415 protein-coding genes, 17 tRNA genes and 7 pseudogenes (1 of these 439 cut by a window edge) are annotated in these 456,067 nt (G+C 63.6%); 275 read left to right on the top strand and 164 right to left on the bottom strand.

The window, feature by feature from the left end:
* Positions 1-150 precede the first annotated feature (150 nt).
* From K5H97_RS07060 to K5H97_RS07095, 8 genes are all read left to right on the top strand, one after another.
* Positions 151-462, top strand: coding sequence for a DUF485 domain-containing protein (locus tag K5H97_RS07060; protein WP_028690856.1), 312 nt, complete (start codon positions 151-153; stop codon positions 460-462).
* Complete coding sequence (locus tag K5H97_RS07065; RefSeq protein WP_028690855.1) at positions 459-2,123, top strand: cation acetate symporter; 1,665 nt, start codon at positions 459-461, stop codon at positions 2,121-2,123. Before K5H97_RS07060 ends, K5H97_RS07065 begins: the two co-directional genes overlap by 4 nt.
* Positions 2,124-2,322: 199 nt before the next feature.
* Entirely contained in the window at positions 2,323-2,802 is a 480-nt protein-coding gene (locus K5H97_RS07070; protein ID WP_028690854.1) for a CS1 type fimbrial major subunit, read from the top strand.
* Positions 2,803-2,888: 86 nt separating this feature from the next.
* Positions 2,889-5,396: a TcfC E-set like domain-containing protein gene (locus K5H97_RS07075; protein WP_028690853.1), complete on the top strand. Its 2,508-nt coding sequence runs from the start codon at positions 2,889-2,891 to the stop codon at positions 5,394-5,396.
* Between the two features lie 166 nt (positions 5,397-5,562).
* Positions 5,563-6,297 (top strand): fimbrial biogenesis chaperone, encoded by a 735-nt coding sequence (locus K5H97_RS07080; RefSeq protein ID WP_028690852.1) that lies wholly within the window; start codon positions 5,563-5,565, stop codon positions 6,295-6,297.
* A 212-nt stretch (positions 6,298-6,509) separates the two neighbouring features.
* Entirely contained in the window at positions 6,510-7,502 is a 993-nt protein-coding gene (locus tag K5H97_RS07085; protein WP_169740501.1) for a hypothetical protein, read from the top strand.
* Positions 7,503-7,532: 30 nt separating this feature from the next.
* On the top strand, positions 7,533-8,159 hold the full coding sequence (locus K5H97_RS07090; RefSeq protein WP_028690850.1) for a response regulator transcription factor: 627 nt from the start codon (positions 7,533-7,535) through the stop codon (positions 8,157-8,159).
* Positions 8,160-8,172: 13 nt separating this feature from the next.
* On the top strand, positions 8,173-11,373 hold the full coding sequence (locus K5H97_RS07095) for an ATP-binding protein (protein WP_155952687.1): 3,201 nt from the start codon (positions 8,173-8,175) through the stop codon (positions 11,371-11,373).
* 19 nt (positions 11,374-11,392) lie between these two features.
* Here K5H97_RS07095 and K5H97_RS07100 read toward each other — a convergent pair whose 3' ends face one another.
* Positions 11,393-11,545 carry a DUF3309 family protein gene (locus tag K5H97_RS07100; RefSeq protein ID WP_023630061.1) on the bottom strand — a complete coding sequence of 51 codons (153 nt, stop codon included), beginning with the start codon at positions 11,543-11,545 and terminating at the stop codon, positions 11,393-11,395.
* Between the two features lie 211 nt (positions 11,546-11,756).
* Between K5H97_RS07100 and K5H97_RS07105 the strand changes: the two genes are divergently transcribed.
* Positions 11,757-12,572, top strand: coding sequence for an SDR family oxidoreductase (locus K5H97_RS07105; protein ID WP_028690849.1), 816 nt, complete (start codon positions 11,757-11,759; stop codon positions 12,570-12,572).
* Between the two features lie 124 nt (positions 12,573-12,696).
* Positions 12,697-12,882 (top strand): carbon storage regulator CsrA, encoded by a 186-nt coding sequence (csrA, locus tag K5H97_RS07110; protein ID WP_028690848.1) that lies wholly within the window; start codon positions 12,697-12,699, stop codon positions 12,880-12,882.
* Between the two features lie 7 nt (positions 12,883-12,889).
* On the opposite strand, the gene K5H97_RS07115 is transcribed toward csrA, so the two are convergent.
* From K5H97_RS07115 to mnmC, 5 genes are all read right to left on the bottom strand, one after another.
* Complete coding sequence (locus K5H97_RS07115) at positions 12,890-13,117, bottom strand: YheU family protein (RefSeq protein WP_028690847.1); 228 nt, start codon at positions 13,115-13,117, stop codon at positions 12,890-12,892.
* A 75-nt stretch (positions 13,118-13,192) separates the two neighbouring features.
* A complete protein-coding gene (locus tag K5H97_RS07120; RefSeq protein WP_028690846.1) occupies positions 13,193-14,377 on the bottom strand; it encodes an osmoprotectant NAGGN system M42 family peptidase in 1,185 nt (394 codons plus the stop codon).
* A gap of 185 nt (positions 14,378-14,562) precedes the next feature.
* A complete protein-coding gene (gene ngg, locus K5H97_RS07125) occupies positions 14,563-16,308 on the bottom strand; it encodes an N-acetylglutaminylglutamine synthetase (protein WP_028690845.1) in 1,746 nt (581 codons plus the stop codon).
* A 3-nt stretch (positions 16,309-16,311) separates the two neighbouring features.
* Complete coding sequence (locus tag K5H97_RS07130) at positions 16,312-18,099, bottom strand: N-acetylglutaminylglutamine amidotransferase (protein ID WP_028690844.1); 1,788 nt, start codon at positions 18,097-18,099, stop codon at positions 16,312-16,314.
* 146 nt (positions 18,100-18,245) lie between these two features.
* The gene (mnmC, locus tag K5H97_RS07135) at positions 18,246-20,216 is read right to left on the bottom strand and encodes a bifunctional tRNA (5-methylaminomethyl-2-thiouridine)(34)-methyltransferase MnmD/FAD-dependent 5-carboxymethylaminomethyl-2-thiouridine(34) oxidoreductase MnmC (RefSeq protein ID WP_028690843.1); all 1,971 of its coding nucleotides are present in this window, start codon (positions 20,214-20,216) and stop codon (positions 18,246-18,248) included.
* 135 nt (positions 20,217-20,351) lie between these two features.
* On the opposite strand from mnmC, the gene pap reads away from it, so the two are divergent.
* Both pap and K5H97_RS07145 read left to right on the top strand, forming a co-directional pair.
* The gene (pap, locus tag K5H97_RS07140) at positions 20,352-21,845 is read left to right on the top strand and encodes a polyphosphate:AMP phosphotransferase (RefSeq protein ID WP_028690842.1); all 1,494 of its coding nucleotides are present in this window, start codon (positions 20,352-20,354) and stop codon (positions 21,843-21,845) included.
* A 175-nt stretch (positions 21,846-22,020) separates the two neighbouring features.
* Positions 22,021-22,974, top strand: coding sequence for a DMT family transporter (locus K5H97_RS07145; protein WP_028690841.1), 954 nt, complete (start codon positions 22,021-22,023; stop codon positions 22,972-22,974).
* 86 nt (positions 22,975-23,060) lie between these two features.
* Here K5H97_RS07145 and K5H97_RS07150 read toward each other — a convergent pair whose 3' ends face one another.
* Positions 23,061-24,455, bottom strand: a complete 1,395-nt coding sequence (locus K5H97_RS07150; protein ID WP_028690840.1) for a class II fumarate hydratase — start codon at positions 24,453-24,455, stop codon at positions 23,061-23,063.
* A gap of 153 nt (positions 24,456-24,608) precedes the next feature.
* Between K5H97_RS07150 and K5H97_RS07155 the strand changes: the two genes are divergently transcribed.
* The 7 genes from K5H97_RS07155 (at position 24,609) to K5H97_RS07185 (ending at position 32,479) form a co-directional block, all read left to right on the top strand.
* A complete protein-coding gene (locus K5H97_RS07155; RefSeq protein ID WP_028690839.1) occupies positions 24,609-25,133 on the top strand; it encodes a DUF2059 domain-containing protein in 525 nt (174 codons plus the stop codon).
* 10 nt (positions 25,134-25,143) lie between these two features.
* Positions 25,144-25,440 carry a BolA family protein gene (locus K5H97_RS07160; protein WP_028690838.1) on the top strand — a complete coding sequence of 99 codons (297 nt, stop codon included), beginning with the start codon at positions 25,144-25,146 and terminating at the stop codon, positions 25,438-25,440.
* Positions 25,441-25,645: 205 nt separating this feature from the next.
* Positions 25,646-26,578, top strand: a complete 933-nt coding sequence (gene trhO, locus K5H97_RS07165) for an oxygen-dependent tRNA uridine(34) hydroxylase TrhO (RefSeq protein ID WP_028690837.1) — start codon at positions 25,646-25,648, stop codon at positions 26,576-26,578.
* A gap of 3 nt (positions 26,579-26,581) precedes the next feature.
* Positions 26,582-27,214 (top strand): DsbA family protein, encoded by a 633-nt coding sequence (locus K5H97_RS07170; protein ID WP_028690836.1) that lies wholly within the window; start codon positions 26,582-26,584, stop codon positions 27,212-27,214.
* Positions 27,207-29,039, top strand: a complete 1,833-nt coding sequence (locus tag K5H97_RS07175) for an ABC transporter ATP-binding protein (protein ID WP_028690835.1) — start codon at positions 27,207-27,209, stop codon at positions 29,037-29,039. The genes K5H97_RS07170 and K5H97_RS07175 overlap by 8 nt, the downstream gene beginning before the upstream one ends.
* Before the next feature lie 159 nt (positions 29,040-29,198).
* Positions 29,199-31,655: an EAL domain-containing protein gene (locus K5H97_RS07180; protein WP_028690834.1), complete on the top strand. Its 2,457-nt coding sequence runs from the start codon at positions 29,199-29,201 to the stop codon at positions 31,653-31,655.
* Positions 31,656-31,693: 38 nt separating this feature from the next.
* Positions 31,694-32,479, top strand: a complete 786-nt coding sequence (locus K5H97_RS07185; RefSeq protein ID WP_028690833.1) for a TenA family transcriptional regulator — start codon at positions 31,694-31,696, stop codon at positions 32,477-32,479.
* A gap of 68 nt (positions 32,480-32,547) precedes the next feature.
* On the opposite strand, the gene K5H97_RS07190 is transcribed toward K5H97_RS07185, so the two are convergent.
* The 4 genes from K5H97_RS07190 to K5H97_RS07205 all read right to left on the bottom strand — a co-directional run bounded on the left by K5H97_RS07190 (position 32,548) and on the right by K5H97_RS07205 (position 36,097).
* Positions 32,548-33,288, bottom strand: a complete 741-nt coding sequence (locus K5H97_RS07190; RefSeq protein ID WP_028690832.1) for a YciK family oxidoreductase — start codon at positions 33,286-33,288, stop codon at positions 32,548-32,550.
* Between the two features lie 47 nt (positions 33,289-33,335).
* Positions 33,336-34,007 (bottom strand): N-acetylmuramic acid 6-phosphate phosphatase MupP, encoded by a 672-nt coding sequence (gene mupP / locus K5H97_RS07195; protein ID WP_028690831.1) that lies wholly within the window; start codon positions 34,005-34,007, stop codon positions 33,336-33,338.
* Between the two features lie 2 nt (positions 34,008-34,009).
* Complete coding sequence (gene ubiG / locus K5H97_RS07200) at positions 34,010-34,708, bottom strand: bifunctional 2-polyprenyl-6-hydroxyphenol methylase/3-demethylubiquinol 3-O-methyltransferase UbiG (protein ID WP_028690830.1); 699 nt, start codon at positions 34,706-34,708, stop codon at positions 34,010-34,012.
* Between the two features lie 63 nt (positions 34,709-34,771).
* Positions 34,772-36,097: a TRZ/ATZ family hydrolase gene (locus K5H97_RS07205; RefSeq protein WP_028690829.1), complete on the bottom strand. Its 1,326-nt coding sequence runs from the start codon at positions 36,095-36,097 to the stop codon at positions 34,772-34,774.
* 111 nt (positions 36,098-36,208) lie between these two features.
* Between K5H97_RS07205 and mtnA the strand changes: the two genes are divergently transcribed.
* The 28 genes from mtnA to K5H97_RS07345 all read left to right on the top strand — a co-directional run bounded on the left by mtnA (position 36,209) and on the right by K5H97_RS07345 (position 69,943).
* The gene (mtnA, locus tag K5H97_RS07210) at positions 36,209-37,285 is read left to right on the top strand and encodes an S-methyl-5-thioribose-1-phosphate isomerase (protein WP_028690828.1); all 1,077 of its coding nucleotides are present in this window, start codon (positions 36,209-36,211) and stop codon (positions 37,283-37,285) included.
* Positions 37,286-37,533: 248 nt separating this feature from the next.
* Complete coding sequence (gene gyrA, locus K5H97_RS07215) at positions 37,534-40,296, top strand: DNA gyrase subunit A (protein WP_028690827.1); 2,763 nt, start codon at positions 37,534-37,536, stop codon at positions 40,294-40,296.
* 133 nt (positions 40,297-40,429) lie between these two features.
* Entirely contained in the window at positions 40,430-41,515 is a 1,086-nt protein-coding gene (serC, locus tag K5H97_RS07220; protein ID WP_028690826.1) for a 3-phosphoserine/phosphohydroxythreonine transaminase, read from the top strand.
* On the top strand, positions 41,515-42,609 hold the full coding sequence (gene pheA, locus K5H97_RS07225; RefSeq protein ID WP_028690825.1) for a prephenate dehydratase: 1,095 nt from the start codon (positions 41,515-41,517) through the stop codon (positions 42,607-42,609). Before serC ends, pheA begins: the two co-directional genes overlap by 1 nt.
* Before the next feature lie 211 nt (positions 42,610-42,820).
* Positions 42,821-45,028, top strand: a complete 2,208-nt coding sequence (locus tag K5H97_RS07230) for a bifunctional prephenate dehydrogenase/3-phosphoshikimate 1-carboxyvinyltransferase (protein WP_028690824.1) — start codon at positions 42,821-42,823, stop codon at positions 45,026-45,028.
* Entirely contained in the window at positions 45,025-45,711 is a 687-nt protein-coding gene (gene cmk, locus K5H97_RS07235) for a (d)CMP kinase (RefSeq protein ID WP_028690823.1), read from the top strand. Before K5H97_RS07230 ends, cmk begins: the two co-directional genes overlap by 4 nt.
* A 123-nt stretch (positions 45,712-45,834) precedes the next feature.
* Positions 45,835-47,511, top strand: a complete 1,677-nt coding sequence (gene rpsA / locus K5H97_RS07240; RefSeq protein WP_028690822.1) for a 30S ribosomal protein S1 — start codon at positions 45,835-45,837, stop codon at positions 47,509-47,511.
* A 322-nt stretch (positions 47,512-47,833) separates the two neighbouring features.
* Positions 47,834-48,130 carry an integration host factor subunit beta gene (ihfB, locus tag K5H97_RS07245; RefSeq protein ID WP_028690821.1) on the top strand — a complete coding sequence of 99 codons (297 nt, stop codon included), beginning with the start codon at positions 47,834-47,836 and terminating at the stop codon, positions 48,128-48,130.
* A 16-nt stretch (positions 48,131-48,146) separates the two neighbouring features.
* On the top strand, positions 48,147-48,410 hold the full coding sequence (locus K5H97_RS07250) for a lipopolysaccharide assembly protein LapA domain-containing protein (protein WP_028690820.1): 264 nt from the start codon (positions 48,147-48,149) through the stop codon (positions 48,408-48,410).
* Positions 48,411-49,038: 628 nt separating this feature from the next.
* On the top strand, positions 49,039-50,352 hold the full coding sequence (gene wbpA, locus K5H97_RS07255; protein WP_028690819.1) for a UDP-N-acetyl-D-glucosamine 6-dehydrogenase: 1,314 nt from the start codon (positions 49,039-49,041) through the stop codon (positions 50,350-50,352).
* A 69-nt stretch (positions 50,353-50,421) separates the two neighbouring features.
* A complete protein-coding gene (locus K5H97_RS07260) occupies positions 50,422-51,372 on the top strand; it encodes a Gfo/Idh/MocA family protein (RefSeq protein ID WP_028690818.1) in 951 nt (316 codons plus the stop codon).
* A 3-nt stretch (positions 51,373-51,375) separates the two neighbouring features.
* The gene (gene wbpD, locus K5H97_RS07265; protein ID WP_028690817.1) at positions 51,376-51,960 is read left to right on the top strand and encodes a UDP-2-acetamido-3-amino-2,3-dideoxy-D-glucuronate N-acetyltransferase; all 585 of its coding nucleotides are present in this window, start codon (positions 51,376-51,378) and stop codon (positions 51,958-51,960) included.
* Positions 51,957-53,036 (top strand): DegT/DnrJ/EryC1/StrS family aminotransferase, encoded by a 1,080-nt coding sequence (locus K5H97_RS07270; RefSeq protein ID WP_028690816.1) that lies wholly within the window; start codon positions 51,957-51,959, stop codon positions 53,034-53,036. The genes wbpD and K5H97_RS07270 overlap by 4 nt, the downstream gene beginning before the upstream one ends.
* 2 nt (positions 53,037-53,038) lie before the next feature.
* Positions 53,039-54,325, top strand: coding sequence for a lipopolysaccharide biosynthesis protein (locus K5H97_RS07275; protein ID WP_028690815.1), 1,287 nt, complete (start codon positions 53,039-53,041; stop codon positions 54,323-54,325).
* Between the two features lie 23 nt (positions 54,326-54,348).
* Positions 54,349-56,244, top strand: coding sequence for a hypothetical protein (locus K5H97_RS07280; RefSeq protein WP_028690814.1), 1,896 nt, complete (start codon positions 54,349-54,351; stop codon positions 56,242-56,244).
* Positions 56,231-56,701, top strand: a complete 471-nt coding sequence (locus K5H97_RS07285; protein ID WP_028690813.1) for a polysaccharide biosynthesis protein — start codon at positions 56,231-56,233, stop codon at positions 56,699-56,701. Before K5H97_RS07280 ends, K5H97_RS07285 begins: the two co-directional genes overlap by 14 nt.
* Before the next feature lie 223 nt (positions 56,702-56,924).
* On the top strand, positions 56,925-57,230 hold the full coding sequence (locus K5H97_RS07290) for a hypothetical protein (protein WP_028690812.1): 306 nt from the start codon (positions 56,925-56,927) through the stop codon (positions 57,228-57,230).
* Positions 57,227-57,994, top strand: coding sequence for a hypothetical protein (locus tag K5H97_RS07295; RefSeq protein WP_155952686.1), 768 nt, complete (start codon positions 57,227-57,229; stop codon positions 57,992-57,994). Before K5H97_RS07290 ends, K5H97_RS07295 begins: the two co-directional genes overlap by 4 nt.
* A 51-nt stretch (positions 57,995-58,045) precedes the next feature.
* Complete coding sequence (gene tnpB, locus K5H97_RS07300; protein WP_003460146.1) at positions 58,046-58,405, top strand: IS66 family insertion sequence element accessory protein TnpB; 360 nt, start codon at positions 58,046-58,048, stop codon at positions 58,403-58,405.
* A gap of 19 nt (positions 58,406-58,424) precedes the next feature.
* Positions 58,425-59,990, top strand: a complete 1,566-nt coding sequence (tnpC, locus tag K5H97_RS07305) for an IS66 family transposase (protein ID WP_028692322.1) — start codon at positions 58,425-58,427, stop codon at positions 59,988-59,990.
* Positions 59,954-60,772, top strand: a complete 819-nt coding sequence (locus K5H97_RS07310) for a hypothetical protein (RefSeq protein ID WP_155952718.1) — start codon at positions 59,954-59,956, stop codon at positions 60,770-60,772. The genes tnpC and K5H97_RS07310 overlap by 37 nt, the downstream gene beginning before the upstream one ends.
* On the top strand, positions 60,769-61,905 hold the full coding sequence (locus tag K5H97_RS07315) for a glycosyltransferase (RefSeq protein WP_028692283.1): 1,137 nt from the start codon (positions 60,769-60,771) through the stop codon (positions 61,903-61,905). Before K5H97_RS07310 ends, K5H97_RS07315 begins: the two co-directional genes overlap by 4 nt.
* Before the next feature lie 234 nt (positions 61,906-62,139).
* On the top strand, positions 62,140-63,909 hold the full coding sequence (locus K5H97_RS07320; RefSeq protein WP_197866344.1) for a hypothetical protein: 1,770 nt from the start codon (positions 62,140-62,142) through the stop codon (positions 63,907-63,909).
* Positions 63,910-63,925: 16 nt separating this feature from the next.
* Entirely contained in the window at positions 63,926-65,155 is a 1,230-nt protein-coding gene (locus K5H97_RS07325) for a glycosyltransferase family 4 protein (protein WP_081791627.1), read from the top strand.
* The gene (locus K5H97_RS07330; RefSeq protein ID WP_028692281.1) at positions 65,152-65,745 is read left to right on the top strand and encodes a sugar transferase; all 594 of its coding nucleotides are present in this window, start codon (positions 65,152-65,154) and stop codon (positions 65,743-65,745) included. The genes K5H97_RS07325 and K5H97_RS07330 overlap by 4 nt, the downstream gene beginning before the upstream one ends.
* Positions 65,742-66,377, top strand: coding sequence for an acetyltransferase (locus K5H97_RS07335; protein ID WP_028692280.1), 636 nt, complete (start codon positions 65,742-65,744; stop codon positions 66,375-66,377). The genes K5H97_RS07330 and K5H97_RS07335 overlap by 4 nt, the downstream gene beginning before the upstream one ends.
* 228 nt (positions 66,378-66,605) lie before the next feature.
* On the top strand, positions 66,606-67,781 hold the full coding sequence (locus K5H97_RS07340; protein WP_028692279.1) for a DegT/DnrJ/EryC1/StrS family aminotransferase: 1,176 nt from the start codon (positions 66,606-66,608) through the stop codon (positions 67,779-67,781).
* Between the two features lie 167 nt (positions 67,782-67,948).
* Positions 67,949-69,943: a polysaccharide biosynthesis protein gene (locus tag K5H97_RS07345; RefSeq protein ID WP_028692278.1), complete on the top strand. Its 1,995-nt coding sequence runs from the start codon at positions 67,949-67,951 to the stop codon at positions 69,941-69,943.
* Positions 69,944-70,277: 334 nt separating this feature from the next.
* On the opposite strand, the gene K5H97_RS07350 is transcribed toward K5H97_RS07345, so the two are convergent.
* Positions 70,278-71,525: an IS256 family transposase gene (locus K5H97_RS07350; protein WP_060489951.1), complete on the bottom strand. Its 1,248-nt coding sequence runs from the start codon at positions 71,523-71,525 to the stop codon at positions 70,278-70,280.
* Positions 71,526-71,527: 2 nt separating this feature from the next.
* Between K5H97_RS07350 and K5H97_RS07355 the strand changes: the two genes are divergently transcribed.
* The gene (locus tag K5H97_RS07355; RefSeq protein ID WP_155952707.1) at positions 71,528-72,649 is read left to right on the top strand and encodes a protein kinase family protein; all 1,122 of its coding nucleotides are present in this window, start codon (positions 71,528-71,530) and stop codon (positions 72,647-72,649) included.
* A gap of 282 nt (positions 72,650-72,931) precedes the next feature.
* Positions 72,932-73,255 (top strand): ComEA family DNA-binding protein, encoded by a 324-nt coding sequence (locus tag K5H97_RS07360; RefSeq protein ID WP_028691782.1) that lies wholly within the window; start codon positions 72,932-72,934, stop codon positions 73,253-73,255.
* Positions 73,256-73,304: 49 nt separating this feature from the next.
* Here K5H97_RS07360 and K5H97_RS07365 read toward each other — a convergent pair whose 3' ends face one another.
* A complete protein-coding gene (locus K5H97_RS07365) occupies positions 73,305-73,472 on the bottom strand; it encodes a DUF2897 family protein (protein WP_065414470.1) in 168 nt (55 codons plus the stop codon).
* 182 nt (positions 73,473-73,654) lie between these two features.
* On the opposite strand from K5H97_RS07365, the gene pyrF reads away from it, so the two are divergent.
* The gene (pyrF, locus tag K5H97_RS07370; RefSeq protein WP_028691781.1) at positions 73,655-74,356 is read left to right on the top strand and encodes an orotidine-5'-phosphate decarboxylase; all 702 of its coding nucleotides are present in this window, start codon (positions 73,655-73,657) and stop codon (positions 74,354-74,356) included.
* Positions 74,357-74,413: 57 nt separating this feature from the next.
* On the opposite strand, the gene K5H97_RS07375 is transcribed toward pyrF, so the two are convergent.
* Positions 74,414-75,415: an NADP-dependent oxidoreductase gene (locus K5H97_RS07375; RefSeq protein ID WP_028691780.1), complete on the bottom strand. Its 1,002-nt coding sequence runs from the start codon at positions 75,413-75,415 to the stop codon at positions 74,414-74,416.
* 176 nt (positions 75,416-75,591) lie between these two features.
* On the opposite strand from K5H97_RS07375, the gene K5H97_RS07380 reads away from it, so the two are divergent.
* Positions 75,592-76,353, top strand: a complete 762-nt coding sequence (locus tag K5H97_RS07380) for an SDR family oxidoreductase (protein ID WP_028691779.1) — start codon at positions 75,592-75,594, stop codon at positions 76,351-76,353.
* Here the strand turns inward: K5H97_RS07380 and K5H97_RS07385 are convergent.
* The gene (locus K5H97_RS07385) at positions 76,304-77,485 is read right to left on the bottom strand and encodes an MFS transporter (RefSeq protein ID WP_051555715.1); all 1,182 of its coding nucleotides are present in this window, start codon (positions 77,483-77,485) and stop codon (positions 76,304-76,306) included. The genes K5H97_RS07380 and K5H97_RS07385 overlap by 50 nt on opposite strands.
* Positions 77,486-77,608: 123 nt before the next feature.
* On the opposite strand from K5H97_RS07385, the gene K5H97_RS07390 reads away from it, so the two are divergent.
* The 3 genes and pseudogenes from K5H97_RS07390 (at position 77,609) to K5H97_RS29995 (ending at position 81,061) form a co-directional block, all read left to right on the top strand.
* On the top strand, positions 77,609-79,006 hold the full coding sequence (locus K5H97_RS07390) for an aminotransferase-like domain-containing protein (RefSeq protein WP_028691778.1): 1,398 nt from the start codon (positions 77,609-77,611) through the stop codon (positions 79,004-79,006).
* Between the two features lie 969 nt (positions 79,007-79,975).
* Positions 79,976-80,203 (top strand): annotated as a pseudogene (locus K5H97_RS29990) (HAMP domain-containing protein); the annotation flags it as partial.
* Entirely contained in the window at positions 80,198-81,061 is an 864-nt protein-coding gene (locus tag K5H97_RS29995) for a methyl-accepting chemotaxis protein (protein ID WP_390898243.1), read from the top strand. The pseudogene K5H97_RS29990 and the gene K5H97_RS29995, both read left to right, overlap by 6 nt.
* Positions 81,062-81,158: 97 nt before the next feature.
* On the opposite strand, the gene K5H97_RS07400 is transcribed toward K5H97_RS29995, so the two are convergent.
* A complete protein-coding gene (locus K5H97_RS07400; protein WP_028691776.1) occupies positions 81,159-82,349 on the bottom strand; it encodes a benzoate/H(+) symporter BenE family transporter in 1,191 nt (396 codons plus the stop codon).
* A 144-nt stretch (positions 82,350-82,493) separates the two neighbouring features.
* On the opposite strand from K5H97_RS07400, the gene K5H97_RS07405 reads away from it, so the two are divergent.
* Entirely contained in the window at positions 82,494-83,096 is a 603-nt protein-coding gene (locus tag K5H97_RS07405; RefSeq protein ID WP_028691775.1) for a glutathione S-transferase family protein, read from the top strand.
* A gap of 30 nt (positions 83,097-83,126) precedes the next feature.
* Here K5H97_RS07405 and K5H97_RS07410 read toward each other — a convergent pair whose 3' ends face one another.
* The 5 genes from K5H97_RS07410 to K5H97_RS07430 all read right to left on the bottom strand — a co-directional run bounded on the left by K5H97_RS07410 (position 83,127) and on the right by K5H97_RS07430 (position 85,848).
* Positions 83,127-83,498, bottom strand: coding sequence for a glutaredoxin family protein (locus tag K5H97_RS07410; RefSeq protein WP_028691774.1), 372 nt, complete (start codon positions 83,496-83,498; stop codon positions 83,127-83,129).
* A 58-nt stretch (positions 83,499-83,556) separates the two neighbouring features.
* Positions 83,557-84,102, bottom strand: a complete 546-nt coding sequence (gene folE / locus K5H97_RS07415) for a GTP cyclohydrolase I FolE (RefSeq protein ID WP_028691773.1) — start codon at positions 84,100-84,102, stop codon at positions 83,557-83,559.
* A gap of 69 nt (positions 84,103-84,171) precedes the next feature.
* Entirely contained in the window at positions 84,172-84,732 is a 561-nt protein-coding gene (locus K5H97_RS07420; protein WP_028691772.1) for a Smr/MutS family protein, read from the bottom strand.
* Between the two features lie 116 nt (positions 84,733-84,848).
* Positions 84,849-85,169 carry a hypothetical protein gene (locus K5H97_RS07425; RefSeq protein WP_028691771.1) on the bottom strand — a complete coding sequence of 107 codons (321 nt, stop codon included), beginning with the start codon at positions 85,167-85,169 and terminating at the stop codon, positions 84,849-84,851.
* Between the two features lie 88 nt (positions 85,170-85,257).
* Positions 85,258-85,848, bottom strand: a complete 591-nt coding sequence (locus K5H97_RS07430; protein ID WP_028691770.1) for a cysteine hydrolase family protein — start codon at positions 85,846-85,848, stop codon at positions 85,258-85,260.
* 179 nt (positions 85,849-86,027) lie between these two features.
* Between K5H97_RS07430 and prmB the strand changes: the two genes are divergently transcribed.
* Entirely contained in the window at positions 86,028-86,936 is a 909-nt protein-coding gene (prmB, locus tag K5H97_RS07435; protein ID WP_028691769.1) for a 50S ribosomal protein L3 N(5)-glutamine methyltransferase, read from the top strand.
* A gap of 136 nt (positions 86,937-87,072) precedes the next feature.
* Here the strand turns inward: prmB and K5H97_RS07440 are convergent, their stop codons facing one another.
* The gene (locus K5H97_RS07440; protein ID WP_028691768.1) at positions 87,073-87,855 is read right to left on the bottom strand and encodes a hypothetical protein; all 783 of its coding nucleotides are present in this window, start codon (positions 87,853-87,855) and stop codon (positions 87,073-87,075) included.
* Between the two features lie 150 nt (positions 87,856-88,005).
* A complete protein-coding gene (locus K5H97_RS07445; RefSeq protein WP_028691767.1) occupies positions 88,006-88,965 on the bottom strand; it encodes an alpha/beta hydrolase in 960 nt (319 codons plus the stop codon).
* A gap of 152 nt (positions 88,966-89,117) precedes the next feature.
* Here K5H97_RS07445 and aroC point away from each other — a divergent pair, with 152 nt between their 5' ends.
* From aroC to K5H97_RS07460, 3 genes are all read left to right on the top strand, one after another.
* Entirely contained in the window at positions 89,118-90,203 is a 1,086-nt protein-coding gene (aroC, locus tag K5H97_RS07450; RefSeq protein ID WP_028691766.1) for a chorismate synthase, read from the top strand.
* Positions 90,204-90,331: 128 nt separating this feature from the next.
* Positions 90,332-91,486 (top strand): MFS transporter, encoded by a 1,155-nt coding sequence (locus tag K5H97_RS07455; protein WP_028691765.1) that lies wholly within the window; start codon positions 90,332-90,334, stop codon positions 91,484-91,486.
* Positions 91,486-92,022 (top strand): oxidase, encoded by a 537-nt coding sequence (locus K5H97_RS07460; protein WP_028691764.1) that lies wholly within the window; start codon positions 91,486-91,488, stop codon positions 92,020-92,022. Before K5H97_RS07455 ends, K5H97_RS07460 begins: the two co-directional genes overlap by 1 nt.
* Before the next feature lie 80 nt (positions 92,023-92,102).
* On the opposite strand, the gene K5H97_RS07465 is transcribed toward K5H97_RS07460, so the two are convergent.
* Positions 92,103-92,375 carry a DUF3509 domain-containing protein gene (locus K5H97_RS07465; protein ID WP_028691763.1) on the bottom strand — a complete coding sequence of 91 codons (273 nt, stop codon included), beginning with the start codon at positions 92,373-92,375 and terminating at the stop codon, positions 92,103-92,105.
* A gap of 285 nt (positions 92,376-92,660) precedes the next feature.
* On the opposite strand from K5H97_RS07465, the gene K5H97_RS07470 reads away from it, so the two are divergent.
* Complete coding sequence (locus tag K5H97_RS07470) at positions 92,661-93,182, top strand: ankyrin repeat domain-containing protein (RefSeq protein ID WP_028691762.1); 522 nt, start codon at positions 92,661-92,663, stop codon at positions 93,180-93,182.
* Between the two features lie 60 nt (positions 93,183-93,242).
* A complete protein-coding gene (locus K5H97_RS07475; RefSeq protein WP_028691761.1) occupies positions 93,243-93,773 on the top strand; it encodes a hypothetical protein in 531 nt (176 codons plus the stop codon).
* A 169-nt stretch (positions 93,774-93,942) separates the two neighbouring features.
* Here the strand turns inward: K5H97_RS07475 and K5H97_RS07480 are convergent, their stop codons facing one another.
* On the bottom strand, positions 93,943-94,881 hold the full coding sequence (locus K5H97_RS07480; RefSeq protein WP_028691760.1) for a ZIP family metal transporter: 939 nt from the start codon (positions 94,879-94,881) through the stop codon (positions 93,943-93,945).
* Between the two features lie 126 nt (positions 94,882-95,007).
* Between K5H97_RS07480 and K5H97_RS07485 the strand changes: the two genes are divergently transcribed.
* From K5H97_RS07485 to K5H97_RS07500, 4 genes are all read left to right on the top strand, one after another.
* Positions 95,008-95,199, top strand: a complete 192-nt coding sequence (locus K5H97_RS07485; protein ID WP_023629733.1) for a PLDc N-terminal domain-containing protein — start codon at positions 95,008-95,010, stop codon at positions 95,197-95,199.
* A 186-nt stretch (positions 95,200-95,385) separates the two neighbouring features.
* Positions 95,386-97,461 (top strand): LTA synthase family protein, encoded by a 2,076-nt coding sequence (locus K5H97_RS07490; protein WP_028691759.1) that lies wholly within the window; start codon positions 95,386-95,388, stop codon positions 97,459-97,461.
* A 144-nt stretch (positions 97,462-97,605) separates the two neighbouring features.
* Positions 97,606-97,842 carry a hypothetical protein gene (locus tag K5H97_RS07495; RefSeq protein ID WP_028691758.1) on the top strand — a complete coding sequence of 79 codons (237 nt, stop codon included), beginning with the start codon at positions 97,606-97,608 and terminating at the stop codon, positions 97,840-97,842.
* Positions 97,843-98,027: 185 nt separating this feature from the next.
* On the top strand, positions 98,028-98,360 hold the full coding sequence (locus K5H97_RS07500; protein ID WP_028691757.1) for a ribonuclease E inhibitor RraB: 333 nt from the start codon (positions 98,028-98,030) through the stop codon (positions 98,358-98,360).
* Between the two features lie 14 nt (positions 98,361-98,374).
* Here the strand turns inward: K5H97_RS07500 and K5H97_RS07505 are convergent, their stop codons facing one another.
* The gene (locus K5H97_RS07505) at positions 98,375-99,178 is read right to left on the bottom strand and encodes a c-type cytochrome (RefSeq protein WP_028691756.1); all 804 of its coding nucleotides are present in this window, start codon (positions 99,176-99,178) and stop codon (positions 98,375-98,377) included.
* 528 nt (positions 99,179-99,706) lie between these two features.
* Here K5H97_RS07505 and K5H97_RS07510 point away from each other — a divergent pair.
* A complete protein-coding gene (locus K5H97_RS07510) occupies positions 99,707-100,432 on the top strand; it encodes an amidotransferase (RefSeq protein WP_028691755.1) in 726 nt (241 codons plus the stop codon).
* Between the two features lie 42 nt (positions 100,433-100,474).
* Here the strand turns inward: K5H97_RS07510 and K5H97_RS07515 are convergent, their stop codons facing one another.
* The 3 genes from K5H97_RS07515 to K5H97_RS07525 form a co-directional block, all read right to left on the bottom strand.
* On the bottom strand, positions 100,475-101,446 hold the full coding sequence (locus K5H97_RS07515; RefSeq protein WP_028691754.1) for a magnesium and cobalt transport protein CorA: 972 nt from the start codon (positions 101,444-101,446) through the stop codon (positions 100,475-100,477).
* Positions 101,447-101,521: 75 nt separating this feature from the next.
* Complete coding sequence (locus tag K5H97_RS07520) at positions 101,522-102,241, bottom strand: lysophospholipid acyltransferase family protein (protein WP_028691753.1); 720 nt, start codon at positions 102,239-102,241, stop codon at positions 101,522-101,524.
* 189 nt (positions 102,242-102,430) lie between these two features.
* The gene (locus K5H97_RS07525) at positions 102,431-103,120 is read right to left on the bottom strand and encodes a crotonase/enoyl-CoA hydratase family protein (protein ID WP_028691752.1); all 690 of its coding nucleotides are present in this window, start codon (positions 103,118-103,120) and stop codon (positions 102,431-102,433) included.
* Between the two features lie 290 nt (positions 103,121-103,410).
* Between K5H97_RS07525 and K5H97_RS07530 the strand changes: the two genes are divergently transcribed.
* A tRNA-Ser gene (locus tag K5H97_RS07530) sits at positions 103,411-103,500 on the top strand.
* Between the two features lie 111 nt (positions 103,501-103,611).
* Here the strand turns inward: K5H97_RS07530 and K5H97_RS07535 are convergent.
* The 3 genes from K5H97_RS07535 to K5H97_RS07545 form a co-directional block, all read right to left on the bottom strand.
* Positions 103,612-104,619 carry a hypothetical protein gene (locus K5H97_RS07535; RefSeq protein WP_155952706.1) on the bottom strand — a complete coding sequence of 336 codons (1,008 nt, stop codon included), beginning with the start codon at positions 104,617-104,619 and terminating at the stop codon, positions 103,612-103,614.
* Positions 104,620-104,835: 216 nt separating this feature from the next.
* Positions 104,836-106,968, bottom strand: a complete 2,133-nt coding sequence (locus tag K5H97_RS07540; protein WP_028691751.1) for a TonB-dependent siderophore receptor — start codon at positions 106,966-106,968, stop codon at positions 104,836-104,838.
* 260 nt (positions 106,969-107,228) lie between these two features.
* Entirely contained in the window at positions 107,229-107,606 is a 378-nt protein-coding gene (locus tag K5H97_RS07545) for a hypothetical protein (protein ID WP_028691750.1), read from the bottom strand.
* A 440-nt stretch (positions 107,607-108,046) separates the two neighbouring features.
* On the opposite strand from K5H97_RS07545, the gene K5H97_RS07550 reads away from it, so the two are divergent.
* The 5 genes from K5H97_RS07550 (at position 108,047) to K5H97_RS07570 (ending at position 114,354) form a co-directional block, all read left to right on the top strand.
* On the top strand, positions 108,047-109,504 hold the full coding sequence (locus K5H97_RS07550; protein WP_028691749.1) for a serralysin family metalloprotease: 1,458 nt from the start codon (positions 108,047-108,049) through the stop codon (positions 109,502-109,504).
* A gap of 66 nt (positions 109,505-109,570) precedes the next feature.
* Positions 109,571-109,936, top strand: a complete 366-nt coding sequence (locus K5H97_RS07555; protein ID WP_248691155.1) for an AprI/Inh family metalloprotease inhibitor — start codon at positions 109,571-109,573, stop codon at positions 109,934-109,936.
* 44 nt (positions 109,937-109,980) lie between these two features.
* Complete coding sequence (locus K5H97_RS07560; protein WP_028691747.1) at positions 109,981-111,702, top strand: type I secretion system permease/ATPase; 1,722 nt, start codon at positions 109,981-109,983, stop codon at positions 111,700-111,702.
* Positions 111,699-112,991: an HlyD family type I secretion periplasmic adaptor subunit gene (locus K5H97_RS07565; protein WP_028691746.1), complete on the top strand. Its 1,293-nt coding sequence runs from the start codon at positions 111,699-111,701 to the stop codon at positions 112,989-112,991. The genes K5H97_RS07560 and K5H97_RS07565 overlap by 4 nt, the downstream gene beginning before the upstream one ends.
* A gap of 10 nt (positions 112,992-113,001) precedes the next feature.
* Positions 113,002-114,354 (top strand): TolC family outer membrane protein, encoded by a 1,353-nt coding sequence (locus K5H97_RS07570; RefSeq protein WP_028691745.1) that lies wholly within the window; start codon positions 113,002-113,004, stop codon positions 114,352-114,354.
* 77 nt (positions 114,355-114,431) lie between these two features.
* Here the strand turns inward: K5H97_RS07570 and K5H97_RS07575 are convergent, their stop codons facing one another.
* On the bottom strand, positions 114,432-115,619 hold the full coding sequence (locus K5H97_RS07575) for an MFS transporter (protein ID WP_028691744.1): 1,188 nt from the start codon (positions 115,617-115,619) through the stop codon (positions 114,432-114,434).
* Between the two features lie 108 nt (positions 115,620-115,727).
* Here K5H97_RS07575 and K5H97_RS07580 point away from each other — a divergent pair, with 108 nt between their 5' ends.
* On the top strand, positions 115,728-116,606 hold the full coding sequence (locus tag K5H97_RS07580) for a LysR family transcriptional regulator (protein WP_028691743.1): 879 nt from the start codon (positions 115,728-115,730) through the stop codon (positions 116,604-116,606).
* A gap of 74 nt (positions 116,607-116,680) precedes the next feature.
* Here K5H97_RS07580 and K5H97_RS07585 read toward each other — a convergent pair whose 3' ends face one another.
* Positions 116,681-117,430, bottom strand: coding sequence for a 3-oxoacyl-ACP reductase family protein (locus K5H97_RS07585; protein ID WP_028691742.1), 750 nt, complete (start codon positions 117,428-117,430; stop codon positions 116,681-116,683).
* Between the two features lie 116 nt (positions 117,431-117,546).
* On the opposite strand from K5H97_RS07585, the gene K5H97_RS07590 reads away from it, so the two are divergent.
* Positions 117,547-118,488, top strand: a complete 942-nt coding sequence (locus tag K5H97_RS07590; protein WP_036986316.1) for a LysR family transcriptional regulator — start codon at positions 117,547-117,549, stop codon at positions 118,486-118,488.
* A gap of 21 nt (positions 118,489-118,509) precedes the next feature.
* Here the strand turns inward: K5H97_RS07590 and K5H97_RS07595 are convergent, their stop codons facing one another.
* Both K5H97_RS07595 and K5H97_RS07600 read right to left on the bottom strand, forming a co-directional pair.
* On the bottom strand, positions 118,510-118,992 hold the full coding sequence (locus K5H97_RS07595) for a GreA/GreB family elongation factor (RefSeq protein WP_028691740.1): 483 nt from the start codon (positions 118,990-118,992) through the stop codon (positions 118,510-118,512).
* A gap of 2 nt (positions 118,993-118,994) precedes the next feature.
* Positions 118,995-119,393: a hypothetical protein gene (locus K5H97_RS07600; protein ID WP_028691739.1), complete on the bottom strand. Its 399-nt coding sequence runs from the start codon at positions 119,391-119,393 to the stop codon at positions 118,995-118,997.
* A 135-nt stretch (positions 119,394-119,528) separates the two neighbouring features.
* On the opposite strand from K5H97_RS07600, the gene earP reads away from it, so the two are divergent.
* Both earP and efp read left to right on the top strand, forming a co-directional pair.
* Positions 119,529-120,662, top strand: coding sequence for an elongation factor P maturation arginine rhamnosyltransferase EarP (gene earP, locus K5H97_RS07605; protein ID WP_028691738.1), 1,134 nt, complete (start codon positions 119,529-119,531; stop codon positions 120,660-120,662).
* A gap of 48 nt (positions 120,663-120,710) precedes the next feature.
* Positions 120,711-121,280: an elongation factor P gene (gene efp, locus K5H97_RS07610; RefSeq protein WP_028691737.1), complete on the top strand. Its 570-nt coding sequence runs from the start codon at positions 120,711-120,713 to the stop codon at positions 121,278-121,280.
* A gap of 101 nt (positions 121,281-121,381) precedes the next feature.
* Here the strand turns inward: efp and K5H97_RS07615 are convergent, their stop codons facing one another.
* From K5H97_RS07615 to K5H97_RS07625, 3 genes are all read right to left on the bottom strand, one after another.
* Positions 121,382-121,810: an organic hydroperoxide resistance protein gene (locus tag K5H97_RS07615; RefSeq protein ID WP_028691736.1), complete on the bottom strand. Its 429-nt coding sequence runs from the start codon at positions 121,808-121,810 to the stop codon at positions 121,382-121,384.
* Between the two features lie 129 nt (positions 121,811-121,939).
* Positions 121,940-122,395 carry a MarR family winged helix-turn-helix transcriptional regulator gene (locus K5H97_RS07620; protein WP_028691735.1) on the bottom strand — a complete coding sequence of 152 codons (456 nt, stop codon included), beginning with the start codon at positions 122,393-122,395 and terminating at the stop codon, positions 121,940-121,942.
* Between the two features lie 55 nt (positions 122,396-122,450).
* The gene (locus K5H97_RS07625; RefSeq protein ID WP_028691734.1) at positions 122,451-123,407 is read right to left on the bottom strand and encodes a LysR family transcriptional regulator; all 957 of its coding nucleotides are present in this window, start codon (positions 123,405-123,407) and stop codon (positions 122,451-122,453) included.
* A gap of 117 nt (positions 123,408-123,524) precedes the next feature.
* Between K5H97_RS07625 and K5H97_RS07630 the strand changes: the two genes are divergently transcribed.
* Positions 123,525-124,274, top strand: a complete 750-nt coding sequence (locus K5H97_RS07630; RefSeq protein ID WP_028691733.1) for a sulfite exporter TauE/SafE family protein — start codon at positions 123,525-123,527, stop codon at positions 124,272-124,274.
* Positions 124,275-124,375: 101 nt separating this feature from the next.
* Here K5H97_RS07630 and K5H97_RS07635 read toward each other — a convergent pair whose 3' ends face one another.
* Positions 124,376-125,227, bottom strand: coding sequence for a LysR substrate-binding domain-containing protein (locus K5H97_RS07635; RefSeq protein ID WP_028691732.1), 852 nt, complete (start codon positions 125,225-125,227; stop codon positions 124,376-124,378).
* Positions 125,228-125,323: 96 nt separating this feature from the next.
* Between K5H97_RS07635 and K5H97_RS07640 the strand changes: the two genes are divergently transcribed.
* Positions 125,324-125,542, top strand: a complete 219-nt coding sequence (locus K5H97_RS07640) for a DUF1127 domain-containing protein (RefSeq protein ID WP_028691731.1) — start codon at positions 125,324-125,326, stop codon at positions 125,540-125,542.
* 76 nt (positions 125,543-125,618) lie between these two features.
* Positions 125,619-126,839 carry a winged helix-turn-helix domain-containing protein gene (locus K5H97_RS07645; RefSeq protein ID WP_028691730.1) on the top strand — a complete coding sequence of 407 codons (1,221 nt, stop codon included), beginning with the start codon at positions 125,619-125,621 and terminating at the stop codon, positions 126,837-126,839.
* On the opposite strand, the gene K5H97_RS07650 is transcribed toward K5H97_RS07645, so the two are convergent.
* Entirely contained in the window at positions 126,820-128,166 is a 1,347-nt protein-coding gene (locus K5H97_RS07650; protein WP_028691729.1) for a class II 3-deoxy-7-phosphoheptulonate synthase, read from the bottom strand. The genes K5H97_RS07645 and K5H97_RS07650 overlap by 20 nt on opposite strands.
* Positions 128,167-128,282: 116 nt before the next feature.
* Between K5H97_RS07650 and K5H97_RS07655 the strand changes: the two genes are divergently transcribed.
* Both K5H97_RS07655 and K5H97_RS07660 read left to right on the top strand, forming a co-directional pair.
* The gene (locus K5H97_RS07655) at positions 128,283-129,038 is read left to right on the top strand and encodes a spermidine synthase (RefSeq protein ID WP_028691728.1); all 756 of its coding nucleotides are present in this window, start codon (positions 128,283-128,285) and stop codon (positions 129,036-129,038) included.
* A gap of 285 nt (positions 129,039-129,323) precedes the next feature.
* Positions 129,324-131,034, top strand: a pseudogene (locus K5H97_RS07660) (DEAD/DEAH box helicase).
* A gap of 111 nt (positions 131,035-131,145) precedes the next feature.
* Here K5H97_RS07660 and K5H97_RS07665 read toward each other — a convergent pair.
* Positions 131,146-131,898: a DODA-type extradiol aromatic ring-opening family dioxygenase gene (locus tag K5H97_RS07665; protein ID WP_028691726.1), complete on the bottom strand. Its 753-nt coding sequence runs from the start codon at positions 131,896-131,898 to the stop codon at positions 131,146-131,148.
* Between the two features lie 101 nt (positions 131,899-131,999).
* Here K5H97_RS07665 and K5H97_RS07670 point away from each other — a divergent pair, with 101 nt between their 5' ends.
* The gene (locus K5H97_RS07670; protein ID WP_028691725.1) at positions 132,000-132,650 is read left to right on the top strand and encodes a thiopurine S-methyltransferase; all 651 of its coding nucleotides are present in this window, start codon (positions 132,000-132,002) and stop codon (positions 132,648-132,650) included.
* Positions 132,651-132,735: 85 nt separating this feature from the next.
* Here the strand turns inward: K5H97_RS07670 and htpX are convergent, their stop codons facing one another.
* Positions 132,736-133,623, bottom strand: coding sequence for a protease HtpX (htpX, locus tag K5H97_RS07675; protein WP_028691724.1), 888 nt, complete (start codon positions 133,621-133,623; stop codon positions 132,736-132,738).
* 219 nt (positions 133,624-133,842) lie between these two features.
* Positions 133,843-135,054 (bottom strand): pyridoxal phosphate-dependent aminotransferase, encoded by a 1,212-nt coding sequence (locus tag K5H97_RS07680; protein ID WP_028691723.1) that lies wholly within the window; start codon positions 135,052-135,054, stop codon positions 133,843-133,845.
* 167 nt (positions 135,055-135,221) lie between these two features.
* Between K5H97_RS07680 and msrB the strand changes: the two genes are divergently transcribed.
* Both msrB and K5H97_RS07690 read left to right on the top strand, forming a co-directional pair.
* Entirely contained in the window at positions 135,222-135,617 is a 396-nt protein-coding gene (gene msrB / locus K5H97_RS07685) for a peptide-methionine (R)-S-oxide reductase MsrB (RefSeq protein WP_028691722.1), read from the top strand.
* Between the two features lie 12 nt (positions 135,618-135,629).
* The gene (locus tag K5H97_RS07690) at positions 135,630-136,118 is read left to right on the top strand and encodes a glutathione peroxidase (protein ID WP_028691721.1); all 489 of its coding nucleotides are present in this window, start codon (positions 135,630-135,632) and stop codon (positions 136,116-136,118) included.
* Here the strand turns inward: K5H97_RS07690 and K5H97_RS07695 are convergent.
* Positions 136,108-138,462 (bottom strand): response regulator, encoded by a 2,355-nt coding sequence (locus K5H97_RS07695; RefSeq protein ID WP_028691720.1) that lies wholly within the window; start codon positions 138,460-138,462, stop codon positions 136,108-136,110. The genes K5H97_RS07690 and K5H97_RS07695 overlap by 11 nt on opposite strands.
* Before the next feature lie 103 nt (positions 138,463-138,565).
* Between K5H97_RS07695 and K5H97_RS07700 the strand changes: the two genes are divergently transcribed.
* The gene (locus K5H97_RS07700; RefSeq protein WP_028691719.1) at positions 138,566-139,453 is read left to right on the top strand and encodes an ATP-binding protein; all 888 of its coding nucleotides are present in this window, start codon (positions 138,566-138,568) and stop codon (positions 139,451-139,453) included.
* Positions 139,454-139,936 carry a GAF domain-containing protein gene (locus K5H97_RS07705; RefSeq protein ID WP_028691718.1) on the top strand — a complete coding sequence of 161 codons (483 nt, stop codon included), beginning with the start codon at positions 139,454-139,456 and terminating at the stop codon, positions 139,934-139,936.
* 77 nt (positions 139,937-140,013) lie between these two features.
* On the opposite strand, the gene K5H97_RS07710 is transcribed toward K5H97_RS07705, so the two are convergent.
* Positions 140,014-140,781, bottom strand: coding sequence for a hypothetical protein (locus K5H97_RS07710; protein WP_028691717.1), 768 nt, complete (start codon positions 140,779-140,781; stop codon positions 140,014-140,016).
* A 433-nt stretch (positions 140,782-141,214) separates the two neighbouring features.
* On the opposite strand from K5H97_RS07710, the gene K5H97_RS07715 reads away from it, so the two are divergent.
* The 5 genes from K5H97_RS07715 to K5H97_RS07735 all read left to right on the top strand — a co-directional run bounded on the left by K5H97_RS07715 (position 141,215) and on the right by K5H97_RS07735 (position 143,789).
* Positions 141,215-141,290 (top strand) — tRNA-Glu (locus K5H97_RS07715).
* A gap of 4 nt (positions 141,291-141,294) precedes the next feature.
* Positions 141,295-141,370, top strand: a tRNA-Gly gene (locus tag K5H97_RS07720).
* Between the two features lie 92 nt (positions 141,371-141,462).
* Positions 141,463-141,538: transfer RNA gene (locus K5H97_RS07725), tRNA-Glu, on the top strand.
* A gap of 5 nt (positions 141,539-141,543) precedes the next feature.
* Positions 141,544-141,619: transfer RNA gene (locus K5H97_RS07730), tRNA-Gly, on the top strand.
* A gap of 226 nt (positions 141,620-141,845) precedes the next feature.
* A complete protein-coding gene (locus K5H97_RS07735) occupies positions 141,846-143,789 on the top strand; it encodes a tyrosine-type recombinase/integrase (protein ID WP_023103875.1) in 1,944 nt (647 codons plus the stop codon).
* A gap of 37 nt (positions 143,790-143,826) precedes the next feature.
* Here the strand turns inward: K5H97_RS07735 and K5H97_RS07740 are convergent, their stop codons facing one another.
* Positions 143,827-144,795 carry a Dyp-type peroxidase gene (locus K5H97_RS07740; RefSeq protein ID WP_020924940.1) on the bottom strand — a complete coding sequence of 323 codons (969 nt, stop codon included), beginning with the start codon at positions 144,793-144,795 and terminating at the stop codon, positions 143,827-143,829.
* A gap of 118 nt (positions 144,796-144,913) precedes the next feature.
* Entirely contained in the window at positions 144,914-145,567 is a 654-nt protein-coding gene (locus K5H97_RS07745; protein WP_023106332.1) for a substrate-binding domain-containing protein, read from the bottom strand.
* Positions 145,568-145,686: 119 nt separating this feature from the next.
* Here K5H97_RS07745 and K5H97_RS07750 point away from each other — a divergent pair, with 119 nt between their 5' ends.
* Entirely contained in the window at positions 145,687-145,980 is a 294-nt protein-coding gene (locus K5H97_RS07750) for a helix-turn-helix domain-containing protein (protein ID WP_009459591.1), read from the top strand.
* Positions 145,981-146,002: 22 nt separating this feature from the next.
* Here K5H97_RS07750 and K5H97_RS07755 read toward each other — a convergent pair whose 3' ends face one another.
* The 3 genes from K5H97_RS07755 to K5H97_RS07765 all read right to left on the bottom strand — a co-directional run bounded on the left by K5H97_RS07755 (position 146,003) and on the right by K5H97_RS07765 (position 150,000).
* Positions 146,003-146,893 (bottom strand): LysR family transcriptional regulator, encoded by an 891-nt coding sequence (locus K5H97_RS07755; protein ID WP_023103878.1) that lies wholly within the window; start codon positions 146,891-146,893, stop codon positions 146,003-146,005.
* A gap of 484 nt (positions 146,894-147,377) precedes the next feature.
* Positions 147,378-148,592, bottom strand: a complete 1,215-nt coding sequence (locus K5H97_RS07760) for a glutathione-independent formaldehyde dehydrogenase (protein ID WP_023093406.1) — start codon at positions 148,590-148,592, stop codon at positions 147,378-147,380.
* A 466-nt stretch (positions 148,593-149,058) separates the two neighbouring features.
* On the bottom strand, positions 149,059-150,000 hold the full coding sequence (locus tag K5H97_RS07765; protein WP_028698648.1) for a LysR family transcriptional regulator: 942 nt from the start codon (positions 149,998-150,000) through the stop codon (positions 149,059-149,061).
* Positions 150,001-150,448: 448 nt separating this feature from the next.
* Here K5H97_RS07765 and K5H97_RS07770 point away from each other — a divergent pair, with 448 nt between their 5' ends.
* The 3 genes from K5H97_RS07770 (at position 150,449) to uvrB (K5H97_RS07780) (ending at position 154,465) form a co-directional block, all read left to right on the top strand.
* Positions 150,449-151,429, top strand: coding sequence for an IS5-like element ISPa26 family transposase (locus K5H97_RS07770; RefSeq protein ID WP_024086516.1), 981 nt, complete (start codon positions 150,449-150,451; stop codon positions 151,427-151,429).
* A gap of 252 nt (positions 151,430-151,681) precedes the next feature.
* Positions 151,682-152,113 (top strand): DUF488 domain-containing protein, encoded by a 432-nt coding sequence (locus K5H97_RS07775; protein WP_023835768.1) that lies wholly within the window; start codon positions 151,682-151,684, stop codon positions 152,111-152,113.
* A gap of 375 nt (positions 152,114-152,488) precedes the next feature.
* Complete coding sequence (uvrB, locus tag K5H97_RS07780; RefSeq protein ID WP_028690943.1) at positions 152,489-154,465, top strand: excinuclease ABC subunit UvrB; 1,977 nt, start codon at positions 152,489-152,491, stop codon at positions 154,463-154,465.
* Positions 154,466-154,615: 150 nt separating this feature from the next.
* Here uvrB (K5H97_RS07780) and K5H97_RS07785 read toward each other — a convergent pair whose 3' ends face one another.
* A complete protein-coding gene (locus K5H97_RS07785) occupies positions 154,616-155,521 on the bottom strand; it encodes a LysR family transcriptional regulator (RefSeq protein WP_023103881.1) in 906 nt (301 codons plus the stop codon).
* Between the two features lie 154 nt (positions 155,522-155,675).
* Between K5H97_RS07785 and K5H97_RS07790 the strand changes: the two genes are divergently transcribed.
* From K5H97_RS07790 to K5H97_RS07845, 12 genes are all read left to right on the top strand, one after another.
* Positions 155,676-156,083 (top strand): ketosteroid isomerase-related protein, encoded by a 408-nt coding sequence (locus K5H97_RS07790; RefSeq protein ID WP_023103882.1) that lies wholly within the window; start codon positions 155,676-155,678, stop codon positions 156,081-156,083.
* A gap of 1 nt (position 156,084) precedes the next feature.
* The gene (locus K5H97_RS07795) at positions 156,085-156,693 is read left to right on the top strand and encodes a GNAT family N-acetyltransferase (protein WP_028690944.1); all 609 of its coding nucleotides are present in this window, start codon (positions 156,085-156,087) and stop codon (positions 156,691-156,693) included.
* Positions 156,690-157,580 (top strand): carbon-nitrogen hydrolase family protein, encoded by an 891-nt coding sequence (locus K5H97_RS07800; protein ID WP_028690945.1) that lies wholly within the window; start codon positions 156,690-156,692, stop codon positions 157,578-157,580. Before K5H97_RS07795 ends, K5H97_RS07800 begins: the two co-directional genes overlap by 4 nt.
* 282 nt (positions 157,581-157,862) lie before the next feature.
* Positions 157,863-158,138: a formaldehyde-responsive transcriptional repressor FrmR gene (frmR, locus tag K5H97_RS07805; protein WP_028690946.1), complete on the top strand. Its 276-nt coding sequence runs from the start codon at positions 157,863-157,865 to the stop codon at positions 158,136-158,138.
* 59 nt (positions 158,139-158,197) lie between these two features.
* Positions 158,198-159,307 (top strand): S-(hydroxymethyl)glutathione dehydrogenase/class III alcohol dehydrogenase, encoded by a 1,110-nt coding sequence (locus tag K5H97_RS07810; RefSeq protein WP_011871467.1) that lies wholly within the window; start codon positions 158,198-158,200, stop codon positions 159,305-159,307.
* Between the two features lie 43 nt (positions 159,308-159,350).
* Positions 159,351-159,749: a VOC family protein gene (locus K5H97_RS07815; RefSeq protein WP_023103885.1), complete on the top strand. Its 399-nt coding sequence runs from the start codon at positions 159,351-159,353 to the stop codon at positions 159,747-159,749.
* 182 nt (positions 159,750-159,931) lie between these two features.
* Positions 159,932-161,266 (top strand): DUF3422 family protein, encoded by a 1,335-nt coding sequence (locus K5H97_RS07820; protein ID WP_023464791.1) that lies wholly within the window; start codon positions 159,932-159,934, stop codon positions 161,264-161,266.
* Positions 161,267-161,324: 58 nt separating this feature from the next.
* Positions 161,325-162,155, top strand: coding sequence for an S-formylglutathione hydrolase (fghA, locus tag K5H97_RS07825; RefSeq protein ID WP_023464790.1), 831 nt, complete (start codon positions 161,325-161,327; stop codon positions 162,153-162,155).
* An 18-nt stretch (positions 162,156-162,173) separates the two neighbouring features.
* Positions 162,174-163,481 carry an NAD(P)/FAD-dependent oxidoreductase gene (locus K5H97_RS07830; protein WP_028690947.1) on the top strand — a complete coding sequence of 436 codons (1,308 nt, stop codon included), beginning with the start codon at positions 162,174-162,176 and terminating at the stop codon, positions 163,479-163,481.
* 51 nt (positions 163,482-163,532) lie between these two features.
* Positions 163,533-164,846, top strand: a complete 1,314-nt coding sequence (locus K5H97_RS07835; RefSeq protein WP_028690948.1) for a replication-associated recombination protein A — start codon at positions 163,533-163,535, stop codon at positions 164,844-164,846.
* Positions 164,847-164,906: 60 nt separating this feature from the next.
* The gene (nhaA, locus tag K5H97_RS07840; protein ID WP_028690949.1) at positions 164,907-166,772 is read left to right on the top strand and encodes a Na+/H+ antiporter NhaA; all 1,866 of its coding nucleotides are present in this window, start codon (positions 164,907-164,909) and stop codon (positions 166,770-166,772) included.
* 25 nt (positions 166,773-166,797) lie between these two features.
* On the top strand, positions 166,798-169,449 hold the full coding sequence (locus tag K5H97_RS07845; protein WP_028690950.1) for an excinuclease ABC subunit UvrA: 2,652 nt from the start codon (positions 166,798-166,800) through the stop codon (positions 169,447-169,449).
* Between the two features lie 80 nt (positions 169,450-169,529).
* Here K5H97_RS07845 and mobH read toward each other — a convergent pair whose 3' ends face one another.
* The gene (gene mobH / locus K5H97_RS07850) at positions 169,530-171,374 is read right to left on the bottom strand and encodes a MobH family relaxase (protein ID WP_028690951.1); all 1,845 of its coding nucleotides are present in this window, start codon (positions 171,372-171,374) and stop codon (positions 169,530-169,532) included.
* Between the two features lie 319 nt (positions 171,375-171,693).
* Here mobH and K5H97_RS07855 point away from each other — a divergent pair, with 319 nt between their 5' ends.
* The 3 genes from K5H97_RS07855 to K5H97_RS07865 all read left to right on the top strand — a co-directional run bounded on the left by K5H97_RS07855 (position 171,694) and on the right by K5H97_RS07865 (position 173,415).
* Positions 171,694-172,320: a hypothetical protein gene (locus K5H97_RS07855; protein ID WP_023657212.1), complete on the top strand. Its 627-nt coding sequence runs from the start codon at positions 171,694-171,696 to the stop codon at positions 172,318-172,320.
* A gap of 12 nt (positions 172,321-172,332) precedes the next feature.
* Positions 172,333-172,965, top strand: a complete 633-nt coding sequence (locus K5H97_RS07860) for an RES family NAD+ phosphorylase (protein ID WP_028690952.1) — start codon at positions 172,333-172,335, stop codon at positions 172,963-172,965.
* A gap of 84 nt (positions 172,966-173,049) precedes the next feature.
* Positions 173,050-173,415, top strand: a complete 366-nt coding sequence (locus K5H97_RS07865) for a DUF3742 family protein (RefSeq protein WP_028690953.1) — start codon at positions 173,050-173,052, stop codon at positions 173,413-173,415.
* A gap of 123 nt (positions 173,416-173,538) precedes the next feature.
* Here the strand turns inward: K5H97_RS07865 and K5H97_RS07870 are convergent, their stop codons facing one another.
* The 3 genes from K5H97_RS07870 to K5H97_RS07880 all read right to left on the bottom strand — a co-directional run bounded on the left by K5H97_RS07870 (position 173,539) and on the right by K5H97_RS07880 (position 175,858).
* Positions 173,539-174,375: an aminoglycoside O-phosphotransferase APH(6)-Id gene (locus K5H97_RS07870; RefSeq protein ID WP_000480968.1), complete on the bottom strand. Its 837-nt coding sequence runs from the start codon at positions 174,373-174,375 to the stop codon at positions 173,539-173,541.
* Positions 174,375-175,178: an aminoglycoside O-phosphotransferase APH(3'')-Ib gene (gene aph(3'')-Ib / locus K5H97_RS07875; protein ID WP_001082319.1), complete on the bottom strand. Its 804-nt coding sequence runs from the start codon at positions 175,176-175,178 to the stop codon at positions 174,375-174,377. The genes K5H97_RS07870 and aph(3'')-Ib overlap by 1 nt, the downstream gene beginning before the upstream one ends.
* Before the next feature lie 65 nt (positions 175,179-175,243).
* Positions 175,244-175,858, bottom strand: coding sequence for a recombinase family protein (locus tag K5H97_RS07880; RefSeq protein ID WP_000904906.1), 615 nt, complete (start codon positions 175,856-175,858; stop codon positions 175,244-175,246).
* A 125-nt stretch (positions 175,859-175,983) separates the two neighbouring features.
* On the opposite strand from K5H97_RS07880, the gene K5H97_RS07885 reads away from it, so the two are divergent.
* Positions 175,984-178,869 carry a Tn3 family transposase gene (locus tag K5H97_RS07885; RefSeq protein WP_001138082.1) on the top strand — a complete coding sequence of 962 codons (2,886 nt, stop codon included), beginning with the start codon at positions 175,984-175,986 and terminating at the stop codon, positions 178,867-178,869.
* 32 nt (positions 178,870-178,901) lie between these two features.
* On the opposite strand, the pseudogene K5H97_RS07890 reads toward K5H97_RS07885, so the two are convergent.
* The 54 genes and pseudogenes from K5H97_RS07890 to K5H97_RS08155 all read right to left on the bottom strand — a co-directional run bounded on the left by K5H97_RS07890 (position 178,902) and on the right by K5H97_RS08155 (position 226,162).
* Positions 178,902-180,423, bottom strand: a pseudogene (locus tag K5H97_RS07890) (conjugal transfer protein TraG N-terminal domain-containing protein).
* Between the two features lie 15 nt (positions 180,424-180,438).
* Positions 180,439-180,795, bottom strand: coding sequence for a hypothetical protein (locus tag K5H97_RS07895; RefSeq protein ID WP_017516006.1), 357 nt, complete (start codon positions 180,793-180,795; stop codon positions 180,439-180,441).
* The gene (locus tag K5H97_RS07900) at positions 180,792-182,168 is read right to left on the bottom strand and encodes an integrating conjugative element protein (RefSeq protein WP_425301414.1); all 1,377 of its coding nucleotides are present in this window, start codon (positions 182,166-182,168) and stop codon (positions 180,792-180,794) included. Before K5H97_RS07900 ends, K5H97_RS07895 begins: the two co-directional genes overlap by 4 nt.
* A 27-nt stretch (positions 182,169-182,195) precedes the next feature.
* Positions 182,196-183,143, bottom strand: a complete 948-nt coding sequence (locus tag K5H97_RS07905) for a TIGR03756 family integrating conjugative element protein (protein WP_023103897.1) — start codon at positions 183,141-183,143, stop codon at positions 182,196-182,198.
* Positions 183,140-183,586, bottom strand: coding sequence for a TIGR03757 family integrating conjugative element protein (locus K5H97_RS07910; protein ID WP_017514119.1), 447 nt, complete (start codon positions 183,584-183,586; stop codon positions 183,140-183,142). Before K5H97_RS07910 ends, K5H97_RS07905 begins: the two co-directional genes overlap by 4 nt.
* 161 nt (positions 183,587-183,747) lie before the next feature.
* Complete coding sequence (gene radC / locus K5H97_RS07915) at positions 183,748-184,242, bottom strand: RadC family protein (RefSeq protein ID WP_023103898.1); 495 nt, start codon at positions 184,240-184,242, stop codon at positions 183,748-183,750.
* Between the two features lie 178 nt (positions 184,243-184,420).
* Positions 184,421-185,185: a DsbA family protein gene (locus K5H97_RS07920; protein WP_028690954.1), complete on the bottom strand. Its 765-nt coding sequence runs from the start codon at positions 185,183-185,185 to the stop codon at positions 184,421-184,423.
* Positions 185,186-185,198: 13 nt separating this feature from the next.
* Positions 185,199-188,066, bottom strand: a complete 2,868-nt coding sequence (locus K5H97_RS07925) for a conjugative transfer ATPase (RefSeq protein ID WP_023103900.1) — start codon at positions 188,064-188,066, stop codon at positions 185,199-185,201.
* Positions 188,066-188,506 (bottom strand): TIGR03751 family conjugal transfer lipoprotein, encoded by a 441-nt coding sequence (locus K5H97_RS07930; RefSeq protein WP_023103901.1) that lies wholly within the window; start codon positions 188,504-188,506, stop codon positions 188,066-188,068. The genes K5H97_RS07925 and K5H97_RS07930 overlap by 1 nt, the downstream gene beginning before the upstream one ends.
* A complete protein-coding gene (locus K5H97_RS07935) occupies positions 188,487-189,917 on the bottom strand; it encodes a TIGR03752 family integrating conjugative element protein (protein ID WP_017515583.1) in 1,431 nt (476 codons plus the stop codon). The genes K5H97_RS07930 and K5H97_RS07935 overlap by 20 nt, the downstream gene beginning before the upstream one ends.
* Positions 189,907-190,833: a TIGR03749 family integrating conjugative element protein gene (locus tag K5H97_RS07940; protein WP_023103903.1), complete on the bottom strand. Its 927-nt coding sequence runs from the start codon at positions 190,831-190,833 to the stop codon at positions 189,907-189,909. Before K5H97_RS07940 ends, K5H97_RS07935 begins: the two co-directional genes overlap by 11 nt.
* Complete coding sequence (locus tag K5H97_RS07945; RefSeq protein ID WP_023835765.1) at positions 190,830-191,519, bottom strand: PFL_4703 family integrating conjugative element protein; 690 nt, start codon at positions 191,517-191,519, stop codon at positions 190,830-190,832. Before K5H97_RS07945 ends, K5H97_RS07940 begins: the two co-directional genes overlap by 4 nt.
* On the bottom strand, positions 191,516-191,914 hold the full coding sequence (locus K5H97_RS07950; RefSeq protein ID WP_023103905.1) for a TIGR03750 family conjugal transfer protein: 399 nt from the start codon (positions 191,912-191,914) through the stop codon (positions 191,516-191,518). The genes K5H97_RS07945 and K5H97_RS07950 overlap by 4 nt, the downstream gene beginning before the upstream one ends.
* A 12-nt stretch (positions 191,915-191,926) precedes the next feature.
* A complete protein-coding gene (locus tag K5H97_RS07955) occupies positions 191,927-192,286 on the bottom strand; it encodes a TIGR03745 family integrating conjugative element membrane protein (protein WP_023103906.1) in 360 nt (119 codons plus the stop codon).
* Positions 192,287-192,302: 16 nt separating this feature from the next.
* On the bottom strand, positions 192,303-192,536 hold the full coding sequence (locus K5H97_RS07960; RefSeq protein WP_009459672.1) for a TIGR03758 family integrating conjugative element protein: 234 nt from the start codon (positions 192,534-192,536) through the stop codon (positions 192,303-192,305).
* Positions 192,533-192,916 carry an integrative conjugative element protein, RAQPRD family gene (locus tag K5H97_RS07965; RefSeq protein WP_023465080.1) on the bottom strand — a complete coding sequence of 128 codons (384 nt, stop codon included), beginning with the start codon at positions 192,914-192,916 and terminating at the stop codon, positions 192,533-192,535. The genes K5H97_RS07960 and K5H97_RS07965 overlap by 4 nt, the downstream gene beginning before the upstream one ends.
* A gap of 98 nt (positions 192,917-193,014) precedes the next feature.
* The gene (locus K5H97_RS07970; protein ID WP_023103908.1) at positions 193,015-193,764 is read right to left on the bottom strand and encodes a TIGR03747 family integrating conjugative element membrane protein; all 750 of its coding nucleotides are present in this window, start codon (positions 193,762-193,764) and stop codon (positions 193,015-193,017) included.
* On the bottom strand, positions 193,761-195,950 hold the full coding sequence (gene traD / locus K5H97_RS07975) for a type IV conjugative transfer system coupling protein TraD (RefSeq protein WP_023103909.1): 2,190 nt from the start codon (positions 195,948-195,950) through the stop codon (positions 193,761-193,763). The genes K5H97_RS07970 and traD overlap by 4 nt, the downstream gene beginning before the upstream one ends.
* 4 nt (positions 195,951-195,954) lie before the next feature.
* Positions 195,955-196,494, bottom strand: coding sequence for an integrating conjugative element protein (locus K5H97_RS07980; protein ID WP_017515759.1), 540 nt, complete (start codon positions 196,492-196,494; stop codon positions 195,955-195,957).
* The gene (locus tag K5H97_RS07985; protein WP_028690955.1) at positions 196,491-197,096 is read right to left on the bottom strand and encodes a transglycosylase SLT domain-containing protein; all 606 of its coding nucleotides are present in this window, start codon (positions 197,094-197,096) and stop codon (positions 196,491-196,493) included. Before K5H97_RS07985 ends, K5H97_RS07980 begins: the two co-directional genes overlap by 4 nt.
* On the bottom strand, positions 197,078-197,803 hold the full coding sequence (locus K5H97_RS07990) for a TIGR03759 family integrating conjugative element protein (RefSeq protein WP_023103911.1): 726 nt from the start codon (positions 197,801-197,803) through the stop codon (positions 197,078-197,080). The genes K5H97_RS07985 and K5H97_RS07990 overlap by 19 nt, the downstream gene beginning before the upstream one ends.
* A gap of 14 nt (positions 197,804-197,817) precedes the next feature.
* Positions 197,818-198,459 (bottom strand): hypothetical protein, encoded by a 642-nt coding sequence (locus tag K5H97_RS07995; protein ID WP_023103912.1) that lies wholly within the window; start codon positions 198,457-198,459, stop codon positions 197,818-197,820.
* Positions 198,456-199,055, bottom strand: coding sequence for a PFGI-1 class ICE element type IV pilus protein PilL2 (gene pilL2, locus K5H97_RS08000; protein ID WP_028690956.1), 600 nt, complete (start codon positions 199,053-199,055; stop codon positions 198,456-198,458). The genes K5H97_RS07995 and pilL2 overlap by 4 nt, the downstream gene beginning before the upstream one ends.
* 160 nt (positions 199,056-199,215) lie before the next feature.
* Complete coding sequence (locus K5H97_RS08005; protein WP_028690957.1) at positions 199,216-200,085, bottom strand: hypothetical protein; 870 nt, start codon at positions 200,083-200,085, stop codon at positions 199,216-199,218.
* A gap of 113 nt (positions 200,086-200,198) precedes the next feature.
* Positions 200,199-202,478, bottom strand: coding sequence for a helicase-related protein (locus tag K5H97_RS08010; RefSeq protein WP_028690958.1), 2,280 nt, complete (start codon positions 202,476-202,478; stop codon positions 200,199-200,201).
* A 135-nt stretch (positions 202,479-202,613) separates the two neighbouring features.
* Positions 202,614-202,919: a hypothetical protein gene (locus tag K5H97_RS08015; RefSeq protein WP_023103916.1), complete on the bottom strand. Its 306-nt coding sequence runs from the start codon at positions 202,917-202,919 to the stop codon at positions 202,614-202,616.
* A gap of 90 nt (positions 202,920-203,009) precedes the next feature.
* Entirely contained in the window at positions 203,010-203,330 is a 321-nt protein-coding gene (locus tag K5H97_RS08020; RefSeq protein ID WP_023103917.1) for a hypothetical protein, read from the bottom strand.
* A gap of 50 nt (positions 203,331-203,380) precedes the next feature.
* Positions 203,381-204,490 carry a DUF6094 domain-containing protein gene (locus K5H97_RS08025; RefSeq protein ID WP_028690959.1) on the bottom strand — a complete coding sequence of 370 codons (1,110 nt, stop codon included), beginning with the start codon at positions 204,488-204,490 and terminating at the stop codon, positions 203,381-203,383.
* 62 nt (positions 204,491-204,552) lie between these two features.
* Positions 204,553-205,200 (bottom strand): hypothetical protein, encoded by a 648-nt coding sequence (locus K5H97_RS08030; RefSeq protein ID WP_023103919.1) that lies wholly within the window; start codon positions 205,198-205,200, stop codon positions 204,553-204,555.
* 78 nt (positions 205,201-205,278) lie between these two features.
* Positions 205,279-205,539, bottom strand: coding sequence for a hypothetical protein (locus tag K5H97_RS08035; protein WP_023103920.1), 261 nt, complete (start codon positions 205,537-205,539; stop codon positions 205,279-205,281).
* 16 nt (positions 205,540-205,555) lie between these two features.
* Positions 205,556-205,963 (bottom strand): hypothetical protein, encoded by a 408-nt coding sequence (locus tag K5H97_RS08040; protein ID WP_023103921.1) that lies wholly within the window; start codon positions 205,961-205,963, stop codon positions 205,556-205,558.
* A 101-nt stretch (positions 205,964-206,064) separates the two neighbouring features.
* Entirely contained in the window at positions 206,065-206,388 is a 324-nt protein-coding gene (locus K5H97_RS08045) for a hypothetical protein (RefSeq protein ID WP_023103922.1), read from the bottom strand.
* A 94-nt stretch (positions 206,389-206,482) separates the two neighbouring features.
* The gene (locus K5H97_RS08050; protein WP_023103923.1) at positions 206,483-207,172 is read right to left on the bottom strand and encodes a DUF3275 family protein; all 690 of its coding nucleotides are present in this window, start codon (positions 207,170-207,172) and stop codon (positions 206,483-206,485) included.
* Positions 207,173-207,229: 57 nt separating this feature from the next.
* The gene (locus K5H97_RS08055; RefSeq protein WP_023103924.1) at positions 207,230-208,147 is read right to left on the bottom strand and encodes a DUF3577 domain-containing protein; all 918 of its coding nucleotides are present in this window, start codon (positions 208,145-208,147) and stop codon (positions 207,230-207,232) included.
* Between the two features lie 368 nt (positions 208,148-208,515).
* Positions 208,516-208,869 (bottom strand): DUF3085 domain-containing protein, encoded by a 354-nt coding sequence (locus K5H97_RS08060; protein ID WP_009459699.1) that lies wholly within the window; start codon positions 208,867-208,869, stop codon positions 208,516-208,518.
* A 124-nt stretch (positions 208,870-208,993) separates the two neighbouring features.
* Positions 208,994-209,806, bottom strand: a complete 813-nt coding sequence (locus K5H97_RS08065) for a hypothetical protein (protein ID WP_023103925.1) — start codon at positions 209,804-209,806, stop codon at positions 208,994-208,996.
* A gap of 289 nt (positions 209,807-210,095) precedes the next feature.
* A complete protein-coding gene (locus K5H97_RS08070; RefSeq protein ID WP_009459701.1) occupies positions 210,096-210,374 on the bottom strand; it encodes a hypothetical protein in 279 nt (92 codons plus the stop codon).
* Positions 210,375-210,471: 97 nt separating this feature from the next.
* Positions 210,472-211,209 carry a DUF5983 family protein gene (locus K5H97_RS08075; protein ID WP_017512403.1) on the bottom strand — a complete coding sequence of 246 codons (738 nt, stop codon included), beginning with the start codon at positions 211,207-211,209 and terminating at the stop codon, positions 210,472-210,474.
* Between the two features lie 80 nt (positions 211,210-211,289).
* Positions 211,290-211,976, bottom strand: a complete 687-nt coding sequence (locus tag K5H97_RS08080; protein WP_017512402.1) for a hypothetical protein — start codon at positions 211,974-211,976, stop codon at positions 211,290-211,292.
* Between the two features lie 173 nt (positions 211,977-212,149).
* The gene (locus K5H97_RS08085) at positions 212,150-212,542 is read right to left on the bottom strand and encodes a hypothetical protein (protein ID WP_017512401.1); all 393 of its coding nucleotides are present in this window, start codon (positions 212,540-212,542) and stop codon (positions 212,150-212,152) included.
* A gap of 21 nt (positions 212,543-212,563) precedes the next feature.
* Positions 212,564-212,776, bottom strand: coding sequence for a hypothetical protein (locus K5H97_RS08090; RefSeq protein WP_003290186.1), 213 nt, complete (start codon positions 212,774-212,776; stop codon positions 212,564-212,566).
* Between the two features lie 330 nt (positions 212,777-213,106).
* Positions 213,107-213,664 (bottom strand): hypothetical protein, encoded by a 558-nt coding sequence (locus tag K5H97_RS08095; protein WP_023103929.1) that lies wholly within the window; start codon positions 213,662-213,664, stop codon positions 213,107-213,109.
* Positions 213,665-213,906: 242 nt separating this feature from the next.
* Positions 213,907-215,514 (bottom strand): DNA cytosine methyltransferase, encoded by a 1,608-nt coding sequence (locus K5H97_RS08100; protein ID WP_023103930.1) that lies wholly within the window; start codon positions 215,512-215,514, stop codon positions 213,907-213,909.
* A gap of 519 nt (positions 215,515-216,033) precedes the next feature.
* Entirely contained in the window at positions 216,034-218,046 is a 2,013-nt protein-coding gene (locus K5H97_RS08105; protein WP_028690960.1) for a DNA topoisomerase III, read from the bottom strand.
* 283 nt (positions 218,047-218,329) lie between these two features.
* Positions 218,330-218,770, bottom strand: coding sequence for a single-stranded DNA-binding protein (locus K5H97_RS08110; RefSeq protein WP_028690961.1), 441 nt, complete (start codon positions 218,768-218,770; stop codon positions 218,330-218,332).
* Between the two features lie 73 nt (positions 218,771-218,843).
* Positions 218,844-219,371: a DUF3158 family protein gene (locus K5H97_RS08115; RefSeq protein WP_028690962.1), complete on the bottom strand. Its 528-nt coding sequence runs from the start codon at positions 219,369-219,371 to the stop codon at positions 218,844-218,846.
* A complete protein-coding gene (locus tag K5H97_RS08120) occupies positions 219,368-220,147 on the bottom strand; it encodes a PFL_4669 family integrating conjugative element protein (RefSeq protein ID WP_028690963.1) in 780 nt (259 codons plus the stop codon). Before K5H97_RS08120 ends, K5H97_RS08115 begins: the two co-directional genes overlap by 4 nt.
* A 318-nt stretch (positions 220,148-220,465) precedes the next feature.
* Complete coding sequence (locus tag K5H97_RS08125) at positions 220,466-221,698, bottom strand: STY4528 family pathogenicity island replication protein (protein WP_028690964.1); 1,233 nt, start codon at positions 221,696-221,698, stop codon at positions 220,466-220,468.
* A 3-nt stretch (positions 221,699-221,701) separates the two neighbouring features.
* Positions 221,702-222,262: a DUF2857 domain-containing protein gene (locus K5H97_RS08130; protein WP_023093474.1), complete on the bottom strand. Its 561-nt coding sequence runs from the start codon at positions 222,260-222,262 to the stop codon at positions 221,702-221,704.
* Positions 222,263-222,277: 15 nt separating this feature from the next.
* Positions 222,278-223,936, bottom strand: a complete 1,659-nt coding sequence (locus tag K5H97_RS08135) for a ParB family protein (RefSeq protein ID WP_028690965.1) — start codon at positions 223,934-223,936, stop codon at positions 222,278-222,280.
* Positions 223,929-224,177, bottom strand: coding sequence for a hypothetical protein (locus K5H97_RS08140; protein WP_019726333.1), 249 nt, complete (start codon positions 224,175-224,177; stop codon positions 223,929-223,931). Before K5H97_RS08140 ends, K5H97_RS08135 begins: the two co-directional genes overlap by 8 nt.
* Positions 224,161-225,036 (bottom strand): ParA family protein, encoded by an 876-nt coding sequence (locus K5H97_RS08145; protein ID WP_028690966.1) that lies wholly within the window; start codon positions 225,034-225,036, stop codon positions 224,161-224,163. Before K5H97_RS08145 ends, K5H97_RS08140 begins: the two co-directional genes overlap by 17 nt.
* Before the next feature lie 42 nt (positions 225,037-225,078).
* Entirely contained in the window at positions 225,079-225,291 is a 213-nt protein-coding gene (locus K5H97_RS08150; RefSeq protein WP_009459729.1) for an AlpA family transcriptional regulator, read from the bottom strand.
* Positions 225,292-225,409: 118 nt separating this feature from the next.
* Positions 225,410-226,162 carry a hypothetical protein gene (locus tag K5H97_RS08155; RefSeq protein WP_028690967.1) on the bottom strand — a complete coding sequence of 251 codons (753 nt, stop codon included), beginning with the start codon at positions 226,160-226,162 and terminating at the stop codon, positions 225,410-225,412.
* 871 nt (positions 226,163-227,033) lie between these two features.
* Here K5H97_RS08155 and K5H97_RS08160 point away from each other — a divergent pair.
* Positions 227,034-227,109: transfer RNA gene (locus K5H97_RS08160), tRNA-Gly, on the top strand.
* 248 nt (positions 227,110-227,357) lie between these two features.
* Positions 227,358-227,582 carry a hypothetical protein gene (locus K5H97_RS08165; RefSeq protein WP_028690968.1) on the top strand — a complete coding sequence of 75 codons (225 nt, stop codon included), beginning with the start codon at positions 227,358-227,360 and terminating at the stop codon, positions 227,580-227,582.
* Between the two features lie 63 nt (positions 227,583-227,645).
* Here the strand turns inward: K5H97_RS08165 and K5H97_RS08170 are convergent, their stop codons facing one another.
* From K5H97_RS08170 to K5H97_RS08185, 4 genes are all read right to left on the bottom strand, one after another.
* Positions 227,646-228,056 (bottom strand): PA2817 family protein, encoded by a 411-nt coding sequence (locus K5H97_RS08170; RefSeq protein WP_028690969.1) that lies wholly within the window; start codon positions 228,054-228,056, stop codon positions 227,646-227,648.
* A gap of 199 nt (positions 228,057-228,255) precedes the next feature.
* Positions 228,256-230,703 (bottom strand): acyl-CoA dehydrogenase, encoded by a 2,448-nt coding sequence (locus tag K5H97_RS08175; RefSeq protein ID WP_028690970.1) that lies wholly within the window; start codon positions 230,701-230,703, stop codon positions 228,256-228,258.
* Positions 230,704-230,909: 206 nt separating this feature from the next.
* Positions 230,910-231,149 carry a DUF3077 domain-containing protein gene (locus tag K5H97_RS08180; RefSeq protein ID WP_028690971.1) on the bottom strand — a complete coding sequence of 80 codons (240 nt, stop codon included), beginning with the start codon at positions 231,147-231,149 and terminating at the stop codon, positions 230,910-230,912.
* Complete coding sequence (locus tag K5H97_RS08185) at positions 231,146-231,385, bottom strand: hypothetical protein (protein WP_036986124.1); 240 nt, start codon at positions 231,383-231,385, stop codon at positions 231,146-231,148. Before K5H97_RS08185 ends, K5H97_RS08180 begins: the two co-directional genes overlap by 4 nt.
* A gap of 430 nt (positions 231,386-231,815) precedes the next feature.
* On the opposite strand from K5H97_RS08185, the gene K5H97_RS08190 reads away from it, so the two are divergent.
* From K5H97_RS08190 to K5H97_RS08200, 3 genes are all read left to right on the top strand, one after another.
* Positions 231,816-232,439, top strand: a complete 624-nt coding sequence (locus K5H97_RS08190; protein ID WP_028690972.1) for a glutathione S-transferase — start codon at positions 231,816-231,818, stop codon at positions 232,437-232,439.
* A gap of 132 nt (positions 232,440-232,571) precedes the next feature.
* Positions 232,572-233,504, top strand: a complete 933-nt coding sequence (locus K5H97_RS08195; RefSeq protein WP_028690973.1) for an ABC transporter ATP-binding protein — start codon at positions 232,572-232,574, stop codon at positions 233,502-233,504.
* Positions 233,501-234,280, top strand: a complete 780-nt coding sequence (locus tag K5H97_RS08200; RefSeq protein ID WP_028690974.1) for an ABC transporter permease — start codon at positions 233,501-233,503, stop codon at positions 234,278-234,280. The genes K5H97_RS08195 and K5H97_RS08200 overlap by 4 nt, the downstream gene beginning before the upstream one ends.
* Here the strand turns inward: K5H97_RS08200 and K5H97_RS08205 are convergent.
* On the bottom strand, positions 234,164-234,805 hold the full coding sequence (locus K5H97_RS08205) for a DUF2062 domain-containing protein (RefSeq protein WP_139121109.1): 642 nt from the start codon (positions 234,803-234,805) through the stop codon (positions 234,164-234,166). The genes K5H97_RS08200 and K5H97_RS08205 overlap by 117 nt on opposite strands.
* Before the next feature lie 144 nt (positions 234,806-234,949).
* Here K5H97_RS08205 and K5H97_RS08210 point away from each other — a divergent pair, with 144 nt between their 5' ends.
* The 8 genes from K5H97_RS08210 to murB all read left to right on the top strand — a co-directional run bounded on the left by K5H97_RS08210 (position 234,950) and on the right by murB (position 241,855).
* On the top strand, positions 234,950-237,163 hold the full coding sequence (locus tag K5H97_RS08210; RefSeq protein WP_028690975.1) for a DNA internalization-related competence protein ComEC/Rec2: 2,214 nt from the start codon (positions 234,950-234,952) through the stop codon (positions 237,161-237,163).
* Between the two features lie 160 nt (positions 237,164-237,323).
* On the top strand, positions 237,324-237,959 hold the full coding sequence (locus K5H97_RS08215) for a MotA/TolQ/ExbB proton channel family protein (protein WP_028690976.1): 636 nt from the start codon (positions 237,324-237,326) through the stop codon (positions 237,957-237,959).
* Complete coding sequence (locus K5H97_RS08220) at positions 237,956-238,390, top strand: ExbD/TolR family protein (protein ID WP_028690977.1); 435 nt, start codon at positions 237,956-237,958, stop codon at positions 238,388-238,390. Before K5H97_RS08215 ends, K5H97_RS08220 begins: the two co-directional genes overlap by 4 nt.
* On the top strand, positions 238,390-239,394 hold the full coding sequence (gene lpxK, locus K5H97_RS08225; protein ID WP_028690978.1) for a tetraacyldisaccharide 4'-kinase: 1,005 nt from the start codon (positions 238,390-238,392) through the stop codon (positions 239,392-239,394). Before K5H97_RS08220 ends, lpxK begins: the two co-directional genes overlap by 1 nt.
* A gap of 34 nt (positions 239,395-239,428) precedes the next feature.
* A complete protein-coding gene (locus tag K5H97_RS08230; RefSeq protein WP_011532874.1) occupies positions 239,429-239,614 on the top strand; it encodes a Trm112 family protein in 186 nt (61 codons plus the stop codon).
* Entirely contained in the window at positions 239,611-240,375 is a 765-nt protein-coding gene (gene kdsB / locus K5H97_RS08235; protein ID WP_028690979.1) for a 3-deoxy-manno-octulosonate cytidylyltransferase, read from the top strand. The genes K5H97_RS08230 and kdsB overlap by 4 nt, the downstream gene beginning before the upstream one ends.
* Positions 240,375-240,839, top strand: a complete 465-nt coding sequence (locus tag K5H97_RS08240; protein ID WP_028690980.1) for a low molecular weight protein-tyrosine-phosphatase — start codon at positions 240,375-240,377, stop codon at positions 240,837-240,839. Before kdsB ends, K5H97_RS08240 begins: the two co-directional genes overlap by 1 nt.
* On the top strand, positions 240,836-241,855 hold the full coding sequence (gene murB / locus K5H97_RS08245) for a UDP-N-acetylmuramate dehydrogenase (RefSeq protein WP_028690981.1): 1,020 nt from the start codon (positions 240,836-240,838) through the stop codon (positions 241,853-241,855). The genes K5H97_RS08240 and murB overlap by 4 nt, the downstream gene beginning before the upstream one ends.
* Before the next feature lie 112 nt (positions 241,856-241,967).
* On the opposite strand, the gene rne is transcribed toward murB, so the two are convergent.
* Positions 241,968-245,219: a ribonuclease E gene (gene rne, locus K5H97_RS08250; protein WP_028690982.1), complete on the bottom strand. Its 3,252-nt coding sequence runs from the start codon at positions 245,217-245,219 to the stop codon at positions 241,968-241,970.
* 796 nt (positions 245,220-246,015) lie between these two features.
* Here rne and rluC point away from each other — a divergent pair.
* The 3 genes from rluC to K5H97_RS08265 are packed head-to-tail and all read left to right on the top strand — an operon-like array spanning position 246,016 to position 248,642.
* Positions 246,016-246,969, top strand: a complete 954-nt coding sequence (gene rluC / locus K5H97_RS08255; RefSeq protein ID WP_028690983.1) for a 23S rRNA pseudouridine(955/2504/2580) synthase RluC — start codon at positions 246,016-246,018, stop codon at positions 246,967-246,969.
* Positions 246,970-246,972: 3 nt separating this feature from the next.
* On the top strand, positions 246,973-247,653 hold the full coding sequence (locus K5H97_RS08260; RefSeq protein ID WP_028690984.1) for an HAD family hydrolase: 681 nt from the start codon (positions 246,973-246,975) through the stop codon (positions 247,651-247,653).
* Between the two features lie 2 nt (positions 247,654-247,655).
* A complete protein-coding gene (locus tag K5H97_RS08265; RefSeq protein WP_028690985.1) occupies positions 247,656-248,642 on the top strand; it encodes a S49 family peptidase in 987 nt (328 codons plus the stop codon).
* Positions 248,643-248,735: 93 nt separating this feature from the next.
* Here the strand turns inward: K5H97_RS08265 and K5H97_RS08270 are convergent, their stop codons facing one another.
* Entirely contained in the window at positions 248,736-249,314 is a 579-nt protein-coding gene (locus K5H97_RS08270; RefSeq protein WP_028690986.1) for a Maf family protein, read from the bottom strand.
* A 96-nt stretch (positions 249,315-249,410) separates the two neighbouring features.
* On the opposite strand from K5H97_RS08270, the gene K5H97_RS08275 reads away from it, so the two are divergent.
* From K5H97_RS08275 to K5H97_RS08330, 12 genes are all read left to right on the top strand, one after another.
* Entirely contained in the window at positions 249,411-249,938 is a 528-nt protein-coding gene (locus tag K5H97_RS08275) for a YceD family protein (RefSeq protein ID WP_023630499.1), read from the top strand.
* A 13-nt stretch (positions 249,939-249,951) separates the two neighbouring features.
* Positions 249,952-250,134, top strand: coding sequence for a 50S ribosomal protein L32 (gene rpmF, locus K5H97_RS08280; RefSeq protein WP_028690987.1), 183 nt, complete (start codon positions 249,952-249,954; stop codon positions 250,132-250,134).
* Between the two features lie 3 nt (positions 250,135-250,137).
* Entirely contained in the window at positions 250,138-251,148 is a 1,011-nt protein-coding gene (gene plsX / locus K5H97_RS08285) for a phosphate acyltransferase PlsX (protein ID WP_081791573.1), read from the top strand.
* Between the two features lie 148 nt (positions 251,149-251,296).
* Entirely contained in the window at positions 251,297-252,235 is a 939-nt protein-coding gene (gene fabD / locus K5H97_RS08290; protein ID WP_028690989.1) for an ACP S-malonyltransferase, read from the top strand.
* A gap of 16 nt (positions 252,236-252,251) precedes the next feature.
* Entirely contained in the window at positions 252,252-252,992 is a 741-nt protein-coding gene (fabG, locus tag K5H97_RS08295; protein ID WP_023630496.1) for a 3-oxoacyl-ACP reductase FabG, read from the top strand.
* A gap of 204 nt (positions 252,993-253,196) precedes the next feature.
* On the top strand, positions 253,197-253,433 hold the full coding sequence (gene acpP / locus K5H97_RS08300) for an acyl carrier protein (protein WP_028690990.1): 237 nt from the start codon (positions 253,197-253,199) through the stop codon (positions 253,431-253,433).
* Positions 253,434-253,595: 162 nt separating this feature from the next.
* Positions 253,596-254,840: a beta-ketoacyl-ACP synthase II gene (gene fabF / locus K5H97_RS08305; protein WP_028690991.1), complete on the top strand. Its 1,245-nt coding sequence runs from the start codon at positions 253,596-253,598 to the stop codon at positions 254,838-254,840.
* Positions 254,840-255,655 carry an aminodeoxychorismate lyase gene (pabC, locus tag K5H97_RS08310; RefSeq protein WP_028690992.1) on the top strand — a complete coding sequence of 272 codons (816 nt, stop codon included), beginning with the start codon at positions 254,840-254,842 and terminating at the stop codon, positions 255,653-255,655. Before fabF ends, pabC begins: the two co-directional genes overlap by 1 nt.
* A 3-nt stretch (positions 255,656-255,658) precedes the next feature.
* Positions 255,659-256,834, top strand: coding sequence for an endolytic transglycosylase MltG (gene mltG, locus K5H97_RS08315; RefSeq protein WP_028690993.1), 1,176 nt, complete (start codon positions 255,659-255,661; stop codon positions 256,832-256,834).
* Positions 256,831-257,463, top strand: coding sequence for a dTMP kinase (gene tmk / locus K5H97_RS08320; protein ID WP_028690994.1), 633 nt, complete (start codon positions 256,831-256,833; stop codon positions 257,461-257,463). Before mltG ends, tmk begins: the two co-directional genes overlap by 4 nt.
* Complete coding sequence (locus tag K5H97_RS08325) at positions 257,456-258,442, top strand: DNA polymerase III subunit delta' (RefSeq protein ID WP_028690995.1); 987 nt, start codon at positions 257,456-257,458, stop codon at positions 258,440-258,442. The genes tmk and K5H97_RS08325 overlap by 8 nt, the downstream gene beginning before the upstream one ends.
* Before the next feature lie 33 nt (positions 258,443-258,475).
* Positions 258,476-259,258 (top strand): TatD family hydrolase, encoded by a 783-nt coding sequence (locus K5H97_RS08330; protein ID WP_028690996.1) that lies wholly within the window; start codon positions 258,476-258,478, stop codon positions 259,256-259,258.
* A 241-nt stretch (positions 259,259-259,499) separates the two neighbouring features.
* Here the strand turns inward: K5H97_RS08330 and K5H97_RS08335 are convergent, their stop codons facing one another.
* Entirely contained in the window at positions 259,500-260,633 is a 1,134-nt protein-coding gene (locus K5H97_RS08335) for an aminotransferase class V-fold PLP-dependent enzyme (RefSeq protein ID WP_028690997.1), read from the bottom strand.
* Between the two features lie 74 nt (positions 260,634-260,707).
* Here K5H97_RS08335 and K5H97_RS08340 point away from each other — a divergent pair, with 74 nt between their 5' ends.
* The 18 genes from K5H97_RS08340 to K5H97_RS08425 all read left to right on the top strand — a co-directional run bounded on the left by K5H97_RS08340 (position 260,708) and on the right by K5H97_RS08425 (position 278,253).
* Positions 260,708-261,343 carry a TetR/AcrR family transcriptional regulator gene (locus K5H97_RS08340; RefSeq protein ID WP_028690998.1) on the top strand — a complete coding sequence of 212 codons (636 nt, stop codon included), beginning with the start codon at positions 260,708-260,710 and terminating at the stop codon, positions 261,341-261,343.
* A gap of 129 nt (positions 261,344-261,472) precedes the next feature.
* Positions 261,473-262,441, top strand: a complete 969-nt coding sequence (locus K5H97_RS08345; protein ID WP_028690999.1) for a GTP 3',8-cyclase MoaA — start codon at positions 261,473-261,475, stop codon at positions 262,439-262,441.
* A 66-nt stretch (positions 262,442-262,507) separates the two neighbouring features.
* Positions 262,508-263,113 (top strand): DUF4823 domain-containing protein, encoded by a 606-nt coding sequence (locus K5H97_RS08350; protein WP_028691000.1) that lies wholly within the window; start codon positions 262,508-262,510, stop codon positions 263,111-263,113.
* 11 nt (positions 263,114-263,124) lie between these two features.
* A complete protein-coding gene (locus K5H97_RS08355) occupies positions 263,125-263,685 on the top strand; it encodes a DUF1285 domain-containing protein (RefSeq protein ID WP_028691001.1) in 561 nt (186 codons plus the stop codon).
* A 411-nt stretch (positions 263,686-264,096) separates the two neighbouring features.
* Positions 264,097-266,226, top strand: a complete 2,130-nt coding sequence (gene flhA, locus K5H97_RS08360) for a flagellar biosynthesis protein FlhA (RefSeq protein ID WP_028691002.1) — start codon at positions 264,097-264,099, stop codon at positions 266,224-266,226.
* Positions 266,227-266,237: 11 nt separating this feature from the next.
* Complete coding sequence (gene flhF / locus K5H97_RS08365) at positions 266,238-267,551, top strand: flagellar biosynthesis protein FlhF (protein WP_028691003.1); 1,314 nt, start codon at positions 266,238-266,240, stop codon at positions 267,549-267,551.
* 114 nt (positions 267,552-267,665) lie between these two features.
* Positions 267,666-268,499: a flagellar synthesis regulator FleN gene (fleN, locus tag K5H97_RS08370; RefSeq protein WP_016393812.1), complete on the top strand. Its 834-nt coding sequence runs from the start codon at positions 267,666-267,668 to the stop codon at positions 268,497-268,499.
* Positions 268,496-269,236, top strand: a complete 741-nt coding sequence (gene fliA / locus K5H97_RS08375; protein WP_028691004.1) for an RNA polymerase sigma factor FliA — start codon at positions 268,496-268,498, stop codon at positions 269,234-269,236. Before fleN ends, fliA begins: the two co-directional genes overlap by 4 nt.
* Positions 269,237-269,339: 103 nt before the next feature.
* Positions 269,340-269,714 (top strand): chemotaxis response regulator CheY, encoded by a 375-nt coding sequence (locus tag K5H97_RS08380; RefSeq protein WP_172402424.1) that lies wholly within the window; start codon positions 269,340-269,342, stop codon positions 269,712-269,714.
* Between the two features lie 19 nt (positions 269,715-269,733).
* Positions 269,734-270,522: a protein phosphatase CheZ gene (locus K5H97_RS08385; RefSeq protein WP_028691006.1), complete on the top strand. Its 789-nt coding sequence runs from the start codon at positions 269,734-269,736 to the stop codon at positions 270,520-270,522.
* A gap of 12 nt (positions 270,523-270,534) precedes the next feature.
* On the top strand, positions 270,535-272,751 hold the full coding sequence (locus K5H97_RS08390; RefSeq protein WP_028691007.1) for a chemotaxis protein CheA: 2,217 nt from the start codon (positions 270,535-270,537) through the stop codon (positions 272,749-272,751).
* 45 nt (positions 272,752-272,796) lie between these two features.
* Positions 272,797-273,921 (top strand): protein-glutamate methylesterase/protein-glutamine glutaminase, encoded by a 1,125-nt coding sequence (locus K5H97_RS08395; RefSeq protein WP_028691008.1) that lies wholly within the window; start codon positions 272,797-272,799, stop codon positions 273,919-273,921.
* On the top strand, positions 273,921-274,661 hold the full coding sequence (locus K5H97_RS08400; protein ID WP_028691009.1) for a flagellar motor protein: 741 nt from the start codon (positions 273,921-273,923) through the stop codon (positions 274,659-274,661). The genes K5H97_RS08395 and K5H97_RS08400 overlap by 1 nt, the downstream gene beginning before the upstream one ends.
* Positions 274,662-274,664: 3 nt before the next feature.
* Entirely contained in the window at positions 274,665-275,522 is an 858-nt protein-coding gene (gene motD, locus K5H97_RS08405; RefSeq protein ID WP_028691010.1) for a flagellar motor protein MotD, read from the top strand.
* 78 nt (positions 275,523-275,600) lie between these two features.
* Positions 275,601-276,389 (top strand): ParA family protein, encoded by a 789-nt coding sequence (locus K5H97_RS08410; RefSeq protein WP_028691011.1) that lies wholly within the window; start codon positions 275,601-275,603, stop codon positions 276,387-276,389.
* On the top strand, positions 276,389-277,309 hold the full coding sequence (locus tag K5H97_RS08415; RefSeq protein ID WP_028691012.1) for a CheW domain-containing protein: 921 nt from the start codon (positions 276,389-276,391) through the stop codon (positions 277,307-277,309). The genes K5H97_RS08410 and K5H97_RS08415 overlap by 1 nt, the downstream gene beginning before the upstream one ends.
* A 67-nt stretch (positions 277,310-277,376) precedes the next feature.
* Positions 277,377-277,856 carry a chemotaxis protein CheW gene (locus tag K5H97_RS08420; RefSeq protein WP_003254393.1) on the top strand — a complete coding sequence of 160 codons (480 nt, stop codon included), beginning with the start codon at positions 277,377-277,379 and terminating at the stop codon, positions 277,854-277,856.
* 1 nt (position 277,857) lies between these two features.
* Positions 277,858-278,253: a DUF2802 domain-containing protein gene (locus tag K5H97_RS08425; protein WP_028691013.1), complete on the top strand. Its 396-nt coding sequence runs from the start codon at positions 277,858-277,860 to the stop codon at positions 278,251-278,253.
* A 63-nt stretch (positions 278,254-278,316) separates the two neighbouring features.
* Here the strand turns inward: K5H97_RS08425 and K5H97_RS08430 are convergent, their stop codons facing one another.
* The 3 genes from K5H97_RS08430 to fliK all read right to left on the bottom strand — a co-directional run bounded on the left by K5H97_RS08430 (position 278,317) and on the right by fliK (position 283,058).
* Positions 278,317-281,076, bottom strand: coding sequence for a dermonecrotic toxin domain-containing protein (locus K5H97_RS08430; RefSeq protein WP_028691014.1), 2,760 nt, complete (start codon positions 281,074-281,076; stop codon positions 278,317-278,319).
* A gap of 81 nt (positions 281,077-281,157) precedes the next feature.
* Positions 281,158-281,493 (bottom strand): EscU/YscU/HrcU family type III secretion system export apparatus switch protein, encoded by a 336-nt coding sequence (locus K5H97_RS08435; protein WP_028691015.1) that lies wholly within the window; start codon positions 281,491-281,493, stop codon positions 281,158-281,160.
* Positions 281,490-283,058 (bottom strand): flagellar hook-length control protein FliK, encoded by a 1,569-nt coding sequence (fliK, locus tag K5H97_RS08440; protein WP_028691016.1) that lies wholly within the window; start codon positions 283,056-283,058, stop codon positions 281,490-281,492. Before fliK ends, K5H97_RS08435 begins: the two co-directional genes overlap by 4 nt.
* Before the next feature lie 169 nt (positions 283,059-283,227).
* Between fliK and ccmA the strand changes: the two genes are divergently transcribed.
* From ccmA to K5H97_RS08515, 15 genes and pseudogenes are all read left to right on the top strand, one after another.
* Complete coding sequence (gene ccmA / locus K5H97_RS08445) at positions 283,228-283,860, top strand: cytochrome c biogenesis heme-transporting ATPase CcmA (protein ID WP_028691017.1); 633 nt, start codon at positions 283,228-283,230, stop codon at positions 283,858-283,860.
* A complete protein-coding gene (ccmB, locus tag K5H97_RS08450; protein WP_028691018.1) occupies positions 283,857-284,525 on the top strand; it encodes a heme exporter protein CcmB in 669 nt (222 codons plus the stop codon). The genes ccmA and ccmB overlap by 4 nt, the downstream gene beginning before the upstream one ends.
* 46 nt (positions 284,526-284,571) lie before the next feature.
* Complete coding sequence (locus tag K5H97_RS08455; protein WP_028691019.1) at positions 284,572-285,339, top strand: heme ABC transporter permease; 768 nt, start codon at positions 284,572-284,574, stop codon at positions 285,337-285,339.
* A complete protein-coding gene (gene ccmD / locus K5H97_RS08460; RefSeq protein ID WP_011534872.1) occupies positions 285,336-285,512 on the top strand; it encodes a heme exporter protein CcmD in 177 nt (58 codons plus the stop codon). The genes K5H97_RS08455 and ccmD overlap by 4 nt, the downstream gene beginning before the upstream one ends.
* Positions 285,509-285,964 carry a cytochrome c maturation protein CcmE gene (gene ccmE / locus K5H97_RS08465; protein ID WP_028691020.1) on the top strand — a complete coding sequence of 152 codons (456 nt, stop codon included), beginning with the start codon at positions 285,509-285,511 and terminating at the stop codon, positions 285,962-285,964. Before ccmD ends, ccmE begins: the two co-directional genes overlap by 4 nt.
* Positions 285,965-285,975: 11 nt before the next feature.
* Positions 285,976-287,949 (top strand): heme lyase CcmF/NrfE family subunit, encoded by a 1,974-nt coding sequence (locus tag K5H97_RS08470; RefSeq protein ID WP_178080971.1) that lies wholly within the window; start codon positions 285,976-285,978, stop codon positions 287,947-287,949.
* Positions 287,946-288,482 carry a DsbE family thiol:disulfide interchange protein gene (locus K5H97_RS08475; protein ID WP_028691022.1) on the top strand — a complete coding sequence of 179 codons (537 nt, stop codon included), beginning with the start codon at positions 287,946-287,948 and terminating at the stop codon, positions 288,480-288,482. The genes K5H97_RS08470 and K5H97_RS08475 overlap by 4 nt, the downstream gene beginning before the upstream one ends.
* On the top strand, positions 288,479-288,955 hold the full coding sequence (locus tag K5H97_RS08480) for a cytochrome c-type biogenesis protein (RefSeq protein WP_028691023.1): 477 nt from the start codon (positions 288,479-288,481) through the stop codon (positions 288,953-288,955). Before K5H97_RS08475 ends, K5H97_RS08480 begins: the two co-directional genes overlap by 4 nt.
* Positions 288,948-290,135, top strand: a complete 1,188-nt coding sequence (gene ccmI / locus K5H97_RS08485; RefSeq protein ID WP_028691024.1) for a c-type cytochrome biogenesis protein CcmI — start codon at positions 288,948-288,950, stop codon at positions 290,133-290,135. Before K5H97_RS08480 ends, ccmI begins: the two co-directional genes overlap by 8 nt.
* Before the next feature lie 12 nt (positions 290,136-290,147).
* Positions 290,148-290,570 carry a hypothetical protein gene (locus K5H97_RS08490; protein ID WP_028691025.1) on the top strand — a complete coding sequence of 141 codons (423 nt, stop codon included), beginning with the start codon at positions 290,148-290,150 and terminating at the stop codon, positions 290,568-290,570.
* A 68-nt stretch (positions 290,571-290,638) separates the two neighbouring features.
* Complete coding sequence (locus K5H97_RS08495) at positions 290,639-291,577, top strand: 2-hydroxyacid dehydrogenase (protein ID WP_028691026.1); 939 nt, start codon at positions 290,639-290,641, stop codon at positions 291,575-291,577.
* Between the two features lie 50 nt (positions 291,578-291,627).
* Positions 291,628-292,416, top strand: coding sequence for a PhzF family phenazine biosynthesis protein (locus K5H97_RS08500; RefSeq protein WP_028691027.1), 789 nt, complete (start codon positions 291,628-291,630; stop codon positions 292,414-292,416).
* Between the two features lie 254 nt (positions 292,417-292,670).
* A protein-coding gene (locus K5H97_RS08505) for an IS3 family transposase (protein WP_087149576.1) occupies positions 292,671-294,226 on the top strand; the annotation gives its coding sequence in 2 pieces (ribosomal slippage) (positions 292,671-293,133 and positions 293,133-294,226; 1,557 coding nt in all).
* An 8-nt stretch (positions 294,227-294,234) separates the two neighbouring features.
* Positions 294,235-295,433, top strand: a pseudogene (locus K5H97_RS08510) (IS256 family transposase).
* A 182-nt stretch (positions 295,434-295,615) separates the two neighbouring features.
* Positions 295,616-296,032, top strand: a complete 417-nt coding sequence (locus tag K5H97_RS08515; protein ID WP_028690418.1) for a cupin domain-containing protein — start codon at positions 295,616-295,618, stop codon at positions 296,030-296,032.
* A gap of 54 nt (positions 296,033-296,086) precedes the next feature.
* Here K5H97_RS08515 and K5H97_RS08520 read toward each other — a convergent pair.
* Positions 296,087-296,162, bottom strand: a tRNA-Asn gene (locus tag K5H97_RS08520).
* Positions 296,163-296,224: 62 nt separating this feature from the next.
* Entirely contained in the window at positions 296,225-297,421 is a 1,197-nt protein-coding gene (locus tag K5H97_RS08525) for an amino acid aminotransferase (RefSeq protein WP_028690419.1), read from the bottom strand.
* A gap of 289 nt (positions 297,422-297,710) precedes the next feature.
* Between K5H97_RS08525 and uvrB (K5H97_RS08530) the strand changes: the two genes are divergently transcribed.
* On the top strand, positions 297,711-299,726 hold the full coding sequence (gene uvrB, locus K5H97_RS08530) for an excinuclease ABC subunit UvrB (RefSeq protein ID WP_028690420.1): 2,016 nt from the start codon (positions 297,711-297,713) through the stop codon (positions 299,724-299,726).
* 119 nt (positions 299,727-299,845) lie between these two features.
* Here the strand turns inward: uvrB (K5H97_RS08530) and K5H97_RS08535 are convergent, their stop codons facing one another.
* Both K5H97_RS08535 and K5H97_RS08540 read right to left on the bottom strand, forming a co-directional pair.
* A complete protein-coding gene (locus K5H97_RS08535; protein WP_211258414.1) occupies positions 299,846-301,336 on the bottom strand; it encodes an MDR family MFS transporter in 1,491 nt (496 codons plus the stop codon).
* Between the two features lie 49 nt (positions 301,337-301,385).
* On the bottom strand, positions 301,386-302,435 hold the full coding sequence (locus K5H97_RS08540; RefSeq protein ID WP_028690422.1) for an HlyD family secretion protein: 1,050 nt from the start codon (positions 302,433-302,435) through the stop codon (positions 301,386-301,388).
* Between the two features lie 142 nt (positions 302,436-302,577).
* On the opposite strand from K5H97_RS08540, the gene gltX reads away from it, so the two are divergent.
* The 12 genes from gltX (at position 302,578) to K5H97_RS08600 (ending at position 308,819) form a co-directional block, all read left to right on the top strand.
* Complete coding sequence (gltX, locus tag K5H97_RS08545; RefSeq protein ID WP_028690423.1) at positions 302,578-304,059, top strand: glutamate--tRNA ligase; 1,482 nt, start codon at positions 302,578-302,580, stop codon at positions 304,057-304,059.
* A gap of 346 nt (positions 304,060-304,405) precedes the next feature.
* A tRNA-Ala gene (locus K5H97_RS08550) sits at positions 304,406-304,481 on the top strand.
* A gap of 72 nt (positions 304,482-304,553) precedes the next feature.
* Positions 304,554-304,629: transfer RNA gene (locus K5H97_RS08555), tRNA-Glu, on the top strand.
* 52 nt (positions 304,630-304,681) lie between these two features.
* Positions 304,682-304,757: transfer RNA gene (locus K5H97_RS08560), tRNA-Ala, on the top strand.
* 42 nt (positions 304,758-304,799) lie between these two features.
* Positions 304,800-304,875 (top strand) — tRNA-Glu (locus K5H97_RS08565).
* A gap of 66 nt (positions 304,876-304,941) precedes the next feature.
* A tRNA-Ala gene (locus tag K5H97_RS08570) sits at positions 304,942-305,017 on the top strand.
* Between the two features lie 42 nt (positions 305,018-305,059).
* Positions 305,060-305,135, top strand: a tRNA-Glu gene (locus tag K5H97_RS08575).
* Between the two features lie 172 nt (positions 305,136-305,307).
* Entirely contained in the window at positions 305,308-305,847 is a 540-nt protein-coding gene (locus K5H97_RS08580) for a TetR/AcrR family transcriptional regulator (protein WP_028690424.1), read from the top strand.
* A gap of 24 nt (positions 305,848-305,871) precedes the next feature.
* Positions 305,872-306,705: an alpha/beta fold hydrolase gene (locus K5H97_RS08585; protein ID WP_028690425.1), complete on the top strand. Its 834-nt coding sequence runs from the start codon at positions 305,872-305,874 to the stop codon at positions 306,703-306,705.
* Between the two features lie 44 nt (positions 306,706-306,749).
* The gene (locus K5H97_RS08590; RefSeq protein WP_028690426.1) at positions 306,750-307,184 is read left to right on the top strand and encodes an acyl-CoA thioesterase; all 435 of its coding nucleotides are present in this window, start codon (positions 306,750-306,752) and stop codon (positions 307,182-307,184) included.
* Positions 307,185-307,236: 52 nt separating this feature from the next.
* Positions 307,237-308,208: a tRNA dihydrouridine synthase gene (locus K5H97_RS08595; protein WP_028690427.1), complete on the top strand. Its 972-nt coding sequence runs from the start codon at positions 307,237-307,239 to the stop codon at positions 308,206-308,208.
* A 167-nt stretch (positions 308,209-308,375) separates the two neighbouring features.
* The gene (locus K5H97_RS08600) at positions 308,376-308,819 is read left to right on the top strand and encodes an Hsp20 family protein (RefSeq protein ID WP_028690428.1); all 444 of its coding nucleotides are present in this window, start codon (positions 308,376-308,378) and stop codon (positions 308,817-308,819) included.
* Positions 308,820-308,996: 177 nt separating this feature from the next.
* Here K5H97_RS08600 and K5H97_RS08605 read toward each other — a convergent pair whose 3' ends face one another.
* Both K5H97_RS08605 and K5H97_RS08610 read right to left on the bottom strand, forming a co-directional pair.
* A complete protein-coding gene (locus K5H97_RS08605) occupies positions 308,997-312,293 on the bottom strand; it encodes a PAS domain S-box protein (RefSeq protein WP_028690429.1) in 3,297 nt (1,098 codons plus the stop codon).
* Between the two features lie 61 nt (positions 312,294-312,354).
* Entirely contained in the window at positions 312,355-313,233 is an 879-nt protein-coding gene (locus tag K5H97_RS08610; protein ID WP_028690430.1) for a LysR family transcriptional regulator, read from the bottom strand.
* A 131-nt stretch (positions 313,234-313,364) separates the two neighbouring features.
* Here K5H97_RS08610 and leuC point away from each other — a divergent pair, with 131 nt between their 5' ends.
* From leuC to K5H97_RS08710, 20 genes are all read left to right on the top strand, one after another.
* Positions 313,365-314,798 (top strand): 3-isopropylmalate dehydratase large subunit, encoded by a 1,434-nt coding sequence (gene leuC / locus K5H97_RS08615; RefSeq protein WP_028690431.1) that lies wholly within the window; start codon positions 313,365-313,367, stop codon positions 314,796-314,798.
* Positions 314,795-315,439: a 3-isopropylmalate dehydratase small subunit gene (gene leuD / locus K5H97_RS08620; protein ID WP_028690432.1), complete on the top strand. Its 645-nt coding sequence runs from the start codon at positions 314,795-314,797 to the stop codon at positions 315,437-315,439. Before leuC ends, leuD begins: the two co-directional genes overlap by 4 nt.
* Positions 315,440-315,529: 90 nt before the next feature.
* Positions 315,530-316,612 carry a 3-isopropylmalate dehydrogenase gene (gene leuB, locus K5H97_RS08625; RefSeq protein ID WP_028690433.1) on the top strand — a complete coding sequence of 361 codons (1,083 nt, stop codon included), beginning with the start codon at positions 315,530-315,532 and terminating at the stop codon, positions 316,610-316,612.
* 63 nt (positions 316,613-316,675) lie between these two features.
* A complete protein-coding gene (asd, locus tag K5H97_RS08630) occupies positions 316,676-317,788 on the top strand; it encodes an aspartate-semialdehyde dehydrogenase (RefSeq protein ID WP_028690434.1) in 1,113 nt (370 codons plus the stop codon).
* 953 nt (positions 317,789-318,741) lie between these two features.
* Positions 318,742-319,749, top strand: a complete 1,008-nt coding sequence (locus tag K5H97_RS08635) for an aspartate-semialdehyde dehydrogenase (protein ID WP_028690435.1) — start codon at positions 318,742-318,744, stop codon at positions 319,747-319,749.
* 71 nt (positions 319,750-319,820) lie between these two features.
* On the top strand, positions 319,821-322,451 hold the full coding sequence (locus K5H97_RS08640; protein WP_028690436.1) for a FimV/HubP family polar landmark protein: 2,631 nt from the start codon (positions 319,821-319,823) through the stop codon (positions 322,449-322,451).
* 135 nt (positions 322,452-322,586) lie between these two features.
* Positions 322,587-323,441 carry a tRNA pseudouridine(38-40) synthase TruA gene (truA, locus tag K5H97_RS08645; RefSeq protein WP_028690437.1) on the top strand — a complete coding sequence of 285 codons (855 nt, stop codon included), beginning with the start codon at positions 322,587-322,589 and terminating at the stop codon, positions 323,439-323,441.
* A 59-nt stretch (positions 323,442-323,500) separates the two neighbouring features.
* Positions 323,501-324,121, top strand: a complete 621-nt coding sequence (locus K5H97_RS08650) for a phosphoribosylanthranilate isomerase (protein WP_028690438.1) — start codon at positions 323,501-323,503, stop codon at positions 324,119-324,121.
* 207 nt (positions 324,122-324,328) lie between these two features.
* Positions 324,329-325,222, top strand: coding sequence for an acetyl-CoA carboxylase, carboxyltransferase subunit beta (gene accD, locus K5H97_RS08655; RefSeq protein WP_028690439.1), 894 nt, complete (start codon positions 324,329-324,331; stop codon positions 325,220-325,222).
* On the top strand, positions 325,222-326,529 hold the full coding sequence (gene folC, locus K5H97_RS08660) for a bifunctional tetrahydrofolate synthase/dihydrofolate synthase (protein ID WP_028690440.1): 1,308 nt from the start codon (positions 325,222-325,224) through the stop codon (positions 326,527-326,529). Before accD ends, folC begins: the two co-directional genes overlap by 1 nt.
* Positions 326,513-327,184: an SPOR domain-containing protein gene (locus K5H97_RS08665; RefSeq protein WP_028690441.1), complete on the top strand. Its 672-nt coding sequence runs from the start codon at positions 326,513-326,515 to the stop codon at positions 327,182-327,184. The genes folC and K5H97_RS08665 overlap by 17 nt, the downstream gene beginning before the upstream one ends.
* A 186-nt stretch (positions 327,185-327,370) precedes the next feature.
* Entirely contained in the window at positions 327,371-327,925 is a 555-nt protein-coding gene (locus K5H97_RS08670) for a CvpA family protein (protein WP_028690442.1), read from the top strand.
* A 42-nt stretch (positions 327,926-327,967) separates the two neighbouring features.
* Entirely contained in the window at positions 327,968-329,473 is a 1,506-nt protein-coding gene (purF, locus tag K5H97_RS08675; protein WP_028690443.1) for an amidophosphoribosyltransferase, read from the top strand.
* A gap of 15 nt (positions 329,474-329,488) precedes the next feature.
* The gene (locus tag K5H97_RS08680) at positions 329,489-330,700 is read left to right on the top strand and encodes an O-succinylhomoserine sulfhydrylase (protein WP_028690444.1); all 1,212 of its coding nucleotides are present in this window, start codon (positions 329,489-329,491) and stop codon (positions 330,698-330,700) included.
* Positions 330,697-331,470: an SDR family oxidoreductase gene (locus tag K5H97_RS08685; protein ID WP_028690445.1), complete on the top strand. Its 774-nt coding sequence runs from the start codon at positions 330,697-330,699 to the stop codon at positions 331,468-331,470. Before K5H97_RS08680 ends, K5H97_RS08685 begins: the two co-directional genes overlap by 4 nt.
* Before the next feature lie 260 nt (positions 331,471-331,730).
* Positions 331,731-331,806, top strand: a tRNA-Val gene (locus tag K5H97_RS08690).
* Between the two features lie 79 nt (positions 331,807-331,885).
* Positions 331,886-331,962: transfer RNA gene (locus K5H97_RS08695), tRNA-Asp, on the top strand.
* Positions 331,963-332,045: 83 nt separating this feature from the next.
* Positions 332,046-332,122: transfer RNA gene (locus K5H97_RS08700), tRNA-Asp, on the top strand.
* A gap of 141 nt (positions 332,123-332,263) precedes the next feature.
* A tRNA-Asp gene (locus K5H97_RS08705) sits at positions 332,264-332,340 on the top strand.
* Positions 332,341-332,536: 196 nt separating this feature from the next.
* A complete protein-coding gene (locus K5H97_RS08710; protein ID WP_028690446.1) occupies positions 332,537-333,400 on the top strand; it encodes a DUF2242 domain-containing protein in 864 nt (287 codons plus the stop codon).
* 204 nt (positions 333,401-333,604) lie between these two features.
* Here the strand turns inward: K5H97_RS08710 and K5H97_RS08715 are convergent, their stop codons facing one another.
* Together K5H97_RS08715 and K5H97_RS08720 are read right to left on the bottom strand one after the other, a co-directional pair.
* Positions 333,605-334,645: an AraC family transcriptional regulator gene (locus tag K5H97_RS08715; RefSeq protein WP_028690447.1), complete on the bottom strand. Its 1,041-nt coding sequence runs from the start codon at positions 334,643-334,645 to the stop codon at positions 333,605-333,607.
* A gap of 4 nt (positions 334,646-334,649) precedes the next feature.
* Entirely contained in the window at positions 334,650-335,768 is a 1,119-nt protein-coding gene (locus K5H97_RS08720; protein ID WP_028690448.1) for a nitrilase-related carbon-nitrogen hydrolase, read from the bottom strand.
* A gap of 206 nt (positions 335,769-335,974) precedes the next feature.
* On the opposite strand from K5H97_RS08720, the gene K5H97_RS08725 reads away from it, so the two are divergent.
* The 5 genes from K5H97_RS08725 (at position 335,975) to K5H97_RS08745 (ending at position 341,376) form a co-directional block, all read left to right on the top strand.
* Entirely contained in the window at positions 335,975-338,011 is a 2,037-nt protein-coding gene (locus K5H97_RS08725) for an NADPH-dependent 2,4-dienoyl-CoA reductase (protein ID WP_028690449.1), read from the top strand.
* A gap of 388 nt (positions 338,012-338,399) precedes the next feature.
* Positions 338,400-339,842, top strand: a complete 1,443-nt coding sequence (locus tag K5H97_RS08730; RefSeq protein WP_028690450.1) for an aminotransferase-like domain-containing protein — start codon at positions 338,400-338,402, stop codon at positions 339,840-339,842.
* 62 nt (positions 339,843-339,904) lie between these two features.
* Entirely contained in the window at positions 339,905-340,375 is a 471-nt protein-coding gene (locus K5H97_RS08735) for a hypothetical protein (RefSeq protein WP_028690451.1), read from the top strand.
* Between the two features lie 107 nt (positions 340,376-340,482).
* A complete protein-coding gene (locus K5H97_RS08740) occupies positions 340,483-340,737 on the top strand; it encodes a YkgJ family cysteine cluster protein (protein WP_023628900.1) in 255 nt (84 codons plus the stop codon).
* A gap of 33 nt (positions 340,738-340,770) precedes the next feature.
* Complete coding sequence (locus K5H97_RS08745; RefSeq protein WP_028690452.1) at positions 340,771-341,376, top strand: START domain-containing protein; 606 nt, start codon at positions 340,771-340,773, stop codon at positions 341,374-341,376.
* 83 nt (positions 341,377-341,459) lie between these two features.
* Here the strand turns inward: K5H97_RS08745 and gltA are convergent, their stop codons facing one another.
* The gene (gene gltA / locus K5H97_RS08750; protein ID WP_028690453.1) at positions 341,460-342,749 is read right to left on the bottom strand and encodes a citrate synthase; all 1,290 of its coding nucleotides are present in this window, start codon (positions 342,747-342,749) and stop codon (positions 341,460-341,462) included.
* Between the two features lie 352 nt (positions 342,750-343,101).
* Here gltA and sdhC point away from each other — a divergent pair, with 352 nt between their 5' ends.
* From sdhC to K5H97_RS08805, 11 genes are all read left to right on the top strand, one after another.
* Entirely contained in the window at positions 343,102-343,488 is a 387-nt protein-coding gene (sdhC, locus tag K5H97_RS08755) for a succinate dehydrogenase, cytochrome b556 subunit (protein WP_088852917.1), read from the top strand.
* A complete protein-coding gene (gene sdhD, locus K5H97_RS08760; protein WP_028690455.1) occupies positions 343,482-343,850 on the top strand; it encodes a succinate dehydrogenase, hydrophobic membrane anchor protein in 369 nt (122 codons plus the stop codon). The genes sdhC and sdhD overlap by 7 nt, the downstream gene beginning before the upstream one ends.
* A 3-nt stretch (positions 343,851-343,853) precedes the next feature.
* Positions 343,854-345,626: a succinate dehydrogenase flavoprotein subunit gene (sdhA, locus tag K5H97_RS08765; protein ID WP_028690456.1), complete on the top strand. Its 1,773-nt coding sequence runs from the start codon at positions 343,854-343,856 to the stop codon at positions 345,624-345,626.
* 11 nt (positions 345,627-345,637) lie between these two features.
* Positions 345,638-346,342, top strand: a complete 705-nt coding sequence (locus K5H97_RS08770; protein WP_028690457.1) for a succinate dehydrogenase iron-sulfur subunit — start codon at positions 345,638-345,640, stop codon at positions 346,340-346,342.
* Positions 346,343-346,587: 245 nt separating this feature from the next.
* Positions 346,588-349,419, top strand: coding sequence for a 2-oxoglutarate dehydrogenase E1 component (locus K5H97_RS08775; protein WP_028690458.1), 2,832 nt, complete (start codon positions 346,588-346,590; stop codon positions 349,417-349,419).
* Between the two features lie 42 nt (positions 349,420-349,461).
* Positions 349,462-350,688, top strand: a complete 1,227-nt coding sequence (odhB, locus tag K5H97_RS08780; protein WP_028690459.1) for a 2-oxoglutarate dehydrogenase complex dihydrolipoyllysine-residue succinyltransferase — start codon at positions 349,462-349,464, stop codon at positions 350,686-350,688.
* A 96-nt stretch (positions 350,689-350,784) separates the two neighbouring features.
* Positions 350,785-352,221 carry a dihydrolipoyl dehydrogenase gene (gene lpdA, locus K5H97_RS08785; RefSeq protein ID WP_028690460.1) on the top strand — a complete coding sequence of 479 codons (1,437 nt, stop codon included), beginning with the start codon at positions 350,785-350,787 and terminating at the stop codon, positions 352,219-352,221.
* Between the two features lie 172 nt (positions 352,222-352,393).
* The gene (gene sucC, locus K5H97_RS08790) at positions 352,394-353,560 is read left to right on the top strand and encodes an ADP-forming succinate--CoA ligase subunit beta (RefSeq protein WP_003254205.1); all 1,167 of its coding nucleotides are present in this window, start codon (positions 352,394-352,396) and stop codon (positions 353,558-353,560) included.
* Positions 353,560-354,444: a succinate--CoA ligase subunit alpha gene (gene sucD, locus K5H97_RS08795; RefSeq protein WP_028690461.1), complete on the top strand. Its 885-nt coding sequence runs from the start codon at positions 353,560-353,562 to the stop codon at positions 354,442-354,444. The genes sucC and sucD overlap by 1 nt, the downstream gene beginning before the upstream one ends.
* A gap of 452 nt (positions 354,445-354,896) precedes the next feature.
* Positions 354,897-356,210, top strand: coding sequence for a branched-chain amino acid transport system II carrier protein (brnQ, locus tag K5H97_RS08800; RefSeq protein WP_028690462.1), 1,314 nt, complete (start codon positions 354,897-354,899; stop codon positions 356,208-356,210).
* A gap of 192 nt (positions 356,211-356,402) precedes the next feature.
* On the top strand, positions 356,403-357,152 hold the full coding sequence (locus tag K5H97_RS08805) for a DUF599 domain-containing protein (RefSeq protein WP_028690463.1): 750 nt from the start codon (positions 356,403-356,405) through the stop codon (positions 357,150-357,152).
* A gap of 66 nt (positions 357,153-357,218) precedes the next feature.
* Here the strand turns inward: K5H97_RS08805 and K5H97_RS08810 are convergent, their stop codons facing one another.
* Complete coding sequence (locus K5H97_RS08810) at positions 357,219-357,494, bottom strand: hypothetical protein (RefSeq protein ID WP_028690464.1); 276 nt, start codon at positions 357,492-357,494, stop codon at positions 357,219-357,221.
* A gap of 136 nt (positions 357,495-357,630) precedes the next feature.
* On the opposite strand from K5H97_RS08810, the gene K5H97_RS08815 reads away from it, so the two are divergent.
* From K5H97_RS08815 to K5H97_RS08830, 4 genes are all read left to right on the top strand, one after another.
* Complete coding sequence (locus tag K5H97_RS08815; protein ID WP_028690465.1) at positions 357,631-358,107, top strand: PaaI family thioesterase; 477 nt, start codon at positions 357,631-357,633, stop codon at positions 358,105-358,107.
* Positions 358,104-358,562, top strand: coding sequence for a PaaI family thioesterase (locus K5H97_RS08820; protein WP_028690466.1), 459 nt, complete (start codon positions 358,104-358,106; stop codon positions 358,560-358,562). Before K5H97_RS08815 ends, K5H97_RS08820 begins: the two co-directional genes overlap by 4 nt.
* A 93-nt stretch (positions 358,563-358,655) precedes the next feature.
* On the top strand, positions 358,656-360,563 hold the full coding sequence (gene htpG, locus K5H97_RS08825; protein WP_028690467.1) for a molecular chaperone HtpG: 1,908 nt from the start codon (positions 358,656-358,658) through the stop codon (positions 360,561-360,563).
* Between the two features lie 109 nt (positions 360,564-360,672).
* Positions 360,673-361,398 (top strand): dienelactone hydrolase family protein, encoded by a 726-nt coding sequence (locus K5H97_RS08830; RefSeq protein ID WP_028690468.1) that lies wholly within the window; start codon positions 360,673-360,675, stop codon positions 361,396-361,398.
* A gap of 29 nt (positions 361,399-361,427) precedes the next feature.
* Here K5H97_RS08830 and K5H97_RS08835 read toward each other — a convergent pair whose 3' ends face one another.
* Positions 361,428-362,291, bottom strand: coding sequence for a pirin family protein (locus K5H97_RS08835; RefSeq protein WP_028690469.1), 864 nt, complete (start codon positions 362,289-362,291; stop codon positions 361,428-361,430).
* A gap of 110 nt (positions 362,292-362,401) precedes the next feature.
* Here K5H97_RS08835 and K5H97_RS08840 point away from each other — a divergent pair, with 110 nt between their 5' ends.
* From K5H97_RS08840 to K5H97_RS30155, 3 genes and pseudogenes are all read left to right on the top strand, one after another.
* On the top strand, positions 362,402-363,409 hold the full coding sequence (locus tag K5H97_RS08840) for an amidohydrolase family protein (RefSeq protein ID WP_028690470.1): 1,008 nt from the start codon (positions 362,402-362,404) through the stop codon (positions 363,407-363,409).
* Between the two features lie 114 nt (positions 363,410-363,523).
* Positions 363,524-364,294: pseudogene (locus K5H97_RS30150) on the top strand (MCP four helix bundle domain-containing protein); the annotation flags it as partial.
* A 114-nt stretch (positions 364,295-364,408) separates the two neighbouring features.
* Entirely contained in the window at positions 364,409-365,149 is a 741-nt protein-coding gene (locus K5H97_RS30155; protein WP_408634423.1) for a methyl-accepting chemotaxis protein, read from the top strand.
* Positions 365,150-365,218: 69 nt separating this feature from the next.
* Here K5H97_RS30155 and fabB read toward each other — a convergent pair whose 3' ends face one another.
* From fabB to K5H97_RS08870, 5 genes are all read right to left on the bottom strand, one after another.
* Positions 365,219-366,439: a beta-ketoacyl-ACP synthase I gene (gene fabB, locus K5H97_RS08850; protein ID WP_028690472.1), complete on the bottom strand. Its 1,221-nt coding sequence runs from the start codon at positions 366,437-366,439 to the stop codon at positions 365,219-365,221.
* Between the two features lie 11 nt (positions 366,440-366,450).
* Positions 366,451-366,966 carry a 3-hydroxyacyl-[acyl-carrier-protein] dehydratase FabA gene (gene fabA, locus K5H97_RS08855; RefSeq protein ID WP_028690473.1) on the bottom strand — a complete coding sequence of 172 codons (516 nt, stop codon included), beginning with the start codon at positions 366,964-366,966 and terminating at the stop codon, positions 366,451-366,453.
* 206 nt (positions 366,967-367,172) lie between these two features.
* A complete protein-coding gene (locus K5H97_RS08860) occupies positions 367,173-369,098 on the bottom strand; it encodes a response regulator (protein ID WP_028690474.1) in 1,926 nt (641 codons plus the stop codon).
* Entirely contained in the window at positions 369,095-369,985 is an 891-nt protein-coding gene (locus tag K5H97_RS08865; protein ID WP_028690475.1) for an ABC transporter substrate-binding protein, read from the bottom strand. The genes K5H97_RS08860 and K5H97_RS08865 overlap by 4 nt, the downstream gene beginning before the upstream one ends.
* Positions 369,985-372,132: a TonB-dependent receptor plug domain-containing protein gene (locus K5H97_RS08870; protein WP_175406160.1), complete on the bottom strand. Its 2,148-nt coding sequence runs from the start codon at positions 372,130-372,132 to the stop codon at positions 369,985-369,987. Before K5H97_RS08870 ends, K5H97_RS08865 begins: the two co-directional genes overlap by 1 nt.
* Before the next feature lie 191 nt (positions 372,133-372,323).
* On the opposite strand from K5H97_RS08870, the gene K5H97_RS08875 reads away from it, so the two are divergent.
* The 14 genes from K5H97_RS08875 (at position 372,324) to K5H97_RS08940 (ending at position 386,421) form a co-directional block, all read left to right on the top strand.
* Positions 372,324-373,349 carry an NAD(P)H-dependent glycerol-3-phosphate dehydrogenase gene (locus tag K5H97_RS08875; protein WP_028690477.1) on the top strand — a complete coding sequence of 342 codons (1,026 nt, stop codon included), beginning with the start codon at positions 372,324-372,326 and terminating at the stop codon, positions 373,347-373,349.
* A 10-nt stretch (positions 373,350-373,359) separates the two neighbouring features.
* On the top strand, positions 373,360-373,707 hold the full coding sequence (locus K5H97_RS08880; protein ID WP_028690478.1) for a DUF4389 domain-containing protein: 348 nt from the start codon (positions 373,360-373,362) through the stop codon (positions 373,705-373,707).
* On the top strand, positions 373,704-374,162 hold the full coding sequence (gene sixA, locus K5H97_RS08885) for a phosphohistidine phosphatase SixA (RefSeq protein WP_028690479.1): 459 nt from the start codon (positions 373,704-373,706) through the stop codon (positions 374,160-374,162). Before K5H97_RS08880 ends, sixA begins: the two co-directional genes overlap by 4 nt.
* Positions 374,163-374,265: 103 nt before the next feature.
* On the top strand, positions 374,266-374,622 hold the full coding sequence (locus tag K5H97_RS08890; RefSeq protein ID WP_028690480.1) for a hypothetical protein: 357 nt from the start codon (positions 374,266-374,268) through the stop codon (positions 374,620-374,622).
* Positions 374,623-374,711: 89 nt separating this feature from the next.
* Positions 374,712-375,500 (top strand): alpha/beta fold hydrolase, encoded by a 789-nt coding sequence (locus tag K5H97_RS08895; RefSeq protein WP_028690481.1) that lies wholly within the window; start codon positions 374,712-374,714, stop codon positions 375,498-375,500.
* Complete coding sequence (locus K5H97_RS08900; protein WP_028690482.1) at positions 375,497-376,351, top strand: alpha/beta hydrolase; 855 nt, start codon at positions 375,497-375,499, stop codon at positions 376,349-376,351. Before K5H97_RS08895 ends, K5H97_RS08900 begins: the two co-directional genes overlap by 4 nt.
* 102 nt (positions 376,352-376,453) lie before the next feature.
* Entirely contained in the window at positions 376,454-377,248 is a 795-nt protein-coding gene (locus K5H97_RS08905) for a DUF4892 domain-containing protein (RefSeq protein WP_028690483.1), read from the top strand.
* 12 nt (positions 377,249-377,260) lie between these two features.
* Positions 377,261-378,313: an AI-2E family transporter gene (locus tag K5H97_RS08910; RefSeq protein ID WP_028690484.1), complete on the top strand. Its 1,053-nt coding sequence runs from the start codon at positions 377,261-377,263 to the stop codon at positions 378,311-378,313.
* A gap of 176 nt (positions 378,314-378,489) precedes the next feature.
* Positions 378,490-378,579 carry a K(+)-transporting ATPase subunit F gene (gene kdpF, locus K5H97_RS08915; RefSeq protein ID WP_011534724.1) on the top strand — a complete coding sequence of 30 codons (90 nt, stop codon included), beginning with the start codon at positions 378,490-378,492 and terminating at the stop codon, positions 378,577-378,579.
* A gap of 9 nt (positions 378,580-378,588) precedes the next feature.
* On the top strand, positions 378,589-380,283 hold the full coding sequence (kdpA, locus tag K5H97_RS08920; protein WP_028690485.1) for a potassium-transporting ATPase subunit KdpA: 1,695 nt from the start codon (positions 378,589-378,591) through the stop codon (positions 380,281-380,283).
* A gap of 10 nt (positions 380,284-380,293) precedes the next feature.
* Positions 380,294-382,348, top strand: a complete 2,055-nt coding sequence (gene kdpB / locus K5H97_RS08925) for a potassium-transporting ATPase subunit KdpB (RefSeq protein ID WP_028690486.1) — start codon at positions 380,294-380,296, stop codon at positions 382,346-382,348.
* 12 nt (positions 382,349-382,360) lie between these two features.
* The gene (gene kdpC, locus K5H97_RS08930; protein WP_028690487.1) at positions 382,361-382,924 is read left to right on the top strand and encodes a potassium-transporting ATPase subunit KdpC; all 564 of its coding nucleotides are present in this window, start codon (positions 382,361-382,363) and stop codon (positions 382,922-382,924) included.
* 150 nt (positions 382,925-383,074) lie between these two features.
* Positions 383,075-385,729 (top strand): sensor histidine kinase, encoded by a 2,655-nt coding sequence (locus K5H97_RS08935; RefSeq protein ID WP_028690488.1) that lies wholly within the window; start codon positions 383,075-383,077, stop codon positions 385,727-385,729.
* Positions 385,726-386,421: a response regulator gene (locus tag K5H97_RS08940; protein ID WP_028690489.1), complete on the top strand. Its 696-nt coding sequence runs from the start codon at positions 385,726-385,728 to the stop codon at positions 386,419-386,421. Before K5H97_RS08935 ends, K5H97_RS08940 begins: the two co-directional genes overlap by 4 nt.
* A 9-nt stretch (positions 386,422-386,430) precedes the next feature.
* On the opposite strand, the gene lysA is transcribed toward K5H97_RS08940, so the two are convergent.
* Positions 386,431-387,660, bottom strand: coding sequence for a diaminopimelate decarboxylase (gene lysA, locus K5H97_RS08945; RefSeq protein WP_028690490.1), 1,230 nt, complete (start codon positions 387,658-387,660; stop codon positions 386,431-386,433).
* A gap of 126 nt (positions 387,661-387,786) precedes the next feature.
* Between lysA and K5H97_RS08950 the strand changes: the two genes are divergently transcribed.
* Both K5H97_RS08950 and K5H97_RS08955 read left to right on the top strand, forming a co-directional pair.
* The gene (locus K5H97_RS08950) at positions 387,787-388,701 is read left to right on the top strand and encodes a LysR family transcriptional regulator (protein WP_028690491.1); all 915 of its coding nucleotides are present in this window, start codon (positions 387,787-387,789) and stop codon (positions 388,699-388,701) included.
* Between the two features lie 79 nt (positions 388,702-388,780).
* Positions 388,781-389,119 (top strand): hypothetical protein, encoded by a 339-nt coding sequence (locus K5H97_RS08955; protein ID WP_028690492.1) that lies wholly within the window; start codon positions 388,781-388,783, stop codon positions 389,117-389,119.
* Between the two features lie 3 nt (positions 389,120-389,122).
* Here the strand turns inward: K5H97_RS08955 and cynR are convergent, their stop codons facing one another.
* Positions 389,123-390,013, bottom strand: coding sequence for a transcriptional regulator CynR (cynR, locus tag K5H97_RS08960; RefSeq protein WP_028690493.1), 891 nt, complete (start codon positions 390,011-390,013; stop codon positions 389,123-389,125).
* Positions 390,014-390,123: 110 nt separating this feature from the next.
* Between cynR and K5H97_RS08965 the strand changes: the two genes are divergently transcribed.
* From K5H97_RS08965 to K5H97_RS08975, 3 genes are all read left to right on the top strand, one after another.
* Positions 390,124-390,783 carry a carbonic anhydrase gene (locus tag K5H97_RS08965; RefSeq protein ID WP_028690494.1) on the top strand — a complete coding sequence of 220 codons (660 nt, stop codon included), beginning with the start codon at positions 390,124-390,126 and terminating at the stop codon, positions 390,781-390,783.
* Positions 390,784-390,812: 29 nt separating this feature from the next.
* Positions 390,813-391,283 carry a cyanase gene (gene cynS / locus K5H97_RS08970; protein ID WP_028690495.1) on the top strand — a complete coding sequence of 157 codons (471 nt, stop codon included), beginning with the start codon at positions 390,813-390,815 and terminating at the stop codon, positions 391,281-391,283.
* Positions 391,284-391,367: 84 nt separating this feature from the next.
* Positions 391,368-392,591, top strand: coding sequence for an amidohydrolase family protein (locus tag K5H97_RS08975; protein WP_028690496.1), 1,224 nt, complete (start codon positions 391,368-391,370; stop codon positions 392,589-392,591).
* Between the two features lie 9 nt (positions 392,592-392,600).
* On the opposite strand, the gene K5H97_RS08980 is transcribed toward K5H97_RS08975, so the two are convergent.
* The 3 genes from K5H97_RS08980 to K5H97_RS08990 all read right to left on the bottom strand — a co-directional run bounded on the left by K5H97_RS08980 (position 392,601) and on the right by K5H97_RS08990 (position 396,143).
* The gene (locus K5H97_RS08980; RefSeq protein ID WP_028690497.1) at positions 392,601-393,854 is read right to left on the bottom strand and encodes an arsenic transporter; all 1,254 of its coding nucleotides are present in this window, start codon (positions 393,852-393,854) and stop codon (positions 392,601-392,603) included.
* Between the two features lie 8 nt (positions 393,855-393,862).
* A complete protein-coding gene (locus K5H97_RS08985) occupies positions 393,863-395,116 on the bottom strand; it encodes an MFS transporter (protein ID WP_028690498.1) in 1,254 nt (417 codons plus the stop codon).
* A gap of 133 nt (positions 395,117-395,249) precedes the next feature.
* Positions 395,250-396,143, bottom strand: a complete 894-nt coding sequence (locus K5H97_RS08990) for a LysR family transcriptional regulator (RefSeq protein WP_028690499.1) — start codon at positions 396,141-396,143, stop codon at positions 395,250-395,252.
* A gap of 146 nt (positions 396,144-396,289) precedes the next feature.
* Here K5H97_RS08990 and K5H97_RS08995 point away from each other — a divergent pair, with 146 nt between their 5' ends.
* The 5 genes from K5H97_RS08995 (at position 396,290) to K5H97_RS09015 (ending at position 403,037) form a co-directional block, all read left to right on the top strand.
* Positions 396,290-397,369 carry a 4-oxalomesaconate tautomerase gene (locus K5H97_RS08995; protein WP_028690500.1) on the top strand — a complete coding sequence of 360 codons (1,080 nt, stop codon included), beginning with the start codon at positions 396,290-396,292 and terminating at the stop codon, positions 397,367-397,369.
* Between the two features lie 76 nt (positions 397,370-397,445).
* Positions 397,446-398,759: a C4-dicarboxylate transporter DctA gene (dctA, locus tag K5H97_RS09000; RefSeq protein WP_028690501.1), complete on the top strand. Its 1,314-nt coding sequence runs from the start codon at positions 397,446-397,448 to the stop codon at positions 398,757-398,759.
* A 124-nt stretch (positions 398,760-398,883) separates the two neighbouring features.
* Positions 398,884-400,188 carry a CitMHS family transporter gene (locus K5H97_RS09005; RefSeq protein WP_028690502.1) on the top strand — a complete coding sequence of 435 codons (1,305 nt, stop codon included), beginning with the start codon at positions 398,884-398,886 and terminating at the stop codon, positions 400,186-400,188.
* Positions 400,189-400,251: 63 nt separating this feature from the next.
* Positions 400,252-401,505: an OprD family porin gene (locus tag K5H97_RS09010; RefSeq protein ID WP_028690503.1), complete on the top strand. Its 1,254-nt coding sequence runs from the start codon at positions 400,252-400,254 to the stop codon at positions 401,503-401,505.
* A gap of 179 nt (positions 401,506-401,684) precedes the next feature.
* Complete coding sequence (locus K5H97_RS09015; RefSeq protein ID WP_028690504.1) at positions 401,685-403,037, top strand: spinster family MFS transporter; 1,353 nt, start codon at positions 401,685-401,687, stop codon at positions 403,035-403,037.
* Positions 403,038-403,082: 45 nt separating this feature from the next.
* On the opposite strand, the gene K5H97_RS09020 is transcribed toward K5H97_RS09015, so the two are convergent.
* The gene (locus tag K5H97_RS09020) at positions 403,083-403,907 is read right to left on the bottom strand and encodes a helix-turn-helix domain-containing protein (protein ID WP_051555661.1); all 825 of its coding nucleotides are present in this window, start codon (positions 403,905-403,907) and stop codon (positions 403,083-403,085) included.
* 112 nt (positions 403,908-404,019) lie between these two features.
* On the opposite strand from K5H97_RS09020, the gene K5H97_RS09025 reads away from it, so the two are divergent.
* The gene (locus K5H97_RS09025; RefSeq protein WP_028690506.1) at positions 404,020-404,334 is read left to right on the top strand and encodes a hypothetical protein; all 315 of its coding nucleotides are present in this window, start codon (positions 404,020-404,022) and stop codon (positions 404,332-404,334) included.
* Positions 404,331-404,762 (top strand): MAPEG family protein, encoded by a 432-nt coding sequence (locus tag K5H97_RS09030; RefSeq protein ID WP_028690507.1) that lies wholly within the window; start codon positions 404,331-404,333, stop codon positions 404,760-404,762. The genes K5H97_RS09025 and K5H97_RS09030 overlap by 4 nt, the downstream gene beginning before the upstream one ends.
* Positions 404,763-404,809: 47 nt before the next feature.
* On the opposite strand, the gene K5H97_RS09035 is transcribed toward K5H97_RS09030, so the two are convergent.
* Complete coding sequence (locus K5H97_RS09035) at positions 404,810-405,601, bottom strand: helix-turn-helix transcriptional regulator (protein WP_028690508.1); 792 nt, start codon at positions 405,599-405,601, stop codon at positions 404,810-404,812.
* 138 nt (positions 405,602-405,739) lie between these two features.
* On the opposite strand from K5H97_RS09035, the gene K5H97_RS09040 reads away from it, so the two are divergent.
* The 3 genes from K5H97_RS09040 to K5H97_RS09050 all read left to right on the top strand — a co-directional run bounded on the left by K5H97_RS09040 (position 405,740) and on the right by K5H97_RS09050 (position 408,564).
* Positions 405,740-406,843 (top strand): polyamine ABC transporter substrate-binding protein, encoded by a 1,104-nt coding sequence (locus K5H97_RS09040; protein WP_028690509.1) that lies wholly within the window; start codon positions 405,740-405,742, stop codon positions 406,841-406,843.
* Between the two features lie 187 nt (positions 406,844-407,030).
* A complete protein-coding gene (locus K5H97_RS09045) occupies positions 407,031-407,903 on the top strand; it encodes a contractile injection system protein, VgrG/Pvc8 family (protein WP_028690510.1) in 873 nt (290 codons plus the stop codon).
* A gap of 118 nt (positions 407,904-408,021) precedes the next feature.
* The gene (locus K5H97_RS09050; RefSeq protein WP_028690511.1) at positions 408,022-408,564 is read left to right on the top strand and encodes a hypothetical protein; all 543 of its coding nucleotides are present in this window, start codon (positions 408,022-408,024) and stop codon (positions 408,562-408,564) included.
* A 13-nt stretch (positions 408,565-408,577) separates the two neighbouring features.
* On the opposite strand, the gene K5H97_RS09055 is transcribed toward K5H97_RS09050, so the two are convergent.
* From K5H97_RS09055 to K5H97_RS09065, 3 genes are all read right to left on the bottom strand, one after another.
* Entirely contained in the window at positions 408,578-408,964 is a 387-nt protein-coding gene (locus K5H97_RS09055; protein WP_028690512.1) for a hypothetical protein, read from the bottom strand.
* On the bottom strand, positions 408,954-409,613 hold the full coding sequence (locus tag K5H97_RS09060) for a hypothetical protein (protein ID WP_051555662.1): 660 nt from the start codon (positions 409,611-409,613) through the stop codon (positions 408,954-408,956). The genes K5H97_RS09055 and K5H97_RS09060 overlap by 11 nt, the downstream gene beginning before the upstream one ends.
* A 124-nt stretch (positions 409,614-409,737) precedes the next feature.
* Positions 409,738-410,553, bottom strand: coding sequence for a carbon-nitrogen hydrolase family protein (locus K5H97_RS09065; protein ID WP_028690513.1), 816 nt, complete (start codon positions 410,551-410,553; stop codon positions 409,738-409,740).
* Positions 410,554-410,676: 123 nt separating this feature from the next.
* Here K5H97_RS09065 and K5H97_RS09070 point away from each other — a divergent pair, with 123 nt between their 5' ends.
* The 4 genes from K5H97_RS09070 to K5H97_RS09085 all read left to right on the top strand — a co-directional run bounded on the left by K5H97_RS09070 (position 410,677) and on the right by K5H97_RS09085 (position 414,764).
* Positions 410,677-411,489: a LuxR C-terminal-related transcriptional regulator gene (locus K5H97_RS09070; protein WP_028690514.1), complete on the top strand. Its 813-nt coding sequence runs from the start codon at positions 410,677-410,679 to the stop codon at positions 411,487-411,489.
* Positions 411,490-411,770: 281 nt separating this feature from the next.
* Positions 411,771-413,087, top strand: coding sequence for an APC family permease (locus K5H97_RS09075; RefSeq protein ID WP_028690515.1), 1,317 nt, complete (start codon positions 411,771-411,773; stop codon positions 413,085-413,087).
* 82 nt (positions 413,088-413,169) lie between these two features.
* Entirely contained in the window at positions 413,170-414,333 is a 1,164-nt protein-coding gene (locus K5H97_RS09080) for an AAA family ATPase (RefSeq protein WP_028690516.1), read from the top strand.
* Between the two features lie 26 nt (positions 414,334-414,359).
* Entirely contained in the window at positions 414,360-414,764 is a 405-nt protein-coding gene (locus K5H97_RS09085; RefSeq protein ID WP_028690517.1) for a DUF7878 domain-containing protein, read from the top strand.
* A gap of 355 nt (positions 414,765-415,119) precedes the next feature.
* Here the strand turns inward: K5H97_RS09085 and K5H97_RS09090 are convergent.
* From K5H97_RS09090 to K5H97_RS09115, 6 genes and pseudogenes are all read right to left on the bottom strand, one after another.
* Positions 415,120-415,560, bottom strand: a pseudogene (locus tag K5H97_RS09090) (GNAT family N-acetyltransferase); the annotation flags it as partial.
* A 176-nt stretch (positions 415,561-415,736) separates the two neighbouring features.
* Entirely contained in the window at positions 415,737-416,006 is a 270-nt protein-coding gene (locus tag K5H97_RS09095; protein ID WP_028690518.1) for a DUF3077 domain-containing protein, read from the bottom strand.
* Positions 416,007-416,204: 198 nt separating this feature from the next.
* A complete protein-coding gene (locus K5H97_RS09100; protein ID WP_028690519.1) occupies positions 416,205-416,450 on the bottom strand; it encodes a hypothetical protein in 246 nt (81 codons plus the stop codon).
* A 494-nt stretch (positions 416,451-416,944) separates the two neighbouring features.
* Positions 416,945-417,658, bottom strand: a complete 714-nt coding sequence (locus K5H97_RS09105; protein ID WP_155952680.1) for an SLATT domain-containing protein — start codon at positions 417,656-417,658, stop codon at positions 416,945-416,947.
* A 24-nt stretch (positions 417,659-417,682) separates the two neighbouring features.
* Complete coding sequence (locus K5H97_RS09110) at positions 417,683-419,449, bottom strand: phospholipase D-like domain-containing protein (protein ID WP_155952681.1); 1,767 nt, start codon at positions 419,447-419,449, stop codon at positions 417,683-417,685.
* Positions 419,446-423,030 carry a DEAD/DEAH box helicase gene (locus K5H97_RS09115; protein WP_155952682.1) on the bottom strand — a complete coding sequence of 1,195 codons (3,585 nt, stop codon included), beginning with the start codon at positions 423,028-423,030 and terminating at the stop codon, positions 419,446-419,448. The genes K5H97_RS09110 and K5H97_RS09115 overlap by 4 nt, the downstream gene beginning before the upstream one ends.
* 264 nt (positions 423,031-423,294) lie before the next feature.
* On the opposite strand from K5H97_RS09115, the pseudogene K5H97_RS09120 reads away from it, so the two are divergent.
* A pseudogene (locus K5H97_RS09120) lies at positions 423,295-424,167 on the top strand (IS5 family transposase).
* 176 nt (positions 424,168-424,343) lie between these two features.
* Here the strand turns inward: K5H97_RS09120 and K5H97_RS09125 are convergent.
* The 7 genes from K5H97_RS09125 to gloB all read right to left on the bottom strand — a co-directional run bounded on the left by K5H97_RS09125 (position 424,344) and on the right by gloB (position 434,245).
* Complete coding sequence (locus K5H97_RS09125; protein ID WP_028690522.1) at positions 424,344-425,942, bottom strand: ABC transporter ATP-binding protein; 1,599 nt, start codon at positions 425,940-425,942, stop codon at positions 424,344-424,346.
* Between the two features lies 1 nt (position 425,943).
* Positions 425,944-426,963: an ABC transporter permease gene (locus K5H97_RS09130; protein WP_028690523.1), complete on the bottom strand. Its 1,020-nt coding sequence runs from the start codon at positions 426,961-426,963 to the stop codon at positions 425,944-425,946.
* A gap of 1 nt (position 426,964) precedes the next feature.
* Positions 426,965-428,038 (bottom strand): microcin C ABC transporter permease YejB, encoded by a 1,074-nt coding sequence (locus K5H97_RS09135; RefSeq protein ID WP_011534684.1) that lies wholly within the window; start codon positions 428,036-428,038, stop codon positions 426,965-426,967.
* A gap of 1 nt (position 428,039) precedes the next feature.
* Positions 428,040-429,872 (bottom strand): extracellular solute-binding protein, encoded by a 1,833-nt coding sequence (locus tag K5H97_RS09140; RefSeq protein WP_028690524.1) that lies wholly within the window; start codon positions 429,870-429,872, stop codon positions 428,040-428,042.
* The gene (locus K5H97_RS09145) at positions 429,869-431,644 is read right to left on the bottom strand and encodes an extracellular solute-binding protein (RefSeq protein WP_028690525.1); all 1,776 of its coding nucleotides are present in this window, start codon (positions 431,642-431,644) and stop codon (positions 429,869-429,871) included. Before K5H97_RS09145 ends, K5H97_RS09140 begins: the two co-directional genes overlap by 4 nt.
* A gap of 293 nt (positions 431,645-431,937) precedes the next feature.
* A complete protein-coding gene (locus K5H97_RS09150) occupies positions 431,938-433,365 on the bottom strand; it encodes a lytic transglycosylase domain-containing protein (protein WP_028690526.1) in 1,428 nt (475 codons plus the stop codon).
* 100 nt (positions 433,366-433,465) lie between these two features.
* Entirely contained in the window at positions 433,466-434,245 is a 780-nt protein-coding gene (gene gloB / locus K5H97_RS09155; protein ID WP_028690527.1) for a hydroxyacylglutathione hydrolase, read from the bottom strand.
* An 84-nt stretch (positions 434,246-434,329) separates the two neighbouring features.
* Here gloB and K5H97_RS09160 point away from each other — a divergent pair, with 84 nt between their 5' ends.
* The 4 genes from K5H97_RS09160 (at position 434,330) to K5H97_RS09175 (ending at position 438,862) form a co-directional block, all read left to right on the top strand.
* Positions 434,330-435,103 (top strand): class I SAM-dependent methyltransferase, encoded by a 774-nt coding sequence (locus K5H97_RS09160; RefSeq protein WP_028690528.1) that lies wholly within the window; start codon positions 434,330-434,332, stop codon positions 435,101-435,103.
* Between the two features lie 13 nt (positions 435,104-435,116).
* Positions 435,117-435,563 carry a ribonuclease HI gene (gene rnhA / locus K5H97_RS09165; protein ID WP_028690529.1) on the top strand — a complete coding sequence of 149 codons (447 nt, stop codon included), beginning with the start codon at positions 435,117-435,119 and terminating at the stop codon, positions 435,561-435,563.
* A 150-nt stretch (positions 435,564-435,713) separates the two neighbouring features.
* Positions 435,714-436,469 (top strand): DNA polymerase III subunit epsilon, encoded by a 756-nt coding sequence (dnaQ, locus tag K5H97_RS09170; RefSeq protein WP_028690530.1) that lies wholly within the window; start codon positions 435,714-435,716, stop codon positions 436,467-436,469.
* A 149-nt stretch (positions 436,470-436,618) separates the two neighbouring features.
* A complete protein-coding gene (locus K5H97_RS09175) occupies positions 436,619-438,862 on the top strand; it encodes an Orn/Lys/Arg family decarboxylase (protein ID WP_028690531.1) in 2,244 nt (747 codons plus the stop codon).
* On the opposite strand, the gene K5H97_RS09180 is transcribed toward K5H97_RS09175, so the two are convergent.
* Positions 438,846-439,064, bottom strand: a complete 219-nt coding sequence (locus tag K5H97_RS09180) for a hypothetical protein (protein WP_028690532.1) — start codon at positions 439,062-439,064, stop codon at positions 438,846-438,848. The two genes, K5H97_RS09175 and K5H97_RS09180, sit on opposite strands and share 17 nt — an antisense overlap.
* A gap of 158 nt (positions 439,065-439,222) precedes the next feature.
* Here K5H97_RS09180 and K5H97_RS09185 point away from each other — a divergent pair, with 158 nt between their 5' ends.
* A complete protein-coding gene (locus tag K5H97_RS09185; protein WP_028690533.1) occupies positions 439,223-439,783 on the top strand; it encodes an NADPH-dependent FMN reductase in 561 nt (186 codons plus the stop codon).
* Positions 439,784-439,873: 90 nt separating this feature from the next.
* Here the strand turns inward: K5H97_RS09185 and phnX are convergent, their stop codons facing one another.
* Together phnX and K5H97_RS09195 are read right to left on the bottom strand one after the other, a co-directional pair.
* Positions 439,874-440,701, bottom strand: coding sequence for a phosphonoacetaldehyde hydrolase (gene phnX / locus K5H97_RS09190; RefSeq protein WP_028690534.1), 828 nt, complete (start codon positions 440,699-440,701; stop codon positions 439,874-439,876).
* 34 nt (positions 440,702-440,735) lie between these two features.
* Positions 440,736-441,842 carry a 2-aminoethylphosphonate--pyruvate transaminase gene (locus tag K5H97_RS09195; protein WP_028690535.1) on the bottom strand — a complete coding sequence of 369 codons (1,107 nt, stop codon included), beginning with the start codon at positions 441,840-441,842 and terminating at the stop codon, positions 440,736-440,738.
* Positions 441,843-441,956: 114 nt separating this feature from the next.
* On the opposite strand from K5H97_RS09195, the gene K5H97_RS09200 reads away from it, so the two are divergent.
* From K5H97_RS09200 to K5H97_RS09235, 8 genes are all read left to right on the top strand, one after another.
* Positions 441,957-442,820, top strand: a complete 864-nt coding sequence (locus K5H97_RS09200; protein WP_028690536.1) for a LysR substrate-binding domain-containing protein — start codon at positions 441,957-441,959, stop codon at positions 442,818-442,820.
* A gap of 57 nt (positions 442,821-442,877) precedes the next feature.
* Entirely contained in the window at positions 442,878-443,939 is a 1,062-nt protein-coding gene (locus K5H97_RS09205; protein WP_051555663.1) for an AraC family transcriptional regulator, read from the top strand.
* Between the two features lie 38 nt (positions 443,940-443,977).
* Positions 443,978-448,486 (top strand): NEL-type E3 ubiquitin ligase domain-containing protein, encoded by a 4,509-nt coding sequence (locus K5H97_RS09210; protein ID WP_028690537.1) that lies wholly within the window; start codon positions 443,978-443,980, stop codon positions 448,484-448,486.
* A gap of 106 nt (positions 448,487-448,592) precedes the next feature.
* On the top strand, positions 448,593-450,239 hold the full coding sequence (locus tag K5H97_RS09215) for an acyl-CoA synthetase (protein WP_028690538.1): 1,647 nt from the start codon (positions 448,593-448,595) through the stop codon (positions 450,237-450,239).
* 12 nt (positions 450,240-450,251) lie between these two features.
* The gene (locus K5H97_RS09220; RefSeq protein ID WP_028690539.1) at positions 450,252-451,019 is read left to right on the top strand and encodes an SDR family NAD(P)-dependent oxidoreductase; all 768 of its coding nucleotides are present in this window, start codon (positions 450,252-450,254) and stop codon (positions 451,017-451,019) included.
* 12 nt (positions 451,020-451,031) lie between these two features.
* Positions 451,032-452,225, top strand: coding sequence for an acetyl-CoA C-acyltransferase (locus K5H97_RS09225; protein WP_028690540.1), 1,194 nt, complete (start codon positions 451,032-451,034; stop codon positions 452,223-452,225).
* An 8-nt stretch (positions 452,226-452,233) separates the two neighbouring features.
* On the top strand, positions 452,234-453,361 hold the full coding sequence (locus tag K5H97_RS09230) for an acyl-CoA dehydrogenase (RefSeq protein WP_028690541.1): 1,128 nt from the start codon (positions 452,234-452,236) through the stop codon (positions 453,359-453,361).
* 13 nt (positions 453,362-453,374) lie between these two features.
* A complete protein-coding gene (locus tag K5H97_RS09235) occupies positions 453,375-454,148 on the top strand; it encodes an enoyl-CoA hydratase (RefSeq protein WP_028690542.1) in 774 nt (257 codons plus the stop codon).
* A 36-nt stretch (positions 454,149-454,184) separates the two neighbouring features.
* On the opposite strand, the gene K5H97_RS09240 is transcribed toward K5H97_RS09235, so the two are convergent.
* A protein-coding gene (locus K5H97_RS09240) for a hypothetical protein (RefSeq protein ID WP_155952683.1) crosses the window boundary here: on the bottom strand, positions 454,185-456,067 show its final stretch. 2,665 nt of this gene lie beyond the right edge of the window; 1,883 of the gene's 4,548 nt are visible here — the last part of the coding sequence; its start codon lies beyond the right edge, outside the window; its stop codon occupies positions 454,185-454,187.

Genomic DNA, 456,067 nt, shown 5'->3' on the forward strand with positions numbered 1-456,067 from the left:
CGGCGAAAAGGGCGCGCAGCGTCCCCAGGATTTGTTACCGATCTTGCAAAACACCGTTGCATCTAAGACTAAGGTCGTCTGGTTGGCGTCCAGCGGCAGCATAAAGTTGGAGTCGGGTTCTCCCTACTCTGTGCTGCTAGGACAAAAACAATGAATGACAGCATTTACCAATCGATACAGAACAGTCCGCGCTTCAAGGAACTGGTCACCAAGCGTGAGCGCTTCGCCTGGATTCTCTCGGCGATCATGCTCGGCCTGTACTGCGCCTTCATCCTCCTCATCGCCTATGGCCCGCACGTGCTGGGCGCCAAGCTCAGCCCCGATTCGTCCATCACCTGGGGCATTCCCCTGGGCGTCGGCCTGATTGTCTCGGCCTTCGTGCTCACCGCGCTCTACGTGCGTCGCGCCAACGGCGAGTTCGATGAACTGAACAAGGCCATTCTCGAGGAGGCCAAGCAATGATCCGTCACGCCAAAGCCCTGGCCGTCCTGGCCTGCGGTGCCTTCGCACCCGCCGTGTGGGCCGCCGATGCCCTGACCGGCGAGGTGCAGAAACAGCCGCTGAACGTCTCGGCGATCGCCATGTTCGTGGCTTTCGTCGCCTTCACCCTGGGCATTACCTACTGGGCCTCCAAACGCAACAAGTCGGCGGCCGACTATTACGCCGCCGGCGGCAAGATCACTGGCTTCCAGAACGGCCTGGCGATCGCCGGCGACTATATGTCGGCGGCCTCGTTCCTGGGTATTTCCGCGCTGGTGTTCACCTCGGGCTACGACGGTCTGATCTACTCCATCGGCTTCCTCGTCGGCTGGCCGATCATCCTGTTCCTGATCGCCGAGCGCCTGCGCAACCTGGGCAAGTACACCTTTGCCGACGTGGCCTCGTATCGTCTCGGGCAGAAGGAAATCCGCACCCTGTCGGCCTCGGGCTCGCTGGTGGTGGTGGCGTTCTACCTGATCGCGCAGATGGTCGGTGCCGGCAAGCTCATTGAGCTGCTGTTCGGCCTGGACTACCACGTGGCGGTGATCCTGGTGGGCATCCTGATGTGCCTGTACGTGCTGTTCGGCGGCATGCTCGCCACCACCTGGGTGCAGATCATCAAGGCGGTGCTGCTGCTGTCCGGTGCCAGCTTCATGGCGCTGATGGTGATGAAACACGTGGGCTTCGACTTCAACACCCTGTTCTCCGAAGCGATCAAGGTGCATGCCAAGGGCGAGGCGATCATGAGCCCGGGCGGCCTGGTCAAGGATCCGATCTCGGCGTTCTCGCTGGGCTTGGCGCTGATGTTCGGCACCGCGGGCCTGCCGCACATCCTGATGCGCTTCTTCACCGTCAGCGACGCCAAGGAAGCGCGCAAGTCGGTGCTCTACGCCACCGGTTTCATCGGCTACTTCTACATCCTGACCTTCATCATCGGCTTCGGCGCGATCCTGCTCGTCAGCACCAATCCCGACTTCAAGGACGCCGCCGGCGCCCTGATCGGCGGCAACAACATGGCGGCGGTGCACTTGGCCGATGCCGTGGGTGGCAGCGTGTTCCTCGGCTTCATCTCGGCAGTGGCCTTCGCCACCATCCTGGCGGTGGTCGCCGGCCTGACCCTGGCCGGTGCCTCGGCGGTGTCCCATGACCTGTACGCCAGTGTCTGGCGCAAGGGCAAGGCCAACGACAAAGACGAGATCCGCGTGTCGAAGATCACCACCATCGCCCTGGGCGTGCTGGCGATTGGTCTGGGCATCCTGTTCGAGAAGCAGAACATCGCCTTCATGGTCGGCCTGGCCTTCTCCATCGCCGCCAGCTGCAACTTCCCGGTGCTGCTGCTCTCGATGTATTGGAAGAAGCTGACCACCCGCGGCGCCATGATCGGTGGCTGGATGGGCCTGATCAGCGCGGTGGGCCTGATGATTCTCGGCCCGACCATCTGGGTGCAGATCCTCGGTCACGAGAAAGCCATCTACCCGTACGAGTACCCGGCGCTGTTCTCGATGATCATCGCTTTCGCCGGCATCTGGTTCTTCTCGGTTACCGACAAGTCCAAGGCTGCCGAGAACGAGCGCGCGCTGTTCTTCCCACAGTTCGTCCGCTCGCAGACCGGCCTGGGAGCCAGTGGCGCGGTATCGCACTGATACCTTGAGCTGAACACACAATGCCCCGGCCTATGCCGGGGCATTGTGCTTTCAGAGTTGTCGCATTACCTGCCGCTAGGAAATTTCTTAGGCCCGCTCGGAACGGTCTTAGTCATCGCCGCGACGTGTTCGCCAATACTTCTCCTCACCCGCTGGCCGCGCGCCGGCAGGCATTGACCAATTTAAGGAGATCAGATTCGTGAACCGCACGTTACTCGCCCTTCCCCTGGCCATGTTCTTCGCAGGCTCCGCTTTTGCGGTGGACCCGATCGAGAAGCAGGTACAGGTGACCGCCCAGGTGCCGACCGACGCTTTCTTCGTCGAGCCGGTAGGCGGCAACTGGATGAACGACCCGCAGGAAATGGCCTGGAACTCGTATCAGGCCAAGCTCGATCCGATCCGCAAGCAATTGCAGGTCAAGAGCACTGTGGGCCCGATCACCGCCTATCTGGTTTCGCCGGCGGTCATCGCCAGCGGCACCGAAAACATCGGCCTCGACGTCAAGGTCGGCGACACCGTGCTGCAGACCACCCCGGCCGAAGTCGTCAGCGCCACCCAGGCGGCACCGGGCGCGATCATCGGCTTCGAGGTGGCGGCCCAGCCCGCGCCGGCGAGCGGTTATGTGCCTGGCAATTACCAGGGCCTGGTGAGCATGATCTTCGAAACCGCCGCACCCTGAGCCTTCTCTCTTCGTTCATCCGTTGTTCCCCCTGACCCTCGGCTCCCGCCGAGGGACGGGTGGGTATTGCCTGCAAGCGACACCTCATGACCAATCATTCCATCCTGGCGGCCATGGGCCGCTGCTTGCTGTTGCCGGCCTGGCTGGCCGTCCACGCGCCCGCTAGCCAGGCCGCCGGCAATGCACTTGGTGCCGTCGATGGCCTGCCGCGCGAGTTCGAAGCGCATTTTTTTGATGTGCCGCTGGCGGTCCGGGTCGACCTTGATGGGCGCTACCTGGGTGATGCCATGGTGGTGCTCAGTCGCGATCAGCGCGTGCAGCTGCTGGAGTTCACCGATACCCTCGACAGCCGTGAACCGGAAAGCCTCCGCCGCCGCTGGCACGAGCGCCTGTTTGACGGCCGTCCTTTGGGGGACTGCCGCGGTGATTGCCCCGACGGCCTGCGCGCGGTGCACTACAGCCTAGTGAACTCGCAGCTGTCACTATTGACCGACCAGGCCGAGATCGCTGAGGTCAGTGAACGTTTTTACCGCCAGCCGGAGCAGGGCAGCTATGGGCTGCTACTACGCAACCAGCTCAACCTGGTCAATGACGGCCATGCCACCAGTGGTCGTTATGCATTGCAGGGCCAGGGCAGCGTCGGCAATTGGACCACCTTGGCCGATGGCCAGCTTGACCGGGGTAGCGACAGCCGCCAGGGCACGCGCCACCGGGTCGACCAGCTGTATGCCGAGCGCCTGGTAGAAAACCAGTTTTATCGGCTGGGCTACTTCACCCCCAGTGCCCAGGGGTTGACCCGCCAGCCGCGGTTGATGGGAAGCACGGCCGATACCACCTTCGGCTTGATGCTGGGCAGCAGCGACAGCCTGGCCATCGATACTGGCGCACCCAGCACCACGCCGATCTACGTTACCCCTAATCGTCCCGCCGTCGCCGAGGTCTATCGCAATGGCGTGCTGATCAACAGTCAACCGGTGCAGCCTGGTTTGCAGACCCTCGACACCAAGGTCCTGCCCGGGGGCATCTACGAAGTCGAGGTACGGCTGGTCGAAGACGGCCAGGAAACCTCGCGCAGTCAGGAGTTCATCTACAAACCCAGTAACTGGCGCAGCACCGATGCGCCCTGGCGCTACAACCTTTACCTGGGGCGCCAGAGCACATTGCTGAGCAACTGGGAGCGTGATACCGACGACAGCCTCGCCGCTGGCGTGCTGGCCAACTACATGTTGCATCCGCGGGCGATCCTGGGTATGTCGGCGCAACGGGTTGATGACGCCATGCAGTATGGCACCTCGCTGGACTGGGATATGCGTGAGCGTTTCAAGCTGTACGCCAACCTGTTCCAGACGCAAGGGCAGGGCAACGGCTACGACATCCAGCTGATCCATGCCTATGACAGCGGTTCGTTGGTTGCCAGCCACAGCCGAACCTGGCTGGCGCGCCCTGACTGGCGCCGCCTCGATGATAGAGCGCGGCGGCCATTCCAGGCGCGCCAGACACAGTCGTCCCTGTCGCTGAACCATCGCCTCGACCCGCGCAATACCGTCAGCATGCGGCTTTCGCAGTCTGAAGATGTCAATGCCGGCACCGGTCTCGACCTGGGGTGGGCTTACTATGGTCGGCTGCTGGGCTCCGATGCCAACTGGCGGTTGTCGCTGTTCGATCGTCCAGGAACGGCAGCCACCGGCGAATCTCGCAGCCGCGGCGTCAACTTGAGCCTGAGCATGAGTCTGGGTGGCGGCAGTGGTCGGCGTGTGTCCGCCAGTGTCGGTAGCCGCACCTCGCGCGACGGCGGGCGCGATCTCAACGCCTCGCTGGCCTACCAGCAAGATGTCGATATCGGCCCGCTGCGCAGCGTCGGCGCAACGCTCAGTGCGGACCGCTACGGCGCAGGGCTTGGCGGCGATACCCAGTTCGAGAGTCAGGTCGTGCACGGCGATGCCTATGTCCAGCGTTCGTCCTACAGCGGCGACTTCACCGGTGGCCTGAATCTGCAGAGCATGTTGGCCGTGGGAGCAGGCAAGGCGGCCATGAGTGGTCAGTACCTGCCGCACCAGGCCGGGCTGATCGTTGATGTCGAGACCGATATCGAGGGGTTGAAGCTGCGCGCCGACGACCTCCATGGCGGTTCCGCCAACCTGCAGCCTGGGCGCAACCTGATCCCGGTTGCAGCCTACAAGGCCGGGCATGTGCAGTTCGATTTTGAGGGCAGCGCGGTCACCGCAGCCGTTATCCAGCCCGCGAGCCTGGACTATCACCTCAACCGTGGCGGCATCGAATACCGTGAACTGCGGGTGTTGCGCACTGTTACCGTGCTTGGGCGCCTGTTTGACGAGCATGGCAAGCCGATGCGCGGCGCCCAGTTGATCAACCACGCCAGCCGCAGTGTCACCGAAACCGATGGCTTCTTTGCGGTCGAGATGAGCGAGTTGAACCCTACTTTGGAGATTCGCCAGCAGGGGCAGGCGGTATGCCTGCTGAGTCTGGACGTGAGCACGTTGGCGCGGGAGGACGATGTGCTGCTGGCTGGCGACCAACGCTGTGTGCCTGGGGTGGCGCAGGTCGAGGCGGTTGTACGCAACGGGCAGGGTTAAGCCGTTCAGTAAGGTGCAGCTCGGATGATCCCTGCTCAGGGTAAAGGCCTACTGCCGTTTAGGGCGTTTCAGATGGCCATGCGGGAAGGTTCCCGCAGGTTCGGCCATGGCCACGCAGCCACTCCCCATCAATACTTTCCCGTCAATGACGCACGGAGTTCGCATCATGAATATTTTCCGCCTGCTGGCCTCGACACTGCTGGCGCTGCCTCTGGTTGCCAGTGCCGCTCCCGAGCTCAATGTCGGCGCGCTTTATGACTACGTCGACGGTGACAAGAGCACCTTGCTCAAGCGGGTACGCAACAGCGGCGACACCACTGCGTTCGTCAAGGTCAGCGTCGCTGAACTGGTGTATGACGCAACTGGTGTTGCCCGTGAAATTGCCACCGATGGGCTGCCACTGGAACAGCGCGGCTTGATCGCCAGCCCGGCGCGGCTGATCATCCCCGCCCAAGGCATGCAGGCGGTACGCCTGCTTTATCGTGGCTCACGGGAGCAGGAGCGCTATTTCCGTCTGCGCTTCGTACCGGTGCTTCCGGAGTCGGGCGATGGTTTCATGGTGGATGACCAGGAGGCGGAAAAGTACCGTGACAGCCTCAAGGCCGGGGTCAATCTGCTGGCCGGATATGGCTCGCTGTTGTTCGTCCGGCCTGCCGAGACACGCTACCAGACCCACGTACGGCGCGCAGGCGGGCAACTGACTGTCGTGAACCAGGGTAACGCCACGGTTGTGCTCGATCATTTTCGCCTGTGCCAAGCCGCAGGGCAGGGATGTGCGCCCGCCACCAAACACCACGTCCTGCCGGGTCGCACCCGGCAGTTCGACGGGGAGACCGGCAAGGTGCATCAGCTCGAGTTAATTGAGGGCGGTAATACCAAGGCAATGGTGGTGGAGGGATGATCGTGTTTTTTTCATCCATCAGACAGCGAGGGTGGGCACGCTGGGGCTGCGCGATAGTACTGTGCGGGGTCATGCCAGTGGCCAGCGCATTGGACGTGACTATCAGCGCAGAGTACCGGGGTGGCGGATCAGGTCGCTTCGAAAACACAACGCCTCCGGGTGGGGTGTGCAGGTACTGGCCCACCACGTGCCGAGGGGCCACGACGGTCGACTTGCCGATTACCTTCACGAAAAAAGCGGTACAGGAGGCGGCGGATCCGCGCGACGAGTTCTTCCTGCAGCTTCCCGGGCGGCGTGAGGTGGACGTCTACCACGATGAAACCGGTGAGCCGCGACGAATGGCCTTCGAGTGGACGTTGTTCAGCGTGATTGCGAAGAGCGCAAGGCTCGATCGCAATCCAACTTATAACCGGATACTCGGAGGATGTGTTTTCGGTGGTGGATCGTCCGGCAGTTGGGGAGATGGCAGGGCGCGGGTGCTTTGGCGTCTAAGTGATTCGCTCACGCCTGGCGCTTGCTGGTCGCGTAGCATCTATGCTCCCGCAGGCACCGTGATGCAGGCTGACGTTGAAGAACTCAGTGTGGGTTTCAACCTGAACATACCGCCACCTTACCGGCTCAAGGCCGGCAAGTACCGGGGCTCGACCACCTTTCGCATCGGCCCGGGTGGTGATTTCGACTTTGGCAACGATGTCAGCAACCTGAGTGGTGACAGCCTCACCATCAATTTCGAACTCGATGTGCAGCACGCCTTCATGTTCGAGTTTCCGCCTGGTTCCGACCGGGCTGTGCTGGAGCCCAGGAACGGCTGGCAGGCCTGGTTGGCCGGTGGCAAGGCGCCGCAGCGCATCTATCGCGACCTGCCGTTCAGGGTGTGGTCCACCGGCCCGTTCAAGGTCTATAAGCTTTGCCAGCACGACATGGGCGCGCACTGCGCGATCCGCAGTGACGAAGGGGAACAGGTGGCTGTGGAGGTCGCCATGAGTCTGCCTGCGGGTATCCAGCACCGGGGCCAGGCGGTGGAACGCCTGCAGTTGCCTACTGGCCGCTTCGCGGCGCTTCAGTTCGAGGCGGCCATGCCAACGTTGAATCGACCAGGCCAGTTGCATTTCGAGGTGGGACGCAGTGATGTACAAGCGATGCTCAAGCACCCTGGCAGTACTTATGACGGCCAGGTCACCGTGGTCTTCGACGCCGAGCTTTAACCGGCTGAGGTAGCGCACGAGGTAAACGCTATGCACAGAGCACTTGTGGTTGACGACCACCCTTTCATCCGCAGCACCGTCTGTATGCTGCTGCGCCAGCAACGCCTGGAGATAATCGGCCAGGCCGACAATGGCATCGACGCGGTGCGCCTGGCCCGTGAGCATGCGCCGGACCTGGTAATTCTCGATATCGCCATGCCGGGCCTGGATGGGCTGGAAGTGATCGCCCGGATCAAGGCCCTGGGGACGCCCACGCGTATAGTGGTGCTGACCTCGCAACTGGCCGAGTCCTACTCATTGCGCTGCATGCAGGCTGGGGCCGTTGGGTATGTGTCTAAAACCGATGATCTCGATGAACTCGGCAAAGCGGTGCGCGCTGTGCTGTCTGGCTATAGCTACTTTCCCGAAGTGGCGCTCAGCTCGGTCAACCGCCGTGACCTGCAGGCAACCGAGGCACAGTGCATCGCCAGTTTGACCGATCGCGAGTTGATGGTCCTCCAGCACTTGGCGCGTGGCTATAGTAACAAAGCCATCGGCGAGGCCATGTTGTTGAGCAACAAGACCATCAGTACCTACAAGATTCGCCTACTGGAAAAGCTGCGACTCAGCTCGTTGATCGACCTGGCGGATTTCGCCCGTCGCAACGCGCTCATCTGAGCGCTGTAGTCCCGTGTTCCTGCGTGCCTTGCTGATAGGGATACTGGGGGGGCTTGGCTACCTGCCAACTTGCGCGGCCGTGCAATTGCATGCACGCCCCGCCCCGCAGACACCGCCGCCGGTTCTGGATCACGAGGAACTGCGTTGGCTGTGGGAGCACCGCGTGTTACGCCTGGGCGTGATCGCCCGTGACAACCCACCGTTCGACATGCTTACCACGGGGCAGGCCTACGAGGGCATCACCGCCGATTACGTCGGGCTGCTGGCGAGTCAACTGCGCCTCGAAGTGCAGTTGCAGGTGTTTGCATCGTTCGCCGAGACGGCAGCTGCCCTGCGCCAAGGCCGTATCGACCTGCTCGGGTCCGTCAGCCCGCAGCAGGCGCTCGAGGCAGGTCTGCATCTGTCTGCGCCCTATGCCCAGGATCGTCCCTTGCTGATCGCCCCGCAGGAGCATGCGCGGGAACGGGCCCGCAGCGGCGCCAGCTTCAGGTTGGCGCTGGTCGACGGATATCGTCCGCGCCAACAGGTACAGGCGTTATACCCCTTGGCCGAAATCCAGCTTCATCCCTCGCCGTTCAGCGCCTTGGCGGCACTCGCGCTGGGTGACGCCGACCTTTATCTGGGCAGCACGCTCGGAAGCCGTTATCTCCTGGGCCGCAACCAATGGAACGGTGCCGAGGAAATTGGCCATGCGGCCCTGACCAGCCAAGCTGTCGGTTTTGCCATGGCCCGCGACAACAAGGCGTTGATCGGCCTGGTTGATCGAGTATTGGACGGCCTTGGCGATCAACATGCGGATATTCACGAGCGTTGGCATGCCCGACCTGCTGCCGTGCACAGGTCGCCAGGCATCCCGCTGAGCGATGTCGAGCGGCACTGGCTGGCTGAAAACCCACGCATCAAGGTGCTGGTGAATGAACAGGCAATGCCGCTGAGCTATCGCGATGGTAAAGGCCAACTGCAAGGGTTGAGCTTCGATCTGTTGCAATTGCTTGGCCGGCGAACGGGCTTGGAGTTTGACGTCGAGGCAGGTGGCACTACGGCACAGATGGTCGAGCAGGTACGCATGGGAAAGGCACAATTGATCGCGGGCCTGCCCTACAGCCCGGCGCGTGGAGAGCGCCTGCGATTCACTCGTGGCTTTCTGAGTTCTGCGTATGTGCTGGTGATGCAGGGGCACGCCGAGCGGCCAGGTGATCTCGCCCAGCTGAACGGGCGGCGGCTGGCACTGGAGGAAGGCAGCGTGGCACAGGCGTTGCTGGCCCAGGCATATCCGAGGGTCGTGCAGTCACCGGTCAATGGTGCGTTGGAGGCGGTGCACGCGGTGGCCGCCGGGAGAGTCGCGGCAGCCGTGCTGCCACTCGTCCAGGCCCGGTTACTGGTTGCTCGCTGGTACCCGGGGCGGCTGCGGATCAGCAGCCTGGCCTTGCCAGCGGAGCATTTCGCGTTTGCCAGCAGTCCGGGTGCGGTTCATCTCCAGAGCATCCTCGACAAGGCATTGCTCGATCTGGCACCACGCGAAATCGATGTGCTGGTCCGGCGCTGGCGCAGTCCGCTGATCGTTGCCGCCAGTGCCTGGCAGCGGTACCGGACTCCCCTGCTGCTGGGATTTCTCGCTGCTTTTGCCGCACTGCTGGTAGCGCTGCTGTGGATCCGCTACCTACGCCGTCTGCAGGTGCAGCTGCGGCGGGCCAAGCAAGGGGCCGAGGCAGCAAGCCATGCCAAGACTCATTTCCTGGCAGCCATGAGCCATGAGATCCGCACGCCGTTGCATGCCCTTTTGGGCATGCTGGAGCTCGCCCAACGCAAGGCCGGACGGGGCGTGCTCGATCACTTGGCCATCGAGGTGGCCGCTGACGCTGCCCGGGGACTGCAGGAACTGATAGGCGATATCCTCGATGTCACCCGTATCGAGGCGGGCGAGTTACAGTTGACGCCAGCGGTGTCATGCCTGCGCGAACAGGTGTCGCAGGTTATCCAGTTGTTCGACCATCAGGCTCGTGTCAAGGGATTGCGGCTCGATCTCACCGTTGAGGGCGAAGTTGACCGCCCGGTATTGCTTGACCCGGTGCGCTTGCGGCAGGTATTGGCAAATCTGTTGAGCAATGCGATCAAGTTCACCCAGCAGGGGCGGGTACAGGTGAGCGTCTGTGCTCAGTCCCGCAGCGATTGCCTGGTGGTACGCCTGATCGTCGAGGACACCGGTATCGGCATTGCCAAGGCCGAATTGGCCGAGCTGGGCCAGCCCTTTCGCCAAGCCAGCAATCAGTCCCAGTCGCCGCGCAGCAGCACGGGGCTTGGATTGGGCATCTGCCGCAGCTTGTGCCAGATGATGGGCGGCAACTTGCAGTTGAGCAGCGAACTGGGCAAGGGCACCCAGGCACAAATCCACCTGGAGCTGCCAATTCATCCGCTGGATCCGTCAGAGCCCGTGGTGGCACCACGCAGTGATGTCCCGTCGGATGCAGTACCGCTGCGCGTGCTGGTGGCGGACGACTATCCGGCCAATCGATTGCTGTTGGCCCAGCAACTTGATTACCTGGGGCATCACGCCCGGGTTGCCGAGGATGGAGCGCAGGCCCTACGGCTGTGGTTGAACGAGCACTTCGATGTCGTCATCAGCGATTGCAGCATGCCGCGCCTCGACGGCTATGGTCTGGCCAGGGCGATTCGTCTGCATGAGCGTCGCAATGGAGGGACGGCGTGTCGACTAGTCGGGCTCACCGCCAGCGCGCTGGCGGACGAACGCCGACGCTGCCTAGCGGCAGGCATGGATGATTGCCTATTCAAACCCCTCGGTTTGCAGGCGCTGATCGGTGCCCTGGGCGGCAGTGTTGCGCAGCAGGGCAAATGTCTGGGGGATGAGGGCGCGCGCACGTCGATATTCGATTTCGATCATCTACGACAGTTGGCGGACAATGATCAGGGCGCACTGGAAGCGTTGCTTGCCGATCTGCGTCGCAGCAATCGTGATGATCTCACCCGCCTGGCAGATTCAGGCGACAATCCAAAGGCTCTGGCTGCCTTGGCGCACCGGGTCAAGGGCGGCGCACGCATCTTGGGCGCTGGCGATCTGATCAATGCCTGCGAGCGCCTGGAGGGCAGTTGCGCCAGCGCCCCCTTGGATCTTGAACGACTTCGCCGTGATGCTCAGGCCTTGCATGCGGTGATGCAAGACCTGGAGCACTATCTGGGCAGCCGGACTCAAGGCTGAGCGTCATGCCAGGCCAGGTTCATATCCTGCCCAGCAACAAGAGGATCAACAAGACCACCAGTACCACCCCGATTATGCCGGACGGGCCGTAACCCCATGCGCGGGAGTGAGGGAAGACCGGTAAGCCGCCGATCAGCAGTAAGATCAGGATGATAATGAGGATGGTGGTCATGGCGAAGTCCTTGCGTTATGGAAGGGCTGGGGCATAGCGGTAGCCGCTTAATGTTTCCGACTGGTGCCCTTGTATAAAAATTCAATCCACCTGCCTGACGATTGAATGGCCTGCCGCCCAATGGCGCCGTATTCAGCAGTTTGATGCCGTACCGGCAGCCGTGGTGTTGTGGCTAGACTCCAGCCATTCCCACTGTTCAAGGCGCTCCACCATGCACAACCGAATGATGATCACTGGCGCCGCCTCCGGCCTTGGCCGCGAGATTGCCCTGCGCTGGGCTCGCGAGGGCTGGCAGCTGGCTCTGGCAGACGTCAATGAGGCGGGCTTGCGCGAAACCCTGGCCTTGGTGCGCCAAGCCGGTGGTGACGGCTTCTCCCAGCGCTGCGACGTGCGCGATTACAGCCAGCTCACCGCCCTGGCCCAGGCCTGCGAGGAAAAGCTCGGCGGCATCGACGTGATCGTCAACAATGCCGGGGTTGCGTCGGGTGGATTCTTCGCCGATTTGTCCCTGGAGGACTGGGACTGGCAGATCGCGGTCAACCTGATGGGCGTGGTCAAGGGCTGCAAGGCGTTCCTGCCGCTGCTCGAGCGCAGCCGTGGGCGGATCATCAACATTGCCTCCATGGCCGCCCTGATGCAGGGGCCGGGCATGAGCAACTACAACGTGGCCAAGGCTGGGGTGCTGGCCTTGTCCGAGAGCCTGCTGGTGGAGTTGCGCCAGGTCGAGGTGGCGGTGCATGTGGTGTGCCCGTCGTTCTTCCAGACCAACCTGCTCGACTCGTTCCGCGGACCAGATCCGGCGATGAAGGCGCAGGTGGGCAAACTGCTGGAAGGTTCGTCGATCAATGCTGCGGATATCGCCGAACATATACACCAGCGGGTCGCCGCTGGCGAGTTCCTGATCCTGCCCCATGAGGCCGGGCGCCACGCCTGGCAGCTCAAGTGCCAGGCGCCTCAGCGGCTTTACGACGAAATGGCGGACATGGCGGTAAAAATGCGGGCGAAGGCGCGCAAAACCGCGCATTGAGAGAGATTTCTGTAGGTTTTTTTACCTTTGCCAGTAGGTTGCGTCTATTTGTCCTGAGAAGGATTGAGTAGGCCAAAGCTGGCGGGGCAGTCTCCGATTTTCCCTTGAGCTGGAGGATCGGAACATGCTGGTAATTGGACGAGAAGTGGGCGAAGTCATCGTCATTTCCGAAAACATCAAGATCCAGGTGATGTCCGTCGAGAACGGCCAGGTCCGCTTCGGTATCTGCGCGCCGCGGGACGTGGAGGTGCACAGGACCGAGGTGTACAAGCGCATCAAGGCACTTGAGCTCGAGAAGCAGCAGGCTTGAGGGCCCGCTACTCGAACAGCTCACGCGCAACTTCATGCTTGGCCAGCAACTGGCACTGCTGGCTGTCCATGTCGAACAGGATGAAGGCCTGACCTTTGGCCAAGGCCTGGCGTACCCGCAACACGCGGGTTTCCAGCGGCGTGTCGTCGCCGTTGTCGGTACCGTCGCGGGTGACGAAGTCCTCGATCAGGCGGGTCAGTGTTTCGGCTTCAAGTTGCTCGTAGGGGATCAGCATGGTCTGGGCGGTGGTTGTGGGAATGGAGGCATGCTACGTGAATTTGGGGGCCTGGTGCGCCCCATTCCCGCTCGATCACCCTTTGTTGCCCACCAGACTGTCCACCGCCGGCACCCGGGTGTCGCTTTCCATCTGCGTGTCGTGTTCCAGTTGGTGGCTGAAGCGCTCCAGTGAGGCATTGGCCGGTTGCGAGTCGCTGGCGAATACCGGCGGGCTGAGCAGGTAGGCACCGAGCAGACGGCTCAGCGCCGCCAGGCTGTCGATATGGGTGCGCTCGTAGCCATGGGTGGCATCGCAGCCGAAGGCCACCAGGGCGGTGCGGATATCGTGCCCGGCGGTCACCGCCGAGTGGGCGTCGCTGAAGTAGTAGCGGAACAGGTCACGGCGTACCGGCAGGTCCTGATCGCCGGCCAGCTTGAGCAGGTGACGCGACAGGTGATAGTCGTAGGGCCCGGAGGAATCCTGCATGGCCACGCTCACCGCGTGTTCGCTGGACGCCTGCCCCGGCGCCACCGGGGCGATGTCGATGCCGACGAACTCGCTGACGTCCCAGGGCAGGGCAGCGGCGGCGCCGGAGCCGGTCTCCTCGGTGATGGTAAACAAGGGATGGCAGTCGATCAGGGGCTGGCGGCCGCTTTCCACCACGGCCTTGAGCGCCGCCAGCAAGGCCGCCACGCCGGCCTTGTCGTCCAGGTGGCGGGCGCTGATATGGCCGCTTTCGGTGAACTCCGGCAACGGGTCGAAGGCCACGCAGTCACCGATGGCGATCCCCAGCGCCTCGCAGTCGGCGCGGGTAGCGCAGTAGGCGTCCAGGCGCACCTCCACATGTTCCCAGCTGATCGGCATCTGGTCGATGGCTGTGTTGAACGCGTGCCCGCTGGCCATCAGCGGCAGCACGCTGCCGCGGTAGACGCCGGTGTCGGTGAACACGCTGACCCGGCTGCCCTCGGCAAAGCGGCTCGACCAGCACCCCACCGGCGCCAGCGCCAGGCGACCGTTGTCCTGCAACTGGCGCACGCTGGCGCCGATGGTGTCCAGGTGCGCCGAGACGGCGCGGTCGGGCGAGCTCTGGCGGCCCTTGAGGGTGGCGCGGATGGTGCCGCGACGGGTCAGCTCGAAGGGGATGCCCAGTTCGTCCAGGCGCTCGGCGACATAGCGCACGATGGTATCGGTGAAGCCGGTGGGGCTGGGGATGGCGAGCATCTCCAGCAGTACACGTTTGAGGTAGTCGAGATCGGGTTCGGGAAGTCGTTCGGACATGTCCAGGTCTCCGGTCGGGGTGAAATTTTCAAACTGTGGGCAAGGTCTTGTGGGAGCGGCCTTGGGTCGCGAAAGGGGGGGGGGCGAAGCGCCCCCGGGATGTCAGCTTCGCTGCATCTATTGCCGGGCCCGCTTTGCGGGCCTTTCGCGACACAAGGCCGCTCCCACAAAGATCCGAGGAGCTGTCAGGCCAAGGGGCGGCTGTGGGGAAACAACAAGTCGACAAAGCGCTCGGCCGTAGGCTGCGGTTCATGATTGGCCAATCCCGCACGCTCGTTGGCCTCGATGATCACGTAGTCCGGGTGCTCGGCATCGCGGACCATCAAATCCAGGCCCACCACCGGGATTTCCAGGGCGCGGGCGGCACGTACGGCGGCATCGGCTAGCACCGGGTGCAGGCGCGCGGTGACATCCTCCAGGGTGCCGCCGGTGTGCAGATTGGCGGTACGGCGCACGGCCAGCCGTTGCCCGGCGGGCAGGATGTCGTCGTAGCCCAGCCCCGCGTCCTTGAGCGTGCGCGCGGTCTCTTCGTCCAGTGGAATGCGGCTTTCGCCACCGGTGGCCACCTGGCGGCGTCTGCTCTGGGCCTCGATCAGGGCACGCAGGCTGTGCCTGCCGTCGCCGATCACCTGGGCCGGATGGCGGATTGCTGCCGCCACCACCTCGTAGCCGATCACCACGATGCGCAGGTCGACGCCTGCATGGAAGCTCTCCAGCAGCACGCGGCTGTCGAAGGCGCGGGCTTGCTCCACGGCATGGCTCAGCGCTTCGAGGGTGGTGATATTGACCGCCACTCCCTGACCCTGTTCGCCATCCACCGGCTTGACCACTACCGCGCCATGCTCGTCGAGGAACGAATGGTTGTCATCGACGCTCCCCGCCAGTTGCTGCGCCGGTACCTGCAGGCCAGCGTTGTGCAAGGCCTGGCGGGTCAGGCGCTTGTCCTGGCAGAGGGTCATGGTGACGGCGCTGGTCAGGTCACTCAACGATTCGCGACAGCGGATGCGCCGTCCGCCCAGGCTCAGGGTGAACAGCCCGGCATCGGCATCATCGACCTGAACTTCGATGCCTCGGCGCAATGCCTCGTCGACGATGATCCGTGCATAGGGGTTAAGGCCGGCCTCGGGCCCTGGGCCGAGGAACAACGGCTGGTTGATGCCGTTCTTGCGCTTGATGGCGAAGGTCGGCAGGGTGCGGAACCCAAGCTTCTTGTACAGCCGCTTGGCCTGGCGGTTGTCGTGCAGCACCGATAGGTCGAGACAGGCCAGGCCGCGGCTCATGAAGTGTTCGATCAGGTGGCGTACCAGCACTTCGCCGACGCCCGGGCGGGTGCAGTGTGGGTCCACCGCCAGGCACCACAGGCTACAGCCGTGTTCGGGGTCGTCGAAGGCCTTGCCGTGGTCCAGGCCCATGACGCTGCCGATTACCGTGTGGCGGTCTTCGTCCTCGGCCAGCCAGTACACCGGGCCGCCGAGGTGGCGCGGGGTCAGCAGCTCGGGATCGACCGGCAGCATGCCGCGGGCCTGGTACAGCGCATTGATTGCCTGCCAGTCCGCCGCACCTTGCGCCCGCCGAATGCGAAAGCCGCGAAACACGCGTTGCGCTGGCCGGTAGTCGCTGAACCACAGGCGCAAGGTGTCCGAAGGATCGAGGAACAGCTGTTGCGGCGCCTGGGCCAGCACCTGCTGCGGCGCGGCGACGTACAGGGCGATATCGCGCTCGCCGGCCTGTTCTTGCAGCAGCGCTTCGGCCAGGCTGAGCGGATCGGGGTAGGTGTGCCCGATCAGCAGCCGCCCCCAGCCACAATGCACGGCCCGTGGCTGGTCATGGGGCTCGCTGCCGTCACCGGCCAGGCGTGCCTGCAGGCGCTCGTAAGACGGCGCCTGACCGCGCAGCAGGCGTTGGCCGTAGGCGATCTCGTGGGCTTTCATTGGTCAGATTCCTTGTTCGCTGAGCCACAGGTTCAAGGCCGCCAGCTGCCACAGCTTGGAGCCGCGCAGCGGGGTAAGCTGGCCGTGGGGGTTGCTCAGCAGGCGGTCGAGCATGGCCGGATCGAACAGCCCGCGATCCTGACTGGGGTCGGTCAGCAGCTCGCGCACCCAGTCCAAGGTGGCGCCTTGCAGATGCTTGAGGCCGGGCACCGGGAAATAGCCCTTCTTGCGGTCGATCACTTCGTGTGGAATGACTCGGCGCGCCGCCTGCTTGAGCACCTGTTTGCCACCGTCGGGCAGCTTGAAGCGCGCCGGTATGCGCGCCGACAGCTCCACCAGGCGGTAGTCGAGGAACGGCGTGCGCGCTTCCAGGCCCCAGGCCATCGTCATGTTGTCCACCCGCTTGACCGGGTCGTCCACCAGCATCACCGTGCTGTCCAGGCGCAAGGCCTTGTCCACCGCGTCCGGCGCGCCGGGGCGGGCGAAGTGCTCGCGAACGAAGTCGCCGGCCGCGTCGTTGTCCAGGCGCCACGGCGCCTGCACGGTGTCGCGGTATTCGGCGTGGCTGCGGTCGAAGAACGCGTCGCGATAGGCACCGAAGGCGTCCTCGGCACCGTTCACCTGCGGGTACCAGTGGTAGCCGGCGAACAGCTCGTCGGCGCCCTGGCCGCTCTGCACGCCCTTGCAATGCTTGGCCACCTCCCGCGAGAGCAGGTAGAAGGCGATGCAGTCATGGCTGACCATCGGTTCGCTCATGGCGCGGAAGGCCGCTGGCAACTGCTCGATGATCTCGTGCTCGGCGATGCGCAGCTTGTGGTGGCGGGTGTGGTAATGGCTGGCGATCAGGTCGGAATACTGGAACTCGTCGCCGCGCTCGCCGCCGGCGTCCTCGAAACCGATGGAGAAGGTCGACAGGTCGTCCACGCCTGCCTCGCGCAGCAGGCCGACCAGCAGGCTGGAGTCGACGCCGCCGGAGAGCAGCACGCCGACGTCCACTGCGGCGCGCTGGCGGATCGCCACGGCGTCACGGGTGGCATCGAGCACGCGGCTGGTCCAGCCCTCCAGGTCGAGCTCGCGCTCGTCCGGGTTCGGGCCGTAGTGCAGTTGCCACCAGGTCTGGCGCTCGACCTCGCCATGGCGGTCGATACGCATCCAGGTGCCGGGCTCGAGCTTTTGCACATTGGCCAGCAGCGTGCGCGGCGCCGGCACCACGGCGTGGAAGTTCAGGTAGTGGTTCAGTGCCACCGGGTCGATCATCGGGTCGATATCGCCGCCCTTGAGCAGTGCCGGCAAGGTTGAGGCGAAGCGCAGGCGCTCGCCGTTGCGCGACAGGTACAGAGGCTTGACGCCCAGGCGGTCGCGGGCCAGGAACAGGCGCTGACTGTCGCGCTCCCAAATGGCCAGGGCGAACATGCCGTTGAGCTTGGGCAGCAACGCCGCGCCCCAGGCGTGATAGCCCTTGAGCAGCACCTCGGTGTCACCGTCGGACCAGAAGCTGTAGCCCAGGGCCTGCAGCTCCTGGCGCAGTTCCGGGAAGTTGTAGATGGCGCCGTTGAAAGCCAGTGCCAGGCCCAGGGTGTTGTCGACCATGGGCTGGGCCGAGCCGTCGGACAGGTCCATGATCTTCAGGCGCCGGTGGCCGAGGGCGATCGGGCCCTGGCTATGGAAGCCCCAGGCGTCGGGGCCGCGGGGCGCCAGGTGGTGGGTGATGCGCTCCACCGCGGCGAGGTCCGCCGGGCGTGGGGCTTGGTCTATGGGGGTGAAACGTAACTCTCCTGCTAATCCGCACATAAGTCCTTACCGGTTTTGCCGTTGGGGAAGGTGCCCGAAATAAGGGACACTTAGGTAGGGACCGAGGTAGGTTGTGAGAGTTTTAGATCGATCTGTTATATGGGGTGAGTGGTCCCGGGAGCGCAAGGCGCCCCCCTGCGGTAGTGCTACTTGCCGCGAATCAGCCGGCGCAGCGAGAAACGGTTGGGATGACAGGCCTCGGCCACCGCCCTGGGCAGCGGCAAGGGCTCGCCGCTGACCCAGGCGGCGATCAGCTCACCCGACAACGGTGCGGTGATCAATCCCCGCGAGCCATGCCCACTGTTCACATACAGCCCCTCCAGCCACGGGCAGGCCACATCCGGCACCTGTCGTGCATCCTTGGCCAACATGGCGTAGGCCTGGTTGAACGCCTCGACATCGGCCAGCGGCCCGACGATGGGCAGATAGTCCGGGCTGGTGCAGCGGAACGCCGCCCGGCCCTGCAGTTGTGCCGGGTCCAGTTCGGCGGTGCGCAGGCGGGTGGCCACGTCTGCGGAAATATCATCCAGCAGCGCCAGGTTGTCCCGGTGCTCGGCCACGGTCGGCGCCAAGTCCTCGCTGTGAAAGTCGAAGCTGGCGCCCAAGGTATGTTCATCGCCACGAGATGGCGCCACGTAGCCGTCGGCGCAAACCACCGTGCGCAGCTCCCGGCTTGCCACGGTGGCCGGCAGGCGGGTGATCTGCCCGCGAATGCGCTTGAGCGGCAGCCCGGCGCAGGCCGGGAACTGACGGACATCGGCAGCCCCGGCCAACACCACCAGCGGCGCGCTGGCCAGCAGGCGCTCGCCGTCCCAGGCCTGCCACAGGCCGTCGGTCTTGCGCAGCGCGATGACGTTGGCATGGCCAAGCAGGCGGATGCTCGGATGCTCCAGTTGGGCCTGGCACAGCGCCGGTGGGTGTACCCAACCACCTTCGGGGTAGAACAGGCCGCCGCTGGCCAGCGCCACGCCCGCCGTGGCTTCGGCTTGTGCCCGGTCGAGCTGGCGCAGCAGGCTGTTGTCGAAGGCACTTGCCAGCTTGGCCTGACGTTCGCCTTCCTTGTCGTCAAAGGCCAGTTGCAGCACGCCGCAGGCGTCCCAGTCCTGGCCGCGTTGCAGGTGCTCGAGCCAGCGACGGGTGTAGCCGAAGCCGGAAAGGATCATCTGCGACAGGGCGGTGCCGTGGGCGGACAGTTTGAGGTACAGCACGCCCTGGGGGTTGCCCGAGGCCTCCTGGGCCGGCCCGTCGTGGCGCTCCAACACGCAGACTTGCCAACCCCGGGCCGCCAGGCTGCGCGCGGTGGCACTGCCCGCCAGGCCGGCACCGATCACCAGCGCCTCGCGTGGCCCCGGCAAGGGTGCTGGGCGTGCGTACCAGGGCGCCGCAGGGGCGGCGGGCGCGCCGCTGTAGACGCCATGCATTACCTCCCACTTCTTGCCGATACCGGGCACCTTCTTCATGGTGAACCCGGCCTCGATCAGCGAGCGGCGCACCCAGCCGGTGGTGGTGAAGGTGCCGAGGGTGGTGCCGGGGTATGACAGGCGCGCCAGCTGGGCGAACAGCTCGGGCGTCCACATGTCGGGGTTCTTCGCCGGGGCAAAGCCGTCCAGGAACCAGGCGTCGATGCGCGCGTCCAGTTGTGGCAGTTGCTCCAGCGCATCGCCGATCATCAGCGTCAGGGTGACGCGGCCGTCATCGAGGCTCAGTTGCTGGAAACCCGGATGGATCGCCACGTACTGATCGAGCAGGGGCCGGGTGAAGGCCGCCAGTGTCGGCCACAACTGCATGGCGCGCTCCAGGTCGGCGCGGCTCAGGGGGTATTTTTCCACGCTGACGAAGTGCAGGCGCGCCTCGGCGTGAGCCAGCTCTTCGAACAACTGCCAGGCGCAGAAGAAGTTCATGCCGGTGCCGAAGCCCGTTTCCCCGATCACCAGGCAGTCCCGCGGCGCCAGCTCGGCAAAGCGCTGGCGCAGATGGTTCTGCTCGATGAACACGTGCAGGGTCTCGTCGATGCCTTCGTTGATGGCGAAATAGACATCGTCGTATTGCCGAGAGTGGGGGCGGCCCTGGTCGTCCCAGTCGATCTGGGCGTGCTGGGGGAGGGTGGTATCGGACATGGTTGGCTCGGTTGCAGCGGATGACGGATTTTAAGCGATTCGCGTGGCGAGTGTCGGCCCTATCGCAAGGCGCGACAGAATCGATACGCATGGCGCAAATCCGCTAATCTTGCTTATCCATTGAAGGAGCGCTCCATGTTCGAATCCGCCGAAATCGGTCACAGCATCGACAAGGACACCTACGAAGCGGAAGTCCCCGCCCTGCGCGAGGCGCTGCTCGAAGCCCAGTATGATCTCAAGCAGCAGGCGCGCTTCCCGGTGATCGTGCTGATCAACGGCATCGAGGGCGCCGGCAAGGGCGAGACGGTCAAGCTGCTCAACGAGTGGATGGACCCGCGGTTGATCGAAGTGCGCACCTTCGACCAGCAGACCGACGAGGAACTGGCCCGGCCACCGGCCTGGCGCTATTGGCGGGCGCTGCCACCGAAGGGGCGGATGGGCGTGTTCTTCGGCAACTGGTACAGCCAGATGCTCGAGGGCCGCGTGCATGGCCAGTTCAAGGATGCCGTGCTCGACCAGGCCATCGCCGGGGCCGAGCGCCTGGAGCAGATGCTCTGCGACGAAGGCGCGCTGATCATCAAGTTCTGGTTCCATCTGTCCAAGAAACAGATGAAGGCCCGGCTCAAGGCGCTCAAGGATGACCCGCTGCACAACTGGCGCATCAGTCCGCTGGACTGGCAGCAGTCGGAAACCTACGACCGCTTCGTGCGTTTCGGCGAGCGGGTGCTGCGCCGCACCAGCCGCGATTACGCGCCCTGGCATGTGGTCGAGGGCGTCGACCCACATTACCGCAGCCTGGCAGTGGGGCGGATCCTGCTGGAGAGCCTGCAGGCGGCCCTGGCCAACAACCCCAAAGGCAAGCATCAGGGCAATGTCGCGCCGCTGGGGCGCAGCATCGACCAGAAGAGCCTGCTCGGCGCCCTGGACATGACCCTGCGCCTGGACAAGCACGACTACCAGGAACAGCTGGTCACCGAACAGGCGCGCCTGGCCGGTCTGCTGCGCGACAAGCGCATGCGCCGCCACGCCCTGGTGGCGGTGTTCGAAGGCAATGACGCGGCCGGCAAGGGCGGGGCGATCCGCCGCGTGGCGGCGGCGCTGGACCCGCGCCAGTACCGCATCGTGCCGATTGCCGCGCCCACCGAGGAAGAGCGTGCCCAGCCTTACCTGTGGCGGTTCTGGCGGCACATCCCGGCACGGGGCAAGTTCACCATCTTCGACCGCTCCTGGTATGGCCGGGTGCTGGTGGAGCGGGTCGAGGGTTTCTGCAGCCCGGCGGACTGGATGCGTGCCTATGGCGAGATCAACGACTTCGAGGAGCAACTGAGCAACGCTGGGGTGGTGGTGGTCAAGTTCTGGCTGGCCATCGACCAGCAGACCCAGCTGGAGCGTTTCGAGGAGCGCGAGCAGATTCCGTTCAAGCGCTACAAGATCACCGAGGAAGACTGGCGCAACCGCGACAAGTGGGACGTCTATTCCGAGGCGGTGGGCGACATGGTCGACCGCACCAGCACCGAGATCGCGCCGTGGACCCTGGTGGAGGCCAATGACAAGCGCTGGGCGCGGGTGAAGGTGCTGCGCACGATCAATCAGGCGTTGGAGGCGGCGTTCGCCAAGGACAAGAAGTAGGCGGATCGTGCAGGGGGGGCTTGGCTTTTAGCGGGGCAAGCCTGCTCCACGATAGCCCGCCCGGGCATTGAGCATGCGTCCAGGGAATGACCTGATGAAATCTTTTCCCGCCACATCCTCCCCGGCAAGCCTTTAGACTGCACCTTCCCCCACCAAGGTCCGACTCGAGGACACCATGCACATTTCTTCCGGACGCTGGGTCCAGGGCCTTCTGTTGGCGCTGTTGACGGCGTTTCTCTGGGGCATCCTGCCGATCAAGCTCAAGCAGGTGCTGCAGGTGATGGACCCGGTAACCGTCACCTGGTACCGCCTGAGTGTTTCCGGCGGCCTGTTGTTCGCCTGGCTGGCGGCTAATCGGAGGTTGCCATCGTTCAGCCGCCTCGGAATCAAGGGTAAGGGCCTGGTGGCCGTCGCGGTGGCCGGACTGGTCGGCAACTATGTGCTGTACCTGGTCGGCCTGAACCTGCTTAGCCCCGGCACCGCGCAACTGGTGGTCCAGCTGGGGCCGGTGCTGTTGCTGGTGGCCAGCGTGTTTGTGTTCAAGGAGCGCTTCAGCCTGGGGCAGGGCCTGGGGCTGCTGGTGTTGCTGGTGGGGTTCGGGTTGTTCTTCAACCAGCGCCTGGAAGAGCTGCTCACTTCGCTTGGCACTTACACCACCGGTGTGCTGACCATCATCCTGGCGACCAGCATCTGGGTGTTCTATGCCCTGAGCCAGAAGCAGTTGCTGACGGTGTGGAATTCGCAGCAGGTGATGATGGTGATCTACCTGTGCTGCGCGCTGCTGCTCACGCCCTGGGTGCATCCGCTGGAGGCGTTGCAGCTCAGTCCGTCGCAGGGTTGGTTGCTGCTGGCCTGCTGCCTGAACACGCTGGTGGCCTATGGCGCGTTCGCCGAGGCGCTGGCGCATTGGGAGGCCTCGCGGGTCAGCGCGACCCTGGCGCTGACACCGCTGGTGACCTTTGTTGCGGTGGCGCTGGCGGCCTGGCTGTGGCCGGATTACGTGCATGCCGAGCAGATCAATGGCCTGGGCTATGTAGGGGCGGTGACGGTGGTGCTGGGGTCGGCGTTGGTGGCCTTGGGGCCGTCGCTGATCGCGGGGTGGAAGGTACGTCGGGTGCGGGTTGATTGATAATTTCATCGCGGGGCAAGCCCGCTCCCACGCTGCGTTTTGTGGCTGGCGTGGGAGCGGGCTTGCCCCGCGATGAGGTCACCGGATCAGCCCTTGCCGCCAGGCGCCAGCATGTTTTCCGGCCTTACCCACTGGTCGAACTGCTCGTTGGTCAGGTACTTCAGTTCCAGCGCCGCCTCGCGCAGGGTCTTGCCCTCGCTGTAGGCCTTCTTGGCGATTTCCGCCGCCTTGTCGTAACCGATATGCGGGTTCAACGCCGTCACCAGCATCAGGCCGCGCTCAAGGTGCGCGGCCATCTGCCCGGCGTCCGGCTCGATACCGGCCACACAGTGCTGCTGGAAGTTGCGACAGCCATCGGCCAGCAGCTCGATCGACTGCAGCAGGTTGTGGATGATCACGGGTTTGAACACGTTCAACTGCAGGTGGCCTTGGCTGGCGGCAAAGCCGATCGCCGCGTCGTTGCCAAGCACCTGGCAGGCCAGCATCGACAAGGCCTCGCACTGGGTCGGGTTGACCTTGCCGGGCATGATCGAACTACCGGGTTCGTTGGCCGGCAGGCGTACTTCGGCAAGCCCGGCGCGCGGGCCCGAACCCAGCAGGCGCAAGTCGTTGGCAATCTTCATCAACGCCACGGCCAAGGTTTTCAGCGCGCCCGCCAGGCTGGTCAGCGGCTCGTGACCGGCGAGGGCGGCGAACTTGTTTGGCGCGGTGACAAACGGCAGCCCTGACAGGGCCGCCAACTCCGCGGCGATGGCTTCGGCGAAACCGTGCGGGGCATTGAGGCCGGTGCCCACCGCGGTGCCGCCCTGGGCCAGTTCGCAGACCGCCGGCAGCGTTGCGCGGATAGCGCGCTGGGCGTAGTCGAGCTGGGCGATAAAGGCCGACACCTCCTGGCCGAAGGTGATCGGCGTGGCGTCCATCATGTGGGTGCGCCCGGTCTTGACCAGGTTCATGTGGCGCGCCGACAGCTCGGCCAGGCCCGCCGACAGGTCGGCGATCGCCGGCAGCAGCTTGTCGTGCACGGCCTGGGCGGCGGCGATGTGCATGGCGGTGGGGAAGCAGTCGTTGGAGCTTTGCGAGCGGTTGACGTGATCGTTCGGGTGCACCGGTACCTTGCCGCCACGGCCCTTGCCGGCCAGTTCGTTGGCGCGCCCGGCGATCACCTCGTTGACGTTCATGTTGCTCTGGGTGCCGCTGCCGGTCTGCCACACCACCAGTGGGAACTGGTCGTCGTGATCGCCGTCGAGCACTTCGTCGGCGGCCTGCTCGATCAGCCGGGCGATGTCGGCGGGCAGGTCGCCGTTGCGGTCATTGACCCGGGCAGCGGCTTTCTTGACCAGCGCCAGGGCGTGCAGCACCGCCAGCGGCATGCGCTCCTTGCCGATGGCGAAGTTGATCAGCGAACGCTGGGTCTGCGCACCCCAGTAGGCGTCCTCTGGAACTTCGACCGGGCCCAGGCTGTCTGTCTCGATACGGCTCATGCTGCGCTCACTCCTTTGTAGTCAGAAATCGCAGTTTAGGCCCTGATTCGTCGCAGCGGTTCAGTCGCTCGTCGTGCCACTTGAGCACTTCGCCACCACGGCGCAGAATGCTCTACTCTGAGGTACCCGCCTCCCTTTCTTGAAGGAAATGCAATGACCCGTCTTCGTGTCCTCTGTGCTGCCGTTGCCCTGGCCTGCGCCAGCGGCCAGGTACTCGCCGCCACCGCGAGCCACAATGCCGCTGCCGAGAAATTCCTGACCCTGGCCAATGCCGACAAGCTGGGCACCCCGGTGTACATGCAGGTCCAGCAGATGTTCGCCCAGCGTTTCGAACAGACCAAGGCGCCGGCTGCCAAGAAAACGGTGCTCGACAGCTACCAGGCCAAGGCCAACGCCGCCCTGGACAACGCCATCGGCTGGAAGAAGCTCAAGCCGAAGATGGTCGACCTGTACACCGCGACCTTCACCGAGGCCGAGCTGAACGACCTGGTCAAGTTCTACGAGTCGCCGCTGGGCAAGAAAGTCCTGCGCGAGATGCCCAAGGTCACCCAGCAGTCGGCCCAGTTGACCCAGCAGAGCCTGGAGCCGGCGGTGCCGGTGGTCAACAAGCTGCTCGACGACATGACCAAGGAACTCGACCCGAGCGCTGGCAAGGCAGCCGCTCCGGCTAAGAAGTGAGCCTGACGCGATGAACATGCAGCAACGCATCGAGCAGCAGCTGGCGCCGCTGGGCACAGACCACCTCGAAGTGCGCAACGAAAGCCACATGCACAGCCGTGGCCAGGAAACGCACTATAAGGCGGTGCTGGTCAGCGAGCAGTTCGCCGGGCTGAACAGCGTCAAGCGCCACCAGAAGGTCTACGCCACCATGGGTGATCTGATGGGCGAGATCCACGCCCTGGCGATCCACACCTATACGCCCGAGGAGTGGGCGGCGGTCGGCGTGGCGCCTGCCTCGCCGGTGTGCGCCGGCGGTGGGCACTGAATCCTTTCCGTCGTTCTGGTACAATCTCGCAAAATCCGGGGGCCGCTTTGCGGCCCTTTCGCGACACAAGGCCGCTCCCACAGGAATACGCATCCCCCTGTGGAAGCGGCCTTGTGTCGCGAAAGGGGCGTAAGGCGCCCCTATGCTTTTTCATGCCAAACCCGGTCCGCCCCTTACGAGGGCAACCACCAGGAGTTTCAGATTCATGACCCAACCGATCGTCGTGGCGGCGCTGTACAAGTTCGTCACCCTGGAAGACTACATCGAACTGCGTGAGCCGCTGCTCAAGGCCATGGTCGACAACGGCGTCAAAGGCACCCTGCTGCTGGCCAACGAAGGCATCAACGGCACCGTCTCGGCCACCCGTAAAGGCATCGACGCGCTGCTGGCCTGGCTGCGCAGCGACCCACGCCTGGTGGATGTCGACCATAAAGAGTCGTACTGCGACGAGCAGCCGTTCTATCGCACCAAGGTCAAGCTCAAGAAAGAGATCGTCACCCTCGGCGTGCCGGGCGTGGACCCGAACAAGGCGGTCGGCACCTACGTCGATCCGAAAGACTGGAACGCGCTGATCAGCGACCCTGAAGTGCTGCTGATCGACACCCGCAACGACTACGAAGTGGCCATCGGCACCTTCAAGGGCGCGATCGACCCGAAGACCGAGACCTTCCGCGAGTTCCCCGACTACATCAAGGCCAACTTCGACCCGAGCAAGCACAAGAAGGTCGCCATGTTCTGCACCGGTGGCATCCGTTGCGAAAAGGCCTCCAGCTACATGCTCGGTGAGGGCTTCGAAGCCGTCTATCATCTTAAGGGCGGCATCCTGAAATACTTCGAGGAAGTAGCCCAGGAAGAAAGCCTCTGGGACGGCGACTGTTTCGTCTTCGACAACCGGGTCACCGTGCGTCACGACCTGAGCGAGGGCGAGTACGACCAGTGCCATGCCTGCCGCCATCCGATCGACGTGAAGGACCGGGAGTCGGAGCACTATTCGCCAGGCGTGAGCTGCCCGCATTGCTGGGACAGCCTGAGCGAGAAGACCCGGCGCAGCGCCATCGACCGCCAGAAGCAGATTGAACTGGCCAAGGCGCGCAACCAGCCACACCCGATCGGCTACAACTACAAAGCCGAGGCCTGATGCATGTCCGCACGCCTGCTCTATGTGATGGACCCGATGTGCTCCTGGTGCTGGGGTTTTGCCCCGGTGGCCGAGGCGCTGATCGCCCAGGCGCGTGAGGCGGGCGTCGTCACCCGCCTGGTGCCCGGTGGCCTGCGCAGCGGCGGCAGCGCCCTGGATGCCTCGACCCGCAAGTACATCCTCGAGCACTGGCAGGCGGTGCATGACGCCACCGGGCAGCCGTTTCGTTTCGATGGCGCGATGCCTGACGGTTTCGTCTACGACACCGAGCCTGCGTGCCGCGCGCTGGTCGCGGCGCGCGAGCTGGACGATGAGCGGGCCTGGGCGTTGCTCAAGCTGATCCAGCGGTCGTTCTACGAGCAGGGGCTGGATGTCACCCGCGCCCCGCAACTGGTGGAGCTGGCCGAACAGGCCGGTTTCGACCGCGAGGCGTTCTCGCAGCGCTTCACCAGCGCCGATACCCGTGCCGCCACCAGTGCCGACTTCGGCTGGGTGCAGGACCTGGGCATCGCCGGCTTTCCGACGCTGCTGGCCGAGCGCAATGGCCAGCTGGCCCTGCTGACCAACGGCTACCAGTCGCTGGACAGCCTGCAGCCGCTGCTCGGCCGCTGGCTGCAGCAGGCCGCCTGTGCTTGACCTGCCAGGGTCGCCAGACCCTGTGCCAGGGAAGTCCCCCGCTGTGCCCGATCGCCTGAGCTGGGCGGAAATCCGCCGCCTGGCCCTGCGCCACAAGCGAGCCCTGTGGACCGCCAACCTGGTGGCCGTGCTCGCTGCCCTGTGCAGCGTGCCCATCCCCTTGCTGCTGCCGTTGCTGGTGGATGAAGTGCTGCTGGGGCATGGCGACGCCGCACTGAAGTGGATGAACAACTTCCTGCCCGCAGGCTGGCAGGTGGCCGCGGGCTATATCGGCCTGATGCTGTGCGCCACCTTGGGCCTGCGCCTGGCGGCGCTGGCGTTCAACGTGGTCCAGGCCAAACTGTTCGCTGGCCTGGCCAAGGACATCGTCTACCGCCTGCGCATCCGCCTGATCGAGCGGCTCAAGCGTATTTCGCTCAAGGAATACGAAAGCCTGGGCAGCGGTACGGTCACCACCCATCTGGTCACCGACCTGGACACCCTCGACAAGTTCGTCGGCGAAACCCTCAGCCGCTTCCTGGTGGCCGTGCTCACCCTGACCGGCACCGCCGCCATCCTGATCTGGATGCACTGGCAGCTGGCGCTGTTGATCCTTTTGTTCAACCCGCTGGTGATTTACTTCACCGTGCAGTTGGGCAAGCGCGTCAAGCACTTGAAGAAGCTCGAGAACGACAGCACCGCACGCTTCACCCAGGCGCTGACCGAGACCCTCGATGCGATCCAGGAGATCCGCGCCGGCAACCGTCAGGGGTATTTCCTCGGTCGCCTGGGCCTGCGCGCCCGCGAGGTGCGCGACTATGCCGTGGCCTCGCAGTGGAAGAGCGATGCCAGTGGCCGGGCCAGCGGCCTGTTGTTCCAGTTCGGCATCGACATCTTCCGCGCCGCAGCGATGCTCACCGTGCTGTTCTCCGACCTGTCGATCGGTCAGATGCTGGCGGTGTTCAGCTACCTGTGGTTCATGATCGGCCCGGTGGAGCAGTTGCTGAACCTGCAATATGCCTACTACGCCGCTGGGGGCGCGCTCAGTCGCCTCAATGAGCTGCTGGCGCGGGCCGATGAGCCGCAGTACCCGGCGGCCAGCGACCCGTTCGCCGGGCGCGAGACGGTCGGCATCGAGGTGCGCGACCTGCGCTTCGCCTACGCCGACGAGCCGGTGCTGGACCAGCTGAACCTGTCCATCGCCCCGGGTGAGAAGGTCGCTATCGTTGGCGCCAGCGGCGGCGGCAAGAGCACCCTGGTGCAGCTGCTGCTGGGGCTGTACAGCGCCCAGGCCGGGACCATCCGTTTCGGCGGCGCCAGCCTGCAGGAGATCGGCCTGGAGACCCTGCGCGAGCACGTCGCGGTGGTGCTGCAGCACCCGTCGCTGTTCAACGACAGTGTGCGCGCCAACCTGACCATGGGCCGCGATTGCAGTGACGATGCCTGCTGGCAGGCGCTGCGCATCGCCCAGCTGGACGCCACCATCGCCGCGCTGCCCCAGGGCCTGGACAGCATCGTCGGGCGTTCCGGCGTGCGCCTGTCCGGCGGCCAGCGCCAGCGTCTGGCGATCGCTCGCATGGTGCTGGCCGAGCCCAAGGTGGTCATTCTCGACGAAGCCACCTCGGCGCTGGACGCCGCCACCGAGTACAACCTGCACCAGGCCCTGGCGCGGTTCCTCAGCGGTCGCACCACGCTGATCATCGCCCACCGCCTGTCGGCGGTGAAGCAGGCCGACCGCGTGTTGGTGTTCGACGGCGGCCATGTCGCCGAGGACGGCGGCCATCAGCAACTGATCGCCGAGGGCGGCCTGTACGCCAAGCTCTACGGCCATCTGCAGCAGACCTGAAAACAGCCTCAAGGTTCGAGCTGCAAGCGGCAAGTCGCAGTCAGCGCACTTTTTCTTGCTGCTTGGCGCTGGTAGCTTGTCGCTCCTTCATGGCAAATGGCCTACGCTGTGCTTGTCTAGGTCGATTCGTGCCTTATCTGCCGCCATGACAGGGACTACATGAAGGTAAATCGGACTCTCGAAGCGCCAAGGCTGCTGGGTATCATCTGGCCTTTCGTCGCCGTTGTGGTTTTCCAGGTACTGCTGGGCAGTCTGAGCCTTTATGCATTGTCCGCCGTGCGCGCCTACGTGGCAGGCGAGAGTTTGTGGTCCAAGGCGCAGAAGGACGCCATCTATTACCTCAACCTCTACGCCGACGACCGCGATCCGTTGACCTATGCTCGCTACCGCCGGGCCATCCTGGTGCCCCAGGGCGACCATAACCTGCGCCTGGCCCTGGATCGACCCGAGCCGGACCTGGAGGCGGCGCGCCAGGGCGTGCTACAGGGCGGCAACCACCCTGAGGACGTTGCCCGGATCATCTGGTTCTACCGCAACTTCCGTCATATCAGCTATATGGAAACCGCCATCGATTACTGGAACATCGGTGACGACTACCTGCGCCAGCTCGATGTGCTGGCCCAGCAGATGCGTCAAGGTTTCGCCAGCGGTGTTATCGATCCCCACCAGGTGGCCAACTGGAAGGCGCGCATCGTCGCCATCAATGACGGTGTCACCCCCGCCGCCAAGGCGTTCAGCGATGCCTTGGGTGAAGGCTCGCGGATGTTGCTCAAGGTGCTGATGCTCACCAACCTGGCCACCGCGCTGTTCCTGATCGCCATGGCCTGGCGACGTTCGAGCAAGCTGCTGGCCCAGCGCCAGGCGTTCGCCAGTGCACTGCAGGAGGAGAAGGAGCGGGCGCAGATCACCCTGGAATCGATCGGCGATGCGGTGATCACCGCCGATGTCGACGGTTGCATCAGCTATATGAACCCGGCCGCGGAGCAGTTGACCCACTGGCAGGCGGTGCAGGCCCAGGGGCTGCCGCTGACGGCGTTGTTCAGCCTGCTCGACGAGAACGCCGAGGGTGACAGCCTGACGCTGGTCGAGCAGGTGCTCAGCGGCAGCCTCAAGGGCGGCGCCGAGCACGCCCGGCTGATCCAGCGCCTGGACGGCAGCACGGTGTCGGTTAACCTGGTGGGCTCGCCCATCCTCACCGAAGGGCAGGTCAGTGGCGTCGTGGTGGTGTTACACGACATGACCCAGGAGCGCCAGTACATTGCCAATTTGTCCTGGCAGGCCACCCATGACGCCCTGACCGGGCTGGCCAACCGCCGGGAGTTCGAGTATCGCCTGGAGCAGGCGCTCAACGGCCTGGCGCGCCAGGCCGGGCGCCATTCGCTGATGTTCCTCGACCTCGACCAGTTCAAGCTGGTCAACGATACCTGCGGCCATGCCGCTGGTGACGAATTGCTGCGGCATATCTGCGCAGTGCTGCAGTCGGGCCTGCGCGAGGGTGATACCCTCGCGCGCCTGGGTGGCGACGAGTTTGGCGTGCTCCTGGAGAATTGCCCGCCGGAGCAGGCCGAGCGCATTGCCGAACAGTTGCGCCAGTCCGTGCAGAGCCTGCATTTCGTATGGAAGGGGCGCCCCTTCGTAACCACGGTCAGCCTCGGCCTGGTGCACATCGCCCAGGTGCCCAGTACCCTGGAAGCTTCGTTGCGCGCGGCGGACATGGCCTGCTACATGGCCAAGGAGAAAGGACGCAATCGGGTCCAGGTCTATCATGCCGATGACAGTGAGCTGTCTATGCGCTTTGGCGAAATGGCCTGGATCCAGCGATTGCACGTGGCGCTGGAGGAGAACCGTTTCTGCCTCTACGCCCAGGAGATCGCGCCCTTGCATCCCCATGAGGGCCCCGGGCATATCGAGATCCTCCTGCGCCTGCACGACGAAAGCGGGCGCACCATCCTGCCCGACAGTTTCATCCCCGCAGCGGAGCGCTATGGGCTGATGACCGCGCTCGACCGTTGGGTGGTGCGCAGTGTGTTCCAGGTGATCCGCCAGTGCGTGGACGAAGGCCGGGAGGGCCCCCTGGCGATGTGCGCCATCAATTTATCCGGCTCAAGTATCGGCGATGACAAGTTCCTCGAGTATTTGCAACGCCTGTTTGGCGAGTTCGACATCCCGCCTCGACTGATCTGTTTCGAAATTACCGAAACCAGCGCCATCGCCAATCTGGGCAGTGCGATCCGATTCATCAATGAATTGAAAGGACTGGGCTGCAAATTCTCGCTCGACGACTTCTGCGCCGGAATGTCGTCATTCGCCTATTTGAAGCATTTGCCTGTAGACTTCCTGAAGATCGACGGAAGTTTCGTCAAGGACATGCTCGATGATCCGATCAACCGGGCGATGGTCGAGGTGATCAATCACATCGGTCACGTCATGGGCAAGCGGACCATCGCCGAGTTTGTCGAGACACCGCTGATCGAGCAGGCTTTGCAGGAGATCGGCGTTGACTACGCCCAGGGATACCTTATCGAACGCCCGCAGGTCTTCACCTGCGACAGCCTGCAGCGCCAACGGATTGCCGCGAGGCCCCTTCTGCACCGGGCGCCGGGGACCTTTCGCTGAACAACGCCCGGAAATCACAGGGAATCAAGGAGCTGACAGTGATCGACGCGTTCGTAAGGATCGGACCATTGATGGATCCGGCCAGTTATCCGCAGTGGGCTCAACAACTGATAGAGGATTGCCGCGAAAGCAAGCGCCGGGTGGTGGAGCATGAGTTCTACCAGCGACTGCGCGATGGCCAGCTCAAGCAGTCGACCATCCGCCAGTACTTGATCGGTGGCTGGCCGGTGGTCGAGCAGTTTTCCCTCTACATGGCCCACAACCTCACCAAGACCCGCTACGCCCGGCATCCTGGCGAAGACATGGCGCGCCGCTGGCTGATGCGCAACATCCGGGTCGAGCTCAACCATGCCGACTACTGGGTGAACTGGTGCCAGGCACACGGTATCCATCTGCATGAATTGCAGTCCCAGGAAGTGCCGCCGGAGCTCAACGGCCTCAACGACTGGTGCTGGCGGGTGTGCGCCACCGAGTCGTTGGCTATCGCCATGGCGGCCACCAACTACGCCATCGAAGGTGCCACCGGCGAGTGGTCGGCGGTGGTGTGCGCTGAGGACACCTATGCCCAAGGGTTCCCCGAGGACACCCGCAAGCGCGCGATGAAGTGGCTGAAGATGCATGCGCAGTACGATGATGCGCACCCTTGGGAAGCGCTTGAGATCATCTGCACCCTGGCCGGCGAGAACCCCACGTTGGGGTTGCGCACCGAACTGCGTCGGGCGATCTGCAAGAGCTATGACTGCATGTTCCTGTTTTTGGAGCGTTGCATGCAGCTCGAGGGGCGTCAGCAGGGGCGTCTGCGCCCGGCATTGGCGGCGGGCTGAAACAGTTCGCCGGCAACCCGGCTCCTACAGTCGATTCCGTAGGAGCTGGCTTGCCGGCGAAGTGGGCCTTACTGCGCGTTCAGCGCTTGTCCGTTCACATCCTTGCTGTCCGGCCCCATCAGGTACAGGTACACCGGCATGATGTCCTCGGGCAGCGGGTTGTTCTGCGGGTTCTCGCTTGGGTAGGCCTGGGCGCGCATCGCCGTGCGCGTGGCGCCCGGATTGATGCTGTTCGAGCGTACCGGCGCCACGCCTTCCAGCTCGTCGGCCAAGGTCTGCATCAGTCCCTCGGTGGCGAACTTCGACACCCCGTAGGCACCCCAGTAGGCCCGGCCCTTGCGCCCGACGCTGCTGGAGGTGAACACCACTGAGGCGTCCTCGGACAGTTTCAGCAGCGGCAGCAGGGTGCTGGTGAGCATGAAGGTGGCGTTGACGTTAATGTGCATCACGCGCATGAAGTTATCGCCCGAGAGCTGCTCCAGCGGCGTGCGCGGGCCGATGATCGAGGCGTTGTTGAGCAGGCCGTCGAGGCGACCGAACTGCTCCTCGATCATCGCCGCCAGTTCGTCGTACTGGTGCGCCAGGGCGGTTTCCAGGTTGAACGGGATCACCACCGGCTGCGGATGGCCAGCGGCCTCGATCTGGTCGTAGACCTCGTTGAGGTTGGACTCGGTCTTGCCCAGCAGCAACACGGTGGCGCCCAGGGCGGCGTAGGCCTTGGCGGCGGCGGCGCCGATGCCGCGACCGGCGCCGGTGACCAGGATGATCCGGTCCTTGAGCAGGTCGGGGCGGGCGGTGTAGTCGAACATCGGTCTGTCCTTAAATCGGTTGCGATCAATGGGGGCTGCGCGAAGGTTCAGCAGCCGCACAGCGCGCTGTCGATCACCTTGCGCAGTTCCAGCGGGTGGTCCACCACCACGTCAGCGCCCCAGTTGTTGGGGTTGTCCTCTGGATGAATATAGCCATAGCGCACCGCTGCGGTGCGGGTGCCGGCGTCGCGGCCAGACTCGATGTCACGCAGGTCATCGCCGACGAACAGCACGCTGGCCGGGTCCAGGTCCAGGGTCTTGCACGCCAGGATCAACGGTTCGGGGTCGGGCTTGCTGTTCTTCACGTGGTCTGGGCAGATCAGTAGGGCCGAGCGCTCTGCCAGGCCCAGGCGCTGCATGATCGGTTCGGCGAAGCGCACCGGCTTGTTGGTGACCACGCCCCACAGCAGGTTGCCTTTCTCGATGTCGGCCAGCAGCTCCGGCATGCCGTCGAACAGCTTGCTGTGCACCGCGCAGTCGCGCTGGTAGCGCTCGAGGAATTCCAGGCGCAGGGCCTCGAAGCCGTCCGCCTCGGGGTCCATGGCGAAGGTTGCGGCGACCATGGCGCGGGCGCCGCCGGAGATCACCTCGCGGATGCGTTCGTCGTCGATGGCCGGCATGCCGCGGTCGGCGAGCATCGCCTGGCAGATGGCGATGAAGTCCGGCGCCGTGTCCAGTAGGGTGCCGTCCATGTCGAAGAGTACTGCTCGCAGGCGCATGCTCATTCCTCGCGCAGGGTCTGGATCATGTAGTTGACGTCGACGTCGTTGCTGAGCTTGTAGTGCTTGGTCAGCGGGTTGTAGGTCAGGCCGATGATGTCCTTGACCTCGAGGCCCGCGGCGCGGCTCCAGGCGCCCAGCTCGGAGGGGCGGATGAATTTCTTGAAGTCATGGGTGCCGCGCGGCAGCATCTTGAGGATGTACTCGGCGCCGATGATTGCCAGCAGGTAGGCCTTGGGGTTGCGGTTGATGGTCGAGAAGAACACCTGGCCGCCCGGCTTGACCATGCGGTAGCAGGCACGGATCACCGATGAGGGGTCGGGCACGTGCTCGAGCATCTCCAGGCAGGTGACCACGTCGAACTGCTCGGGCATCTCTTCGGCCAGGGCCTCGGCGGTGATCTGCCGGTACTCCACCGCCACGCCGGACTCCAGCTGATGCAGTTGGGCCACCGCCAGTGGCGCCTCGCCCATGTCGATGCCGGTCACGGTGGCGCCGCGCTGGGCCATCGCCTCGCTGAGGATGCCGCCGCCGCAGCCGACGTCCAGCACCTTCTTGCCGGCAAGGGCGACGCGCTCGTCGATCCAGTTGACCCGCAGTGGGTTGATGTCGTGCAGTGGCTTGAATTCGCTCTCGCGGTCCCACCAGCGGTGAGCCAGGGCTTCGAACTTGGCGATTTCGGCGTGGTCGACGTTGCTCATCTGAACAGTCCTCTGAAGCTTCTATGAAAGTGTCACGGGGCGCCAGCCGTGGCTGGCGCCCGGTTATTCGTTGCGCCCGCCGATGCGGGCTCCCCAGGCGCGGGCATTGGCGGCCAGGGCCCGCTCGTCCATCCGCGTCAGGCGGCGGTCCAGCACCAGGGCGTGGCCGGCGACCCAGACGTCCTTCACGCAATCGCGGCCGGTGGCGTAGATCAATTGCGAGACCGGGTCGTGCACCGGCTGCTGCGCCAGCCCCGACAGGTCGAAGGCGACCAGGTCGGCGGCCTTGCCTACCTCGAGCGAGCCGGTCGTCGCCTCCAGGCCCAGCGCCCGGGCGCCGTTGAGCGTGGCCATGCGCAGCGCCCGGTGGGCGTCCAGGGCGGTGGCCGAGCCGGCGACGGCCTTGGCCAGCAGCGCGGCGGTACGGGTTTCGCCGAGCAGGTCGAGGTCATTGTTGCTGGCGGCGCCGTCGGTGCCCACCGCCACGTTCACTCCGGCCTGCCACAGGCGCTCCACCGGGCAGAAGCCGCTGGCCAGCTTGAGGTTGGACTCGGGGCAGTGGACCACGCTGGTGTTGCTTTCTACCAGCAGGGCCAGATCCTCGTCGCTGACCTGGGTCATGTGCACCGCCTGCAGGTTCGGCCCCAGCAGGCCCAGGCGGGCGAGGCGGGCCAGTGGGCGCTCGCCGCTGTCCTTGAGCGCCTGCTCGACTTCGCCGGCGGTCTCGTGGATATGCATGTGCAGCGGTGCGTCGAGCTGGTCGGCGATTACCCGGATCTTCTCAAGGTTCGCATCGCTGACCGTGTACGGCGCGTGCGGGCCAAGGGCGACGGTAATGCGCGGGTGGTGGCGCAGGTCGCCGAACAGCTCGATGGCCAGGTGCAGGCCCTCGTCCGGGGTGCGCGCGCCGGGGATCGGGAAGTCCAGCAGCGGCACGGCGATCTGCGCGCGGATACCGCTCTGGTGCACGCGGTCGCAGGCTTCGCGGGGGAAGAAGTACATGTCGGCAAAGCAGGTGATGCCGCCCTTGAGCTGCTCGGCGATGGCAAGGTCGGTGCCGTCACGCACGAAGGTTTCGTCCACCCAGCGGCCCTCGGCCGGCCAGATATGCTCCTGCAGCCAGGTCATCAGCGGTAGGTCATCGGCCAGGCCACGGAACAGGGCCATGGCGGCGTGACCATGGGCGTTGACCAGCCCGGGCGTCAGCACGCAGTCGGGCAGTTCGCGCACTTCCCGGGCCCGGGGTGCCCGTTCGCGGGGGCCGAGCCAGGCGATCTGGCCGTCCAGCACACCCAGTGCATGGCCTTCGAGCACCACGCCGGCCGGCTCCACGGGGACCAGCCAGTCCGGCACAAGCAGCAGGTCGAGGAGAGGGATGGCGGTGGGCATGCGCGGCATATACCTGGGTTGGTTCGGCTAAACGCGCAGTATACCCGAGCGTCCGCGGCTGAGGGTCGCTATAATCGCCGGCTTTTGATGTCAGGGCGACGGGGAGAGGCGATGCGCGAGCAACTGATGGCGGCGGAGACGGTGACGGGCATCGAATGGCGCGACGGCGTGTTGCACCTGCTCGACCAGCGCCTGCTGCCGCTGGAGCAGTGCTGGCTGGCCTGCACGCAGGCGTACGAGGTGGCCGAGGCAATCAGCGACATGGCTGTACGCGGCGCCCCGGCGATCGGAATCTGCGCCGCCTATGGCCTGGTGCTGGCTTTGCGCCAGCGATTGGCCGAGGGTGACGGCTGGGAGGAGTCCCTCGAGGAGGACTTCATGCTGCTGGGCGAGGCGCGCCCGACCCCGGCCAACCTGTTCTGGGCGCTCAACCGCATGCGTGAACGCCTGCAGCGCCTGCGTTCAGGGGAGGATGTGCTGGCGGTGATGGAGGCCGAGGCGGTGGCCATCCATGAAAGCGATCGCGAGGCCAACCTGACCATGGCCCAGTTCGGCGTCGAGCAGATTCGTCGCCACCAGGGCAGCGAACAGGCTCTGCTCACCCATGGCAACGCCGGGGCCTTGGCCACCGGCGGCTTCGGCACCGCCTTGGGGGTGATCCGCGCTGCCACCCTGGAAGGCATGGTTGAGCAGGTCTATGCCTGCGAGTCGCGGCCCTGGTTGCAGGGCTCGCGCCTGACCGCCTGGGAACTGGCCGCCGATGGCGTGCCGGTGACCGTGGTCGCCGACGCGGCCATGGGACACCTGATGAAGACCAAGGGCATCACCTGGGTGGTGGTTGGTGCCGACTGTATCGCCGCCAATGGCGACGTGGCGGCGAAGATCGGCACCTACCAGATGGCGGTGACCGCCATGCACCACGGCCTGCGCTTCATGGTGGTGGCGCCGAGCACCAGCGTCGACCTGAACCTGGCCACCGGCGAGGACATTCCGCTGGAGACTCGTGGCGAAGAGGAGTTGCTGGAAGTCGCGGGCATCCAGGTGACGGCCGATGTCGAGGCCTACAACCCGGTGGTGGATGTCACCCCGGCGGACCTGATCGACGTGATCGTCACCGAGAGGGGGGTGGTCGAGCGTCCGGATACGGCGAAAATCGCCCAGTTGATGTGCCGCAAACGCCTGCATTGAGGTGTTTTTTCACCCGTTTGGATGGCGCTTCAAGGCAACCTGCCATATCTCCCATGCGTCCCGTGTTTGTGATACCATCCGGCAGTTTCCAAGGCCGCTCTTTGCGGCGGCCTTCATTGCGCAGATCCATGTCACAACTCATTGATTTGTCGTAAGTCGTCGCACCCCATATGCGCTGCGGCGGCGAGCTTCGTTCGTCCTTCGAGGGATCAGGCGAAGTTTCACCAGAAAAAGGAATCAGGCTTCTCATGGGCGAACTGGCCAAAGAAATCCTCCCGGTCAATATCGAAGACGAACTGAGACAGTCTTACCTCGACTACGCGATGAGCGTTATTGTCGGGCGAGCGCTGCCCGATGCGCGTGACGGCTTGAAGCCCGTGCATCGCCGCGTTCTGTATGCGATGAGCGAACTGGGCAACGACTGGAACAAGCCGTACAAGAAATCCGCCCGTGTGGTCGGTGACGTGATCGGTAAGTACCACCCGCACGGCGACACCGCTGTGTACGACACCATCGTGCGCATGGCACAGCCCTTCTCGCTGCGCTACCTTCTGGTCGATGGCCAGGGCAACTTCGGTTCGGTGGACGGTGACAACGCCGCGGCCATGCGATACACCGAAGTGCGCATGGCCAAGCTGGCCCACGAGCTGCTGGCCGACCTGCACAAGGAAACCGTCGACTGGGTGCCCAACTACGACGGTACCGAGCAGATCCCGGCGGTCATGCCGACCAAGATCCCCAACCTGCTGGTCAACGGTTCCAGCGGTATCGCCGTGGGCATGGCCACCAACATCCCGCCGCACAACCTCGGCGAAGTGATCGATGGCTGCCTGGCGCTGATCGACAACTCCGACATCACGGTCGATGAACTGATGCAGTTCATCCCGGGTCCGGACTTCCCTACCGCCGGCCTGATCAACGGCCGTCAGGGCATCATCGAGGCCTATCGCACCGGCCGTGGCCGCATCTATATGCGCGCCCGTTCCGAGATCGAGGACATCGACAAGGTCGGTGGTCGCCAGCAGATCGTCGTCACCGAGCTGCCGTACCAGCTGAACAAGGCGCGTCTGATCGAGAAGATCGCCGAGCTGGTCAAAGAGAAGAAGATCGAAGGCATCACCGAGCTGCGCGACGAGTCCGACAAGGATGGCATGCGCATCGTCATCGAGCTGCGTCGCGGCGAGGTGCCGGAAGTGGTGCTCAACAACCTCTACCAGCAGACCCAGCTGCAGAGCGTGTTCGGCATCAACATCGTTGCCCTGATCGACGGTCGCCCGCGCCTGCTGAACCTCAAGGACCTGCTCGAGGCGTTCGTTCGCCACCGTCGCGAAGTGGTCACCCGCCGCACCGTGTTCGAGCTGCGCAAGGCCCGCGAGCGTGGCCACATCCTTGAAGGCCAGGCGGTCGCGCTGTCCAACATCGACCCGGTCATCGCCCTGATCAAGGCCTCGCCGACCCCGTCCGAAGCCAAGGAAGCGCTGATCAGCACCGCCTGGGAGTCCAGCGCGGTGCAGGTCATGGTCGAGCGCGCCGGCGCCGAGTCCTGCCGTCCGGAAGACCTGCCGGAGCAGTACGGTCTGCGTGAAGGCAAGTACTACCTGTCGCCGGAGCAGGCCCAGGCCATCCTCGAGCTGCGCCTGCACCGCCTGACCGGCCTGGAGCACGAGAAGCTGCTGGCCGAGTACCAGGAGATCCTCGAGCAGATCGGCGAGCTGATCCGCATCCTCAGCAGCGCCGAGCGCCTGATGGAAGTGATCCGCGAAGAACTCGAAGCGATCCGCGCCGAGTACGGCGATGCCCGCCGCACCGAGATCCTCAACGCCAGCCACGACCTCAACTACGGTGACATGATCCCGGAAGAAGAGCGCGTGGTGACCATCTCCCACGGTGGTTACGCCAAGACCCAGCCATTGTCCGCCTACCAGGCCCAGCGCCGCGGCGGCAAGGGCAAGTCGGCCACCGGCGTCAAGGACGAGGACTACATCGAGCACCTGCTGGTCGCCAACAGCCACGCCACCCTGCTGCTGTTCTCCAGCAAGGGCAAGGTGTACTGGAAGAAGACCTACGAAATCCCCGAGGCATCCCGCGCCGCCCGCGGTCGTCCGCTGGTCAACCTGCTGCCGCTGGAGGAGGGTGAGCGCATCACCGCCATGCTGCAGATCGACCTGGAAGCGCTGCAGCAGCACGCAGACCCTGAGGAAGAGCTGGAAGACAGCGATGACAGCGTGATTGAAGGCGAGCTGGTTGAGGCCGAAGAGATCGACGAGGAAGACGGCGACACCCCAGAGTGGGCCGCCGAACCGACCGGCGCCTACATCTTCATGGCCACCGCCTCCGGTACCGTCAAGAAGACCCCGCTGGTGCAGTTCGCCCGTCCGCGCTCCAACGGCCTGATCGCCCTGAAGCTCAAGGAAGGCGACACCCTGATCGCCGCAGCCATTACCGATGGCGCCAAGGAAGTCATGATGTTCTCCGACGCCGGCAAGGTGATCCGCTTCGCCGAGAGCGTGGTGCGCGAGATGGGTCGTAATGCCCGTGGCGTGCGCGGCATGAAACTGGGCAAGGGCCAGCAGATCATCTCCATGCTGATCCCCGAGTCCGGCGCGCAGATCCTCACTGCCTCCGAGCGTGGCTTCGGCAAGCGCACCCCGCTTTCCAAGTTCCCGCGTCGCGGTCGTGGCGGCCAGGGCGTGATCGCCATGGGCACCAAGGGGCGCAACGGCCTGCTGATCGGCGCCATCCAGGTGCAGGAAGGCGAGGAGATCATGCTGATTTCCGACCAGGGTACCCTGGTGCGCACGCGGGTCGGCGAAGTGTCCAGCCTGAGCCGTAACACCCAGGGTGTTACGCTGATCAAGCTGGCCACGGACGAAACACTGGTGGGCTTGGAGCGTGTCCAGGAGCCATCCGAGGAAGAACTCGACGACCTGGTCGAGACGGACGAGGAGGGCGCCCCGCTCGATGCAGTGGGCGAGGACAACGCAGGCGCCGAAGAGGCACCTCAGGAGTAACCGAAGCAACAACCCGAACGGGGCGACCAAGGTCGCCCCGTTTGACTGATTGGAACAGGCAACGCTCGCTCCTGCAGGGGTTGGCGGGGTCTGTGAGTGACGATTTGTTCTATTTGGCAGAGCGAGAGTGGATGTGAGCAAACGAGCCTTTAACTTCTGCGCCGGCCCCGCCGCGCTTCCCGATGCTGTCCTGCAGCGTGCCCAGGCCGAGATGCTGGACTGGCGCGGCAAGGGCCTGTCGGTGATGGAAATGAGCCATCGCAGCGACGACTACGTGGCCATTGCCGAAAAGGCCGAGCAGGACCTGCGCGACCTGCTGTCCGTCCCCTCCAACTACAAGGTGCTGTTCCTGCAGGGCGGCGCCAGCCAGCAGTTCGCCGAGATTCCGCTGAACCTGCTGCCGGAGAATGGCACCGCCGACTACGTCGAGACCGGCATCTGGTCGAAGAAGGCCATCGAGGAAGCGCGTCGTTTCGGCAACGTCAACGTCGCCGCCAGCGCCAAGCCCTACGACTACCTGGCCATCCCAGGCCAGAACGAGTGGAAACTGACCAAGAACGCGGCATACGTTCACTATGCGTCCAACGAGACCATCGGCGGCCTGCAGTTCGACTGGGTGCCCGAGACCGGCGACGTCCCGCTGGTGGTCGACATGTCCTCCGACATCCTCTCGCGCCCGACTGACGTGTCGCAGTTCGGCCTGATCTACGCCGGCGCGCAGAAGAACATCGGCCCCAGCGGCCTGGTGGTGGTGATCGTCCGTGAAGACCTGCTGGGTCACGCCCGCAGCAGCTGCCCGACCATGCTCGACTACAAGATCGCGGCCGACAACGGCTCGATGTACAACACCCCGGCCACCTATTCCTGGTACCTCTCGGGCCTGGTGTTCGAGTGGCTCAAGGAGCAGGGTGGCGTCGAGGCCATGGAGCAGCGCAACCGCGCCAAGAAGGACCGCCTGTACGGCTTCATCGACGGCAGCGAGTTCTACACCAATCCGATCAGCCACAACGCCCGTTCGTGGATGAACGTGCCGTTCCGCCTGGCCGACGAGCGCCTGGACAAGGCCTTCCTGGCTGGCGCCGACGCCCGTGGCCTGCTGAACCTCAAGGGGCACCGTTCGGTGGGTGGCATGCGCGCCTCGATCTACAATGCCTTGGGCCTGGAGGCCGTCGAGGCGCTGGTGCAGTACATGGCTGAATTCGAGAAGGAGCACGGCTGATGTCCGACCAGGAACTCAAGGCCCTGCGCGTGCGCATCGACAGCCTCGACGAGAAGATCCTCGAGCTGATCAGCGAGCGTGCCCGTTGCGCCCAGGAAGTGGCCAAGGTCAAGACCGCGTCGCTGGCCGAAGGCGAGGCGCCGGTGTTCTATCGCCCCGAGCGTGAAGCCGCGGTGCTCAAGCGCGTCATGGAGCGCAACAAGGGGCCGCTGGACAACGAAGAGATGGCGCGGCTGTTCCGCGAGATCATGTCCTCCTGCCTGGCCCTGGAAGAGCCGCTAAAAGTCGCCTACCTCGGCCCGGAAGGCACCTTCACCCAGGCGGCCGCCATGAAGCACTTCGGTCACGCCGTGGTCAGTCGCCCGATGGCGGCCATCGACGAGGTGTTCCGCGAAGTGGCGGCCGGTGCCGTCAACTTTGGCGTGGTGCCGGTGGAAAACTCCACCGAAGGCGCGGTCAGCCATACGCTGGACAGCTTCCTCGAACACGACATGGTGATCTGCGGCGAGGTGGAGCTGCGTATCCACCACCACCTGCTGGTGGGCGAGAACACCAAGACCGACAGCATCACCCGCATCTACTCCCATGCCCAGTCGCTGGCTCAGTGCCGCAAGTGGCTGGACGCCCATTACCCGAACGTCGAGCGCGTGGCTGTCTCCAGCAACGCCGAGGCGGCCAAGCGGGTCAAGGGCGAGTGGAACTCGGCGGCGATCGCTGGCGACATGGCGGCCAACCTGTACGGGCTGACCCGCCTGGCCGAGAAGATCGAGGACCGCCCGGACAACTCCACGCGCTTCCTCATGATCGGCAGCCAGGAAGTACCGCCGACCGGCGACGACAAGACCTCGATCATCGTTTCCATGAGCAACAAGCCGGGCGCGCTGCATGAGCTGCTGGTGCCGTTCCACGAGAACGGCATCGACCTGACGCGCATCGAGACCCGTCCGTCGCGCAGCGGCAAGTGGACCTACGTGTTCTTCATCGACTTCGTCGGCCATCACCGCGATCCGCTGATCAAGGCGGTGCTGGAGCAGATCAGCCAGGAGGCTGTGGCGCTGAAGGTGCTGGGTTCGTATCCGAAGGCGGTGCTTTGATTTGAGATTGCCGGGGCCGCTTCGCGCCCCATCGCGACACAAGGCCGCTTCCACAGGTATTGTGCAGGCCTTGAAGCTGTACTGAGTCCTGTGGGAACGGCCTTGCGTCGCGATGGGCTGCAACGCAGCCCCAGTGGGTCTCGCAGATTGCCTAGATTTCTGAACAGGGTTCGTACTCGTGGTTGATGCTGTAACAAACAAATCCGCACCGATTGTCGGCCGCTTGGTCGTGGTCGGCCTCGGCCTGATCGGCGGCTCCTTCGCCAAGGGCTTGCGTGAAAGCGGCCTGTGCCGCGAGGTGGTCGGCGTCGACCTGGATGCCGAGTCGCGCAAGCAGGCCGTGGCGCTGGGCGTGGTCGACCGCTGCGAGGCGGACCTGGCCGTCGCTTGTGTCGGCGCCGATGTCATCCAGCTGGCGGTACCGATCCTGGCCATGGAGAAAGTCCTGGCCCGGCTGGCCCAGCTTGACCTGGGTGACGCGGTGATCACCGACGTGGGTAGTGCCAAGGGCAACGTCGTGCGTGCAGCGCGCGAAGCGTTCGCCGAGCGTCTGCCGCGCTTCGTGCCGGGGCACCCGATCGCCGGCTCCGAGCAAAGCGGCGTTGAGGCCTCCAATGCCGCGTTGTTCCGTCGCCACAAGGTGATTCTCACGCCGCTGGCGGACACCGACCCGCAGGCGCTGGCCGTGGTTGACCGCCTCTGGCGCGCGCTGGACGCCGATGTCGAGCACATGCCGGTGGAGCGCCATGACGAAGTCCTGGCCGCCACCAGCCACCTGCCGCACCTGCTGGCCTTCGGCCTGGTCGATTCGCTGGCCAAGCGCAATGAAAACCTGGAGATCTTCCGGTACGCTGCGGGGGGCTTTCGCGATTTCACGAGAATCGCTGGTAGCGACCCGATCATGTGGCACGACATCTTCCTCGCCAACCGCGAGGCGGTCCTGCGCACTCTCGATACATTTCGCAGCGACCTCGACGCCTTGCGCGACGCGGTCGATGCTGGGGACGGGCACCAACTGCTGGGTGTGTTCACCCGCGCCCGGGTTGCCCGCGAGCATTTCAGTAAAATCCTGGCCCGCCGGGCCTATGTGGACGCTATGAACGCCAACGATCTGATTTTCCTGGCCCAACCGGGTGGCCGCGTGTCCGGACGGATCCGCGTACCTGGCGACAAGTCGATTTCCCACCGCTCGATCATGCTCGGCTCGCTGGCCGAAGGCACCACCGAGGTGGAAGGTTTCCTCGAGGGCGAGGACGCCCTGGCCACCTTGCAGGCCTTCCGTGACATGGGCGTGGTCATCGAAGGTCCGCACCACGGACGCGTGACCATCCATGGCGTCGGCCTGCACGGCCTCAAGCCGCCACCCGGCCCGCTGTATGTCGGCAACTCCGGTACCTCGATGCGCCTGTTGTCCGGCCTGCTGGCGGCGCAACCGTTCGACACCACCATGACTGGCGACGCCTCGCTGTCCAAGCGCCCGATGAACCGCGTGGCCAATCCGTTGCGCGAAATGGGCGCTGTGGTCGAGACCGGCCCTGAAGGCCGTCCGCCGCTGACCATCCGTGGTGGTCATAAGCTCAAGGCGCTGAACTACACGCTGCCGATGGCCAGCGCCCAGGTCAAATCCTGCCTGCTGCTGGCCGGCCTGTACGCCGAGGGCACCACCACCGTCACCGAGCCTGCGCCCACCCGTGACCACACCGAGCGCATGCTGCGCGGCTTCGGCTACGCGGTCGAGTCGAACGGCCCGGTGGCCTCCCTGCAGTCTGGTGGCAAGCTCACCGCTACCCGCATCGAAGTACCGGCGGACATTTCCTCCTCGGCATTCTTCCTGGTGGCGGCCTCCATCGCTGAAGGTTCCGAGCTGGTCCTGGAGCACGTCGGTATCAACCCGACCCGCACCGGCGTGATCGACATCCTCCGCCTGATGGGTGGCGACATCACCCTTGAGAACCAGCGTGAAGTCGGCGGCGAGCCGGTGGCCGACCTGCGCGTGCGCGGCGCCAAGCTCAAGGGTATCGAGATTCCCGAGCACCTGGTGCCGCTGGCCATCGACGAGTTCCCGGTGCTGTTCGTCGCCGCTGCCTGCGCCGAAGGGCGCACGGTGCTGCGTGGCGCCGAAGAGCTGCGGGTCAAGGAGTCGGACCGCATCCAGGTGATGGCCGACGGCCTGATCGCCCTGGGCGTGAAGTGCGAGCCGACGCCGGACGGCATTATCATCGACGGCGGCCCGATCGGCGGCGGCGAAGTGCACGGCCACGGTGACCATCGCATCGCCATGGCCTTCAGCATCGCCTCGCTGCGCGCCAGCGCGCCGATCGTGATCCATGACTGTGCCAACGTCGCCACGTCGTTCCCCAACTTCCTGGCGCTGTGCAAGGAAGTCGGAATCCGCGTCGCCGAAGAGGGCAAGTCGTGAATTCGCAAGCACCGGTCATCACCATCGACGGGCCGAGCGGCTCGGGCAAGGGTACCGTGGCGGGCCTGCTGGCCCGCGAGCTGGGCTGGCGCCTGCTCGATTCCGGCGCCCTGTACCGCCTGCTGGCGTTCAATGCCAGCAATCATGGCGTCGACCTGACCAACGAAGAGCTGCTCAAGGCCCTGGCCGCCCATCTGGACGTGCAGTTCATCGCTGCCGAGCCGGGCAAATTGCAGCAGATCATTCTCGAGGGCGAGGATGTCAGTCATGTCATCCGTACCGAGACCGTCGGTGCCGGCGCATCGATGGTCGCCTCGCTGCCGGCGGTGCGCGAGGCGCTGCTGCAGCGCCAGCGCGCCTTCCGCGAGGCGCCGGGTTTGATTGCCGACGGTCGCGACATGGGCACCGTGGTGTTCCCTGACGCGCCGCTCAAGGTCTTCCTCACCGCCAGCGCCGAGGAGCGTGCCCGTCGCCGCTACCTGCAGTTGAAGGGCAAGGGTGAAGATGTTAGTCTGTCAAGTCTGCTAGATGAGATCCGTGCGCGCGATGAGCGTGACACCCAGCGCGCAGTGGCCCCGCTCAAGCCGGCGGCCGATGCCATTCAGCTGGATTCCACGGAGTTGTCCATCGAGCAGGTGCTGCAACGCATCAGAAGCGAGCTCGCCCTGCGCGACCTGGCCTGATGGAGAGGAGAGCGGGCAGGGGCACCAGTCAACGTCCTGCCAGTTCTTCTTTACTTAACGAAACCCACATTGTCTGGAAAGTGGCTATGGGCGTTTGTTTCGCCCGAATCTACAGGAATTAAAATGAGCGAAAGCTTTGCAGAACTCTTTGAAGAAAGCCTGAAAACCCTCAATCTTCAGCCGGGTGCCATCATCACCGGTATCGTTGTCGACATCGACGGCGACTGGGTTACCGTTCACGCTGGCCTGAAGTCCGAGGGCGTCATCCCGCTCGAGCAGTTCATCAACGAAGCTGGCGAGCTGACCATCAAGGTCGGTGACGAAGTTCACGTTGCGCTGGACGCGGTCGAAGACGGCTTTGGCGAAACCAAGCTGTCCCGTGAAAAAGCCAAGCGCGCCGAGTGCTGGATTGTTCTGGAAGCTGCTTTCGCTGCCGAAGAAGTGGTCAAGGGCGTTATCAACGGTAAGGTTAAAGGCGGCTTCACTGTCGACGTTAACGGCATCCGTGCGTTCCTGCCGGGCTCCCTGGTTGATGTCCGCCCAGTGCGCGACACCACCCACCTCGAAGGCAAAGAGCTGGAATTCAAGGTCATCAAGCTGGACCAGAAGCGCAACAACGTTGTCGTTTCTCGTCGCAGCGTCCTGGAAGCCGAAAACAGCGCCGAGCGCGAAGCTCTGCTGGAGTCGCTGCAGGAAGGCCAGCAGGTCAAAGGTATTGTCAAGAACCTCACCGACTACGGTGCGTTCGTTGACCTGGGTGGCGTCGATGGTCTGCTGCACATCACCGACATGGCCTGGAAGCGTATCAAGCACCCGTCGGAAATCGTCAACGTTGGTGACGAGATCGACGTCAAGGTCCTGAAGTACGATCGCGAGCGCAACCGCGTTTCGCTGGGTCTGAAGCAACTGGGCGAAGACCCATGGGTTGCTATCAAAGCCCGTTACCCAGAAAGCACCCGCGTCATGGCTCGCGTCACCAACCTGACCGACTATGGCTGCTTCGCTGAACTGGAAGAAGGCGTTGAAGGCCTGGTGCACGTCTCCGAAATGGACTGGACCAACAAGAACATCCACCCGTCGAAAGTCGTTCAGGTTGGCGACGAAGTGGAAGTCATGGTTCTGGACATCGACGAAGAGCGTCGTCGTATCTCCCTGGGTATCAAGCAGTGCAAATCGAACCCATGGGAAGACTTCTCCGGCCAGTTCAACAAGGGTGACAAGATCACCGGTACCATCAAGTCGATCACCGACTTCGGTATCTTCATCGGTCTGGACGGCGGCATCGACGGTCTGGTTCACCTGTCCGACATCTCCTGGAACGAAGCTGGCGAAGAAGCCGTGCGTCGCTTCAAGAAGGGCGACGAGCTGGAAACCGTCATCCTGTCGGTTGACCCAGAGCGCGAGCGCATCTCCCTGGGCATCAAGCAGCTGGAAGACGATCCGTTCTCCAACTTCGTTGCTGTCAACGACAAGGGCGCTATCGTTAAAGGTATCGTCAAGGAAGTTGACGCCAAGGGCGCTATCGTGACCCTGGCCGACGACATCGAAGCTACTCTGAAGGCTTCCGAAATCAGCCGTGACCGCGTTGAAGACGCCCGTAACGTGCTGAAGGAAGGCGAAGAGATCGAAGCCAAGATCATCAGCGTCGACCGCAAGTCCCGCGTTATCAGCCTGTCCATCAAGTCGAAGGACGACGCTGAAGAGCGCGAAGCCATCCAGAGCCTGAAAAACGCTCCGGAAGCGGCTGCCGATACCACCATGGCTGCGCTGCTGCGCGAAGCAATGGCCAAGCAGAACTGAGTTCTGTTTGATCGGTAAAAAGGCGACCCTTGGGTCGCCTTTTTTTGTGTCTGTGATTTGCCTGGCTGGCTCAAAGCAGTTTGTTCCTACAGGGTTTGTGGCTATTTCTGCGGGTGTGCGTGATGCGTGGGCGGTAGGCTTTCCCGCTTGCCCGCAAAGTCGCGTCTCAGTGCGCTTGGGTTCGTGCGGAGTGAGGATTGCCCGTGCTGCGTCTTATCTTGAATTTTTTTGTTTAGTCAAGAACCACACTGTTCAAATCCGCCGGGGCGTGCTACAAACTGATTAAGCAATGATCTAGCTGCTTGATAACGAAGGGAAAAATATGACGAAGTCGGAGCTGATCGAACGAATTGTCACCCATCAGGGGCTGCTCTCGTCCAAGGACGTCGAGCTGGCCATCAAGACCATGCTTGAGCAGATGTCGCAGTGCCTGGCGACCGGGGATCGCATCGAGATCCGTGGCTTTGGCAGCTTTTCCCTGCACTACCGCGCACCGCGGGTAGGGCGCAATCCCAAGACCGGCCAGTCGGTCAGCCTCGAAGGCAAGTACGTGCCGCACTTCAAGCCCGGCAAGGAGCTGCGAGATCGGGTTAATGAAGAAGAGCACGAGCCCCATTGAGTGAAGGAGCAGTCTGATGCGTAACCTCAAGCGCGCCCTGGCGGCGCTGTTCGTGCTGCTGCTGGCGGCTGTGGTGTTGTTCTTCGTGCTGGAAAATCAGCAGGCGGTTTCATTGGTGATGTTCGGCTGGACTGCTCCGCCTTTGCCTGTCGCTGTATTGGTGTTGGTGGCGCTGGTTGTCGGGCTGGCAATCGGGCCTCTGCTGGGGGCGTACGGCATGGCGCGTGGCAAGCGCAGGATTCGGGCCTCGATCCGACAAGCAGTCTCAACCAAAGGTTAGTGCATCTGCGGTGACGACGCGGTGTGGGTTGGTCTATTGCTCGATCTCGATTGATCGTTGCTCACGGCGGCTATTTGATTGGCGCTGATCTGCATGTTCCGATATGTATTCGGATGGTGTGGTGGTCGGCATTACGAAGTTGCTCGTTTCACGCCTGGTCCATTTTCTGAATGTTGGCGATAGCCTTTGCGACTCTGTTACTCGATAGATGTTTCAATGTTGCCGTTGCTTGTTCGTGGTCTGGGTGGTCGCGCGCTGTGTGCTAGTTTCCTAGCTATTAGATGAGTAGTTGCCTAACGATATTTCGTGATTCCCGGCGTCCGTTTTTCGGGATTCGACTCTCAGGCGTTCTGTAGATTTTTGGCGGCTATCAACAAGACTTGTCGCGCTCACTCATTCTTTCATGTGTCTCTCTGCTCGCCTGTTTGCGGGGGTTGGAGGTGCTATGATGTTATTCTGATGGCTGCAGGGGTTCGGTCTGTTGGGCGTCCGGCGGTCCCTGGAGGCCTGCTCGGGGCTATGCTATCGGGGCTCGATCCATTACTATTCGTAAGATGTCAGAAACTGTGCCTGGGCTGGAGTCCGGGCGTGAGCGGCAAAAGTTAAAGCTGCATTATCGGAGCTATGCATGTTTGATCAGACCCAAGCCAGTATCGAGAGATTCAAAAGTAAGGAAGCCATCATTGGTATCGTGGGTCTGGGGTATGTTGGCCTGCCGCTGATGTTGCGTTATAACGCCATCGGCTATCGTGTGCTGGGTATTGATATCAATACCGTAAAAGTTGATATGCTCAATGCAGGCCAGAGTGATATCGAACATATTTCGCACGACAGCGTCGCCCAGGCGCGTGCCAGCGGTTTCGAAGCAACTGCCGACTTTACCCGTGTCAGCGAATGTGATGCGTTGATCCTGTGCGTTCCTACGCCGCTCAACAAATATCGCGAACCGGACCTGAGTTTCGTGATCGACACCACTAACGCAATCAAGCCGTACCTGCGTGCCGGTCAGGTCGTTTCGCTGGAAAGCACCACTTACCCAGGTACAACCGAGGAAGAACTGCTGCCTCGGGTACAGGAGGGTGGTCTGAAGGTGGGCGAGGATATCTTCCTCGTCTATTCCCCTGAACGCGAAGATCCGGGCAACCCCAACTTCGAGACCCGCACCATTCCGAAGGTCATTGGCGGGCACACGCCGAACTGCCTGCGCGTGGGCGTTGCATTGTACGAGCAGGCGATAGATCAGGTCGTACAGGTCAGTTCCACCAAGGCAGCCGAACTCACCAAGCTGCTGGAAAACATTCACCGCGCGGTCAACATCGGCCTGGTCAACGAAATGAAAATCGTTGCCGACCGCATGGGTATCGATATCTTCGAAGTGGTCGATGCCGCCGCCACCAAGCCATTCGGCTTTACCGCCTACTACCCGGGGCCTGGCCTGGGTGGTCACTGCATTCCAATCGATCCGTTCTACCTGACCTGGAAGGCTCGCGAATACGGTCTGCATACCCGCTTCATCGAGTTGTCGGGCGAGATCAACAAGGCCATGCCGGAGTACGTTGTCGGCAAGCTGGTGAACGGCCTCAACGAGCAAGGCAAGGCGCTCAAGGGCAGCCGTGTGCTGGTTCTGGGCATCGCCTACAAGAAGAACGTGGATGATATGCGTGAGTCGCCCTCGGTCGAGATCATGGAGCTGCTTGAGGACAAGGGCGCCGTGGTGGCCTACAGCGATCCGCATGTGCCCACTTTCCCGGAAATGCGCGAGCACCACTTCGATCTGTCCAGCGAGCCGCTGACCGCCGCCAACGTCGCCACCTTCGATGCGGTGGTACTGGCAACCGATCATGACAAGTTCGATTACGCCCTGGTCCAGGCCAATGCCCGACTGCTGGTCGACAGCCGCGGTAAGTACCGTACACCGGCGGCGAACATCATCAAGGCCTAATCCGATTGGAGACGCCCGGCGAATTGCCGGGCGTCTCCGCTCTGCTCAACCGTCTTCTCGAGATCTGCCATGAAACGTTTTGCCTTAGTCGGTGCCGCGGGCTACATCGCGCCGCGCCACATGCGCGCCATCAAAGATACCGGTAACGAACTGGTCAGTGCCTACGACATCAATGATTCGGTCGGTATCATCGACAGCCTGTCGCCACAGAGCGAGTTCTTCACCGAGTTCGAGCGCTTCTATGATCATGCCTGGCGCCTGAAACGCGATCCGGCGCAAGCGCTGGACATCGTCTCGATCTGCTCGCCCAACCATCTGCACCATCCGCACATCACCGCCGGGCTGCGCCTGGGTTGTGATGTGATCTGCGAAAAGCCGCTGGTGCCCAGTGCCGCGATGCTCGATGACCTGGCACTGACCGAGCGCGAAACCGGCAAGCGCCTGTGGAATATCCTGCAGCTTCGCCATCACAAGGCGATCATCGACCTCAAGCAGCAGGTGCAGGGCAGCGCTCAGCCGCACAAGCATGACGTCGAACTCACCTATATCACCAGCCGCGGCAAGTGGTACATGGAGAGCTGGAAGGGTGATCCGCGCAAATCCTTCGGTGTGGCCACCAATATCGGTGTGCATTTCTACGACATGCTGCACTTCATCTTCGGCAAGCTGCAGCGCAATGTCGTCCACTTCGCCAACGAGTCCAAGGCAGCCGGCTACCTGGAGTACGAAAACGCCCGTGTGCGTTGGTTCCTGTCCATCGACGCCAACGACCTGCCTGACTCGGTCAAGGGCAAGAAGCCAACCTATCGCTCGATCACCTGCGACGGTGCCGAGATCGAGTTCTCCGAAGGCTTCACCGACCTGCATACCGTCAGCTACCAGGCCATTCTCGACGGCAAGGGCTACGGTATCGAGGACGCCCGTCATTGCGTGGAAACCGTCGAGACCATTCGCACCATGGCTCCAGTGGTTGCGAGCAATGGCGAAGGTCATCCCATCCTGGCACGGCTGTTGGGTTGAATCATGAGCTACTTCCAGCATTCAAGCGCCATCGTCGACGAGGGCGCCCAGATCGGTGACGGGTCGCGTGTCTGGCATTTCGTTCATGTCTGCGGCGGTGCGCGCATCGGTGCGGGCGTGTCGCTCGGACAGAACGTGTTCGTTGGCAACAAGGTCGTGATTGGTGATCATTGCAAGGTCCAGAACAACGTGTCGGTCTATGACAACGTGACTCTGGAGGAGGGGGTGTTCTGCGGCCCCAGCATGGTGTTCACCAATGTCTACAACCCGCGTTCGCTGGTCGAGCGCAAGGATGAGTACCGCGATACGCGGGTCAAGCGCGGCGCGACGCTGGGTGCCAACTGCACCATCGTCTGTGGTGTCACCATCGGCGAATTTGCCTTTGTCGGTGCCGGCGCTGTTATCAACAAGGACGTGCCCGCTTATGCCCTGATGGTTGGCGTGCCTGCGCGCCAGATCGGCTGGATGAGCGAATTTGGCGAACAGCTGGAGTTGCCCCTGGAGGGCACCGGCCGCGCTGTGTGCATTCACACGGGGGCGTACTATGTCCTCAATGGCCGCACGTTGAGCAAGGAGAGCATTCAGTGATCGAGTTCATCGACCTTAAGACCCAGCAGTCGCTGCTTCGCGAGAAGATCGACGCAGGCATCTCACGCGTACTTGCGCACGGCCAGTACATCCTTGGCCCGGAAGTGGCGGAACTTGAAGATAAGCTGGCCGCGTTCGTTGGCGCGAAACACTGCATCAGTGTCGCCAACGGTACCGACGCGCTGCAGATTGCGCAGATGGCGTTGGGGATCGGCCCGGGCGATGAGGTAATCACGCCCGGCTTCACCTACATCGCGACTGCCGAAACGGTCGCACTGCTGGGGGCCAAGCCGGTGTACGTGGATGTCGATCCGCGCACGTACAACTTGGACCCGCAGTTGCTCGAGGCGGCGATAACGCCGCGCACCAAGGCCATCATTCCGGTGTCGCTGTACGGCCAGTGCGCGGACTTCGACGCGATCAACGCGATTGCCGCCCGGCACGGTATTCCTGTGATCGAGGATGCGGCGCAGAGTTTTGGCGCAACCTACAAAGGAAAGCGCTCCTGCAACCTGACCACGATTTCCTGCACCAGTTTCTTCCCGAGCAAGCCGCTGGGTTGCTACGGCGATGGTGGGGCGATCTTCACCAATGATGACGAGCTGGCGGTTGTGCTGCGGCAGATTGCCCGGCATGGTCAGGATCGACGCTATCACCACATCCGGGTCGGGGTGAACAGCCGGTTGGATACGTTGCAGGCGGCGATTCTGCTGCCCAAGCTGGAGATCTTCGAGGAGGAGCTCAAGCAGCGTCAGCAAGTGGCGCAAAACTATGCGCGTCTGCTTGAGGGGGCCGGTATCGCTGCTCCGTATGTAGAGCAGCATAATGTCAGTGCTTGGGCTCAATATACCGTGCAAGTGGAGTCGCGAGATTCTGTGCAGCAGATTTTGAAGGCTGGGGGCGTGCCAACAGCCGTACATTATCCTATTCCGCTGAACAAGCAGCCAGCTGTGGCTGATGCAGGTGCTCAAGTGCCCGTTGGCGATGCAGTTGCTCAGCGCGTAATGAGCTTGCCCATGCACCCCTACCTGGCCATTGAGGATCAGCAGAACATCGTGGCAGTCTTGGCCGGCTGATTATGCAAGCTTTACACAAGGCGATTCGGCGAATTCTGCCTCAAAGTAACTTCGCCAAAAGCGTGATGACGCTAATGACGGGGACCGGGTTGGCGCAAGCGCTGCCGATTGCACTCTCGCCGATTCTTACCAGGCTGTACACGCCTCAGGAGTTCGGCGTTTTTGCTTTGTATGGCTCCATCTGCGCCATTCTCGCTGTATTGGTCACGGGTAAGTACGAGCTCGCGATCGTTGTTCCTCGACGGGATGGCGAGGCTATCAACCTTGCCGCAGTCACCATGCTTTCAAGTCTGGTGGTCAGTGTCATTTTACTGTGTATTCTTCTGGCTTGGAGTGAGCCAATAGTCAGTTTGCTGGGGCATCCTGAAGTCCGTTCATGGCTTTACTTGGTGCCTTTGGCAACCCTGATCCTTGGTTGCTATTACGCCTTGAATTTTTGGGCAAACCGTCGCTCCCGTTACAGAAGCATGGCGATCAGCCGGGTTGTGCAGAGTGGGGCCAGTAGTGCCATGCAATTGGCCGCCGGTGTGTCCAGGCTAGGCTTGCTCGGGTTGATAATGGGGCAGCTGCTCGGCCAGTTATTGTCAACGTTGTTCCTGGCCAAATCGCTCCCTCCCATCGAGCGCGGGATGTTTCGACGCGTCAGCTTAAAGCGCATGAAATGCGTCGCTCGCAGGCACATTGGTTACCCCAAATACATGGTGCCAGGTCAGGCCATGAGTGTTGGGGCGACAGAAATGCCGCTGTTGTTGTTGACCGTCTTTTTCGGGGCAGGTATCGCAGGCTTCTACTCGTTGGCCCAGCGCGTGATGGCTGCACCTTTGAGTCTGGTTGCCAACGCCATTGGTGATGTTTACCGCCAGAAGGCGGCGGATCAATATGCCAGTCAAGGTGAATGCCTCGATATTTTTCTCGGCTCACTAAAGCGACTTGTATTGTTTGCGTTTCTGCCAATGCTGCCGGTGCTAATGCTCGGGCCTTGGTTGTTTGCCTTCGTTTTTGGTGACGCTTGGCGGTCGGCTGGGGAAATTGCGTCGCTGCTTTCCGTTTTGGTGTTTTTCCAGACGCTGTCCTCGCCGCTAAGTAGTACCGTACTGCTCCCCGGGTGGTTGCATCTGGACTCGCTCTGGCAGTTCGCAAGGCTGGTAGCCGCTGGACTGGTGTTTTATGTGTGCGATCGCTTGGGTGTTGGCTACATGGTCGCGATCACTACGCATGTTTGCGCCTTTTCGCTGTTGTATCTGGTTCACTCGTATTTTCAGTATAAAGCTGCAAAAGGCCGGCGGTAGGTCAATTATTTTGAAGGAAGACTATGCGAATTAGTTATGGGTGGCGGCTGTGGGGGCTGATAATCGCTGTTGCCAGCATGGCCTTCGCTGTGGCGAAATTTGTCGATTTTGATCACGAGGCAGATGCCCCTGCATCTGTTTGGCTGCAGCGTGTCGGGGCGCAGGATAAGGTCGATTTTTCCAGTCTACTGGTTCCGTTGCCGAATGCAGGTGCTGGCAAGGTCGGTGTCAAGATTTTTGAAGAAAATGACTGGCAGGTGTACCGTCTGTACCCAAGCGGGCAGTTGGAGGTGTTCAGGCGCGAGGCAGGGGAGTATAAGCGTTTAAATATTTCCAATGGGTGGCGCCGAGACACCTTTCCTATGCTGGTCATGTCGGTGCCTGGGCGATTGTTCCTGGTCGGGTACGATGTGGTGCGCAATGTGCCTTCTGGGCGAAGCCTCTCGGTCACCCAGCCTGGTTTCGATGTGTATGAAATTCAACCGGGCACCCAGGGAGAGCCCCGTGCGATTGCTACTGGTGTTGATCTTGGAGGAGGGCTCGACTCCATCGTCTACGGCCGTATCCGGAACTCTACTATAACGCTCTGCGCTGAGCGTAGTTGTGCAGACATCGGCAGTGGCGGAGCGGTTAGCGCCTGGTCCCTGGATGCACTGGCCGGACACGAATTCGTTGAGGTTGCATTCGACGCGGACTCCGCATACGGGCTTGTACGCAAAACCTGGGATGACCGCATCGACGGTAAAATCACCGAGGATCATGCAGAGTTCTTTCTTGCGAAGCTGACTTCGACTGGTGCAGTTGTCGAGCCTCTATCGGGGGGCGGAGTTCCCTATGCGCTGGTGGTCAATAAAGGCAGTCCCTCTTGGGAGAACGCGAACAGCGTAGAAGGTTTGCAGGCGTTGCTGCGTTACGAGCTTTCACGTATGCGAAACGGAGGGTTGATTGATTTTGGCGATAACAATCAAGAGGGTCGTATCGCCTGGAATCAGGTTTATTACTTGAGTGGTCTGATTTCGGTGGCGCAGGGCGGGTTGGGGTTCTCCAGTCCGGAGTTGGAGGATTATGCTCGTCGAAGGGTCAGTGCGGAAGTCGATCTGATTGCGCGGCTTGCAGATATTGACCTGCCGGGTTACAGGGTGAAGCGCTACTCGTTGGATAGAGAACCGCTGATGTTTGCCTTGCATCTCGGGCGGGTTGCTGATCTTTTGGCGCGAGCAGATAGTCAGAAGATGGGAGCGCCATCGGTACAGCGAGCCTTGGCAAAAATTAAATCAGAGTTGCTGACATTTGAGCACACGGTTGAACACCCTGTTGACTGCCGCTTGCCGGGCTTAAGTGCTTGTAAGACGCTAGGTTATCGTCAGGGTTACCCTTTCTGGGCGGATGGCGTCAATGTCCCCTTCAATTATGTTTCAGGTTACGCCAGTGGCCTGTTGGCTGTTACTGATGATGAGAGTAGTGTTGATTTCGTCAGGACATTGATGCAGCCATTACAAGAACTGGAAAGATTCTCTGAGTCTCCGCGGGTGTGGCGTTATTGGGGGTTTGAGGGGCAGTCCGGGTGGGGCTATTCGAATGGCGGGTCTGTGAATACACCAGACTGGGCGGGGAATAGCGCGGGCTTGGATGTTGCCCACATTACTTATAGAAGCATGGATGCAATGGCATTATTAAGGCTCGCGCAGAAGCGTCAGTCTGCTATTGAAAAGGGCAAAGTTGATCATTTGAAAGACCTCGTCTCTCAAGGGATGCTTCTGCCTTCTGTGAATGAGGCTTTCTATCAGATGGGGTCGCCGGCGGTTCTTGAACCGATGGTCTCCAGGCGCTTTTCAAGAAGTACGCAGGCGTGGCAGATTCAGGCTCAGGTCTGGGCATTGTCCGACATGGCATTGAGTTTTAGGCATGCAGCACGTTGAGCGCTCACTGAATGCAGATGGACGTGTGGTCGGCGTCGGTTGCCCAAAATTCGTGGTGCCTGGGCAGTTGATGAGCGCAGGCGTTAACGAACTGCAGCTGCTGCTTACAGTATTTTATGGCTCGGTTTTCGCGGGCCTTTACTCGCTTGCCCAGTGGACAACGATTGCGCTAATGGGTCTGTTTGCCAATGCCATTGGTGATGTCTATGGGCGGGAGGCCGCCGAGCAGTATGCGGGGAAAGGTGAGTGTATAGATATATTCATCGCTTCTTTCCGGCAACTGCTTGTGTTTGCATTCCTGCCAATGATAGCTGTTTTCATGCTTGGTCCTTCCATTTTTGGCTTTGTGTTCGGAGAGGATTGGCGTGGGGCAGGTGCAATTGCATCGGTCTTGGTGTTCTTTATGTTGCATTATTTCATTCGGTTTCAGGCAGCAAAGGGATCGCATGTTGTTTGAGTCAGGGAGGAGGTGGTTGTGCTGAGGCAGCAGTCCGGTTGGTGTGTCGCTGAAGTGAGGGGGTATTCCCCGTCGCTTACGCGATATTTTTGCACTTTGCCATTTTGGCGATGATGTTAGGATGGGGGCGTTGCTGGCACGTTAGGTTTTGTGTGGTCGGCGCTGAGATAAAAATATGAATTCTGGCGGCTGATTCTAAGGAGAGGTGCCGGTGGTAGGGGTTATGGAAACTGCTGACTACACAATAATGCTCACTCAATTGAATGTCATGAAGCCGGTGTTCTCCGGTTTCTGGGCCTTCAATGTGGTGTGCACCTTGTTTGTTCTGACTACCTGTGCGTTCAGATTTTCGAAGAACAAGTACATCCTTGCGCGGTTGTCGTTTTGCTTTGCTTTGTTCGTTTGCGTATTTTACCAGGTGCCTCTGGTGATTTTTTCCGTGCAGTTGGACATGGCCCTCGCTGAACCCTGGGCGTATGCATTGGTCGTCAATGGCGGTGCAGTGGCGCTTGTGGCGTGGGGGGGGTGAGCAGTCGCTTCGACTTCAAGGCCGAAGGCTCCGAGTTCCCTATGGCAGTGAACGGGGTTTACTTATTCACGGCGCTCGCTGGTGCCGCCTTGGTGTCTGTTTATTTGTGGAGGGTGTCGTGGGAGTGCAGTGGGCTTTACGCACTGCTTTACGATCCTTGGATGACGTTGTTGGCTCGTGAGTTTAGTGTAAAACTTATTGGTACATCTATCTCAACCTATGCTTTGGGTGCATACGTAAACACTGTAGCGCCCATGCTAGCGTTGCTTTCCATCTGGTTGATCAAGGCTTCTGTTCCGCATCATCCACTTCGCGCGATAATCGCTATTTTCATAGGATTCCTGGCGATCTTGGCAGTGCTCATCAGCGGCACCAAAGGACTCTTGGTTTCTTCGATGCTGATGCTGTTGGCAGGGGCATTCTTCTGGTGCAGGACCTGGATCTCTCGCCTGCTGATGGGCGGCTTTGCGGTGGCGTTCGTAATGGCCTCGCTTGTCACATTCGAGGTGCTGAAGGAACGCGAATCGGTGGTGGGGGGGCGTTATGACTTCGCAGCCTGTTCAGTCAAGGCCGGCACATGCCAGAAGAGCAAGGAGCTCATAGACTCCCTTGGCCTTAGGGATTATTCGTTGGGATTGCCTTCCAAATATATCACCCCTATCAGTACGCGTCTCGAATGCCTTTGTGGAAGCAAGGGGGGGGAGGAGCAATGCTCACAGGGTGTATTGTTGTGTATGCGCTCCATAGACCCCATCTTCAACTGACCTCTCCGTATCCCGGATGCTGGGCTCCCTATTTTCCCGTGGAGTTCCGTCATGATGCGTCCCGACGCCAAAGTGCAGAAGGTCTATCTCTACCCAAAGCCCGTCGACTTCCGCAAATCCATCAACGGACTGGCCGCGCTGGTCGAGCTGGACATCAAGGTGGAGGTGTTCAACCCGGTGCTGTTCGTGTTCCTCAATCGCACGCGCAGCCAGGTCAAGATTCTCTACTGGGAGCGCAATGGCTTCTGCCTGTGGCTCAAGCGACTGGAAGCCGAGCGTTTCAAGACCAAACCCGATGCGGGTGACGAAGCCATCGAACTGACGGTCGACGAACTGAACTGGCTGCTCGACGGCATCGACCTGTGGCGCAACCGTCCGCACCAGATACTGACGCCGCGCTTCGTAACCTGAGCCGGTATAATCCACGGCCATGATCGCCGTGCCCGAATCTCTTCCTGACGACCCAATCCTGCTGAAGCATTTACTGCTGCTGGCCAGTGAACAGGCGGCGGCGAAAGATGCTCGCATAGAACAACTTCAAGAACAGGTCGCCTTGCTGCGCCACAAGCTGTTCTCGCCCAAGTCCGAGCGCAGCTCTGAAGACGCCGACTCACCGCAGTTGGCCATGTTCAACGAGGTCGAAGAGCTGATCGAAGCGCCGGCCGCCGAGCCAGTCGAAGCCGAAGCCGAAGCCGAAGCCGAAGAAGTCGTTGCGCCGGTCAAGCGCCGTGGCAAACGCAAGCCGCTGCCGGCCAACCTGCCGCGCGTGGAAGTCATCCATGAGCTACCCGAGCATGAGCGCGCCTGCGCCTGTGGTGCCTGCAAGCAGGTGATCGGCGAGGAGACCAGCGAGCAGCTGGAGATCATCCCGATGCAGGTGCGGGTCATCCGCCACATCCGCAAGACCTATGCCTGCAAGGCCTGTGAAACCGCGCCGGTCACCGCCGATAAACCGGCACAACTGATCGAGAAGAGCCTGGCCAGCCCCAGCGTGCTGGCGATGCTGCTGACCACCAAGTACGCCGACGGCATTCCGCTGTACCGCTTCGAAAAGATGCTCAGCCGCCACGGCGTCGACATCCCACGGCAGACCCTGGCGCGTTGGGTGATCCAAAGTGGCGAGCAACTGCAACCGTTGCTCAACCTGATGCGCGACAAACTGTTCGAATACCCCGTGCTGCACTGCGACGAAACGCGCTTACAGGTGCTGCATGAACCGGGGCGCGACCCCTCGGCACAATCCTGGATGTGGGTGCAAAGCGGTGGGCCGCCGGACAAGCCGGTGATCCTTTTCGACTACACAGCCAGCCGCGCGCAGGAGGTGCCGCTACGCCTGCTCGATGGCTACCGCGGCTACCTGATGACCGACGACTACGCCGGCTACAACGCCGTGGCTGCACGCGACGGCATCGAACGCCTGGGCTGCTGGGCGCATGCGCGACGCAAGTTCGTCGAAGCCCAAAAGGTGCAGCCCAAGGGCAAGACTGGGCGTGCCGACGTGGCGCTGAGCCTGATCAACAAGCTCTACGGCATCGAGCGTGACCTGAAGGACGCTGACCATAGCGAACGCCTCGACGTCCGCCAGCAACGCAGCCAGCCCCTGATCGACCAACTCAAGGCCTGGCTGGACAAAACCCAACCGCAGGTCGCTGGGCAGACGGCCCTGGGCAAGGCGGTAAACTACTTGGCCAGAAACTGGAGCAGGCTGGTGCGCTACATCGAAGGCGGGCATCTACCGATCGACAACAACCGCGCCGAGAACGCCATCCGTCCCTTCGTCATCGGCCGCAAGAACTGGCTGTTCAGCGACACGCCGAAAGGCGCTACCGCCAGCGCGCAGATCTACAGCCTGATCGAAACTGCCAAAGCCAACGGGCAAGAGCCTTACGCCTGGTTGCGCCACATCCTTGAACGCCTGCCAGCGGCGAGCCGCGTCGAGGATTACGAAGCGCTGCTGCCGTGGAACTGCTCGCCAGCTTCTGCCTCTGCTTCCTGAAAAAAACCGTCCGCCAGGACGGGGTTCATGGAGCGGTTACATTGTTGTCACCTAGCCAGAGCGTTGCTGGATCCTCCGGTCAGGGTGTAACAGACACGTCAGATCAGGATGTAAAAGTCACGTCAGATCAGGATGTAAAAGTTACGTCAGATCAGGATGTGATAATCGCCCCTGTTCAGAGCATAGCCACTGTGCCCGCTCAAAGTGTCGTGACCGTGCCAGAGTATATGCAAAAACAACAGGAGCCAGTCGTTCAGGTGCAGGAGGTGGCTGCGTCGCAAAACAGGAGTTTGATTTTCCTGCAGGCAATCTTCAACCGGATGCTGGTGATTCCATTCCAGGTTTCTGTATGGAACTTCATGTATGCCGAAAGCGAAGACGTGGACGGGTTCAAGACCTTACCGTTTGCCAGGCGCGTACTGGGAGAGTCGGTAAACATACCTGAGTTGGTCTATCAGAAATTTGGCTCTGTCTATGCAGAAGGTGATAAAACCAGTACCAGTACGGCACCGACGAGTTTTTTCCTTGTCTATCCAGCGTTCCTGGGGGTGATGGGGATGGCAATCGCACTGCTGGCGATTATTGTGCTAGACCTCATTCTTGCCAGATTGGCATCCTCCATGGGGAGCGGCCTGATTCCAATCCTGGTCGGTGTTGTACTGATAATGTGTGTGAATTTCATGTCGTCAGACTATATCACCGTACTGATGTCTCATGGTGGGATCGCGGGTCTCCTCATGTTGTCGTTCTACACCCTACTGCTCAAGAAAAATAGCCGATGAAAACTCTTCATTTAACTCACACAGATATTGAGTCTGATTCGAGAATACTCAAGGAAATGGGTGCGCTGGCTGCTGCTGGCTATGCCGTCAGTGGGTTGGGAGTCGCGCTCGATGAAGGCGCTCAAAAGACCGCTATTTCCTTTCCCGCAGATATCGTCGCGCTCAACCTGGGGGCGCGGAAGCTGACATCTGTGCCGAGGACCTTGCGGCACGTCATTACGCTGCTTGAGCTGGTGTTTAAAATGCTGCCTCGGGCAGTGCGCAAGCGTCCAGACGTCATCCACTGTCACGATATACTTGTCCTGCCGCTGGGGTGCATTGTGAAATGGCTTGTCGGTGGAACACTGGTTTATGACGCCCATGAGTTGGAGTCCAACCGAAATGGGCTGACCAAACTGCAAGGTACGTTGACATTGCGCATGGAGAAGCTGCTATGGCGCTTCGTTGACGCCTTGATCGTGGTCAGCCCTTCAATCGATCGCTGGTACCAGGAAACCCTTGGCCCAAAGCCGTCTGCGGTCATCCTCAACTCGCCGCTTTTCAGCGGGGAACAAGCTCATGATGAGGATTACCTGCGCAAGAAATTCTCAATCCCTGACGAAAGCAAGATTTTCATCTATGTCGGAATTCTGGGGCATGGTCGTGGCATTGACCTGCTCACGGAAGCCTTCAAGGATCCGCAGGTGTCTTCGCATGTCGTTTTCCTAGGCTATGGCGAGTTGAGCGATGAGCTCAAACGCTTGGCGGCGCAGCACTCTAATATGCATGTACACGATGCTGTACCGCATTCGCAGGTCGTGCCGATCGCGCAGTCAGCGGATTTCGGATTGTGCCTGGTTCAGGATGTTTCCCTCAGCGATTACTATTGCCTTCCCAACAAACTCTTCGAATACTGCTTTGCTGGCGTGCCTGTGTTGGCCTCGGATTTTCCTGACATTCGCACTGTGCTTGCCACGTACGGATTGGGTGAATGCTGTAAACTGCAGGCCAATGAAATACGGGACGCTATCCTGAGGCTCCAGCGTTCGCAGGTGGCGTTCCAGTTTTCCGACCTGACGCCTCTGAGCTGGCAAGCCCAGGAGCAGAAGCTGGTGGTGCTTTACCAGCAAAGCCTTTCAAATCGAAATCACTGATTTTTCTGGTGGGCACGCAATCCATGCATGGCCGCCTTGAGATCGTTGCGGCGTGTGTAAGGGGGAGATCCCTCCGGAAGCCAGTCGTAGCGCCAGGCGTTGCTCAGCGGTCAGTGCGTACCGGCTCAGATTACAACCCAGCGCGATCGCTAGGGAAAACCATTCAATACGGGCTGCAATATGTGTGGAATTTTTGGCTACATCGGCAAGGAAAAAGTCAACAAGGAAAGTCTGATGACCCTGGCGCTGCATGCCAGGCAGCGTGGGCGTGACTCCAGCGGCCTGATCTATGCGGATGGCGCGGGCTACCAGGTGAGCAGGGCCGACTACGACATCAAGAAGTTGATCTCGCAGGTCAAGCCTTTCGATTCCGCCTTTGTCTTCGGCCACAGCCGGCTGATCACCAATGGCCTTGCCGACAACCAGCCCGTCGTGCGCGGCGGTGTTTGCGTGATCCACAACGGAATCATCGTGAACGACGCCGATGTATGGAATCACATCAAGCCCAAGCGAACCCTCGAGATCGACAGCGAGGTGATCGCCGCGATCACCGAGCAGCATCTGGAAGAAGCAGGCGACACGCTTGAAGGCCTGGCGGAGAAGGTCCTGGCGCTGTGCGTCGGTGTCATCGCCTGCGCGATCGTCGTGCCGCGCCTGGGCAAGGCCGTGCTGTTCTCCAACAACGGCAGCCTGTATGTCGGCACGGTGGAGGGCGGGCGTTGTTTCTCCTCGGAGCGCTTCCCACTCACCCAGGTTGGCTGCAGCGACATTCTCCAGGTCAGGGAGAAAGCCGTAGTCATCGATCTGCCGGTGGCTTCGGACATTCGCGTGTCCGACAACAATCAGCGCGTTCACAACCTGATTCCACCCTTCCAGTTCATCACCTCCGAAGAAAAGCAATTGCTCTACCCGCAGCCCAACCTGCGTCGTTGTACCCGCTGCATCCTTCCTGAGACCATGCCGTTCATCACCTTCGATGCCGAAGGTGTCTGCAACTACTGCCACAACTACAGTCCTCGCAACGTGCCCAAGCCGAAAGAGGAACTGTTCAATCTGGTAGAGGGCTATCGCCGTGCGGGTGTTACTGACTGCATCGTGCCGTTCTCGGGAGGACGCGACAGCTGCTACGGGTTGCACCTGATCGTCAAGGAACTGAAGATGAACCCGGTCACCTATACCTACGACTGGGGTATGGTCACCGACCTGGGGCGGCGTAACATCAGCCGGATGAGTGCCGAGCTGGGTGTCGAGAACATCATCGTCGCCGACGATATCGCCAAGAAGCGCCATAACATCGCCATCAACCTCAAGGCGTGGCTCAAGGCGCCGCACCTGGGCATGATCAGCATCCTGACTGCGGGCGACAAACACTTCTTCCGTCATATCGAGACAGTCAAGCAGCAGACCGGCGTGAGTCTGAACCTGTGGGGCGTCAACCCGCTGGAAGTCACTCACTTCAAGGCCGGATTCCTCGGTGTGCCGCCCGCGTTCGAAGAAAAGCGGGTCTACATGCACGGCTGGCGCAAGCAGATGGAGTACCAGAGCCTGCGCTTCAAGGCGATGCTCAAGAGCCCGGGGTATTTCAACAGCTCGCTATGGGACACCTTGTCGGGCGAGTACTACCGCAGCTTCACCGAGAAGAAGGACTACTACCACATCTTCGACTACTGGCGCTGGGACGAGAAGACCATCGACGACACCTTGATCAACGATTACGGTTGGGAGCTGGCGGTCGACACCAGCACTACCTGGCGGATCGGTGACGGTACTGCGGGCCTGTACAACTACATCTACTACCTTGTTGCCGGCTTCTCCGAACACGACACGTTCCGCAGCAACCAGGTACGTGAAGGCGAAATCACCCGTGAGCGTGCCCTTGAACTGGTACGTGAGGAAAACCGCCCGCGTTACCAGAACATCCGTTGGTACTTGGATGCCCTGGGCATGGACTTCACCGAGGTGATCAAGATCGTCAATTCCATTCCTCGCCTTTACAAAGATTGATGAGCTGTTTGCCTAGATGAACAAGACGATCTGGTACGTAACGAAGTACTTCTCTCCAAAGACCGCCACCAGTCCCGGAGGACGGGGCTGGTTCCTGGTGGACGAAATGAGCCGCGCCGGCCACCAGGTCGTCGTGATCAGCTCGGACTCCAACAACCTGGTAGATCTCCCGGTGCTGCAGGACCGGGTAACGGTTGAAGATACCGATGGGGTCAAGATCGTCTGGTTGAAGACGATGAAGTACTCGGTTGCCAAGTCCTTGCGCAGGATCCTGAGCTGGTTCCATTTCGAATGGAACCTGTTCTGGCTCGACAAACGTGCGTTGCCGCGTCCTGATGTGGTGATCATTTCCAGCCTGTCGTTGCTGACCATCGTCAATGGCCTGTTGATGCGGCTCAAGTACCGGTGCCGTCTTGTGTTCGAGGTTCGGGACATATGGCCGCTCACCATCGTGGAGGAGGGCGGCTTCAGCAACGGCAACCTGTTTGTCAGGGGGTTGTCGTGGCTGGAGCGGCTCGCCTACCGGAAGTCCGATGCCATCGTGGGGACCATGCCGAACCTTGCCGCTCATGTGCGGACGGAGCTGGGTCATGAGCGGCCGGTTTACTGCGTGCCGATGGGTGTCAGCCAGGAGCATCTGAACGATGTGGCCGAGGTTCCCGCGGACTATGCCGAGCGCTATCTGGCCAGCGACAAGTTCAAGGTGGTGCATGCCGGTACCATCGGCATCACCAACGCGCTGGACGTGTTTTTCGAAACAGCGAGGGCGATGCGCGAGCACACCGACGTCGAGTTCGTGATCGTCGGCGATGGCGCGCTGCGGGAAAGCTACCAGAAGCAGTATGGTGATCTTCCCAATCTCGTGTTTGCGCCAAAGGTTCCGCGCAACATGGTCCAGTCGGTGCTGTCCGAAGGTGACCTGCTGTACTTCTCGGTGCACGACTCGAAGGTCTGGGATTACGGGCAGTCGTTGAACAAAGTCATCGACTACATGCTGGCGGCCAAACCAGTGGTGGCTTCCTATAATGGCTACCCGTCGATGATCAACGAAGCGGACTGCGGTGTGTTCGTGCCGGCGAACGATGTCGGTGCCGTGGTAAGCGCCATTGTCGAAATGAAATCGAAAAGTGCGCAGGAGCGGGCCCAGATGGGCATGCGCGGGCGCGAATGGTTGTTGCAGAACCGAAACTACTCGACCTTGGCTGATAATTATCTGTCGATATTGTTTCAGGGTGATGTCAAGTGAAACGCCTGGTTGATATCGTACTGGCCCTGCTGGGGCTGCTCGTGCTTGCGCCCGTCATCCTGTTCGTTGCGATGGCGATCCGCAGGCGTCTGGGGTCGCCGGTCATCTTTTCCCAGGTTCGTCCGGGATTGCATGGCAAGCCGTTCAAGATGGTGAAGTTCCGTACCATGCGTGATGCGTTCGACGCCGATGGCAACCCGTTGCCGGACGCGCAGCGCATGACCCCCTTTGGAAAGTTCCTGCGTGCCAGTAGCCTCGATGAGTTGCCGGAGTTGTGGAATGTCCTCAAGGGTGACATGAGCCTGGTTGGCCCACGACCTTTGCTGATGGAGTACCTGCCGCTCTACAGTCCTGAACAGTACCGGCGCCATGAGGTTCGGCCCGGCATCAGCGGGTGGGCTCAGGTCAATGGTCGCAATGCCTTGAGCTGGGAAGACAAGTTCGATCTGGACGTCTGGTATGTGGACAACCGTTCGTTGCTGTTGGACTTCAAGATCATCTTCCTCACCCTGAAGAAGGTCGTGATCCGCGAGGGGATCAATGGCGCAGGCGAGGTGACCATGTCGAAGTTCACGGGAAAACGCTCGTGAACAGACTGGCTATCCTCGGTGCCAGTGGCCATGGCAAGGTGGTGGCCGATACCGCGCAATGCTGTGGTTGGCAGGTGGTCGATTTCTACGATGATGCCTGGCCGGAGCGTCAAAGCAACGGTTTCTGGCAAGTGGCAGGCGACAGCGCCTTGCTGCGCGAGCGCCTGCACGAATACGACGGCGTTGTGGTGGCCATCGGCAACAATCCGATCCGTTTTCGCAAGCTGCTTGAGCTGGAGTCGGCAGGTGGCCGGTTGTGCACGCTGGTACATCCTGCAGCCACCGTCAGCCGCCACGCACTGATCGGCACGGGGACGGTGATCTTTGCCGGGGCGGTTGTGAACGCCGATGCACGGGTCGGGCTTGGCAGCATTCTCAACACCGGATGCAGTGTCGATCATGACTGCGTGCTCGGGGATGGTGTGCATATCAGCCCCGGTGCACACCTTGCCGGTGGCGTCAGGGTCGGCGATTTGAGCTGGGTTGGCATCGGTGCTAGTGTTCGTCAGCTTGTCACAATTGGTATGTCTGTAACAGTGGGGGCAGGCGCGGCAGTCACGGCCGATATTGCGGACGGACTGACCGTGGTAGGGGTCCCCGCCAGGCCCATGGCAGGCAGGAGCGTCATCTAGCGTCGTTGCAATACCTGTCACTGTCGATTCGTCTTGTGTTGATGCCGTACATGGCGCAATCTTTCTTGAATGTATGGATGAGAAGCATTCGCGCAAGTGCTATCGGCAGAGGTGACCACCAAGATTGCTCGCGGCTGCCGAGGTTTTCGAGATGTGCAATGGAATTCAACCGAGGGGCTGCGTGTGCGCAGCCCTTCTATTTCGACCAAATACTGAAGAGCCTCAATTGTGTTGAACACTTCCTTCTCGCCATGGCCTTCCTTTACCGAGGAAGAGGCGAACGCGGTACGTGATGTGATTCTCTCCAATAAGGTCAATTATTGGACAGGACAGGCGTGCCGAGAGTTCGAAAAGGAATTCGCTGCCTGGGCGGGTACCGAACATGCGGTAGCGTTGGCCAACGGAACGGTGGCGCTGGATGTGGCCCTCAAGGCGCTGGGCCTGGGGGACGGTGACGAGGTGGTGGTCACCTCGCGCACTTTCCTGGCGTCGGCCTCTTCGATCGTCAATGCCGGCGCGATACCGGTCTTCGCCGACGTGGATCCTGACTCGCAGAACATTACCGCGCAGACGATCGAGGCGGTGCTGACGCCGCGTACAAGAGCGGTGATCTGTGTGCATCTGGCGGGTTGGCCTTGCGACATGGATCCGATCATGGCATTGGCTGAAAAGCATGGCCTGAAAGTCATCGAAGATTGTGCCCAGGCACATGGCGCCCATTATAAAGGGCGCCCGGTAGGGTCGATCGGACATGTGGGAGCCTGGTCCTTCTGCCAGGACAAGATCATGACCACGGGCGGCGAGGGCGGCATGGTTACGACCAATGATCGGACGCTGTGGTCGCGCATGTGGTCGTTCAAGGATCATGGCAAGAGCTGGGAGGCGGTCTACGAGCGTCAACACGCTCCTGGTTTCCGCTGGTTGCATGAAAGCTTTGGGACGAACTGGCGCATGCTCGAGGTCCAGGCGGTAATCGGTCGGATCCAGTTGCGCAGGATGGTGGACTGGCAGGCCCGTCGACTGGCCAATGCCCGTCGAATCTGGAGCACGGCTGCACAACTGTCTGGCCTGCGCGTGCCGTCGGTACCCCATGACATTATCCATGCGGCCTACAAGTGCTATGTCTTCGTTGAACCGTCGGCACTCAAGGACGGTTGGAACCGGGACCGCATCCTGGGTGAGATCACTGCCTTGGGCGTGCCGGCATATTCCGGTTCGTGCTCGGAGGTCTACCTGGAGAAAGCCTTCGATGGTACCGGCTGGCGACCGGAGCCGGGCTTGCCCGTTGCCCGAGAACTGGGGGAGAACAGCTTGATGTTCCTGGTACATCCTACCCTGACTGACGATGAGATAGGCAAGACGTGCGATGTATTGCGTGACGTCCTGCAGCGGGCAAGTCTGTAAGCGATTCAAGGTATACGACCCGTTGGAATGAAGGCAGGCACCGCTTGCCTTCGTCCTGCGCGTTCGATACCGATGTGTGTCAAGGCAATCTGGTTGGCGCTGTCGGTCGCTACTTGGCCAACACGGTATAACATCCGCGGGAAGCGGAAGCGGGACGAACTCTGATGATGGATAAGTTGAGGGCCGCCCTCCTGGGCCTGCCTCGTCGAAAAAAACGTGCATTGCAAGTAGTGGTGGACCTGCTGCTGGTATGGTGTGCGCTGTGGATGTCATTCATCGTCCGGCTGGGCTTCGAGGACGCCGGCAATCCCATGGCCAGCCATCCATGGCTATTTGCAGCCGCGCCGCTGATTGCCATTCCCACGTTCATCCGCTTCGGCATGTATCGAGCCGTCATGCGCTATTTCGGCAACGACGCCCTGATCGTCATCTTCAAGGCGGTGGGGTTGTCATCGTTGGCGCTGGCGCTGGTGGTCTATTGGTACAGCAACCATGCCACCCTGGTGCCGCGCTCGATCATCTTCAACTACTGGTGGTTGAGCATGGTCATGCTCGGTGGATTGCGCCTGATCATGCGTCAGTACTTCCTGGGTGACTGGTTCTCGACGGTGAAGCATGTCCCGTTTGCCAGCCAGGACGACGGCTTGCCACGTGTGGCGATCTATGGTGCCGGAGCAGCGGGTAATCAGCTCGTTGCAGCCTTGCGCATGGGGCGTACCATGCGTCCGGTGGCTTTCATCGATGACGATCCGGATATCGCCGAGCGGGTGATCTCTGGTCTGCATGTCTACAAGCCACGCAATATTCAACGACTGATCAACGTCACTGGTGCGCAGGAAGTGCTCATGGCCATCCCATCGGCCAGCCGCGGACGACGACGCGAGATCCTGACCTACCTGGAAGGTTTTCCTCTGCATGTGCGCAGTGTGCCGGGGCTGATGGACCTCGCCAGCGGCAGGGTCAAGGTCGACGACATCCAGGAAGTCGACATCGCCGACCTCCTGGGGCGCGATGCCGTGCCTCCGCAGGAAGGCCTGCTCGAGCGTTGCATCACCGGCAAGGTAGTGCTGGTGACAGGGGCAGGAGGCTCCATCGGTTCGGAACTCTGCCGGCAGATTCTCGAACTGGGTCCCACCACGCTTTTGTTGTTCGAGCACAGTGAGTTCAACCTCTACAGCATACTTGCCGAGCTGGAACAGCGTTGCCAGCGAGAGGCATTGACCGTTCATGTGCTCCCCATACTGGGGTCGGTGCGTGATCAGGGCAAACTGCTGCATACCATGCGCACCTGGCATGTGGAAACCGTCTACCACGCGGCGGCCTACAAGCATGTGCCGATGGTTGAGCACAACATCGCCGAGGGTGTGCTCAACAATGTGATCGGAACCTTGCACGCGGCCCAGTCCGCCTTGCAGGCCGGGGTCTCCAACTTTGTCCTGATCTCGACCGACAAGGCCGTGCGCCCCACCAATGTCATGGGCAGTAGCAAGCGCTTGGCCGAAATGGTCCTGCAGGCTCTGAGTCGGGAGAGTTCCGCGACGCTCTGGGGGGACAGGAACGCTATTCCGCATATCAATTCCACACGTTTCACCATGGTGCGTTTTGGCAATGTGCTGGGTTCCTCAGGTTCAGTGATTCCATTGTTCCGTCAACAGATCAAGTCCGGCGGGCCGCTGACTGTCACGCACCCGAAGATCACCCGATACTTCATGACCATTCCGGAGGCTGCGCAGTTGGTGATCCAGGCCGGGTCCATGGGGTTGGGCGGGGATGTCTTCGTGCTGGATATGGGGGAGCCGGTGAAGATCGTCGAGCTGGCGGAAAAGATGGTGCATCTCTCAGGGCTCAGTGTCCGCTCGGAACGCAATCCGACAGGGGACATTGCCATCGAGTTCACAGGGTTGCGGCCAGGCGAGAAGTTGTACGAGGAACTGCTGATCGGTGATAACGTGGAGGCGACACGGCACCCGATGATAATGAGTGCCCACGAGGATTATCTCGCCTGGGAAATCCTCAAGGAGCGCCTCGATCAGCTGGTGGGCGCGGTATCGGCAGATGACTATGCACGCGTACGGCAACTGCTGCGCGAAGTGGTGAGTGGCTACTCGCCAGACGGGGAAATCGTCGACTGGATCTACCAGCAACGACGGCTAGACCCCTGAGTATCACTGCTGCACCAGGAAAGCCCGACTAAATGTCTGGGCTTTTTTTTTGCTTTCGGTTGAGTACACTTTTTTACAATTTGATGGCAGTTGATATGATAGGGCCAGGAGCTGTTCTAAAAATTGGCAAAGGAGGTGCCAGACAAGATGCCGTCGATGAGGTGATAAGGAGAAGTCAGGGTGAGGGTTGATGTTTAAGCGTACGTGTGGAGTTTTGGTTGTATTGGTGCTGGCGGGTTTGTTTCTGGTGCGTGCCCTGAATGGTCCGCAAGGGAAGTGTCAGATTTTTTGTGTGCGGGCCGGTAACGGCCTGCCGTCAGGCAGGCCCTGACTTTCACCAGGTCGGCCTGATGAACCGATCTCCGTACAAAATCGCGAATTGATTCATCGCACTTTTCCAATCATGCGCCGCTGAGCCCCAGTTCGCCGTGATGTTTCGCAGCCCCAGCCAGATCAGCTTGGTAGCTGCATCATCGTTCGGGAAATGGCCTCGGGTCTTGATGATCTTGCGCAGCTGGGCATTGATACTCTCGATGGCGTTGGTGGTGTAGATCACTTTCCGGATGGCTGGTGGGAAGACAAAGAAGGGAATCACTCGATCCCAGGCGCGTCTCCAGGCCGCAACGACCGTTGGATACTGCTTGCCCCAGGGCCCGTTTTCAAACTCATCGAGTGCCTGCTCAGCCGCTTCGGCGTTGATGGCCTGGTAGATCGGCTTGAGCGCCTTGGCCAGTGCCCGCCGCTTGTCCCAGGCTGCAAAGTCCAGGCTGTTGCGGATCAGGTGCACGATGCACGTCTGCAGCGTCGTCTCTGGAAACACGGCGCTGAGAGCCTCTGGCATGCCTTTGAGGCCATCGGTCACGGCAATCAGCACATCCTCGACACCACGTGTCTTGAGATCGTTAAAGACCTTCATCCAGAACTTCGCACCCTCGGTGTTCTCGATCCAGATGCCCAAGATATCGCGCGTCCCGTCGGGTAGAACGCCCAGCGCCAAGTAAATGGCCTTGTTGCGCACCAAGCCTTCTTCGCGGATCTTCACCCGCAGTGCATCGAAGAAAATGACCGGGTACATGGGCTCCAGTGGCCGCTGCTGCCACGCGCCAATTTCTTCCATGACCTCGTCTGTCACAGAGCTGATGAAGTCGGGTGAGACCTCTGTTCCATACTGCTCGGACAGAAAGGCTCGGATCTCTCTGACCGTCATGCCACGGGCGTACATGGCGATGATCTTGTCATCGAAACCGGTGTACCGCCGCTCATGCTTGGGGATGAGAATGGGCGCAAAACTGCCGTCTCGGTCACGAGGAATTTCCAGCCGCAGCGGGCCATCGCCGGTCAAAACCGTCTTGCCACTCTTGCCGTTACGCTGGTTGGTTTCATCCTCTGGGCGCTGCGCGCCCGGCGGATAACCCAGGTGGTGGCCAAGTTCAGCGTGCAGAGCGCGTTCGATCAAGGCCTTCTTGAACGCCGCAGAGGCATCCTCGATAGCCTCTGCGGTCATCAGGCCCTCACCGAACTGCTCCAGCAGCTCTTTGGGGATTTTGGGCAGGTCACGCAAGGGTTTCTTTTTGGTTGGCATACATGCACCTCTTACTCATGTTATGCCCGAACACAAAATTTCTGACACCCTCTCCGCAAGGCAGTGATGACGTCAAGCAGTCTCCGGTTGCGTATTGGCAATCGTACTCACAGAGTCCCGAAAACGGTGTGCATGAATTTGTCGAAGGGCACTTCGACTACCAGATCGACCGGCTCGCCTCTCCATCCGAGGATTTTCATACCGGGTATGCTTTCATCCATAAAGGCGATTTGTACTTTGAGGATCTTGGTAATGGCTACCAATTCAAGCTTTTAGAAGGCGGTGGTTATCAGCAGGTACACCTGCGACGGTCGGGTGACTATCGGGCCGCGAACCATGAGTTTAGCTTTGATTACAAGACCAGCGAGTATTCTGCATGTTCCACTTCAGGCTCGCGGCCGTGCCAGAAAATTCGTGTGAATCCAGGTACGTTTCCCTATGTGTATGCCAACGCCAATGGTGCGGTTATTACAGTGACAAATTACGGTGACGCATTGCTGTTCAGGCGCGGCAGGTGGTGCCGAATGACCATGGAAAACGATATTTATTCCTGCGCACGCCCCGTTATCGAGCCGCTGAGCAAGCCCAGGGCAATCCAGTTCTACAGTTCCATCTCGTATCGTGGTAAGCAACTGCTTGGCGAATGGCCGACTGGGCGCATCTATGAGTTTGATGGGGCGCAACTTAAACCTTCGGATATGACCCCACCGAAAATTGCAGAGCTAGTTCCCCAGCGTTTGGGCTTCGAGGCTCAGTCAATGGCTGAGTATTGCGGGGACCTGTTTGTGGGGTACTGGCCGAAGGGGGAGGTATGGCGGTATGACCACCAGGCAGAGCATTGGCAGCTGCTGAGGAGGTTCTTCAGCGCAGTGGAGGGGGAGACGTTCGTTCCCTATATGGATCGTGCCGCTGATACCTTGGACAGTGCCTTTTTCGGACAGCGAGTCACAGCTCTAGTGCCTCATGGAGACGCCTTGTACGTGGCAACCTCCAACTTGCGTACATGGAGGGCCAATGATGCCATTCCCGACGTCATGAATCCTGCCAGGCTGGCTGAATACGGGGCACTCTACAAGGTGACACGCCAGGGTTGTAAGACAACCTACGCAAGTGCTCAGCGATAGGGGGCTCTACTTGGCTTCGGTAGAGAGTGATACCGGACTTATCGATCATGGCTGCGCGCGGCAGGGATCGTGAGGCGACCAACACACTGTAACAGTTCGACTGTTAGGGTGTGTTGGTCGCAGTACCAGATGGCGACGGGGCCTTGCCATGACGTTCTGGTGCCAGAAGCATCCGGTAAAGGCTTGCGTCGGCGAGGCGATTGCCGTGAGCGATATCGCGATCTAACGTTAGGGGGCAACCAAGGAACGTTGCTTCATTTTAGCCGCAAGGAGTGATACCTCATGCGTAATACCATACTGTCATACCTGTTGCTTTCGTTTTTCGCCGCTCTTCCCTTTAACATCAGCGCAGCTTCCAGTGTGGACAGCCAGCCCGTCGCCACAGTGGTGAGCCCACAGGACGAGGGTGATCGGGTGGACCTGAACAAGGCTGATAGCCAGACCTTGCAAAAGGCGCTCGATGGCATCGGCCAGTCCAAGGCCCAGGCAATCATTGCCTACAGAGAAGCGAACGGTCCGTTCACTTCGGTGGATGAGCTGTTGGAAATCAAGGGCATCGGCAGCGCGTTGCTTGAGCGTAACCGTGACCGGTTGACGGTCGAGTAATGCAATCGACAGCCGATCAGGCGTCTTGCCCGGTCGGCCTGTCGGTCACTTAGCGATCCTGCGCATCCTTCGCGTCCGCCTCGGCATTGCGCTCATGCACCTTCTTCAACTGCTCCTCGGTCAACGGCAACTTCTTCGCCGTATCCCGCAGCATCATCAATCCGCCGACAATCGACCCGAGAGCAACCAGCAGTATCAACCAGGCATACCAAGGCATCGAGATTCTCCTGAAAGCGTGTAGGGCACCGCTTACATGGCATTCGAGCCATTGCCGCAGCCGTTGGTTCAATTATAGGAGCCGCCCCCGCTCGGGCCAAATCTCATGACCCGCGGCCCCCAAACCCCACGCCACTTCGTTTACAATGCGCGCCGTTTACGACTTGCCAAGAGACCCTGCCCATGTCCGCCTGCCAGACGCCCCTGATCGTCGCCCTGGATTTCCCCACCCGTGACGCCGCACTGAAGCTGGCCGACCAGCTCGACCCTGCCCTGTGCCGGGTCAAGGTGGGCAAGGAACTGTTCACCAGCAGCGCCTCAGGGATAGTCGAAACCCTGTGCAGCAAGGGCTTCGAAGTGTTCCTCGACCTCAAGTTCCACGACATCCCCAACACCACCGCCATGGCGGTCAAGGCCGCGGCTGAGATGGGTGTATGGATGGTCAACGTGCACTGCTCCGGTGGCCTGCGCATGATGTCGGCCTGCCGCGAGGAGCTGGACAAGCGCAGCGGCCCGCAGCCGCTGCTGATCGGCGTGACCGTGCTGACCAGCATGGAGCGTGAGGACCTGGCCGGCATTGGCCTGGATGTCGATCCGCAGGAGCAGGTGCTGCGCCTGGCGGCGCTCGCGCAAAAAGCCGGCATGGACGGTCTGGTGTGCTCGGCACTGGAAGCGCCGGCACTGAAGGCGGCGCATCCGTCGCTGCAATTGGTGACCCCGGGGATTCGCCCGGCGGGCAGTGCCCAGGATGACCAGCGCCGGATTCTGACCCCGCGTCAGGCACTGGACGCCGGCTCCGATTACCTGGTCATCGGGCGTCCGATCAGCCAGGCGGCGGATCCTGCCAAGGCGTTGGCTGCCGTTGTGGCTGAAATCCGCGGTTGAATCAGGGATCGTGGGAGCGGGCTTGCCCCGCTCCCACAAGGCGCCTGGCTGCTGATATCAGACCTTCAACACCAGCTTGCCGAAATTCTCCCCGCTGAACAGCTTGAGCAGCGTCTCGGGGAAGGTCTCCAGGCCCTCCACCACATCTTCCTTGCTCTTCACCTTGCCGCTGGCCAGCCAGCCGGCCATTTCCTGCGCGGCCTTGCCGTACTCCTTGACGTAGTCCATCACCACGAAGCCTTCCATGCGCGCACGGTTGACCAGCAGCGACAAGTAGTTGGCCGGGCCCTTGACCGCTTCCTTGTTGTTGTACTGGCTGATGGCGCCGCAGATCACCACCCGGGCCTTGAAGTTCAGGCGCGACAGCACGGCATCGAGGATGTCGCCGCCGACGTTGTCGAAGTACACATCCACGCCATTGGGGCATTCGCGCTTGAGACCGGCCAGCACGTCCTCGGCCTTGTAGTCGATGACGCCGTCGAAGCCCAGTTCGTCCAGCAGGTACTGGCACTTCTGCGCGCCCCCGGCGATGCCCACCACGCGGCAGCCCTTGAGCTTGGCGATCTGCCCGGCAATGCTGCCGACCGCGCCAGCGGCACCGGAGATCACCACGGTCTCGCCGGCCTTGGGCTGGCCGACATCGAGCAGGGCGAAGTAGGCGGTCATGCCGGTCATGCCCAGGGCGGACAGGTAGCGGGGCAGGGGCGCCAGGCGCGGGTCGATCTTGTGCAGGCCCTGGGGTTCGCCGGTGAAGTAATCCTGCACGCCAAGGGCACCGCTGACATGGTCGCCGGGCTTGTAGTCCGGATGCTTGGAGCTGACCACCTCGCCGACGCCGAGGGCGCGCATGACCTGGCCCAGGCCCACGGGCGGGATGTACGACTTGCCTTCGTTCATCCAGCCGCGCATGGCCGGGTCCAGCGACAGGTAGAGGTTCTTCACCAGCACCTGGCCTTCGCCCGGCTCGCTGGCGGGCCCCTGCTCATAGGTGAAATCGTCACGGCGCACGGCGCCGACCGGGCGCTTGGTCAGCAGGAAACGGCGGTTGGTGTGGGGCATGGCGAGTTCTCCTGAACGAGTGTGAGGGGCTGATGATCGGCGGGTTGAATGGGCCGCGTCACGCAAGATCACCGCGAACGATAGTAGTCCAACCGTGCCCTTGATGATGCTGCCCAGCCCGGCGGTGCCCTGACTAGACTCAGCCACGACTTCCCATCCTTTTGCAGGAGCCAGTGATGAGCATGACTTTCTCCGGCCAGGTTGCCCTGGTCACCGGTGGCGCGGCGGGCATCGGCCGGGCGACGGCCCAGGCATTCGCCGCCGAGGGGCTCAAGGTGGTGGTGGCCGACCGTGACGCGACCGGCGGTGAAGCCACCGTGGCGCTGATTCGCCAGGCTGGCGGCGAGGCGCTGTTCGTCGCCTGCGATGTCACCCGTGACGACGATGTGCGTCAGTTGCATGAGCAGGTCATCACGGTTTATGGCCGGCTCGACTATGCCTTCAACAACGCCGGTATCGAGATCGAGAAGGGGCGCCTGGCGGAGGGCAGCGAGGCGGAGTTCGATGCGATCATGGGGGTCAACGTCAAGGGTGTGTGGCTGTGCATGAAGTATCAGCTACCGCTGTTGCTGGCACAGGGCGGTGGGGCCATCGTCAACACCGCCTCGGTGGCTGGGCTGTCGGCGGCGCCGAAGATGAGCATCTACGCGGCGTCCAAGCATGCGGTGATCGGCCTGACCAAATCGGCCGCCATCGAGTATGCGAAAAAGGGTATCCGGGTCAACGCGGTATGTCCGGCGGTGATCGACACCGACATGTTCCGCCGCGCCTACGAGGCCGATCCGCGCAAGGCCGAGTTCGCCGCGGCGATGCACCCGGTCGGGCGCATCGGCAAGGTCGAGGAGATCGCCAGCGCGGTGCTGTACCTGTGCAGCGATGGCGCGGCGTTCACGACGGGGCACAGTCTGACTGTCGATGGCGGCGCGTTGGCGATCTGAACGAAGTTACCCACAGCGTCATTGCCACGGCCGCGCAGCCGAGCAGCAACACGCCGCCGAAGGCGATCAGCGCCAGTCGCGAGCCGAGCCGGTCGCTGAGCAATCCGGTAAAAATCACCGGCAGGCTGAATCCCAGGTAGGCGAGCAGGAAGAACCCGGCACTGGCCCGGGTCTTCTCGCTCCCGGCCCGCTCATTCACCGCCGCCAAGCCACCCAGGTAGATGAAGCCATAGCAGGCGCTGCTCGCGGCCACGGCGCCCAGCAGCACACCCAGCAGATTGCCGCTGTCGGCCCCCCAGGCCAGCAGCGCGTAGCTGCACGGCAGGATCAGCAGCCCCAGCAAGGTCGCCTGGGCGCTGGCCAGGCGCCGGGCCAGCGGCTGGAACAACAAGCCGCAGCTGATCACGCAGAAGGTCGAGAACCCCGACCAGGCACTCAGCCCGTGCTGGCGTAGGATCCCCGGCAGCAGGGCGATCACCAACCCGACACAGGCCCAGGCTAGCAGGATCGCCAAACCATAGGCCAGGCTGCCGGCGGGGTAGCAGGGCAGGCGCAGCATGGCGCCGCACTGCGCCGGACGAGGGTCGGGAAGACGCCAGACCAGCAGCAAGGCGAGGGCGGCCAATGCCAGTTGCAGGTGGAAACTGCCGGGGGTGAGGGTCGGGCCGCGCAGCAGGAACAGGCTGGTCAGTGCCGCGCCCAGGCCGAAACCGAGCGACGTGCTGGCGGTGACCCAGGTGGCGGCCCGGCTATCGGCGTCCGGCGCCATCAGTTCGCTCATGTAGGCGGTGGCGGTGGCCGAGGCAAGGCCTGTGCCCAGCCCCAGGAACAGGCGCGCCAGGCCCAGCATCTGCAGGCTCGGTGCCAGCAGCATGAGCAGCGTGGCGACCATCGACAGGGCTAGCGCGACCAGGATCAGCGGGCGTCGGCCCACCCGGTCAGCCAAGCCGCCGAGGGCCAACAGCACCGGCAGCACGCCGAGCACATAGCCGGAGAAGGCCACGGCGGTCGCCGCCGCGCCTTGCCCGGACAGGTCGGCGTAGGTGATGTAAAGCGGGGCCTGCAGGTTCACCGCGAGGGTGATCAGGCACAGGGCGAAGGCCAGCAGGACTGGGGCATGGCGAATGGACATCGGTACGGATCCGCAAGGCAGTAACAGTGGTTGGCAGCATCGGCCTTGGCAGTGGTGCTCGCCAAGGCACACTCGCGGAGCATTTATGCTTAACTGTTTGCCTGAAAACAGCGAACACTTGCCATGCATTTTCATCTTGATCGTGATCTTCCCATCCCCTTGGTCCAGCAACTGACCGAGCACCTGCAGGCCTGGATCGAACAGCAGCGCCTGCGCCCCGGTGCGCGCTTGCCGTCGATCCGCGCGCTGGCCAAGGCCCAGGCGGTAAGCGCCTCCTGCGTAATCGAGGCCTACGACCGCCTGGCGGCCAACGGCTGGCTGCAGGCGCGGCATGGCGCGGGCTTCTTTGTCGCCGAGCGCAAACCGGGCCTGCGGCCCGACCCTGGGGAGTCCTGGGGTGAGGCGATCGACGGCAGTTGGCGGCAGTTTCGCGAAGGCCATGAACAATTGCTCAAGCTCGGCTGCGGCTGGCTGCCGGTGGCCTGGCGCGCCGAAGCCGAGCTGGCCCAGGCCATCCGCCAGGTCAGCCGCGGCGCGCCCGAGGCGCTGTTCGACTACTGCCCGCCCCAGGGCCTGGCCAGCCTGCGTCTGCAACTGCACAAGGGGCTGGCGCGGCTGGATATCGCCGCCGAGCCGGAGCGGATCGTCACCACCCAGGGCGCCAGCCATGCCCTGGACCTGCTGGTGCGAACCTTGCTGAATCCGGGCGATACAGTGCTGGTGGAGCGCCCCGGCTATTACAACCTGTACAACTTGCTGCGCCTGCACGGTGTGCACATGCTCGAGGTGCCGCGCACCGCCACTGGCCCGGACCTGGTGGTGCTCGAGCAGTTGCTGGCCGAGCACCAGCCCCGCTGCCTGTTCATCAACAGCCTGTGCCAGAACCCGACTGGCACCTGCCTGACGCCCAAGGTGGCCTACCGCTTGCTGGAACTGGCCCGCGAGCATGACCTGCGGATCGTCGAGGACGATCTGTATGCGGACTTCCAGGACGGCCCGGCCACGCGCCTGGCGACCCTCGACAGCGAGCAGCGGGTGATCTACCTGGGCAGCTTTTCCAAGACTCTCAGCAGTTCGTTGCGGGTCGGCTACCTGGTGGCCGACCCGCCATTGATCGCCCGCCTGGCCGAACTGAAGATGGTGGCTGGCATTGGCACCTCGCGCTTCGCCGAGCAGGTGGTCGGGCAGATGCTCGCCAATGGCGGCTACCGCAAGAGCGTGCAGCGTCTGCGATTGCGCTTGGGTCAGCACCGGGCCAGGACCCTGGGGCAGCTGGAGGCCTGCGGCTGGGAGGTGTTTTGCGAGCCGGTAGGCGGCATGTTCGTATGGGCCCGGGTGCCTGGGCGCGACTTTGCCGAGCTGGAGCGATTGGCGATGGAGCATGCGGTGCTGCTCACCCCGGGCAGCGCCTTCGATCCGCAGGGGCGGGCCAGTGACTGGCTGCGGATCAATGTCGCCTATGGACAGGATTCCCGGGCCCAGGCGTTCTTCCGGCATGCGGGGCGACCTCCGGCAGTCTGAAAGCGACACGCTCATAGCTAAATGACACCATTCGCGCGCCCGCCCCTTGTGACGAGGTCGGCGCCATTGTCACTCTTGCCGTTGGCAGAGGGCCAAAAGGCGAGGAGGGCGGTGATGACGGCGACCAAGCACGGTGTATTGGCCAACCTGGGCATGGCGCGCAAGCTGGGCCTGGGTTTCGCCCTGGTGTTGCTGCTCACCCTGGTGGTGGCCGCCATCGGTGTGTACGCCCTGGGCAACGTCGGCCAGCGCTTCGAGGGGCTGCGGCAGATGGCCCAGTTCAACACTGACCTGTTAAAGCTGCGCCAGCACGAACAGGCCTTCGCCCTGCGCTCGGACGTCAAGGAGGCCGATGCCCTGCGTACTGGCCTGCAGGGGCTGGTGGAGCGGGCCCGCGCGGTGCCGGCGCTGTCTTGGGCCGAGGCCGACCTTAACGCCTACGGGCAGGCCTTCGATCAGTTCGTCCAGGCCGTGCAGGCCAAGGAGCTGGCGCTGGACATGGCCAGCTGGTCGGTGTCGAGCGTGGCCAACAACCTCGATGTGCTACAGGCCGGATTGGCCGACGATGGCACCTATACCCTCAAGCAGTCCCAGGGGCAGCAGGGCGGTGAGTTCCTCGAGCAGGCCGGGCAGGTGGCGCAGGTGTCGCGGCTGATGCTGCAGGCCATGGACGAGGCCCGGGTACGCCTGGAGCAGAGCCGCAAGGGCGGCGAGGCCGTTGCCGAGGGGCGCATCGCCCAGACGGTGGAGGCGGCCGGCCTGGTGGAGCAGCTCAAGTCGGCGGTCACCGACGCCGGCTACCAGAGCGTGCTGGGCGAAGTGGCCGGGCATATCGCGAGTTTTTCCGAAAAACTCAACGAGTACACCGACCTGCTGGGCCAGGAGCGGGGGATCAAGGATCAGTTGCAGGCCCGGGCCGAGCAGGTCACCACGCGAGTCGACCAGGCCTACGCCGCCCAGGAGCAGGCCATGCAGGCGGAGCTTGCGCGCAACACCGTGGCCATCGCCGCGGCCACGGCCCTGGCTCTGCTGGTAGGCGTGCTGGCGGCCTGGTTGATCACCCGTGCCGTGGTCGCGCCGCTCAAGCGGGTGATCAGCCGTGCCCGGCGCATTGCCGCAGGCGAGTTGGGTATCGAGGCTGAGCCGCCGCGTGCCGACGAGGTCGGTCAACTGCTGCAGGCCATGCAGCAGATGGCCGAGGGGCTGTCGGGCATCGTCAGTGGCCTGCAGCAGGGTATCGATCAGTTGGCCGGCAGCGCCCAGGCCTTGTCGGCGGTGACCGAGCAGACCAACCGCGAAGTGGGCAGCCAGAAGGACGAGACCGAGCAGGTGGCCACCGCCATGCAGCAGATGACCGCGACGGTTCACGATGTGGCGCGCAACGCCGAGCAGGCGGCCCAGGCGGCCCAGGATGCCGACGACAAGGTCGAGTCGGGGCAGCAGGTGGTACGCCAGAGCATGCTGCGCATCGAGCAACTGGCGGTGGCGGCCGAGACTGCCAGCAGCGGCATCGACAGTCTCAGCGCCGAGATCCATACCATCGGTGATGTGCTGGAGGTGATCAAGAGCGTGGCTGAACAGACCAACCTGCTGGCGCTCAACGCGGCGATCGAGGCAGCCCGCGCCGGCGAGCAGGGCCGTGGCTTCGCCGTGGTGGCCGATGAAGTGCGCGCGCTGGCCCGGCGTACCCAGCAGTCCACCGAGGAGATCGAACGGCTGGTCGCCAGCCTGCGCGGCAACGCCCAGCAGTCGGTGACGCAGATCCGTGGCAGCACCGAGCTGGTGCGCCTGGCGGTGGCCGACACGCTGCAGACCGAGAGCGCCCTGGGCAGCATCGCCGCGGCGGTGTCGTTGATCCAGCAGATGAACCAGCAGATTGCTGCGGCGGCCGAGCAGCAAAGTTCGGTGGCGGAGGAAATCAGCCGCAGCGTCACCCAGATCCGTGGCAGCGCCGACCAGGCGGCGCTGGCGATGCAGGACAATGCCCGCTCAAGCGTCGAGCTGGCGCAGCTGGGCAGTGACCTGAAGGGGATGGTGGGGCACTTTCGCCTGTGATTGGCTGTGGCGGCCCAATCGCGGGGCAAGCCCGCTCCCACGCATGCCCGCTCACGGGGGCTGGGCGTGGGAGCGGGCTTGCCCCGCGATAGCGTTGTCAGCCCCTGCGCGGACTGAGGATCAGCAAGGTCAGCACCCCCGCCACGATTCCCCAGAACGCCGAGCCGATCGAGAACAGGGTGAACCCCGACGCCGTGACCATGAAGGTGATCAGCGCCGCCTCGCGCTCGCGCGCCTCGCCCATGGCCACGCTCAGGCCGTTCATGATCGAGCCGAACAGCGCCAGGGCGGCGATCGACAGCACCAGTTCCTTGGGCAGGGCGCCGAACAGCGCCGCCAGGGTCGCGCCGAAGGTGCCGGCGATGCCGTAGAAGATCCCGCACCACACCGCCGCCGTGTAGCGCTTGGCCGGGTCTTCATGGGCATGCGGCCCGGTGCAGATCGCCGCGCTGATCGCCGCCAGGTTGATGCCGTGGGAGCCGAACGGCGCCAGCAGCAGCGAGGCGAACCCGGTGGCCGAGATCAGCGGCGAGGCCGGCACCTGGTAGCCGTCGGCGCGCAGCACGGCGACGCCGGGCATGTTCTGTGAGGTCATGGCCACCACGAACAGTGGGATGCCGATACTGATGGTCGCCGCCAGCGAGAAGCTCGGCGTGGTCCACACCGGAGTGGCGATCTCCAGCTGGAAGCCGCTGAAGTCCAGCAGCCCCAGGGTGCCGGACAGCGCCGTGCCGACCAGCAGCGCGGCCAGCACGCAGTAGCGCGGTGACAGGCGCTTGACCAGCAGGTAGCTGAAGAACATGCCCAGCACCAGCACCGTGCGATGCTGGGCGGCGACGAAGATTTCGCTGCCGATCTTGAACAGGATGCCGGCCAGCAGGGCCGAGGCGAGCGAGGCGGGGATGCGCCGCACCAGGCGCTCGAAACTGCCGGTCAGGCCGCATATCAGCACCAGCACGGCGCAGGTGATATAGGCGCCGATGGCCTCGCCGTAGGTGACGCCACCGAGGCTGGTGATCAGCAGCGCCGCGCCGGGTGTCGACCAGGCCACGGTGACCGGGGTACGGTAGCGCAGCGACAGGCCGATGCTGCACACCGCCATGCCGATCGACAGGGCCCAGATCCACGACGAGATCTGCGCGCTGGTCAGGCCGGCGGCCTGGCCGGCCTGGAACATCAGCACGAGCGAGCTGGTATAGCCGGTGAGCATGGCGATGAAGCCGGCGACGACCGCCGATGGGGAGCTGTCCGCCAGCGGCCGCAGGCGCGCGGAGGTGGCATCGGTCATGGGGAATTCCTTGTGCAGGTGTAAGCAGTTTTTTCAGGCTACCGTGCAATGGCGTGATCCTTGCCATACAGCAGGCATTGCATTTAGCCGTACAGTCGCCAACTATGGGGTATTACTGCGCAACTGCGTGAATGGGGAGGGGCGATGTACAAGGTGTATGGGGATTACCAGTCGGGCAACTGCTACAAGGTCAAGCTGATGCTGAGCCTGCTCGACCGTCCGTATGAGTGGCACCCGGTGGATATTCTCAAGGGCGAGACCGAAACCCCCGCGTTCCTGGCCATGAACCCCAACGGCAAGGTGCCGGTGCTCAAGCTCGAGGACGGCACGTGCTTGTGGGAGTCCAACGCGATTCTCAACTACCTGGCCGATGGCAGCGAGTTCCTGCCCAGCGAGCCACGCTTGCGTACCCAGGTCCTGCAGTGGCAGTTCTTCGAGCAGTACAGCCACGAGCCGTACATTGTCGTGGCGCGCTTCATCCAGTTCTACCTGGGCTTGCCCGACGAGCGCCTGGAGGAGTACAGGGGGCTGCACAAGGGCGGCTACAAGGCGCTCAAGGTGATGAACAAACAGCTGGAAATGACGCCTTACCTGGTCGGCGAACAGTACTCCATCGCCGATGTAGCGTTGTACGCCTACACTCATGTGGCGCATCAGGGGGGCTTTGACCTGGCGGGTTACCCGGCCGTGCAGGCCTGGCTGGCTCGGGTGGCCAGTCATCCACGGCATGTGCCTATGGTGGATTGACCGGCCTCATTGCACCCTGTGTAGGAGCGGTCAGGCCGCCGCGAAGCGTTTGTCCAGATAGGCAATGATGTCCTTGGACTCATACATCCAGGTCACCTTGCCGTCCTCCTCGATCCGCAGGCACGGTACCTTCACCCGGCCGCCGCCTTCGAGCAGCGCCTGGCGGTGCTGCGGGTCATTCTTGGCATCGCGCAGTGCCACCGGTACGTTCAGGCGGTGCAGGGTGCGACGGGTCTTCACGCAGAACGGGCAGGCGTGGAACTGGTACAGCGCCAGGTCCTTGGCCTGCTGCTCGACCTGGGCCTGGGCCGCGGCATCGCGCTGTTTTTTCGCCGGGCGACTGATCCAGTCGCCGAACACGATTAGCTGGCCGAGGCCGACTCGCAGGGCTTTGACGATCATGGGCAACTCCTGAAATGAAAAAGCCGACCCCATGGGGTCGGCTCGGAACACAGGCCGATCACTTGATCAGGCTGAGGAACTCGCTACGGGTGGAGGCGTTCTCGCGGAACTCGCCGAGCATCACCGAGGTGAGCATGGTCGAGTTCTGCTTTTCGACACCGCGCATCATCATGCACATGTGCTTGGCCTCGATGACCACCGCCACGCCCGCGGCGCCGGTCACCTGCTGCACGGCCTCGGCGATCTGGCGGCTGAGGTTTTCCTGGATCTGCAGGCGACGGGCGTACATGTCGACGATCCGCGCCACCTTGGACAGGCCCAGCACCTTGCCCTTGGGCAGGTAGGCCACGTGGGCCTTGCCGATGAACGGCAGCATGTGGTGTTCGCACATCGAGTACAGCTCGATATCCCGGACCAGCACCATTTCGCTGTTGTCGGAGGTGAACAACGCGCCGTTGGTCACTTCTTCCAGGGTTTGCTCATAACCGCGGCAAAGGTATTTCATGGCCTTTGCGGCCCGCTTGGGCGTGTCGAGCAGGCCCTCGCGGGAGACGTCCTCGCCGATCTGGCTGAGGATCGCGGTGTAGTTTTGTTCCAGGGACATGGATCTACCTGTGGAAAATTTCGCAAAGACGAAGGGTACGGCGGCGACGGCGGCGCTGCAAGCGCGATGTCACTCGTCGCGGCCTTCGAGCATGGTTCGCTTGAGCATCACGTACACCGCGCCGGTACCGCCGTGGCGGGCCTGGCATGAGGCGAAGCCGAGCACCTGTGGGTGCTGGCGCAGCCAGGTGTTGACGTGGCTCTTGATCATCGGGCGCTTGCCGTCCAGGCGCGCGGCCTTGCCGTGGGTGACGCGCACGCAGCGCACTTCGAGCTTGGTCGCCTCGGCGATGAAGTCCCAAAGTGTCTCGCGGGCCCTCTCGACGCTCATGCCATGCAAGTCGAGGCTGCCCTCGAAGGCGATCTGGCCGAGCTTGAGCTTGCGGATCTGGGTTTCCTGGACGCCGTCACGGCGCCACATCAGTTCATCCTCGGCGCCAACGTCGATGACGAACTGGTCGGACAGGCCATCAATCACCAGCGGCTGGTCGCTGCGGACGGTCGCCGCCTGGCGCAGACCGGCCAGCTGCTTGCGGTCGGCCTTGGGTTTGCCGACTTCGGCGCGGTCGTGCTTGATCGGCTTGACGCCCTGCACTTGGCTGCGGAAGAGGGAAAAGTCGTCGTCTTGCATGGTGCCTCCACGTGGGCGGCGTAGTTTACGCGACTGTGCGTCGGAGTGAAGCCTTGAGCTGTGCGCTGTTATGTGCAGGAGCACAAGGCTGCGCCTACAGGGGAGGTGTGAGTGTGTCAGTCGTGCTTCTTCATCAGGTGCGGCGACAGGTTCAACTCGCGGCCACGGCGCAGGCGGATGCGGCTGCGTCGCCAGACACGAACGCCGATCCACAGCAGCAGCAACCCGACCACGACGAGAATCGCCGACAGTGGGCGGTTGGCATTGAGCTCGGCCAGCGCGGCGTAATTGCCCAGCAGGCCGGCGAAGCCGGCCATGGCGAGCAGTATGCCCAGGGTGGCCAGCAGCACGGATAGGGCGGCGGCAACCCGCGCGCCCCAGTTGCTCGGCTCGCGCTGGCGCAGGCGCTTGGCATCGAAACTGCCTTTGAGCTTCATTCGAATTCCTCAGGATCTGGTAGAGCTGATCCGGATTTCGACCTGCGAGTCACCTTGGGGTTCCGCCCGTCCGCCGGGCGGTCGTGGTTCAGACCAGGCTGGCGGTGGGGGCGACGCAGGCGAAATTGTCGGCCATCACGGCCATTTCGCACTGGTGGATCTGCGCGGCGGGGATCACGGTGTCCTTCAGGGCCAGGTCGCGGGTCGCCGAGGCGTCTTCCACCAGGGTGCAGCGATAACCATAGTCCTTGGCGCGGCGCACGGTGGTGCTGACGCTGGAGTGGCTCATGAAACCGCAGACGATCAGGTCGAGGTGGCCGAGCTCCTGCAGCGTTTCGTGCAGCTTGGTGTTCTTGAAGGCGTTGGGCATGCGCTTTTCGATGACGATCTCACCGGCGCGCGGCTCCAGGCCCGGGATGAACTCGCCCGCCGGGCCCTGGGGGTCGAAGCGACCGCCGACGGTGCCGAGGTGGCGCACGTGGATGATCGGGCGGCCGGCCTTGCGGGCGGCATCGAGCAACCTGGCAATGTTCGCCACGGCCTCGTCCATGCCCGACAGCGCCAGCGGACCGCTCAGGTATTCCTTCTGCGCGTCGATGACGATCAGGCTGGCTTGGCCCAGCTTGGCCGGCGGGTAGTCGCGGCCAGTGAGGCGGAACATCGTGGTTGGAACGGACATCAAGGGCTCCTTGGGTAGGGCTTTTGTGCTCCTATTCTCCCTTGCCTTGACGCCAATGTGAATGGTTGACAGCGCAGGCAGCGTGGTTGCTGGCTTGTGGCTATCGGTTTGGCCATCGGAGGAAACAAATGTGTGGTGTGGGCTGTTAGACTTTTGTCCTGTCTGAAAAGGAGTACCTCGTGATCACATCCCGCCTGCGCACCCTGCGCGACCATATCCGCTGGGCGGTCAGCCGCTTCCATGAGCATGAGCTGTTCTTCGGCCACGGTGCCGACAACGCCTGGGACGAAGCCCGCCTGCTGGTGCTCGGCGCGGTGCACCTACCCTGGGAGGTGGCCGACAGCTACCTGGACTGCGCGCTGGAGGATGACGAAACGGTACGCCTGCAGCACCTGCTCAAGCGCCGTATCGAAGAGCGCGTGCCCACCGCCTACTTGCTGGGCGAGGCCTGGTTCTGCGGCATGTCGTTCATCGTCGACGAGCGGGTGCTGGTACCGCGCTCGCCCATCGGCGAATTGATCGAGAAACGCTTTGAGCCGTGGCTGGCTGCGGAGCCTGCGCGCATCCTCGACCTGTGCACCGGCTCCGGCTGCATCGGCATCGTCGCCGCCGAGGTGTTCCAGGACGCCGAGGTGGTGTTGGCCGACCTGTCCTTTGACGCGCTGGAGGTGGCTAACCAGAACATCGAGCGCCATGGCCTCGATGAGCGGGTATACACCGTGCAGGGCGATGGTTTCGCCGGCCTGCCGGGGCAACGCTTCGATCTGATCCTGTCCAATCCGCCGTATGTCGATGCCGAGGATTTCGGCGACATGCCGGCCGAGTACCACCACGAGCCCGAGCTGGGCCTGGCCTGCGGCAACGATGGCCTGGACCTGGTGCGGCGCATGCTGGCCGAGGCGGCCGACCACTTGACCGACAAGGGCCTGATGATCGTCGAAGTGGGCAACAGCCAGGTGCATGTCGAGTCGCTCTATCCCGAGGTGGACTTCGCCTGGCTGGAGTTCGAGCGCGGTGGGCACGGGGTGTTCATGCTGACGGCCGAACAGTGCAGGCAGCATCAGGAGCTGTTCAAGGCGCGGGTCTGACGAATTCACACCGCCCCTGGAGCGGCCTTGCGTCGCGAAAGCGGCAGCGTAGCAGCCCCAGGATTCAGTGTTGATGCAAAGATTGCTGGGGCCGCTTTGCGGCCCTTTCGCGACGCAAGGGATCGCGTGGTGCGGGTCAGCGGGTAGCGATCCAGATCAGCAACCCGGCCTGGAACACCGCGAACGCCACCAGGCAAGTGATGGTAAAGCGCAGGCCGCTGTCCTCGCGGCGGTACTTGGCCACGCGCTCGTCACGTTCGCGTAACTGGGCTTCCTTCTCCATCAGGTTCTGCTCGGCTTGCTGCAGCATGCCGGCGGCCTCGAGATTGTCCACGCGCTGGACCTTCTCGGTGTTCCAGCCGCCCTTGAGCTGGCCCACTGGCGTTTCCACCAAGCGCCCCTTGAGCAGTTGGCCGTCGGTGTACTCCACCGCCAGGCCGACACTGCTCAGCACGCGGTCGCGGCGCAGGCGGGTGTCTTCGTTCAGAGCGTCCTTGTTCGGCAAGCTCATACCCTCGACCTGATAGTGCGAGCAACGCTGCTGCAGCCACTGCACCCCCTGCGCCAGCAGGTAGCGGCCAAGGCCACGGTTCAGCGGCTCCAGCTGCAGGCCGGCCGGGTCGCCGATGCGCACTGTACGCGTTTCATGGTCGACGCGGATGTCCAGCTGGTTCTGCTCCTTGCGCACCTTCTGCCCCGGCAGGCGGATTTCCATGCGCAGCAGGCTGTGGGCCTTGTCGTGGCGCTCGGCGTAGCCGAACTGGACAAATCGCAGGGGGCGGGCGCCGCTGTTGCGGTCGGTCGGCAGCGGCGCCAGGCGCAGCAACTGGAAGTGCTCGGCGGCAAGCTCCGCCCAGGGCAGCGGGGCGCTTTCCGGGGCTTGTTCTTCGGTCGCCTCGGCGGCGGGGGCATCGGTCATCAGGTAATCCTCAGGTGCACGGCGGCCGGGTGCCAGTACCTGCAAGGACATCGCAGATGTGGGCTTGCCCGCGATTCGGGCGCGCATGCCCCGGATCACTGCCTTCTTAGCCGCGTTATCGGCAGGCCAAGCCAATACCTGAGGGTGCTTTCAGGCCTGCGGCAGCCCGTGGATGAACAGGACGATGCGCTCTCCCAGCTCTCGGGCCAGCGGTAATTCAGGATTGCGGTAGCTGTCCCGCTGCTGGCCCATCTCCCGAGGGCTGATGCGCAGCATGTGGTTCATGCCGTCGATCAGCGCCAGTTGGGCGTCGGGCTTGGCGGCCTTGAGGCGCTCGGCGTCGGCCACCTCCACCTGGATGTCGTTGCGGCCCTGGACGATCAGCGCGGGCACCTTGAGCCGGGCGAACGCCGCCGCCGGGTCCTGATGCAGCAGGGTGATCAGGTACGGCTGCACGCTGGGGCGGAACACCTGACGCAGCGGAGCGGGCACGTCGAGGCTGGTCTGCCCGGCCTGTAACCGGTCGATCAGCGCCACGCCCCCGGCCAGTTGCGCCGGGGGCAGGCGCAGGGCCAGTTGTTCGCGCAGCACATCAGCCACCGGCCGGCCGCTGCCGGCCAAGGTGATCACCGCGCTGGCGCCGGCCTGCTCGGCGGCCAGGCTGGCGATCAGCGCGCCTTCGCTGTGGCCGACCAGGATCAGTGGGCCGAAGCGCGGGTCCTGGCGCAACGCGCGCCCCCAGGCCACCACATCGGCGACATAGCGTTCGACGCTGAGGTCGCGCTCGTCGGGCGTGGCCGGCTGGCTGGCGGCCACGCCACGCTTGTCGAAGCGCACGCTGGCGATGTGCTCGCCGGCCAGAAACAGGGCCAGGCGCTTGAGGTTGTCGATGCGTCCGGAGGCGGGGTTGTTGCCATCGCGGTCGGTAGGGCCGGAGCCGGCGATGATCAGCACCACCGGCGGTGGGATGGCTTGTTGCGGCAGCAGCAGGCTGCCATGCAGCACGCCCTGGCCGGTGTCCAGGTCGATGGGGCGTTGCAGCACGGTGGGGGCTGCCTGGGCGAGGCTGGCGCAGAACAGCAGGAGCAGGGCGGCGAGGCGCGACTTCATGGATGGGGGACTACATGGGAAGTTGATGTTTCGACCTTGGGCCAAGCTGAAGGTTCGCGGGGCTCGTCGCCGGGCAAGCACGACCCCCAAATCCCCGCTGTTTTCCGTATACTGCCGGTTTCGACCACTTCAGGCAGATTCGCGGAGCGTCCATGTCCGGCAATACCTACGGCAAGCTGTTCACTGTCACCACCGCTGGCGAGAGCCATGGTCCGGCGTTGGTCGCCATTGTCGACGGCTGCCCGCCAGGCCTGGAAATCTCGCTCGCCGACCTGCAGCACGACCTCGACCGGCGCAAGCCCGGCACCAGCCGGCACACCACCCAGCGTCAGGAGCCGGACGAAGTGGAGATCCTCTCCGGCGTATTCGAAGGCCGCACCACCGGTTGCTCGATCGGGCTTCTGATTCGCAACACCGACCAGAAGTCCAAGGACTATTCGGCGATCAAGGACCTCTTCCGCCCGGCCCACGCCGACTACACCTACCACCACAAGTACGGTATCCGCGACTACCGCGGCGGTGGCCGCAGCTCGGCGCGCGAAACCGCGATGCGTGTGGCGGCTGGCGCCATCGCCAAGAAGTACCTGGCCACCCAGGGCATCCGCGTGCGCGGCTACATGAGCCAGCTCGGCCCGATCGAGATCCCGTTCAAGACCTGGGACTCGGTCGAGCAGAACGCTTTCTTCAGCCCCGACCCGGACAAGGTGCCGGAGCTCGAGGCCTACATGGACCAGCTGCGCCGTGACCAGGACTCGGTGGGAGCGAAGATCACCGTGGTCGCCGAAGGCGTGATGCCGGGCCTGGGCGAGCCGATCTTCGACCGCCTCGACGCGGAGCTTGCCCATGCGCTGATGAGCATCAACGCGGTCAAGGGCGTGGAAATCGGCGCCGGCTTTGCCAGCGTCGCCCAGCGTGGCACCGAGCACCGTGACGAACTGACCCCGGAGGGCTTCCTCAGCAACAATGCCGGCGGCATCCTCGGCGGTATCTCTTCGGGCCAGCCGATCGTCGCCCACCTGGCGCTCAAGCCGACCTCGAGCATCACCACCCCGGGCCGCTCGATCGACGTCGACGGCAACCCGGTCGAGGTGATTACCAAGGGCCGTCACGACCCGTGCGTGGGCATCCGCGCCACGCCGATCGCCGAGGCGATGATGGCCATCGCCTTGATGGACCACCTGCTGCGCCACCGGGCGCAGAATGCCGATGTTCGGGTAGATACGCCGGTCTTGCGTTGATCGACTCCTCCTGGGGCCGCGTGGCGGCCCATCGCGATACAAGGCCGCACCCACAGGATGCATGCGGATCCTGTGGGTGCGGCCTTGTGTCGCGAAAGGGGTGCGCAGCGCCCCCACAGGGTTGAAGCATGCCCCCGATCCCCTACTGGCGCCTCTCCAGCTTCTACCTCTTCTACTTCGCCCTGCTCGGTTCCACTGCGCCGTTCCTGGCCCTTTATTTCGACCACCTGGGTTTCTCCCCTGCACGCATCGGCGAGCTGGTGGCCATCCCCATGTTGATGCGCTGCATCGCTCCCAACCTGTGGGGCTGGCTGGGCGACCGCAGCGGCCAGCGCCTGCTGATCGTGCGCCTGGGCGCGCTGGCGACACTGGCGACCTTTTCGCTGATCTTCTTCGCCAAGAGCTATGCCTGGCTGGCGATGGTCATGGCCCTGCACGCGTTCTTCTGGCATGCGGTGCTGCCGCAGTTCGAGGTGATCACCCTGGCCCACTTGCATGGCCAGACCGCGCGTTACAGCCAGGTGCGGTTATGGGGCTCGATCGGTTTCATCCTCGCGGTGGTCGGGCTTGGGCGCCTGTTCGAATGGCTGAGTCTGGACATCTACCCGGTGGCGCTGGTGGCGATCATGGCCGGGATTGTCGCCGCCAGCCTCTGGGTGCCCAACGCGCAACCCGTGGAGCAGACCGAGCGGCGCGGGGCAGGGGGCTTCCTCGCGCAGGTGCGGGCACCCGGCGTGCTGGCCTTCTATGTGTGCGTGGCCCTCATGCAGCTCAGCCACGGGCCGTACTACACCTTCCTCACCCTGCACCTGGAGCACCTGGGCTACAGCCGTGGTGCCATCGGTCTGCTGTGGGCGCTCGGAGTGGTGGCCGAGGTACTGGTGTTCATGGCCATGAGCCGGATCTTTGCCCGTTTTTCCGTGCGCAAGGTGCTTCTGGCCAGCTTTGTGCTGGCCGCCTTGCGCTGGTTGCTGCTGGGCAACCTGGCGGATATCCCGGCAGTGCTGGTGTTCGCCCAGGTGCTGCACGCGGCCACGTTCGGCTGCTTCCACGCCGCGGCCATCGCCTTCGTCCAGGCCAGTTTCGGCGCCCGCCAGCAGGGCCAGGGCCAGGCGTTGTACGCGGCGCTCTCGGGCACCGGCGGCGCGTTGGGCGCCCTGTACTCGGGCTACAGCTGGAAATTGCTGGGCCCGCACTTCACCTTTGGTATGGCCAGCGTCGCGGCGCTCGCGGCAGCCGTTATCATTGCCTTCCGACTCAAAGACAGCAGGAACCACCCCTGATGAGCATCCTCAGCGTATTCGACCCGTCCAGCCCGGAACTGCCGCACAAGGTGCTGACCCACCACGACGACATCGCCGCGACCCTGGCCGAGCAGGGCGTGCGCTTCGGCCGCTGGCAGTCTGGCGCGCGACTGCGCCCGGGCAGCAGCCAGGATGAGGTGGTCGCCGCGTGCCGTGGGCCACTCGACCAGTTGATGACTGCCCATGGCAGCCGGGTGTTCGGCGTGCTCAGCCGCGATGGCGTCGACCCGAGCCAGGCTGACCTGCGCGACGAGCATGTGCATGACGGCGAGGAAGTGTTCGCGCTGATCAGCGGGCGCGTCCAGGTCAGCCTGCGCCTGGGGGATGCGGTGTACGCCGTGCTGTGCGAGAAGGATGATGTGCTGGTGGTGCCGGCCGGCACGCGCCGCTGGCTGGACCTGGGCGCCACGCCGTTCTGCCTGGCCCTGCGTCTGTTCGCCAGTGACTCGGCGGTGCAGCCGCGGTTCACCGGCGATGCCACGGCCCGACAATTTGCCGGACTCGACGAATTCTAAAGGAATTGGCTCGCGGGGCCGCCTGTGCTCACGCTGTCCTTGGGTGAGCGCAAGCGTGCCCCGCGAAGAGGGTTGCGCGATCAGCGGTAGGTCGGCAGGGCGAAGCGCTGCTGGCTCTGCAGCATCGAGATTACCGGCAGCTCGCTTGGCTGCCCGGCCAGGTCGCGGCGGATGGCGCTGATCGCCCAGGACAATTGCTCGGCACTGTGCAGTTGCGCGTAGGTCAGCACGCGGCGGGTCACCACGCCGTCGCTGGCGCGCAGGGTCAGCAGGACACCACCGTCCGGACGCGGCTGAGTGGTGACCTGGTAGGCGGCGAAGACCGAGGCGAATTTTTCCTGGATGAGGTCCATATCAACTCCTGACTGTTGTACTGGCAGACTTGAGTTGATGATTGCAGTGACCGTGCCAGCCTTTTATTTGGATAAAATCCTTTTAAATCAATGAGTTAAATTTGTTTGCTCAAGGTTGTGCATTGCAATCTGCACGCCCGTGCATTTTGCACAGTGCATTTTGCACGGTCATGGTCTGGCCATGGTCATAGCCTGGCTCTGTGCCGCCGATAGAATCTGAACCTTGGACCGCTCGCCGCTGCCTGATGGACACTTGGCCCATTGCCAGATGCCAGGAGGTTCCCGATGTCCGATCACCAGCCCGCCACCATGACCGCCGAAGAAACCGCGGCCTTCGCCGACGAGGTCTTCGAGCGCGCCCGCCGCGGCGACGCGACGATGCTCGGCCGCTTGCTTGACGGAGGCCTGCCCGCCGACCTGCGCAACCACAAGGGCGACACCTTGTTGATGCTGGCCAGCTACCATGGCCACCACGACGCCGTGCGGGTGCTGCTGGCCCATGGCGCCGATCCGTTGATTGCCAATGACAACGGCCAGTTGCCGATTGCCGGCGCTGCCTTCAAGGGCGATCTGGCCATGATCCGCCTGCTGCTCGAGCACGGCGTGCCGGTGGATGCCGCCGCCGCGGACGGCCGCACCGCGCTGATGCTGGCGGCGATGTTCAACCGCCTGGAGATCATCGACTACCTGCTGGCCCAGGGGGCCGATCCGACACGGCGTGACGCGGCCGGCGCCACCGCGCTGACGGCTGCGCGCACCATGGGCGCGGTGGATGCCGCCGCACGCCTGGAGGCGAAGGCCGGCTAACCCTTCGGGGGCGTTTGCGGCTATCCTTGGCGCCTTTCACGCCAACCCGCAGGGCCCCCCATGAAAGACCAGTTGCTCGAACTCATCCGCCTCATCGGCGCCGGCTGTATGCGCGATGAGGACATCGAGCGCATCGCCGCCGAGGCCGCCCAGGCCTACGCCGACCCCGCCGCCTTCCTCTCCGCCAACCCGGACATCAACTACGACGACACCTTCCCGTTCCCGCTGGGCGAATGGGTGGTGGTCGGCAGCCTGCCCGACACCGTGCTGTTCCAGGCCGACAGCTACCAGGACCTGTTCCAGCAGATCAGCGACTCGTTCGACAAGAGCGTGCCGTTCACCCTCAAGCCCAAGCAGCTGGCGCGCACCGAGGCGCTGACCGCGCTCAACCGCATCCAGGTGCAGATGGGCGCGTTGAACAAGGAAGCCGGGGGCTACGTGCTGCTGAATTTCAGCCAGTTGCTCGATGACGAGCTGCAAATGGTGATGGTGGGGCAGAACGACCTGGCCCGTGTGCTGGAGTTGGGTGAGGCAGTCGGCATCAAGGTGGAGCCGGCGCTGGAGGCGCTGAAGGTGGCGGTGCACGTCTAAGCAACGAATTTTGCACCTTCCCCTGTAGGAGCGGCCTTGTGTCGCGAAAGGGGTGCGAAGCGCCCCGAGGATTCGTGTATCAAGCTGATATCGCCGGGGCTGCTTCGCAGCCCTTTCGCGACACAAGGCCGCTCCTACAGGGATTGCGGACGGCCGGAGGATGTGTGCCTCAACCCAACGCGGTATCAAGAAACATCATCACCGCGAACCCGCCCATCAGCCCCAGCGTCGCTGCGGTCTGGTGCCCGTTGCGGTGGGTCTCCGGAATCACCTCGTGGGACACCACGAAGATCATCGCCCCCGCCGCCAGGCCCATGCTGATCGGGTAGGCCAAGGCGAAGCCAGTGGAAATGCCCAGGCCGATCACCGCGCCCAGCGGCTCCATCAGGCCCGAGCCGATCGCCACCATCATCGCCTTGAAGTTCGAAAGCCCCGTGGCGCGCAGGGCCAGGGCCACGGCCAGGCCTTCGGGAATGTCCTGGATAGCGATGGCGCTGGTCAGCGGCAGGCCGATGTTCATGTCGCCGTTGGCGAAGCTCACACCGATGGCCATGCCCTCGGGCAGGTTGTGCAGGGTGATGGCCAGCACGAACAGCCACACCCGGTTGACCCGCTCGGCCTGCGGGCCACAAGGGCCGGTGCTTTCATGCTCGTGCGGGGTAAAGCGGTCAAGGCCCAGCATCAGCAGCACCCCGAGGCCCATGCCCAGGACCACGGTGAAGGCCGCCGCCGGGCCGTTGCCGGTGATTTCGCGGGCGGCGTCCAGGCCCGGCAGGATCAGCGAGAACGAACTGGCGGCGAGCATCATGCCGGCGGCAAAGCCCAGCATCACATCCTGGGTGCGGGCGTTGACGTCGCGCAGGATCACCGCCAGCACAGCGCCCAGGGCGGTGGCGCCGAAGCCCGACAACCCGCCGAGCAGGGCCAGGTGCAGGTTGTCGGCGTGGTCGCCGTTGACCGCGTTCCACAGGCTCGCCAGCAACAGCGCGGCGACGGCCAGCAGGCTCAGGGCCAGGCCGGCGCTGAGCCAGGGCGTTTCCCGGGCCTGTTGTCGCCAGGCGCTGAGCATTGAGTCGGGAGCGACACTTTGGGTGTGGGCGGGGGGCATGTGAACCTCGGAGCAGTGAATGACAGCAGTTTATCCACTGACCTGTGCGCCGGGCCAAGGATTCCCTTCTATCGAGGCCATAGCCCGCTATGCTGTTGAACACATTTATCGTGCGGGAGCGGCGCCATGGGGTCCACCTTCAACAGCCTGGTCGGCCTGATCATCCTGGCCCTGGATATCTGGGCCATTCTCAATGTGCTCAAGAGCGGCGCCGAGGTCGGCATCAAGGTGCTGTGGATCCTGCTGATCCTGCTGCTGCCGGTGCTGGGGCTGATCATCTGGGCGATTGCCGGGCCACGGGGCAATGTGCGGATCTGAAGCCGCTCATCCCAACTGTGTAACTTTGTAAGGGCCGGCTGCTCTCGACAAAATTTTCACACTCGATTTTTGAAAATCCGCGCCGCACAATGCGGCCTTGGTCCCACCTCGCGTTCGAGGGGCCGACCACCAGGCTGTCGGCGATCTCGCCTTCCCGCAAACCGCAATCCTAGGACCTCTCCATTCATGGCTAACACGGACGCCTTGAAGCAACAGGGCGTGCGAGGCTCGTTCTCGCCGACCCTGAAATCCCACCTGGCCTACACAGTGCTCAGTGGCCTGGTGATCATGCTGATGCTCAGCCTGGTGCGCCTGGCGCTGCTGGTCTACAACAGCGACATGATCGGCGACACGCCGAACTCGACCGTCGCCGAAGGCTTCTTCAATGGCCTGCGCTTCGACCTGCGGGTGGTGGTGTACATCAGCATCCCGTTGCTGCTGGCGCTGCTCAGCCCCTGGCTGATGGCGCGCCGTGGGCTGTTCCGCTTCTGGCTGACCATCGCCTCGAGCGTGGTGATGTTCCTCGGCCTGATGGAGATGGACTTCTACCGCGAGTTCCACCAGCGCCTGAATGGCCTGGTGTTCCAGTACATCAAGGAAGACCCCAAGACCGTCATGAGCATGCTCTGGTACGGCTTCCCGGTGGTCCGTTACCTGCTGGCCTGGCTGGTCGGCACCTGGCTGCTGAGCTTGCTGTTCAAGGGCATTGATCGCCTGACCCGTGGCGAGCAAAGCGTCCAGCCCGCCGGCAGCCGCAAGGTCGCGCCATGGTATGGCCGCCTGGCGGTGTTCATGGTCGTGCTGCTGGTGGCCGTGGTCGCCGCACGTGGCACCCTGCGCCAGGGCCCGCCAATGCGTTGGGGCGATGCCTTCACCACCGACTCGAACTTCGTCAACCAGCTGGGCCTGAACGGTACGCTGACCCTGATCGACGCCGCCAAGAGCCGCTTCGGCGAGGACCGCGCCAACATCTGGAAGCCGGTACTCGACCAGCCGCTGGCCACCCAGACCGTGCGCGAGCAACTGCTGACTGCCAACGACACCCTGGTCGATGCCGACGAAGCACCGATCCGTCGTGACTTCCTGCCGCCGCAGAAGAACACCCTGGCGGTCAAGAACGTCGTGGTCATCCTCATGGAAAGCTTCGCCGGCCACTCGGTGGGCGCCCTGGGCAGCCCGAACAACATCACCCCGTACTTCGACAAGCTGGCCAAGGAGGGGCTGCTGTTCGACCGCTTCTTCTCCAACGGCACCCATACCCACCAGGGCATGTTCGCCACCATGGCCTGCTTCCCCAACCTGCCGGGCTTCGAATACCTGATGCAGACCCCCGAAGGCGGCCACAAGCTGTCCGGCCTGCCGGCGTTGCTCAGTGCCCGTGACTATGACGATGTCTACGTCTACAACGGCGACTTCGCCTGGGACAACCAGTCCGGGTTCTTCGGCAACCAGGGCATGACCACCTTCATCGGCCGCAACGACTTCGTCAATCCGGTGTTCTCCGACCCGACCTGGGGCGTGTCCGACCAGGACATGTTCGACCGTGGTAACGAGGAGCTGGCCAAACATGACGGCAAGAAGCCGATCTACGCGCTGCTGCAGACCCTCTCCAACCACACGCCGTACGCCTTGCCCAAGGACCTGCCGGTGGAGAAGGTCACCGGGCAAGGGCGCCTGGACGAGCACCTGACCGCCATGCGCTATTCCGACTGGGCGCTGGGCCAGTTCTTCGAGAAGGCCCGCAAGGAGCCGTATTTCAAGGACACACTGTTCGTCATCGTCGGCGACCACGGCTTCGGCAACCACCAGCAGGTCACCGAGCTGGACCTGGGCCGCTTCAACGTGCCGTTGCTGCTGATCGCCCCGGGTATCCAGGAGAAGTTCGGCGCGGTCAACCACACCGTGGGCACCCAGGTCGACATCGTGCCGACCATCATGGGCCGCCTGGGTGGCCAGGCCCGTCACCAGTGCTGGGGCCGCGACCTGCTCAACCTGCCTGAGGGCGACCAGGGCGTGGGCATGATCAAGCCGTCGGGCAGTGAGCAGATCGTTGGCCTGGTGCAGGGCGACCGCATCCTCATCGAGTCCAAGGACATGACCCCGCGGATGTACCGTTATCAGTTGGGGCGCGAGTTCAAGGCCGAACTCATCGAAAGCCCGGACCAGCCGGAAATGCTGAAGAAACTCGAGGCCTATATCCAGACCGCGACCAAGAGCCTGCTGGACAACACTGCCGGTGTCGTCCACGGCACGCCGAAGTAAGGTCGCCGCCTGCCTCATGAAGCCCGCCCTGAACCGGCGGGCTTTTTTCATGCGGTTTCATCTACGTGGCTGAACATTCATTCCGGCGCGATGGTCAAGTGAGTACGCCGTTCCATTCACCGTTGCGCCAGCGAGGGTCGATCGATGAAAGCATGGGAAGTCAGCTTTGCCGACCAGAAGGGCGAGCCGCAGACGCTGCTGCTCAATGCCGAGCAATGCCCCAGCGAGGAGGATGCCGCCCGGGCGATCCGCTCGCGGCTGTTTCCGCTCATGGACGAACTGGACCTCAACGACTTCCAGGACCGTAGCTTTTCCCCCACGGCACGTTGGCTCAAGGAACAGAGCGGCGTGACCATCACCACCATTCGCGAAGCGCCCTGAACCGGGTGTCTCTGGCGTAGCGCCCACGCAGGCGCTACGCTCAAGTCAGGCGCCGGCCTTCTCTGCGGGCCGCCGCCGTTTTCATCGCGTCTTGCAATCCGCTCGTATTGTCAGGCATTCCTTGTGTGCCAGGCAGGTGCGTTGTGCACGGAAAGTCTATCCATTGCTTTGCAGGAGGACGTTTCATGAGCAGCCAGAACGACGACATCAGCAGCAGTGTCCTGCGCCAGATGAAAGCTGGCGGTTTCGATTTCACCCGCATCCACCCCATCGAGTTCTATGCCGTGTTCCCCAGCGAGGCCGGTGCCCGCAGGGCGGCGGGGCAATTTCGTGGCGAATCGCTCAACGCCCAGGTGAGCGAGCGCGACGACGGTGCCTGGCACCTGGAACTGAGCAAGGTGATGTACGCCACCCATGGCGGCATCGGCGCCTTCGAGCAGGCCTTCGAACGGGTCGTGTCACCCTATGGCGGCGAAGTCGAGGGCTGGGGCGTCAAGCAGGAAAGGCCGATCGCCTAGGCCCTGCGAGGCCATTAGTGCGCTTTGCGCCCCGCCATATGCTTCAGGTACGCCAGCACGGCATCGAGCGCCGGCTCATCCAGCACCTGGCTGGAAAACCCGGGCATCTTCGCCTGTTGCCAGCGCCGCAGGCTCTGCGGGTCGCGAATGTACTGGCGCAGGAAGGCCGGCTGGAAATACTCGGTGGGGTTGTGCGGCAGGTTCAGGTCCGGGCCCAGGTGCGCGTCGCCGGCGCCATTGAGGCGATGGCAGGCCAGGCAGTTCTGCTGAAACAGGGCAAAACCCTGGCGCACCGGGTCGTTCTCGGCCAGGGCCGGGTCGGGCAGCAGGGCGGGGAAGCGTGTCTCGACCGGGGGCAGGCGGCGGATGCTGGCGATCTGATACGGCCATTGTTCCGGGCGAATACCACTGGCCTGCGGTTGGGTCCATACCAGGTAGAACGGCCCTGCGCCTGGCTTGCCTTTGCTCAGCGCGGGCCAAGGGTGGCTGGGGTCCTCGATGGCCAGCCAGGCTTGCGCGGGGCCTGCCTGCAACAGCGGCCCGGCGGGCATCTCGGCGGCGAAGCCATCGAGGGCCACGGCCTGCAGGTGATCGCTCGGGATCACGCCCGGCAGCAGCACCGCCAGAGGCACGGCGCGGTAATGCAAGGTGCGCTTGTAGGCCACGTCCTGTTCGATGGTGATATCCCGCGCCTGCGGATGGGCAAGTAGCTGTTCACTGCTCCAGTGCCGGCTATCCCCACCCAGTTCCAGCGTCAGCTGTGCCGCTGGCGATGTCGGGGCGAGTAGCAGGCAGAACAGGGCAAGACACAGGCGCATGGGCGATCTCCAACCATCAAGGTCGGCAGAGTACCTGCGCGCAATCGGAAAATGCCACTGCCGCGTTCAGCCGAAGAGCCGGGTGAGGTTCGGCAGGATCAGCAGCAGCGTCGTGGCGAAGAGTATGAGGCCGGCTTGGCGTACCTTGGATTGTCTGAACATGGCGGACCGCCTTCTTGTTGTTATTCCTGAATAACCCTTGGCTTCCTTGTCTAGCGTCGGGTCGATCGCAGCGGCGTGATGGCACGCCGTTCCTGCTTGCCGCGTACATCTGGATATACAACCAACAGTAGGGCCCGCGTCATCCCTGATTCAGAACCCTTTGTTCTAAGATTTATCATGTCGATTCCTCATGGCTTTAAGGCCACTGGCCACCCCGCTGGCACGCTCAGGCTAGACGAGTGCGCGGCAGGGGTTACGAAGGGTTACAGGGCCTACCGTTCGTCCGGATATCCTACTTGCTTGTACGGCCCTTTCGCGTCAGTCTCTACAGCAAATCCCACCCACATGTCGTTCAGGACTACCCCTATGTCGTTACGCATCTGCATCCTTGAAACCGATGTCCTGCGACCGGAGTTGATCGCGCAGTACCAGGGCTACGGCAGGATGTTCGAGCAGCTGTTTTCGCGTCAGCCGATCGCGGCCGAATTCGATGTGTACAACGTGATGAATGGCGACTACCCCCCGGACGGCGAACGCTTCGATGCCTACCTGGTGACCGGCAGCAAGGCCGACTCGTTCGGCGACGATCCCTGGATCCAGACGCTCAAGGCCTACCTGCTCAATCTCTACGAACGTGGCGAGAAACTGCTGGGCGTGTGTTTCGGCCACCAGTTGCTGGCGCTGACCCTCGGCGGCAAGGCCGAGCGCGCCGACAAGGGTTGGGGGGTGGGCGTGCACCGTTACAGCCTGGCGGCCCATGCGCCGTGGATGGACCCGCAGGTGTCCGAGCTGACCCTGCTGATCAGCCACCAGGACCAGGTCACCGAGCTGCCCGAAGGGGCCACGGTCATCGCCTCGAGCGACTTCTGCCCGAACGCCGCCTACCACATCCGTGACCAGGTGCTGTGCTTCCAGGGACACCCGGAGTTCGTCCACGACTACTCCCGGGCATTGCTCGACGCGCGGCAGGCGTCGCTGGGCAATGAAGTCTATGAGAAGGCGGTGGCCAGCCTGGCCACCGAACACCAGGGGGATCTGGTGGGCGAATGGATGCTGCGTTTCGTCCAGCAGCCCGGCCGCCGCGCGATCTGAGAGGCGCATCGACCTCAATCGCGGGTTCCCCCGCGATTGGCGTTACAGCCAGCCCGAACGCTTGAAGCTGTAGTACAACCCCGAACAGCCCAGGGCGATCACCCCCAGCACGCCGAAGTAACCATAGTGCCAGGCCAGCTCCGGCATGTTCTCGAAGTTCATCCCGTAGATCCCGGCGACCGCCGTGGGAAACGCCAGGATCGCCGCCCAGGCGGCGAACTTGCGCTGGGTGATGCTTTGCCGTGACGACTCCAGCAGCATGCCGATCTCGATGGTCTGGCTGGCGATGTCGCGGATCCCGGCCAGGTCCTCCATCTGCCGCGTGACATGGATCTGCACGTCGCGAAAGTACGGGCGCATGTTCTTGTCGATGAACGGAAAGCTCAGGCGCTGCAGTTCTTCGCTGATCTCCACCATCGGCGCCACGTAGCGGCGCAGGCGCAGGATGTCGCGGCGCAGGCTGTGCAGGCGCTGGATGTCTTCTTCCTTGAGTGAATTGCCGAGCACGCTCTGTTCCAGCTCCTCGATCTCGCCGTGGATGGCCTCGCTCACCGGTTGGTAGTTCTCGGTGACGAAATCCAGCAGTGCGTAGAGCACGAAGTCCTCGCCGTGTTCGAGCAGCAGCGGGCGCGCTTCGCAGCGCTGGCGCACCAGGGCATAGGACTTCGAGTGACCGTTGCGGCAGGTGATGATGTAGCCGTTGCCGGCGAAGATATGGGTCTCGATGAACTCGAGCTTTCCTTCGTGGCGTACCGGCGAGTAGGTAACGATGAACAGCGCGTCGCCGAAGGTCTCGAGTTTTGGCCGGCTATGTTTCTCCAGGGCGTCTTCGATGGCCAGCTCATGCAGGCCGAACTGGCGCTGCAGGTTGGCCAGTTCCTCTGCATTGGGCTCTTCCAGGCCGATCCAGACGAAGTGTCCGGGCTTGCGCGCCCATTCGGCGCCCTCGTCAAGGCTGATGTTGGTGACCTTCCTGCCGGCGCTGTACACCGCCGATGCGACGACTCGACCCATGGTTGTCCGCTTATCCGATTGAACACGCTACACAGCTTGGGCTGTGTAGCGGTGCGGGGCAAGTCCGCACGCAGGTCAGGGCGTGGTGACTTCGCTTTCCATATGGTCGATGCAGTGTTGCATCTGGCTGCGGCATTGCTCGATCAGTGCGGGCAAGTCCTGCTGGGTCAGGCCCGCGGTGGCGATCGGTGCCAGCGAGCGGATGATCACGGTGCGCTGGCGCCAGCTGTTCAGGCCCAGGCGCTGGGTGTAGCGGCTGACGCACACCGGCACGATCGGCACACCGGCCTCGATGGCCATGTGGAAAGCGCCCTTCTTGAACGCCAGCAATTGCTCGCCGGGGTTGCGCGTGCCTTCCGGGAAGATCCAGATCGAGGTGTCGTCGCGCAGGGTCCGGGTGGTGGTCTGCATGGCCTTGCGCGCCTGGTAGGCGTTCTTGCGGTCGACCAGCACATTGCCGCCCAACCAGAACAGCTGGCCGAACAGCGGAATCCAGCCCAGGCTCTTCTTGCCGATGGCCACGGTGCGGCGCGGCACGACCTGGCCGAGGATGAACAGGTCATAGTTGGACTGGTGGTTGGCGATGATCACGCAGCCGGGGGGCTGGTCCCACAGCGGACCGACCTCGGCCTTGACCTTGATGCGCATGAGCCAGGCGGCCGGCACGCTGTACAGGCGGGCGAACAGGCGGCTGTTGTCGGGATTGAACGGGCGCAGCAGGCCGATCACCAGACCGACGACACCCACGAGCAGGAAGTGCAGCGCCAACAGGAGCATGCGAAGCATAAAAAGCATGGTACGACTCACACCGGACAGTCGCGGCGCAGTGTACGGGTGTGCACTGTCAGGGGCAAACGTTGCTATGGCGTATGGGGCTTTGACCTCGTGGGAGCGGGCTTGCCCCGCGATGCGATCGCCAGGCGGATACCATCGCGGGGCAAGCCCGCTCCCACAAAGCGTATTTAGAAAAGCCTGTGGACGGGATCAGCCCAGGTGGTTCTGGTCTGCCAGGATCGCCTCGTCCAGCGCTTCCAGCAGTGCCTTGCGCACTTTCAGCTTGGTGTTCTTGTGCGCCAGCATGTTCAGCTTCTTCAGTTCGCGGGCCGCGGCGAGGGCGGTTTCCCGCAACTGCTCGGCGGGCACCACCTTGTCGAGGAAGCCGGCTTCACGGGCGCCCTGTGGGTCGAAGATCTCGGCGTTGTTCACTGAACGCTGGAACGCCGCGCGGCCCAGACGGTCGCGGGCCAGTTCGATACCGGCATGGTGCATGGTCATGCCGATCTGCACTTCGTTCAGGCAGATCTTGTAGGGGCCTTCGACCCCGATGCGGTAGTCACCCGACAGCAGCAGGAAAGCGCCCTTGGCCACGGCATTGCCGGGGCAGGCGACGATCACCGGGAAGGGGTGCGACAGCAGGCGGCGGGCCAGGGTGGAGCCGGCGGTGACCAGGCCGACGGCCTCCTTGGGGCCGGCGGTCATCACCTTGAGGTCGTAGCCGCCGGAGAGAATGCCCGGCTGGCCGGTGATGATCACCACCGCGCGCTCCTCGACGGCGCGGTCGAGCGCGGCGTTGAAGGCTTTGATGACGTCCGGGGAGATGGCGTTGACCTTGCCGTTGTTCAGGGTCAGGGTGGCGATGCCGTCTTCGGCATGGTAGGTAATCAGCTCGCTCATGGCAGAGTCCTTTGGATGGCGTGGCGATGACGTTACCCAGCGGCACCGGTCAGGTAAAGCGCCAAGACTGACTGGTCAGTCAGCGCTGCGTCCTTGCGCCCTGTGCCCTCGGGGCAGCGGCGCAAGGTGCGGGAAAAGCGCTGGGCACAATGGCAGCATTACCCTGATTGACCCGGTTTTTTGGTCGGTTGGCTTAAGCGCATGAAAATTCTGAAAAAAATGCTTGCCAAAGGAAAAGGCTTCTACTAAATTAGCGCGCCTCGACAGGCTGAATAGCTTGAAGAGAAAACGGTGAAGTGTCCGAGTGGTCGAAGGAGCACGCCTGGAAAGTGTGTATACGAGAAATCGTATCAAGGGTTCAAATCCCTTCTTCACCGCCACATTCTGCGAAAAGCCCCCGAATCGAAAGGTTCGGGGGCTTTTTGTTTATTACGGCATGGTTTGTGGCTGCGCAGGCTTGGGCAGGCTTGCGCAGCAGTCAGTGGTCGGATTTAGCCGTGGGGCCGGCGCTCGGCAAATGCCCGAAATTCCCGGTCGCTTGCCCAGAGCTTGTCTATCTCGGCCTTTCGCTTTGTCGAAGGCGTGGCTTTCAGTGCTTCAAGCGCTTTGCCCCAAAATACGTAGCGGGTCGCATTCAGGTAGGCGCAATCGTTCGGGTTGCGGCCTAGCAGGTAATAGCGGCCAGCCTTGCGCAGTTCTCGGCTCAGGCCAATCAGTCTGAATCTGTTGCCCAGCCTGTGCTTGAGGCTCGGGGGTGGTATGTGGCTGGGCACTCCCCGCGATACCTCGACCAGTGCGCGGCTGAACTGCTCATCGAAACGCTGGAAGAACAGCCCCACCATGGCGTGGTAATAGGACTTCTGTGAATAGTAGTGATGCACGCAGTCGCGGGCCTCGACCACCTGCTTGTCGCCCAGCATGAAGGAAACGGCGATCTGCTCCATGGTGTGCAGTTGCGTATGCAAGTGTGCCCATTGATCGATCAGGGCGATCGCTTCGTCCAGCAGTCCGGTGTGACGGCGAGTCATTCCGCAGATACCGCTGTTGTAGAGACGCAGCGAAGGGCTGGGGGAACGCTTGCCCGCCGCCAGTTCCGCGACCAGCCCGGTGTAGTCGTCGCGCTGCGACGCGTGCTGCCAGCAGAACTCGTACTGGTCCATGAGGAAGTGCTCATCGCTGACGCGGTCGAAGAGCAGTGCCGGATCTTTCACGAAGATGGTATCGGTATCGACGAAGATGGTCTTTTCGGCGAGCTCCATGCCCCGACGAATCGCCATGGCCTTGCGTCGGTGAACGTAACCGGCCGGTCCCATCCAGTCCGCCAATGTCGCCTCGTCCAGAAGTTGCGTATGAACCGGCCAGCCTGCAAAGGCCTCGGGATGGTCGGTGAACACGCTAATGCTGAAACTCTCGCGATCGGCTTGGTGGCGCAGGGCGGAGAGGATGCTGAACTTTGCTTCGTGCAGGTAAGCGGTTTTCTTTCCGTACAGAAGGTACAACAGATGATTCGACTGCATAAAAACTGAATTCCAATATCCCTATCCGGCTCTGCGCCTACCGGGTGGCATAATGCCATATGCGTGTTGAAGCCTCCAAACGGCTTTCAACTGGTATGGTGACGATTGTGTTGCAGGGGGTAGCGGCAAGGTGAGGAGGCCTGCGCGCCGTTCGACCGCGAACGGGGGATTATGTTTGCCGCTAGCCCGCCGCAGCGCTCAAAAACTGACACTGGCCGACAGCCGGGCGGTTCGCGGTGCTCCCTGGAACAGGTAGTTGTCGCCCAGGTAGTCACCCACATCACGCCAATAGCGCTTGTCGAAGACGTTGTCCACGGTCAGGCGCAGTACCGTGTCGTAGCCGCCGATAGTTGTGCGGTAGCGGCTGCCGATGTCGAACACGGTATAGCCGCCGACTTCGACATCACCGGTGTGGTCGGCGTACTTTCTGGCGCTGTAGTGGGCGCCGCCGAGCAGGGCCAGGCCGGGGACGGGCAGGGCGTAGTCGGCCTGCAGTGCCGCGCGCAGGCGCGGGACGTTGATCGCCTGGTGGCCTTCGTAGGCGTCGGTGTCGCTGTTCTGCACGCGGGCGCGGATTGCCGCCGCACTGGCCTGGATCTGCAGGTTGGAGGTCACCCAGCCACTGGCGCCGAGTTCGAGGCCGGTGTTCTTCTGCTGGCCCGACTGCACGTAGGTCGGCATTGGGGTTGCGTCGGGGCGGGCGTATTGGTAGGCCTGGCGGATCTGGAACAGTGCCGCGCTGAAGCTCATGCCCTGCCAGTCGCGCTTGATGCCGACTTCGAGCTGGCGCGACAGGGTGGGGGCGAGGATCTCGGCGGCGTTGCTGGCGAACCAGGGCGCAGTGCCGCCTGCGGAAAGGCCCTTCGAATAGCTGGCATAGAGCGTGGTATCGGGCTGCGGCTTGTAGATCAGTGCCGCATTGGGCAGCAACTGGTACTGCTGGGTATGCCGCCCGGCGACGCCGTTCTCGTTCCAGGTCTTCTCGTCCAGCCGGACCTCGCGGGCCCCGACCACTGTCTGCCAGTGCTCGTTGAAGGTGATGCGGTCGCTGAAGAACAGGCCGTACTGGCGGCTGTCGAGGCGGCGCTCGCTGGCGCCGATCGGTTTGCCGGAGGGCGCGTAGGCTGGCGCATTGGTGTTAACATTGCCGGTGCCGATCCATTCGTTGTAGTACGGCCGCTGATCGAGTGTGCGACGTTGCGCGCTGGTACCCACGGTCAGTTCGTGGCCAACGCCCAAGGCGTCGAAGTGCCCATCGAGCGTGGCCTGTGCTTCATCGATGCGACGGGTGTCGTCGGGACTGCGGAAATCGTAGATGTCGTACTCGCCGTTGCTGCCGAAGAAGGCGCCCTCACTCGAGCCCCAGGCAAACGCACTGTAGTCGTCGATCACCACCTTGCTCCGCGAAGCGCTCAGGGTGCCGTTCCAGTTGTCGTTGAACTGGTACTTGAAGCGCCCGCCCAGGTTCAGCGAGTCGTTCTGCACCGGCTTGGCCCAGGACTGCCAGGCCAGGTGATCCTTGGGGTCGACGTTGTGGGGTAGCTGCTTGCCGCCGAGCAGTTGATAGCCCGGTACCGAATACTGCTCGCGGTGCTGGTACTCGGCGTCCAGTTCCAGCACGGCATTCGGGTTGATCTGCCAGTCGAGCGCCAGGGAGGCGAAATCCCGCTTGCCGTCGGCGTGGTCGACGTACGAGCGGATGTCCTCGTGGGCCAGGTTGACCCGCAGGCCGAACTGGCGCTCGGCGCCAAACCAGCCGCCTAGGTCGGTGGCCAGATAGCGTTCGCCCTGTTCATTGCTCGAGACTGTGACCGTGCGCACGTCCTCGGCCCGCTTGGTCACATAGTTGACCAGTCCGCCGGGCTCCGACACGCCGCTCTGCAACCCCGACAGCCCCTTGAGCAACTCCACCTGCTGCTTGTTTTCCAGTGCCACGTTCTGCTCGCCGGCGATCGTCTGGCCGTTGATCCGATAACTGCTGGCGGCGTTGAGCTCGAAGCCGCGCACGTTGAAGTTCTCGTAATAGCCGATGGGCGCGTAGCTTTCACCCACCGAGGCATCGCTTTGCAGCACCTCGCTCAGCTTGCGCACCTGGCGGTCGTCCAGCAGCTGGCGGCTGAATACGCTGACCGAGGCCGGGGTGTCGAGCAGCGGCGCGCTGTGCAGGCCGCCGACCTGGGCTTCGCGTGCCTGGTAGCTGGTGTCGTCCTGAACCTCAAAGATGTGCACCGGGGCGAGGATCACGCTGTCCTCGGCCAGGCCCTGGCCACTGTGCAGGGCAAGGCCCAGGCCGAGCAGGCCAAGGGGCAGGCGGGGGCGAAGCGGGGTCATGCAAGGCTCCTTGAAAGAGGACGCGCCGTTATCGCTCGGCAGCTGTCGGGCAGGCAAAAGGGCGCCATGGTAGCAGGCTGCCGGGCAATCTTTCAGGGGCAGAGGATGGGGAGGCCGGAGGCGATTGCGATGCAGGCGCTATCGCGGATCGAGCCCGCTCCCACAGTCCCGCATCAGTCTTCGGGCATGCGCATCTGCTGTGGGGCCGGCTTGCCGACGATGACGCCAGTACAGTCAATACGAGCGAAGTCGCTGTCGATTCAAGCCGCCGCCGGCCGCTGGTGCCGGCGCCAGCTGTCGTCGATCTTCGACCAGGTCTTGCCGTCGGTGATGGCCAGCAGCTTGCGGCCATCCTTGAAGGTGGCGAGGAAGGTGACTTCCTCCTCCTTGCCGCCCAGCAGAAGACCGGCCAGCAGGCCGACCGGGCCGGCCACCAGGGCGCCTGCCACGCCCCAGCCAAGGGCGCTACCGAGGCTGCGGGTCGATTCGAGGTTGGCCAGCTTCAGATCCTCGATCCGCGCCAGCGAAATGCGCTCGCCGGGCGAGGGGCTGCGCGGGGTCTTGAGTGTGAGCGCTCCATTGCGATACTCGCCTTCACCTTGCAAGAAATCGCCGGATTGCACCGTGAGTCTTGTCATTGTGTCGTCCTGTCAGGAAGGGGTCGTTGACCAACGCCTACTGAGCGCTTGCCACGCCGGTAAGTCAACGAGCAGGCGACGGAGGGTCGTGTGGCGGGTTGTCGCGCAGTAAAGCGCATAGACGAGCGAACGGCGGCGCTCAACAAGTGAAAGTCGCATTTTCGAAAGTAAACTTCGAACCGTTGTCTATAACTGCCATGGGTCATGACTGTAACTAATGCTTATCGCTGGCGCCGTTGATCCATCGCAGTTTGCGCAAATTAGTGCGGCACAGTTAATTTTCGAAAACGAAAAAATGGCGTCAAAAAACGCTGGACATTAAGTTTCAATGTGTGTCAGTTTTTTTGCGCCTCATAAAGGCGAGTGACAGGAAGTTCTCGCCCGGTGGGAGAACCCTGTCGGACATCAACTGCTTTTTTGTACACAAGGAAGTAATCTGCATGTCGAAAGTCAAAGAAAACGCCATTGTTTCCGCCGTTTCCGCACTGCAACCGAAGGGGCCAAGTTCGTCCTTCGGCCTGATCGACAGCTTTGCCCACCAGTACGACCGCGGCGGCGCGAACATCAATGGCAAGAAGTCCTTCACGGCCGACCAGGCCGCCGATCACATCCTGCGTGACGGCGCTGCCTGGAAAGACCTGAACAAGGACGGCACGATCAGCCTCACCTACACCTTCCTGACCAAGGCACCTTCGGACTTCTACAGCCGCGGACTGGGCTCCTTCAGCCAGTTCAGCGACCTGCAGAAGCAACAGGCCAAGCTGTCCATGCAGTCCTGGGCTGACGTGGCCAAGGTCACCTTCACCGAGGCGGCATCGGGCGGCGACGGTCACATGACCTTCGGCAACTTCAGCGCCAGCAACGGCGGCGCGGCATTCGCCTACCTGCCGTTCGACGGGCCTGGCTCGCACAAAGGGGAGTCCTGGTACCTGATCAACAGCGGCTACCAGGTCAACATCAACCCGGGTACCGGTAACTACGGTCGTCAGACCCTGACCCACGAGATCGGCCACGTACTGGGCCTGTCCCACCCCGGCGACTACAACGCCGGCGAGGGTAACCCGACCTACCGTGACGCCGACTATGCCCAGGATACCCGTGGCTACAGCGTCATGAGCTACTGGAGCGAGAGCAACAACGGGCAGAATTTCATCAAGGGCGGCGGTCAGTACTACGCCTCGGCCCCGTTGATGGACGACATCCTGGCGATCCAGAAGCTCTACGGCGCCAACTACGCCACCCGTGCCAGCGACACCACCTACGGCTTCAACTCCACCGCTGATCGCGACTTCTACTCGGCCACCTCGGCCTCGTCGAAGCTGGTGTTCTCGGTGTGGGACGGTGGCGGCAACGACACCTTCGACTTCTCCGGGTTCACCCAGAACCAGAAGATCAACCTCAACGAAGCGTCGTTCTCCGACGTCGGCGGCATGGTCGGCAACGTCTCCATCGCCAAGGGCGTGACCATCGAAAACGCCATCGGCGGCTCGGGCAACGACCTGCTGATCGGCAACGCGCTGGCCAACGTGCTCAAGGGTGGTGCCGGCAACGACATCATCTACGGCGGCGGCGGTGCCGACCAGCTGTGGGGCGGCAGCGGCTCGGACACCTTCGTGTTCGCGGCCGTCAGCGACTCCACCAAGGCGGCGCCGGATCGCATCATGGACTTCACTTCGGGCGTGGACAAGATCGACCTGTCGGCCATCTCCGCGTTCGCCGTGAACAAGCTGCCGCTGCAGTTCGTCAACGCCTTTACCGGTCATGCCGGCGAGGCGCTGCTGACCTACGACCAGGCCACCAACCTGGGCAGCCTGGCCATCGACTTCACCGGAAACAGCTCGGCTGACTTCCTGGTGACCACCGTTGGCCAGGCCGCTGTCACCGACATCGTGGTCTGATGCAACAGGGGGTGGCGCCTGCGCGTCGCCCCTTTTTGCCGGTGAGGCGAACCAATGAAAGCAAACTTGAGAACGATCGCGCTGGCCGCGATCCCCATGGTGTCGATGACCGAGGTAGTCATGGCGAGCAGCCTGTTACTCCCCAACGCCGCGCAGCTGGCCGGCCGTTGGCAGCTTTACCCCGAACAGCAGCAGGCCCAGGCTTGCGACCTGCGTCTTGGCGCCACGGAAGGCGAAATCGAAGGTGATCTGGAGTGTGCCAAGGGGCTGATAGGCCTGCGCCCCGGCAGTTGGCTGGTGACCCCCGACACCCTGGCCCTGGTGGGCAGTGACGGCAGCAGCGTGGTGCACTTCAGTCGCGAAGGCGCCCAGCGTTACGCCTGGACCACCCCGGACGGCAAGCAACTGGTGCTTGAGCGCCTCGACAAATAATCCCAGCCTGGAACTAAAAAGTTCCAGTTGAGCCAGGGCGAAACATGAAACTACCGAGCAAAAAGCCCGGGGCGCCTTTGTGGGCGGCACTCGGCGAACATAAGTCGACCTTGATCAGCGTGGGCTGTTTCACGGCATTGATAAACTTGCTCATGCTGGTGCCATCGATCTATATGCTTCAAGTGTACGACCGTGTACTGAGTTCGCAGAACACCACAACTTTGTGGGTGTTGACGCTGATGGTGGTCGGTTTCTTCGTTTATATAGGCGGGCTTGAAGCAATCCGCAGTTTCATTGTCATCCGCGTGGGCAACCAGTTGGAGAAAAGTTTCAACTTGAAGGTCTACCGCGCGGCCTTCGAGCGCAATTTGCGCCAGCGTGACGGCGCCGCCGGGCAGGCCCTGGGCGATCTGACCCAGCTGCGCCAGTTCATCACCGGCCCCGCGCTGTTCGCCTTCTTCGATGCCCCCTGGTTCCCCATCTACCTGGCAGTGATCTTCGCCTTCAACGTCTGGCTGGGGGTGATGGCCACGGTCGGCGCGCTGTTGCTGATCGCCCTGGCGATCCTCAACGAACGCCTCACCCACGCCACCCTGGCCGAAGCCAGTGGCTTCCAGCAGCAGTCGACGCAACTGGCCGGCAGCCAGCTGCAAAGCGCCGAGAGCATCCAGGCCATGGGCATGCTCGGCGCCCTGCGCCAGCGCTGGTACACCTTGCACGGGCGCTTCCTCGACCTGCAGAACAAGGCCAGCGACACCTCGGCGGTGATCACCGCCACCAGCAAGGGCCTGCGCCTGTGCCTGCAATCGCTGGTGCTGGGGCTGGGCGCACTGCTGGTGATCGAGGGGCAGATGACCCCGGGCATGATGATCGCCGGTTCCATCCTGATGGGCCGTGTGCTCGCCCCGATCGACCAGCTGATCGCGGTATGGAAGCAGTGGAGTGGCGCGCAGCTGGCCTACCAGCGCCTGGACGTCCTGCTGCGCGAGCACCCCGAGCCGCCGACGCCGATGCCGCTGCCGGTGCCCACCGGGCAACTGGCGGTGGAGCAGGTCAGCGCCGGCCCGCCTGGGCGCGACCTGGCCACCCTGCAGCAGGTGAACTTCGCCCTGGCGCCGGGTGAATTGCTCGGCGTGCTGGGCGCTTCGGGCTCGGGCAAGTCGACCCTGGCCAAGGTGCTGGTCGGTGTGTGGCCGACCATCAGCGGCCATGTGCGCCTCGACGGCGCCGAGCTCAGCCAGTGGGATCGCGATGCCTTGGGCCCGCATATCGGCTACCTGCCGCAGAACATCGAACTGTTGCGCGGCAGCATCGCCGAGAACATCGCCCGCTTCGGCGAGCTGGACGGCGTCAAGGTGGTCGAGGCGGCCCGCCTGGCGGGCGTGCATGATCTGATCCTGCGCTTGCCCCAGGGCTACGACACACGCCTGGGCGAGGAGGGGGTCGACCTTTCCGGTGGTCAGAAGCAGCGTATCGCCCTGGCCCGCGCCCTGTACGGCGATGCTCGGTTGATCGTGCTCGATGAACCCAACTCCAACCTCGACAGCCACGGCGAGGCCGCGCTCGCCAGTGCCATTGTCCAGCTCAAGGCCCAGGGCCGCACCGTGGTGCTGGTGACCCACCGCAGCGCGGCGCTGGCACAAGCCGACAAGCTGCTGGTAATGAACGAAGGGCGCATGCAGGGCTTCGGCCCGGCCCGCGACATCCTCCATGCCATGGGCCAGGCCCCGGCGCAACGCCCGCTGCAAGCCGGAGGTGGCGCATGAGCCAGCACACCCGTGACGCACGTTTCCATGTTCGCCTGGGGTGGCTGCTGACCCTGGTCGGTTTCGGCGGTTTCATGGCCTGGGCCAGTCTCGCCCCGCTCGACCAGGGCGTGCCGGTGCAGGGCACCGTGGTGGTGTCGGGCAAGCGCAAGGCGGTGCAGTCGATGGCCGCCGGCGTGGTCAGCCGCATTCTGGTCAGCGAAGGCCAGCTGGTGCGCCAGGGCGAGCCGCTGTTCCGCCTCGACCGCACCCAGGTGCAGGCCGATGTCGATGCGCTGCAGGCCCAGTACCGCATGACCCGCGCCGCCTTGGCGCGCTGGCAGAGCGAGCGCGACAACCTGGGGCAGGTGCAGTTTCCCGCTGAGTTGCTGGAAGATTCCGATGCCCGCCTGGCGTTGATTGTTGAAGGCCAGCGCCAGCTGTTCGACAGCCGCCGCCAGGCTCAGGCCCGCGAGCAGGGCGCCTTGGCCGCCAGCATTGACGGCTCCCAGGCCCAGCTGACCGGCATGCGCCGCGCGCGCAGCGACCTGCAGGCACAGGCCGATTCGTTGCGCGAGCAGCTCGACAGCCTGCGCCCGTTGGCCGGCGACGGCTATATCCCGCGCAACCGTGTGCTCGAGTACCAGCGCCAGCTGTCGCAGGTGCAGCGCGACCTGGCGCAGAACGCCGGCGAGAGCGCGCGCCTGGAGCAGGTGATCGTCGAGGCCCGGCTCAATCTGCAGCAGCGCCGTGAGGAGTATCAGAAAGAAGTGCGCACCCAGCTTGCCGAAGCCCAGGTCAAGGCCGCGACCCTGGAGCAGCAGCTCAATTCCGCGCACTTCGAATTGCAGCACAGTGAGATCCTGGCGCCGGCGGACGGCGTGGCGGTCAACCTCGGCGTGCATACCGAGGGAGCCGTGGTGCGGGCTGGCGACACCCTGCTGGAAATCGTGCCCCAGGGCACCGCGCTGGAAGTCGAAGGGCGCCTGCCGGTGAACCTGGTGGACAAGGTAGCGCCGCAGCTGCCGGTGGACATCCTGTTCACCGCGTTCAACCAGAACCGCACGCCACGGGTGACCGGGGAGGTGGCGCTGGTGTCGGCCGACCAGCTGATCGACGAGCGCAGCGGCCAGCCGTACTACGTGCTGCGCAGCACCGTCAGCGAAGAAGCGCTGGCGCGTCTGCAGGGACTGGCGATCCGCCCGGGCATGCCCGCCGAGCTGTTCGTGCGCACCGGCGAGCGCTCGCTGCTCAACTACCTGTTCAAACCCCTGCTCGACCGTGCAGGCACCGCCTTGACCGAACAATAAGGACCGCCCAGTGAAGAAGTTCCCACTGATCGGGCTGCTGCTGGCCTGTGTCTGGCTGCCGACCGCCGTCCAGGCGGCCATGGGGCCGTTCCAGGTGTACGAGCAGGCCCTGCGTCGCGACCCGACCTACCTCGCGGCGTTCAAGGCCCGCGAGGCCGGCCAGGAATACCGCGCCATCGGTCGCGCCGGCCTGCTGCCCAGCCTGTCGTACAGCTACAACAAGGGGCGCAACGACTCCGAGGTGCGTTATCTCGGCGATTCGCGTCGGCAGAAGGAGGACCGTACTTACAACAGCATGGGCTCGACCTTCATCCTTCAGCAGCCGCTGTTCGACTACGAAGCCTATTCGAGCTATCGCAAGGGCGTGGCCCAGGCGCTGTTCGCCGACGAAAGCTTCCGCGACCAGAGCCAGCAGTTGCTGGTGCGGGTGATGACCAGCTACACCCAGGCCCTGTTCGCCCAGGACCAGATCGCCATCAGCGTGGCCAGCAAGCAGGCCTACCGCCAGCAGTTCCAGCAGAACCAGCGCCTGTTCGACGCCGGCGAAGGCACCCGCACCGACATTCTCGAGGCCCAGGCCCGCTATGAGCTGGCCGATGCCGAGGAGATCAAGGCGCGCAACGAGCAGGATGCCGCGCTGCGCGAGCTGGGGGCGCTGATCGGCGAGCCGGCGGTGCGGGTAGAAGACCTGGCGCCGCTGCGCCTGGGCTTCGCCCTGCCGGTGGTCGATCCCAGCGGCTACGAGGCGTGGCAGGAGCGGGCCCTGGCCAACAACCCGCAACTGGCCTCGTCGCGCCAGGCGCTGGAAGTGGCGCGGTATGAGGTCGAGCGCAACCGTGCCGGGCACCTGCCCAAGGTGACTGCCTTCGCCACCTCGCGGCGCCAGGAGTCGGACAGCGGTAACACCTACAACCAGCGCTACGACACCAATACCGTGGGTATCGAAGTCAGCGTGCCGATCTTCGCCGGGGGCGGGGTGCTGGCCTCGACCCGCCAGGCCAGCCGGCATCTGGAGCAGGCCGAGTATGAGCTCGACGGCAACACCCGCAGCGCGTTGATCGAGCTGCGCAAGCAGTACAACGCCTGCGAGTCCGGCGCCAGCCGCCTGCGCGCCTACGAGCGGGCGCTGGTGGCGGCCGAGGCGCTGGTGGTGTCCACCCGCAAGAGCGTGCAGGGCGGCGAGCGGGTCAACCTGGATGTGCTCAACGCCGAGCAGCAGCTGGCCACTACCCGCCGCGACCTGGCCCAGGCGCGTTACGACTACCTGCTGGCGTGGATCAAGCTGCATTACCAGGCCGGGGTGCTGAGCGAGACGCAACTGGCGCGGGTGGATGAAGCGTTCATCGAGGGCAAGTCAGGCTGAGCCCAAGGCTCCAGGTCATCCACAAATCCCTGTAGGAGCAGCCTTGCCGAGGCCGCTCCCACAGAGGGGCCGGGCATTCAGGCGGCCACGACCAGCTTCCCGCGCTTGCGCTCAGCCAACCCCCACACCACCAGCGCCAGCGCCCCGATCACCAGCCCGGCCACCACGATCCCATCCCAGCCATGCACCTCGAACAGCTGTGTCCCCAGCAACGACCCCAGCGCCCCGCCTATGAAGTAGCAGGTGATGTACCCGGCATTGAGCCGTGTACGCGCCTCCGGCCGCAGCACGATCACCGCGTTCTGGTTGCTCACATGCACCAGCTGCACCGCCAGGTCGAGCAGCAGCACCCCCACCAGTAACGCCACCAGAGACTGCTGCGCGAAGCCCAGCGGCACCCACGACAGCAGCAGTGTTACCAGCCCCACGGTAGTGCCCAGCGGGCCCTTGCCGCGATCGGCCAGGCGCCCGGCCCAGTTGGCCGCCAGCGCGCCGATCGCGCCGGCCAGGCCGAACAGGCCGATCACCGCGTCGGAGTAGTGGTAGGGCGCATTGCTCAGCAGGAACGCCAGCGGCGTCCAGAACAGCGCGAACAGGCTGAAGGCCAGCAACCCCAGCAGCGAACGCAGGCGCAGCACCGGCTCCTCGACGAACAGACGGAACACCGAGCCGATCAGCGCCGGGTACTTGAGCCCCGCGTGGCTGTGGTGTCGCGGCAGGCTGCGGTAAAGCGCGAGGGCGCTGATCGCCATCAGCACCGCCGCCAGCACGTAGATGCTGCGCCAGCCGCCCAGTTCGGCCATGAAGCCGGCGGCGGTGCGCGCCAGCAGGATGCCCAGCAACAGCCCGCTCATCAGCGTGCCCACGGCGCGCCCACGCTGCTCCGGGGCACTGAGGGCGGCGGCCATGGGCACCAGCACCTGGGCCACCACCGAGAACAGCCCGGTCAGCGCGGTGCCCAACAGCAGCCAAGGCAGGCTCGGCGCGCAGGCGCTGATCACCAGCCCGGCGGTAGCGATCAGCACCATGGTGACGATCAGCCGGCGCTGCTCGAACAGGTCGCCCAGCGGCGCCAGCAACAGCAGTCCGGCGCCGTAGCTGAGCTGGGCGGCGATGACGATGGTGCCGGCGCGGGCGGTGCTCAGGCCGAATTGTTGGGCGATGCTGTGCAGCAGCGGTTGGGCATAGTAGTTGCTGGCCACGGCCAGGCCGGTGGCGGTGGCCATCAGCAGGATCAGGGCGCGTCCAAGAGTCGGGGCGGTCATGGATAGTCTCGTTGCAGGCAAGGGTGTGTGGCGACAAGTATCAGGAAGTGTCTGGCATGACACCAATGTATAGTTTTCAACTTATCCATCTTGAAAGCAGATAGTTCGATGAACCTCAAGCAGCTCGAATACGCCCTGGCCGTGGCCGACACCGGCAGCTTCACCCGCGCCGCCGAGCGCTGCCACGTGGTGCAGTCGGCCCTCAGCCACCAGGTGGCGCGGTTGGAGGCACAACTGGGGGTGAGCCTGTTCGAGCGCAGTTCGCGGCGCGTGCGCCTGACCCCGGCCGGCGAGGCCTTCGTGCTCAGCGCCCGACCGGCGGTGGCGGCGGCGCGGCGGGTGGCCGAGGATGTGGCCGCCGCCTGCGGGCAGGTGCGTGGGCGTCTGTCGATCGGTGAGATCAGTTCGCTCACCGCGCTGGACCTGGTCGATCTGCTGGCGGTGTTCCATGAGCGTTATCCGGATGTGGACGTGCGCTGGTTGACCGCCAAGAGCGAGTTGCTGGTGGCGGATGTCTGCGAACGGCGCCTGGATGTGGGCTTCATCGGCCTGTGGCAGGGCGAAACGCTGCATGGCGTGCAGCATCGCCTGCTGGCGCGGGAGGAGCTGGTGGCGGTGTTGCCGCCCGGCCACCGGCTGGCGGGCAGGGCGCAGCTGGCCCTGGCCGATCTGGCCGATGAGGTGCTGGTGGACTTTCCCGAGGGTACCGGGGCGCGTCGGCAGACCGACGAGGCGTTCCAGGCGGCGGGGTTGCGGCATCGGGTGCAGTTCGAGATCGGCCATATTCGCCTGGTGGAAAAGTTTGTCCAGCGCGGGATGGCGCTGGGGTTGGTGCCCGAGCGTATCGCCCGGGGTTTTCAGGGCGTGGCCACGGTATCGCTGGTGGATGCGCCGGTGCGGCATCTTTACGCGGTCTGGTCGCCGAGCCCCACGCCCGCGGCGCGGGCTTTTCTCGATGTCATGGAGCAGAGCCTCCTCGCCATCTGATGTCTGATCGCTTCGACATTGGCGGTGCTTGCAACGCTGCTCCTTGCGCGATCTGGGTAACCAGGGATCGCGAATCAGGCCGCGAACCCTCCATCGGCCAGCAGGCTCGCCCCGGTGATGTAGCCCGCTTCAGGCCCCGCCAGGTAAGCGACGAAACTGGCGATCTCATCCGCCTGTCCGTAGCGCCCGATGGCCATCAACGGAATCAGGCTCTCGGCGAACTCGCCGCTGGCCGGGTTCATGTCGGTGTCCACCGGCCCCGGCTGCACATTGTTGACGGTGATCCCCTGCGGCCCCAGGTCTCGGGCCAGGCCCTTGGTCAGGCCGACCAGTGCTGACTTGCTCATGGCATAGGGGGCGCCGCCGGCGAACGGCATGCGCTCGGCGTTGGTGCTGCCGATGTTGATGATCCGCCCACCCTTGCCCATGTGTTTCACCGCCGCCTGGGTGGCCACGAACACGCTACGCACGTTGATTGCCAGCAGGCGGTCGAAGTCGGCCAGGTCGAACTCGGCCACCGGCGCCACCGCCAGCACGCCGGCATTGTTGACCAGGATATCGAGGCCGCCGAAGGCCTTGGCGGTGTCGGCGACGGCCTGTTGCACGGCCTGGATATCGGCGCTGTCGGCGCGCAGGGCCAGGGCCTGGCCGCCGGCGTTGTTGATTTCACCGGCCAGGGCCTCGGCGCTGGCGCTGGAACTGACATAGGTGAAGGCGACCTTGGCGCCGTCGCGGGCCAGGCGCCGGACAATGGCCGCGCCGATACCGCGTGAACCGCCCTGGACCAGGGCCACCTTGCCGGTGAGGGGAAGTGTTTGGGACATGCTGATCTCCTGCGGTGAAGCAAGGCCGGATGGCTTGGGATGGACGCAGTATCCGCGCTCGATTACCTGTTGATAAGATGGCAATCGAGTTACTTAGAATAAACCAGGAGTTGATAATGGCCGTGGTGGAATCGTTCAGCAGCCTGGAATGCTTCATCCGCAGCGCCGAAGTCGGCAGCTTTGCCGAGGCGGCCAGGCGCCTGTCGCTCACCCCGGCGGCGGTCGGCAAGAACGTCGCCCAGCTCGAGGCGCGGCTCGGCGTGCGCCTGTTCCTGCGCAGCACGCGCAAGCTGACCCTGACCGAGGCCGGGCAGCGCTTTCTGGCCGAGGTGAGCGAGAGTTTCCGCACCATCCAATATGCCGTGGCCAACCTCGCCAACTGCGAAGGGCATCCTTCGGGCGTGCTGCGGGTCAGCATGGGCACGGTATTCGGGCGCCTGTACGTGTTGCCGCTTTTAGGTGAGTTCCTCGCCCGTTTTCCGGCGGTGACCGCGGACTGGCACTTCGACAACCGCCAGGTCGACCTGATCGGCCAGGGCTTCGATGCCGCCATCGGTGGTGGCTTCGAACTGCCGCCCGGGGTGGTGGCACGCAAGCTGACCCCGGCGCACCGGGTGCTGGTCGCTTCGCCGGGCTACCTGCAACAGCACGGACCACTGAGTCGCCCGGAGCAGTTGCAGGCGTGCGCCGGCATCCTTATCCGCTCGCCGCAGACCGGCCGGGTGCGCAGCTGGCCGCTGACCAGTCGCTGGCAGGAGCAACAGCCGCTGCAACTGCCCCAGCGCCTGACCATGAGCGATTCGGACGCCGCCTGCGCGGTGGCCGAGCAAGGCCTGGGCATCGCCCTGGTCAGCCTGCCGTTCGCCTTGCCCTACCTGAACGAAGGGCGCCTGAGCCGGGTATTGCCGGACTGGTACGTGGACGATGGACATATCAGCCTGTACTACGCCGAGCGCAAGCTGTTGCCGGGCAAGACCCGGGCCTTCATCGATTTCGTGGTGGAGCAGTTCGCCGAGCGGGGGCTGGCGGGGCGGTTCGATGCGCTGCGGGGTCATTGATGGCCCCGCGATCGCGCTGGCTCAGGTGATCTCGATGATGAACTGCACCTGCGCCACTGCGGACACCACCAGGCTCACTTCATCATCCACCCGCTTGCCGAGCAGTTGCTGCCCCAGTGGTGCGCGCGGCGTGATCACCGTTACCAGCCCATCCCCCTCGCCAATCTTCAGGCCGGCCCCTTCCGGCCCGAGGAACAGCCGGCGCCGCTGGCCCGCCTCGTCTTCCAGGGTCACCAGGCAACCGATCTGGATCCCCCGCGCCGGGTCGTAATCGCGCAGCGCCAACTGCTGGTAGGTCAGCAACGCCTGGCGGATCTCGGCCGTGCGCCGCGCCTGCCCGGTGGCCAGGTACGACGCCTCAAGCCCCAGGGTGTCGTACTTGTTCTCGGCGATGTTCTCTTCGGCGGTGGCGGCCTCGTAGGCGGTCTGGGCGGCGCGACGCAGCACCTCCATGTCGTGCTCGAGGGTGGCGATGATGCGTTGCAGCAGGCTGGCCTTGTCCATGGTCAGTAGCAGAACTCCAGCACGTTGGCCTGGCTCTTGTCGGTCGGCGCTGTGCGGTTCTGCTGCAGCCAGAACTGGCACTTGGGGCTGTTGAGGTTGCGCGGGTTGCCTTGGGCAGCCTCGGCGGCCTGTTGCAGTTCCTGCTTGTGCAGGATCTCTTTGTAGTGCTCGAACATCTGCGCCTGGGCGTCGGCCGGTTGTGCTGGCGCGCTAGCAGGCGCAGGCTGGACCACGGCGGGGACGGCGGCCTCGACCAGCGGCTGCACCTGTGCCGGCCACAGGCGCAAGGCCAGCCACAGGCTCAGGGCGATGGCCACGGCGCCGAGCCACAGGCCCAGGGCGACGCACAGCACCAGTTGCACGGGGCTGAGGGTGATCTTCAATTCGCGGGGGCGGGGCATGGCGGCCTCCTGGCAGGCAGGTTAGTGGGGGCCATTCTCGCATGGCGCGACAGGTTTTTTCAGCGCCGCGCTTTTGCTGGCGGGCAAATATCCGCAAAATCCGCGGTCTTTTTTCGCAGGTAACGGAACGTGGCGATGAAAACCACCTGGGACATCTTCTGCACGGTCGTCGACAACTATGGCGACATCGGCGTCACCTGGCGCCTGGCGCGCCAGCTGGTGGCCGAGCACGACCTGGCGGTGCGCCTGTGGGTGGACGACCTGCAGGCTTTCGCGCGCCTGTGTCCGCAGGCCAGCATCCAGGCCGGGCAACAGTGGCAGCAGGGCGTCGAGATATGCCACTGGCCTGTCACGTGGCACGATGCGCAGCCAGCCCAGGTGGTGGTGGGTGCCTTTGCCTGCCAACTGCCGGACGGCTACATCGAGGCCATGGCCCGTCAGCCCACGCCACCCTTGTGGCTGAACCTGGACTACCTGAGCGCCGAAGACTGGGTGGAGGGTTGCCACGGCTTGCCTTCGCCTCAGGCCAATGGGCTGCGCAAGTTTTTCTTCTTCCCGGGCTTCACCGAGAACACCGGTGGTTTGTTGCGTGAAGCCTCTTTGCTGCCGCGTTGCGAAGCATTCCGGCATTCGCCTGACGAGCGGGCGAAGTTCCTGACGGGATTGGCAGTGCATCCCCAGGAAGGGGCCCGTCTGATCTCGCTGTTCGCCTACGAGAACCCGCAGTTGGGCAACTGGCTCGATGTGCTGGCCGCCGATGCGCACCCGACCCACTTGCTGGTGCCGCAGGGGCGCATCCTGGGTGACCTCGGCAACTGGTTGGGCGAGGCAGACTTGCCGGTGGGCGCGCTGCATCGGCGTGGGGCCTTGACCGTGCAGGTCCTGCCTTTCGTCAGCCAGGACGACTACGACCGGCTGCTGTGGAGCTGCGATTTCAACGCCGTTCGCGGCGAGGATTCTTTCGTGCGCGCGCAATGGGCTGGCGTGCCGATGCTCTGGCACATCTACATCCAGGAAGAGAACGCCCACTGGGAAAAGCTCGAGGCATTCCTCGCCCTTTATCGCCAAGGCCTGTCGGCCGCCGCCGGGCAGGCACTGACCGAACTGTGGCGCGCCTGGAACATGGATCGACCGATGGGCCAGGCCTGGCTGGCGCTGCAGCCGCATTGGGACGAGGTGCGCGAACACGCCCGCCAGTGGCAGGCCGCGCAGGCCGCTCGGCCGGACCTTGCCACGAGGCTGGTACAGTTTTACCGAAATTCGCTATGATACGCGGCCTCGATTTTTATAAATCCATCCAGATTCGGATACTTCGTAATGAAAACTGGTAAAGAGCTGAAACCCGGTACCGTACTGCGGATCGACAACGACCCGTGGCTGGTTCAAAAAGCTGAGTTCACCAAGTCGGGCCGTAACAGCGCGATCATGAAGACCAAGCTGAAGAACCTGCTGACCGGCTACAAGACCGAAACCGTATACGGTGCGGACGACAAGCTGGACGACGTGATCCTGGATCGCAAAGAAGCGACCCTGTCGTTCATCAGCGGTGACTCGTACACCTTCATGGACACCACCGACTACACCATGTACGAACTGAACGCCGAAGACATCGACGCCGTTCTGCCGTACATCGAAGAAGGCATGGAAGACGTCTGCGAAGCCGTGTTCTTCGAAGGCCGCCTGGTATCGGTAGAACTGCCGACCACCATCAGCCGCCAGGTCGTCTACACCGAGAACGCCGCACGTGGCGATACCTCGGGCAAGGTCATGAAGCCTGCCAAGCTGAAGAACGGTACCGAGATCTCGGTTGCCGACTTCATCCAGATCGACGAGTGGATCGACATCGACACTCGCGACAACAGCTTCAAGGGCCGTTCCAAGAAGTAATTCTTCTTGCGATGAGCACGAAAAAACCCGGCCTTGGCCGGGTTTTTTTGTGCCTGTGAAACCGTGTCGCCTTCATCGCGGGGCAAGTCGCATCGGCGTCCTCAGACAGTCACATGCAACCGCACATCCACATTGCCGCGGGTGGCGTTGGAGTAAGGGCAGACCCTGTGCGCCTTTTCCACCAGCCCTTCGGCGTCGGCCTGGGCCAGGCCCGGCAGGTTGATGTGCAGGTCGATGTCCAGGCCGAAACCGCCCGGGATCTGGCCGATGCCGACGTTGGCGGTGATCGACGCATCCGCCGGCAGGGCCTTTTTCTCCTGGCCGGCGACGAACTTCAGCGCGCCGATGAAGCAGGCCGAGTAGCCGGCGGCGAACATCTGCTCGGGGTTGGTGCCGTCACCGCCTGCGCCACCCAGTTCCTTGGGGGTGCTCAGCTTGACTTCCAGCTTGCCGTCGCTGGAGCGGGATTTGCCATCACGACCACCGGTGGAAGTGGCTTCTGCGATGTACAGCGGAGTGACCTTTTGCATCTTGAGCCTCGCTTGGTGCTGTGCGCCGTCGGCGCTGAGTGGGTATGGGATTAACTTAGCGCGCAATTATTTAGTGCGCAAGTTAAATATTCGACCATTCATCCGAACAGCCATCTCACAGCTTAGACGTCAGAGGTTTTCTTGCAGCTGCGCACGCAGGGCGAGCAGGTCGGCCTGCAGCTTGCGCAGTTGCTCGGCACTGTGGCCGCTGGCCTGCAGGATGCACTGCGGCACGCGCTGGGCCTCGGCCTGCAGGGCGCGGCCCTGGTCGGTCAGTTGCACTAGCACCACCCGTTCATCCTCACGGCTGCGGCTGCGCTTGAGCAGGCCCTCGCTTTCCAGGCGCTTGAGCAGCGGTGTCAGCGAACCGGGGTCGGTGAGCAGGCGCTGGCTGATCTCGCCCACGGTCAGGCCGTCCTGTTCCCACAAGACCAGCATGGCCAGGTACTGCGGGTAGGTCAGGCCCAGTGCTTGCAGCAGGGGCTTGTAGACCTTGGTCATCAGCAACGAGGTCGAGTGCAGGGCGAAGCAGACCTGGTTGTCCAGCAGCAGCGCGTCGCAGGGGGCTTGGGTGTCGGCGTTCATGCAGGTCCTTGGAATCGGTAAGGGTTGAAATCTAGCACGCCAAAGCTTGGTGCGCTCATTGCCAGCGCAGCTCGCTTCTCAGCGCCAGGTCCCAGGGTGGCACCGGGCTGAAACGGCTCTTGAGGAATTCGAGCAGCAAGCGGCTGCGAGAGTTCGTTTCATGTTCCAGACGCAGGGCGTAAATGCCGCTGGTCTCGGGCTCCGGCAGGCCGTTGTCGCAGAACAGCGGGAGCAGTTCGCCACGCAGGAGGTAGTCGCTGATCAGCCAGGTCGGCAGGTGGGCGACGCCCAAGCCGGCCAGGGCGCCAAACAGCAGGGTCTCGGCGTTGTTGGCGGCCATGCGCATGCGCGCCGGGCGGTACAGGCGGGTCTGGCCGGCGACCGCGAAGCGCCAGGCGAACGGCGGGGCCAGTCCGTCCCAGTCGAGGCCGTCGTGCCCGGGCAGCTCGCTGGGGCAGGCCGGCACCCCGCGGCTGGCCAGGTACGCGGGGCTGGCACAGGCGATGCGCACCATGTAGGCCAGGGGCGTGGCCACCAGGCGGGTGTCGGCCAGGGGGCCGGCGCGCAGCACCAGGTCCACCTCGCCCAGGTGGCTGCCGTGCAGGTCGACGAAGCTGTCGATCAGGCGCAGCTGCACGTCGAGCCCGGGATAGGCCACCAGGAAATCGGCGATGGCCGGGGCCAGGTGGCGACGGCCGAAGGCGGCTGGTGCGTCGATGCGGATCAAGCCTTCCGGGGCATTGCTCAACGACACCGCCTCGGCGCGTGCCAGGCGCAGCTCCTCGATGATGCGCCGGGCCCGCTCGGCGAAGGCATTGCCAGCCGGCGTCGGGCGCACGGCGTGGGTGCTGCGCGAGAACAGGCGGCTGCCCACCGCGCTTTCCAGGTTGTCGATGCGCCGCGCCACCGCGGAGGGCGTCAACGGATGGCGCCGGGCGGCGGCGGAGAAACTGCCGGTTTCCAGCACGTCGAGGAACAGGCTGAGTTGTTCGGTGAGGATGTCGGGGCTCATGGCGGCTCGATGCTTGTGCGAAATGCGCAAAGCCATTGTGCGCTGCTGTGCGTTTCCCCGCCAGCCGTGACTGGCTAGCATGCCCTCATTCTCTGAAAGCAGGCGGATGAGGCGCTGATGATCGAGTGGGTGATGTATATCGTGCTGGGGGCCGCGCTCGGCACCTTGGGTGGGCTGTTCGGCATCGGCGGCGGGTTGATCGCCATTCCGGCGCTGGGCGTGCTGTTCGGCCTTGACCAGCAGTTGGCCCAGGGCACCGCCCTGGTGATGGTGGTGCCCAACGTGCTGCTGGCGCTGTGGCGCTACCACCAGCGCAACCGCATCGAGCTGCGCCATGCTGTGCCGTTGTCGCTGTGCAGCTTCGTGTTCGCCTGGCTGGGGTCGATCTGGGCGGTGGGCATCGATGCCCAGTCGATGCGCCTGTACTTCGTCGGTTTCCTGGTGGCGCTGGCGGTTTGGAATGTGGCGCGGATGTTCCTGCCGGTGCGGCCGCCGAGCAACCAGCTGCGTTATCCGTGGCCCTGGCTGGGCGTGCTGGGCAGCTTCGCCGGGACCATGGGTGGGCTGTTTGGCGTGGGCGGGGCGGTGGTGGCCACGCCGATCCTGACCTCGGTATTCGGCACTACCCAGGTGGTGGCCCAGGGGCTGTCGCTGGCATTGGCGGCGCCGAGCACCATGGTGACGCTGTTGACCTACGGGGTGCACCAGAGTGTCGACTGGGGCATCGGGATTCCACTGGCCGTGGGTGGGTTGCTGAGCATCAGCTGGGGGGTGAAGCTGGCCCATGCGTTGCCGGAGAAGGTGTTGCGCACGCTGTTCTGCGGGTTTTTGGTGGTGTGTGCGGTGATGCTTGGGTTCGAGCTTTAGGCGCAGTCTGCCTGATCGCGGGGCAAGTCGCATCGGCGCACCGCCGCTCCCATGCTTGATCACTGGTGGGAGCGGGCTTGCCCCGCGATAGTTTTGACGTGTTACTTGAACCCTTCGACGATGTACTCGGCCATGCAGTCGGTGATCGGCGAATGCTGCTGGTCGTTGCGCAGCAGCATCACATTGGCCATGTGCAACTGCGGCAGGCCGTCGTCCGCACCGAGGATGCGCAGGTCGCCGCCGATCAGGCTCTGCAACTGTGCGGTCACCGCCAGCCCGGCATGCACGATGGCGAAGATCGCCGCCAGGCTCGGGCTGGTGTAGGCGATGCGGTACTCGATGCCCTGGCGCTCCAGGGCGTTGCAGGTCCAGGCGCGGCAGAAGCAGTCGGTGTTGAACAGCGCCAGCGGCATCGGCCGCTGCTCGTGGGGGCAGAAACCCTTCGCCGCGGCCCACACCAGGCGCTCCTGGCGCAGCAGTTGGCCAACTTCGTTGCCCGGCTCGCGGGTGACGATGGTCAGGTCCAGGTCCTGGCGCAGCATCAGCTGCTTGGACGAGTCGCAGTGCACCTCGACATGGATCAGCGGGTACGCCTGGGCGAAACGGGTGAGGATGCCCGGCAGGTAGCGCATGGCGTAGTCGTCCGGGGTGCCGATGCGCACCACGCCGACCATGTGCGGCATGCGCAGGGTGTTGAACACTTCGCCGTGCAGCTTGAGGATGCGCCGGGCATAGCCCAGCAGGACCTGGCCCTCGGCGGTGAGGCGCACCTGGCGGCCGTCACGCTCGAACAGCTGGCGCTGCAGGATGTCCTCCTCCAGGCGCTTCATCTGCATGCTCACCGCCGACTGGGTGCGGTTGACCACCTCGCCGGCGCGGGTGAAGCCGCCTTGCTCGGCGATGGCGACGAAGGTGCGCAGCACGTCCGCGTCGAGACTCTGATACTGGGACATGGCATCAATCTCCGAGATGCATGGCATCAGAAACATTCGTTGGATTGATCTTAGGCCTGGGAAGAGACTGGAGCCATCCACAAGGAGGGCGTCAAGATGAAAGGTCATTTCAACGTTGCTCACCAGCCTGGGTCTACCCTCGGCCACCTGTTGCACGATGCCGGCGGGCGGCTGCTGCGCTGGTACGAACTGCACCGCCAGCGCGACGAACTGGCGCGCCTGAGCGATGCCACGCTGCACGACCTGGGGTTGTCGCGGGCCGATATCCAGCAGGAGGCCGACCGGCATTTCTGGGAAGACCCGCTGCGTAAATGAAGAGGGCTGCAATCGCCGGACAAACCTGTCCGGCGATTGCGTCTTTACTGTCTGAACATCAGACGGAGCCCACTGCATGTCCCTCAGCCTGTCCCTCGCCCAGGCCCGCCGCCTGGCCTTGTCTGCCCAGGGCTTCGGCAAGTCGCCCGGCGGCCCGCCGACCCCTGCCAGTCTCACGCGCATGTTCCAGCGCCTGGGCGTGGTGCAGATCGACTCGGTCAATGCCCTGGTGCGCTCCCACTACCTGCCGCTGTTCTCGCGCCTGGGCGACTATCCGCGCGACCTGCTCGACCAGCTCGCCTGGGGGCAGCGCCGCCAGCGCCGGTTGTTTGAATACTGGGGCCATGAAGCATCGTTGCTGCCGCTGGCGTTGTACCCGCTGATGCGCTGGCGCATGGCCCATGCCGCCGACGGCAAGGGCATCTACCGGCAACTGGCCGCGTTCGGCCGCGAGCGGCGCGAGGTGATCGAGCGAGTGCTGGCGGCGGTTCGCGACCAGGGCGCGCTGGGCGCGGGCAGCCTGTCCACCCGTGAGGAGCGCGCCGGCCCCTGGTGGGACTGGAGCGAAGAAAAGCATGCGCTGGAATGGCTGTTCGCCGCCGGCGAGGTCACCGTGGCCGGGCGTCGCGGGTTCGAGCGCCTGTACGACCTGCCCGAGCGGGTGCTGCCGGCGACCCTCCTAGAGCAGGCCCAACCCAACGAGGCCGAAGCGCACCAGGGCTTGCTGCTGCACGCCGCGGTTGCCCTGGGCGTGGCCTCCGAACAGGACCTGCGTGATTACTTTCGCCTCTCGCCGCAGCAGAGCAAGGCCGCCCTGGCCGTATTGGTCGAGGACGGGCGCCTGCAGGCCTGCACGGTGCAGGGTTGGAAACAACCAGCCTATGTCGCGGGCGTGCCACGGGTTCCCCGGCGCATCGAAGCCAGCGCCTTGCTCTCGCCTTTTGATTCACTGGTCTGGGCGCGTGAGCGTACCGAGCGCCTGTTCGACTTCCGCTACCGCCTTGAGATCTACACCCCGGCGCACAAGCGGGTGTACGGCTACTACGTGCTGCCGTTTCTTTATCGGGAGCGCATTGCCGCGCGGGTGGATCTGCGCGCCGAGCGCGCCCACGGGCGGTTGGCGGTGCATGCAGTTCACGAGGAACCGGCAGGGCTGGACGGGGAAGGGTATCTGGCGCTGGCGGCCAACTTGCAGCGGCTAGCCGCCTGGCTGGGGCTGGAGAGGGTGCAGCTCAACTGCCCCCGCGCCGAGGGCAGCCGGCTGCGTCAGGCGTTGCTCAGCGGCGTACCTGCTTGAGGGTTTCGGCGATCAGGAACGCCAGCTCCAGCGATTGGTCGGCGTTCATCCGCGGGTCGCAGTGGGTGTGATAGCGGTCGGACAGTGCGTCTTCGGTGATCGGCCGGGCGCCGCCGATGCACTCGGTGACGTTCTGCCCGGTCATCTCGATGTGGATACCACCGGCGTGGCTGCCCTCGGCCTGGTGCACCTGGAAGAACTGCTTGACCTCGTCGAGGATCTGCGCGAAATCGCGGGTCTTGTAGCCGCTGCTGGCCTTGATGGTGTTGCCGTGCATCGGATCGGAGCTCCACAGCACTTGGCGCCCCTCGCGCTGCACGGTGCGGATCAGCCCCGGCAGGTGGTCGCCGACCTTGCCGGCGCCCATGCGCACGATCAGGTTCAGGCGGCCCGGGTCGTTGTCCGGGTTGAGCACGTCGATCAGGCGGATCAGCTCCTCGGGGTTCATGCTCGGGCCGACCTTGACCCCGATCGGGTTGTGCACGCCGCGCAGGAACTCGACATGGGCGCCGTCGAGCTGGCGCGTGCGGTCGCCGATCCACAGCATGTGCGCCGAGCAATCGTAGTAGTCGCCGGTCAGGCTGTCGCTGCGCACGAAGGCTTCCTCGTAGTTGAGCAGCAACGCTTCGTGGGCGGTGAAGAAGCTGGTTTCACGCAGTTGCGGCGCGGTGTCCAGGCCGCAGGCGCGCATGAAGGCCAGGGTCTCGTCGATGCGGTTGGCCAACTGGTGGTACTTGTCGGCCAGCGCCGAGTTGGCGATGAAGTCCAGGTTCCACTTGTGCACCTGGTGCAGGTCGGCAAAGCCGCCCTGGGCGAAGGCGCGCAGCAGGTTGAGGCTGGCGGTGGCCTGGTGGTAGGCCTGCAGCAGGCGCTCGGGGTCGGGGACGCGACTTTTTTCGTCGAAGCCGATGCCGTTGACGATGTCGCCGCGGTAGGCGGGCAGGGTGATGTCGCCGATGGTCTCGTCGTTGGCCGAGCGCGGCTTGGCGAACTGGCCGGCCATTCGCCCGACCTTGACCACCGGGCAGCCGGCGGCAAAGGTCATGACAATGGCCATCTGCAGCAGCACCTTGAAGGTGTCGCGGATCTTCGCCGCGGAGAACTCGGCGAAGCTCTCGGCGCAGTCGCCGCCCTGCAGCAGGAACGCCCGGCCCTGGGTCACCTCGGCGAACTGCCGGCGCAGCTCGCGGGCTTCGCCGGCGAACACCAGCGGCGGGTAGCTGGCCAAAGTCTGCTCCACCTTCAGCAGGTGTGCGGCGTCGGGGTAGATCGGTTGCTGCTGGATCGGCAGGGCGCGCCAGCTGTCAGGGGTCCATTGTCGGGTCATTGCAAGCTCTATCCATAAGTGTCGTTAAGGCCTGCCGGTCATGGTACGCCCGGGTGTGCTTGTTGCACCACCGGCATTGGCGGACAATGGGCCTTTTGCGCGGGCAGGTGGTAGGGATGGCGACGGAGCGGGAAGAGCGGCTGCTGGCACGGGTCGAGGACGCCTTTGGCGTCATCAGCGTCTACGAGGTGGATGACTATCGCTTCCTCGAGTTCGGCGACGCCATCGAGCAGAGCTGCACCTTCACCGCCGACCCCAGCTGGCTGGAGTACGACTACACCCGCGCCATGCTGGTCGGCGCGCTGTGCCACGGGCAGCCGGAGAGCGCGCTGTTCCTCGGCCTTGGCGCCGGCACCCTGACCCAGGCGTGCCTGAAGTTCCTGCCGCTGGAGGATGTCGAGGCCATCGAGCTGCGCCCTGATGTGCCGCGTCTGGCCATGGAGTACATGGGCCTGGACGACGACCCGAGGCTGTATGTGCGGGTGGGCGACGCCCTCGAACTGCTGTCCAGCGCGGAGAAGGCCGACCTGCTGTTTGTCGACCTGTATACCGACTATGGCCCCGGCGTCGGCCATCTGGCCTGGGGTTTCCTTGAGAACTGCCAGAAGCAGCTCAACCCCGATGGCTGGCTGGTGATCAACCAGTGGGCCGGGGACGACGGCAAGCCGTTGGGCGCGGCCTTGTTGCGTGGGTTGTATCACCGGCATTACTGGGAGCTGCCGGTGAAGGAGGGCAACGTGATCCTGCTGGTGCCGGCGGACCTTGAGCAGACGCTGGACATCGATGCCGTGCGGGCGCGGGCCGCCGCGCTGGCGCCACGTTTGGGCTATTCGCTGGAGTACCTGATCAAGGCCATCCGTCCGGCGACCTGATCCGGATGTACGCGTCTGCAGGGAAACGATTCAGCCTGGATCCAATGTGAGTCTGGATCTTCGAAATATTTCTCACAACTCACGGCTATTTCGGGTATAGTACGCGCCGGTCTTTTAGCGGACCTCAAAATCAGGTGGTGCAAATCCTCCGAATCCAGCTTCGGCTGCGCGTCCGCTAGGCGGACCTCCCCAAGACGTTCCTATTTCAATCGTTTTCGCAAATCCCCGCCGCCAAAGCTGCCTGGGTGACCGTTTGGTCTTTCAAGGCATGTGCAGCTTTGGAGCATGGGTCTTTGCGGATGCACCTAGAGGCAGACCCATGACCCAGGAAACCGGCGGATTCGCCGCTCTCGAACTCAATCCGAACATCGTTGCTGCCGTCCTGGCCACCGGCTATGAAGAGCCGTCGGCCATCCAGCAACAGTCGATCCCGATCATCCTCGCCGGTCACGACATGATCGGCCAGGCGCAGACTGGCACCGGCAAGACCGCTGCCTTCGCCCTGCCGATCCTCAACAAGATCGACGTGAGCAAGCGCGAACCGCAAGCCCTGATCCTGGCGCCAACCCGTGAGTTGGCGCTGCAAGTAGCCACCGCTTTCGAAACCTACGCCAAGCAGATGCCGGGCGTTAACGTGGTGGCCGTGTACGGTGGTGCCCCGATGGGCCCACAGCTGCGTGCCATTCGCAATGGCGCACAGATCGTCGTCGCCACCCCGGGCCGCCTGTGCGACCACCTGCGCCGCGACGAGAAAGTCCTGTCCACCGTCCAGTACCTGGTGCTCGACGAAGCCGACGAAATGCTCAAGCTGGGCTTCATGGATGACCTCGAAGTGATCTTCGATGCCATCCCTGCCACCCGCCAGACCGTGCTGTTCTCCGCCACCCTGCCGGCCTCGATCCGTGCCATCGCCGAGCGCCACCTGCGCGAGCCGAAGCACGTCAAGATCCAGAGCAAGACCCAGACCGTGACCGCGATCGAGCAGGCCCACCTGATGGTCCACGCCGACCAGAAGATCCCGGCCGTGCTGCGCCTGCTGGAAGTGGAAGAGTTCGATGCGCTGATCGCCTTCGTGCGCACCAAGCAGGCTACCCTGGACTTGGCCGCCGCCCTGGAAGCCAAAGGTTACAAGGCTGCCGCGCTGAACGGCGACATCGCCCAGAACCAGCGTGAGCGCGTGATCGACTCGCTCAAGGATGGCCGCCTGGACATCGTCGTCGCCACCGACGTCGCTGCCCGTGGCCTGGACGTACCGCGTATCACCCACGTGTTCAACGTCGACATGCCGTACGATCCGGAGTCCTACGTGCACCGTATCGGCCGTACCGGCCGTGCCGGTCGCGATGGCCGTGCGCTGCTGCTGGTCACCCCGCGTGAGCGTCGCATGCTGCAGGTGATCGAGCGTGTCACCGGCCAGAAAGTCGCCGAAGCCCGCCTGCCTAACCCGCAAGCCGTGCTGGATGCGCGCATCAAGAAGCTGACCAAGAGCCTGGCGCCGCTGGTGGCCGAGTCCGAGGCCAGCCACGGCGAATTGTTCGACCGCCTGACCGCCGACCTGGGCTGCACCCCGCGTGCCCTGGCCGCGGCGCTGCTGCGCAAGGCCACCAACGGCCAGGCGCTGGACCTGGCTTCGGTGGAGCGCGAGCAGCCGCTGGTGCCGACCTACACCCCGCGTGAGCGTGGTGAGCGCACCGAGCGCGGCGAGCGTCCGGACCGTGGTGACCGCGAGCGCCGCGCGCCGATGCCGCTGGCCGAAGGCCGCGTGCGTTGCCGTACCGCCTTGGGTGCCCGTGACGGCATCGCCGCCAAGAACCTGCTGGGCGCGATCCTCAACGAGGGTGGCCTGGCGCGTGACGCCATCGGTCGCATCCAGGTGCGTGACAGCTTCAGTCTGATCGAGCTGCCGGAAGACGGCCTCGAGCGCCTGCTGACCAAGCTCAAGGACACCCGCGTTGCCGGTAAGCAATTGAAGCTGCGTCGCTACCGCGAAGATTGATCTTGGCGCTGCAATAAAAAATCCCCGGCCTTCTGGCCGGGGATTTTTTTTGCCTGGCGATCAGCTGACCCCGATCCCTGTAGGGGCAGCCTCGCGCCTCCCTGGCGCACATCAGTCGAACCGATAGATATCCATCCCCAGCGCCCCCAGCGTAAACCCCTGGTGCACGATGCCAAATCGCCCGCCAGCCCCCATGGCGAAGAACAGCGGCAAAAGGTGTTCATCACTGGGATGGTTGCGCACCGCAAACGGCGCCTGCCGCCGATAATCCACAAGCCCCGTCTCATCCCCGGCACTCAACCGATCCACCACCCAGTCACGAAACGCCAGCGCCCAGGGCTCGACCGCATCCGGCCCGGCGTGCCAGTCAAGCTCGCCCAGGTTATGGGTGATACTGCCCGAGCCGATCAGCAGGATGCCTTCCTCGCGCAGTGCCGACAGCGCCCGGCCAACCTTCAGTTGCAGATCAGGACCGGCCTGGCTGGGTAGCGACACCTGAACCACTGGAATATCCGCCTCGGGATACATCAGTGAAAGCGGCACCCAGGCACCATGGTCGAAGGGCCGCTGCTCATCCAGTCGGGCCCCCAGAAGTTCGGACAACCGCCTGGCCAGTGCCGGTTCGCCGGGTGCCGGGTACTGCACCGCATACAGCGCCGGCGGAAAACCATGGAAGTCATGCCAGGTCTGCGGCTGCGGGTTGCCCATCACCAGCAGTTCGCGGGTCTCCCAGTGCGCCGACACCACCACGATCGCTTTCGGGCGGGGCAAGGTGCGGGCCAGCGTGGCCAGGGCCGGGCCGCTGGCGCCGGGTTGCAGGGCGAGCATGGGCGATCCGTGGGAGATGAACAGGCTGGGCAGCATGGCGGGGTCCTGGCAGGTAAGATGCAGCCATCTTCGATCAGCCTTCGATCAAGATCCAATATAAGTTTTCACAGCCTTTTATCGAAAAACCGGGAGGGATCATGGAGCCAGCGTTCTGGCACAAGCGGTGGGCGGACAACCAGATTGGCTTTCACCAACCGCGGGTGAATCCATATCTGCAGGCGCACTGGCCGACCTTGGGGTTGGCCCCGGGGTCGCGGGTGCTGGTGCCGCTGTGCGGCAAGAGCCTGGACCTGCTCTGGCTGGCCGCCCAAGGTTATCGGGTGCTGGGGGTGGAGCTTTCGCGCAGGGCGGTGGCGGACTTCTTCACCGAGCATGGCTTGGTGGCGCAAATTTCCCGGCACGGTGCCTTCGAGGTGTGGCGCAGCGACGAGGTGGAGCTGTGGTGCGGGGATGTGTTCGCCCTGCGTGCCGAGGATCTGGCGGATTGCGCGGGGGTGTATGACCGGGCGGCGCTGATCGCCTTGCCGGTGGCGATGCGCGAGCGGTACATGGCGTTGCTGGGAGAGCGGTTGCCGGCGGCCTGTCGGGGGCTGCTGGTGACCCTGGAGTACGACCAGGCATTGATCGACGGACCGCCGTTCTCGGTGCCGGACGCCGAAGTGCGGGCAGGTTTTGTCGGGTGGCGGGTCGATGAGGTCGAGGCGCGGGAGATTCTCGACGAGAGTCCGAAGTTTTTGAAGGCCGGTGTGACGAGCCTGCTGGAGCGTGTTTATCGGCTAAGACGCTGAGCTGGCGCTCCCACAGGGGAGGGCGACATGGCAAATAGCAAATAGAAAGGGCGACCGAAGTCGCCCTTTCTTGTTGCTGCCTGGATCAACCGCGACGGCGCAGGGCGTCGATACGGTCTTCCAGCGGCGGGTGGCTCATCAGCAGGCCGGCCAGGCCATGCTTGAGGCCGCCATTGATGCCGAAGGCCTTCAGGGTGTCGGGCATGTGCACCGGCAGACCCTGTTCAGAGCGCAGGCGCTGCAGCGCGCCGATCATCGCACCGGTGCCGGCCAGGTGGGCGCCGGCTTCGTCGGCGCGGAACTCGCGGCGACGCGAGTACCACATGACGATGATGCTGGCGAGGATGCCCAGTACCAGCTCGGCGACGATGGTCGCGATGAAGTAGGCGATGCCGTGGCCTTCTTCGTTCTTGAAGATCACCCGGTCGACGAAGTTGCCGATGATGCGGGCGAAGAACATCACGAAGGTGTTCACCACGCCCTGCACCAGCGCCATGGTGACCATGTCGCCGTTGGCCACGTGGCCGATCTCGTGGGCCAGCACCGCGCGCACCTCATCGGGCGAGAAGCGCTCCAGCAGGCCCTGGGAAACGGCGACCAGCGCGTCGTTGCGGTTCCAGCCGGTGGCGAAGGCGTTGGCCTCGTAGGCCGGGAAGATACCCACCTCGGGCATCTTGATGCCGGCCTCGCGGGACAGCTCCTCGACGGTCTGCAGCAGCCATTGTTCGTGGCGGGTGCGGGGCTGGGTGATGATCTGGGTGCCGGTGGTCATCTTTGCCATCCACTTGGAGATGAACAGCGAGACGAGCGAGCCAGCGAAACCGAACACGGCGCAGAAGACCAGCAGCTGGCCGAGGTTGAGGTCAACCCCGTTGGCCGCCATGAACCCGTTGAAGCCGAACAGGCTCAGGGTAATGCTTGCAACCAGCACCACCGCGAGGTTGGTGGCTACAAACAACAGAATGCGCATCATGGTTGTTACGTTCTCCTGACGGATAAGTTCGTTGCGTACTGCGGGGTATATAAGGGGGAGGGCGCGGCTATTCAACCGGGCGACTATTTCAAACTGTGTACGCGAGGAGTATGGCAGAGGATGCCGAGAGGGCTGTGGGATAGAGCGTTGCAGGATGTAAGGGGGTAGGAGCGGCCGGTCCGACGCCTCGGCAAGGCTCGCTCCTACCTCGGGGCCGTGTTACTGCGAATAGGTCCGCAGGAAGTTACCGATCCGGCCAATGGCCTGTTCCAGGTCATCCACCCGTGGCAGCGTCACCACGCGGAAGTGGTCCGGCCACGGCCAGTTGAACGCCGTGCCCTGGACGATCAGCAGCTTTTCCGACAGCAGCAGGTCAAGCACGAACTTCTCGTCGTTGAAGATCGGGCAGACCTTCGGGTCGATCTTCGGGAACGCGTACAGCGCGCCCATCGGCTTGACGCAGCTTACCCCGGGGATGGCATTGAGCAGCTCGTAGGTGCGGTTGCGCTGCTCGAGCAAGCGGCCCGGTGGCAGCACCAGGTCGTTGATGCTCTGGTAGCCGCCCAGGGCGGTCTGGATCGCGTGCTGGGCCGGCACGTTGGCGCACAGGCGCATGTTGGCCAGCATGTCGATGCCTTCGATGTAGCTCTGGGCGTGATGCTTGGGCCCGGAGATGATCAGCCAGCCGGAGCGGAAGCCCGCCACCCGGTACGACTTGGACAAGCCGTTGAAGGTCAGGCACAGCAGGTCCGGAGCCAGCGACGCGGTGCTGATGTGCACGGCCTCGTCATAGAGGATCTTGTCGTAGATCTCGTCGGAGAACACCACCAGGTTGTGCTGGCGCGCCAGCTCCAGCATGCCCAGCAGCAGCTCCCTGGAGTACACCGCGCCCGTCGGGTTGTTCGGATTGATGATCACCAGGGCCTTGGTGTTCGGGGTGATCTTGGCCTTGATGTCGTCCAGGTCCGGGAACCAGTCGGCCTGCTCGTCGCACAGGTAGTGCACCGGTTTGCCGCCGGCCAGGCTCACCGCGGCGGTCCACAGCGGGTAGTCAGGCGCCGGGATCAGCACCTCGTCGCCATTGTTGAGCAGCGCCTGCATCGACATCACGATCAGTTCGGACACACCGTTGCCCAGGTAGATGTCCTCGATGGTGACGCCTTCGATTTCCTTCTGCTGGCAATACTGCATCACCGCCTTGCGCGCGCTGAACAGGCCCTTGGAGTCGCTGTAGCCCTGGGCGGTGGGCAGGTTGCGGATGACGTCCTGGAGGATCTCGTCCGGCGCCTCGAAACCAAACGGCGCCGGGTTGCCGATGTTCAGCTTGAGGATGCGATGGCCTTCCTCTTCCAGGCGTTTGGCGTGCTTGAGCACTGGGCCGCGAATGTCGTAGCAGACATTGGCGAGCTTGTTCGATTTGCTGAACTGCATGATGAGATCCCGAGTGAGAATACGCGCCGCCCTTGCTCGAAAGGTTTGAAAGGGCGGGAAGCGGGTGCCAGACTGGCTGCCTTGCACACGAAGCCAACTAATATACGTGCCACCCGCGCCAGGGAAAAGCCGGTGCGAGGTGAAAATCAGCCTGCCGAGGTTCCATCATGCAAAAGATCGACAAAACCCTGGACGAATGGCGCGCCATGCTCGATCCGGCCCAGTACCAGGTGTGCCGGCTCAAGGGCACCGAGCGTCCGTTCAGCGGCAAGTACAACAGCGAGCGCGGCGACGGCATCTACCACTGCATCTGCTGTGACCTGCCGCTGTTCGACGCCAAGGCCAAGTTCGATTCCGGCTGCGGCTGGCCGAGCTTTTACGAGCCGATTCAGGAGGCCGCGATGATCGAGATCCGCGACACCTCCCACGGCATGATCCGCACCGAAGTCACCTGCGCCCGGTGCGACGCCCACCTGGGCCATGTATTTCCCGACGGCCCGCCGCCGACCGGGCTACGCTACTGCATCAACTCGGTGTGCCTGGACCTCAAGCCACGCGATTGACGGAGAGCGAACATGGCCGATGCGCTGCTGGACATCCCCTGCGTCACCCTCGGTGGCGAACAGAAAGTGCTGGGCGACTTCGCCGGCAAGGCGCTGCTGGTGGTCAACACCGCCAGCCAGTGCGGTTTCACCCCGCAGTACAAGGGCCTCGAACGCCTGTGGCAGGACTACCGCGACCAGGGCCTGGTGGTGCTGGGCTTTCCCTGCAACCAGTTCGGCAAGCAGGAACCGGGCGATGCCCGCGAGATCGCGCAGTTCTGCGAGCTCAACTTCGGCGTGAGTTTCCCGCTGTTTCGCAAGATCGAGGTCAACGGCCCCGGTACCCACCCGCTGTTCGCCGAGCTCAAGCGCCGCGCGCCGGGCGTGCTGGGCACGCAGAAGATCAAGTGGAACTTCACCAAGTTCCTGGTCGATCCGCGCACCGGCAAGGTCAGCCGCTTTGCCCCGACCACCAAGCCCGAGGCGCTGAAGTCGGCGATCGAGCCGCTGCTCAACCGCTGATCGGCACCCAGTGCTCGATCAGCGCCAGCAGTTCCTCGCGGCGAAACGGCTTGGCCAGGTAGTCGTTCATGCCCGCGGCGCGGCAGCGCTCGCGCTCCTCGGGCATGGCGTTGGCGGTCAGCGCGACGATCGGCAGCTCTGGCCAGCGGCTGCTCTGGCGGATGCGCCGGCTGGCCTCGTAGCCATCCATCACCGGCATGTTGCAGTCCATCAGCACCAGGTCGAAGCTGCCTTGCTCCAGGCTGTCCAGGGCCTCCTGGCCGTGGGCGGCCACCTGCACCTGGCAGCCGAGCTTGCCCAGCATGCCCTTGGCCACCAGCTGGTTCACCGGGTTGTCCTCCACCAGCAGGATACGCGCCCTTAGCTCGCGCGAGGCCGGCACCTCGTGGGGCAGGGGCGCGTTGGGCTCGCCCTGCAAGGTGCGGCGCAGGGTCTGGTACAGAGCGTTGCGCGCCAGGGGGCGGGCCAGTTGTTGCAGGGGCGCCAGCTGCTCGGCCTGCTCGGCGGGCAGGAAATTGCCGTAGGCGGTCACCAGCAGGATTGGCGCCTCGATGGCCGGGCGCAGGTCGAGCACGTGGTCCAGATCGTCGGTGATCAGCAGGTCGACGGCCGTGCCGGTCAGTTCGCTGGCGTTCTCGTGGCGCGCGTATTCCAGCCCCCAGCGTGGCAGCAGCCCCTGCAGCAGCTCGGCCAGGCCGCTGCCGGGGTTGCCCAGGGCCACCACCCGCCCGCTCAGCGGCGCCGGCGGGATCGCCGCGGTGTGCGCCGGTAGCGGCAGGTCGGCGCTGAAGCGGCTGCCGAAGCCGGTTTCGGAATGGATATGCAGATGCCCCTGCATGGCCTGGCACAGGTTGCGGGTCAGGGCCAGGCCCAGGCCGGTGCCGCCATACTGGCGGGTGATGCCGGCGCCGGCCTGGGTGAACGGCTGGAAGATCCGCGCCTGGGCCTCCTCGGGGATGCCGATGCCGGTGTCGCTCACCTCCAGGCGGACGCCGCCGACGATGCTGCTCAGGCGCACGTCGACGCGGCCGAAACGGGTGAACTTGAGGGCGTTGGACAACAGGTTGCTGACGATCTGCCGCACCCGGGTCGGGTCACCCAGCACCGTGCTTGGGAAGTCCGGGGCGACCAGGCAGGTCAGCTCGACACTGGGCGCGGCATTTTGCGACAGCAGGTTGGCGGTGTCTTCGACCATCGCGCCGAGGTCGAACGGAATGCGCTCCAGTTCCAGCTGGCCGGCATCGAACTTGGACAGGTCGAGGATATCGTTGAGCAACTCCACCAGCACCTTGCCCGAGTCGTGGGCGATCGACAGCTGCTGGCGCTGCTCGGGCGCCAGGCCGCTGTCCAGGGCCAGGGCGATCATGCCCAGCATGCCGTTGAGCGGGGTGCGGATCTCGTGGCTCATGTTGGCCAGGAAGGCGGCGCGCGCCTGGGCCATGTCCAGGGCGCGCTGGCGCGCCTCGTCCAGCTCCTGGTTGGACAGGCTCAGGCGGCTGTTGCTGGCCTTGAGCTCGTTGGTGCGTGCCGAGACGATGTCTTCCAGCTCGTTGAGGTACTGGGTCAGGCGGTTCTCGGCGGTGCGCCGCTGCTGGATCTCGGTGGCCATGCTGACGAACTGCTGGTTGGCGACCCGCACCAGCACGCCGATCTCGTCGTTCTCGTGGCCCTTGGGGCAGTCCACCCGGTTCTGCCTGGGCGTGCGCGCATCGTTGCCGCTGAGCGCGCCGATCACCGTCACCAGTGGCTTGGTCAGCATCAGGTAGAACAGCCCCAGGAGGATGCCGGTAAGCACCAGGCTGCGGGCGAAACCGTTGACCAGGGTGACCCCGGCGCGGTCGAGGAAGCGTGCGCCGAAGGTGTAGGTGTCGACATCCAGGTAAAGGGTGCCCAGGTATTCATCGGGCATATGGGCGAGGAACAGCCGGTCCTGGAACTGGCGCTGCTCGCCGAACAGGAAGTCCGACAGCGCCCGGTAGCGGCTTTCCATGCTGGGGCGCTGCACATCGGCCAGCACCGTGTCGTTGTTGTCGATCAGCCGCGCGCGGATCAGCGCCGGCGATTTCAGCAGGCCGCCGGTCAGCTCCTGGGCCAGTTCCGTGTCGATGTTGTAGGCGATGCGCGAGGCCGTGTCGTGGCTGATCTTCAGCAGTGCCTGAATTTCACGGTTGATGGACGCGTCTTCGCTGGCATAATCGATGCCGATCTGGATGAGACTGAGCAATGTTCCCAGGATGAAGCCGACCAGGACTGTCAACCGGGCTTGCTTGTATGACAGGCGATTGGTGAACTTGATATCCATGGGTCCCAAGCCGGTTACTTGCTCCGTGCGCTGCGCAAGCATAGCCGATCAGCCCTGGCTGCTGGCGGGTCTGTCTGTTCATTTCAGTTGATCGTCGATTAAGGGCCGCTGCGCCCCCAAAAAACTGAAATCAATAGGAGTCGTCATGGACGCCCGTCTCAATGCTTTTCTCGACCGCGCAGAATCCGTCCTCGCCCGCCTCGAACCCCTGCTGCCGGCCCCACGCCCGGACATCGACTGGACCCGTACCCTGGCGGCCCGCTGGCAACGCGACGGCCGCAGCGGCTACCTGATGCCACTGGAGGTCAGCCTCGACATCCGCCTGTCCGACCTGATCGGTGTCGACCAGCAGCGCGAACAGCTGGGCCGCAATACCCACCAGTTCATCAACGGCATGCCGGCCAACCACGCCCTGCTGTGGGGCTCGCGCGGCACCGGCAAGTCGTCGCTGGTGCGGGCGCTGTTGGCCGAGCATGCGGGCCAGGGCCTGCGCCTGATTGAAATCGAGCGCGACCACCTGGCCGACCTGCCACGGGTGGTCGAGCAACTGCAAAAACGTGAACAACGCTTCATCCTGTTCTGCGACGACCTGTCGTTCGAAGCCGGGGAGGGCGATTACCGGGTGCTCAAGAGCGTGCTCGACGGCTCGCTGGAACAGGCCCCGGACAACGTGCTGCTATACGCCACCTCCAACCGCCGCCACCTGGTGCCGGAGAAACAGAGCGACAACGAGAACTGGAAGATGGTCGACGGCGAGCTGCACCCCAACGAAGCGGTGGAGGACAAGATCGCCCTGTCCGACCGCTTCGGCCTGTGGCTGTCGTTCTACCCGTTCAGCCAGGAGCACTTCCTCAACGTGGTCGAGCACTGGATCGGCCAGCTGGCGCGCCCGGCCGGGCTGCAGTGGCAGCGCAGCGAAGCGCTCGACATCCTCGCCGTGCGCTGGGCCACCGGCCGCGGTAACCGTAATGGCCGTTGTGCCTATCAGTTCGCCCGCTACTGGGTCGGGCTGCAATTGCTGGAGCAGAAATAAATGATCGACCTCAACGCCAGTGGCCAAGGCCTCGACGGCTACGACTTGCTGGCCGCGCAAGTGCAGGCGCTGTTCGCCGACGAGCGCGACTTCATCGCCAACGCCGCGCAGTTCTCGGCGTTTCTCTACAACCAGGTAGAGGACCTGAACTGGGCGGGCTTCTATATCAACCGCAACGAAGCGCTGGTGCTCGGCCCGTTCCAGGGTCAGGTGGCGTGCGTGCGCATCCCGTTCGGTCGGGGCGTATGCGGCGCCGCGGCGGCCACCCGCACGACCCAGCGGGTCGAGGACGTGCACGCGTTTCCCGGGCATATCGCCTGTGACAGCGCGTCCAACAGCGAACTGGTGATTCCGTTGGTCAAGGCCGGAAGGCTGATCGGCGTGCTCGACCTGGACAGCCCGAAGCTGGCGCGCTTCAGCGAGGCCGACCAGGCAGGGCTGGAGCGGTTGGTCGAGGTGTTCCTCGCGTTGACCGATTGCTGAAATGAAGAAGGGGCCTGCGAAGGCCCCTTTCTTTTGGGGCGTGGGAGCGGGCTTGCCCCGCGATAGAGTCAGCGCTGTCAGTCGTAGATGACCTTCTTCTTCCAGGTCTCATCCTCGTCGGTCTTGAGCCCTTGGGTCAGCGCGTTCTGTTCATTCTCCGCCGGTTCCATCTGGTCCAGCACCTGGGCATTGGCCCGGTTCAGCAGTTTCTCAAGGTAGGTCAACTGCTCTTCATACTGCTTGGGCTCAGGCTGCTTGCGCAGGTACTGCACGCCACGCTCGAAGGCCAGGCGCGCCTGCCCTGGCTGGTTCTGCTGCAGGGCCTGCTGGCCGAGGTTGTTGAAGAACTCGATATGCAGCAGCACGAGGATATGACGGATTTCCTTGACCCAATACTTGCCTTCGTTGGTCGCCAGGAAGCCTTCCTGAGTGGCACGCACGATCTGGTTGTGCAGCAGTTCCAGCAAAAAGCGCACGTCCTTGGCCTTTACCTCGGTCTGGATGGGCGAGGGTGGGTTACTGACCGGTATCCTCTCGCCTTGGGCGATCAGCCCTTCCAGCTCGGCGATGCGTGCCTTGAGGTCGCCACTGTGCTTGTCCAGGGCCAGCTGGCGCTGGTTGAGGTTCAGTTCGAGGCGGGTCAGCAGCAGTTTGAGCGCGGGCGTCATGAATTGCCCGGGGAAGGTCTCGGTGATTTCGCCGCAACGGCGCAGGCGGTCGGCCAGCTCGACCTTGAGCCGTGCGCGCTCGAGCTTGCCGTTCTCGACCACATTGTTGAGGTAGCCGATCACGATCAGCAGCGCGATACCCGCAACGATAAGCAGGGTGATCAGAAGTGGTGTCACCGTTAACGCCTCATGAAGAAGTTTTGCATCTATCGAGAGTGTAGTGAGTCCGCCCGAAAGCGAACAGTGCAGCCTGGCGGACAGTCCTGCTCGCCCTTGAATCCATGAAGCATTCGTGGGAGCGGGCTAGCCCTGCGATCAGGCCCTCAAGCCTTGCCTATATGTATCGGCCCATCATCCAAAACCTACAGGTAGTGGCACATCGCTACGAGCTTGCCGAGCCAACGTCAGAAAAGCAACGCCAATCCCCGGACGCATCCTGCACCACCACCCATGACGACGGGAAGTCATTGATTTAAATAAATTTCTACAAAGGGGTTGACGACCTTCCAAGGCATCCATAGAATGCGCGCCACTTGCAGCGTAAAGCACACAGCGAAACGCGGCAGGGAGTGAAAGCAAGCAGTACTCTAATAGGTAATGCGAGCAGTGTGTCCCCTTCGTCTAGTGGCCTAGGACACCGCCCTTTCACGGCGGTAACAGGGGTTCGAGTCCCCTAGGGGACGCCATATTGCGGGAATAGCTCAGTTGGTAGAGCACGACCTTGCCAAGGTCGGGGTCGCGAGTTCGAGTCTCGTTTCCCGCTCCAGTTTCTCCGGCACTGCTTCGGCAGGGCAGGAAAAGAAAATCCAGGCTGAATCGTGAGGTTCATGTTCTGGTGCGCTGAAAAGCGTCGGCTTAGTCCCCTTCGTCTAGTGGCCTAGGACACCGCCCTTTCACGGCGGTAACAGGGGTTCGAGTCCCCTAGGGGACGCCATATTTGCGGGAATAGCTCAGTTGGTAGAGCACGACCTTGCCAAGGTCGGGGTCGCGAGTTCGAGTCTCGTTTCCCGCTCCAAATTTTGATCCACAGACTTCTACTGGGGTCTGTAGGTCATTGAAAAAAGGAGCTTCGGCTCCTTTTTTCATTCCAGCGAGTGCCACGGAAATCCACCCACAGCTACCGTTTTTGAGTGACCAAATAAGGCACAAGAATACGGGTGGGTCGGCTACCGGATAGTTGCTGGGGCTGAGCGGGGACCATGACGAGCATAGGGCCTAAGTCATTACTTAGGAGTCTCGAAATGGCGCTCTCTGATCTGACCGTCCGGCAGGCGAAGACCACCGGAAAACGCTACACCCTCTCCGACAACGACTGCCTGGGCCTGATGGTCTCAGCCGCAGGCGGCAAGTCATGGCAATTCCGCTACTACTGGCTGGGCAAGCAAAAGCGCCTGTGCCTGGGCGGCTATCCTGCTCTCAGCCTGCGCGAGGCCCGGATCGAGCGAGACAAGGCCCAGGCCCTGCTCGCCAGGGGGATCGATCCTCAGGTCGAGCGCGACCAGAAACGGCACGCGGCCAAGCTGGCGGGCGAATACACCTTCAAGACCGTCTTCGATGCCTGGGTCGAGCATCGCCGCAAGGAACTCAAGGAAGGCCGTCAAAGCACGCTGTCGCAGATCCTGCGCATCTTCAACAAGGACGTGTTGCCCACCCTGGGAAGAATGTCGATCTACGACATTCGCCGCCCCCAACTCCTGGGCGTCTTGGCGGCGATCGAGAAACGCAAGGCGTTCACCACCGCCGAGAAGGTCCGCACCTGGTTCAACCAGTTGTTCCGCTATGCCCTGGTCATTGCCGAGGGGTTGGAAGTCAACCCGGCCGCCGACCTGGACGTGGTGGCAGAGCCCAAGCCCCCCGTAGCCCACAATCCCTACCTGCACCTGCCCGAGATGCCCGAGTTCCTCCAGAAGCTCCGGCTCTACAACCCCCGTGGCTGGCAGACCCAGCTTGGCGTCCGGCTGCTGTTCCTGACCGGGGTGCGCACCGGCGAACTGCGATTGGCCGAACCCGAACAGTTCGACCTCGACAGGGGCTTGTGGATCATCCCACCGCAGATCGTCAAGCAGCTCCAGGATGAAATGCGCAAGGCAGGGAAGCGGCCGCAGGATGTGCCCCCCTATATCGTGCCGCTATCCCTGCAGGCCATCGAGATCGTGCGCTATCTCCTGGGGGTGATGCGGCCGGCGCAGAAGTACTTGCTGTCACACCGCAGCGAACTCAAGAAGCGCATCAGCGAGAACACCCTCAACAAGGCCGTGCAGCTCATGGGCTATGAGGGGCGCCTGACCGGCCACGGCATCCGCGGCACTATCTCGACGGCGCTCAACGAGATTGGCTACCCGAAGATTTGGGTGGACGCGCAGCTTTCCCATTCCGACCCCAACAAGGTGAGTTCGTCCTACAACCACGCCAAGTACGTTGAGCCGCGCCGTCGGATGATGCAGGACTGGGCCGATCGGCTCGACCTGCTCGAACAGGGCGAAGTGGAAGCCGCGAGCGCGCATCTGACCATCCGTATCGACGGGGCGCCGGCGATGGCAGAAGTGGAGGAAGCGGTGGATGCGACCCTCGCGATGGCCGAGCCCACTCCTCCCGGCGTCCCGCCCGTCGTGGCCACGCCTATTGTCGTAACCCCGAGCAGCGGCGGCATCACGTTCCAGCGGCTGTCTCAGGTACCGCCGCCTCCGACGCATGCCCCAGAGCCGGAAGTGTCCGCGATCCAGCGCGAGCGCGAGGAAATGCTGACCATCTACGAGTCTCCAAGCAGCTTGCCGGTCCCGCTGTTCGGCAAGCTGGCCGGAAAGTCCAAGGACCAGATCAACCGCGAACTGAAAGCGGGCAAGTTGCTGTCCATCAGTTTGGGCAATCGGGGGCAGCGTGTTCCCGATTGGCAACTGGTGCCGCTCAAGCACAAGCTGGCCCAGGTGCTCATGAACCAGTGCCCGCACGCGGATTCGTGGGATCTGTACCGCATGCTGACCCAGCCGCACCCTGACCTGGGGGACCGCGCGGCCATTGATGCGGTCACGCCGACCAACGTACCGGCGATCATCCAGGTCATCATGGGCGACTACCAGCACTATGCGGATATGCCCGAGGCCATTGCCCCGTACCCCATCCCCGAGGATGTGCGGCAAAGCGTTCGTCGGCTGGTGGATAGCGCAGTAGTTCTAGACGGAGCATAGGGCTCTCAAACCTTGCAGGGGCCTTGCGGCCCCTGCATTACGCTTGCACCGCCTCCACGAGTTCGCTCAGCGTGCGCGGTGCGGGAGCGAAGAACACGGCGCCGGTGTGCGCCGTCGAGAAATCGAGCAGGCGGTCGTGCATGCCTGGCGGATCGCCGAGGAACATGCGCTCCAGCATCTTCTGCGTCACCCACAGATGCCTGGAGTAGCCGATGAAGTAGGTGCCATATTCGCCCTGGCCGGGGCGGCCGAAGGGCATGTTGTCGCGCAGGATGTCGTGCTCGGTGCCGTCGTCGTCCACGATCGTGGCGAGGGTCTTGTGCGATTTCTGGCCGCTCGTCGCGTCGGGCAATTCGACATTGCTGACGATCTCCCGGCCGATGATCCGCTCTTGCTCGTCCTTGGCGAGCCGAGCCCACGGCTGCATTTGGTGCAGATACTTCTGCACCACCAAGTAGCTGCCGCCGGCGAACGCCTGATCTTCACTGCCGACCAGCGTCGAGGCGCCGATGTCGTGCCCGGTCGGGTTGGCCGTGCCATCGACAAAGCCAAGCAGGTCGCGGGAGTCGAAGTAGCGAAAACCGACCACCTCGTCGGCCACCGTCACGCTGCTGCCCAGTTGGTCCAGCAGCAGGCGCTCGAATTCAAAACAGAGGTCCTCGCGTTCGGCACGGATGTGAAAGAACAGGTCGCCGGGCGTGGCAGGCGCGGTGTGCTTGGCACCCTCGATGGGCACGAAGGGCCGTAGTTCCTTCGGGCGCTTCCCGGTCTGGAAACGGTCCCATAGCGCCGATCCCAGTGCAGTGATGCACGACAGCCGGCCGTTGAGATCGCGGAAGCCCACCGTTTTGATCAGGTCGTCCAGCCCGTCCAAGACGCCGGCGACCGCCTGAAGGGCCTCGTGGCCCTCGGCGACCGTCAACGTGAGAAACACCGCCGCGCGCGACAGCGGCGCATCGATGCTTTGCGAGTCAATTGGTACTCGATCCCAACCACTTCCAACCATTCGTGCCTCCAAAGACCATGTTAATTCATCATATTGCCAGAGATGGAAGCGCTATCACTGGCGCGCTAACAGGCGCGTGCCGCTGCAATTACCCGCACGCAGCCTCGGCGAGAGCGGGCTATGGGGTATTCGAGCAAGCCGCCCTGTCCCTGGCAACCAGCATTGCCCTGTGCTCGAACCGCTCAGAAACAACATTGGCTCGTCCGTGGGGTCGCTGCAGGTATGTCACGATCTCGTAGGGGCCGTCTGAAAGCGGTCGCATAGTGATCCCCCACGCATGGGCACGCTCAATGCGCGATTGCGCGGAGAGCCCCACTCCGTAGCCAGCGGTCACCCAAAGCGCCATCATCTCGAACGAAGTCACGTGCTGAATGCTCTGCTGGCTCAACGGAAGAAAGGACAGTCGCTGATCCAGCAGTAGGCAAGCCTCCGCCGGCCAGCGAAACACCGGATAGTCCAGAAGCTCGGCAAGCGTGATCTTCGCCTGGGCAACTAAGGGGGACCCCAGCGGCACTGCAACAGCCACGTTCTCCACCCAGAGCGGTTGGCTTTTCACAGCCGGAGCACCAGCGTTCCGAAGCGTCATTCCAGCGTCGTAGCGGCCTTCCTCAAGGCCCGTCAACAGATCATCGGCTGAGGTCTCAAAGAACGTGATGGTGACTTCTGGTTCCTCCGCGCGCTGTAGGGCAAGAAGCGTTGTGAGGCAAGAGGATGGCACTCCGGGCGCGATAGCAAGCCTGAAATGGGAAAACTGGCTGGTGGCGTCATGCATGAGGGCCCCCAATAAGCGATCTGTCCAGAAAGGCAAACCAGCGTTTCAGGAAAGAGTGAAGTTTAACGTCGTTATCTTTAACGTGGTTAATTGTGGCAGATTGTTTGACGCTTCTGCTAATGCAGAAATCAACAATTCAGCCAGGCCGTCCTTCTGGCACATCGACGTATGAATCCGAGTCGGCGTTAGCCTTCGGACAGGCCGTGCGCGCTGCGCGCGTCGCTCAAGGAGTCGCGCAAGACGAGTTCGCATCTCGGGCAAGCATTTCGCGTTCTCACATGGGTAAGATCGAGCGTGGTGAGCACGTGCCCACGCTTCCGCTCATACTGAAAATTTCTACGGCACTTGGAATAAGCGCGGCTGACCTGATGACGGCGACCGAACGCAATCTGCGTGCCGACACTGATCCCTGAGTGTCTAGCCTGCCAGGCTCCGTCAACCGTCCGAAGAGTCGCGAAGGCGAACGATAAATCGCTCCACCGAAGCCGATAAATTGCCGCCGTCCGGCCGAAGCAGGTAGGTGGTGATCACGGCAGAATCCATCGCCAAGGGGCGGATCACCACATCCGGCCGTTGGGAGATGGGAATCTTGGTCGCCGTCATGAAGCCGATGCCGTAGCCGGCGCCGACCAACGTGAGCATCATGTCCAGCGAGGACACTTCCTCGACAACATTCAGCTTGTGCTCCAACGTGTTGAGCAGCCGCTTGAGTTCGCGGCAATAGCCCTCGCATACCTGCGGGTCGCACAGGACAAGTGGATGGCCTTGAAGTTCTTGAAGTGGCACCTCCTTGTAGGTGAGCAATGAGTGACGAGCTGGCACCGCAATCACCAGCGGGTCGTGCCAGATTGGTTCGGCAGCGATACCGTCGCCGACATCGCCCGTGTGCGCGAACCCGATCATGAAGTCGCCCGAACGCAAGCCACGCACTTGCTCTGCCAGAGGCACTTCTGACAAGCGTATTTCGATCTCCGGCTCCTCGGCGCGGCAACGAGCCAGAAATGCCGACAGCCGTGGATCGATAGCCCCATCTGATACAGCGATGCGCAGGCTACCGCGCAAGCCCGATGCCACAGCCTTGGCATTTTCACGAGCCTGTTCCAGCACTGTGAATAGACGGCGAACATCTTGCAAGAAGACCGCGCCCGCCGCCGTTAGAACTGTTCCTCGTCGGTTTCGGTCGAAGAGCACTACGCCCAACTCGTCCTCAAGTTCCTTGATGGCTCGTGATAGCGGTGGTTGTTCGATATGCAGGCGCTCAGCCGCCCGCGTGAAATGTAGCTCCTCAGCAAGAACTACGAAGCAGCGAAGATGGCGCAGCTCCATAGGCCACCCTCCCGTTCCGACTTATCCAACACTGTGCTATCTCCCTATAGAAGTGACTGCCATTCTGGCGGCGGCGAGTTCGGCCACATCATTGGAAACTTCTGGCTGAATGAGCCAGGGCTGGGTTGACCGTGCGATGGCCCGAGGCAGGCACAACACTAGGCGAGCCTGATCAAGTCCGTGGGGTGATAAGGATCAGACGAAGGCTATCTCCAGCCACGCACGTCAATGGATGCCGTGCATCGTCCCCGTCTGACCCTTGGCCGATTGCGAACCAAGCGCTTGAACACGCTTGCGGTTGATCATCACCTGCGGATTGCTGAGGCTCTGCTCCTGGTCCGAGCCAAGGCAAGTACCCTGGGGCAGACGGCAAATGCCGGCGAAAATATTCGCCGGCTCCAGTTGCTGCCCGGAGACTGGCGGGACCAGAATGCCTCTCACCAGAAAGTGTGAGACATCCTGATGCTTAGCCCGCGCCGGATGCTTAATGCCGCACTGAACCATGCGGGTCGATGACGTACTTGTATGCAGAACCCGCGTCGAACTCTTTGTACGCGGCGGGCGCGTCTTCGAGCTTGATGAACTTAGTGTTCATCATCGGCGAAAGGTAAGGCATGCGATCGTTCAGTATCGCCCGCATTAACGCGTGGTTGTAGTTGGCCGTCGGAGATTGACCAGCCGACATTCGCGGCGACTTGATCCAGGCGTTGGACCATTCCAGATCCATATGGCCTTTCTTGGCTTTCGGGTCTTTCGAGATCGGGTTTGCGCAGTACACACCGACCGTACTGGTCATTCCGCCGAAGCGGACATATTTGAGCATTGCGTTGGTAACAGCGCTCTCCACGATCTTGTCAGCCTCCGCGCCAAACCCGCGGCAGTCCACACCAACATAGTCGATGACGCGATCCACCTCCCTGTGCCCGGTAATGCGTTCGAGATGCTCCTCGATCGGCACGCCGTCGGAAAGGTTGATGGTTTCCACGCCGTGTGGCTTGAGAAGGTCCAGCCGCTCTTGAATGTAATCGGCAACGATGATGGCGCCTGCACCCAGAAGTCTGGCGCAGGCGGCACCCGCTCTGCCGACCGGCCCGGCACCGAAGATCAGGATGTTTTCGCCGACGACGTAGGCCGGCGCGGCTGGCCAGTCTGGGCCAGCGAACCCATGGAAAGCTGTGGGTAATACGTCAGAGAGAAGGGTCAGGTCGCGGATTTTTTCCATGGCGGCATCCTTGTCAGGGAAGCGAAGGAGATTGAAATCCGCATACGGTACGAAGAGATAATCACCTTGCCCCCCCGTCCAGCCACCGAGGTTGAACCCGTAGGCTCCGCAGTCGATTTCGGGGTTGGTGTTCTCGCATACATCGGAGCGCATATGCTTGCAGTTGTAGCAACGCCCACACCCCACATTGAAGGGAACGGAAACGATGTCGCCCTTCTTCACGACTTCGACGTCTGATCCCACTTCGATCACTTCGCCGGTCATTTCATGGCCCATGGTCATTCCCTTGGGAACAGCAAACGAACCGCGATAAATGTGAAGGTCGCTGCCACAGATATTTGTGGTAACTATTTTGAGGATAGCGCCATGGGGTGCGCTTTTCCCTTGAGGGGTTATCAGCTCTGGAAATTTGAAGGTGTTGACCTTCATTTCCAAGGGCTTCTCGAAAGTCACGATTCGGTTACCGGTCGGAGTCATTTCGTCACCTCTGTGCGTTAATGTTTCCATCTTCTAAATCGAAGTGGGAAACGAAATTTACCGCTGTCAAGAAGAACGATCGTGGTACTGCCTAGCCGTTGGCCGCGTCTCCTTCTGCGGTCTTGACAGCATCGGATCAAGCTCAGAAGTGGTCAAACTGGAATAATCTATGTACAGATAGGCACGATCTATCTACGCGGGATCGTCGAGCCGTGCTCGTCTCCTAGCCGGGAGAGGGCAACGATCATCGCTACATCGCGCCTCCTAGCTTGATCTAGGAACAGTCAGCTCGACCCAGCGAGACATGAGGAGGCCGCATGCAGCAGGTACTCCTGTCCCCCGAGTTGCCCCTGGACCTAGTGGCCTTCGATGGGTTGCTCAGCACGTGGCGCCTGTTAGCGGCGCACACGGCATGCCTGCAATCTTCGCCTGGTTGAAGCAATACAGAGTTGCTCTTCAAGACTCGCTATTTCAGGGGGCTTTGAGATGAGTCTGCTTTGGGCTGGAACCGACGATGGATCGATATAACGGATTGAAGAGTGGCGGCGAGTTCGGGGGTGTGCACCATTTCGAGCAATGCACGCGATGACGGTGCCTCGAACGCATTTTTCCCAGCAACGAATCCGACATTTGAGTGCGACATTGGTCCATTGATTGCGATTGCGTGGAGATTTGGAATGTGCGCGAGTTGGCCGGCGAGAGATTGCGGAAGAACTGCCGAATATTTTCCTGTCGCCACGTGTGCCGATAGCACGTCAATTGAATCAGTGCGAATAGTCTGCGCGGTACATTGCATCAGCCTATCTTGAATGGGTTCAGGTACTGCCGAGTTCAGCACGCAGAGTTGTCTATTGAGAACATGGTCCCACGTTGTGCTTCGGGGTTGCTGTGTTCTCGCGGCGTGAAAAAGGAAAATGCGTTCACGGTACAGAAGGTGAGTATCGAAGTCTTCCCCTGGGATATCCTCCAAATGCATGAGTGCGATATCCAAATTGTTTTCTCGAATCGCCTGTAGCAGGGAAGAAGCGCCGGAAACCAGAACTGATTGTTGAAGTAAGGGTGTTTTTTCAGCAAGGGCGATGCTTAATGTGGGCGCTACACCGGCAGTTCCTGGGAGTATCCCTAGCCGGAATTGCCCCTCTATACCTCGCCGTAGTGCGGAGAGTTCTCGCTCCAGCCCTTTGCAGTCGTCATACATCTGCTGAGCCCAAGACAGTACGCGCATCCCTTCAGAAGTGAGGCCGTCATAGCGTCGGCCATGACGCACGATCTCGACACCCATGTCTTCCTCCAATTGCTTAATGCCCGCGGAGAGTGTCGGCTGAGAAACATTGCAGCTTTTGGCCGCGTTGCCAAAATGGCCTTCACGGTGCAAAGCAAGCAAGTATTCAAAGTTTCTTACGATCATATATTTTCTTCTGATAAAGTTGATTAGATTTTATACTTTCACGAAAAACCCTGCGCACGCTTCGATCCGCGTCCAACCTTGGGCACGTAGCTGGCACGCATGAAAGGCTGCCGCGCGCAGTGCCCATACAGTAGGTTCGACTCGTCATCGACGGTCAGCACCACAACGCACGGGACAGCCAATAGCGCGAACACAGGTGCTTTGCGCTGTGGGCGAGTCGTCCTCATGTAGCTTAGCAGTTGGCGCGTTCTGGAAGGGAGTAAGCGTGAGTGGTGAGGCACGCAACCGCAAAAGGCGGTGCTAAGCTCTTGAGCTGTTCGGGTCGTGGCCGTTGAAGCGGGGAGAGAATGGAGCCTGCCATGGCCGTTGTGGCGCAGCTGGGGAAATCCTGAAAAAGACTTCCTGATTTGGCAAAATCCCCGGACACCAATCGCCGAGCTTTTCGATGATGAAACAAATGACCTTCGCCGATGCCGAGTACGCCGGTAAGCGCAAGCAGACCCGCAAGGAGCTGTTCCTGATAGAGATGGATCGGGTCGTACCCTGGGAGGGTTTGATTGCTCTGATCAAACCTCATTACCCAAAGGGCGAAGGGGGCCGTCCAGCCTATCCGCTGATGGCGATGCTGCGGATTCATCTAATGCAGAACTGGTTCGGTTACAGCGATCCGGCGATGGAAGAGGCGCTGTACGAGACGACGATCCTGCGCCAGTTTTCCGGTCTGAGCCTGGAGCGAATCCCGGATGAAACCACCATCCTCAACTTCCGTCGCCTGCTGGAAAAGCATGAGTTGGCCACCGGTATTCTCGGCGTGATCAATGGCTATTTGGGCGACCGTGGCTTGTCACTGCGACAAGGCACCATCGTCGATGCCACTCTGATTCATGCGCCCAGTTCGACCAAGAACAAGGACGGCAAACGCGACCCGGAAATGCATCAGACCAAGAAGGGCAACCAGTATTACTTCGGTGCCAAAGCTCACATTGGTGTCGACGATGAGTCCGGGCTTGTGCACAGCGTGGTGGTCACTGCGGCCAACGTCGCGGACGTAACCCAAGTCGACAAACTGCTGCACGGTGGTGAGAACGTGGTCTGCGCTGATGCGGGCTATACCGGTGTAGAGAAGCGTGAAGAGCATGAGGGGCGCCAAGTCATCTGGCAGATTGCAGCCCGGCGCAGCACTTACAAAAAGCACGGTAACCGCAGCGCGTTATACAAAGCGATACGTAAGATCGAAAGAGCCAAGGCCCAGGTTCGCTCCAAGGTTGAGCATCCATTTCGGGTGATCAAGCGCCAGTTTGGTTATACGAAAGTGCGCTTCCGAGGCTTGGTGAAAAACACTGCTCAGATGGTGACGCTGTTCGCCCTGTCGAACATTTGGATGGCGCGTCGACATTTGCTCTCCAATGCAGGAGAGGTGCGTCCGTGAAGAGTGAAGTGACTGCTGCGAGGTGCTTGCAGCGGCAAAAAAGGCTGAAATAGACGGCAGGTTTGACCGGGATTTGAGCGGCTACCGTTTTTTGAAAGTGTCGATGGCGAAGTAGCCGGAAAACAGGGGCTACTTCAGACCATCCCTAGTACACCATGCCCCCAGCGTTTCCTTAGCTGCGATTGACGGGCATGCCTGGCGGTAGCTCAATAACAGCCATTTATGGATGAAGGAACGAGGGGAATAAGGCAGATGAAGATATTCACGATTGGATTCACTAAGACCTCCGCGCGGTCCTTCTTCACCAAGTTAAGTGCTTCTGGTGCCAAGCGCCTTGTCGATGTTCGCCTGAATAATGTTTCGCAATTGGCCGGGTTCGCTAAACGCGAGGATCTTCGATATTTTTCCGAGGCGTTGTGTGGGATGGAATATGAACATCTACCAGCACTTGCTCCAACCAAAGACATGTTCGAGGAATATAAAATAAAAGGGGGAGATTGGGATATCTACGCCAGTAAATTTCTGGATTTAATGTCGTCCCGAAAGATTGAGTCAATCGATAAAGAAAAGATTGATAACAGTTGCCTGCTTTGCAGCGAAGACAAGCCCCATCACTGCCATCGGAGGCTAGTGGCCGAGTACCTTGCAGGCAAATGGCCGAATGTTGAGATCGTGCATCTTTAGAGGGGCGACGTAGCTCCACGTTTCCAACGCCTCGTCTGGAGGGCTGAGAGAGACAAAGGCGCGTATCGGCGGGAGCCGGCGCCACACATTGGGCGTACAGAGCAACCTCGCCCGCCACGGCTCGATGTCAGCGCTCAACGAGGCGAGTGGCTCCAGGTGCATTGGCAGACGGGCCGCTGGCTGACGTCGTGGCGATCGGCGGATATGCACTGGGAAGCCCGCCCATGTGTTGGGCTATCATGTTGGCGACGCCTACGCCCAGGTGGGGCGCGGCAGGATCGCCGTCATTTACACCCCAGTTTGGTACTGCTATAGGTCTTCTGGAATAGCCGATACATCAGGACAAATTGAAGTAGCTCAATTAGGAGATATCTAATGTCAACCGGTATGTTTATTCTGCACTCCAACTATACGCCGGCGGGGGACCAGCCAGAGGCGATCGCGCGGCTGCTGTCGGACATAGAAGAAGGTGCGACGCACCAGACGCTGAAAGGTATCACCGGCTCAGGTAAGACCTTCACCATGGCCAATGTGATTCATCGTCTGAAGCGGCCCACGTTGATCTTGGCTCCCAACAAGACGTTGACCGCGCAGCTCTATAGTGAAATGAAGCACTTCTTTCCTGAGAATGCGGTCGAGTACTTCGTTTCGTATTACGACTATTTTCAGCCCGAGATCTATATGCCGGGCACCGATCGTTTCATACCGAAGGACTCGGCCATCAATGACCACCTTGAGCGCCTGCGCCTGTCCACGACCAAATCCTTGATTGAGCGTCGTGACGTGATCGTCGTCGCTTCGGTGTCTTCAATCTACGGCCTGGGTGATCCAGATGCATATCGAGCGCTACAGATCGCTCTGTCCCCTGGGGTCAAACTAAACCAGAGAGAGCTAATTCGTCGCTTGGCTTTGCTGCAATATGATCGCACGGAGCGTACGCTCAAGCGTGCAACGTTCCGCGTCCAAGGTGATGTGATTGACATTTTCCCCGCTGATTCCGAGTACAGGGCGGTTCGGGTGGAACTGTTGGATGACACTGTTGCGTCTGTCCAATGGATGGACCCTGTTACTGGCAAGACGTTGGGAGAGATAGACCATTATTTGGTTTCGCCAAAAACGCTTTTCGCACCGCCCACGAACAAAATAGATTCTGCATCCAAAAAGATACTCGCTGATATGGAAGAGCGGGTTGCCGAGCTGAACAGGAATAATCGCTTGGTCGAGGCAAACAGACTGTACGAGCGGATCACGCATGACGTGGAAATGATGCGCGAGGTCGGCTATTGCTCGGGGATGGAGAATTATTCCTGCTACTTCAGCGACCGAGACGCAGCTTCTCCTCCGATCACGTTGCTGGATTATTTGCCGAAAGACGGGCTGCTGTTCGTCGATGAATCTCATGTCATGGTGCCACAGATATCCGCAATGTACCGGGGGGATCAGGCGCGCAAGGACACGCTGATCGATTACGGGTTCCGTTTGCCTTCATCGAAGAACAACCGGCCATTGAACTTTGACGAGTTCGAGAAGGTCAAGCCTCAGACCATCTTTGTTTCCGCTACTCCGGGCGACTACGAGCTGAGGGTGTCGAAAGGCAGGGTTGTCGAACAGGTTATCAGGCCAACGGGACTGCTTGACCCCAAGGTTGAAGTGCGGAAAGCGGATGGATACATAGATGACCTGCTTGCCGAAATATCGAAGTGCGTGAAGAGAAAGAATCGAGTGCTTGTGACTACGCTGACGAAGGTCAGTGCAGAAGAGCTAACGGATTTCTTGACGGACAACGGGATTCGAGCGCGCTACATGCATTCGGACATAAAAGCGGAGGATCGTGTTGAGATCATCAATGGCCTGCGCGCAGGAGAGTTCGATGTTTTGATTGGGATTAGTCTTTTGCGCGAAGGGCTGGATATTCCAGAGGCATCATTGGTTGCCATTCTCGATGCAGACCGTGCAGGGTTCTTGCGTTCGGCCCATGCGCTCATTCAGATGATCGGTCGAGTCGCTCGGAATGAAAACGGCAAGGCGATCTTGTACGCCGACGCGGTGACGCCGGCGATGAAGCAGGCGATCGATGAGACCAATAGGCGCAGGCAGCTTCAAATTGCCTTTAACGAGGAAAATGGGATTTCTCCAGCCTCGTCTGTGCGAAAACTAGCAGGGGAAGAGACGAATACGGAGGAGCCCACCGTTCATTCCGAGGCTTTCTGCGAGAACTTGTCCGACCTTTGCGATCAGATCACTGCCAAGGAACAGCAGCTACTCGAATTTACCGATACCGGTGACGAGCAGCGCGTCGAAGACATTCGTCATCAGTTGGATGGGTTGTACCGGCAATTCATTTACATCTAATCGTTCGCCGGCATTGAGTTGCATGGCCGACCGATCTGCACCTGGGGCAAGCGGGCAGACGGTCGGCTCATCATTCAACCGGAGGGGTGAGCCGCCGAGGCTCAGTGCCCCGCTTTCCAAGGTGTGTGCCCTACAGCGTCTTGCGACGTGTCAGCGCAAAGCTGGCAACGATCCAACGGCGACCAGCATTTCATCAAATACCGCTCGAACCCTTCCCGGAATGGGGCCACGCTGAGGCCGATAGACGTACAACCCCCATGCCGGAGGTTCTTCGTTCTCCAGCACTCGCACGAGCTTCCCGCTGGCAATGTAGGGGGCGGCCATGTAGTCCGCCAGTTGCGCGAACGCGATCCCGGCCAGCGCCGCTCCCATTTCCATGTCGGCATTGTCTGCGACGAGAGTGGGTGCGGTAGGTGTCCACTGGCGTCCCGCCTTGAAGTGCCAAGGCCAGGGACGGCCGGTATTGATATCCAAGGCCACGGTAACTGGCAGGCTGCTTAGCGCATCGATGTTTGCAGGTACGCCCACTTTCTTGATCAGGCGCGGAGCGGCAACGATGGGGAGTCTCATGTCGGCGGCCTTGCGTGCGACGAAGCGGCTATCGCGCATGAATCCGACCCTGATCCCGACGTCAATCCCTTCGTCAACCGTATTGCTGATGCGATCGGACAGGCGCACATCCAGCGTGATGCCGGGATGGCGCGCGGCCACGCGCTCCAGTGCCGGTAGCACCGCTCTGGTGCCCAAGCTGTGCGGTGCGGTGATGCGAACCGTACCGGACAGAGAGGCCTGCTGGTCGGAGCCAGGCGTTCGCCACAGATCCTCGAACCGCTCCAATGCGGGGCGCACTTGGTCTAGCAGCCCTTCGCCGAAGGCGGTGATGCGCACCTGGCGCGTGCTTCGATGAAACAACACCTCGCCGTAGTGTTGCTCCAGTTGCTGGATGGCACGGGTTACACCTTGCGGAGAAGTCCCCAGCCGGACGGCCGCATCGCGAAAACTGCTGCTTTCGGCCGCCACCCGAAAGATGCGCAGTAGTTCCATTTCCTTGTTCATGACGCACGCCTTATGGCCGATTTCGCTGCTCGTTAATTGTTCCAGATTGTGGAATTATAAAATCGCAACAATTCCATATACAAGGGAGGCGCGGTTGCCCAGACTGACAACACCCCGGAATGCTCCGCTCCGAACAACCCAATAAGGAACGCGAATGAACGCTGCGACTCTCATCACTGCCTACTACGACGCCTTCAACCGCGGTGACCGCGAGGCCATGCTGTCAATGTTGACCGATGACGTCGCGCACGACTTGAACCAGGGCGCTCGTGAGGTCGGTCGCGAAGCCTTCCGCGCCTTCCTGCAGCGCATGGACCGCTGCTATGGCGAGCAACTGCGCGGGATCGTGGTGATGGTCAGCGCCGACGGCCTGTGTGCAGGCGCGGAGTACGTGGTGCATGGCGAATACAAGGTCACGGACGACGGGCTGCCGGAAGCCCAGGGCCAGCGCTACGTGCTGCCGGGCGGCGCGTTCTTCGAGATCCGCGATGGCAAGATCGCTCGTGTCACCAACTACTACAACCTCGGCGACTGGATCGCACAGGTTGGAGGGGACGCCTGAAATGACCAGCGACGTGCAGGTGCTGGTTCATCGTGGTCCGGACATTGCCGAATGGTTCGATGCCGTGGCAGGCCTGCGGGCGAGCGTCTTCCGCAGCTTTCCTTACCTGTACGAGGGCGACACCGAATACGAGAAGCACTACCTCGCTATGTACGCCCGTTCGGCAGACAGCCTGCTGGTACTCGCGCTCGCTGATGACGTGGTCGTGGGTGCGTCCACGGGATTGCCGCTCGGCGATGCGGAGCCGGCCTTCCAGGTGCCGTTCGCCGATCGAGGAATCCCGATGGAGGCAGTGTTTTACTGCGGCGAATCAGTCCTGCTCCCGGCCTTCCGGGGCCTTGGCCTGGGCCATCGCTTCTTTGACGAACGCGAAGCGCATGCCCGTTCGTTGGGCGGCATGCAGTGGACATCGTTCGCGTCGGTGGATCGAGCAGACGACGATCCCCGGCGTCCTTCCAACTACCGCAGTAATGATCCCTTCTGGATCCGTCGTGGCTACGTGCGGCAGTCGGACATGAAGGTTACGCTGCCCTGGAAACAGGTGGGTGAGCCGAGCGAAACCGAGCAGACGCTCACGATGTGGCTGCGCTCCCTGGAGAACGCGAAATGAAAGTAGCAGTTGCGAAATACGCAGTGGGTCAGCCCACGGGCTTCGAGGCATTCGCAGCGCGGCAGCGGCGGGTTCTGGAGGAGGCGAGCCGTGCCGGAGCGGAACTGGCCGTGTTGCCAGAATATCTGTCCCTCGAACTGGCTGCGATGTTCGAGCCTGGCATCCGCCAGGATTTCAACGCCTCGCTGGCCGCGCTGCAGGCCTTGCAGCCTGCGTGGCTGGCCCTGTACACCGACCTGGCGCGCGAGCTGCGCATGACCATTCAGGCCGGTACGTTCTTGACCCGGGTTGGACCGGATCGCTATCGCAACCGGGCGTGGTGGTTTGCGCCGGACGGCACGCGTGACTACCAGGACAAATTGCAGTTGACGGGGTTCGAGAAAGACACTGGCGTCATCGAGGGGGGCGACGAACTCAAAGTGTTCGACCTGAATGGCGTGCGTGCCGGCATCGCTGTCTGCTACGACAGTGAGTTTCCATTGCCCGTGCGAGCCCAGCGAGAGGCGGGTGCACGCCTGCTGTTGGTCCCGAGCTGTACGGACACGAGGGCAGGTGCAACCCGGGTTCGTGTGGGCTGCATGGCGCGGGCACTGGAGAACCGGATGTTCGTCGCACAGGCCGTGACGACCGGAGCTGCTGACTGGAGTCCGGCGCTGGACACGAACACTGGCGAGGCCACGATCTATGCACCCATGGATCGTGGATTCCCCGAGGATGGCATTCTCGCGACTACTTGCGGCACGCAGACATGGGCGATCGGTGATCTTGACGTTGAAGCACTCGAACGAAACCAAGAACAGGCCCAGGTTGCGGTCGATCGTGACTGGGACGGACAGATGTTGCCTGCACTGCGGAAAGCTCGACACTCGGGTCATCAGGTCGCCTAGCCGGTCTCATCTTGATAGCTTCAACTCGATGAGTCGGCTTAGATAGGTCATATCTATCTGCGCATAGATTTTTCCAGTTTGACCAGTTTTGAACTTGCCCCGATGCTGTCGATACATGCAAGAAATATTCATTGATTTGAATGTTTTGCGCTTCTTGGGAACAAACCTGTACTAGCCTGTAAGAGTGCTCGAAGAGCACAGAATTTGTGGCAAAGTTCGGCCGCATATACTATGGGGGAGTATTGTATAATGCGGCGGTGTACCCAAGTAGAGAGGTGTTCGATGCCACACAGTCCGGAAGAAAAGAAGCAAGCACTGACGCGCATCCGGCGCATCAAAGGTCAGGTAGCGACTCTTGAGCAAACGCTTGATGCAGGTGCGGAATGCCCTGCAATTCTTCAGCAGCTTGCGGCCGTTCGTGGGGCAGTCAACGGATTGATGGCAACCGTTCTGGAGAGCTATCTGCGGGAAGAATTTCCCAGTAGCGAAATCAGGAGCGATTCGCAGAACAAGTCCATTGACGAGACCATCTCTATCGTCCGCTCCTATCTGCGATAGAGGCACCAGGGTGCCCTCGGTGAGGGCAAATTTAGTTAGCTAGTAAAGGAAGCGACATCATGAAATCACGTGCAGCAGTTGCCTTCGGGCCAGGAAAGCCGCTGGAAATCGTCGAGATCGACGTCGAGCCGCCGCGCAAGGGCGAGGTGCTCATCAAGATCACGAATACCGGCGTTTGCCATACCGACGCCTTCACCCTGTCGGGCGACGACCCCGAAGGTCTCTTCCCGGTCGTGCTGGGTCATGAAGGTGCGGGTATCGTCGTGGAGGTGGGTGAAGGTGTGACCAGCGTGAAGCCTGGCGATCACGTCATTCCGCTCTACACCGCCGAATGCGGCGAGTGCCTGTTCTGCAAGTCCGGCAAGACCAACCTGTGTGTCGCGGTTCGCGCAACCCAGGGCAAGGGGCTGATGCCCGATGGTACGACTCGCTTCTCGTACAACGGTCAGCCGCTTTACCACTACATGGGCTGCTCGACCTTCAGCGAATACACGGTCGTCGCCGAAGTCTCGCTGGCCAAGATCAACCCGGACGCCAACCCCGAGCACGTCTGCCTGCTGGGCTGCGGCGTGACCACCGGCATCGGCGCCGTGCACAACACGGCCAAGGTACAGCCCGGCGACTCGGTGGCCATCTTCGGCCTCGGCGGCATCGGTCTCGCTGCGATTCAAGGTGCACGCCAGGCCAAAGCGGGCCGCATCATCGCCATCGATACCAATCCGGCGAAGTTCGAACTGGCTCGTACCTTCGGCGCGACCGAATGTCTCAACCCGAAGGACTTCGACAAGCCGATTCACGAGGTTCTGATCGAGATGACTGGCTGGGGTGTCGATCACACCTTCGAGTGCATCGGCAACGTCAACGTGATGCGTTCGGCTCTGGAAGCTGCCCACCGCGGCTGGGGCCAGTCGATCGTCATCGGCGTCGCCGGGGCCGGCAAGGAAATCTCGACCCGTCCGTTCCAGTTGGTCACCGGCCGGACCTGGAAGGGGTCGGCTTTCGGCGGGGTCAAGGGGCGCACCCAACTCCCGGGCATGGTGGAAGACGCAATGAAAGGCGAGATCGATCTCGCCCCGTTCGTCACTCACACCATGGGTCTCGACGAGATCAACCACGCCTTCGACCTGATGCATGAAGGCAAGTCGATTCGCACGGTGATCCACTACTGATCACTCACTATCCATTCAACACCAACCACCAAGGAAATTAACCATGTCCAATCCTGTCATTTCCGGCGACGGCATCTTCTCGCACGTCTTCATCGGCGCCGCCGACGTCCAGAAGTCGGCCGCGTTCTATGACGCCGCTCTGGGTGCTCTCGGCATCAAGAACCTCGGTCCTTTCGGCAACGGATGGGTGCTTTTCGGTCGCGAAAAGCCGGCTTTCATCATCGCCCGTCCGGGCAATGGTGAAGCGCCTTCCAGCAACGGCGTGACGGTCGGCTTTGCGGCCGCCACTCCCGCCGAAGTGGATGCCTTCCACGCCGCCGGCCTTGCCGCAGGCGGCACCGACGAGGGCCAGCCTGGCCCGCGTGGCCACCTGCCGGGTGCCTATGCGGCCTACCTGCGTGATCCGGCGGGCAACAAGGTTTGCTCGTACACCTTCGTCTGAAAGCTAGGAAGCTGAGGGCGTTCTGAAAGGGCCAGCACAAGCCTCTACACGGCGAGCCTATTAGACGGACCGTGTAGAGCGGTGCCCGCTCATGAAGATCGGCCCGCAGCCATGTGCGAAACGCATGGCTGCGGGCATTTGCTTTGAAGCGTGTTTTTCAACCAAGAAGAAATGAGGTCGTTATGAAAGAGCCGGCCAACATCAATACGACGACCGTACAACCCACCCCGACCGCCACCGTGTACGGCATGCCGGCCTATACCGATCGTGCTGCCGCCGTGGGTGAAGTGCACGCGCGCCCGCATCTCTTGATTCAGGCCCCCCGCGGCATATTGCAGCTCGCTTTCATGACCGAAGGCGACCAGGCCAGGGATCAGATGGCGATGAGCGAGTTGTCTCATCGCTTCGGCGTTGCCGAACCCGACCATACTACGCCGCTCCACGGCGTGACATGGGATGAAGGAGACCTGCACTGCGAAAAGCACACCGAGTTCTCGACGTATCTCTGGTGCGCTTCGCTGGATTCCGAGACGGGAGAGCCGTGCGGCGAAAATCCGTTCAAGCATGGATTTGTTCCTCCCGGCCCGGTCGTATCCGGCATCCGTTTGAGACTTCTTCCGTGGACGCCGGAAACGGAGAAGGAGGTCGATCGCTTCGATCCTGCCAGCCTGTGCTACTCGCTGGTGGAGAACGGCTCTGCCGCCATCCTGACCGACTTTCGACAGGATGAGGATGGCCTGACGCAGATCCTCGTCCTGGCCCGCGATTTGACCCCGGCGCGGGCGGGTGCGCTGGCTCAACGTCTGCTGGAGATCGAGACTTACCGCACCTTGGCGTTGCTGTCCCTGCCGTTGACACGATCGATGACGTCGGAACTGCGACGCATGGAGTCGCGCCTTGCGGCGATCACCGACGAGATGTGTACGAGCTTGGTGGAACGGCGCGACAGCGACGTGCTGCTGTCCGAATTGACCGGCCTGGCTGCCGAGCTGGAAGCTGGCGTTGCGGCGAATCTCTATCGCTTCGGCGCCAGCCGTGCCTACTACGAGATCGTCGAGGAAAGGCTGGCAGCGCTTTCGGAAGAGGCCGTATCCGGGTACTGCACCTGGGCGGATTTCCTGCAGCGTCGCATCGCTCCCGCCATGCGGACATGCCAATCCGTAAAGGAGCGCCAGACCAAGCTCTCCGACAAGCTGACCCGGGCCATCGCGTTGCTGCGTTCCTGGATCGACGTCGAGCTTGAACGCCAGAACCGCGATCTGCTTGCGTCGATGAACAACCGGGCCAAGATGCAATTGCGCCTTCAGCAAACCGTCGAAGGCCTGTCGGTCGCGGCAATTTCTTATTACGTCGTGAGTCTTCTCGGCTATTTGCTCAAGGGCATTCCGATGGTTCACGACAGCGTGGCGCCGGTGATGGCGGTTCTGGTGCCTGCGGTGATGCTGACGATCTGGTGGATCGTGCGCAGGATCAGACACGCCCACGGCGACACGGCAGCGGAAGAGAAATCTTCCTGACGAGCTGCCGTCCTGGCGCGCGAGAGCTGCGCCGTTCCTTTGAACATAGGAGAACACCATGGAACGCATCGAACATCACGCCAGCTTTGATGGTTGGCAGGACGTTTATCAGCATGAATCCACGACGCTCGGTTGCACGATGAAAGTCGGCGTCTATCTGCCTCCGCAGGCACAGCACGGCAAGGTGCCGGTGCTGTACTGGCTTTCAGGCCTCACCTGCACCGAGCAGAACTTCATCACCAAGTCCGCCGTCCAGCGCTACGCAGCCGAACATGGCATTGCCGTCGTCGCGCCCGATAGCAGCGCTCGCGGCGAAGGCGTTGCCGACGATCCCGCCTATGACCTCGGACAGGGGGCAGGTTTCTACGTCAACGCCACGCAGGAACCCTGGGCTGCGAATCATCGGATGTATGACTACGTGGTGCAGGAACTACCGGCGCTGATCGAGGCCCACTTTCCCGTGACAGCGGAGCGGAGCATCAGCGGCCATTCCATGGGGGGACACGGTGCTCTGGTCATCGCCCTGCGCAACCCGGGCCGTTATCGAAGCGTCTCGGCCTTCTCGCCCATCGTCGCGCCCACCCAGGTTCCCTGGGGACACAAGGCCTTCGAGGCGTACCTGGGCAGCGACCGGGAGGCGTGGAAGCAGTACGACACCGTGGAGCTGATTCGCACCGTGCAGGAGCGTCTGCCGCTGCTGGTGGATCAGGGTTTGGGCGACGAGTTCCTGGAGAGTCAGCTTCAGCCCGATCTGCTGCGCAAGGCCTGCGACGAGACGGGGCACCCGCTCACGTTGAATCTGCGCCCAGGCTACGACCACAGCTACTACTTCATTGCCAGTTTCATTGGCGAGCATATGGCACACCACGCATCGGCGCTGAAACGCTGAGAGAGAGGAGATCAGGTCATGACAAAGACCTCCAAAAACCGACATCACGTCGTCATTATCGGAGCGGGCTTCGGCGGGATCGAGGTTGCCAACCAGCTTGCTGGTGCCGAGGTCGATGTGACGATCATCGACCGGCGCAATCATCACCTGTTCCAGCCGCTGCTTTACCAGGTCGCAGGGGCATCTCTCTCGACATCCGAGATCGCCTGGCCTATTCGCTATCTATTCCGAAATCGCCCGGAAGTGAACACCTTGATGGCGGAAGTGGAAGGTATCGACCAGGACGCGCGTCAGGTCATTCTCAACAATGGCTCGCGCCAAACCTACGACACGCTCGTACTCGCGACAGGTGCTACCCATGCCTATTTCGGACACGACGAATGGGGGGCTTTCGCGCCGGGGTTGAAGACGCTGGAAGATGCCACGACCATTCGAGGCCGAATCCTCGCGGCTTTCGAGGAGGCCGAGCGCACGAGCGATCCTCAGCAGCGTGCCGCGCTGCAGACGTTCGTCATCATCGGTGGTGGTCCCACCGGGGTTGAATTGGCCGGGACCATCGCCGAGCTTGCACGAGACACGCTGGCGCGTGACTTCCGCTCGATCGACCCGAGCACGTCCCGGGTTGTACTGATCGAGGCGGGCCCGCGTCTGTTGTCCGTCTTTCCAGAGGATCTTTCGGCCTATACGCGCCAGGCACTCGAAAAGCTCGGGGTCGAGGTCGTGCTGGGTACGCCGGTCACCGAATGCTCGGCCGACGGCGTGGTGTATGGCGGCAAGCCTCTTTCGGCCAAGACCATCGTTTGGGCCGCCGGCGTCCAGGCGTCTCCCGCGGCTCGCTGGTTGGGTGCTGCGTCTGATCGTGCGGGTCGAGTGGTCGTTGGTCCCGACCTGACGGTGGCCGGTCGCCCGGAGGTCTTCGCCATCGGCGATACCGCCTCGTGCACCATGGCTGATGGGAAGCCCGTACCGGGCATCGCCCCCGCCGCCAAACAGCAAGGCAAGTACGTCGCCAACCTCATTGGACGGCGTTTGAAAGGCAAGCCCGCTGACGGGCCTTTCAAATACCGGCATCAGGGGAACCTGGCCACCATCGGCCGCAGCCTGGCCGTAATTGACATGGGGCGGGTTAAGCTGCGTGGAGCCTTTGCGTGGTGGATCTGGAAGCTCGCGCATATCTACTTTCTGATCGGTACGCGAAATCGTCTCAGCGTCGCGTTGAGCTGGGTATGGAACCATAGCATCGGCTACCGCGGCTCTCGCATCATCATGCATGCGATTAGCGACAAAGAGCCCACGGCGTTGGATAAATCCGGCTCTCTGGATTGAGGTGCACACCTTATCGGAACGTCAACTATCAGAAATACCAGGGAGAGGAACTTGACCGATCTATTCACGACAAAGCCCAAGCCTCCCTTGGCCGAACTCCTGCGGCCCAAGACGCTGGATGAATTCGTCGGGCAACGGCACTTGCTCGGCCCCGGCAAGCCGCTTCGTCTCGCGTTCGAGGCGGGCAAGTTGCACTCGTTCATCCTCTGGGGGCCGCCAGGCGTGGGCAAGACCACCCTGGGGCGCCTGGCCGCCAGTGCGACCGACAGCCGATTCATCGCCATCTCGGCCGTGCTTGCCGGGGTGAAGGACATCCGGCAAGCCATCGACGAGGCCCAGGCAGAACTGGGCAACCATGGTCGATCGACGGTGCTTTTCGTCGATGAGATCCATCGCTTCAACAAGGCGCAGCAGGATGCCCTACTGCCCCATGTCGAGTCGGGGCTCCTGACCCTGGTGGGGGGAACGACCGAGCATCCGGGGCTGGCGGTCAATTCCGCTCTGCTCTCACGCGCGCAGGTCTATACCCTCGAACCGCTGTCCGGCGACGAACTGAACCAGCTCTACGAACGCGCACTGCCGCATCTCCAGGGCGTCACGTTGGACGCGGACGCGCTGGATCTGCTCAAGGGCTTTGCCGATGGCGATGGCAGGCGCTTCCTCAATCTGCTTGAGCAGGTGACGAATGCTGCGTCGGGCGCGGGCAAGGCCGTGGTCGATGGCGAGTTTGCCAAACTGTCCACCAGCCCATCACTGCGCAGGTTCGACAAGGGCGGCGACGAGTTCTACTGGCAGCTCTCCGCCTTCCACAAGTCGCTGCGGGGCTCCGACCCCGACGCGGCCCTGTACTGGCTGGCCCGCATCCTCGACGGCAGCGGCGACGTCAGCCAGGTGACGCGCCGCATGATCGTGGTGGCCAGCGAAGACATCGGCAATGCCGACCCGCAGGCGCTGCAACTGGCGCTCAATGCCGCGCTGGCTTATGAGAGGCTGGGTTCCCCCGAAGGCGAAATACCGATTGCCCACGCGGCGACCTACCTTGCTGCCGCCCCCAAGTCGAACGCTGCCTATGCCGCCTGGAACAAGGCGAAGGCCTTCGTCAAGAACAGCGGCTCCCTGCCTGTGCCTCTCCATCTTCGCAATGCGCCGACGAAGCTGATGCAGCAGATGGGGTATCACGAAGGCTACCGCTATGCCCATGACGAGCCCAACGGCTATGCCGCTGGGCAAAGCTACTTTCCCGAGGGCGTGGCGCGGCCGGGCTGGTATCAGCCAACGGACAGAGGTGTTGAGCGCAGGCTGGGAGAAAGGCTTACTTGGCTGCGCTCGCTGGATGATGGGACGCTGCCAGAGGCGGACGCCTGACCGGTCGCCTCCGAAACCGGCTCATCGCGACTTCACGAACTACAGGAACAGGATAAGAACATGTCAGCCACTTCTTTCGGTGCATCCTCGGCGAATATCAGCCGGGGACGCGTTGCCCGCTATCTGCGCACGGAGTCTGGTGCTGCGGTGCTGCTGGTGATCGTCACGGTCGTGGCGCTGGCGTGGGCGAACTCGCCGCTATCCGATGCCTATTTCGCGTTGTGGCACCTGGACGTCGGGTTTGACTTCGGGCCGCTGGGCATGCACATGGATCTGCATCACTGGGTCAACGACGGCCTGATGGTGGTCTTCTTCTTCCTGATCGGCCTGGAGGTGCGTCAGGAGTTCGCCCACGGATCGCTCAGGGACCGCAGCCGTGCCCGTCTCGCTCTGATCGCGGGTGTCGCAGGTGTCGTGCTTCCCGCGCTGGTGTATGTCCTGATCGTGGGGCTGGCCGGAAGTGAAGGCCTGCACGGGTGGGGGGCGGTGGTCGGCACCGATACGGCATTCATGCTGGGCACCCTGGCGATCGTCGGCCCGCGGCTATCCGGTCAGTTGCGCGTGTTCCTGCTCACCCTGACCGTGGTCGATGACTTCCTCGCCGTGTCCATCATCGGCATCGTCTATAGCGAGGAGATTCGGATCGTCCCGTTGTTGATCGCCCTCGCCAGTCTCGTTGCGTTGTGGTGGCTAGGGCGCACCCGCCAGTGGCGGGCAATGCCGTATGTGCTGATCGTGATCGTGCTGTGGCTCGCAACCGTGTACTCCGGCATCCATGCCTCTCTCGCCGGGATGGCCGCGGGGCTGCTGATCCCCGCCTACGCGACGCAACGTCACAAGGTCGTCGCGGCAAAACAACTGTTCCGCGACTTCTGGCAGTCTCCGAGTGCCGCATCGGCCCGCGCGGTGGACTGCGGGCTGTCCCGGGGTATCTCGGTGAACGAGCGATTGCACGAGTTCCTGCGGCTGCCGACGGCGCTGCTGATCGTGCCGGTGTTCGCCTTGGCGAACGCCGGAGTGGACGTGCGTGGCGGGCTGCTCGCCGAGGCCTTCGGCTCGCCAGTCACGTGGGGCGTCATCGCAGGGCTCGTGCTCGGCAAGCTCGTGGGCATCGGGCTCATCACGCTCGTCGCCGTCCGTCTCGGCCTGGGCCGGCTGCCCGAGGGCGTCGGGGTGGGGAGCGTGTTCGGTGGTGCGGCACTGTCCGGGATCGGCTTCACCGTGTCGCTGCTGATCATCGGGCTCGCGTTCGGCACGACCTCCGACCTGGGCCGCCAGGCGACGGTCGGCGTGCTCGTGTCGATGGTGTTCGCCACGTTGCTCGGGTGGCTGATCTTCAAGGTCGCCGCCAAGCGGTGGGGTGAGAAGACCGCTGACCTGCCGATGGTGCTTGAGCCACCGGTCGATCCGGAGATCGATCACATCCGCGGGCCGGAGGACGCCCAGCTCACACTCGTCGAGTACGTGGACTTCGAGTGCGCGTACTGTGCGCACGCGACCGGTTCTTGGGACGATCTGCGTGCCCACTTCGGGGACGACCTGCGGTATGTGGTGCGCCATCTGCCGCACCACCCGCACGGGCCGATCGCCGCGCGGGCGTCCGAGGCAGCGGCGAACCAGGGGATGTTCTGGCCGTGGCTGGACTTCGTGTTCACCCGTCAGCATGCGCTGGAGCGCGAGCATCTGATCGGCTACGCCGCCGAGCTTGGGCTCGACGTCGAACGGTTCATCGCGGATCTCGACAGCACCGCGGTGATCGAGCGTGTCGAGCGCGACCTCGCCAGTGCGGTCGCCAGCGGTGCGCACGCCACGCCGACGTTCTTCGTCGAGGGTCGTCGTCTGCGCGGCAGCTACGACGCCCGCACTGTCACCGCGGCGCTCGAAGCCAGTCGCCGCGGCCCACGAACTCAGGAAGTCCCGTCCTGAGCGGGACGAACTACAGGATAAGAACATGCCAAACAATTCTTTCGGTGAATCCTCTTGTACCGCTGCGGCCAGCGGCCTCGTGCAGGTGCGCGGGGCGCGCGAGAACAACCTCAAAGAGGTGGACGTTTCCATCCCGCGTAACGCGCTCGTGGTGTTCTCGGGAGTCTCCGGCTCCGGGAAGTCCTCGCTGGCCTTCGGCACCATCTATGCCGAGGCTCAGCGACGTTACTTCGAGTCGGTGGCCCCCTATGCGCGGCGATTGATCGACCAGGCCGGCGTGCCCGACGTCGATGCGATCGACGGCCTCCCGCCGGCGGTGGCGCTGCAGCAGCAGCGTGGCTCCAGCAACGCGCGTTCCTCCGTGGGCAGTGTGACCACCCTGTCCAGCCTGGTGCGGATGATGTATTCGCGCGCCGGCGCCTACCCAGCCAACCAGCCGATGCTGTACGCCGAGGATTTTTCGCCCAACACGCCGCAGGGAGCGTGCCCGACCTGCCACGGCCTGGGCCATGTGTACGAGGTGACCGAGGCCATCATGGTGCCCGATCCCTCCCTGAGCATCCGCGAGCGGGCGATCGCCTCCTGGCCCCCCGCCTGGCAAGGCCAGAACCTGCGCGACATCCTGGTCAGCATGGGCTACGACGTTGACCGACCGTGGAAGGACCTGCCGAAGAAGGATCGCGACTGGATTCTGTTCACCGAGGAAACACCGACGGTGCCGGTGTACGCCGGCTTCACGCCCGCCGAGACCCGCGCCGCGCTCAAGCGCAAGATGGAGCCGAGCTACATGGGCACCTTCACCGGTGCTCGCCGGTATGTGCTGCACACCTTTGCCAACACCCAGAGCGCGCTGATGAGAAAGCGCGTGTCCCGGTTCATGGAGGGCAAGCCGTGCCCCACCTGCCACGGCAAGCGGCTCAAGCCCGAGGCGTTGTCGGTCACCTTCGCCGGCGTGGACATCGGCGCGTTCATGCAGATGCCGCTGGACCAGTTGGCGGCCTTGCTCGAACCCATTGCCCAGGGTGATTTCCGCGCCCATGCAGCGGGGGCGGCTACGGACAAGGAAGCGACCCGGCGCGACCGTGCCCAACGCGCGGCCTCCGGTCGTGCCGTACACGCGGTATCGCCCGACGTGCGCCGCACCTCCGCGCTGTCGGAAGAAAAGCGCCTCGCCGCGCAGCGCCTGGCCGGTGGCGTGATGGCACGCCTGCGCCAACTGCGCGGGCTGGGCTTGGGCTACCTGACGCTGGACCGGGCCACGCCGACGCTTTCGGCTGGCGAGTTGCAACGCCTGCGGCTGGCTACGCAATTGAGTTCCCTGCTGTTCGGCGTCGTGTACGTGCTCGACGAGCCCTCGGCGGGGCTGCACCCCTCCGACAGCCAGGCCCTGTACGACGCACTCGATCGGCTGCGCGACGCAGGCAACTCGGTGTTCGTGGTGGAGCACGACCTGGAACTGATGCGCCGCGCGCAATGGCTAGTGGATGTCGGGCCGGATGCCGGGGAGCGTGGCGGCCGCGTGCTCTACAGTGGCGAGCCGGATGGCCTGCGCAAGATTGCCGAATCGCGCACCGCCCGTTACCTGTTCGACGAGATCCCCGCGCCGGGGAGCCGGGCACGCGAAGCGATCGGCTGGCTGGAGCTGCAGGGCGTCCACCGCCACAACCTGCATGGCGTGGACGCACGCATTCCGCTGGGCGTGCTGACGGCCGTCACCGGCATCTCCGGCTCGGGCAAGTCCAGCCTCGTCGCGCAGGCCCTGCCGGAGCTGGTGCTGCTGCACCTGGGCCACGAGCCGGAAGACGATGTAGCCGAAAGCGCCACCAGCGAAGGGCCGGCAGTGATCGAAGCGACCGGCGGCCATCTGGCGGGCGACGTGGACGCCGTACAGCGTCTGGTGCAGGTGGACCAGAAACCGATCGGGCGCACGCCGCGGTCGAACCTAGCCACCTACACGGGCCTGTTCGACCATGTGCGCAAGCTGTTCGCTGCCACGCCCGATGCGCGACGCCGCCGCTACGATGCCGGACGGTTCTCGTTCAACGTCGCCAAGGGGCGCTGCGAGACCTGCGAGGGCGAGGGCTTCGTCAGCGTGGAACTGCTGTTCATGCCCAGCGTGTACGCGCCGTGCCCGACGTGCCATGGCGCACGCTACAACGAGGCCACGCTGAAGGTGCAATGGAACGGGCGCAACATCGCCGAGGTGCTGCAGATGACCGTGGACGAAGCCAGCGAATTCTTCGCGGGTGAAGACGCTGTGGCAAGGCCACTGCAACTGCTGCGCGATATCGGACTGGGCTACCTGCGCCTGGGGCAACCGGCCACCGAGCTTTCCGGTGGCGAGGCGCAGCGTATCAAGCTGGCGACCGAGCTTCAGCGCAGCCAGCGCGGCCGAAGCCTGTACGTGCTCGACGAGCCGACTACCGGGCTGCATGCGTCGGACGCCGACCGGCTGCTGGTGCAGTTGCAGCGCCTGGTCGATGCCGGCAATACCGTAGTGATGATCGAACACGATATGCGCGCGGTGGCCCAGGCCGATTGGGTGATCGACGTGGGGCCTGGTGCAGGCGCTGCCGGCGGCAGCATCGTGGTGGCGGGCTCCCCTCAGCAGGTGGCCCGAACGTCTGGCAGCAGAACCGCTCCGTTCCTTGCACAGGAGTTGGCGCGGGCCGAGTAGCTCAGTTCGCCAAATGTTGCCAGTTTTCGCGGGGCATTGATCGTCGCCACACGACGGTGGCGATCAATGCCCGAATCGCGTCATCCTTCCTGAGTCAGAGCAAGATAGGGATTGTTGGGCGGTATTTCGGCGAGTGCCAAGGACCCATCTTCGAGGAGGTAGCCATGCAGTCGGCGGGACTTCCTCGGGCCCGTGACTTCACAGGTCCAAATGTTCAGGCCATTGGGCTGCTTTCGATGTAGCTGCAGCTTCTCGAAGCGCTTCTGCACCCACTGCCAATCCTGTTGACTCTCCTGCTTGGCGAGTGCGGCCACTTCGGGATGCTCCTGCGCATAGCGTTGGAACACACCCGGGCTGACCAGGTAGGCCGTGTCATTCACCGTATGCACGAGTGCCTTCGCGTCGTTGATGATGAGCCGTCGTGAGGCGATTCCCTGCTTCAGCCAAACCATGAACTGTTCCCCGGATGGCTTCGTTGCCGATGACCCAGGCGTAGGCGCGGGTGCAGGTGCAGGCGATGGAATGGACGTCGCGGCTGTTGCTGGCGCGGGGGTGTGGAGGAACTCCTCGGCATCCTGGCCAACGCCGGCCGACTCACCCAAGCCCACCATCGCGAGCAAATCCTCCATGACGTCGGGCACGGGCTGGGCTGCGGGCGGTGAAACGATGGTGGTGCTGTCGCCCTCCCAAATCGGAGGCTCTTGACCTCCCTGCGCTGGGTTCACCGAGACGGTAGGCGCGGGAGCCGACATGCTGGCGTCGTTTTCCGCGGGCGTCGCGTCGATCTCTACCGTGCCCGCGAAAGGTGCTGGTCGCTCGCCAGACTCCCAGATCAGCGCGGGAGCGAGACGCAACAGGGTGAACGAATGGGACCAGCCGGTCGTGCTGGTCACGGTCGCGCGCCAGACCGCCTTGCCGTCCGGTGTGGGCTGCAGCATGCCGTGGTCCTGCAGCACATTGAACACGGCGGTGTTGTTCGCAGGAATGCCATCGATCCCCTGAGACAGGAGGTGTGCGCGCAGTTTGTCCGAAACCGTCTTGCTCACCAGCCACAAACCATCCTCGGTGAGCCAGCCATCGGAGGCTTCCGGCTGGTTCAGCTTCAACTGTTCCTTGAGCAGGTAGCGCAACCCGTCCAGCAGCTTGCGTTGCAGTGCGTGCTTGGGCGCGGCCATGGCGCGCGCCGGATCGCCGCCCAGCTCCTGGGCCACCGACGCCCGGTCTGCTTGCACGACGAGTTCCCCCAGTACACCGGCATGTTCGTACTGACCGGCCAGCACATAGAGCAGCGGTGCCCAGAGAGCCGGATAGTCGCTGAGCCAGTCCAGGACGTGGCGGTCGAGCAGTTGGCGATAGAGCAAGCCTGTTGCGGCGCTGTGCAGGCGGTATTCGCGGTCGTCACGGTAGCGAAATCGGTACGCCTGGTGCAGCGGGCCATGCCACGGATGCCAAGTACTGCCGTCGGCCAGTTCGACGTGTAGATCGACGGCGATCTTGCCAATATCGTGGAGCAGCGCAGCATAGGCAACGGCGGCGGTCCAGGCTTCGGACTGGGCCGCCTGGTCTTCGGGACTGGCACCGATGGGCAGCAGATGGGACTGCCGCAGTTTCAGGCTGTAGGCGACGATCTCCAGGCCGTGGTCGAGCATGCCGCCCGGGTAGGCATGGTGATGCGCCTCGGAGGCCGGGAAGGCCTGGACCAGTTCGGCATAGCGTTCCAGGGGCGTGCGATACAGGGTGGCGAATTGCCTACGCGAGAGCGAGGTACGCTGCCAGATGTGCTCCAGCAGCTTCTGCCGGCGTGGGGTGGCCAGCAGCGATGCGGCCGACTCAGGACGCAGCAGCCCTTTCGGGAGGGCGGTGACGGGTGGTGGCGTCGGTGCGGCAGCGACCGGGGGCCGTTTTCGCTGGAACAGGGAAAGCATGTGGGTGTCCTGATGACGGGCCGACCGGGAGGCCTTTTGGCCTTTTCGAGGTAGGGCCTTTCCCCTTGCACCCCATTCCCTTGCCATTTCGGCCCTTTGGCCTTTAACCGTTTCGGTATAGCGAGGCCTGGGTTGCGGCTCCAGCGTCAATGTGGAACCCGCTCGAATGCATTGGACGGCGACCCGGCGCTGGCCTCTGCCTATGCTGTGGGAACGCTGCTTCCGCCAGGTAGGTTGTTCTCACTCAGGCGACTAAGTTGACAGACGCGACAAAGGCGACTAGAGTGAATCCTGTCCCAAACCTACTCGGGAGATGACCATGCCCACTGCCATTGAATTCATTGCCGACCGTCTGCCGCGCGTCACGGTGGAAGATGTACGCCGCTTCGCGGATACCGTCGAAATCCGGGATGCCACGGCTTTCGCGGCCGAGTTGCAGGCGTTCGTCCACGAGCGTGTGGAAGCGGTGACACTGCCCGCCAACTTGGAGGGGGAGACCGTTGGGCAGGCCCTTGCACGCAAGGCGGCCGCGCTGCGCGCCGACACGCGCTGGGCACCGAATGAAACCGACGTCCAGCGAGGCCGCGCCGTGCTGCTGGAAACCTTCAACCAGCCGCACAACCTGCCGCCCGCGGAGTTCGCCAAGCTGGCGGACAAGTCGCGCCAGCAGATCTACAAGGACATCCTCGCGCGTCGGCTGCTGGCGCTGAACGTGGGGCCGCGCGGTCAGAAGCTGCCCGACTGGCAGCTCGACCCGGTGAAACAGCAGTTGACCCAAACCGTGCTTCAGGAGGTCGAGGGTATCGATCACTGGACGATCTACCGCGCACTGTCCGAACCGCTCGAAGGCTTGGGTGGGCGCTCGCCGGTGGATGCGGTGACGCATGGCACGATCGATGACGTGGCCGAGGCCGTGTTCAACGTGCTGGGCGTCCAGGTGCATTGAAGCGAGATCGCCATGAGCCACGAGCTGCCTTCGTTCCTGATCGATGCCGGTGAACTGCTCCAGCATGTGAGCCGCGTCGTCTATCGGGGCAGCCCGCTGTACTATGGTCGCAGCAGCACGAATCGCTACGATGACCCGGCGGGGGCCTACGGCGTGCTCTACCTGGGGCGCGACCTGCCCACGGCGCTGATGGAGTCGGTGTTTCACAAGCACCAGTGGCTTGAAGACACGAAGCGCTCCATCGCCCTGAAGGAGGTCCACGCCCGGATGGTCCGCGCCGTGGGCGTGCTGGACGACGTGCTCCTGGCCGACCTCACGGCGCCGGGCGTCATGGCGGGCTACTTCGGCCTGAATCTGGAGCAGTTGGCGAGCCGCGACTACACGCACACGCAGCAGGTGTCCGCTCAGGTGCATGCGATGGTCGGCGACGACGGCCAGCCGCTGTTCGACGGGGTGCTCTATCCGTCGCGCAACAACTATCCCGCCGCGAGCATCGCCCTGTTCGAGCGTGCGGGAACGAAGGTCAGCGTTGTCGAGGACATCGACCTGGTTGACCATGTGGACTGGCCGCGTTTCGTTGCCACCTACCGCATCGGCGTGGAGCCCGACCCCGGCCCGGTGGAACCGGATGACGAAGCGTCCTGAAGCAGCAAGAAAACACATTGAAGCCCGAAACGGAATGAAGTGGAGCAAACAGGAATAGGCATTCCTCAGTAGCAGGAGACGACCATGAACACGACGACCCGCACCAGTACCGCAGAACGCCTCGGCCGTACCTTTGGCCGCGGATGGCGCGTCTATGCGCGTGGCGAACGGCGGGTATCGAATTGGTTGGTGGCCAAAGGGGTGCCTTCGGTTGGTGCCACAGTGCTGCTGTGGGTGGTCAAGCTGGCTGTGCTGGGCGCGCTGCTCTACGCCGCCTTCTGGTTCGCACTCGTGTTGCTGGGAGTCGTGGTGGCGGGATGGGCGGCGGCTGCCAATACATCGGAAGAAGACGAGTGGCCGTTCACCGACCTCACCGAACTGCGCAAGACACCCGGCTACGATCCCAATCTGTACAACGATACGTCGCACGAGTTGTACACCGACGACTGATCGGCACCGCGCTACTTGGGGTCGTTTGCGGGAGAGGGCGAAATCCTACGCTAAGGCTTTGGCCAACGATATTCTCCGGTAAGATTGATGTGTTCCCAGGGGATAGGAGAAGTCGCTTGATATCTAGTATGACGTCTGTCGCACCTGCTTGATCGCGGCCGCGATAGCTAGATCGCGTTGCTCCTCTTCTCCATCCGCGTTCCAAGCTGCGGAAAGGCACCCATAAGCGTACGCCTGGTCGAGCAGGCGACGCGGATCGACGTCCAGCGCACGAGAGAATGCGTCCGCCATCTGTGCAATGCGTCTAGGATCGAGACAAAGGTCGTCTCTGTCAGCCGGATCGTAGAACATATTGGCGGCGCCAAAGCCCACTTCACCGACCAGACCGACGGGATCTATCACCAGCCAGCCGCGACTGGAGAACATGATGTTTTCATGATGCAGATCGCCATGTAGCCCACGCAGTTCCGAGGCATTGCTCATCATTTGATCGGCTATAATCGCCGCGTGGACGTAGTCAGTTTGACAACCTGCGTTTTGATCATCGCGCGCCCGCTGAAACAAAGCTGCAAAGCGATCCCGGATCGGGAGAAGGGCAGAAGGCAGGGGTTCCTCAGATGCGGCATACAGCTTCGCCATTAGTTCCGCTGCAATTTCGGTCGCCTGGTAGTCGCCGTGCTCGGCAACGATGTGAGAGAGCATTCGCTCCCCGGCATATTCGAGCAACATCAGATTGTTCTCACGACCGAGCAACCGGACTGCTCCCCTCCCATTGCGCCATACCAGATAGTCGGCCCCGCGCAGTTCATCAGCAATGTCTTCTATAGGTTTCAATCCCTTGACGATTGCAGGAGTCCCGTCTGGCAATGAAACTTTCCAAACGAGGCTGGAAAAGGTGTCCGCAATGAGAACAGGTTGCGAAACGTGCCAATGAGCAGGAAAAACAGGCGGCATGAACATCAACCCCAAGTCAGAGGGTCCAATCGCAGATAGAAGGCAAGGCGTTCGCGGTCGGGGGCTTCGATCCCCAATACATTGAATAGGACAGCGAAGGCGCGCTCTGCTTCATCTGGCGCTGCCCAGTTCTCTTCGGCGTTAGCAATCATGAGTGCCAAATCGGCATAGCGATCTGCTGTTCCGAGCCGCCCAAGGTCGATCAGACCCGTGCATTGAAGAGTTTTAGGGTCCACCATGAAGTTCGGCATGCAGGGATCACCATGGCAAACAACCATATCGGTGCGCTCTTGGTCGAGCCGCACCGGTAGCTCTCGTTCGACACGAGCCAAAAGATCGAGCTGCGGCGTACTCTTGTCCTCGTCCGGTAAGAAGTCGGGATTGACGGCATTGCGGGACACCACATCAACGGCGCGTCCGAACATTCGCGACAGCCTGCGCTCAAACGGACATTGATCAACCGATAGGCTGTGAACAGCGCCAAGTTGCTGCCCCATTGACGGCCACGCTTTGAGCAAATCCGCTCCAGACAGATCAGCCGCCGGTACTCCCGGAATTGCCGTTATCACCAAGCATGCACCCTCCTGTTCCTCCTGCCAGTTGATCACCTCGGGGCAAGCCACACCTCGACCTTTGAGCCAAATGAGGCGGTCACGCTCTCCAGCGAGCTCACCGCGGCGGGAAGCAGGTGCGATTTTCGCGAAGGCATGCCCGTCACCACGTCGAAAAACAAAATCACCAGATTCTCCGCCTCTGACAGGCAACCAGTCAGAATGCGATTCACCAAAAAAAATATTAGTTCGATTCAATGGAGGTTCCTTCAGTTTTCTGATGAAGCGCGGAGGTGGCTCAACCTGCGAAAAGAAACGAGTTGCTACGTAAGTCCGAGAACATGCTTTCCATGGTCTCTGAGCTCGCCTTTGGGACCGACATATCGGTAGAGAGTGACGCGCTCGATGCCGAGTTCCTTGCAGAGATCGGAAACTGAAGTATCGCGCTGGGCCATGGCGGCTTGCGCGAGACGCACCTGAGCTTTGGTGAGCGCGAATTTTCGTCCGCCCTTGCGACCGCGCGCTCTCGCGGAGGCGAGACCCGCCATGGTGCGCTCTCGGATCAGATCCCGCTCGAACTCGGCCAAGGTGGCGAAGATTCCGAACACCATGCGACCGGACGCAGTCGTGGTGTCGATCTGAGCGCCCTTTCCAGTCAGAACCCGCAGGCCGATCTTGCGGTCTGACAGCTCCTTCACCGTGTTGACCAGATGGGCAAGCGATCGTCCGAGGCGATCGAGCTTCCAGACCACCAGCACATCGCCGTCACGCAATGACTTGAGGCAGGCAGTCAAGCCAGGGCGATCATCACGACCGCCGGAAGCAAGATCATCATAGATATTGTCCCGTTCGACACCTGCGGCGCGCAAGGCGTCGTGCTGCAGGTCGAGAGACTGCGAGCCATCGGCTTTGGAGACGCGGGCATATCCGATCAGCATGTATCACAAACGTTGGTTTGAGGCGGCGCTTCGGCCACGATTGCATTGACCTCTGGAAATGTATCTCAACCAGCTTCATAAACAAAGCGTCTTGAACGCTATCAGATTTTGAAAAAGGAACATGTATGCCGCGTCGCGTCACTCTAACCGATCGGCAGAAAGACGCGCTGTTGCGCTTGCCGACTTCACAGACGGATTTGCTCAAGCACTATACGCTGAGTGATGAAGACCTTGGGCATATCAGGCTGCGTCGGCGCGCTCACAACAGGTTCGGCTTCGCCCTGCAATTGTGTGTCCTGCGCTATCCCGGCCGGGTGCTGGCTCCAGGCGAACTGATCCCTGCAGAGGTCATCGAATTTATCGGAGCGCAGCTTGGCCTGGGTGCCGACGATCTCGTAGACTATGCTGCCCGCGAGGAAACACGGCACGAGCATCTTGCCGAGTTACGGGGGCTCTACGGCTTCCGCACCTTCTCCGGACGTGGTGCGAGCGAGCTGAAGGAATGGTTGTTCCGAGAAGCCGAGATGGCGGTGTCGAACGAGGATATCGCCCGTCGCTTCGTAGCCGAGTGCCGACGCACCCGCACTGTCCTTCCCGCGACATCCACGATCGAGCGGCTTTGTGCCGCGGCTCTCGTCGATGCCGAGCGACGCATCGAGACGAGGATCGCCAGTCGGCTGCCTATGTCGATCCGAGAACAGTTGCTGGCATTGCTCGAGGAGACGGCTGATGATCGGGTGACCCGTTTTGTGTGGCTGCGCCAGTTCGAGCCTGGCTCGAACTCTTCGTCGGCCAACCGGCTGCTCGACCGGCTCGAATATCTGCAACGCATCGATCTCCCCGAGGATCTGCTTGCCGGCGTTCCTGCCCATCGGGTGACTCGTCTGCGCAGGCAGGGTGAACGGTATTATGCCGACGGCATGCGCGATCTCCCGGAGGACAGGCGGCTTGCGATCTTGGCTGTTTGCGTCTCGGAATGGCAGGCGATGTTGGCCGACGCAGTGGTCGAAACCCACGACCGGATCGTCGGCCGTCTCTACCGTGCTTCGGAGCGTATTTGCCATGCAAAGGTCGCAGACGAAGCGGGGGTGGTGCGTGACACCCTGAAATCCTTCGCCGAGATCGGGGGCGCCCTGGTCGATGCACAGGATGATGGCCAGCCGCTGGGCGATGTCATCGCGAGTGGGTCAGGGTGGGACGGCTTAAAAACCCTTGTTGCAATGGCAACCAGGCTGACCGCCACCATGGCCGACGATCCGCTCAATCATGTGCTCGACGGTTATCACCGCTTCCGCCGATACGCTCCACGCATGTTGCGCCTGCTCGATCTGCGAGCTGCGCCCGTTGCACTGCCGCTTCTGGAAGCGGTGACGGCCCTTCGTACCGGTTTGAACGATGCCGCGATGACCAGCTTCTTGCGGCCCAGCTCGAAATGGCATCGCCACCTTCGGGCCCAGAGGGCTGGCGACGCTCGCCTATGGGAGATCGCGGTGCTGTTCCATCTGCGCGATGCGTTCCGCTCCGGAGATGTCTGGCTTACTAGGTCCCGGCGCTATGGCGATCTGAAACACGCACTCGTTCCGGCACAATCCATCGCGGAAGGCGGTCGTCTCGCTGTGCCATTGCGGCCGGAGGAATGGCTGGCAGACCGGCAAGCTCGCCTCGACATGCGGTTGCGCGAGCTTGGCCGTGCCGCTCGCGCAGGCACGATCCCGGGCGGGTCGATTGAAAACGGCGTTCTGCATATCGAGAAACTCGAAGCCGCCGCGCCGACAGGCGCCGAAGATCTGGTGCTCGATCTCTACAAGCAGATCCCGCCCACGCGCATCACCGATCTCCTGCTGGAGGTGGATGCGGCGACCGGCTTCACCGAAGCGTTCACCCATCTGCGCACAGGAGCACCCTGCGCTGACCGGATCGGGCTAATGAACGTTATCTTGGCGGAAGGGATCAACCTCGGCTTGCGCAAAATGGCGGATGCGACAAACACCCACACCTTCTGGGAATTGATCCGCATTGGACGGTGGCATGTCGAGGGCGAAGCCTATGACCGGGCGCTGGCCATGGTGGTCGAGGCACAGGCAGCGTTACCCATGGCCCGGTTCTGGGGCATGGGCACGTCGGCTTCGAGCGACGGACAGTTCTTCGTCGCTACAGAGCAAGGTGAGGCCATGAACCTGGTCAACGCGAAATATGGCAATACCCCGGGCCTGAAAGCCTATAGCCACGTCTCCGACCAATATGCGCCGTTCGCAACCCAGGTGATTCCTGCAACGGCAAGCGAAGCGCCTTACATCCTCGATGGCCTGCTGATGAACGATGCTGGACGCCATATCCGCGAGCAGTTCACCGACACGGGCGGCTTCACCGATCACGTCTTTGCCGCATGTGCCATTCTCGGCTACCGGTTCGCTCCGCGCATCCGCGACCTGCCATCCAAACGGCTCTACGCGTTCAATCCGTCGGCCGCCCCGGCGCACCTGCGAGCGTTGATCGGCGGAAAGGTCAACCAAGCCATGATCGAGCGCAATTGGCCCGACATCCTGCGCATCGCCGCCACCATTGCTGCCGGGACCGTCGCGCCAAGCCAGATTCTGCGGAAACTCGCCTCCTATCCGCGGCAGAACGAGCTCGCGACAGCCCTGCGGGAAGTCGGTCGCGTCGAGCGCACCCTGTTCATGATCGACTGGATTCTGGATGCCGAACTCCAACGGCGTGCCCAGATCGGGCTCAACAAAGGCGAAGCTCATCATGCGCTGAAGCGGGCAATCAGCTTCCACCGCCGCGGTGAAATCCGCGACCGTTCCGCCGAAGGCCAGCATTACCGCATCGCCGGCATGAATCTGCTCGCCGCCATCATCATCTTCTGGAACACCATGAAGCTCGGCGAGGTCGTTGCAAACCAGAAACGCGATGGAAAGCTGCTATCGCCCGATCTCTTGGCCCATGTTTCGCCGCTCGGATGGGAACACATCAATCTCACCGGAGAATATCGCTGGCCAAAGCCTTAGCGTAGGATTCCGCCCCCTCCCGCAAACGACCCCTACTTCAGCTTACCTCCGGTAAGGGCCCCAGCGCCCTTACCGCCTGCTTGGCCGGCGCTCTTGCTGCCATCTGAAAGCCCCTGGATGACGTGCCCGGCCCGAATCCCAACCCAGGTAAGGCTCGCAAGCCAAAAGCCCGGCAAGACCAGGAACATCGTGCCCATGACGAACATCAGGAGCAGGTCGCCAAAGGCATTGTTCAACCCCACCAGCGGATCGAAGTTAGTGTGTGGCCGGTTCCAGCCGAAGCCCCACCCATAGAGCGCATCGAGGATGGTGCTGTCGATCCAGCGTGCGAGTTGGAACCAGAAATCGGTGAAGAACAGCGCGAATTGCACGACGCTGACGGTGACGACCGTCTTCAGGTCATAGGTTCCGACGACCAGTACGAGCGGGATGCAGATGACCAGTGCCATCTTGAGCAAGGCAAGCACCATGGGCAGCGCCTGGCGCACCACGTCCATGGCGGGAAATGCGGCAAGTGCCCCGACCGCCATTCCTACATCCCCCGTGGCCCGCGTCACGATGTTCGGCAGGGTCTTGTCGATCTGGCCGCCGTAGTCGGTATAGACCGAACCCTGGTTGAGCTTCTGCTGTCGCGGTGACGCGATGGTACGGACCACCGAATCGTCCACCTCGGTACGGCTCAGGAACCCGGCCCAGCCCGCCAAGCGATTCAACAGGCTGGGGTCCACCTGGCCCAGCAGCCGTGCCCGCAGGCCGTTGCTGCCATCGGCCCACCACTGCCTGCAGGTCGGGTAGCCGCCGCCACTGGCCACCTGCGCAAGCCCTGCGTCGCGGGTGTCGTCATAGGGCCATGACTCGCGCGCCGTGCTGGAACGGTAGCTGTCGTAGTAGCCGCCGGTATCCGTGAAAAACCTCGAACCGATCCAGGTCACGTCGTTCATTTGAGCGTCGTCCAGCTCCGGCCGCGCCATGAACAATTTAGCGCGTGCAGGTCCGTAGCAGTCGTGTGTGAAATCGGCCACTTCCTGAGCCAGAACCGGGTCATTGATGCGGGTAGCGTCGATCTCCATGCGCATCTGTCGCAGGTCTGTCCCGCACGGGATTGCCGCCACCGAGGCGCTGGTGACGGCGCGCGAGAGCGCGTGCATGAAGGCCCACCAGACCGGCACCTTGGCACTCTGGTTGTTGATGGTGCTGAAGGACTGGGACCAGCCGGTATCCGTGGGCTGCGGCACGTTGACCTGGCACTGGGCCGAGCGCGAGCTGTCGTACTGAATTGTGTTGAGGTCCACGTCGATGAAGGGGATGCCGGCGAACATCACCACCACGATGGCGACGAACACCCGGTTCTCGATGCGTGCGGCCGAGAGCACGCCCTTGTTGCCTTCGTCGGCACCTTCCGCAGGGGGCCTTAAGCCATTCCTGCACGATGATCGCCACGAAGGGCAGTGCGAATACCCCGCTGGATACCAGTACCGCCCAGATGCCGTTGTTGACGATCCAGGACACCAAGGTCAGGTAGTACTCCAGGTAGTCGGTTGTGAAAAGCGTCATGGCTCGGACCTCCCCTCAGCCCTGCATCAACAGGCTGGCTTCAAGCGCCACGATGGCAACGACGCCGGCGATCTCGCTGCGTACCAGGCGGCGCCGCGCTTGCGCGTCGTCCTCACGCGCAAGCAGCCGGCGACGCATCCAGACCCAGCCGTAGGCCGTCGCGCCATACAGGCACAGCCGCCAGACCAGGAAGTAGCCCGCTGCTGCCGCCAGCCAACGCTCCCAGCCCGCGACACTTCCGACGAGGTAGATGCCAACGATGTTGGCACCCACGGCGACGGCCGCGAGTACCATCGTCCACAGCAGCGCCTTCGCTGCGCGCCGGTTGAACAGCCAGCGCGGGCGCAGCCAGGCCGCACGCATCAGGCTCATGGCCGGCCTCCCGGATTGCCCTTCTGCAACTGATCGAGGCGGTCAGGCACCGGATCGCCTTCGTAGATGCCACGCGAGCCCGCCGCGCGCGTGCCGTGGCGCTGGATGATCGCCATGGGCGAGTTGTTCGCCAGCTCCCGGCGCAGCTCCAGCTCGGTCTTGAGGTTGCGAATCTCGCGATCGAGCGTGTCGCTCTCGTGGTTCACCGCCTCCACGGCGAGCTGGTTGGCCGCCACGTTGGGCTCCTTCTTGCCGGTCAGCAGCGTGCGTTGCAGCAGTAGCGCCTTCTCCAGCACCGACGCCAGCGCAACCTCGGACGCCAGGCGCTGCGACAGCAGGTGCTGGTCCGGTTCGTCGCGCAGTGCCTCGACCACGCCGCGCGTGATGGGCAGCGACGCGCTGCCGGCCTCCCGCAGGTTTTCGGGCGTCGTGTTCTTCGCCTTGGAGACCAGGTCCTGGAGCGCCTGCAGCTTGGCGTCGTACTCCTCCTGGATCAGGGGCGTCAGCCCGACGCCGGGCACCGTCTCCGTCTTGGTGCAGGCGTCGCAGGTGCGCTGCTCCTTCTCGCCGAGCACCCGTGTTGCCCACTCGATGGCCGCCTGCGGCGTGGTCCAGGTTTGGCACGACAGGCTCGTGCAACTGGCCGGAGCGATTGCCGACGTGTCGGTCACCCCGCGGCCATTGACCAGGTTGTAGCCCGCGCGGGTGACGTCACCGACCACCTTGATCGCGGGCTGACCGGAGCCGCCGGCATTGCTTCCCCCGACCCAGGGCACGCCATCGTTGCCACGGCGCGTCTCGGCCTGCTCGATGGCCGAGACGGCATCCGTGCTCGAAACAGCGTCACGCAGCGCCAACCCCTCTGCCATCTGGCTCCAGCCGAGTTGGCCGCCAGCCGTTTCGGCCATCTTTTCGGCCATGGCGCGGCACGTCAGCTTCGAGCGGTCGAAATCCAGCCGCGCTTGCAGAACGCCGTTGGTGAGCAGGTTGTAGAGGCCTGGATCTGCACGCTGGATGATCAACGCCGGCAGGGACGCCACAGCACTCGTAGCACTCTGGATCACCGAGGACATGATCTGCTGAAAGCCATTGGTGACACCGTTGAGTTGATTCTTCAACGTGGTCTGGATGCTCATGTCGCCGCAGATCAGATTGCTGTTCCAGCCGACACCCACGCCGAGCGAGCGCATGCCGGCTGCGCGGCCCATCGAAACGGCGCTGCCGCCGCCGATGGAGTACATGACGTCATCGCCGATGACGTTGCCGCTGGTCTGGTAGCCCAGTTGGCCCCAGGCCACGCCGCTTGCCAGAACCAACGCGCCGGTAAGCGCCAAACAGATCCTCTTGCCACGAGCCGGTGGGGAGAACTGCATAGAGTCGGAACGCTTCATCGCGGCACCTCAAAGGAAATCAACGCTGCCAAGGAACACCTGTCCACGGCGTTCGCAGCAGGCATACGGCCGCCACAGCGCCCAGGCGTAGTCGCCTTGCTGGGCCTGAGTCAGGAAGCCGGTGCGTGGGAAAACCGTGCAGGACGAGGACAGGACGGGCGTGAGTTCCTGCCACTTGCCAGTCGAGGCATCACCCTCCATCAGCGCGCTGGCGGGCCAGTAGCCATCGCGGGCATTGGCAAGCAGCGGCTGGTACACGTGCAACTGCCCGCGGCGCGTGACGACATCGCCCGCACGCTGGGCCACCACGGCTCCCGATTTGTGGTCGTCGGTCTGGTGCAGGAAGCCGCCGCGGGGATACACGTTGCCCCAAAGGTTCATCGTGGTGCGTGCGCCGACCTCGCGCATGCCGGGAATCAATGCCTCCGGGTAGGCCATCTCGGGCACGTTGTAGCGCCAGGCAAGCGTGTCCAAGGTGCTGAGCAGATACGGCATGAATGCCGTTCCCGCGCCCTCGCAGAAGTAGCCCGAGGACGAAACAAACTGGTTGAACACCTCGACGCCGGGATGGCCGATCACGTCGGCGTTCTTGAATTTCGCGAGATTGTTTTCGTGATCCTCGTTCGTCGTTCCATCGCCGCCCGCTTGGGCGGACGGGTTGGCCGTACTCATCGCCCGGACTTCGACCCACGGGTTCTCGCCCGTGTTGCTGTAGCTGGAGACGACCGCATCGGGGATGTAGTGGCGCACCTTGACAGAGGTGCGCACCGTGCAGCCTCCCCAGGTGCAGTAGAGCCAGTAGCAGATACCCACCACCCGGTACTCCAAGCAATCGGGCGAGGCCACCGAGGCAACGATGGCGGTGGTGTTCAAGGCGTAGCTACCCGTGGCGCTGAGCAGCAGCAAGGAAGCCACGCCAGCCCGCATGCGGCGCATAAGGTCGAATGGCCTCGTCATGGCTGGGTCCTCCGACGCTGCTCGATGCGCGCGACAGCGCGGGCCACATCCGGCTCGCCATAGACCACGTAGCGCTGATCCACCACGACAGCCGGGATGCTGGTGATGCCCAGGCTCCATGCGTCGGTGACGCCCTGGTATGCGGAAGCGATGCGGCGCTGTAGGTCGGCGCCGCCTTGGTTCAGCCGACGCTTGACGGTGGCCGCCGCCTGTTCGGGGGCGGCGGGCAGTTCCGCAGAAAGCTCCGCTTCAATCCGGCGGGCTTCGTCCAGCTCGATCAGCCGCTCGCCGCCCATGGTCTTGACCGGGTGGTGGCTGTCGGTGACGACCAGTACGTCGGCTGCGAAGGTGACGGGGCTGAACACGGCCAGGGACGCCGGCAGCGCCACGACGAGACCAAGGGTTCGCCAGCCCGACGCGAACGTGGAAAAGGATGCCGGCATGTCGCGTGCCCCGAAAGTTGATCAGGGCCATAGTCAAACGCGAACCCGATGCCACCCCAACAAACAATGCGCATCGCGGGCTGCCCGCATACCTGCTTGTCCCGGGCCATAAAAAAACGGAGGCCGAAGCCTCCGCGAGGATCAATGAAGCAATGCGACCGTTACAGCAGGCCTGACTCCGCAAAGGAGAACGGGGAACCTTGGCCTACGATGATGTGATCCAGTACCCGTACATCGATGAGCGCCAGCGCGGCCTGCAGTTGCTGGGTCAGCACACGATCCGCGCTCGACGGCTCGGAGATGCCCGAGGGGTGCTGGTGCGCGAAGATCACCGCGGCGGCGTTCAACTCCAGCACACGCTGTACGACGACACGTGGATAAACAGAAGTCGAGTTGATCGTGCCCCTGAACAATGGCTCGTAGGCCAGCACCTGGTGCATGCTATCCAGGAACACAGCGGCGAATATCTCGTTGGGTTCAGCGACCAGTTTCACGCGCAGATAGTCCCGCACGGCGGCCGGCTGGCTGAGGCATGGTCCAGCTTTGAAGATCCGTTTTTCCAGCAGCACGATGGCCTGCTGGATGATCCAGTCTTCGTGCTGGGCAGCTACGGCGGAAAGCGACTCCACACAGGAGTCATTGATGGCGAAAGACATGGCGAACCTCCAGACGGTGAGATCGGAGGGCGCGCGCCCCCGAGGGCAAGCCCTCCTGGGGATGAGAATGAAAAGATGCATCCATCACCGCGATTGCGGTGACCGTTCGCGGCCAGGATGCAAGGCGAACGAGTCGCGGTCAGCGCAGAGGACTGCGCCGTAGCCTTGAAGACCGGGGCTACCTGGGCATGTCGCCGACGACGTCGGCAGGCATTTCGGATGTGGGTGTGCTGGTCGGACCCTCAGCCGCCAGCATGTCCATGGCTGACAGCAAGGCATCGCCCTCGATCGGCCCCTGCAGCAGGATGGCCTGGCCCGTTTGGCGATCGAGCAGGCGCAGCGACGGCGTGGCGGTTACGCCGCTCTTGGTGGCTTCCGCAGCCTGGGCGCGGATAGCCGCACTGGGCCTTTCGCTTGCCATGCACTGCTCGCTGGCTGGCGTCGATTCGGGGTACCGCAAGCCATCGGGCAAGCCCTGGCCGCCGCTGCGCGTGTGGGCATAGACCCATTCGATCGCCTGCCAGAACGCGACATGCCCACCTGCTTCGGCAGCGCATTCCACTAGGCGTGCCTCGGCTGACGCGGCCGGCTCGTGCTCGGCCAGCGGCTGGTGGTGCCATTGCAGCGCCACGTCGGTGTTGTTGCCGATCCACCGCTTGAGCTGCGGGAAATACTCCCGGCAGAACGGGCACTCCAGGTCGGCATAGAGCGTCAGCGTGAAACGGCCTTTGGGGTTGCCCATTAGCCAGGGCGGCCCGGCCACCGGTGCCATGCTGACCGGCGTGGGCGGCTGCGGCGGGGATTCGCCGGGCGACCTTGACACAAGCCAGATCAGCAGCAGCGCGACCAGCACAGCAGCCAATGCCCAGGGCCAGCGGGGCCGCCCGTTGCGGCGGCGGAACGCCTGGACCTGCATCGGAATGGAAGGACGTTTCTGTTCCATGGCGTTCTCCGTCTTACGACAGTTCCAAGGCCGGCGACTCGATGCCGCGCGCCTGGTCGATCTTCTCGGCCACCTTGAAGGCCGCTTCCAGTTCGGTGCAGCCGTAGTGCTGCATGAGCTGGTAGCGCTCGGCCTTCTCTTCGGGTTCGGTCTGCGCCAACGCCAAGTACAGGCTGGGCGGCACGGCGCGGAACAGCACTTCCATGCTCTTGGAAAGGATGACGCCCTCGGTGAACTTGCCCGCTTCTTTGCGCGCCGAGAGCATCAGCGCTTTCTGCGCGGGCGAGAGTTCGCGGAAGCGTGCAATCTTCTCGACCTCATCGGGCGGCATCGACAGGCAGATCCACCACTCAATCATGTTGAGCATGGGCTCCGCGGCACGCGGCAGATCGTCGATATTTTGTGTAGCCAGCCAGAACCAGGCCCCTAGCTTGCGCCACATTTTTGTAATTTTTACAACGTAGGGCGCAAGCAGCGGGTTCTTCGTGATGATGTGGCCTTCGTCGGTCACATTGATGATCGGACGGCCCAGGTACTGGTCGCGCTCGGCGATGTTGTTCACCGTGCTGATCAGGCTGATGTAGGCGATGGAGAGCTGCGCGTTGTAGCCCTCCCGGGCATAGGTCGCGAGATCCACCAGCGTGATGTCGGCCTCGGGCCACGGCGTGCCATCGCGATCGAACATCTCGCCGTCCGTGCCTTGGCAGAACATGTCCATCGCGTCCGCCATCTCCAGCAGCCGCACGCGCCGCATCTCGGGCAGCGTCGGGTCCTGGCCGCGCGTGCGCAGCGCGTTGCGCACGTCGCGCGTGAGCACCGTGCGTTTCTCGGCCACGCAGTGCTCGGCGGCATCGAGGATGCACTGGCGGATCAGCGAGCGATCGGCCCGCGTCATCCGGGCTTCTTCCTTGTCCTCGCCGCCTGTGATCATCAGCCGTGCCGTGATCTCCAGTTCACCCAGCACGTCGCGCTGCTCGTCCTCCTCCATGACCGAGGAATCGGCTGGCAATTCTTCATCCAGTGCATCGGCATCAAGCGTCTGCACGTTGCTGGGCGTTTCGATCAGCCGGCGAGCGTCGGCGAACGGCGCCAGGCTGATGCCCGAGCCAGGAGCCAGCTTGACCCGGTTCACGGTCAGACCCAGGCGCTTTGCGAAGTCGCTGAACAAGCCAAAGCTGTTGCCGGCTTCCACGATGAACAGCCGCGGCCGGTAGATGGCCGTGACCTGGTTCAAGAGGTTGTTGAGCGTTGCGCTCTTGCCCGAGCCGGTGGGGCCGAACAGGAACAGATGGGCGTTCATCTGCCTGTCCAAGCGGTTCAGTGGATCAAACGTGATCGGCCCGCCGCCGCGGTTGAAGAACGTGTTGCCCGGATGACCCGTACCCTGGCTGCGACCCCACGCCGGCGAGAGATTCGCCACATGCTGGGCGAACATCAGTTGGGTGAACCAGTTCCGTCGATCTTGCGCAGGGTTGTAGCAGCACGGTAGCCAGCGCAGGTAGCTGTTGAGCGGCGCGACTTCATCGTCCTCGCGCACAGGCTGCAACCCCGCGTTGAGCATCACGTTGGCGAGGTCCAGACCGCGCCTGTCAAGTTCGGCTTCATCGCGTCCGCGCAGATAGAAGGCCAGCGTGCCGCGGTAGAGCTTGTGCGCGCTGCCGATGAGCGAGCGTGCCTCCTGCACATCCTTGAGCGTTTGTTCCGATGCCAGTGTTTCGCCGACAGCCTTCTTCGCCAGGTGATTCAGGTGCGATTCGAGGATGTCCTGGGGCGTCGCCACCATGGTCAGACACATCGTGGTGTCTTCGGGCATCTGATCGAAAAGCGTGTTGATAGCGTCCCCCTTGCGGGTTTCGCCGGTCAGGTGCCCCGTACCGGGCGGCATGCGTAGCCGGTCGGTGACCAGTACGCGATGCGGCATACCGTCAAAGTACCAGGTGCCGTGCTCGGCATCGGAGCGAGGCTGACCGAAGAACAGCCGTTGACTGAAGTCCCGACCACTCGCCAGCTCAATCTCACCTTCCTCCACCTCGTCGGGATAGCGGGCCAGCGCATAGAAGCGCTCTCGCTCCTCAGCGCCGGGCCCGAGCATCGTGGGGCGTGGGTTGAACCAACGCAGCAGCCAGTCGTGAACATCGGCCGCGACCATGCGCCGGGCCTGGATGCCGGCGTTCGCCAAGCCGCCGCAGAGGCGATCGCAGACGATGTTCAGCATTTGCTCGGGTGTCTGGCCGCGGCGGTTCGCCTGCCCGGCGGCCCGGCGATAGACCACCATGCGCACGCGCCGCGTCTGGCCGCGCCAGCGCAACCGCGTGACCACCGTATCCTCGAACAGTCCGCCGGGCTTGGCCACCGCGCGCAGGTGGTGGCCAAAGAAGCGGAGGTAGAACTCGGTGAAGGCCGTGCTGCGGGCGCGCGGCTGCACGTAGTCGCGTAGCGTCTGCATGTACTGGTCGAAGCTGGGCTCGTCCTGTGCATAGAGCTGGAGCACCCACGGGTTCTCATCCAGCTCATCGAACGAGTCCTGGAGCGCGTTTTCGAGCGCATCGCGGGCATGAGCGAGCCAGCCCGGTTCCCGACCTTCGGTGCCTAGCGGGACCAGTTCGTAGAAGGCCGCGACCGATTGCCCGTCCTCCAGCAGCATGGACTTCGACGGCGGCAGGAACTCCACCCACGGCAGCAGCTCCGCGAATGACTGCGCAACGTCGTACATCGCCTGCTCGTCCGCCACGGTCGCCGGCCTGCGGCCCTGGACCGTCGCTCCGGGTTCGGCAATGCCGGCCTGGCGCAACGCCTCGACGTGGCGCTGCCAGCCGTCCGGCTGCTCGTCATTGCCACCATCGGATGCAGCCAGCTTCGGCCAGGGGAGTTTCCAGCGCATCAGTAGTCCTCCACGCGCTCGCCCGGCATGGCGTACTGCACACGCTGGTACAGGGGAAAGACCGTCGTGTAGCCCGGAACCGGCACGGGATCGGTGCCCGCCAGGTGCGGGTACACATACATGACAAGATCGGGGTTCGGCAGGCGGTGGAACTGGCGATAGACCTCGTTGCGCGCCGTGCGCGTGTAGCGCATCTGCTCGGTGGGCGCGGCCTCCACGTCGGCCTCGGTCAGCGTCCGGCGCAGGCTCTGGCGTGCATCGAGCAATTGCCTGCGCGCCACCTGGCCGGCGCCACCACCCCCGTCACCGGCGTTCTGCTGCCAGATGTCCATCATCGTGCTGTCGCCGTGGGGGAGCAGCTTTTCCTTGCTGGTGGCACAGCCGCCGAGCACCGCGACGGCGAGGGCCAGCGCCAGGGCCTTATTCAAGTTCGAGAGCATGGCTTTCTCCTGCGCGGTGATCGACCTTGCGGCCTTCGGGATCGAAGTCGATGGCGAGCGGCTTTTCGAGGTGGACGGCGACCTTCGCGCCGGGCTGGACATAGACAGCGGCGAACGCCTGGCCGTACAGCTTGTTCACCCAGTCGGCCATGTCGCGCACGCCACCGGCCAGGATGCGGCCCACGGCTTCATTGCCCGAGATACCGACGCTGCCGATGGAGCCGTCGGCGCCGACGTAGGACATCTGGCCGCTGTCGCTGTCGATCAGCGAGGCGACGCCGGCACCGGCGGCGGTAATCAGGGCTTGCGAGCCAAGGTACTGCTGGGCGTTGCTGCGCCGCTCCCCGCTGACGCAGGGAATGCCGTATGGGTCGCTGATCCAGCCCAGGCCTCCACTTTGAGAGTTCTGCTGCTGGTTGTTTTGCTGGTTGCCGTCGCGGTCTTCGGGGATGGTGCGGATCGTGCCGTCGTGGAAGACGAAGGTGATGCTGCGTACCTGGCCGCGCACGCACGAGAGCGTCCAGTCGCCCGATGCGGTGCCGCTGAACACGGCACCGGCCACGTCGGGAATGTCGATGCCATTGGCGGTCAGGTTGTCCGATCCGACCAACACCTTGAAGGGGTACGGATCGTTGACGGTTCCGTCGATCGGCACGCGGCCGATCAGCGCCGTCATCGCCACCGACCCCATCAGCGTCGAATTGGTCGGTACGGTATAGACCGCCTTGGCGCTCTTCACGCCTGCGGCGCGTGCGCCCGCGTTCGCCACGGTTTCCGCCGTGGTTTCCAACGTGCTCTGCGCGGGGCCGAAGCTCGTCGGGAAGCTCATGCCGCTACCCGTGCCACGACTGCTGTTGCGCCCCTCGGCTTTCCTCGCATCGTCGGGTTCGACCCAGCGCACGCCGCCTTCCATGCCGGCCTCGTCGCCGTCACGCAGCCCCAGACCCACCGGCAGGTCGGCATGGCCGCCGCCACGTCCGCCGATACTGTCCAGGCGCCGTTGCAGGTCGGCCAGCAGCCCTTCGGTCTGCTGACGCGCGCTGGCTGCCTGCTCTTGGTCGCGACGCAGGTTGGTGCGCTCGGAGTCGAGGGCCGAATTGATGCGCTGGTCAATGGAGTTCTCGCGCTGGCGCAGTCGCTGGTTTTCTTCGCGCTGGGATTTGTTGTCCGAGAGCGCGGTCTGAAGCTCGGTGCGCAACTGCTTCACTTGGGCAACGAGCGTCGCCACGGTGTCGCGCGGGGTATCGCCCTCGATGCCCAGCGCCTTCATTTCCGCTGGCGTGAGCTTGGCGCCGGCATCCGCGGTCGGTGGTGCCGAAGTGCTGCCTCCCGAGAACAGCCGGATGGCGACGAACAGCACCAGCACGGCAACCGGGATCATCAGCCACTTCAGGAGTCCATTACTGCGCATGGCGGACCTCCTTGCGGTCGGTGCCATCCTGGGAACCGGCTTCCGGTTGCGGGAGATGCACGGCCGGGTCGAAGCGGTTGACCGCTGGTAGCAGCGATTGCGCAAGGCCACGCCCGCGCGTCACCAGGTACAGAACGGTCGTGTCCTCGGGCGTCCCGCGCGGGCCAAGCGCCTCGTGTTGGAAGGTGGCGGTGAGGAAATCGCCTTGCAGCACGCGCGGGTCCAGGGTGATCCAGCCGCTGCTGCTGTTGGTCAGGCGCACGGCGGTCACCCACTGGTCTTCCAGACGCCATGACGCGAGCGCGACCGCGCGCACGGGCAGCGTCGGCATCAGCGTGCCGAGGTCGAGGTCACGGCGCAGGTTCACCCGCATGACGCTCGGCAGCGGCTCCACGGTGCGTAGCGGCGCGTAGAGGTTCTGTGCGGCAAAGCGCGTCAGGACAACCGACACCGGGGTCTCGCGTCGCGCCGCTCGCGCGCCGGCCTGGTCCTGGGCGCGCGCCGGAGCTTCGTTGTCATCGCCGGGCTGATCGCCATAGCGCGCCGGGGTGCTGTTGCCCTCGACGATGCGCACTGGTTCCAGCTCGGCTTCGCCGTCCTTGGCTGGCTCCGCCGCAATGTCCAGCAGGATCAGCGCGCCCGTGTCGGCGTCCTGCAATTGCAGCCGCGTGGGCTCGATCGGCTCGCTGGCGCGCAGGTACACCGCGCCGCCCGCGCTCTGCACCCGTAGGCGCTCGCCGACGCCCGCAGGTACGCCCACGCGGACGTTGCGGTCGATGAACACGATGCGCTCGTGGCCGACCTTCAGCGGCACCGCCAACGGCATACGTTCCCAGCGCAGGATCTCCACTGCCTGGACAGCAGGAGCGGCGGCCACGGCCAACAGCCCCAGCAGCGTGAGTACAGGATGCTTCATGGGGTTTCTCCTTGGGGCGCTTGCGGAGACAGGCCGCCAGACGCCGGGCGCGTTGGCTCCGGCGTGCTGATGCGCTGGGGCGCGCCCTCATAGCAGTCGAGCGCCAGGCCGAACGGGTTGCGGGCAGGATCGACGTCCACCCGCGTGACCTTCACTGGATAGCGCACCAGAGCGCGCTTGACTTGCTCGGCGCCGTAGTACTCGTCGGCGGTGATGTCCAGCGTCACCACCCAGTCGCGGTCGGAGACCACGCGCACGCGCGCCGTAGGGTCGTCGCCGTAGCCGCGGCCGGGGATTTCATAAATCCCGCGCACGCGCTGGCGCAGCTCGCCCGTGCTGCGGCGGTAGTCGTAGTCCGCGCGAAGGAAGGCCTGGCAGGACGGGGTGAGATACGGCGAGAGCGTGTGGAGGTTGCGCGCGTAGTCCTCTTCGCCATTCGTCGGCCAGCGGTTGAGCGTCTGGAACACGTAGAACGTGAACGCATAGACCGATTCGGGCGGCACTTCCCACCACTTCCTGGTACTGCCGGAGCGCAGGTCAGGCGGAACGTGGATGGTCAGATCGCGCGGAGCGCTCCACCAGCCGCCGCCCATGACCAGGGCGACGATGACCAGGGCGCCAGCCCCCAGGCGAAGCGTCTTGATGTGCGCCTGCAGGTGGGTGATCTCGTTCTTGAAGCGGCTCATCGCGCGCTCCTTCGGGTGGTCCAGAAGCCGGAACGCGAGATCAGCACATGGCCGCCCACCCAACCCGCCATCAGTGGATGACGTGTCGCAATGCGCCATTGCAGTTGCCGATACAGCCAGGTGTCGGGACGCCCGCGTTTGAGGCGGCGAAGAATGCCGCCGCCGATGAACACGCCCAAGGCCACGCCCAGGACGACGAACGTGGGAGCTAGCGCGATCGTGCGGAACACCCACGACAGCGGCGCGCCGACCAGCAGGCCGGCGGCGCCGGACAAGCCGCAGCAGATCCACAGCTCGTCGGCGGTGAGGCCGCGCACGACAACGGGGTGGCGGTTGAGCCGGTGCGGAAGGAACGTCACGGTCCCGTCCGCACGGACGTGCTGCTGCTCAGACATACCGGCCTCGCCTTACAGGATGCCGGTGGCTTCGGTGAGCAGCCAGATGCCGATCACGAGCAGGACGGCGCCGATGGCGACCGTGAGGCCGAACTGGCCCCACGTCTTGCGGCCTGTGTGGATTTCCGCGTAGGTCCCGTAAGCGTGGTAGCACACGCCGATGAACATCGACGCCACCACCAGCAGGGCTACGAGCATGATGATGTCGTAGCCGTAGTTGCGGATCGTTTCCATGATGCCGTTGCCCGTGCCGCGGGTCGGGTTCTCCAATTGCGGCAGACCCTGCGCGAACGACAGCACGGGCAGCGCAGCGGCGCCCAGGGCCACGGCGGCGCGCTGGGCAAGACGGGAATTGAGGATGCGGTTTTGCATGGTCATGCCTTTCAGGTCAGGAGAGGAGGAAGAAAGTCAGGACGAGGTACATCGCGACGAATCGGATGCAGACGCCGAGGAACTGGCGCTGGTTGAGGCGGCTCTCGGACCACCCCACGTAGGCCGTTCGCATGGCCCAGACGCCCCAGACGAGCAGGACCGCGAACACGACGCCGACCAGGACGGTCGCCATCGCTGAAGGTGCGATGCCGCTGTTGGCTTGAAATGCCGAGACCTGGGCGCCGTTCATGGCTTGCCCTCCGCGGTCGTCGGCGGTGATGGCGGGACGACCCGCTCCGTGCGGTAGTCGCCGGCCAATTCGGACGGGTCGCGCGGCTGGGCGCGCGACGGTGTGAGATGGGCCTGGATGCCGGCGCGCACGCGCGCCAGGTCAGCCAGCAGCCTCGGGTAGTCGAAGTGGTAGCGCTCGCCCGGCTGGATGGGGGCATGCGCGGCGCTGTCGGCGACCGTGCGCTCCAGCGCGTCGAGTTGGCGCAGCGCTGCGACCAGCTCCTGACGCTGCGCTGGGGACTCGGCCAAGGCCATCGAGGACTGGCCCAACACAAGGGCCGTCACGAGAAAAGTGGGCACGCCGCGATGCGCGGCGCGCAGCCAGATCGGAGCCAACATCGCGCCATTCCTGTGTGATCAGCAATGGCTAGATCGTGGAGATCAGGGCTGTTTCAGGCCGCAAACAATAGGAACCTGCGGATGACCGGATTGATCGGCTAGAGGTACTTCTTGAAGCTGCCCGCAGTCAGGCTCACGGCCAGTCCCAGCAAGGCGGCGCTCGGCAACAGGATCAGCAATGGATGCACCGAGATCGGCAGTGCCAGGTACGTGATCCACGGCAGCACGGCCAGGGGCATAAGGCTGGCTTTCGCGCGGTGGTAGATGAACCCGGATTCGCGGCCCGCGCCGAACCTGCGCACGTCACGTCGCACCAGACCGTCAATCAGACCGACGAAAGCAGCCGTGAAGATCAGTGGCAGCGTGAGCACCAGGACCAGCAGGCGCACTAGGAAGGTCAGCGTCGTGAAGGCCGCGGCGATCAGGTAGCTCTCGGCCCAGACATAGGCTTGGCTGATGTAGTAGCGGAAGTTGCGCGCCTGCTCGTGGCTGGGCGCGCGGACGCGCTCGGCGGTCTGGCTCATGCGCGCCAGCAGCCCGGAGCGAACAAACACCCATTCGTAGCCTGTATCCACCAACTCGTGCGCCGTGCGCCCCGGCTCCTGCACGACCACGCTGCGCGTGAAGTGGTTGGACAGATGCCCAAGCTCGTACTGCAACATCTGCTGGGAATGGCGCCAGCCCTGGTCCTTCCAGAACAGGTGCATGCCGACGCACTCCACCACGATCGAGAACAGCAGCGAGCCGATCAGCACTCCAAGCAAGCGAAACGGCAAGGTGATGGTGCCGACGATCAGGCCCTGGCGCTGATTCTGCTCCCGCTGCGCGGTCGAGGCGGCGTCCTTCACGGCGCGGCCTCGTCGCCACTGTGGTCGGTGTCGGTGGCCACCGCAGCAGGCTCGGCTGGAGCAGCATCATCCAGCAGGTCATCGGGCAAGGCCGCATCCTGCAAGGCCGGGGAACTGGTGAACTCCCACCACTGCGTAGCCTCGCTGTAGCTCTGGCGCATGTACCCTGCCAGTTGTTGCAGGTCCGTCGGCATCACTTCATCCGGGTCTGGTAGCGGCAGCGGCATGCGAACCTTCCAAAGCTGGCCGCCCTGCAGCAGCGCGAAGCATTGGCCTTTTGGCAGGCCGACTACGTGCGATGGCTCGATCATCGGCACGCTGGACATGCTGATGCGGTCCTGGGTGTTCGACGTGAAATCCGTCGCGCCGCGGATGTCCGAACTGTCGGTTGCCCCGGAGACGATGGTAGTGGTATAGACCTCGACCTTCGGCAACTGCCGCGTCAGCAGTTCGGCAGTGGCAGTCTCGCGCACGCGCAGCATGAACAGGTTGTTGAAGTTGCCGATCACCTGGCCAGCTTTCGCGCGATTGCCGATGCGGGCCTCGATGTCCGAGAGGGTCTGCGTGTACGCGGTGACTTGCAGCCCGGCGCCGCCGCCTTTGTTGATAAGCGGCACGAATTCGTCACCCATGAGTTCATTGAATTCATCCGCATGGACGTTGATCGGTACGCGCGCGCCAGCCGAGGCGTCTGGCAGGCCATCGTCGATTCCGTGCTTGTAGATATGGCCCGCGACCGAAACCAGGTCGGAGAACATGGAGTTGCCGACCGCTGCGGCAACCTCGGCGTCGGACAGCGCGTCCAGTCCCACATAGACGATGGCGCGCTTCCTGATGACTTGCATCCAATCGAAGATCGGGCGCGGGTCGGCCAGGTCGGAATAGTTCGGTGCCAGGAGCTGCGCGATCTTGCCGCTGGTTAGCTTTTCCAACAACGGCAGCAATGACGCGACGATCTTGTCGAAGTAGGTCTTGTCGTACCGAACTGCCGAGCGCAGTCCGTCGAGCACCGGGTCGTAGTTGCGCGCCTGGGAGAGATACTGCTCCAGCGCAACCACGCGCTTCTCTCGCCCGATCATGTTGCGCGGGATGTTCTTCTCGTTGAGCTTGGCCTCGATCTGGACGATCACCTCCCAGGCCTTGGGCTCGGTCTTGGCGAAGTAGTGCTGGGCGTACTCGATAAACAGCGCGTCGATGTTGATGACGTGCCGCTGGATCAGCATGTAGTCCGGGCGCTGTCCCAGTTCCACCAGGGCACGAGCAATGATGTTGACGAAGCGCCACGCGAACTCCCTGAAGGCCGCGCTATTGCCTTCACCGGAGAGTTGCCCTGCGATACGGGTGGCGACTTCCGAGATGCGACCGAATCGGCCCACCGCGTTGTAGCGGGCGCTGATCTCCGGCCAGCCCAAGTGGAAGATGTAAAACTCGCCTTCACGGCCGGCGCGCTTGGCCTCGACATACATGCGCTTCAAGAGGTCCGCATCCCCTTTGGGGTCGATGACGATCACGACTTCGTGCTCGCCGGCAGCGCTCTTGCGGCGGATGTCCTGGGTCACGAACAACTCGGCCAGTCGCGTCTTGCCCACGCGCGTGGTGCCCAGCACCAGCGAGTGCCCGACACGCTCGCCGAGCGGAAGGCTGACGTCCACCTCGTCCGGTTCGATGCCGTGCAGGCGTGGCAGGCCGCCCACAGGCGGCAGCGGACGCACCGGGTTGAAAGGAGCATCCCAGCCCGTGAGCGCGGACAGCCGGGATAGCGGGAACGGCGCGAACTCCAGCCGCTCCTCCAGTCGCCGTGCCAGCCGGTAGGCAGGCGTCGGCTCGACGTATCGGCGGAACTCCGGCCGGTACGTCTGCATCAGCCTATGGGTGTGTTTTTGTTCCCACAGGAACCCGCGCCCGATGAAAAGCCGCTGCTGGCTGACGGGCACGTCCTTGCTCGTCATCACGTAGCGCGACAGGCGGCGGATGTTGCGTCGGTAGCGCAGGATCACGCGGGCATCGCGATAGCGGATCGCGCCGTAAGCGCCGAAAGCCAGCGCGCTGCCGACGCCCATCGACGGGCTCAGCGCGAGCGACCATGGGGCCACCAGGCACAGAAACGCGGCGCCTGCACACGCCGCGACGGTGTATAGCTCCACCGCTGGGCGTAGCAGAACCTCGACCGGCTGTTTCCCCGACATGGCTTCATTGCTCGATGCCGGTGGCCGTGATCAGCGCCGGGTAGTGCCGCAGCCCCAGGCGATCGGCCAGGTCGTCTCCGGCTACGGGCGCGAGCGGCACGCCCGGCACCAGGGCACGCAACCGTGCCAGGCCCTGCGCGGTCTCGACATTGACCACGAGGCCGACCGCGCCGCGTTCGCGCAAAGCGACGCCGCGGCGCTGCAGCCAGGCCCGGGAGGCGTCGTCGTCGCCGATGACCACGAACGGCCGCAGGCCGGGCGCTTCGATCACGCGCCGCGCGACGGTGCCGGGCGTGAGCTTGGCGCTACGCACCGGCAGCATCGCTGCCTCGTCCGCGGGTGTGGCGGGAACCTGTGGCGTCGGAATGGGCGGCCGGCCCGGGACATCGGCGCGCGCCTGGAGGTTGAGGGCCTCGTAGTACGGCAGCGCCGACGTGCCACCGCGATCTTCGACCACGATCAGCGGATCGCCGGCACGCGATGCCAGCGGCAGACCTGCCAGCAGCACAAGCAGGCCCCGCAGGGCCAGATGGGATTTTGTCATGGGGAAGTCTCCTGGCGCGCGGCGAGCACCGCGGCGTTTGGATGTGCGCCCTGCACACGCGCGAGATGGCGCGACACGCTGCGCCGGTAGCGGGCGGCGGGCTCGCCGCCCGCAGGACGGTGGTAGCGGCCGATCGCGAGCAGCCAGTCTTCGCCGGACGTGTGCTGCTCGTTCAGGATTTCAGCGGCGATGGCGAGGTTTCGATACGGGTCCAGCAGGTCGCACGCGCTGGTGAAGCGATGCTTGTGGTAGCCGAGGTTGATCTGGACCAGGCCTGCATCGATGCGCGTGTGGGGCGTGGTACGCATTGCCTGTTGCAAGCCCGAGCAGGCGTCGGCGCGCGTGGCGAAGCGGCGCGACTGGCCGGCGACATTGAGGGACCACGGCCACGGCACGATGCGCCCGTTGCGTCGAACGCCGCTCTCCTGCAAGGCCACGGCGTAGAGCACGGTCGAGGGGATGCCCGCCTGCTGGGCGGCGAGCTGGTAGGCAGGTGGCGGAATCTCCTGGGCATGGACGGCGCAGGCGCACAGGCCGGTAGCGAGCACCAGTGCGCACAAGAGCTGCGAGAAGGAGGTGGCCGCTACGGCTGGCGCTGCCATTGGCCGTTCACCTCGCGCACAGCCGCGGGCAAGTCACCGGGCAGGCCCAGCGACAGCCAGCGGCCGCCGTCGTGGTTGAGGGTAATGCTGCCGCTGCGCACGCGCGCCGGGTCGATCTGCGCGCGCTTGGCCCAGTCGCGGATGCGTGCGTCGTCCTGGCGGCTGCCCACCATATACAGGTCGAACTCGGCACCCGAGGATTGCAGCCGCTGCACGAGCTGCCCACAGGCCGCGCAGCCGTCCTTGACGAACACCGCCATGCGACCGCTGCCGCGCGCGGTGCCGGTGCCCGGCCCGTCGTCGGGCAGGTTCACGCGCTGCATGCCGGGGTTCAGGCGCTGCCAGGCTTCGTCGTAGGCACGTTGGTAGGCGAGCAGCTTCTCGACGCGGCGAGCCTCGACTTGCACCTGCAGCTCTGCATAGCGCCGCCGTTCTTCGTCGGTGCGTGCCTCGATGCCTAGGGCAGACAGCGGGTCCAGGTTTGGCGAGTAGATGCCCAGCGGCCCATCCATCAGCTCGCGGTAACGCGCCCATTCCTGGGGTTGGAGCCCCCAGTTGCTTGCTACTCGGTCGTCCAGGACGCGGGCGGCCAGCGGGCGCTCCTGGCTCTGCGCATTGCGGGCTGGAGCTGTGGCTGGCTGTTGCGCCCACGCGGGCCACTGGACTGAAGCCAGTAGGAGTGCGGAAAGGATGATCGACGGCTTCATGTCGTGTGCTCCGATCAGGGAATCGCCACGCGACGGATCTGTTCGCCGGCTTGGAACACCGCAGCGCTGCCATCGATTGCCTGCAAGCGCCATGGACCGACCGCATCACCGGGCAACAGCACCTGAAGCTGGTCGGGCGTGAAGTCCCCGCTGCTCGGCGCGACGGACACACTGAGCTGGCCGGCGCGCAGTTCGGCGCCGACGATGCGGAACGGCAGTGGCGGCGGTTCAGGCTTGGCGGCGGGCTTGCTCGATGTGCGCGGCTGGGCGGGTGTTGCTGCACGCGCGGCGGTCTGACGCGTCTTGATCTGCTCGATCTCCGCGCGCAGCGCCTGAAGGTCGTCGGCTGCTGCGTAGCTGCTCAATGTCTTCTCAACTTGGGAAGCGCGTGCTTCCAGGATTTGGCGGGTGTCTTTGAGGTCCGCCGCCGTTGCGACCTGCGGACGCTGCTGGATGGTTCCGATGGTCTCGGCCAAGGCCACCGCCTGCGCTTCGAGGCGTTGCAAACGGGAGTCGAGCCGTTCCTCGTCGGCCTGGTCGCTCATCGCCTGGTAGCCGAGGGCCACGATGACGCTGAGACCGAGCAGCCAGAGCCAGAGCAGGCTTTGCGCCACCACGGCGGCAGCCGGGCGCCGCGAGGATTGGGGAGTGTTCATGGCTGGCCGCCTGGAATGGAGGGCATCAGTGGGAAGGTCTGCACCGCATCGGCGGCGGCCGGTTCAGGCATGGATTCGACGGCCATGCTGTCGCCGGGCCGCTCGAAGCAAATTTGTCGTGCGCGGTCATCCGCGTGCAGTTCCCAGGCCGGACCAGCTAGGGTGATCAGCGCGTCGCGCAAGGTCATGGGACCGAGATGCAGGTGCGCCGCCGGCAGCGGCAGCGCATACAACTCGATCACGGCATGTGCCGTTTGACACAGGCTGTAGCCGCTGCGCTTGAGCACGTGCCGCAGCCCATCGCCGACCGTGACGCGGGCATCCGCCGGCATCGAAACATCGATGGTCTGCAACAGCAGGTCGCGCTGCGCCGCCGTGGGGGCCAGCTCGACCAACGTGTAGCGCCCATAGCGCACAACGGGGATGTACTCGGGCGCTTCGGGTTCGGGCGCGGTCGAGACTTCCTCGAAGGCATCGGGTGCGTGCGGCGCAGTCGTTGTCGCGCAGCCGCCAGCCAGTACCGACCAAAGCAGGCCGAGAAATCCCGTCAGCAGGCGGCGTTCGGGATGGTGAAACCAGGGTGGAGAGGGGCACATAGCTCGGCGTCCTGAAACATCGAGCCCTCACCATCGCCGCTGGGGTCGTGCGCGGCAGCAAACAATGCGAATCACGCCCCGTCCGATTTTCCGACAGCCTCCCTCCAAAGAAAAAGGCCCCCGAAGGGGCCAATGAGAGCGCAGGTCGGACCCTGCCGAATCAACCCCGAGCCAGCTTCAGGCCAGGATCGACCTGTGCCAGTTGGGCATGCGCCCAGCAGCGCACGAGTTGGCCGTTCTCGCCGAGCGGCCGGTCCGCCATCGCCACCGAGTACTCGTCGGTATCGCTGGTGTCGTAGCAGACGACTTTGATCTCGCCGGTGTCGCAGCGGATGGAGTGGATCTGGCCGTCGGTCATATCGACCACGACGACCTGCGGGACAAGACCCAGTTCGCGGGCGGCCGACAGGATGGGGCCATATTCGGCAGCGTCGAAGCAGACGAACGGCCCTTCGTACCGGGCTTCTTCGGCCAGATCCTTGGCTTTGTGGTAGTGGGCACCCTGGTCGTATTCCTCCTGGGTGGTTCTGACCTTGAAGACCGGCATGTTGGGGGTGCCGGAAGCATCGACGCAGGCGACAGCGACTTGCATCTCGATCTCGCCGCCTTCAGCAGGCTCGGTCGGAGGGATGACAGCCTGACTCTCGGGTTCTTCGTCGGCCATACCCATGCGCTCGCGCATCTCGTCGGCGAATGCCTCGGGAGCCATCAGGCCGTAGCGCGCCAGGCGCACGGGGATGTCTTCAGCGTTCAGATTGCCGTCTTCGATGCGCTGCCGCATGAAGGAGGCGATCTCGGTTACCAGGGTGTCACTCTCAGCTTCCGAGGGCTGCTCGGACACATCGATCGACCACTTATCCACTTCCGCGGCGGTCTCGCCGGTCAGCAGACCCTCATCGATGGCGTATTCGCACATGCTGCGCAGCCGTGCCAGCATTTCCGATTCGGCCTCGCCGTTGAGCAGGTAAGTCACGTCCAGCGTGAGGCGAGCACTGACGACTTTGGTCGTTGCTTGGGTATTGGTGTTCATGGAAATCTCCTTGGGATCGAAAAAGCGCAGCCACGCCCACGGAGACCGTGGACGTGGCTGCAAGGTGGGAACAGCGGAAAGCCGGCGGCGTTAGGCCAGCGTTGGCGTGGGGATCAGGCGGCGACCAGTTGCCGGGCCAGTGCGACCTCGACCGAATCACCATCCTGGTTCAGGACGTCCAACCCTGATTCGGGCACGTCGCCCGAGGTGGACTGCGAGACCATGATCTTCTTGGCCATCAGTTCGAGGCAGGTCATCTGCGAGGAGCCGGCGTAGCCAAGGTAGATCACGCGCACGGGTTGCTTCTGCCCGATGCGCCAGGAGCGGCGTGCCGCCTGCTGCAGCGAGTACACGTTGTAGCCCGACTGCATGAACACGATCGTCGGAAACTCCAACAGGTCCAGTCCCGTTTTAACCAGCTCGGGGTTGGTGATGAGCACATCGATGCCACGGTCCAGTTGTTCGGCGATCCAGTCCTCGCGGCGGCTGGCATCCACGCTTGCGCGCAGCACCGCCACCTTGAAGCCTTCCTGCTCCAGCAGCACCTTCAACCGGCTGGTCGTGTCGCGCGTGCCGGTATAGACCGTGTAGGCCAGCACCTTGCGGCCCTGCGCCTTCTCCTCTTTGCAGATGTCGATCAGCTCACGCTCCTTGGGGCTGATCTCGAACTCGTTGAACTGAGCCGGGACGAACGCCAAGGTGTTGCGCGTGCGCGGATGCACCACGGTCTCCGACCGGAAGCAGCAATCTGGCCAGGCCAGTAGCACGTTGAGCACCACACCCAGCAAGGTCGTATCGCGTCGTGCAAGAGCCTGTTTCAGCTCCGCGGTCAGCCGACCCGCCAGATCGCGGTAGGCCGCGGCTTGCGCCGTGTCCATCGCGACTTCGCGGAACTCCTCGTCATACGGCGGCAGGATGTTGCCGCCGATGTCCTTGAGCTTGAGGAAGATCGTGAACGGCAGGATGCAGCGCAAGACGCCCTTGGGGCCGAAGCCCGGGGCCTTGACCGTGCGCACCGATACCTTGGTGCCCTTGGCCGTCTTGTGCGCCGTGCCGGTGCTCTCGGAGTAGATGTCCTTCAAGACCCCGTGATCGCGCATGAACGCCATCGCGGCCGAGGTCATGCTGCCGCTCGTGGTCGGGCGGTAGCCGTCTTCGATCATCCGCCCCGGAAGGGCTCGGAACAGCAGGTAGAACAGGTCGTCCCCGTAGCCGCCCATCAGCGTGCCAGTCAGCAGCAAGGTCTTGCGAGCCTTCGCTGCCAGCACGCCCATGGCCTGGCCTTGGGCACTGCCGCCGTTCTTGTACTCGTGCGCCTCATCGGCGATGAGCAGGTCGAACGTGCCTTGCGGCAGGTAGCGTTTGATGAACTCGGACGGCTGGTAGCCGCCTTCGCCAAAGCCGAACTCCATGTTGGCCATCGCACGTTCCATGCGGGTGGCCTGACGGTCGGAAAACACCAGCTCGCCGTTGCCGTCCATGAGGTTGATGAACTCATGGATGTTGTCGCCGAGCATCGAGGCCAGGAAGCCGTCTCCGAACTTCTGCATCAGCTTCTGCGCGGTGACTGCCCCGATGGTCGGGATGCGCTTCAAGGCTTTCAGCACGGCCGAGGACTGGTCGCTGCCGGACAGGCTGCGTGGGCGGATCAGCGTCCACAGGGGCGCTGCGCAATGGCTGCACTTCCTGCGGTACTCCTCGGCTTCGAGCGCGACCGGGTTGACCGGCTCGCCGTCGAGGTCGGTGATGACCGTGCCGCAGTCCGGGCAGGCCGCCACGTCGCCGTGGCGGGTGCGCCGCTGGGTGAAGACAGGCTTCCAGTGGAACCCCATCCGCATCCTGACGCGCCCCAGGACAAAGAACTCCTGGCCGGTCGGCTGCACACCCAACTGCTCGCGCAGCTTGATGAGCTTGACCAAGGTATCGGGGCCGTTGAGCACCCAGACCTTCGCGCCCGCTACTGTCTCCTGGATCTCGCGCCGCCACTTGTAAACAAGGTGCGGGGGCGAGAGAACCAAGGTCCGGCGGTAGCCTTCGGCGTTGAGCACAGCGGCCGTGGCGATGCCGACGGTCGTCTTGCCGCAGCCCATCTCGCCATTGACGATCGCGGCGCGCTCGCCACGGTCAATCAGCAGCTCCGCGGCGGCGTGGACGACTTCGGCCTGGGCCTGGAACAGCTTGCGCTTGAGGCTGGCGACGATGAGCTGGCGATGTGCTTGCGGTTGGCCGGTATAGACCGGCGGGTTGGCGCTGTTGAGGGCGTCGAGCAGTTCGTCGCCGAACTCGCCGACGAAATCCTGAAGGCTCAGGGTCAGAGGGGAAGATTCCGCGTCGAGCAGTTCGCCCTGTACGGGCGCGGCTTCAGCGGCATTGGTTTCGAGATCGAGGGACATGGTGATGCTCCAAAGAAAAAGGGGCATGCACCACCCCCAGCGGGGCAGTGGCATGCCCCGTGGTGGGAAGTAAATCGACGCGTGGCCGACGGTGGTTGAAGGTGCTGGCCTGGGTGGCCAGCGGCTGAACCGTGCTCAGTCCTCGGACGGCAGAACGATGACGGTGGCGTGGCGCTCCGCGTCGGTAACGATGCGAATGGCCAGCCCCGGATGGATCACGTAGTGCGATGCCAGCGATGCGCCTGATTGAAGCGCGGTGCTGTTGGCCTGCCATTGCTGGACGTTGACGTCGCCCCAGTCGCCACGGGTGTGGCGCCTGAAGTACGGGATCGGGTCGAGGCGACCCGAGCGGACCAGGCGGTCAATGCCTTTGCTGAAGATAAGCGCCCCGATGGGGAACGCCAGGTTCTGACAGTAGGTTTCGATGCGATGTGATGCCATGGGCTCCTCCTTGATGAGTCATTGAGCCACGACACCCCTGCCGGAGTGAAGTGGCTCCGTCAGGAGAATGAGGATGACGATGTGGGGACGTCAGATCAGGTCCCGCTCTTCGGGAAGCTGGATCACCGTGGTCTGGTGGTCCTCGCTGGTCTTGACGATTAGCGCCAGGTCCGGCGTGATCCTGAACTGCGAGATCATCAGGTTGTCCTGTTGGATCGCCACGTCGTTGGCTTGGCGTGTGGCCTCATCGATCTCGCCCCAGTCCCCGCGCACATGGCGCTGGACATAGGCTAAGGGGTCGATCAGGCCTCTTCGGGCCAGCCAATGCACCTTCTCGCTCAACTTCAACGTACTCGGTGCGAACAACGGTTGCTTGTGCGGCGCTGGCCGCTTGAACGGATTCGGGAACATGGTGTTTCTCCTTCGATGTGGTACAGCAGGACGGCAGCGCGTCCGGTGGATCAGCGGATGGTCAACACCTCGCCCCGTGTCGCGGAGCCAGGCGTCATGTCCCACGCGCGGATGACGGGCACAAACTTGTCGGTGAGGATGCGGGTCTCGGCGATGGAGCCGTCTTCGCGTTCGGTGAATTCCCGCTGGAGCGTTTTGTCCTTGTGGGTGTCACCTTTGACGACGAGCACGCGCCCCGTCTGGGAGCGCACAACGCCGGAGATCGCGCCCGCTGCCAAGGCCAGGGCGAGATGCCAGTGGGACAAGGCTCGCGCCGGTGGACGCAGCGACTGCTGCGCGGCCCCCAGGTGCGTGTCCAGCGACGGCCAGAGGCCTTGCAGCCGACCGACCTCATCGGCGAACTGCTCCGGCTCCATCGTCACGCGGAAGAAATGCTCCGGCTCGACCGGACTGGCGGGGACGATGTACGGCAGGAACGGCCATTCGCTCGGCAGTTCCTCGGCTTCGACTTCGCCAAGCCCAACCTGCAGCAGCAAGTTGCGCACGGCCTTGACGCCATCGGGGGCCTGCTCGCGCTGGCGCACCCTTCGGCCAAAGATCACCACCTGCTTGAACTGCGTTTCCACCGCTCGGTAGATCCGCAGATCGGTGTAGTGGCGTGTCAGCCAACCAACCAGCTCCGCGTCGAGCACGTAGCCGGGGACGATGAAGACCAGCATGCCGCCGTACTGCAGCAGCGACAGCGAACGCTGATAGAACAGCTTTTCGAGGCGGGCACGTCCCTGACCTTGATAGCCGATGTTGCCGTTGACGTCCTTGGACAGGTCGCCATACGGCGGGTTGAGCCAGAGCAACCCGAAGGACTGTTTGGAGACCATCGTGTCCATCAGGTCCGCGTGCAGGCAGTGATCGACCAAGCCTCGGGCATGGCGTGCCCGCTCCGCGTCGAACTCGACCGCGAATGCCTTGGCCTGGTCACGCCCGAGGGCATAGGCGGCTTCGGCGATCGCCACGCCTTCGCCGGCGCAGGGATCAAGGATGCACATCGGCCCGTCGCTGGGCATCAGTGCGTTGAGGGCTCTTTCGAGCGTGGGTTCGTCGGTCGGGTAGTACCCGTTCTTGGCGAAATTGCGGGCGAGCCGCGGGAACATGAGGGCCATGGAAGTCTCCTGGTTGGCGGGGATGAAAGACGGAAGCACGCCGAGACGTGCCTCCGAGGGGGTCAAGCCGCTACCGCTTCCGGCGTCCAAATCTTGGTCGGATAGGGATAGGCGGTGAGCGCGTCACTGCGGATCAGGGAGCCCAGCGCCAGGGTCAGCGCCGGCACGTCGATGGCGAGCCGATGGCCTTCCAGCGGCCCGAGGGCGAACGGAAGGCGGGCCAGCATCTCGCGGCTTTGCAGCAGTTCCAGCACGGTCTCGCGCCAGTGGTCGAGTAGCGGCAACGGGCAGGTGTCCCGCACCAGCATCCACAGGCGGTCAAGCCGGTGGGCGCTGTCGCGCGGCAGCAGTGCCAATGCGCTGGCGTTGGCCTTGTCGGGCTTGACGCAGCGCCGGTCGAACAGCCACACGTTGGACAGCGAACCGAACAGCGTTCGCCGGTAGGCGCGGGTCATGCGCTTTTCCAGGCGATCGACGTTGCCGATGAACACCGGGACGCTGCCGCCCTGGTCGGTGATGACGTGGAACTGGTCCAGTCCCTGCTCGTCGCGCCCGAGGGTCAGGCGAGCGAGGAATTGCTGGACGGCGGTGTCGCGTGCCCAGATGGACAGGAAGATCAGGTTGCCCTGGTCATCGCCAACGCAGGCGTCGGCCATCACGTCCGGGCATTCGTCGATGCGGTACAGCGTGGAAGAAGTGTTTGCGGGCATGGTGGTGTCCTCGGATGAGCGGGAACAGCACCGCCCGTCGGGGCAGGTACTGCCCCGGGGGGGGTGGAAGAAAACCGCTCAGTCCGGCTCGAACTGCCGGGTGTGCGGGTTGAAGTGAAGCGCCTCGTCCACCGCGGTGATCGGCGTGAAGCCGTCCAGGTAGATGTTGTTGAGGTACTGGTCGCGATAGGTCAGCGCCTGCCGTGCCTGCTCCTCGGTGAGGCCGTTGTCGATGAAGTACGCCAGCATTTCCTCGTCGGAGGAAACTTCGTCGTTGGACAAACTGCCTTCAACGAGCTTTAACAGCGAGGCGGGGAGCGCAGCCAGGATCGGGTCCATGTTGGTTCCTCCTGGCTCAGGCCAATAGTGCCGCGGCGGGTGCCGTGGCAACCGTGGGTGTACGACGCCGCGCGTGGTAGGCGCGAACGCCTGCACGCCAGTCGGCGGACTGCTCCGGTGCGAGGTCCAGATAGGACAGCGGGCACGAGTAGTAGTACGGGTGCATGGACTCGTCCAGCGGCTTGTAGCCCCACTGGTTGCCGCTGCGCTCCAGAAGATCGCAGCGGATGTAGCGCAGGGACTGGCCCGGCGCGAGATCACGATGCACGCCTTCGGCCCTGGCCGTCACTTCCGCGACGGACCAGAGGACGTTGCCGCGCAGCGTGTGGGCGATGACCTTCACGCTGGCGCGCTCGGTCTCCTGCGGTGCGATCAGTTCGGCGATCAGTTCAGACCGCGATTGGGGAGAGAAATACCAGCCCATGAGAGGCCTCCTGAAGAAGTAGAGCCAGAGGCCTCCCCGTGGGGAAGAACCCCCAGCGGGTGATGGAATGCCGCGTGTGCGGCGATGGAATGCAGTGCGGGCTAGGAACCGCAACCGGCCGGGCAGCAACCCAGCGTGATCCCATGCGAACAGCAGCCGTTTTCAGCGAGCCAGTCCTGGGTTTCCTGCCGTTCGGCAGGTGTTGCGTAGTCCCATTCCTGGGTCGCGATTTCCAGCGCATGAACGCGCTGGCTTTCCGGCAATCGACTGGCTTGCGCGTCGATCTCCGAGCTGAAAAGCGTGACCCAGTGATCCCAGGACAGGCCGCAACCACGTTGGGCATGCTCGGCGGCCGTCTTGCAAACGGCGCGCCACGCGGTTTCGTCCAGCGCGGAACGGGGTGTATCGCAAGTGATGGTGGACATGATGGAGACCTCCAGAAGAAAGCCGAGGCCACCCCCGCATGGGGAAGGAACCCCAGCGGGTGGATGAAGAACACCGCGGATGCGGTGTCTGCAATCACGCAGGTTGCAGTTCGGCCTGGCGGCTCCACTCCTGCGTCTTGAAGTCCAGCGCGTAGCCCAGTTCGCCCAGGCGGGCGATCTGGGCGCGCAGGGCGCGGCGGTCGATGGTCGAATCCAGCTTCACAGACTCGCCCAGCGGCCACAACAGGCCGAACAGCGCGGCGTCGCCATCCTCGGTGCTGCCGGGGGCAGCAGCCGCAGCAGGCGGCGCGTCCACGCCGAAGGGCGTGGTATCGACCAGCGGGTCCGCGGACGTCTGCACGGGTGCAGGTTTGGCGGACCTGGATGCCTTGGCGGGTTTGGCCGGCGTTGTCGCAGGCTGTGTCCCTTGATCTTCATCGAGCGGATCGACTTCCTGCGGGGCGAAGCTATGTGCTTCGGCCTTGCTCAGCTTGTCGATGCCGAAAAGTGTCATACCGTCCAGGTTGGCGCGCATCTCGAAACGCATGCTGCCGTCGCTGATCGGATAGCCTTTGAGGAAGATGTAGCGAAGGACGAACTCCCCTTGATACTTGCCCTCGGGGTATTGCTCCAACTCCGCGTCTTTAATCGTGAATTTTCCGAGTTGGCATTCGAGCTTGCCAACATTGAACTTTCCGTTGCGGCCATGAATGGTGCGCAGCGCGAGCTGGCCCGGGACGATGATGGGAGTGGCCGATTTCTCGGGTGCCGATGTGACTGCCATGATGCTTCTCCTTGAGGAATAGGAAAAAGGCAAGGCCCCGTGAGGGGCCATGCCGGATCAGAACGAAGCAGCCAATGCCGGCTCCTGCTCTTCGACTTCACCTGCGGGCTCGCGCTCGGCGGGCTCGATAGGCTGGTCGGCAGCGGTGTCGGCGGCGTCCTCGGCTTCGGGCGCGGGTGCGTCCTCGGCCTGCGACGCCTCGGCTTGCGCCTGGCTCGTCGGATAGACCTGGGTGCCGTCGATCTTGATCAGACCGATGTGGATCAGCGTCGATTCCAGGCTCGCTCCCGGCTCCCCGGCGCGCTCACCCTTGGTGCGGATGTACGGATCGATCTTCATGTCGTTCAACTTGAAGGCGATCAGCACCTTGCGGTCCCCTTCGATGGCCTGCACGCACCGGCGAACCAGGTGCTCGGCTTCAGGGGTGGCGACGATGGTGTCGAAGTACCGATAGTCCGGTTCACCGACAGGCCCGGCCAGAGCCGCGACGCAGCACGACAGGAACGGATCGCCATCCTTGGGGGTGACGTCCTTCGGACGGCTGAGGTAGCCGATGCCGCGGGTGATCAGCTCGTGCTGCTTGATGGAAGCCAGTTCGGCCCGGTCAAGCGGCTCGGCCTTGAGCAGTCGCGCCTTGAGGGACGCGGCGGCTTCACCCTTGCGCTCGCCCTTGTCGCGGATGTACGCATCGCCCCACAGGTCGCCGAGGCGGAAGCGCACCAGCGGGCGCTGCTTGGGATCGTCAACGCCGATGTAGCGCTGGACGAGGTTCTTGGCCTCGGCACCCGAGACCTTGACGTCGAAGTAGCGGTAGCTGGGGTCCCTGGCGGGGCCGACCAGCGCGGCAACGGTGCATGCCAGGAAAGGCTGCGCACGGCGGCCGCCCCGGACAGGCACTTCACGGACACGCTGGATGTAGCCGATGCCCGAGGTGTGGAGGTCGAAATACGATTTCTCGTTGGACGTGGTGTTCATGGTGAATCTCCATAGGGAAGAAGCGGAGACACACCAGCCCCACGCATGCGGGGAAAGGTGCGTAACCCCGCGGTGGGTCGATAAGGCGAAAGCATCCGCCACCAGAGACTGGTGGCCGCTCGCGGATGGATGCGGTGCGAGCTGGCTCGGTCACGCAGTGGGAACTGCGACGCAACCTTGAAGACCGATGGTTGCTTGGCATGTCGCTGACAACGTCAGCAGGCATGGGGTCAGCATGGCCGGGCCTCGCGCGCGCGACAGCAATCAATCGGCATCCGGGCGCTTCCCATTTTTTCCAGGCTGCCCAGTTCCGCCCAAAAGAAAGCCCCCGAAATGGGGGCTTCAAGGGGTATGCGGACATTTTTGGACTACGCCGATTCCACCGCCGCCAGCGACAGATACGTAGCGGTGGCGGACAGCTCCAGATCATCTGAGCTTTGCAGAATGCGAGTGAAAACGCTGTCTTTCGGGTCGAAGAACTCGCCGAAGTCGTCGCCGCCAAGCTCGGCGCGTGCCAGTTCCCACCAGTCATCGAACGGGTCGGTATCCGGGTTGCAGCCGACGGCATAGGCCAGCAGCTTCACGCGGCCATCGGGGCGGCGCTCTCCGCGCTCGGCGAGGAAGTACACGCCCTGGTCCTTGGCCAGGGCGACGCGGCATTGGTTGGCGATGGCTTCGGCAAGCACGGGGCGCAGGTCGGAGCCTCTGAATCGCAGTGACATGGTTGAAATCTCCTGTATGGATGAAGAAAAAAGCCCTCCACCGAAACGGATGGAAGGCTTGTGGGGCAGTCGCCGGTAGGCTGTGGACTGATCAGTCGTGCCGCTAGGCTTCCTGTCTGGCACGTCAGGCTGGAACCGCCTGACGTTGCCGAAAGGCTTTGGCGTCGATCACGCTCACGTCGATCAGGCGCCAGCGCCCGTCGTCGATGAGCCGCTCCAGCACTTCACCGAGCATGTCGAAATACACCTCGTCGTGCCTATCGACCAACTCACCGTCGCGGTGCAGCTCCACCACGTAGGTGTCGCCGCCACGGTCGTAGAGGATCGTCACCTGACCCTCGAACTTGGTGGTTGAGACCGTGAAGCTGATCGCCGGCGGGGTCTCGATGATCCTGGAGGGCTTGGGATCGACCCAGGCGAAGTCGCGGGCACCTGCATCGACCAGCATGTGGGTGATGCACCGGAACCCGTCGGGCGCGGGCATCTCCTCCAACTGCTCGATGAGTTGGCCCAGCTCCATGCACTGCGGCTCGGGAATGGGCAGCTTGGCGGGTGCTTTGCCAAGGATATGCCTCGTGATGGTGTAAGGCGTGCCATCCGAAGTCTTCTCGGTGACGACTTCCGGGGTGTCCGCGCGAAGCCCGTCGAAACGTCGCCGGGCGTAGGGTTGGACATGGACCTTGGCGCCCTCGCTGGGAACGGTGGTCACCAGGTTGGGATCGAGCACGGCGAACTCGGAAGGCTTGAGCTTGACGACGATGGCATCGTCGGTCGCGGAGACTACCTTGCCGTTGAAGGGCTGAGGGTCAATGGCGAAGCCCAACGTCGAGGACTGCGGCTGATCATCGAATACGCGGTATTTGAACGAACGCACGTTGCGAGGGACATGGCCCGCGACAAGCGAAGGCATCATGGATTTGATGAGGGAACGGTCCATGGGAATCTCCTTGAGGAAGAACAAGGGATTCCCCGCCCGCAAGGGAGAGGTCCCTTGTGGGTGGCGTGAACGGACGGGGTACGTCCATAGGAAGAAACGACCAGCACGGTTTCCCGCACTTGCAGCCTTGAAGGTCTCGGCTGCCAGGGCATGTGTCGGCAACGCCGACGAACATGGAGCAAGGATGGCTCTGGAATGGGCGGCCTGCCTGCAAGAAATCGCACAGCGTCGCACCCGCTTTCCTGCGCTGCGGACAAGAAAAAGCCCCTCGAAAAGGGGCTTGGTTGGGTCAGGCTTCGTACACGAAGTAGTGCTCGCGCTGACGTGGGAAGAAGACATGCTTCCATGTATCGCCGCTGGTGTTGCCACCGTCGAAGACGACCATTTCGTAGTCGTCAATGTCGGTGTCCACCAGGTCGGCGCTGGCGATATGGCGCATGTGCAGCGTGCCGCTCATGCGCTCGAATACCAGGATCTGGCCGATGGCGTCGTCCTGGCCCATGGCATTGACGCAGGCGCCGAGCTGGTGCTCGAAGTCTGGCGTGCGCGAGATGAGGTCGGGGAACATGAGGTTGCTCCTATGAAAATGGACCAGCCCGGCTCCGGGAGGGAGACGGGCCGGTATGGGGGAGAACAAAGAGGAAGGATGTTGCGTCGAGCGGCTGCTAGGATTCGGCCAACGGCAGGCCCAACAGCACGGGTGCGTCGGCGTCGAGAATCAGGATGCGCACGTCGGCCTGGCCAGCCAGTTCAATGACGTTCGCCAGGTCATCCGGCATACCCTTGCTTCGGTGCTCCTGGCGAAGCTGCTCCGCACTGATGCCCTCGGCGTGGTCCAGGTTCTTGTCCGTCCAGGGAGTGGAGATCAGCTTGATGCCGATCGCCGGGCTGTACGGAACCCGGAACGCGATGAACAGGAATGCCTCCGGCGTAGCGAGGTCTGCCAGGTTGGCGAGGTATTGGCCGGTTTCTTGGCTGATGTGTGCGCTGCTGATTTCCCAGCACCGGCTGTAGTAGCCGGTCTCGAAACTCAGGCGCTGTACGACTTCCCGCGCTGCCTCTGCCGAATAGGCGTCGCCGACGTGGATGGGGCGACCGTCGAAGTCGTCGCCATGGATGGCATAGACCACGGCACCGATTACACCTTCGCCGCTGACACCTTCTGCGGTATCGCATTCGGCCAGCACCTCGGCACTCACGGGTTCGGGACCATTCCTGACCACGGCGAAATCGCTGGTGACGATGCACGAGGATGAAATCAGTTCCTCGTCGGAAAAGTGCTTTTGACTCGCGTGGATGATTCGCCAGACATGCGGGCTTCCGTCGTCGTAGCCGATGCACAGCGTGCGGACGATTTTCAGATTCCAGTAGCCGCGGAGAAAGGGATTGGGTTTCTGGGACATGGGAACTCTCCAGATTTGAATATTGGGGCCAATCTCCGCCACCGGGAATTGGACCCGGTTGGTTGAAAGTGGAAAATGCGTCAGTCGGCGCTGATCGTTGGCGTCTGAACCAGCCGTTCGGCGATGCGATGGCGCACATTTAGGCGAAATTGCTCATCGGTGATGCCGGCAAGCAGGTTGGCGGCCTCCAGCGCGATCAACGCTGAGGCCTCTTCGATGTCGGCGGCCAGGATGGTGTTGCGCAGTTGATCGCCGAGTTGAAGCGCCTGCGAGGACGTTCTGAAGACCTGGACCTCACGGCTCAGGTAGCAGCCGTTGCCGCCGAACTCGAATAGCCTTGGCTTGCTGCAATACCAGCAGCCCTCAAACTGGATGGCGGTCAGGTTATGGCCGTCATCGAAGCGGGTAGCGATCAGAAGCAGGGCTTCCAGGTCGGCGCCGTCCTCGAATTGGTGGTGCTCGATCAGGTTCTCCAGCTCCCCGTCCTGGTCAGCACCGAAGTGCGCGGCCAGCCGTTCAAGCAGAGGCGGAATCGACAACTCTTCGTCGTCGGGCATGGGGATGCCGAGTTGTGTGGCCAGGTTTTCCAGACCGTCCAGCACATCTGTCCAGCGTGGATCATTGGTTTCGGCGATCTGGGCGATGTAGGCCTGCCCATTGCCGGGATGGTTTTCGTCGAGCGCGAAAGCACCGAACAGTGCCTTGATGACGGGAGTAACGCGGTTGAGCACGAGAACGCCCGTGCCTTCGTAGTAGTTGTTTGCCATGCTGGCTCCTTTCGAGAAGAGCGGAGCCAGCCCATGCGGACGATGGCGTCCGCAGGGAATAGCCCAAGGCCGTTGGCGTCGGGCGATGGGGAAGAAAAATTGAGGGACATGGCCTTATGGGCGCATGTCCCTCACGGGGGGATCGAGAGGACAGTGGCGTGCCGGAGACCGGCTCACCAACCGCTGTAGTTCACCAGCAGGTCGGCGATGACCTTGCGGCGTTCCAGATCGAGACCGTCGAAGTCCGACAGCCCGTGGAAGCGGCAGCGCTTGAGCATGGCACCGCCCTCGCGCGCGTTGTAGAAGCTGACCATGGCGGACAGGAACATGCGTTCGCCGCTGCTCAGGACGCCGAGGGCATCGTTGAGCCGCAGCATGTCGGGACGCAAATCCCACTTGGTCTTGGCCTGGTTCAGGCCTTCACGGGTGCCGTCGCCGAACCACTCGGGACCAGCAATCTCGACACCGCGCTTCCAGGCCTCGAAGAAGGCTTGGGGCGCGGCAGCGAAATGCTGCTCTTCCCGCATGATCTGATCGACGACTTCCCGCGGCAGTAGCTGGTTCATGACGTGATTTCTCCAGTTGGATCAGGGAATGGCGAGCTGGGACCAGCCGCCTCTTTCGAGGGCGCGTTGAGCCGCGGCATAGCTGCGGAAGTACTCGCGGGATTCCCGCGAAACGGGACCTTCGGTATCGCGCGTGCCGATGTAGTGGCCGGCGGCGCTTTGCAAGACTTCGAGCGGCAGGAACTTGCCGCAGTAGGTCAGGGCCAACTGGCCGAAAGAGGCTTGCTGGGACATGGACGGGCTCCTTGGAAAAGCGGGGCCTTGTCCCTCACGGGATGGCAGCTCCCGCACGCGGTTGATAAAAAGCATCAGCGTCACGGGGACGCTCATCCGCAGAATTGATGCGATGCGGACTGGTGGGTGACGCGGGAGAGACCCGCGGCAGCCTGGAACCCTGGCTGCTGGCATGTGCTGACGAATCAGCGAACATGCAGGCAGCTTCGTGCGAGGGCTGCGCCGCGTCAGTTGGAAAACGGCATTCGGCCCAGCCCCGATTGATGAGCACAGGAAAAGAAAAGCCCCGCATCGAGTACGGGGCTGTCAGGAGGGTGCGGTGGCGCTGGGTCAATCGGGCTTGTCGCCCAGGACATGCTGCTTCCACAGGTCGAATGCCCGCTCGGGCGGAAGCTCGGCGAGGATGACGATGGGCTGGGCCTGCCTGGTGCGCAGCGAAGCGAAGTACGCCTTGCGGTCGGCGATAGCCTTGAGCTTGATGCCTTTGATGAACAGCAGTTTGCCGTCCTTGATGAACAGCACCTTGTTGCCGATGTCGCGGTTGAAGGCGGCTCGCACCTTGCGCTCCGCGTGCATGGCATCGGCCAGTTCATCGACCAGGAAGTCGAGCGTCATGTCGATGTAATGAGGGTCTTCACCCTCCTGGCCTAGATCGAGCGGCGCAGGCGGCAAGCCCTTGGCAAAGGCTTCGGCCTGAGCCAGCAGCGTCGTCTTGCCGTTGAGCGCGCGGAGGAATGTCGAGCCGCCATGCCCGTCGTTGCGGGCCTCGGCGATGGGAGTGCCGTCGAACACGATGGTCGCGGTGAAGCACAGCGTTTCCTCGCTGGCGAAGTCGGCGACCTTGAGGTTCTTCAGCGTGATGCGGTCTTGCTTGGTGATGGTGTCCATGGGAAGTCCTGAAATCGACCGGGTGGCGACATGCCCCTGACGGGACGTGGCGACCATCCCGTGGGTTGGAGAAAGGAGGCATCGATGCCCCGGTGGGCAGCGTTCGCCGGTGAGATGCCGAAGCGAACTGGTGGGTGGCGTGGGCGGAACCCACGGCAGCCTTGACACCCTGGCTGCGGGCTGCTGCCGATACATCGGCAATGCAGGGGGAGAATGGCGCGGCCGGCAGGCTGCGTCGTCGATCAATCCGAAGCGGTCGAGTCCGTCTTGTGCAGGCACTGCACCAGCCGGTTGCCCAGCCAAGCCATGCACGGGACGGCCATGGAGTTGCCAATCGCCTTGTAGCGCGGAGCGTCTGCGGCAGGCTTGCCGCGATACGGGATCAGCGTGTAGTCGTCGGGCATGCCCTGCAGCCGCTCGCACTCCATGGGCATCAGCCGCCGCACCCGCCATTGCGACCAGTCCGCTGCACCGGATTCATTCCAGTCGTAGCGGAAATGTGCCTCGAAGTCGGGGGCCAGGACATGGGGCTTGTCTGCGCCGCCGCCGCTGGTACGCAACGCCGCCGCAACGCTTCCGCCCAGTTCGGCAGCAAGACCCTGCGTCCGTCCCCGCAGGGCAACGCAGGCCACCATCGGCACACCGTAGCCCGGCTTGCCGTTGGACAGGACGGTGCAAGACACCTGTCCATGGCCCGACTCGAAGCGCACTTCGCCGCGGTTGTTCTGCGCGAAGGCGATGGCGGGCACGACGCCTGCGTTCGCATGGCTGTTGCGATGCCCGCCGGCACGCAGCGTCGGCGTCAGGTCGATCGTGGCGTCCGCGCCGCTGCCCTGGGCGGTGAAGGCGATGATCGGCACGCCCTTTCCCGTACCGTCCTCGCTGCTGCCCTTGCCGTTGTTGGCGGTGTCGAGGGTGTGGGCGATGCTGCCGGCGATGGACTGCACCATGAACGTCTCGGTGCGGATGTCGTGCTTGGGACCCGCGGCCATCAGGCATGCCGCAACATCGACGGGGCCAATGCCGCCGCTGAATCCGAACGTCGTCGTGACCTTGCCGTAGGGCTGGTTCAGTCCAGCGAATCCTGCGTATCCGCCTGCTGCTGCAGCACCCGGTCCAGCAGCGCGGGCAGCTTCTTGCCACGGCGCGCGGCCCGCAGAAGAATCCCCGCGCAGGCCTGTGCGCTCAAAAAGTACTTCGGAGGGATCGAGGTCATCACCACCACATGCCACAAGAAACACGCGCTTGCGGCGTTGGGCGACACCGAAATATTGAGCGTCGAGCACGCGCCAGGCGATGCGGCGGCGGGGTCCAGACACACAACCAGCGTGCGCCCATTTTTCCCCTGGCGGCTGGAGCGCACGGCTTTCTCCGGCCAGTGCGCCCAGGAAATGCCCGAAGGCATTGCTGCGGTCGTTGAGGACGCCGGGGACGTTTTCCCAGACGAGCGTTGCCGGCGGGCGGCGGTCTTGGTGGCGGGTTTGGTCGATGGCATTTGCAAGCTCCACATAGGCAAGGGTCAAGGCGCCGCGCGGGTCGTTCAACCCCTGGCGCGCGCCGGCAACGCTGAACGACTGGCACGGCGTGCCGCCGACCAGGATGTCGGGCGCCGGCACGGTGCCGGCGCGCACCTGACGGGCGATCGCGGTCATGTCGCCCAGGTTGGGCACATGGGGGTAACGGTGGGCGAGCACGGCGCTCGGGAACGGCTCGATCTCGGCGAACCACGCGGCTTTGAGGCCGAGGGGTTGCCATGCGAGGCTCACGGCCTCGATGCCGCTGCACACGCTGCCGTACAGCAGTGGCGCGGCCTGGGGCGCACCGCGAAGGGTGCAAGGTTGCGGGTTCATGTCGGGTCTCCTGTTCGTGTGGCCCGGGGCGGGCCGGGACGTTGATAGGCAGGAGAAAGGCGCCGAAGGCCCTGCGGCCTTCGGCTCGGGAGGACAGAACCACCCGTGGGCTGGTGCAGGCCCGGTCGTCGCTAGAACCGTCTGCTCATCAGCAATCACACCCGGCGCATGTCGTGGTTCGCGCCGGCATCGTCTGGCGCACATCCGCGCACAAAGGGAGCCCGTTTTTGCGCCGGCGGGCACCGGCACCGAATACCGCTGACCACGAAGGGTCTCCGGGTGGCTCGCGCAGCTTGGCAAGCCACCGGGGGACCCTTCGCAGAGGCGGGAGAAATGCAGATCAGCAGAACGCGCAGGAGGCGGTTCGCGGAGAAGCTACCTTCAGGTCCCGCGGCCGGGGATGACCAAGCGGGACGCGCACACGGACAAGAAGGCGTTGCGCGCTGGGCGTCCCGCAGGGCGTGCGGAACACAGGCCGCGCCGCCGATGGCGGGCACGGTTCACGGGGAACGGGGTCGGTCAGGAGCCTTTGCGGCCGCTGCGGCGCGGGCGCGAGGCACCACGCTTGGACGTGCCGGATTCGACCGGCAGCGTGCCTTTGCAGTCGGGGTAGCGACTGCACGACCAGAATGGGCCGCTCTTGCCGGTGCGCTGGCGCGTCGGTGCGCCGCACTGTGGGCAAGGCGGTCCGTGGGGAACCTTGATGGACAGGGACGTGCTGCCGTACTGCGCGATCAACTGTGAGATCCATGCAGCCTGCTTGCCGATGAATACGTCCAGCGTGAGCTGTCCAGCTTCGATCATGTCCAGCGCCTGTTCCCAGACGGCGGTTGTCCCTGGGTCGGCAATCGCTGTGGGCACCGCGTCGATCAGGGTGAAGGCCGCATCCGAGGCACGGATGGCGCGGCCCTTCTTCACGAGGTAGCCCCGCGTCAGCAGGCCACTGATGATGTTGGCCCGCGTCGCTTCGGTGCCGATGCCGACCGTATCCTTGAGCTTCTGTTTCAGGCGCGGGTCCGAGACCAGTTTGGCGACGCCCTTCATGGACTTGACCAACTCGCCCTGCGTATAGGGCCGAGGGGGCAGCGTCTTGAGCGCCTTCAGATCGACGTCGGCCACCTGACATGCCAGGCCCTCGCGCAGCGCGGGCAGTACCTGGCTGCGCGCCGCAGGGTCGCCATCCTCCTCGGATTGCGGTTCGGCCAGCACCAGGCGCCACCCCTTGACGACGACCTGCTTGCCGGTGGCCGCCAGCGTCTGCTGGCCGCAGGAGAGGTTCGCCACATTGCGGTCGAACTCGTGGTGAGGAAGGAATTGCGCCAGGTAATGCGCCCGGATCAGCCGATACACTGCCAGTTCCTTCTCACTCATGGTCGAGAGGTTCGCCGGTTCGAGCGTCGGGATGATGCCGTGGTGAGCAGACACCTTCGCGTCGTTCCAGGCGCGTGAGCGTTGAGTGCGGTTGAGCTGGTCCATGATCGGTCGCAGCAAGGGATCGGTCTTGACCAGGCTGTCGAGGACCGTTGGCACCTCGGCGAACATGCTTTCGGGCAGGTAGCCCGAATCGGAGCGCGGGTACGTCGTGGCCTTGTGCGTCTCGTATAGGGCCTGAGCAATGTCTAAGGTCTCCTGCACATCGAGCCCAAGCTGCCTGGAACACACCTCCTGCAAGGTCCCCAGGTCGAACGGCAGCGGCGGGCCTTCCCGCACGCGCTCGGTTTCGACCGCCACCACCTGGGCGCTGTCCGCGGCGCGGATCTGCTGCGCGGCGTGCTGCGCGATGGGCTGCTGCAGGCAGCGGCCGGCGTCGTCGGTGCATGCTTTCGGGGGAACCCACTGCGCGGCGAAAGTCTGGCCACCGGCGGACAGGGACACGTCGATGGCCCAGTACGGCACGGACACGAAGGCGGTGATCTCGCGGTCGCGGTCCACGACCAGTTTGAGCGTGGGGGTCTGGACGCGGCCTACCGACAGCACGCCGTCGTAGCCGGCCTGCCGTCCCAGCACCGTGAACAAGCGGCTGAGGTTCATGCCGACGAGCCAATCCGCCCGAGAGCGCGCCAGCGCCGAGTAGTACATCGGCAGCGTCTCGGCCGATGGCCGGAGCTTGCCGAGTGCCGCGCGGATGGACGCATCGTTGAGCGCCGACAACCACAGCCGTTCGATGGGACCGCGGTAGCCGCACAGGTCGATGATCTCGCGGGCGATCAACTCGCCCTCGCGGTCGGCATCTGTGGCGATGACAAGCTGGGTCGCCTTAGCCAGAAGCGCCTTGACGACTTTGAACTGCGTGGCGGTTTTAGGTTTGACCTCGACCCGCCAGTGCTGAGGAATGATGGGCAACTGCTCCAGCGACCAGCGCTTGAGCGCCGCGTCATAGACCTCGGGGGCTGCCGCTTCGACGAGATGGCCGATGCACCAGGTGACGGTGACGCCGGAACCGTTGAGGCAGCCTTCACCGCGCTGCGTGGCACCGAGAATTCGGCCAATGTCTTTGCCCTGGGAGGGCTTCTCGCACAAGAACAGCCGCATGTCCGTCCATCCCGATTCCCGTTGTTCATGGAGTTGCTGGAATCGAGGATGCCGAGCGCCACCTGGGGTAGCAGCAAACAAGCCGCATGCGCCGGCGACCGCTTTCACGCCGATGGAATGGCTCGGGCGGGGATGGCGCGTGGCCGCAGGTGTGCGGACCAGTAGCCGCGATTTGCGGGAGCGCGTGGAAGTCGATGGACGTTGATGGAGCTATCCCCAGGGGATAGCTTGCGGGGTGCATGGAGGGCGGCGAAGCACTACGGCGGCCGCCCTCCATGCCGGTTCACTTCCTGCGCTTCGCCTCCTTCGGCGCGGTCGATTCCTGGGCAGCCTGTGGCTTCGGTTCTGCCTCCTGCGGCTTCGGACTGAGGGCCACGGACTCGATGCGGTACGGCAGGATGCCGACGCTGCGCGCGTTGATCTGCCAGGTCTCGCGCGGCTGATCTTCGTTGTCCGTCCAAGGCTCGCGCTCCATGCGGCCGATGACCAGCACGCGCATACCTTTCTGGTACAGGTCCTTCCAGTGCTCGGCGTCGCGGTGCCAGATTTCCACCGGCGCCCAGAAGCCGCCGCGGTCCTCGAAGGTGCCATCCTTCTTGGGTACGGGGTTGTCGAAATAGACGTTCAGGCGCAGCAAGCGGCTGGGTTCGTCATTGCCGTTGGGGAATTCGCGGTACTCCGGTGGCGAGCCGATGTTGCCTTCGCCAGAAAAATGCGTGCTCATGGTGTGATCTCCGTGGTGGTTGAAATACCCGTGCCTCGTCGGCGCCGGGCGCGTGCTGGGATGCCCGGCGCAATCACCGATCGCGCATTGCGGCAGGAACGGACGTGAGCCGGTGCAGGTAGGCGTCGTCCGCCTCGGCGGCCTTGCTGGCGCATTCCTGCGCCTGCCTGCCCAAGGTGTGCAGCAGGCTGATCTGCATGTTCAACGTGATGCGCTGCAGCTCGATCGCGTGCAGGTCGGCCAGCAGGTTGACGGGTGTGCTGCTGCTGGCGATCAGCTCCCGCCACAGCGCCACGCCCATGGCCGACCTGTCGTGCCTGCGCCAGCGCAAGAAGACGGTTCCTGCGCCAGTGGTCTGTTGGGCCAGTTCGATGGGCAGAAGGTGGAAGGGGTGCCCGCATGCTTGCTCCAGCACCTGTCGCTGTGCCAGGGCAATCAACTCGTCGCGCATGGCGAAGCACTGGCTGGCCCAGGCCTCGAAGTCCCCTTTACCCTTAAAAGGCTTTAAAAGGCCTTTTAGAGAGGCCGCGTGTTCCAGCCGCATGAAGGCACCCTGTTGCAGGCCCCGGAAGTAGCGGGTCGGTTGGTTCAGATCGTTCATGCGGGCTCGTCCTCGCCGGCTGACGCTTCGGGCGGCTCTGCGGTGGCGGCTTCGTCGCTGGGCGGAGGCGCTGTGGCAGGACCGTCGCCGCGCTGTTGCAGGCCACGGCGCACGACGGGTGGCGCAAACTTCGAGCGGCGTGTCCCCTCCAGCACCTCCTGCGGCAGTTCGCCGTACTTCTCCAGCGCGACTCGCGCAGCGGCGTTCTTCGCCGCGAAATCGTCGCGGGTGCAGCCCGAGTAGCGATACTGCTGGGCCAGCGAGAACAGGCTGCGCAGCGCGTGCGCGCCCTCGTTGAGCCAGCGTTCCAAGGTGCTGCGGTCGATGAGCGCGGTGTGGTGGGCGAGGATCAGCTTGCGGGCGATGTCGTCGTAGTCGGCCAGGAGATAGACCGCGGCAAAGCCGAGCTGCGCGTTGACGAAGAGCGGGAGCTTGACCGGCTGCACGTTGAGGTTTTCGCCCAGGCTGAGCGCCGGTGGCACGCTCGCCAGCGCCTGGTCCACCTGCTCGCGCAGCGATTGCAGCGTGACCTTGGTTTGGTCGAGCTTGTCCTCGATGCGCAGCATCCACCAGTCCGAGTACGGGTCGTCCTGCTCCGAGCCCCGCCGCATCTTGTTCATCTGGGCGATGTAGCCGTTCAGGCCGACGATGCCCGGTCGCCCCTCGGCGGCGGCGCGGCCGTGCCAGATGCGGGAAGCGTGATGGGTGTGCAGGGTCAGCGACATCGCGCTGCGCAGGGAGCCGAGATTCAGTTGCAGAGGTTCATTGGTTGCCATGGTGTCCGCTCGTTGTTGGAAAAGGAGCGGCCAGCTTCGGCAGGAAGCGGAAGGCAGTCAGTCAAGAATCCGAATCCCGGCGGGCCCCGGTTTAGGGCGCGGCGGTTGCATGCGGCGCGAGCTATCCCCAGGGGATAGCTCCATGGAGCGTCAACGAACGCTGCACGCCGGGATCAGGGTAGGCAACACCGATGCTGCGGCAGATGGTCGATCCCAGGCCTGCGACAACTTGGCGTTGTGCCCAGCAGCGGAACTATCCCCAGGGGATAGCTCTATTGGCGGCCATGGGCATCTACTTTCACCGACTTGCATGCCGGCTCACTTGCTGGCGAGCAGATTGCGTAGCCGCTCGATGTGCTGCTTGGCGACTTCCGGCGGCACTGGCTTACCCTGCGGCTGAGGTGGCGGTGCTGCTGGTGGCCGCTCGTTTGGCGGGACGGGTGCCGATGGCGCGTCTTTCTTGGCCCAGGCATTGAACTCGCCATGGATGGCGCGCTGGATGATGCCGAACAGATACCCCGCAGGATTGCGGATGCCATGACTGCTGCATCGTGCGGCCCAGTCGTCCAGCACGGCCTGTCTCAGCGCGGCATCGACCTGCTGCAATGCCACCCTGGCACCTGTCTGCTGCTCTGCCTTCAGTTCCGTGAAGCGCTTGGGCCATTGCAGATCGCCCAGCGCGCGCGCCTGCGCGGTAGTACGTACTTCATTAATACGACTACTACGTACTGTACGGGCCTGCTTCGGATTCCGAAGAGAGGCGTCTGGCGCGGGTTTCGCCCCTGCTTCGGATTCCGAAGACGGGTCGTCCGCATTCCGAAGAAGGCTCGATGCTCCTTCTTCGGAATCGTGGGCGGCATCCTCCTGTGGATAACTTTCGGCGGCCGTGATGCCTTGGCTGGCGAGGCGTTCGGCCAGGACCTGTAGCCGCGACGGCAGTGTGCGTCCGGAGAGCATCGGATCTTCCGCGATCTCCTTGAGGGTGTTCAGACCGACCATCTGGACAGCCTTGGCCGAATGGCCGAGGGACTGGCTGACCAGTGCCAGGTAGTCGGCGTCGAGCTGCATGGCCTCGAAGGGCGTCAGTGGTTCATCGTGCAGAACGTAGAGGTTGCCGAGGATGCGGCCGGTCTTGGGGTCACGCCGTCGCCGTACCAGGCTCAACCATCGGGTGAGGCGCAACAGCGTCAACGCTCGGGCCACGGTTTCATGCGAGGCCTGCCCGGCGCAGGGCATCGACGCCAGCCAGGGTCGAAGCTGCTCATACGTCGGGAAGGCTGTCATGCCGTCGTCGTTGAGCATCAGCCGGAACACCTGCCAGGCGTTGCGCTCCAGCGGCGTCAGGCGACGGTCGAGGAACAGCCGCCGCGGCACGGTCTCGTGCCGGTTGCCGCTGAAGAGGAAGGCATCGCCTGACGTGGCGGGCGTCGGCGTAGGCACGGGTGCTGGCGCACTGGGGCTGGGCTTGGGCGCGAGGTCTTTCAGGGCAGCATCGAACAGATCCGCGAGTGCGACGGGGCCACGGCGTGGTGCGGTGTCGTCCACGGCCATGGCTCAACCCAATCCCTGATCGACCCAGCTCTTGATCGAGGCCCAGACCACCGACAGAGGCAGCGACATGCCTTCGGCCAAGTCCATGGTAGCGTCGAGGATGGAGGTTTCGTCTTCGAGATCGACATTCCTGCTGCCGGTCACGGCCTTCCATTGCCGCCACAGCTCCGTGTCCTGTTTCTCGTCCAGCACGGGGTGGCGGCCCTTGCGCTTCGGCAGGCCGAGGATTTCGCGGCGAAGCGCCACCTCCTGGTGGGTCAGGCCATAGAACCGACTGACCATCTCGGTGCTCGCGCCCAGCCTGAGCATGCGATCGACCGTGGCGATTTCCTTCTCCACGTCCTGCGCCTGCTTGAGCAGTCGCCGGAGCACTTCGCGGTTGACCGTCACCGAGCACCAGGAGACGTTAGCGTTGGCGAGCACGCTGATCAGCGCGGGATGCTTGAGGGCGTCCAGTTCTTCCTCGCCAAACCCCATCAGTTTGCACCGGCGCAGTTGCCCATTGCGCAGGTCATAGAGGGCCTGGGCGATGACGGCCTGGTTGAGTGGGTGTGGTGCGGACATGCTGGCCTCCCTCGCTCACATTCCAACGCCTTCAGCGCCGGCTTCAAGGTCGAGCAGGCGCCGGGCCAGCCGCAGCAGCCGGAACAGCTTGACCAGCGAGGTATCGCTCAATCGCTGGGCCGCATCACCCTGGCCGTGCAGCAGCGCCGGCAGTTCGATGACGATTTGCCCGTCGTGCAGGCCGACGTCGGCGGGCCGCTGACCGGCCAGGCACGCTAACAGCGCGAGGACGGCACGGCCCAGCGGTGCCGAGCTTTGGGTGCGGGCCCGGCAGACGAAACCGATACCCTCTGCACGGTCATCAATGCACTCGTCCAGGTCTGCCTCGCCCGCGATTTCGCGGGCGAACTGTGCGATGTGGATGCGCAGGCGCTCGGCTGTGTCCACGCCGGGATCGATGTACCAGACATCGGAGATCGGATAGAGCCCGCCAGCCTGCACAGGGATGGACTGCAAGACACTCGCCGAGAAGTCGAGCGGCAGCGCATCACCCAACTGGTCGGCGACCATGCGCTGAATGGACTGGAGCCGTTCGGTCGTCGGTGCCGGCGAGACGATGTGCTCCCGAAGCAGATCGCCACCCACCGCAGGGTTGGCCGGACTTGCCTGGCTGGCATCCGTGTCGCTCTCGCGCGTCGAAGGCGTTGCCGCAGGTCGGCCTGCAGGCGGCGCTGCGGATGCAGCCCCTGCGATGGGTGGCGCAGTGTTGGCAGGTGGGCGCGCGATGGTTCCCGGCTCCGGCAACGCAGGCGGCGTCGATGGCGGCGTTGGGTCGCTGACCAAGGCGCGCTGCCGGCTCTCGGATTCGGTCATGTCCAGGGCGAGCACGTCGTAATCGACACCCAGCATCTCGGCCATCTGGCCGATCAGCTCGTCCTGTACACGCTGCGCGGAGAACTCGTCGGCCTGGACGTCGAATTGCGACAGCACTTCCTGGAAAAATTCGTCGAAGTCCTGAACCAGTGGGCGACCCTTGGCGTAGCGCTCCCACGCGAGCATGCAGGCTTTGCGCATGACCGACAGGCGTTCGACCTGATGGCGACCGAGACCGCCATAGAGCACGGTGGGGATCGCGGGCAGGAGATACTGCACCGCGTCGTTCATGCGGCTGATGTGCGACTGTTGTACCGGGAAGCCATCGGCGGCGAGGCGGCGGGCCAGCTCGGACTGGCTCAAGGTGGTGCCGCTTTCTTGCTCGTAGAACTCGCGCGCCTTCTCGACGCCGAGGGCGCGCTCGATGAACGTGAGGCCCCCGCGCAATTCGTTCTCGGCCAAGTGGCCGGTCAACATGACGACTTCGCCGCGGCTGGGCCACGGCCGGAACAGGCACGATACACGGAAAAACCGCTCGTCCTTGGTCTCTGACCATAGTTCGCGCAGGATCGCCAGCCGAGTATTTCCACCGTTGCGGATGATGTAGTGGGACTCACCTGGTCGGCGAGTGATGGCCGGCGCTGCGTCCAGACCGCGCTCGCGGATGGACGCCTTGATTTCCTCGTAGGCCGGGTTGCGTTTTTTCCTGGGATCGTGGTCGTAGGGGCGCAACTGATCTAGGGTCACGACCATGGGGGTGTCGGCGATCGGGTCGCTCAAGGTCGAGGCTGACGGGCCGCTGCGCTCGAACCCGGCCGCGAGCAGCTTGCCAGCCATCTGCTGGGAGGTGATCTCAGCCATGGCCGCCTCCCTGCGCTTGGTATCGGGCCTCGCGCTCGGCGCGGCGGATTTGCGCACGGGCATTCAGGGTCGCCCGGTGGTCGCTTGCCGTCGAGCTGGTGTAGATCGCGGCGCAGCCAGGCTTGGTGAACTTGAGGTGGCCGCCAGGCGTGCGTTTGACGTGCCAACCTTCGCCAACCGCGAACTCGATCAGGGCGCGAAGCCGCTTGTGGCCTCGGGCTAGCTCATGTGCGTTCGCCATGGGACCTCCCGGCATCAAGAGGGTGTGGCGGACGGCCGGACACCATGGCAAATCGGTGCCGCCATTGCGGAAATAGTTCGTCTGCGAGGCCGCGCATGGTGTCGAGCGCGGCGAGGGCGACTCTGCCCGGCGGCTGGCGGTATTCGACCCGATGCACTGGCAATCCGCGCGTAGCTGCACGCGGATACGCCTCGATGGCCGGCACGTCGGTGGCCAGCACGCGGATGCCGGCGTGGTCCTGGAAAAGATCGCGCAGGGCCTGCTGGATCAGCCGTGCATTGGCTGACACAGGGTGGACGCGATTGATGAGCAGATGCAGAGGTGGAGGCTCGATGCCCAGGTGCCGGTAGGGCGCAATGTCTTCGAGCAACTGCATGGTGCCGCGCCGCAGCTCGCGCGCCGCGAGAATTTCCGGGGTCACGGGCGACAGCGCGAGGTTGGAGGCGAGCACCGCCATCTCCAGCAGCACCGAGCGCGCACCTTGGGTGTCGATCAGCACCAGGTCATAGAGAGGCGCCAGGACCGGCAAGAGATGGCGCAACCGTAGGCGCCCATCCGGCGTGTGCAGCAGCAAAGTGTTCAGCTCGCCTCGGTGGTCGTTGGAGAGCACCAAGTCCAGGCCCTCGATGTTCGTGCGGGACACAAGCAGCCCGAGGTCGCGCTCGTTGAAGGCCAGCAACTCGTAGATGCCACCAGGTGCGCGGTGGCCTAGCTCGTAGTACGAGGACAAGGTGGGCTGCACGTCGAGGTCGAGCAGCAGTACACGCAGCCCCGCGTCCGCGGCAAGCCCGCCGAGGTTCGCGGCCGTGGTGGTCTTGCCGACGCCACCTTTGGTTGAAATGATGGATACGACCTGCATGGCGTTCTCCGTGTGAGGATGGGAAGTCCGCTGGAGAACGGGTCAGGCCCGGTTGTTGACGCGCTCGGCGATCCACTGATCGATCTCGATGGAGTCCCAACCGACCGCGCGCACGCCCAGGCGCAGCGCCTTCGGGAACAGGCCTTTGCGCATCAGGTTGTAGATGTGGGCGCGTTTGAAACCCGACTTGGTTTCGACTTCATCAAGCCGCAGGATGCGGCGCTCGCTTGCGGGCAGTGCAGGTGTTTGCGACATGGCGGTCACTCCTGAACGCTCAGTGGCGTTTGTTGGCGTGACCTCCATTCAATAGACATGGATGGGAAAAGACATTGCAAATGCAATCTCCGCGATTGCACATACAAGATGGAAAACCTCAGACTGTTGCGCTACGCAGCCGGCGTCTGGCCGTGGCGAACTTGCCGTTTAGCGTCCGCTCCGCGATCCCCATTGCGCCGCTGTGATGGGCGACCAACGCGCTGACCACCGCCTCCTGCGTCTTGAAGCTGGAGTACGGAACGCCGGAAGGCGACTGGCCGAGCATCAGGTCCAGCATGCTGCCGATGATGTTCAGGTAGGTGGCTTCGGCGCGATCACTGATCAGGCACTGTGCGCCAGCAGAGGGCGCCATCTGCTTGAGAAGCGCTCCGTGCTTTTCCTGCAGCTCATGCAGTTGGCGTTTGTACTGGTCCAAGGTGGACTTCAGGGCCAGGCGCTCGACTAGCATCGCCTGCCCAGTTTCCACCGAGATGAAGGGATGGGCGATGCGCTCGCTCCGGGAGAAAAGGAAGCACGGTCGTTGCTCGGGATAGTGCTGGCGCATCCAGCGCTTCAGATCGACGTGGCGCACCGTCAGATCAGGGGAGTCGATCAGCGCGGAATCGCGCGTCGTGATGCCGTTCCGTCCGAAGGGCAGTTCTCCATTGAGGATGCCGTCGAAGATGCGTTCGGTGCAAAGCCGCAGCTCGTCACAACGTGGACAGTCCAACGACTGCGGCAGGCGCCTTGGCGACGAAATCGAAGCCAGGATCACCTGCTCGTATCGCAGCAGCCCGGCCCAGCGGATGGACGCTTCGATCGGGCGATAGAACACCTTTGATGTTGGTGCATCATTCTTGTTCTCGTGCATGCTCCGTCTCCTTCCAGGAGAAGAACTACATGACCGACTCCTTTGTCGCCGACCTCATGGTCGGCCTGTCGCTTGTGTAGGAAGTGGGTCCCGAAGGCCGCTTCGTCATGTGGTTTGAATACTTCTCACCAGTTCGCGCAACTGGTAGTCGTCGTGTGTTCGATGTGCAAAAATCATCGATCAGAAGGTCGAGCATCGGGACGTAGGCTCGACAGCGACGCTCACGCTATCAGGGTCGTGAGAAGTTACGGTTTCTGCAAAACCGTCTAGGTATGACCTGATATGCCAGCGGTCTCAGGAAGCGTGAGGGGGCCGCAATCGTCCTCGAATGTCCAGTCGGACGCAGCAAACCGGCGCCTGTCATGCTTGCCCCGTCATCCTGATATATCGACAAAGAATCGTGTGCGGAAACGCGGTGGCCAGCATGCGCGTTCTTTCAAAGGAGCTTGACCAGAAGGTCGCCTGTGAGTTGTGGTGCAGGCGTTCCTAGGTGGCATCCGAGCTGTGCCATCACCAGAACCATCTGCCTGATCGTCTTCGCGGTGATGGATGCGGGGCAGACGACCGGGCGTGGATGATGAGTTCGAGGGAGTTGCCTACGACGATGTACCGATCGTGGGTCTGGTGTGCTGAGTGCAGCTCTTTGGACGTCTGTGGAACTCTTTGGACGAATTTGTTGCCGAGGACGAAAAACAAGGCTACAATTGAGGTCTTCGCTGGCCAGCCCAACGAAGAAAGTGATTGGGAAACAACGACTTACTGTCCTAGTACACGTCTCGTTTCCCGCTCCAGTTTTAACGCATCGTTCCGACGGTGCCGGTGCTGAAGGTCGTCAAGGCGCTTCAGGCTACATGCGGTAAAGCTTCACCCTGCGGGAATAGCTCAGTTGGTAGAGCACGACCTTGCCAAGGTCGGGGTCGCGAGTTCGAGTCTCGTTTCCCGCTCCACATTGAAAACGCCACTTCTTTTGAAGTGGCGTTTTTTTTTGCTCGCGTGGTTGGTTTTTGGGGCGAGCTGGCTCAGCACACCTATCAATTTTGCTAGTTGGCGAATGTCGTCTGAGGGCGTACAACGGCATGGCGCTACTCGTTACGTGCCCGATGTTCGTACTCATACCATCAGTTATTACTCTGTCGGGGGAGAATGTTGGGCGCGCCTGATCCCACTCCATTCTGCCTTGAACAAGGAAGGAGCAATGACCGTGACGATCGAAAAGACGGATTTGGAAGTCCAGCTGGAGATATGTAAACGGGCGGTCGATGCGTGGAGGCGTTATGAAGAAAGTAAAGGGCAGCAGCCCCCTTCTCAGGTAGAACGACTTCGACTGGAAGCAGAGTTCTTATGTTCTTCGGCGCATCATTTTTTCGGGGGTAAGGCTAGGATTCCCCCTGATTTGCTAGATCGTGATTTGGCGGAGTGAATTCACTTGTCCCGCTCAGGTGATTGGGGTTCCCGGCCCAAATGGGGCCGGGATGCATCTACATCAGTGAATATCACCCTGAGCAGGCTTGGCTAGCAGTTGCTTTTCTTGGTGCCAATCAAACGCTTCGCCGTTCTGCTCTGCCTCGTAGCGTCGCTCTTCCAGCGTCTGGTAAAGCTCCAGCTCGTCATCCGGCATGAAATGCAAGCAATCCCCACCAAAGAACCACAGCAGATCACGCGGTACCAGATGGGCGATCTGGGGATAGCGCTGGATCACCTGGCAGATCAGGTCCTGGCCCAGGTACTGGCTTTGCAGCGGGTCCTGCGGCAGCAGGGTGAGCAGTTCGTCGAAGCGCTCGAGGAACAGGGCGTGGCTTTCCTCCGGGACCTGTTCGGCTTCACCCAGCGCGGCCAGGATGGTGCGCAGGTGGTGGAGCAGTTGCAGGTGGTATTCCAGGTGGGGGTTGGCCATGGCGGCGGTCCTCGGGGTGGTTGAAACGGGGGGCGGAGTATACGCCGGTTTTGCATAGGCTGGCAGCGTAGCTGCCTGTGCTGGCCTCATCGCGGGGCAAGTCGCATCGGCGCACCGCCGCTCCCACGCCAATCGCATATTTGGCGTGGGAGCGGCGGTGCGCCGATGCGACTTGCCCCGCGATGCGGTCGACCAATGCTCAGCGCACTTTGCCTGCCTCGGGCAGCAGCACGTCCTTGTCAAACGCATCCACATCGATCACCACCCGCCGCGCCTGCTCGGCCTGATGCAGGCGCTGGCCTTCCTCCGCCTGCAACACGCCCGCTTCGATGGCGGCGTCGATCACCGACTGCCCCGGTGCCGCCTGCACCTTGCCTTCCTTGACCGCCTGATGCAGGGCCTTGTGCAGTGGAGCGGCATCGTCCAGCAGGTCGCAGGCTGTCTGCAGCGCGGCCACTGGGTCGCCGTCGGCCTGAGGCCTGAAGCAGCCCGCCAGCAGCTCTTCCAGCGCCGGGTCGCCTTTGCGGCGGCCGATCAGCGCCGCCACCTCGGCGTCCAGCTCATCGCTGGGCCCGGTATGCCGGCGGCCGAACGGGAACACCAGCACCCGCAGGGCGCAGCCCAGGAAGCGGTTGGGGAAGTTGTCGAGCAGCGCGTCCAGCGCGTTCTCGGCCTGCCCCAGGCTTTCCTCCAGCGCCCAGCGCAGCAGCGGGCGCAGGTACTCGGGCGAGCCTAGGTCGTGGTAGCGCTTGAGCGCGGCGCTGGACAGGTACAGGTAGCTGAGCACATCGCCCAGCCGGGCGCTCAGGCGTTCGCGGCGCTTGAGCGCGCCGCCCAGCAGCATCATCGACAGGTCGGCCAGCAAGGCGAACGCCGCCGCCTGGCGGTTGAGGGCGCGGAAGTAGCCCTGGCTCAGGGCATCGCCCGGGACCTTCTCGAAATGCCCCAGGCCCAAACCCAGCACCAGGGTGCTGGCGGCGTTGCCGGCGGCGAACAGGATGTGCTGCAGCAACAGGTCGTCGAACTCGTTCAGCGCCTGGTCGTGGTCCTCGCGCCCGGCCAGGGCCATTTCCCTGAGCACGAACGGGTGGCAGCGGATCGCGCCCTGGCCGAAGATCATCAGGTTGCGCGAGAGGATGTTGGCCCCCTCGACGGTGATGAAGATCGGCGCGCCTTGCCAGTTGCGGCCCAGGTAGTTGTTCGGGCCCATAATGATGCCCTTGCCGCCGTGCACGTCCATGGCGTGCTGGATGCACTCGCGACCGCGCTCGGTGAGGTGGTACTTGAGGATCGCCGACAGCACCGAGGGCTTTTCGCCGAGGTCGACAGCCTTGGCGGTGAGCAGGCGGGCGCTGTCCATCAGCCAGGCGTTGCCGCCGATGCGCGCCAGGGATTCCTGGATGCCTTCGAAGGCGGCCAGCGGCACGTTGAACTGTTCGCGCACCCGGGCGTACTGGCCGGTGACGAGGCTTGTGTACTTGGCCGCGCCCGTGCCGACCGCCGGCAGGGAGATCGAGCGGCCCACCGACAGGCAGTTCATCAGCATCATCCAGCCCTTGCCGAGCATGGCCTGGCCGCCGATCAGGCAATCCAGCGGCACGAATACGTCCTTGCCGCTGTTGGGGCCGTTCATGAACGCGGCCCCCAGTGGCAGGTGGCGTCGGCCGATCTCCACGCCGGGGAGGTCGGTGGGGATCAGCGCCAGGCTGATGCCCAGCTCGGTCTGCTCGCCCAGCAGGTGGTCGGGGTCGTAGGCCTTGAAGGCCAGGCCCAGCAGGGTGGCTACCGGGCCGAGGGTGATGTAGCGCTTCTCCCAGTTCAGACGCAGGCCGATGACGTCTTCACCCTGCCACTGGCCTTTGCAGATGACGCCGGTGTCGGGCATGGCCCCGGCGTCGGAGCCGGCCAGGGGGCCGGTGAGGGCGAAGCAGGGGATGTCGTCGCCACGGGCCAGGCGCGGCAGGTAGTGGCTGCGCTGCTCGTCAGTGCCGTAGTGCAGCAGCAGTTCGGCCGGGCCCAAGGAGTTGGGCACCATCACCGTGGAGGCCAGGTCGCCGCTGCGGGTGGCCAGTTTCATCGCCACCTGGGAGTGGGCGTAGGCCGAGAAGCCCTTGCCGCCGTACTCCTTGGGGATGATCAGGGCGAAGAAGCCGTGCTGCTTGATGAAGTCCCAGGCTTGCGGCGGCAGGTCGAGGTCCTGGCCGATCTGCCAGTCGCTGACCATGGCGCACAGCTGCTCGGTGGGGCCGTCGATGAAGGCCTGTTCCTCCTCGCTGAGCCTGGGTGCGTCGTAGTCGAGCAGGGTGTTCCAGTCGGGGCGGCCGCTGAACAGGTGGCCGTCCCACCACACGGTGCCGGCGTCGATGGCTTCGCGCTCGGTCTGCGACATTGGCGGCAGGGTACGCTGGAACCAGTTGAACATCGGCGCGGTGAATAGTTTACGGCGCAGCTCCGGCAGGGCGAAGAAGGCCGCCTTGGCGGCGATCACTACCCAGATCAGCGCCAGCAGCCAGCCTGGCGCGGTGCTGAAGATGCCCATCAGCAGGGTGTAGGCGGCGATGGCCGCGAGGATTTGCAGGGGCGCCAGGCGCCGGTGCAGTAGATACGCGGCGCCAAGCACCAGGACCAGCAACCACAACAGCAGCATGATTCTTCCTCCTTGGAAGCGGGGGGCGGGGGCGATCCACAGAGCTTAGACGTGTTGGGGTGGATGGCCTGCCTAGGAGATGACAGGGTGGGGCGCTGGGAGTTCGGTAGGGAATGTCATGCAGTCATCGCGGGGCAAGCCCGCTCCCACGCCAGATATGCAATGTGGGCGTGGGAGTGGGCTTGCCCCGCGATGCGGTCATCAGATCATCTGGAGCGGTTCAACCCCACCTCCATATCATCGATCAGCGCCTTGGCCATGGCGCTGAGGATCCGCGCCGAGCTGCCGGCCAGCAGGTCGCCTTCCATCTCCGCCTCACAGGTCAGGTGGCGGATGCAGCCGAGCAGCACCGACAACTCGCTGAAGGCGTCTTCGAAGGTAACACCCGGCTCGACCTTGAACAGGTCCAGGCAGGTGGTGCGGCCTGCGGTATGGCCGCGGCTCATGGCTGCACCTGCGGCTTGTGCTCGAGCAGGGCGCAGGCCAGCTGGCCGAGGTAGTCGCTGGCGATGAACAGGCGGTCCTGGACTTCGCCGGGCTCGGTCTTGAAGTAGATGTCGAGGACGTCGGAGATGGCGGTGGCCACTTCGACGGCGGCGGCCATGGCATCGTCGCGGGGGAGGGTGGGGCGGATGGTGAGGAAGTGGGAGAGACGGGGTGGGTCTGGGACGATTTTTTTCATGGTCGAGAGTCCTATGCGGTCATTGAAAACCACCATCCAGGCCTTTTCTCACGAGGTGAGGGTGGCGGCCGTGTACGAGGTGAGAAAACCGGGACATAGGACAAACCCGGTCAGACCGAAGCCTGCCCGCACACGGCCACCATGACGAAGCCGCTGGTTGTCATATGTAATCGGGTTTCTCACACCCGGTCACCCAATTGGGCGACCCGATGAAGTTATCCCCGGGGTATTTCCCCGACAACGTGGCGGCTTCCGGCAAGCGCGTAGGATAGTTCCCAAGCTTTGCTGGCTGAAGCATTTGGTTTCAGGTTCGGAAATATCTGACAGTCTTTGAGATCGCTGGGGCCGCAAAGCGGCCCCCGCTTTCACTGGCACCGCCCACCGCTTGGGGTAGACTGACCCCTCTCCCGCATTCATTAAGGACGTTGCCATGCTGAAGATCTGGGGCCGCAAGAATTCGAGCAATGTGCGCAAGGCGTTGTGGATCGCCCACGAGCTGGGCCTGGACTTCGAGTCCATCGATGCCGGCGGCGCCTTCGGCGTGGTCAACGAACCGCACTACCGGGCCCTGAACCCCAACGGCCTGGTGCCCATGCTCGAAGACGGCGACCTGGTGCTGTGGGAGTCCAACGCCATCGTGCGCTACCTATGCGCCGAGTACGGCGCCGAACAAGGCTGGTACCTCGACGACCCGCGCCAGCGCGCCCTGGCCGACAAGTGGATGGACTGGACCACCTCGTCCTTCGCCGGCCCCTTCCGCCCGCTGTTCTGGGGCCTGCTGCGCACCCCCGAGGACCAGCGCGACTGGGTGGCGATCAACGCCGCGCACAAGCAGTGCGCGCAACTGCTGGCCATCGCCGACGAGACCCTGGCCAAGCAGCCGTACCTCTCCGGCGAGCAGATCGGCATGGGCGACATTCCCCTGGGCAGCTTCATCTACGCCTGGTTCGAAATGCCGATTGAACGCCCGGCCATGCACCAACTCCAAGCCTGGTACGAGCGCCTCAAGCAACGCCCGGCCTACCAGGCGGCGGTGATGAGCGCCCTGACGTGACGCCACTTCGATAGTCACTATCGATACATGTGACTGTACTTGTGCGGCCAGCCCTTGCACCATGGCCGCACTCACTGCGCCAGTGACTTCACCTGGCGTGTCCCGCACCCTTTTCTCGGTACCCGACCCGCTATGAGTTCCGCCCTGTCCATCCGACAGCTGACCAAGACCTACGGCAACGGTTTCCAGGCCCTCAAGGGCATCGACCTGGACGTTTCCGAAGGCGATTTCTTCGCCTTGCTCGGCCCCAACGGCGCCGGCAAGTCCACCACCATCGGCATTCTCTCGACCCTGGTGAACAAGACCAGCGGCACGGTCAACGTGTTCGGCCACGACCTGGACCGCGAGCCTGCGGCGCTCAAGCGCTGCCTGGGCGTGGTGCCCCAGGAGTTCAACTTCAACCAGTTCGAGAAGACCTTCGACATCGTCGTCACCCAGGCCGGCTACTACGGCATCCCGCCCAAGGTGGCCAAGGAGCGCGCCGAGCAGTACCTGACGCAGCTCGGGCTGTGGGACAAGCGCGACGTGCCGTCGCGTTCGCTGTCCGGCGGCATGAAGCGCCGGCTGATGATCGCCCGGGCGCTGATCCACGAGCCGCGCCTGTTGATCCTCGACGAGCCGACCGCCGGGGTGGACATCGAGCTGCGCCGTTCGATGTGGAGCTTCCTCACCGAGCTCAACCAGAAGGGCATCACCATCATCCTCACCACCCACTACCTCGAAGAGGCCGAGCAGCTGTGCCGCAACATCGGCATCATCGACCACGGCACCATCGTCGAGAACACCAGCATGCGCCAGTTGCTGGGCAAGCTGCACGTCGAGACCTTCGTCCTCGACCTCAAGCACGACCTGCCCGCCGCGCCTGAGCTGCAGGGCTACCCGTGCCGGCTGATCACCCCGCACACCCTGGAGGTGCAGGTGGACAAGGACATCGGCATCACCGCGCTGTTCGGCCAGCTGGCGCTGAAGAACATCGAGGTACAAAGCCTGCGCAACAAGACCAACCGACTCGAGGAGCTGTTCGTGTCCCTGGTGGAAAAGAACCTGTCGAAGGTGGCCGTATGAGTGTGGAACTGCGCACCAACTGGGTCGCCCTGAACACCATCGTCTACCGCGAAGTGCGGCGCTTCTTGCGCATCTGGCCGCAGACCCTGCTGCCGCCGGCCATCACGATGGTGTTGTACTTCGTGATCTTCGGTAACCTGATCGGCCGGCAGATCGGCGACATGGGCGGCTTCACCTACATGGAGTACATCGTGCCGGGGCTGATCATGATGTCGGTGATCACCAACTCCTACGGCAACGTGGTGTCGAGCTTCTTCGGCAGCAAGTTCCAGCGCTCCATCGAGGAGCTGATGGTGTCGCCGGTGTCGCCGCACACCATCCTCGTCGGCTATGTGCTGGGCGGTGTGCTGCGCGGGCTGGCGGTTGGGGTGATCGTGACCATCCTGTCGCTGTTCTTCACCCACCTGCAGGTGCATCACCTGGGTGTGACCATCGTCGTGGTGCTGCTGACCGCGACCATCTTCTCGCTGCTGGGCTTTGTCAACGCGGTGTTCGCGCGCAACTTCGACGACATCTCGATCATCCCGACCTTCGTGCTGACGCCGCTGACCTACCTGGGCGGGGTGTTCTACTCGATCAACCTGCTGCCGCCGTTCTGGCAGACCGTGTCGCTGGCCAACCCCGTGCTGCACATGGTCAACTCGTTCCGCTACGGCATCCTAGGGGTGTCGGACATCAGCATCGGCACGGCGATCAGCTTCATGCTGGTGGCCACCGCGCTGCTCTACCTGCTGTGCGTGCGCCTGCTGGTCAGCGGCCGCGGCATGCGTGCCTGAGCTGCGGGTGAGGGCACAACGGCACTGGCGCCGGCGCCACTGCCGGCCCACCCACCAGCGCCAGTAGCCCATGGTGGTGAAGTAGGCGAGCACGCCGAGTACCACCCCGCACACCACCGAGCCCAGCAGGAACGGTTGCCAGATCGTCGCCAGCTGGTCGGTGACCCAGTCGACGGTGATTTCCTCGGGCAGCGTGCGCGGCGGCACCTGCATCAGCCAGGCGCCGGTCATGTAGGTGACGAAGAACACCGGCGGCATGGTCAGCGGGTTGGTCAGCCACACCAGGCTCACCGCGATTGGCAGGTTGCCGCGCACCGGGATCGCCAGCGCGGCGGCCAGCAGCATCTGCATGGGGATCGGGATCAGCGCCGCGAACAGGCCGACGCCCATGGCCCGCGCCACCGAATGGCGATTCAGGTGCCACAGGTTGGGGTCGTGCAGCAGCTTGCCGAAAAAGCGTAAGGATTTGTGTTCGCGGATGCTGGTCGGGTCCGGCATGTAGCGTTTGAACAGACGGCGCGGCATGTGGGCTCCCGGCGGGGTTGAAGGGCGTCAGTATGCCTTGATTGAAGCGCAGCCTCGTTCAGAGTTTGTGACAATTGTTTAGCAGGTTTTTTCCGCCGATCAGCTAAGCCTCAGGGGCCGTTTTCGCTTCTGGAGCTCTATCTCATGCGCACAGGGATGCTGGCGCTGGTCCTCGGGCTGTTGAGCCTGCGCTTTTTACCTGCCCTGCCACCGGTCGGATGGCTGATTCCATTGCTGTTGCTGGCCCTGGCCTGCCTGCGCACCCGGGCCAGGCCGCTGGGTTGGTTCGTGCTGGGTGGCTGCTGGGCCTGCTGGTCGGCGCAGCAGGCCCTGGACGACCGCCTGCCGGCCGCGCTGGATGGCCGCACGCTGTGGCTGGAGGGGCGGGTGGTCGGCCTGCCGACCCGTACCGAGCGCGGCGTGCGTTTCGAGCTGGAGCAGCCGCAGTCACGTCGGGCCCGGTTGCCGCAGCGGGTGCAATTGAGCTGGTTCGAGGGGCCGCCGCTGCGAGCGGGGGAGCACTGGCGGCTGGCGGTCAACCTGCGTCGGCCGCAGGGCCTGCTCAACCCCCATGGCCCGGATCAGGAGGCCACGCTGTTGGCGCGGCGGGTCGGTGCCACCGGCACGGTCAAGGCCGGCATGCGCCAGGGCGAGGAGGCCAGCAGTTGGCGCGACGGCCTGCGCCAGCGCCTGCTGGCCACCGATGCCCATGGCCGGGAGGCGGCGTTGGCCGCCCTGGTGCTCGGGGATGGCGCAGGCCTGGCGCGGGAGGACTGGCAGGTGCTGCAGGCCACCGGCACGGTACACCTGCTGGTGATTTCCGGGCAGCACATCGGCTTGCTGGCCGGATTGGTCTACGGGCTGGTGGCGGGGCTGGCACGCCTGGGGGGGTGGCCACGGCGCCTGCCGTGGCTGCCCTGGGCCTGTGGCCTGGCGATGGCGGCGGCATTGGGCTACGGCTGGCTGGCGGGGTTCGGCGTGCCGGTGCAGCGGGCGTGCCTGATGCTGGCGGTGGTGCTGCTCTGGCGCTTGCGCTTTCGCCATCTGGGCGCCTGGGTGCCGTTGCTGATGGCGCTGTCGGGCGTGCTGCTGGTCGAGCCGCTGGCCAGCCTGTTGCCGGGTTTCTGGCTGTCGTTCGCTGCCGTGGCGGTGCTGGTGCTGTGTTTTGCCGCCCGGCTGGGTGCCTGGCGGCCCTGGCAGGCCTGGACCCGCGCCCAGTGGGTGATCGCCGTGGGGTTGCTGCCGGTGCTGCTGGCCTTGGGGCTGCCCGTCAGTCTCAGCGCGCCGCTGGCCAATCTGCTGGCGGTGCCGTGGCTCAGCTGGGGCGTGCTGCCGTTGGCGTTGCTGGGTACGGCCCTGCTGCCGGTGCCTGGGCTGGGGGAGGGGATGCTGTGGCTGGCGGGCCTGTCGTTGGATGGGTTGTTTGCCGTGCTGACGCGATTGGCAGGGCTGCGGCCGGCCTGGATTCCCGAGCCACTGCCGTTGTGGGCCTGGCTGCTGGTGTGCCTGGGCGCCGTGCTGGTGTTGCTGCCCCGGGGCGTGCCGTTGCGGGCGCCGGGCGTGGTCCTGCTGCTGGCGCTGTGGGCGCCACGCGAACAGGTGCCGCCGGGGCAGGTGGAGGTCTGGCAGCTGGATGTGGGGCAGGGCCTGGCGGTGCTGCTGCGCACCCGCAATCACGCGCTGCTGTATGACGCAGGCCCGGCCCAGGGTGGCAGTGACCTGGGCGAGACGGTGGTGCTGCCGACCTTGCGCAAGCTTGGGGTGAAGGCGCTGGATATGATGCTGATCAGCCATGGCCATGCCGACCATGCCGGTGGGGCGGCGGCCGTGCGGCGTGGGGTTTCGGTGGCGCGAGTGCTGGCCGGCGAGGTTGCCGGGCTGGAAGCGGCCTCGCTGTGCCGCAGTGGCGAGCGCTGGCAGTGGGATGGCGTCGATTTCGAGCTCTGGCACTGGCCGCAGGGGGCTTCCAGCAACGAACGCTCCTGTGTGTTGCGCGTGCAGGCCAAGGGCGAACGCCTGCTGCTGGCCGGGGACATGGAGGCCGGTGCGGAGCGGGCCTGGCTGGCCGCGACCGACGATCCTCGGGTGGACTGGTTGCAGGCGCCGCACCATGGCAGCCGCACGTCGTCCAGCGAGCCGTTCGTCCAGGCCACGGCGCCGCGCGGGGTGTTGGTTTCCCGGGGGCGGCACAATGGTTTCGGGCATCCCCATGGGCAGGTGGTCGAGCGCTATCGCCGGCACGGGGTGGTGATGCATGACACGGCGTTGGAGGGGGCGTTGCGGTTGGTGCTGGGGAGTCGGGGTGGGGTGGAAGGTGTGCGGCGGGAACGTCGGTTCTGGCGCGCCATCGAGGATTGAACCGGGGGGCGCTTTGCGCCCCCTTCCGACCAGGCCTTGCGTCACGAAAGGGCTGCAAAGCAGCCCCCTGGGGCAACACAGGAATTCCCTGACCTCCGGCAGATGAGCCCCAGGCGGTCCTATGGTAGAGTGGCGGCCTTTTTCCGAGGGGATGCTAACTGTGTGGGAATTGGTCAAGTCCGGTGGCTGGATGATGCTGCCGATCATCCTGAGCTCGATCGCCGCCATGGCGATCGTCGTCGAGCGCCTGTGGACCCTGCGCGCCAGCCGTGTCACCCCGCCGCACCTGCTGGGCCAGGTGTGGATGTGGATCAAGGACAAGCAACTCACCAGTGACAAGCTCAAGGCCCTGCGCGCCGACTCGCCGCTGGGCGAGATCCTCGCCGCGGGCCTGGCCAACTCGCGCCACGGCCGCGAGATCATGAAAGAGTGCATCGAGGAGGCCGCCTCGCGGGTCATCCACGAGCTGGAACGCTACATCAGCACCCTCGGCACCATCGCCGCTATGGCCCCGCTGCTGGGCCTGCTGGGCACCGTGCTGGGCATGATCGACATCTTCAGCGCCTTCATGGGCTCGCAGATGACCGCCAACGCCGCCGTCCTGGCCGGGGGGATCTCCAAGGCCCTGGTCACCACCGCGGCCGGCCTGATGGTCGGTATCCCGGCGGTGTTCTTCCACCGCTTCCTGCTGCGCCGCATCGATGAGCTGGTGGTGGGCATGGAGCAGGAGGCGATCAAGCTGGTGGAAGTGCTGCAGGGCGACCGCGAAGTGGAAGTGGCCGGAGGCAAGGCGTGAAGTTCCGGCGCAATCGCCAGCGCGAGAACGTCGACATCAACCTGGCGTCGTTGATCGACGTGGTGTTCGTGCTGCTGCTGTTCTTCGTGGTCACCACCACCTTCACCCGCGAGACCCAGCTGCGTGTCGAGTTGCCGGAGGCCAGCAGCGCCGAGCAGCCGCCGGCCGACCAGGGCAAGCTGGTGGAGATCACCATCAGCGCCGACGGCGTGTACTCGGTGAACAACCACCTGCTGCCCAAGAGCGACCTGGACACCCTGACCGAGGCGATCGAGAAGGAATCCGGCGGTGACATCACCCTGCCGCTGGCCATCAGCGCCGACGGCAAGACCCCGCACCAGGCTGTGATCACCGCAATGGACGCGGCCGGCAAGCTCGGCTTCAGCAAGTTGCGCATGACCACCGTCGAGGCCGCGCAGGGCAAGCCCTGATGGCCTTCGCCGACCGTCTGCTCGCCGCCTGGTACGCCGGGCACCCGGCGCTGGCCCTGCTGCGGCCGCTGGAGGCCCTGTACCGTCGCGTGGTGACGCGCAAGCGCGCGCGCTTCCTCAGCGGCGAAAGCCCGAGCTACCGTGCCCCGGTACCGGTGATCGTGGTGGGCAATATCACCGTCGGCGGTACCGGCAAGACGCCGATGATCCTCTGGCTGATCGAGCACTGCCGCCGGCAGGGGCTCAAGGTCGGCGTGGTCAGCCGTGGCTATGGCGCCAAGCCGCCGCACTATCCCTGGCGCGTCCAGGCTGACCAGCCTGCGGATCAGGCCGGCGATGAGCCCTTGCTGATCGTCCAGCGCACCAGCGTGCCGCTGGTGATCGACCCCGACCGTTCCCGCGCCGTGCAGGCCTTGCTGGCCAGCGATGCGCCGGACCTGATCCTGTGCGACGACGGCATGCAGCATTACCGCCTGGCTCGCGACCTGGAGCTGGTGTTGATCGACGCCGCCCGGGGCCTGGGCAATCACCGCTGCCTGCCGGCCGGCCCATTGCGCGAGCCGGCCGAGCGCTTGGGCGAGGCCGACGCGGTGCTGTTCAACGGCGCCGAGACCGACCGCGCCGACGGCTTCGCCTTCCGCCTGCAACCCTCGGCGCTGATCAACCTGCGCAGCGGCGAGCGCCGCGAGCTCGACCTGTTCCCGGCTGGCCAGGCGCTGCACGCCGTGGCCGGCATCGGCAATCCACAACGTTTCTTCAACACCCTGCTGGGGCTACACTGGCAGCCGGTGCCGCACCCTTTCGCCGACCATGCGCCCTACAGCCGTGAAGTGCTGTCGTTCAGCCCGCCGCTGCCGCTGGTGATGACCGAGAAGGATGCGGTGAAATGCCGGCCCTTCGCCGCCGACGACTGGTGGTACCTGGCGGTCGACGCCGTGCCGACGCCCGCCTTCAGCGCCTGGTTCGACGCCCAGATCGACCGCCTGCTGCCCGGCCGCCCCTGAGCCTTTTTTCATTTTCCGTCGCAAGGACACCTCCATGGACACCAAACTGCTCGATATCCTGGCCTGCCCGATCACCAAGGGCCCGCTCAAGCTTAGCGCCGACAAGACCGAGCTGATCAGCAAGGGCGCCGGCCTGGCCTATCCGATCCGCGATGGCATCCCGGTGATGCTGGAAAGCGAGGCGCGCACCCTGACCGACGAAGAGCGCCTGGACAAATGAGCCTGGACTTCACCGTGGTGATTCCCGCCCGGCTGCGCTCCACGCGCCTGCCGGGCAAGCCATTGCTGCCGATCGCCGGCAAGCCGATGGTCCAGCATGTGTGGGAGCAGGCGCGCAAGAGCGGCGCCAGCCGCGTGGTCATCGCCACCGACGATGCCAGCATCGTCGAGGCCTGCCAGGCGTTTGGCGCCGAGGTGCTGCTGACCCGTGCCGACCATGAGTCGGGCACCGATCGCCTGGCCGAGGTGGCCGCCCAGCTGGGCCTGGCCGCCGATGCCATCGTGGTCAACGTGCAGGGCGACGAGCCCCTGATACCGCCGGTGATCATCGACCAGGTGGCGGCCAACCTCGCCGCGCACCCGGAGGCTGGCATCGCCACCCTGGCCGAGCCGATCCACGCCCCGGAAACCCTCTTCAACCCCAATGCGGTCAAAGTGGTCAGCGACAAGCACGGCCTGGCCCTGACCTTTAGCCGCGCGCCGCTGCCCTGGGCCCGCGACGCCTTCGCCCACAACCGCGACCAGCTGCCGGAAGGCGTGCCTTATCGCCGTCATATCGGCATGTACGCCTACCGGGTGGGCTTCCTCCAGGACTTCGTCGCCTGGGGCCCATGCTGGCTGGAGCAGACCGAATCGCTGGAGCAGCTGCGCGCCCTGTGGCACGGCGTGCGCATCCATGTCGCCGACGCCATCGAGGCGCCGGCCGTGGGCGTGGACACCCCTGAAGACCTGGAGCGCGTTCGGCGCTTGCTGGAGGCCTGATGCGCGTTTTGTTCGTCTGCCTCGGCAACATCTGCCGCTCGCCGACCGCCGAAGGCGTGCTGCGCCATCAGCTCGAGGCCGCAGGCCTGGGTGATGTGGTGCAGGTGGCCTCCGCCGGCACCGGCGACTGGCATGTCGGCAAGGCGCCCGACAGTCGCACCTGCAAGGCCGCCCTGGCCCGTGGCTACGACCTGTCGCGCCAGCGTGCCCAGCAGATCAAGGCGGCGCATTTTGCCGAGTACGACCTGGTCCTGGCCATGGACAAGAGCAACCTGGGTAACCTGCAGGCCCTGCGTCCGCACAACGCCAAGGGCGAGCTCGACCTGTTCCTGCGCCGCTATGGCGCGGCCCTGGACGAAGTGCCGGACCCTTACTACGGCGGTGCCGAAGGCTTCGAGCAGGTCCTGGACCTGATCGAGGCGGCCTGCCGCGAGCTGGTCGTGGAAATCAAGGGGCGGTTATGACGGCGCACTGGCAGGAGCGCGTGTCGCTCAAGCCCTACAACACCTTCGGCATCGATGTCAGTGCCCGCTACTTCACCCAGGCCCATGACGACGACGAAGCCCGCCAGGCCCTGGCCCAGGCCGCCGAGCGGCAGGTGCCGGTGCTGGTGATTGGCGGCGGCAGCAACCTGCTGTTGTCCCGCGATGTCGAGGCCCTGGTGCTGCACATGGCCAGCCGTGGCCGACGCCTGCTCAGCGATGATGGTGAGCGGGTGGTGGTGGAGGCCGAGGCCGGCGAGCCCTGGCACCCGTTCGTGCAGTGGAGCCTTGGGCAGGGCTTGTGCGGGCTGGAAAACCTCAGCTTGATCCCCGGCACCGTGGGCGCCGCGCCGATGCAGAACGTCGGTGCCTATGGCGTGGAGATCAAGGATGTGTTCGCCGGCTTGACCGCGCTGGACCGCGAGACCGGCGAGCTGCGGGATTTCTCGTTGGAAGAGTGCGCGTTCGGTTATCGCGACAGCGTGTTCAAACGCAACCCCGGGCGCTGGCTGATTGTACGCGTGCGCTTTGCCTTGAATCGTACCTTGCAGGCACACCTGGACTACGGCCCGGTGCGTCAGCGCCTGGCGGAGCAGGGCGTCGAGCAGCCGACCGCGCAGGCGATCAGCGACGCGATCTGCAGTATCCGTCGGGAGAAACTGCCGGATCCGGCTGAGTTGGGCAATGCAGGGAGCTTCTTCAAGAACCCGGTGGTGTCCGCTGAGTTGGCCGAGCGTATTCGTGCCGGGCATCCTGGCGTGGTGGCCTATCCCCAGGCCGATGGCCAAGTGAAGCTGGCGGCCGGCTGGTTGATCGAGCAGGCGGGGTGGAAAGGCTATCGCGATGGCGATGCGGGGGTGCACCGCTTGCAGTCGTTGGTGCTGGTCAACTACGGCCAGGCGAGCGGGGCGCAGTTGCATGCGCTGGCGCGGCGGATCCAGGCGGATATCCTCGAGCGCTTCGGGGTTGAGCTGGAGATGGAGCCGAACTTGTACTGATGGGGTGGCCTGGGCTTGCCCCGCGATCACCGGCAGAGCCGGTGCCATCCACCGGCAAAGAAAAAGCCCCGCCAGTTCGCACTGGCGGGGCTTTTTCATTCAGCCGAGGCTATCAACCGTGATGAGGCTTGTGCTCGTCAGCGGTTTCCAGGGCTTCGGCCGGGGTAGCCTGGGCGGCGGCCAGAGCAGCGGCGGCGGCTTCGGCTTCACGCTTGCGGCGACGCACTTCACGCGGGTCGTTCGGCGCACGGCCGTTCGGCAGCATGATGGTGGACGGCTCGACCGGTGCTTGCTCGGCAACCACGGCTGGCGCAGGCTCGGCCACCGGGGCTTCGACCGCTTCAGGCTGGGCTTCGACGGCTTCAGCTACCGGGGCAGGCTGTTCGGCGACTGGCGCCTTGGCTTCAACCGCTTCGGCAACCGGTGCCTTCTCGATCTCGCCCGCTTCCACTACTGGGGCTTGCACGACCGCGGCCGGCTCGACCGCTGCCTCGACAACGGCGGCGGCCGGCTGCTCGGCGGCGGCTTCTTCGACCACAGGCTGTGGCGCCACTTCGACGACAGGCTCGATGCTCGGCTCGGCAGCGACCACTGGCTCGCTGACAGGCTGCTCGACCACCGGGGCGATGGCGACCTGCTCGGCCACGACTTCGGTGATTTGCACCTGGGTCTCGGCGACAGCGGCGCTGGCGCGTTCGGCCTGCTGGTTGGCTTGGGCCTCGGCGTCGGCGCTGATGTTGCTGGTGGCAACGGCAGCGATCACGGCTGTACCGGCGGCCAATTCAGCACCCAGCTCGGTGGCCTGGTGCTGTTGTGGCTGCTCTTCGCCGGCGTCTTCGTCGCCGCCGTCGATCAGCTCGCCATTGGCGTTGCGCTGGCGCTCACGACGGTTGCTGCGACGACGCTGGCCACGGGAACGGCGGCGTGGACGCTCGCCATCGGCGCCTTCCTGCTCGTCCTGTAGCAGCTCTTCGTTCGGCAGTTGCTCCTCGGCGAGCTCCACGGCCTGTTCGGCGGCCTGCACCTCAGGGCGCAGCTGGCGCTCTTCGCGTGGGGCACGTTCTTCACGCGGTGCACGCTCTTCGCGGGGGGCGCGTTCTTCACGCGGAGCACGCTCTTCGCGAGGGGCGCGCTCTTCACGCGGAGCGCGCTCTTCGCGTGGAGCACGCTCTTCACGCGGTGCACGCTCTTCGCGTGGCGCGCGCTCTTCACGGGCTACGCGTTCTTCGCGTGGCGCACGCTCTTCACGCGGTGCGCGTTCTTCGCGGGCAGTCGGTGCGGCGTCCAGTGGCTCGCGCAGTTCGCGCACGCGCTCTTCGCGGTTGCCGCGGCGATCTTCACGCGGCTGGCGCGGTTGACGCTCTTCGCGTGGCGCACGTTCTTCACGCGGGGCACGCTCTTCGCGAGGCTGACGCTCTTCACGCGGGGCGCGCTCGCCGCGCTCTTCACGCGGGGCGCGCTCGCCGCGCTCTTCACGCGGGGCGCGCTCGCCGCGCTCTTCGCGTGGCTTGCGGTCTTCTTCGCGACGGCCGTTGCGGTTGCGGCTCTGCTGGCGACCGTTACGGCGCTCTTCGTTACGTGGCGAGCGTTCGGTGGCGGGCTTCTCGGTGGTGGCGACCGGTGCGGCGGCAGGCTCTTCCTTGCCGGCGAACAGGCTGACCAGCGACTTGACCAGGCCTTTGAACAGGCTCGGCTCGGCGGCGACAGGGGCGGCGACCGGCGCGGCAGGGGCCGGCTGCTCTTCAGCGGTGGTCGGCACCGGGGCGTTGGCGCGGGCCGGCGCGGTCTTGACCGCGGCTTCCTGGCGCACCAGGGTGCGGGTGGCGGTCGGCTGCGGCGCTTCTTCGGTCTCGGCGGAGGCGATCTCGTAGCTGGACTGGTTGTTCAGCACGTCGGGGTTGTCGTCGCGCAGGCGCTGGACTTCGAAGTGCGGGGTTTCCAGGTGATCGTTCGGCAGGATGATGATGCGTGCGCGCGTGCGCAGTTCGATCTTGGTGATCGAGTTGCGTTTCTCGTTGAGCAGGAAGGCGGCCACCGGGATCGGTACCTGGGCGCGCACTTCGGCGGTGCGGTCCTTCAGTGCTTCTTCCTCGATCAGGCGCAGGATCGCCAGCGACAGCGACTCGACGTCACGGATGATGCCGGTGCCGGAGCAGCGCGGGCAGACGATGCCGCTGCTTTCGCCCAGCGATGGACGCAGGCGCTGACGGGACATTTCCAGCAGGCCGAAGCGCGAGATGCGGCCAACCTGAACGCGAGCGCGGTCGGCCTCGAGGCACTCACGCACGCGCTCTTCGACAGCGCGCTGGTTCTTGGCCGGGGTCATGTCGATGAAATCGATGACGATCAGGCCGCCGATGTCGCGCAGGCGCAGCTGACGAGCGATCTCTTCGGCCGCTTCCAGGTTGGTCTGCAGGGCGGTTTCTTCGATGTCGCTGCCTTTGGTGGCGCGCGCCGAGTTGATGTCGATGGACACCAGGGCTTCGGTCGGGTCGATGACGATCGAGCCGCCGGACGGCAGGTCGACCACGCGCTGGAAGGCGGTTTCGATCTGGCTTTCGATCTGGAAGCGGTTGAACAGCGGCACGCTGTCTTCGTACAGCTTGACCTTGCTGGCGTACTGCGGCATCACCTGGCGAATGAAGGTCAGGGCTTCTTCCTGGGCGTCGATGCTGTCGATCAGCACCTCGCCGATGTCCTGGCGCAGGTAGTCGCGGATGGCGCGGATGATGACGTTGCTTTCCTGGTAGATCAGGAACGGCGCGGCGCGGTCTTGCGAGGCTTCCTTGATGGCGGTCCACAGCTGCAGCAGGTAGTCGAGGTCCCACTGCATTTCTTCGCTGCTGCGGCCCAGGCCCGCGGTGCGCACGATCAGGCCCATGTCGCCCGGAACGGTCAGGCCGTTCAGCGCTTCGCGCAGTTCGTTGCGCTCTTCGCCTTCGATGCGGCGGGAGATGCCACCGGCGCGCGGGTTGTTGGGCATCAGTACCAGGTAGCGGCCGGCCAGGCTGATGAAGGTGGTCAGGGCGGCGCCTTTGTTGCCGCGCTCTTCCTTCTCGACCTGGACGATGACTTCCTGGCCTTCGCTCAGGACTTCCTTGATGTTGACCCGGCCTTCAGGGGCTTTCTTGAAGTATTCGCGGGAGATTTCCTTCAGCGGCAGGAAGCCGTGTCGTTCGGAGCCGAAGTCGACGAAGGCCGCTTCGAGGCTGGGCTCGATCCGGGTGATCTTGCCTTTGTAGATGTTGGCCTTTTTCTGCTCGCGGGCGCCGGACTCGATGTCCAGGTCGTAGAGACGTTGGCCGTCCACCAGGGCTACACGCAACTCTTCGGGCTGAGTTGCGTTAATCAGCATTCTTTTCATGTTGTACCGTCGGTTTCCGGGCTGCCGGAAACGGCGTGCGGCACACACGACTTGTCAGGGTCGGTGCCAAGGTGCGCAAAGGGTGGCGGGCCACCCCCGTGTCTGGCGACGTTCGGCACCAGCCGGTTGCCCAGCCTGCCGTTGTCGCGACGACGCGTCCTGTTTTGCGGTGCCAAAAGACCTGTCGAGCTTTTCGAAGGTTATCCGAATCAATCGAGCGGGCCTGGTGCACTCAGTCAGGAGGAGGAATCAACCGGTCGTCCGTGGACGCCACCAGGGCGTCTGTTCAGGACCTTGTCCGCTCATTGCCCGTTGAATGGGGCGCTGGGGCGGGTTCGGTGCCACACGGTCCGAGGGCTGTACATCTCCACCCTGCACGTATCCCTGAAAATTCGGTGCTGCCGCGCGCTGAATCCGCAACGGGTTGCATTTTTCGCCAGCCCGGTTCCGGGCTGGCGCCATAACATATCCAAGGCAGGTATTTCCGAAGCATTCGCCCGAATGCGCGGAAACGACGGTGGCGGGCAGAGGTACGGCGAAAAGAATCGGGATAAGCAGGTGAAACACCGCACTTGTCGTTTTTTTTCGGTCTTCTCTACACAGCGCTGGTGGCGATTCCAGGCATTTAGTTAAACTGGCGAACGCTCCGTAGGACGGCCTCGCGTCCTCGGGAATTGCGATGGTCAGGGCCGGCGTAGAGCCTGGTGCCGCTGGCCTGCCGCTTTTGGCGGCGTTCGCGACTATAGCAGCAATGATTAAGTGCTTCAATTCCATAAAAAATTGTTATGATCCCGCCATGACGACCAATACCCCCCCGACTTCCGGCGTTCAGCTGATCGAAGTCCCGCCGGAGCTTGCCGGCCAGCGCATCGACAATTTCCTCATCACGGCCCTCAAGGGCGTGCCCAAGACCTTGGTCTACCGCATCCTGCGCAAGGGTGAGGTGCGGGTCAACAAGGGCCGGATCAAGCCCGAGTACAAGCTGCAGGCCGGCGATGTGGTGCGCGTGCCACCGGTGCGCCTGCCCGAGCGCGACGAGCCGGCGCCGGTGGCCCAAGGGCTGCTGCAGCGCCTCGAGGCGGCCATTGTCTATGAGGACAAGGCGCTGATCGTGATGAACAAGCCGGCCGGCATCGCCGTGCACGGCGGCAGCGGCCTGAGCTTTGGCGTGATCGAGGCGCTGCGCCAACTGCGCCCGGACGCCAAGGAGCTGGAGCTGGTGCATCGCCTGGACCGCGACACCTCGGGCCTGCTGATGATCGCCAAGAAGCGCAGCATGCTGCGCCACCTGCATGCCGCCCTGCGCGGCGATGGCGTCGACAAACGCTACATGGCGCTGGTGCGCGGCCATTGGCCGACCTCGAAGAAGCAGGTCAATGCGCCGCTGCAGAAGAGCAACCTGCGTTCCGGCGAGCGCATGGTCGAGGTCAACGACGAGGGCAAGGACGCGCTGACGATGTTCCGCGTGCTGCGCCGCTTCGGCGAGTTCGCCACTATTGTCGAGGCGCGGCCGATCACCGGGCGTACCCACCAGATCCGCGTGCATACCCTGCATGCCGGGCACATGATCGCCGGCGACAGCAAGTACGGCGATGAAGACTTCACTCGCGAGATCCGCGAGCTGGGCGGCAAGCGTCTGTTCCTGCATGCCTACCAGCTGACCGTGCCGCTGCCCGATGGTGGTGAGCTCAAGCTCGAGGCGCCGGTGGATGAGATGTGGGCCAAGACCATCGAGCGACTGGCGTCCTGAGCCATGAATAAAAGTTATGACCTGCTGATCTTCGACTGGGACGGCACCCTGGCCGACTCCATCGGGCGCATCGTCGAGGCCATGAACGTGGCCGCCGGGCGTGCCGGCGAGGCCCCCAGCAGCGACGAGGCGGTCAAGGGCATCATCGGCCTGGCGCTGGGGGAGGCGATCGCCACCCTGTACCCGCACCTCGATGCGCAGCAGGTCGAGGCGTTCCGCCGGCACTACGCCGACGTGTACATGGCGCTGGACCAGCAGCCGTCGCCGTTGTTCGACGGCGTGGTCGAGTCGCTGGAGGCGTTCCGTGCCGAGGGGTATCGTCTGGCAGTGGCCACCGGCAAGGCGCGGCGCGGCCTGGACCGGGTGCTCAAGGCCAATGGCTGGGAAGGCTATTTCGACATCACCCGGGCTGCCGACGAAACCCGTGGCAAGCCGCATCCGCTGATGCTCGAAGAGATTCTCGCCCATTGCCGGGTCGAACCCGGGCGGGCGCTGATGGTCGGAGATTCGGCGTTCGACCTGCAGATGGCCAGCAACGCCGGCATGCATTCGGTAGCGGTGGGCTACGGCGCCATGTCGCTGCAGGCCTTGGCCGAATTCGGCCCGCAAGTGTGCATCGAGCATTTTTCCCAGTTGCGCGAATGGCTGGCCGAGCCTGCGCAGATCAATTTCCAAGGTAGGTGAGCATGACTGACGAATGGAAGGCGCCCGAGCCGGACGAAGCCGGTGAGGAGCGCAAGAGCTGGAAGCTGCTGGAGAAGACCTTGCTGGCAGGCGTCCAGGAGCAGCGCCGGGCGCGGCGCTGGGGGATCTTCTTCAAGCTGCTGACCTTTGTGTACCTGTTTGGCATCCTGTTTCTGTTCACGCCGTTGATGGATGTGGACAAGGCGGCCTCGCGCAGCGGCAACCATACCGCGCTGGTCGAGGTGCGCGGCGTGATTGCCGACCAGGAGCCGGCCAGCGCCGACAATATCGTCAAGAGTCTGCGCGAGGCGTTCAAGGATCCGAAGACCAAGGCTGTGGTCATGCGTATCAACAGCCCGGGCGGCAGTCCGGTGCAGTCAGGCTATGTGTACGACGAGATCCGTCGTCTGCGCGCCGAGTACCCTGCCATCAAGCTGTATGCGGTGATCGCCGACCTCGGTGCGTCCGGGGCCTACTACATCGCCAGCGCCGCCGACGAGATCTATGCCGACAAGGCCAGTCTGGTCGGTTCCATTGGTGTCACCGCGGCCGGCTACGGCTTCGTCGGGGCCATGGACAAGCTGGGGGTGGAGCGTCGTACCTATACGGCTGGCGAGCACAAGGCGTTCCTTGATCCGTTCTCGCCACAGAAACCCGAAGAAACCGCGTTCTGGCAGGGTGTGCTGGACACCACGCACCGCCAGTTCATCGCCATGGTCAAGCAGGGGCGTGGCGAGCGCCTGAAAGACAAGGATCACCCTGAGCTGTTCAGTGGGCTGATCTGGTCGGGCGAGCAGGCCAAGGAGCTGGGTCTGGTGGACGGGCTGGGCAGTGCCAGCTATGTCGCCCGCGACATCGTGGGCGAGAAGGAGTTGGTGGACTTCACTGTGCAGGAGTCGCCGTTTGATCGTTTCTCCAAGCGTATCGGTGCCAGCGTGGCGGAGCGCCTGGCGCTGTATATGGGCTTCCAGGGGCCTTCGCTGCGTTGAGCTGAATCGGCGTGGCATTCATCGCGGGGCAAGCCCGCTCCCACTGGTCGCTCATTGGCCTCGTGGGGGCGGGCTTGCCCCGCGATTGCATGTTCAAGGCACCTGCACGCCTTCCTTGTGCAGCATGTCCACCAGTCGAATCAGTGGCAGCCCGATCAGGCTCGTGGCATCGCAGCCGTGGGTGCTCTGGAACAGGCTGACCCCCAGTCCCTCGGCCTTGAAGCTGCCGGCGCAATCCAGCGGCTGCTCGGCCGTCACGTAGCGCTCCACGCGCTCTCGATCCAGCTCGCGCATCGTCACGGTAAACGGCACGCAATCGACCTGGCAGTGGCCGGTGGCGCTGTTCAGCAGCGCCAGCCCGGTGAGGAAAGTGACCTGCTGCCCGCTGCTCTCCAGCAATTGCTCGCAGGCGCGTTCAAAGGTGTGGGGTTTGCCGAGGATTTGCTCGCCCAGCACCGCCACCTGGTCGGAGCCGATGATCAGGTGGTCGGGGTGGCTGGCGGCCAGGGCTTCGGCCTTCTGTCGAGCCAGGCGGCGGACCAGCTCGACGGCGGGTTCGTCATCGAGGCGCCGTTCGTCAAGGTCGGGGCTTGCCCAGGTGAAGGGCAGGCGCAGGCGGGTGAGCAGTTCACGGCGGTACGCAGAGCTGGAAGCCAGTAACAAGGGAAGCATGGTAGACTCCTGGGCAATTACCCCGAATTCTAACATGCGAGATGACACCTAATTTCCTTTGACAGGGAGGGGGTGCATCCCTAGAATGCTGCGCCTATGTTGAATGACCCGATTCCACCTCACGTTGACCCGCGCAAATTGGCTGATCGTGGCGTAACCCTCGAAGGTTCGCTGCAACTCGCTGATTTGGAAAGACTCTGCGACCCGCTTTCCGACAATGTCGGTACGGTGCAGGCGAAGTTCGATTTTGAACGAGATGAGCAGCACGTGGTGGTTATCCACAGCGCGCTGGACGTCGAAGTCAAGATGGTTTGCCAGCGTTGTCTTGAGCTGGTCACCCTGCCGATCCACAGCGAATGCACATACGCCGTGGTGAAGGAGGGTGCGAACACCCAGTCGTTGCCGAAAGGCTATGACGTGCTGGAACTGGGCGAAGATCCTTTGGATCTGCAGGCGTTGGTCGAGGAAGAGCTGTTGCTCGCCCTGCCGATCGTGCCTGCTCATCATCCGGAAGAATGCCAGCAGCCGGCGGGACTCGATGAGCCCGAGCCGAGCAAGGACGAGGTATCGCGGTCCAACCCGTTCAGTGTATTGGCGCAGTTAAAGCGTGACCCAAACGTTTAGGAGTTAATCAATTATGGCTGTTCAGCAGAACAAAAAATCCCGCTCTGCCCGTGACATGCGCCGTTCGCACGACGCCCTGTCGGCAGAAGCTCTGTCGGTAGAGAAGAGCACCGGTGAAGTACACCTGCGTCACCACGTATCGCCAGAAGGCGTATACCGTGGTCGCAAAGTGATCGACAAGGGCGCCGACGAGTAATCCTTGTCCGCTCAGATCATCGCGATCGACGCAATGGGCGGGGACTTCGGTCCCCGCAACATTGTCCAGGCTAGCATTGCCTGCCTTTCGGCTACCCCCTCGCTGCACCTGACCCTCGTCGGTCAACCCTCCCTCCTTGAAGATCTCCTCAGCGGCCTTGCGGCTGCGGATCGCGCGCGCCTGCAGATTGTCGCGGCCAGCGAAGTGATCGGCATGGACGAGCGGCCATCGCAGGCGTTGCGTGGCAAGCCGGACTCGTCGATGCGCGTCGCCCTCGAACTGGTGCGTGATGGCAAGGCCCAGGCCTGCGTGAGTGCCGGCAACACCGGCGCGCTCATGGCCCTGTCGCGCCTGGTGCTCAAGACCCTGCCTGGTATCGATCGCCCGGCGATGGTGGCGGCGATTCCGACCCAGGCGGGCTATTGCCAGTTGCTCGACCTCGGCGCCAATGTCGATTGCAGCGCGGAAAACCTCTACCAGTTCGCCGTGATGGGCGCGGTGGCTGCCCAGGCCCTGGGCGTGCACCGGCCGCGGGTGGCGCTGCTCAATATCGGTACCGAGGACATCAAGGGCAACCAGCAGGTCAAGCTGGCCGCCAGTCTGCTGCAGAACGCCCGGGGCCTGAACTACATCGGCTTCGTCGAAGGCGACGGGCTGTACCGCGGCGAGGCGGACGTGGTGGTGTGCGATGGATTCGTCGGCAATATCCTGCTCAAGTCCAGTGAAGGCCTGGCGACCATGATCGGCGCGCGCATCGAGGCGTTGTTCCGTGGCGGGCTGCTGGCGCGGGCGGCCGGGGCCATGGCCATGCCGTTGCTCAAGCGCCTGCAGGCCGACCTGGCGCCGGCGCGACACAATGGCGCAAGCTTCCTGGGCTTGCAGGGCATCGTCATCAAGAGCCATGGTTCTGCCGGCGTGCAGGGCTTGCAGAGTGCGATCCAGCGGGCGTTGATCGAGATCCAGGAAAACCTGCCGCAGCGTCTGCACGGACGCCTCGAAGACCTGTTGCCGTGATAAGGCTAAAACAGGTCTTAGGCATATCCGCAATGAAGTGCTTAAATGTGACCGCTTGGTCTGCCGCTCCATCCAAGCTTTCAGATTGCGCGCCCGGCCCAAGGCCCGGCGCACCCCATCCGACGACAAGATCATAAGGGCTTGTTCAATGTCTGCATCCCTCGCATTCGTCTTTCCTGGTCAAGGTTCCCAGTCGCTGGGCATGCTCAAGGAGCTGGGCGCCGAAAAACCGGTAATCGTCGAGACCTTCAAGGAAGCGTCCGAGGCCCTGGGCTACGACCTGTGGAAACTGGTCCAGGAAGGCCCGGAAGAACAACTCAACCAGACCGACAAGACCCAGCCGGCCATCCTGACCGCCTCGATTGCCCTGTGGCGCCTGTGGCTGGAAGAGGGTGGCGCGCAGCCTGCGTACGTCTCCGGTCATAGCCTGGGTGAATACAGCGCCCTGGTCGCCGCTGGCAGCCTGTCGCTGAAGGACGCGGTGCGCCTGGTCGAGCGCCGCGGTCAGCTGATGCAGGAAGCCGTGCCGGCCGGTCATGGCGCGATGGCCGCGATCCTTGGCCTGGACGACGCGGTCGTGGTCGAGATCTGCGCCAAGGCTGCCGAAGACGAAGTGGTCAGCGCGGTAAACTTCAACTCCCCTGGCCAGGTGGTCATCGCCGGCAACAAGGCAGCGGTGGATCGCGCCATGGAGCTGTGCAAAGAGGCCGGTGCCAAGCGCGCCCTGCCGCTGGCGGTCAGCGTGCCGTCGCACTGCGCGCTGATGAAGCCGGCCGCCGAGCGTTTCGCCGAGTCGGTCAACGCCATCGAATGGAAGGCCCCGCAGATCCCGGTGGTGCAGAACGTCACTGCCGCCATCGCCGCCGACCTCGACGCCCTCAAGCAGGACCTGCTGGCGCAGCTGTATCAGCCGGTACGCTGGGTCGAGTGCGTGCAGGCCCTGGCCGAGCGCGGCGCGGTGAACCTGGTCGAATGCGGTCCGGGCAAGGTCCTGGCCGGCCTGAACAAGCGTTGCGCCGACGGCGTGACCACCTACAACCTCAACACCCCAGACGCTGTCGCCGCCACCCGTGCGGCGCTGGCCTGAATTCGGAGAAGCTTGCATGAGCCTGCAAGGTAAAGTTGCACTGGTCACCGGCGCCAGCCGTGGTATCGGCCAGGCCATCGCCCTCGAGCTGGGCCGCCAGGGCGCGACCGTGATCGGTACCGCCACCACCGCCTCTGGCGCCGAGCGCATTGCCGCCACCCTGAAAGAACACGGCATCAACGGTACCGGTCTTGAGCTGAACGTCACCAGCGCTGAGTCCGTGGACGCGGTGTTGGGCGCCATCGGCGAGCAGTTCGGCGCGCCGGCCATCCTGGTCAACAACGCCGGCATCACCCGCGACAACTTGATGCTGCGGATGAAGGACGACGAGTGGTTCGACGTGATCGACACCAACCTCAACAGCCTCTACCGTCTGTCCAAGGGCGTGCTGCGCGGCATGACCAAGGCCCGCTGGGGTCGTATCATCAGCATCGGTTCGGTGGTGGGTGCCATGGGCAACGCCGGCCAGGCCAACTACGCCGCCGCCAAGGCCGGCCTGGAAGGCTTCAGCCGTGCCCTGGCCCGTGAAGTGGGCTCGCGTGGCATCACCGTCAACTCGGTGACCCCGGGCTTCATCGACACCGACATGACCCGCGAGCTGCCAGAAGCGCAGCGCGAGGCCCTGCAAAAAGAGATTCCGCTGGGCCGCCTGGGCCAGGCCGAGGAGATCGCGAAAGTGGTTTCCTTCCTGGCTTCCGACGGCGCAGCCTATGTCACCGGCGCCACCGTGCCGGTGAACGGCGGGATGTACATGTAAAAACCGCAACTCAATGTGACGGATTGCTTCAAAAAAGAGTCATACTGCGAGCCTAAAATCCGTTATAAAGCTGCAACCAGATTCCGGGCAGAGGGCCCGGTGGCCTGGTGGAAGGCGCGTTACGCTTGAAAAGCAGGCGTCTTCCTATAAACTTGGTCACCGGCCAGCTGCCTGACATATGTCCATTAGGAGTGAAAACTAGGTATGAGCACCATCGAAGAACGCGTCAAGAAAATCGTCGCCGAGCAACTGGGCGTCAAGGAAGATGAAGTGAAGAACACCTCTTCCTTCGTTGAGGACCTGGGTGCCGATTCGCTTGACACCGTTGAGCTGGTGATGGCTCTGGAAGAGGAATTCGAGACCGAAATCCCTGACGAAGAAGCCGAGAAGATCACTACCGTTCAAGCTGCCATCGACTACGTCAACGCCCACCAGGCCTAAGACGTTTCAGTCGACGCTACTTGTCGGGAAAAACCGCACTGCCGTCGCCGGCGTGCGGTTTTTTCTTTGCAAGCCCTGCAATCAGCGGAGTCTGTTGCCAGGCCATTGGCCGCGCCAGTGCACTGGCAAGAGACTCTGTAATTTGGAAATGAGGAGAGTACTGTGTCGCGTAGACGCGTCGTGGTCACTGGTATGGGTATGCTGTCGCCACTGGGTACCGATGTACCGAGCACCTGGCAGGGCATTCTGGCTGGCCGCAGTGGCATCGGTCCGATCGAGCATACGGATCTGTCTGCCTACTCCACCCGTTTTGGCGGCTCGGTAAAGGGCTTCGAAGTCGAGCAGTACCTGTCGGCCAAGGAGGCCCGCAAGCTCGACCTGTTCATCCAGTACGGCCTGGCGGCCGGCTTCCAGGCGGTACGCAACGCCGGCCTGGAAATCACCGACGCCAACCGCGAGCGCATCGGCGTGGCCATGGGCTCGGGCATCGGCGGCCTGACCAACATCGAAGAGACCAGCAAGACCCTGCACGAGCAAGGGCCGCGCCGGATCTCGCCGTTCTTCGTGCCGGGCTCGATCATCAACATGATCTCCGGCTTCCTGTCGATCCACCTGGGTCTGCAAGGGCCGAACTACGCGATCGCCACCGCCTGCACCACCGGCACCCACTGCATCGGCATGGCCGCGCGCAACATCGCCTACGGCGAAGCCGACGTGATGATCGCCGGTGGCGCCGAAATGGCCGCCTGCGGGCTGGGCATGGGCGGCTTCGGTGCGTCCCGCGCGCTGTCGACCCGCAACGACGAGCCGGCCCGTGCCAGCCGGCCGTGGGACAAGGGCCGAGACGGCTTCGTGCTGTCCGACGGTGCCGGCGCCCTGGTGCTCGAAGAGCTGGAACACGCCAAGGCCCGTGGCGCCACCATCTACGCCGAGCTGGTCGGCTTCGGCATGAGCGGCGACGCCTATCACATGACCTCGCCGCCCGACTCCGGCGAAGGTGCTGCCCGCTGCATGGCCAATGCCCTGCGTGATGCCGGCATCCAGCCTGAGGACGTCAGCTACATCAACGCCCACGGCACCTCGACGCCGGCCGGCGACGTGGCCGAAGTGGCCGCGATCAAGCGCGTGTTCGGTGAGCATGCCTACAAGCTGGCGGTCAGCTCGACCAAGTCGATGACCGGCCACCTGCTCGGCGCCGCCGGCGCGGTGGAGGCGATCTTCAGCGTCCTGGCGATCAACAGCCAGATGGCGCCGCCGACCATCAACCTGGACGAGCCCGATGAAGGCTGCGACCTGGACTTCGTGCCTCACCAGGCGCGCAGCATGCCGATCGACGTGGTGCTGTCCAACTCGTTCGGCTTCGGTGGCACCAACGGTTCGCTGGTATTCCGTCGGTTCGCCGACTGATGCACAGCTGGATCGATGGCCAGGACGCGGCTGCGGTCAATCTGCAGAACCGCGGCCTGGCCTACGGCGATGGCCTGTTCGAGACCATTGCCGTGCGCGGCGGCAGGCCCAGCCTGCTGGCCCTGCACCTCGACCGCCTGGCGCTGGGTTGCCAGCGGCTGGCGATCGAGGCCGACCTGGCGCTGGTTCGCAATGAGCTGTTGCAATTCGCCCAGCTGCTGGGCGAGGGCGTCGCCAAGCTGATCCTGACCCGCGGCGACAGTCAGCGTGGCTATGCCCCGGTGGCTGGCGCCCAGGCGCGGCGCATCCTTCAGGGCAGCCCCTTGCCGGCCTATCCTCGCGAACATGCCGAACAGGGCGTGCGCCTGTACGCCTGTCAGACGCGGTTGGCGGAACAACCGCTGCTGGCCGGGCTCAAACACCTCAACCGCCTCGAGCAGGTGCTGGCCCGCGCCGAATGGCAGGATCCGGCGTTTGCCGAGGGCTTGATGCGTGACGCCCAAGGGCGGGTGATCGAAGGGGTGTACAGCAACCTGTTCCTGGTGCGTGACGGCGTGCTGCTGACTGCCGAGCTGAGCCGTTGTGGCGTGGCCGGGGTGATGCGCGCGGCATTGCTGGAGCAGGCGCGGTTGCTGGGTATTCCCACCCAGGTACGGGACTTGCCGCTGGAGGCGTTGGAGCAGGCCGACGAAGTGTTCGTCTGCAACAGTGTCTACGGCATCTGGCCCGTGCGTGAATTCGCCGCGCTGAACTGGCCGGCCGGGCCGCTCACCCGTAAACTGCAGGCCGTTGCCCGTACGTTACTGGATACCTGATTCGTGAGACGCAAATTCCTGCTGCTGCTGGAAATGAGCTTGATCCTCGCCGGCCTGGCACTGGGCTGGGCCGCCTGGAAGGTCAACTCGGTCCTGGAGCAGCCCCTGCAAGTGGCGCAGGAGCGCCTGCTCGACGTGCCCGGCGGCACGACGCCCAACCGTATGTTCTATCGCATGCAAAGCGAAGGCCTGCTCGACGATCCGCTGTGGCTGCGCCTTTACTGGCGCTTCAACATGGCGGGCACGCCGCTGCATACCGGCGAATACCGGGTGACCCCGGGCATGACCGTGGGGCAGTTGTTCGACGCTTGGAAGCGCGGTGACGTGGTGCAGTACAACCTCACCCTGGTCGAGGGCTGGACCTTCCGCCAGGTGCGTGCCGCGGTGGCCAAGCATGAAAAGCTCAAGCACACCCTCGAAGGCTTGTCCGATTCCGAAGTGATGGACAAGCTCGGCCACACCGGTGTGTTCCCTGAGGGCCGCTTCTTCCCCGACACCTATCGCTTCGTGCGCGGCATGAGCGACGTCGAGCTGCTGCAGCAGGCCTACATGCGTCTGGACGAAGTGCTGGCCAAGGAGTGGGCCGAACGCAGCGCCGACCTGCCGTATCGCGATCCGTACCAGGCGCTGATCATGGCCTCGCTGGTGGAAAAGGAAACCGGCATTCCCCAGGAGCGTGGGCAGATCGCTGGCGTGTTCGTGCGGCGCATGCGCTTGGGCATGATGCTGCAGACCGACCCGACCGTGATCTACGGCATGGGCGAGCGCTACAACGGCAAGATTACCCGCGCCGACCTGCGCGAGCCGACCCCTTACAACACCTACACCATGACCGGCTTGCCGCCGACGCCGATCGCCATGGTCGGACGCGAGGCGATTCACGCCGCGCTAAACCCCAGCGACGGTTCGAGCCTGTACTTCGTTGCCCGGGGTGATGGCAGCCATGTGTTCTCCGACGACCTGGATGATCACAACAGCGCGGTGCGCGAGTTCCAGCTCAAGCGTCGGGCAGACTATCGTTCCAGCCCTGCGCCGCAGGCCGAGCCGGCGACGTCAGCGCCGCAGGCGACCCCGGACGCGGCGCCTGCTCCCGCGCCGCAAAGCGATGCGCCGGCCCCCACCGATGAATCCGCGCCGGCCGACACGTCGGTGCCAGCAGACACTAAGGAACACTCGTGAGCGGTTTGTTTATCACCCTGGAAGGCCCTGAAGGCGCCGGCAAGAGCACCAACCGCGATTACCTGGCGGCACGTTTGCGCGAGCAGGGCGTCGATGTGGTCATGACCCGCGAGCCTGGTGGCACGCCGTTGGCCGAGCGCATCCGCGAACTGCTGCTGGCGCCGAGCGAGGAGCGCATGGCGGTCGACACCGAGCTGCTGCTGATGTTCGCCGCCCGCGCCCAGCACCTGGCCGAAGTCATCCGCCCGGCGCTGGCCCGTGGCGCCGTGGTGCTGTGCGATCGCTTTACCGACGCCACCTACGCCTACCAGGGTGGCGGCCGCGGCCTGCCGGTGGAGCGCATCGCCATCCTCGAGGCCTTCGTCCAGGGCGAGCTGCGTCCTGACCTGACCTTGGTCTTCGATCTGCCCGTGGAGGTCGGCCTGTCCCGTGCCGCGGCCCGTGGCCGGCTGGACCGCTTCGAGCAGGAAGGCCAGGCCTTCTTCGAGGCGGTGCGCCAGGCCTACCTGCAGCGTGCCGGCCAGCAGCCGCAGCGCTACCGGCTGCTGGACGCCGCCCAGCCGCTGAGCGCGGTGCAGCAGGCCATCGACGCCCTGGTGCCGAGTATCCTGGAGCGTTGCCGTGGCTGATGCCTACCCCTGGCAGCAGGCGCTCTGGCAACAACTGGCCGGGCGTGCCCAGCATGCCCATGCCTACCTGCTGCACGGCCCCCAGGGCATCGGCAAGCGCGCCCTGGCCGAGCGCCTGATGGCACGGCTGCTGTGCCAGCAGCCGCAGGGGTTGGATGCCTGCGGCCAGTGCAAGTCGTGCCTGTTGCTCAAGGCAGGCAGCCACCCGGACAACTTCGTGCTGGAGCCGGAGGAGGCCGACAAGCCAATCAAGATCGACCAAGTGCGTGATCTGGTGTCGTTCGTGGTGCAAACCGCCCAGCAGGGCGGGCGCAAGGTGGTGCTGATCGAGCCGGTGGAGGCGATGAACATCAATGCCTCCAACGCCCTGCTCAAGAGCCTGGAAGAGCCCTCCGGCGATACCGTGCTGTTGCTGGTCAGCCACCAGCCCAGCCGCCTGCTGCCAACCATCAAGAGCCGCTGCCAGCAGGTCGCCTGCCCGCAGCCGAGCCAGGAGCAGAGCCGCGCCTGGCTGGCCGCCGCCCTTGCCGGCAGCGCCGAGGAAGAGCGCGAGGAGCTGCTGACCCTGGCCGCCGGTTCGCCGCTGATGGCCGTGAGCCTGCAGGCCCAGGGCGTGCGCGAGCAGCGTGCGTTGGTGGCCGAGGGGGTGAAGAAGTTGCTCAAGCAGCAGCAGTCGCCCAGTCAGCTGGCCGAGGCCTGGAGCAACGTGCCGTTGCTGCTGCTGTTCGACTGGTTCTGCGACTGGTCGCACCTGATCCTGCGCTACCAGTTGACCCAGGATGAGGAAGGACTAGGCTTGGCCGACATGCGCAAGGTGCTGCAGTACCTGGCGCAGAAGAGCCGCCAGGGCAAGGTGCTGGAGGTCCAGGCGTGGATCCTCGAACAGCGCCAGAAGGTGCTGGGCAAGGCCAACCTCAACCGTGTACTGCTGCTCGAAGCCTTGCTCGCCCACTGGGTGCAGCTGCCGGGCATGCGCTGATTTCCACCGTTCATTCATGTGTGTCGTGTTCCCATGCTCGTAGATTCCCATTGCCACCTCGACCGTCTCGACCTGAGCGCCCACCAGGGCTCTCTCGACGCCGCCCTGCAGGCGGCCCGTGAGCGCGGGGTAGGGCACTTCCTGTGCATCGGCGTGAGCGCCGAGAATGCCGGCGCGGTCAAGGCGCTGAGCGAGCGCTATGCCGACGTGGACTGCTCGGTGGGCGTGCACCCGCTCGACCTGGCGCCCGGCGAGACGCCGGCCCTGGAGTGGCTGCTGCGCGAACTGGCCCACCCGCATGTGGTGGCCATTGGCGAGACCGGGCTGGACTACCACTACGAGCCGGAGGCCGCCGAGTTGCAGCAGGCCTCGTTCCGCCTGCATCTGGAGGCTTCGCGGCAGACCGGCAAGCCGGTCATCGTGCATACCCGGGCGGCCCGCGAGGACACCCTGGCGCTGCTGCGCGAGGCCAGCCTGCCCCAGGCCGGGGTGCTGCACTGCTTCACCGAGGACTGGCCGATGGCCAGGGCCGCGCTGGACCTGGGCTACTACATCTCGCTGTCCGGCATCGTCACCTTCCGCAATGCCGACGCCCTGCGCGAGGTGGCCCGGCAGGTGCCGGTGGATCGCCTGCTGGTGGAGACCGATTCGCCGTACCTGGCGCCGATCCCGCATCGCGGCAAGCCGAACCTGCCGCAGTATGTGCGAGAAGTGGCCGAGTATGTGGCGTCGCTGCGCGGGGTGAGCTACGAGCAGTTGGCTGAGCAGACGACCAGCAACTTCAAGCGACTGTTCCCGCTGGCAAGAGTGGCCTGAAGTCGCTGCGCCGAACCTTCCGAGCCGGGCAAAAAAAACCCGGGTTCTGGGGGGGGAATCCGGGTTAAGACCATTAGGAGTAAAACAAAGGCACACGGTCCCTGGGCACCTTTATCGACGCGCCACTTGGGGGGGATGCGCCGCGCCAACACTTCAAGTATTGGTCAGGATTGGCGCCTCGCCAGCGGCGATTGATCGTTTTTTAAACAGATTTGGAATACGATCGCAGCCCCTTGCGCGTTCAATGCATGGCAATCTGTCCTACCTGCCGCAGTACTTCGTCGATCAGGCGGTGGTCGGTATAGAAATGTGGGGAAAACCGTACCCCAGGGCCGCGTACTGCACAAATTACTCCGTTATTGCTCAGGGCCCGATAAATGTCGGCGTTGGCATGGCCGTCCAGGCTGAAACTGACGATGCCGGCCCGCCGTGAAGGATCGCCCGGGCTGTGCAACTGCGCGCCAGGAATGGCCGTGAGCCCTCGATACAGCTGCTCGATCCGCTGCGCCAACTGTTCGGCGACCACCGTCATGCCGACATCCTCCAGCAGCGACAGGCTGGCCTCCAGCGCGCAGGCGCCAAGCATGTTCGGACTGCCGCACTCGAAGCGCCGCGCACTGCGCGCCGGTTGCCACTGGCGGCGTTCGAAGTCGCCAAGGTGTTCGAGCATGTGCCAACCATAGGTATGCAGCGTCAAGTGCCGACGCAGCTCGCTACGGCAATAGAACACCCCCAGCCCCTCGGGGCCGAGCATCCACTTGTGGCCGTCGGCCATGGCGAAGTCGCATTGGTAGTGCTGCACATCGAAGGGCAGGGCGCCGACCTGCTGGATCGCATCGACGCAGAACAGCACGCCGCGCTGGCGGCAGGCGGCGCCCAGGCGTGCCAGGTCCAGGCGCAGGCCGTTGGCGAACTGCACGGCGCTGACCGACAGCAAGCGCGTTCGCGGGCCGCAGGCGGCGATCAGCGCCGCTTCCGGATCGGCGACGGCCAGGCTTGCCTCGACCACTTCGACCCCGCGATCAGCCAGGGCCTGCCAGACCACGCGGTTGGAGGGGAATTCCTCGTCGCTGATGACGACCTGGTCGCCGGGCCGCCAGTCCAGGCCAAAGGCCACCAGCGACAGCGCCTGGGAGGTGTTGCCCACCAGGGCGATGTCGCCGATGGTGGGCGCATTCAGCAGGCGTGCCAGGCGTTCGCGCAGGCGGCGCTCGGTGGCCAGCCAGGCGGGATATTCGCGGGCGCCCAGGCGGACGTTATCCTGGGCGAAGCGCGCCACGGCCTCGGCGGTCCGGCGCGGCCAGGGGGCGATCGCCGCGTGATTCAGGTAGCACAGGCCCGGCGCCTGCTCGAACTCATCAAGAAACACAGACATGGTTGGAAGATCCGTGCAATTTGCCGCCAGTTAGGCATAATAATCCGCTTCGATTGTCATCCCAGTCCTTCTTTATGCAGAAAGAACCTCGCAAGGTCCGTGAGTTTCGCCGTCGCGAACAAGAGATCCTCGACACGGCGCTCAAGCTGTTTCTCGAACAGGGTGAAGACAGCGTCACCGTCGAGATGATCGCCGACGCCGTCGGTATCGGCAAAGGCACGATCTACAAGCACTTCAAGTCCAAGGCGGAAATCTACCTGCGCCTGATGCTCGACTACGAGCGCGACCTGAATGAGCTGTTGCATTCGGCTGACGTCGACCGCGACAAGGAAGCCCTGTCGCGTGCCTACTTCGAGTTCCGCATGCGCGACCCGCAGCGCTACCGGTTGTTCGACCGCCTGGAAGAGAAGGTGGTCAAGGGCAATCAGGTGCCGGAAATGGTCGAGCAGCTACACAGCATCCGCGCCTCCAACTTCGATCGCCTCACCCAGCTGATCAAGGGGCGCATCAGCGAGGGCAAGCTCGAGGACGTGCCGCCGTACTTCCACTACTGCGCGGCCTGGGCGCTGGTCCATGGCGCGGTGGCGCTGTACCACTCGCCGTTCTGGAGCAATGTGCTCGAAGATCAGGAAGGTTTCTTCCAGTTCCTCATGGACATCGGCGTGCGCATGGGCAACAAGCGCAAGCGCGACCCGGAAGCCTCGAACTAAAGCCGTCCAAGGCGCGCCCGTCGAGTCTTCGGCGGGCGCGTTGCATCCAGGCTTCGACGGGAAGGCTTGCAAAAACCTGATTTTTGAGTCAGGTTTTGCCCGCCAGAATCTTCCACGCCGGAGTCATCCATGATCGTCGATCGTCAAGGCAGGCGCTTTCGCAACCTGCGCGTCAGCCTGACTGCTGCCTGCAACTATGCCTGCACCTACTGCGTGCCCGATGGCAAGCGCCTGGTGGCGGCGCAGGACGAGCTCACGGCGGATGCCCTGGCCCGGGGCGTGGCCTACCTGGTGGAGGCGGCCGGGGTCGAACGGCTGCGCATCACTGGCGGCGAGCCGCTGGTCAGCCCGCGACTGGAAGCCTTTCTCGGCGCGGTGGCGGGCCTGGGGCTGGACGACATCAGCCTGACCACTAACGGTCAGTTACTCGCCCGCAAGCTGCCGCTGCTGCGTGATGCCGGTATCCGCCGGCTCAATGTGTCCCTCGACACTCTCGACGCCAGTGCCTTTCGCCGGATCGCCCGGGGCGGCGACCTGGCCAGCGTCCTGGCGGGCATGGCGCAGGCCAGTGCTGCGGGCATGGCGATCAAGGTCAACATGGTGCCCATGCGCGGACAGAACCTCGATCAGGTGCTGCCGCTGCTCGACTACTGCCTCGAACGGGGCTATGAGCTGCGCTTCATCGAGCTGATGCGCATGGGCCACCTGGCGCGCGACGCAAATGCCTTCCTGCAGCAGTTCGTTGGCCTGGAGCAACTGCTGGCGCTGATCGGCGAGTCGTACAGCTATGAGCAGGCGCCGCGCCCGCTGGATGCCACGGCCCTGCGCTACCGCATTCCCGGCAGGGGGCATTTCGGCGTGATCGCCAACGAGAGCGTGCCGTTCTGCCGCAGCTGTTCGCGCCTGCGCTTGTCGTCCACCGGCTGGCTGCATGGCTGCCTGTCGTCGAGCAATCGTCACTTTGTCGGCGACCTGCTGGACAAGCCCCGACATCAGGCGCTCCCGGCATTGCAGAGGCTGCTGGTCAGGGCCCTGGCGGACAAGCAGGACGTGGCGTTCTCTGGCGATGTGATGGTGATGAAGGTAATCGGCGGCTGACTCTGGCGCAAAAGCTGCATCCTGCGGCTATTCGCCGGTTTTTCGTCACCGGTTTCTGGAGGAAAGATGCGTAGCCTGGTCTTGCTGCTGGCGCTGATGGCGTTGGGCGGCTGCATGAATGTCAGCGATATGGGGGAGGGCGTCCGTTACCACATGAGTGATGCGGGCTTGCTGGACCACAGCGACACCACCCGTACCCTGTCGATCCGCCTGCAGCCGGACTCGTTCATCTTCATCGGCCAGGGCGCATTCGTGCCGCCGGGCAAGGGGCCGGTGCCACGGCAGAACGCAGTCGCCGAGGAGGCCTTCAAAAGCTTCGTCGAGTACTTCCCGCTGGTGCGTCGCGCCCAGGGGCCGCTGGGTCTGGAAGACGCGATCGCCGAGGCCCGCGCGGTGGGTGCCGACTATGTGCTCTACACCCGTTTCGCCCGCACCGACGATCGCATCGGCAACGGTGACGAGTGGTATGACGAGCAGGCTGTCGATCGCCTGGGTTGGGACCGTGGCGTGGTGCAGATGATGCTGATCGAAACCAGCACGCGCTACCTGATCGACACCGCGCGTATCAAGAGTCGCGGCGGTTTGTTGACGTTCCACGACAACACGCCACAGGATTTGCTTGCCGCGCCGATGCGCGAGTACGCTCGTAGCCTTCTGGGCATGAGCAACTGAGCGAGCGTGTCATGAGCGATTCCGGCAAGGCCAACGATCTGCTGGCGCAGATCCCCGCGCACAAGGGGCTGCCCCCGGTACACCTGTGGAACCCGGACTTCTGCGGTGACATCGACATGCGGATCGCCCGGGACGGGACCTGGTACTACCTGGGGACGCCGATCGGTCGCAAGCCGATGGTGCGGTTGTTCTCTACCATCATTCGGCGTGACGGGGACGACTACTTCCTGGTTACGCCGGTGGAGAAGGTCGGGATCCGGGTCGATGACGCACCATTTGTCGCCGTGCTACTGGATGTCGAGGGCAGCGGGGAGCAGCAGGTGCTGCGGTTTACCAGCAATGTCGACGATCAGGTCGAGGCTGGGCCGGGCCATCCGCTGCGGGTGGAGTTCGATCCGGTTACCGATGAACCCTCTCCTTACCTGTTGATGCGTGGAAACCTTGAAGCGCTGGTGCATCGCAATGTGTTCTATCAGTTGGTGGAACTGGCGGTTTCCCGGGAGATCGACGGGGAGGAGTGGCTTGGGGTTTGGAGTCGGGGTGAGTTTTATCTTATTGGGCGCAATGGGTAGTGGTTTTTCTGGGCTTCCATAGCCCCTTTCAAAGGCAGCTTTAATGGGTTGGCCGATTACCGATTGTACGGTGGTTTGGTAAGTTGTATGCGCATTCATTGGCAATGTCGACGCTTGTTCGCCCGTACTGAAAGGTGAGTGAGCGGCGACAGCGCCAAAGAGTGCGCATGCGGAAATCAAAGCCCACACTCTTGCCCGAACCCGAACCCGAACCCGAACCCGAACCCGAACCCGAACCCGAACCCGAACCCGAACCCGAACCCGAACCCGAACCCGAACCCGAACCCGAACCCGAACCCGCCCCCCCGAAAAGCCCCCCAGAAAAGCCCCCCGGAAAAGTTGGAAAGCTTCTTGCAAAGGCAGCGCCAGTCGCCACACAGGCGTCAAAGTTTTGCTTGAAGAGGAATCGCGGTGGATCGCACTCAGTTAATCAGCAGCGCCCGTAACAACCTGGCCGGTCTCGGTCGGGGCAACCTCGGCGTGCCGCTGCTCCTGCTGGTGATGCTGGCAATGATGATGTTGCCGATCCCGCCGTTCCTGCTCGACGTGTTCTTCACCTTCAACATCGCCCTGTCGATCGTGGTCTTGCTGGTCTGCGTCTACGCCCTGCGTCCTCTGGATTTCGCCGCGTTCCCTACCATCCTGCTGGTGGCCACGCTGCTGCGCCTGGCGCTGAACGTTGCTTCCACCCGAGTGGTCATGCTCCACGGCCAGGAAGGTCACGGCGCCGCGGGCAAGGTGATCCAGGCCTTCGGTGAAGTGGTGATTGGCGGCAATTACGTCGTCGGTGCGGTGGTGTTCGCCATCCTCATGATCATCAACTTCGTCGTGGTGACCAAGGGCGCCGGGCGCATCTCCGAGGTGAGCGCGCGCTTCACCCTCGACGCCATGCCGGGCAAGCAGATGGCCATCGACGCCGACCTCAACGCTGGCCTGATCGACCAGGCCCAGGCCAAGTCCCGTCGCGCCGAGGTCGCCCAGGAGGCCGAGTTCTACGGCTCCATGGACGGTGCCAGCAAGTTCGTCCGCGGTGACGCCATCGCCGGCCTGCTGATCCTCTTCATCAACCTCATCGGCGGCATGCTCATCGGTATGCTGCAGCACAACATGACCTTTGCCGATGCCGGCAAGGTCTATGCCCTGCTGACCATCGGTGACGGTTTGGTGGCGCAATTGCCATCGCTGCTGCTGTCCACCGCGGCCGCGATCATGGTCACCCGTGCCTCGGGCTCCGAGGACATGGGCAAGCTGATCAACCGGCAAATGTTCGACTCGCCGAAGGCCTTGGGTGTGTCGGCCGCGCTGATGATCATCATGGGCCTGGTCCCAGGCATGCCGCATGTCGCCTTCCTCAGCCTCGGCGCACTGGCCGGTGGCGGCGCTTACCTGGTATGGAAGAAACAACAGAAGGCCAAAGCCGTCGCCCAACAGGAGGCCCAGCGCCAGCAGGACCTGCTGCCATCGCCGCAGCGCGCCATGGAAACCAAGGAGCTGGGCTGGGACGACGTCACCCCCATCGACATGATCGGCCTGGAGGTCGGCTATCGCTTGATCCCGCTGGTGGACCGCAACCAGGGCGGCCAACTGCTGGCGCGGATCAAGGGCGTGCGCAAGAAACTGTCCCAGGACCTGGGTTTCCTCATGCCCACCGTGCACATTCGCGACAACCTTGACCTGCAACCCAGCGCCTATCGTCTGACCCTGATGGGCGTGATCCTGGCCGAAGCCGAGATCTACCCGGACCGGGAGCTGGCAATCAACCCCGGCCAAGTATTCGGTACCCTCAACGGCATCGCCTCGCGCGATCCGGCGTTCGGCCTGGAGGCGGTGTGGATCGATGTCGGCCAGCGCGCCCAGGCGCAGTCGCTGGGCTATACCGTGGTCGACGCCAGCACCGTGGTCGCCACCCACCTCAACCAGATCCTGCAGAAGCACTGCCACGAGCTGATCGGGCACGAGGAGGTGGTGCAGCTGCTGCAGGTGCTGGCCAAGGTCTCGCCGAAACTGGCCGAGGAGGTGGTGCCGGGTGTCATTTCCTTGTCGGGCCTGCTCAAGGTCTTGCAGGCGTTGCTCGCCGAACAGGTGCCGGTGCGTGACATCCGCAGCATTGCCGAAGCCATCGCCAACAATCCGACAAAGAGTCAAGATACCGCCGCGCTGGTGGCGTTGGTGCGGGTCGGATTGTCCCGCGCCATCGTGCAAAGCATTGTTGGCGTTGAGTCCGAGCTGCCTGTGATCACTTTGGAACCAAGGTTGGAACAGATCTTGCTCAATAGTCTGCAAAGGGCCGGGCAGGGTCAGGAAGATGGTGTTCTTCTTGAGCCGAGCATGGCCGAAAAGCTTCAGCGCTCGTTGATCGAGGCGGCCCAGCGTCAGGAAATGCAGGGTCAGCCGGCTATCCTCCTGGTTGCCGGCCCGATCCGCGCCATGCTGTCGCGCTTCGGTCGCCTGGCAGTACCGAATTTGCATGTTTTGGCGTATCAGGAAATACCTGACAACAAGCAAGTCACCATCGTTGCCACCGTGGGCCCGAACGGCTGAGGTAGTGGGTTATGCAAGTTAAGCGTTTTTTCGCCGCCGATATGCGTCAGGCCATGAAGCTGGTCCGGGATGAGCTCGGCTCCGACGCCGCCATCATCGGCAACCGGCGCATCGCTGGCGGTGTCGAACTGACGGCTGCGCTGGACTACAAACTGTCCGCCCTGGCCCCACGCGTGCCCAATGCGGAGCTCGAGGACGAGCTACGCAAGACCCAGTCGCGCATCGTCACCGCCCAGGCCGAACTGACCGGGCGCGGCGATGCCGTCGAGGGCGGCAACCGTCAGCTGTTCGCCGGCCAGTCGCTGACCGCGTCCGAGCCGTTGATCGAAGCGCATGTGGATGAGCCTGCACCGATCGCCGCCGCAGCGCCGGCCCCGGTCGATCCGCGCCTGTTCGACGCCATGCGCTTCGAACTGACCGGTCTGCGCGAGCTGCTGGAAGTTCAGCTCGGTTCGCTCGCCTGGAGTCAGTTGCAGGGCAGCAAGCCACAGCAGGCCAACCTCTGGCGCCGCCTGCAGCGCCTGGGTCTGTCAGGCGGCTTGGCGCGCGAGCTGCTCGACCTCACTGCCGAGATCGAAGAGCCGCGTCATGCCTGGCGCATGGTCCTGGCGCACCTGGCGCGGATGATCGACATACCTGAGATCGAACCGATCGAGGAGGGCGGTGTCATCGCCATGGTCGGCCCGGCCGGCATGGGCAAGACCACCACCCTGGCCAAGCTGGCCGCGCGCTATGTACTCAAGTACGGCGCGAACAACCTGGCGCTGGTGAGCATGGACAGCTTCCGCATCGGTGCCCAGGAGCAGCTCAAGACCCTCGGGCGTATCCTCAATGTGCCGGTCACTTATGTCGATCCGGGCGAGTCGCTGGCCCAGGCGCTGGAGCCGCTGCTGCGCAAGCGCGTGGTGCTGATCGACACCGCCGGCCTGCAGGCCAGCGACCCGGCGCTGCGCATGCAGCTCGAGACCCTGGCCGGGCGCGGTATCGCCGCCAAGAATTACCTGGTGCTGGCGACCACCAGCCAGAAGCAGGTGCTCACCGCCGCCTACCACAGCTACAAACGCTGCGGCCTGGCCGGTTGCATCCTGACCAAACTCGATGAAACGGCATGCCTCGGCGAAGTGCTGAGCCTAGCCATCAGTCATGAACTACCGGTGGCCTATCTGACCGATGGGCCGCGCATTCCTGACGACCTGCAACTGCCGCGCAAGCACCAGCTGGTGAGTCGCGCGGTCAGTGTGCAGTTGCAGGACGAGCCCAGCGACGAGGCCATGGCCGACATGTTCGCTGATCTCTACCACAACCCTGGCAAGCGTGCGGGTTGAGGGTGAATACTGTGCAAAGTACCTACATCATGGGGTTGCCCGGCCGTACCGTGGCCTTGAACGTTCAGCCCCTCATGTGGCCTGGGTCCAAGCGAGACAAGGTAAAGAACAGACATGGGTAGCATGCATCCCGTACAGGTGATCGCCGTGACCGGTGGCAAAGGTGGCGTCGGCAAGACTAACGTTTCAGTGAACCTGTCTCTGGCGTTAGCCGAGCTCGGCCGCCGGGTCATGTTGCTGGACGCCGACCTGGGCCTGGCCAATGTCGACGTTCTGCTGGGGCTCACGCCCAAGCGTACCCTGGCCGATGTCATCGAGGGTCGCTGCGAGCTGCGCGATGTGCTGCTGCAGGGGCCTGGCGGTGTGCGCATCGTCCCGGCGGCTTCCGGCACCCAGAGCATGGTGCACCTGGCGCCAGCCCAACATGCCGGCCTGATCCAGGCCTTCAGCGAGATCGGCGACAACCTCGACGTGCTGGTGATCGACACCGCTGCGGGTATTGGTGACTCGGTAGTCAGCTTCGTCCGCGCCGCCCAGGAGGTGCTGCTGGTGGTGTGCGACGAGCCTACCTCGATCACCGACGCCTACGCCCTGATCAAGCTGCTCAACCGCGACTACGGGATGAATCGCTTCCGCGTGCTGGCCAACATGGCCCAGAGCCCGCAGGAAGGGCGCAACCTGTTCGCCAAGTTGACCAAGGTCACGGATCGTTTCCTTGACGTCGCCCTACAATACGTCGGTGCCGTGCCGTACGACGAATGTGTGCGCAAGGCCGTGCAGAAGCAGCGGGCTGTATACGAGGCCTTCCCGCGGTCCAAGTGCGCGCTGGCTTTCAAGGCCATTGCGCAGAAGGTCGACAGCTGGCCGCTGCCTGCCAACCCGCGCGGACACCTGGAATTCTTCGTCGAGCGCCTGGTGCAGCCCACCAGTGCAGGGCCGGTGCTATGAACGCGAGCGGTTTCAAGATGTACAGCAAGGCCGCCAAGGACGCTCAGTACGAGCTGATCGAGCGCTACGCGCCGCTGGTCAAGCGCATCGCCTACCACCTGCTGGCGCGTTTGCCGGCCAACGTCCAGGTCGAGGACCTGATCCAGGCCGGGATGATCGGCCTGCTGGAAGTGGCCAACAAGTATGACGCCAGCAAGGGCGCCAGCTTCGAAACCTACGCCGGCATCCGCATCCGCGGCGCCATGCTCGACGAAGTGCGCAAGGGCGACTGGGCACCGCGCTCGGTGCACCGCAACACGCGTATGGTCAGCGACGCGATTCGCTGTGTTGAAGCAAAGACAGGGCGCGACGCTAAAGATCACGAGGTTGCTGCCGAACTCCAATTGAGTCTCGATGATTACTACGGGATTCTGAACGACACCTTGGGCAGTCGCCTGTTCAGTTTCGACGACCTGCTGCAGGACGGCGAACACGAGGGGCTGCACGAGGACGGAGCCAGCGGCCAGCTGGAGCCATCGCGGGACCTGGAGGACGAGCGCTTCCAGGCCGCCCTGGCCGATGCGATTGCCAACCTGCCGGAGCGCGAGCGCCTGGTCCTGGCGCTGTACTACGACGAAGAGCTGAACCTCAAGGAAATCGGTGAGGTCCTGGGGGTCAGCGAATCGCGTGTCAGCCAGTTGCACAGCCAGTGCGCGGCGCGTCTGCGCAGCCGCCTGGGGGAATGGCGGGCGCGTTGAACCAGGTTTGATGCAGTCGTTTTTTTGTGGTGCCGAATTGATTGAGTGCGCGCTCGGCGCCGAGCGCGTTTAAGACTGCTTGGAGGTCTAATTGAACAAAGACATGAAAATCCTCATCGTTGACGACTTTTCGACGATGCGGCGGATCATCAAGAACCTGTTGCGTGACCTGGGTTTCACCAACGTCAAGGAGGCTGATGACGGCAACACGGCACTGCCGATGCTCACCAGCGAACACTTCGACTTCCTGGTAACCGACTGGAACATGCCGGGCATGACCGGTATCGACCTGCTGCGTGCTGTTCGCGCGGACGAGCGCCTCAAGCACCTGCCGGTACTGATGGTCACCGCAGAAGCCAAGCGCGAGCAGATCATCGAAGCTGCCCAGGCCGGCGTCAACGGCTACGTGGTCAAGCCTTTCACCGCCGTGGCGCTGAAAGAAAAGATCGAAAAGATCTTCGAACGCGTCAACGGCTGAGTCACGTCTGGGGGGCGCAATGGAGTCAACCAACAACTCTTTGGGTGAGTTCGAATCAACCCTTAAGAAGCATGCCCAGGAACTGGTCGAGAGCCTCGAGCGCGGCCGGTTCGGTGATGCGGTACAGCTGATCCACCAACTGAACCAGACCCGCGATCGCGGGCTGTATCAGGAAGTTGGCAAGCTTACTCGCGAACTGCACAGTGCAATCGTCAACTTCCAGATCGACCCGTCCATGCCGCAGGCCGAGGAAGTGTCGCAGATTACCGACGCCACTGAACGCCTCTCCTACGTGGTTCGCCTCACCGAAGGTGCGGCCAACCGCACCATGGACCTGGCAGAGGCCTGCACCCCGGTGCTCAACGACCTCGCCGCCGAGGCCCAGAGCCTGTCCGCCGATTGGCAGCGGTTCATGCGCCGTGAGGTGGCAGCGCCGGAATTCCGTGAGTTGGTCAAGCGTGTGGACAGTTTTCTGACGCACAGCGCCGAAGGTAATCAGAAGGTCGCCGGCCATCTCAACGATATCGTCCTGGCCCAGGATTATCAGGATCTCACCGGCCAGGTGATCAAACGGGTGACCGCGCTGGTCACCGAAGTCGAAAGCAATCTGCTCAAGCTCGTGCTGATGGCAAGCCAGGTCGACCGCTTTGCCGGGATCGAACATGACCACCAGCAGCTGCGCGCTGAAAAAGATCAAGAAAAACATCCGACTCGGGGTGAAGGTCCGCAGATTCATGCCGATAAGCGTGAAGACGTCGTGTCCAGCCAGGACGATGTCGACGATCTGTTGTCCAGCCTGGGTTTTTAAGGAGCACGTTTAATGAGCTTCGGCGCCGATGAAGAAATCCTCCAGGATTTCCTGGTAGAAGCCGGCGAAATCCTCGAGCAACTGTCCGAGCAATTGGTCGAGCTGGAAAGCCGGCCCGATGACGCGGACCTGCTCAATGCGATTTTCCGCGGTTTCCACACTGTAAAAGGGGGCGCCGGCTTCCTTCAGCTCAATGAGTTGGTGGAGTGCTGCCACATTGCCGAGAACGTGTTCGACATCCTGCGCAAAGGTGAGCGCCGGGTTGACGCGGAACTGATGGACGTGGTGCTCGAGGCCCTCGACACGGTCAACAGCATGTTCGGCCAGGTGCGCGAACGTACCGATGTCACGCCGGCCACGCCGGAGCTGCTGGCGGCGCTGTCGCGCTTGGCCGAGCCCGGTGGCGCCGAAGCCCCGGCCCCGGTGGTCGAGGCGGCGCCCGTGGTCGAAGCCCCGGCTGCCGAGCCCGACATCACCGATACCGAGTTCGAGCAACTGCTCGACTCGCTCGATGCGGTCAAGGCTGAAGCTCAGGTTCATGAGCAACTGCAGGGTGAAGAAATCAGCGGCGGCGGTGACGAGATCACCGATGCCGAGTTCGAGTCGCTGCTCGACCAGCTGCACGGCAAGGGCCAGTTCTCGGCCGATGCCGCCGTCAGCGCGCCTGCGCCAGCCACTCCGGCCAGCGACGAGATCACCGACGATGAGTTCGAGTCGCTGCTCGACCAGTTGCACGGCAAAGGTACTTTTGCCGTCGACGCACTGCCAGGCGCCGCCGCGCCAGTGGCCAGCGCGGCACCCGCCGCGGGCGACGAGAGCATCAGCGAACACGAATTCGAGGCCCTGCTCGACCAGTTGCACGGCAAGGGCAAGTTCTCCAGTGACGCGGTCACCGCCGAGGCGCCTGCCGCCGTCGCCGCGCCTGTCGCGGCCAAGGCCGAGGTCAAGCCCGTTGCCAAGCCGGCTCCTGCGCCCGCCGCGGCACCGGCTGCGGCCGCCAAGCCTGCCGCCCCGGCTCGCGCTCCTGCGCCGGCCGCCGAGAAGCATGGCGCCAGCGAAGCGGAAACCACCGTGCGGGTCGATACCGCGCGTCTGGACGAGATCATGAACATGGTCGGCGAACTGGTGCTGGTGCGTAACCGCCTGGTGCGCCTGGGGCTCAACAGCGGCGACGAGGCCATGTCCAAGGCCGTGTCCAATCTCGACGTGGTCACCGCCGACCTGCAGACCGCGGTCATGAAGACCCGCATGCAGCCGATCAAGAAAGTCTTCGGCCGCTTCCCGCGCCTGGTTCGCGACTTGGCCCGCCAGCTCAAGAAAGAGATCAACCTGGAGCTGGTCGGTGAAGAGACCGACCTCGACAAGAACCTGGTGGAAGCCCTGGCCGACCCGTTGGTGCACTTGGTGCGCAACGCCGTTGACCACGGCGTCGAGATGCCTGACGAGCGCGAGGCCTCCGGCAAGTCGCGCATGGGCCGGGTGGTGCTGTCCGCCGAGCAGGAGGGTGACCACATCCTGCTGTCGATCTCCGACGACGGCAAGGGCATGGACCCGAGCATCCTGCGCGCCAAGGCCGTGGAAAAGGGCCTGATGGACAAGGACGCGGCCGATCGCCTGAGCGAGTCGGACTGCTACAACCTGATCTTCGCCCCGGGCTTCTCGACCAAGACCGAGATCTCCGACGTGTCCGGCCGCGGCGTCGGCATGGACGTGGTGAAGACCAAGATTTCCCAGCTCAACGGCTCGATCAACATCTTCTCGGCCAAAGGCCAGGGCTCGAAGATCGTCATCAAGGTGCCGCTGACCCTGGCGATCATGCCGACCCTGATGGTAATGCTCGGCAACCAGGCGTTCGCCTTCCCGCTGGTCAACGTCAACGAGATCTTCCACCTCGACCTGTCGCGCACCAACGTGGTCGACGGCCAGGAAGTGGTGATCGTGCGCGACAAGGCGCTGCCGCTGTTCTACCTCAAGCGCTGGCTGGTCCAGGACCACGAGCATGAAGAGCAGCACGAAGGTCATGTGGTGATCCTGTCGGTCGGTACCCAGCGCATCGGCTTCGTGGTCGACCAGTTGGTTGGCCAGGAAGAGGTGGTGATCAAGCCGCTGGGCAAGATGCTGCAGGGCACCCCGGGCATGTCCGGCGCGACCATCACCGGTGACGGCCGGATCGCCCTGATCCTCGACGTTCCGAGCATGCTCAAGCGTTACGCCGCCCGGCGTATTTGATTTCGGTGGCGCGCCCTGGCGGGTGCGCCGCCTAATGGAGTGTTTATGGCAGTCAAGGTCCTGGTGGTGGATGATTCCGGTTTCTTCCGCCGCCGTGTCTCGGAAATTCTCTCGGCGGACCCGACGATCCAGGTCGTGGGCACCGCGACCAACGGCAAGGAAGCGATCGACCAGGCGCTGGCGCTCAAGCCCGATGTCATCACCATGGACTATGAAATGCCCATGATGGACGGTATCACTGCGGTGCGGCACATCATGCAGCGCTGCCCGACGCCGGTGTTGATGTTCTCCTCGCTGACCCATGAAGGCGCCCGCGTCACCCTCGACGCCCTGGACGCCGGTGCGGTCGACTACCTGCCGAAGAACTTCGAGGACATCTCGCGCAACCCGGAAAAGGTCAAGCAGCTGCTGTGCGAGAAGGTCCATACCATCTCGCGCAGCAACCGCCGTTTCAGCGCCTATTCCAGCCCGGCGCCCGCCGCCGCGCCGGCTCCGGCCAATAGTCATGCGCCGGCCAGCAGCTTCGCCAGTACCACGCCCGCGCGCACGGCGGCTCCGGCCCGCGCCGCGGCACCGGCCGCCGCGCATTCGCCGGCGCCCAAGCGCAAGCCCTACAAGCTGGTCGCCATCGGCACCTCCACCGGTGGCCCGGTGGCGCTGCAGCGGGTATTGACCCAACTGCCCGCCGGATTCCCGGCGCCGATCGTTCTGATCCAGCACATGCCGGCGGCCTTCACCAAGGCCTTCGCCGAGCGCCTGGACAAGCTGTGCAAGATCAGCGTCAAGGAAGCCGAGGACGGTGACGTGTTACGTCCGGGCCTGGCGTTGCTGGCCCCGGGTGGCAAGCAGATGATGGTCGACGGCCGTGGCACGGTGAAGATCCTGCCGGGCGACGAGCGCCTGAACTACAAGCCTTGTGTCGACATCACCTTCGGCTCCGCCGCCAAGTCCTATGGCGACAAGGTGCTCTCGGTGGTGCTCACCGGCATGGGCGCCGACGGTCGCGAGGGCGCACGCCTGCTCAAGCAGGGTGGCAGCACCGTGTGGGCGCAGGATGAGGCCAGTTGCGTGATCTACGGCATGCCCATGGCCATCGTCAAGGCCAACCTGGCCGATGCCGTGTACAGCCTGGACGAGATCGGCAAGCACCTGGTCGAGGCGTGCATCTGATGGATGTGTTGAGCCTAATCGGCCTGATCCTCGCTTTTGTCGCCATCGTTGGCGGCAATTTCCTCGAGGGCGGCCACGTCGGTGCGCTGATCAACGGCCCGGCGGCATTGATCGTGCTGGGCGGTACCCTGGCGGCGGCGTTGTTGCAGTCGCCGCTGTCGGCGTTCAAGCGCGCTCTGCAGATCGTGGGCTGGATCTTCTTCCCGCCGCGGGTGGACCTGCCCGGTGGCATTGACCGGGTGGTGAACTGGAGTCTGACGGCACGCAAGGAAGGCCTGCTGGGCCTGGAGGGCGTGGCCGACGCCGAGCCCGATCCCTATGCGCGCAAAGGCCTGCAGCTGCTGGTCGACGGCGCCGAGCCCGAGGCCATCCGCAGCATACTTGAAGTCGATTTCCTGACTCAGGAAGCCCGCGACATCCAGGCCGCCAAGGTGTTCGAGAGCATGGGCGGCTATGCGCCGACCATCGGCATCATCGGTGCGGTGATGGGTCTGATCCACGTGATGGGTAATCTGGCCGACCCGTCGCAGCTGGGTAACGGCATTGCCGTGGCCTTCGTCGCCACCATCTACGGCGTGGCCAGCGCCAACCTGATCCTGCTGCCGATCGCCAACAAGCTCAAGGCCATCACCCTGCGCCAGTCTCGCTATCGCGAGATGCTGCTCGAGGGCTTGTTGTCGATCGCCGAAGGCGAGAACCCGCGCTCGATCGAGCTGAAGCTGCAAGGCTTCATGGAGTAAGCCATGGCCCGTCGTCGCAAGATCGAAGAGCACGAGAACCACGAGCGCTGGCTGGTCTCGTACGCCGACTTCATCACCCTGCTGTTCGCCTTCTTCGTGGTCATGTATTCGATCTCGTCGATCAACGAGGGCAAGTACAAGCAGATTTCCCAGGCGCTGATCGGGGTCTTCAATGACCCCGAGCGCAGCATGAAGCCGATCCCTATCGGTGACGAGCGGCCGCTGAGCGTCAAGCCCGCCGAGCCGCTGATCAAGGACAGCGAGCAGACCGACGCGGGCCTGGCGCAGACCAGTACCGACCCGCTCAAGACCATCACCGACGATGTCCGCGACGCCTTCGGCGACCTGATCAAGTCCAACCAGATGACCGTGCGCGGCAACGAACTGTGGGTGGAGATCGAGCTCAACTCCTCGCTGCTGTTCGCCAGTGCCGACGCCATGCCCAGCGATGTCGCCTTCGAGATCATCGAGAAGGTGGCGAAGATTCTTAGGCCGTTCGCCAACCCGGTGCACGTCGAAGGCTTCACTGACAACCTGCCGATTCGCACCGCCCAGTACCCGACCAACTGGGAGCTGTCGTCGGCGCGAGCGGCGAGCATCGTCCGGTTGCTGGCGATGGAAGGGGTCAACCCGGCGCGCATGGCCTCGGTGGGTTACGGGGAGTACCAGCCGGTGGCCAGCAACGACACTGCCGACGGGCGTGCGCGCAACCGCCGGGTGGTGTTGGTGATCTCGCGTAACCTGGAGGTACGCCGCAGCCTGACCGGCAGTGGCAGTGCCAATGCCACCCCGGATGCGGCGATGCGCCGGGCTGGCACACAAAGTGCACCAGCCTCGCCAGCACCGTCGACCGGGGGCTGATTTCGTCAAATCCCCGTCACTGAATTTCACACCGTTCCCGGCAGGGCAGGCGGCCATACCGGGAGGAAGCAACGCACGATGAGAGTCTGGGCAGTAGCCAATCAAAAAGGTGGCGTCGGCAAGACCACCACCACCATCGCCCTGGCCGGCTTGCTGGCCGAGGCGGGCAAGCGCGTGGTCGTGGTCGACCTCGACCCGCACGGCTCGATGACCAGCTACTTCGGGCACAACCCCGATGCGCTCGAGCACAGCTGCTACGACCTGTTCCTGCACAAGGGCACGGTGCCCGAAGGTTTGCCGGGCCAACTGCTGCTGCCGACCAGCGACGAGCGCATCTCGCTGCTGCCGTCGAGCACCGCGCTGGCGGTGCTCGAGCGCCAGTCGCCGGGGCAGAGTGGCCTAGGCCTGGTGATCGCCAAGAGTCTGGCGCAACTGTGGCAGGATTTCGACTTCGCCCTGATCGACAGCCCGCCCTTGCTAGGCGTGCTAATGGTCAACGCCCTGGCCGCCAGCCAGCAGCTGGTGATCCCGGTGCAGACCGAGTTCCTCGCGGTCAAGGGCCTGGAGCGCATGGTCAGCACCCTGGGCATGATCAATCGCTCGCGCAAGCAGGCATTGCCCTACCAGATCGTGCCGACCCTGTTCGACCGCCGCACCCAGGCATCGCTGGGCACCTTGAAGGTGCTGCGTGACACCTATGGCGACCAGGTCTGGCAGGGCTACATTCCGGTGGACACGCGTCTGCGAGACGCCAGCCGCAACGGCGTCACGCCTTCGCAGTTCGACGGCAAGAGCCGTGGCGTGGTCGCCTACCGGGCGCTGCTCAAGCATCTGCTCACCTACCGTTCCGCATTGCAGGTGGCGTGATGAACCAGGCTCGGCAGATCACCACCAAGCCACAGATGGCCTTGCAGTCCTACCTCGACGGGCTGCTGCAGGAGGCCACCGAGTCGTTCGAGCTGCCGGCGGAGTTGGAGACGCCTGTCGTGGAGCCTGTCGAGCAGGCCTCCGGCGATGACTTCGAAGCAGCGGTTCGCGAGGAACAGGCCCGAGACGCCCAGCGCCAGATAATTCCGACCCCACCTGCTGCGCGGCCCTTTGCCGAGCCGCAGGCCAAGGTCCTGCCGACCGTGCTGCCGCCTGCCGCGCCGGTGGTGGAGCCGGTGGTCGCCATGGTCGAGACCGAGGTGGTGGCCGATGCCAGCATCCCGGTCCTGAGCCAGACCCAGGCCATCGAACCCGTGGCGCCGTTGGTGGAGCTGAATGTGACGGCGGCACCCGCCGCGCCAACACCGCCGGCCAGCGTCGATGGCCGTCCGGACTGGGCCGCCGAACCGTTCGAATGCCTGCTGTTCGATGTTGCCGGGCTGACCCTGGCGGTACCGCTGGTGTGTCTGGGCTCGATCTACACCCTGGCCGGCCAGGAGCTGACGCCACTGTTCGGCCAGCCGGACTGGTTCCTCGGCATCCTCACCTGCCAGGCGGGCAACCTCAAGGTGCTCGACACGGCGCGCTGGGTGATGCCGGACCGCTACCGCGACGATTTCCGCCAGGGCCTGCAGTATGTGATTTCAGTCCAGGGCTACGAATGGGGATTGGCCGTGCACCAGGTCAGCCGTTCGTTGCGCCTGGACCCGAACGAGATCAAGTGGCGCAGCCAGCGTGGCCAACGGCCATGGCTGGCCGGCACGGTGATCGAACACATGTGCGCGCTGCTCGATGTCGCCGAACTGGCCGAGCTGATCGCCAGTGGCGCGGTCAAGCAGATGAACACCAAACACAACTGAATCAACGCCGCTACTGCCGCGGCAATACAGAGCACACCGCCAATGGCGGATTTTGAGGGCTAGGGGAATGAAAAAGTCGTCTGCACAAGGTTCCGAAGATCCGATCCTGCAGTGGGTAACCTTCCGTCTGGACAACGAGTCCTACGGCATCAATGTCATGCAGGTGCAGGAAGTCCTGCGCTACACCGAGATCGCCCCGGTTCCGGGCGCTCCCAGCTACGTGCTGGGCATCATCAACCTGCGCGGCAACGTGGTGACGGTCATCGACACCCGCCAGCGCTTTGGCCTGATGCCGACTGAAGTCACCGACAACACCCGCATCGTCATCATCGAGGCGGACAAGCAAGTGGTCGGTATCCTGGTCGACAGCGTCGCCGAAGTGGTCTACCTGCGTCAGTCGGAGATCGAGACCGCGCCGAACGTCGGCAACGAAGAGTCGGCCAAGTTCATCCAGGGTGTCTGCAACAAGAACGGCGAGCTGCTGATTCTGGTCGAGCTGGACAAGATGATGACCGAGGAAGAGTGGTCCGAGTTGGAGAACATCTGAGTTGATCTTCGAGGTTGCTGTCATCTTCCTGGCGCTGCTCTGGGCACTGAGCTTGTGGTTCTTCCTCAACTACAGCAAGCGCCAGCGCGAGCTGGCCGCCCAGCAGGCCCAGGGCGATGCGCTGCGTGACCAGCGCATCAAGGACCTGGCCAAGCGCCTGGACGATTACCAGAATGGCACCGTGCGCATGGGCGAGGCGATCCATGAGCTGCGCGCGGTGGTGGCGCCGTTGCCCGAGAAGCTGCAGCAACTCGAGCAACGCGACCCCAACAGCGTCACCTTTGCCCAGGCCGCCAAACTGGTGGGGATGGGGGCTAGCGTCGAGGAGTTGACCCAGACCTGCGGGTTGACCCAGGCCGAGGCGCAGCTGATGAGCAAGTTGCATCGCGTCGAATGAGCGTGCACAAGGCGACCTTCGGGTCGCCTTGTCGTTTCAGGGGTGACCATCAACGTCAGACCTTCAAGGCTTGGCCCAGGCATGGTTGTTGCCGATCCTGGCGACGCCATTGAGCGGCAGGTAGCGGTCTAGCGCGGTCTTGTAGGCGAGGCGGTCGACGAACGTGAAGGAATTGACGGTGGACAGCGAGTCGAGGTTGGTGATTTGCCTGAGCTGTTTCAGGTCGGGCAGCAAGCGGTCGGTCACGTCGGTCAGCAGGGTGGGCCCGGTCAGCCGGCTCAGGGTATTGGCGTAGTGGGCGAAACCCTCCGGGTCGCGCGCGGCGTCCGGTTTGCTGTCGTAGAACCTCGGTTCGGCCTGAAAGCGAGCGTGCATTTCTTCGCTGATGGCCCTCAGGGTCGGGTTGTTGGCATGACTGCCGATCAGGCTGGTGTTGTAGATGCAGTGGATGTTCATCTTTTCGTTGGCGATCGGCGGGTAGAGCAGCACGCCATCAGGGGTGGTCTGCAAGAAGGTATCGTCGATCGGTTTGGCCCGCGGGCCGTAGCCGCGTCCGTTGATCGTCACCGGGTACTCGCCCTCGGCCAGTAGCCTGTCGTCGATGTCCATGTACAAGCCCCCCTCGTGGTCCAACAGTGGGAAACGCAAGACATCCGCCGCCGACGAGAAATGGCGTGCGATGCCGCCATTGCCGTCGATCGCGGCGCGGTATTGCGGGTAGTTGGCGCTGTCCTTGAACGAGGAATAGAAGGGTTGCTCCTCCAGGGGCAGCACGATGACGTCGGGGGCGTATTCGGCCAGGCGCTCGAGGTTTCGCACATAGGCCTGGGGCGACTCGTTGGACAGGTACAGGCGCAGGCTGAAGCGTGAGGGCTTTAGCGTTCTGCTGTTCTTGGCGAGGTTGGCCAGCAGGTTGTCGGGTATCGTTCGGTCGCCGACCCAGATGCTGAGGATCTGCTCGGGGATTCTTCGGCTCGCCTCCAAGGGGAATTCCGGCACCTTCACCGGGAGTGGCAGGTCGATGCCCATGGCCCGCAGGCTCGCGGTGCGCATTTCATCGGTGACCAGCCTGCCTTGCGGCGCACGGACCAGGTTCCTGCTGGCCACGCGAGGGATGTAGCGTTTCGGTTCCACCGCATTGAGGTCGTCGCGCTGGACGAAGGCGTTGGCCTCCAGGTCGTAGACAACATCGGCGCTGTAGCCACCGATGGTTGCGCGCAGGGTATCGGGCTCGCCGTTGAACTGGGTCAGGCGGATGATGGCGCCACGGGTTGCCTCGTCACCACCCTCGAGCGGCGCGACGGGGTCTGGGAGGTGGAAATACTCGAGCGCTTCTTCGGCGGGCAGCAGAGGCGGGTCCATCGGGCTCAAGGGGTAGCCCAGCTTGCCGTTCACCTCGCTGGGCAAGACGAAACCGTCGTACTTGAAGCGGAACAGCGCGGGCGCCTTGGTCACCTCGGCATGCAGCAGCGGCAAGGCGTTGAACAGGCCGAACGTGGCATCACTTACGCCCGAGGCTTGCTGATCCACGCCATGGCCGTTGATCGCCGCGTCCAGCCCCAAGCCGAACTGGGCGATGCCGCCCAGGGCGAACAGGGGCGCCAGCTCCGGCAGCACGAAAGCCAGGGGGCCGAGCAGGTTGATCGCCGAGCTCAGGTAGCCGCGCCAGCGGGCTTTGGTGATCTCGCTGTCACTGGTGATCGCCGCGTCGGCATCTTGGTAGCTGCGTGCGCGTTGGCGCTCGGCGAGCGCCTGGAACAGGTCCCCGGTTATGGCGGGGTTGTACGTGTCGGGTCGATAGTTGACATAGGTGCGGGGCGGCCAGGCGCCATCGGTGGTGAAGCCTGAGCGGTTGGGTGACAGGCGGTACACCGCCGGGTAGACGGCGAGGCCTTCCAGGGCGGTGCGCAGGCCGCTGAAATCCAGGCCGTCTGGCAGATCGGCCTGGCCGAAATGCCCGGCCAGGGCTTCGCGTTTGACGGGGTCCTTGCACTGTTGGGCTACCCAGTCCTTCAGGGCATTGGGGCCGGCGAAGGTATGCAGTGCCGAGGCGTTGCCGGGTACGTACAGCAGTGCGGTGTGCGCGTTCTTGTCGTACAGGTAGATCAGGTCGGTGGCGCTGTAGCCATAGATGTTCAGCGCGCGCATGCGAAAGGTGGCGGTGCGCGGCATGAGTTCGGCGGCTTGCCAGGCCAGCTGGCGACCGGCCTCGTCCAGGCTGCCTTCGGCCACCTGTTTGTTGCAGGTGGCGATGAAGGCCATCTTGGCCAGGATGCGGTGGCTGTTCCCGGCGTTGGCCCAGTAGCGATCAAGCATGCCTTTGTAGGTGGCGTGGAAATCCATTTTCCAGATGAACTGTTGCAGGTCTTCTGCTGGCAGCCCAAGCAGTGTCTCGGGGCCGTATACCTGCGGCGTGGTGCGCCGGAAAACGCCGTTGAACACTTGGTAGTTGACGCCGGAGGGTGCGTTCCAGGCCTTGGGGCGCAAAGTCTCGACCAAGCTGATGCGCCCGGGTAGGTGCCCGGCCCAAGGTTCGCCGAACAGTCCGCCGATGAGGTTGTTGTCCGATTCACCTTGCCAGTTGGACAGCATGGCTTGGGTCAGCGTGCTCTTCGCCACGAGCACGCCATCCCAATTCGCCAGGTCGCCATGGGGTTGGTAGTGAAGCGTGACTACATCGGTTTGATCGGGGTCGAGCGTCACGCCGCGGGCGCTTGCCCATTGCTTGATGGCGTCGCCGGCGGCACGGTCCGGGCGGGGAAAATGGCTCAGGTGCTGGCGGGCGAACTGGGTGCCAGCGTCGTTGACATAAGCGGTGGTCATGGCAGGGGCCTTTGCGTGAGTGAGTAACGGCAAAGGTCGCACCCCTGTGCGGCCACCGGGGACTACATATGTACCGCTGCGTCAGCCCGGATGCGGCAAGCGCGGCAGTACAGGAGTGATTTCGCGCTCGCTGGGCGTGGCGTCGACGAAGTCCTCCGGCACCTTGCCCCGCAGTTGCCAGGCGAAGGCGATGATCTCGGCGATGGTCAGGTACAGCGCTTCGGGAATCTGTTCACCCAGCTCCAGGCGCGCCAGCAGGCGCACCAGCTCGGGATTCTCGTAGATGGGCACCTCATGCTCGCGAGCGATGGCGAGAATGGCCTCGGCCAGCTCATCGTCGCCCTTGGCGCTCAGGGTCGGGGCCTGCTGGCCGTCGTAGCTCAGGGCGATCGCCTGGCGGGGTGGCTTGTGTTTCATGCGGTCTCGTCTACCCAGCGTTGTTCCAGGCGCGTGCGTGGCCCTTGCGGGGGGAGGCCGGGGTGGCATTCCAGGTCCCCGACGTCCAGGCCTCGGGCCAACAGGCGATCGCGCAGTGTGCCCAGCTGGCTGTCGATCAGGCGCGCGGTGGCTTCCTGCTGCGCCCAGAGCTGGCCGGAAAGCTTGCCTTGCAGCAACTGCGCCTGTACCTGCAGAGGGCCAAGTGGTGAGAGATCGAAGGCCAGTTCGATGCGCCACAGCGCTTCCAGTGGATCGTGCTGCTCGCGCTCGCGGTCGGCCTGCTGCTTCGGTGTTTCCTCGCGCTGCAACTTGACCTGCAGCGGCACGAACTCCTGACCATGGCGCACAGGAATCTCTGTCTGCCAGGTGGTCTGCTGGTTGCCGTTCTCCAAGGTGCCGCTCTGTTGCAGGCTGGACAGCGAGTGGCTCTGCAGACGGGAGATGGCGGCGGCGGCCAGGCGTAGCAATTGCTGGAGGTCGCCTTCACTTTCCAGCTTCTGCAGAAGACGCGAGGGGAGGGGGAAGACGCTGGGCAGTGGCCGTGGGCTGACTTGGCCGAGCATCCCTAGTGCGCTGCGGGCCAGGCCAGGCAAGGCCTGGGCGAGGGTGCTGGTGGCCAGCGCACTGGTCAGTGGCGGATGGCCCGGCACGCTGGGCAGGGCCTGGGCCACCAGCCTGACAAGCTGTGCCTTCAGGTCGGGGGCGATGCCGCCGGCCAACCCGCCTAGCAGCTTGGCTTCGAAGAAGGTGCCGCTGTTGTTCAGGGCCTGGGCCAGGCCCTTCGCATCCCCCAGTTGCCGCACGTCCGGCAGGCTGGCGAGCAGGCGCTCGGCGCTGGTGCGCAGTTCGGGGTCTGCATCGGGGCTGCTGGCGATCCGTTGCAGGCTGTCGAGCACACCCGGCAGCGAGGCCTGGAGGTTCTGCTGGGTCGACAGGTGCTGAGTGACCGCCAGCTGGTCCTGGCGGCCGCTCAGGGGCACGAAGCGTAGCCCCTGTTCACTCTGCACCAGCGCGCTGAGCAGGCTGCCCACGGGGAGCCGGCGCGGGCTGTCGATGACCAGCGTGGCACCGGCCTGGCTGCCGCTGAGCAGGCTCACCAGCGAGCGGAAGGTGGTGGGCGCGCCGGAGCTCTGCGGCAGGGCCTGGCTGGTCAGGACCTTGGCCTGCAGCAGGGTGCCGACCGGCATTTCCCGGGTGTCCAGCCGGGTCAGAGTGGCGATGTTGCCGGCAGTGGCCTGTTGCACCATCACCGCCAAACGGCTGCTATCCGTCTGGCTGACCAGGACCTGGCTGCCAGGTGGCAGGGGTTGACTGGCGGTGGTCAGCACTTGCGTCTGGTTGCCATTGGCCTGGGTCAGCCGAAGCAGCATCTGGAACTCCTGGCCGATCTGGCGCAGGGTCACAACCTCGGCTTCGGCGGTTTCTCCAGGCGGCAGCAGGCCAGGCTGGGCCTGCAGCAGGCGCAACAGCTCGCCGGTCATGGCGGCCCGGGTCGCCTGGGGGCTTACCGCAGTTTGTGTGCTGAGACTATTGATTTCAGTCATGATTGTATACAACCTGTCGAACCCGCCCTCTTGGCAGCGCGCTGGCGCGTGCAATAATGCTGCTCGCTCGCCATTGCCAGTATAACGGCAGGGGTTGGAGCGACTTGAGACGCAGGCTGCAATCGGTGTCGGTACCGGTGACAGACCTCATACTGTATAAGGCGATACCGTGATCCTTCACCTTCAAGCCGCGGGCCTGGCCTGCGAGCGCGACTGGCGGCTGCTGTTCGAGCACCTGCACTTCGAGCTGCACCCTGGCGACATGCTGCAGATCGCCGGCCCCAATGGCAGCGGCAAGACCAGCCTGCTGCGCCTGCTGGCCGGGCTCATGCAACCCACCGCCGGGCAGATCCTGCTTGGCGGCCAGCCATTGGCCGAACAGCGTCATGCCCTGGCCAGCATCCTGTTGTGGATTGGCCACGCCGCCGGGATCAAGGATTTGCTCACCGCTGAAGAGAATCTCGCCTGGCTCTGCGCCCTGCATCGGCCGGCCGGTCGCGAGGCAATCTGGCAGGCGCTGGAGGCTGTCGGCCTGCGCGGGTTCGAGGACGTGCCCTGTCACACCCTGTCAGCCGGCCAGCAGCGTCGGGTCGCCCTGGCTCGGCTGTACCTGGACAGCCCGCCGCTGTGGATCCTCGACGAGCCGTTCACCGCCCTGGACAAGCAGGGCGTGGCACAGCTGGAAGCCCACCTTGCGGCCCACTGTGAGCAGGGCGGCACCGTGGTGCTGACCACCCACCACACGCTCGAACGCAAGCCATCGGGCTACCGCGAGCTGAACCTGGGGCAATGGGCGGCATGAGCGTATTTCTTCTGCTGTTGCGCCGCGAGGCTCGCCTGTTGTTCCGCCGTCCGGCGGAGCTGGCCAATCCGCTGGTGTTCTTCGCCATCGTCGTCGCTTTGTTCCCGCTGGCGGTCGGTCCGGAGACGCAATTGTTGCAAACCTTGTCGCCTGGACTGGTCTGGGTAGCGGCCCTGCTGGCGGTGCTGCTGTCGCTGGACGGGTTGTTCCGCAGCGATTTCGAGGACGGTTCGCTCGAGCAGTGGGTGCTTTCGCCGCATCCGCTGGCCCTGCTGGTGCTGGCCAAGGTGCTGGCGCACTGGATCTTTTCCGGGCTGGCGCTGGTATTGTTGGCGCCACTGCTGGCACTGATGCTGGGCCTGCCGAGCGCCTGCCTGCCGGTGCTGCTCGCCTCCCTGTTGTTGGGCACGCCGGTGTTGAGCCTGCTGGGCGCGGTGGGCGCGGCGCTGACGGTCGGTCTCAAACGCGGTGGGCTGCTGCTGGCGTTGCTGATTCTGCCGTTGTATATCCCTGTGTTGATCCTGGGCAGTGGTGCGTTGCAGGCGGCGTTGCAGAATATGCCTGCCACCGGTCACCTGCTCTGGCTCGCCAGCCTGACGGCCCTGGCGGTGACACTGGCACCCTTTGCGATCGCGGCCGGCCTGAAGATCAGCGTCGGCGAATAACGAGTCCCGGGCACCGCAGCCCGGCCAATACCCTGGATGTACCCTGATGAAAATGAGTTGGACGTGGTTCCACAAGTTGGGCTCCCCCAAATGGTTCTATGCCATCAGCGGCCGCATGCTGCCGTGGCTGAGCGTTTGCGCCGTCGTGCTGCTGCTGGTCGGCATCACCTGGGGCCTGGCCTTCGCCCCCCAGGACTACCAGCAGGGCAACAGTTTCCGCATCATCTATATCCATGTGCCGACGGCCATGCTGGCGCAGTCGTGCTACGTCATGCTTGCGGTGGCGGGCGTGGTGGGGCTGGTGTGGAAGATGAAACTGGCCGATGTCGCGCTGCAGTGCGCGGCGCCCATCGGCGCCTGGATGACCGCGGTAGCTTTGGTTACCGGGGCGATCTGGGGCAAGCCCACCTGGGGCAGTTGGTGGGTCTGGGACGCGCGCCTGACCTCAATGCTCATCTTGCTGTTCCTTTACTTCGGCATCATCGCCCTGGGCCAGGCCATCAGCAATCGCGACAGCGCGGCCAAGGCCTGCGCGGTGCTGGCCATCGTCGGCATGGTCAACATCCCGATCATCAAGTACTCGGTGGAGTGGTGGAACACCCTGCACCAGGGCGCTACCTTCACCCTCACCGAAAAGCCGGCCATGCCGGTGGAGATGTGGCTGCCGCTGCTGCTCACCGCGCTGGGCTTCTACTGCTTCTTCGGCGCCGTGCTGCTGCTGCGCATGCGCCTGGAAGTGCTCAAGCGCGAGGCCCGAGCCAGTTGGGTCAAGGATGAGGTGCTGGGGCAGCTCGGACGGGAGGCGGCACGATGAGCTTCGCGTCCTTCAGTGATTTTCTCGCCATGGGCCACCATGGTCTGTACGTCTGGTCGGCCTACGGCATCTGCCTGGCGGTGCTGGCGCTGAATGTCGCCGCGCCCCTGCTGGCCCGTCGCCGCTACCTGCAAGAAGAGGCGCGTCGTCTGCGCCGGGAGAGCAAACCGTGAATCCGCAGCGCAAGAAACGCCTGTTCATCATCCTCGGCCTGCTGGCCGGTGTCGGCGTCGCCGTGGGCTTCGCCCTGAGCGCGCTGCAGCAGAACATCAACCTGTTCTACACCCCGACGCAGATCGCCAACGGCGAGGCGCCGCTGGACACTCGCATCCGCGCCGGCGGCATGGTCGAGAAAGGCTCGGTGCAGCGCTCGGCCGATTCGCTCGATGTGCGCTTCGTGGTCACCGACTACACCAAGTCGGTGCCGATCACCTACCGCGGCATCCTCCCTGACCTGTTCCGCGAAGGGCAGGGCATCGTCGCCCTTGGCAAGCTCAACGCCGATGGCGTGGTGGTGGCCGACGAGGTGCTGGCCAAGCACGATGAGAAGTACATGCCGCCGGAGGTCACCAAGGCCCTGAAGGAAAGCGGCCAGGCCGCCAGCGACGCGGGGGCCAAGCCATGAATGCGGCCCTGGTGATCCCCGAACTCGGCCAGCTGGCGATGATCCTGGCGATCTGCTTTGCCGCCGTGCAGGCCACTGTGCCGCTGCTCGGCGCCTGGCGCGGCGACAGCCTGTGGATGGGCCTGGCGCGGCCGGCGGCCTGGGGGCAGTTCGCCTTCCTGGCGTTTGCCTTCGCCTGCCTCACCCACGCCTTCATGACCGACAACTTCTCGGTCGCCTACGTCGCCAGCAACTCCAACAGCGCCTTGCCCTGGTACTACAAGTTCAGCGCCGTGTGGGGCGCCCATGAAGGCTCGCTGCTGCTGTGGGCACTGATCCTTGGCGGCTGGACCTTCGCCGTGTCGATCTTCTCGCGCCAGTTGCCGCAGGTGATGCTGGCGCGGGTGCTGGCGGTGATGGGCATGATCAGCGTGGGTTTCCTGAGCTTCCTGATCATCACCTCCAACCCGTTCTCGCGCCTGCTGCCGCAGGTGCCGGGCGACGGCCGCGACCTGAACCCGCTGTTGCAGGACTTCGGCCTGATTGTCCACCCGCCGATGCTGTACATGGGCTATGTGGGCTTCTCGGTGGCCTTCGCCTTCGCCATCGCCGCTTTGTTGGGCGGTCGTCTCGATGCCGCCTGGGCGCGCTGGTCGCGGCCCTGGACCATCGTCGCCTGGGCCTTCCTCGGCGTGGGCATCACCCTCGGCTCGTGGTGGGCCTACTACGAGCTGGGCTGGGGGGGCTGGTGGTTCTGGGATCCGGTCGAGAACGCCTCGTTCATGCCTTGGCTGGTGGGCACGGCGCTGATCCACTCGTTGGCGGTCACCGAAAAACGCGGGGTGTTCAAGAGCTGGACCGTGTTGCTGGCCATTGCCGCATTCTCCCTGAGCCTGCTGGGGACCTTCCTGGTGCGTTCCGGCGTGCTGACATCGGTGCATGCGTTCGCCGCCGACCCGTCCCGTGGCGTCTTCATCCTGATCTTCCTGCTGTTCGTGGTTGGTGGCTCGTTGACCCTGTTCGCCCTGCGCGCGCCGGTGGTCAAGAGCCAGGTGGGCTTTGCCCTGTGGTCCCGTGAAACCTTGCTGCTGGCCAACAACCTGGTGCTGGTGGTGGCAGCCTCGATGATCCTGCTGGGCACCCTGTACCCGCTGGTGCTCGACGCCCTGACCGGGGCCAAGCTGTCGGTCGGCCCGCCTTACTTCGACGCCCTGTTCCTGCCGCTGATGGCGCTGCTGATGGTGGTGCTCGGCGTGGGCGTGGTGGTGCGCTGGAAGGACACCCCGGGCAAATGGCTGGCCGGCATGCTGACCCCGGTGCTGGTCGGTAGCGCGATCCTGGCGCCGGTCGCCGGGCTGATCGTCGATGATTTCGACTGGCCGGCCCTGAGCGTGTTCGCCCTGGCCGCCTGGGTGGTCCTGAGCGGCGTGCGCGACATCCTCGACAAGACCCGTCACAAGGGTTTGGCCAAGGGGTTGGCGGGCCTGAGTCGCAGCTACTGGGGCATGCACCTGGCGCATCTGGGCCTGGTGGTGTGCGCGCTAGGCGTGGTGCTGTCGAGCAACAACAGCGCAGAACGCGACCTGCGCATGGCGCCGGGCGAGACCGTCGAGCTGGGTGGCTATCTCTTCCTGTTCGAGGGCGCCAAGCACTTCGAAGGCCCGAACTTCATTTCCGACAAGGGCACCGTGCGCGTCTCGCGCGATGGCCGCGAAGTGTCCGTGCTGCACCCTGAAAAACGCCTGTACACCGTGCAGCAGTCGATGATGACCGAGGCTGGCATCGACGCCGGCTTCACTCGCGATCTGTATGTCGCCCTGGGCGAGCCGCTGGAAAACGGCGCGTGGGCGGTGCGGGTGCATATCAAACCCTATGTCCGCTGGATCTGGCTGGGCGGTCTGCTGACCGGCCTGGGCGGCTTGCTGGCGGCCCTCGACCGACGCTACCGCGTCAAGGTCAAGACCCGGGTGCGTGAGGCCCTGGGCGTGTCTGGAGCGACTGCATGAAGCGTTGGATCATGGTGGTGCCGCTGGCGGTGTTCCTGCTGGTGGCGGTCTTTCTCTACAAGGGGTTGTTCCTCAAGCCCGACGAACTGCCTTCGGCTATGATCGGCAAGCCGTTCCCGGCGTTCTCGCTGGCGAGCGTGCAGGGCGATCGTAGCCTCACCCAAGACGACCTGATCGGTCGCCCGGCGTTGGTCAACGTGTGGGGTACCTGGTGCCCGTCGTGCAAGGTCGAGCACCCGTACCTGAACCAGTTGGCCGAGCAGGGCGTGGTAATCCACGGCGTCAACTACAAGGACGACAACGTCGCCGCGCTGAAATGGCTGGCTGAGTTCCACAACCCGTACCAGCTGAACATCGCCGACCAGCAAGGCTCGCTGGGCCTGGACCTGGGCGTGTACGGCGCGCCGGAAACCTTCCTGATCGACGCCAAGGGCATCATCCGCTACAAGCACGTGGGCGTGGTCGATGCCACGGTGTGGCGCGAGCAGCTGGCGCCGCTGTACCAGGGGCTGGTCGATGAGGCCCGGCCATGAGGCGCTGGCTGGCGGCCGCCGTGCTCGGCCTGAGCCTGGTCGGGGTGGCCAAGGCGGCCATCGACACCTACCAGTTCCGCGATGACGCCGAGCGCGAGCGCTATCAGCAACTGACCAAGGAACTGCGCTGCCCCAAGTGCCAGAACCAGGACATCGCCGACTCCAACGCGCCCATCGCCGCCGACCTGCGCCGCGAGATCTTCCGCATGCTGGGCGAGGGTAAGGACAACCAGCAGATCGTCGATTTCATGGTCGATCGCTATGGCGACTTCGTGCGTTACAAGCCGGCGCTCAGCGGGCGCACCTGGCTGCTCTGGTTCGGCCCGGGGATCCTCCTGGTTGGAGGCTTCGTGGTGTTGGCGCTGATCGTGCGCCGTCGCCGTGGCCAGGCCGTGGCCGGCAACACCGAACTGTCCGCCGACGAACGCGAGCGTCTGGCCAAACTGCTGGATAAAGAACGTACCCATGACTGAATTCTGGCTTAGCGCGGGCCTGCTGCTGCTCGCCGCCCTGGCTTTCCTGCTGCTGCCGATCCTGCGCGGTCGCCGCCGTCTGCAGGCCGAGCAGGACCGTACCGCCCTCAACGTGGCGCTCTATGAGGAGCGCGTCGCCGAACTGGCTGCCCAACAGGCGGCCGGCGTTCTTGACGAACAACAACTGGCCAATGGCCGTGACGAGGCAGCCCGTGAGCTGCTGGCCGATACCGAGCGTGGCGACGTGATCCGCCAGGGCCACCTGGGCAAGGCCGTGCCGTTGCTGGCGGCGGTGCTGGTGCCGGCCATGGCCCTGGGGCTGTACCTGCACTTCGGCGCCGCGGACAAGGTCGCACTGACCCAGGAGTTCGCCCGCGCGCCGCAGTCGATGGCGGAAATGACCTCGCGCCTGGAGCGTGCGGTACAGGCCCAGCCCGACTCGGCCGAAGGTCTGTACTTCCTTGGTCGTGCCTATATGGCCGAGCAGCGGCCATCCGACGCGGCCAAGGCCTTCGAGCGCGCCGTGGCCCTGGCCGGGCGTCAGCCCGAGTTGCTCGGACAATGGGCGCAGTCGCTGTACTTCGCCGCCGATAAACAGTGGTCGGCGCAACTGCAGGCGCTCACCGATGAAGCGCTGAAGGCTGATCCGCAGGAGGTCACCAGCCTAGGCCTGCGTGGTATCGCCGCCTTCGAGGGCGAGCGCTACCAGGAGGCCATCGACTTCTGGCAACGCCTACTGGCGCAGTTGCCGCAGGGCGACGCGTCCCGTGACGCGCTGCAGGGCGGCATTGACCGCGCCGCCGACAAGCTCAAGGCCGGGGGCGGCAAGGTGGCCGAGACGGCGCGCCTGAAGGTACGGGTGGAGCTGGCAGCGGCGCTCAAGGACAAGGTGCGCCCCGACGACACCGTGTTCATCTTCGCCCGCGCCAGCAATGGCCCACCCATGCCGCTGGCGGCCAAGCGGGTGACCGTGGCGCAGCTGCCGATCGAGGTGGAACTGTCCGATGCCGACGCGATGATGCCGCAGATGAAACTGTCGGACTTCGCCGAAGTCCAACTGGTTGCCCGCGTCTCGCGCGCCGGGCAGCCCACCCACGGTGAATGGAAGGGCCAGAGCGCCCCGCTGGCCACCGGCACCCAGGGCACCCAGCATGTGACCATCGACAGTCCCGACTCATAAGAGAGCAGCCCCATGAACAGCACCGTCCGCCTGACCCTGATTTCCCTGGCCCTGGGTCTTTCCGCGTGTACGGTGCATCAGCCCGGGGAGCGTGAACCGCTGCCGCCGATCGAGACCACGCCGCCGCACAAGGGGCCGGTGGTCAAGCCCTTGCCGGGTGGCCAGCCCGGGACGCAACCGAGCAAGCCGGCGGCGATACCCAAGCCGATGCCACGCACTTCCGCCAGCTTCGCGCCGCCGCCGGGGGGCGCTAGCCACTGGGACCCGAAGCTGGGGGTCTATGTGCTGGAGAAGCAGCCCAACACCTTCTACCGCCAGCGCACCTATTACCGCTGGAACAATGGCTGGAGCTGGTCGCTGAGTCCCAACGGACCGTGGCAGGACACTGACAGCAGTGGCGTGCCGGGCGGGTTGGGCAGGGCGTTCGGGCAGTAATCAACGTTGACCTGATCGCAGGGCAAGCAACTGGCATAATCCCCCTTCGCATTCAACCGGAGGGTGGCATGAGCAAGACAGTCCTGGTGCTGGTGGAAACCGTCGATGACTACCTGCCGCTTTTGGAACGGGCCGGCTACCGCCTGATCCGCGCACCCTCGCCGCAAATGCGCACCGACGCCATCGCCCGCCATGCCGGCGAGATTGATGCCGTGCTCACGCGTGGCCCGCTGGGCCTCACGGCTGACGAAATTGCCACGCTGACCCAACTTCAAATCATCTGTGTGATCGGTGCCGGCTATGAGCAGGTCGATCTCGAGGCCGCTGCGGCCCGCGGCATAACCGTCACCAATGGTGCGGGCGCCAACGCCGGGCCCGTCGCCGACCACGCCATGGCGCTGCTGCTGGCGCTGTTGCGCGATATTCCCCGTGCCGATGCCAGTACCCGCCGTGGCGAATGGAACCGGGTGATCAGCCCCTCGGTCAGCGGCAAGCGGCTGGGCATCATCGGCCTGGGCGCGGTCGGCCAAGCCATCGCCCGCCGTGCGAGCCAGGGCTTTGACATGCACGTCAGCTACCATAGCCGCACGCCTCGTCGGGGCCAGCCCTACACCTGGTACGACAGCCCGTTGCACCTGGCCGAAGCCGTGGACATCCTGGTGGTCGCGACGCCGGGTGGCAGTAGCACCCGGCATCTGGTCGATGGCTCGGTACTGGAGGCCTTGGGCGCCGAGGGGTACCTGGTCAACATTGCCCGGGCCAGCGTGGTGGATACCACGGCGTTGGTCACTGCGCTGGAGCGGGGCGTGATCGCGGGGGCCGCGCTGGATGTGTTCGATGACGAGCCTGCGGTGCCCGATGCGCTCAAGGCGCTGGGCAACACGGTGCTGACCCCGCATGTGGCGGGGCAGTCGCCGGAAGCGGCGCGCGATACCGTGGCCCTGGTACTGCGTAACCTGCAGGCATTCTTTGCCGGCGAGCCGGTGTTGACGCCGGTTCGCGGTTGAATCCTTTTTGAAGTCCGCCCGGCGCGGTGCCGGGCCTGAGGAGTTTGTACATGCAACTTGAGATTTTCCAGGTCGACGCGTTTTCATCCGAGCCGTTCGGCGGCAATCCCGCAGCGGTGATTCCATTGCAGCAGTGGCTGCCCGACGAGGTGCTGCAACGCATTGCTGAAGAGAACAATCTGTCCGAGACGGCGTTCTTCGTGCGTAACGGTGAAACGTTCGACCTGCGCTGGTTCACGCCGGCGGTGGAGGTTGACCTGTGTGGGCATGCGACGTTGGCGGCGGCATGGGTGTTGTTCGAGCAGTTGGGCGAGCAGGCCGAGGTGTTGCGGTTCAATACCCGTAGCGGGGAGTTGCGGGTTCGGCGTGATGCCGATGGCCTGCTGGCGATGGATTTCCCGGCCAAGCAGCCGGAGGCCGTGGAAATTCCGGCGGGGTTGTTGGAGGCGCTTGGGTTAAGTGAGGCTCGGGCGTTGTACCGGACCGACGATTATGTACTGGTGATTGACGATGTCTCGCTGATCGAGGGGCTCAAGCCGGATTTCGTGGCGTTGTCGGCGTTTGATGTACGGGGGATTGCGGTGACGGCGGCGGGGCGGGGGTTTGATTTCGTCACGCGGTGGTTTGGGCCTCGGGTGGGGGTCAATGAAGATCCGGTGACCGGGTCGGCGCATACGTCCTTGGCGCCCTACTGGGCGCAGCGGTTGGGCAAGAGCAGCTTGCGCTGTGAGCAGGGTGGGGGGCGCAAGGGGCAGTTGCAGTGTGATTTGCCGGGGAATGGGCGGGTGATTATCAGTGGGCGGGGGGCGCTTTATTTGCGGGGTGTGGTTTTTGTTTGAGTTGCTGGAATGATTGTGGTTTCAAGCGTTGTGCGCGCATTCATGAGGGTGTCAGAAATTTTGTGTTCGGGCATAACATGAGTAAGAGGTGCATGTATGCCAACCAAAAAGAAACCCTTGCGTGACCTGCCCAAAATCCCCAAAGAGCTGCTGGAGCAGTTCGGTGAGGGCCTGATGACCCCCCGGTGTCAGGATAGTTGTCGCCTCTCCGATTTTTCCTAAAAAAGCATATCGGGGGCGGAAAGAGACTGGTCGTGCCGTACTATTCACCTGAACGCAGAGCCGCATTACTTAAAATGCTGCTTCCCCCGCTGAACCTGTCGATGGCCGAGGTTTCCCGGCGCGAAGGGGTCAGCGAAATGTCTTTGTCCAACTGGCGCAAGCAGCTCAGTTCTGAAGGAAATGCAGTGTCCGAAAACAAGCCGTTGACCGAGAACTGGTCAGCCGAAACCAAGTTTGCTGTCGTGCTTGAAGCCGCCGGTTTGTCCGAGATCGACCTCGGCGAGTATTGCCGCCGCAAAGGTCTTTACCCCGAACAAATCACGGCTTGGCGACAAGCTTTTATCACCGGCCAGAAATCGACAAAGGCTCAGCAAAAAGAAGATCGCGAGCAATCTCGCAAGGACAAGAAACGCATCCAGGAACTTGAGCGCGAACTGCGCCGCAAAGACAAGGCGCTCGCTGAAACAGCCGCGTTGTTGGTGCTGCGAAAAAAGCTCAACGACTACTGGGGGACGAACGACAACGAGGACAACTAACATCTTTGCCAGAGCGCCAGTTAATCGTTGCCTGGCTGGGTAGCGCGGTGGCGGCAGGAGCCAGAAAAATCAGGGCGTGCCAGGAAATCGGTCTATCGCTGCGGACTTTGCAACGTTGGACTGAAACAGAGGTTATCCAGGCCGATGCCCGAACGATTGTCACACGGCCAACACCGCGAAATGCACTGAGCGAAGTCGAGCGTCAGACCATTGTGACGCTGTGTAACAGCCCGGAGTACGCCCACTTGCCGCCGAGCCAGATCGTGCCGCGGCTGGCCGATCAAGGGCGTTATGTGGCGTCGGAGGCGACGTTTTATCGCGTTCTACGTGCGGCAGGCCAACAACAACATCGAGGCCGCAGCCAGCGGCCCAGAAGGCACGCAGCACCGACAACGCATGCGGCCAAAGCGCCCAATCAGGTGTGGTCGTGGGACATCACGTATCTGCCCTCGCCGATACGCGGAAAGTATTACTACCTCTATCTGATCGAGGATATTTACAGCCGCAAGGCCGTGGGCTGGGAGGTCTACGACGCGGAAAGCGGTGAAAAAGCCGCCGCGCTGCTGCAACGCAGCGTGATCGGTGAGCAGTGTTTACACGAACCGCTGGTGCTGCACTCGGACAACGGAGCGCCGATGAAATCGGTGACGCTGCTGAGCAAGATGTACGACCTGGGCATCACGCCTTCGCGGGGCCGACCGCGTGTGAGCAACGACAATCCCTACTCGGAGTCGCTGTTTAGAACGCTGAAATACTGCCCGCAATGGCCGCTGGATGGTTTTGCCAGTCTGGATGCTGCTCGGGCTTGGGTGAGGAATTTTATGCGGTGGTACAACAACGAGCACCGACATAGCCGCATCCGGTTCGTCACACCGGCTGAGCGGCATCGAGGGCTGGACCATCAGGTCTTGGCCCGGCGACATGAGTTGTACGAACGAGCCAAGGAAAACAAACCGGAGCGGTGGTCAGGCCGGACGCGTAACTGGGAACCGATCGGCACCGTGTTGTTGAACCCGGATCGAGAGCAACAGAACGAGAAAATGGCGGCATAGTTAGACGGTTGACGCGACAACTACCTTGAAAAATGCCGTGACCGCAGAGGCTATCGAGGATGCCTCTGCGGCGTTCAAGAAGGCCTTGATCGAACGCGCTCTGCACGCCGAACTTGGCCACCACCTGGGTTATCCGCCGGGCGCGCAGCGCCCAGAGGATGAAACCAACCAGCGTAACGGCAAGAGTGGCAAGACGGTTTTGACCGGCGATGGCCCGCTGCGGCTGGAAATTCCTCGTGACCGAGACGGCAGTTTTGCGCCCATTCTCATCCCCAAGCATGAGCGGCGGTACACCGGTTTCGATGACAAGATCATCGCCATGTACGCCCGTGGCATGACGGTCAGAGAGATCCGAGCCTTTCTGTCCGAGCAGTATGGAACAGAGGTCTCACCCGACTTCATCAGCTCTGTGACAGACGAGGTCATGGAAGAAATTGGCGCGTGGCAGCAGCGGCCACTGGAGCCCATGTACCCGGTCATTTTCTTCGATGCACTGCGGGTGAAGATCCGCGAAGAAGGCTTGGTGCGCAACAAGGCCATTTACTTGGCGCTGGGCGTTCTACCCGACGGGACGCGCGATATCTTGGGCATCTGGATCGAGAACACCGAGGGTGCGAAGTTCTGGATGAAGGTCTTTAACGATCTCAAGACACGTGGTGTCGAGGATGTGCTGATTGCCGTGACCGATGGCCTCAAAGGCATGCCAGAGGCTCTCAGCGCCGTGTTTCCAGAGACGACGCTGCAGACGTGCATCGTGCACCTGATCCGCAACAGCCTGGACTTTGCAGCCTGGGACAAGCGGCGGGCACTGGCCAAGGCGCTCAAGCCGATCTACCAGGCCATCAACGCCGAAGCGGCTGAGCAGGCACTCGATGAGTTTGAAAACGGGCCCTGGGGCAAGCAGTATCCAACGGTCGTTGCGGCCTGGAGACGCGCCTGGGATCGAGTGATTCCCTTCTTTGTCTTCCCACCAGCCATCCGGAAAGTGATCTACACCACCAACGCCATCGAGAGTATCAATGCCCAGCTGCGCAAGATCATCAAGACCCGAGGCCATTTCCCGAACGATGATGCAGCTACCAAGCTGATCTGGCTGGGGCTGCGAAACATCACGGCGAACTGGGGCTCAGCGGCGCATGATTGGAAAAGTGCGATGAATCAATTCGCGATTTTGTACGGAGATCGGTTCATCAGGCCGACCTGGTGAAAGTCAGGGCCTGCCTGACGGCAGGCCGTTACCGGCCCGCACACAAAAAATCTGACACTTCCGCATTCATTTACTGAGGGTGTGATTCCCCAATCGGCCTCCCGTTTTTCCCGCGAATTGGCCATTTGCCGCTCACAAACCTGGGCTTAACCTGCAGGTAGATATCCCTCAGGAGAAGCCCCATGCGATTCATCCATCTAGCCGTTGTGCTGTTGACGTCAAGCCTGCTCGCACTACTGTCACCTGCCTGGGCCCACGGCGAGAAACCCGATCAGGTCAGGATTCTGCAGGAGCAGCTCCCGACCAATGCCCCAGGCAAGAGAGCTGTAATGCTCATGGTCAGCTATGGCCCCGGCCAGGCGTCGCCCGCCCACCAGCATCCGGGAGCGGTCATGGCCTATGTATTGGAAGGAGCGGTGACCTCCAAACTCAACGACGAGCCGGAGAAAACCTACCAGGCCGGCGAGTTCTGGTACGAGGCGCCGGGCACCGTGCACAGCGTGTCGCGCAATGCCAGCAAGCGCGCGCCGGCCAAGCTGCTGGTCTGGAGCCTGGTGGAGGAGGGCAAGCCGGTGACCGAGCCCTTGCCCAAGCCCTGAATCGCAGGCAATAAAAAACCTCCAGTGCTTGCGCATCTGGAGGTTTTCAGTATTTGGCTCCGCGACCTGGACTCGAACCAGGGACCCAATGATTAACAGTCATTTGCTCTACCGACTGAGCTATCGCGGAATCTGCGCGTATCTTACCGATTGCCCGGGGGAAGTCAAGCTTCCCCCAAGACAATCAAGCAGTTACAGCACTTCGACGATGGCCTTGGTGACCACGTGAATGTTGCTCTGGTTCAGGGCGGCGACCGCGATGCGGCCGGTGTCCAGGGCGTAGATGCCGAACTCGTTCTTCAGGCGCGCCACTTGCTCCACGGTCAGGCCCGAGTAGGAGAACATGCCGCACTGGCGACCGACAAAGCTGAAGTCGCGCTTGGCGCCGTATTCGGCCAGCAGCTCGACCATCTGCTTGCGCATGCCGTGGATGCGCTCGCGCATCTCGGCCAGCTCGGTTTCCCACATCTGGCGCAGCTCGGGGCTGTTGAGCACGGCGGCGACGATGCTGGCGCCGTGGGTCGGCGGGTTGGAGTAGGTGGTGCGGATCACGCGCTTGACCTGCGACAGCACGCGGGTGCTTTCGTCTTTCGAGGCGGTGACGATCGACAGCGCGCCGACGCGCTCGCCATACAGCGAGAACGACTTGGAGAACGAGCTGGATACGAAGAACTCCAGGCCCGATTCGGCGAACAGGCGCACGGCGAAGGCGTCTTCGTCGATGCCGGCACCGAAGCCCTGGTAGGCCATGTCCAGGAACGGGATGTGGCCCTTGGCCTTGACCACTTCCAGGACATTCTTCCAGTCGTCCAGCGACAGGTCGACACCGGTTGGATTGTGGCAGCAGGCGTGCAGGACGATGACCGAGCCGGCTGGCAGTTTGTTCAGGTCCTCGAGCATGCCGGCGCGGTTGACGTCGTGGCTGGCGGCATCGTAGTAACGGTAGGTCTGTACCGGGAAGCCGGCGCTCTCGAACAGGGCACGGTGGTTTTCCCAGCTCGGATCGCTGATGGCCACCACGGCGCCCGGCTGCAGACGCTTGAGGAAGTCGGCGCCGATCTTCAGCGCGCCGGTGCCGCCCACGGCCTGCACGGTGACCACGCGGCCGGCGGCCAGCAGCGGCGACTCGGCGCCGAAGATCAGCTTCTGCACGGCCTGGTCGTACTGGGCGATGCCGTCGATCGGCAGGTAGCCGCGGGAGGCGTGCTGGGCGGCACGGGCGGTCTCGGCCTCGATCACCGCGCGCAGCAGCGGGATGCGGCCTTCCTCATTGCAGTAGACGCCCACGCCCAGGTTCACCTTGTCGGTGCGTGGGTCGGCGTTGAATGCTTCGTTGAGGCCCAGGATAGGGTCGCGGGGTGCCAGCTCGACAGCGGAAAACAGGCTCATTGTTACCTTGGCTCTGATAGGAGAGTGATAGGGGTCGCCACGCTCCAGCCGAAGGCACTGAAGCGGTGCGCAAACGGGGAGTCAGTATAGTGATACCGACCGGTCACTGCGACAGTCTGGCGCAGCTTTTCCGGCTGTTTGCGCAAATATTTTTCGACCATTGGTCGAATTGCCCGGTCCATTGACATGAACGTTCACACGTCGGCCTTGAATGCCGCGCCCAGGGCGCGCATTTGGGTATAGACTACTGGCTAAATTTACAGTTGCCGCGACATCCACGAGGTCCGTCATGTCCGAGTTCCAGCTCGTCACCCGATTCCAGCCGGCCGGCGACCAGCCCGAGGCCATTCGCCAGATGGTCGAGGGCATCGACGCGGGCCTGTCGCACCAGACCCTGCTCGGGGTCACCGGCTCGGGCAAGACCTTCAGCATCGCCAACGTCATCCAGCAGGTGCAGCGCCCGACCATGGTGCTGGCGCCGAACAAGACCCTGGCTGCGCAGTTGTACGGCGAGTTCAAGGCGTTCTTCCCGAACAACGCGGTGGAGTACTTCGTCTCCTACTACGACTACTACCAGCCCGAAGCCTATGTGCCGTCGTCGGACACCTTCATCGAGAAGGACGCGTCGATCAACGATCACATCGAGCAGATGCGCCTGTCGGCGACCAAGGCGCTGCTGGAGCGGCGCGACGCGATTATCGTCACCACCGTCTCGTGCATTTACGGCCTGGGCAGTCCTGAGACCTACCTGAAAATGGTCCTGCACGTCGACCGCGGCGACAAACTCGATCAGCGCGCCCTGCTGCGGCGCCTGGCCGACCTGCAGTACACCCGCAACGAGATGGACTTCGCCCGTGCCACCTTCCGCGTGCGTGGCGACGTGATCGACATCTTCCCGGCCGAATCGGACCTGGAGGCGATCCGCATCGAGCTGTTCGACGACGAGGTGGAGAACATCGCCGCCTTCGACCCGCTGACCGGCGAGGTGATTCGCAAGCTGCCGCGGTTCACCTTCTACCCCAAGAGCCACTACGTGACCCCGCGGGAAACCCTGGTCGAGGCCGTGGACGGGATCAAGGAGGAGCTCAAGGAGCGCCTGGAGTACCTGAATTCGCACAACAAGCTGGTGGAGGCCCAGCGCCTGGAGCAGCGCACCCGCTTCGACCTGGAGATGATCCTCGAGCTGGGCTACTGCAATGGCATCGAGAACTACTCGCGCTACCTCTCCGGACGCCCGGCCGGCGCGCCGCCGCCCACGCTCTACGACTACCTGCCCGATGACGCGCTGCTGGTGATCGACGAATCCCACGTCAGCGTTCCCCAGGTCGGCGCCATGTACAAGGGCGATCGCTCGCGCAAGGAAACCCTGGTGGAGTATGGCTTCCGCCTGCCGTCGGCACTGGACAACCGGCCGATGCGCTTCGACGAATGGGAGGCGGTCAGCCCGCAGACCATCTTCGTCTCCGCCACGCCCGGCCCCTACGAGGCCGAGCACGCCGGGCGGGTGGTGGAGCAGGTGGTGCGGCCGACCGGCCTGGTCGATCCGCAGGTCGAGGTGCGCCCGGCGTTGACCCAGGTGGACGACCTGTTGTCGGAGATCGGCAAGCGCGTGGCCGTGGGCGAGCGGGTGCTGGCCACCACGCTGACCAAGCGCATGGCCGAGGACCTCACCGATTACCTGGCCGACCACGATGTGCGGGTGCGCTACCTGCACTCGGATATCGACACCGTCGAGCGGGTCGAGATCATCCGCGACCTGCGCCTGGGCACCTTCGACGTGCTGGTGGGGATCAACCTGCTGCGCGAGGGCCTGGACATGCCCGAGGTGTCGCTGGTGGCGATCCTCGATGCCGACAAGGAGGGCTTCCTGCGTTCCGAGCGCTCGCTGATCCAGACCATCGGTCGTGCCGCGCGCAACCTCAACGGCAAGGCGATCCTCTACGCCGACAACATCACCGGCTCCATGCAGCGGGCCATCGACGAGACCGAGCGGCGTCGGGCCAAGCAGGTGGCGTTCAACGAAGCCAATGGCATCGTGCCCAAGGGCGTGGTCAAGGACATCACCGACATCATGGAAGGCGCCACGGTGCCGGGAGCGCGGAGCAAGAAGCGCAAGGGCATGGCCAAGGCGGCGGAGGAGGCCGAGCGCTACGAGGCCGAGCTGCAGACCCCGGCGCAGATCACCAAGCGCATCAAGCAGCTGGAAGAAAAGATGTTCCAGTTCGCCCGCGATCTGGAGTTCGAGGCCGCCGCGCAGTTGCGCGACGAAATCGGCAAGCTGCGCGAGCGCCTGTTGGCCAGCTAAAGCCCTACGCAATCACTGTAGGAGATTGCCCAGCCCTTCGGGCTACGCTCCCACAGGGATCGCGCTAGCTTTAGCAGTTGAGCAAGACAGTTGCTCCTACAGGTCAAGGCGTGACTCGATCAATGCGCCTCACCCGCCTTCAACCCCTGCGGCAATGTGCGCGTCAGCAGCACCGCCAACATGCTCACCGCCAGCCCGATCCCGACAAAATGAAAGGCATCGTTGTAGGCCATGATCAAGGCCTGCTGGTGGGTGATCTCCGACAGCTTGCCCAGCGCCGCGTTTTCGCTGCCCAGCCGCTCCGCCAACTGCGCCAGACGCTCCGCCACCTGCGGATTGTTCGGCACCACCGCCTCGCGCAGGTAGTCGAAGTATTCCTTGGTCCGCGCATCCAGCAGCGTCGCCAGCAAGGCGATGCCGATGGCGCCGCCCAAGTTGCGCAGGATGTTGAACAGGCTCGACGCCGAGCCCGCGTCCTGGGGCTGGATATAGGCCGTGGCAATCAGTGAGATGGTCACCATGATCATCGGTTGGCCAAGGGCGCGAATCACCTGGATCTGGTTGAACTGCGGCCCGGCGAAGTCCGGGTTGAGCACCCCGGAGCCAAAACTGGCCGCGCCGAACAGGCAAAAACCCAGGGCGCACAGCACCTTGGGCGGGATCACCTTCATCAGCTGCGGCACCAGCGGGATCAGGAACAGCTGTGGCACGCCCATCCACATGATCACCTCGCCGATCTGCAGGGCGTTGTAGCCCTGGATCTGCGCCAGGTACAGCGGCAGCAAGTAGATCGACCCGTACAGGCCGACGCCCATGCCCAGGCTGGCGATGCTCGACAGGCCGAAGTTGCGGTTGCCGAGGATTCGCAGGTTGATCAGCGGGTGCGGGCGGGAGAACTGCAGGATCACGAACAGGATCAGGCTGAGCAGGGCGACGCTGCCCAGGCTGACAATCAGGTTCGACTCCAGCCAGTCCTTGCGATGCCCCTCCTCGAGAAACACCTGCAGACAGCCCAGGCCCAGGCCAAGAGTGACGATGCCGGCGTAGTCGGTGCTCTTGAGCAGTTCCCAGTGCGCTTCCTTCTTCTCCAGCCCGTAGAGCAGGCCGGCGATCATCACCAGCCCCGGCGGGATGTTGATGTAGAAGATGTACTCCCAGCCCCAGTTCTCGGTCAGCCAGCCGCCCAGGGTCGGGCCGATGGAGGGGGCGAAGGTGGCGGTCATGGCGAACATGGCCATGCCCTTGGCGCGGTGGTGTTCGGGCAGCTTGATCAGGGTCAGGGTGAACGCCAGCGGGATCAGCGCGCCACCGCTGAAACCCTGCAGGGCGCGGAACACGATCATGCTCTCGAGGTTCCAGGCCATCGAGCACAGCAGCGACGACACCAGGAAGCCCAGCGACACCCACACCGCCAGGCGCCGGGCCGAGAGCAGCTGCACCAGCCAGGCGGTCAGCGGGATCATGATGATCTCGGCCACCAGGTAGGAGGTGGAGATCCACGAGCCTTCTTCCAGGGTCGCCGACAGCGCGCCCTGGATGTCCTTGAGCGAAGAGTTGGTGATCTGGATGTCCAGCACCGCCATGAAGGCGCCGAGCATCACGCTCATCACCGCGATCCAGTCGCGCCGGGTCGGCTCCGCGGTGGGGCGCAGCGGCGCGTCACCGGCCATCGGTATCCCCATCGCGCAGGTCGACCGTGGCGGTGACCGACATGCCCGGGCGGATGCGCCCATGCAGCGGGTTGTCGGCGGCGAAGGTCAGCTTGACCGGAATGCGCTGCACCACCTTGGTGAAGTTGCCGGTGGCGTTGTCTGGCGGCAACAGGCTGAACTGCGCGCCGGAAGCGGCAAACAGGCTGTTCACGCGGCCTTCGATCGGGGTATCGGGGTAGCTGTCGAACCGCAGTTCGGCGTGCTGCCCGGGGTGCATCCTTCCGATCTGGGTTTCCTTGAAATTGGCCTGTACCCAGATGTCCTCGTCGGGGACGATCGACAACAGGTAGGCGCCGGCCTGCACCACCTGGCCGTTGCGGGCGTTGCGCTGGCCGATGGTGCCGCTGATCGGCGCGTGAATCGCGCAGCGGGTCAGGTTCAGCTCGGCCTGGGCCAGGTCGGCGCGGGCATTGGCGATTTGCGCATCGAGGCGTTTGAGTTCGGCGTTCAGGGCATCGACCTGCTGGCGCTGGCCCTTGAGGTCAGCCTGGGCCTTGTCTACCTGCGAGCGGGCGACATGGCTTTCCGCCGACAAAGTGGTGACCCGCTCTTCGGAGACGAAGCCGGGCTTGCGCAGGGCCTGGGCACGGTTGAGGTCCAACTGCGAGCGGTCGAGGGTGGCCTGGCTGGCGGCCACCTGGGCCTGACCGGCCGCGATCAGGCTGCCTTGCTGGGTCAGGCGGCTACGCGCCTGGGCCAGTTCCGCCTCGCGGGTGGCCAGGGCCGCGCGGGCGCGCTCGACGGCCAGTTCGAAGTCGGCGGCTTCCAGGCGCACCAAAAGGTCGCCCTTGCGCACGTGCTGGTTGTCCTCGACCCGCACCTCTTCGATGCGCGCGCCCAGCTGGCTGGAGATGCGGGTGATCTCGCCTTGGACATAGGCGTTGTCGGTGCTCTCAAAGAAGCGCCCCTTGAAGTACCAGTGGGCCAGGAAGGCGAGGCCGACCAGCAGCACCAGGGAGATGAAGACCAGCAGGCGGCGTTTGAGTGGAGTGGGCATGGGAGGCTGTCGTTGCGAGAATGTAAGCAAATTTAACAGCGCTCGGCAGTCCCCTCACAAGTGACGATCGCGCCATTGCTGGAGCCCGGTACCTGCTCCCTGCTAACATCCCGCCTTTGTTTCTCTTTGTTCGAGACTCTCCATGACCACCGTTCGCACGCGTATCGCGCCATCGCCCACCGGCGACCCCCATGTCGGCACCGCCTACATCGCCCTGTTCAACTACTGCTTCGCCAAGCAGCACGGCGGTGAGTTCATCCTGCGGATCGAAGACACCGACCAGTTGCGCTCCACCCGCGAGTCCGAGCAGCAGATCTTCGACGCCCTGCGCTGGCTCGGCATCGAGTGGAACGAAGGCCCGGACGTGGGCGGCCCGCACGGTCCATACCGGCAGAGCGAGCGTGGCGAGATCTACGCCAAGTACGCCAAGCAACTGGTCGACGCCGGCCACGCCTTCTACTGCTTCTGCACCGCCGAAGAGCTGGAGCAGATGCGTGCCGAGCAGATGGCCCGCGGCGAAACCCCGCGCTACGATGGCCGCGCCCTGCTGCTGAGCGACGAGGAAGTGCAGCGCCGCCTGGCCGCTGGCGAGCCGCATGTGATCCGCATGAAGGTGCCGAGCGAAGGCGTCTGCGTCGTGCCGGACATGCTCCGTGGCGATGTCGAGATTCCGTGGGACCGCATGGACATGCAGGTGCTGATGAAGAACGACGGCCTGCCGACTTACTTCCTGGCCAACGTGGTCGACGACCACCTGATGGGCATCACCCACGTGCTGCGCGGCGAAGAGTGGCTGCCGTCGGCGCCCAAGCTGATCAAGCTGTACGAGTACTTCGGCTGGGAACAGCCCAAGCTGTGCTACATGCCGCTTTTGCGCAACCCCGACAAGAGCAAGCTGTCCAAGCGCAAGAACCCGACCTCGGTGACCTTCTACGAGCGCATGGGCTTCATGCCTGAAGCCATGCTCAACTACCTGGGCCGCATGGGCTGGTCGATGCCGGACGAGCGCGAGAAGTTCTCGCTGGCCGAGATGGTCGAGCACTTCGACCTGTCGCGCATCTCCCTGGGCGGTCCGATCTTCGACATCGAGAAGCTGTCTTGGCTGAACGGCCAGTGGCTGCGTGAGCTGCCGGTGGAAGAGTTCGCCGCGCGCGTGCAGAAGTGGGCGTTCAATAGCGACTACATGATGAAGATCGCCCCGCACGTGCAAGGCCGGGTCGAGACCTTCAGCCAGGTTGCCCCGTTGGGAGGCTTTTTCTTCGAGGGCGCGCTCAAGCTCGACGCCAAGCTGTTCGAGAGCAAGAAGCTGTCGGCCGATCAGGTACGCCAGGTGATGCAGCTGATCCTGTGGAAGCTGGAAAGCCTGCGTCAGTGGGAAAAGGACCGCATCACCGGCTGTATCCAGGCCGTGGTCGAGTCGCTGGAGTTCAAGTTGCGCGATGCCATGCCGCTGATGTTCGCCGCCATCACCGGCCAGGCCAGCTCGGTGTCGGTGCTCGACGCCATGGAAATCCTCGGTCCCGACCTGACCCGCTACCGCCTGCGCCAGGCCATCGACCTGCTCGGTGGCGTGTCGAAGAAGGAAAACAAGGAGTGGGAGAAGCTGCTGGCGAATATCGCCTGATGGCGTACTGAAGGCGGTCGCTGAACCTTGTGGGAGCGGCCTTGCGTCGCGAAAGGACCGCAACGCGGTCCCGCGAATTTAGCTTCCACGCAATAATCGCCGGGGCCGCTGTGCGGCCCTTTCGCGACGCAAGGCCGCTCCCACAGGCATTTCCCTCGCGGCCAAGTAATCGGTAGCAGCAGGGCAGGGCGGTAAGTGATTGTTATCTGTGAAAAAAATTTTGAATATTTTCAAAAATTCGTTTGACAGCCCTGCAATCCGATCTTAATATGCGCCCCGTCCACAGCGATGAACGAAAACGAAACGCCAGGCACCCAGCCAGCGCTTCGGTTCAAAGCGACATTGTGGGGCTATAGCTCAGCTGGGAGAGCGCCTGCATGGCATGCAGGAGGTCAGCGGTTCGATCCCGCTTAGCTCCACCAAATTCCGACTGATGGCCAAGGCCGTCAGGCAAGACCGGTTACAGCAAACGGGTCTTGAAGGTAAGAAGGTTCGTCCCCTTCGTCTAGTGGCCTAGGACACCGCCCTTTCACGGCGGTAACAGGGGTTCGAGTCCCCTAGGGGACGCCAGTTTCACACAAGCGATGTTTAAAATGTCGCTGGGCCGCGAGGCTAGAAATCCGGGGCTATAGCTCAGCTGGGAGAGCGCCTGCATGGCATGCAGGAGGTCAGCGGTTCGATCCCGCTTAGCTCCACCAATTTTGCCGCGATTCGCGAAAGCGGGTCGGCACGAAGGTTACGTCCCCTTCGTCTAGTGGCCTAGGACACCGCCCTTTCACGGCGGTAACAGGGGTTCGAGTCCCCTAGGGGACGCCACTTTTACCCGCGTTTGCGGGCGTTGAATAGCTCATCATCCAGATCGGTGAGTTATTTGTTTTACTCGGGGCTATAGCTCAGCTGGGAGAGCGCCTGCATGGCATGCAGGAGGTCAGCGGTTCGATCCCGCTTAGCTCCACCAATTTGCCACGATTCGCAGCAGCGAGTCGGCACGAAGGTTAAAGTCCCCTTCGTCTAGTGGCCTAGGACACCGCCCTTTCACGGCGGTAACAGGGGTTCGAGTCCCCTAGGGGACGCCAATTTTTTTACCTGCGTTTTGCAGGACTTATAAGGCTCATTCGATTATTGAATGGGCCTTTTGTTTTTTCTGCCTCCCGAAAACTGTCGCTGCGCCGATCAATGGCCGTAGATTCCGCTTGCCAGAAAATATTATGAATATAATATGATGACCATAATGTTTTGAGGTGAGCCATGAGCGACAAGAAGAGCAAGACTCGCGAACGCATCCTCGATGCCGCCCGCAGCGCGCTGGTGCAACAGGGGCCGGCCGAGCCGAGCGTCAGCCAGGTCATGGGCGCCGCGGGGCTGACGGTCGGCGGCTTCTATGCCCACTTCGACAGCAAGGACGAGCTCATGCTCGAGGCGTTCAGCCAGTTGCTCGGCGAGCGCCGCGCCTTGCTCGCCCAGCTCGATCCCGCCCTTGACGGCGCCGAGCGCCGGGCCCTGGTGGCGGCTTTCTACCTGTCGCGCAAGCACCGTGATTCCGAGGTGCAGGCGTGCCCGATTCCCAATGCACTGAGCGAGATGCAACGCCTGCCGGAGGCGTTTCGCAATGTGTTGGCCGAACACATCGAGTTGATGACCGCACAGATGGTCGATCGACCCGAAGACATCGACAAGGCGCTCGCCGATTTCGCCCTGATGGTGGGTGGCCTGGCTGTGGCCCGTGCCCTGGGCGATGGCGAACTGTCCGACCGTATCCTGCGCGCCGCCAAGTCGGCGGTGATCTGAGCAACCTGACCCTGGAGCAAGGCGATGACTACCCTGAGCTGGATTCGTGGCGTCAATGGCACTCTCGGCCACCTGGTCCCCGAGCATGTCGCCGGCAAGATGCGCCGTGCCTTCATGACGCCGCGCGCCTTGCCGCCCAAACCCTGGGAGCTGCCGCTGCTGGCCCGCGCCGAGCGCATCACCCTGCGTTTCGGGCTGTCGGCGCTGCGCTGGGGGCAGGGGCCGACGGTGTTGCTGATGCATGGCTGGGAAGGGCGCCCGACCCAGTTCGCGGCGTTGATCGAGCGGCTGGTCGACAGCGGCCACACCGTGGTGTCGCTGGAAGGGCCGGCCCATGGGCGCTCGCCCGGCGAGCAGGCGCATGTGGTGGCGTTCGCTCGCGCTTTGCTGGAGGCCGCCGCCGAGCTGCCGCCGTTGCGGGCGGTGATTGGCCACTCCATGGGCGGCGCCAGCCTGTTGCTGGCCCTGCAATGGGGGCTGCGCACCGATGCGGCAGTCAGCATCGCCGCGCCGGCACGCCTGCTTGGCGTGCTGCGTGGCTTCGCCCGGCGTCTTGGCCTGCCGGCCCGGGCCAGGGCCGCATTCATCCGTCAGGTGGAGCGGGATGTTGGCGTGCAGGTGGCGCGCCTGGATGTCAGTGGCTATCAGCTGGATGTGCCGGGCCTGGTGGTGCATGCCGAGGACGATCCGGTGGTGCCGGCCGGCGAGGCGCCGGTAATTCACCAAGCCTGGTTCGACAGCCGCTTGCTGCTGCTGGAAGAGGGCGGCCATCAGCGGGTGTTGGCCGACCCGCGCCTGGGCGAGGCGGTGATGGAGCTGCTGGCGCGCTCCAGCCAACGCGCGCGGCAAAGCGCCTGAGCATCCGTTACACTCTGCCCGGTCACTGAACACCGGGAGCGGGCATGAGCTGGGATCTGGCAGCACCATTCATCATCGACCTACGCGTCGGCAGCGAGGACATCGACGGCCTCGGTCACGCCAACAACGCCGTCTATGTCACCTGGCTTGAGCGCTGTGCCTGGCGCCATTCCCAGCGCCTGGGGCTGGACCTGGCCGAGTATCGCCGGCTGGACCGGGCGATGGCGGTGGTCCGCCATGAAATCGACTACCTCGCCGCCGCCTATGAGGACGACGAGCTGCAGCTGGCCACCTGGATCGTCGACTGGGACCAGCGCCTGCGCATGACCCGGCGCTTCCAGCTCAAGCGTCCGAGTGACGGCGTCACCTTGCTGCGGGCGCAGACCACCTTCGCCTGCATCGAGCTGTCCAGCGGCAAGCCCAAGCGCATGCCGGCGCAATTCCTCGATGGTTACGGTCCGGCGCTGACCGGCCGCTGAAGCGCGGCGTTTTTTTGCTAGACTGCCGCCTTTTGCGTGGCGAGACCCTGAAATGCAAATTGCCCTGGCCCCGATGGAGGGGCTGGTCGACAACATCCTGCGCGACGTCCTGACCCGGGTGGGCGGCATCGATTGGTGCGTCACCGAGTTCATCCGCGTCTGCGACCGCCTGCTGCCGGCGTCGTCGTTCGACAAGCTGGCGCCGGAACTGCGCCAGGGCGCGCGCACCGCCGCCGGCGTGCCGATGCGCGTGCAATTGCTCGGCTCGGATCCGGTGTGCCTGGCTGAAAATGCGGCCCTGGCCTGCGAGCTGGGCGCGCCGGTCATCGACCTGAACTTCGGCTGCCCGGCCAAGACCGTCAACAAGTCTCGGGGCGGGGCGGTGCTGCTCAAGGAGCCCGAGCTGCTGCATGCCATTGTCCGCGAGGTGCGGCGCGCGGTGCCGGCGCATATCCCGGTGACCTCGAAGATGCGCCTGGGCTACGACAGCCCCGACGGCGCGCTGGACTGCGCCAGGGCGCTGGCCGAAGGCGGCTCGGCGCACCTGGTGGTGCATGCGCGGACCAAGGTCGAGGGCTACAAGCCGCCGGCCCATTGGGAGTGGGTGGCGCGGGTGCAGGATGTGGTCGCGGTGCCGGTGTTCGCCAATGGCGAGATCTGGACGGTCGACGACTGGCGGCGCTGCCGCGAAGTCAGCGGTGCCAAGGACATCATGCTGGGGCGCGGGCTGGTGTCGCGCCCGGACCTGGCGCTGCAGATCGCCGCGGCCCGCGATGGCGTCGAGTACCAGCCGATGAGCTGGGATGAGTTGCTGCCACTGCTGCGCGAGTTCTGGCGCCAGGCCCAGGACAAGCTGTCGCCGCGCTACGCGCCGGGGCGAATGAAGCAGTGGCTGGCGATGTTGACCCGTGGCTATCCCGAGGCGGTGGCGCTGTTCGCTGAGTTGCGTCGAGAGGATGACTGCCAGCGGATCAGTGAGTTGCTGGGCGTGAAGATGCGCGCCGTTGAGGCTTGTGTCGCCTGAGTCGGCGCTTTCGCGGGGCAAGCCCGCTCCCACGAAACCATACCCAGTCGAAAATTTTTTCATGCCAGCCCTTGAAAGCCTTTTGCCAGGACCTATCTCTTGAGTACGCGATGCCGAAGTCGGGTCGCGTAGTGACTTTACTTGCTGAATCTCAGGAGTTAATGACCATGACTACCGCTTTCTCTCTTGCACCGCTTTTCCGCAACTCCGTCGGTTTCGACCGTTTCAACGACCTGTTCGAAGCCGCCGCCCGTAACGAGGCCGGTAGCAGCTACCCGCCCTACAACGTGGAAAAGCATGGCGATGACCACTATCGCATCGTGGTGGCCGCGGCCGGCTTCCAGGAACAGGACCTCGACCTGCAAGTCGAAAAAGGCGTCCTGACCGTGACCGGCGGCAAGCGCGACAACGCCAGCGAAGGCGTCACCTTCCTGCACCAGGGCATTGCCCAGCGCGCCTTCAAGCTGTCGTTCCGCCTGGCCGACCATATCGAGGTCAAGGGCGCGGGCCTGGCCAACGGCCTGCTCAGCATCGAACTGCTGCGCATTGTGCCGGAAGAAGCCAAGGCCAAGCGCATCCCGATCAACGGCGAAAAGCCGGCGCTGAACTGAGTTCGGCGGGATGAAAGAAAGGGCACCTTCGGGTGCCCTTTCTGCTTTGTGCCGGGGATGAATGCCCTTTGACTGGCGTGGGAGCGGGCTTGTCCCGCGATTGCAATGCTGGGTCTCATACCGCAATCGCGGGGCAAGCCCGCTCCCACGCCATGCGTGAACTGTTACCAGGCCAGTTCAGTAATCCGCCGGCGCCTCCAGCAGCATCTGACGGAACTCCGGCAACGGCAGCGGTCGGCTGTGCAGATAGCCCTGGTAAAGGTGGCAACCCAGCCGCTCAAGGAACTCCAGCTGCTCGGTCAGCTCCACGCCTTCGGCAATCACCGCCAGTTCCAGGCTGCGTGCCATGGCGACGATGGCGCGGACGATCTCGGCGTCGTTGGGGTCGACCGGCGCGTCGCGCACGAAGGTCTGGTCGATCTTCAGCGCGTCCACCGGCAGGCGCTTGAGGTAGGTGAGCGAGGAATACCCCGTGCCGAAGTCGTCCATGGCGAAGCTCACGCCGTAGCCCTTGAGTTCGCGCATCTTGCTGATGGTGTCCTCCAGGTTTTGGATGACGATGCCTTCGGTGATCTCCAGCGTCAGCATGCGCCGCGGCAGGCGGTAGTCGTCGAGGCTGCGCAGGACCCGCTCGACGAAGTCGTTCTGGCGGAACTGCCGCGGGCTGATGTTGACACACAGGCTGAAGTCGTCGGCGTCGATCAGGCCGTCCGCGAGCATGTGCGAGCAGGCATCGCAGGCCTCGTCGAGGATCCAGCTGCCGACTTCGAGGATCAGGCCGCTTTCCTCCAGCACCTGGATGAACTGCGCCGGCGGTTGCTGGCCCAACTGCGGATGGTGCCAGCGCAGCAGCACCTCGGCGCCGACGATGCGGTTGTCGCGGGCATCGACCTGGGGCTGGAAGTGCAGGGCCAGTTCACCCCGGGCCAGCGCCAGGCGTAGGTCGCTTTCCATGCGCAGGCGCTCGCTGGCGGCCTTCTGCATGGTGGTGTGGAACAGCTGGGTGGCGTTGCGTCCTGAGTCCTTGGCCCGATACAGGGCAATGTCGGCGCGTTTGAGCAGATCGGCGGGGGTGGTGCCATGGTCGGGGATCAGGGCCACGCCGATGCTCGGTGTCACCTGCAGGCGCTGCCCGTCCAGCGACATTGGCTCAGCCAGCAGCTCACGCAAGGTGTCGGCCAGTTCGCGAACCCGGCTTTCCACCACCTCGCGGCTGCCCTCCAGGCCGCTGAGCAGTACCACGAACTCGTCGCCGCCCAGGCGCGCCACGGTGTCCTCCAGGCGCACGCTGGCCTCGAGGCGGGCGGTGATGATCTTTAGCACCGTGTCGCCTACCGGATGGCCGAGGGAGTCGTTGATGTGCTTGAAGTGATCGAGGTCGAGGAACAGCAGCGCGCCGCGCAGGTTGTGGCGCTTGAGCAGCGCGATCTGCTGGCTCAGGCGGTCCATCAGCAGGGCGCGGTTGGGCAGGTTGGTCAGCGGGTCGTGGTAGGCCAGGTGGCGGATTTGCGCCTGGGCATTCTTCAGCAGGCTGACATCGCGGGCGGTGAGTAGCAGGCAGTCGGTTTCGTTGAGGCTGATCGGCTCCACCGAGACCTCCACCGTGAGGATGTCGCCACGTTTGTTGCGCCCGAGCATCTCACGGTGATGCACCCGGCCGCGCTCGCGCAGCTCGTTGAGCAGGGCGGCACGCTGTTTTTCATCGGCCCAGATGCCGATTTCGTAGACCGTGCGACCCACCACTTCCTCGGGGCTGTAGCCGGTCAGCCGGCTGAAGCCGTCGTTGACCTCCACGTAGCGCCCGCTCTGGCGTTCGGTGATGGTGATGGCGTCGGGGCTGGAGTGGAATGCCTTGGCGAATTTTTCTTCGCTGGACTTGAGCGCCGCCTCGGCGCGTTGCTGCTGGGTGATGTCGCGCAGCGTGGTGACGCTGCAAGGCTGGCTGTCGACACTGATCAGGCGGCTCGAGATCACGCAGGTCAGCGGCGTGCCGTTGCGGTGGTTGACCACCACCGCCACATTGCTCAGGGCCTGGTCGCGGATCACCCGCTCGATGCGCTGGGCGCGTTCGGCCGATTCGGCCCACAGGCCGATCTCCTCGGCGGTCTGGCCGAGGATCTGCTCCGGGTTCCAGCCGAAGGTCTGGCTGAAGGCCGGGTTGATCTCGATGAACTGGCCGGTGTCCTGGCGGGTCACGCAGATCGGGTCGGGGCTGACCTGGAACAGGCTGGCGAATTTTTCTTCCGAGGCGCTCAGGCGCTGTTCGCGTTCGACCTGATCGGTGATGTCGAGCAGGGTACCGGCCATGCGCAGGGGATTGCCGTGGTCGTCGCGGTACAGTCGGGCGCGGCTTTCGATATAGCGCGAGGCGCCGTTGTCCAGCTGCACGCGGTAGGTGATCTGGTAGTTGCCTGCCGGCCCCTCACGCAGGCTGCGATAGGCCTGGCGCATGGCGCTGCGCTCGTGCTCGGGCACGCCTTCGAAGAAGGCCTCGAACGATTCGTGGAAAGGTACCGGGTCCAGCCCGTGCAGCTGGGCGGCGCGGGCCGAGCCATAGAGCATGCCGCTGGGGATGTGCCAATCCCAGGTGCCGAGCTGGGCCGAGTCCAGGGCCAGGTCGAGGCGCTCCTGGCTGTCCTTGAGCGCCTGCTCGGCGCGTTTGCGCTCGGTGGTATCGACGAAGGTGCTGATCAGGTAGGTGACGCCTTCGAGTTCGATGCCCTGGGTGCAGAGGATGCCGTCGTGGATCTTGCCGCTGGTGGCGCGGAACTGCACCTCCAAGGTCAATGGGCCGCTACCGGCGCGGGTGGCGTCCATCACCAGGTGGCGCTGCTCGGGATTGACCCACAAACCCAGCTCCAGGCTGGTCTTGCCGACCACCTGGGCGCCCGGCCAGCCGAACATGTGCTCGAAATGCTGGTTGACCTCGATGATCATGCCGTCGTGGCGGCGGGTCAGGAGGATGGCGTTGGGGCTGAGGTGGAACAGGGTGGCGAAGCGCTTTTCCGAATTGATCAGCGCGGATTCCCGCTCGCGCTGGCGGGTGATCTCGCGAATGACCCCGATCATCTGTGGCCGGCCGTGGGGATCGTGGGTCAGGCTGCCGTTGATCTCCAGCCAGTGCACGCTGCCATCGGGCCAGCGGATGCGGTGGCGCATGGCCTGTTCCACTGGCTCGCCGTTGACCACGGCCTGGAATGCCTGGCGGGTGCGGGCGCGGTCTTCCTCGGGAAGCAAGTCCAGGTAGTCGACGTCGTTGGGTAGCGGGCGCTGCGGATCGAAGCCGAACAGTGCCTGGGTGCCCCGTGACCAGCTCACCCGGCCACTTTCGATGTCCCACAGCCAGGCGCCCAGGCGCGCGCCGTTGAGCGCGGCCAGCAGCTGGGGAGCGTTCTGCCAGGCCAGCTCCGATTCCTGGGGATCGGCCGCAGGGATGCGTGGCAGGCGCGGAAAGCGGTTTGCTGATTTGGGCATCGGTACCAGACCTTTGGCGGAAAACGCGTCCTTGTGGATGTCATGCCGTACTGACGAGCGGTCAGGCGGACCCTGCATGGCTGTCGAGCAGGGCCATGAAAGCCCTGGCCGCGTTCGACAGCGTGCGTTCGGTATGCAGTATGTAGCCTAGCTGGCGTGACAGCTGTATGCCGGGCAGGGCGATGGGCGCCACCTGTTCATCGAGCATAGTACGTGGCAGCACGCTCCACGCCAGGCCGATCGACACCATCATCTTGATGGTTTCCAGGTAGTTGGTACTCATGGCGATGTTCGGGACCAGGCCCTGGCTTTCGAACAGGCGCTGGACGATATGGTGGGTGAAGGTGTTGCCGCCGGGGAACACCGCCGGGTGGCGTGCCACGTCGGCCAGGCTGACCGCGCCGTTACTGGCCAGTGGGTGCTCGGGCGAGGCGACGAAGTCCAGGGCGTCGTCCCACACCGGCACAGCCCGCACTAAATGGTGTGGCTCGGGCGCCAGGGTGATCACCGCAATCTCGGCGCGACCGTGCAGCACCTCGTCGTAGGCCGCCTCCGAGTCGAGGAACTGGATATCCAGTGCCACCGCCGGGTACTGGCGGGTAAAGGCGCGCAGCAGTGGCGGCAGGCGGTGCAGGCCGATGTGATGGCTGGTGGCCAGCGTCAGGCGACCGCTCACCGCCCCAGTGAGGTTGGTCAGGGCGCGGCGGGTATCATCGAGTACGTTGAGGATCTGGTAGGCGCGGGGCAGCAGGGCGCGACCGGCCTCGGTGAGGGTGACCTCGCGGCCCAGGCGGTCGAACAGGCGCACGTCCAGTTGCTGCTCGAGGCCGGCTATGCGCTTGCTGATGGCCGGCTGGGTCAGGTGCAGGCGTTCGCCCGCCCCGGAAAAACTACCGGTTTCGGCGATGGCGATGAAAGCGCTGAGGTTGGCCAGGTCCATCTATGTGAATTCCCAATAGTTATGCAAAGTATAAAAATTATGAATTTGAGTTATTCAATCTATCGCCATAGCATCGTCCGTACAAGCCAAGGGGTCTTTGGCATAGAAAGACGCTGATGAGGAACAGTCTGATGGCTGGCAAAACGCTCTACGACAAACTCTGGGAAGCTCATGAGGTCAAGCGCCGCGATGACGGCTCCTCATTGATCTACATCGACCGCCACATCATCCATGAAGTGACTTCGCCCCAGGCTTTCGAAGGCCTGCGCCTGGCCAGCCGCAAACCCTGGCGCATCGACGCCAATATCGCCACACCCGACCACAACGTGCCGACCACGCCGGAGCGCAAGGGCGGTATCGAGGCCATCGTCGACCAGGTGTCGCGCCTTCAGGTGCAGACCCTCGATGAGAACTGTGACGAATATGGCATCGTCGAATTCAAGATGAATGACGAGCGTCAGGGTATCGTCCATGTCATCAGCCCGGAGCAGGGCGCGACCTTGCCGGGCATGACCGTGGTCTGCGGCGACTCGCACACCTCCACCCACGGCGCGTTCGGCGCCCTGGCCCATGGCATCGGCACCTCCGAGGTCGAGCATGTGCTCGCCACCCAGTGCCTGGTGGCCAAGAAAATGAAGAACATGCTGGTGCGCGTCGAGGGTGAATTGCCCGCCGGCGTCACCGCCAAGGACATCGTCCTCGCCGTGATCGGCAAGATCGGCACCGCCGGCGGCAACGGCCACGCCATGGAGTTCGCCGGCAGCGCCATCCGCGAGCTGTCGATGGAAGGCCGCATGACCATCTGCAACATGTCCATCGAAGCCGGTGCCCGGGTAGGCCTGGTGGCTGTCGACGGCACCACGATCGCCTATGTCGAAGGCCGTCCGTACGCGCCGAAGGGCGAGCAGTGGACGCAGGCCGTCGAGGCCTGGAAAGGCCTGGTGTCCGACGCCGACGCCGTGTTCGACACGGTGGTCGAGCTCGACGCCGCGCAGATCAAGCCGCAGGTCAGCTGGGGTACATCGCCGGAGATGGTTCTGGCCGTCGACCAGCGCGTGCCGGACCCGGCCGCCGAGCCCGACCTGATCAAGCGCGGCTCGATCGAGCGCGCCCTCAAGTACATGGGCCTGGCCGCCAATCAGGCGATCACCGAGATCAAGCTTGACCGCGTGTTCATCGGCTCGTGCACCAACTCGCGCATCGAAGACCTGCGCGCCGCCGCCGAGATCGCCAAGGGCCGCAAGGTTGCCGCCAACGTCAAGCAGGCACTGGTAGTGCCGGGCTCGGGCCTGGTCAAGGCCCAGGCCGAGCGCGAAGGGCTGGACAAGATCTTCCTCGAGGCCGGTTTCGAGTGGCGTGAACCGGGCTGCTCGATGTGCCTGGCGATGAACCCGGACCGCCTGGAGAGCGGCGAGCACTGCGCGTCCACCTCCAACCGCAACTTCGAAGGCCGCCAGGGCGCCGGTGGCCGTACCCACCTGGTCAGCCCGGCCATGGCCGCCGCCGCCGCGGTGACCGGCCACTTCATCGATGTCCGCGAGTTGATCCAAGGGAGCGCAGCATGAAAGCCTTTACCCAGCACACCGGTCTTGTCGCGCCATTGGATCGTGCCAACGTCGACACCGACCAGATCATTCCCAAGCAGTTCCTCAAGTCGATCAAGCGCACCGGCTTCGGCCCCAACCTGTTCGACGAGTGGCGCTACCTGGATGTCGGCCAGCCTTACCAGGACAACAGCAAGCGGCCGTTGAACCAGGATTTCGTGCTCAATCATGCGCGTTACCAGGGCGCCAGCGTGTTGCTGGCGCGGGAGAACTTCGGCTGCGGCTCGAGCCGAGAGCACGCCCCGTGGGCGCTCGACGAGTACGGTTTTCGCAGCGTGATCGCGCCGAGCTTCGCCGACATTTTCTTCAACAACAGCTTCAAGAACGGCCTGTTGCCGATCATTCTCGACGCTGCCGAGGTCGACGAACTGTTCCAGCAGGTCGAGGCCAACCCGGGTTACCAGCTGACCATCGACCTCGAGGCCCAGGCCGTGACCCGCCCGGACGGCAAGGTACTGAAGTTCGAGATCGACGCGTTCCGCAAGCACTGCCTGCTCAACGGCCTGGACGATATCGGCCTGACCCTGCAGGACAGCGACGCGATCAAGGCGTTCGAGGGCAAGCACCGCGCCAGCCAGCCGTGGTTGTTCCGCGACGCGTGATTGACTGCTTGCCCCGCGCAAAGGGGCATTGGACACTGAAGTACTTCGGCGCGCCTGCGAGGCGCGCCGCTTGATTGGATAGAGGAACGCATGAGCAAGCAGATTCTGATTCTCCCAGGTGATGGCATCGGCCCGGAAATCATGGCCGAGGCGGTCAAGGTGCTGGAACTGGCCAACGACAAGTTCCAGCTCGGCTTGAGCCTCACCCACGACGTGATCGGTGGCGCGGCCATCGACAAGCACGGCGTGCCGCTGGCCGACGAGACCCTGGCGCGCGCGCGCCAGGCCGACGCCGTGCTGCTGGGCGCCGTGGGCGGTCCGAAGTGGGACAAGATCGAGCGTGACATCCGTCCGGAGCGCGGCCTGCTGAAGATCCGTTCGCAACTGGGCCTGTTCGCCAACCTGCGCCCGGCCATCCTCTATCCGCAGTTGGCCGATGCCTCGTCGCTCAAGCCCGAGATCGTTTCCGGGCTGGACATCCTCATCGTCCGCGAGCTGACCGGCGGCATCTATTTTGGCGCGCCACGCGGCCAGCGCGAGCTGGAAGGCGGCGAGCGCCAGGCCTACGACACCCTGCCCTACAGCGAGAGCGAAGTGCGCCGCATTGCCCGTGTCGGCTTCGACATGGCCCGCGTGCGCGGCAAGAAGCTGTGCTCGGTGGACAAGGCCAACGTCCTGGCGTCCAGCCAGTTGTGGCGCGAAGTGGTCGAAGAGGTGGCCAAGGACTACCCGGACGTCGAGCTGAGCCACATGTACGTGGACAACGCCGCCATGCAACTGGTGCGCGCGCCCAAGCAGTTCGACGTGGTGGTGACCGACAACATGTTCGGCGACATCCTGTCGGATGAGGCTTCCATGCTCACCGGCTCCATCGGCATGCTGCCGTCGGCGTCGCTGGATGCCGACAACAAGGGCATGTACGAGCCGTGCCACGGTTCGGCGCCGGACATCGCCGGGCAGGGCATCGCCAACCCGTTGGCGACCATTCTCTCGGTGTCGATGATGCTGCGCTACAGCTTCAACCAGACGGCCGCCGCCGAGGCGATCGAGCAGGCGGTGAGCCGGGTGCTGGACCAGGGCCTGCGCACCGGCGACATCTTCTCCGAGGGCTGCCGCAAGGTGGGTACGCAGGAAATGGGCGACGCAGTAGTCGCAGCGCTGCGGAATCTGTAATCTCTCTGGCCCGCCACCAAAAACTCCCGGTGGCGGCCCACTTTTAGCAAAGGTGTAGTTGCGATGAAACGTGTAGGTCTGATCGGTTGGCGTGGAATGGTCGGTTCCGTGCTCATGCAGCGGATGCTCGAAGAGCAGGACTTCGACCTGATCGAGCCTGTGTTCTTCACCACCTCCAACGTCGGTGGCCAGGGCCCGAACGTGGGCAAGGACACTGGCCCGCTCAAGGACGCCTACAGCATCGACGAGCTCAAGACCCTCGACGTGATCCTGACCTGCCAGGGCGGCGACTACACCAACGAAGTCTTCCCCAAGCTGCGCGAAGCCGGCTGGCAGGGCTACTGGATCGACGCGGCCTCGTCCCTGCGCATGCAGGACGACGCGGTGATCATCCTCGACCCGGTCAACCGCAAGGTCATCGACCAGCAGTTGGACGCGGGCACCAAGAACTACATCGGCGGCAACTGCACCGTCAGCCTGATGCTGATGGGCCTGGGCGGCCTGTTCGAGGCTGGCCTGGTCGAGTGGATGAGCGCCATGACCTACCAGGCGGCCTCGGGCGCCGGCGCGCAGAATATGCGTGAGCTGATCAAGCAGATGGGCGGTATCCATGCGGCGGTCGCCGACGACTTGGCCAACCCGGCCAGCGCGATCCTCGACATCGATCGCAAGGTGGCCGAAGCCATGCGTGGCGAGGGCTTCCCGACCGACAACTTTGGCGTGCCGCTGGCCGGCAGCCTGATCCCCTGGATCGACAAGGAACTGCCGAACGGACAGAGCCGTGAAGAGTGGAAGGCCCAGGCCGAGACCAACAAGATCCTGGGGCGCTTCAAGAGCCCGATTCCGGTCGACGGTATCTGCGTGCGGATCGGCGCGATGCGTTGCCACAGCCAGGCGCTGACCATCAAGCTGAACAAGGATGTGCCTCTGGCGGACATCGAAGGCATGATCAGCCAGCACAATCCCTGGGTGAAATTGGTGCCTAACCAGCGGGAGATCAGCATGCAGGAGCTGAGCCCTACCCAGGTGACCGGGACCCTGAACGTGCCGGTCGGGCGTTTGCGCAAGCTGAACATGGGGTCGCAGTACCTTGGGGCCTTCACCGTTGGCGACCAGCTGCTGTGGGGGGCTGCGGAGCCGCTGCGGCGGATGTTGCGGATTCTGCTGGAGCGGTGATCTGGGTGGTTTGAGTTTGGTTTTTGAAGAGCCCGTGTTGCGTGAGTGATGCGGGTTTTTTATTGGTGTTAGATTGGTTGTTGGTTGTTGGTTGTTGGTTGTTTTGAGGGGTTTGTTCGGATTCTTTTTCAGCGGCGACGCTGATATCGCTGTTTCGCCTTGCGGCGACTTACTTTTGTCTTGGCAAAAGTAAGCAAAACCGCGCGCTCGTTCATCCGGCCCCTGCGCTTCGCTCCGGGGTTCCCTCGCTCCGGCCTTGCTCCCGGGAGGACCGCACTGACGGGCCATCCATGGCCCGCAGTGCTCGACGGCCATCCATGGCCGTCGCCTCCCTCCGCAAGGCCTGCGCTCGGCCTCCTGAAGTCGCGCAAGATACGGGCGGCGCCTGGGCTGGCGCAGCTGTCGCTAGTTGAAATTTTAATTAATCTCTCGATCATATCGCGGGGTGGTCAATACATATCTAAAAGTCAAACAACTAACTTCGAACTTCTCGCTCTCGCTCTCGCTCTTGCTTCTAAGCGCGCGATAGTCCAGGCGCCGCCAATTGCGACTTCAGGAGGCCGAGCGGAGTTCTTGCGTAGGGAGGTGACGGCCATGGATGGCCGTCAAGCGCTGCGCCCCAGGATGGGGCGTTCAGCGCGGTCCTCCCGGGAGCAAGAACGGAGCGAGGGAACCCCGGAGCGAAGCGCAGGGGCCGTATGAACGGAGCCGAACGGTTTTGCCTACTTTTCCCACGAGAAAAGTAGGCCGCCGTAAGGGCGGAAGGGTGATAATGCGTCGACATCGCCAATGAATGCGCATAAATAAATCAAAACCCACACTCTTGAACCCGAACCCGAACCCGAACCCGAACCCGAACCCGAACCCGAACCCGAACCCGAACCTACCTCCCACCCCACAATCCAAGTAAAGTGCCGCTCCCCCGCCGTACCCCGCAGAAAGGAACCGATCCCATGACCACCCCCGCCCTAGACATCGCCGTAGTCGGCGCCACCGGCACCGTCGGTGAATCCCTCGTCCAGATCCTCGAGGAAGTGGCCTTCCCGGTCTCCACCCTGCACCTGCTGGCCAGCATGGAATCCGCCGGCAGCAGCGTCATGTTCGCCGGCAAGAAGCTGAAAGTCCGCGAAGTGGACAGCTTCGACTTCACCCAGGCGCAACTGGTGTTCTTCGCCGCCAGCCCCGCCGTGAGCCGCAGCTTCGCGCCCAAGGCCATCGCCGCCGGTTGCGCGGTGATCGACCTGTCCGGCGCCCTGGACGGCGCCACCGTGCTGGTTCCGGAAGCCAATGGCGAGCGCATCGCCGAACTCGCTCGGCCCGCACTGATCACCAGCCCGAGCGCCGGCGCGGTGGCCCTGGCCGTGGCGCTGGCGCCGCTCAAGGGGCTGCTCGATATCGAGCGCGTGCAGGTCAATGCCTGCCTCGCGGTTTCGGAGCAGGGCAGGGAGGCCGTCAGCGAGCTCGCCCGGCAGACCGCCGAGTTGCTCAACGCACGCCCGCTGGAGCCGCGTTTCTTCGACCGCCAGGTCGCCTTCAACCTGCTGCCCCAGGTCGGCACCCCCGATGAAAAGGGCCACACGGCCGTGGAGCGCCGCCTGGTCGGCGAGCTGCGCCAGGTGCTCGACCTGCCACAGCTGAAGATTTCCGTGACCTGCATTCAAGTCCCGGTGTTTTTCGGCGATAGCTTCAGTGTCGCCGTGCAAAGCCGTAATCCGGTCGATCTGGCGGCCGTCAACGCCGCGCTGGAAGCCGCCGACGGCATCGAGTTGGTCGAAGCGGGCGATTATCCGACACCAGTGGGGGACGCAGTGGGCCAGGACGTGGTCTATGTTGGTCGTGTACGCCATGGTGTCGATGAAGACCAGCAGCTGAATCTGTGGCTGACCACCGACAATGTGCGCAAGGGCGCGGCGCTGAATGCCGTGCAGGCGGCACAATTGTTGATAAAACACATGGCGTAAAAGATACTGCGAGCAATTTTGTCCTGAACCGCGCAAAGGTTTTCGGGACGCTTCATACAAGGGAAGAGTTCATGCTTCGAATTCGCAAACTGGTTCTGGCCATCGCTGCAGCCTCGGCGCTGTCGTCCGGCGTGGCGAACGCTCTGGGGTTGGGCGAGCTGACCCTCAAGTCGGCGCAGAACCAGCCGCTGGATGCCGAGATCGAACTGCTCGATGTGCGTGACCTCACCGCGGCGCAGATGGCGCCCAGCCTGGCGTCGCCGGAAGAGTTCGCCAAGGCAGGGGTGGCCTTCCCACCGTACCTCGAAGACCTCACGTTCACGCCGGTGATCAACCCCAACGGCAAGAGCGTGCTGCGGGTCACCTCCAGCAAGGCGTTGCCGGAGCCGGTGGTCAAGTTCCTGGTCCAGGTCATGTGGCCCCAGGGCCGTCTGCTGCGCGACTACAGCGTGTTGCTCGACCAGGCCCAGGGTAGCCAGCCGACCCAGGCCAATATCAACCCGGCGGTCAGCGCGGGCAGCTACACCACCAAGCGCCGCGACACCCTCTGGCAGATCGCCGCGCGCAACAGCAACGGCGGCTCGATCCAGCAGACCATGCTGGCGATCCAGGCACTGAACCCGGATGCCTTCATCGGCAACAACATCAACCAGCTCAAGATCGGCCAGGTCCTGCGCCTGCCCGATCAGCAGCAGGTGCAGAGCATTCCCCAGGCCCAGGCCAACCGTGAAGTGGCCGAGCAGTACGCCGCCTGGCGCGAAGGCCGTCGCCTTGGCCCGCGTGCACGGCAACTGGACGCCACCCGCCGTGGCGAGGCCGGCGCCGCGCCGGCACGCATCGCCCAGGGCGACAACCTGCGCCTGGTGGCACCAGGCGGCAAGGGCGCGGCCGGTGAGGCCAAGGCGCTCGGCGACAAGCTGGCCGTGGCCCAGGAAAGCCTCGACACCAGCCGTCGCGACAACGAAGAACTCAAGAGCCGCATGGTCGACTTGCAGAGCCAGCTGGACAAGCTGCAGCGTCTGATCGAGCTGAAGAACGACCAACTGGCGCGCCTGGAGGCCCAGGGCGCCGCGGCACCGCAGCCGCCGGCCGGCGCGCTGCCGGGCGAGCCGGCGCCGGCGCAACCGGCGGTGAACGCCCAGCTGACCCCGGCCGAGCCGGTGGTCGCTCCGGCGCCCGCCGCCGCCGACACCGCGCCGCAGGATGTGGCCGCCGAAGCACCGGCCAGCGAAGAGCCCGGCATGCTCGACCAGTTGTTGGGCAATCCGCTGCTGCTGGGCCTGATCGCCGGTTCCGCGTTCCTGGTCCTGCTGTTGTTGCTGCTGCTCCTGGCGCGCAAGCGCAAGGCCCAGCAGGAAGCCGAAAAGCACCTGCGCATGGCGCGTGCCCTGGCCGAGGACAGCGAGCGTGGCCCTGACCTGGAGCTGCCGCCCAGCAGCTTCGAAGGTCTCGACGTGTCGGCGCCGACCGTGACCCTGTCGCCAGCGGTGGTGGCGGCCTCGGCTGCTGCGGCCGTGGCTGCGGAAAAACCTGCGGCCCCCGTCGAAGCCGCCGCGCCAGCGGTCGATCCGCGCGCCGCGCTGCTGGCCGAAGTGGACGACAGCCTGGCCCGTGGCCGGCTCAACCATGCCGCCGACCTGCTGGAAGCGGCGGTGGCCTCCGAACCGCAGCGCAGCGACCTGCGCCTGAAGCTGATGGAAGTCTATGCCCGCCAGGGCGACCAGGATGCTTTCGCCGGTCAGGAACGCAAGTTGGCGGTCAATGATGCGAACCAGGCCGAGGTCGCCGCGCTCAAGGAGCGCTTCCCAGCCATGCTGGGTGTCGCGGCGGTGGCGGCAGGCGCTGCTGGTGCAGCCGCCCTGGCCGCCGAGCTGGACGAGCAGTATGTCCAGGACCTGCTGCAGGACAAGGCGCTGGAGCTGGGCGAAAGCGCGCCGGAACTCGTCGTGGAGCCGGTCGTGGCGGCCCAGCCTGAGCCTGTGGTCGACGAGACCGACCTGGACAGTGCCTTCGACCTGAGCCTGGGTGATGACCTGCCGGTAGATGATCACCTGGACCTGGCCGGTCTCGAGGACCTGGCTGCCGAGGCGCCCGAGGTTCAGGCCGAGCCTGTGCCTGCCATCGCCGAAACCGATGCCGACGACGACTTCGAGGCATTGCTCGCTCAGGCCCAGGCGACGCCGCAGAATGTCGACGACCTGGCCGAGTTCGACCTGGATGTCGCCGAAGAACCGGTCGCCCCGACCAGCAGCGAGGAAGCCCCGGTGGACGTGGCGGCCGAACTGGCGGCCTTCGAGGCCATTCCGGAGTTCGACCCGATCTCCGAGCTGGAACTGCCCGAGGACTTCGACCTGTCGCTGTCGCTGGACGATGACTCGCCGGCGGCCAAGAACTTCGCCTCGGAACTGGACGACGTCAACGCCGAGCTCGACAAGCTGTCGCAGAACCTCGATATCCCGGCAGCGACGCCAGAGCCGCGGTTCACCGCCGAGGACGCGGCGCTGGAGCCCGAGCCGCTGGACGACCTGGACTTCGATTTCTTCTCCGGCGCGGACGAAGTGGCCACCAAGCTCGACCTGGCTCGCGCCTACATCGACATGGGGGACCATCAGGGCGCCCGTGACATCCTCGACGAAGTGGTCAAGGACGGCGACGACAGTCAGCGCCAGGAAGCCAACGAGATGCTCTCGCGCCTGGTCTGAGGCGACGTAGCACAGCGCGGGGCAAGCCCACTCCCACAGAACACGTGGGAGCGGGCTTGCCCCGCGATCATTTCGGCCTCCGCGCGGTTTGCCGGTATACTCCCGTCTTTCGTTTCAGCATCAGGTTTGCCGCTCTTGGACATCATCGACACCGCCGCCGCCGAGTCGGCCGCCGAAGGCTACACCCGCATCGCCCTGGGCGTGGAATACAAAGGCTCGCGCTACCGCGGCTGGCAACGCCAGGCCAGTGGCGTGCCCAGTGTCCAGCAGGCTCTGGAGCAGGCGCTGTCGACGGTGGCCAACGAGCCGATCTCGGTGATCTGCGCCGGGCGTACCGATGCCGGCGTCCATGGCTGCGGGCAGATCGTGCATTTCGACACCCGCGCCGTGCGCGACGAGCGCGCCTGGACCCTGGGCACCAACTTCAACCTGCCCCACGACATCAGCGTGGTCTGGTCGGCGCCCATGCCGGCGCACTTCCATGCCCGCTTCAAGGCCACCGCGCGGCGCTATCGCTACGTCATCTACAACGATCCGATCCGCCCGGCGCACCTGGCCGAGGAAGTGACCTGGAATCACCGCCCGCTGGACGTCGAGCGCATGGCCGAGGCCGCGCGGTATCTGCTGGGGACCCATGATTTCAGCGCCTTCCGCGCCAGCCAGTGCCAGGCCAAGTCGCCGATCAAGCACATCCACCACCTGCGCGTGACCCGCCACGGGCGGATGATCGTGCTGGACGTGCGCGCCACCGCGTTCCTGCACCACATGGTGCGCAACATCGCCGGCGTGCTGATGACCATCGGCGCCGGCGAGCGTCCGGTGGCGTGGGCCCGCGAGGTGCTGGAAGGGCGCAACCGCCGTGACGGTGGGGTGACCGCGCACCCTTACGGCCTCTACCTGGTGCAGGTGGAGTATCCGGAAGAATACGCGCTGCCGCAGCGTTACATCGGCCCACACTTTCTTACCGGCTACGAGGCGCTGGCGGACTGACGGGGCACGGGTCATTTGCTACCATCGACGCTTTCCCGATCACCCAAGGTTCGCCGTCCATGAGCAACGTTCGCAGCAAGATCTGCGGGATTACCCGTATCGAGGACGCCCTGGCCGCGGTCGAGGCCGGCGCCGACGCCCTCGGTTTCGTCTTCTATGCGAAAAGTCCGCGGGCGGTGGACGTGCGCCAGGCGCGGGCGATCATCGACGCGCTACCGCCGTTCGTGACCACCGTGGGGTTGTTCGTCAATGCCTCGCGCTGCGAGCTCAACGAGATCCTCGAAGTGGTTTCCCTGGACCTGCTACAGTTCCACGGCGATGAAGCCCCGGCCGATTGCGAGGGCTACCACCGCCCCTGGATCAAGGCCCTGCGGGTGCGCCCCGGGGATGACCTGGAGGCCGCCTGCCAGCACTACGCCGGCGCCCGCGGCATCCTGCTGGATGCCTATGTGCCGGGCGTGCCGGGAGGAACCGGTGAGGCCTTCGACTGGTCATTGATTCCGCAGCGCCTGAGCAAGCCGATCATCCTTGCTGGTGGCCTGTCGGCCGACAATGTCGCCGAGGCCATTCGCCAGGTGCGCCCGTACGCGGTGGATGTCAGTGGCGGCGTGGAGCAGGCCAAGGGCATCAAGGAAGCAGCAAAGATCGAAGCCTTCATGCAGGCGGTGAAGCAGGCGTGAACGCGGATGTGACGGCTGGCCGCGCGCCATCGTCCATAGCTTTCGCAGCCCGGTGCTGCCAGGTCGCGCCAGAGCGCGGGGCATGCCGGGGAAGAATTGGAGGTGGGGCGGTTGTAGCCGGCCCATCGTCGCTTTACAGAAGAATTTGAGCTCAAGGGCAGGGCGGGGCCGCGCAGGTCTCCCCGGCCAATACTGGAGAAAGCAAGCATGAGCAACTGGTTGGTAGACAAACTGATCCCATCGATCATGCGTTCCGAGGTGAAGAAGAGCTCGGTGCCGGAAGGGCTGTGGCACAAGTGCCCGTCCTGCGAAGCCGTGCTGTATCGCCCGGAGCTGGAAAAGACCCTCGACGTCTGCCCTAAGTGCAACCACCACATGCGTATCGGCGCCCGCGCGCGCATCGATATCTTCCTCGATCCAGAAGGCCGTGCCGAGCTGGGCGCCGATCTGGAGCCGGTCGACCGCCTGAAGTTCCGTGATGGCAAGAAGTACAAGGACCGCCTGACCGCCGCGCAGAAGCAGACCGGCGAGAAGGACGCGCTGATCTCCATGAGCGGCACCCTGATGGGCATGCCGATCGTGGTCAGTGCCTTCGAGTTCTCCTTCATGGGCGGCTCCATGGGTGCCATCGTCGGTGAGCGTTTCGTGCGCGCCGCCAACTACGCCCTGGAAAACCGCTGCCCGATGGTCTGCTTCTCCGCTTCCGGCGGCGCGCGCATGCAGGAAGCGCTGATTTCGCTGATGCAGATGGCCAAGACCTCCGCCGTGCTGGCGCGCCTGCGCGAAGAAGGCATTCCGTTCATCTCGGTACTGACCGACCCGGTCTACGGCGGCGTTTCGGCCAGCCTGGCGATGCTCGGCGACGTGATCGTCGGCGAACCGAAGGCGCTGATCGGCTTCGCCGGCCCGCGCGTGATCGAGCAGACCGTGCGCGAGAAACTGCCCGAAGGCTTCCAGCGCAGCGAGTTCCTGCTGGAGCACGGCGCCATCGACCTGATCATCTCCCGTGACGAGCTGCGTCCGCGCCTGGCTCGCCTGCTGGCGCAGATGACCGGCCAGCCGACTCCGGAAGCGGCCAAAGAGGTCGCCGCGGTCGCGTGATGAACCAGCGCAGCCTGGGCGACTGGCTCGCCTACCTCGAACAGTTGCACCCCTCGGCCATCGACATGGGCCTGGAGCGCTCGCAACAGGTGCTGGCGCGCCTGGGGCTGGGCAAGCTGGCGCCGCGGGTGGTGACGGTGACCGGCACCAATGGCAAGGGCTCGACCTGCGCCTTCGTGGCCGCGTTGCTGCGCGCCCAGGGGCTCAAGGTCGGGGTGTACAGTTCGCCGCACCTGCTGCGTTACAACGAACGGGTGCTGATCGAAGGCCGCGAGGCCAGCGATGAGCGCCTGTGTGAGGCGTTCGCCGCGGTGGAAGCGGCACGCGGCGAAATCTCGCTGACCTATTTCGAAATGGGCACCTTGGCGGCGTTCTGGTTGTTCAAGCAGTCCGCGCTGGACGCGGTGGTGCTCGAGGTCGGCCTGGGTGGCCGGTTGGACGCGGTCAACCTGATGGATGCGGATGTGTCGCTGGTCACCAGTATCGGCGTCGACCACATCGACTACCTGGGTGACAGCCGCGAGTCGGTGGCCTACGAGAAAGCGGGGATCTTCCGTCAGGGCAAGCCTGCGCTGTGCGGTGACCTGGATCCACCACAGCCTTTGCTGGACAAGGTACGCGAGTTGGGTTGCCCGTTCTTCCTGCGCGGGCGTGATTTTGACCTGGATAGCAGTGCCGAACACTGGCATTGGCGTGGTCGCCAGCTCGACGGTTCGCCTGTGGAGTTGCGCGACCTGCCGTTGCTCGACCTGCCCATGGAGAATGCCGCCCTGGCCTTGCAGGCTTTCCTGCTGATGGGCCTGCCGTGGGATGCTGGCACGGTTCGCCAGGCCTTGCTGGATACGCGTATCACCGGTCGTCTCGACCGGCGCGAGCTGCTGCTGCGTGGCAAGCGCGTGGAGCTGCTGCTGGATGTCGGTCACAACCCGCACGCTGCCGAGTACCTGGCCCGCCGCCTGGCGGCGCGCCCGGTGAAGGGGCGGCGCCTGGCGGTGTTCGGCCTGTTGGCCGACAAGGACCTGGCCGGTGTGCTCGCGCCGCTGCGCGACCAGGTCGCCGATTGGGCGGTGGCGCCGCTGGACACGCCGCGCAGTCGCCCTGCCGCGGAGCTGGCGGATGCCTTGACGAACCTCGGTGCGACGGTGAAGTCTTACGCCAGTGTCGCGGCTGCCCTCGAAGGGCAGTGCGCCCAGGCGACGGCGGATGACCAGATCCTGCTGTTCGGTTCGTTTTTCTGCGTCGGCGAGGCCCTGGCCTGGCTCGAGCGGCAGGTCCCCGAGGATGGAGTAGATGGCAGTGCTGGATAAAGGGATGAAGCAGCGCATGGTCGGTGCGCTGGTGCTGGTGGCGCTGGCGGTGATCTTCCTGCCGATGTTGTTCACTCGCGAGGACGAGCTGCGCCAGGTGCGTGTCGAGGCGCCGGAGGCGCCGGCCATGCCCAGCCTGCCCCAGGTTCAGGTGGAGCCTGTCCAGGTGCCAGAACCTCAGGCGTTGCCGGAGCAGAACGAGCAGCCGCCGGTGGTGGTCGACGAGTCCACGGCGCCGGTGACGGCGCCGAGCCAGCCCATCGCGCCGGTAGTGACCGTGGCGCCGCCCGCGCAGCCCAAGCCACAGACGCCAGTGCCGACGCCGCCGGTGGCCAAGGTGGAGGCGCGTCCTGTGCCTGCGTCCGCCGCTCCTGCCGCCAAACCAGCCGCGCCGTCGAAGATCGACGCCAACGGCCTGCCGGTGAGCTGGTCGATCCAACTGGCCAGCCTGTCCAATCGGGCTGGTGCCGAGAACCTGCAGAAGACCCTGCGCAGCCAGGGCTACAACGCCTATATCCGTTCGGCGGACGGCATGAACCGGGTATTCGTCGGGCCGCTGATCGAGCGTGCCGAGGCCGAGCGTCTGCGTGATGTGATCAATCGCCAGCAGAACCTCAAAGGCATCGTGGTGCGCTTCCAGCCGGAGCGTGGCTGAGTTCATCTCTGGACATGCACGTCCCCCTGTAGGAGCGGCCTTGTGTCGCGAAAGGGTGCTCCTACAGCAGTCCGCAAAGCTGTCCCCAGAGTCAGTCCGCAGCCCTTCAAACACCTGACATTCCGCTTACCCCAAGCCCCCTTGCTCTGGTAAAATGCGCCGCCTCAAACGTCGGCAGGCAACACCGTGGCATTTACCTGGGTTGATTGGGCGATCATCGCGATCGTCGCCATTTCATCACTGATCAGTCTCAAGCGCGGCTTCGTCAAGGAAGCCTTGTCCCTGCTCATCTGGATTGTCGCCGGTGCGGTGGCCTGGATGTTCGGCGGGTCGCTTTCGCAGTACCTTGAAAGCTATATCCAGACGCCGTCCGCGCGAGTCATCGCCGGCTGCGCGATTCTTTTCGTCGCCACGCTACTGGTCGGGGCGATGCTCAATTTCCTCATCGGCGAGCTGATCCGCGTGACCGGGCTGTCCGGTACCGATCGCTTCCTCGGCATGGCCTTCGGCGCCGCGCGCGGGGGCTTGCTGGTGGTGGTGGCGGTCGGGCTGTTGAGCCTGGGGCCGGTGCAACAGGATCCGTGGTGGCAGGAATCGCGCCTGATACCACAATTTCTATTGGTAGCCGACTGGTCGAAGAACCTCATACTCGGGTTCACCGGCCAGTGGATGTCCAGTGGGGTCAGCGCACCCGTTGACCTTCCGTTCAAGGAGCAGCTGCTCGGGCCGACCAAGCCGTGAGCGCTCTTCACTCAAGTTTCATCAAAGTAGGGGTTGCGTCGCATGTGTGGCATCGTCGGTATCGTCGGTAAGTCGAACGTCAATCAGGCGCTGTATGACGCGCTAACCGTGCTCCAGCACCGCGGCCAGGACGCTGCCGGTATCGTGACCAGCCACGATGGCCGGTTGTTCCTGCGCAAGGATAACGGCCTGGTGCGCGACGTTTTCCAGCAGCGCCACATGCAGCGTCTGGTCGGCAGCATCGGCATCGGTCACGTGCGTTACCCGACCGCCGGCAGCTCCACCTCGGCCGAGGCGCAGCCGTTCTACGTCAACTCGCCGTACGGCATCACCCTGGCGCACAACGGCAACCTGACCAACGTCGAGCAGTTGGCCAAGGAGATCTACGAGTCCGACCTGCGTCACGTCAACACCAACTCCGACTCCGAAGTGCTGCTGAACGTGTTCGCCCATGAACTGGCCGTGCGCGGCAAGCTGCAACCGACCGAGGAAGACGTGTTCGCCGCGGTTTCCCACGTGCACAGCCGCTGCGTCGGCGGCTACGCGGTGGTGGCGATGATCACCGGCTACGGCATCGTCGGCTTCCGCGACCCCAACGGCATCCGTCCGGTGGTGTTCGGCCAGCGTCACACCGACGAAGGCGTCGAGTACATGATCGCTTCGGAAAGCGTGGCCTTGGACGTGCTCGGCTTCACCCTGATCCGAGACCTGGCGCCGGGCGAGGCGGTGTACATCACCGAAGGTGGCCAGCTGTTCACCAAGCAGTGCGCCGAGAGCCCGAAACTGCAGCCGTGCATCTTCGAGCACGTCTACCTGGCCCGCCCTGATTCGATCATGGACGGCGTCTCGGTGTACAAGGCGCGCCTGCGCATGGGCGAGAAGCTGGCCGAGAAGATCCAGCGCGAGCGCCCGGACCACGACATCGACGTGGTCATCCCGATCCCCGACACCAGCCGCACCGCGGCGCTGGAACTGGCCAACCATCTGGGCGTCAAGTTCCGCGAAGGCTTCGTCAAGAACCGCTACATTGGGCGGACCTTCATCATGCCCGGCCAGGCCGCGCGCAAGAAATCGGTACGCCAGAAGCTCAACGCCATCGAGCTGGAGTTCCGCGGCAAGAACGTGATGCTGGTGGACGACTCGATCGTGCGCGGCACCACCTGCAAGCAGATCATCCAGATGGCCCGCGAGGCCGGCGCCAAGAACGTCTACTTCTGCTCCGCGGCCCCCGCGGTGCGCTACCCCAACGTCTACGGCATCGACATGCCGAGCGCTCATGAGCTGATCGCCCACAACCGTACCACCGAGCAGGTGGCCGAGTTGATCGGCGCCGACTGGCTGATCTACCAGGACCTCCCGGACCTGATCGAATCGGTTGGTGGCGGCAAGATCAAGATCGAGCATTTCGATTGCGCGGTGTTCAACGGTGAGTATGTCACCGGCGATATCGACGAAGCCTACCTCGATCGCATCGAGCAGGCCCGTAACGACCTGGCCAAGGTGAAGAACCAGGCGGTCAGCGCGATCATCGACCTGTACAACAACTGATTTGGGAGCGACGGCATGACCGATCAATGGGATGCCGGTCGACTGGACAGTGACCTCGAGGGTGTCGGTTTCGACACCCTGGCGGTGCGCGCCGGTCAGAACCGTACACCGGAGGCCGAGCACAGCGAAGCGCTGTTCCTGACCTCCAGCTATGTCTTCCGCACGGCCGCCGATGCCGCCGCGCGCTTTGCCGGCGAAACGCCGGGCAACGTCTATTCGCGCTACACCAACCCGACCGTGCGTGCCTTCGAGGAGCGCCTGGCGGCCATGGAAGGCGCCGAGCAGGCCGTGGCCACCTCCACCGGCATGGCGGCGATCCTCGCCGTGGTCATGTCGCTGTGCAGCGCTGGCGACCATGTGCTGGTGTCGCAGAGCGTATTCGGCTCGACCATCAGCCTGTTCGAGAAGTACTTCAAGCGTTTCGGCGTGCAGGTGGACTACGTGCCGCTGGTCGACCTGAACGGCTGGGAAAAGGCCATCAAGGCCAACACCAAGCTGCTGGTCGTCGAGTCGCCGTCCAACCCGTTGGCCGAACTGGTGGACATCACCGCACTGGCCGAGATCGCCCATGCCCGTGGCGCCATGCTGGTGGTGGACAACTGCTTCAGCACTCCGGCCTTGCAGCAACCGCTCAAGCTCGGCGCCGACATCGTGTTCCACTCGGCGACCAAGTTCATCGACGGCCAGGGCCGTTGCATGGGCGGCGTGGTGGCCGGACGCAGCGAGCAGATGAAGGAAGTGGTGGGCTTTCTGCGCACCGCCGGCCCGACCCTCAGCCCGTTCAACGCCTGGGTCTTCACCAAGGGCCTGGAGACCCTCAAGCTGCGCATGCGCGCCCACTGCGAGAGCGCCCAGGCGCTGGCCGAGTGGCTCGAGCAGCAGGACGGCATCGAGAAGGTCCACTATGCCGGCCTGCCGAGCCATCCGCAGCATGAACTGGCCAAGCGCCAGATGAGCGGCTTCGGCGCGGTGGTCAGCTTCGAGGTCAAGGGTGGCAAGGAAGGCGCCTGGCGTTTCATCGACGCCACCCGGGTGATCTCCATCACCACCAACCTCGGCGACAGCAAAACCACCATCGCCCACCCGGCCACCACCTCCCACGGACGTCTGACGCCACAGGAGCGCGAGGCGGCGGGTATCCGTGACAGCCTGGTGCGCGTGGCGGTTGGCCTGGAAGACGTGGCCGACCTGCAAGCCGATCTGGCCCGCGGCCTGGCGGCGCTGTGATCGACTGGAAGAGTGGCGAACCCGGCCATAACGGCCGGGTAGCCCTGGTAACCGGTGCCGCCCGCGGCATCGGCCTGGGCATCGCCGCCTGGTTGATCTGCGAGGGGTGGCAGGTGGTGCTCAGCGATCTTGATCGCCCGCGCGGCACCAAGGTCGCCAAGGCCCTGGGCGATAACGCCTGGTTCATCACCATGGACGTGGCCGACGAGGCCCAGGTCAGTGCCGGGGTGTCCGAGGTGCTCGGGCAGTTCGGCCGGCTGGATGCGCTGGTGTGCAACGCGGCGATCGCCAATCCGCACAACCAGATCCTGGAAAGCCTGTCCCTGGCTCAATGGAACCGGGTACTGGCAGTCAACCTCAATGGCCCGATGCTGCTGGCCAAGCATTGCGCACCTTACCTGCGCGCCCATGGCGGCGCGATCGTCAACCTGACCTCCACCCGCGCCCGGCAGTCCGAGCCGGACACCGAGGCCTATGCCGCCAGCAAGGGTGGCCTGGTCGCCTTGACCCACGCCCTGGCCATGAGCCTGGGGCCGGAGATCCGCGTCAATGCGGTGAGCCCGGGCTGGATCGATGCCCGTGACCCTTCGCAGCGACGCGCCGAGCCTTTGACCGAGGCCGACCATGCCCAGCATCCGACGGGCAGGGTAGGGACGGTCGAGGATGTGGCTGCGCTGGTGGCGTGGTTGCTGTCGCGTCAGGCGGGGTTTGTCACTGGCCAGGAGTTCGTGGTCGATGGTGGGATGACCCGCAAGATGATCTACAACTGAGCTGTAACCTGTTGAGATGTAAGAGAAAGGGGCGATAGCCCCTTTTTTGTCGGTTGTGCCGGCCTTGTGGCGGCGCAAGCCCGCTCCCACGCTGTGAGCATCTGGTTGCAGGAGCGGGCCTGCCCCGCGATGAGGTCGGCAAGAGCAACCGGCTTTTTCGCCCTTTTTGAAAAAAACTTCAATGGGGGTATTGACTTAGCATCTGTACCTGCGTAAATTTCGCGGCCTCAGCGAAGCAAACGCAACAAGCAACATCGCGGGGGTGATTAGCTCAGCCGGGAGAGCATCTGCCTTACAAGCAGAGGGTCGGCGGTTCGATCCCGTCATCACCCACCACTTCCTGAGACGTTCCTGGTCCAGTGGTTTCGAAAGAAACACGTTGGCAGAGAGGAACAGGACGCAAGTCCAGCTATGCGCGGCGGTAGTTCAGTCGGTTAGAATACCGGCCTGTCACGCCGGGGGTCGCGGGTTCGAGTCCCGTCCGCCGCGCCATTTTTCTCCAGATGGGTGCTTGCACCGGTCTGAGGCCACAAGGCCAGATCCCAGTTTCAATCAGGCGCAAGCCTGAACGATACGCAGCGGTAGTTCAGTCGGTTAGAATACCGGCCTGTCACGCCGGGGGTCGCGGGTTCGAGTCCCGTCCGCTGCGCCATCTTCTGCCAAGAGCCCCATGAACGCTCAAGGCAAAACAGAAAAGGCGATATCAAAGTCGCTTTTTTTGTGCCTGGCTTTCGCGCAATAGCGCTTGAAAGCTCAGATCCCAGTTTCAATCGGGTGCAAGCCCGAACGATACGCAGCGGTAGTTCAGTCGGTTAGAATACCGGCCTGTCACGCCGGGGGTCGCGGGTTCGAGTCCCGTCCGCTGCGCCATCTTTGCCTCAAGGCCCTTTGAACACCTTGAAGCTACGAAAAAGCGACCTTAGGGTCGCTTTTTTCATTTCAGCGCCTTGCACGGTCACGGGCAAGGATTTACACCAAGCTGACAGAGTCTTCACCGATCAATGGTTTCAGCCACTGATCGATGTGTTGCACAATACGCCCCATTCGTTTCTTCCCGGAATTGGCAATGTCTAGATCAACCGTCTATGGCGCGCTCGGGCTGGCCCTCGTGCTGGCGGGTGTGTCCGGCTGTTCCTCGAAAAAGGCCGCCGTCTACGAGCACGAGAACTTCGATGACTCGGGCACCTTCTCCCGCAGTTTCGCCACCAGCGAGGCGGGCTCCTGCGAGGCGGCGCGGCGCGCGCTGCTCAGTCAGGGCTACATCATCACCAGCAGCGACGCCAATCAGGTCGCCGGCAACAAGAGCTTCCAGCAAAACGCCGAGAACCACTTGCAGATCAGCTTCAACATCACCTGCGTGCCGGACATGAGCGACAAACAGCGCTCGACCATGTTCGCCAACGCCCTGCAGGACCGCTACACCCTGAAGAAATCCAACACCTCCGCCAGTCTTGGCGTCGGTGTGCTGGGTTCGGTGTCGATGCCGATCGGCTCCACCGACGACTCCATGGTCAAGGTCGCCAGCGAGACGGTCACCGCCGCACAGTTCTACGACCGATACTTCGCCCTGGTGGAAAGCTACCTGCCGAAGCCGAAGAAGCCAGAGAAGACCGAACCTGCCGCCGAGCCAAAGGTGGAAAAACCGGCCGCCGACCTGGGCTTGCCGGAGCCTTCGCCCGCTGCCCTGGCGCCCGCGCCGCAGCCTGCCGCGCCGGTCGCCGAGAGCGTGGAAGAGGCTCCGGCCCCGACTCCGGTTGCCGCCGCGCCTGTCCCGGCTCCAGCGGCTCCCGTACCGGCCAGCGAAGCTCCGGCGGCCCCGATTGTGGACGATAGCAAGGGCTCGCAGCCCATCGCGCCGCCCGTCGAGCCAACTCCGATCCAGGTACAGCAGGACGCGCCGGCCGCAGAGCAGGCGCCGGCGCCACTCTGACGTGTCGATAACTTCCCGGGCGCCTGCTACGTTTATCGTTCATAGGGTTGTAATCATTCTGTCATTTCGCTGGCTTAGGTTGGCGCAATGACTGAAGAACGATGAATGAAGGGGCGTAAAGATGGACGATTATCAGGAAGAACTGCTCGAATTCCAGGCCTATGAACTGGACCTGCCAGAACCGGCCGACGACGCCACCGAGCTTTAACCCACCTGCCGCTGATGGCGGCGAAATTCCCCCGGTGTCAGCCCCGTCCAGCGCTTGAATGCGCGCTGGAAGGCCTCGGCCGAGGCGAACCCCAACAGATAGGCGATCTCGCCGAAGGCCAGCTCCGTGTCGCGGATATAGGTCTCGGCCAGATCGCGACGTGTGTCGTTGAGCAGGTTGCGAAAGCGCGTGCCTTCCTCGGCCAGTTTGCGGCGCAAGGTCCAGGTCGGCAGTTGCAGGTGTCGCGCCACTTCTTCCAGATCCGGCTCGCGCCCACCGTTCAGCAGTGGCCCCAGCAGGTGAGTGATGCGTTCGCCCAGGCTGCGCACGCGGGTGCGCTGGGCCAGTTCCGCCTCGCACAACTGCAGCAGGTGTTGCCAGGTGCTGGGGCAGTGCTGCGGGTTGGGCAGGGCCAGGGTGGCCTGGCTCAGGCGCAACTGGTTGGCCGTGGCGCCGAAATGCACCGGGCCTGCGCACAGGCTTTGGTACTGCGCGACGTAGGCGGGGGCGTCGAACTCGATTTCCAGGCGCTCGGCCTGCACCGGCCTGGCCGCCAGGGCGCCGAGCTGGGCCAGCCAGCCAGCGAGCAGGGAGTCGACCACGAAGCGGTTGTAGTCGTTGTAGGGGCTGATGGAGTAGAACCGCAGCCAGGCGCCCTGGGCGTCTTCGTGAAAGCTCGACTGGCCCCGGTAGTTGGCGGCATACAGTGGCTCAAAGCGCAGCAGGGTGCGGGCAGCGTCGCCGAGGGTCGGGGCCTGGGCGGCGGCGACGCCGGCGAGCCCGGCCTGGGCCAGGCGGCTCAGGCGGCCCATGTGCAGGCCTAGCGCTGGCTCGGCAGAAAGGGCAATAGCCGCGTGCCCCAGGTGCATGTAGCGCGGGATCGACAACCGCGCACCCGGCTCGGCCAGGCGCCTGGCGTCGAGGCCATAGCGCAGCAGCAGGGGGTGTGGATCGTGACCGAGTGCCGTCAGCGCCTCGGCCAGGGGCTGGACGAAACCTACCGACAGTTCACCCAGGCGTACGCGGGGGCGAGGCACGTCGTCACAGCCACAGGTTGAGCAGGCGCGCGCCGTGGCTGTCGTTGCCGACCCACAACATGCCGCCCTGGCTGGCGAAACCCTGCCCATCGCTGCCCAGCTCCCAGAACTGGCCGCGCATGAACACGCTCATGCTCGGGGTGCTGGCGTTGGCGGCCAGGGGCAGTTGCTGCCAGGCGCGCTGTTCGCTGACGGCTCCGCGCTGCAGGGGCAAATCGGCGGCCTGGGCCTGATGGCGGTTGCCACGCCAGGGCGCCTGCCAGCTCTGCTTGCCGCTGAGGAACACCGGATTGGCGACCAGCTGCACCGATTGTGCGGTCAGTTGCCGGTAGTTGGCGGGGTACCAGCTGTCGCTGCCGATCAGCACGCCCAAGCGTCCTGCGGGAGTCTGCAGTACCTGCAGCGGATGCTGCTGGCCGTCGTGGATGTAGCGCCGGCTTTCGCTGTCGGGGTACTGCTGGTGCTGGGGCTGCCCGAGCACCGAACCGTCGCTGGCGAATACCAGACTGCTGTTGTACAGCGGACCGTTGCCGATGCGCAGTACGCCGTTCTCCACATAGGGCGCGGGCAGGACGATGGAGCCGGCGACCAGGGTGATGCCAAACTCCCGGGCCAGGCTGCCGAACACCTGCTGGTAGTCGGCGGCCATCTGCGCGGCCTTCATGCGCAGGTGCGCGTCCGAGCGGCGATCGTCGCCGCTGGCGGCGAGCATCGCCAGGCCATAGCTCAGCGGGTTGCTCAGTTCCAGCCATTGCCAGGCCTCGTTGCGTCGGGTGACCTGGTACAGTTCGCGCTTCTCGCCCCGGGCCCACAACCATGTGCCAATGTGCTCCGGCAGCACCACCACGGTGCGCGGATTGACCAGGCCTTGGGCGCGGGCTTGTTCCAGGTAGGCTGAGAGCTTGCGGTGCAGGCGTGTGAGGTTCTGGTAGTCCCCCGGATACAGCAGCGGCTCGACACCCAGCAAGTTGCCGTGCTCGCCCGGCACGCCCTGGTTGAGGGCCAGCTCGATGCGCAGATCGGACAGGTAGTGACCTTCTGGACGCTGCAGGGTCCAGAAGCCGTAGCCGCAGAGGGCGGCAAGGATGACCAGCGCCAGGGCGCCGGCTAGCAGTTTTCGCATGGAGCGGTCCAGCACTGGGCAGTAGGAGTGCCCTAGGGTAGTCCTGCTGTACAGCAGGATCAATAAGTTGTCAGTTTCGATCATTGAGCGTGTTCAAACGCCTGTTTAATGTCGACCCCAGACAAACGACGGGCCCCGCCACGCTGTTGTAGAGACCTGGTAGAGGCGCCCGCATTCCGTGATCACGCCACCTGTGGAGTCCATCCATGGCTACCGACCGTTACCCGCACCTGCTGGCCCCTCTCGACCTGGGCTTCACCACTCTGCGCAACCGCACCCTGATGGGCTCGATGCACACCGGCCTGGAGGAGCGCCCGGGCGGGTTCGAACGCATGGCCGCGTATTTCGCCGAACGCGCCCGTGGTGGCGTCGGGCTCATGGTCACCGGCGGCATCGCGCCCAACGATGAAGGCGGTGTGTATTCTGGCGCGGCCAAGCTCAGCACCGAGGAAGAGGCCGACAAGCATCGGATCGTCACCGAGGCGGTGCATGCCGCCGGTGGCAAGATCTGTCTGCAGATCCTCCACGCCGGGCGCTATGCCTACAGCCCGAAACAGGTGGCGCCCAGCGCCATCCAGGCGCCGATCAACCCGTTCAAGCCCAAGGAGCTGGACGAGGAGGGCATCGAGAAGCAGATCCGCGATTTCGTCACCTGCGCAAGCCTGGCCCTGCGCGCCGGCTATGATGGCGTCGAGATCATGGGGTCTGAAGGCTACTTCATCAACCAGTTCCTCGCCGCCCACACCAACCACCGCACCGACCGTTGGGGGGGCAGCTACGAGAACCGCATGCGACTGGCGGTTGAGATCGTGAGCCGGGTACGCGAAGCGGTGGGGCCGAACTTCATCATCATCTTCCGCCTGTCGATGCTCGACCTGGTCGAGGGCGGCAGCACCTGGGACGAGATCGAGCTGCTGGCCAAGGCCATCGAGCAGGCCGGCGCCACGTTGATCAACACGGGTATCGGCTGGCATGAGGCGCGCATCCCGACCATCGCCACCAAGGTGCCGCGCGCGGCGTTCAGCAAGGTCACCGCCAAGCTGCGCGGCGCGGTGAAAATCCCGCTGATCACCACCAACCGCATCAATACCCCGGAGGTGGCTGAGGCGGTGCTGGCGGAGGGCGATGCCGACATGGTCTCCATGGCCCGACCGTTCCTGGCCGATCCTGACTTCGTCAACAAGGCCGCTGCTGGCCGTGGCGACGAGATCAACACTTGCATCGGCTGCAACCAGGCCTGCCTGGACCACACCTTCGGCGGCAAGCTGACCAGCTGCCTGGTCAACCCGCGGGCTTGCCATGAGACCGAGCTCAACTACCTGCCGGTACGGGCAGTCAAGCGTATCGCGGTGGTCGGCGCTGGTCCTGCGGGCCTGGCAGCCGCCACCGTGGCCGCCGAGCGCGGTCATGAAGTGACGTTGTTCGATGCTGCCGCTGAGATCGGTGGGCAGTTCAACGTGGCCAAGCGCGTGCCGGGCAAGGAGGAGTTCTACGAGACCCTGCGTTATTTCCGCAACAAGGTGAAGTCCACGGGTGTCGACCTGCGCCTGAATACCCGTGTCGATGTGGCTGCGCTGGTGTCCGGCGAGTTCGACGAGATTATCCTGGCCACGGGCATCGCTCCGCGCACGCCGGCCATTCCCGGTATCGACAACGCCAAGGTGCTGAGCTACCTGGATGTGCTGCTGGAGCGCAAGCCGGTGGGCGAGCGGGTGGCGGTGATCGGTGCCGGTGGCATTGGTTTCGATGTGTCCGAGTACCTGGTGCACAAGGGCGTGGCCACCAGCCAGGACCGCGAGGCGTTCTGGAAGGAGTGGGGCATCGATACGCGTTTGGAGGCTCGTGGTGGTGTGGCCGGGATCAAGGCCGAGCCTCATGCGCCGGCGCGCCAGGTGTACCTGCTGCAGCGCAAGAAGACCAAGGTTGGCGACGGCCTGGGCAAGACCACCGGCTGGATTCATCGCACGGGGCTGAAGAACAAGCAGGTGCAGATGCTCAACAGCGTCGAGTACCTGAGCGTGGACGATGCTGGCCTGCATGTGCGGGTTGGCGAGGGCGAGCCGCAGTTGCTGGCGGTGGACAACATCGTCATCTGCGCTGGCCAGGATCCGCTGCGCGAGTTGCATGATGGCCTTGTTGCGGCCGGGCAGTCGGTGCACCTGATCGGTGGCGCTGACGTGGCGGCGGAGCTTGATGCCAAGCGGGCGATTAATCAAGGGTCGAGGTTGGCGGCGGAACTGTGATTGCTTGAATTGGTGATTAGCCAACTTTCACAGTTGAGGTGGTGATATACCTTTCCTGTGGAGGTTGGCTGTCAGTGAGTGACTGTAACTGAAGAAGCATTGCCAGTAGTCTCCACTTACTCCATGTATCCGGCAACGGCAACGGCAACGGCAACGGCAACGGCAACGGCAACGGCAACGGCAACGGCAACAGGCGACTAAGAACGACATCGCCATTCTGTGCGTTCGTCGGCGCGCCGACTCAAACATCGAGCGTTTCTCTGTCACGCAACTGTATTGTTGACTATTCTGCGATCTGTCCCAGTACACTTCGTAACTGTTACGGTATTCTGCCTCGGCAGTGAGTCGCACAAGAACAACGATCCCGTCCGCGCTTCGAGAACACGCCATGACCAACCTGCTGCTGTACCAGCGTATTGCCCAGCAACTGGCCGATGATATCCGTCGGGGTGTCTACCAGCCGGGTGAGCGGGTGCCGTCGGTACGCAAGATGAGCGCCCAGCTCAATGTCAGCCACGCCACCGTGCTGCAGGCCTATGCCAATCTCGAGGACCAGGGCCTGATCCGCGCCCGGCCGCAGTCGGGCTACTATGTCCACCAGACCCCGGCGCTGACGGCGCAGACCCCGGATATTGCCCGGGTCGAACGCCCCGGCCTGGTCACCCGGGCCAGCATCATCCAGCAGGTGCTGGTCGAGGCGCGGCGCGATGGCGTCTTCCCCTTCGGCGCGGCGGTACCCCATGTCGACTATCTGCCCGTACGCGCCCTGCACCAGCAGTTGGCCAAGGTGACGCGCTTCCATAGCCCGCGTGCCTTCAGCTACATGTTCAGCCCCGGCTTCGAGCCGTTGCGTCGGCAGATCGCCATCCGCATGCGCGATGCCGGTGTGCTGGTCGATCCCCGTGAAGTGGTGGTGACCCATGGTTGTGTCGATGCCCTGCAGATGGCGCTGCGGGTCCTGACCCGGCCGGGCGACCTGATCGCGGCCGAGTCGCCCACTTACTATGGGCTGTTGCAGCTGGCCGACCTGCTCGGGCTCAAGGTCATCGAGATCCCCAGCGATCCGTCTACCGGCATTAGCCTGGAGGCGCTGCAGTTGGCCGCCAATCAGTGGTCGATCAAGGCCCTGGTGCTGACGGCGCGGCTGAGCAATCCGCTGGGTGGCACCATTCCCGAAGAGCGGCAGAAGCAATTGCTGCGCCTGGCCTCGGATTTCGACATCCAGATCGTGGAGGACGATATCTACGGCGAGCTGATGTTCGAGCAGGGGCGCACCAAGGCGCTCAAGGCGTTCGATCGGTTGGATCGGGTGATCTACTGCTCGAGCTTCTCCAAGACCCTGTCGCCGGGGGTAAGGGTCGGCTGGATGATCGCTGGGCGCTATCAGGACGAGATCCAGCGCCTGCAGACCTTCACCACCCACTCGGCGTGCAGCGTCACGCAGATGGCGGTGGCGGCCTACCTGGAGAATGGTGGCTACGATCGGCATTTGCGCTTCATCCGACAGGAGTACCGCAAGAACCTCAGCGCTTACCAGCTGGCGGTGCAGCAGCACTTCCCGGAAGGCACGCAGATGACCCGGCCCACCGGTGGCTTCATTCTCTGGGTTAGTCTGCCGGGGCGGGTCAATACCCAGGAATTGCATGTGCGGGCGCTGGAGCAAGGCATTAGCATCGCCCCCGGGCTGATCTTCAGCAATACCGAGCAGTTCAACCACTGTATCCGCCTCAATTGCGGCATTCCCTGGAATCGCGAGGCAGAGCGTGCAGTGATGACGCTGGGCCTGCTGGCCCAGCAATTGTGCCGAGATCCGAACGGCGTGCTGTTGTAGGCTTGTCAGACGTGTCGGGAACAGGGAGCATACGCGTTTTACAGCTTGCGCTCCTGATGCCCATGAACCTGCTTCGCCCTCTCGTCATCGCCCTGTGTTTCGCCTTGCCCTGGCTGTCGGCCGGTGCGGTGCAGGCTGTCGAACCAGCAGCCAGGGCGCAGGGTGTGCACAAGCCGGCGAACAAAGCGTCCACCAAGGTCCCCGCCAAGCCGGTAGCCAAGGTCAAGCCCAAACCCAAACCCAAACCGAAGGCCAGGCCTGTCAGCAAGGCTGTCGCCAAGCCGCTGCCTCAGCCGAAGGTCGACCTGAGCCTGCCAAAGGACATGGTCAAGCATCTCGAGCCGGATCTCGGTGGCGGGCCGGTGGTGCGCAAGCCGCTGCTGCCCTCGATGTTCCCCACCAAGCCCGAATCCGACAGCAGTCCGTTCCAGCTCAACGGCCGGCTGATCAGCAACGAAATGCAGTTGCAGCTGCGCAACGACAGTCGGCGGGATGTGGAAGGCGCGGCCATCGAATTCGAATTCCGCAACTGACTGCCGGGTCACGGGTGATTTCATCCGCCCGGCAATTTCAAACATATGTTTGAGCGGTTAGTATCCAGGGACGTTCGTCCCGTTTTGCTCCTGGGAGTCCTGTTGTCATGAAATGCCGCGAGGGTTGTGGTGCCTGCTGCATCGCCCCGTCCATCAGTTCGCCGATCCCTGGCATGCCGCAGGGCAAGCCGGCCGGAGAACGCTGCCTGCATCTGAATGTCGAAAACCTCTGTGCGCTGTTCGGCAAGCCCGAACGGCCGCAGGTGTGTGGCGGCTTCAAGGCGGAAGCGGACATCTGTGGCAACGACCGTGACGAAGCCATTCGCATCATTGGGTGGCTGGAGCAGATGACGGCGGCGTGACAGGTTGGATCCTCGACAACAAGGAACAAGATGATGAGATCGATCAAAGGTATTGCACTGCTGTGTGGCATGGGCGTCCTGCTGGCACCGACGGCCTGGGCTGAGAACTGGCAGGTGGCCAAGGACGAGGAGGGGATCAAGGTGTCCCTCAGCGAGGTGGCCGGCTCGAAATACAAGGCCTATCGCGGCGTGACCGTGATCAAGGCGCCGCTGGCCAAGGTCAAGGCGCTGCAGGAGGATGTGGTGGGGGCCTGCGCCTGGATTCACGAGTGCAAGTCGCAAAAGCTGCTCAAGAGCGAGGGTGACCAGAGCTGGACCTACACCCAGTTCAACACGCCCTGGCCGGTGACGCCACGGGATTCGATCCTGCATGTGACCACGGTCCAGGACGCCGATGGCAGTCTGACCCGCAAGCTCCAGGAGGAACCGAAGTATCTGCCGGAGGAAAAGGGCTTCGTGCGTGTCGCCCAGGTGGAAGGCTTCTGGAAGCTGGTGCCCAAGGGTGACAGCACCGAGGTGACCTACCAGGTGCACACCGAGCCGGGCGGCAGCGTGCCGTCGTGGCTGGCCAACAAGTTCGTGGTCGATGCGCCGTTCAATACTCTCAAGGGGTTGAAGGAGCGCGCCGAGAAGAAGTAAAGGCCGCTCCCGCCGTGAGGAAAATCGCGTAAGCAACAAAAAAGGCTGCCCGAGGGCAGCCTTTTTGCGTTCAGCCGACAGGCTTACTTGCGGTCCTTCAGCTCAACGATGTCACGCTGCTCGTAGCCGGTGTACAGCTGGCGCGGGCGGCCAATCTTGTACGGTCCGGAGAGCATTTCCTTCCAGTGCGAGATCCAGCCCACGGTACGTGCCAGGGCGAAGATCACGGTGAACATGCTGGTTGGGATGCCGATGGCCTTGAGGATGATGCCCGAGTAGAAGTCGACGTTCGGGTACAGCGAGCGCTCGATGAAGTAAGGATCGGTCAGGGCGATCTCTTCCAGGCGCATGGCCAGTTCAAGCTGCGGATCGTTCTTGATGCCCAGCTCGCCCAGGACTTCGTCGCAGGTCTTCTTCATCACGGTGGCGCGCGGGTCGCGGTTCTTGTACACGCGGTGACCGAAGCCCATGAGCTTGAACGGATCGTTCTTGTCCTTGGCCTTGGCGATGAATTTGTCGATGTTCGAGACATCGCCGATTTCATCGAGCATGGTCAGTACGGCTTCGTTCGCGCCACCGTGGGCCGGGCCCCACAGCGCGGCGATGCCGGCGGCGATACAGGCGAACGGGTTGGCGCCCGAGGAGCCCGCCAGGCGCACGGTGGAGGTGGAAGCGTTCTGCTCGTGGTCGGCGTGGAGGATGAAGATCCGGTCCATCGCCTTGGCCAGCACCGGGCTGATCGGTTTGATCTCGCACGGGGTGTTGAACATCATGTGCAGGAAGTTCTCCGCGTACGACAAGTCGTTGCGCGGGTACATCATGGGCTGGCCCATGGAGTACTTGTAGACCATCGCGGCCAGGGTCGGCATCTTGGCGACCAGGCGAACCGCGGAGATTTCGCGGTGCTGCGGGTTATTGATGTCCAGCGAGTCGTGATAGAACGCCGACAGGGCGCCGACCACGCCGCACATCACCGCCATCGGGTGGGCATCGCGACGGAAGCCGTTGAAGAACGACTTCAGTTGCTCGTGAACCATGGTGTGGTTCTTCACGGTGCTGACGAACTGGGCCTTCTGCTCGGCATTCGGCAGTTCGCCGTTGAGCAGCAGGTAGCAGGTCTCGAGGTAGTCCGATTGTTCGGCGAGCTGTTCGATCGGGTAGCCGCGGTGCAGCAGGACACCCTTGTCGCCGTCGATATAGGTGATCTTCGACTCGCACGAGGCGGTCGCCATGAAGCCGGGGTCGAAGGTGAAGTGGCCGGATGCCCCCAACCCGCGGACGTCGATAACATCGGGACCAACGGTGCCGGTTAAAATGGGCAGCTCGACGGGGGCAGCGCCCTCGATGATCAACTGCGCTTTTTTGTCAGCCATGTGGCCTCCTATTAATGCTTGAAATCATCAGACAGACCCCCCACGCAGGGCCCGCACCACTATAGAGGGATAAATTCGAATGTCAATTTGCCTAAAGGCTGGTTGAAACGCCCTCTGAGGCCTGGTTTTTCACGAAATTCTCGCCCGTTTACGCCTTTTGTTCACTAAAGGCAATGCGCTATTTGGGCGAGCCCCTCACGTTGTCATAAGCAGCCTAACTGTCTATACTCGGCAGCCGACTCCCAGGGGCTTTCAAGCCCGCCCTGCTGGGTGTCGTCGCTCTCCTGGGTGGTGGGTACCTGACCAGTACACTTACCAACAACTTTGCCCTGTTAGCTAGGGGCTCTTCAGTGTGAAAAAAGCCGTGAAAAGCCAACGACCTGTAAACCTAGACCTAAGGACCATCAAACTCCCGATCACCGCGTACACGTCCATTCTTCACCGTATCTCCGGCGTCATCCTGTTCCTCGGCCTTGCCATCATGCTGTACGCATTGAGCAAGTCGCTGGGTGGCGAGGAAGGCTTTGCCGAGGTGAAGGCGTGTCTGACCAGTCCGCTGGCCAAACTGGTGACCTGGGGCCTGCTGTCTGGCCTGCTGTATCACCTCGTGGCAGGTGTGCGCCACCTGATCATGGACATGGGCATCGGCGAGACGCTGGAAGGCGGCAAGCTGGGCTCGAAAATCGTGATCGTCATCTCCGTGGTGCTGATCGTTCTGGCAGGAGTTTGGGTATGGTAACTAACGTCACGAACCTGTCGCGTTCGGGCCTCTACGACTGGATGGCGCAGCGCGTCTCGGCGGTCGTTCTCGCGGCTTACTTCATCTTCCTGATCGGCTACCTCGCTGCCCACCCGGGCATCGACTACGCCCAGTGGCACGCTCTGTTCTCCAACAACGCGATGCGCATCTTCAGTCTGCTGGCCCTCGTTGCCCTGGGCGCTCACGCCTGGGTCGGCATGTGGACCATTGCCACCGACTACCTGACGCCGATGTCCTTCGGCAAGTCGGCGACTGCGATTCGTTTCCTGTTCCAGGCGGTATGCGGCGTAGCGATGTTCGCTTACTTCGTCTGGGGTGTGCAGATTCTCTGGGGTATCTGATTCATGGCTAACATTCCTACGATTTCCTTCGACGCCATCATCATCGGTGGCGGCGGCGCTGGCATGCGCGCAGCGCTGCAGCTGGCTCAAGGCGGCCACAAGACTGCCGTAGTCACCAAGGTGTTCCCGACCCGTTCGCACACCGTTTCCGCCCAGGGCGGCATCACCTGCGCCATCGCTTCGGCCGATCCGAACGACGACTGGCGCTGGCACATGTACGACACCGTCAAGGGCTCCGACTACATCGGTGACCAGGACGCGATCGAGTACATGTGTCAGGAAGGCCCGGCCGCGGTCTTCGAGCTGGACCACATGGGCCTGCCGTTCTCGCGTACCGAGACCGGCCGCATCTACCAGCGTCCGTTCGGTGGCCAGTCCAAGGACTTCGGTAAAGGTGGCCAGGCCGCCCGTACCTGCGCCGCTTCCGACCGTACCGGTCACGCGCTGCTGCACACCCTGTACCAGGGCAACCTGAAAGCAGGCACCACTTTCCTCAACGAGTACTACGCCGTCGACCTGGTGAAGAACCAGGACGGCGCTTTCGTCGGTGTGATCGCGATCTGCATCGAAACCGGCGAAACCATGTACATCAAGTCCAAGGCCACCGTATTGGCCACTGGCGGTGCAGGTCGTATCTACGCCTCCACCACCAACGCCCTGATCAACACCGGTGACGGTGTCGGCATGGCCCTGCGTGCCGGCGTGCCGGTGCAGGACATCGAGATGTGGCAGTTCCACCCGACCGGCATCGCCGGCGCCGGTGTACTGGTCACTGAAGGTTGCCGCGGTGAGGGTGGCTACCTGATCAACGCCCACGGCGAGCGCTTCATGGAGCGTTACGCGCCGAACGCGAAGGACCTGGCTGGCCGCGACGTGGTCGCCCGTTCCATGGTCAAAGAGATCATCGCCGGCAACGGCGTGGGCCCGAACAAGGACCACGTACTGCTGAAGCTGGACCACCTGGGCGAGGAAGTGCTGCACAGCCGCCTGCCAGGCATCTGCGAACTGTCCAAGACCTTCGCCCACGTCGACCCGGTGGTCGCGCCGGTGCCGGTCATCCCGACCTGCCACTACATGATGGGCGGCGTTGCCACCAACATTCATGGCCAGGCCATCACCATGGACGCCGAAGGCAACGACCACATCATTCCGGGCCTGTTCGCCGTAGGTGAAGTGGCGTGCGTATCGGTCCACGGCGCCAACCGCCTGGGCGGCAACTCGCTGCTCGACCTGGTGGTCTTCGGTCGCGCCGCCGGCCTGCACCTGGAAAAGGCGCTCAGCGACGGCGTCGAGTACCGCGATGCCAGCGACACCGACATCGACGTTGCCCTGAACCGCCTGAGCAAGCTCAACGAGCGCACCACCGGCGAAGACGTCGCCAGCCTCAAACGTGAACTGCAAAGCTGCATGCAGAACTACTTCGGTGTGTTCCGTACCGGCGAGTACATGCAGAAGGGTATCGAGCAGCTGGCTGGCCTGCGTGACCGCATCGCCAACGTCAAGATCAACGACAAGTCCCAGGCCTTCAACACCGCGCGTATCGAAGCGCTGGAGCTGCAGAACCTGCTGGAAGTCGCCGAAGCGACTGCCATTGCCGCTGAAGCCCGTAAAGAGTCTCGCGGCGCGCACGCCCGTGAAGACTTCGAAGACCGTGACGACGAGAACTGGCTGTGCCACACCCTGTACTACCCGGGTGAGAAGCGCGTCGCCAAGCGTGGCGTCAACTTTGCGCCGAAGACAGTTCCTGCCTTCGAACCGAAAGTCCGGACTTACTAAGGGTGGCCGCTATGTTGCAAGTCGAAGTTTATCGTTACAACCCGGACACCGATTCGGCGCCGAAGATGCAGACCTTCCAGGTCGACACCGGTGGCAAGGATCTGATGGTCCTGGACGTGCTGGCGCTGATCAAGGAGCAGGACGAGGGCTTCTCGTACCGTCGCTCCTGCCGTGAAGGCGTGTGCGGTTCCGACGGCATGAACATCAACGGCAAGAACGGCCTGGCGTGCATCACGCCGCTGTCTGCTGTCGTTAAAGGTAACAAGTTGGTCCTGCGTCCGCTGCCAGGCCTGCCGGTTATCCGTGACCTGGTCGTCGATATGAGCATCTTCTACAAGCAGTACGAGAAGGTGAAGCCGTTCCTGCAGAACGACACCCCGGCCCCGGCCATCGAGCGCCTGCAGTCGCCGGAAGATCGCGACAAGCTGGACGGTCTGTACGAGTGCATCCTGTGCGCCTGCTGCTCGACCTCCTGCCCGTCGTTCTGGTGGAACCCGGACAAGTTCCTGGGCCCCGCCGCACTGCTGCAGGCCTACCGTTTCCTGGCCGACAGCCGCGACACCAAGACTCAGGAGCGCCTGGCGTCCCTGGATGACCCGTTCAGCGTGTTCCGCTGCCGCGGGATCATGAACTGCGTGAACGTTTGCCCGAAAGGTCTGAACCCGACCAAGGCAATTGGCCACGTACGTAACATGCTGCTGCAAAGCGGTACCTGATTCAAAGCGTTGTACCTGCAGTAAGCCGAGGTGCGGGTGGTGAGCCCGCACCGAGGTAAAACCCGAGCAAGGGCCCACAAAGCCCGCGCTCATTACCTATGAAGATATGAGACCAGCAGGGGCTTCCGGGCTGGTACCCGGAAAATCAGCAGGATCCAGGTGGCGTGGTTCAGTCGCTGTGTTCGGACTTTTCCAGGTTTGCTGTGGCTCTCGCCGATCAGTCCCCTAACCGAGGGTGACCAAGCATGCAAGAAAGCGTGATGCAGCGCATGTGGGATAGCGCCCACCTTTCAGGTGGTAACGCTGCATATGTGGAAGAGCTTTATGAGCTCTACCTGCACGACCCTAACGCTGTGCCAGAAGAGTGGCGCACTTACTTCCAGAAGTTGCCCGCCGACGGCAGCACCGCTACCGATGTATCGCACTCGACGATCCGCGACCATTTCGTACTGCTGGCAAAGAACCAGCGCCGCGCCCAACCGGTATCCGCCGGGAGCGTGAGCAGTGAACACGAGAAGAAGCAGGTTGAAGTGCTGCGACTGATCCAGGCCTATCGTATGCGCGGCCATCAGGCTGCCAAGCTCGACCCGTTGGGGTTGTGGCAGCGTCCTGCGCCCGTAGACCTGTCGATCAATCACTACGGCTTGACCAATGCCGATCTTGATACGACCTTCCGTGCCGGCGACCTGTTCATCGGCAAAGAGGAAGCGAGCCTACGCGAAATTTTCGAAGCGCTGCAGAAGACATATTGTCGCACCATTGGCGCCGAGTTCACCCACATCGTCGATTCCGAGCAGCGCAGCTGGTTCCAGCAGCGCCTGGAAAGCGTGCGTGGCCGTCCGGAATTCTCCGCCGACGTGCAGGCTCACCTGCTCGAGCGCGTCACGGCCGGTGAGGGCCTGGAGAAGTACCTGGGCACCAAGTACCCGGGCACCAAGCGCTTCGGCCTCGAAGGTGGCGAAAGCCTGATCCCGATGCTGGACGAAATGATCCAGCGCTCCGGCTCCTACGGCACCAAGGAAGTCGTGATCGGCATGGCCCACCGTGGCCGTCTGAACGTGCTCGTCAACACCTTCGGCAAGAACCCGCGCGAGCTGTTCGACGAGTTCGAAGGCAAGAAGATGAACGAGCTGGGCTCCGGTGACGTGAAGTATCACCAGGGCTTCTCCTCCAACGTGATGACCCCCGGTGGCGAAGTCCACCTGGCCATGGCGTTCAACCCCTCCCACCTGGAAATCGTCTCGCCAGTGGTGGAAGGTTCGGTTCGCGCCCGCCAGGATCGCCGCAACGACACCGTTGGCGACAAGGTTCTGCCGATCTCCATCCACGGTGACGCAGCGTTCGCCGGCCAGGGTGTGGTCATGGAAACCTTCCAGATGTCGCAGACCCGCGGTTTCAAGACCGGCGGCACCGTGCACATCGTGATCAACAACCAGGTCGGTTTCACCATCAGCAACCCGCTGGACGCGCGCTCCACCGAGTACGCCACCGACGTTGCCAAGATGATCCAGGCGCCGATCCTGCACGTGAACGGCGACGATCCGGAAGCGGTGATGTTCGTCACCCAGCTGGCCATCGACTACCGCATGCAGTTCAAGCGTGACGTGGTCATCGACCTGGTCTGCTACCGTCGTCGCGGCCACAACGAGGCCGACGAGCCGAACGGCACCCAGCCTTTGATGTACCAGCAGATCAGCAAACAGCGCACCACCCGTGAGCTGTACGCCGAGCAACTGATCAGCGCCGGTCGCATCGATGCCGAACGCGCCCAGGCCAAGATCGACGAGTACCGCAACGCCCTGGACAACGGCCTGCACGTGGTCAAGAGCCTGGTCAAGGAGCCGAACCGCGAGCTGTTCGTCGACTGGCGTCCGTACCTGGGTCATGCCTGGACCGCGCGTCACGACACCCGCTTCGACCTCAAGACCCTGCAGGAGCTGTCGGCCAAGCTGCTCGAGCTGCCTGAAGGTTTCGTCGTTCAGCGCCAGGTCGCGAAGATCTACGAAGATCGCCAGAAGATGCAGGCCGGTGGCTTGCCGATCAACTGGGGTTATGCAGAGACCATGGCCTACGCCACCCTGCAGTTCGAAGGTCACCCGATCCGCATGACCGGCCAGGACATCGGCCGTGGCACCTTCTCGCACCGTCACGCGGTGCTGCACAACCAGAAGGACGCCAGCACCTACGTGCCGCTGAAGAACCTGTTCCCGGGCCAGCCGCGCTTCGAGCTGTACGACTCCTTCCTCTCGGAAGAAGCCGTGCTGGCCTTCGAATACGGCTACTCGACCACCACGCCGAACGCGCTGGTGATCTGGGAAGCCCAGTTCGGCGACTTCGCCAACGGTGCGCAAGTGGTGATCGACCAGTTCATCACCAGCGGCGAGCACAAGTGGGGCCGCCTGTGCGGTCTGACCATGCTGCTGCCGCACGGCTATGAAGGCCAGGGTCCGGAGCACTCCTCCGCGCGTCTGGAGCGTTACCTGCAGCTGTGCGCCGAGCACAACATCCAGGTCTGCGTACCGACCACCCCGGCACAGATCTACCACCTGCTGCGTCGCCAGGTCATCCGTCCGCTGCGCAAGCCGCTGATCGTGCTGACGCCCAAGTCGCTGCTGCGCCACAAGCTGGCCATCTCGACCCTGGAAGACCTGGCCGATGGCTCGTTCCAGACCGTGATCCCGGAAATCGACACCCTGGATCCTGCCAAGGTCGAGCGCCTGGTCCTGTGCGGTGGCAAGGTCTACTACGACCTGCTGGAAAAACGCCGTGCCGAAGGCCGCGAAGATATTGCCATCGTGCGTATCGAGCAGCTGTATCCGTTCCCTGAGGACGACCTGGTCGAAATTCTCGCGCCTTACACCAACCTCAAGCACGCAGTGTGGTGTCAGGAAGAGCCGATGAACCAGGGCGCCTGGTACAGCAGCCAGCACCACATGCGCCGTATCCTGGGCCGCCACAACAAGGCGCTGGTCCTGGAATACGCCGGTCGCGACGCTTCCGCCGCGCCAGCCTGTGGTTACGCATCGAAGCACGCCGAACAGCAGGAAAAACTGCTGCAAGACGCCTTCACTGTCTAACGCCTTCGCGCACCTGAAACCGAATTTAAGGAAACACAGATAATGGCTATCGAGATCAAAGCCCCAACCTTCCCGGAATCGGTTGCCGATGGCACCGTTGCCACCTGGCACAAGCAGCCGGGCGACGCCGTCAAGCGTGACGAGCTGATCGTCGACATCGAGACCGACAAGGTCGTCCTGGAAGTCCTGGCCACCGCCGACGGCGTGCTGGGCGCCATCGTCAAGGGCGAGGGCGACACCGTCCTGTCCGACGAAGTGCTGGGCTCGATCGTCGAAGGTGGCGCTGGCGCCGCTGCTCCGGCCGCTGCTGCTGCCCCTGCCGCCGCACCGGCCGCCGCTGCCGCCGACGCTGGCGAAGACGACCCGGTCGCCGCGCCAGCCGCGCGCAAGCTGGCTGAAGAGAACGGCATCGACCTGGCTACCGTTGCCGGCACCGGCAAGGGCGGTCGCATCACCAAGGAAGACGTCGTCGCCGCCGTCGCCAACAAGAAGTCGGCCCCTGCCGCCGCACCGGCTGCCAAGCCGGCCGCTGCTGCCGCTGCCCCGGTCGTCGTCGCCGCTGGCGACCGCACCGAGAAGCGTGTGCCGATGACCCGTCTGCGCGCTAAGATCGCCGAGCGTCTGGTCGAAGCCCAGTCGAGCATGGCCATGCTGACCACCTTCAACGAAGTCGACATGACCGAAGTCATGGCCCTGCGTTCGAAGTACAAGGACCTGTTCGAGAAGACCCACAACGGCGTGCGCCTGGGCTTCATGTCGTTCTTCGTCAAGGCCGCCACCGAGGCGCTGAAGCGCTTCCCGGCAGTCAACGCCTCGATCGACGGCAACGACATCGTCTACCACGGTTATGCCGACGTCGGCGTCGCTGTTTCCAGCGACCGTGGCCTGGTGGTACCGGTACTGCGCAACGCCGAATCGATGAGCCTGGCTGAAATCGAGAACGGCATCGCCACCTTCGGCAAGAAAGCCCGTGACGGCAAACTGTCGATCGAAGAGATGACCGGCGGTACCTTCACCATCACCAACGGTGGTACCTTCGGCTCGATGATGTCGACCCCGATCGTCAACCCGCCGCAGGCCGCGATCCTGGGCATGCACAACATCATCCAGCGCCCGATGGCCATCAACGGCCAGGTGGTGATCCGCCCGATGATGTACCTGGCGCTGTCCTACGACCACCGCCTGATCGACGGCAAGGAAGCGGTAACCTTCCTGGTGACCATCAAGAACCTGCTGGAAGATCCGTCTCGCCTGCTGCTGGACATCTAATCGCGCAGCTGCAAGCCGCAAGCCGCAAGCTTCAAGTCGAAGCGCGCGGGTCTTGCAGCTTGCAGCTTGCCGCTTGAAGCTAAAAAGGAATCTTTTATGACCCAGAAATTCGACGTAGTGGTGATTGGTGCAGGTCCTGGCGGCTATGTTGCCGCCATCAAGGCTGCCCAACTCGGTCTGAAGACTGCCTGTATCGAGAAATACACCGACGCCGAGGGCAAGCTGGCCCTGGGCGGCACCTGCCTGAACGTGGGTTGCATTCCGTCCAAGGCGCTGCTGGACAGCTCCTGGAAGTACAAGGAAGCCAAAGAGAGCTTCAACGTGCACGGTATCTCCACTGGCGAAGTGAAGATGGACGTTGCCGCGATGGTTGGCCGCAAGGCCGGCATCGTCAAGAACCTGACCGGTGGCGTCGCCACCCTGTTCAAGGCCAATGGCGTCACTTCGATCCAGGGCCACGGCAAGCTGCTGGCCGGCAAGAAAGTCGAAGTCACCAAGGCTGACGGCACCACCGAAGTCATCGAGGCCGAGAACGTGATCCTGGCCTCCGGTTCGCGTCCGATCGACATTCCGCCGGCTCCGGTCGACCAGAACGTCATCGTCGATTCCACCGGCGCCCTGGAATTCCAGAGCGTACCGAAGCGCCTGGGCGTCATCGGTGCCGGCGTGATCGGTCTGGAGCTGGGCTCGGTATGGGCTCGCCTGGGTGCCGAAGTCACCGTCCTGGAAGCCCTGGACACCTTCCTGATGGCTGCCGACACCGCCGTGTCGAAAGAAGCCCAGAAGACCCTGACCAAGCAAGGCCTGGACATCAAGCTGGGCGCTCGCGTCACCGGCTCGAAAGTCAACGGCAACGAAGTCGAAGTCACCTACACCAACGCCGAAGGCGAGCAGAAGATCACCTTCGACAAGCTGATCGTCGCAGTCGGCCGTCGTCCGGTGACCACCGACCTGCTGGCCGCCGACAGCGGCGTGACCATCGACGAGCGTGGCTACATCTTCGTCGACGATCACTGCGCCACCAGCGTTCCGGGCGTCTATGCCATCGGTGACGTGGTACGCGGCATGATGCTGGCGCACAAGGCCTCGGAAGAGGGCATCATGGTCGTTGAGCGCATCAAGGGCCACAAAGCCCAGATGAACTACGACCTGATCCCATCGGTCATCTACACCCACCCGGAAATCGCATGGGTCGGCAAGACCGAACAGGCGTTGAAAGCCGAAGGCGTTGAGGTTAACGTGGGCACCTTCCCGTTCGCGGCCAGCGGCCGTGCGATGGCGGCCAACGACACCGGTGGTTTCGTCAAGGTCATCGCCGATGCCAAGACCGACCGCGTACTGGGCGTTCACGTGATCGGCCCTTCGGCTGCCGAGCTGGTTCAGCAAGGCGCGATCGCAATGGAATTCGGCACCAGTGCCGAGGACCTGGGCATGATGGTCTTCAGCCATCCGACCCTGTCCGAAGCGTTGCATGAAGCAGCGCTGGCGGTGAATGGCGGTGCCATTCACGTCGCCAACCGTAAGAAGCGTTAATTATAAGAAACCACGGCGGGCTGCCCGTCGTGGGTCTTGCGTGCAAGACTCACCGCGGAACGTCCGCCGGACCGGATCACACGGGAAAACCCGGGGTCAACGGTCACAGGTGGTGCGGCGCCATTAATGGCGCAGCGCCGAAGCGCAGTACCTAACGAAGACGGTAAAAAGCATGAATCTTCACGAGTATCAGGGTAAGCAGCTGTTCGCTGAGTACGGCCTGCCAGTTTCCAAGGGTTTCGCTGTCGATACCCCTGAGCAAGCTGCAGAAGCCTGCGACAAGATCGGCGGGAACGAGTGGGTCGTCAAAGCCCAGGTCCACGCCGGTGGTCGCGGCAAGGCGGGCGGCGTCAAGCTGGTTCGCAGCAAGGAAGACGCCAAGGCCTTCGCTGCTCAGTGGCTGGGCAAGAACCTGGTCACCTACCAGACCGACGCCAACGGTCAGCCAGTTTCCAAGATCCTGGTCGAATCCTGCACTGACATCGCCAAAGAGCTGTACCTGGGCGCTGTAGTCGATCGTTCGAGCCGTCGCATCGTGTTCATGGCCTCCACCGAAGGTGGCGTGGACATCGAGAAAGTCGCTCACGAGACTCCTGAGAAGATCCTCAAGGCCACCATCGATCCGCTGGTCGGCGCTCAGCCGTTCCAGGGTCGTGAACTGGCGTTCCAGCTGGGTCTGGAAGGCAAGCAAGTCCAACAGTTCGCCAAGATCTTCGTAGGCCTGGCCAAGCTGTTCAAGGATCACGATCTGGCCCTGCTGGAAGTGAACCCGCTGGTGATCAAGGCCGACGGCGACCTGCACTGCCTCGATGCCAAGATCAACATCGACGCCAACGCCATGTACCGTCAGCCGAAGCTGAAGACCTTCCACGACCCGTCGCAGGACGACGCCCGTGAAGCCCACGCCGCCAAGTTCGAACTGAACTACGTTGCCCTCGAAGGCAACATCGGCTGCATGGTCAACGGTGCCGGCCTGGCCATGGGTACCATGGACATCGTCAACCTGCACGGTGGCAAGCCAGCCAACTTCCTCGACGTGGGCGGCGGCGCTACCAAGGAGCGCGTTACCGAAGCGTTCAAGATCATTCTGTCCGACAGCAATGTCGCGGCCGTTCTGGTCAACATCTTCGGCGGCATCGTTCGCTGCGACATGATTGCCGAAGGCATCATCGGCGCTGTGAAAGAAGTCGGCGTCAAGGTTCCGGTTGTCGTTCGCCTCGAAGGCAACAACGCCGAACTGGGCGCTAAAGTACTGGCAGAAAGCGGTTTGAACATCATTGCGGCAACCAGCCTGACCGACGCTGCTCAACAAGTTGTCAAAGCTGCGGAGGGCAAGTAATGAGCGTCCTGATCAATAAAGACACCAAAGTCATCTGCCAGGGCTTCACCGGCTCGCAGGGTGCTTTCCACTCCGAACAAGCCATCGCCTACGGCACCAAGATGGTCGGCGGCGTCACCCCGGGCAAGGGTGGCACCACCCACCTGGGCCTGCCGGTGTTCAACACCGTGAAAGAAGCCGTGGAAGCCACCGGCGCTGACGCGTCGGTCATCTACGTACCAGCTCCTTTCTGCAAGGACTCGATCCTGGAAGCCGCCTTCGGTGGCATCAAGCTGATCGTCTGCATCACCGAGGGTATTCCTACCCTCGACATGCTGGACGCCAAGGTCAAGTGCGACGAGCTGGGCGTGACCCTGATCGGCCCTAACTGCCCAGGTGTCATCACCCCGGGCGAGTGCAAGATCGGCATCATGCCAGGCCACATCCACTTGCCAGGCAAGGTCGGTATCGTTTCGCGTTCCGGTACCCTGACCTACGAAGCTGTGAAGCAGACCACCGACGCCGGCTTCGGCCAGTCGACCTGCGTCGGCATCGGCGGTGACCCGATCCCGGGCTCCAACTTCATCGACATCCTGAAGCTGTTCCAGGAAGACCCGAAGACCGAAGCGATCGTCATGATCGGTGAGATCGGCGGTTCCGCTGAAGAAGAAGCCGCGGCCTACATCAAGGCCAACGTGACCAAGCCTGTTGTCTCTTACATCGCCGGTGTTACCGCACCTGCGGGCAAGCGCATGGGCCACGCTGGCGCCATCATCTCCGGTGGCAAGGGCACTGCGGACGAGAAGTTCGCCGCCCTGCAGGACGCCGGTGTGAAAACCGTGCGTTCCCTGGCTGACATCGGCAAGGCCCTGGCCGAGCTGACTGGCTGGGAAGTCAAGAAGTAAGTAACACGCAGTACCCCCCACGCGCACAAAGGCCACCTTCGGGTGGCCTTTGTCGTTTTTATTCGAGTCATCCGCGATCGCGTTTTTGTGGGAGCGGCCTTGCCGAGGCGTCGGACCGGTCGGCAAGGCCGCTCCCGCACGTGCTCAGTAAAGGCTAGGAAAACTCGATCACCTCAATCAGGATTTTCAACCAGACATCCACTCAAATCCGCAATAAATTGTCGCCGAACACGTTCAACCAGACGACAAACACATACGCACATCGGACAAGCAGCACTGTGCCAGTGCGTTTGTCAGGCAAAACAGGTAGGCTACGCGTTCACTCTGTGCCCGTACCCCAAAAGGGAACGACACGCTAAACGGGTCTGGCTCACCAAGCCGGGCAGCATTTCCCTTCATCCTGTGGGAAATCCCCTCCGACTCCCGATTTCAGCAGTGTGGTATTTCCTTAAATGAAAGTGTTAAAAGGCCAGGATATCCTGGCGCTTGGCTTTATGACGTTCGCGCTGTTCGTCGGCGCCGGCAACATCATCTTCCCGCCCATCGTCGGCCTGCAGTCCGGTCCGAACGTGTGGATGGCCGCACTCGGCTTCCTGGTCACCGCCGTGGGCCTGCCGGTCATCACCGTGGTCGCGCTGGCCAAGGTCGGTGGCGGCATGGATGCCCTGAGCAGCCCGATCGGCAAGTTCTTCGGCGGCCTGCTGGCGGCCGTGTGCTACCTCTCGGTCGGTCCGCTGTTCGCCACCCCGCGTACCGCGACCGTGTCGTTCGAAGTGGGCGTTGCGCCGTTGACCGGCGAGAGCCCGACGGCGCTGCTTATCTACAGCATCGTGTACTTCGCCGTGGTACTGGCCGTGTCCATGTATCCGGGCAAGCTGCTCGACACCGTGGGCCGTTTCCTCGCGCCATTGAAGATCATCGCCCTGGCAGTGCTGGGCATCGCGGCCTTCGCCCTGCCGGCTGGCACCATTGGCGAGGCCCAGCCTGCCTATGCCGCCGCCGCGTTCTCCAAAGGGTTCTCCGATGGCTACCTGACCATGGACACCCTGGGCGCCCTGGTTTTCGGTATCGTCATCGTCAACGCCATCCGCTCGCGTGGCGTCGAGTCGCCGAAGCTGATCACCCGTTATGCCATCATCGCCGGCCTGATTGCCGGTGTCGGCCTGGTGCTGGTGTACGTCAGCCTGTTCCGCCTTGGCGCGGGCAGCCATGACATCGCCGCCGACGCCACCAACGGCGCGATGGTCCTGCATGCCTACGTGCAGCACACCTTTGGTTCGTTGGGCAGCGGCTTCCTCGCCGTGTTGATCGCACTGGCCTGTCTGGTGACCGCTGTTGGTCTGACCTGCGCCTGCGCCGAGTACTTCAGCCAGATCCTGCCGCTGTCGTACCGTGCCCTTGTGGTAATCCTGGCCGGCTTCTCGCTGCTGATCTCCAACCTGGGTCTGACCAAGCTGATCATGTTCTCGATTCCCGTGCTGACGGCGATCTACCCGCCGTGCATCGTGGTCGTGGGCCTGAGCTTTGTGAAAGACCTGTGGAATTCGCCGACCCGTATCCTGGCCCCGGTCATGCTGGTGTCGCTGGTGTTCGGCGTTGTCGACGCGATCAAGGGCAGCAGCTTTGCCCACGTACTGCCTGACGCCCTGGCTCACCTGCCGTTCAGCAACGAAGGCATGGCCTGGCTGGTGCCTTCGGTGGTCACTCTGGCCGCCGCCGTGGTCTGCGATCGCATGCTGGGCAAGCCGCGCGAGGCGCTGGCCTGATGGATTGAAACCTCAAGGGCAGGGCGCTGGCCACAAGCTGAAGGGCGCTTGCCGATGGTGGATATCGAAACCCCGCTGCCGAAAGGCGCGGGGTTTTTTGTCGGCTGTACCGACGCTATCGTGGCGAGGGCGTGTCTTTTGCCGAATCCGGGCGTCGAAAACCGGTCTGTTTCTCTTTGACGGGACTGCTGCATGAGCTTCATCCAAAACAACCTGGGCAACCTCCTTGCCGCCTGCTGGTTCGCCATCTGCTGGGGCGGCTACACCCGCTACGCCATCTGGAAAGGCCGCGACACGGCGTGCCTGGCCAGCGTGCTGCACCTGTACCGCGAAGACTGGATGCGCCGCATGCTGCTGCGCGACAACCGAATCGCCGATGCCAGCGTGATCGGCAACCTGGAGCGCAACGCGTCGTTCTTCGCCTCCAGTACCTTGATCATCCTCGCCGGTATCCTCACCGTGCTCGGAGCGTCGGATCGCGCGCTGTCGCTGCTGGCCGACCTGCCATTGGTGCAGCAGGCCTCGCAAGGGATGTCGGAAATCAAGTTGCTGTGCCTGGCGATGGTGTTCGTCTACGCCTTCTTCACCTTCAGCTGGTGCATGCGCCAATACAACTTCGCCGCTGTGTTGGTGGGTTCGGCGCCGATGATCGGCGAGCGCCTGGTCAACGAACTCGAGCGCAAGGCCTTCGCCTCTCGGGCCGCACGCGTACTGTCGTTGGCCGCCAACCAGTTCAACCTGGGATTGCGTTCGTACTACTTCGGCATGGCCATGCTGAGTTGGTTCATCAGCCCTTGGTTGTTCATGGTCATGAGTGTCGGCGTTGTATTCATCCTGTATCGCCGCGAGTTCCATTCCCATGTACTGGAAGTGATGGTGTTCACACCGACGGAAAGTGTGTCGGTAGAGCCGGGCAAGGACGCTTCCGGTATTGCTGGCTGAAACCTTTTAGCGTAAGTGGTAGATACAAAAAAACCCGACATTGTCGGGTTTTTTTGTATGGTGCGATTACTGCTTGGCAGGCTCGGCAGGCGCAGTGGTCGGCGCTGGGGTGGAGGGCGCGGCCTCCTCGGCGGCCTTCTGCTGCGCTTCGGCCTGATCTTTGGCGGCTTCGGCGTTTTCCTTGGCGGCTTCGTTCATCTTATCCTGAGCTTCGCCCATCTTTTCCTGGGCTTGCTCGGCGTGTTGCTGTGCGTCCTGGGCTTTGTCTTCGCTCGCTTTATCGCAAGCAGCCAGGCCCATGGCAGCGGCCAGCATCAGAGCAAAAGCAAAAGGTTTACGCATGGGGTGTTTCTCCTGGGTGGAATAACTTTACGTGTACCTTCGAGTTCATCGTCTGCGAAGAAGTTCCACAAAGGTTACAGATATATAACTGCCCGACCTATATGGACTTTTTATCTATTTTATGAAGCGAGGGACAATGAACGAGACGCCATTGATGGCGATGGCCGAGCGTTTTCTCTCGGCGTTGAAACATTGCCAGGTATTGCAGATGCGCGTGCACCACGCCGACGCCGACGGCATGACGCTGGTGCTGCCCTGGTCACCGGCCATTGTCGGCAACCCGCAGAACGGCGCGGTGCACGGCGGGGTGCTGACCACGCTGATGGACACCACCTGCGGCATGGCCACGCTCTGCGCGTTGCCGCGTTTCGAGGTGTGCCCGACCCTGGACCTGCGCATCGACTACATGCACCCGGCCGAGGCCGGCAAGGACATCTTCGGCCATGCCCAGTGCTACCGGGTGACCCGCGATGTCATTTTCACCCGCGGCACTGCCTACCAGGACGACCCCGCGCAGCCGATCTGCCAGGTGGTCGGCACCTTCATGCGCCTGGGGCAGGACGTCAAGGGCGGCATTCGCTTCGGCAACAGCCTCAAGGAGGGCCGCGCGTGATCCCCGCCGATATCCGTCAACAGTTGAACCGGGCCCATGCTCGCGGCGATTACCAGCCATTGCTGGCATTGATCCCGTATGCCGGGTTGATCGGCATCGAATGCGAGCGCCACGGCGACGACCTGCTGTTCCGCCTGCCGGCCAATCCTGACAACATCGGCAACCCGTTGTTACCGGCGATCCATGGTGGCGTGATTGCCGGCTTCATGGAGCTGTCCGCGGCACTGTACCTGTTGATCTTCAGCGAGAGCGCGAGCATCCCGAAGATCATCGATTTCTCCATCGATTACCTGCGCGCCGGGCATTTTCGCGACACCTACGCCCAGTGCCAGCTATGGCGCCAGGGGCGGCGGGTGACCAACGTCGCCATCACCGCCTGGCAGGGCGATCGCGACACGCCGATCGCCACGGCGCGCGCGCATTTCAAGATCGAACCGGAAAAGCCCTTGAAATAGTCAGGGGTGCCCCCATCTGCTGGACATCCGCCATCAAAAGCAGGCCCGACGGCCGCCAGGCGTCAACAACCAACAGATTGGAGTTTGAAGACCATGAGTGTGGAGACTCAAAAAGAAACCCTGGGCTTCCAGACCGAGGTAAAGCAGCTGCTGCACCTCATGATCCATTCCCTGTATTCGAACAAGGAGATCTTCCTGCGCGAGCTGATCTCCAACGCTTCCGACGCCGCCGACAAGCTGCGTTTCGAGGCCCTGGCCAAGCCTGAGCTGCTCGAAGGCGACGCCGAGCTGAAAATCCGCCTGAGCTTCGACAAAGACGCCAATACCGTGACCCTCGAGGACAACGGCATCGGCATGAGCCGCGAAGACGTCATTGCCCACCTGGGCACCATCGCCAAGTCCGGCACCGCCGACTTCATGAAGAACCTCACCGGTGACCAGAAGAAGGATTCGCACCTGATCGGTCAGTTCGGCGTGGGCTTCTATTCCGCGTTCATCGTCGCCGACAAGGTCGACGTGTTCAGCCGTCGCGCCGGTCTGCCGGCCGCCGAAGGCGTGCACTGGTCGTCCAGGGGCGAGGGTGAGTTCGAGGTCGCCACCGTCGACAAGCCGCAGCGCGGCACCCGTATCGTCCTGCACCTGAAGAAGGGCGAGGACGAGTTCGCCGATGGCTGGCGCCTGCGCAACATCGTCAAGAAGTACTCCGATCACATCGCCCTGCCGATCGAGCTGCCGAAGGAGCAACCAGCGGCTGCCGAAGGCGAAGAGCAGCCGGCCCAGGAGTGGGAAACCGTCAACCGCGCCAGCGCCCTGTGGACCCGTTCGCGCACCGAGGTCAAGGATGAGGAGTACCAGGAGTTCTACAAGCACATCGGCCATGACTTCGAGAACCCGCTGGCCTGGAGCCACAACAAGGTCGAAGGCAAGCTTGAGTACAACTCGCTGCTGTACGTGCCGGCCCGCGCACCGTTCGACCTGTACCAGCGCGAAGCGCCACGCGGTCTGAAGCTGTACGTGCAGCGCGTGTTCATCATGGACCAGGCCGAGTCGTTCCTGCCGCTGTACCTGCGCTTCATCAAGGGTGTGGTCGACTCCAACGACCTGTCGCTTAACGTTTCCCGCGAGATCCTGCAGAAGGATCCGATCATCGATTCGATGAAGACCGCGCTGACCAAGCGCGTGCTGGACATGCTGGAGAAGCTGGCGAAGAACGAGCCCGAGCAGTACAAGGGCTTCTGGAAGAACTTCGGCCAGGTGCTGAAGGAAGGCCCGGCCGAGGACTTCGCCAACAAGGAGAAGATCGCAGGCCTGCTGCGCTTCGCCTCCACCCACGACGACAGCGGCGAGCAGAGCGTTGCCCTGGCCGACTACCTGGCCCGCGCCAAGGAAGGCCAGGACAAGATCTACTTCCTGACCGGCGAATCCTACGCCCAGGTCAAGAACAGCCCGCACCTGGAGGTCTTCCGCAAGAAAGGCATCGAAGTGCTGCTGCTGACCGACCGCATCGACGAGTGGCTGATGAGCTACCTCAGCGAGTTCGATGGCAAGGCCTTCGTCGACGTCGCCCGTGGCGACCTGGACCTGGGCAAGCTGGATTCCGAAGAGGACAAGAAGGCCCAGGAAGAAGTCGCCAAGGACAAGGAAGGCCTGGTCGAGCGCCTCAAGGGCGCGCTGGGTGACAGCGTGGCCGAAGTGCGTGTCTCGCACCGCCTGACCGATTCGCCGGCGATCCTGGCCATCGGTGAGCAGGACCTGGGCCTGCAAATGCGCCAGATCCTCGAAGCCAGCGGGCAGAAGGTGCCCGAGTCCAAGCCGATCTTCGAGTTCAACCCGACCCACCCGCTGATCGAGAAGCTCGATGGCGAGCAGAGCGAAGACCGCTTTGCCGAGCTTTCGCACATCCTGTTCGACCAGGCGGCCCTGGCGGCCGGCGACAGCCTGAAGGACCCGGCGGCCTATGTGCGTCGCCTCAACAAGCTGCTGGTCGAGCTGTCCGCTTGATCTGACGCAGACAAAGCCCGCTTCGGCGGGCTTTTTCTTTCTGGTGAGAATGGGGGGCGCTGGGAATGCATCTATCATGTGCTGACCCGTGAAGCCCAAGGAGAGCTGAATGAGCAAGGTCATCGTCGAATCGCTGGTCTATCACCTGTCAGGCAAAGCCTACGAAAGCCGCCTGGTCTACACCCAGGGCGCGCTGCCCCAGCCGGGCCTGGTGATGGCGCCGAACTGGATGGGTATCGGCGAGGGCGCCGAACGTATCGCCAAGGAAGTGGCCGAGCAAGGCTATGTGGTGTTGATCGCCGACCTGTACGGCCAGTCGGTGCGCCCGTCCAATGCCGACGAGGCGGGCGCGGCGATGATGCCGCTGAAAAATGATCGCGCCGAGCTGCGCAAGCGTATGCAGGAGGCGCTGGCGCAGCTGCTGGGGCAGTCTAGGGCCTTGTTGGAGCCTGGCAAGGTGGCCACCTTCGGCTTCTGCTTCGGTGGCTGCTGCGCGTTGGAGCTGGCCCGCTCCGGCGCCGACCTGAAGGCCGCCGTTTCCTTCCATGGCACCCTGGACACGCCAAGCCCCGAGGATGCCAAGCGCATCAAGGGTTCGGTGCTGGTGCTGCATGGCGCTTCCGATCCGCTGGTGCCCAAGGAACAGCTACCGGCTTTCGAGGCCGAGATGAACGCGGCCAAGGTCGACTGGCAATTGCTCAGCTATGGCGGCGCGGTGCATTCGTTCACCGATCCGAACGCCAATGTGCCGGGCAAGATGCAGTATGACCGGCGTACGTCGGAGCGGGCGTTCCGCTCGATGCATAACTTGCTCAAGGAAGTGTTCGCAGGCTGAACGCTCAGGGGCCGCAAAGCGGCCCCAGTTTAGCGCGGTAGTTCGATCCGCCCGCTTTCCCCCGGCACCACCGGCCAATCCCCAGCCGCCCAGCGCGCCCGCGCCGACTCGATCAAGGCCGGATCACTGGCCACGAAATTCCAGTTCATCCGCCGCGGACCATCCAGCGGCGCGCCGCCGATCAGCACCAGCTGGCACTCCTCCTCGGCATACAAGCTCACCGCTTCGCCCTCAGGCAGCACGACCAGGCTGCATGGCTCGACGTCCTCGCCATCCAGCAGCAACTCACCTTCGAGCAGATACAGCGCGCGCTGTGCGTGTTCCGTCGGCACGATCAGGGTGGTGGCCGGCTGCATGCGCACATGGGCATAAAGTGTCGGGGAGAGCACTGGCACGGGGGATTCCAGGCAGAAACCCTTGCCGGCAATCATGCGGATCTGCACGCCCAGGCTGTCGCTGAGCGGCAGGCTGGCCGCCGGGTGATGGCTGTAGCTTGCCGGCCCTTGTTCGGCGCTTTGCGGGGAAGCCAGCCATACCTGCAGCCCATGCAGGCGCGAGCCTTTGCGAAATGCTTCTGCCGGCGTTCGCTCGACGTGCGCCACGCCGGCGCCGGCGGTCATCCAACTGACATCGCCCGGCTGTACGCGCTGGTCCGAGCCCAGGCTGTCCTTGTGCTGGATTTCACCCTCGAACAGGTAGGTGAGGGTGGACAGGCCGATATGCGGATGCTGGCGAATGTCCATGCCATGGCCCGGCGCGTAGTCGGTTTCCAGCATATGGTCGAAGAACACGAAGGGGCCGACGCTGCGGCACTGCGCCGATGGCAGCGGGCGCAGGATCGGCTGGCCCTCGACCGATTCGGCACGTGGGCGGATGACCAGGGGACTGCTCATGGCGACACTCCTTGAGGGATGCCTGCAAGCATAGCGTTTCGCCGTCCGTGGCTGAACCGTCGCGGGCGCTGCCCGGTCTACTCTGGCGGGGATGGCAAAAGGAGGCTCCAATGATCGCCCGCACACTGGCTTGCCTGCTGTTGAGCGCAGGCCTGTTCGATTCCGCGCAGGCCCGCGACTACCGCTACAGCGACGCGCACCTGCACTACGTGGACTTTTTCCAGGAGACCGAGGGCATGCCGGCGTTGCTCAAGGCCATGGACGCGGCCGGTGTGGAGCAGTCGATGATCTCCGGCATTGCGGTGGCGAAGAAATGGCACGAGGACGAGCCCAAGCGCCCGCGTTATTACGCCGGGGATGACGCAGACGCCTACTGGTACAGCGCCACCGACCTGTATGTCGCCGCCGCGTTGCAGAAGCTGCCAGCGCAGCAACGCCGTCGCTTTCACCCGTTCCTCACCGGCTTCAATCCGGTGGACAAGAACGCCGTCAATCATATCGAGCGCATGCTCGACCTCTATCCGGGGTTGTGGCAGGGCATTGGCGAAGTGTTCACCCGCCACGACGACCTCACCGCCCTGACCAGCGGCGACACGCCGCGGGCCAACAACGAAGCCATGACCCGCATCTATCACCTGGCTGCCGAGCGCGACCTGCCGGTGCTACTGCATTCGAACATCACCTCCAAGCGCGAGCGCAACCCGCTTTACCTGGCCGAGATCGAAGAACCACTGCGCAACCATCCGCATACTCGCTTCATCTGGGCCCACGCCGGCAGCAGTCTGGAGATCCATCGACATCAGGAACAGATGGATTTTCTCCTGCCGGTGCTGACGCGGCTGTTGGAGGACTACCCGAACCTGTATGTCGACCTGTCCTGGAGCGTGCTCAAGCCCTACCTGCTTGATCCGCAGGGTGTGCCGCGCCAGGACTGGGTGGCGCTGGTCGAACGCTTCCCTCAGCGTTTCGTGCTCGGCTCCGACCTGGTAGGGCAGTTCGACAGCCTGGGTGAACAGATGCACGGTTTCGACCCCTTCCTTGATGCCTTGCCGGCAGCGGTTGCGGAGCAGGTGAGTCGGACGAATTTTGTCAATCTGCTGCCAAAAGCAGCGAAGTAGCGCGTTATAGCAGTGGATAGCTTTTTGATATCGCGTTTTCGTCTTACGCAATTTCCAGGCGGCCCGATACCTTCATTAAGCGACGGAACAACGCTTTTGGGAGGGATCCTGGAAATGAGCCTGAGACGCTTGAATATCGCCCCGCGCGCGGGCCTGGGCTTCGGCATCATGGCGCTGCTGGTGGTGGCGCTGGGCGGCTTCGCGCTGCAGCAGATGACCAGCATGCGCCAGCAGTCCGAGCAGGTCGACAACAATTGGCTGCCGAGCGTGATCTCGGTGGGCAGCATGACCCAGGACATGCTGCGCATCCGCGCCTTGACCCTGCGCCTGCTGGTCAACACCGACCCGGCCGCCCAGCAGCAGAACCGTGCCCGCATCGAAGAAATCAAGGGCGGCCTGAGCAAGGCTCAGAACCATTACGATGGGTTGATCGTGCTGCCAGAGGAGCGGACCTTGTTCGACCGCTACCAGGTCCTGGAGCGCCAGTACATGACCTTGCAGGGGCAGGTGGTGCAGTTGGCCACCGATGGGCATGTTCAGGACGCAGCGGTGCTGGTCAACGGCGAGATGAACCAGCTGGCCGACCAGATGACCGCCACGCTCAACGAGCTGATCGAGCTGAACAACCACCAGGCCAACTCCGCCACAGACCTGGCCGAGGCCGTGTACAACGGCGCCAAGGTCTGGGTCGGCGTGCTGCTGGTGATCGCCCTGAGCCTCACCGTGGTGCTCGCCCTGGCCCTGACCCGCAGCATCGTGCGACCGCTCGGGCAGTCGCTGAAGGTGGCCGAGACGGTCGCCACGGGCGACCTCACGCCGCAGATCACCGTGCAGGGCGACGATGAGCCGGCGCGCCTGCTGGCGGCGCTCAAGAGCATGCAGCAGAGCCTGCGCGAGACCATCGGGCGGATTTCCGATTCAGCCAGCCAGCTGGCCTCGGCGTCCGAAGAGCTGAGCGCGGTCACCGAAGACGCCACCCGCGGCCTGCAGCAGCAGAGCATGGAGATCGAGCAGGCCGCGACCGCGGTGAACCAGATGACGGCGGCGGTGGAGGAGGTGGCGAGCAATGCGGTGGCCACCTCGGAGGCTTCCCGCGAGTCCGACCAGATCGCCCGCCGTGGGCGCGAGCAGGTGCAGGCCACGGTCACTGCCATCGAGGCGCTGGCCAATGGCGTGGCGGGCAACGCCGAAGAGGTGGGGCAACTGGCCCAGCAGGTGCACGACATCAGCAAGGTGCTGGATGTGATCGGCTCGATCGCCGAGCAGACCAACCTGCTGGCGCTAAACGCTGCTATCGAGGCGGCGCGGGCCGGCGAGGCCGGGCGTGGGTTCGCCGTGGTCGCTGACGAGGTGCGGGCGCTGGCCCACCGCACGCAGACCTCGACTCAGGAGATCGAGCAGATGATCGTGGCTATTCGCAGCGGCGCCGAGCGGGCCGTGCAGGGCATGCAGCACAGCGACGCCCAGGCCCGTTCGACCTTGGACGGCGCCCATGCCGCCGGCCAGGCGCTGGAAGCGATCGCAGCGGCCATCGGCCAGATCAACGAGCGCAACCTGGTGATCGCCAGTGCCTCGGAGCAGCAGGCCCAGGTGGCGCGGGAGGTGGACCGCAACCTGACCACCATTCGCGACCTGGCGCACCAGTCCTCGGCCGGGGCCGAAGAAACGTCCGCCGCGAGCCAGGCGCTGTCGCGGCTGGCGGTGGACCTGAACACCCTGGTACAGCGGTTTTCGGTATAAGGGCCATCGCGGGGCACAAAAAAACGCCCGGACTTTGGTCCGGGCGTTCTCGTTCAGCGGATCAGCCGATCACTTGCCAGTCCAGCGCTTGAGCACCAGGGTGGCGTTGGTGCCGCCGAAGCCGAAGCTGTTGCTCATGACCGTGTCGATCTTGGCGTTCTCTTCGGTCTTGCGCAGCACCGGCAGGTCGGCGACTTCCGGGTCCAGCTCGTCGATGTTGGCGGAGCCGGCGATGAAGTTGTTCTCCATCATCAGCAGGCAGTAGATCGCCTCGTGCACGCCCGCGGCGCCCAGCGAGTGGCCCGACAGGCTCTTGGTCGAGCTGATCTTCGGTGCCTTGTCGCCGAACACTTCACGCACGCCCTTCATCTCGGCGACGTCGCCGACCGGGGTGGAGGTGCCGTGGGTGTTCAGGTAGTCGATCGGGGTGTCGACGGTGGACAGCGCCTGCTGCATGCAGCGGATCGCGCCTTCGCCGCTCGGGGCGACCATGTCGTAGCCGTCGGAAGTCGCGCCGTAGCCGACGATCTCGGCATAGATCTTGGCGCCACGGGCCAGGGCATGTTCCAGTTCCTCGACCACCACCATGCCACCGCCGCCGGCGATGACGAAGCCGTCACGGTCGGCGTCGTAGGCGCGCGAGGCCAGTTCCGGGGTTTCGTTGCGCTTGGTCGACAGGGCGCCCATGGCGTCGAACAGGAACGACTGGCTCCAGTGCTCTTCTTCACCGCCACCGGCGAAGACGATGTCCTGCTTGCCCCACTGGATCTGCTCCAGGGCGGTGCCGATGCAGTGTGCGGAAGTGGCGCAGGCCGACGAGATCGAGTAGTTGATGCCCTTGATCTTGAACGGGGTGGCCAGGCACGCCGACACGGTGCTGCCCATGGTGCGGGTGACACGGTAGGGGCCGACGCGCTTGACGCCTTTTTCGCGCAGGGTGTCCAGGGCTTCCATCTGGTTCAGGGTGGAAGCACCGCCGGAGCCGGCAACCAGGCCGGTGCGCGGGTTGGAAACCTGCTCTTCGGTCAGGCCGGCGTCCTTGATCGCGTCCTGCATGGCGAGGTACGCATAGGCGGCGGCGTGGCCGACGAAGCGATAGACCTTGCGGTCGATCAGCTCTTCGAGGTTGAGGTCGATGGAACCGGAAACCTGGCTACGCAGCCCCATTTCCTTGTATTCCGGGTTGTAACGGATACCCGGACGGCTGTTGCGCAGGTTTTCGGTGACGGTAGCTTTGTCATTGCCCAGGCACGATACGATGCCCAGACCAGTGATCACGACGCGGCGCATGCGAATAACCCTTAGAAATTGTCAGTGGAGGTGAACACGCCGACCCGCAGGCCTTCGGCGGTGTAGATCTCGCGACCGTCGACGCTGACCGAGCCATCGGCGATGGCCATGTTCAGCTTGCCCTTCAGGACGCGCTTGATATGAATGTTGTAGGTGACTTTCTTGGCTTCCGGCAGGACCTGGCCAAAGAATTTCACTTCGCCCGAACCCAGGGCGCGGCCACGGCCCGGCAGGCCCTGCCAGCCGAGGAAGAAACCGACCAGCTGCCACATGGCGTCCAAGCCCAGGCAGCCCGGCATCACCGGATCGCCTTCGAAGTGGCAGGCGAAGAACCACAGGTCCGGATTGATATCCAGCTCGGCGACCAATTCACCTTTGCCGAACTTGCCGCCTTCCTCGCTGATATGGGTGATGCGATCGACCATCAGCATGTTCGGGGCGGGCAGTTGCGCATTACCGGGGCCGAACAGCTCACCGCGACTGCAGCGCAGCAGGTCTTCCCGAGTAAAGGCGTGTTGTTTGGTCATGCGAGCTCCTCAATAACCCCCTGCGGCAGGGGATGAATCTTCCCGGCCGGCCCGAAGCGCTTGGCATTCGAGGCGGCAGCCTACAGGTAGACTATTGCGTTGTGGTGAAAGTCACAGCGCACCTGGCAAAAGAAGTACAGGTGTGCACTGAAATGTTATTTTCCGGCCCTGCGGCGGTCCTGTCCAGTCCTTAAGACTGCCGCACTTTAGCATTTATCGCCAGTCGCGGCTGTCCGACCCGGCAACCAGCGTTGCAGGATGCGTTGCAGATCGGTGCGTTTGAACGGCTTGCTCAGGTAATCGTTCATTCCGGCGGCCAGGCAGCGTTCGCGGTCGCCCTGCAACGCGCTGGCGGTCAGGGCGATGATCGGCAGGCCCGCGCTGCCCGGCAGCTGGCGGATGCGCCGGGTGGCCTCGTAGCCGTCGACATGCGGCAGGCGGCAATCCATCAGCACGGCGGCAAAGCGTTGCTGGCCGACCAGGTCGACGGCCTGGGCGCCGTCCATCGCCAGGCTCACCTCGAAACCGAGGCTGCGCAGCATCGCCTCGATGACGCTCTGGTTGACCGGGTTGTCCTCCACCAGCAGCACTCGCCCGCCGCCTTTGCCTGTCGCGCTGTCCTGGGGCGCAACGGGCAGGGTGGCGGGGGTGCTGGCCAGGGCCAGTGGCATTTCCAGGGTGAAGGTCGAGCCCAGCCCCTCGCGGCTCTCGCCGCGCAGCTGGCCGCCCATGCGCTCGGCCAGGGTGCGGGCGATCGACAGGCCCAGCCCGGTGCCGCCATAGCGCCGGGAGATGGTGTTGTCGGCTTGCTGGAAGGCCACGAACATCATCTCCAGGCGGTTGCTGTCGATGCCGATGCCGGTGTCGCGCACGGTGCAGGTCAGCCAGATCAACTGGCGATCGAGCACCTGCCAGCGGGCCTCGATGGCCACCTCGCCGCGCTCGGTGAACTTCAGTGCGTTACCCACCAGGTTCAGCAGGATCTGGCGAATGCGCGTCGGATCGCCCACCACCTGCAGCGAGTTCATGCCCGGCTGCAGTTGCAGGCGCAGGTCCAGGTTGCGCTGCTGGGCGCTGTGCTGGAACGACTGCACGCTGCTGGTGATCAGCTCGCCGAGGTTGAAGTCGATATGTTCCAGCTCCAGGGTGGTGCGCTCGATCCGCGAGAAGTCGAGGATATCGTTGATCACCTTGAGCAGGTGGCCGGTGGATTCGCTGGCCACGGCGGTGTAGTCGGCCTGTTCGCCGGTCAGCTCGGTCGTCTCGAGCAACTGCAGCATGCCCAGCACGCCGTTCATGGGGGTGCGCAACTCGTGGCTCATCATCGCCAGGAAGTCCGACTTGGCGCGGTTGGCCTGCTCGGCTTCTTCGCGGGCCTGGATCAGCTGGCCCATGGCCTGTTGCTGTTCGTGGGCGGCCTGGTCAAGGGCGCTGGCCAGGTTGTTGATGTGCCGGGCCAGGTGGCCCAGCTCACTGTCGTCGACCACCGGCAAAGGCGCGTTGAAGTCGCCTTGCTGGATCGCCCGGACCGCGTGGCCCATGTCGCTGATCGGCTTGGACAGGCTGGTGGCCAGGCGCCGCGCCAGCAGGAAGGTGAACAGCAGGGCGAACAGGGCGAGGATCGCAGCCTTGATCACGATCTCCTGCTGGCGCTGGCTGAAGGCGTCGTCGGACATGCCGACGATCACCCGGCCGAGATAGTCGTCGCCGATGTTCGGCGCTGGCGCCTTGCCCTGCAGGAAGTCATTGTCCAGGCGGATCTGCTGCAGGCGGATCGGCGCCTGGAACACCTCGACACGCTGGGCGCGGCTTTGGCTTTCGTTGGGTTGCTCGACGTACACCAGGATATGGTTGCGGCTGTCCTGCACCTCGAGGAAACGCACGTGGGGAATGCTCAGGGTGGCGCGCATCAGGCTCTCGAGGACTTCGTTGTTGCCCGAGATCACCCCGTACTCCGAGGCCGGCGCCAACTGGTTGGCGATCAGTTGCCCGGTGTGGTTGAGTTCCTGGCGCAGGTCCTGGATCCGCACGAAGGTGAAGAAGCTGATCAGCAGCAGGGTCAGCAACAGGGCGGGGCCCAGGCTGATGATCTGGGTACGGGTATGGATGTCCCAGCTCAGGCGCTTGCTCATGGGGTGGGGGCTCCTTCGGCGAGGGCCAGGGCGGCGGCGACCGGGTCGATCGCCTCCAGGCCAAGGGCGCGAGCTACCTGCTGGTTGCCGCTGACACCGAAGTGCGCGGGGTAGAGGCTGCGCGGCCAGCGGCCTGGAGGCAGGTCGAGCAGTTGCCCGAGCACCGCCAGCCAGTCGTCCTGGTCGCTGTAGGTGCTGGCCAGGGCGCCGGCACGGACGAAGCCGACGTTCGGCCCGATCAGCGCCATCTGTCGGCCATAGCTGCTGAGCAGCACGTTCTTGGCCGACTTGGAGTTGTACAGGTCGGGATCGTCCAGGCCGAGCAGCACGTCGCTGTTGCCCAGCAGGGCCTGCAGGGGACGGCTGTCGCGCAGGTCGGGCCAGTCCTGGGCGACGATTTCCAGGCCCAATGAACTGGCGGCCTGGCGCAGCTCGTCGAGCAAGAAACGGCTGTGTTCGCCGTACAGCACGCCGATGCGCCGTGCCTGCGGCAACAGGTATCGGGTCAGGCGCAGTTGCCGGGCCAGGGGCGGGTCGCTCCAGAGCAGGGTCAGGTAGGCGGGGCGCGAGGCGCCCAGGCGCTGTTCGGCCTGGACCCGACTGACCCGCAGCGCCAGCGCTGCCGGTCCTACGGCCTCGCCCAGGCGCCATTCAAGGGCTGGGGTGTCGAGCAGAATCAGCCGGGTGTCTGCCTTGAGCTTGCCCGGGCTCGGCAGTTGCTCGACAGTCTGGAACCGTACCTGGTCGTTGGGGCGACGTTTTTCCAGGGCCGTGACGAAGCTGCGAATGCCGGGCTGGTCCTCGGCGCCCACCAGCAGGATTTCGCTGGCGGACAGCGATCCCAGGGGCCATAGGCACAGCAGCAACAGGCGCAGCAGACGGACCATCAGAATTCCAGCTCCGCGCTGACGCTCAGGCGGTGGCGGCTGTCGTAGCGGTTCTGCTCCAGGGTGACCGGTTCGTCGTCCAGGCGCTGCTGCCACAGCGCGGCCAGCTCCAGGTTGCTGCCGTGCACCTTGAAACGCTTGGCCAGGCGCAGGTCGACCCGTTCGTAACGGTAACCATTGAGGGCGTCGTCACCGTAGTAGAAAAGGGCGCTGGACCAGCCTTCGCCCCAGTCGCGCAGCCAGCCGGCCGAACCGCTGTTGCGTGCGCTCAGGCGCCGGTCGTTGGGGTTGCTGGCCCAGGCGTCGACGTAGGCGTAGGTCAGGCGCAGGCGATCGCGCTGGGTGGCGCGCCAGTCGAACTGCGCCTCGCTGCCGCTGAAGCGCGCCTTGTTGGCGTTGCTGGCGATGTACTGGTTGTTCCTCAACGGCTCACTGATCATCCCGGTGATCTCGTCATAGAACAGTTTCACGTCCATGCTCAGGTCGATGTCGGTGAAATAGCCGTTGTAGCCGAGCTCACGCGAGCGCATGCGTTCCTGGTCGAGGTTGCCCGGGCCGCGGGTCTTGACGAAATATTCGCCGTTCTGCAGGCCGTAGCGGTTGGGCGTGAGGTTCTTGACCGTGTAGCTCCAGTTGACGTTGTTCTCGAACATGTCCGGCGAGCGGATCGCCTCGGAATATACGGCGCGCAGGCCGTGGCGCGGGGTGATCAGGTAGTTCACCGCCACCCGTGGCGTGAGCGAGTTGCCAGACAGTTGCGAGTGCTCGTGCATCGCCCCGCCCTGGACGATCCAGTGTTCGTCGATGCGCCACTCGAGCTGGCCGAACAGGCGCCAGGTCTGGTCATCGATGCTGCCGTTGAAGTAGGTCTGCGAGTCGGCCTTGTCGTAGCGGTAGTTCATGCCGGTGACCAGGCGCAGGCTGTCGGTCAGGCTCAGGGTGTCCTGGATTTCCAGGTCGTAGCGGGTCTCGCGGGTGCTCTGGTCGACGTCGCCGCAGATCGTGTTGCGGCCACCGTTGACCCACTGGTTCTGTACCTGGCTCATCAGCGAGCCGAGCTCAGGGTTGGTGGTGCTGGGCAGGTTGCCGGTAAACAGGTTGCGCGCGACCTTCTCGGCGAAGTTCGGGTCGAGCTGCCACAGGCGGGTCAACTCCGGGCTGAAGGCGATTGCCGCGTCGCAGGCACGCCATACCTGCTGGCGGTCGAAGTGCTGGGCCGAGCCCTGCACATACAGGCTGTGTTCGGGGTTCAGGTCGATGTTCCAGCGCACCGAACCTGCGTAGTCCTTGGCGTTGACATCGGCATTGTCGCCGGCCCGGTAGTTGCCGAACACCGGCTGGTAGGTATAGGGCCGCTGGTTGCTGCCCTCCTTGGCCGCCAGTTGCCATTCCAGGGTCTGGTTCGGCGCCAGGGTGTGGCTGGCGTTGAGGTTGACGCGGTTGAGCCGGCGGCTGTCGCGGTAGTCGCGGCCGAACTGGTCGTGGTCGAAGCCATCGTCCTGCTGGCCGGAGAGCGACAGGCGCAGGTCGCCGCTGTCCCAGCCAAAGCCCTGGCTCGCGTAGTAATCGTTGATGCCATCCTGGCCGCGGCTCAGCTTGACCCGGGTGCCATGGCTGTCGGCCGGGTTGCGGGTGAGGATGTTGACCACCGCCATCAGCGCGTTGGCACCGTAGCTGACGGTGTTGGGACCGCGGAACACCTCGATGCGCTCGATATCCTCGATCGCCACCGGGATATCGCTCCAGTCCACCGTGGCCAGGCCCGCGCGGTATACCGAGCGGCCATCGATCAGCACCTGCATGCGCCGGGCATCGCTGACATTGCTGCCATGGTAGTTCACCGTCGACTGATTGCCGGCGCCGTAGCCGATCATCATCCCCGGCACCAGGCGCAGCAATTCGGGAATATCGCGGGCGCCGCTGGCGCGGATCAGCTCGCTGTCCAGCACGGTCATGCTGCCAGGCACCGCCGCCGGGGATTGTTTCAGGCGCGTGGCGGTCAGAACCTGCGGCAGGTCCTGGTTGTCGATGAACAGGTCGTCTGCCAAGGCCGGCCCGCCCAGCAGGGCGGTCAGCAACAGCAGGCGAGGATACGGGGGCGTGCCAGGGAACACGAAACGGCCTTGTTTCAGAAATGAATCAGGCATGTTAACCGACCCTACGGCTTTTGCCAGTGATCGGCGGATGGCCTATTGCCGCATCGCCCCCCTGAACTTTCTCTATTGTGTTCGGGTGCGTGGGCGTGGGCTGGCCCCACGATGCATACGCACTGGTTCTGTCGCATCGGCACCGTATAATGCCCGGGTCGCCACTTACTTTATTGGTTAACGGATTGGATATGACTGAACAGCAACCTGTTGCGGTTCTTGGAGGCGGCAGCTTCGGCACCGCCGTGGCGAATCTCCTGGCCGAGAATGGCCATCCGGTGCGGCAGTGGATGCGCGACCCGGCGCAGGCCGAGGCGATGCGCGTCGATCGCGAGAACCCGCGCTACCTCAAGGGCATCCGCCTGCATGACGGCGTCGAGCCGGTCAACGACCTGCTTGCCACCTTGCAGGGCAGCGCGTTGATCTTCGTCGCCTTGCCGTCGAGTGCCTTGCGCAGCGTGCTTGCTCCCCACGCCGAGCTGCTGCGTGGCAAGGGGCTGGTCAGCCTGACCAAGGGCATCGAGGCGCACACCTTCAAGCTGATGAGCCAGATCCTCGAAGAGATCGCCCCCCAGGCGCGCATCGGCGTGCTGTCGGGCCCCAACCTGGCCCGCGAGATCGCCGAGCATGCGCTGACCGCCACCGTGGTCGCCAGCGAGGACGAGGCGTTGTGCCAGCAGGTGCAGGCCGTGCTGCATGGCCGTACCTTCCGCGTCTACGCCAGTGCCGACCGCTTCGGCGTCGAGCTGGGCGGCGCGCTGAAGAACGTCTACGCCATTATCGCCGGCATGGCCGTGGCCCTGGGGATGGGCGAGAACACCAAGAGCATGCTGATCACCCGCGCCCTGGCCGAGATGACCCGCTTCGCCGTGAGCCAGGGCGCCAATCCCATGACCTTCCTGGGGTTGGCTGGGGTCGGCGACCTGATCGTCACCTGCTCGTCGCCCAAGAGCCGCAACTACCAGGTCGGCCATGCCCTTGGCCAGGGCCTGAGCCTGGAACAGGCGGTCAGCCGTCTGGGCGAGGTGGCCGAGGGCGTCAACACGCTCAAGGTGCTCAAGGCCAAATCCCAGGAAGTGGGTGTGTACATGCCGCTGGTGGCGGGCCTGCACGCGATCCTGTTCGAAGGGCGCACGCTCAACCAGGTGATCGAGCACCTGATGCGCGCTGAGCCCAAGACCGATGTCGATTTCATTTCCACCAGCGGTTTCAATTGAGGGAGCGACCATGAACGATACCCCCGAGCGCGCCGAGCGCGAGTCGATCATCCTGCGAGTGCTGTGGATGCTGGTATTCCTGGTGGCCTGGCAACTGGCCGAGCTGCTGCTCGGCGGCCTTGTGCTGGTGCAACTGATCTACCGGCTGGTCTATGGCGCGCCCAGCGCCAGCCTGATGAACTTCGGCGACAGTCTCAGCCAGTACCTGGCGCAGATCGGCCGCTTCGGCACCTTCCACTGCGACCAGAAGCCCTGGCCGTTCGCCGACTGGCCGACGCCGCGTGCGCCGGAGGGCGAGGCGCCGCACGCCGTCGCACCGGCAGCGCACCCAGTGCGCGACGAGGAGCCCAAGCTGTGAAGCTCTGGGTGCTGCGCCACGGCGAGGCGGAACCCCGGGCCAACAGTGACGCCGAGCGACGCCTGACCGCCCACGGTCGCGAGCAGGTGCTGCGCAGTGCCGCGCACCTGCTCGGCCAGCCGCTGCAGGCGATCATCGCCAGCCCCTACGTACGCGCCCAGCAGACCGCCGCCCTGGTGCACGGCGCGCTGGGCTTTGCCGAGCCGGTACGCACGGTGCCCTGGCTGACGCCGGACAGCGACGTGCAGCAGGTGATCGGCGAAGTCGAGCGCCTGGGGCTCGAGCATGTGCTGCTGGTCAGCCACCAGCCGCTGGTGGGCAGCCTGGTTGGTCTGCTCGAGCATGGCCACGGCCAGCAACCGGCGCCGTTGAGCACCGCGAGCCTGGCCGAACTGGAAGGGGACTGGCCATTGGCGGGGCTGATGACCCTGCGTGGCCTGCGTCATTCCAGCTGAGCCCTGGCAACTGGCATTTCTGTCAGTTGCCGGCCTGTCGTCTGGTCAAGTAGCGTGGCGCCGTGGCTGAGTCATGCAGCCGCGCAGGCACAGGGAGAGGCAAATGAGCCGTTATCGACTGGAGCTGGTGCGCTCCGTGAACCCGCAATCGCTGCTCGACAAGCTCAGTGATGCGCGTGCCCTGGACTTTGCGGAATACCGCCTGTTGCAGGACTGCGCCGACGCCAAGCTCGACGAGCTGATGCGCCGCTTCGAAGGCCAGTACGAACTCGAGCAGTTGCGCCAGGCCAGCATTCGCATGGCCCATTTGCTGCAGACCAGTTGCCTGGCCCTGCGCCGGTTGGCCGACAATGAAGCGGACCGCAGCCTGGCCCGCGAAGCGCTGGATTGGCAATTGGGCTACATGCGCGCCTGCCTGCACCGTTCGCTGGCCAGTCTCGAGCGCAGCCGAATGACCTGATCGCCACCGGCGATGACCTTTCCGAACGTTGCCGGCAGGGATCGGCTTACCGACAATGGGCCATCCATCCCCGTGCAGAGCAGGCGGCCATGTCGCAGCAGATCTTCTTCGCCCACGCCAACGGCTTTCCCTCGGCCACCTACGGCAAGCTGTTCGCCGCCCTGAGGCCGGACTACGAGGTATGTCACCTGGCGCAGCATGCCCACGACCCGCGCTTTCCGGTCAACGACAACTGGCAGAACCTGGTGGACGAACTGCTGCATCACCTCGAGCAGCAGAACGCGCCGGTCTGGGGTGTCGGCCATTCGCTGGGCGGCGTGCTGCACCTGCATGCGGCGTTGCGCCGACCGGAGTTCTACCGCGGGGTGGTGATGCTCGACTCGCCGGTGTTGACCCGCGCGGACGAGTGGCTGATCCAGGCCGCCAAGCGCCTGGGCTTCATCGACCGCATCACCCCGGCCGGGCGCACCCTGGGCCGGCGCGAGGCATTTCCCGATCGCGACAGCGCCCGCACCTATTTTGCCGGCAAGTCCCTGTTCCGCCACTTCGATCCGGACTGCCTTGAAGCCTACCTGGAGCATGGCCTGGAGCAGGGCGAGGAAGGCCTGCGCCTGCGCTTCGACCCGGCCACGGAGATCGGCATCTACCGCAGCATTCCCCATGTCAGTCCGGCCCGGCCACGCCAGTTGCAGGTGCCGTTGGCGATGGTGCGCGGCGCCCAGAGCCGGGTGATCCGCAAGCACCATGCCCTGGCCGTGCGCGCCATGGCCAAGGGCGAGTACCACAGCTTGCCCGGTGGGCACATGTTCCCGCTGGAACGGCCCACCGACACCGCCGGCCTGATCAAGGGCCTGTTCGACCGCTGGAGCCAGGCATGAGCGCCCAGGTCGAGGAGATCCGCCTGACGCTTGGCCATATCGAGCTGGCCGCGCACCTGTTTGGCCCGGCCGACGGCCTGCCGGTGATCGCCCTGCATGGCTGGCTGGACAACGCCAACAGCTTCGCCCGCCTGGCGCCGCAACTGAAGGGGCTGCGCATCGTCGCCCTGGACCTGGCCGGACATGGCTACTCCGGGCATCGTCCGGTCGGCGCTGGTTATGCGCTGGCCGACTACGCTCATGACGTGCTGCGGGTTGCCGAGCAGCTGGGCTGGGCGCGCTTCGGCCTGCTCGGCCATTCGCTGGGGGCGATCATCTCGGTGCAACTGGCCGGGGCCTTGCCCGAGCGGGTCAGCCACCTGGCGCTGATCGACGGGGTGATTCCGCCGACGCTCAGCGAACAGGACGCCGCCGAGCGCTTGGGGCTGGCGTTGCAGGCGCAACTGCGCCTGGAAGGCAAGCGCAAGTCGGTGTACGCGACCCTGGAGGAGGGCGTCGAGGCGCGCATGAAAGGCATGGTCGCGGTCAGCCGTGAAGCCGCCGAACTGCTGGCCCAGCGTGGGCTGATGCCGGTGCCCGGCGGCTACAGCTGGCGCAGCGACAGCCGCCTGACCTTGCCCTCGCCAACCCGCCTGAACCAGGACCAGGCCATGGCCTTCGTCAAACGCATCGCCTGCCCGGCCTGCCTGGTGGTGGCCGCCGACGGCATGCTGGCGCGCCACACGCAGCTGCTGGAGCAGCTACCCTTCGAGCAGGTGACCCTGCCGGGCGGCCACCACCTGCACCTGAACGACGCCGAGGGCGCGGCCCTTGTCGCAGACTGTTTCAATCGCTTTTTTGGCATTCCTTGACTTGCACCGGACAACTGTCGAGGCTTGGCGGGTTGAAAGGGAGACAACCATGTACATGCCAGACATCCACGCATCTTGCCCGGTCACTTGCGAGGGTGGTCGATGAGCGCACCTGTTTTCGTTCGCGGCGCCATCGCCGCCTGCCTCGCCATCGCCAGCCCCTTGCTATGGGCCGGCAGCCTACCGGTCCCGCCTGACGCCAAGGTGGTCGACCAGCGCCCAGCGGTGGAACAGGAGCGGGTCTACCCCCTGGGGCCGCTGCGCAAGATCAGCGGTCGCCTGCGGGTCGACGACAAGGTCGAGAGCCGTGGCCAGGTCAGTTCCGTGACCTACGAATTGCCGGTCGAGCGCAGCGCCCGCGAAGCCTTCACCAGCGCCCGCGAGGCCCTGCAGCAGGAGGGCGGCTATCCGTTGTTCTGGTGCCAGGGCCGCGATTGCGGCGAAGCCAGCCTGTGGGCCAACGACGTGTTCGCCAATGCCCGGCTCAATGGCGGTGACGAGCAGCAGGCGTTCATCCTGCTGCGCCGCTCAGCCGAGGAAGCCGACACCCTGGTGGCGCTGTACAGCGTGACCCGCGGCAACCGCCGCGCCTACCTGCATGTCGAGGAGTTCGTCGCCGGCAGCCCGCTGGGCGAGCTGCTGCCCACCGCCGCCACGGTGCTGCGCGAACTGCGCGACACCGGCAAGCTCGACTACCCTGATCTGGCCGAGCCCCAGGCCACCTGGGCAACGTTGCTGGCGCGCAGCCTGAACCTCGACAGCACCCTGCGCGTCAGCCTCAGCGGCAAGGGCGCCGAGGCCTGGCGCGAGCAGCTGGTCAAGGCCGGCGTGCGCAGCGCCCGGCTCGAGGTTGGCGACGCCCCGACCGAAGGCCTGCACCTGGAACTGATCCGTTGAGTGAGCGCCACCATGGCCAACAATGACCGCCTGTTGATCCAGATCCTGCTGCTGACCCTGCTGGGCGCCGCGCTGTGGGTGATGGCGCCGTTCATCTCGGCGCTGCTGTGGGGCGCCATCCTGGCGTTTGCCAGCTGGCCGCTGATGCGCCTGCTGACCCGCGTGCTCGGTGGGCGCGAAACCCTCGCCGCGAGCCTGCTGACCACGGTGTGGATTCTGCTGGTGGCGCTGCCGCTGGTGTGGCTGGGTTTCAACCTGGCCGACCATGTGCGCGATGCCACCGCGTTCATTCGCGACGTGCAGGTCGATGGCCTGCCGGACGCGCCCGCCTGGGTGGCGGGCATTCCGTTCGTGGGCGAACGCCTGGTGAGCTGGTGGGAGTCGTTCGACCAGCAGGGCGCGGCCTTGCTGGCCTCGGCCAAGCCGTATCTGGGCCAGGTCGGCAACTGGTTGCTGGCGCGCAGCGCGCAGATCGGCGGCGGGGTGCTGGAGCTGACCCTGAGCTTGGTGTTCGTGTTCTTCTTCTACCGCGACGGGCCGCGCCTGGCGGCCTTCGTCCACCGCCTGCTGCAACGGCTGGTGGGTGATCGCGCCGAGTACTACGTCGACCTGGTGGCCGGCACCGTGCAGCGGGTGGTCAATGGCGTGATCGGTACCGCCGCGGCCCAGGCCCTGCTGGCGCTGATCGGCTTCCTGATCGCCGGTGTGCCGGGGGCGATCGTGCTTGGCCTGGTGACCTTCATGCTCAGCCTGATCCCCATGGGCCCGCCGCTGGCCTGGATCCCCGCCACTGCTTGGCTGGTGTCCAAAGGCGACTATGGCATGGCGGTGTTCCTCGGCATCTGGGGCACCTTCGTCATCAGTGGCGTGGACAACGTGCTCAAACCGTACCTGATCAGCCGGGGCGGCAACCTGCCGCTGGTGATCGTGCTGCTGGGGGTGTTCGGTGGCCTGATCGCGTTCGGCTTCATCGGCCTGTTCATCGGGCCGACCCTGCTGGCGGTGGGGTACAGCCTGCTGCTGGACTGGAGCCGCAATTCCGCGCAGCACACGCCGCAACGTTGATCTTTCGGGCCTCTTCGCGGGTAAAGCCGCGAAGAGGCCCGTGCAGCGATCCGGTGGACCTGATCTTTACGCTTTCTTTATGCCCTGACCCCACCCCCGATCTCGCCCCTTTACGCCCCTCCCTCGGACAATTTCCCCAAAGCGGCCTTCACGCCGCAACCAGGGGAGATTCACTCATGTACATGCTTGACGGACTGTCACTGCTTCTGGCGGTGGCGTTGGCGGTTTACCTGCTGGTGGCGCTGCTGCGCGCCGACCGCGGCTAAGGGGCGACCATGCACAGTTACGATTACCTGCTGCTGCTGGCGTTCTTCGCCATCGTGCTGCTGCCGGCGCCCTGGCTCGGGCGTTTCTACTACAAGGTGATGGAAGGCCAGCGCACCTGGCTGTCGCCGCTCCTCGGTCCAGTGGAGCGGGGCTGCTACCGCGTGGCCGGCGTGCGTGCAGACCAGGAGCAGAGCTGGAAGCAGTACACCCTGGCCCTGCTGGCCTTCAACCTGGTCGGTTTCTTGATGGTGTTCGGCGTCCTGCAACTGCAGGGCAGCCTGCCGCTCAACCCGCAGCACCTGCCGGGCCAGGAATGGTCGCTGGCGTTCAACACCGCGGTCAGCTTCATGACCAACACCAACTGGCAGGCCTACAGCGGTGAAGCCTCGGTCAGCTACCTGAGCCAGATGATCGGCCTGACCGTGCAGAACTTCGTCAGCGCCGCCACCGGCCTTGCCGTGCTGGTCGCCTTGTGCAGGGGTATCGCCCGGCGCTCGGCCAGCACCCTGGGCAACTTCTGGGTCGACCTGACCCGCGCCACCCTCTACGGCCTGCTGCCGCTGTGCCTGGTGCTGGCGCTGCTGCTGGTCTGGCAGGGCGTGCCGCAGACCTTTGCCGACTACGTCCACGCCGTGACCCTGCAAGGCACCGACCAGACCATCCCGCTGGGCCCGGCCGCCAGCCAGATCGCCATCAAGCAACTGGGCACCAACGGCGGCGGCTTCTTCGGCGTCAACTCGGCGCACCCGTTCGAGAACCCGACGGCCTGGAGCAACCTGTTCGAGGTGGCTTCGATCATCCTGATCCCGGTGGCCCTGGTGTTCACCTTCGGCCATTACGTCAAGGACCTGCGCCAGAGCCGCGCGATCATCGCCTGCATGCTGGCGCTGTTCCTGATCGGCGGCAGCACCGCGCTGTGGTCGGAGCATCAGCCCAACCCGGCCCTGGAAAGCGCCCAGGTTCAGCAGAGCGCGCCACTGGAAGGCAAGGAGAGCCGCTTCGGTACCACCGGTTCCGTGCTGTGGACGGTGACCACCACCTCCGCCTCCAACGGCTCGGTCAACGCCATGCACGACAGCCTCAACCCGATTACCGGCATGGTGGCGATGGTCAACATGATGCTTGGCGAAGTGATCTTCGGCGGCGTCGGCGCCGGCCTCTACGGCATGCTGCTGTTCGTGTTGATCGCGGTGTTCCTGGCCGGCCTGATGATCGGCCGCACCCCGGAGTACCTGGGCAAGAAGCTGCAGGCCCGTGAAGTGCAACTGCTGGTGGCGAGCCTGCTGGTGATGCCGGTGGGCGTGCTGATCCTCGGTGCCATCGCCGCCAGCCTGCCCGGGCCGGCCGGCGCGGTGACCAACCCCGGCGCCCACGGTTTCAGCCAGCTGTTGTACGCCTACACCTCCGGCGCTGCCAACAACGGTTCGGCCTTCGCCGGTTTCGGCGCCAACACGGTGTACCACAACGTGATGATCGGCTTGGCCATGCTGATCGGTCGCTTCGGCTACATCCTGCCGGTGTTGGCCCTGGCCGGCGGCCTGGCGGCGAAGAAGAGCGCGCCGCAAGGCCTCAACAGCTTCCCCACCCACGGCCCGCTGTTCACCACGCTGCTGATGGTGACCATCCTTTTGGTCGGCGGCCTGACCTTCCTGCCGGTCCTGGCCCTGGGGCCGATTGCCGAACACCTGAGCCTGGGTTTCTGAGGAATACACAATGAACATGCCCATTCCCGAAGTGAAGGCGCATCAAGGCGCCAAGGACCAGACCCGCTTCAGCGCGTTGTGGCGCCCGGCCCTGGTCCAGGCTTTCGTCAAGCTCGACCCGCGCCAGCTCAAGCGTGCCCCGGTGATGCTGGTGGTGGCCCTCACCGCCGTGCTCACCACCGTGTTGTGCTTGGTGCCCGGCAGCGGCGTGAGCACCGGCGTGGCGGTGCAGATCGCCGTGTGGCTGTGGTTTACCGTGCTGTTCGCCAACTTCGCCGAAGCCCTCGCCGAAGGCCGTGGCAAGGCCCGTGCCGACAGCCTCAAGGCCGGCAGCCAGGGCCTGACCGCCAAGCGCCGCAAGAGCGACGGCAGTTTCGAGAGTGTCGCCGCCACCCAGCTGCGCAAGGACGATGTGGTGCGCGTCGTGGCCGGCGAGATGATCCCCGGCGACGGCGAGGTGCTCGAAGGCATCGCCGCGGTCAACGAGTCGGCGATCACTGGCGAGTCCGCCCCGGTGATCCGCGAGTCCGGCGGCGACCGCTCGGCGGTCACCGGCAACACCCGCCTGGTCTCCGACTGGCTGCTGATCCGCATCACCAGCAACCCGGGTGAGTCGACCCTGGACCGTATGATCGCCCTGGTCGAAGGCGCCAAACGCCAGAAAACCCCCAACGAGATCGCCCTGGACATCTTGCTGATCGGCCTGACCCTGATCTTCCTGATCGTGGTGGTTACCTTGCAGCCGTTCGCCCGTTTCGCCGGCGGCGAGCTGCCGCTGATCTTCCTCGCCGCGCTGCTGGTGACCTTGATCCCCACCACCATCGGCGGCCTGCTGTCGGCCATCGGCATCGCCGGCATGGACCGCCTGGTGCGCCTGAACGTGATCGCCCGCTCCGGTCGGGCGGTGGAGGCAGCTGGCGACGTGCACACCTTGATGCTCGACAAGACTGGCACCATCACCTTCGGCAACCGTCGTTGCAGCGCGCTGCACGCCGCCTCCGGGGTGACCGCCAAGGAGCTGGGGGAGGGCGCCTTGCTCGCCTCGCTGGCCGACGACACGGCCGAAGGCAAGTCGATCGTCGAGTACCTGCGTCAACTGCACGATTTCGACGAGCCCTCGAGCACGCAATATGAAGCCATCGCTTTCAGCGCCGAGACCCGGCTGTCGGGCATCGATTTCCAGCAGCGCCGCTACCGCAAGGGCGCCGTCGACGCGGTGCTGGCCTTCTGTGGTCTGCAACGCCTGGAGCTGCCCGCCGCCCTGGCCCGTGAAGTGGAGCGCATCGCCCAGAGCGGCGGCACGCCGCTGCTGGTGTGTGTCGACACGCACCTGCTCGGCGTGATCCACCTCAAGGACGTGGTCAAGCCCGGTATCCGCGAGCGTTTCGCCGAACTGCGCAAGCTCGGTATCCGCACCGTGATGGTCACCGGCGACAACCCGCTGACCGCCGCCGCCATCGCCGCCGAGGCCGGCGTGGACGACGTGCTCGCCGAAGCTACCCCCGAGAAGAAGCTGGCGCGCATCCGCCAGGAGCAGAACGACGGACGCCTGGTGGCCATGTGCGGCGACGGCGCCAACGACGCCCCGGCCCTGGCCCAGGCCGACGTGGGCATGGCCATGAACGACGGCACCCAGGCTGCCCGCGAGGCGGCCAACATGGTCGACCTGGACAGCGACCCGACCAAGCTGCTGGACGTGGTGCAGGTGGGCAAGGAACTGCTGGTCACCCGCGGCGCGCTGACCACCTTCTCCATCGCCAACGATGTGGCCAAGTACTTCGCCATCCTGCCGGCGCTGTTCGCCGCCATCTACCCGCAGCTGGGCGTGCTCAACCTGATGCACCTGGCCAGCCCGCAGAGCGCGATCCTCTCGGCCATCGTGTTCAACGCGCTGATCATCATCGTGCTGATCCCCCTGGCGCTGCGCGGGGTGCGGGTGCAGGCCGCCAGCGCCGCCCACCTGCTGCGGCGCAACCTGTTGATCTACGGCGTGGGCGGCATCATCGTGCCGTTCGCCGGGATCAAGCTGATCGACATGCTGCTCACTGCACTGCACTTGGTTTGAGGAGAGACTGACATGACCGCCTATGTACGCCCGGCCCTGAGCCTGATCCTGCTGATGACCGTGGTCACCGGCGCGCTGTATCCCCTGGCGGTGACCGGCATCGCCCAGGTCGCCTTCCCTGACCAGGCCAATGGCAGCCTGGTGCGCGATGATCGGGGCGAGGTGCGCGGTTCGGCGTTGATCGCCCAGGAATTCAAGGGTGACGCCTGGTTCCAGTCGCGGCCTTCGGCGGGGGCCTATGCCACTGTGGCCAGCGGCGCCAGCAACCTGGCGCCGAGCAACCCGGCGCTGGCCGAGCGCGTGAAAACTGATGCCGCCGCGCAGTACCAGGTGCAACAGGGGCCGGTGCCGCAGGCGCTGCTGACCACCTCGGGCAGCGGGCTGGACCCGCACCTGCCGCCCGAGGCGGTCGCCTACCAGCTGCCGCGTGTGGCGGCGGCGCGGCAGGTGCCGGTTGAGCGCTTGCAAGCGCTGGTGAATGAGGCCACCCTGCGTCCACTGATCGGGCCGCCTGTGGTCAATGTGCTGGCGCTGAACCAGGCGCTTGAGCGCCTGGCGCCTGTGGCCGTGCACTGACCCTTGTAGGAGCGGCCTTGTGTCGCGAAAGGGCTGCGCAGCGGCCCCCAGGGTTCAAGTGTTTATACAAAGATCGCCGGGGCCGCTTTGCGGCCCTTTCGCGACACAAGGCCGCTCCCACAGTGACCGTGAACAAGCAAAGGATAAAACATGAGTGACTCCGCCCGCGCCGACGCGCTGTTGGCGGGCCTGCCCCGGGAAGGTCGGGGCAGGCTCAAGGTATTTCTCGGCGCCGCGCCCGGGGTCGGCAAGACCTTTGCCATGCTGCAGGCCGCCCACGCCCAGCAACGCCACGGCGTGCGCGTGGTGGCCGGGGTGGTCGAGACCCACGGCCGCGCCGAGACCGAGGCCCTGCTCGGGGGCCTGACCCAGCAACCGCTGCTGCGCAGCGAGTACCGTGGCGTGATGCTCGAGGAAATGGACCTCGACGGCCTGCTCAAGGCCGCGCCCCCCTTGGTGCTGGTCGACGAACTGGCCCACACCAACGCCCCCGGCAGCCGCCACGCCAAGCGCTGGCAGGACGTGCAGGAACTGCTCGCCGCCGGCATCGACGTGTACACCACGGTCAACGTCCAGCACCTGGAAAGCCTCAACGACAAGGTCCGCGACATCACCGGCGTGCAGGTGCGCGAGACCCTGCCCGACTGGGTGCTGCAGGAGGCCTTCGAACTGGTATTGATCGACTTGCCGCCGCGCGAGCTGCTCGAGCGTCTGCGCGAGGGCAAGGTCTACGTCCCCGAGCAGGCGCGGGCAGCCATCGAGGCCTATTTCTCCCAGACCAACCTCACCGCCCTGCGCGAGCTGGCCATGCAGACCGCCGCCGCCCAGGTCGATGCGGACCTGGCCAGCGGCTACCGCCAGCGTGGCCAGGAAGCACCGGCCCTGCGCGGTCGCCTGCTGGTGGGCATTGACGGCGACGACCAGGCCGAGCGCCTGGTGCGTCATGCCTGTCGCGTGGCCCAGCGTCGCCATCTGCCGTGGAGCGTGGTCCATGTCGACAATGGCCGACTGCGTGACGAGACCGCCCGCCATCGCTTGCAGGCCGCCCAGCAACTGGCCGAGCGCCTGGGCGGTGAAGTGGTGCTGCTGCGGGCCGGCGAGGTGGCCCGCACGCTGATCCAGCACGCCGACGAGCGCCGCGCCAGCCTGGTGCTGGTGGGCCAGTCCCGCGATCTGCTGCGTCGGCGCTTCTTCGGCGCCGGTGTCGCCGCGCGCCTGTTGCGCGAGAGCCACGGCCTGGAGATCAACGTGCTCGACCGCGACACCCAGCCGCAACCGGCGCGTGCGGCGGTCAAACGCGTGTGGGTATGGCGCCACTACCTGCTGGCGCTGTTCGCCACGATGCTGGCCACCGGCCTGGCCTGGGCCGTGTCGAGCCTGCTGGCGCTGCCCAACATCTCCCTGGTGTTCCTCGCCGCCGTGCTGTTGGTGGCGGTGCGCAGCAGCCTGGGTCCGGCGTTGGCCTGCGCGGCGTTGTCGTTCCTGACCTACGACTTCCTGTTCATCCCGCCGAACTTCTCCTTCGCCATCCAGCGTGAGGAGGACGTGCTGACCCTGGTGTTCTTCCTGCTGATGGCCGCGCTCACCGGCAACCTGGCCGCTCGCCAGCGTCGCCAACTGCAGGCCTTGCGCGAGACCCAGGCGCAGACCAACCAGTTGCTCGACCTGTCGCGCCGCCTGACCGTGGCCACCGACCGCCAGGCCGTGTTCAGCGCCGCCGGCCAGCATATGGACGGCTGGCAGGACGTGCAGGTGTGCCTGCTTGAACGCAGCGCCGATGGCTTGTTGCAGGTCGCCAGTGGCGGCAACCATGCCTTCACCGACAACGAACGCGCCGCCGCCGAGTGGGCCTGGCAGCATGGCCAGGCTGCAGGCTTTGGCAGCGACACCTTGCCTCACGGGCGTTGGTGGTGGTGGCCGTTGGCCGTGGAAGAGCAACCCTTGGCGCTGCTCGGCATTCGCCCCCGCGATGGCGAGCCGCTGAGCGCCCAGCGCCGCCGCCTGCTGAAGGCCCTGGCGCAACCCCTGGCCCAGGCCCTGGCCCGCGCACGCCTTGGCGAGCAACTGGAAGCCGCGCGCCTGCACGGTGAAACCGAGCAACTGCGCAGCGCCTTGCTCGCCTCGGTCTCCCACGACCTGCGCACCCCGCTGACGTCCATGCGCGGCAGCATCGACAGCCTGCTGGCCCTGGGCGACGCGATTCCCCCGGATGACCGCCGCGAACTGCTCGAAGGCACCCGCAACGAAGCCGAGCGCCTGGACCGCTACATCCAGAACCTGCTGGACATGACCCGCCTGGGCCACGGTACCCTCAAGCTGGCCCGCGACTGGGTGGCTCCGGCCGACATCGTCGGCAGTGCCCTCAATCGCCTGCGCGTGGTGCTGGCGCCCTTGCGCGTGCACACCGAAGTACCGCCCGAGCTGCCGCTGTTGTTCGTGCATGCGGCGCTGATCGAGCAGGCGCTGATCAACGTGCTGGAGAACGCCGCCCGTTTTTCCCCGCCGCAGGGCCGCCTGGCGCTGCAGGTTTCGGTGCGTGACGAGCAGCTGTGCTTCGCGGTGGCCGACGAAGGTCCCGGCATCCCCCAGGACGAGCGTGAAAAGATCTTCGACATGTTCTACACCGCCGCCCGTGGCGACCGCGGCGGGCAGGGTACCGGCCTGGGCCTGGCGATCTGCCAGGGCATGATCGGCGCCCATGGTGGCCGCATCCTGGTCGATGATGGCATCGATGGCCACGGCACCTGCATCACTCTATGCTTGCCGCTGCCGACCCAACCCGATACTGAAAGTGAAGCCCCATGAGCCAAGCCGCCACTCTGCTGGTCATCGACGACGAGCCACAGATCCGCAAGTTCCTGCGCATCAGCCTGGCGTCCCAGGGCTACAAGGTGCTCGAGGCCGCCACCGGCGGCGAGGGCCTGGCCCAGGCCGCGCTGAACAAGCCCGACCTGGTGGTGCTCGACCTGGGCCTGCCGGACATGGACGGCCAGCAGGTGCTGCGCGAGCTGCGCGAGTGGAGCGCGGTACCAGTGATGGTGCTGTCGGTGCGCGCTAGCGAAGTGCAGAAGGTCGATGCGCTGGATGGTGGGGCCAACGACTACGTGACCAAACCGTTCGGCATCCAGGAGTTCCTCGCCCGGGTGCGGGCACTGCTGCGCCAGGCGCCGCAGGTAGGCAACGGGCCGTCGGCGGCGAGCTTCGGTGCGCTGGTGGTGGACTTCGCCTTTCGCAAGGTGACCCTGGACGGCGTCGAGGTGGCGTTGACGCGCAAGGAGTACGCGTTGTTGGCGCAGTTGGCCGGGCACCCGGGACGGGTGATCACCCAGCAGCAGCTGTTGAAAGACATCTGGGGGCCGACCCATATGGACGATACCCACTACCTGCGCATCGTGGTAGGGCACCTGCGGCAGAAACTGGGGGATGACCCCACGGCGCCGCGGTTCATCGTCACCGAGGCGGGGGTGGGGTATCGGTTGGTCACGCCGGCCCAGTAGGGGCGGGCTTTATATACCCAGCTCCAGTGCCAGAAGCTCCTGCACGGTCTGGCGCCGGCGGATCATGCGCAAGTTGCCCTGTTCGATCAGAAATTCAGGCAGCAGGGGGCGACTGTTGTAGTTCGACGACATCGAAGCCCCGTAAGCCCCGGCATCGTGGATCACCAGCAGGTCACCCACTTTGGCCTGGGGCAGTTGCTGTGGCGTCAGTTCCTCATCGTTCTGGGTGAATACATCCCCCGACTCGCACAGCGGCCCGGCCACCACGGTCGGTTGCAGCGGACGGCTCACCGGTCGGCCCACCGCATCGAACAGGCTCATGCGGTGGTAGGCGCCGTACATCGCCGGGCGCATCAGGTCGTTGAAACCGGCATCGACCAGGATGTAGTGCCGGTCACCCATCTGCTTGACGGCGCGTACCTCGGCCACCAGGCAACCCGACTCCGCCACCAGGAAGCGGCCCGGTTCGATCTCCATGCGCACGGGGTGGCCGAGCATGGCTTCGATCTCCGCCCGCGCCACTGCCCAGGTATGGGCGTAGCGTTGCAGGTCCACCGGCTGGTCGTCGGTGCGGTACGGCGTGGACAACCCGCCGCCGATGGAGAAGGCCTCGATGTCCATGCCCAGCTTGTCGACCAGCCCGACCATGGCACCGGCTACCTGTTCCAGGTGTTCGTAGTCTACCCCCGAGCCGATGTGCATGTGCACGCCCACCAGGTGCAATCCGTACTGTTTCACGCAGGCCAGCGCCTCGGGCAACTGCTCGTGCCAGATGCCGTGCTTGCTGTTCTCGCCGCCGGTGTTGGTCTTTCGGCTGTGGCCGTGGCCGAACCCCGGGTTGATGCGCAGCCATACCCGGTGCCCGGCGGCGTGCTCGCCCAGCTGGCGGAGCATGTCGATGGAACCGGCGTTCACCTCGATCTTTGTCTCGACCACTCGAGCCAGGGTGGGCTGGTCGAGCACGTCGCAGGTCAGCACCACGCCGGCCGGCTCGCCGTCCACTGTCGCCCCGGCCGCGAACGCCCGCTCCATTTCGCCCAGCGACACGGCATCGAGCACCAGGCCACGTTCGCGCATCAGGCGCAGGACGTGCAGGTTGGGGTTGGCCTTCTGCGCGAAGCGGACCGTGTCGAAGTGCTGCTGCAACTGATCGATGCGCTGGTGGATGGTCTGGGCGTCGTAGGCCCACAGTGGGGAGCCGTGCTGGCGGACGGCCTGGGCCAGGAGGGTGGTGGTCATGGGGGTGTTCCTTGTAATGGATGCACCGATCTTGAGTCAGTTGATTGATCCAGAAAAATAGCTATTTATGCTGGCTCAATTCATATTTGATATGTATGCGTCAATCTCACGGGTCTTGGCATCACCATGAAACTCACCATCCGCCACATCGAAGTGTTCCGCGCCATCATGGCCGCCGGCAGCGTCACCGGCGCCGCCCGCCTGCTGTTCACCTCGCAACCCACTGTCAGCCGTGAGCTGGCGCGCATGGAGCAGGTCACCGGTCTGAACCTGTTCGAGCGCGAAGGCGGGCGCCTGGCGCCCACGGCCCAGGCCTTGCTACTGATCGAGGAGGTCGAGCGCGCCTTCGTCGGCCTGGAGCGCATCGACCGCTTCGCCCAGGCCATCCGCAACTTCGAGCAGGGCCGGCTGGCCATCACCTGCCTGCCACTGTTCTCGCAGACTCTGCTGCCCAAGGCCTGCAAGGCGTTCCACCAGCAACACCCGGGGGTCAGCGTGAGCATTACCGCGCAGGAGTCGCCGTTGCTGGAAGAATCATTGGTCGCCCAACAGCACGACCTCGGCTTGACCGAAACCGCGCAGGTGCCCAGGGGCGCGGTCGGGGAACTGCTATTCAGCGCCGACATGGTCTGCGTGTTGCCCGAGCATCATCCGTTGCTCGCCAAGCCACTGCTTGAGTTGCACGACTTCCATGAGGTCGACTTCATCAACCTGGCCAGCCTGGACAGCTATCGGCAACAGCTGGACCGCCACTTCCGCGAGGCTGGAGTAAACAGGCGCACGGTGATCGAAACCACCAGCGCCGCCTCGGTATGCGCCATGGTCCGGCAAGGGCTGGGCGTGGCGATCATCAACCCGCTGAGCGGGTTGGAGGCAGGGCAGGGTGGGCTGCCCATGCGCCGTTTGAGTCTCTCGGTACCGTATCAGGTAATGCTTATCCGACCAGAGCTGCGCCCGGCGTCGGCTGTGCTGGAGCCGTTCTGCCAGGCGCTTCGGCTGCAGGCCGGGGAGATGGAGCGGGCATTGGCAAAGGGCGCTTGAGCACGCCGTGTCACCTGTTGGAACGATTCGGAACGTGGCGCAGTCAACCCTTTCGACAGTGTTCAAACGAGGACTCGCCATGAGTACCCTGACAATCGAAGGCTGGTGCAAAAGTGACGGCGACCGCCGATCTTCCCCGGTGGGTGATATCCACTTCGACATCCAGGGCCCGACCCACACGGCGCTGGAGCAGGCCGAGGAACGTCTACAACAGAGCCACGAGCCCGAAGCGATGGTTGATGTCGACATGGAAACGCTGAACCTGGTCTTGCCCGAAGGCTACGGCCCGCTGGCCGACTGCCGCCTGCGCGTCTACCTGAGCAACGACGAACGTGGTCAGTTTCACTTGGTCGGGCATCGGGCCAGCGATGGCAGCCTGATCTACACCAACGCGGTGCTGATTGCACAGTTGAGCTGAGCCTCAGCCGTGCTCCAGTTGCGCGGCCACCTCCTTGGCCAGCGCCAGGAAGGCCCGCGCCGCCGCCGTCTGGTAGACACCCCTGCGCTGCATGAGCACGGCCGTGCGTTGCAGGCGCAAGGGGTCCAGGGCGATGGCGGCCAGGTCGTCATGCGCCAGGACGATGTTGGCCGGGAGCAGTGTCGACAGCGTTGTCCTGCGCACCACTTCGATGACCGCGCCGATGGCGTTGGCCTCCATCATTACCTGCGGGCGGATACCGTGCTGCCTGCAGTAGCGCTCGATCTGCTCACGGGTGGCAAATTCGGCGCTGAGCAGGATCATCGATTCGTCATTCAGCGCCTGTGGCCCGATGGCACTTGCCTGGGCCAACGGGTGTTGGCTGCCGACCACCAGCGCCAGGGTCTCGACCAGTAAGGGGGAGGTGTCGATGTCCTGGGCATGGCGTTCATCGAAGGCGATACCGACATCCAGTTCGTCCAACTGCAGCATCTGCTCCATACGCTCCTGGGCGATTTCGCTCAGGTTCAGGGTGATGTTGGGGTACCGGCCATGAAAGGCCTCGACCAGGGGGCCGACCAGGTAGCTGGTAAAGGTGGGCGTCACCGCCACCCGCAATGAGCCTCGGCTGAGGTCGCCCACGTCATGGATCGCGCGCCTGGCCTCCTGCAGTTCCTGCGACGCCCGTTTCGCATAGCGCAGATAGACCTCGCCGGCATCGGTCAGCCGCGTGGTGCGCCCCGAGCGATCGAACAACTGCGCGCCCAGGCTTTCCTCCAGTTGCCTGACCTGCTGCGAAAGCGCGGGCTGGGAGACGTGCAGGGCTGCCGCCGCCCGAGTGAAGCTGTGGTGTTGGGCGACCGCGAGGAAGTACTGGATATGCCGGGCTAGCATGCCGCTCTCCATAAGATAGTCTGATGCCATTCATCATAAATTAGACTTTTACCTTATGTAACGTACCACCTAACCTTTGCCTCACACACCGCGACACTGAGGCATCAGCCATGCAAGACATCATCGACGGCTTCCTGAAGTTCCAGCGCGACGCCTTCCCCGAGCGGGTCAAGCTGTTCAAGGACCTGGCCACCCAGCAAAGCCCTCGGGCGCTGTTCATCTCCTGTTCCGACAGCCGCCTGGTGCCCGAACTGGTCACCCAGCGTGAACCCGGCGACCTGTTCGTCATCCGCAACGCCGGCAACATCGTGCCGTCCTACGGCCCTGAACCCGGTGGGGTGTCGGCCTCGGTCGAGTATGCCGTCGCCGCCCTGCAAGTGGCCGACATCGTCATCTGCGGCCACTCCGACTGCGGCGCCATGACCGCCATCGCCACCTGCAAGTGCCTGGACCATATGCCCGCCGTGGCCGGCTGGCTGCGCTACGCCGACTCGGCCCGGGTGGTGAATGAAGCCCGCCAGCATCAAAACCCCCACGCCAAGGTCGAGGCCATGGTGCGCGAGAACGTGATCGCCCAGCTGGCCAACATCCAGACTCACCCCTCGGTGCGCCTGGCCCTGGAAGAGGGCCGCGTGGCCCTGCACGGCTGGATCTACGACATCGAGAGCGGTCGCATCGACGCCTTCGACGGGCGCACCGGCCAGTTCGTATCCCTGGCGGACAACCCAGAAGTCCGCGCGGTTTCCCACGCTTCCCGGCACGTTGCCTGAACCCGATTTTCAACCCAAGGAGACACCCCATGATCCAGTCGCAAATCAGCCAGAATGCCCGCCTTGCCCTGAGCGAAGCCATCCTCCTGGCCAAGGCCCGCAAGGACCTGTCGTTCGCCCAGATCACCGACGGCACCGGCCTGTCCGAAGCCTTCGTCACCGCCGCGCTGCTGGGCCAGCACCCGCTGCCGGCCAGCGCCGCCCAGGTGGTGGGCGACAAGCTGGGCCTGGACGCCGACGGCATCGCCCTGCTGCAGACCGTGCCACTGCGCGGCAGCATCCCCGGCGGCGTGCCGACCGACCCGACCATCTACCGCTTCTACGAGATGCTGCAGGTGTACGGCACCACCCTCAAGGCACTGGTCCACGAGAAGTTTGGCGACGGCATCATCAGCGCCATCAACTTCAAGCTGGACGTGAAGAAGGTCGACGATCCGGAAGGAGGTTCGCGCGCCGTGATCACCCTGGATGGCAAGTACCTGCCGACCAAGCCGTTCTGATTCGCTCATAGGCAATAGCTCGGGCGCCGAACGACGCCCGGGCTTTTTCCACGCGCGCTAATGAGCCCCTACAGGAGCGACGGCATGGACCTGATCTTCAGAAATGTCCGCATCGATGATGCAAAACCCTTGATGGATGTGGCCGTGCGCAACGGCAAGATCACTGAAATCGCCCAAACGATCACCGCAACGGCAACCCAGGAAATCCAAGGCAACGGCAATGTCCTGATCCCAGGCTTCGTCGAAGGCCACCTGCACCTGGAAAAAGCCAACGTCATGCAGCGCAAGGCCAACCGCTCCGGCACCTTGACGGAAGCGATCGCCGTCACCGCCGAGCTCAAGCCCACGCTCACCCGCGAAGACATCCGCGAGCGCTCGACCCAGGTGTTGCGCGCGCTGGTGCAGGCCGGCACCACCCATGTCCGTGCCCACGCCGAGTTCGACCCCGCCCAGGGTTTCACGGGCCTTGAAGTGGTGCTGGAACTACGGGAAACATTCCGCGATGTCATCGATATCCAGGTGGTCGCCTTTCCCCAGGAAGGCATCCTCAAGTTGCCCGGCATGAAAGCGATGATGGTCGAGGCCATGGAGAGGGGCGCCGATGTGGTCGGCGGCATTCCCTACAACGACGCCTCGCCCCTGGAGCACATCGATTTCGTCTTCGACCTGGCCCAGCGCTATGGCAAGGACATCGACCTGCACCAGGACTTCGCCGACGACGCCGAGCACATGACCATCGAATACGTGGCCCGCCGGACCCTCGCGGCAGGCTACCAAGGGCGCGTCAGCGTCGGCCACCTGACCAGCCTGGCGGCCGTCGAACCAGCGCGCCAGTCGCGTATCATCGCGCTGCTGCGCGAAGCCGACATCAGCGTGATGTGCCTGCCCGCCACCGACCTGCACCTGGGCGCCCGTGGCGACAGCCACAATGTGCGGCGCACCCTGACCCCGGTGCGGGCGTTGCGCGATGGCGGAGTGAACGTGTGCCTGGCCACCAACAACATCCGCAATGCCTTCACTCCCTACGGCACCGGCGACCTGCTGCATATCGCGCAGCTGGCCATCCCCGCCTGTCACCTGGGCGGGGCGGACGACCAGGCCACGGTGCTGCCGATGCTCACCAGCAACCCGGCCAAGGCCCTGGGGTTGCAGAGCCATGGCTTGGCGGTGGGCAACGACGCGGACCTGGTGCTGATGGACACCCACCGTATCAGCGACGTGATCCTCGACCTGCCCGCGCGGCTGATGGTGCTCAAGCGCGGCAGGGTGGTGGCGACAGCGGAGCAGCGGCGCTCGGTGGTGTTCTGAAGGCCGGGTTCAGACGGCCAGCAGCAACAGTGCCGCCAGCAGTGCCGGGAGCATTACCAGCACGCCCAGACGCAAGAAACTCAATGCGCCGACATGCTCGCCCTCGCGGCGGATCGCCACCAGCCACAGCAGCGTGGCCAGGGAGCCGGTGATCGACAGGTTCGGTCCCAGGTCGACGCCGATAAGCAAGGCGGCGGTGGTCTGCCGGGGCAGTTCGACGAGGTGGCCGATGGAACCGGCGATCAGGCCGGTGGGCAGATTGTTCATCAGGTTGCTGGCCACGGCCGCAGTCACCCCCGCCGTCCAGCTTGCCGTGCCTGCCGACTGTTGCGCCAGGGCGGCCAACGATTGGGCAAGACGGTCGATCACGCCGGTGTGGGCCACGGCTTCCACCAGCACGAACAGTCCTGCGACCAAGGGCAGGACCCCCCAGGCCACGTGGCGCAGCAACGGCGCCGGGTTGCGCCGCTGACGCAGGTGGATCAACCCGGTGGTGGCCATGCCTGCGCAAAATGTCGGCAGCCCTAGCGGCATGTCCAGTGCCGATACCGTCAACAGCAGGGTGCCGGTGAACATCAGGCCCAGCGCGCAAAGCCGGGCGCCGGCCGACAAGGGGCGCATCTCGATGGCCACGGCCAGCGGCTGACGGATGCGCTCGCGCTGGGTCAGGCGCAGCACCAGGTAGGTCATGGCGATGGCGCCCAGCGAGGGCAGGGTGAACTGGCGCAGCCATTCCAGCAGCGGCGGCATCTGGCTGCCGAAGACTACCAGGTTGGCCGGGTTGGAGATGGGCAGCACGAAGCTGGCGGCATTGGCGATGAAGGCGCAGATGAACAAGTAGGGCAGCGGCTCGGCCTTGGCCGCCTTGCACGCCGCATACACGGCCGGTGTCAGCACCACAGCGGTGGCGTCATTGGACAGGAACACGGTGACCAGTGTACCGACCAGGAATACCAGGTCGAACAGGCGTTGGCCCGAGCCCCTGGCATGCTGCACCGCGTACCTGGCCAGCCAGTCGAACAAGCCTTCCTGGCGAGCCAGCTCGGCCAGCACCATCATGCCGGTCAGGAACAGGTAGACATCGCCTCCTTCGGCGATTGCCGCCAAGGCCAGGCGCCATGGGATCAGGCCGCAAGCCGTCAGTCCTAAGGCGGCGCCCATCGCCCAGACATATTCAGGCATGCGTCCCGGCCGAAGGATGACCAGGGCGGTGGCCGCGGCCGCAACCGACCAGATGATCAGGGATGACTCAGCGACAGGCATGCGAGGACTCAGTTTCCGGAAGGGGAGTGAAGGGGAGGGGCTTGCTCGGCGTTGGCATCGCTGGCCGGTCGGCGGGTCTCCGGCATGGCCAGCCAAAGCAGAAGCAACGCTGCAGTCGCGATGCCCGCCAATGTCAGGAATGCCGCGTCGTAGCCTGCGGACTGTACCACCAGCCCCGCGACACCGGGACTTAGCGCCGCGCCCAGGCCGAAGGCCGTGGACAATGCGCCAAGGCTGACATTGAAGCGCCCGCTGCCTTGGGTGAGGTCCTTGACCACTACCGGGAACAATGCGCCGAACAGTCCGGCGCCTATGCCATCGAGCAATTGCACGGCCACCAGCCAGAACGGATCGTCCGACATCACGTACAGCACGCCACGCAGCGGCAGGATCAGAAAGCCGGCGAGCAACAGCGGCTTGCGTCCCCAGCGGTCGGCCCTGGCGCCGGCCAGCAGCGCCATGGGCACCATCACCAGCTGCGCCGCGACGATGCACGCCGAGGTCAGCGGCGTGGCCAACTGCAGGTTGGCCTGAGCCAGTTTCTGGCCCACCAGCGGAAGCATTGCCGCGTTGGCCAGATGGAACAACGCGCAGCACACGGCGAACAGCAGCAAGGGGCGATTGTGCAACAGTACGGCAAGGCCGGCGGGGTGGGCGTGCTGGCCCGGCGGCCGCGGGTCAAGGCCGCGCGCGAGGTCATGGTCGATGGCTGTCGCCGGCACTCGGCTGATGGCGATCAGGCTGGCCACAGTCATCGCCGCCATCAGGTAGAACACCGCCACCGGTCCGAACAGGTAGGCCAGCCCGCCGGCGAGCACCGCCGAGCAGGCATTGCCGGCATGGTTGAAGGTTTCGTTGCGGCCCATGCGCCGGGTGAATGCCCGCGGCCCGGTCAGGCCCAGTGAAATGGCAGCGATGGCCGGCGCGAACACGGAACCGGCGAGCGCGCTGATGGCTTGGGTCAACGTCACCAGCGCGACGCTGGTGACCCACGGCAGCACCAGGCAACTGCCGGTCACCAGCAGCGCGGCGATGGCCATCACGGCGCGCTTGGCCGTGGTCCTGTCGATCAGCGCGCCAGCTGGCGTCTGGGTCAGCAATGCCGTGACGCTGGCCAAGGTCATGACCAGGCCGATACTGCCGGGCTCCCAATGGTGCACCGCCAGCAGGTAGATCGCCAGGTAGGGCCCAAGCCCATCACGGACATCGGCCAGGAAAAAATTCAACCCATCGAGCGAACGTTCATGAGCAGGCGAGGCCAAGGAAAACTCCGCAGGGACAAGTGAACAGAGCGCCCTGGATTTTCAAGGGCGGTCAATAGCCGCATACGTTAGCACTCCGCGGCGCAGGTGCTGATGAACTTTGCGCGGATCCGGCATGCCACCGGCCCAGGGGTCAGCGATTGGGCCATTGCTGCAACAGGATCGATACGAACTTTTCGGCCGCCGGCGACAGCGACGCACCGCGACGAAACACCAAGCCCAGCGTGCGGCTGACCTGCGGCTCGCCCAGCGGCACGCTGACCAACGTCGGATGGTCGGCGCTGGGCATGGCCAGGCTAGGCATGGCCGAGACCCCCAGCCCGGCCTCGACCATGCCCAGCGAGGTCGACAGGTGCTGGACCTCGTAGAACCATTGAGGACGAAGGTTCAGACCGGCCAGCGCATGATCGAGCAACATGCGGTTGCCGCTCAGGCGACCGACTCCGATCAAGCGGTAGTCGGCCAGTTCGGCCCAGGTCACCGACTCGCGCTTGGCCAACGGGTGGTCCCGGCGGCAAGCGAGCACAAAATGCTCCTGTACCAGCGAGACGAACTCGATGTCCGGATGCTGGCCACTCATCATGTTGATGCCAAAATCGGCCTCTGCGCGCAGTACGGCTTCCAGCCCATCGTTGGCACTGAGGTCCAGCAGGCGGATGCGGATCTTCGGGTACTGCGCGTTGTAGTCGCGGATCACCGAGGGCAGAAAGTAGAACGCTGCCGTGGGAATGCAAGCGAGGGTGACCTGCCCCGTCTGGCGCTCGGCCAGTTCACGGATGCTCAGGATCGAATCCTCGAAATCATCCAGCAGGCGCCTGGCTTTGGGCAGGAAATCCCGACCCACGCTCGTCAGGCTGACCCGGCGCGTAGTGCGTTCGAGTAACGAAGTACCGAGCCCTTCCTCGAGCTTCTTGATTCGTCGGCTCAGGGCGGGTTGGGACAAGTGCAGCGCTTCTGCAGCTTCGTGAAAGCTGCCAAGTTCGGCGATTTTCACGAAAGATCTTATATCTTGCAGTTCATATTCCATCAGGCATCGCTCAGTGGGCCGTTCGATTATTGATGCTTGTATCGCAATAATGACTACGATATTTGCATTGGATTGATTTATCCATCCCTGTCACTCTTTTGCTCACAACATCAATGATGTCCATTGATCAACAAGAGTGCGAAATCATGCAACGAATTCCTTGCGTACTCATGCGCGGCGGTACCTCCAAAGGGCCGTTCTTCCACGCCTGGGACCTGCCTGCAAACGTGGTCGAGCGCGACGAGTTGCTGATCAACCTGATGGGCTCCGGACACGAGCTGGAAATCGACGGCATCGGTGGCGGCAGCCCGCAGACCAGCAAAGTGGCGATCATCAGCCCGTCGTTGCACGCCGATGCCGATGTCGACTACCTGTTCGTCCAGGTGATGGTCGCCCAGCGGCGCGTCGACACCGCGCCCAACTGCGGCAACATGCTGTGCGCCGTGGGGCCGTTCGCCATCGAGCAAGGGCTGGTCAAGGCCAACGACGGCAAGACCCTGGTACGCATCCGCAACCTCAATACCGGAACCTTCGTCGATTCACTGGTGCAAACGCCTGGCGGCATCGTGCGCTACGAAGGGCGCACGGCGATCGACGGCGTCCCTGGCACGGCGGCCCCGGTGCACCTGACGTTCCTCGATGCAGTGGGCAGCAAGACCGGCAAGCTGTTCCCTACGGGCAAACCTCAGGATGTGATCGACGGCGTGCCGGTCACCTGCATCGACATGGCGATGCCCATGATGATCGTCGACGCCCGGCAACTGGGCGTGACCGGCTCGGAGACCCCGGCCGAGCTGGATGCCGACAATGCCTTGCTGCAGCGCCTGGAAGCCTTGCGCCTGAAGGCTGGCAAGGCCATGGGCCTGGGTGATGTCAGCGGCATGGTGATCCCCAAGCCGGTGCTGGTCGCGCCACCTCGGCATGACGGTACGGTGCAGGTGCGCTATTTCATGCCGCACAATTGCCACCGGGCCCTGGCGATCACCGGCGCCGTCGGATTGGCCACGGCTTGCGTCAGCGCCGGTACGGTGGTCGGCGACCTGCTCGGCGAGGGGGCACAACACTTGGAGCAGGTGCGCATCGAACATCCCAGTGGTGGCATCGACGTGGCGCTGTCGCGTAGCGGCGTCGATGGCAAGACCCTGCAGGCATCGGTGGTGCGTACCGCCCGTCGGCTCTTCTCAGGGTTCGTTTATGCCCCGTCCTCGCGCAGGCTGGCGGGATAGACCCAGGCCGCCGCCACCATCAGCGCGGCTTCAGCAACAAGCGCATCCGCACAATTTCAACAATGGGTGATGCCTCATGAAACTTGCCAGATCCCTGTATTTCCAGATCCTCTGCGCCGTCCTGCTGGGCGTGGTGGTCGGCCACTTCTGGGCGCAACAGGCCGTTGCCCTCAAACCCCTGGGCGACGCCTTCATCAAGTTGATCAAGATGATGATCGCGCCAGTGGTGTTCTGCACCATCGTCACCGGCATTGCCGGCATGACCGACAAGCGCTCCCTGGGGCGCCTGATGAGCAAGACCTTGCTGCTGTTCCTGCTGCTGACCGTGATCAGCCTGGTGATCGGCCTGGCGGCGGTGTACCTGTTCCGGCCCGGCGCCGGCATGAACATCGATCCTGCCACCCTGAGTACAGAAGGCCTGGGCCAGTACGCCGCCTCGGCAGCGAAACTGGGCGTGGTCGACTTCTTCATGCACATCATTCCGGAGACATTCATCGGTGCCTTCAACAAGGGTGAGGTGCTGCCGGTGCTGTTCATCGCCGTACTCAGCGGCTTCGCCCTGTCGTCCATGGGTGAGAAGGGCCGGCCCGTCCTTGCGGTGCTGGAGTCGGTCTCGATCATGGTGTTCCGTATCTTCGGCTACCTGATGCGTTTCGCCCCGGTCGGTGCGTTCGGTGCGCTGGCCTTCACCGTCGGGCAATACGGCGTTACCTCCCTCGGCGCCCTGGCCAAGCTGGTGGGCACGCTGTACATCGCTTGCGCCTTCTTCGTCCTGGTTGTGCTGGGCGGCATCTGTCGCGCCCATGGCTTCAGCCTGTGGAAGCTGCTGCGCTATTTCCGCGAAGAGTTTCTGGTGGTGCTGGGTACCTCGTCCACCGAACCGGTGCTGCCGCGCATGCTCGAAAAGCTCGAGCGGCTCGGTTGTCGCAAAGGCGTGGTAGGGCTGGTGCTGCCAACCGGGTATTCCTTCAACCTCGATGGCACCGCCATCTACCTGTCGCTGGCGGCCGTGTTCATCGCGCAGGCCTGCAACATCGACCTGACCCTCGGGCAGACGGTGACCATGCTGGCAATCATGCTGCTGTCGTCCAAGGGGGCCGCCGGCGTGACCGGCAGCGGCTTCGTGGCGTTGGCCTCGACCCTCACGGTCATCCACGACATACCGCTGGCCGGGCTTGCCTTGTTGATCGGTATCGATCGCTTCATGTCCGAGGCGCGGGCCCTGACCAGCCTGGCCAGCAACGCCGTGGCCACCGTGGTCATCTCGCTGTCGGAGCATGCCTGCGATCGCGAAACCTTGCTGCGCCGCCTCGACGGCGCGCCATCGGCGGCCGACGAAGCCGTCGACGCTCACCCCGAGTGGTCCGCGCAGCCTCCCCGGCACGGCTGACCAACCGGTTATCGCTCCCATGTTGCAGTAGACTTCCCCCCAGCATCCCTGCGATGCCGGGTGGGGCAGGGGGCCGCCTGCGCGTCGGGCGGCCAAACACAGAATAAAAACAAGAGAAAAAACCATGCTCGCACTCCTGGGCCTGATCATGGTGGTGACGTTCACCTACCTGATCATGAGCAAACGCCTGTCGCCGATCGTCGCGCTCACAGTGGTACCCATCGTTTTTGCCGTGATTGGCGGTTTCGCTCCCGAGCTCGGCAAGATGATGCTCGATGGCCTGAAGATGGTGGCACCCTCGGCGGCGTTGCTGCTGTTCGCCATCCTGTTCTTCGGCCTGATGATCGATGCCGGCCTGTTCGACCCTTTGATCCGCAAGATTCTCAAGCGGGTGAACGGCGATCCGATCAAGATCGCCATAGGCACCGCGCTGCTGTCGTTGCTGGTTGCCCTCGACGGCGACGGCACCACCACCTACATGATCACCTGCGCGGCGATGCTGCCGCTGTACAAACGCATCGGCATGAACCCGATGATTTTGGCCACGGTGTCGATGCTATCGCTGAGCATCATGAGCGGCATGAGCCCCTGGGGCGGGCCTGCCACCCGCGCGATCGCCGCCCTTGGCCTGGATGCGACCGAATACTTCATCCCGATGCTGCCCACCGTGATCGGCGGCGCGGTCTGGGTGGTGTTCACCGCCTATCTGTTGGGGCGCGCCGAGCGTCGGCGCATCGGCAATGTCACCCTGGCGTCAGGGGGCGGCAATTGCTACATCAAGGAGATCCTCGGCGACAACCCACACAAGCGTCCGCGCCTGGCCTATGTGAACCTGATGCTGGTGATCGCCGTGATGACCGCGCTGGTGATGGGCGTGATGCATTCCGCGCTGCTGTTCATGATCGGTTTCGTCGCCGCGTTGATGATCAACTATCCGCAACTGGAGCTGCAGAAGGAGCGCATTCTCGCCCATTCGGGCAATGCCATGACCGTCGTGCTGCTGGTGTTCGCCGCCGGCATATTCGCCGGCATCTTCTCCGGCACCAAAATGGTCGACGCCCTCGCCCAGACCTTGGTGGACTGGATCCCCGACGCCTGGAGCCACTGGTTCCCGCTGGTGGTGGCGCTGACCAGCATGCCGCTGACCTTCGTACTGTCCAATGACGCCTACTACTTCGGGGTGGTGCCGATCCTGGCCAACGCGGCCGCGGCCTATGGCATCGACCCGGTGGAAATCGCCCGGGCCTCGGTACTGGGGCAGCCGGTGCACCTGATGAGCCCGTTGGTAGCCTCGACCCTGTTGCTGGTGGGGATGGTCGACCGCGATATCGGCGACTTCCAGAAAGCCACCGTCAAGTGGGCGGTGCTTACCTCGCTGGTGATCACCGCGCTGGCGCTGCTCACAGGTGCCTTGTCCTTCTTCGTGTGAATCACCGGGCGCCGCGCGGCGCCCACCCACCGCTCATCCAAGAACAACAACAGAGTACCGATCATGTTCCGAAGTGTTTTCCGTGGGGCCACCTGTGGCCTGCTCTGCGGCTGGTTGCCCGTTGCCGGCGCTGGCGGATTCGTCGACGACGGCAAGCTCAAGCTGCAGCTGCGCAACGTCTATTTCAACGAGAACTTCCGTGACGAGCAGGGCCTGTCCCCACGCGCGGCGGCCTCGGCCAAGCATGAGCGGACCGAGTGGGCGCAGGGCTTTTTGCTCGACTACCAGTCCGGGTTCACCCAAGGCACCTTGGGCGTTGGGCTCGATGCCCTGGCCCTGGTGGGCGTGCGGTTGGACTCCGGACGCGGGCGCAGCGGCAGCGGCCTGTTGCCGGTGCACGACGACGGTCGGGCCGCGGACGAATTCAGCAGCGCCGGCCTGACCGCCAAGGCGCGCCTGGGCCAGACCGTGATCAAGCACGGCACCTTGCTGCCCAAGACCCCGGTGCTGGTCTACAACGACGCGCGGTTGTTGCCGCAGACTTACCAGGGCACGCAGCTGACCAGCACCGACATCGATGGGTTGAGCCTCACCGCCGGTCACCTGGACAAGTTCAAGTTGCGCGACTCCTCGGACAGCACCGGCTTGTACCTGGATGGCTACAGCGGCAACGCGTCCGGTGATTTCTCCTACGTCGGTGCCGATTATGCGGTGGGCAAGCCGCTGCGCCTGAGCTACTTCCACGCCCGGCTCGACGGCTTCTATCGCCAGGACTTCGCCGGCCTGGTGCATGACCTGCCGCTGGCCGGCGGGGTGCTGACCAGCGACCTGCGCTACTTCAGGAGCCGCGACAGCGGTGCCGCCCATGGCGGCGCCATCGACAACGACCTGTACAGCGGGCAACTGGCGTATGCGCATTCCGGGCATACGGTCGGTGCCGGCTACCAGGTGCTTGATGGCGAGGCCGGGCTGCCCTATATCAGCGGCGCAACGGTGTATTCGTTCAGCAACGTCGGTATCGGCAAGTTCATCGAGGAGCAGGAAAAAACCTGGATGGCCAGCTATGCCTACAACTTCGCCGCCGCGGGGGTGCCCGGGCTGACCTTCATGACGCGTTACCTCAGCGGCGCCAACGGTCGCGCCGGGGAGGCGGGTATCAAGGAATGGGAGCGTGACGCCGAGCTGGCCTACGTGGTCCAGGGTGGCCCGCTCAAAGGCCTGGGGGTGAGGTTGCGCAACTATGTCTATCGTTCCGACTTCGCCCGCGGTCGCGACAGCAACCGTGTGTACCTGACCTACGACATCGCGCTTTGGTGAGTGTCCATCCTGGGTGGCCGGTGCGCGTCCAGGCGGCGGTTGTGGGCATTGATGGCGGGCGTGCGGCGTCCCATCGGCTGGTATCAACGCGATCAATGTTGGCAGACGATGACCTGATGTCCCTCTAGATTGCAAAGGCGTGCTGGAAGCCCCGAACAACAATAACGAGGGACCCGACTATGCCCACCGCCACCCAAGCGTCCAACGCCTGGCGCATCCTGTTCCTGCTGTTCCTGGCCAACCTGTTCAACTTCTTCGACCGCACCATCCCCGCCATCGTCATCGAGCCGATCCGCCTGGAGTGGCACCTGAGCGACTTCCAGATCGGCATCATCGGCACCGCCTTCACCCTGGTCTACGCCATCGCCGGCCTGCCGCTGGCGCGTATCGCCGACACCGGCTCGCGCAGCCGGCTGATGGGCTGGGGCCTGCTGGTCTGGAGCGGGCTGACGGCGGTCAACGGCATGGTCGGCAGTTTCTGGAGTTTTTTGCTGGTACGCATGGGCGTGGGCATCGGCGAGGCCAGCTACGCGCCGGCCGCCAACTCCCTGATCGGCGACCTGTTCCCGGCCGGACGACGGGCGAGGGCGATGGGCATCTTCATGCTTGGCCTGCCGCTGGGCCTGCTGCTGGCATTCTTCACCATCGGTGCGATGGTCCAGGCCTTCGACAGCTGGCGCGCGCCGTTCTTCATCGCCGCCGTGCCTGGCGTGCTGCTGGCGCTGTTCATCTTCATGATCCGCGAGCCCGCGCGCGGCGCGGCGGAGACGGTGGCCACCGCCCAGGCCCCGCTGGACCGCCCCCTGCGCCGGGTGTTGAGCGTGCCCACCTTCGCCTGGCTGGTGCTGGCGGGGCTGACCTTCAACTTCGCCTCGTATGCTTGCAACTCGTTCATGGTGCCGATGCTGCAGCGCTACTTCGCGTTGCCGCTGCACGACGCTGCGGTGGCCACCGGGATGATCGTCGGCCTGAGCGGCCTGGTGGGCCTGACCCTTGGCGGCTGGATGGCCGACAAGGTGCACCAGCGCTTCGCCAACGGCCGTCTGGTGTTCGCCGCGTTGAGCATGCTGGTGGCGACCTTGTGTACCGCCTGGGCGCTGCATGCCGGGCGCATCGAACTGGGGGTGTTCGTGGCGGTGTTCGGGGTCGGCTGGCTGTTCTCCTACAACTTCTACACCTGCGTGTACACCGCCATCCAGGACGTGGTGCAACCGCGCCTGCGGGCCACGGCCATGGCGCTGTTCTTCGCTGGGCTGTACCTGCTGGGTGGCGGCCTGGGGCCGGTGGTGGTCGGTGGACTGTCGGATCATTTTGCCGTGTCGGCCATGGCGGCGGCGGGCGAGGTGGCGATGAGCGAAGCGTTCAAGGCCCAGGGGCTGCATGACGCGATGTACCTGATCCCCGTGGCCCTGTTGCTGACCATGGTGTTCCTGCTGGCGGCCTCGCGGTGTTTCAGCCGGGATGCGCAGCGGATGCGCGAGGGCATGGTGCTGGATGGCGCAGCGGTGGCGGGGCAGGCGGCACAGGCCTGAATCCCAGTAGTTCGGTCAGATGTTGCGGCCTGATCATCATTGGTTTCATTGTTGCTGCTGCCGAGCCAGCCATTGATCAAAGGCCGCCGTCATTGTTCGCCACGTGGTGCCGTCGGCCGGTACCAGGTGTTCGATGCGCAGCGATGCCACCGTGATGTCCTGCGGCATGCCGAAGGTGGTGAAGGTGGACAGGAACCTAAGTTCGCCCTGGGCAGCACGCACCCGGGTCAGCACCAGCGGTGACGGCGGTGTGTCCGGCGCCAGTGCGGGTGGCACGGGCAAGCTTTGCAGCCGCCGAGCCAATTCTGGATTGCCCACCGCCTCCCTGGCCGCCCGCTGCCAGGCGATCGCCCGTATCTCATCGGCATTGACCAGATGATCACCCAGTCCGCCCGGGCGCAGCAGTGTGTCCAGCAGGTTCAGGCCCGAGGTGCTGCTCGTCGGTACGCCAACCATGGTGAACAACAGCCCGGCACTGGCATTGGCCGCCGTGATGTCCCAGTTGCTGGCGATGACGATGGCCGGTGCGGGGTTGTTGGCCTGCAGGATGTGCTCCACTGCGTCATGCACCATCTTCATGGCTGGGGCGTCCAGTGCCGAGGCCGTATAGCGTGGTGCGTAACCTGCCGCGAGGAACACCTCGTTGCAGTGTTCGAGCGGCACTTCCAGCGCGCTGAGCAGGGCATGCAGGGTGCTCGGGCTGGCCTTGGCGCGGCCGGTTTCGACGCAGCTCAGGTGGCGTTGCGACAGGCCGGCCACCAGCGCCAAGTCGAGCTGGCTGAGCCCGGCCTGGCGGCGTAGGCGGCGCAGGTGCTCTCCGGCATCGGTGATGGCAGGTGTGTGCATCGGGTGAAAGGGAGAAAGGCTCATGCGTCGACTCTGGCTGTCCTTGGCTGAAGCCTCCATGACCTGTGAGGTCATTGAGGCGGGGACGACTCTATCACTACCGTGACGGCAACATCGCCCCTGAAGGAATCGACGAATGAACGCACGATGGATCGCGCTGCCAGTGTTGTTGCTGTTCACCCTGTACACCGGTTGGACGTTGATGAGTGCCGAGCAATCACTTCTTGCCTTTGGCCTCGATCTGCTGTCCCGACCCGATACGGCCCAGGTCGTTATCGACCTGTATGTGATGGCCGGTCTGGGCTGTATCTGGATGGCAAACGACCAGCGCCAGCGGGGCGGGTCGTTGCTTGGTGTCTTGCCCTATCTGGTGCTGACGGCGCTGTTTGTCTCCCTGGGGCCGCTGCTGTACATCGTGGTCAAGGGCTTGGCGCAGAGGCCAGGGGCATGAGCGGCGCCCTGGCGGTCTACGCCTGCTGCGTAGTGGTGCTGTTCTTCAAGATGCTGGCGATTTCCTGCTACCAAGGTTACTTCCGCCTGCGTTTCCTGGCCTTCATCAACCGCGAGGATGCGGCGGTGTTCAAGCGCGCGGCTTGCCCTGCGGAACTGCCGCAGGTCACGCGGGCCATGCAGGCCTGGCGCAACGATCTGGAGAACATCCCGATGTTCCTCGCGCTGGGCGGCCTGGCGGTCGTACTGGAGGCGCCGGTTGCCATGACGGCTTGGCTGAGCGGGGTATTCACCGTGGCCAGGGTGTCGCATACGGTGACTTACCTGGCGGGTATCCAGCCGTGGCGGACGGTGAGTTATGGCGTGGGGGTAATCTGTTTGATCGGGTTGGCGACCTTGGTCATCGAGGCGCTGGCATCGACGCCTTGAAGGTCTGCCAGGCGTGCAGCAGCCGGCGGCAGGCAAGATGCCTGAATTCAACTGGTACAGAAAGCATCCGACTTCGGCACAAAGAAGCGAGCAAACAATTCCGACTGCGACTTGATGTTCAACTTGGCGTAAATGTTCCGGCGGTGCACTTTCACCGTTTCCGCCGAGAGTGAAAGCTTTCCGGCAATCTCTTTGTTGGAGAAACCGCTCAGCAGCAGTCTCAGTACATCGCTTTCACGGGTGGTGATCTGCGCGCCCAGCTGGGTCAGTGTTTCCTGCCAGGGCGGTACCTCGACAAGGTCCTTCTCGACATCCACCTCGAAGGCCATGCGCTGGTGCATCAAGGCCGTCACCCAGGGCTTGATCAGGTCGAGGATGGTGATCTGTTCCTGGCTGAAGCGCGCCTTGCTGCCAATGGAGATGCACAGCGTGCGGTCAGCGTCGAGCTGAACGTTGTACTGCGCCTCATCGGCCGAGATGTAGTGCGCGAAGTACTGGTGGTAGTACTCGGTTTCGAGAAAGTACTCCGGCGCGATATCCAGCAGGTGGAAGAACCCGCTCTGCGGGTTTTCCCGGTTGGCGATGTAGAACGGGTCCAGCAGGTAGAGCCCCTTCACATAGCGATGGATGAACGCGTTGACCTCTTCGGCATCCGCCACCTCGGGCAGGCTCACCACTTCCACTTGCTGGCTGGCGAAGATCAATACCACCCAGTTGTCGATCTGCACGTACTCGTTCAATACCCGAACCAGCGAACTCCAGAACGCCGGACGGTCGAGCTGCATGATCAGCTTGCCGATCGATCGGTGCCAGGCCAGGCTTTGCAGGTCGAACGGCATTATCTACCCCTTTTGGGTTAGGAACTCGCAGGTCAGAGGTAAGTATTCCGAGGTATTTACTATCCGGTCCTGCCCGGTATAGTCGCTCACTGGGCCTAGGATGGCCGTGAAGATACATCGATTCGATAAGGATGTTGCATGAGAAGGTCACGTTTGCGAACCCTTTTTTCGGCCTCGCTGCTCTGCGCAGGGATCAGCACCTCGGTGCTGGCCGCCCAGCCCGGGATGCACCTGTACAACTGGTTCGGGCTGCTCGCGCCGGAGACGCCGAAGGCGTTCGAGCAGGAAACCGGCACCCGCGTGCACATGGACGCGTTCGACAGCGCCGACATCATGCAGAGCAAGGTCATGGCCGGGCGCACCGGGTATGACGTGGTGGTGGCGACCTCCAACGTGCTGCCCAGCCTGATCTCGGCGGGCGTGCTGCAACCGCTGGACCGTGCGCAACTGGGCAACCTGTCGCATATCGACCCCGATATCCTCGCCCAGCTGGCGGTCAACGACCCCGGCAACCGCTACGCGGTGCCCTACCTGTGGGGCACCACCGGCATCGGCTACGACGTCGACAAGGTCAAGGCCGCGTTGGGCGACCAGGCGCCGGTGGACAGCTGGGACCTGATCTTCAAGGAAGAGAACATCAGCAAGCTCAAGTCCTGCGGCGTGGCGATGCTCGACTCGCCCAGCGAGATCATCTCGATTGCCCTGAACTACCTGGGCCTGCCCAGCAACAGCAGCAATCCTGCGGATTACCAGAAGGCGCAAGACCTGCTGATGAAGATCCGCCCCTACGTGCTGTATTTCGACTCGTCGCGCATCGACACCGACATGGCCGACGGCAATATCTGCGCGGTGGTCGGCTGGGCCAACGGTGCCCTGGCCGCGCAGGTCCTCAACGAGAAGAACAACACCGGGCGCAGGATCGGCTACAGCCTGCCGCGCGAAGGCGCGCTGGTGTGGTCGGAAAACCTGGTGCTGCTCAAGGATGCGCCCCATCCCAAGGCAGGCATGGCGTTCATCAACTACATGATGCGCCCGGAAGTGATCGCCAAGACCTCGAACCACACCCTGTACCCCAACGCCAACAAGGACGCCACCCAGTTCGTCGAACAGGCGCTGCGGGACAACCCGTGGATCTACCCCGACAAGAAGACGATTGCCACGTTGATCCCGCTCGAGCCGCTGCCGTTGAAACTGGAGCGGATCCGCACGCGGGTCTGGACCAAGGTGAAGAGTGGCGTCTGACTTGAGTTGACGTGTCGGCAGCTGCCCGGTGCAAGGGAGTACCGGACAGCGCGTTGACCAAGGGTGCCTGCGGCCCATTGCTCCAAGCACCAGCGAACACCATCGTCTCGCGGTATCCGGCTGCTCAGCCGAGGCGGGTGATGGTCTTGCGTACCTGATTTCATCTTGAGCCGGAGGAGAACAGCGGATGTTCAGCCCAGCCCAGAAGACATATTTGAACTTGACGATCGAAGGTGTGGAGCACGATTTCCAGGTGCTCGGCTACACCGGGGAAGCGGTGGCCAACAGGCCTTTCTTTTTCAACGTGGAACTGGCCAGCGAATGGCCCGACCTGGACCTTGAACGCTTCCTCGACCTCGAGGCGTTCTTCAGCTTCGACATGAACGGCAATGGCATCCATGGGCGGATCTACCACATCGCGCCGATGAGGCAGGCCCCGTGTTCGACGCGTTACAGGTTGACCCTGGTGCCGCACTTGTCCTACCTGCGTCACCGCATCAACCAGCGGATCTTTCAACAGTTCTCGGTGCCCAGGATCGTTGCCCTGATCCTGGAAGAGCATGGAATTGTGGGCGCCGCTTACCGCTTCGAGCTGAGTGCGAGCTACCCCGAGCGCGACTACTGCACTCAGTATGGCGAAACGGACCTGCACTTCGTCCAGCGCTTGTGTGAAGAGGAGGGCATCCGCTTTCACTTCCAGCACAGTGCCCAGGGCCACGTGCTGGTGTTTGCCGATGGCCAGGCGGTGCTGCCGTGGGGCGTGCTGTATCGTCCGCCCCTGGTTCATGCCAAACCACGGGTGGCGGGGAGCCAGACCGCCGTGGTGATTGCCGTGGAGGATGACGAGAGCCCGTGTGATCAGAGGCTTGCCCGGATTCAGGTGAAGTTTCCCTGGGATCCTGAGGACAGGTTTGATGACAAGAGTTGTTGTTGGCTGTCGGTGGCGTCCGATTGGCCTTGCGCGGTCACGCCTCCGCGAACGGGCATGGAGGTGATGGTCTCATTTCTCGGAAACGATCCCGATCAGCCGCGGGTCAGTGGGTGCCTGTGCTGCCGATAGCCTCATTCTGGCCACGGCAGCTTTATCCGAAATTATTCCAGGTTGATAATTATTGGCATCCCATAATTGCGAATAAACTCATGGTTGACGATTCCCTGCCCCCCGGTGGTGCGCACCGATGAATATCGACTCTCGATATGGTGTGATTGCCGTCGTTGACGAGCCGACCTACACGTTCGACTCCACAGACAATATCCGGTGTTATGCGCGGGAAATCATCCTGGGCGACGATGGCGTGTCATCGGTTCATGGCGTAATGCTGGACGACTTCGGCCTGCTGGTGGTCGGTGCCGGCGGAGGCGGGACAGGAGTACATGCACAGTCGGCGCTGGTGATCGACGACAAGCTGCTATTGGCCGTGGGCAACCAGATTGCCTGCGTGTCGCTGACCGCTCCCCATGACCTGCTTTGGTCGCGCAAGGTGGATCTGGCGACGTGTTTCGGTCTCTATTGGGCTGCGCGGCAGCGTGCACTGATTTCGCACGGCGAGCTGGAAATCACAGGTTTGTCCCTTGAGGGCGACGTTATCTGGAAGGCCATGGGTGCCGACATCTTCACCGGGCGCTTTCAGCTGGCGCCTGACCATGTGGAAGTCGTGGATTTCTACGACACCGTCTACCGTTTTGATGTGGTGACGGGGGAAGCGTTGAAATGCAGTTGATGCACGTAGCCGGTTAAACGTCGCGATGCAATCCTTCTGCGTCCTGCCAATACAAAGTTCGCTCGAATTGAAAGCTGATCACGAAGCGTGAGCCTGTCCGCGCAATGGCATTGGCAATCTTGTCCAGATCCGCCATCGGTGAATGCTCCTGCGGCCCAGGCCCTTTGATCCTGATGCTGGCGCGCGTGGCGACACTGAAGTCGAGCTGTTTGGTGTCCTCTGCATAGAGGGTGTGGTCGGTGATGACGAGGTCGGCGGTCAGCGTCAGCCATGACGGGAAGTAGGCTTCCAGGCTGTCGCTTGTACGCGTGACTTCAATCGCGCCAGCTGCTTGCAGGGCGTTTGCCAGTGCTGCTGCGTCAAGCGATGCGTCAGCTTCCAGGAACAGATCAAGGCTCAATGACGTTACCCTCGGTCGACGCTTCGAAGCGCTGGGCGACCCAGCATTCTTCCCCCAGGTGCAGAAAGGCTCCACCCAGCCGCCATAGCTCGAAGTAGGCGGTAAAGTCGATGTCCAGTGCAATGAGCGGGGCGGCGATGTACCAAGCCAGCCCATAGTCCGCCGCGATGCCGTACCAGGCCTCGAACAATGCGTAGTCGGCGGCGGTATGGCAGTCGGCGGCTTCGCGAACCGCATCCCCTAATGCTTCGCTGGCCCAGGTGCCCGGTATATCGAAGTTGTCGATAGCCTTGAGGTCGGCCATGGGCTTGCAGATCACCCGCGCATTGCGGGTCAGGGTCATCAGCTCTGAATCGCCCGTCCGCTCGAAAAAGTCGGCCTGCACATCCATCCATCGCCGGGTAGCGGCTGCCAGTTGTTCTGGCGTGCCTCGTTGCGTGGGGAGCAGGTACAGGTAGGGAAGCGTGCCGGCAGCCAGCACTTCCAACGTGCGCCTGGCCAGTTCGGGGGCGTGCTTGAAGCCTTCGAGGATGGTGGCCACCTCGTGGGGCTGGCCATGCTCCTTGAACAGCGCGATGAACTGGGATTTATCGATATCGCTGTGGCCTTCGACCAAGGCGCGCCAATCATCCAGCAGGGAGGTGTCCATTCGGCTTCCTTGGTTATGGGCGCGGGCATTGTGCATCGCGCTTCGGTTGTTGCGCCAGGGAACGAGCGCCGGGTTCGGGCCTCGTTGAATGGACCACTCCTGTCGGTTACGGGAGTGTCCTCCTTTAATCGATAACCAGCTCCCATACGCCACTGGCATGCTCGATCCGCTCACCCGGCAACCGGATGCGCTGGTTGGCGCTGTAGTCATGGAAGGCGCGGGCCTTGCCGATCAGCGACAGGTCCAGGGTCACGCTATGCCGCGACTCGCCACGCCCGGCCTCGAACAGCGTGTGGCCATACGGGTCCACCGCCAGGCTCGCCCCCACGAACACGCAGCCATCCGGCCCTTCGCCCACGCGGTTGGCAACCACAGCGAACACCTGGTTCTCCATCGCCCGGGCCATCACCGACACCCGGTGCACGTGATCCTCCGGTTCGGCCAGGCCATCGGTGATCAGCATCAACTGCGCGCCCAGGGCCTTCAGTGCCCGCGCTGTCTCGGGGAATTCGCTGTCGTAGCAGATCAACAGGCCCAGGCGCACGCCGCGCCATTCGACGGTGGCGAAGCGGTCGCCCGGCACGACGATGCCGTGCTCCGGCAACCACAGGTGGGTCTTGCGGTAGGTGAGCAGGATGCCTTCGGGGGCGATGAACAGGGTGGTGTTGTAGAAGGTGCCGCCGTCGTTCTCGTACAGCCCCAGCACCACCGCGACATTGTGCTGGCGCGCCGCCGCGACCACTGCCTGCACGGCATCGCCGTCGATGGCTTCGGACAGCATGCCGACGTCATCTGCTGTGAGAAAACCGGTCAGGTGCGACTCGGGGAACAGCAGGATATCGGTGTCCGGCGCGCACTGGGCCAGGGCCTCGAGGATGCCGCGCAGGTTGTGGGCGGTGTCGCCGTCGCGGGTTGTCGTCTGTACCACTTCGATCTTCATGGGCAATCCGTCTCGCTGGGCCCGACCCTTCCGCGGGCGAGTGACATTTGCGAAGGGTGGTGCAAGTATGAAAACAATCACTGGCAAAACAATCACTTCGACGGGTTAACCCGGGGGTAGGGCATGAGCTTGAGCCTGCAGGATCTTTCGTGGCACCAGGGTGTTGGCCAATGCATCGAGCACCTCGACCGCCCGAGCTTCTGGCGCACACTGGCCACGCTGCTCGGCGACTTCGTCGAGGTGGACACCTGGGTGGCGCTGCTGTTCAGCCACGACAAGCCGCTGATCTTCGACCAGAGCCCCTACGAGCGCGAGGGCATCGACCCGCTGGTGAGCGAGTACGCCAACGGCCTGTACCTGCTCGACCCGTTTTACATCAGCAGCCGCGAGCGGCCGCTGACCGGCCTGGTGCGCCTGGCCGACGTGGCCCCGGAGCAGTTCCAGCAGACCGACTACTACCGCCTGTACTTCACCCACAACGTGGTCGCCGACGAGGTGCAGTTCAACCTGGCCCTGGGCGATGGGCGCACGCTGTGCCTGTCGCTGGGCGGGCGCTCACGTTTCGACGCCCAGGCCATCGCCCAGCTGGAGCTGGTGCGCCCCTGGCTGATCGGCCTGCTGCGCCAGCGCCTGCACTTCGAACAACTGCCCGAGCGCGCACCGGCCAAGCCCGCGCTGGGCCTGGCCCAGGGGCGCGACGAAGCACGGCGGCAGCTGGAGTCGGTGCTCACGGCGCGGGAGCTGGATGTGGTGCGGCTGATCCTGTCGGGGCATTCGAACAAGGAGACGGCCATCAAGCTCAAACTGTCGGTCGAGACGGTGAAGGTCCATCGACGCAACGTGTACCGCAAGCTGGATGTGAACTCCCAGAGCGAGCTGTTCTCGCTGCTGTTCCTGGCCGGCGAAGACCTCGCCAGCCTGCAACCAGCGCCGTGATTCCCCCGCGCCATTACCCCCAGGTTAATCCTTCGACGTTATAGGAATCCGCACGGGGATCCGCATACTGGCCCTGCACCTTGTAGGCGCGGGCTAGCCCCGCGATCACCGGCAAAGCCGGTGCCTTCCCCCGAGTAACGTGCTGTGCACGCCGTCCCTGCGCCCCCGCGCAGCCAGACCGGCTGGGCAATTTCCTAGAACAATCACAAGAGGATGACCCATGGCTCAATTCGCTCACGGCCCGGCCCGTGGCATCGCCCCTGCGCGCCAGGAGGCCTCCCATGCCTGACGCCACCCCCGCAAAACTCTCCCTGACTTCCCTGACCGTCTTCGGCCTGGCCTACATGTGCCCGAGCCTGGCCATGGTGATCTTCGGCGTGATCTCCGAGCGCAGCGACGGCATCGCCCCCAGCGCCTTCCTGCTGGCCACCGGCGCCATGCTGCTGTCGGCCCTGAGCTACGCCAAGCTGTCTCGCCTGTTCCCGGTGTCCGGCTCGGCCTACTACTATGCCAAACGCCTGCTGGGCCCTGGCTGCGGCTTCGTGGTCGGCTGGGCGGTGCTGCTGGCCTACCTGTTCATGCCCATGGTCGCCTGGCTGCTGCAGTCGGTGTTTCTCAACGCCCAGTTCCCGCAGGTGCCCACCTGGGGCTGGCTTTTGATCAACATCGGCCTGACCACGGCGGTGACCGTCAGCGGCATGACCCTGACCGACCGCCTGAACAAAGTGCTCACGGTCTTCAGCGTGGCCCTGGTGCTGCTGTTCATTGGCTACTGCCTGCGCTATGTGGCCGGCCAGCCCCAGGTCGGCTTCACCCACCCCGTATGGAACGAACACAGCACCTTGACCGGCCTCACCGCCGCCGCCGCCATCGCCGCTTATTCGTTCCTCGGGTTCGACGCCGTGACCACCCTGGCCGAGGAGGCCGAGCAGCCCAAGCGCGACATCCCCCGGGCGGTGCTGCTGGTGATCAGCGTGGGCGGGCTGCTGTTCACGGCGGTGGCTTACCTGATGCAACTGAGCCACCCCGGTGGCCAGTTCGCCGACCCAGAGACTGCGACCTATGCGCTGTCGATCGAGGTGGGCGGGCAGTTCTTCGCCGACTTCGTCAACCTCGGCGGCATCGTCGCCGGCTTCGCCTCGTGCCTGGCGGTGCAGGTCAGCGCCAGCCGCTTGCTGTACTTCATGGGCCGCGAAGGCGTGCTGCCACCGCGTTGTTTCGCCAAGCTGCAGGGCACGGCGCGCACGCCGGTGTTCAACCTGCTGCTGATCGCCGGGCTGGGGTTGATCGGGATAGGCGCGGATGTGAGCTCGGCCGCTTCGCTGATCAACTTCGGCGCGTTCCTGGCGTTTGCGGCGGTGAATGTCTGCGTGATTGCGTACTACCTGCGCGAGCGGCGCAAGCAGCGGTTGAGCGGGATGGGGTTCGTGGTTTTTCCGCTGCTGGCGATTGGGGTGAACCTGTATCTGCTGTCGCTGTTGAGCACGGTGGTGATACTGGCCGGGGTGGCTTGGCTGGTGTGTGGCGGGTTGTACCTGATGTGGCTGATGGCGGCGTTCAGCAAGCCCACGCCGGGGTTGATGGAGGTTGAGTCTTGAGGTGTTGAGCAAGCCATTGCGGCTTTACATGGAATTATTCCAGGCCAATAATTATTGGTATCTCATAATTCAGGATAAACCCATGGCTGACATTTTCCTGCGCCCGGAACTGGCAGCCGATATGGCCAGGCAACTGCTCAAGCCCTCGGCACTGGATATCGGCCTGCGTTCCGGGTTGTTCCTGTCCGGCCTGCGCCGGACGGGCAAGACAACCTTTCTCAAGAACGATCTGATCCCGGCCCTGGAGGCACAGGGCGCACTGGTGATCTACGTCGACCTGTGGAGCGACACCCAGACAAGCCCGGTGAAACTGGTGCTGGCTGCCGTGCGCCAAGCCCTGCTCGAACTGCAGACACCGACCTCGTCGTTCATGCAGCGTCTCAAGCGCGTGCGTGGCGCCGAGGTGGAGGTGGCCGGTTTCAAGTTCGGTTTCAACCTCGATACCCTGGGTGAAGCAGGCGGCGTGACACTCGCCGAAGCGCTGACCGAAGCGGTGGACCAGGCCAAGGCGACTGTCGTGCTGATCGTCGACGAAGTGCAGCATGCCATCACCACAGAGGACGGGCAGCAGATGATGCTGGCCCTTAAGGCCGCGCGTGACGCCATCAACCCAAGACCCGCGACGCCTGGGCATTTCCTGTTCATCGGCACCGGCTCGCACCGGGCCATGGTCAACGAGCTGACCGCCCGGCGTAACCAGGCGTTTGCCGGCGCCACCAACGTGGCCTATCCGGTGCTGGACGAGGGCTATGTCGCGTTCTGGCTCCAGCGGCTCGCCGCGGACGGCCTCGATAACCTGCCTTCGCTGGAAGTGGCGACCGAGGCGTTCAAGACACTGGGCAGCCGGCCTGAAGAGTTCATCCGTGCCCTGCGTCAGTTGATTCACTCGCCCAGCCTCGGTTCCGGGGCGGATGTGGTGCTGCCGGTGATTGCGGCCACGCTACGCTCGGCGGCGGCCGACCTGGAACTGATGAAGGTCGAGGAACTGGGCGTGCTGGCCCAGGCCATTTTCGCCCGGATCGCCTCCGTGGATGGCGAGACGCGGGGCGTGTTTTCCAGCGAGGCGGCGGGCGAGTATTCGACGTTCGTGGGGCGTGAAGTGCGGGTGGAGGAGATCCAGCCGGTGGCCAATGAGTTGCTGGCGGCGAACCTGATCATTCGCCGGGGGCATGGCCTGTATGGCGTGACCGATCCGTTCGTGCAGGAGATCTGGCGGGAGCGCCAGGCGATGCTGGGTAAGCGCTGATAGACGTTCAGAGCAGGTGAACACCGATGAAGGTCGACTTTGAATTGCTCACATTGCCGGACGACATGTCGGGCTACAACGCGGCGGCCTTTACCGAGGGCCGCCTGAGCATTGAAGTGCAGGGGCGGGTGTTCTTGCAGGTGGAGTACTGCTTGCTGCTCGAATTGGCAAACGTGATGACGCAATGGTTGAAAGCCGTGGCCACCCGTGGGGCTCAGGATTTTTACTACGCCTCGATGGACGAAGAAGAGGAACCGATCATCGCGCTGCGCTACTGCCGCACCAGATCGGTCTTCTCACTATGGTCCTGTTGGGCGGTGTGCGAGCATGGTCCCGAAGTGACGCTGGAGCAGGCCAGCGAATGTTTCGAGCGGTATGTTCATGACTTGAAGCGGGCGATCGACAATCGCCTGCAGGCCGTTTCGCCCTGACAACCCATTCAAGCCTACGCGCAACCTGTAGGAGCGGGCTTGCCCCGCGATCACCGGCAATGCCGGTGCCAAACACTGCGACGCTCGAATGAACATCCTGCAAGGTTAGGCCGAGCGCATGTGAACGGACTCACTCATAACCCATTTTCAGGTTTTGGGCTTGGGTTGCCAATTCATCCATCGCTCTACGACTGGCTTCGTCTCGCTTGTCCTTGTAGGCAATCAGCTCGGAGAACGTGATAGCCCGTTCACCTTCAGCGCTGGAATGGGGGATTGCTCCCTCATCCAGCAGCTTTGCCAGATGCTCGCAAGAAACGTTAATCGCGAGGGCCGCCTCCGTCATGGTCAGCGTGGACTTTTCCATGACAATGGTGCGCTCCACGCCATTGAATTCATCACGAAGCTTCCGATACCCCAACCGCGCGTAGAACCCTTGGGCGGTGATGGATGAAGGAACGCGCAGTGCCGTGACACCTGCCCTGATCGCTGCAGCATGAACGGCCTCCATCAACCGTTTGCCGACACCTGTCCGATGATGGATTGGAGCGACGAACACTGTCCTGACAACCTCGCCATCCAGGCTTGCCGTCCCCAGCAATTCGTTTTGGTTGACTGCTACGAATACCATTCGGCTATCGAGCAATGCACTGACCGCCGCAGGTGAAAAGCTCTGCTCGACCTGGGCGATCACCTCTGCCGGGTAATCCTGCGAGTTGGATTCGCGCAGCGCCGCGATCACGATGCGGCTGATGGCTTCTGAGTCTTCGCGCTGAGCGCGGCGGATATGACATTCCATGGACGTATCCCGAATTGATGGCTCTACCACATAACCCTTGTGGGAGCGGCCTTGCGTCGCGAAAGGGCCGCAAAGCGGCCCCCGGTTTCTGATGTGTTGCGAAGATTGCCGGGGCTGCTAAGCAGCCCTTTCGCGACACAAGGCCGCTCCCACAGGGCCCGCGTTTGCCTGTGGCGTCAGTGCTTCATCCCCAACTCCGCATCATCCATCAGCGCCTTGGCCAGCGCGCTCAGGTAATACGACGCCCAGATCAACTGAGGCTTCTCCTCCATGATCCCGGTGATGGTCAGGTCGCACACGCAGCCCATCAACTCCGAAGCCTGTTCCCGTGCGTGCTGGCAAGGGATGCCGGGCTCGATGCAAAACAGCGGGTCGGTATGCCCTTCACCCTGGTAGAACTTGGTCTTGCCCACCGTGGTGTGGGACGTGGTGTCGTCTGTGCTCATTGCTCAATCTCCCTGAAATGATCGGTGCCTGGGCTTGCGCAATCGCGGGACAAGTCCGCTCCCACGGGTACATGTATCTCGCCGCATGTGGGGTGCTGCGCGTGGATCGCAGCTATGGATCACAGCGTGATTGAATTACAGCGTGGGAGCGGGCTTGCCCCGCGATTGCGTCAGCCCAGCCAACAAATGACTAAAGCCCTAGTGCAAAGTCCGGGGCTCCACCTGCGGCATCTGCACCTGAATCAACGCCGATTCGAGCAGCACCCGCAGCGCCTCCATTTCATGCATCGCGGCCATGACCAGAATCGACACGGGCGACTTGGGATGCAGCAGAACAGCCTGATGCGCCACGGTCTGCGCGCACAGGGCGTACTCGGTGGCCTGGATGATGGTGTCTTCGAGGGTGTGGTGGTTGTGGGGTGGATCGGGAACTATCTTCAGCATGGTTTTGTGCCCTTTGATGGGGCCGCTACCGGACTGCTGTCAAACAGGTAGGTGGCAGCTATGCATAGGTTGACAGACCGGCGGACACAAAAACCGGCGCACGCAAGCGTGCCCCATGCACAGCCGCCATAGAGGGCATGCAGTGCAGGTGTCGCGTCGCGGCCTGTCAAAGCCGATCGCTGATATGCAGCGACTTGCCGAGACTAGAACGCTGGCAGAGCGATCGCAACGTAAAAAAAGCGCTGAGAGTATATTTAGGAAATGGACTACAAGGAAGAGGGGGAATCTGATGCCCGCTGGGGCTTTTCTGAGAGTGGCTGTTTTTAGGGGGGGAACAATAAACATAAACAATATTCATTGATTGGCTCGTGCTTGCCAAGTACTACGAAAATTCATGGGTGAGCGACATTTTATTTGGTTCGGCATTTTTTGTGCCGCTCCCAAACAGCGTAGAGAGCGGCTGGCTAGTATTGTTTTTCCAGATCAGTTCGGAATTAGGTCGGCTTGATGTACTTGAATGTTTCCGGGTAGGCGTTTGTGATACCAATGAAGTCTGTCAAAAATAGGAGTTCTAATGCGATGATACAAAAGGGGGTTATGTACATCGAGTAAAGTATTGCGCTGGATTTTGCTTTGTAGTAAGCCCTGTCTAGCCCTTTGATTTCGTAGTCGCGAGACATATGAAGTCTTGAGATTAAGTAGTCATTATCTAGGTGTGTTTCGGATGTTGAGACTATAATTGAGTATTTTTCTCCGTAGGTTTTTATTGACTGGTCGTTTGTTGAACCTTTTACGATTTCCATTTCTAGGTCTCTGGCAAGAGACTTTAGAGTGTCAGCGCAGCGGCTGAGTTTTTCAGCGCGAACACCATAATCCGCTTTGGCAATGGTTACTGAGTAAACCAAGACGCAAACTGCGAAGAAAAGCTGCATCCCATTAGCTACGAGTTGTGGGAATATTTGAGTTATTCCTGAGCTTTGAAGTAGTGGGATGAGAATTAGCCCTAGAGAAAGTATTGTAGTGGCGGCAAAAGATACGTCATTTTTCATTCCTAAACGGATTGCAGCTCGATAACGACAGTTTGACGTAACGCGCATGTTAAGTAGTAATTTATCAGTCGGGTCCTTTGGGGCACGTAATCCTTTTTCTGAAATATGGTCAATTTTGGACTGGGGGCCTATGGGGAGATTTGCTGGGTTCGGTTTCACAATATACTTCCTTGTGTGGCTTGCTTAAATGGCGGCTTGCTGGCAGATAATGCGACCCTGAAGGTCGCTAATGATTGTTTCTGCAGCGCCGCGTAAGTTAATGTGTATTCCGAGCTCTTTTAAGTTGTCACTGCCTTTTGGGTCTGCCGAGAGCCAGTTCAAACTTGTTATTAATATGTCATTGTTATCCCACGCAAGGATTTTGGCGTGTAATTTCGGGGCTTCAACCGTTTCTAGTTGTATTCCAGCCAAAGACGCAGTGTTTTTCACTGAGAGTACATCTTTTTTTGTTACTGGGTCTGTTTCTTGGTTGAATAGTATGTTGGCCATTATGTTCTTTTCCTCGACTGCTTTTTTTAGTGCGGGCAGTACTGATGAGTAGAGTGTGCCGCCGAGTCTATGGCTTGTGACAAAAATTCGCTCTTTTGCTTCGTCACGGGCACGATAGATGTAAGAGTTATGTTGCTCTCCTATGATTAGACTGGCTGTGGCATTGGTGTTGCTAGGAGCGGTTTGTGAAATAAGCTTCTGGCCTATTAGTGCAATTTCTGTAGCAAGATCAGTCCAAATGCCATCGTGAATACAACAGAGGCGTGATGCGTAACTGATAACGTCTTTTACGATTCGAGGGTCTCTTAATAGCACTGACGCTTCATAGGTTGAAAAATTTGACGTGAACCAATTGCAGGATCCAATAATTGCAATAAATTCTCCATTGCATGCGGAGTCTGAAATTATAAATTTAGAGTGAGAGCCAGTTGAATGTGGGTGGATGATAATGCTTGAGGTGAACTCAGCTATCTCTTCGCTGTTGAAGATCGCAGTTATGGCTCTGCGGGAGGAGGAAGACTCTTCGTTTATTTCGTTCTGTCCCCAGAAAATGTGGACCATCACCCCTCTCTTTGCTGCTTCTATGAGGTTGGGCGTAAGTTTGGAGAATTTGCTCTCTTCAATAAAAGTTGAGTGGATTATGATTTTTGTTCTGGCGTTGTCAATTGCATCCAGAAGGGCTTTCAAGTGATTAGTCCCTCCAAGAATGATATCTTCTAAATTGAATTTTATATCCCTGTAGTTTTCCTTCCCCGCAAGCGGTTCGAAGCGAGTGCCGGAAACTTTAACTTCCGTGTTTTCTTCGCTGATATTAGTTAGGCGGCTCTGACTAATTTCGATGATTTTTTCCTTGAGGTCAGACAGGTCTCGTTTAGGAGGCAGTCCATGGATTACACCGTCTTTAAGCGTTGCGACTACATATCTACGTATTACGCCCTTTGGTTCTGCGCTAACAAAAGTTTCATCAGGGTCTAGAAGGATGCTTAACATCCCTGTTACATCAATTGATGTTTCTTCTGAGTCGGGAGTTAATATTACAAAATTCTCATTTTTTGCACGGTCTCTGATTGTCTGCTCAGTGAATACAGCCCATTCTCTATTCCTATAAACGTGCCCGCAAACGAGGTCTACTATAAAGTTGGTTGGTCTGTTTTTTCTTTCTAGGATTGTAGGTAGCTCTATCCGGTCTAAAGCGATTTTTCCGAATATTGTGGTCTTAAATAATGTGCCACTGGTTGCTTGCTCGAGTTCTACCCAGCCAGCTCGCATAAGTCGTATTATAGACTCCATAACCACCCTCCTAGGGAGATTAGCATGCGATGCAAGCGCTGAAATAGACCAGCTTTGTTTCGATAGGGCGTAAAGTACCAAGTGTTCTATTGTGCTCCAGGGATGCCCTTTGTCTACAATAAATTTTGCTTTGCTTTTGATGACAGGAATTGCGAAGTTCAGTATGTTCAAAATTTGTCCTCCTCTAAGACCTTCGCTGGAACTATGTTTTTGTGAACGTCGCGATTGCTTTCAATTTTTCTTATGAGTTTTGACAGGAAGTCAATTTGACGCCTGTCGGGCTCACCTTTGGGGCGTGCATGGATTGACTTAAGGAAGTCTAAGCTGCCTACTAATACCAAGCGCCACTTGGCACGGCTCATTAATACGTTCATCCTTCGAGAGTCTGCTAAGAAGCCCAAGGCATTATATATGGTGGAATGGCTATTGTTTCTGACTAGCGAGATGATTACGCAGTCTGCTTCGTTGCCTTGGAATGAATCCACAGTGCTGCAGTATGAACCATCTCCAGCAGCACTAGAGAAGTTATGGATGTTTGCCAAGTCGTTATTTTTTTTTGCCTCAATACGATTTGCAATTTCTCGAGTTTGTCGGCTGTAAGGGGAAAGGATAGCTATTGTAGGCTTGGCGCTATTGTCTGAAGCTGCTGTTAGCTGTTTTATGATTATTTCAATGACATCAATTTCGTCAGGGTTGGTGTAGTGTGGTATCTTGTCACCATATTTTTTGTCCAAAGTGCTAGATACCCAGGGCATGTCAATCCAAACAATGGGTAGATCCGGAATGTTGCCGTTGGAGTGCCTTATAGGAGATGGATTTTGCTCAAAACGTAATGCCGATGATGGGTCAGTTTTCAAATCTTCTTTATAAAAAGCGTGAGATACTAATTCTGCGATTTCAGGGTGCATTCTATGCTGATGGTGCAGAGATTTCGCGATAGGGAAGCCCTTGTTCCTGCGCTTTTGTCGATCGAACTCATTTTCGATTGTTGATTCGAATAGTAAGAAATTTTTGGCAGCTTCATCGCACAAGTCTGAAAAATCCGACGCGGCTTCTTCAGAACCATTATCTAATTTTGCATCACTAAAGATTTCGTCAACAATAGGGTCCCTAAAATGTCTGCCTATCATCAGGTTTCCTGATTCAAGTGCATTTTTTGTGTCTGCCGGATTGCTCAAGATTTTTAGAATGCGATCAGCACCAAAAGGAGGAAGCTGTTTGTGATCTCCAATCATAAGCCTTCTTGGAGATAGTAAAAGTGGCGATGTTAATTCTCCGCCTGTCGCTTTACCTGCTTCTTCAATAATTGACCAGTCAAACTGATTTTTTTCTTCAATTAGACCTTCAAGTGCAGCGGAATTTGTCGTGGCAAATACCAGGTTTGCAGAGCGAAGTACTAAGTTCTCGATGGAGTTTTTGGATATTTCTAGTGTCGTGCTTATTGGCGTGTTTGTATCGTTGTTGTAAGCAGCTGTCAGTTGGGTTAGTTTTTCAGCTAGCTCTTTTGGAGCTGTGGAAATCAAGTCGCTGTCGGCTATTCGATTTACTATTGATCTAGTTTCATAGCCTATGTCGAAGCGTTTCTCTGCGTCTTTGGCAGATTTCTGCACACACCGGATTATAATTGCATCATTACTGTCTGAAACTATATCTTTGATCTCCTGCATTAGGTGGTCGACAGCGTGATTGCTCTGTGCGGATAAAAGTATTCTTGAGGAGCTGTCGTTGCTAATTATTTGGCTGACAAGTTCTCGGACTAGTCTGGTTTTTCCAACTCCTGGTGGTCCTTGTACGAGAAAGAGTGGCAGTGTTTCGATAATGGACTTAAATGCATCTTGTTTAGACGTGTCTAGGCTTAAATATGCAGCGTCTTCTACTATTTGCTCATGGCTGCTCATAATCCGTCCTCGGGGATCACAGATCATTCTTGCAAGTTCATTGTGCTCCCCTAAAGCTGTAAAGCTTTTCAGACGTCGTCTGAGTTGTAAGTCTCTGCCGGCAGAGTCTGCTGATATGAGATAAACAGTATTTGATGTGTTGGGAGGGTTATCTCCCGTAAAGGTATATATTTTTCTTCCGTCCTTATCATTTGCATGAGAGTGAAATTGCCATTCGGTATCCATGTCGGAGCGCTCACCAATATTAGGTGAGTCAGTTAGAATCCAATTACCAGATCCGCCTTCAATGCGATCTTCTATTAAGGATTTTTCGAGGCGTCTCGCAAGGTTGTCACGTATCTTTAATGATCGACATAGCTCCTCTCTTTCTGTATCGGTTCTAGCTGTTATTTTGATGCTAATGGTTCCGTCAAGTTGAGGCGTGTAAGCTTGCTTGGGTTCGCGGATAATAGATACCGGATATGCTTCGCTCGCGGCAAAAAGGTAGTCTAATATTTGGCTTAATATTAAAGATTTTCGCGTTTTTAGCTCTTCGCTGTAAGGGTCTTCAGGTAAGGAAGCTTTGTTTGTAAGAGAAGTCCAAGAAGTAGTCCTTCCCTTTAGGCGAGCTGCTCGCTTTGCTTCTGTTAAAGGAAGTGTATTTAAGGAGCTACCACTCAGAGGTATTTGATAAATTATAGGGTTAGGTACTTTGTTGGATGGTTCTATCGAGCTGCAATAGGCTAAGTCCCAAGAGGCAGGTGCACCTCTTTTTTGAAATGCATCGATAGTATAGGTGAGGAGTTCTCCTCTTAAGCAATATTTCAGGCCTGTTGATGAGAAATTGGACTTCATAGCTTGAAATATAGGGGTTCGCAGGTCCTTCTTAATAAAATCAAGTTGCTCTTCTTCATCATCGATTTCAATTTGATTTTTTGATGCCTGGCGTATTGTCGTAGCGGCTTTGCTCTCGGGGCCAAGAGATAAGAAAAAACTATAAAGATGTTCTTTGTTTTGGAGTTCGCTATCGAGTTCAAGTAGGATTTTGTCTATTTTTGTAATTACGTATTTTCCATCTATCCTATCTGTTTTTACATATCCTTGAAGCTCTCTGATTAGCTTTATTTCGTCGGCGCTGATTCCATCTGAAACTTCGTGATTTGAAATTCCTAGATTTATTAACTTGGTGTACGGAACTCCCAATAGTGTGGCTGCGATTTCACCAAGCTGCTGCCAATCTTTGATGAATGAGTGAGTATTATCGTAACTGTGTGGTGGCGTTTTGTTAGAGTGTTTTTCTGGCTCTACTAGCCTCATGGACCATTCGAATCCTGTCAGCTGAAAATCAGGTTCGTCTGTGTTGGATGTAAGTATGGACCAGTTATTGAGGTTTCGATGAAGCAGTCCTTGTAAGTGAAGGATTTCTAGTCCTTTGGAAATCCGATGTAAATTTGCCCAGCTGAGTCGTCTGTTTCTAGTTGATCTTGGGTTCTTGGTAGGGGTGTAGTCATCATTGCGGATTAATATTTCCAGAGGCTGGCGCTGTTCTGTCTTGATTACAAGGTGATAACCAGTTTCGTCTATTAGGGCAGTTTTGAGTTCTGCTATATAGTTCGAGATTCCTGGGAATCCTGCAAGTCGATAAAGTTGGCGAGTCTCGTTTTTCCAAACCTCGTATATGTCTTTGTCGTCTATGTTTGGATTTCTAGGCCAGGTTTTAATTAATACGTTACTTCCATGCTCATCGACAGCATTGCGCTGAGACGGCGAACCAGTGCTTTTATTGAATGTGCATAAGTATTTTTTTTCGAGGGTGTAGCCGGATAACGCACTGCTTTTGGCGGTCTTTTTTAATGTTAAGTTGCCTTGTGACATATGAAATCCTTTTTCATTGGTGCGGTTTGTGTATTGGGCGCTGTTTTGATACTTGGGATTGTCTTGGATGTTCAGCTGTGTTGCGGGATTGATATCGGCGGCTGTTTTCTGATGCTACTAATATGACATCACCATGTCCAGATGCAATGGCAGATTCATCCCCCTGTTCTAGGCCCTGTACGAAATCCCGAGAAGCCCAATTGCCGCCCCTAGAGCGTAGAGATTTTGTAGAGTCCCCCGCCATCGGCGGAAAGAAATTCTGTGATGGCAAAGCGTTACGAACTCTCGGACGAGGCCTGGGATGTGGTCTGCGATCTCTTCATCGAAACTCATGGCCGAAGGCAGCCGCGTCTGAGTGACCGCCCGATGCTCGAGGGCGTACTCTGGGTACTGTGCTGCGTGCGAGATATGCCAGAGCGCTTCGGCCCATGGTCAACGGTGTATCAACGGTTTCGGGGTTGGCGAAATCAAGGAACGTTCGATCAGATGCTCAACGCTTGCACCTGAGATTGAATGAGCAAGGCTTGATCGACCTGCAAACGTGGATGATCGACTCAACCACCGTACGGGCAACCCGAGTTTCTTCTGGTGCCGGGAAAAAGAGGGCCTGACGAGTCTGCCGATCACGCTATAGGCCGCAGTCGCGGCGGTCTGATAACCAAAATCCATATGCTCTGCGACGCCAACGGGATACCGTTGCGCTTCCTCCTCTCTGACGGTCAATCCAGTGACATCAGCTACGCCCAGCCATTGTTGGACAAAGTCAGCATTCCGTCGAGCCAACGAGGTCGCCCGCGGAAACGCTGCAAATGGTTGCTTGCCAACAAGGGCTACGACACCAAAGCGCTACGCCGCTGCTGCGACCAATACCGAATGCAACCCGTCGTCCCACTGCGATCAATGCAGCGCAAGCCCAAGCCTGGCCTACCCAGATAGTTTGATCGGCCCAAGTACCGACAGCGCAACATCATTGAGCACATGTTTGGCTGGGTGAAAGAGAGCCGTCATATCATGCCTCGCTTCGACAAACTCGCAAAAAGCCATGCAGCCATGGTCTCGCTGGGTTGCTCCATGTGGTGTTTGCGACATCTCTTTTCGTACAAAGCCTATATGATGGGTGGCTGCAAACCAATGTGAGAGAATTACGGCCTAGCGCTGTTCGTGTTGAAGTCAATTTCGCTGGCTAGTTGTTCAAGTAGTGAGTGGCCATTGAATGATGTATAGCTATAAAATCTTATGGAAAAATACTAGCGCTTGCCGTAGGGGTAAGTTTGCGGCAGATGGAAGTCCATTTTTGATTTATATTTAAGGTGTTATAACGCTAAAAACGCCGCTTCCAACAACTGCCTCGTATACCCATGCTTCGGCTCATGAAATATAGCCCCCGCATCCCCCTGTTCCACCACCTGCCCATGCTTGATCACCATCAACTGGTGACTCAACGCCTTCACCACCGCCAGGTCATGACTGATAAACAGATAAGTCAGGTTGTACTTAACCTGCAAATTCCGCAAAAGCTCCACCACCTGCCGCTGCACCGTCCGATCCAGCGCCGAGGTCGGCTCATCCAGCAAAATCAGCGCCGGCTTCAACACCAACGCCCGAGCAATCGCAATCCGCTGCCGCTGCCCCCCAGAAAACTCATGGGGATACCGATGCCGCGTCCGAGGGTCCAGCCCCACTTCCTCCAACGCCGCAACAATCGCCGCTTCCTGCTCAGCCGGCGTGCCGATCTTGTGAATCCGTAACCCTTCGCCAACGATATCCGCCACGCACATGCGCGGGCTCAGGCTGCCAAAGGGATCCTGAAACACCACCTGCATTTCCCGCCGCAGCGGCCGCACGGCTTTCTGGTTCAGCCCTTCAAGATTCTGCCCATGAAAGCGAATCCCGCCCTGGCTGGAAATCAACCGCAGGATGGCTAGTCCCAAGGTGGACTTGCCCGACCCACTCTCGCCAACGATGCCGAGCGTTTGCCCCTGGGGCAGGCTGAAGTTCACCCCATCCACCGCCTTCACATGGTCCACGGTCCGGCGCAGCAGCCCCTTCTTGATCGGGAACCACACCTTCAGGTCCTTCACCTCCAGCAACGGCGCCCCTTCGGCATTCGCGGCGGGCGCGCCGCTGGGCTCGGCATTGATCAGCATCTGCGTATACGGATGCTGCGGCTTGCTGAACAGCGTGGCGCAGTCGGCTTGCTCGACGATCTTGCCGCACTGCATCACGCACACGCGGTGAGCGATGCGGCGCACCAGGTTGAGGTCGTGGCTGATCAGCAGCAGGGCCATGCCGAGGCGCGCCTGCAGCTCCTTGAGCAGGTCGAGGATCTTCAACTGCACGGTCACGTCGAGCGCCGTGGTGGGCTCGTCGGCGATCAGCAGTTCGGGCTCGTTGGCCAGGGCCATGGCGATCATCACGCGCTGGCGCTGGCCACCGGACAGCTCGTGGGGCAGGGCTTTCAGGCGCTTCTTGGGCTCGGGAATGCCGACCAGCTCCAGCAGCTCCAGCGTGCGCGCCGTAGCGGCCTTGCCGGTCAGGCCCTTGTGCAGCAACAGGATCTCGTTGATCTGCTTCTCGATGCTGTGCAGCGGGTTCAGCGAGGTCATCGGCTCCTGGAAGATCATCGCAATGCGGTTGCCGCGAATGCGCTGCATGGGCTTCTCGCCCAGGTGCAGCAGGTCCTTGCCGCCGTACTGGATGGTGCCGCTCGGATGCCGGGCCAGCGGGTAGGGCAGCAGGCGCAGGATCGAATGCGCGGTCACCGACTTGCCCGAGCCGCTTTCGCCGACCAGGGCCAGGGTCTCGCCCTTGCGGATGTCGAAGCTGATGCCGTCGACCACGCGGTTGACCTGCTCGCCAGTGACGAACTCCACCGCCAGGTCGCGGACTTCGATCAGGGTGTCTTGGCTCATGTCATTTCCTCGGGTCGAAGGCGTCGCGGGCGGATTCGCCGATGAATACCAGCAGGCTCAGCATCACCGCCAGCACGGCGAAGGCGCTGATGCCCAGCCACGGGGCTTGCAGGTTGGACTTGCCCTGGGCGACCAGCTCGCCCAGCGACGGCGAACCGGCGGGCAGGCCGAAGCCGAGGAAGTCCAGGGCGGTGAGGGTGCCGATGGCGCCGGTGAGGATGAACGGCATGAAGGTCATGGTCGAGATCATGGCGTTGGGCAGGATGTGGCGGAACATGATCGGGCCATTGCGCATGCCCAAGGCGCGGGCGGCGCGCACGTATTCGAGGTTGCGCCCACGCAGGAACTCGGCGCGCACCACGTCCACCAGGCTCATCCACGAGAACAGCAGCATGATGCCCAGCAACCACCAGAAGTTGGGCTGCACGAAGCTGGCAAGGATGATCAGCAGGTACAGCACCGGCAGGCCGGACCAGATTTCCAGGAAGCGCTGGCCGGCCAGGTCCACCCAGCCGCCGTAGAAGCCCTGCAAGGCGCCGGCGATCACGCCGACGATGGAGCTGGCGATGGTCAGCGTGAGAGCGAACAGCACCGAGATGCGGAAGCCGTAGATCACCCGGGCCAGCACGTCGCGGCCCTGGTCGTCGGTGCCCAGCAGGTTGTCGGTGGAGGGCGGCGCGGGGGCCGGCACCTTCAGGTCGTAGTTGATGCTTTGGTAGCTGTAGGGGATCGGCGCCCACAGCACGAAGGCGTCCTTTTTCTCCAGCAGCTCGCGGATGTACGGGCTCTTGTAGTTGGCCTCCAGCGGGAACTCGCCGCCGAAAGTGGTCTCCGGGTAGCGCTTGAAGGCGGGGAAGTACCATTCGCCGTCGTAGCGCACGGCAATCGGCTTGTCGTTGGCGATGAACTCGGCGCCCAGGCTGAGCACGAACAGCACCAGGAAGATCCACAGCGACCACCAGCCGCGGCGGTTGGCCTTGAAGCGCTCGAAGCGCCGGCGATTGAGGGGAGAGAGGGCCATGTCAGTGCTCCCGGCTGGCGAAGTCGATGCGTGGATCGACCAGGGTGTAGGTGAGGTCGCCGATCAGCTTCACCACCAAACCAAGCAGGGTGAAGATGAACAAGGTGCCGAACACCACCGGGTAGTCGCGGTTGATCGCCGCCTCGAAACTCATCAGGCCCAGGCCGTCGAGGCTGAAGATCACCTCGATCAGCAGGGACCCTGTGAAGAAGATGCCGATGAACGCCGAGGGGAAGCCGGCGATCACCAGCAGCATGGCGTTGCGGAACACGTGGCCGTACAGCACCCGCGAGCGGCTCAGGCCCTTGGCCTTGGCGGTGACCACGTACTGCTTGTTGATCTCGTCGAGGAAGCTGTTCTTGGTCAGCAGGGTCATGGTGGCGAAGTTGCCGATCACCAGCGCGGTGATGGGCAGCACTAGGTGCCAGAAGTAGTCGAGCACCTTGCCGGTGGTGCTCAGCTCATCGAAGTTGTTGGAGGTCAGCCCGCGCAGCGGGAACCAGTCGAAGTAGCTGCCGCCGGCGAACAGCACGATCAGCAGGATGGCGAACAGGAACGCGGGGATGGCGTAGCCGACGATGATCGCCGAGCTGGTCCAGACGTCGAAATGGCTGCCGTGGCGCACGGCCTTGGCGATCCCCAGGGGGATCGACACCAGGTACATGATCAGCGTGCTCCATAGCCCCAGCGAGATGGACACGGGCATCTTCTCGGCGATCAGGTCGATGACCTTGGCGTCGCGGAAGAAGCTGTTGCCAAAGTCCAGTTGGGCGTAGTTCTTGACCATGATCCACAGCCGCTCGGGCGCGGACTTGTCGAAGCCGTACATGCGCTCGATCTCGGCGATCAGCGCCGGGTCCAGGCCTTGCGCGCCGCGGTAGTTGGAGCCGGCCACCGACACTTCGGCGCCGCCGCCGGCGATGCGGCTGGTGGCGCCGTCGAACCCTTCGAGCTTGGCGATCATCTGCTCCACCGGGCCGCCGGGGGCGGCCTGGACGATGATGAAGTTGATGATCAGGATGCCGAACAGGGTCGGGATGATCAGCAGCAGGCGCCGCAGGATATAGGCCAGCATGTCAGTGGGCCTCTTCCACGGCGGGGGCTTCGCTCACGGCAGGCGTGACGTCGGGCTTGATCCACCAGGTGTCGATGCCGATGTCGTACTTGGGCGACACGGCGGGGTGACCGATGTGGTTCCAGTAGGCCACGCGCCAGGTCTTGATGTGCCAGTTGGGGATCACGTAGTAGCCCCACAGCAGCACGCGGTCCAGGGCGCGGCAGTGGTCGACCAGGCTCTGGCGCGAATCGGCGTTGATCAGCTGTTCCACCAGCTGGTCGATGGCAGGATCGCGCAGGCCGATGAAGTTGCGGCTGCCGGGGTTGTCGGCGGCGGCGCTGTTCCAGTACTCGCGCTGCTCGTTGCCGGGCGAGTTCGATTGCGCGAAGCCGCCGACGATCATGTCGTAGTCCCGCGAACGCAGGCGGGTGATGTACTGCGACACGTCCACCCGGCGGATCTCGAGGTTGATGCCCAGGTCCGCGAGGTTGCGCTTGAACGGCAGCAGCACGCGCTCGAACTGGGTCTGGGCCAGCAGGAACTCGATGCTCAGCGGCTTGCCGTCCTTGTCGACCATCTTGTCGTCGACGATCTTCCAGCCGGCGTCCTGCAGCAGCTTGTAGGCCTGGCGCTGCTGGTCGCGGATCATGCCGCTGCCGTCGGTGACGGGGTTGCGGAAGGCGCCGTTGAACACCTCGTCGGGCACCTTGCCGCGCAGCGGTTCGAGAATCTTCAGCTCGGCGGGCGAGGGCAGGCCGCTGGCGGCCATCTCGGAGTTCTCGAAGTAGCTGCCGGTGCGGGTGTAGGCGCCGTTGAACAGCTGCTTGTTGGTCCATTCGAAGTCCAGCAGCAGGCTGATGGCCTGGCGCACGCGGATGTCCTGGAACATCGGCTTGCGCAGGTTGAAGATGAAGCCCTGCATGCCCACCGGGTTGCCGTTGGGGATCTCTTCCTTGATCAGGCGGCCGTCGCGCACGGCGGGCACGTCGTAGGCGGTGGCCCAGTTCTTCGCGCTGACTTCCAGGCCGTAGTCGAACTGGCCGGCCTTCAGCGCCTCGAGGGCGACAGTGTTGTCGCGGTAGGAGTCGAAGGTCATCACATCGAAGTTGTAGAAGCCGCGGTTGATCGGCAGGTCCTTGGCCCAGTAGTCCTTGACCCGCTCGTAGCGGATCGAGCGGCCGGCCTTCACCTCGGCGACCTTGTACGGGCCACTGCCCAGCGGAATTTCCAGGTTGCCGCGGTTGAAGTCGCGGTTTGCATACCAGTGTTTGGGCAGCACCGGCAGCTGGCCGAGGATCAGCGGCAGCTCGCGGTTGTTGCTGTGCTTGAACTTGAACAGCACCTTGAGCGGGTCTTCGGCGACCACTTCGGCGACGTCGGCGTAGTACTGGCGGTACAGCGGCGCGCCGTCCTTGATCAGGGCGTTGAAGGTGAACACCACGTCCTCGGCGCGCATCGGGTGGCCGTCGTGGAAGCGCGCCTCGGGGCGCAGGTAGAAGCGCACCCAGCTGTTGTCGGGGGCCTTTTCGATCTTGCCGGCCACCAGGCCGTACTCGGTGAAGGGCTCGTCCAGGCTCTGGCGCATCAGGGTGTCGTAGATGCTGCCGACGTTGTCGGCGGGCACGCCCTTGTTGATGAACGGGTTGAGGCTGTCGAAGCCGCCGAAGCTGGACTGGCGGAAGGTGCCGCCCTTGGGCGCGTCAGGATTGACGTATTCGAAGTGCTTGAAGTTGGCCGGGTATTTCGGCGCTTCGCCGTACAGGGTCAGGGCGTGTTGCGGGGCGGCGACGGCCGGGAGCGTGAGGCAGGCCAGCAGCAGGCTGCCGGCCAGGCGGCGCAAGGTGGGCGTCATTTGGCTTTCTCCGAAGTCTTCTTGATCCACCAGCTGTTCAGCCCAAGGGTGTAGGGCGGCGTGGTGACGAAGGCGAACCGGTTGCGGTAGGCCAGGCGGTGATTGTCGAGGTACCAGTTGGGGATCATGTAGTACTGCCATGAGAGCACGCGGTCCAGGGCGCGCGCGGCGGCGATCTGGTCATCGCGGCTGCGGGCGGCGAGCAGGGTGTCGAGCAGGTGGTCGACCACCGGGTCCTTCACGCCAGCATAGTTCTTGCTGCCCTTGACGGCGGCTTGGCTCGAGTGGAAATACAGCCACTGTTCGAGGCCCGGGCTCAGGGTCTGGTTCAGGGTCATCAGGATCATGTCGAAATCGAACTGGTCGAGCCGTTGTTTGTACTGGGCGCGGTCGACGGTGCGCAAGCGTGCATCGATGCCGATGCTGGCCAGATTTTCGACATAAGGTTGCAGGATGCGTTCGAGGTTCGGGTTTACCAGCAGCAGTTCCATCCGGAACGGCTGGCCCTTGCCGTCCACCAGGCGCTGGCCGTTGAGCTTCCAGCCGGCCTGGGCGAACAGGTCGAGGGCCTGGCGCAGGGCCGCGCGGCTGATGCCGCTGCCGTCGGTGTGGCTGACCTGGTAGGGCTGGGTGAACAGTTTTTCGGGCAGTTGGTCGCGGAACGGCTTGAGCAGCAGCCACTCCTTGCCGGTGGGCAGGCCGCTGGCGGTGAACTCGCTGTTGGGGTAGTAGCTGGTGGCGCGCCGGTAGGCGCCGTTGAACAGGGCGCGGTTGGTCCATTCGAAGTCGAGCATCAGGCCCAGCGCCTGGCGTACCCGTGGGTCGCTGAAGGCGGCGCGGCGGCTGTTCATGAACAGGCCTTGGGTCTGCGTGGGGATCTGGTGCGGGATCTGCGCCTTGATCACCTCGCCCCGGCGCACGGCGGGGAAGGTGTAGCCGTTGGCCCAGTTCTTCGCCTGGTGTTCGATATAGATGTCGAATTCGCCGGCCTTGAACGCTTCGAAAGCCACGGTGGCGTCACGGTAGAACTCGTATTCGACGCGCTTGAAGTTGTACTTGCCGCGGTTCACGGCCAGGTCCTTGCCCCAGTAGTCCTTCACCCGCTCGAACACCAGGCGCCGGCCCGGTTGCACCTCGGTGATGCGGTAGGGGCCGCTGCCCAAGGGCGGGTCGAAGGTGGTGGCCTTGAAGTCGCGCTTTTCCCAGTAGTGCTTGGGCAGCACCGGCATTTCGCCCAGGCGCAGGATCAGCAGCGGGTTGCCGGCGCGCTTGAACACGAAGCGGATGCGCAGCGGGCCGAGGATGTCGACCCGGGCCACTTCCTGCAGGTTGGTGCGGTAGATCGGGTGGCCGTCCTTGAGCAGGGTGCGGTAGCTGAAGGCGACGTCGGCGGCGGTAATCGGCACGCCGTCGTGGAAGCGTGCCTCGGGGCGCAGGTTGAACACCACCCAGCTGCGGTCCTCGCTGTACTCGACGGAGCGGGCGATCAGGCCGTAGCTGGAGGTGGGTTCGTCGCCGGAGGGGTCGTACATGCCGGTGCCGACCATCAGCGGCTCGTTGAGCTCGTTGATGCCGTACTGCAGGAAGTTGGGCGTGGTGACCGGGCTCGAGCCCTTGAAGGTATAGGGGTTGAGCGTGTCGAAGGTGCCGAAGGCCATGGCCCGCAAGGTGCCGCCTTTCGGGGCTTGCGGGTTGACCCAGTCGAAGTGGGTGAAGCTGGCCGGGTACTTGAGCGTGCCGAACTGCGCGTATCCGTGGCTTTCGCTCACCATCGCGACGGCGGGGAAGCTCAAGGCCAGGCTGAGAGACAGCAGGAGGGGACGTATCAAGTCGGCATCCGATCCAGAAGGCGTTGGGCTTGGTTCGGGGTACAGTAACAGCTTGTCTGGAATGGAAAAAGGGTACGGGTCGGTCGGATGGATGTGGCTGATTGGGGCTGCTTTGCAGCCCTTTCGCGACACAAGGCCGCTCCCACAGGGATTGCGCAGACCCTCAGGCTAGCGCAATCCCTGTGGGAGCGGCCTTGTGTCGCGAAAGGGGCGCGAAGCGCCCCCCAGGATTCACATCAACGCGACAGGTAGACGGTCAGCGTCTGCCCCGGCTTGAGCGCATGCCCGCTGCGCGGATTCCAGCGCTTGAGGTGTTTCATCTCGACGTTGAAACGCTTGGCCACCAGGTAATACGAGTCACCCTTGCGCACCTTGTACTGGGTGGACCGCTGCTTCGCATCGGCCACGCGCTTGGCCGCCGCGCTCGGCGCGTTGCCGCCACGCAGGGCCAGCACCTGGCCGACCTTGAGGCTGTTGCCGCGCAGGCTGTTCCAGCGCTGGATGTCCTTGACCGCGACGCGGTTGGCCTTGGCGATGCTGCCCAGGTTGTCGCCACGCTTGACCCGGTAGCTGCGCGCCGCCGGCGCCCTGGCATCGGCCAGGGCGGCCTGGAACACGGCCTTGTTCGGCTGCAGGGCGACCAGTTCCTCGGGCTTGAGGTTGGACATGCGGTCGCTGAGCAGCTGCGCCTTGGCGGTGGGCACCAGCAGTTGCTGCGGGCCGTCCACGGTCATGCGTTTCTTGAAGGCGGGATTGAGCTGGATCAGCTCGTCTTCGTCGATGTCGGCGAAGGCCGCGACGCGGGACAGGTCGAGGCGGTCGTTGATGGCGACGGCTTCGAAATAGGGCTCGTTGGCGATCGGGTTCAGGTTGATCCCGTAGGCGGCAGGGGTGTTGACCACCTGCGACAGGGCCAGCAGCTTGGGCACGTAGTCGCGGGTTTCCTGCGGCAGCGGCAGGTTCCAGTAGTCGGTCGGCAGGCCCAGGCGCTCGTTGCGCTCGATGGCGCGGCTGACGGTGCCTTCGCCGGCATTGTAGGCCGCCAGGGCCAGCAGCCAGTCGCCGTTGAACATGTCGTGCAGGCGGTTCAGGTAGTCCAGTGCGGCGTTGGTCGAGGCGGTGACGTCGCGACGGCCGTCGTAGAAGTTGGTCTGGCGCAGGTTGAAGTGACGCCCGGTGGACGGGATGAACTGCCACATGCCGGCGGCATGCGCGCGGGAGTAGGCCATCGGGTTGTAGGCGCTCTCGATGGCCGGCAGCAGGGCCAGCTCCAGCGGCATGTCGCGTTCTTCGAGGCGCTCGACGATGTAGTGCAGGTAAAGGCTGCCGCGCTCGCCGGCGTTCTCGAGGAACGACGGGTTGCTGGCGAACCACAGGCGTTGCTGTTCGATGCGCGGGTTGACGTCCATGCCGTCCTGCAGGGCGAAGCCCTGGCGCATGCGCTCCCAGACGTCCTGGGGCGGTGCTTCCTTGGGCTTGACCACCAGCGGCGCGGGTTTGTGCTTGATCCGCGCCTGGTAGTTGTGCGCGCGAACGCTGTCGGATTCGTCGAGCTGACGGGTGCTCTGGCAGCCGACCAGGGTGGCGGCCAGCGCCAGTGCACTGATCTGTGCCAGTCGCGTCAGGGCGACCGAATGAGCGGTTCTGCGGCTAGGGGAAGACATCGGCTGGAACGGTTATCCGGGCAAAAAAGTTGGGCGATTCTAGAAACCGGCCCCGGCCGGGTCAACCTTTGGGCGTGTGTCACGATATATCTTGAGGTTATCAGAACACGTCTTTCCAAGACCTCAAGGCAGCAAAAACAGTGGCTTGGGTAGGGTTGGAATGACCCTTCCATTCGTCTGCTTTTTGTTTAACGAATGTTTCAGCGGTGCGCAAAAACGGGTTGGTCAGGCGCTCGAGGCCGATGGTGGAGGGCAAGCTGATGCGATTGTCGGCGCGCAGGCGGGTAACGTCTTCGAAGCGTTGCAGAACGTGCGGGTTTTCCGGCTCGACGGCGCGGGCGAAGCGCAGGTTGCTCAGGGTGTACTCGTGGGCGCAGTACACTTCGGTCTCGGCGGGCAGGGCGGCCAGGCGCTGCAGCGAATGGTGCATCTGTTCGGGTGTGCCTTCGAACAACCGCCCGCAACCGGCGGCGAACAGGGTGTCGCCACTGAACAGTAGCGGCGTGGGCGATTGCGCAGTGTAATAGGCGATATGGCCGAGGGTGTGGCCGGGCATGGCCATGACCTCGAAGGTCAGGCCCAGTGCCTGGACCTGCGCGCCGTCCTCCAGGGCGACGTCGCGGCCCGGGATGCGTTCGCTGGCCGGGCCGTAGACGGTGGCGCCGCTGGCCTGCTTCAGGGCTTCGACGCCGCCGACGTGGTCATGGTGATGGTGGGTGACCAGGATCGCCTCCAGCACCCAGTCGGGATGCTGGCCGAGCCAGGCGAGCACCGGCCCGGCATCGCCGGGATCGACCACTGCGCAGCGGCGATTGGCAGTATCCTGTAACAACCAGATGTAGTTGTCGTTGAAAGCGGGTAGGGCATCGATCTGTATCATGTGCGGATCCGTATCGCCAAGCCTGGACATTGGGGGCATCTTAGCCGCGATGGCGCGGCCGGAGAACCTTCGAGGGAGAACGCAATGACCGACCAAGCCTTCGCCCAGGCCGACCCCGACTGGGTCGAACTCATCAGCCTGGCCCGCGACTGGTTCAATGGCCCCCTTGGGCAGTTGATGCTCAAGGAAGAGGAAAAGTTGCTCGAAGAAGAGCTGCGGCGCTTCTTCGGTGGTTACCTGGTGCACTACGGCCCCTGCGCCGAACCCCCGCCCAATGCGCCACAGGTGCAGCGCAACGTGCGCCTGGGCGCGCCGTTGCCGGGGGTGGAGATCGTCTGCGAGGAGCAGGCCTGGCCGTTATCGGAGCATGCCGCCGACGTGGTGGTGCTGCAGCATGGCCTGGACTTCAGCCTGTCGCCCCATGGCCTGCTGCGCGAGGCGGCCAGCGCGGTGCGCCCGGGCGGCCACCTGCTGATCGTCGGCATCAACCCGTGGAGCAGCTGGGGGCTGCGCCATTTCTTCAGCCAGGGCGCCTTGCGCAAGGCCCGCTGCATCTCGCCGTCGCGGGTCGGCGACTGGCTCAACCTGCTGGGCTTCGCGCTGGAGAAACGCCGCTTCGGGTGCTATCGTCCGCCGCTTGCCTCGCCGGCCTGGCAGCAGCGTCTGGCCGGCTGGGAGCGGGTGGCGGGGGGCTGGCAGAGTGCCGGGGGCGGCGTCTACCTGCTGGTGGCGCGCAAGATGGTGGTCGGCCTGCGGCCGCTGCGCCTCGAGCGCCGCGAGCCGATGGGCAAGCTGTTGCCGCTGCCATTGGCCAAGGTCAACCGCAGCGCCACCCACCCCGATTCCGAAAAGCACTGAACACGAGTGGTACATGAGCGATAGCGTCGAGATCTACACCGATGGTGCCTGCAAGGGCAATCCCGGCCCGGGCGGCTGGGGCGTCCTGATGGTTTTCAAGGGCGTCGAGAAGGAACTGTGGGGCGGCGAACGCGAGACCACCAACAACCGCATGGAACTGATGGCCGCGATCGAAGGCCTGAAGGCGCTCAAGCGCGAGTGCGAGGTGGTGCTGACCACCGACTCCCAGTATGTGATGAAGGGCATCAACGAGTGGATGACCAACTGGAAGAAGCGTGGCTGGAAGACCGCCGCCAAGGAGCCGGTGAAGAACGCCGACCTGTGGATGGCCCTCGATGAACAGGTCAACCGGCACAAGGTGACCTGGAAGTGGGTGCGTGGGCATATCGGCCACCCGGGCAACGAGCGGGCCGACCAGTTGGCCAATCGTGGGGTTGATGAGGTTCGCGCGCAACGTTGATTGTGTTGCGGGCCATCGCGGGGCAAGCCCGCTCCCACGAGATGACTGCTGGCTGCGTGGGAGCGGGCTTGCCCCGCGATGACCGCAAAACGGCCCCGATTTCGTTATACTCCCACCCCGAATTCAAGCACCGCCAGTTGGAGTCCCCGCGTGGAGCAGCAGCAAGACAAACGGTTCGTCATCCTCGACACCGAGACCACCGGCATGCCGGTGGCCGAAGGCCACCGCATCATCGAGATCGGTTGCGTCGAAGTCGTGGGCCGGCGCCTGACCGGGCGGCACTTCCACGTCTACCTGCAGCCCGACCGCGACAGTGACGAGGGCGCGATCAACGTCCACGGCATCACCGACGCTTTCCTGGTCGGCAAGCCGCGTTTCGGCGATGTGGCCGAGGAGTTCTTCGAGTTCATCCAGGGCGCCACCCTGGTCATCCACAACGCGGCGTTCGACGTCGGCTTCATCAACAACGAGTTCGCGCTGATCGGCCAGCAGGACCGCGCCGACATCTCGCAGCACTGCCCGATCCTCGACACCCTGATGATGGCGCGCTCGCGCCATCCGGGGCAGCGCAACAGCCTCGATGCGTTGTGCAAACGCTACGGCATCGACAACTCCGGCCGTGAACTGCACGGCGCATTGCTCGACTCGGAACTGCTGGCCGACGTCTACCTGGCGATGACCGGTGGCCAGACCAGCTTGTCGCTGGCGGGGGATGGCGCACAGGACGAAGAGGGGCAGGGCAGCACCGGCAGTGAGATCCGTCGGATTAGCGGTCGTGCTGCCGGTAAGGTGATCATGGCCAGCGATGAAGAGCTCGAGGCCCATGCCGAGCGCTTGGCGGCCATTGCCAAGTCGGCAGGTGGGCCGGCGATGTGGCAGGTGCTGACCGAGCCGACCGCCAGCTGATCCAAAGACAGTACCGGCCCTATCGCGGGGCAAGTCGCAGCGGCGAACCGCCGCTCCCACGCCAGATTGTGCACGTTAGCGTGGGAGCGGGCTTGCCCCGCGATGGCATCAACTACCCTGAGGGAAAAGCCCGCAGAGGTAGCCGCCCGATGTACAAGGACCTCCAGTTCCCCATCCTCATCGTCCACCGGGCCATAAAGGCCGACAGCGTCGCCGGCGAGCGGGTGCGCGGCATCGCCGATGAACTGGCCCGTGACGGCTTCGCCATCCTCGCCGCCGCCGACCAAGCCGAAGCGCGGCTGGTGGCCGCCACCCACCACGGCCTGGCCTGCATGCTGATCGCCGCCGAGGGTGTCGGCGATAACAGCCGGCTGCTGCAGAACATGGCCGAGCTGATCCGCCTGGCCAGGCTGCGCGCCCCCAACCTGCCGATCTTCGCCCTGGGCGAGCAAGTCACTCTGGAGAACGCCCCGGCCGAGGCCATGGGCGAGCTCAACCAGCTGCGCGGCATCCTCTACCTGTTCGAAGACACCGTGCCGTTTCTCGCCCGCCAGGTAGCACGGGCCGCGCACAGTTACCTCGACGGCCTGCTGCCACCGTTCTTCAAGGCTCTGGTGCAACACACCGCGCAGTCGAACTATTCCTGGCATACGCCGGGCCACGGCGGTGGCGTGGCCTATCACAAGAGTCCGGTGGGGCAGGCATTCCACCAGTTCTTCGGCGAAAACACCCTGCGCTCGGACCTGTCCGTGTCTGTCCCCGAGCTGGGCTCGCTGCTCGACCACACCGGCCCCCTGGCCGCCGCGGAGGCGCGGGCGGCGCGCAACTTCGGCGCCGACCATACCTTCTTCGTCATCAACGGCACCTCCACCGCCAACAAGATCGTCTGGCACGCCATGGTCGGGCGTGGTGACCTGGTGCTGGTGGACCGCAACTGCCACAAGTCGGTGGTGCACGCGATCATCATGACTGGCGCCATCCCTCTCTACTTGTGCCCGGAGCGCAACGAACTGGGCATCATCGGGCCGATTCCGCTCAGCGAATTCACCCCGGCGTCGATCCAGGCGAAGATCCAGGCCCACCCGCTGGCCCAGGGGCGGTCGGCGAAGATAAAGCTGGCGGTGGTCACCAACTCCACCTACGACGGGCTGTGCTACCACGCCGGCCTCATCAAGCAGACCCTCGGCGCCAGTGTCGAGGTGCTGCACTTCGACGAGGCCTGGTTCGCCTACGCCGCCTTCCATGAATTCTTCGTCGGCCGCTACGCCATGGGCACGCCGCGCGGCGATGAGGGCCCGCTGCTGTTCAGCACCCATTCGACCCACAAGCTGCTGGCCGCCTTCAGCCAGGCGTCGATGATCCATGTGCAGGACGGCGCCTCCCGCCAGTTGGACCGCGACCGTTTCAACGAGGCGTTCATGATGCATATCTCCACTTCGCCGCAGTACAGCATCCTCGCCTCGCTGGACGTGGCCTCGGCGATGATGGAGGGCCCGGCCGGGCGTTCGCTGCTGCAGGAGATGTTCGACGAGGCCCTGAGCTTTCGCCGGGCGCTGGCCAACCTGCGCGAGCATATCGCCACCGACGACTGGTGGTTCAGCATCTGGCAGCCGCCGCAGGCCCAGGGTGGCGAGCGGCTGGAGTCGGCGGACTGGCTGCTGCAGCCGGGTGCCGAATGGCATGGCTTTGCCGAGCTGAGCGACGACTATGTGCTGCTCGATCCGCTCAAGGTCACTCTGGTGATGCCAGGGGCCGGTGGCGGCGCGGGCGAGCACGGCATTCCGGCCGCAGTGGTCAGCAAGTTTTTGTGGGAGCGGGGGCTGGTGGTGGAGAAGACCGGCCTGTACAGCTTCCTGGTACTGTTCTCGATGGGCATCACCAAGGGCAAGTGGAGCACGCTGCTCACTGAACTGCTGGAGTTCAAGCGCCACTACGACGCCAATATCGCGCTGGCCGAATGCCTGCCCAGCGTGGTGACGCCGCAGCCGTCACGCTACCAGGGGCTGGGGCTGCGTGACCTGTGCCAGCAACTGCATGCCTTCTACCGCGGCAATGCCACATCCAGGCAGCTCAAGCTGCTGTTCACCCGTTTGCCCGAGGTGGCGATGACCCCGGCCGAGGCCTATGACCGGATGGTGCGCGGGGAGGTGGAGGCGGTGCCGATCGAGCAACTGATGGGGCGGGTCGCGGCGGTGATGCTGGTGCCGTATCCGCCGGGAATCCCCTTGATCATGCCGGGCGAGCGCTTCACCGAGGCGACCCGCTCGATTCTGGTCTACCTGGACTGTGCCCGGGCTTTCGACCAGGGCTTCCCGGGCTTCGTCGCCGATGTGCATGGCCTGCAGTGCCAGGGGGCGCTGTACACCGTCGATTGCGTCAAGGAATACGAATGATCTCGACGCCGGTCTGGGCCAGCTCGAAGCGGTCGTCACCCAGGTGGTTGACGCGGTCACCGATAGCCAGGCGATAGCTGGTAACCGGCGCGCCGAGGGTGCTGCCGTCGGCCTGGAGGGTGGACTCCTGGAACTCGTGGACCGGGTAGATACGGCCTTCGGCGTCGCGGGCGTGGAACTGGCCGACCATTACTGCTGCCATTTAGGTGGAAACCTCTGAATCGTGTAGGAAATGTCTGTAGGCATAGACCAGTGAAACGCCCGGGAAGTTTTCAGCCGAATGGAAAAAAACCGCGAAGCCGAGGAACGGTCATCTATAACTAACAGGTCCCATTCCCAGAGCAGAGGTTGCAAAACGCCATGAGCCAGGTTTATTCGGTAGCGGTCGTCGTCGGCAGCTTGCGCAAGGAGTCCTATAACCGCAAGGTGGCCCGCGCGCTGTCTGAGCTGGCACCGTCCAGCCTTGCCCTGCGGATCGTCGAGATCGGCGACCTGCCGTTGTACAACGAGGATGTCGAGGCCGAGGGCGCGCCCGAGGCGTGGAAGCATTTTCGCGACGAGATCCGCCGCAGCGACGCGGTGCTGTTCGTCACCCCGGAGTACAACCGTTCGGTGCCGGGCGGGTTGAAGAACGCCATCGACGTGGGGTCGCGGCCCTATGGGCAGAGCGTGTGGGGCGGCAAGCCGGCGGCGGTGGCCAGCGTGTCGCCGGGGGCTATCGGCGGGTTTGGTGCCAATCATGCGGTGCGCCAGTCGCTGGTGTTCCTCGACATGCCGTGCATGCAGATGCCCGAGGCGTATATCGGCGGGGCGGCAACGCTGTTCGATGACAGTGGCAAGCTCAATGACAAGACCCGGCCTTTCCTGCAGGGCTTTATCGACAGGTTCGCGTCGTGGGTGAAGCTGAACCGATCTGTCTGACAGGGCCTGATCGCCGGCAAGCCGGCTCCCACCGGTGGACGCGTTGTCGCTGTGGGAGCCGGCTTGCCGGTGATGGCATCACGCGGCCTATCAGAACGCCTGCGGCATCTCCCCCTTGGCCAATCGCCGGTTGATATCGGCAATCACTTCGGGCAGTTCGTTGATGGTGTCGATCAAGTAGTGCGGGCGCGATGCGGCGAACATCCCGTGGATCCGCTTGCGCTCGCTCTCCAGCTTCTCCGTGCTCAACGCCCGGTAGCCTTCCCAGGTCAGCCCCAGGGCATTGCCCGAGCACACCAGCGCCACGGTCCACATCCCGGCGCGGCGGCCTTCGAGAATCCCCGGCACGGTGTCGTCGACCTTCACGCAGGCAGCCACGTCATCGATGCCCAGGGCAATCACGTTGGCCAGCGCCTGGGCCGGCCACGGGCGGCCGTTCGGTGTCTCGTCGGTGGCCACCACATGGTCGGCCACGTAGCCGTTCTGCGCGGCCAGCTCGACCACCTTGTCCATCACCACCTTCGGGTAGCCCGAGCAGGAGCCGATCTTCAGGCCGCTTTTGCGCAACCCGGTCAGGGTCTCCAGGGCGCCGGGGATCAGCGCCGAGTGCACGGCGATCTTCTCGATCTGCAGCGGCATGAAGCGCTCGTAGATGGCGGTGACGTCATCGTCGGTGGGCGTGCGGCCGAACACCTTGCGGTAGCGCTCGGCGATCTCCGGCACGTCGCACAGGGTGCGGATATGGTCCCACTTGCCCATGCCCATCGGGCCACGGGCTTCTTCGATGGACACCTGCACGTCGAACTCGGCGAAGGCTTCGACGAAGATCTGGGTCGGGGCGAACGAGCCGAAGTCGACCACGGTGCCGGCCCAGTCGAGGATGGCGGCTTGCAGCTGGGTGGGGTTGCTGTAGTTCATGTGCGCATTTTCCTTGAATTGGGTGGGCAGAGGGTCAGATGTCCAGTACTTCCATTTCCCGCAGCACCTCGGCCACGGCATTGACGGCGGCCTGCATGCCATCGGCGCCGACCACGCCGATGCAGCCGACGCGGAAGGTCTCGACCTGGGTCAGCTTGCCCGGGTAGAGGATGAAGCCCTTGGCCTTGACCCGCTCGTAGAAGTCCTTGAACTGGTAGCGCGGGTCCTTCGGCGCGTGGAAGGTGACGATGATCGGCGCCTGGATGTCGGCGGGCAGGAAACTCTGCAGGCCGATTTTCGCCATGCCGTCGAGCAAGGTCTTGCAGTTATCGCTGTAGCGTTGGTGGCGGGCGGGCAGTCCACCCTCTTCGTTGTATTGCTGCAGCGCTTCGTGCAGGGCAGCGACCACGTGGGTCGGCGGGGTGAAGCGCCACTGGCCGGTCTTGGCCATGTAGGCGTGCTGGTCGTGCAGGTCCATGGCCAGGGAGTGGGCGTTGCCTTCGGCGGCGGCCAGGGCGGCTTTCTCGGCGAAGACAAAGCCCATGCCCGGCACGCCTTCCAGGCACTTGCCGGAGGCGGCGATCAGCGCTTCGAAGGGGATCTGGCGGGCGTCGATCGGCAGCGCGCCGAACGAGCTCATGGCGTCGATGATCAGGCGCTTGCCGTGGCGCCGGATCACCTGGGCGATCTCGGGCAGCGGGTTGAGGATGCCGGTGCTGGTCTCGCAGTGGATCAGCGCCACATGGGTCACGGCGGGGTCGGCGGCCAGCAGGCGGTCGACGTCCGCGGCGGTGGTCGGCTGGTCCTCGCCGGTCTCGAAGGTGCTGTAGGCGCGGCCCAGCACCTTGCAGATCTTCGCCAGGCGCTGGCCGTAGGCGCCGTTGATCAGCACCAGCACCTTGCCGTCACGGGGGACCAGGGTGCCGAGGGCGGCCTCGACGGCGAAGGTGCCGCTGCCTTGCAGGGGCACGCAGTGGTGGCTGGCGCTGCCGTCGATGATGGCCAGCAGTTGTTCGCACACGCTGGCGGTCAGCTGGTTGAAGTCGCGATCCCACGACCCCCAGTCCACGAGCATGGCCTGGCGGGTGCGGATCGAGGTGGTCAATGGACCGGGGGTCAGCAGGATCGGTGCGTTGCTCATTCCGTGGTTCCTCACTATGCGGTGGGCTGGAAACTAGTGGGGCTAGGTTGCAATTCGCTGTGTCATCAATCAAATTGTTTGTAGATATGCCAGCCATAAGTCAGGCCGATAGATATGAACCTGTTCCAGCTCCGCGCCTTCGACGCCGTCGCCCGCGAGGGCAGTTTCACCCGCGCCGCCGAGCGCCTGTTCATCAGCCAGCCGGCGGTGACCGGGCATGTAAAGGCGTTGGAGGAGCACTACCAGATCACCTTGCTGCGCCGTACCGCCCGGCGGGTCGAGCTGACGGAGGAGGGTGCGCGCCTGGCGGCCATCACCCGGGCCATGTTCGGCCTGGCCGAGGAAGCCCAGTCCATGCTCGAGGCTAACCGGCAGTTGCTGACCGGGCGCCTGGAGGTGGCGGCTGACGGCCCGCACCGGGTGATGCCGATGCTGGCGCAGCTGCGCGAGCGCTACCCGGGTATCACCGTCAACCTGCGCCTGGGCAATGCCCAGGAAACCCTGGCCGCGTTGTTGTCGGAACATGCCGATGTGGCCGTGCTGACCGAGATCGAGCCGCGCAAGGGCCTGCACCTGCAGGCGTTGTGCGAGTCGCGGTTGTGTGCACTGTTGCCCGTGGGGCATGCGTGGACGGGTACCGGGGGAGACTTGCCGCTGGCCGAGCTGGACAGGCAGATCATGGTGCTGCGCGAGCCCAGTTCGACCACCCGGCGCACCTTCGACAAGGCCTGCGCCGACGCGGGTGTGCAACCTAGGGTGCTGCTGGAGCTGGACAGCCGCGAAGCGGTCACCGAGGCGGTGGCGGCGGAACTGGGCATCGGCGTGGTGTCCTCCACCGAAGTGGCCCATGACCCGCGGGTGGTGGCCCGCCCCCTGGCCGGTCAGGGCCTGGTCAACCAGCACATGGTCGGTTGCCTGGAGCGCCGTCGCGAGCTGCGCCTGATCCAGGCGTTTCTCGGGCTGGCGGCTGCCGCGTGATGGCTGTTTCGAGCGCGACGGCCTAAGATGGCCGGCCTACAGCCGACGGGACCGTCGATGAGCGAGAAAGACACCATTTCCATGCAGCTGGTGCGTGAAGCGCTGTTGCAGACTTGCCCGGCGGGCCAGCCCGATGTCGGCTTGCTGGTCCGGGCGGGCATCGAGATGGGCCGGCTCGACCTGCCCGAGGCGCGGGTCAGCGCCGAGGCCTATGCCCGGCTGTGGCGCCTGTTGGCTCGTCGTTGCAACGACGAGTTCTTTGCCATGGATCCACGCGGCCTGCGTAGCGGCAGCCTCGCGTTCATGTGCCGGGCGAGCATGGCGCAGCCCACCCTTGGCGCTGGTCTGGAGGTTGTGCTGGGGTTTCTGGCGCTGATGCTCGAAGACCTGCAACCGAGTCTGGTCCGCCAGCAGAGCCTGGCAGAGATCGTCATCAACGAACCGCTGGAGCAGCCACGGCGTGCGTTCACCTACTTCACCTTCTGGATGATCGTGCATGGCGTCGCCTGCTGGCTGGCCGGGCGGCGGATTCCGATCCTGGCCATCGAGCTGCGCTGCCCCGAGCCGCCGTTCTGCGACGATTACCGGGTCATGTTCTCGCAGAATCTGACGTTTGAGCGTCCACGCACGCGCATGATCATCGCTGCCGATTGCCTGACCCTGCCGATCCGGCGCACGCCGCAGGAGTTGCAGCGGTTCCTGGCCGAAGCGCCGGGCAACATACTGGTCAAGTACCGCGACCCTGGCAGTCTGGCGCTACGCATTCGTACGACATTGCTGGAGATCGAGCCAGGCGCATGGCCGGATGCGCAGACGGTGGCGCATAACCTGTGCATGTCGGTGGCGACCTTGCGGCGGCGCCTGTCCGAGGAAGGGCACAGCTACCAGGGCATCAAGGACAGTTTGCGTCGAGAATTGGCGATCACCTGGCTGGCCGAGCCAGCGCTTGGCCTTGCCGACGTCGCGCAACGCCTGGGCTTTGCCGACGCCAGCTCGTTCTACAAGGCATTTCGCAAGTGGTTCGGTTGCAACCCAGGCCATTACCGCAACCTGATCATCCAAGGCGAAATGCCGCACCGGCTGGCGCCGTTTCCCTCTGTGCCGGGTGGGGCGAGCTGACTAGTGTCGAGGGTTCTGAAACCGCAGGATGCTTCGTCATGTCAGCAACTACAACGCCCCAACCAGCAGCGACGGTCACGCCACACGCGATCACGGACGACTTCATCAAGGCGCAACTGCCTGATTGGCTCAAGGAGGCCAAGGCCGAGCAACTCGATGCCTTGTGCGATTGCCTCAAAACTCACGATACCAACGCTCGTCAACTGGCTTTGGCGACCCAAGCGCTGCTGTCGCCACAGCAGTTTGCCGAACAGGTGTTCCACCCGCTCCTGGCTGATCTCGACAAAGGCACGCATGAGGTCAAGGCACTGCAGTGGCTGGATATTCGGCAAGGCACCTCGGGGCTCTTAAGCGCGCCCTCCGCGGTGCGTTGGGGACTGCGCGCTCCCGCCTTGTTGCGTTTGATGCAGGGATTCGAAGAGGGCGCGCAGTTCTTCTCCGGTAGTGGCGTCGTGTGCCCTGGCAGTAACACGGTGCTGTCCGGCGACGCCGACGATTTTGCCGCGCGTTGCAGGGCGCTGGACGCTGGCAAGCAGTATCAAGATCTACTCGACCGGCAGTTCGATGGGGCGACTGTGGCGCTGCTGACCCGTCACCAGCGTTCGGGGTTTGCCCTGGCTTGCCAGCACGCACTGGTGCAGGGCCATTTGTCCGAGTCTCAGCATGCCGCGTTGCAGCATGTGATCCATGACATGCCCAGCCTGTCGGAGGCGCCGCTGCGCTCCAATGCCGGCGAGTTGCGCATGCTCGATTGCACGCTGATCAACGCGCTGCTGATTCAACTGTACGACAAGGCAAACAAGGCGGCCGGCGTGGTGCTTTACCTGCCGGTCGATCACCAGCGACCACTGCGTTGCTTCGACTCGTTCGAGTCGCTCTCCGAGCACCTGGTGGCGGCGCTGCGAGAGCAGGACTTCAGGCGCCGTGTGCGTGGCCTGGTGAGCCTGCACGAGCAGCCTGACTTTCTGGAAACCATGCTCAAGCGTTTGTCCGACGATGTTCCCGACCTCAATCTGCAACGCCGCGCGGCTCAGGACAACAATGTCTTCGCATTGCTGGCGCGCAGCCAGGTGGCGCGAATCAAGGCCGATGGTCGATTGCTGCTGGTGTGCGCCGCCGACGCTGACCACGCGGCCGCTGATCGCCGTATCAAGCGCTGGGAGGGGGTCGGGCTCGCTTTGCTGGGTGTCGCGGGCATGGCGGTCCCTGCCATTGGCATGGTGCTGCTTGGAAAATTGTTGGTGGACACCCTTGGCGAGGTCTATGCCGGGGTGGGGGACTGGCAGCAAGGCCATCAGCACGAGGCCTTGGACCATATGATCGAAGTGGCCAAGACGGTCGCGGTGACGGCGGTGACTGGGGCCGGTGTGGCGTTGGTCGCCCGTGGTTTCGCTGGCAGCGCCTTCGTCGACGCGCTGGAACCTGTCGAACTCGTCGATGGCAAGCAGCGGCTGTGGAACCATGACTTGAGTGTCTACGAGTCGACGCCCGAGCAACCGGTGTTGCAGGAAAACGGCCTCTACGCGGTCGGAAACCGACGCTGGTTGCACGTGGACCGGCGTTACTACGAAGTCCGGCAGACGGCCCCCGAGCAGCCCTGGCGCTTGTGTCATCCCCACGACCAGGACGCGTTCGCGCCAAGCATCGAGTACAACGGCGAACGCTGCTGGCGCATCCGCCTGGAGCGCCCGCTGGAGTGGGATGATAGCTGCGCCATGCTCAATCGTCTGTGGCCTCATCAGGTGCCGCTGGACCCGCAGCGTGCCGAACAGATCCTGACGGTGGCGGGCGTCGACCAGGACGAGCTGCGTGGTGTGCTGGTACAGAATCGGCCCGCGCCGGTCAACCTGCGCGACACGCTGCGTCGCTTCGAGGCCGATGCGCGTGTCACCGCGGTATTCAAGGCTGTGAAGGCCCCGGGCGCGACGCTGGAGGATGCCCAGGTGCTGGCGTGGTGCCGTACCCGGCCAGGTATGCAGGCTGTGGATGCACCTGGCGCAGCGGTGTGGCTCGCCGACCGACAAGCCGAAGTGCAAGCGCTGCTGTTTGAGCATCTGGCGCGTATCACGCCCCCGGGCAACCCATTGTTCACGCTGGTGAAGCGGGACTTCCCGGGCTTGCCTGACGCTTATGCCGAGGAGGCGGTGCGAGAATGCGATGCGGTGGTCGAGCAGGTGGCCAGGGTCGAGGCACGAGTGCCTTACACGGTCGCAACCAAGGTACGCTCGCTGTTGCAGCTGGCGCGGCTGAACCGGGCAGTGGAAGGGTTGTACCTGAACAGCGCCTACTGCGAGGATGCTGGCCTGTTGGTCATGCGACTGCTCGAGAAGCTGCCGATGTGGCCGACCCGAGTCGGTCTCGAGCTGCGCGCCGAGGATGGCCGTATGCTGGCGATCACCAATCCGGCGGTGGCGAGTGATGCGAGGATCGTGCTGGCTCGACGAGACGGTGCGATGCGCTTGTATGACGCGCAAGGCATGCAACGTGACTCCGAGGTGGCCGCGCCGGGGAATCTGTTCCAGGCGATCATCGCCGCGCTCGACGAGAGCCAGCGAAGTGCGCTCGAGCTTGAGCCGAGTGACCCTGCGCAATCGCTGCGCCTTGCGTTGATCAAGGCTTTACCGGAAAAACGCAGCGACTGGTACTCATTGCTTGACATGCAAGCGTCCACGCCATGGTTCAACCCTGGAAAAAGGTTGCCTGACGGCCGGGTCGGTTACACGCTCGGTGGGCGGTCTTCGAGAAACACCGCGCGCAATGGCATCACCATCCTCAGAGAGCGCATTCGCGCGCTCTATCCCGTGCTCGACGATGCCCAGGTCGAGAGCAAGGTCGCGCAATTGCGACGTGATCCGCTGGGCCGCAGCCCGCTTGAGGCGTTGTTGTACGAGGAGAGCAACTACAACTTGCTCGACATCGCGCTGCGTGAATGGGCGCAAGCGCATGCGCCATCGGCGTCCCCGGGATTGCGTGGCATCGTGGCCAGGCGCCTGCGTGAAGCGTGGCGCTATGAAAGTGAAGTGATCTACAGCAGGGAGGGAGAGGTGCGGGGCCGGGTGCTCGACCTGAGCAATTGTCGCATTCAGGAACTGCCCAGACTGCCGGAACAGGTAGACCTTACGCACATCACCAACCTGGTAATGTGCCGAATGGCGCTGAGGGAAGTGCCTCACAGGTTTTTGCGGTGTTTCGATGGCTTGCGTTTCCTGAATGTGAGCAACAACCAGTTGATCGCGCTGCCATCGAGCATCGCACAATGCGGGAACCTGGTTGAACTGCGAGCCTCCGGCAATCGCATTGAAATGGACGCGGCGGATGAGCGGTTGCTTTCGCAGATGTCACGCTTACGGACGATCGACCTCAGCAATAATCCGATTCGCCTGCTGAACCTGCATTTCAATGAGCCGACGCAATTGCGGCACCTGGACGTGAGCCGTTGCCGGTTGCGGACGATGCCTGCCGGATTGCAGGACTGCGCGTTTCTTTCACTTGCCGACCTCAGTGGCAACCAGATCCGGACTGTGCCCGCCGAGGTGCTCAGCATGCCCGCGGCGTTCAGGTACCGGTTGCGCACGGACTTCAACCCGATGTCATTGCAGGTGCGCCGCGAGCTTTACTGGATGGACCCGGTTCACAACCATGGGGAGGAAATCGTCCAGGAGCGCATCTTGACGCCTGCCAAGGAGCGCTGGGTTGCGCTTGCGCCCGAGGATGAACAGGGGCGCAGCAGGGCCCTGTGGGAGCGCCTGGCAGGGATGGAAGATAGTCGAGAGTTGTTCCGTTTGCTGCGCGCACTCACCGAAACGGCGGACTTCCGTTCTGCCAGTAACTACCTCGCCGGCCAGTTGTGGGAGTTGTTGCAGGCCATCGACGGTGACGCGGCCTTGCGTGAGCTGATCTTTGCCGACTCCAGCGAGCCAGGCGAGTGCGTCGACAGGATCGCTGATCGTTTTAGCGCACTGATTATCCAGAAGATGGTGCACCAGGCCACGGCGAAGGCTGCGACCGGCAAGGGCGGGGAAGAACTGCTCAAGCTGGGCCGGCAGTTGTTCCGGCTGGAGCAAGTGGACTTGCTGGCCAGGAATGAGGCTGCGCGAAGAGAGATGGGAGGTGTATACGTCGACGTGCTCGAAGTGGTGATCGGCTATCGCATCGCGCTGACCAAGGCGCTGGATTTGCCAGGGCAGCCAAGGAACATGCAGTTCTTGGCATTGGCGGGCATCACCGACGATCTCGAGCAGACGGTATTGGCGGCGGTGAAGGCCAGCGAGACGGACGAGGCATTGGCAAAAAGCCTCGCGGGGCGCGATTTCTGGCGCAAATATGTGGAGGCACGGCACCCGGCGCTGTTCGACGAGATCCTCGAACGCGCCGGCGCGGAAGGCACCAGGCTCGACGAAGACAAGAGCCTGAGCAGCGCGGAGTATGACCGTCGCTGGCGTGTGCTCAAGGTCACGCGTGAACAGGAGGAATATGCCGTGACGATCCAGCTCGCCCACGAGGCCTTGATCATGCAATCCGCCGGGCAACCGCTCGATCCGGTCTAATCCGCTCAGCCCGATTGACAGCTTTGGCCATTGCCGGATGAGCTGACCGGCGCGAACATCGTCAGACCGATGTGCACTCCAACAATAAGAAACCAGGAGTCTGACAATGCGCGATTATGCCGAGGCCGCTCGTTCGTTCGACCATGCCCGAGCCGCTGCCGCGGCGTTGCATGGCAATCTCGAGGCCCTCAACGCCTGTGTCGAGTGCTGCGACCGCCACAGCGGCAGCGACAAAACCGCCCTGGTCTGTGAAGACCGCGATGGCAACAGCGAGCGCTATACCTTCGATCAACTGCAGGTCCTGGCCGCACGCTTTGCCAACGTGCTCAAGGCCCAGGGCGTGGGGGCCGGCGACCGCGTCGCCGGGCTCATGCCGCGTACTCCCGAACTGCTGGTGACCATTCTCGCCACCTGGCGCCTGGGCGCGGTCTACCAACCGCTGTTCACCGCTTTCGGCCCCAAGGCCATCGAGCACCGTCTCGAGCAGTCCCATGCCAAGGTGGTGGTCACTGATCGCCACAACCGGCCCAAGCTCGATGAGGTGGAGGACTGCCCGATCCTCGTCACGGTCGGTGCCGCCGAGGGTGAGCTGGACTTCCACCGCAGTCTCGAGACTGCCGCCAGCGATTGCGCGCCGGTGATGCGTAACGGCAACGACCCATTCCTGCTGATGTTCACCTCGGGCACAACTGGCCCGGCCAAGCCACTGGAAGTGCCATTGCGCGCCATCGTCGCGTTCCAGGGCTACATGCGCGACGCCATCGGCCTGCGAGCGGACGACAACTTCTGGAACCTGGCCGACCCCGGCTGGGCCTACGGCCTTTACTACGCGGTCACCGGGCCGCTGTCGCTGGGCCACGCCACCACCTTCTACGACGGTCCGTTCAGTGTCGAAAGCTGTGCGCGGGTCATCGACAAGCTGGGCATCACCAATCTGGCGGGCTCGCCCACAGCCTACAGGCTGCTGATCGCGGCGGGCAGCGCGTTTGCGGCGCCGATCAAGGGGCGCCTGCGGGTGGTCAGCAGTGCCGGCGAACCGCTCAATCCGGAAGTGATCCGCTGGTTCGCCGACGAACTTGGGGTGACTATCCACGACCACTACGGCCAGACCGAGCTGGGCATGGTGCTGTGCAACCACCATGCGCTGGCGCACCCGGTGCACCTGGGCTCGGCCGGCTTCGCCATTCCCGGCCACCGCATCGTGGTGGTGGACGAGCAGGGCAATGAACTGCCTGCCGGCCAGCCTGGCATTCTCGCGGTGGACCGCGAGCAGTCGCCGCTGTGCTGGTTCGCCGGTTACCACGGGCTGCCAACCAAGGCGTTCGTTGGCAGGTACTACCTGTCCGGCGACACCGTCGAGCTCAACCAGGATGGCAGCATCAGCTTCGTCGGCCGCAGCGACGATGTGATCACCACCTCGGGCTACCGAGTCGGCCCGTTCGATGTTGAAAGCGCACTGATTGAGCACCCGGCGGTGGTCGAGGCGGCTGTGATCGGCAAACCCGACCCGGAACGCACGGAGCTGATCAAGGCCTTCGTGGTGCTCGCCCACGGTTATCAGGGCAGTACCGAACTTGAGGAAACCCTGCGCCAGCACGTGCGCCAGCGCCTCTACGCCCACGCCTACCCGCGTGAAATCGAATTCGTCGGCGAGCTGCCCAAGACCCCGAGCGGCAAGCTGCAACGCTTCATCCTGCGCAATCAGGAAATCGCCCGACAACAAGCCGCGCAGCCGATCGCTGCGGGCGCCTGAAGGAAGACCGACATGCACATCACTCAAAAGAACTTCATCGTCAGCGGCGCGGCCTCGGGCCTGGGCGCCGCCACCGCGCAGATGCTCATCGAGGCCGGCGCCAAGGTCATGCTGGTCGATCTGAATGCTGCGGCGGTTGAAGCCAAGGCCGCCGAGCTGGGCGCCAATGCCCGTTTCGCGGTGGCCGACATCAGCGACGAACAGGCCGCCAAGGCGGCGGTCGATGCCGCTGTCAGTGCTTTTGGCAATCTGCACGGACTGGTCAACTGCGCGGGTATCGTCGGCGCTGAGAAGGTCCTGGGCAAGAATGGGCCGCATGCCCTGGGCAGCTTCGCCAAGGTCATCAACGTCAACCTGATCGGCAGCTTCAACCTGTTGCGCCTGGCCGCCGCAGCCATGGCCGAAGGGCCGGCGGACGAGGGCGGCGAGCGGGGCGTGATCATCAATACCGCCTCCATCGCCGCCTATGACGGCCAGATCGGCCAGGCCGCCTATGCCGCCTCCAAGGGCGCCATCGCCAGCCTCACCCTGCCGGCAGCCCGCGAACTGGCGCGCTTCGGCATCCGCGTGATGACCATCGCCCCGGGCATTTTCGAAACCCCGATGATGGCCGGCATGACCGACGAAGTGCGTGCCTCGCTGTCCGCCGGCGTGCCGTTCCCTCCACGCCTGGGCCGCCCGCAGGAGTACGCGGCGCTCGCCCGCCATATCATCGAGAACAGCATGCTCAACGGCGAGGTGATCCGCCTCGACGGCGCGCTGCGCATGGCTGCCAAGTAAGGAGAACCGAACATGAGCCTGAATCACGATCCGATTGTCATCGTCAGCGCCGTGCGCACGCCGATGGGCGGCCTGCAAGGCGACCTCAAGAGCCTGACCGCGGCGCAGCTGGGCAGCGCGGCCATCCGCGCCGCCGTCGAGCGTGCCGGCATCGATGCCGGCAGTGTCGAGCAGGTGCTGTTCGGCTGCGTGCTGCCGGCCGGCCAGGGTCAGGCACCGGCGCGCCAGGCGGCGCTGGGTGCCGGCCTGGACAAGCACACCACCTGCACCACCTTGAACAAGATGTGCGGCTCTGGCATGCAGGCGGCGATCATGGCCCATGACCAGTTGCTGGCCGGCAGCGCCGATGTCATCGTCGCCGGTGGCATGGAAAGCATGACCAACGCCCCGTACCTGCTGGACAAGGCCCGTGGCGGCTACCGCATGGGCCACGGCAGGATCATCGACCACATGTTCATGGACGGCCTGGAAGACGCCTACGACAAGGGTCGCCTGATGGGCACCTTCGCCGAGGACTGCGCGCAGAAGGGCGACTTCAGCCGTGAGGCTCAGGACGCCTTCGCCATCGCTTCGCTGACCCGTGCCCAGGACGCGATCAAGAGCGGCCGCTTCGCCGCCGAGATCGTTCCGGTGGAAGTCACCGAGGGCAAGGAAAAACGCGTCATCAAGGACGACGAGCAGCCGCCCAAGGCGCGCCTGGACAAGATCCCGCAGCTCAAGCCGGCCTTCCGCGAAGGCGGCACCGTCACCGCGGCCAACTCCAGTTCCATCTCTGACGGCGCCGCCGCGCTGGTGCTGATGCGTCGCTCAGAGGCTGAGAAACGCGGCCTCAAGCCGCTGGCGGTGATCCATGGCCACGCGGCCTTTGCCGACACCCCGGCGCTGTTCCCCACCGCGCCCATTGGCGCTATCGACAAGCTACTCAAGCGCACTGGCTGGAACCTGTCCGATGTCGATCTGTTCGAGATCAACGAGGCCTTCGCCGTGGTCACCCTGGCGGCCATGAAGCACCTCGACCTGCCCCATGACAAAGTCAATATTCACGGCGGCGCCTGCGCCCTGGGCCATCCGATCGGCGCCTCGGGCGCACGCATTCTGGTGACCCTGCTGTCGGCCCTGCGCCAGAACAACCTGCGCCGTGGCGTGGCGGCCATCTGCATCGGCGGTGGCGAAGCGACGGCCATGGCGGTCGAGTGCCTGTACTGAGGTGAATCATGCTGGTAACTGAAGAACAACAACAGATTGCCGACGCCGTGCGCGACTTCGCCCAGGAGCGTCTGAAGCCGTTTGCCGAACAGTGGGACAGGGAGCACCGCTTCCCCAAGGAGGCCATCGAGGAGATGGCCGGCCTGGGCCTGTTCGGCATGCTGGTGCCGGAGCAGTACGGCGGCAGCGACACCGGCTATGTGGCCTATGCCATGGCCCTGGAGGAGATCGCCGCCGGTGACGGCGCCTGCTCGACCATCATGAGCGTGCACAATTCGGTGGGCTGCGTGCCGATCCTCAAGTTCGGCAGCGAGGCGCAGAAGCAGCAGTTCCTGGCGCCACTGGCCAGCGGCTCGATGCTCGGCGCCTTTGCCCTGACCGAGCCCCAGGCCGGCTCCGACGCCAGCAGCCTGAAGACCCGCGCCCGCCTGGACGGCGATCACTACGTGCTCAACGGCAGCAAGCAGTTCATCACCTCCGGGCAGAACGCCGGGGTGGTGATCGTCTTCGCCGTCACCGATCCAGACGCTGGCAAGCGCGGCATATCGGCCTTCATCGTGCCCACCGATTCACCGGGTTACCAGGTGGCGCGAGTCGAGGACAAGCTTGGCCAGCATGCCTCCGACACCTGCCAGATCGTCTTCGACAACGTGCGCGTGCCGGTGGGCAACCGCCTGGGTGAAGAAGGGCAGGGCTACAAGATTGCCCTGGCCAACCTCGAAGGCGGGCGGATTGGCATCGCCTCGCAGTCGGTGGGCATGGCCCGCGCCGCGTTCGAGGCGGCACGCGACTACGCCAACGAGCGGCAGACCTTCGGCAAGCCACTGATCGAGCACCAGGCCGTGGCCTTCCGCCTGGCCGACATGGCAACCAAGATCGCCGTGGCCCGGCAGATGGTGCTGCACGCCGCCGCCCTGCGCGATGCCGGACGCCCGGCGCTGGTGGAAGCCTCGATGGCCAAGCTTTTCGCCTCGGAAATGGCCGAAAAGGTCTGTTCGGACGCCTTGCAGACCCTCGGCGGTTATGGCTATCTGAGCGACTTCCCGCTGGAGCGGATCTACCGCGATGTGCGGGTCTGCCAGATCTACGAAGGCACCAGCGACATTCAGCGCATGGTCATTGCGCGCAATCTTTGAAGGAGCAGACTGCATGGCATTCGAAACCATCCTGTTGGACATCCACGGCAAGGTCGGCCTGATCACCCTCAATCGCCCGCAGGCGCTGAACGCGCTGAACGCGCAGATCGTCGGCGAGATCAACTTGGCCCTGGACCAGCTGGAGAAGGATCCAAACATCGGCTGTGTGGTGTTGACCGGTTCCGCCAAGGCCTTCGCCGCCGGCGCTGACATCAAGGAAATGGCCGAGCTGCAGTATCCGCAGATCTACGTCGAAGACCTGTTCAGCGATTCCGATCGCATCGCCAACCGGCGCAAGCCGATCATCGCCGCGGTGTCGGGCTTCGCCCTGGGCGGTGGCTGTGAGCTGGCGATGATGTGCGACTTCATCCTGGCCGCCGACAACGCCAAGTTCGGCCAGCCGGAAATCAACCTCGGCGTGCTGCCGGGCATGGGCGGCACCCAGCGCTTGACACGTGCCGTGGGCAAGGCCAAGGCCATGGAGCTGTGCCTGACCGGTCGCCTGATGGGCGCCGAGGAAGCCGAGCGTGCCGGCCTGGTGGCGCGTATCGTGCCTCAGGCCGAGCTGGTGGAGGAGGCGCTGAAGGTGGCCGCGACCATCGCCAGCAAGTCGATCCCGGTGAGCATGATGGTCAAGGAGAGCGTCAACCGCGCCTTCGAGGTCACCTTGAGCGAAGGCGTGCGCTTCGAGCGCCGGGTGTTCCATGCCGCGTTCGCCACCGAAGACCAGAAAGAGGGCATGGCTGCGTTCATTGCCAAGCGCGAGGCGCAGTTCAAGGACCGCTGACGGGAAGGGGGCGCAGTCTGCGCCGCGCCCCCTGGCTTACAGGTCGAAGAAGTATCGGGCGGCGGCCGTGCTGGTGATCGGTGCGCGACAGACGTCGAACACCCTGCCGCTGGCATCGCTGTAGCGCTGGCCGGGCATGTGCCGTTGCGCTGCTGTTTTCAGATGCCCGGCGGTGAAGTCAGCCTTGGCCGCGGTCATCGACGGGTAGTGGAAGTGCGCATACCACAGAACCTTGCCTTCATGGCTGATACTGTATTCGTCGAGAAAATCGGCGGGCCGGCCCTTGAGCCTGGCCAGTCGATTGCGGCCCCCCGTGGCACGCAATTGCACGTGCCCGCCATCGGCCAGGTACATGACTTCACCCATGCGCGGTTTCTGCGTGAGGGCGGCTGACACGCGTAGCCGCGTCGCCGTTTCCTGCAACTCGTCCGCCAGCCTGCGCAGGGATCCGGCGACCAGCTCGGCATCCTTGCCGGCACGGGCCTCGTCGGTTTCGTTGTTCTCGGTCAGACATGTCTCGATGGCGTTGACCCGTTCGAGCAGGCGGGTGCGTTGATAAAGCACGCTCTCCTCGATTTCCACCGGCAGATAGCGATTCGCGTGCGCTTGCAGGTTCGACACCTCGTCGCGGGCCTGCTCAATCAACGTGTCGCTCTCCCTGAGCAGGCGTTTGAGGGGCATCTGGATTGGGCGTGAGGTAGGCTGGTCAGGCTTGAGCTCCACCCAGTCGCCCTGCTTGAGGTGGTAGGTGCGCGCGGGTGTCTTGTCCTCCGGCCCGGGAATATCGACGGTGTTGGCATCGTCGCTGCGCGGATCGGCCAGGAGCAGCCCGTGCTCGGTGGTCTCGATCAGCCCGGGCACCTTCTTGCGCAGTTGCCCCAGTGTACTGATTGGCGGGTAATCGGGCAGTTCGTTCAGGTCATTGCGGTTTCGCTCAAGCACCCAGGCGAGTTGTTCATTTATCTCCTGTATAGTCTCCAGCGCCGCGCCGTCCTTGACCAATGTGGTGAAGATTTGCAGTTGTCGCGTCGCGGCCTGAAGGTGGCCGACGATACTGCGCAGCAATCTGGCGGTGATCTCGTCGTCGGCGTTTTCCAGCTTGAACAGTTTTGTACGCTGGGCAATACCCAGCTCGAAGCTGCTCCAGAAGCGATCACTCCAGTAGCACGCCTCGTCGCTCAGACCGTGTACCAGGCTCATGCGGTTGAGCAATCCTTCGAGACGCAAGAAGCGCAGGATCAGTTCTCTCTCCGCAGTTGCTGGCACACTGATAGCGAGGTCCCGCCATTGGCGGATCTCGGGTTGTTGGGGGCTGGCCAGCTTGTTCAGCTCATCCTGGCAGTGGCGCAGGCGTCGATTGTTACCGATCATCCGCTCAATCAAGGGCGCAAGTCTGTCCAGGCGAGCGGCGATGATTCTGACGTCCGTGGGGGTAAGCGTCTCACCGGCCTGCTGGAGGCGGGCAGCTTTGAGCAACTGGCTCCGATCAGGTTGATAGCGCAGGTGCAGGACCTTGTGCAGCAGCCGCTGGCAGAAGCTGTCCTGATACAGCGCGAAAGCATGGACTTTCTTGAAGTCCTTCACCGGCTGCAAAGCGTTGCGCTGTTTCAGGTTTTCGATATGCGTCGCCCAGAACGCCGACAGCGTGTCGAGCTTGTCCTGGCAGGTCTGCAGGCGGGCGTCATCTAGCGGTGCGGCCACCAGCTTCTCAAGGGTGGCCTGTTCCCGGATCCTGACATCGATGGTGTCCTTGTCGGCCTTGATCAATGCGTTGACGGCGCGCAGGGCACTTTCCTTTTCCAGTTGCAGCTTGCGGATCTGCGCGGACAGTGGCATGCCCCCCTTGAGCGTCAACCTCAGGTCCAACTGCCAGCGTCCGGCCTCGTCGCGGCGCAGCCAAGGGCCTGCGGTTTCGTCAG

It is taken from the genome of Pseudomonas mosselii (genome assembly GCF_019823065.1).
In the GTDB taxonomy this organism is placed as follows: domain Bacteria; phylum Pseudomonadota; class Gammaproteobacteria; order Pseudomonadales; family Pseudomonadaceae; genus Aquipseudomonas; species Aquipseudomonas mosselii.

Bases quoted from the DNA above. Each gene is read 5' to 3' on its own strand.
- K5H97_RS07060 (WP_028690856.1), top strand. From the start codon at position 151: ATGAATGACAGCATTTACCAATCGATACAGAACAGTCCGCGCTTCAAG.
- K5H97_RS07065 (WP_028690855.1), top strand. From the start codon at position 459: ATGATCCGTCACGCCAAAGCCCTGGCCGTCCTGGCCTGCGGTGCCTTC.
- K5H97_RS07075 (WP_028690853.1), top strand. From the start codon at position 2,889: ATGACCAATCATTCCATCCTGGCGGCCATGGGCCGCTGCTTGCTGTTG.
- K5H97_RS07080 (WP_028690852.1), top strand. From the start codon at position 5,563: ATGAATATTTTCCGCCTGCTGGCCTCGACACTGCTGGCGCTGCCTCTG.
- K5H97_RS07090 (WP_028690850.1), top strand. From the start codon at position 7,533: ATGCACAGAGCACTTGTGGTTGACGACCACCCTTTCATCCGCAGCACC.
- K5H97_RS07100 (WP_023630061.1), bottom strand. From the start codon at position 11,545: ATGACCACCATCCTCATTATCATCCTGATCTTACTGCTGATCGGCGGC.
- K5H97_RS07105 (WP_028690849.1), top strand. From the start codon at position 11,757: ATGCACAACCGAATGATGATCACTGGCGCCGCCTCCGGCCTTGGCCGC.
- csrA (WP_028690848.1), top strand. From the start codon at position 12,697: ATGCTGGTAATTGGACGAGAAGTGGGCGAAGTCATCGTCATTTCCGAA.
- K5H97_RS07115 (WP_028690847.1), bottom strand. From the start codon at position 13,117: ATGCTGATCCCCTACGAGCAACTTGAAGCCGAAACACTGACCCGCCTG.
- K5H97_RS07120 (WP_028690846.1), bottom strand. From the start codon at position 14,377: ATGTCCGAACGACTTCCCGAACCCGATCTCGACTACCTCAAACGTGTA.
- ngg (WP_028690845.1), bottom strand. From the start codon at position 16,308: ATGAAAGCCCACGAGATCGCCTACGGCCAACGCCTGCTGCGCGGTCAG.
- K5H97_RS07130 (WP_028690844.1), bottom strand. From the start codon at position 18,099: ATGTGCGGATTAGCAGGAGAGTTACGTTTCACCCCCATAGACCAAGCC.
- mnmC (WP_028690843.1), bottom strand. From the start codon at position 20,216: ATGTCCGATACCACCCTCCCCCAGCACGCCCAGATCGACTGGGACGAC.
- pap (WP_028690842.1), top strand. From the start codon at position 20,352: ATGTTCGAATCCGCCGAAATCGGTCACAGCATCGACAAGGACACCTAC.
- K5H97_RS07145 (WP_028690841.1), top strand. From the start codon at position 22,021: ATGCACATTTCTTCCGGACGCTGGGTCCAGGGCCTTCTGTTGGCGCTG.
- K5H97_RS07150 (WP_028690840.1), bottom strand. From the start codon at position 24,455: ATGAGCCGTATCGAGACAGACAGCCTGGGCCCGGTCGAAGTTCCAGAG.
- K5H97_RS07155 (WP_028690839.1), top strand. From the start codon at position 24,609: ATGACCCGTCTTCGTGTCCTCTGTGCTGCCGTTGCCCTGGCCTGCGCC.
- K5H97_RS07160 (WP_028690838.1), top strand. From the start codon at position 25,144: ATGAACATGCAGCAACGCATCGAGCAGCAGCTGGCGCCGCTGGGCACA.
- trhO (WP_028690837.1), top strand. From the start codon at position 25,646: ATGACCCAACCGATCGTCGTGGCGGCGCTGTACAAGTTCGTCACCCTG.
- K5H97_RS07170 (WP_028690836.1), top strand. From the start codon at position 26,582: ATGTCCGCACGCCTGCTCTATGTGATGGACCCGATGTGCTCCTGGTGC.
- K5H97_RS07180 (WP_028690834.1), top strand. From the start codon at position 29,199: ATGAAGGTAAATCGGACTCTCGAAGCGCCAAGGCTGCTGGGTATCATC.
- K5H97_RS07190 (WP_028690832.1), bottom strand. From the start codon at position 33,288: ATGTTCGACTACACCGCCCGCCCCGACCTGCTCAAGGACCGGATCATC.
- mupP (WP_028690831.1), bottom strand. From the start codon at position 34,007: ATGCGCCTGCGAGCAGTACTCTTCGACATGGACGGCACCCTACTGGAC.
- ubiG (WP_028690830.1), bottom strand. From the start codon at position 34,708: ATGAGCAACGTCGACCACGCCGAAATCGCCAAGTTCGAAGCCCTGGCT.
- K5H97_RS07205 (WP_028690829.1), bottom strand. From the start codon at position 36,097: ATGCCCACCGCCATCCCTCTCCTCGACCTGCTGCTTGTGCCGGACTGG.
- mtnA (WP_028690828.1), top strand. From the start codon at position 36,209: ATGCGCGAGCAACTGATGGCGGCGGAGACGGTGACGGGCATCGAATGG.
- gyrA (WP_028690827.1), top strand. From the start codon at position 37,534: ATGGGCGAACTGGCCAAAGAAATCCTCCCGGTCAATATCGAAGACGAA.
- pheA (WP_028690825.1), top strand. From the start codon at position 41,515: ATGTCCGACCAGGAACTCAAGGCCCTGCGCGTGCGCATCGACAGCCTC.
- rpsA (WP_028690822.1), top strand. From the start codon at position 45,835: ATGAGCGAAAGCTTTGCAGAACTCTTTGAAGAAAGCCTGAAAACCCTC.
- ihfB (WP_028690821.1), top strand. From the start codon at position 47,834: ATGACGAAGTCGGAGCTGATCGAACGAATTGTCACCCATCAGGGGCTG.
- K5H97_RS07250 (WP_028690820.1), top strand. From the start codon at position 48,147: ATGCGTAACCTCAAGCGCGCCCTGGCGGCGCTGTTCGTGCTGCTGCTG.
- wbpA (WP_028690819.1), top strand. From the start codon at position 49,039: ATGTTTGATCAGACCCAAGCCAGTATCGAGAGATTCAAAAGTAAGGAA.
- K5H97_RS07260 (WP_028690818.1), top strand. From the start codon at position 50,422: ATGAAACGTTTTGCCTTAGTCGGTGCCGCGGGCTACATCGCGCCGCGC.
- wbpD (WP_028690817.1), top strand. From the start codon at position 51,376: ATGAGCTACTTCCAGCATTCAAGCGCCATCGTCGACGAGGGCGCCCAG.
- K5H97_RS07275 (WP_028690815.1), top strand. From the start codon at position 53,039: ATGCAAGCTTTACACAAGGCGATTCGGCGAATTCTGCCTCAAAGTAAC.
- K5H97_RS07280 (WP_028690814.1), top strand. From the start codon at position 54,349: ATGCGAATTAGTTATGGGTGGCGGCTGTGGGGGCTGATAATCGCTGTT.
- K5H97_RS07285 (WP_028690813.1), top strand. From the start codon at position 56,231: ATGCAGCACGTTGAGCGCTCACTGAATGCAGATGGACGTGTGGTCGGC.
- K5H97_RS07290 (WP_028690812.1), top strand. From the start codon at position 56,925: ATGGAAACTGCTGACTACACAATAATGCTCACTCAATTGAATGTCATG.
- tnpB (WP_003460146.1), top strand. From the start codon at position 58,046: ATGATGCGTCCCGACGCCAAAGTGCAGAAGGTCTATCTCTACCCAAAG.
- tnpC (WP_028692322.1), top strand. From the start codon at position 58,425: ATGATCGCCGTGCCCGAATCTCTTCCTGACGACCCAATCCTGCTGAAG.
- K5H97_RS07315 (WP_028692283.1), top strand. From the start codon at position 60,769: ATGAAAACTCTTCATTTAACTCACACAGATATTGAGTCTGATTCGAGA.
- K5H97_RS07320 (WP_197866344.1), top strand. From the start codon at position 62,140: ATGACCCTGGCGCTGCATGCCAGGCAGCGTGGGCGTGACTCCAGCGGC.
- K5H97_RS07325 (WP_081791627.1), top strand. From the start codon at position 63,926: ATGAACAAGACGATCTGGTACGTAACGAAGTACTTCTCTCCAAAGACC.
- K5H97_RS07345 (WP_028692278.1), top strand. From the start codon at position 67,949: ATGGATAAGTTGAGGGCCGCCCTCCTGGGCCTGCCTCGTCGAAAAAAA.
- K5H97_RS07350 (WP_060489951.1), bottom strand. From the start codon at position 71,525: ATGCCAACCAAAAAGAAACCCTTGCGTGACCTGCCCAAAATCCCCAAA.
- K5H97_RS07355 (WP_155952707.1), top strand. From the start codon at position 71,528: ATGCACCTCTTACTCATGTTATGCCCGAACACAAAATTTCTGACACCC.
- K5H97_RS07360 (WP_028691782.1), top strand. From the start codon at position 72,932: ATGCGTAATACCATACTGTCATACCTGTTGCTTTCGTTTTTCGCCGCT.
- K5H97_RS07365 (WP_065414470.1), bottom strand. From the start codon at position 73,472: ATGCCTTGGTATGCCTGGTTGATACTGCTGGTTGCTCTCGGGTCGATT.
- pyrF (WP_028691781.1), top strand. From the start codon at position 73,655: ATGTCCGCCTGCCAGACGCCCCTGATCGTCGCCCTGGATTTCCCCACC.
- K5H97_RS07375 (WP_028691780.1), bottom strand. From the start codon at position 75,415: ATGCCCCACACCAACCGCCGTTTCCTGCTGACCAAGCGCCCGGTCGGC.
- K5H97_RS07380 (WP_028691779.1), top strand. From the start codon at position 75,592: ATGAGCATGACTTTCTCCGGCCAGGTTGCCCTGGTCACCGGTGGCGCG.
- K5H97_RS07385 (WP_051555715.1), bottom strand. From the start codon at position 77,485: ATGTCCATTCGCCATGCCCCAGTCCTGCTGGCCTTCGCCCTGTGCCTG.
- K5H97_RS07390 (WP_028691778.1), top strand. From the start codon at position 77,609: ATGCATTTTCATCTTGATCGTGATCTTCCCATCCCCTTGGTCCAGCAA.
- K5H97_RS29995 (WP_390898243.1), top strand. From the start codon at position 80,198: ATGGCCGAGGGGCTGTCGGGCATCGTCAGTGGCCTGCAGCAGGGTATC.
- K5H97_RS07400 (WP_028691776.1), bottom strand. From the start codon at position 82,349: ATGACCGATGCCACCTCCGCGCGCCTGCGGCCGCTGGCGGACAGCTCC.
- K5H97_RS07405 (WP_028691775.1), top strand. From the start codon at position 82,494: ATGTACAAGGTGTATGGGGATTACCAGTCGGGCAACTGCTACAAGGTC.
- K5H97_RS07410 (WP_028691774.1), bottom strand. From the start codon at position 83,498: ATGATCGTCAAAGCCCTGCGAGTCGGCCTCGGCCAGCTAATCGTGTTC.
- folE (WP_028691773.1), bottom strand. From the start codon at position 84,102: ATGTCCCTGGAACAAAACTACACCGCGATCCTCAGCCAGATCGGCGAG.
- K5H97_RS07420 (WP_028691772.1), bottom strand. From the start codon at position 84,732: ATGCAAGACGACGACTTTTCCCTCTTCCGCAGCCAAGTGCAGGGCGTC.
- K5H97_RS07425 (WP_028691771.1), bottom strand. From the start codon at position 85,169: ATGAAGCTCAAAGGCAGTTTCGATGCCAAGCGCCTGCGCCAGCGCGAG.
- K5H97_RS07430 (WP_028691770.1), bottom strand. From the start codon at position 85,848: ATGTCCGTTCCAACCACGATGTTCCGCCTCACTGGCCGCGACTACCCG.
- K5H97_RS07440 (WP_028691768.1), bottom strand. From the start codon at position 87,855: ATGACCGATGCCCCCGCCGCCGAGGCGACCGAAGAACAAGCCCCGGAA.
- K5H97_RS07445 (WP_028691767.1), bottom strand. From the start codon at position 88,965: ATGAAGTCGCGCCTCGCCGCCCTGCTCCTGCTGTTCTGCGCCAGCCTC.
- aroC (WP_028691766.1), top strand. From the start codon at position 89,118: ATGTCCGGCAATACCTACGGCAAGCTGTTCACTGTCACCACCGCTGGC.
- K5H97_RS07455 (WP_028691765.1), top strand. From the start codon at position 90,332: ATGCCCCCGATCCCCTACTGGCGCCTCTCCAGCTTCTACCTCTTCTAC.
- K5H97_RS07460 (WP_028691764.1), top strand. From the start codon at position 91,486: ATGAGCATCCTCAGCGTATTCGACCCGTCCAGCCCGGAACTGCCGCAC.
- K5H97_RS07465 (WP_028691763.1), bottom strand. From the start codon at position 92,375: ATGGACCTCATCCAGGAAAAATTCGCCTCGGTCTTCGCCGCCTACCAG.
- K5H97_RS07470 (WP_028691762.1), top strand. From the start codon at position 92,661: ATGTCCGATCACCAGCCCGCCACCATGACCGCCGAAGAAACCGCGGCC.
- K5H97_RS07475 (WP_028691761.1), top strand. From the start codon at position 93,243: ATGAAAGACCAGTTGCTCGAACTCATCCGCCTCATCGGCGCCGGCTGT.
- K5H97_RS07480 (WP_028691760.1), bottom strand. From the start codon at position 94,881: ATGCCCCCCGCCCACACCCAAAGTGTCGCTCCCGACTCAATGCTCAGC.
- K5H97_RS07485 (WP_023629733.1), top strand. From the start codon at position 95,008: ATGGGGTCCACCTTCAACAGCCTGGTCGGCCTGATCATCCTGGCCCTG.
- K5H97_RS07490 (WP_028691759.1), top strand. From the start codon at position 95,386: ATGGCTAACACGGACGCCTTGAAGCAACAGGGCGTGCGAGGCTCGTTC.
- K5H97_RS07495 (WP_028691758.1), top strand. From the start codon at position 97,606: ATGAAAGCATGGGAAGTCAGCTTTGCCGACCAGAAGGGCGAGCCGCAG.
- K5H97_RS07500 (WP_028691757.1), top strand. From the start codon at position 98,028: ATGAGCAGCCAGAACGACGACATCAGCAGCAGTGTCCTGCGCCAGATG.
- K5H97_RS07505 (WP_028691756.1), bottom strand. From the start codon at position 99,178: ATGCGCCTGTGTCTTGCCCTGTTCTGCCTGCTACTCGCCCCGACATCG.
- K5H97_RS07510 (WP_028691755.1), top strand. From the start codon at position 99,707: ATGTCGTTACGCATCTGCATCCTTGAAACCGATGTCCTGCGACCGGAG.
- K5H97_RS07515 (WP_028691754.1), bottom strand. From the start codon at position 101,446: ATGGGTCGAGTCGTCGCATCGGCGGTGTACAGCGCCGGCAGGAAGGTC.
- K5H97_RS07520 (WP_028691753.1), bottom strand. From the start codon at position 102,241: ATGCTTTTTATGCTTCGCATGCTCCTGTTGGCGCTGCACTTCCTGCTC.
- K5H97_RS07525 (WP_028691752.1), bottom strand. From the start codon at position 103,120: ATGAGCGAGCTGATTACCTACCATGCCGAAGACGGCATCGCCACCCTG.
- K5H97_RS07540 (WP_028691751.1), bottom strand. From the start codon at position 106,968: ATGACCCCGCTTCGCCCCCGCCTGCCCCTTGGCCTGCTCGGCCTGGGC.
- K5H97_RS07545 (WP_028691750.1), bottom strand. From the start codon at position 107,606: ATGACAAGACTCACGGTGCAATCCGGCGATTTCTTGCAAGGTGAAGGC.
- K5H97_RS07550 (WP_028691749.1), top strand. From the start codon at position 108,047: ATGTCGAAAGTCAAAGAAAACGCCATTGTTTCCGCCGTTTCCGCACTG.
- K5H97_RS07560 (WP_028691747.1), top strand. From the start codon at position 109,981: ATGAAACTACCGAGCAAAAAGCCCGGGGCGCCTTTGTGGGCGGCACTC.
- K5H97_RS07565 (WP_028691746.1), top strand. From the start codon at position 111,699: ATGAGCCAGCACACCCGTGACGCACGTTTCCATGTTCGCCTGGGGTGG.
- K5H97_RS07575 (WP_028691744.1), bottom strand. From the start codon at position 115,619: ATGACCGCCCCGACTCTTGGACGCGCCCTGATCCTGCTGATGGCCACC.
- K5H97_RS07580 (WP_028691743.1), top strand. From the start codon at position 115,728: ATGAACCTCAAGCAGCTCGAATACGCCCTGGCCGTGGCCGACACCGGC.
- K5H97_RS07585 (WP_028691742.1), bottom strand. From the start codon at position 117,430: ATGTCCCAAACACTTCCCCTCACCGGCAAGGTGGCCCTGGTCCAGGGC.
- K5H97_RS07590 (WP_036986316.1), top strand. From the start codon at position 117,547: ATGGCCGTGGTGGAATCGTTCAGCAGCCTGGAATGCTTCATCCGCAGC.
- K5H97_RS07595 (WP_028691740.1), bottom strand. From the start codon at position 118,992: ATGGACAAGGCCAGCCTGCTGCAACGCATCATCGCCACCCTCGAGCAC.
- K5H97_RS07600 (WP_028691739.1), bottom strand. From the start codon at position 119,393: ATGCCCCGCCCCCGCGAATTGAAGATCACCCTCAGCCCCGTGCAACTG.
- earP (WP_028691738.1), top strand. From the start codon at position 119,529: ATGAAAACCACCTGGGACATCTTCTGCACGGTCGTCGACAACTATGGC.
- efp (WP_028691737.1), top strand. From the start codon at position 120,711: ATGAAAACTGGTAAAGAGCTGAAACCCGGTACCGTACTGCGGATCGAC.
- K5H97_RS07615 (WP_028691736.1), bottom strand. From the start codon at position 121,810: ATGCAAAAGGTCACTCCGCTGTACATCGCAGAAGCCACTTCCACCGGT.
- K5H97_RS07620 (WP_028691735.1), bottom strand. From the start codon at position 122,395: ATGAACGCCGACACCCAAGCCCCCTGCGACGCGCTGCTGCTGGACAAC.
- K5H97_RS07625 (WP_028691734.1), bottom strand. From the start codon at position 123,407: ATGAGCCCCGACATCCTCACCGAACAACTCAGCCTGTTCCTCGACGTG.
- K5H97_RS07630 (WP_028691733.1), top strand. From the start codon at position 123,525: ATGATCGAGTGGGTGATGTATATCGTGCTGGGGGCCGCGCTCGGCACC.
- K5H97_RS07635 (WP_028691732.1), bottom strand. From the start codon at position 125,227: ATGTCCCAGTATCAGAGTCTCGACGCGGACGTGCTGCGCACCTTCGTC.
- K5H97_RS07640 (WP_028691731.1), top strand. From the start codon at position 125,324: ATGAAAGGTCATTTCAACGTTGCTCACCAGCCTGGGTCTACCCTCGGC.
- K5H97_RS07645 (WP_028691730.1), top strand. From the start codon at position 125,619: ATGTCCCTCAGCCTGTCCCTCGCCCAGGCCCGCCGCCTGGCCTTGTCT.
- K5H97_RS07650 (WP_028691729.1), bottom strand. From the start codon at position 128,166: ATGACCCGACAATGGACCCCTGACAGCTGGCGCGCCCTGCCGATCCAG.
- K5H97_RS07655 (WP_028691728.1), top strand. From the start codon at position 128,283: ATGGCGACGGAGCGGGAAGAGCGGCTGCTGGCACGGGTCGAGGACGCC.
- K5H97_RS07665 (WP_028691726.1), bottom strand. From the start codon at position 131,898: ATGCTGCCCAGCCTGTTCATCTCCCACGGATCGCCCATGCTCGCCCTG.
- K5H97_RS07670 (WP_028691725.1), top strand. From the start codon at position 132,000: ATGGAGCCAGCGTTCTGGCACAAGCGGTGGGCGGACAACCAGATTGGC.
- htpX (WP_028691724.1), bottom strand. From the start codon at position 133,623: ATGATGCGCATTCTGTTGTTTGTAGCCACCAACCTCGCGGTGGTGCTG.
- K5H97_RS07680 (WP_028691723.1), bottom strand. From the start codon at position 135,054: ATGCAGTTCAGCAAATCGAACAAGCTCGCCAATGTCTGCTACGACATT.
- msrB (WP_028691722.1), top strand. From the start codon at position 135,222: ATGCAAAAGATCGACAAAACCCTGGACGAATGGCGCGCCATGCTCGAT.
- K5H97_RS07690 (WP_028691721.1), top strand. From the start codon at position 135,630: ATGGCCGATGCGCTGCTGGACATCCCCTGCGTCACCCTCGGTGGCGAA.
- K5H97_RS07695 (WP_028691720.1), bottom strand. From the start codon at position 138,462: ATGCTTGCGCAGCGCACGGAGCAAGTAACCGGCTTGGGACCCATGGAT.
- K5H97_RS07700 (WP_028691719.1), top strand. From the start codon at position 138,566: ATGGACGCCCGTCTCAATGCTTTTCTCGACCGCGCAGAATCCGTCCTC.
- K5H97_RS07705 (WP_028691718.1), top strand. From the start codon at position 139,454: ATGATCGACCTCAACGCCAGTGGCCAAGGCCTCGACGGCTACGACTTG.
- K5H97_RS07735 (WP_023103875.1), top strand. From the start codon at position 141,846: ATGGCGCTCTCTGATCTGACCGTCCGGCAGGCGAAGACCACCGGAAAA.
- K5H97_RS07740 (WP_020924940.1), bottom strand. From the start codon at position 144,795: ATGGTTGGAAGTGGTTGGGATCGAGTACCAATTGACTCGCAAAGCATC.
- K5H97_RS07745 (WP_023106332.1), bottom strand. From the start codon at position 145,567: ATGCATGACGCCACCAGCCAGTTTTCCCATTTCAGGCTTGCTATCGCG.
- K5H97_RS07750 (WP_009459591.1), top strand. From the start codon at position 145,687: ATGCAGAAATCAACAATTCAGCCAGGCCGTCCTTCTGGCACATCGACG.
- K5H97_RS07755 (WP_023103878.1), bottom strand. From the start codon at position 146,893: ATGGAGCTGCGCCATCTTCGCTGCTTCGTAGTTCTTGCTGAGGAGCTA.
- K5H97_RS07760 (WP_023093406.1), bottom strand. From the start codon at position 148,592: ATGACTCCGACCGGTAACCGAATCGTGACTTTCGAGAAGCCCTTGGAA.
- K5H97_RS07765 (WP_028698648.1), bottom strand. From the start codon at position 150,000: ATGATCGTAAGAAACTTTGAATACTTGCTTGCTTTGCACCGTGAAGGC.
- K5H97_RS07770 (WP_024086516.1), top strand. From the start codon at position 150,449: ATGAAACAAATGACCTTCGCCGATGCCGAGTACGCCGGTAAGCGCAAG.
- K5H97_RS07775 (WP_023835768.1), top strand. From the start codon at position 151,682: ATGAAGATATTCACGATTGGATTCACTAAGACCTCCGCGCGGTCCTTC.
- uvrB (WP_028690943.1), top strand. From the start codon at position 152,489: ATGTCAACCGGTATGTTTATTCTGCACTCCAACTATACGCCGGCGGGG.
- K5H97_RS07785 (WP_023103881.1), bottom strand. From the start codon at position 155,521: ATGAACAAGGAAATGGAACTACTGCGCATCTTTCGGGTGGCGGCCGAA.
- K5H97_RS07790 (WP_023103882.1), top strand. From the start codon at position 155,676: ATGAACGCTGCGACTCTCATCACTGCCTACTACGACGCCTTCAACCGC.
- K5H97_RS07795 (WP_028690944.1), top strand. From the start codon at position 156,085: ATGACCAGCGACGTGCAGGTGCTGGTTCATCGTGGTCCGGACATTGCC.
- K5H97_RS07800 (WP_028690945.1), top strand. From the start codon at position 156,690: ATGAAAGTAGCAGTTGCGAAATACGCAGTGGGTCAGCCCACGGGCTTC.
- frmR (WP_028690946.1), top strand. From the start codon at position 157,863: ATGCCACACAGTCCGGAAGAAAAGAAGCAAGCACTGACGCGCATCCGG.
- K5H97_RS07810 (WP_011871467.1), top strand. From the start codon at position 158,198: ATGAAATCACGTGCAGCAGTTGCCTTCGGGCCAGGAAAGCCGCTGGAA.
- K5H97_RS07815 (WP_023103885.1), top strand. From the start codon at position 159,351: ATGTCCAATCCTGTCATTTCCGGCGACGGCATCTTCTCGCACGTCTTC.
- K5H97_RS07820 (WP_023464791.1), top strand. From the start codon at position 159,932: ATGAAAGAGCCGGCCAACATCAATACGACGACCGTACAACCCACCCCG.
- fghA (WP_023464790.1), top strand. From the start codon at position 161,325: ATGGAACGCATCGAACATCACGCCAGCTTTGATGGTTGGCAGGACGTT.
- K5H97_RS07830 (WP_028690947.1), top strand. From the start codon at position 162,174: ATGACAAAGACCTCCAAAAACCGACATCACGTCGTCATTATCGGAGCG.
- nhaA (WP_028690949.1), top strand. From the start codon at position 164,907: ATGTCAGCCACTTCTTTCGGTGCATCCTCGGCGAATATCAGCCGGGGA.
- K5H97_RS07845 (WP_028690950.1), top strand. From the start codon at position 166,798: ATGCCAAACAATTCTTTCGGTGAATCCTCTTGTACCGCTGCGGCCAGC.
- mobH (WP_028690951.1), bottom strand. From the start codon at position 171,374: ATGCTTTCCCTGTTCCAGCGAAAACGGCCCCCGGTCGCTGCCGCACCG.
- K5H97_RS07855 (WP_023657212.1), top strand. From the start codon at position 171,694: ATGCCCACTGCCATTGAATTCATTGCCGACCGTCTGCCGCGCGTCACG.
- K5H97_RS07860 (WP_028690952.1), top strand. From the start codon at position 172,333: ATGAGCCACGAGCTGCCTTCGTTCCTGATCGATGCCGGTGAACTGCTC.
- K5H97_RS07865 (WP_028690953.1), top strand. From the start codon at position 173,050: ATGAACACGACGACCCGCACCAGTACCGCAGAACGCCTCGGCCGTACC.
- K5H97_RS07870 (WP_000480968.1), bottom strand. From the start codon at position 174,375: ATGTTCATGCCGCCTGTTTTTCCTGCTCATTGGCACGTTTCGCAACCT.
- K5H97_RS07880 (WP_000904906.1), bottom strand. From the start codon at position 175,858: ATGCTGATCGGATATGCCCGCGTCTCCAAAGCCGATGGCTCGCAGTCT.
- K5H97_RS07885 (WP_001138082.1), top strand. From the start codon at position 175,984: ATGCCGCGTCGCGTCACTCTAACCGATCGGCAGAAAGACGCGCTGTTG.
- K5H97_RS07895 (WP_017516006.1), bottom strand. From the start codon at position 180,795: ATGAGCCTGATGCGTGCGGCCTGGCTGCGCCCGCGCTGGCTGTTCAAC.
- K5H97_RS07900 (WP_425301414.1), bottom strand. From the start codon at position 182,168: ATGCAGTTCTCCCCACCGGCTCGTGGCAAGAGGATCTGTTTGGCGCTT.
- K5H97_RS07905 (WP_023103897.1), bottom strand. From the start codon at position 183,143: ATGACGAGGCCATTCGACCTTATGCGCCGCATGCGGGCTGGCGTGGCT.
- K5H97_RS07910 (WP_017514119.1), bottom strand. From the start codon at position 183,586: ATGCCGGCATCCTTTTCCACGTTCGCGTCGGGCTGGCGAACCCTTGGT.
- radC (WP_023103898.1), bottom strand. From the start codon at position 184,242: ATGTCTTTCGCCATCAATGACTCCTGTGTGGAGTCGCTTTCCGCCGTA.
- K5H97_RS07920 (WP_028690954.1), bottom strand. From the start codon at position 185,185: ATGGAACAGAAACGTCCTTCCATTCCGATGCAGGTCCAGGCGTTCCGC.
- K5H97_RS07925 (WP_023103900.1), bottom strand. From the start codon at position 188,066: ATGCGCTGGAAACTCCCCTGGCCGAAGCTGGCTGCATCCGATGGTGGC.
- K5H97_RS07930 (WP_023103901.1), bottom strand. From the start codon at position 188,506: ATGCTCTCGAACTTGAATAAGGCCCTGGCGCTGGCCCTCGCCGTCGCG.
- K5H97_RS07935 (WP_017515583.1), bottom strand. From the start codon at position 189,917: ATGCGCAGTAATGGACTCCTGAAGTGGCTGATGATCCCGGTTGCCGTG.
- K5H97_RS07940 (WP_023103903.1), bottom strand. From the start codon at position 190,833: ATGAAGCATCCTGTACTCACGCTGCTGGGGCTGTTGGCCGTGGCCGCC.
- K5H97_RS07945 (WP_023835765.1), bottom strand. From the start codon at position 191,519: ATGAGCCGCTTCAAGAACGAGATCACCCACCTGCAGGCGCACATCAAG.
- K5H97_RS07950 (WP_023103905.1), bottom strand. From the start codon at position 191,914: ATGTCTGAGCAGCAGCACGTCCGTGCGGACGGGACCGTGACGTTCCTT.
- K5H97_RS07955 (WP_023103906.1), bottom strand. From the start codon at position 192,286: ATGCAAAACCGCATCCTCAATTCCCGTCTTGCCCAGCGCGCCGCCGTG.
- K5H97_RS07960 (WP_009459672.1), bottom strand. From the start codon at position 192,536: ATGAACGGCGCCCAGGTCTCGGCATTTCAAGCCAACAGCGGCATCGCA.
- K5H97_RS07965 (WP_023465080.1), bottom strand. From the start codon at position 192,916: ATGTTGGCTCCGATCTGGCTGCGCGCCGCGCATCGCGGCGTGCCCACT.
- traD (WP_023103909.1), bottom strand. From the start codon at position 195,950: ATGTCGGGGAAACAGCCGGTCGAGGTTCTGCTACGCCCAGCGGTGGAG.
- K5H97_RS07980 (WP_017515759.1), bottom strand. From the start codon at position 196,494: ATGACAAAATCCCATCTGGCCCTGCGGGGCCTGCTTGTGCTGCTGGCA.
- K5H97_RS07985 (WP_028690955.1), bottom strand. From the start codon at position 197,096: ATGGCAGCGCCAGCCGTAGCGGCCACCTCCTTCTCGCAGCTCTTGTGC.
- K5H97_RS07990 (WP_023103911.1), bottom strand. From the start codon at position 197,803: ATGAAGCCGTCGATCATCCTTTCCGCACTCCTACTGGCTTCAGTCCAG.
- K5H97_RS07995 (WP_023103912.1), bottom strand. From the start codon at position 198,459: ATGAACACTCCCCAATCCTCGCGGCGCCCGGCTGCCGCCGTGGTGGCG.
- pilL2 (WP_028690956.1), bottom strand. From the start codon at position 199,055: ATGTGCCCCTCTCCACCCTGGTTTCACCATCCCGAACGCCGCCTGCTG.
- K5H97_RS08005 (WP_028690957.1), bottom strand. From the start codon at position 200,085: ATGAACACCAATACCCAAGCAACGACCAAAGTCGTCAGTGCTCGCCTC.
- K5H97_RS08010 (WP_028690958.1), bottom strand. From the start codon at position 202,478: ATGTCCCTCGATCTCGAAACCAATGCCGCTGAAGCCGCGCCCGTACAG.
- K5H97_RS08015 (WP_023103916.1), bottom strand. From the start codon at position 202,919: ATGGCATCACATCGCATCGAAACCTACTGTCAGAACCTGGCGTTCCCC.
- K5H97_RS08020 (WP_023103917.1), bottom strand. From the start codon at position 203,330: ATGTTCCCGAATCCGTTCAAGCGGCCAGCGCCGCACAAGCAACCGTTG.
- K5H97_RS08025 (WP_028690959.1), bottom strand. From the start codon at position 204,490: ATGGCCCTCATGTTCCCGCGGCTCGCCCGCAATTTCGCCAAGAACGGG.
- K5H97_RS08030 (WP_023103919.1), bottom strand. From the start codon at position 205,200: ATGCCCGCAAACACTTCTTCCACGCTGTACCGCATCGACGAATGCCCG.
- K5H97_RS08035 (WP_023103920.1), bottom strand. From the start codon at position 205,539: ATGGACCCGATCCTGGCTGCGCTCCCCGCCTCGCTGTTAAAGCTCGTT.
- K5H97_RS08040 (WP_023103921.1), bottom strand. From the start codon at position 205,963: ATGGGCTGGTATTTCTCTCCCCAATCGCGGTCTGAACTGATCGCCGAA.
- K5H97_RS08045 (WP_023103922.1), bottom strand. From the start codon at position 206,388: ATGTCCACCATCACTTGCGATACACCCCGTTCCGCGCTGGACGAAACC.
- K5H97_RS08050 (WP_023103923.1), bottom strand. From the start codon at position 207,172: ATGGCAGTCACATCGGCACCCGAGAAATCGGCCACTCCCATCATCGTC.
- K5H97_RS08055 (WP_023103924.1), bottom strand. From the start codon at position 208,147: ATGAACACCACGTCCAACGAGAAATCGTATTTCGACCTCCACACCTCG.
- K5H97_RS08060 (WP_009459699.1), bottom strand. From the start codon at position 208,869: ATGTCACTGCGATTCAGAGGCTCCGACCTGCGCCCCGTGCTTGCCGAA.
- K5H97_RS08065 (WP_023103925.1), bottom strand. From the start codon at position 209,806: ATGGACCGTTCCCTCATCAAATCCATGATGCCTTCGCTTGTCGCGGGC.
- K5H97_RS08070 (WP_009459701.1), bottom strand. From the start codon at position 210,374: ATGTTCCCCGACCTCATCTCGCGCACGCCAGACTTCGAGCACCAGCTC.
- K5H97_RS08075 (WP_017512403.1), bottom strand. From the start codon at position 211,209: ATGTCCCAGAAACCCAATCCCTTTCTCCGCGGCTACTGGAATCTGAAA.
- K5H97_RS08080 (WP_017512402.1), bottom strand. From the start codon at position 211,976: ATGGCAAACAACTACTACGAAGGCACGGGCGTTCTCGTGCTCAACCGC.
- K5H97_RS08085 (WP_017512401.1), bottom strand. From the start codon at position 212,542: ATGAACCAGCTACTGCCGCGGGAAGTCGTCGATCAGATCATGCGGGAA.
- K5H97_RS08090 (WP_003290186.1), bottom strand. From the start codon at position 212,776: ATGTCCCAGCAAGCCTCTTTCGGCCAGTTGGCCCTGACCTACTGCGGC.
- K5H97_RS08095 (WP_023103929.1), bottom strand. From the start codon at position 213,664: ATGGACACCATCACCAAGCAAGACCGCATCACGCTGAAGAACCTCAAG.
- K5H97_RS08100 (WP_023103930.1), bottom strand. From the start codon at position 215,514: ATGAACCCGCAACCTTGCACCCTTCGCGGTGCGCCCCAGGCCGCGCCA.
- K5H97_RS08105 (WP_028690960.1), bottom strand. From the start codon at position 218,046: ATGCGGCTGTTCTTGTGCGAGAAGCCCTCCCAGGGCAAAGACATTGGC.
- K5H97_RS08110 (WP_028690961.1), bottom strand. From the start codon at position 218,770: ATGAGCACGCATTTTTCTGGCGAAGGCAACATCGGCTCGCCACCGGAG.
- K5H97_RS08115 (WP_028690962.1), bottom strand. From the start codon at position 219,371: ATGAACGATCTGAACCAACCGACCCGCTACTTCCGGGGCCTGCAACAG.
- K5H97_RS08120 (WP_028690963.1), bottom strand. From the start codon at position 220,147: ATGGCAACCAATGAACCTCTGCAACTGAATCTCGGCTCCCTGCGCAGC.
- K5H97_RS08125 (WP_028690964.1), bottom strand. From the start codon at position 221,698: ATGGCCGTGGACGACACCGCACCACGCCGTGGCCCCGTCGCACTCGCG.
- K5H97_RS08130 (WP_023093474.1), bottom strand. From the start codon at position 222,262: ATGTCCGCACCACACCCACTCAACCAGGCCGTCATCGCCCAGGCCCTC.
- K5H97_RS08135 (WP_028690965.1), bottom strand. From the start codon at position 223,936: ATGGCTGAGATCACCTCCCAGCAGATGGCTGGCAAGCTGCTCGCGGCC.
- K5H97_RS08140 (WP_019726333.1), bottom strand. From the start codon at position 224,177: ATGGCGAACGCACATGAGCTAGCCCGAGGCCACAAGCGGCTTCGCGCC.
- K5H97_RS08145 (WP_028690966.1), bottom strand. From the start codon at position 225,036: ATGCAGGTCGTATCCATCATTTCAACCAAAGGTGGCGTCGGCAAGACC.
- K5H97_RS08150 (WP_009459729.1), bottom strand. From the start codon at position 225,291: ATGTCGCAAACACCTGCACTGCCCGCAAGCGAGCGCCGCATCCTGCGG.
- K5H97_RS08155 (WP_028690967.1), bottom strand. From the start codon at position 226,162: ATGCACGAGAACAAGAATGATGCACCAACATCAAAGGTGTTCTATCGC.
- K5H97_RS08165 (WP_028690968.1), top strand. From the start codon at position 227,358: ATGACCGTGACGATCGAAAAGACGGATTTGGAAGTCCAGCTGGAGATA.
- K5H97_RS08170 (WP_028690969.1), bottom strand. From the start codon at position 228,056: ATGGCCAACCCCCACCTGGAATACCACCTGCAACTGCTCCACCACCTG.
- K5H97_RS08175 (WP_028690970.1), bottom strand. From the start codon at position 230,703: ATGCTGCTGTTGTGGTTGCTGGTCCTGGTGCTTGGCGCCGCGTATCTA.
- K5H97_RS08180 (WP_028690971.1), bottom strand. From the start codon at position 231,149: ATGAGCCGCGGCCATACCGCAGGCCGCACCACCTGCCTGGACCTGTTC.
- K5H97_RS08185 (WP_036986124.1), bottom strand. From the start codon at position 231,385: ATGAAAAAAATCGTCCCAGACCCACCCCGTCTCTCCCACTTCCTCACC.
- K5H97_RS08190 (WP_028690972.1), top strand. From the start codon at position 231,816: ATGCTGAAGATCTGGGGCCGCAAGAATTCGAGCAATGTGCGCAAGGCG.
- K5H97_RS08195 (WP_028690973.1), top strand. From the start codon at position 232,572: ATGAGTTCCGCCCTGTCCATCCGACAGCTGACCAAGACCTACGGCAAC.
- K5H97_RS08200 (WP_028690974.1), top strand. From the start codon at position 233,501: ATGAGTGTGGAACTGCGCACCAACTGGGTCGCCCTGAACACCATCGTC.
- K5H97_RS08205 (WP_139121109.1), bottom strand. From the start codon at position 234,805: ATGCCGCGCCGTCTGTTCAAACGCTACATGCCGGACCCGACCAGCATC.
- K5H97_RS08210 (WP_028690975.1), top strand. From the start codon at position 234,950: ATGCGCACAGGGATGCTGGCGCTGGTCCTCGGGCTGTTGAGCCTGCGC.
- lpxK (WP_028690978.1), top strand. From the start codon at position 238,390: ATGGCCTTCGCCGACCGTCTGCTCGCCGCCTGGTACGCCGGGCACCCG.
- K5H97_RS08230 (WP_011532874.1), top strand. From the start codon at position 239,429: ATGGACACCAAACTGCTCGATATCCTGGCCTGCCCGATCACCAAGGGC.
- kdsB (WP_028690979.1), top strand. From the start codon at position 239,611: ATGAGCCTGGACTTCACCGTGGTGATTCCCGCCCGGCTGCGCTCCACG.
- K5H97_RS08240 (WP_028690980.1), top strand. From the start codon at position 240,375: ATGCGCGTTTTGTTCGTCTGCCTCGGCAACATCTGCCGCTCGCCGACC.
- murB (WP_028690981.1), top strand. From the start codon at position 240,836: ATGACGGCGCACTGGCAGGAGCGCGTGTCGCTCAAGCCCTACAACACC.
- rne (WP_028690982.1), bottom strand. From the start codon at position 245,219: ATGAAAAGAATGCTGATTAACGCAACTCAGCCCGAAGAGTTGCGTGTA.
- rluC (WP_028690983.1), top strand. From the start codon at position 246,016: ATGACGACCAATACCCCCCCGACTTCCGGCGTTCAGCTGATCGAAGTC.
- K5H97_RS08260 (WP_028690984.1), top strand. From the start codon at position 246,973: ATGAATAAAAGTTATGACCTGCTGATCTTCGACTGGGACGGCACCCTG.
- K5H97_RS08265 (WP_028690985.1), top strand. From the start codon at position 247,656: ATGACTGACGAATGGAAGGCGCCCGAGCCGGACGAAGCCGGTGAGGAG.
- K5H97_RS08270 (WP_028690986.1), bottom strand. From the start codon at position 249,314: ATGCTTCCCTTGTTACTGGCTTCCAGCTCTGCGTACCGCCGTGAACTG.
- K5H97_RS08275 (WP_023630499.1), top strand. From the start codon at position 249,411: ATGTTGAATGACCCGATTCCACCTCACGTTGACCCGCGCAAATTGGCT.
- rpmF (WP_028690987.1), top strand. From the start codon at position 249,952: ATGGCTGTTCAGCAGAACAAAAAATCCCGCTCTGCCCGTGACATGCGC.
- fabD (WP_028690989.1), top strand. From the start codon at position 251,297: ATGTCTGCATCCCTCGCATTCGTCTTTCCTGGTCAAGGTTCCCAGTCG.
- fabG (WP_023630496.1), top strand. From the start codon at position 252,252: ATGAGCCTGCAAGGTAAAGTTGCACTGGTCACCGGCGCCAGCCGTGGT.
- acpP (WP_028690990.1), top strand. From the start codon at position 253,197: ATGAGCACCATCGAAGAACGCGTCAAGAAAATCGTCGCCGAGCAACTG.
- pabC (WP_028690992.1), top strand. From the start codon at position 254,840: ATGCACAGCTGGATCGATGGCCAGGACGCGGCTGCGGTCAATCTGCAG.
- K5H97_RS08330 (WP_028690996.1), top strand. From the start codon at position 258,476: ATGCTCGTAGATTCCCATTGCCACCTCGACCGTCTCGACCTGAGCGCC.
- K5H97_RS08335 (WP_028690997.1), bottom strand. From the start codon at position 260,633: ATGTCTGTGTTTCTTGATGAGTTCGAGCAGGCGCCGGGCCTGTGCTAC.
- K5H97_RS08340 (WP_028690998.1), top strand. From the start codon at position 260,708: ATGCAGAAAGAACCTCGCAAGGTCCGTGAGTTTCGCCGTCGCGAACAA.
- K5H97_RS08345 (WP_028690999.1), top strand. From the start codon at position 261,473: ATGATCGTCGATCGTCAAGGCAGGCGCTTTCGCAACCTGCGCGTCAGC.
- K5H97_RS08350 (WP_028691000.1), top strand. From the start codon at position 262,508: ATGCGTAGCCTGGTCTTGCTGCTGGCGCTGATGGCGTTGGGCGGCTGC.
- K5H97_RS08355 (WP_028691001.1), top strand. From the start codon at position 263,125: ATGAGCGATTCCGGCAAGGCCAACGATCTGCTGGCGCAGATCCCCGCG.
- flhF (WP_028691003.1), top strand. From the start codon at position 266,238: ATGCAAGTTAAGCGTTTTTTCGCCGCCGATATGCGTCAGGCCATGAAG.
- fleN (WP_016393812.1), top strand. From the start codon at position 267,666: ATGGGTAGCATGCATCCCGTACAGGTGATCGCCGTGACCGGTGGCAAA.
- fliA (WP_028691004.1), top strand. From the start codon at position 268,496: ATGAACGCGAGCGGTTTCAAGATGTACAGCAAGGCCGCCAAGGACGCT.
- K5H97_RS08380 (WP_172402424.1), top strand. From the start codon at position 269,340: ATGAAAATCCTCATCGTTGACGACTTTTCGACGATGCGGCGGATCATC.
- K5H97_RS08385 (WP_028691006.1), top strand. From the start codon at position 269,734: ATGGAGTCAACCAACAACTCTTTGGGTGAGTTCGAATCAACCCTTAAG.
- K5H97_RS08390 (WP_028691007.1), top strand. From the start codon at position 270,535: ATGAGCTTCGGCGCCGATGAAGAAATCCTCCAGGATTTCCTGGTAGAA.
- K5H97_RS08395 (WP_028691008.1), top strand. From the start codon at position 272,797: ATGGCAGTCAAGGTCCTGGTGGTGGATGATTCCGGTTTCTTCCGCCGC.
- K5H97_RS08400 (WP_028691009.1), top strand. From the start codon at position 273,921: ATGGATGTGTTGAGCCTAATCGGCCTGATCCTCGCTTTTGTCGCCATC.
- motD (WP_028691010.1), top strand. From the start codon at position 274,665: ATGGCCCGTCGTCGCAAGATCGAAGAGCACGAGAACCACGAGCGCTGG.
- K5H97_RS08410 (WP_028691011.1), top strand. From the start codon at position 275,601: ATGAGAGTCTGGGCAGTAGCCAATCAAAAAGGTGGCGTCGGCAAGACC.
- K5H97_RS08415 (WP_028691012.1), top strand. From the start codon at position 276,389: ATGAACCAGGCTCGGCAGATCACCACCAAGCCACAGATGGCCTTGCAG.
- K5H97_RS08420 (WP_003254393.1), top strand. From the start codon at position 277,377: ATGAAAAAGTCGTCTGCACAAGGTTCCGAAGATCCGATCCTGCAGTGG.
- K5H97_RS08430 (WP_028691014.1), bottom strand. From the start codon at position 281,076: ATGACCACCGCTTATGTCAACGACGCTGGCACCCAGTTCGCCCGCCAG.
- K5H97_RS08435 (WP_028691015.1), bottom strand. From the start codon at position 281,493: ATGAAACACAAGCCACCCCGCCAGGCGATCGCCCTGAGCTACGACGGC.
- fliK (WP_028691016.1), bottom strand. From the start codon at position 283,058: ATGACTGAAATCAATAGTCTCAGCACACAAACTGCGGTAAGCCCCCAG.
- ccmB (WP_028691018.1), top strand. From the start codon at position 283,857: ATGAGCGTATTTCTTCTGCTGTTGCGCCGCGAGGCTCGCCTGTTGTTC.
- K5H97_RS08455 (WP_028691019.1), top strand. From the start codon at position 284,572: ATGAAAATGAGTTGGACGTGGTTCCACAAGTTGGGCTCCCCCAAATGG.
- ccmD (WP_011534872.1), top strand. From the start codon at position 285,336: ATGAGCTTCGCGTCCTTCAGTGATTTTCTCGCCATGGGCCACCATGGT.
- K5H97_RS08475 (WP_028691022.1), top strand. From the start codon at position 287,946: ATGAAGCGTTGGATCATGGTGGTGCCGCTGGCGGTGTTCCTGCTGGTG.
- K5H97_RS08480 (WP_028691023.1), top strand. From the start codon at position 288,479: ATGAGGCGCTGGCTGGCGGCCGCCGTGCTCGGCCTGAGCCTGGTCGGG.
- ccmI (WP_028691024.1), top strand. From the start codon at position 288,948: ATGACTGAATTCTGGCTTAGCGCGGGCCTGCTGCTGCTCGCCGCCCTG.
- K5H97_RS08490 (WP_028691025.1), top strand. From the start codon at position 290,148: ATGAACAGCACCGTCCGCCTGACCCTGATTTCCCTGGCCCTGGGTCTT.
- K5H97_RS08495 (WP_028691026.1), top strand. From the start codon at position 290,639: ATGAGCAAGACAGTCCTGGTGCTGGTGGAAACCGTCGATGACTACCTG.
- K5H97_RS08500 (WP_028691027.1), top strand. From the start codon at position 291,628: ATGCAACTTGAGATTTTCCAGGTCGACGCGTTTTCATCCGAGCCGTTC.
- K5H97_RS08515 (WP_028690418.1), top strand. From the start codon at position 295,616: ATGCGATTCATCCATCTAGCCGTTGTGCTGTTGACGTCAAGCCTGCTC.
- K5H97_RS08525 (WP_028690419.1), bottom strand. From the start codon at position 297,421: ATGAGCCTGTTTTCCGCTGTCGAGCTGGCACCCCGCGACCCTATCCTG.
- uvrB (WP_028690420.1), top strand. From the start codon at position 297,711: ATGTCCGAGTTCCAGCTCGTCACCCGATTCCAGCCGGCCGGCGACCAG.
- K5H97_RS08540 (WP_028690422.1), bottom strand. From the start codon at position 302,435: ATGCCCACTCCACTCAAACGCCGCCTGCTGGTCTTCATCTCCCTGGTG.
- gltX (WP_028690423.1), top strand. From the start codon at position 302,578: ATGACCACCGTTCGCACGCGTATCGCGCCATCGCCCACCGGCGACCCC.
- K5H97_RS08580 (WP_028690424.1), top strand. From the start codon at position 305,308: ATGAGCGACAAGAAGAGCAAGACTCGCGAACGCATCCTCGATGCCGCC.
- K5H97_RS08585 (WP_028690425.1), top strand. From the start codon at position 305,872: ATGACTACCCTGAGCTGGATTCGTGGCGTCAATGGCACTCTCGGCCAC.
- K5H97_RS08590 (WP_028690426.1), top strand. From the start codon at position 306,750: ATGAGCTGGGATCTGGCAGCACCATTCATCATCGACCTACGCGTCGGC.
- K5H97_RS08595 (WP_028690427.1), top strand. From the start codon at position 307,237: ATGCAAATTGCCCTGGCCCCGATGGAGGGGCTGGTCGACAACATCCTG.
- K5H97_RS08600 (WP_028690428.1), top strand. From the start codon at position 308,376: ATGACTACCGCTTTCTCTCTTGCACCGCTTTTCCGCAACTCCGTCGGT.
- K5H97_RS08605 (WP_028690429.1), bottom strand. From the start codon at position 312,293: ATGCCCAAATCAGCAAACCGCTTTCCGCGCCTGCCACGCATCCCTGCG.
- K5H97_RS08610 (WP_028690430.1), bottom strand. From the start codon at position 313,233: ATGGACCTGGCCAACCTCAGCGCTTTCATCGCCATCGCCGAAACCGGT.
- leuC (WP_028690431.1), top strand. From the start codon at position 313,365: ATGGCTGGCAAAACGCTCTACGACAAACTCTGGGAAGCTCATGAGGTC.
- leuD (WP_028690432.1), top strand. From the start codon at position 314,795: ATGAAAGCCTTTACCCAGCACACCGGTCTTGTCGCGCCATTGGATCGT.
- leuB (WP_028690433.1), top strand. From the start codon at position 315,530: ATGAGCAAGCAGATTCTGATTCTCCCAGGTGATGGCATCGGCCCGGAA.
- asd (WP_028690434.1), top strand. From the start codon at position 316,676: ATGAAACGTGTAGGTCTGATCGGTTGGCGTGGAATGGTCGGTTCCGTG.
- K5H97_RS08635 (WP_028690435.1), top strand. From the start codon at position 318,742: ATGACCACCCCCGCCCTAGACATCGCCGTAGTCGGCGCCACCGGCACC.
- K5H97_RS08640 (WP_028690436.1), top strand. From the start codon at position 319,821: ATGCTTCGAATTCGCAAACTGGTTCTGGCCATCGCTGCAGCCTCGGCG.
- K5H97_RS08650 (WP_028690438.1), top strand. From the start codon at position 323,501: ATGAGCAACGTTCGCAGCAAGATCTGCGGGATTACCCGTATCGAGGAC.
- accD (WP_028690439.1), top strand. From the start codon at position 324,329: ATGAGCAACTGGTTGGTAGACAAACTGATCCCATCGATCATGCGTTCC.
- folC (WP_028690440.1), top strand. From the start codon at position 325,222: ATGAACCAGCGCAGCCTGGGCGACTGGCTCGCCTACCTCGAACAGTTG.
- K5H97_RS08665 (WP_028690441.1), top strand. From the start codon at position 326,513: ATGGCAGTGCTGGATAAAGGGATGAAGCAGCGCATGGTCGGTGCGCTG.
- purF (WP_028690443.1), top strand. From the start codon at position 327,968: ATGTGTGGCATCGTCGGTATCGTCGGTAAGTCGAACGTCAATCAGGCG.
- K5H97_RS08680 (WP_028690444.1), top strand. From the start codon at position 329,489: ATGACCGATCAATGGGATGCCGGTCGACTGGACAGTGACCTCGAGGGT.
- K5H97_RS08710 (WP_028690446.1), top strand. From the start codon at position 332,537: ATGTCTAGATCAACCGTCTATGGCGCGCTCGGGCTGGCCCTCGTGCTG.
- K5H97_RS08720 (WP_028690448.1), bottom strand. From the start codon at position 335,768: ATGCGAAAACTGCTAGCCGGCGCCCTGGCGCTGGTCATCCTTGCCGCC.
- K5H97_RS08725 (WP_028690449.1), top strand. From the start codon at position 335,975: ATGGCTACCGACCGTTACCCGCACCTGCTGGCCCCTCTCGACCTGGGC.
- K5H97_RS08730 (WP_028690450.1), top strand. From the start codon at position 338,400: ATGACCAACCTGCTGCTGTACCAGCGTATTGCCCAGCAACTGGCCGAT.
- K5H97_RS08735 (WP_028690451.1), top strand. From the start codon at position 339,905: ATGAACCTGCTTCGCCCTCTCGTCATCGCCCTGTGTTTCGCCTTGCCC.
- K5H97_RS08740 (WP_023628900.1), top strand. From the start codon at position 340,483: ATGAAATGCCGCGAGGGTTGTGGTGCCTGCTGCATCGCCCCGTCCATC.
- K5H97_RS08745 (WP_028690452.1), top strand. From the start codon at position 340,771: ATGAGATCGATCAAAGGTATTGCACTGCTGTGTGGCATGGGCGTCCTG.
- gltA (WP_028690453.1), bottom strand. From the start codon at position 342,749: ATGGCTGACAAAAAAGCGCAGTTGATCATCGAGGGCGCTGCCCCCGTC.
- sdhD (WP_028690455.1), top strand. From the start codon at position 343,482: ATGGTAACTAACGTCACGAACCTGTCGCGTTCGGGCCTCTACGACTGG.
- sdhA (WP_028690456.1), top strand. From the start codon at position 343,854: ATGGCTAACATTCCTACGATTTCCTTCGACGCCATCATCATCGGTGGC.
- K5H97_RS08770 (WP_028690457.1), top strand. From the start codon at position 345,638: ATGTTGCAAGTCGAAGTTTATCGTTACAACCCGGACACCGATTCGGCG.
- K5H97_RS08775 (WP_028690458.1), top strand. From the start codon at position 346,588: ATGCAAGAAAGCGTGATGCAGCGCATGTGGGATAGCGCCCACCTTTCA.
- odhB (WP_028690459.1), top strand. From the start codon at position 349,462: ATGGCTATCGAGATCAAAGCCCCAACCTTCCCGGAATCGGTTGCCGAT.
- lpdA (WP_028690460.1), top strand. From the start codon at position 350,785: ATGACCCAGAAATTCGACGTAGTGGTGATTGGTGCAGGTCCTGGCGGC.
- sucC (WP_003254205.1), top strand. From the start codon at position 352,394: ATGAATCTTCACGAGTATCAGGGTAAGCAGCTGTTCGCTGAGTACGGC.
- sucD (WP_028690461.1), top strand. From the start codon at position 353,560: ATGAGCGTCCTGATCAATAAAGACACCAAAGTCATCTGCCAGGGCTTC.
- brnQ (WP_028690462.1), top strand. From the start codon at position 354,897: ATGAAAGTGTTAAAAGGCCAGGATATCCTGGCGCTTGGCTTTATGACG.
- K5H97_RS08805 (WP_028690463.1), top strand. From the start codon at position 356,403: ATGAGCTTCATCCAAAACAACCTGGGCAACCTCCTTGCCGCCTGCTGG.
- K5H97_RS08810 (WP_028690464.1), bottom strand. From the start codon at position 357,494: ATGCGTAAACCTTTTGCTTTTGCTCTGATGCTGGCCGCTGCCATGGGC.
- K5H97_RS08815 (WP_028690465.1), top strand. From the start codon at position 357,631: ATGAACGAGACGCCATTGATGGCGATGGCCGAGCGTTTTCTCTCGGCG.
- htpG (WP_028690467.1), top strand. From the start codon at position 358,656: ATGAGTGTGGAGACTCAAAAAGAAACCCTGGGCTTCCAGACCGAGGTA.
- K5H97_RS08830 (WP_028690468.1), top strand. From the start codon at position 360,673: ATGAGCAAGGTCATCGTCGAATCGCTGGTCTATCACCTGTCAGGCAAA.
- K5H97_RS08835 (WP_028690469.1), bottom strand. From the start codon at position 362,291: ATGAGCAGTCCCCTGGTCATCCGCCCACGTGCCGAATCGGTCGAGGGC.
- K5H97_RS08840 (WP_028690470.1), top strand. From the start codon at position 362,402: ATGATCGCCCGCACACTGGCTTGCCTGCTGTTGAGCGCAGGCCTGTTC.
- K5H97_RS30155 (WP_408634423.1), top strand. From the start codon at position 364,409: ATGGAGATCGAGCAGGCCGCGACCGCGGTGAACCAGATGACGGCGGCG.
- fabB (WP_028690472.1), bottom strand. From the start codon at position 366,439: ATGCGCCGCGTCGTGATCACTGGTCTGGGCATCGTATCGTGCCTGGGC.
- fabA (WP_028690473.1), bottom strand. From the start codon at position 366,966: ATGACCAAACAACACGCCTTTACTCGGGAAGACCTGCTGCGCTGCAGT.
- K5H97_RS08860 (WP_028690474.1), bottom strand. From the start codon at position 369,098: ATGAGCAAGCGCCTGAGCTGGGACATCCATACCCGTACCCAGATCATC.
- K5H97_RS08865 (WP_028690475.1), bottom strand. From the start codon at position 369,985: ATGGTCCGTCTGCTGCGCCTGTTGCTGCTGTGCCTATGGCCCCTGGGA.
- K5H97_RS08870 (WP_175406160.1), bottom strand. From the start codon at position 372,132: ATGCCTGATTCATTTCTGAAACAAGGCCGTTTCGTGTTCCCTGGCACG.
- K5H97_RS08875 (WP_028690477.1), top strand. From the start codon at position 372,324: ATGACTGAACAGCAACCTGTTGCGGTTCTTGGAGGCGGCAGCTTCGGC.
- K5H97_RS08880 (WP_028690478.1), top strand. From the start codon at position 373,360: ATGAACGATACCCCCGAGCGCGCCGAGCGCGAGTCGATCATCCTGCGA.
- K5H97_RS08890 (WP_028690480.1), top strand. From the start codon at position 374,266: ATGAGCCGTTATCGACTGGAGCTGGTGCGCTCCGTGAACCCGCAATCG.
- K5H97_RS08895 (WP_028690481.1), top strand. From the start codon at position 374,712: ATGTCGCAGCAGATCTTCTTCGCCCACGCCAACGGCTTTCCCTCGGCC.
- K5H97_RS08900 (WP_028690482.1), top strand. From the start codon at position 375,497: ATGAGCGCCCAGGTCGAGGAGATCCGCCTGACGCTTGGCCATATCGAG.
- K5H97_RS08905 (WP_028690483.1), top strand. From the start codon at position 376,454: ATGAGCGCACCTGTTTTCGTTCGCGGCGCCATCGCCGCCTGCCTCGCC.
- K5H97_RS08910 (WP_028690484.1), top strand. From the start codon at position 377,261: ATGGCCAACAATGACCGCCTGTTGATCCAGATCCTGCTGCTGACCCTG.
- kdpF (WP_011534724.1), top strand. From the start codon at position 378,490: ATGTACATGCTTGACGGACTGTCACTGCTTCTGGCGGTGGCGTTGGCG.
- kdpA (WP_028690485.1), top strand. From the start codon at position 378,589: ATGCACAGTTACGATTACCTGCTGCTGCTGGCGTTCTTCGCCATCGTG.
- kdpB (WP_028690486.1), top strand. From the start codon at position 380,294: ATGAACATGCCCATTCCCGAAGTGAAGGCGCATCAAGGCGCCAAGGAC.
- kdpC (WP_028690487.1), top strand. From the start codon at position 382,361: ATGACCGCCTATGTACGCCCGGCCCTGAGCCTGATCCTGCTGATGACC.
- K5H97_RS08935 (WP_028690488.1), top strand. From the start codon at position 383,075: ATGAGTGACTCCGCCCGCGCCGACGCGCTGTTGGCGGGCCTGCCCCGG.
- K5H97_RS08940 (WP_028690489.1), top strand. From the start codon at position 385,726: ATGAGCCAAGCCGCCACTCTGCTGGTCATCGACGACGAGCCACAGATC.
- lysA (WP_028690490.1), bottom strand. From the start codon at position 387,660: ATGACCACCACCCTCCTGGCCCAGGCCGTCCGCCAGCACGGCTCCCCA.
- K5H97_RS08950 (WP_028690491.1), top strand. From the start codon at position 387,787: ATGAAACTCACCATCCGCCACATCGAAGTGTTCCGCGCCATCATGGCC.
- K5H97_RS08955 (WP_028690492.1), top strand. From the start codon at position 388,781: ATGAGTACCCTGACAATCGAAGGCTGGTGCAAAAGTGACGGCGACCGC.
- cynR (WP_028690493.1), bottom strand. From the start codon at position 390,013: ATGCTAGCCCGGCATATCCAGTACTTCCTCGCGGTCGCCCAACACCAC.
- K5H97_RS08965 (WP_028690494.1), top strand. From the start codon at position 390,124: ATGCAAGACATCATCGACGGCTTCCTGAAGTTCCAGCGCGACGCCTTC.
- cynS (WP_028690495.1), top strand. From the start codon at position 390,813: ATGATCCAGTCGCAAATCAGCCAGAATGCCCGCCTTGCCCTGAGCGAA.
- K5H97_RS08975 (WP_028690496.1), top strand. From the start codon at position 391,368: ATGGACCTGATCTTCAGAAATGTCCGCATCGATGATGCAAAACCCTTG.
- K5H97_RS08980 (WP_028690497.1), bottom strand. From the start codon at position 393,854: ATGCCTGTCGCTGAGTCATCCCTGATCATCTGGTCGGTTGCGGCCGCG.
- K5H97_RS08990 (WP_028690499.1), bottom strand. From the start codon at position 396,143: ATGGAATATGAACTGCAAGATATAAGATCTTTCGTGAAAATCGCCGAA.
- K5H97_RS08995 (WP_028690500.1), top strand. From the start codon at position 396,290: ATGCAACGAATTCCTTGCGTACTCATGCGCGGCGGTACCTCCAAAGGG.
- dctA (WP_028690501.1), top strand. From the start codon at position 397,446: ATGAAACTTGCCAGATCCCTGTATTTCCAGATCCTCTGCGCCGTCCTG.
- K5H97_RS09005 (WP_028690502.1), top strand. From the start codon at position 398,884: ATGCTCGCACTCCTGGGCCTGATCATGGTGGTGACGTTCACCTACCTG.
- K5H97_RS09010 (WP_028690503.1), top strand. From the start codon at position 400,252: ATGTTCCGAAGTGTTTTCCGTGGGGCCACCTGTGGCCTGCTCTGCGGC.
- K5H97_RS09015 (WP_028690504.1), top strand. From the start codon at position 401,685: ATGCCCACCGCCACCCAAGCGTCCAACGCCTGGCGCATCCTGTTCCTG.
- K5H97_RS09020 (WP_051555661.1), bottom strand. From the start codon at position 403,907: ATGAGCCTTTCTCCCTTTCACCCGATGCACACACCTGCCATCACCGAT.
- K5H97_RS09025 (WP_028690506.1), top strand. From the start codon at position 404,020: ATGAACGCACGATGGATCGCGCTGCCAGTGTTGTTGCTGTTCACCCTG.
- K5H97_RS09030 (WP_028690507.1), top strand. From the start codon at position 404,331: ATGAGCGGCGCCCTGGCGGTCTACGCCTGCTGCGTAGTGGTGCTGTTC.
- K5H97_RS09035 (WP_028690508.1), bottom strand. From the start codon at position 405,601: ATGCCGTTCGACCTGCAAAGCCTGGCCTGGCACCGATCGATCGGCAAG.
- K5H97_RS09040 (WP_028690509.1), top strand. From the start codon at position 405,740: ATGAGAAGGTCACGTTTGCGAACCCTTTTTTCGGCCTCGCTGCTCTGC.
- K5H97_RS09045 (WP_028690510.1), top strand. From the start codon at position 407,031: ATGTTCAGCCCAGCCCAGAAGACATATTTGAACTTGACGATCGAAGGT.
- K5H97_RS09050 (WP_028690511.1), top strand. From the start codon at position 408,022: ATGAATATCGACTCTCGATATGGTGTGATTGCCGTCGTTGACGAGCCG.
- K5H97_RS09060 (WP_051555662.1), bottom strand. From the start codon at position 409,613: ATGGACACCTCCCTGCTGGATGATTGGCGCGCCTTGGTCGAAGGCCAC.
- K5H97_RS09065 (WP_028690513.1), bottom strand. From the start codon at position 410,553: ATGAAGATCGAAGTGGTACAGACGACAACCCGCGACGGCGACACCGCC.
- K5H97_RS09070 (WP_028690514.1), top strand. From the start codon at position 410,677: ATGAGCTTGAGCCTGCAGGATCTTTCGTGGCACCAGGGTGTTGGCCAA.
- K5H97_RS09075 (WP_028690515.1), top strand. From the start codon at position 411,771: ATGCCTGACGCCACCCCCGCAAAACTCTCCCTGACTTCCCTGACCGTC.
- K5H97_RS09080 (WP_028690516.1), top strand. From the start codon at position 413,170: ATGGCTGACATTTTCCTGCGCCCGGAACTGGCAGCCGATATGGCCAGG.
- K5H97_RS09085 (WP_028690517.1), top strand. From the start codon at position 414,360: ATGAAGGTCGACTTTGAATTGCTCACATTGCCGGACGACATGTCGGGC.
- K5H97_RS09095 (WP_028690518.1), bottom strand. From the start codon at position 416,006: ATGAGCACAGACGACACCACGTCCCACACCACGGTGGGCAAGACCAAG.
- K5H97_RS09100 (WP_028690519.1), bottom strand. From the start codon at position 416,450: ATGCTGAAGATAGTTCCCGATCCACCCCACAACCACCACACCCTCGAA.
- K5H97_RS09115 (WP_155952682.1), bottom strand. From the start codon at position 423,030: ATGTCACAAGGCAACTTAACATTAAAAAAGACCGCCAAAAGCAGTGCG.
- K5H97_RS09125 (WP_028690522.1), bottom strand. From the start codon at position 425,942: ATGAGCCAAGACACCCTGATCGAAGTCCGCGACCTGGCGGTGGAGTTC.
- K5H97_RS09130 (WP_028690523.1), bottom strand. From the start codon at position 426,963: ATGGCCCTCTCTCCCCTCAATCGCCGGCGCTTCGAGCGCTTCAAGGCC.
- K5H97_RS09135 (WP_011534684.1), bottom strand. From the start codon at position 428,038: ATGCTGGCCTATATCCTGCGGCGCCTGCTGCTGATCATCCCGACCCTG.
- K5H97_RS09140 (WP_028690524.1), bottom strand. From the start codon at position 429,872: ATGACGCCCACCTTGCGCCGCCTGGCCGGCAGCCTGCTGCTGGCCTGC.
- K5H97_RS09145 (WP_028690525.1), bottom strand. From the start codon at position 431,644: ATGGTGAGCGAAAGCCACGGATACGCGCAGTTCGGCACGCTCAAGTAC.
- K5H97_RS09150 (WP_028690526.1), bottom strand. From the start codon at position 433,365: ATGTCTTCCCCTAGCCGCAGAACCGCTCATTCGGTCGCCCTGACGCGA.
- gloB (WP_028690527.1), bottom strand. From the start codon at position 434,245: ATGATACAGATCGATGCCCTACCCGCTTTCAACGACAACTACATCTGG.
- K5H97_RS09160 (WP_028690528.1), top strand. From the start codon at position 434,330: ATGACCGACCAAGCCTTCGCCCAGGCCGACCCCGACTGGGTCGAACTC.
- rnhA (WP_028690529.1), top strand. From the start codon at position 435,117: ATGAGCGATAGCGTCGAGATCTACACCGATGGTGCCTGCAAGGGCAAT.
- K5H97_RS09175 (WP_028690531.1), top strand. From the start codon at position 436,619: ATGTACAAGGACCTCCAGTTCCCCATCCTCATCGTCCACCGGGCCATA.
- K5H97_RS09180 (WP_028690532.1), bottom strand. From the start codon at position 439,064: ATGGCAGCAGTAATGGTCGGCCAGTTCCACGCCCGCGACGCCGAAGGC.
- K5H97_RS09185 (WP_028690533.1), top strand. From the start codon at position 439,223: ATGAGCCAGGTTTATTCGGTAGCGGTCGTCGTCGGCAGCTTGCGCAAG.
- phnX (WP_028690534.1), bottom strand. From the start codon at position 440,701: ATGAACTACAGCAACCCCACCCAGCTGCAAGCCGCCATCCTCGACTGG.
- K5H97_RS09195 (WP_028690535.1), bottom strand. From the start codon at position 441,842: ATGAGCAACGCACCGATCCTGCTGACCCCCGGTCCATTGACCACCTCG.
- K5H97_RS09200 (WP_028690536.1), top strand. From the start codon at position 441,957: ATGAACCTGTTCCAGCTCCGCGCCTTCGACGCCGTCGCCCGCGAGGGC.
- K5H97_RS09205 (WP_051555663.1), top strand. From the start codon at position 442,878: ATGAGCGAGAAAGACACCATTTCCATGCAGCTGGTGCGTGAAGCGCTG.
- K5H97_RS09210 (WP_028690537.1), top strand. From the start codon at position 443,978: ATGTCAGCAACTACAACGCCCCAACCAGCAGCGACGGTCACGCCACAC.
- K5H97_RS09215 (WP_028690538.1), top strand. From the start codon at position 448,593: ATGCGCGATTATGCCGAGGCCGCTCGTTCGTTCGACCATGCCCGAGCC.
- K5H97_RS09220 (WP_028690539.1), top strand. From the start codon at position 450,252: ATGCACATCACTCAAAAGAACTTCATCGTCAGCGGCGCGGCCTCGGGC.
- K5H97_RS09225 (WP_028690540.1), top strand. From the start codon at position 451,032: ATGAGCCTGAATCACGATCCGATTGTCATCGTCAGCGCCGTGCGCACG.
- K5H97_RS09230 (WP_028690541.1), top strand. From the start codon at position 452,234: ATGCTGGTAACTGAAGAACAACAACAGATTGCCGACGCCGTGCGCGAC.
- K5H97_RS09235 (WP_028690542.1), top strand. From the start codon at position 453,375: ATGGCATTCGAAACCATCCTGTTGGACATCCACGGCAAGGTCGGCCTG.